Origin of the sequence: Candidatus Sodalis endolongispinus, from assembly GCF_018777395.1 — a bacterium.
In the GTDB taxonomy this organism is placed as follows: Bacteria; Pseudomonadota; Gammaproteobacteria; order Enterobacterales; family Enterobacteriaceae; genus Sodalis_B; species Sodalis_B endolongispinus.
In genome coordinates this window covers 1,785,726-2,247,098 of record NZ_JAFJYC010000001.1, presented here as the reverse complement: position 1 = coordinate 2,247,098, position 461,373 = coordinate 1,785,726, and the positions used below count along the sequence as shown (strand labels likewise).

Sequence of the window (461,373 nt, the reverse complement as noted above, 5' to 3'; positions counted from 1 at the left end):
GGCGCGGCGGAACTCCCCGTCCGTCACAACCTGCAACCCCAGTGCGCGCTGCTCCGCGACAACCCGTGCGATCTCGTTATCTTCAACGGCCCGCAGTTGCGCGACATCTATCTCGCCATCGGCGAAACGCTGACGGGCCTGCTTAATGGCGGCGTAACGTAACAAACTGCCGACCACATCGGCACGGAAAGGGGCTTGCGTTCTTTGCATTCTACTGCTCCATGAAGGCGTCATCGGCATGATGACCAGGATAGTTTCGCGACGGGATAGTCACGCCTCGTGACGTATGGATATCCAGACGTCTATATGTCTTAATCAAAGTGTGTCACTTCGCATCACGCCGCACAAACGAGAAAATTTCAATGCTATTGAATTTTATTCATGTTTATGGCAAATTTTTAACTGTGTGGTTTAGGGCAATCCAGCGGCCCGCTGTGCCGCCAGCCGCTGGGATACCGTCAGCGGAATATATCCCGCCTGACTGACCTGTTCTTGCCCCTCGGGGGAGAGCACCCGCGCCAGAAATGCCAGCGTCAGCGGATCCAATGGTTTGCCGGGCGGTTTATTAACGTAAATATAGAGAGGACGGGTGAAGGGATAGTCTCCGCGGCGCAACTTTTTTTCATCGGCGCTATAGGTATGGCCCGCCGCATCGCTAATCGCCAGCCATTTTACCCCACTGGCGTGAAACACCATGCTGGTATAGCCTATCGCATTCACCGAGGCGGCCACCGCCCGCGCCACCGCCGCCGAACCGGGCAGCTCGTTGACCGTGGGCTGCGTATCCCCACCGCACAGCACCCGGCGGCGAAAAAAGCCTTGGGTGCCGGAAGCGGTATTGCGGCCATATACGCAATAGCGCCAGTGAGCGCCATTCGCCTGGCAGCCCCAGCGCCCCCCAATTGCGAATTGGCGCCGCCTGTCCGCACTGTCGGGTGACGGAGAAAATCGCGTCCAGCTGACGCTGGCTTATAGACTGCAACGGGTTGGCTTGATTGACCATAACCACCAACGCATCCTGCGCTACCGGCAGCGCCAGCGGCGGGTAGCCATAGCGGAGACGAAACCCATAAATTTCCGGCTCGCTCATCGGTCGACTCATGGGGCCCAACTCCGCCGTGCCGGCCGCGAGTGCGGCGGCGGCCGAACCGGTCGCCTGCAGCTGCACACCAACTCCCGGGTAGCGCCGGCTGAACGCCGCTGCCCAGCCGTTCATCAGGGCCGACAGCGTATCCGAACCGGTACTGGTCAATGTGCCGCTCAACAGCACTGTCGGCTACGTCAGCGACGAGACGGGCTGTGACGGTAGCGAAACGGGCTGCGTCGGCGACGCGATGAGCTGCCCCGGCGACGAGAGGGGCTGCGCGGGTGGTGAAACAAGAGGTGCCGGCGACGAGACGGGCTGCGCTGGCAGCGCCGTGCTACTTAGCCCCAGCAGACAGCCGGCGAACAGGCGGCCGGCAAAGACGGAACAACATCGCATTACTCTCTGGCCTGCGGTGAAAGTGGAGTAACACTATTGTCCACCCGCGGCGGGGCACTAATCAACCGCGCCGGCAGGGTAAAACCGAAACGGGTGCCCTCCCCCGGCACGCTGCTGACTTCCAGCCGCTCATCGTGACGGCTCATGGCATGCTTAACAATGGCCAAGCCCAGGCCGCTGCCGCCGGTCTGGCGCGAGCGGGCTTTGTCCACACGGTAGAAGCGCTCCGTCAGGCGCGGCAAATGTTCCGGCGCGATACCCGGCCCGTTATCGCTGACCTGAAACGTCGCCCCTGCGGCGCTTCGCTGCCAACTGACCTCAATACGGGTACCGGGAGGCGTATGGATAACCGCATTGTACATCAGATTAGATACCGCGCTGCGCAGTTGCTACTCATTGCCGTTGACCCATAGCTGCGGATTGACCCGCAGCACCAGCGGATACTGCCCCTGGCTAAGCCATTCGACGCTGGCCTGCAGGCGCTTGAGCAAGGCCGGCATATCCACCGGCCTGGGGGTTTCCCCCTGCGGCGCCGCTTCAATACGCGACAATTCCAACAATTGAGCAACCAGACGCTCCATGCGCCGGGATTGATCCTGCATGGTCTGCACCGCCCGCTGCCGCATATGCGGGTCCAGGCTATCGTCGGTCATCATTTCCAGATACCCTTGCAATACCGTCAGCGGCGTGCGCAATTCATGGCTAGCGTTGGCGAAAAAGTTGCGCCGCGCGCCCTCCAGCTGTCGCATTTGCGTGACGTCGCGCACTACCATTAATAATTGGTCGTCGGTATAGGGCATGACGCGAAACTCTACCCAATGCTGATTATTTAACTGCAACGTCAACGGCAGTTGAAACGCTTTTCGCTGCAGATAATCATTAAATTCCGGGTAACGTAACAGATTGAGGATCGGCTGTCCGTTATCCTCCGGCCAGCGGAAACTGAGCAATTATTGAGCCAGCCCGTCGCACCAGAATATATGGCCGTCCGCCGTTAACATCACCAGCGCATCGGGCAGCGATTCGGCGCCGCCGCGAAAGCGCTTGAACAGCATCGCCAGTTCGCGCCGCCGGCGGCGTTGACGCTGCTGCATACGGTGTAGACCATAAAACAGCGAAACCCAACTGCCTCCGCCCACCGGCGGCGTCCGCCCGGGGTTACGCCATAGCCAATGGGACAGCCGCAATTGAAAGTAATAATTGCGCATCAGCGACGCCAGCAGCGACAGCGCCAGCAGCCAGCCCAAATGGCCGATGAACAGCGACAGTAACAGCGCCGGCAGGCAAAACAGCACCCCTTCCAGCAACAATCTGCGCCAGGTAATATGTTCAAGCAACGGCATCTCCTTCGCGACAGCGCCCGTGTCGCGGCCACCAGCTCATCTTGCGCTCGCGGACGCGAGCAGCGCATGTTCCCGATGGGTTCCGCATCCCCGCCAGAACCGTGTTATCGCCGGCCTGCCGGCGGGCCGTCGGGAACCGCTTGCGCGCAGCGTCCGGCCAAGTTACAGCCCACCGGCGTTAATAGCGCCCGGAAAAACGGTAACCGGTACCGCGCACCGTTTGTACCATGCGATCATGTCCGCCGGATTCAAGCGCTTTACGCAAACGACGAATATGGACATCCACCGTGCGGTCCTCCACATAGACATTCGTGCCCCATACGTGATTTAGCAATTGTTCGCGGCTATAGACGCGCTCTGGATGGGTCATGAAAAAATGCAGCAGCTTAAATTCGGTCGGTCCCATGTCGAGGGCCTGTTCGTTAGCGGTAACCCGGTGCGAGGCGGGATCCAGACTCAGCCCCTGTAGCTCGATACGCTCCTCCGCCTCCATCGGGGAGATGCGTCGCAGCACCGCTTTGATACGGGCCAGCAGCTCCTTGGGCGAAAAGGGTTTGGTGATATAATCGTCAGCGCCGACCTCCAGCCCGCGCACGCGGTCTTCTTCCTCACCGCGTGCGGTCAGCATCACCACGGGAATTTCCCGCGCCAGCGCTTCGCGCTTCATTTGTTTAATGAATTGAATGCCGGATCCGCCCGGTAACATCCAGTCCAACAGCACCAGATCAGGATACGGTTCCGCCAGCAGATTGACTGCGGTAGGATAATCCTCCGCCTCGATGGCCTGAAAGCCGTTTTGCTCCAGGACAAAACACAGCATTTCCCGGATTGGCGCTTCGTCTTCCACCACCAGTATGCGTCTTGCCATCGTTTCTCCGCCATAAATCGTCATGATTAAGGTGCCGGCATTATGCGTCACTTTTGTGACATATTTATTAAAACTAATTTATCTAAAAAGAAATAGATTTTATATCCCACTATCGGCCTCAGCCTAAGGTAATAAGCGAACCTGAGATGACCTAACTTACTGTTAGATTACTTGTTATCATCGATACCTTGTATCAGCGAGCGAGATCGGGTCTTGGCGCAACATCTTGTGTCCCCGGTCATTATTGCGGCATACGACAAGCGATGTTGCTTACAAAGCTGCACGGCTCGGTTTAGAGCCGAACGGGGGCACGGAGCAAAGCGCACGCGGCTCGGTTTAAAGCCGAACGGCGGCGCGGAGCAGATCGCACGCGGCTCGGTTTAGAGCCGAACGGCGGCGCGGACCGCCCCGGCAAAAACGGTGCGCCGCCGTATGCGCCGGCACGGTGTCCCTTTTTCAGGAACCGTGGCCGCAAAATCACGCTCGTCAAACGACAGCCGCCGGCTTCAGGATTTATACTGCCCCATCAATTTGTTCGCCGCTGGAGCGTCATGCGCATTATTCACACCTCTGACTGGCATCTTGGTCAGTCGTTTTTTACCAAAAATCGCGCCGATGAGCATCAGGCGTTTCTGACGTGGCTGGTCAGTCAGGTTGAGGAACACCAGGTTGACGCCATTATCGTGGCGGGAGATGTTTTCGATACCGGTACGCCACCCAGTTATGCCCGCGAATTATTTAACCGTTTCGTCGTGGCGCTGCAGCCTAGCGGCTGTCAACTGGTGGCGCTGGCGGGCAACCATGACGCGGTGGCAACACTCAACGAATCCCGCGCACTGCTGGCCTGTTTGAATACACGAATAGTGGCCGGTGGCGACGGCGAGGACCAGGTGTGGGTCCTCCAGGAGCGCAACGGCGCGCCGGGCGCGGTGCTGTGCGCCGTCCCCTATCTGCGGCCGCGGGATGTACTGCTCAGCCGCGGCGGCCTGTCGGGTGGTGAAAAACAGCAGGCGTTGCTGGATGCCATCGCTGAACGCTATCAGCAATTGTACCTGAGCGTCAGCGAGGTGTTTGAACGGCGATTAGCGCTGGAGAAAACGCCGGATGAACCTCGGTACCGGCGCATCCGACATTTATTTGACCAGGTGGTTAATGATTTGCACAACGACCCTGAGGCAACGGACGCATGAAAATACTGACGCTGCGCCTGAAAAATCTCAATGCCCTGCAGGGCGAATGGAAAATCGACTTTACCGCCGCACCCTTTGACCGCAGCATCCTGTTCGCCATCACCGGCCCTACCGGCGCGGGCAAAACCACACTGCTCGATGCCATCAGTCTGGCGCTATATCACCAGACGCCACGGCTGGGGGACAATCCCGGAGCGGAACTGATGACCCGCTATACGGCTGAATCGCTTGCCGAGGTGGAGTTTGCCGTCAAAGGGGTTGGTTATCGCGCATTTTGGAGCCAGCGACGGGCGAAGAATCAACCCGGCGGGAATCTACAGGGGGCGAAAGTGGAGCTGTCCCGCATCAGCGACGGCCTGATTCTGGCGGATAAAATCACCGATAAAAAACGCCTGATTGCCGAATTAACCGGGCTGGATTTTGCCCGTTTTACCAAATCCATTTTGCTGGCGCAGGGCGATTTCGCTGCTTTTCTCAACGCCGACGCCAAAAGCCGCGCCGGGCTGCTGGAAGAGCTGACGGGCACCGATATTTACGGCCGCATTTCCGCCGACGTGTTTGAGCGCAACAAAGATGTCCGCAACGAGCTGGCGAAATGGGAAGCCCGTGCGGGTGCTATGGAAATGCTTACCGCTGAACAACAGGCAATGCTGGAAGCCGAACTGACGCAGCGGCAGCTGGACGAGCAGCAGCTAAACACCCAGCGCCATGAGCGTCAGCGTCATCACACCTGGCTGACTGAACGGACGCAGCGGCAAACGGCCTGGCAACAGGCGCAAGCCTCGGCGCCAGCGATGCCCAGTCCTCTACCCGCGCCGAGGGGGAGCTGGCGCAGCTGCAGCCGCTGGCGCAAGCCATTAGCCATGCCGATGCGCGACTGGCCGCGCACGGGGAGCATCAGCGCCTGCAACAACACATCATTGAGGAGCAGCTGATCCCGCTAGACCAGCAGATCGCTACGCTGCGGCAGCGACAGGATGACCTCAGGCAGCAACTTATGCCGCTGCAGCAGCGCCATCGGCAGGAAAGCGCGACGCTGGCAACACAGCAACAGGCGCTTTATCAGGCGCGCCAGCAGGCGCAGACGGAAAACGACTGGCTGGCCCGCCACGCCGCCTGCCGTCTGTGGGGTGAGCAGTTTGATCGCCGCAGCGCGGCGCAAAAACATCACGACGACCTGGAACAGCGGGTGACACAGCAACGGTTACGGCTCGCCGCCTTACAGACCGAGGCGCAGCAGTTGGCAGCGGAGAGCCAGCGGCTGGCGCAACAGCGGGAGGCGCTAAATGTCAGCTTTGCCGGCGAGCAGCGGCGGCGCGCAGAGCTGGAGCGCGCACCTGGCGGCGCCACGTTCGAGGCACGCTAGAAGCGTCGACAGCAGCAGCGCCCCCATTATACGCTGCTGGCCACTCTGCTAGCGCAGCTTGAGGGCCTGACGAACAGGTTCCGGCAGGAGGAAGAGCAGCAGTCCCAGCGCCAGCAAACGCAGCTTAGGTTAAGCCAGGCTCAAACGGCGCTGTGCGCCAGCCTGAAAGACAAAACCCGGTTGCTGGCGCAGACGAAGACGACGCTGGAACTGGAACGACGCATTGTGCGGCTGGAGGATGAGCGCCGCACCCTGCGCGCCGGCGAACCTTGTCCCTTGTGCGGCGCCACGCAACATCCAGCGATAAGCGCTTATCAGGAGGTATCCCCGGGTCCCTCCGAGCAACAGTTGCAACAACAACAGGCGGAAGTGGATCGCTGCACCGCGCTCACGGTGGAGGGAGACACTCGCCTGCAACTACTGGCGACCCAATGCCGGCAGGGCGAGGCAGCGCTGGCGGCGATGGCGCAGCAATGCGACAGTTTGCGGCTACGTTGGCGGCAGGCGGCAGACCAACTGCGCTCCGCACCGGATGAAAACCCACCCGTTCCCATAATAGATACACTGACGCCAGCAGCATTGCAGGCGGCCGCAAACGCACTGGCGAACTATGAGCGGGAGGAGGACCAACTGGCGCAGCGGTTCGAGCAACGGCAACAAGTGACCCAGGCGTGGCAGGCGGCGCGTGATACCTTGAGCGCCGCCGAACTGGCCCACGACCGCAGCCTGTCGGCGCTGACGCTAAACGGCCAGCAGCAACGCGATCTGGAAGACTCTCTGCAGGCGTCCCTGCGCAGCCTCACAGAACAGCAAACCGAAATCGCGCGGCTCAATGAGGGTCTGATCTCCGCCCTCGACGCGGCAGGCTTGACGGTGCCAACGCCGCAGCAAACCGCAGCGTGGTTGTATACCCACCGGGCGCTGTGGCAGTCGTGGCAGCAGCGCCATGAACAGGCTCAGCGGCTCACCAGCCAAATCGTCTCGCTGAATAGCAGCGTCGAGGCACTCCAGCAGGCCGTCGCCGATCTCACTTAGCGTCAGGAGGCGTTAACGCAAGCGCTAACGGTCAGCGGCGCCGAGCTAACCGACGCGCATCGTCGGCGCCAGACCCTGGCCGGCGACGTGTCAACCGCCGAGTTAAGCGCACGCCTGCGCCGCGACGGCGAACAAGTGCAACAGGCGCAGCTTCAGGCCACCCGGCAACTGCAAACGGCGCAGCGTCAGCTGCATGAACTGGCGGGCAGCATCAGCGTACAACAACGCCAGCGAGAGATGCTGGCACAGCAGGCGATGTTAAGCACCAGACAGTTGCAGGAGGCCCTGCTCGCGTCTCCGTTTGCCGATAGCGCGGCCCTGGATGCCGCGCTGCTGTCCCCCGGCGAGCGGGACGCGCTGCGCGCAGAGGCCCTTCAGCAGCAGGCCGCAGAGGCGTTGGGGCTAGTGGAGGCCGCCCGTCCCCCGACGCTGCCGCCCGAGGAGGATGGCGCCGCGGTGGCGCAGCATCTGGCAACATTGGATGACATGCTGCGCCAGCTGGCCCGCCGGCAGGGGGAAATTCAGCAACAGCTTGATAGTCACCAGCACCGGCTGCAGGAACAGCATCAGTTGCTGCAGCAGATAGAGGACAGCCGCGATCGTTGCCAGGATTGGGGCTATCTCAACGAGCTTATCGGGTCGAAAGAGGGGGATAAATTCCGTAAGTTCGCGCAGGGATTGACGCTGGAACACCTTATCCACCTGGCTAACCAGCAATTGGCACGCCTGCACGGTCGTTATCAGTTGAAGCGCAAGACCCAAGAAGAGCTAGAGCTGGAAGTGATGGATACCTGGCAGGCTGACTCCATACGTGATACCCGCACCCTGTCCGGGGGCGAAAGTTTTCTGGTCATTCTGGCGCTGGCGCTATCCGATCTGGTCAGCTATAAAACCAGCATCGACTCGCTGTTCCTTGACGAGGGGTTTGGTACCCTCGACGCCCAGACGCTGGATATCGCCCTGGATGCGTTGAACACCAGCGGCAAGATGATCGGGGTGATAAGTCACGTGGAAGCGATGAAGGAACGTATTCCGGTACAGATAAAGGTTAGTAAGATCAACGGACTGGGCATCAGTCGTCTACAGCGGCAGTTTGCGGTGGCGGAAAACACGCCCGCCGGTGACATCGTCGACTGACTTTTGCAAGCGTTGAACATCCTGACAGGCTTTAACGCCGCCGGCGACAATGCGGGCAAGTTGTCGCCGTGCCGGCCTCTGAGCAGCAACCCCGCATGCGCTTTGCTTCTTACGCGCATGGTGGCATCGCCGCTGCGTAAGCGGTGCGGGTAAGGTGTCGCCGTGCCGGCCTCTGGGCAGCAACCCCGGCATGCACTTTGCTTTTTACGCAAAAAACGGTGCTGTTTATCAACCATCTAGCCCTGGATGATTGACGCTCCGCTCACGTGTGCAGGTGGTGCAGATGGCGCAGGCGGTACCGAAGGAGATCTGAGGCGGGGGGTTAGCCAGCGTCTCCCTGGGGCCAGAGCCACGCCGCACCGCGCACACCGCTGGAGTCGCCATGCACCGCCTTGCGAATCGGCGTCTGGCATTCGTGGCCGAGTACCCAAGGCGTAATCAAAGACGGCAATGAGCCATACAATCTGTCAGCATTGCTCATCCCGCCTGCCAACACAATCACATCCGGATCCAGCAGATTGATAACTTGCGCAAGCGCCTTGGCCAGCCGCCGCTCATAATGAAGCAACGCCCGCTCGGCCAATCTGTCGCCAGCGGCGGCAAGCTGGACGATCTCTGCCACGCTGCGGTGTTGACCGCTGAGCCTTTCATAATCCTGCATAAAGCCGGTACCGGAAATAAAGGTTTCGGTACAGCCGGATTTACCGCAGTAACAGGGCACGGTTTGTTGAATGCGCCATTCCTCCTCATCCATCCACGGCAGCGGATTGTGTCCCCACTCCCCCGCCACGCCGTTGCCGCCGCTATGCACTTTTCCATTTAGGGCGATACCGGAGCCGCAGCCGGTACCAATAATCACCGCAAACACCGTCTTCATACCGATCCCGGCGCCATCCGTCGCCTCCGACACCGCCATACAATTGGCGTCGTTGGCCATTCGCACCGGCCGCTGCAGCCGCGTTTGCAGATCCTTATCCAGATGCTGACCGTTGAGCCATACCGAATTGGCATTTTTCACTTTGCCGGTACAAGGCGACAGCGTGCCGGGAATACCGACGCCGACGCTACCGCGCTGACGGGTCTCCTGCTCCACCCACTCCACCAGCGCCGCTATCGTCTCCACCGTCGCCGGGTAATCATCGCGCGGCGTCGCCACCCGTTTGCGTAATAACGCCTGACCATTGTCATCCAGCGCGATTACTTCAATTTTCGTACCCCCTAAATCAATGCCGATACGCACGTTGCCAGCCCCCGTTCCGTTTAGCGACCGCGCCGTTGCCCCCCAAAAAGCAGCAGGAAGCGGCACGGCGCACTGTTTGGCGATCAGCATAGGATATCCGACGGAAAAAGTTGAGCTTTTCCCGCCGTGGGAGAACGTTTCAGCCCGGCTTTGTGGCGCCGGTCACCCCATGCGAAAAACGGTGGCGGTGTTAGCCAACGTGATAGCGATCGCCGCTTCTCACTCCCCACCAACCGCCGGCGGCGCTGACTATCGCACCCAGCAACAGGGTAATGAATAGCCAAAGCGCAGATTTGGCACTGGCGGCGGCGGCCTTATCGGCGCGCTGTTTTAATTCCTCGCGCCAGCGCTGCAAATCTTCGCGCGCGTGGCTAACATGCTGCTGCAGCGTATCGATCCGCTGCTTTATGGTGTCCACCGCCCGTTGTTTGGCGCGCATGACTTTATCGGTGGCTTGATTTAATTCCTCCGGCGTCATCGAACGATTGCCCGAAGCCAGCGCCTGATGCACATCGTCCCGCTTGATCTCGTCGGCGACCGCGTCCGTGCGCTGCTTTAACCGCTCAGCCAGCCCCGCCATAATTTGCTGGCTGCGCTCCGGGGCGCGCATCGCCTCGGCCACCGCCTGGCTGACTTCCGAGCGTATTTCCGTCAGTTGGCGCTGTAGGTAATAGGGATGCAGCGCATCGGTAATATTTTTTGGCGATGCATCGCTGGACAAAGTATCGTCCAAGGTGATTTTTCCCAAACCGTTATTTAACGCACCCGCCAGTTCACCGCTATTATTGCCAAGCGTGGTGGCGATATCCCCGGCGGCGTTACCGGCCGCGCCGAGCATATTTCCCGCCAAGCGCAATGACACACTGATAATGAAGCCGCCGATGATCACCGCCAATAGCAGCGATAATGCCCAGGTAAGAAAACCATGGGTCACACCGGCCATCATCGCTAATCGGCCGGCTACAAAGCCGCCCGCCAGCAGACTGATAAGCAACGCAGCCGCCGTACAAATCGTCATGGTGGTCCCCACGCCGCCGGCCGGACGCTGAGCCCAGGGATCAATCATGCTGAATCCCAGCGCGCTTCCCAGCAGGGCTAATAATAGTGAAATAGATAATGCCGTGAGGACGCCACTGAAAAGTGATCCCCATGATACCCGGCTGGCGCAAATAGCCACATCCCGCGTTTCCATAAACTGACTCCTTTAATTTTTGGCGAAATAGAACAATGCTACGCCCTTAAGTTAGTCTATGTTTACGGTAATATAAGAATGCCGAATTTTAATAATTATTAAATATATAATAAATATATTTTACTCTTAGTGCATTAAACAGTGATGACTTTATGTTTACCAACAACAAATAAATAATTAATATACCTATTATCAGGCATTATCTACGCCATTAAAACAGGCAGCGTCGCCATAAGCGCACTGCAGTCAGGACGTCTATCCCCCCTCGCCCCTATTCCACAGCGCCGGGCGCCATCATCCCTTTGTTCGACCCTCGCGCCATAGCCCTGTTACGGTCCTGCGCCCCCGTTTGTGCTACGCGCACCGTCCTGCTGTCAAATACGGACAACTCTGTACGCTTTTTCCTAGGGTAAGCGCCAGCAATTCGTTATCATGCGCGCTGCGTTTGTGGGCAAATCGCGCCGGCTGCGGTGCGTCAGGTCAGGGATATCTATTATGTTGTGGTTCAAGAATGTCATGATTTACCGTTTGAATCGGCCAATCGAGCTGTCGGTAGAGCAAATCGAGCAGCAGTTGTCCGCCTTCACCTTCACCCCCTGCGGCAGTCAGGATATGGCGAAATCCGGCTGGGTGCCCCCTATGGGCGCCAAAAGCGATGCGCTAACCCATGCGATACCGGGACACGTCCTGCTTTGTCTGCGCAAAGAAGAAAAAATTTTACCGTCCTCAGTGGTTAAGCAGGAGCTTGAAGGCAAAATCAGCAAGCTGGAAAATGACCAAAGCCGTAAACTGCGTAAAACCGAAAAAGACGCGCTCAAAGATGAGGTATTGCACCAATTAATGCCCCGCGCTTTCAGCCGTTTCGGCCAGACGCTATTGTGGCTGGATCTGGCTAATGATCTGGTGCTGGTCGACGCCGGTAGCGCCAAAAGGGCGGAGGATTGCCTGGCGCTGCTGCGAAAATCTATCGGCTCGCTGCCGGTGGTGCCGCTGACTATGGAAAAACCAATCGAGATGACTCTGACCGAATGGGTACGCAGCGGAGAGCCCGCCGCCGGTTTCGCCATTCAGGATGAAGCTGAGTTAAAAGCGCTGCTGGAAGAAGGCGGCATCCTGCGCTGTAAAAAACAGGATTTATCTAGCGACGAAATTGCGGTGCATATCGAGGCGGGCAAACTGGTGACCAAGCTGGCGCTGGGTTGGCGGGAGCGGGTGCAATTGATACTGGGTGATGATGGTACGGTCAAACGCTTAAGGTTCTCCGACACGCTGCGCGAGCAAAATGATGATATCGATCGCGATGATTTCGCCGCGCGCTTCGACGCCGATTTTATGTTGATGACCGGTGAACTGACGGGACTTATCGCCGAGCTGATTGCGGGGCTGGGCGGTGAGGCACCGCGGCAGGGCTAAGGGTAATTCGCCGCCAATGGCGTCGCCAGGCGGCAGCACCGCGAGTGCGCCTCGCTGGTCTCAATACCAGGCGGCATTACCGCGAGTACGCCCGGTCCCTATCGTTCAGCGCGAGTGGCTCAGATACTTGCACAGATAGCTGCTGGTTTCCGCCAGCTGCAGGCAGAATTCGCTGTGTGCCGGCACGTAGAAAGTCTCTCCCGGCATAAAAACCTCCAGTCGTTCGCGCCCGGCAGCAGCGTCTTCAATGCGCCGCTGATGACCGTCATTTCTTCCGGTTGGCCGGTGGTAAAGGTGTATTCCCCCGCCTCCATGACGCCAACGCTGGCACGGCCCGTACTAGCGGCGTCGAATCCAATGGATTTTACTTTCCCTGAGAAATAGTCATTCACCTTCAGCATCGGTCTTTTCCTATCGATTAATGTCATGTCAGTGTAAAAGGCGCGCTGACGGGCGTCACGCCCTTTTCTGCAAAAAGCCCGGCAGGGGCAAAGAAATTGCGCTTAGCCGCTTCACTGATGCATGTTCTGAGCAATCATCCGCGTGGCGGACTGCAGCCCCGCCAATTTATCGGCCGGGAACGCGCCTTTATCGCCGGTATTAACGAAAGACAGACATAATCCGATTTGTTCACGTCGTTCGCTGTCCGCCAGCGCCGTCGCCAGGGCGCTGTATCCGGGACGGGTGTCATTACGGTTAAAATCCCAGCCCTGCCCGCGCACCAAAGACAGCCGTTGCAGTAGGCGGACAATGCCGGGCTGATGAAATCCTCCCGGCATGTTCTGGCGCGGCATCAACCGCGCTATCACTTCTTGCTCGGAGCAACAGGCCAGCAACGCTCTGCCGGCCGCCGTGTTCATGGCCGGCATATGGAGGCCCACCGCATAGACCGCCGGCGCGGCGGTGCTACTTTGAAAGCGGTCAACAATATGGACCCTATCACGATGCAGCATGCATAAATACCCCGTGCAGCAATAGCGTGCGCTGAGCTGGTGCAGCGCCTGCGCCGCCCGCTCGGCAATCGTGGCCGGCTGGCGCAGGGGCGCAGGCGGGCTCAGCGAGCGCACCAGATGGCCGACCGAATAGTGGCGATTATGGGGATCCCGCGCCAGCAGTCCCTGCGATTCCATCGCGATAAGCAACCGTGAAAGCGTGCTTTTCGGCAATGGTAGCCGGCGGGCAATATCGCTGAATGACAGACCTTCCAGCGGCGCCTCGGCACCCAGCTCGGCGAACAACGTTAACACCGCAGCGGCGTTTTCCAATGTCGACATAATGTTATTTTTTTGCAGGTGAACGGATGTCGGAGTTTTCATCATTCATTGCCGGCACGTCGGCGTCAAGATAATATTACCCAGTTTTTCTATCGCTGATTTTTTTCGCCAAAAGCGTTTCAAGCCCGGGTTTATTTATATTTATTATTAGGTTAATTAAACTGACGTTCGTCGTCATCGGCGAGGCTAATGGCGGAGAAATATCGGTTACTGTCATTGACGCTATCCCCACCGGGCAGGGACGGCAGAACAAATCCAGAATTATTTTAACACTGGCTTAACCCAACGTTATTAAATGCGGTGCAAGGGATGCTGGCTTGTCATCGCGTAGAAAAAGCAAAAACCGTGATGAAGTAAAGAGTGTAAAAACGGCATTGGCGGATGAAAAGCGAAATAAGGATAGCGACGCAAGTGCCCACACGGCGCCCCCGACATCCGCGCAAAAGAAGGTACCTATGATAGTTGTGCAGACACGGCATCGCCCGGGGGGGAGTGCAAATAACGCATCGCCGAAGGGGGGCAAACACGGCATCGTTGAGTGAGGTGCAGACACGGTATTGCCAAGGTGGGCAGACAAGATATCATCGAGGACTGTGCAGACACGGCATCGCCAACGTGGCAGACACGGCAGTCCCGGCAACAGCACCAAAACGGCTGATAGCGAAGATGGCGACAGGACCACGTTATCTGCCGCCGGGAGTTCAGCTTTTACTTTCGTCCTCATAGCGCTCTTTGGAATCCAGCGCCTCCTGCTCAGTGTCATGCTCACTGATGAGGGTATTGGGATGAGGATGATCGGCTCGCAGCTCATAGACGGTTTTCGTCTTGCCGGCCGGCCCCTTTTCTTTTTTGACGACATGCGCTTCGCGCGGATAGGGAGGTTTGCTTGCCATAGGTACTTCCTTATAGTGATGCTCACGTCAGGTAAGTATAGTCAACACCTCGCACCTCGTGTGCCGGCGCGGTTTTTACCCGGTTCTTAACTATCACCCCTGCCACCGGCCTCCCCGGCGCGTACGGCCTTAACTCGCCGCGCTAGGATAAAGCTGCTGCAAAATGGCACAGACCACGTCGTCCGGCGGCTGGCTTGCATCCAGTACGTGGTGTTCCACCTCCTGATAGAGTTTTTCACGTGCCGCGAGCACTTCAGCGATTTCTTCGATCATGGGTTTGCCCGTAAGACTGGGCCGCTTATCCTCCTCGGGGTACGCCTGCAGACGGCGCGAGAGTTCCTTCCTGCGCCGACGCGTGCAGGTACACCACGGTACCGCGCGCGCGCATAAAACCGCGGTTAGACGCCGATAAAATAATACCGCCGCCCGTCGCGACAACGACATTTCCTTGCGTCACGCTGGTCAAGATTTCGCTTTCCCTTGCCCGAAAGCCCGTCCAGCCTTCTTCATCGACGATCTCTGCCACAGTCTTTCCGGTAGACCGCCACAACATCTCGTCGGTATCGGTAAAGGCATAGCCCAGTACCCGCGCTAATGCCTGACCCACCGTGGTCTTGCCACATCCGCGCGCACAAACCATAAATAGGGGCTGTGTCATTACCTGTCTGTCCTTTTCCTTACCTGAAATAGCGGACGAGAACATTCATCGTCCCTGGGCCGTAGCAGGATGAGGCAAAGAGTCGCCGCCCCGTTGCGTGCCGGCAGCGCATCATATCATCGACCTCCGGCGGCGCACATGTTTGCCGGCAAAATTTTGCGCTACTGGTAAAGGTATCGCCGTCGCGACGGGTGCTTGAAAAGCGGCGGCAGGCGGTCAGCTTTCCGGTTCGCCGGTCTCGGCAACGATATGCTGCGCCTCACTAAAACCGAGTTTTGCGCCCATTTTTAACAATAGCACGCCGGTAGTGCGCATACGCCCGGCCGCCACAACCGCCACCAGGTTGCCCTCAAGACCATACAAAGAGACAAAATTATCCTTATCCAGCGAGCCGATAATCTCCTGCAGATCCCATTTTTCGGCATGGCCAAGATATTCATAGCGGACGTCATAATGCTGCGTCCAGAAAAAAGGCACAGCATCATAGGGTTGTGGCTTATCCATCATCGCGGCGGCGGCGACGCGCCAGTGCTGTTGCGCCACGCGCCAGTGCTCGATGCGGGTCGCCTTGCCGTCGAACGGAAAGGTCGCGATATCGCCGATAGCATAGATGTCTTCGGTCACCTGCATCGTTGCGTCTACCGTCAGGCTTCCGTCGTCATTCAACGGCAGATCGTGGATAAACTGCGTCGCCGGCGCCACGCCCGTCGCCAGCAGTACCAGCGTTGTCTTAATAGGGCGGCCGTCTTTTAACGTTACCGCACTGACGCGTTTATCTCCTTCAAAAGCGGCCGGTTCGCCATCGACAAATGTGACGCCTTTCTCCTGGTGGCGACGGCGGAAAAAGGTGCCCAATTCAGTGCCGAATTGTTTTTCAAAGGGCAAAGGGTGCAAAGAAACGACGGTCACCGCGATGTCTTGTTTACGAAGCGCCGCCGCTACCTCCATGCCGATAAAGCTATTGCCGATGATAACCAGCTGGTGCTCGTGCTCCACGGTGGCAACCAGCGTCGCCGCTTGCTCTAAGCTACGCAATACCTGCACGCCGTGCAGCGCCTTACCGGGCAAGTACGGCCGCTGCGGCGTGCCGCCGGTGGCCAACAGCAGACGGTGAAAAGACAGGATTTTACCGTCTTACAGCCGCAGGCTATGGCGTTTGCTGTCCAGCTCTTCCACGTTGCCGTTAATGCGCTCTATTCGTTGTTGCTGATAATAGGCTTCCGGTAACAGGGAGGGCACTTCGTTGATATCCATGTCGCCTTGCGGAACAAATTTTGATAGCGCGGTACGATCGTAGGGCGCCTGTTTTTCACGCTCCACCACCACCAGCCTGCCGGTAAATCCCTCTTCCCGCAGCGCTTTGACGGCCGCGCTGCCGCCGTCGCCGGTGCCCAGTACCACATACATAGGCTGTTTATCCGCCGCCTGCAGCGGGGTGGCCTCGTCCAACGGCTGTGGATCGATCCATACGGCATCGTGATCCACTTTCACCGGGTAGCGTTTTAATGCCCGCAGTGAGGGCGGTTCCAGCAGAGTGCCGGGGCGACTTTCGCTAATGGCGAACACCGATTTATGCCAAGGGCACACTAGCTTGCCATCGCACAGCGCGCCTTTTTCCAGCGGCGCGCCGGAATGGGGGCAGGTGGCCTCCAGGGCGTAGATAGCTTCACCTTGACGGATAACCACGATATCAGTTTCTCCGACGGTGACTTTGCTCGGTGTCATCTGCGCCAGGGAGGATAACGACATGACTTGCTCATAGGCCACGGTAGGCTCCTTAAATTTTTTATAAAACCTTACTGTTTAAAGCGGTATCAGTAAGCCTAGCAGCAAAATCGTAAATGACTGCGGCGCAAAGCGCCCCCAGCGGACCGGCGCCGCCTCAAACGCAGACTTAGCGCTGGACGCTCATGCAACCAGCGACAGACATCACGTCAGCTCTGAACCTGGACTCACAGCTGAGCGCGGACCCGGAGCTGGATGTGGATATGCCTGTGGCCCCAGACTCGACCCCGGTTGTGGTCGTGGACCCGGGCCTGCCCCAGACAGGGACGTGGACGTGGGCGCGGACCCGGAGCTGGATGTGGGCGTGGACGTGGAGGCGGATCTATCCCCGGGCGCGGAGCCGAATTCAGATTGCGTTAACGCCAAAAGCCCGCCGTAAAGGTGGGCTTTCGCGCACAGGGGGAAACCGCATCGGCTATTTGTCGGGCAGGGTTTTAATCGCCGTGGGCATGTCCCAAACGGTAGCTGTGCTTGCCGTCGTCCCCCGGCTGGCGCAGCGTCAGCGAGATTATCAATGCGATAACCAACAAAACCGCGATGAGTTGGAAGGTCACCATAAATCCGCCAAACAGCGACGCGACAAGGGAGCCAATAATACTACCGATGCCGAAACCCAGATAAATAATACCGTAGTTCTTAGTGAGATTATTTAATCCGAAGAAATCGCTGACCAGTGACGGGTATACCGTAATTGTGCCGCCGAAGCTAAAAGCCACACAGGCCAGTGAGAGAAAAAACAGCGTTTCGTTAAGATGGACAAATAACAGCATGGCCATCCCCGCCATGGCGATAACCTGAGCCAGCGAAACGACCCGGATGCGTGACATTCGATCGGACAGAACTCCCAGCACCAGACGACCGCTAAGATTGGCAATGGCAATAATGGTAACCGCATTGGCCGCCACCGCCGTTGTTAAATGGACCAGATTCTCGCCGATATCCTTGGCGACGCCGATCACATATAACCCGCTCATGAAAGCGGTGACAAACATCAGCGCCAACAACCAATATTGCGGCATCCGCATGGATTCGGCCAACGTATAATCACGGACCGCGCTTTGCTGACGAACGTCCTGCCGCGGCGCGTCTTTCATCATCATCGCGCCGCTCACCACCATCAACAGCGCGATGGCGCCCCACAATGCGAACGTCGATTCAAGACTAGAGTGAGCCAGTAATTGGCTGTTAATGTATTTAAATCCCAGACTTCCCAGGCCATAGGCGCCAATAGCACAGGCGGAGATCACGCCCTTGCGTTCGGGAAACCATTTCACGCAATTAGATAGTGTCAATAGATAGCCAATCCCATCCGCCAGCCCGACCAGAATACCGGTGCATAACCAGAGCATGGTGAGTGAGCTGGACCAGCCGGTCAGACAAAGACCGACGCCCAGCAACAGGCCGGCACCTATCGTCACCTTGCGCACGCCGAATCGTTCTTGAAACTTACCGGCGGTTGTTGACGCTACCGCCATTGCCAGACTCAGCAAGCCGAAAGCGAAAGCCACCTGGATGATGGGCTGGCCCAATTTCTGCGCCAGCGGACCGTTAAACAAACTCCAGGTATAGACCGATCCCAGGGCAAACTGGGTAAGAATAGTGCCTGCCAGCGTTAGCCAGCGAATAAAATGGGATGGTTGCGTCATCATGCTCTGCCTCGCATAAACAATTCAAAATTGAATTTGTTCCCCTAAGGGATAATGCAGGCACTATAAAGCCATTGCGCGCTGGCCGAGAAGAAATGGGAATGAGTTGCAAGAGAGAAGGAATGAAATGCCTTCATCACGGCATGAATGACGTGGCGCTGGAGGCGTTAGCAATACCGCCAGCACTAATCTCCGGAAATAATCGCCGTTGCGGCCCAACCAAATTAAACAGTTATTAGCATACACTGTCAATATGGCCCAGACGAATAACATTTTTAACATTACATTGATATTCGCGCATGCCGCGTTACTGCCAGAGGCTGAATAATTTGTTCTGCACCCCTCACCCTGTAACACCGGAGGTTGAGGCCGGCGGAGACCGCCGTGTAATGACGTCCGACGGCGGCACCCTGTTCAGTCGTTGATGGATATACCGGGCGCAGATGAACGGCAAACGCCTGGCGTATGGATGTTTTGCGGCGCGCCACCGGCTATCAGGAATCGCAGCGACGCCGCGGCCATGATGCGATTGGCGGACTGGCGGCAGAAGTGCGACATCGCCGCGGCCCTGCCGAGCTTCCCGGTTTTTTTGCGGTAGCCCGGTGAGGCAATTATTCCCTACAACGGTCGGGCATGACACAACAAAGAAAATTACTCCTCGTCGCCATAATATTGGGTACCGATACGGATAATATCCCGTCCATGTGAACGGCGGTGTTTATTGGTATCACGCAGTGAATAAATACAACCGCAATATTCCTGCTGGTAAAAGCGCTCACGCTTACTGATGTCAATCATTCGTGCGGAGCCGCCTTGCTTGCGCCAATTATATTCCCAATAGGTAATGCCATTATAATGTCCCGCGGCACGCTACGCTTGCCGCACTCTTTAATTTGCTGCATATTTTTCCAGCGGGAAATGCCCAGCGAGCTGGAAATAACGCTGAAATCATTTTCGGCGGCGAAAAGCGCGGTACGTTCAAAACGCATATCGAAACACATAGTGCAGCGGATGCCCCGCTCAGGTTCCTGTTCCATGCCTTTGGCGCTGGCAAACCAGTTGTCGCTGTCATAATCCGCATCGACAAATGGCACCTTATGCTTTTCAGCGAAACGTATATTTTCTTCCTTGCGGATCAGATACTCACGCTGCGGATGAATATTGGGGTTATAAAAGAAGATGGTGTAATCAATACCCGACGCGCTGATCGCCTCCATCACTTCACCCGAACATGGCGCGCAGCACGAGTGCAGTAGCAGTTTGTCGGCGTCGTTGGGCAGCGTCAGGATGGGGCGACTGAATTCGGCCATAGTAAAAACTCTCTCCGGCGGCAAAAGGGGCGGTCATTGGCGGCAATTGTAGCATAAAAAGGATGACACTTTGCCCCCCACCGGTGTTGCCCTGCGGGGTGGTCCCGGTCAAGGGTGCCAACTGGTAACAATTAACCATAAACCTTTACGCACGGCGTCTTTCAGCCCCGGCGGGATGGGGCTAAACTGAACGGTAGGCTTTGATGGCCTTTCTTACACCTCTTTCACGGGAACATCACTTATGCAATCTGAAGAACAACGTCTTATCGAAGGCCTGTTTCAACGTCTGAAGCAGGCGGAACAAAACGCAGGCCCTCGTGATATGGAGGCGGACCGGCAGATTCAGAGTTTTGTTCAGCAACAGCCGGCGGCACCTTATTATATGGCCCAGTCCATGTTAATTCAGGAAGCCGCGCTGAACCGGTTGAATCAACAAGTCCAGCAGTTGCAAAATGAAGTGGCGCAGTTGAAGGCGACAGCACAGCAGCGCCCGGCGGGCGGCGGTTTTCTCAGCGGGCTATTCGGCACCGGGCGTCAGCCACCGTCGACGCCGGCATGGGGCAATCAACCTTCGCAGCAGCAGGCGGCACCCGCCTGGGGCAACCCGCCCCCCCAGCAGCCGGCAGGCTATAGCGGTTATGCGCAACAGTATAATACCCCGCGCGGCTGGGGTTTCCTTTCCGGCGCGCTGCAAACGGCCGCGGGCGTTGCCGGCGGCGTTGTGCTAGGTAATATGCTCACCAATATGTTCCACCAATCCGCGCCGCAAGAGATAGTTAACATCATTGACGATCCCGCCGCATCGCTTACCGGCGGCAGCGATCCCTTGCTGAATCAGGATTTCAACGCCGATAATCTGGATACCTTCAATGATGTCTCCGATAGTCATTTTGTCGATCAAAACGATGGCCTAGGCAATACAGATTATAACGATTTCTGTGCTGATGATTTTAGCAACGACGATGATGACTTTATCTGATTGCCGAGAAGAACGGACGGGTACAGTTAAGGCCATAATGCCAGGCCGTGACGATAACCGTTCACGGCCAGGCCGGCATGGTGCTGCACGATGTCAGGCCCCCGCCCTGAGTTCCTCGCGCAAACGCCATTGACGCCGGCGTGGTGGTGCCGCTGAGAAGCCAGCCAGTCCAGACACAGGTAGAACGTCGTAAACCGACTGGCCTTCGGCGACGCCACAACGCCGTAAGTCGACTGGCCTTCGGCGACGCAATAACACCGGGAGCCGACTGGACGCCGGCGACGCCATAACGCCGGTAGCCGACTGGCCTTCGGCGGCAGCATAAGGGCCCGGCACGGCCGCTAGCGCTGGCGCTCGTTTATCACCGCTTCGGCAACTTGCCGCGGCGCCGCGGCATAATGCTTAAACTCCATCGTGTAGGTCGCGCTCCCCTGTGACATCGAGCGCAGCACGGTGGAATAACCGAACATCTCGGCCAGCGGCACCTCGGCGCGTATCAGCTTACTGCCGGCGATATCCTTCATTCCCTGCACCATACCGCGCCGGGAAGAGAGATCCCCCATTACGTTGCCCATAAATTCCTCCGGCGTTTCAACTTCCACCGCCATCATCGGCTCCAACAGCACCGGCGCCGCCCGCCGCATGCCCTCTTTGAAGGCCATTAATGCCGCCATACGGAACGCATTTTCATTGGAATCCACCTCATGGTAGGAACCAAATACCAGCGCCACTTTGACATCCACTACCGGATAACCGCCGATGACACCGGTGGTCAGGGTCTCCTGAATCCCTTTATCCACCGCCGGGATATACTCCCGCGGCACCACGCCGCCCTTGATGTCATCGACAAAGGCATAGCCCTGGCCGGCGGGCGGCGGCGTCAAATTCAACACCACATGACCATACTGACCCCGGCCGCCGGACTGTTTGACAAATTTGCCTTCCACCGACTCGACAGCTTGGGTAAGGGTTTCCCGATAGGCCACCTGGTGTTTCCCTACCGACACCTCAACATTGAATTCCAGGCGCAGGCGATCCATCAGAATTTCCAAATGCAGCTCGCCCATTCCCGAAATAATCGTTTGGCCGGACTCCTCATCAGAACGCACGCGGAACGACGGATACTCCTGCATCAAACGGCTTAAGGCGATACCCATTTTCTCCTGGTCACCTTTGGTTTTCGGTTCGATAGCCTGGGAGATAACCGGCTCAGGGAATACCATGCGCTCCAAAATGATGGGCTGCGCCGCGTCGCTTAACGTATCGCCGGTGGTCACGTCTTTCATCCCCACGGTGGCGACGATATCGCCGGCACGCACCTCTTTAATGTCCTTACGTTCATTAGCATGCATTTGCAGCAGCCGTCCAAGACGTTCTTTCTTGCCTTTTACCGGGTTATAAATCGTATCGCCGGTGCGGCAAACGCCGGAATAGACCCGAAAGAAAATCAATTGCCCGACAAAGGGATCGGTCATGATTTTGAACGCCAGCGCAGAGAAAGGCTCGTCGTCGCTGGCGTGCCGCACCGCTTCTCTGTCCGCCTCGTCATGGCCGCTTATCGCCTGCACGTCCACCGGCGACGGCAGATAATCCACCACCGCATCCAGCAGCGCCTGCACGCCTTTATTCTTGAACGCGCTACCGCACAGCATCGGCACGATTTCATTGGCAACAGTACGCTGACGCAACGCCGCTTTCAGCTCCGACTCACTGAGGGGCTCGCCGTTGAGATATTTCTCCAGCAGCGCCTCGTTGGCCTCGGCGGCGGTTTCCACCAGCCGGTTATGCCAGGTTTCAGCCAACGGCTGCAGATCGGCCGGGATGGCCTCATAGGTGAATTTCACCCCCAGGCTGTCTTCATCTCAGACGATCATTTTCATTTTCACCAAATCCACGACGCCCTGAAAGTGCTCCTCTGCTCCGACCGGAATTTGCACCGGTACCGCGACACCTTTGAGCCGTTCGCCGATCTGCTCGCGCACGCGGAAAAAGTCCGCACCGGTCCGGTCCATTTTATTGACGAAGGCGATGCGCGGGACGTGATACTTATTAGCCTGACGCCAAACGGTTTCCGATTGCGGCTGCACACCGCCGACGGCGTCATAAACCATCACCGCGCCGTCCAGCACCCGCATTGAGCGTTCCACTTCGATAGTGAAATCCACATGCCCGGGGGTATCAATAATATTAATATGGTGTTCCGGCAAATCGCCGGCCATGCCTTGCCAATAGGCAGTGGTCGCGGCGGAGGTAATGGTAATTCCCCGCTCTTGCTCCTGCTCCATCCAGTCCATGGTCGCGGCGCCGTCGTGCACTTCACCTATCTTATGACTGACGCCGGTATAAAACAGGATACGTTCGGTGGTGGTGGTCTTACCGGCATCAATGTGGGCACTGATACCGATGTTACGGTAGCGCTCAATAGGCGTTCGACGGGCCATAATCTTTTCTTCCTAACCTGCGGGAATTTCCCGCGTTGTGATTGTTACCGGCGCGCCCGCGCCGGAACCGATTTACTTCGGGCCAACGGCGGCGGTGTCGGCTAGCCCTTGAGGACCTGTAAACCCTGACGATTAGCGACACATCCCGAAACCGCGCATGCCTAAATGGAAATGGCTGGAGTGGGCGGCGTTATAATCCGGCCCGAGCGCATTGCCATAATAGGCACAGCTGGCGCTGAATACGCTGCGCAGATAATCACCGCCGGCGTTGTCAGCGCGATAATCGGCGCCAACCGTCAAACGGCTGCCATCACTGAATCGAAAAGCGGTCACGTCCAGCGCCTCGGCGCTGGCGTGCTCGCTGCGCCGTCCTTCGGCGCGGTGATAAATATTGCGGCAGGCAAAGCTGCCGACATGGTCAATGCGCTCCAGTCGCTTTCCAAATAACGTTTGCGCTTGGGGCGCGGCCGCTTGTGCAACCAACATGGCGCTACTGAGCGCCAGCGGACAACTGGAGAGAAAACTCGCGCTCAACGCCACCGGCCCGAAGCGCGTCACCCGCACTGGGTTGTCGAGCGGACACTCCCCCGCGCTCGAAGACTGCTCGCGAAAGGCGATGCGTCCTACCGCCTGAGAGCGCATTAACACCGCCATGCAGGCGGCCGGATCCGACTTTATCCGTTTCAGCTTCAACCGGGTGATCCAAGTAGGCGGATCGTCTACCGACAGCGGCGAAAACGGGTGATAACCCGGCGGTAAATGTTTATCAATCCAGGGATATCCCCCCCAATACCAGCACCGCCATTAACATCAAGCCCAGCAGAAAACGCACGTTACCCCCTTGGGTCTAACCGTTTCGTTACTGGCTGAAAGTATAGTCATCATCACTGACGCCCGAGGGCTACCCACGGTAACAAGCCGGCGTTATCCCGGCGCTCATCACCGTTGCCATTGACGATAAAGAAACGGCCACGGGGCAATTATTACCGCCGTGGCCGGTAATGAACTGAGTCGTCAGGCGGCGGTAAATCGCCGTCTGACGATTTCATTATTGATAAATTACGGCGGTGCCGTGCAGATTATTCTCGCCAGAGGCGGAAGTAATTTGGTAAGACTTGGCGCCGCTGGCATCCGCCTGTGCGGCCAGTTCTGACTGTAACTGCGACAGGTTGCTGTTATTCACCGTAGCCGATACTACGCCGACTTTCTGTTGATCCGCCGGGGCTTGTTGCACCTCTTGCGCGGCCAAACTGGCAAAAGACAGGGTGCTGAGCAGTATAGCGGCAATGGCGAAGGTCACGTTTTTCATAGAATTCTCTCTTCTTTGGCAACTAAAAGGGCTGCAAACGCTTTAGTTAACGTTCGATAACTAAATACTAGACTCGTTTTTTGTCTGATCAAGAATTTTATTAATGATTATTAATTTTATTTACCGAAAGGCCATTACGACAAGAGACCGGGTTAACATTGTGGCGTAAAGGGGGTTGTAATTTTTTTAATGATCACTAATTATATAGTTGAATGTCATAAACCCAGAGAGGAGATCATGAGCAGTAAAACGGCCGTTACCGCCCCTCGTGGACGCGGCAGGCCGAAACACTTTGATGCCGATGCCGCACTGGACGTGGCCCTGCGTTTATTTTGGCAGCACGGCTTTGAGGCGACATCAATGCATGATTTGGTGGCCGCCACCGGCGCCAAGGCGCCCACCCTGTACCATGCTTTCGGTAATAAGGAGGGGCTGTTTCGCGCGGCGATGGAACGTTATCTGCAACGTTTTGTCTTGACGTTGAAGCCTTGCCTGGATAACCCACAGCGTTGCCGGCGCTACCGAAGATTTTTTCACGGCCTGCATCGCGCAATTTACCGGCGATGGTTTTCCACCAGGAAGTTTCCTGATTTGCACCTCGTCCGCCCTGTCGGCCGATTCCCAACCCATTGCCGCCCTACTGCGCAGTCATAATATGTTGCCAGAACAGCTAATGCGCGACTTTTTCCGCACGCGTCAGGCGGCGGGCTGGCTGCCGCCGGGCACCGACACCGATCGGCTGGCCAAATATCTGGCGTGCCAACTGCGGGGTATGGCGGTGCAGGCGCGCGACGGCGTTAGCCGCCGGCAGCTGCGCGCGCTGGTCGCTTTATTGATGACGCTTTGGCCGCAGCTGGCGCGTTTATCGGCGGCGGCCCCCATAGCGACGCCAGACGCGCGCGAAACGTGCCTCGGTACACCGCTTGAGGACGGCGTTAACTGCTTTCCCTACCTCTGCTGAACCGTAGCAACTTTGAACGTGACTACGGCTAAACGCTGGCATCGCTGAACCTGATCGCCCTTGAACGTCAGCGCCATTAATCGCTACCGCCGTTGAGCTTCAGCGCCGCTAAATGCTCCACGGTTTCGCCCGCCTGTCGCCCAACCCGCCACGTACAGCCGCCCAGGGAGCGCAGTGCGCGACGCCATCAGCGCGTCTCACTGCGACCCGCACTAATGCTGCCGCTGCCTCTGTGGTTGCTGCCGGTTGGCCGCCATGCCGACTGCTTTTACTATTCTGTTTATTTTCGCCTTACACGTCATGATGACATTCATGCCAAGAACCCAGCACATTATATTATTCTGGTGATTTATTTTTAATTCTTAGATTCAGTCATCAACAAACTAACACATGACGAGTAAGGATAAATAATGAAAACATTTACGGTTCATGGTAATGGTTCCGCCAGCGCTTTTTGCGATCTGCAAAGACGTTCATTACGCCATAGCGAACTGCGGCCGATAGGGTTTTATACGCAAAAAGGGAATAAAATTACACTTACGGTGCGGTGGGACACCAATGAATTAGTATTCGCTCAAATAGGCGTTCCTGATATGCACAATACCACTGTGACCCCTCTCGCCAGAGGTGAAAACACCTTTACAGCTGCCCATGATGGCTTAGTAGCCTTTATTAATAAAAATGCCTGTTGTGCAGTAGAGATAACGTTAGATTCTGAACTAATGCGCATACCTTCATTTAGGCTGGGCGTCAGTAGCAATGCGACGTTCTTTGCCGAAATGGACAAATACCCCAAAGCGCCGATCATTCTGCTTTCCAGCAAGCGGGCGGATATCGTGGTTCATTACAACAGTGCCGTCAACTTCTTGTCGGACCCCGATAGCCTCATGCGTAATGTTGAACGTTTTCTGCAGGCGCAAGAAACGATATCAGGTTTGCAAGCCAACAGCCGTTATGACTATGGCCTGGATCCTAACAAAATGCTCTATGTTGAAGTCAATCATGGTTACATGTTTTGCACCCAGGGCTATATGGGTTTTCATGGCGAGGCTGCATTACAACGTTTACTGACGACACCAACGAGCTGGGGGGTTTGGCACGAGTCCGGCTATCAAATGCAACAGCACCCGGCCAAGTGGAGCGACGGTACCGGTATGACTGAAGTGACGGTCAACCTCTATTCTATGGCGGCGCAGGAGGCGTTATTAGGTAGGGTGAATATGATCTTGCCCCGCCATCTCCGTACAGCTTTTGTATCTTAAGTTAACGAAGCCCGCTGCCGCCGGTATTCTCTCGGAGAGTGATATCCCAGCGCGCTGTGCGGATGGTTTTCATTGTAATGCGTGAACGCTGCTGCAAGGTTTCGCAGGGCTGTTCTCGCATCCGGTTTTGGCATGAACTCGATATAGTCTTCCTTCATCGTCTTCACGAACCGTTCGGCCATTCTCTGCGGGCTGCTCACCGCTGTTGTGCAGGGCTCCAGATCCAGTTCTCTGGCGAACCTCTGCGTTTCATGCGCGGTATACGCTGAACCGTTGTCCGTCAACCACTGCACCGCTGTATCGGGTAACCTGTCGCCGAAGCGCTTTTCTACCGACCTCAGCATCACATCCTGCACGGTCGAACTGTCGTAGCCTCCAGTGCTCGCAGCCCAGTCTATGGCCTCTCTGTCGCAGCAGTCCAGTGCGAAGGTGACCCGCAGTTTTTCACCGTTGTCGCAGCCGAACTCGAAGCCATCTGAACACCAGCGCATATCGCTTTCTGCCACCGCGATCCTGCCCTTATGCTCACGCCTCGGCCGCTCTGGTTTTCAATGTAATAACAGCAGGTTATGCTCACACATGATCCTGTAAAGTCGTTTCGCATTTACCGGCGTCAGTCCCTCTGCGCGACGTTGTTTACGCAGGATGCCCCACACCCGCCGATAGCCGTAGCTGGGCATATCGCTGATGATGTCGAGGATGTCCGACAGTATTTCAGCGTCTGCTTCGTCATTACGCCGGTTACAGCGCCTGTCCTGCCAGTCGGCAGAACGCTTAATCCGCAGTGACAGCGGCGCACGCGACCCGCTCATGGCGCGGCTGACCTGTGCTATTCCCCGGCCTTTGGCAACAAGGGCGCGTGCGCTATCCATTTTCGTGACTGGCCGTACTCCACGGCTTCTTTTAGGATCTCAACCTCCATCGTCTTCTTACCCAGAAGGCGCTGGAGCTCCCGGACCTGCTTCAATGCAGCTGCAAGCTCAGAGGCAGGAACAACGTCCTCCCCGGCAGCCACGGCGGTGAGGCTGCCTTCCTGATATTGCTTTTTCCACTTAAACAGCAGGCTGGGCTGGATACCGTGCAGTCGTGCGAGATGGGAGACATTCATGCCGGGCTCCATCCTCTGCTGAATAATGGCCATTTTTTCCTGAGGAGTTTTACGTTTACGGACTTCTTGACCTAACGGGATCCCGGTCATATCAAAATTGGCGTTAGTGTTAGACATATATTCAAGCCTATCTCTTATCTGGAGATACAGCTACTGTCTGCTGTTTCAGGGGGATAAATCATATCTGTATCAGCGTCCGGTGGATGGTCTGAGACTGTTGCCGGGAGGAGATTGGGTCCGCCGGCATGAGGACCACTCCGATGAGGCCGGCTAAGGCGTGAAAAAAACCGCTCGGTGAGCGGTTTTTTTTGGCGCCGTAATGACTTTGTAAGCCATAATGACTTTTCGGCGCTGTGGTTACTTTTTGGCGCGCTCAAAAGAGGTAATAATTTCGTCTTTGGCCGCTTCGGCGTTGTCCCAGCCGTCGACCTTCACCCATTTACCGGCTTCCAGATCTTTATAGTGCTCGAAGAAATGGGTGATTTGCGCGCGCAGCAGCGGCGACAGATCGTCGACGTCTTTGATGTGGTCATATTCTTTCGACAATTTGGTGTGCGGCACCGCCACCAGCTTGGCGTCTTCGCCGGACTCATCGGTCATTTTCAGCGCGCCCACCGGACGGCAGCGTACTACGGAGCCCGGCTGCAACGGATAGGGGGTGGGCACCAGCACGTCCACCGGATCGCCATCCAAGGAAAGCGTGTGGTTGATATAGCCGTAGTTACAGGGATATAACATCGCGGTGGACATGAAGCGATCGACAAACAGGGCGCCGCTTTCCTTGTCAACTTCGTATTTGATTGGGGAAGCATTGGCCGATATTTCAATGATTACATAAATATCTTCCGGCAGATCTTTGCCTGCTGGTACCTGATTCAAGCTCATGGCGTTTTCCTTAAACTTTCCAATAGTGGCGAGGTGGCTAGTATAACCGATTTCCACCGGCGGTGCGCCCGGCGCCCGCGGGTGACTCACGCTGATGTGCCGGTCACACCGGCGGCTGCCCGGCCTGTGGCGCGGACGCATAGGGTAATGGCACGACAGCCCGCGCTGCCGCGCCGGCAAACTCCCCGGCTCAAACGTTATCCGGATAATCGCGGATAAAGCGCTCGACGTCGTTAACCATGGACTCTGTGCCGGTGAAGAACGCGGAACGTTGGTGCAGCTCGTGCGGCTGGATGTCCAGGATACGGTTTTTGCCGTCGCTGGCCTTACCGCCGGCCTGCTCAGCCAGAAAGGCTATCGGATTACATTCATAAGCCAGGCGCAGCTTGCCGCTGGGATGGGTTGCGGTGCTGGGGTAAAGGTAAATGCCGCCTTTAAGTAAATTGCGATGGAAATCGGATACCAGCGAACCGATATAGCGAGAGGTGTAGGGACGGTGGGACGCTTCGTCCATCTCCTGGCAGTATTTAATGTATTTCTTCACCCCGTTGGGGAACTTGATATAGTTGCCTTCGTTGATCGAGTACATCTGCCCGGTGGCAGGAAAACGCACGCTTTCATGGGACAGGCAAAATACCCCCAGCGACGGATCGTAAGTGAAGGCATGTACGCCGCAGCCGGTGGTATACACCAGCATGGTGGAGGAACCGTAAACCACATAGCCTGCGGCCACTTGTTTGTTGCCGGGCTGAAGGAAATCTTCTTCGATCACCGGTGTGCCGAGCGGGGTTATGCGTCGGTAAATGGAGAAAATGGTGCCAACCGAAACGTTGACATCGATATTGGACGAGCCGTCCAGCGGATCCATCAATACCACATACTTGCCATTTTCCACCCCTTCAAAGACGACGATTTCATCTTCTTCTTCGGAAGCAATACCCGCCACTTGTCCACGGGCTTTCAGCGCCGCTTTCAGCTTTTCATTGGCGAACAGATCCAGCTTCATCTGGACTTCGCCCTGCACGTTTTCAGCCCCGCTGGTGCCGAGGATATCCACCAATCCTGCTTTGTTAATGTCACGGTGAATGATTTTAGCCCCGAGCTTTATCGCTGAAAGTAACGCGGTCAGCTCGCCGGTGGCATGCGGAAAATCATGCTGCTTCTCAACAATAAACTCGCCTAAAGTTTTCATGACACATTCCCTGAATCTTTAAAAAGGACCCTGAAGCTACGGATGAAAAGCGGTATAATTTTTTTACCACTACGCGTTTGTCCATCCAGTTTAGCCTAAACGGATTACCAGTACATCATCAAATACCGTTTCTATCAATCGGCCGGGGCGCTAGAATAGGCGGCAATACGCGGCTAAAAATGGAAAAATTATGCGCATTCATATTCTTGGTATCTGCGGCACCTTCATGGGCGGTCTGGCGATGCTGGCGCGTTCTCTGGGACATGACGTCACCGGTTCGGATGATAATGTCTATCCGCCGATGAGGACGCTGCTGCAAGAGCAGGGAATCGGTCTAATTCAAGGTTATGACCCGGCACAGCTAGATCCCGCGCCGGATTGGGTCATCATCGGCAACGCCATGACGCGGGGCAATCCCTGCGTGGAAGCGGTACTCGAACGCGGTATTCCTTATGTTTCCGGCCCGCAGTGGCTGCATGATCACGTGCTGGCGCAGCGTTGGGTGATAGCCGTCGCCGGCACCCACGGCAAAACCACCACCGCCGGCATGGTGGCCTGGATCCTGGAGGAGTGCGGTTATCAACCCGGCTTTTTGATTGGCGGCGTACCGGGAAATTTCGCCGTCTCCGCCCGGCTCGGCGACGGCCCGTTCTTCGTCGTGGAGGCGGACGAATACGATTGCGCCTTTTTCGACAAACGGTCCAAGTTCGTTCATTACTGTCCGCGCACTCTTATGCTGAATAATCTGGAATTTGACCACGCCGATATCTTTGATGATCTCAAAGCGATTCAGAAACAGTTCCATCATTTGATCCGCCTGGTGCCCGGCAAAGGAAAAATCATTCTGCCGGATAACGATGTCAATCTTAAACACACGCTGGCGATGGGATGCTGGAGCGAAACGGAATACACCGGTGAAGAAGGCGTGTGGCGAGCGAAGAAAACCGCGCCGGGACGCCAGCGGTTTCGAGGTGTTTTTGCACGACGAGCCCGTCGGTGCGGTCAACTGGCAGTTGGTAGGCGAGCATAATATGCACAATGCGCTGATGGCTATCGCCGCCGCTCGCCATGTCGGCGTGCAGCCGGCGGATGCCTGCCGGGCGCTGGGCGGCTTTATCAACGCCCGTCGGCGGCTGGAGTTGAAAGGGACCGTCAACGATGTGACGGTCTATGATGATTTCGCCCATCACCCCACCGCTATTCTGGCGACGCTCGCGGCGCTGCGTAGCAAAGTGGGCGGCACGGCGCGGATTATTGCCGTCCTGGAGCCCCGTTCCAATACGATGAAAATGGGCTTATCCAAAAATGAACTGGCGCCGTCACTTGGCCGTGCTGATGAAGTGTTTTTTTATCAGCCGCAGCATATTCCCTGGCAGGTGAATGAAGTGGCTGAGGCCTGCGTGCAGCCGGCGCACTGCAGCGCCGATGTCGATACGCCGGTGGAGATGATCATGAAAACCGCCCAGCCCGGGGATTACATCCTGGTGATGAGCAATGGCGGCTTCGGCGGCATTCATGCCAAGCTGTTGCACCAACTAGCGCAAAAAGCGGATCAACAGGTCTGACGGGTGGGTTGCCGCCGGAGCTGTCGGTGGCGGCTGGGTTAAGCTGTGCCGTTCACAGGGCAAAAAAAACCCCCGCGAGCGGGGGGAAATCGTCTACTCGACGATGAGGGAATCATCAAATCGCGATGGGTTAATTCCGGACACAGGATTAACTGATGGTTGCCGCGATAGTGATGTCGGTTACAGAGAGTGTTTCACAACGTGACACATTGCACAGTGCTGCCAAAAGGGTGGCAACCGTAGCGGTGACTTGCCAACCGCGACCATGACAGCGGGCCTGGCCCGGCCGACCTTACTTACTTATAAAGTTGAGCGGTGGCGTGCCAGTTACCGTTTTCATAGGCTTCCGTCACGTGGTAGGCGCGAGCGCCTTTGGCGTCGGCCGCCTGATTCAACGCCTGATGGATGTCGCTTGGCGCGGCGTCGATACCGCTGACGCTGATAGTGCCCATGGGCTGTAAATCCCGGGCTTGCTGCAGCGAGATTGAATCCGCGGCGAATGCGCCGAAGGACAATGCGGAAAGCGCTGCCATTAAAGGTAATACCGATTTGGTTTTCATCATCTCATTCTTCATTTATCGCATCACAGATTCCATACTGTGATTCTCATCACAAAGCTAAGTATACACTAGTAATGACGGATACCAATGGTCTGCTCATAATATTTTATGAAACTGTTAGCTCGAAATCATCGCGTTTAAAAGTAAATGTTATTATATTTGAATGAAAAATGAAAAATTTATGTTAAAATGATGTAAAATAATGTGGATGAGAGGATGTGGCTAAAAGTGCGGTACGCGTTAGCATTTCCCACTAGCTTACAGAATAAGTCCTTTATATCTGACAGGTCAGGACGCTTGTTACGCTATTTAGCAAAGTACAAAAGCTTACCGACGGCAAGTAAATGTTAACAGGTTGGGGCCAAAGTGGTTGACCTTGAATGACGATAAATGAGCGGTAGCAGGCTGCCTGAATACACTCGACGTGGTCGCCACCCGGATGATTCGCTGCTGTGGCGTGCGCTACCCGGATATCGCTGGAAAAGCCGCGCTGCCGGCTTGGCGGGCCGTAAACACGCGCTGGAGGGGTTAAAACCGGTAGTAGTAGCCGCAGAACATTCACCAGGCCGAGGTAAACGCCGGCGTGCGAGCCGCAAAAGACGCCCTGGCGGGTTAACGCCAGTAGTCGCGGAGCCGCAGAATACTCACTAGGGCGAGGTAAACGCCGAGGTGCGAGCCGCAAAAGACGCGCTGCGGCACCGTAACGCGCGGCGCGGCAGCGAGCAGGGCGCAAAGGGACAACGGCGATATTGCCCCGCGCCGCGGCAGTCACACCGCACTTAAGACGTCGCAGGATCTGATGACAGGGGCGAGCAGAGGCGGATCACAGCTCCTGGTTGAAGTGGACAAGGATAAAATGATACAGCCGCTTAACCGAGAAGCCGGGCGCGGGCGTGGTAAAGACGGTATCATCGCCGGCAATGGTGCCGAGGATCCCCTCCGATTTCCCCAACGAATCCAGCATCCGTGCGATGAGCTGCGCTGCGTCAGGACTGGTATGGATGACGACCAGCGCATCATTATGATCAGCGTCCAGCACCAGATTTTTCAAGGGGCTGCTGGCGGTGGGAACGCCGAGCTCTGCTTGTAGGCAATACACCATTTCCATCTTGGCATTGCGAGTTCGCACTGCGCCAAATTTAGTCAGCATGCGCGAGACCTTGGATTGGTTGATGTTCTCAAAGCCAGCCTCCTGCAGCGCAAGCACAATCTCGCCCTGAGAGCTGAATTTTTCTTCTTTCAGCAGCGCCTTGAACGCCTTGACCAGTTCTTCCTGTTTCGATTGATTTCGCATGTTTTACCGCAGAGTGAGCCGATTATTTAATGGATTATTATGCATAAAATTGAATTTTTATGTAATCGAATTGCTGCCGGTAACAGCGTCGCTGTCCATGGTCGCTGAAAAGCCAGTGACTTGCAACCCGCCTCCCCGGCCAATCCTGACGCGCTGCCGCAAACCTGAGGTTGGTCAATTGTCTTTATTAGGCGATGCATTTATGCTTTCTAGTAGAGTATGAGATGCCATTCTTCGCAGGGTTATAAGGAGATTACAATGAAAGTCGCATTGCTCGGCGCGGCAGGCGGCATCGGCCAGGCACTGGCGCTGCTGCTGACAACCCGTTTACCCCAGGACTGGGAACTCTCGCTGTATGACATCGCGCCGGTAACAGCGGGGATCCCCGTGGATCTCAGCCACATCCCCTCGCCGGTGCAGGTCCGCGTGTTTTGTGGTTCAGACGCGACACCGGCGTTGCTTAACGCCGATATCGTGCTGATCGTAGCGGGTGTCGCCCGTAAGCCCGGGATGGATCGCGCAGATCTGTTTAATGTTAATGCCGGTATCGTCCGGCAACTGATCGGTCAGGTGGCGGCCTGTGCGCCACAGGCGCTTATCGGCATTGTCACCAACCCGGTAAATACCCTGGTTCCCATCGCCGCAGGCGTGCTGTCGCAAGCCGGTGTCTACCAACCGCAAAAACTGTTTGGCATCACGACCCTGGACGTCATACGCGCCAACCGTTATGTGGCAGATCTGAAAGGTCTGCGACCGGACCAGATAGAGGTGCAGGTCGTGGGCGGCCCCACTCCGGCGTCACGATTTTGCCATTGCTATCCCAGGTGGCGGGCATCAGTTTTAGCGAGGAGGAAGTCAATCTTTTGACCCGACGGGTCCGCAACGCTGGCACCGAGGTGGTCGAGGCGAAGGCCGGCGCTGGGTCCGCCACGCTCGCCATGGGTTACGCCGCAGCCCGCTTTACGCTGTCGCTGGTGCGTGCGCTGCAGGGGCAGTAAGGGATAATTGAATGCGCCTATGTGGAAAGCGAAACCGACTTTTCCCGCTTTTTCGCCCAGCTGCTGTTGGGACCGCATGGCGTCAGCGCGCGTCGGCCGCTGGGTTATTCTGACCGACTTCGAGCAACAGGCGCTGCAGGGCATGCGCCAGGCGTTAAACGAGGATATCGCGCTCGGCGAGCGGTTTTTGCAACAATAGCCGCTGTCGGCAGCGGGGGACAGTATCATGGGTTTTCCCCTCAGGGCAATGCGCTCGTTCCCCGCCATGGCCCTAGCTCTTCAGCGCCGCAGCACGGCGTCTTTTTCTATGCCGGTGGTATCGGCAAGGTGGTAGAGGGATGCCGCGTGCGGACAGGGAAACGGTGTCTTAGGGTGCAGCGCATCGGCGTGACTGGGCAAGTTTGCCGTCGATGATTCTGGCGCCGCCGGTCTGGCGGGTATTTTAAAGAACCGAGAAGTAAGGCGGCGCAGGCGCCATCACAGCCGGGAATGTTTGGCGCCGTGAAATACGGCGGTGCAGCGCATCGGCGCTAACATTATGTCGGCGCCGCCAAGGTGTATAACGGTGAAAATTTTCCTTATGCCAAATACTATTTTGTGCCCGTTTCCCGTGGCATAAGTTAGCGGTGTCGGCGTTTTCTTTTCCTTTTTCCTGGCTATTCATTTTCACATAAAAGTTATTTCTTAAGAGATAGTTTATTGCATTGCAGTAATAACATAGATAATGTTACAAGAATTCTATTCAATTGATAATGAACAATTTTTATTAATTTTGTGTTTTTTATTCTAATAGCTGGCATTGATCTCATTTTTTAATGCCACCTTTGATCCAATGCGCTTTTTTTGTGTTGTAATTAGCGTTACGACAACATTTAATGTTATACATTAAATGTTGTCGTAATAGCGGAACGGGAATCAGGTGCCGTAAATTTCACAGTACCTGCCCAAACCGTGCGATGGCGATAGCACCAGGCTGTCACCATGACAAGGAGGGGGATAAAAGATGGAAATAAAAAAAGAATGGATTGCAACGCACGAATTGATTGGGGTAGGTGGACTACCCAAAACACGACAGGGACTGAATAGGCGGGCCAGAGAGGAGGGCTGGCAGAAAAGGCGGCGCGAGGGTGCGCGTGGTAAAGCGGTAGAGTATGCCTGGCACAGTTTGCCGGACATGGTGAAAAAGACGCTTTCTTTAAGAACTAACCCGGCGGAGTACCAACTCTCCCCACAGGAGACGTCGGCAACCTGGAACGAAATTCATCGGCAACTTTCCGATGCGGAGCGCGATTTTATCGTCTCCTTTATCGTACGTGAAGGGGTACTGAACCTGTTAAAGCGTCTTGACTATCCTGACGAACCGCTCATCGACGTCAGGCCGGAATGAAAGCGTTCGCCGGGGAAGGCATAGCCCTCCCCGGCGCCGGCGCGCTGGTCTATCAGACTTTTACTATCGAGTAATTGATTGGTTTCCGGATCGATATAGCGACTTGGCCATATCACCGAGGGATGGATCTCCAGCACATCGGCGATGAGCCACTCCCCCTTCGGCCAGGGCCGGGTGAGGGCGTTTGCCAGCGTGGAAGAACTCAACCCCGCCGCCCGCGATACTGCGGCGAGTGAGGCCCCGCGTTTACGGAGTGCCGCGATGATATCCGCAGGGTGCCAATCTGTATTCCTTTCGCTCATATTTCGTTCCTTGTGCTGTAAGACAAACGCTGGTTAATGGTATAACTAACCAATTCAGATAAAACGATGGCAATGGTCATAGCCTTTAGTTGAAAAATATATAGCACCAAAATTCCTAAAAGCTTTCAACTATTTTCAAATAAAGTCTATTTTGTTATGCAGGTCGAATTCGGAATGAAAATCTTATGAAACACGCATGGTTCAGCACTCAGGAACTGCTGTCTGTTGCCGGGCTGCCCGGTACCCGTCAGGGGCTGTGTGATCTTGCCAGGCGTGAAAAATGGAACCGGAGTCGCAGGCAAGGCGCACAGGGGCGGGGAATGGAGTACGCTTTCGATAGCCTGCCGGCGGCAGTGCAACAGGCGCTGCTACGCCGGGAAATGCGCGATGGCGACGAAGCCGAATGGGCGCTTGACGCGCCTGGGGCGGGGGTATCCACCTCCCTGTCGACCTGGATTGCCATTTACCGGCAACTGACTATTGAAGAGCGGGAGCGGGTGATTGCTTTTGTGATGCGCGAAGGCATCGGCGCGTTTATCGTGCGGTTGGGGCTGCAGAGAGAATAGCGACAGGTATGTCGGCGGCGCCGGCCTTCGCATCATGCCGTGGGTTGCCGTTCATTGACGACGATTTTCCAAATATCTTCCTTTATTGACGTGGGCGCTTACGAGTCGCGCTGTACCGCCACATGGGCCAGGCTCTCTAGCGCATCGCGGTAAGGCGAGGGCGACAGGCAGCCCAGACAGGCGATAGCTTTATCCGCTTCTTTTTCTGCGCACCGGCGTGTGTAGCCCAACGAATCATACTGGCGCATCGTTTCCAGCACCGTTTCCAGCAAGTGACGTCCGTTGCCCTGTTCAATGGCCTGCCGGATAGGCGCCGCCTGTTCCGGCGTGCCGTTGCGCATGGCGTGCAGTAAAGGAAGCGTCGGCTTACCTTCGTTAAGGTCATCGCCGGTATTTTTTCCCAGCGTTTTACCGTCCGCGCCGTAATCCAGTAAATCGTCAATCAGTTGAAAGGCGGTGCCCAAATAGCGGCCGTAGTCGCGCAGCGCCGCTTCCTGGCGGGCATCGGCGCCGGCCAATATGGCGGAAGACTGTGACGCCGCCTCGAACAACCGCGAGGTTTTGCTGTAAATCACCCGCATGTAGCTGTCGATGGTGATATCCGGGTCGTTGCAGTTCATCAACTGCAAGACTTCACCCTCGGCGATGATGTTAACCGCCTCAGACATCAGTTTGAGCACGCGCAGGGATTCCAGCGCGGTCATCATCTGGAAAGCACGGGTATAAATGAAATCACCGACCAACACGCTCGCCGCGTTGCCAAACGCCGCGTTGGCCGTTGCTCTGCCGCGGCGCATATCTGACTCGTCCACCACGTCGTCATGCAGCAAGGTGGCGGTATGAATGAATTCAATCAGTGCGGCGACGGTGACGTGCTGCTTGCCCTGATAATGCAGCGCTCGCGCCGCCAGCACCGCAATCATCGGCCGGATACGCTTGCCGCCGCCGCTGATGATGTAATGTCCAAGCTGATTTATCAGGGCGACCTCGGAGTTTAGCTGCTCGCGGATTGCCGTGTTGACCTCCGCCATATCCTGCGCGGTCAGTTCAGTAATTTGTTCAAGATTCATTATTTTTAATCGGTTTAAGGGTATACCGTCAGTGTAATGCCGCACACAAAACCGGTTGGCGGAAAGAGTGTTATTGATTGTACTTGAAAAACGTAAGAGATAAATGGCGATGAAGAAACTGCACCTTTTTCGCTTTGTGTACGTATTCTGCACTTGTCTTTGGTGAGATTCTTGCGTATAATTCGCGCCCTATTGTGAATATTTATAGCACGCTCCAGACGATTACAGATTGAGCGTGCGGAGAGCGGAGTTTTTTATGTACGCGGTTTTCCAAAGTGGTGGTAAACAACACCGGGTGAGCGAAGGTCAGACCGTTCGCCTTGAAAAGCTGGACATCGCAACGGGTGACACTGTTGAGTTTGACCAGGTTATGATGATCGCCAACGGCGAAGACATCCAGATCGGCGGTCCTTTCGTGAACGGCGGCAAGATCACGGCGGAAGTCGTGGCTCATGGTCGCGGCGATAAAGTGATGATTGTTAAATTTCGTCGCCGTAAGCACTTCCGTAAGCATCAGGGACACCGTCAGTGGTTCACTGACGTTAAAATCACCGGTATTGGCGCTTAACAGGAGAGCGGACTCATGGCACACAAAAAGGCTGGCGGCTCCACACGTAACGGTCGCGACTCAGAAAGTAAACGCCTGGGCGTGAAACGCTTCGGCGGCGAAACGGTAAATGCCGGTAGCATCATCGTTCGTCAGCGTGGAACACGTTTCCACCCGGGAACCAACGTAGGCTGCGGCAAAGATCATACGCTGTTCGCTTTGACGACCGGTAAAATCCAGTTTGAAGTGAAGGGCCCGAAGAACCGTAAATTTGTTAGCATCGTTGCTGAATAAATTTCCCGTTCTCTGATTGCCGAGTAAAGCCCCGCACCTGGTTGCAGGGCTTTTTACTTTATCCGCTGTTTTACGCTCACCGTTTATCATGAAAAATACACAGCAGGCCGGACAGCAAGCGGGCATCGGCATTGCGCTCGCCTTAACCACCGCTATGTGCTGGGGCGCGCTCCCCATCGCCATGAAGCAGGTCCTTACCACCATGGAGCCTTATACCGTGGTTTGGTACCGTTTTTTGTTGGCCGGTATTAGTCTGCTGCTGATTTTGACGCCGCGCGGGCAACTGCCGCCGCTGCGGCTTTTTTTCCGCTGGCGCTGGCTGATATTGCTAGCGGTGGCGACCGCGGGACTGGGACTCTTGGGCAATTTCGTTTTTTCAGCACCTCGCTGCAGTATTTGAATCCTACCGCCTCGCAGGTCATCGGTCAGCTGTCGCCGGTCGGCATGATGCTGGCGAGCGTGGTGATTTTGAAAGAGCGCATGCGTATTACCCAGCTGATTGGCGCCATCATGCTGATAGGCGGACTGCTGATGTTTTTCAACAGCAGCCTGAGCGAGATTTTCACCCGTCTGACCGCTAATACTCTGGGTGTGATTTTTAGCTGTTGCGCGGCGATGGTGTGGGTGTGCTATGGCGTGGCGCAAAAAGTGTTGCTGCGTCGCCTGGCGTCGCAACAGATTCTGTTGCTGTTGTATATTTTGTGTACAATAGCATTGACGGTAGTGGCAAAGCCGCTGACGCTTATGCAATTAACCGGCGGTCAACTGGCCTGCTTGCTGTTTTGCGGCCTGAATACTCTGGTGGGGTACGGGGCGATGGCGGAAGCCATGGCGCGCTGGCAGGCGGCGCAGGTCAGCGCCATTATTACCCTGACGCCGCTATTTACCTTGATTTTTTCTAATTTGCTGGCGCTGTTCTGGCCCGCGTCCTTCTCGCCGCCGCCGCTGAACTTTGTCGGCTATAGCGGCGCGGTCGTAGTGGTGGCGGGCGCGATGTGTTCTGCCGTCGGTCACCGCTGGTGGCCCGGGCTGAACAGACGGGCTGCGGCCGCCGTTATCAAGCCGCCCGGCAAATGATTTATGGAGAGTTAGCATGAAGTTTGTTGATGAAGCCGCCATTCTGGCGGCGGCGGGCGATGGCGGCAATGGCTGCGTCAGCTTCCGCCGGGAAAAATACATTCCCCGTGGGGGTCCTGACGGCGGCGACGGCGGCGACGGCGGCGACGTGTGGCTGCTGGCGGATGAGAACCTGAACACCCTCATCGATTACCGTTTTGAGAAAAACTTTCGCGCCGAGCGCGGTCAAAACGGCCAGAGCCGCGATTGTACCGGCAAGCGCGGCAAAGACATCATCATCAAAGTGCCGGTGGGCACGCGAGTGCTGGATTCGGGCACCAATGAAGTCATGGGCGATATGACCCGCCACGCGCAGCGGCTGATGGTGGCCAAAGGGGGATTTCACGGCCTGGGCAATACGCGCTTCAAATCGTCGGTCAACCGGGCGCCGCGGCAGAAAACCGACGGCACCAAAGGCGAGATCCGCGAGATCCAGTTGGAGCTGATGCTGCTGGCGGATGTGGGTATGCTCGGTCTGCCCAACGCCGGTAAGTCCACGTTTATCCGCGCGGTATCGGCGGCCAAGCCCAAGGTTGCGGATTATCCGTTTACCACGCTGGTGCCGAGCCTGGGCGTGGTACGTATGGATAACGAACAGAGCTTCGTGGTGGCGGATATTCCGGGACTTATCGAGGGCGCGGCCGATGGGGCCGGTTTGGGTATCCGTTTCCTCAAACATTTGGAACGCTGCCGGGTGCTGCTGCATCTTATCGACCTGGCGCCCGTGGATGAATCTGATCCGGTGGAGAATGCCCGCATCATCATTACCGAATTGGAACGCTACAGTGAAAACCTGGCTGCCAAACCGCGCTGGCTGGTGTTCAATAAAGCGGATTTGCTTGACCCGGAAGAAGCGGCGGCGCGCGCTAAGGCCATCGCAGAGGCGCTGAACTGGGAAGGGGAACACTATCTGATCTCCGCCGCCAACCGCGACGGCGTGAAAGCGTTATGTTGGGATGTGATGTCCTTCATCAATGCCCACCCTAAAGAGCAGGCGGCCCCCGAGGCCCCGCCGGAAAAAGTCGAGTTCATGTGGGATGATTATCACCGCGATCAACTTCAGCAGGCGGAAGCCGAAGAGGCACTGGATGATGATGATTGGGATGAGGACGATGAAGACGGTGTGGAAACGGTCTATCAGCACTGAGCAACATTAACTCTTTTCCTTCCTCGCGGTCATGGGATCGCCCAGGCGGCGAATGCCGGTCAGTAAGCACTGACTGGCAATGCCGCCACGTCTCCGCCGCAGTTTAGGCGTCGCCGGCGTCGGTGGGGCCAAAGCCGCTGGCGACGCCCTGACCGCAGGGGAGGTTGCGCGCTTCATGACGGAGACCGGCGCCTTGGTCACGTTCGCCCAAGCGCCATCCATCCCCCCGGACGTTGCCGTCACGCCCTGCGCGATGGCGACTCGCGACCAGGTCGCCGCTTCCCGGGCGACGCAGGCTATGACGTCCACCGATGACGGGTCCGCCTCGCCCGAAGTTGCAGCGTACAACGCGGAGTGGGAGGCGATCCTGACCTATCTAGCCGACGTCGGCGGCGGATCACAAGATACCGTGCAGAGCACCGTCGCCGCCCGTCTACAGAATACCGCTGCGGCGCCGGCGTCTGCCGATGCGGCCAGGAGCAGTCCCCCTCGCACGCAACAAACCTCGACGGCGGTGCAACCAACACCACACCTGTCGCGTCAAGCCGCCCTCCGCGCCACCCAGGCTTCATTGCCGGCGCCGCATTTTAGCCGCCCACCGCGCCATGAAGGCCTTATTGCCGGCGTCGCGTCTAGCCGCCCCCCGCGGCCATCCAGGCCCCATTGCCGGCGTCGCGATTGGCGAGTTTCATATATCCTATGGGCTATTATCAATTCCTGTTCGATCGCAGGCGGGATCTAACCCGGGATCTCGACATCACGGTTAGGGCGTATTATGCGCGCCACAAAATTCGACGGTGTGAGGCAGCAGGCTGGAATGACAGACGGATGATAGAATACTTGCGCCATTTTAAAGTGCATTTGTATTCCTATGGTAAGCAGGTGCAAACCATTCCCGCCTGTTTTAGCTATCTACGGCAAAATTTAAAACGCTTTGTCCATGAGGTGGAACTGGCCCATGAATATGTCAAGCGCGCGCTGGAGATCTTCTTTGACGAGATAGAGGAGACGCTTGACGGTACACTAGAGATTGCCCGCAACAGCAGCATCAAACGCTACCTCGGCAACGTGTTGCAGACCACTAATAACACTACCCTGACGCAGGCCCTGTTGCGGCTGCGGTATTATCTCATCAATATCAACAATTACCTGAACCATCATAAGGCGAACATCATTTTCGCCTCCTCGCGAACGGACGATCAACCCTTCAGCTATGATCACGACATCCCGCTAGGCGTGACGCTGCCCAATGATGAGGGTAAAAGAGTGGTTATCATGGTAGACAACGATAGTGTTGAGAAACAGTATCCGCTCCATGCCACCCTCCTGCATGAGATTTCTCATATCGAGGCCGGCGCTCAGGATTTTCTGTTTCTGCCGGGCAACGGCAACACTTCGGACGCCACCTCTATCCTGAAGCAATTCTATGATGCGATTAATTCCGGCAACGGCGAGGCGCTACCCTATGAGAAAACCTTTGTGAAAGGCTATGAGAATTTCTGCAACCTGCGGCCTTTGACACCGATGGAATTTATCGTGCGGGTAAGGGCGGACAAGATGCTGCAGGCGAATATTATTATGGATAACGCCGACTGTATCGCGCAGCTTATCGTCGACATCGGCCAGGGTCGCCCCTATACCCGTAATGACAACAGTACGCTGCGGCGCATCGAGGAACTGATGGCCGCTCTTTGCTGCCGCAATCTGCAACAGATGTTTGAGAAAGTCATCGCCAGCCGTCTATAGCCTGAAAGCGAGGGCCGGGCCGGCGCTGGGCCGGCCTGACCAAAGGGCTAATTGTTTTGATAAATATCTTTATACAGCCGGCTCTCGAAACACACCAGGGGAAAAAGCGACGCGCGCGTTGATCCGCGGGCGGCACCGCATAGCCGGAAAGATATTGCACAAACGCCATACGTTGACCGCTGGCGGTGGTGATAAAGCCTGCCAGATTGTATACGCCCTGCAGCGAACCGGTTTTCGCCGACACTTTGCCGTCGACGCCCGCTTCCGTGCAGACCGGCGCGATACATCAGCGTGCCGTCATAGCCCGCCAGCGGCAGCATGGAAATAAAGTCCAGTGTCTGGTCGTGCTGGCCGATATATTGCAATACCTGCATCATGGTGGCGGGGGAAATCAGGTCGTGGCGTGACAGGCCAGAGCCGTCTACCTGAATACTGTTGCCCAGATCGATGCCCGCCTGTTGACGCAGGATTTGACGCACCGCATCGGAGCCGGCGCGCCAGGTGCCCGGCACTTTGAAGCGTTCGTGGCCAATCATGCGAAAAACCGTGTCGGCAATCATATTGTCGGATTTTTTCAGCATAATATGCAGTAAATCGTGCAGCCGCGCGGACGAGGACTGCGCCAAAATCTGCCCCGGCGGGCTGGGTTGTGTTTGGCGTAGCAAGGTACCGTTTAGCGTAATGTCCGCCTGCTGCAATTCGTCTTTGAGGATGGCGCCGGCATAGCTGGCGCCGTCCTGAATGGCGAACGCCAGCGGTAAGGGTTCGGCGCGTTGAGTCATGCAACCGGTAAGGGTAAAACGGTTCAGCTCTCCCGGCACCACGTCCAGCTCGCAATATTGTGCCTGGCTGTCGCCGCGAGCCAGAGTGCGCACCTGGCTGAACATATGCACCGGATAATAGGAAGCGACGCGGATAAACGCCGGCTCGCCGGCGGTCCTGGCGCTATAGAGCGACACCGAGAAGCAGTTGCGATCGACGATAGCGGCGCCCGGGGGGCGCTGAAACATTGCGTCAGTTCGTTCCAGGGCCAGCCGGGCGCTTTATCATGGCTGGCAAACACCGAGGTATCAATGATCAGATCGCCGGTGATTTGTTTGATACCCTGCTTGCGCAGTTCGGCCACCATATTGCGTAAGCGCTGGCGGGTAAAGGTGGGATCGCCGCCGAAGCGCGCGGTCAGATTGCCGCGCAGGACCCCGCCCACCGGTGCCGCTGACGCCTCCAGGGTGGTGAAGCGATAATCCGGCCCCAGCTGCAACAATGCCGCGAGGGCGGTAAGCAACTTCATGGTGCTGGCGGGCAGCGCCATTTGCTGACTGTGATAATCAATGGTGGGTTGCGCAGCCCCCACTTTTTGTACCATCAGCGCCAGATTGGCACCGTCGTGCAAGTATTCCGTATAGTTTTCGACCGGTGCCGCCTGTGCGGAAAGCATGAAAACACTGGTCAATCCTATGACTAATCGTAAAAAACGCATAATTTTGGGCAACGGCAAAGTAACGTGCTGTCATACTACGGTGCAAACAGGGATAAAGTAAACGATGACCCACACCGAACTCTGCGGTAAAATACGTATCAAAATGCAAAACTGAGGCTGGCCTGGGAAGCAATTCCGGGGTCGCCTCCTTTTGCTTTGCGCTTGGTGAGCGGCGTGTGCCAAACGCGCGTCGCGCCAGCGCCTATCACGCCAGGACGGCGATTATTTTAGCAGGAAGAATTTATCTAGAGGTATAATTATGAACCATATTCCGATGACCCTGCGCGGCGCTGAAAAACTGCGGGAAGAGCTCGAATATCTCAAAAGCGTCCGCCGCCCCGAAATTATCCGGTCTATCGCCGAGGCCCGCGAACACGGCGATTTAAAAGAAAATGCCGAGTATCATGCCGCCAGGGAACAGCAGGGATTCTGTGAAGGCCGCATACAGGAAATCGAAGCCAAGCTGTCCAATGCGCAGGTGATCGATGTGACCAAGCTGGCCCCGAACGGCCGCGTCATTTTCGGCGCAACGGTCAGCGTAGAAAACCTGGATAGCGAAGAGAAACAAACCTACCGCATCGTTGGCGACGATGAAGCCGATTTCAAGCAAAATCTGATTTCCATTAATTCCCCCATCGCCCGCGGGCTGGTGGGCAAGGAAGAAGGGGATATCGTGGTCATCAAGACCCCGGGTGGCGAGGTGGAATACGAGATCCTCAAGGTGGCGTATCTCTAAGCGTCCGGGCGCGCAGCAGCCGGCCACCGCCCGCTATGGACGCCAGCGGGCCACCGTTGGCTTTGTAAAGAAAAGCAAAAGGCCGCGAGTGGCCTTTTCCTGTGGGTCGGAGAATGGCATCTTTCCAGCAGAAAAGATGACGTTAGCGGGGTAGCGTAATAATCCGCTCTTTAGCCGGTCGGTACAGCACCAGAATATTGCCAATAACCTGTACCTTGCTGGCGCCGCTTTCACGAACGATAGCATCGGCAATCAGCGTTTTGGTTTCACGCTCTTCCGCGGCAATTTTCACCTTGATAAACTCATGATGCTCCAGCGCCTGTTCAATTTCGGCCAGCACACCTTCGGTTAGGCCGTTATTGCCCAGCATGACAACAGGCTTCAGCGAATGAGCCAGCCCTTTAAGGTGCTGTTTTTGCTTATTATTCAGATTCATTTGTGTTTTTTACTTAGGTTGGGATTGAAAACGGCATATTCTACCGCCATCTCATACGTATCGCCAAATCTGACGATGCTGATTTGGCGCATGGGCGGCCAATTCTTTCCACCGCTACATTCTTTTAGGATAGTTGGGAAATAAGATGGCGACCAAAAAGCGTTCTGCAAGCTCCAGCCGCTGGCTGCAGGAACACTTTAGCGATAAATATGTTCAACAGGCACAAAAAAAAGGACTGCGTTCCCGTGCCTGGTTTAAACTTGATGAAATACAGCAGAGCGACGAGCTATTCCGGCCCGGGATGACCGTGGTGGATTTGGGCGCGGCGCCCGGTGGCTGGTCGCAATACGTCGCCACGCAAATTGGCGGCAAAGGGCGTATCATCGCCTGTGATATCCTGCCGATGGATCCCATGGTAGGCGTTGACTTTCTGCAGGGGGATTTTCGTGAACCCCTGGTGCTGCAGGCCCTGCTTGAACGCGTGGGCGAGCAGAAGGTGCAGGTGGTGTTGTCCGATATGGCGCCCAATATGAGCGGAACGCCGGCGGTCGACATCCCTAAATCCATGTATCTCGTGGAACTGGCGTTGGAAATGTGCCGGGATGTCCTGGCACCGGGCCGGAGTTTCCTGGTTAAAGTCTTTCAGGGAGAAGGTTTTGATGAGTACCTGCGGGAAATTCGCTCCCTGTTTACGAAGGTAAAAATACGCAAGCCAGACGCTTCCCGGGCCCGATCCCGCGAAGTGTACATTGTGGCGACAGGGCGCAAACTATAGTACCCTACGCTAATTGTTAACACCGTTGTAATATGAGGTTAATCCCTTGAGTGACATGGCGAAGAACCTGATTCTCTGGTTAGTTATCGCAGTAGTGCTGATGTCGGTATTCCAGAGCTTCGGGCCCAGCGAGTCCAATGGCCGTAAAGTGGATTATTCCACCTTTATGTCCGAATTGAATCAGGATCAGGTGAGGGAAGCGCGTATTAACGGTCGTGAAATCACAGTTACTAAAAAAGACAGTAACCGCTACACCACCTATATTCCGGTCAACGATCCCAAGCTGCTCGATATCCTTTTGACCAAAAACGTCAAAGTCGTGGGCGAGCCGCCGGAAGAACCCAGCCTGCTGGCGTCGATCTTTATCTCCTGGTTCCCGATGCTGTTGTTGATTTGGGTCTGGATTTTCTTTATGCGCCAGATGCAGGGTGGCGGCGGTAAAGGCGCGATGTCGTTCGGCAAGAGCAAGGCGCGAATGCTGTCGGAAGATCAGATCAAGACGACGTTCGCCGATGTCGCCGGCTGTGATGAAGCCAAGGAAGAAGTCAGCGAACTGGTGGACTACCTGCGCGAGCCGAGCCGTTTCCAAAAACTGGGCGGCAAGATCCCGAAAGGCGTGCTGATGGTGGGGCCGCCCGGGACCGGTAAAACGCTGCTGGCCAAGGCCATTGCGGGGGAAGCCAAAGTACCCTTCTTCAACATTTCCGGTTCTGACTTCGTGGAAATGTTCGTCGGCGTGGGCGCCTCGCGCGTGCGCGATATGTTCGAGCAGGCGAAAAAAGCGGCGCCGTGCATCATCTTCATCGATGAAATTGACGCCGTCGGGCGTCAACGCGGCGCGGGTCTCGGTGGTGGTCACGACGAGCGCGAGCAGACCCTTAACCAGATGCTGGTGGAAATGGACGGGTTTGAAGGTAATGAGGGCATTATCGTCATTGCCGCCACCAACCGGCCCGACGTGCTGGACCCGGCGCTGCTGCGTCCCGGCCGTTTCGACCGCCAGGTGGTGGTCGGCCTGCCTGATGTCCGCGGGCGTGAACAGATTTTGAAAGTGCACATGCGCCGCGTGCCGCTGTCGCCCGATATGGATGCGTCAGTCATTGCGCGCGGTACGCCCGGGTTCTCGGGTGCCGATCTGGCCAACCTGGTGAACGAAGCGGCGCTGTTCGCCGCCCGCGGCAGCAAACGCGTGGTATCGATGGTGGAATTCGAGAAAGCCAAGGACAAAATCATGATGGGCGCCGAGCGCCGTTCCATGGTGATGACCGAGGCGCAAAAAGAGTCTACCGCCTATCACGAGGCCGGCCACGCGATTATCGGCCGCCTGGTGCCGGAGCATGATCCGGTGCATAAAGTGACGATTATCCCGCGTGGTCGCGCCCTGGGGGTGACCTTCTTCCTGCCGGAAGGGGATGCCATCAGCGCCAGCCGCCAGAAACTGGAAAGCCAGATCTCCACCCTTTACGGCGGCCGGCTTGCCGAAGAGATCATTTACGGCCCGGCGAAAGTGTCCACCGGGGCGTCCAACGACATCAAAGTAGCGACCTCCATCGCCCGCAACATGGTAACCCAGTGGGGGTTCTCCGAGAAGCTCGGCCCGCTGCTGTATGCGGAGGAAGAGGGCGAAGTGTTCCTCGGCCGCTCGGTGGCCAAGGCGAAGCACATGTCCGATGAAACGGCGCGTATTATCGACCAGGAAGTGAAGTCACTGATTGAGCGTAATTATGTCCGCGCCCGCGCGCTGCTATCGGAAAATATGGATATCCTGCATGCCATGAAGGATGCGCTGATGAAATATGAAACCATCGATGCGCCGCAGATCGACGATTTAATGGGCCGCAAAGCCGTCCGCCCGCCCGCCGGATGGGACGACACCGTCTCCGGCAATAGCGGTGACGACGGTACGCCGCGCGCGCCGACGCCGGTGGATGAGCCGCGCACGCCGAATCCCGGCAATACCATGTCGGCGCAATACGGCAACCGCTAAGAGCCCCTTGCGCGCCGGCGTGCAAGCTCCGGCGCGGTAATACCGCCAGCCCCGCGTTTTACGACACGCCGGGGCTTTTTTTTGCGCTGAAAATGCTAAGATAGCCGCCTAACAGATTGCACAGCATAAGGAAACGCCGTTATGCAACTTATTGCGCGAGAGCGCACCCTCAGCCTGGCGGTGCCCCGCGTCATGTGGATCCTCAACGTGACCCCGGACTCGTTCTCCGACGGCGGCAAATACCAACGTCTGGCCGACGCCGTCGATCATGCCGCGGCGATGCTGGCGGCTGGCGCGACCCTTATCGATATTGGCGGTGAATCCACCCGCCCCGGCGCGCAGGCGGTCAGCGATGAAGAGGAAGCGGCGCGGGTGGTGCCGGTAGTGGCGGCGCTAGCGGAACGTTTTGATACTTTTATCTCCGTGGATACTTCCAAGGCGCTGGTGATGCGTGAAAGCGCGGCGGCCGGCGCCCATTTGATCAATGATATCCGCGCGCTTGGTGAACCGGGTGCCCTGGACGCCGCCGCCGCCAGCCAATTGCCCATCTGCCTGATGCATATGCAGGGCGAGCCGGACACCATGCAGCAGGCGCCGCATTATGAGAATGTGCTGGCGGAGGTAGAGGCTTTTTTCGTACAGCAAATTGCGCGCTGTGAAGCTGCCGGCATCACCAAAAAACGACTGTTGCTCGATCCGGGCTTCGGTTTCGGCAAGACCCTGGCGCATAATTATCGCCTCCTGGCCAGGTTGGGTGATTTCCATCATCTCGGGCTGCCGCTGTTGGTGGGGATGTCGCGTAAATCCATGATAGGCGCATTGTTGGATCTTCCGGCAGAACAGCGGGTTTCAGGTAGTGTCGCCTGCGCAGTTATCGCCGCGCTGCAGGGGGCGCAGATTATCCGGGTCCATGACGTCAGGCAGACCGTGGAAGCCATGCGCGTGGTGGAAGCTACGCTTACAGCGAAGGAAACCTATTTTCAATGAGTAATCATCAATATTTCGGCACCGACGGCATCCGCGGCAAGGTCGGCGACAGCCCCATTACGCCGGATTTTGTGCTCAAACTGGGCTGGGCCGCCGGCAAGGTGCTGGCGCGCCATGGCTCGCGGAAAATCATTATCGGCAAAGATACCCGTATTTCCGGCTATATGCTGGAGTCGGCGCTGGAAGCAGGTTTAGCGGCGGCCGGGCTTTCCGCTGCGTTTACCGGCCCGATGCCGACGCCGGCCATTGCCTATTTGACCCGCACCTTCCGCGCCGAGGCCGGCATTGTGATCTCCGCCTCCCATAATCCCTACTACGATAACGGCATCAAATTTTTCTCCATCGACGGTACCAAGCTGCCCGCCGAGGTGGAAGAGGCTATCGAGGCGGAGCTGGCCAGGCCGTTGACCTGCGTCGAATCGGCGGAGCTGGGCAAAGCCAGTCGCATTGTTGATGCGGCCGGGCGCTATATCGAGTTTTGCAAAGGGACCTTTCCCGGTAATTTAAGCCTTAAGGGATTGAAGATTGTGGTGGATTGCGCCAATGGCGCTACCTACCACATCGCGCCCAGCGTGTTGCGCGAACTCGGCGCGACGGTGGTGACTCTGGGCTGCCAGCCGGACGGTATGAATATCAACCAAGAGTGCGGCGCTACCGATGTTCGCCTGTTGCAAAGCCGGGTGCTGGCGGAGAAGGCCGATCTGGGCATTGCCTATGATGGCGACGGCGATCGGGTGATTATGGTCGATCATCTGGGGCAGAAAGTGGATGGCGACCAGATCCTGTATGTCATCGCGCGGGAAAAGTTGCGCCAGGGCCAGCTGTCCGGCGGCGTGGTGGGCACGCTGATGAGCAATATGGGGCTGGAGCTGGCGCTAAAGCAGTTGGGCGTGCCTTTCGTGCGCGCTCGCGTCGGCGACCGCTATGTGCTGGAGAAAATGCAGGAAAAAGGCTGGCGCATTGGCGCTGAAAACTCCGGTCACGTCATCTTGCTGGACAAAACCACCACCGGAGACGGCATCATCGCCGGTCTGCAGGTGTTATCGGCAATGGTCGGCAACCACATGAATCTGCACGATCTGTGCAGCGGCATGCGCCTGCTGCCGCAGATCCTGGTCAATGTGCGCTTCGCCGGGCAACACGATCCGCTGGCGTCGGCGGCAGTGAAACAGGCCAGCGACGAGGTGGAGCAGCAACTGGCAGGGCGCGGGCGGGTGCTGCTGCGCAAGTCGGGCACCGAGCTCCTTATCCGCGTCATGGTGGAAGGGGAAGATACTGAACAGGTCAGCCAGCTGGCGCACCACATCGCTGACGCGGTGAAAGCCGCGGGCTGAAGTGTAAGTCCCGGCGCTGAGTCGGTGAAAGCTGCTGCCGCGGCTGCGATTTACCGGGGCGGTGACAGGGCGTCAGCGCCCGCCGTGGTCTTGGTCGGCGCCGTCGACCGGCGATGCCTAAGCAGCGAGCGGCACTGGCGTTTTTTTCCGCAAACGGTCAGCCAGCCGTAAAATGCCCTTGCACGCGCTGGGCGCTTTGGTTAGTATTCACACCCGCTTCAGTCGGTGACATCAGGTGCCGTATTGGGGCTGCGATAGCTTAACGTGCGGTGGTTACCGCAAGGATACTGAAAGATTATGTACCAAGCTCTGTTAGTCATATTCCTGTTAGTAGCGTTATGCCTGGTTGCGCTGATCATGCTGCAACAAGGTAAAGGTGCTGATATGGGATCCTCGTTCGGTGCAGGCGCCTCTGGCACCCTGTTCGGTTCTAGCGGTTCCGGTAACTTCATGACCCGTATGACGGCCGTGCTGGCAACGCTGTTTTTCGTTCTCAGCCTGGTGCTGGGCAACCTGAGCAGCAATCATGGTCAGAAAGGCAGCCAGTGGGACAACCTGAATCAGGCTCAGCAGGCGGATAAGGCACCAGCCGAAGCGCCGGCGAAACCGGGTAATGATATTCCGCAGTAAACGTTAAGCGTTGCCCGATAGGGCAATCGTAAAGAAGCGCAAGAACCGATAGAAAGTGCCGAGGTGGTGGAATTGGTAGACACGCTACCTTGAGGTGTTAGTGCCCGATTGGGCTTACGGGTTCAAGTCCCGTCCTCGGTACCAATCCCAGAGATAGCTTGCTTTTTTGGGGTTATCAGAGTAGTATTTTCAGCGTTTTCGGACGCGGGGTGGAGCAGCCTGGTAGCTCGTCGGGCTCATAACCCGAAGGTCGTCGGTTCAAATCCGGCCCCCGCAACCACATTCCTTTAGAGTGCTTTTTCAAATATACTGTCTGTAGGCGTTAGGTTTACACCATCACAGGCGTTTGAAAAATGATTCTTCTGGAATGGTTTCAAAGCCGCCTGCGGTTTACAGGGTCCAGTCACTTAACGCCCCGAATTTTCGGGGCTTTTTGTTATTTCACTACAGTAATACTGGGCTAATTAGCCCTTTTTTTATGTCTTGGGGGTGGCCTTGTCCACATTAGAACAAAAATTGACTGAGATGATCACTGCACCCGTGGAAGCTCTGGGGTTTGAGCTGGTGGGTATTGAATTTATTCGTGGCCGCCAGTCGACGCTACGCATTTATATCGATAGTGACGAGGGCATCACCGTTGATGATTGTGCTGATGTAAGCCACCAGGTCAGCGCAGTACTGGACGTTGAAGACCCTATCTCCGTGGCCTATAGCCTTGAGGTCTCATCACCGGGTTTGGATCGCCCGCTGTTTACCGCCGCGCATTATCGCCAATTTACCGGTAGCGACGTCAGCGTGGTGCTGCGTATCGCGGTGCAAAACCGCCGTAAATGGCAGGGGGCCATCAAAGCTGTCGACGGTGAAATGATCACGGTGACGGTGGATGGAAAAGATGGAGTGTTCGCTTTGCACAATATTCAGAAAGCGAACCTGGTACCCCACTTTTAACGTTTTACTGAGGCAACTAGGATGAATAAAGAAATTCTGGCTGTTATTGAGGCAGTGTCCAACGAGAAAGCCGTCCCGCGGGAAAAGATTTTCGAGGCGCTGGAGACGGCACTGGCCACGGCAACGAAGAAAAAATACGAACAGGAAATCGAAGTTCGCGTCAGCATCGATCGCAAGTCAGGGGACTTCGATACCTTCCGCCGTTGGCTCATTGTGGACGAAGTGACTCAACCCACCCGGGAAATCACACTGGACGCGGCGCAGTTTGACGAACCTACGGCGCAGCTTGGCGGCTATATCGAAGATGAAATTGAGTCGGTGGTGTTTGACCGCATTACCACCCAGACCGCTAAACAGGTCATCGTGCAGAAAGTGCGTGAAGCCGAACGGGCGATGGTGGTCGATCAGTTCCGCAGCCACGAAGGCGAGATCGTCACCGGCGTGGTGAAAAAAGTGAATCGGGACAGCATCAGCCTCGATATGGGCAGCAATGCTGAAGCGGTCATTGGCCGCGAGGACATGCTGCCGCGGGAAAATTTCCGTCCTGGCGACCGTATCCGCGGCGTGTTGTATTCGGTCCGCCCGGAAGCGCGCGGCGCGCAGCTGTTTGTCAGCCGGTCACGGCCGGAGATGCTGGTCGAGCTGTTCCGCATTGAAGTACCGGAAATCGGTGAAGAAGTGATTGAAATCAAGGCCGCCGCCCGCGATCCGGGCTCACGGGCGAAAATCGCCGTGAAGACCAACGATAAGCGCATCGATCCGGTCGGCGCCTGCGTCGGTATGCGAGGTGCTCGCGTTCAGGCGGTTTCAAGCGAATTGGGCGGCGAACGTATTGATATCGTGCTGTGGGATGATAATCCGGCCCAGTTTGTTATCAACGCCATGGCGCCTGCCGATGTCGCGTCCATTGTGGTGGACGAGGATAAGCACACCATGGATATCGCGGTAGAAGCGGGCAATCTTGCCCAGGCTATCGGCCGCAACGGACAAAACGTCCGGCTGGCTTCCCAGCTCAGCGGCTGGGAGCTGAATGTAATGACGGTAGAAGATCTGCAGGCAAAACATCAAGCTGAAGCCCATGCGGCGATCTATATCTTTACCCGCAATCTGGATATCGATGAAGAGTTCGCGACGGCACTGGTGGAGGAAGGGTTCTCATCCCTTGAGGAGATGGCCTACGTGCCGATAAATGAACTGCTGGAAATTGAAGGGCTCGATGAAGAAACGGTGGAAGCGCTGCGCGAACGGGCGAAGAATGCGCTAACCACACTTGCGCTGGCGCAGGAAGAGAATCGCGGCGCGGGCGTACCGGCTGAAGACCTGCTGGGTCTGCCTGAACTTGAGCGCGACATGGCGTTCGAACTGGCGGCGTGTGGTGTTTGTACGCTGGAAGATCTTGCCGAACAGGGTGTCGACGACCTGTCAGATATTGAAGGGCTGAGTAGTGAAAAAGCCGGCGAGCTCATCATGGCCGCGCGCAATATTTGCTGGTTTGGCGACAACGCGTAATAAACTGTAGCAGGAAAGGAACAGCATGACAGATGTAACCGTAAAATCGCTCGCCGCTGAAATACAGACTCCGGTCGATCGCCTGTTACAGCAATTTGCTGATGCGGGCATTGATAAAACCGCAGTAGACTCTGTGACCCAGCAGGAAAAAGAAACCTTACTGGCGCACCTGAACCGCAATCGCGGAGCGTCGCCCAATAAATTAACTTTGCAGCGCAAAACGCGCAGCACCTTGAATATTCCGAGCACCGGCGGTAAAAGTAAGTCGGTGCAAATCGAAGTGCGCAAAAAGCGCACCTATGTGCAACGCGATCCGCAGGCGCAGGAACAGGCTGAAGCGGAAGAGCTGGCTCAGCAGCAGGCCCAGCGCGAAGCTGCCGAAAAAGCGCAACGCGACGCCGAAGAAAAAGCAAAACGCGCGGCTGAAGAGAAAGCCAAGCGTGAGGCCGCTGAACAGGCGAAGCGTGTGGCAGCGGAAAGTGATAAATTGACTAACCAGCAGACCAATACTATGATCAAGTCACCACAGGCGGCTGAAAAAGCTCGCCGTGAAGCCGAAGCCGCGGAGCTAAGACGCAAAGCGGAAGAGGAAACGCGTCGCAAGGTCGAAGAGAAGGCTCTCCAGGTCGCGGAAGAAGCGCGCAGTATGGCCGAAGAACGCGGCGGCACCTGGGACAACGCGCCTGAGCCGGCGGAGGAAGATACCACTGATTATCACATCACGACCTCCCATCACGCCCGGGAAGCCGAAGACGAAAACGACCGCAAAGTGGAAGGCGATCACCGCAGCCGCACCCGCGGCGGTAAAGCGACCAAGCAGAAAAAAACCAGCCGCCTGTCTGAATCCAAGGCCGATCGCGAAGAAGCGCGTGCCGTGGGCCGTGGCGGCAAGGGCAAGCGTAAACCGAGCACCCTGATGCAGGGCTTCAACAAGCCGGCGCAGGCGGTGAACCGCGATGTGGTCATCGGCGAAACCATCACGGTTGCGGAATTTGCCAACAAAATGGCGGTGAAAGGCTCGCAGGTCATCAAGGCGATGATGAAGCTGGGCGCCATGGCGACCATCAATCAGGTGATCGACCAGGAAACCGCGCAATTGGTGGCGGAAGAAATGGGTCACAAGGTGATTTTGCGCCGTGAGAACGAGCTGGAAGAGTCGGTGATGTCCGATCGCGACACCGGCAGCTCCGCCGCCGCGGAATCCCGTGCGCCGGTGGTGACCATCATGGGTCACGTCGATCACGGTAAAACCTCGCTGCTGGATTATATCCGCTCCACGAAAGTGGCGGCAGGCGAGGCGGGCGGCATCACCCAGCATATCGGTGCCTATCACGTGGAAACCGATAACGGCATGATCACCTTCCTGGATACCCCGGGGCATGCGGCCTTTACCGCAATGCGCGCCCGTGGCGCACAGGCGACGGATATCGTGGTGCTGGTGGTGGCGGCCGACGACGGCGTGATGCCGCAGACCATCGAAGCCATTCAGCACGCCAAAGCGGCCAAAGTGCCGGTGGTGGTGGCGGTTAACAAGATCGATAAACCGGAAGCGGATCCGGATCGGGTCAAGAATGAACTGACCCAATACGGCGTCATTCCGGAAGAGTGGGGCGGCGAAAGCCAGTTCGTACATGTTTCCGCCAAATCCGGCGCGGGCATTGACGAGCTGTTGGACGCTATCTTGCTGCAGGCGGAAGTGCTGGAGCTGAAAGCGATCCGCAACGGCATGGCCAGTGGTGTGGTCATCGAATCCTTCCTGGATAAGGGGCGTGGTCCGGTTGCTACCGTGCTGGTGCGCGAAGGCAACTTGAACCGAGGCGACATTGTGCTGTGCGGTTTCGAGTACGGCCGCGTGCGCGCCATGCGCGACGAAGTGGGCCGTGACGTCGCCTCCGCCGGACCCTCGATTCCGGTTGAGATCCTCGGTCTGTCCGGGGTGCCGGCAGCCGGTGATGAAGCAACGGTGGTGCGCGACGAGAAGAAAGCGCGTGAAGTGGCGCTGTACCGTCAAGGCAAGTTCCGCGAAGTCAAACTGGCGCGTCAGCAGAAGTCCAAGCTGGAAAACATGTTCGCCAACATGACCGAAGGGGAAGTGTCCGAGCTGAACATCGTGCTGAAATCTGACGTACAGGGTTCCGCCGAAGCCATCAGCGACGCGCTCGAGAAGTTGTCCACCGATGAAGTGAAGGTGAAGATTGTCGGCTCCGGCGTGGGCGGCATTACTGAAACCGACGCGACGCTGGCGGCAGCCTCCAACGCTATCCTGCTGGGCTTTAACGTGCGTGCCGATGCGTCCGCCCGTCGCGTTATCGAAGCGGAAAACATGGATCTGCGCTATTACTCGGTCATCTACGACCTGATTGATGAAGTCAAACAGGCGATGAGCGGCATGCTGGCGCCGGAATACAAACAGGAAATCATCGGTCTGGCGGAAGTACGCGATGTGTTCCGTTCACCGAAATTCGGCGCTATCGCCGGCTGTATGGTGACGGAAGGCGTGGTGAAGCGTCACAACAAGATCCGCGTCCTGCGTGAAAACGTGGTGATCTACGAAGGTGAACTAGAGTCGCTGCGCCGTTTCAAAGACGACGTCAACGAAGTGCGTAACGGCATGGAATGCGGCATCGGCGTGAAGAACTACAATGACGTTCGCTCAGGCGACGTCATCGAAGTGTTTGAAACCATCGAGATCCAACGTACCATTGCCTGATAACGCGTTATCGGCAGCGCACACCACAGGGGGGCGACCAGCCCCCCTGCTTGTCTGGAGAATTTACCATGGCCAAAGAATATAGCCGCACCCAGCGCGTCGCCCAGGAGATGCAAAAAGAAATCGCCATCATCCTGCAGCGCGAAATCAAAGATCCCCGCGTCGGCATGGCGACGGTGTCAGGCGTAGAAGTGTCGCGCGATCTGGCCTACGCCAAAGTGTTCGTCACCTTTCTGAACGACAACACCCCTGAACAGGTTAAAACCGGCGTCCGGGCGCTGCAGGATGCGGCGGGTTTCATTCGCAGCCTGCTGGGCAAAGCCATGCGCCTGCGCGTGGTGCCTGAATTGACCTTCGCCTACGATAATTCGCTGGTGGAAGGTATGCGCATGTCTAATCTGGTCAGCCAGGTGGTGCAAAATGACCGCCTGCGCCGGGGCGTAAGCCCGGCGGATGAGACGGATAGTGAGGATAAGGAAGACTGATGGGCCGTCCAAGTCGCCGTGGCCGTGATATTGACGGCATCGTCCTGTTGGATAAACCGCTCGGGATCTCGTCCAACGATTTGTTGCAAAAGGTCAAACGGTTGTTTCGCGCTAATAAGGCCGGGCATACCGGTGCGCTGGATCCGCTGGCGACCGGCATGCTGCCCGTCTGCCTCGGCGAGGCGACCAAGTTTTCCCAGCATCTGCTGGAGGCGGATAAGCGCTATCGGGTCACCGCCCGGCTCGGCGAACGCACCGATACCTCCGACGCCGAGGGCCAAACGGTCAGCGTCCGGCCGGTATCGCTGGATAAGGCACGCCTTGAGGCGGCGCTGAACCACTTCCGTGGTGAAAGCAGTCAGGTGCCGTCGATGTTTTCCGCGCTGAAGCATCAGGGGCGTCCGCTGTACGAGTACGCCCGTAAAGGCATCACGGTAGAGCGAGAGGCGCGCCCTATCCACGTCTACGATTTGCAGTTACACCGCTGGGATTTGACGGAGGTGGAACTGGAGATTCATTGTTCCAAAGGCACCTACATTCGCACCATTATCGATGATTTTGGTGAACGTCTCGGCTGCGGCGCGCACGTCACGGCGCTGCGCCGGCTGGCGGTTGCCCGCTATCCATCTGAGCGTATGGTAACGCTTGCGTCGCTGCAGGCCATTGCCGCCGACGCGCCGGAAGCGCCGGAAATCCTGGCGCAGCTGGACGCGCTGCTGTTGCCGATGGACAGCGCGGTGGCGGATATGCCGGCGGTCAATCTGCCGTCTGACCTCGCCGCGCGGGTGCGCCTCGGGCAAACGGTAGCGGTTACAACGCAGCCGCAGGACGGGCTGGTACGCCTGACCGAAGGGGACGCCGGACGCTTTTTCGGCATCGGCGAAATCGCCGCACCGGGCCGGCTGACGCCGCGCCGCCTGATAGCGGAACCGCGTGCCTGATCATGTAATCGCCTTGCGATCGACACGGGCTGAGAGTAGAATGGCGCGGCTTATGAAGCGGGTGGCTGAATTAGAGATCGGCGCCCATCTATTTCACAATCATTTTGGAGTGTTATAATGTCTCTAAGTGTTGAAGCGAAAGCGAAAATTGTTACTGATTTCGGCCGTGATGCCAAAGACAGCGGTTACACTGAAATTCAGGTTGCTCTTTTAACCGCTCAGATTAGCCATTTGCAGGGCCATTTTGCGGAACATAAAAAAGATCACCACAGCCGCCGTGGTCTGTTGCGTATGGTTTCACAGCGTCGTAAGCTGCTCGACTACCTGAAAGGCAAAGATGTGGCGCGTTACACCAGCCTTATCGAACGCCTGTGTCTGCGTCGCTAAGCCAGACAGTTTCAGGAGAAAGGGGCCTTATGTGGCCCCTTTCTTCTAGGCAGCGTTCATCCCGTGACAGGGACTCACCCGCGCGGCGGTGAATGCTAAGTAGATTCTTCAATTGCTGAGGTTCGCGCGGCTAATGAGAGACTTTATCCGCCGGGATAAGGATTGTCATTAGTCGCGAGGATGCGATGAGAAGGTTGTTAGTCAACGGTGTGCGGTCTGATTGAAAGCGCCGCGCACTTTGAAAAAGGAAATCATTTTGCTAAATCCGATTGTTCGCAAGTTTCAATACGGCCAGCATACCGTCACGCTGGAAACCGGTATGATGGCACGTCAGGCGACTGCCGCAGTCATGGTAAGCATGGACGACACGGCGGTATTTGTGACCGTTGTGGGCGCCAAACAAGCAAAACCGGGACAGAGCTTCTTCCCGCTGACCGTCAATTATCAGGAGCGGACCTACGCCGCCGGCCGTTTCCCGGGCGGGTTCTTCCGCCGCGAAGGCCGCCCGAGCGAAGGCGAAACGCTGATTTCGCGCCTGATTGACCGTCCGATCCGTCCGCTGTTCCCGGAAGGTTTCCTAAACGAAGTGCAGGTTATCGCCACCGTGGTCTCGGTTAACCCGCAGGTCAGCCCCGATATCGTGGCGATGATTGGCGCTTCCGCCGCGCTGGGCCTGTCCGGTATTCCGTTCAGCGGCCCTATCGGCGCCGCACGCGTTGGCTACATCAATGACCAGTACGCGCTGAACCCGACGCAGGCTGAACTGGCGACAAGCCGACTGGATCTGGTTGTTGCCGGTACCCAAAACGCCGTGCTGATGGTGGAATCCGAAGCGCAACTGCTGAGTGAAGATCAAATGCTCGGCGCCGTGGTCTATGGCCACGATCAGCAGCAGGTCGTGATCGACAACATCAATCAGCTGGTGGCTGAAGCCGGCAAGCCGAAATGGCAGTGGCAGGCACAGGACGTTAACGCCGGCCTGCAGGCGCGGGTCGCCGAGCTGGCGGAATCCGGTCTGGGCGATGCCTATCGTATCACCGAAAAACAAGAGCGCTATGCCGCGGTTGACGCTATCAAGGCCGATGTGGTTGAAGCCTTGACGGCGCAGGATGAGACGCTGGACGCCGGTGAGATCAAGGACATTCTGGTCGCGCTTGAAAAAAGCGTGGTGCGTAGCCGCGTATTGCGTGGCGAACCGCGTATCGACGGCCGGGAAAAAGACATGATTCGCGGCCTGGACGTGCGCACCGGCGTATTGCCGCGTACCCACGGGTCGGCGCTGTTCACCCGTGGTGAAACTCAGGCGCTGGTCACCGCCACCTTGGGCACCGAGCGCGATGCACAGAATATTGATGAATTGACGGGTGAACGGACAGACCGTTTCCTGCTACACTATAATTTCCCGCCGTACTGCGTCGGTGAAACCGGCATGGTGGGGTCGCCGAAGCGTCGCGAAATCGGCCACGGCCGTCTGGCGAAACGCGGTGTTCTGGCGGTGATGCCGAACGCCAGCGAATTCCCGTACACCGTGCGCGTGGTATCGGAAATCACCGAGTCGAACGGCTCCTCTTCCATGGCTTCCGTGTGCGGCGCTTCACTGGCGCTGATGGACGCCGGGCTCCCTATCAAGGCGGCCGTTGCCGGTATCGCTATGGGCCTGGTGAAAGAAGGCGACAACTTTGTGGTGTTATCCGATATTCTGGGTGATGAAGATCATCTGGGTGATATGGATTTCAAAGTTGCCGGCAGCCGTGAAGGCGTCACCGCGCTGCAGATGGACATCAAGATTGAAGGCATCACCCGCGAAATCATGCAGGTGGCGCTGAATCAGGCCAAGGGCGCGCGTATGCACATCCTCGGCGTGATGGAGCGGGCAATCAGCTCGCCGCGTGGTGATATTTCCGAATTCGCGCCGCGCATCCATACCATTAAGATCAGTCCCGATAAGATTAAGGACGTGATTGGTAAAGGCGGCTCGGTTATTCGCGCGCTGACCGAAGAAACCGGCACGACGATCGAAATCGAAGATGACGGTACCGTGAAAGTGGCGGCCACCGACGGTGATAAAGCTCGTCACGCCATCCGCCGCATTGAAGAGATCACCGCGGAAATCGAAGTGGGCCGGATTTATAATGGTAAAGTGACCCGCATCGTAGACTTCGGCGCCTTTGTTGCCATCGGCGGCGGCAAAGAAGGGCTGGTGCATATCTCCCAGATTGCCGATAAGCGTGTAGAGAAAGTGGCGGATTATCTGGAGCTGGGCCAGGAAGTGCCGGTTAAGGTCCTCGAAGTGGACCGCCAGGGTCGCGTTCGCCTGAGTATCAAGGAAGCCAGTGCCACCAGCCAGGACGCCGTGGTGCCTGAAGCAGAATAGCCTTACTGTTAGCGCATTTAACAGCTCCTTGCCCCGGTGGGGAGCTGTTCGTATCACAAGGGCGGGACGCCTTGTGTTAAGCCGATGGGGGACAGGACGTTCATCCAATGTTTTTCTTCGGGAGTGGGAAATGAGGCCTTACTTGCGCTGGTGGTTCGTTGCAATGGCGTTAATGCTGGCAGGATGCAGCAACAGTGATTGGCGAAGTAAAGATAGCGTTCTGGCCGTCCCTTTGCAGCCGACGCTACAGCAAGAAGTCATCCTGGCGCGTATGGAACAAATACTGGCGAGCCGGGCCCTTACCGATGATGAACGAGCACAGCTATTATATGAGCGCGGAGTGCTGTATGATAGTCTTGGGCTGAGAGCGCTGGCGCGCAATGATTTTTCACAAGCGCTGGCAATCCGACCCGATATGCCGGAAGTTTTCAATTATCTTGGCATATACTTAACGCAGGCGGGTAATTATGATGCCGCCTATGAAGCGTTTGATTCTGTACTAGAGCTTGATCCAACTTACAACTACGCGTATTTAAACCGTGGCATCGCCCTGTATTACGGCGGCCGCTACCGTTTAGCGCAGGATGATCTGCAGGCGTTTTATCGCGACGACCAAAACGATCCCTTCCGCTCGCTGTGGCTTTTCCTGGTCGAGAAAAAAATCGACGACGGGAAGGCTTCTAACGCGCTGCAAAGCCGTTATGTGAGGGCGAATAAAGGGCAATGGGGATGGAATATTGTCGAGTTCTACCTGGGGGACATTAGCGAATCGACGCTAATGGCGCGCCTCAAGGCGGACGCAACGGATAACACTTCGCTCGCCGAGCATCTCAGTGAAACTGACTTCTATTTAGGTAAACACTACCTGAGTCTGGGGGACAAGAACGCCGCTTCGGCGCTGTTCAAACTGACGGTTGCTAACAACGTACATAACTTTGTTGAGCACCGCTATGCATTGTTGGAATTGGCACTATTGGGCCAAGGGCAAGACGACCTATCAGAATCGGACCAGCAATAGCTGACGAACAAAACTTAAGCAGCCTGCATTCTCTTTTTTTCACCTGCGAGGGTGAGGGCTTGTTTTTTTCGTTATAAATCCAATTTGAGTCGGTTCACACTTTTGATGAAAATGAATGAAAATTTTCACGACAAGGTATGTAGACTGGCCGCCATTAAGAAATGAGGCACGTGTACATGTCTGAAGTAGAAACCTCTTTTGCCGATCTGGGGCTGAAAACACCTATCTTGAATGCACTGACCGATCTCGGTTATGAAAAGCCGTCACCCATCCAGGCTGCCTGTATTCCGCACCTGCTGGCCGGGGGTGATGTATTGGGGATGGCGCAGACCGGCAGCGGCAAAACCGCGGCCTTCTCCCTGCCGCTGTTGCACAATATCAAAACTGAACTCGCCGCGCCGCAGGTGCTGGTTCTGGCACCGACCCGCGAGCTGGCGGTACAGGTGGCAGAAGCCTGCGCCGATTTCGCCAAGCATATGAAAGGCGTCAACGTGGTCGCCCTGTACGGCGGTCAGCGTTACGACGTGCAATTACGCGCGCTGCGCCAGGGACCGCAGGTGGTGGTCGGCACCCCGGGCCGGCTGCTGGATCATCTGAAACGCGGTACGCTGTATTTGTCCAATTTGAGCGGACTGGTGCTGGACGAAGCCGATGAAATGCTGCGCATGGGCTTTATCGAAGACGTCGAAAACATTCTGGCGCAGGTGCCGGCACAGCATCAGACCGCGCTGTTCTCAGCCACCATGCCGGAAGCGATACGCCGCATCACGCGTCGGTTCATGAACGAACCGCAGGAAGTGCGCATCCAGTCAAGCGTGACCACCCGTCCCGATATCAGCCAGAGCTACTGGACGGTTCAGGGTATGCGCAAGAACGAAGCGCTGGTGCGTTTCCTGGAAGCGGAAGATTTCGACGCCGCCATTATCTTTGTGCGCACCAAAAACGCGACGCTGGAAGTGGCCGAAGCGCTTGAGCGCAGCGGTTACAACAGTGCCGCCATGAACGGCGACATGAATCAGGCGCTGCGCGAGCAGACGTTAGATCGCCTGAAAGACGGCCGTCTGGATATTCTGATTGCCACCGACGTCGCCGCCCGCGGCCTGGACGTTGATCGCATCAGCCTGGTGGTAAACTACGATATACCGATGGATGCCGAATCCTACGTGCACCGTATCGGCCGTACCGGTCGCGCCGGACGCGCTGGCCGGGCGCTGTTGTTCGTGGAAAACCGCGAGCGCCGTCTGCTGCGCAATATCGAGCGCATCATGGAGCTGACTATCCCGGAAGTGGAACTGCCGACCGCCGAGGTGCTGAGCCCCCGTCGTCTGGCCAAGTTTGCCGCCAAGGTGCAAAACCAGCTGGAAAGCAGCGATCTTGATATGTACCGCGCGCTGCTGGCCAAACTGCAGCCGGCGGAAGATCTTGACATGGAAACGCTGGCCGCGGCGCTGTTGAAAATGGCCCAGGGCGGACGCCCGCTGATCCTGCCGCCGGATCCGGTGATTGACCGCCGTCCGCGCCGCGAAGGTGGCGAACGTCCGCCGCGCCGTGAACGTCGCGATGTGGGCGAAATGGATCTCTATCGTATCGAGGTGGGCCGTGATGATGGGGTGGAAGTTCGCCACATCGTCGGCGCGATCGCCAACGAAGGGGATATCAGCAGCCGTTATATCGGTAATATTAAATTATTCGCCTCCCACTCGACCATTGAACTGCCGAAAGGCATGCCGGGAGAAATGCTGTCTCACTTCACCCGCACGCGTATTCTGAACAAGCCGATGAATATGCAGTTTATGGGTGAAGCGCAGTCGCGCGGCGGCGAGCGTCGCGGCGGCCCGGCTGCGGGCGCCGGTGGTCGTGTCAATTACGGCGGTGAACGCCGTGATGGCGGCGGCCGTAGCAGCTTCAGCGATCGTCGCGAGGGTGCCGCCGCTGGCGAACGCCGGTTCAGCCGTGACGGTCAACGCGCGTCGCGCCGCGATGGCGACACCGCGCCGGCCAGCCGCCGTCGTTTCGGCGGTGACGCCTAAGCCGTAAATTACCCGGCGAAACGTCACCTTCGGGTGGCGCCCGGCGTGCGGCAAACAAGCCTGCGGCCGCGACTGGTAAAAAACCCGACTTAGGCGGGTTTTTTTTGGCCTTTGCCGGTTGGCTGTGCTCAGGTGGGCCGCCCACGGCCTGTGCCGCGCTGCCTGATCTCGCGGGGCTTAGTCTGACAGGTGCTCACGCACCGACATGGCAATTTCAAAGGAGCGCAGGCGCGCCTGATGATCAAAAATCTGACCGTTGATCATCAGCTCTTCAGCACCGGTGTCTTGCACCAGCGCCTCAAGCCCGCTTTTAACCTGCCCGGCATCGCCGACGACCGACAGCCGCAGGGCCTGTTCCACGCCATAATGCTCACCCGGCGATCACAGCGCCTCGATATCGCTCACCGGCGGCGGCAACGGGCCCGGCCGGCCGCGGCGCAGATTAATAAATTGCTGTTGCATCGAGGTGAACAGGAAGCGGGCGTCGCGCTCGCTGTCGGCGGCGATCACACTGATACACACCATGGCATAAGGCTCGTCCAGCGCGCGCGAGGGTTTGAACTGCTCGCGGTACAGACTCAGCGCCTGCCACAACATGTCCGGCGCGAAATGAGAAGCAAAGGCGAAGGGCAGGCCCATCGCTGCCGCCAGTTGCGCACTGTAAAGTCTTGAACCAAGCAGCCAAATCGGCACATGCAGCCCTTGCCCCGGGACTGCCTGTACCGGCTGGCCCGGTTTGACATGATCGAAGTAGCCGATTAATTCCTGTACATCGTGCGGGAAATTGTCCACTTCATTGGCAAGATGGCGGCGTAGCGCCAGCATGGTGCGCTGATCGGTGCCAGGCGCGCGACCCAGTCCCAAGTCCACCCGGCCGGGGTAGAGCGTCTCCAGAGTGCCGAACTGTTCGGCAATCACCAGCGGCGAGTGGTTGGGCAGCATGACGCCGCCGGAGCCGACGCGCAAGGTGGTGGTGCCGCCGGCGATATGCCACAGCAATACCGAGGTGGCGTCGCTGGCGATGCCGGTCATATTGTGATGTTCCGCCATCCAATAGCGATGGTAACCCCATTGCTCGGCGTGGCGCGCCAAATCCAGAGAGGCGTTGAAGGCGTCGTGCGGCGTCGCACCCTGCGGCACCGGAGAGAGATCCAGCATGGAAAAAGGAATCGGTGTCTGTTTGGTCAGCATGAGCATACTCACAGGTTGTCTGCGCCGCAACTTTGTCGGCTAATGATAACTATGAGTATTAACTAAAAATTCAGGTAGTTATAGCCCATTATTTATTGTGGTTATTAGGCGCTGATGATCGCTATGGCATAGGGTGCACAGCCTGTTCCCCGCTGTAATGCGCGACGCATTACAGGTATCAATGCGCCATTGCCAAAGTAATGGCGTAGTGTCACGGGCGGGCATGACAGCCGTCGTGCCGCAGCATCGCCGCGGCGAAAGCACAGCCTCACCGGCGTGGTTTAACAGCTTTACCGACGGCGTTGCCGCCATCATGCCTATCGCATTCGCGCTGTTACTCCACCAGCGCCAGACCGGGGATGCGGCGCCAGTAACCGTTGCAGTCCTTCTGACCGGTGAGCACTGCGTGGTGTTCCCCCTGGTGGTTGGCGCGAAATACCGCCACCTGTTCTGGCGTGGACAGATCTTGCGGCGACAGGCGTACCACATCCACCAGACCTGCCATCGACACCTGTTCATTGATGAGATTATAACAATAGCCGCTCTGGGTTTGGATGCCGTTCAACACGAAGACCTGTTGCTGCTCCTGTGTCATAACCGGCCGCCACTGGGGGTAGTGAATACAGCAGGTTTCGCACTCATCCTTCGATCGGTTCTCCGAACGGGCGGTGAAACAGCGTGCCGACCAGGCAAGCGGCAAATGGCCATAGCTGAACACCTCCACCTCGAAACGATCTCGGATCCCCAGCTCCTCGCACTGCGCCAGCGTGTTGCTCAGCCATTCGCGCGACATTTCGACGGGCATACACCAGCGGACCATACCTTGTTTTAGCAAAATGCGCAGCGTATAGGCGTTATAGCAATTCAGCGCCGGGCCGGCGACGAAGGGGAGCCGCTGTTCATACGCCAGCTGTACCGTGCCCAGATCGTTGGCCTCGATGAGAAACTCGCCGTTATCCAGATAACGCTTTAGCTCGGTCAGCTCGGAGGGCGCCTGGATAAGCGCCAGCGTGGAGATAACGATCTGCTTGCCGCTCGGCAGCAAGCTTTTGGCCAGCGCCAGCCAGTCGCCGGTTTTCATCAAACGGCGCTTACTGCATACTGTTTCGCCAAGATAGAGGATATCGGCCTGACTTGACGCCGCTTGCTGGTAAAAGGCTTCCAACATCTGTTTCGGCCAATAATACAGCACCGGCCCCAGTGAATAGCGCATGGTCGTCTCTCCTGTTACTGCCAATGGCGGTGGTAAGCGCCGAGAGTGGTCTGGACGCCTTCCGACATCGCCGCCAGCGTCTGGTTTCAGGCCTCCTCCGGCTGGTAAGCGGCGGGATTAGCGCGGCAGCGGTCGATGGCCTGCCGCCAGACGCGGGTGACCTGACTGACATAGGCGGGGCTGCGTTGACGGCCTTCAATCTTCACCGATGCAATATTGGCTGCCAACAGCGCCGGTAACAGCGCCAGCGTATTTAGACTGGTGGGCTCTTCCAGCGCATGATAGCGCTGCCCTTCCACTAAATAACGGCCCTTGCACAAGGTGGGATAACCGGCGTTTTCATCCGGCTGGTAGCGGTCAATCAGCACATTGTTCAGCCGCGCTTCCATCCCGGCGGCGGTTTGCTGCCAGCGGACAAATCGCGCCGGTGAGCAGGCGCCGACCGTATTAGGCGATTCGCCGGTCAAATAGGAAGAGAGGTAGCAACGTCCCTCGGCCATAATGCAAAGGCTACCGAAGGCAAAGACCTCCAGCGGCACCGGACTGACCTGTGCGAGCTGTTTCACCTGGTGTATCGACAGCTCGCGCGGCAGAACTACCCGTGCCACGTCAAACTGCTGCTGATAAAAGAGGACAGCCGCCTGATTTGTGGCAGAAGCCTGTACCGAGACATGACGCTCGATAGCGGGATAGCGCTCGGCGGCATAGGCCAGCATTGCTAAATCCGCCAAAATCAGCACATCGGCGCCGCTTTGCGCGGCCGTGTCGACAGCACGCTGCCAGCGGGCGTAACCGTCGGGATGGGCAAATGTGTTAATGGCGATATGCAACTTGCGTCCATGACGGTGCACTTAGCGCTCCGCCTCCTGTAAGCGCTGATCGGTAAAATTGAGGCCGGCGAAATGACGGGCGTTGGTGTCGTCCTTTAGACCGATATACACCGCGTCGGCGACGTTATCAATCGCCGCCTTGAGTGCCGGTAGGTTACCGGCCGGGCACAGCAGTTCCATAAAGCTCCCAAGAAGTGGCCGCCCGTTGCCTAAATCGGCAAGGGCAAGAAATAAATCCGGGACAATGGGCTGAATTTACATCATTTGCCCCGCAGGCCCGCCGGTAATTGTAAATAAGGGCAGCGGAAAGGATTTTGATTTGGGGCAGTTTATGGCGTAATGACGGAGAAAACCGCCGCCGACGATGGAGAAATCGCGATGTTTTTGTGCGAAACATTGATATAGGCCGCTGCGTGCGCCGGCCGCTGTGGCAAAATGGGCAATAACTTTTTTTGAGGAGTGAAATCAGTGTGGGATAAACTACGAGCACAGCTGGTGTGCCGGGGGCCGTCGCTGTTGCGCTTGCCGATAAAACTGACCCCGTTTGCCGTTCAGCGCCAGGTTCTCGAACAGGTTTTGCACTGGCAGTTTCGTTCAGCGCTGGCGGAAGGGGAGTTGGATTTTCTTGAGGGTCGCTGGCTGCAAATCGATGTCGTCGATCTGGGCCTTAACTGGGCGATGACGCTGCGCGACGGGCAGTTGCGGGTCAGCCAACCGTCGACGCCAGACGTCATTTTTACCAGTCAAGCCAATGACTTAGTGTTGATTGCTGCCGGGCGCGAAGATCCAGACACGCTGTTTTTCCAGCGCCGGCTGCGTATTGAGGGCGATACGGAACTCGGTCTCAGAGTCAAAATCTGCTGGACGCTACCGATCCTGAGCGTATGCCGGCCCTGCTGCGCCACGCTCTGCACCAGCTGGCCGACATGGTGGAAGCCGGTCTGAAAGAGGACGCGATCGCAGCCGACGGCCATCGCGTACCCCACTCTTGCTGATACGAATGGAAATCCCGGTAGACGCGCCGGGCATCGACAGTCTGCTTAAGCGGGCGTTCAATCGGGACCGCGAGGCTGCACTGGTACGCGCGATGCGTGAGGACGGGCTGCTGACCTTGGGCGTGGTGGCGACCGACGACGAGGGCGAGGTCATAGGCTATGCCGCCTATTGCCCGGTGTGGATCGACGGCGAAGATCACCAATGGGTGGCCCTGGCGCCGCTGGCGGTAGATGGCGCCTGGCGCGGGCAAGGCATTGGCCGCCGTTTGGTCTATGAAGGGCTGGATACGCTTAATGAGTTTGGCTACAGCGCTGTCGTGACGTTGGGGGATCCGGCATGGTTTAACCGTTTCGGCTTCGAGCCGGCCGCGCGCTGGCAGTTGCGCACGTCGTGGCCCGGTACCGAGGCGGCGTTGCAATTGTTCCAACTGGCAGAGAGCGCCCTGGACGGCGTAAGCGGAGAAATCTCCTGGCCGGCACCATTCGCTGTTACCGACCGTTAATCGCTGTCTAGCAACCCGGCTGGGCAGCCTTGGCCGCCGCAGGCTGGGCCTTAGAGTTTTGCAGCGTAACGGCGCGCGCGCGGGTTTTACTCCCGCGGCGGTGCTGCGTCTTCGCAACACAGTAGCCCAAAGTGGTGCAAAGCCTGCTCCTGCAGGGCAACAAAGTGTTCCTTTTGCGCCCGCGACAGCTGCTTAACCCGATGTTCCCAGCGCAGCGCCATGCTGCGATCGCCCGCCGGACTCTGAAACACCAGCGCCAGCGGGCCCTTACCGCGCAGCGATTTGGCGCCGCCGCCGCGTTGATGCTGACCAAGACGCCGTTGAACGTCGGTGTTGATGCCGGTATAAAGCATTCCGTTGGCGGTGCGAATGAGGTAAAGATGCCACAGGGCGCTGCTCATCGTCATGCGTTATGATCCCTGAAAGTGTTCGCTATGAAGGGGCTGGGCCGAGTGTAGCGGAATCTGGCCGCTACCGCCACTGCCCCTGCCGTGCGCAGATCCGCTCGCCCGCCGGGGCCTTGGCGTCAGTATTCCTGCGCCTTGGCGTTTCGCTGGCAAGACTATTTTAGGCGGTGGCGCTGCAGTAGGCCGTTTCCACTGGCACGGCGCCTTGCTGCAGGGCCTCTGTAGAGCGAAGGTTCCCTGCTATCAGGGCACCTTGCTGCAGAGCTTCTGTAGTGTGAAGGTTCTTTGCTATCAGAAAGCCTTTCCAGCAGGGCCTATGTAGAGCGAAGGTTCCCTGTTATCAAGGTGTATTTACTGCTGGACCTCTTTAAAGCAACGGTTTCCCGCAGACAGGGGGCCGGCGGCAGATATTTCCATCAGCCCCTTCAGACACGGCTAATAACGCAAAAATAAAGCCCCGGCAGATGACCAGGGCCAGAAGCCGGCGCTAACGCTTACGGCTTATTAAGAATACGCGGAGATTCGCGGTTGAACGCCGGTAAATCGTCCGGGGTCCGGCTGGTGACCAGCGTATCATTATCCACCACCACCTCTTTATCGAAGAAGTCGGCGCCCGCATTCTTTAAGTCCACCACGATAGGTTTCACCGTGGTCATCTTTTTGCCGCGTACCACATCGGCACTGATCAGCAATTGCGGGCCATGGCAAATGGCGAAAATGGGTTTACCGCTGTCGGCGAATCCGCGAGTAAAATCCACAAACCTATCGTCACCGCGCAGCGCATCGGGAGAATGGCCGCCCGGCAACAATAGCGCGTCAAAATCCGCCGAATGAACGTCATCAATCCCCTTGTCGATAGTCACCGTGGCTTCCCCTTTCTTACCGGTCACGGTATTGCCTGCCTTTTTTCGATGGTGATCACCTGGTGACCGGCCTGCTTATAGGCCTGCGCCGGCGAGGTATATTCAACATCCTCAAATTCATCGGTAATCAAAACGGCGATCTTCTTGCTCATCATAACCTCCTTCTGCTAACTGATGGCTTCCCCTAAGCCTAGTGCCGGATCGGTCGGCCGGCAAACTTCAGTAGGGATGCTGTTTTCATCAATGGATTACTAATAATTACGCTGCCGCAGTCATTATCATTGTTGCAGTCATTGCCATTGCCGCAGTCTTTACCATTGCCGCAGTCTTTACCATTACCGCAGTCTTTACCATTACCGCAGTCTTTACCATTACCGCAGTCTTTGCCATTACCGCAGTCATTACCGCTGCCGCAAACGCCCCGAAACGGTGGTTAGAAGTGCGTCGAAGACCCGGCGTGGGGTACGGTGCTCTCCAGCGCAATGGGGGAAAAATGTCGTGTTGGCAAAACCCGGCCTTCCGACGTCGACGACAGACAGGATAGCGCCCCACGGCGCAGAGTCGAGAGGGAACAAGCCCGGCGTGAAACTGAAAGCGGTTACTGCTCCTCTTTCGCACTTAGGGTCCGCTCTCGCGGAATATCAAGTGTGTCAATGCGGCCCTGAGTGGATAAAACCTGGCCCGTGGCAGGGAGGTAATTATGCCATTCGACTGATTTCGCTGCGTAATAGCGCACAGCGCTTAAGTGTAGAACCGCTATTTCCTCGGTAACTTTAATTAAGGCAATATCGTGTGCATTAACTTTCAGCTAACAATTTAAATATTTTCAAAATAAATAGTTTCACAGCGGTAATAACCGGTTGAATAACAGCGGTGTTTGTGCTGGCGACATTCAGATAATACTCAAGTTTTCGACTATTCTGAAAAACGTAGCTAAAGCAAAGAAAAATAATTGGCGTGAGGGTCGCTCGTTACCGCAGAGAATGTTTTAATCTAGCGAAGGTGCGGCGCTGGACGGCGATTCATCGTCACAGGGCAAGTCGGCAATTTTCACCGCATTGCGACCCTGATGTTTGACTTGGTAAAGGGCCTGATCGGCTGCCGTTAACGACGCATCAATATTGGCACCGGTCAGTAACGCAATACCGACGCTCAGCGTGACGGTGGTGGAAACTTCCTGATTATATAAATGCGGTATTTTCAGATCCAGCACCGCCTGCCTAACGTTTTCGGTCAGGGTTAGCGCTTCGGTTTCATCGACATCAATCAGCAATACCAGAAACTCCTCGCCGCCGTAGCGCACGGCGATGTCACGCGAACGAACGGCGTCGCGTATTACCACCGATACCGCGGCCAGAGCTTTGTCGCCCATGCTATGACCATAATTATCGTTATAGGCTTTGAAATGGTCGATATCCAGCAGCAACAAATAGTGGCAGCAGGGGTCGGCACCCAGCAACCCTTCGAGTTTGTTCTGCAGGCCGCGTCGATTATACAGGCCGGTTAGCGGGTCGATCATGCTCAGATCGCTGAATTTCTCCCGTTCCTCGCTTAGGCGCCTTACTAAATCAATGGTGAAGGCCTCGCTGCGGTTTTGCATCAGATGGTGCAAGGAAAAACTGATAGGCGGCATGACAATCGTAAACAGCAGCATGACAATATGGCTGAACTCATCAAGCACCACCACCGTGACGGCCGATGGCAGGCTATGCAGGCAAAAGGCCACTAAATTATCGGCAAGGGTAATCGCGCTGATGAAAAAGACCGTCATCAGGCTGTAAAGCAGAAATGTTTTATCCGGTGTTGCTAGTTGATTGAAACGAAACAGAATATGCCAGGCCCAGGAGAAGCCAATAATAATTGAAAGATAATTCAATGAAACTTCATAATTCCGCATCCGAAAGAGACTTATTACCAAACCGGTCATCGACAGCGCCGCGACGATTATCGCTGCTGCTGACGGCTGGCGGCTGTTATTAATCGCGCTGACCACATAAAAAAGAGAAAAGGCGATATTTAGTAACAAAAATAACAGAAGCGACGTGCTAAGCTTGCTTTGGCGGAGCTCATCATAGGTGTTATAAGGTTTGGACATAAACAAACGGTTAAGCCCCCGGCTGTGAAAAAAAATATTAAATATTGCTGCGAGAAAATAATGGATGTCTGAAAATCGCCAGGCGTTTTTATAGCTGAATTTGATTTTTCGCTTCCGGGCTAATTTAGCAGCTTTAGTCGTCAATGTTATTAGTTAAGGTCCCTCACCAATGTAATGACCTCACAAAAAAAGAGGCGCCGGCCGCCGGCAGGCCAGAGGTTAGCGGCGGGCGCGAAGCAGGCCGTGTCGCCGCGGCCCAAGGCCTGCGAAACGTTTAGCGTCGACCGCCACCGTAGTCTCCTGATCCATTACGGGTTAATGGCTATGCGGTAGACATGGCACGGGGGAGCTCGCGCCACAATAACGTCGGCGAAGAGAGCAAGCTGCAGGAGGATGATCAGAAAACAAGGGGAACGTGCGGCAGGAAAAGTGAAACATTGACAGTGGTGCGAAGAGAGGGACTTGAACCCTCACGTCCGTTAAGACACCAACACCTGAAGCTAGCGCGTCTACCAATTCCGCCACCTTCGCCTGACACAGACAGCCGGTTAAGGCTGTTACCACGGAGGCGGATTCTAGAGGTTTCGGCGTTAAGGTCAATGATTATTTGTGATTTCGCGGACGTTTGCTGCAAAAAAATACCGCGCTCAGCGGGACCCGTCGGCGCGCGGAACATGACCGCGCGCTACTGCCTGCGTCAGCGGCGTTTAGCACCTTTATCGCGGCTGCGTTTTACCTGATGTATGGCTTGATACACCTTGAAACGGCCGTTTTGCGCCAGCACTTGATGATTACCAAATACCGCATCGAGCAGATCCGGGTAGGGCAAGAAGGCGTTAGCGACAATGCGTAATTCGCCACCGATACGCAGATGGTTCAGCGCGCCGCGAATCAGCGTTTCCGCCGCCTTCAGATTGGTTTGCATACCATCATGGAACGGCGGGTTGGAAATAATCATATCGAAGCGGCCAGTGATAGCGGAGTAGACATCGCCGGCCAGCGCCTCGCCCTGCAGCCCGTTGGCCGCCAGAGTGGCGCGGCTGGCCGCCAGCGCCGGCGCATGGGCATCACTGAGCGTTAATTGCACTCCCGCCGCCCCTTTCGCCAGAACGGCCGACAGGACGCCGGCGCCGCAGCCGATGTCGGCCACATGGCCCTGAAGCGGCCGATCGAACGTCGACAAAAGCAACTGGCTGCCGTTGTCCAGCCCGTCACGGCTGAAGACGCCCGGCAGGGTTTTTATCACCACGTCGTCAAGCGGGTAGGATTGCCAAAACGCCTCGACATCGAAACGGGGCCGCTGAACAAGCTCGCCGTGATACAGCCCGCAGCGCCGGGCGCTATCGATTTTAGCCAGCGGGCACCAGGCTGCCAGCATCGATTCGGCGCTGCGCACGCCGCTGCGGTTTTCCCCCACCACAAACACATCGCACCCCAACGGCAGCAATGACAGCAGATTGGTCAATTGAAACAGCGCTTCCGGCTTGTTTTTCGGCCAGAAATAAATCAGCGTGTCGCAGCCGCCGACCAGCGCGGCGTCCGCCACCAGGCCGAACTGCACCGCCTGCTCGCCCAACGCGCGCGTCAGCGTCTGCCGGTGGTGATACCAGGCGGTATGAACTTTCACACTCCGCGCCTCAAGCCGGGCCGGCAGCAAATCCTGCACGTCGCCTGCGATCACGACCTGTTTATCTGAAAATGTATCCTGATGCCGGAGTATGACTTCACTGGCGGGGGTTAAAGCAGACATGCGACAAACGCTCCTCATTAAATCGAGCAGGGAGTATAGTGTTTTATTGCCCTGGGTTCGATGGGTTTGGTAGCATAGCGGCGCGGAATCATGGCCGCCGGAGGGAATAACGATGACGACACGGCGCGACTGGCAATTACAACAACTCGGCATTACGCAATGGACGCTTCGGCGCCCGGCGGTGCTACAGGGGGAAGTTGCGGTCAAATTGCCGAGTGATATTCGTTTGTTGCTGGTAGCCGACCCGCTACCGCCGATGGATCATCCGCTAGTGGCCGATGTGGCGCGCAGCATGGCGCTGACGTCGGCGCAGCTGTATGGGGTGACGCCGGATCAAGTCATGATGTTGCCGGATAGCGTGCGCTGCCACTGCTGGTGGCTTGGGCTCAATGCCACACGCGATTTTGCCGGCATATCTTTCCACACGCCGCCGCTGGCGGCGCTTGCACAGGACGCTGGCGCGAAACGCGAGCTTTGGCGCCGGATAAGTGATGATGAACACCATATTACCGCTGCTGCCGGCTGATTTAACCGAAGCCTGGCACATCGAGCGAGCCAGCCACGCGTTTCCCTGGAGCGCCAAAACCTTTGCCGGCAATCATGGCGATCGCTATTTGAACTTCAAGCTGTGCGTGGGGGATCGCATCGCGGCTTTCGCCATCACCCAAACGGCGCTGGATGAAGCGTCGCTGTTCAATATTGCCGTCCATCCCGACTTTCAGCGCCAGGGGCACGGCCGGGCGCTGCTGAACCATCTTATTGCCGAGCTGGAGCAGCGGCAGGTCTTTACGCTGTGGCTGGAAGTGCGTCAGTCAAATGCGCCGGCTATCTCCCTGTATAGCGCGCTGGGTTTTAATGAAGTCTCGGTCCGGCGCAATTACTATCCCTCGTCTGACGGCCGTGAAGATGCGGTAATTATGGCGCTGCCGCTGGGCTGACGCCCCTGCCGACCGGGGTGCTATCAATGCCTCCCTACACCATGTAGAATCTGCAACCAGAAAATTCCGTTTAGACCTGTTATGTGGCGCCCGTCAGTCGTGCGCCCCTCGAGAAAGTGACCATGAAGAACGACCTTTACGCCGACGAGATTGCGGCACGGCGCACCTTTGCGATTATTTCGCATCCCGACGCCGGTAAAACGACGATTACAGAAAAAGTGTTGCTGTTCGGACAGGAGATCCAAACCGCCGGTACCGTAAAAGGCCGCGGCTCAAACCAGCACGCCAAATCCGACTGGATGGAAATGGAAAAGCAGCGCGGTATTTCCATTACCACCTCGGTGATGCAATTCTTTTACCGCCAGGCGCTGGTCAATCTGCTGGATACGCCAGGGCATGAAGACTTCTCCGAGGATACTTATCGTACCCTGACGGCGGTGGACTGCTGCTTGATGGTGATCGACGCCGCCAAAGGGGTTGAGGATCGGACCCGCAAGCTGATGGAAGTCACCCGCCTGCGCGATACGCCGATCCTGACCTTTATGAATAAAGTGGACCGCGATATTCGCGATCCGATGGAGCTGCTGGATGAGGTGGAAAGCGAGCTGCGCATTGCCTGCGCGCCGATAACCTGGCCCATTGGCTGCGGCAAGCTGTTCAAGGGCATTTACCATCTGGCGAAGGATGAAACCTACCTTTACCAGAGCGGCCATGGCCATACCATTCAGGCTGTACGGGTGGTAAAAGGGCTGGACAACCCGGAGCTGGACCGGGCGGTGGGCGAGGATCTGGCCGCGCAGCTGCGCGAAGAGCTGGAGCTGGTGCAGGGCGCCTCCCATCCGTTTGACGAACAGGCTTTTCTGGCGGGAGAACTGACGCCGGTCTTTTTCGGCACCGCGCTGGGTAACTTTGGCGTTGATCATATGCTCGATGGCCTGGTGGCATGGGCACCGCCGCCGATGCCGCGGCTGACCGACGTGCGGGTGGTGAGCGCGGAAGAAGAAAAGTTCACCGGCTTCGTGTTCAAGATCCAGGCCAATATGGATCCGCGGCACCGGGACCGGGTGGCGTTTTTGCGCGTCGTGTCAGGCCGTTATGAAAAAAGCATGAAATTGCGTCAGGTGCGCACCGGGAAAGACGTCGTCATCGCCGATGCGCTGACCTTTATGGCGGGTGACCGTTATCATATCGATGAGGCCTACGCCGGCGATATTATCGGGTTGCACAACCACGGTACTATCCAGATTGGCGACACCTTTACCCAGGGCGAAGAGCTGAAATTTACCGGTATTCCCAACTTCGCGCCGGAATTGTTCCGCCGTATCCGCCTGCGCGATCCGCTCAAGCAAAAACAATTGCTGAAAGGGCTGGTGCAATTGTCGGAGGAGGGCGCGGTACAGGTGTTTCGTCCGCTGGCCAATAACGATCTCATCGTCGGCGCAGTCGGCGTACTGCAGTTCGATGTGGTGGTGGCGCGGCTGAAAAGCGAATACAACGTGGAAGCGTTGTATGAGTCGGTAAACGTTTCCACTACCCGTTGGGTAGAATGCGGCGACGCCAAAAAGCTGGAAGAATTCAAGCGTAAAAATGAGCTTAATTTGGCGCTCGACGGCGGTAATAACCTGTCTTATATCGCCACGAGCATGGTGAATCTGAATTTGACCCGGGAGCGCTACCCGGAGGTTCAGTTCCATAAAACGCGCGAACACTAATCGCGCGCGCCCCGGTTTGCCGCCCGAACGGCGCGTCGCCTGAAGCCTGAAATAACATCCCGGCGCCTGTGCGTTGGGCTGCGTATTGCTGCCTTGGCGGGCGGCGCTTCTTCTTCGCCATCGGCCTCTGCCGGCTTTGTCATAGCGCCGGTATGTGCGCCGTTAAGCTAAGCACGGACGGCAGCGGCAATAGCGTTACCTTTGCACCTCGCCTGGGCGGCAGCGGCGGTTGGTTATCAATTGATGGGGTGATGCCACGCCTTTAATGGCAATGGCGGTTCCCGTCCCGTTGCTCCTTGAGCGGGTAACCCACCGTCGTCCGCGGGTTTTCCCGTTGCGTCAGTCTCTCCCTACCGGAAAGTTCCTAAATCCTTGCTTCTGCTTTTAATTCGACGATTTTCTTTTCCCTAAGCATGCAAATTACTCGTGGTGGTCTATAGTTAAATGGTCACTGACGGAGCGGTTAATTAAGCTAATAAACCCGGCGAAGTCAGAGAAATTTGCTGTTAAAGACCGTGACCACAGGGCGTTTATCGCCCACGGTTCCCAGGACGGAATAAGGCCATTAGGAGAGAAGACCGCAGCAACGGTGATTATCACCAGACATTTTTAATGAAGGTTACTGCAAGGTTGCAGGACGCGGAAATTGTTGGATGCCAGACCGGCTTATCACGCGGCGGCGCATTATTCAGGCTACAGTTGTGGCGCATCGCCCAGGCATTGGGTGGAATGATAAAAGGAAAACATCGATGAATAAGACCAAGATTGCACAATCGCTTACGGCTATCGTACTGGGTTCAGTCCTGGCCAGCGCAACCGCAATGGCGGATACCTCCGTGACGCAGGATGCTAAGTCCGCGGCCAATACCACGGGGCAGAAAATCGATAGCTCCATGAAGTCAGCGTCGGGGTATATGGGCGATAGCGCCATTACCGCGAAAGTTAAAAGCGCGCTGGTGGGCAACGATGCCGTTAACAGCAATGATATTTCCGTCGAAACCAATCAAGGCGTCGTCACGTTGAGCGGTTTTGTCGCCAACCAGAGCCAGGCGGAAAAAGCCGTTGCCTCAGCTCGCACTGTCAAAGGCGTGAAATCCGTCAGCGACAAGCTGCATGTAAAAGAAACGAATAACACTTCGGTTAAAACCTACGCCAGCGACGCGGCGATCACCATTGAAGTGAAGGCAAAATTCCTGGCGGATAATAGCGTGCCGTCGCGGATGATTAAGGTTGAAACCACCGACGGTATCGTGCAGTTAAGCGGTGAAGTGGAAAATGCTGCGCAGATTACCCGTGCAGAAAGCGTTGCCAAGGCGGTGGACGGCGTGAAAAGTGTTAAAAACGACCTGACCTCCGGCCAGTAAAGCGCATCGTGTGACATCGTTAACCGTGGTCCGTTAGCGGTTAGAGGGACTAAAATAGCCGGTAAAGTTATAGGAAGAGGGAGCTGTTACCTCTCCTCCGGTAACACAAAAGTTGTTATTCCATCATTTGGGTAAGGAGAGGCTTATGTTTCGTTGGGGCATTATTTTTCTAGTTATTGCCTTGATTGCAGCTGCATTAGGGTTTGGTGGTCTGGCGGGTACGGCTGCTTTGGCCGCGAAAATCGTATTCGTCGTCGGTATTATCCTGTTCCTGATAAGCCTGTTCACCGGCCGTCGCGGCAGGTAATGTTGCCTAGGAAACCAGACTGGCCTTCGGGCCAGTGATTTAAACGGTTATATCCGGAGAGGCTTATGAATAGCGACATCGTTGTTGGCAAATGGAAACAATGGAAAAGCCAGATGGGGTTATTGTGGGCAGAGTGGTTTGACAGCGACTGTGCCTGGGTTGCCAGAAGCAATGATTACCTCTCCGGCGTTTTATAGGAAGATTACGGCAAATCGGTCAAGCCGCCATCGTCTTGTGCCAACAAGTCTTGTTTTTAAGCCACCGGCAATGGCATTTGCTCTACGGCGCCGGCCAGATGGTACTCATTCCGGCCATTACCTCCTTATCGCCTCCTGCAGCGCCCCCCGACGCCATAAACACCACAGTATGACGAGATAACGACAAATCACGCCGGCCGATGTGCGCAGTTACCTGCCACTATGAGAGGTACGCACGTCGTGCATTGTCCCCGTAAAAATCACGGTCGTCGTCCTGTTATTCCCTCTTGATATGACACCACCGCCATGCCGGTATCAAGCCCGTTATTATCGTAGCGGCGGTGTGGTTTGCTGACTTTTCGCGGCGGAGGGCGTTTTGTCACCGCCGGGCGGCGCATTATGTTATATGATGTTAGGAGAAACGGTTCGGCCGGCTAATCTAAAGGGGCCGCCGAGACAGGGGGACTCATGCACCAACCGCGCTTTATCGACACCCATTGTCATTTTGATTTTCCCCCGTTTTTTGGCCAGGAGCAGCAAAGTTTACATTTGGCGGCGGCGGCGGGCGTTGAGCGCATTCTGGTGCCCTCGGTGGCGGCTGAGAGATTTGCCGATGTGCTAATGCTGACGGAATGTTACCCGATGCTGCATGCCGCGCTCGGTCTGCATCCCATCGCCATCGACCAGCATCAGGATGAGGATGTCGACCTATTGCAGCAGCAGTTGCACCAGCATTGCGCCACGCTGGCGGCCGTCGGGGAAATCGGTCTGGATGCCTATATGCCGTAGCCGCAACTGCCGCGTCAGCTATCGTTACTGACGGCACAATTGCGTCTGGCGGCGCGCTACGACTTGCCGGTAATACTGCACTCCCGCCGGACGCACGATCGGCTGGCCAAGCTGTTGCGGACCCAAGCCGTGCCGCGTACGGGGGTGGTACACGGTTTTGCCGGCAGTTATCAGCAGGCGTAGGTATTTGTTCGGCTGGGCTATTATCTCGGTGTTGGCGGGACCATTACCTATCCCCGCGCCAGCAAAACCCGTGACGTCATGGCGCGATTGCCTTTGACGTGTCTACTGCTGGAGACCGATGCGCCCGATATGCCGCTGTCGGGATACCAGGGGCAGCCTAACCGGCCGGAGCGGTTTGCCGCGCTGTGCCAGCTGCGCCCAGAGCCGTCGGCGGTGATTGCCGATGCGCTCTATCAGAATAGCCTGCGCCTGTTCGGACTGGCCGGACCGCGACTCCGACGCAGTATGAACACCCGCCGCCGCTGAGCGCCAAAGAGGTTCACCCTGGGGCGCGAAGGCGCCAAGAAGGCGGCTTGCCCGCCCGTGTGTGTGGGCGGCGCGCCAGGCTGCTCTCATCTGAATACCGTGGCCGGTCAACCAGGCCATCATGGGGCGTCGCGGGGGGGAGAGCGGTGCCATCGCCGGCAGCGCGATGATACGGGTTGGCCTGGCCTGCGCATTAATGCGTTTGCAGCATGATTTCCGTGTTGTCGCGCATAAAACGCGATTTTGCAGCAGCTTATTTCACGTAAATATGAAAAAATAGCGTTAGCGCAATACGGGGAGAGCACAATACCCCGTGCACTGGATAACGGCGCGGCTAGAGGGAACTCTGACGCCCGCGGTCTCATGGCCAGCGGGTAGCTCTTCATGGAACCAAGTCCGCTCGCCAACCTCGTTGCGCGTGAACAACGATTTGTTACACGCGCTGTTTGCAGATTCGCCCAGGGCTAAAAACGGTAAGTTGGAGAGTACAATGAATCAATTAACCCTTGCGGCCCAGCGTGCGCTGAGCCTTATGGATTTGACCACCCTTAACGATGACGATACCGATGAAAAGGTCATCGCCCTGTGCCGCCAGGCACACACTCCCGTGGGCGACACCGCGGCGGTGTGTCTTTATCCGCGTTTCATTCCCATTGCCCGTCAGGCGCTTGACGCCCAGGGCAGCACGGCGGTGCGCATCGCTACCGTGACCAATTTTCCCCACGGCAATGATTGCCTGGAAACCGCGCTGGCGGAAACCCGCGCCGCTATCGCCTATGGTGCGGATGAGGTAGATATCGTGTTTCCGTATCGGGCGCTTATCGCCGGCAATGAGCACATCGGGCTGGAAATGGTGAAACAGGCTAGCGACGTGTGCCGCGACCGGCAGGTGTTGCTGAAGGTTATCATCGAGAGCGGTGAACTGCGCCGGCCGGATCTTATCCGCCGTGCAGCGCAGCTGGCGATTGCGGGCGGCGCGGATTTCATCAAAACCTCCACCGGCAAAGTGCCGGTGAACGCCACCCTGGAAAGCGCCGGCATTATGCTGACCACTATCATGGAGGAAGGCGCTGCCGAACGGGTCGGGTTCAAAGCCGCCGGCGGCGTGCGCACCGCCGAAGAGGCTGCGGCCTATCTGGCTCTGGCCGATGAGATTATGGGCGTGGGTTGGGCTGATGCGCGCCATTTCCGCTTCGGTGCCTCTAGTCTGTTGGGCAGTCTGCTGACGGTGCTGGGTCAGGCAGCGCAACCTGTCGCAAACGGGTACTAAGCCGTGACGGTGCGCCGCCGCGGCGGCGAACGCCGTTTTTCGGGCTGCGGCCCGCTTTGCTTTGCCGAGGGGATACTGTGTTTCTGGCACAAGAAATTATCCGTAAAAAGCGGGATGGCGAGCCGCTGAGTGCGGAAGAAATTCGTTTTTTCGTCAATGGAGTACGCGATAATACCGTTTCTGAGGGCCAAATCGCCGCGCTGGCGATGACCATCTATTTTCACGATATGAATTTGCAGGAACGTGTGGCGCTGACGCTGGCAATCCGCGACTCCGGCCATACTCTGGATTGGCGCCGTGAGGCATTGGGCGGGCCGGTGGTGGATAAGCATTCCACCGGCGGCGTGGGCGATGTCACCTCGCTGATGCTCGGGCCGATGATCGCCGCCTGCGGCGGCTTCGTGCCTATGGTGTCCGGACGCGGGCTCGGGCACACCGGCGGCACGCTCGATAAACTGGAGGTGATTCCGGGGCTGGCGATTTTTCTGGACGACGATAGCTTCCGCGCCCAGATAAAACGGGTCGGGGTGGCGATTATGGGGCAAACCCACTCGCTGGCGCCGGCGGACAAGCGCATTTATGCTACCCGCGATATTACCGCGACGGTGGATTCGATCCCGCTTATCACCGCCTCGATTTTGGCGAAAAAGCTGGCGGAAGGGCTGGATGCGCTGGTGATGGACGTCAAGGTAGGTTCCGGCGCCCTGATGCCCACCCTTGCGGGCTCGGAAGCGCTGGCGCAGGCTATTGTCGGCGTTGCCAACGGCGCGGGCTGCAGGACCACCGCGTTGCTGACCGATATGAATCAGGTCCTGGCCTCCAGCGCCGGCAACGCCCTGGAAGTGCGCGAAGCGGTCCGGTTTCTGACCAACGACGAACGCAACCCGCGGCTGTTCGAGGTCACCATGGCGCTGTGCAGCGAAATGCTGGTGACCGCCGGCCTGGCCTAAAGCGAGGACGCGGCGCGGGCGGCGTTGGTGCGAGCGCTGGACAGCGGCGAGGCGGCGGAACGTTTCGGCCGGATGGTGGCGGCGCAGGGCGGCCCGGCGGACTTTGTCCCGCGCTATGAGCGTTACCTGCCGGTGGCGACGCTCAGCAAACCGGTGTTTCCGGGCGGCGCGGGGTATATCCGCAGCATGGACACCCGCGCGCTGGGGATGGCGGTTGTGGCATTGGGCGGCGGCCGTCAGCTGGCCAGCGACGCCATCGATTACAGTGTCGGCCTAAACGAGATGGCGCGGCTAGGGGACTATGTCGATGCCAAGACACCGCTGGCCGTGGTCCATGCCGCCAGCGAGGAAAGCTGGCTGCGTGCGGCCGAGGCGGTACGCGCGGCCATCCAACTGGGGGACGTGGCGCCGCAAGCGTTACCGGTGGTGTATCGCCGTATCACGGCGGCGGCCGATTAGCCGGCCCGTTCAAGGGCGTAAACGGCAGGCGCCGTTTTTCTCCGCGAGCGAGCGACGGCGGCCGGTGAGGCGGTCGACCTTTAACTGCGGGAACGGCGCGCGCCGTTCCCCTCAAGTGCGGTAATGGCACGGCCGCTGGGCCGGCATACCGCCGTAAGCAGGAGAACAATGATGCAACGTGTATTCATCATGGTGCTGGATTCCTTTGGTATCGGGGCGGCAGGGGACGCCGATAAGTTCGGCGATCGCGGGTCGGACACCCTGGGGCATATCGCTGAACGCTGTGAGCGCGGCGACGCCAATCACGGGCGTAAGGGGCCGCTTAAGCTGCCTAATCTGACGCGCCTCGGTCTGGCTAAAGCCGCTGAACAATCCACCGGGCGCTTCCCGCCGGGGCTGGATAAGCAGGCGGAAATCGTCGGCGCCTATGCTTATGCCAGCGAGATTTCCTCCGGCAAAGACACGCCGTCGGGACATTGGGAGATAGCGGGCGTGCCGGTGCTGTTCGACTGGGGCTATTTCCCGGCGACGGAAAACAGCTTCCCGCCGGCGCTTTTGGACGAGTTGGTCGCCCGGGCGGGCCTACCGGGTTTCCTCGGCAATTGCCACGCCTCGGGGACGGTGATCCTTGACCGACTGGGGGAGGAGCATATGTGCACCGGGAAGCCGATTTTTTACACCTCGGCGGATTCGGTGTTTCAGATAGCCTGCCACGAAGAGACGTTCGGGCTTGAGCGCCTGTACTCATTGTGTGAGATAGCGCGCGCGATGCTGACCGACGGCGGTTACAACATCGGCCGCGTCATCGCCCGGCCTTTCGTCGGCGCAAAAGCCGGCCAGTTTGAGCGCACCGGCAACCGGCACGATTTAGCGGTACCGCCGCCGTCCGCCACGGTGTTGCAAAAACTGGTGGAGGAGAAGGGCGGGACGGTAGTGTCGGTTGGCAAAATCGCCGATATTTTTGCCCAGGTCGGCATCGGTAAAAAGGTGAAAGCCACCGGATTGGATGCCTTATTTGACGCGACGGTGCGGGAGATGGACGCGGCGGGGGAGAATACGCTGTTGTTAACCAATTTCGTTGACTTTGATTCCGCTTACGGTCACCGGCGCGACGTCGCCGGCTACGCGGCGGCGCTGGAGCTGTTCGATCGCCGTTTACCGGAGCTGATGTCGCGGGTGCAGGGCAATGATATCTTGATCCTCACCGCCGATCACGGCTGCGACCCCACCTGGCACGGCACCGATCATACCCGTGAGCATGTGCCGGTGCTGCTCTACGGCCCGAAGATCAATCCGGGTTTTTACGGCCACCGCACCACCTTCGCCGACATTGGTCAGACGGTGGCGCGCTACTTCAGCCTCTCGCCGATGGACTACGGCAAGGCGATAATATAAGCCGTGCAGGGCGGCGCCGGGCTTTACCAGTGGCGTCCGCATAGGTTTTCTCCGCTGGCCTGTCGGGCAGGTAGTCCGTTTTTTTACCTTCACACAAGGAAAGAGAGTATGGCAACGCCGCATATTAACGCTGAAATGGGCGATTTCGCAGAGGTCGTACTCATGCCGGGTGACCCGTTGCGGGCGCAGCATATTGCCAATACCTTTCTCGCCGATGCCCGGGAAGTTAACCAGGTGCGCGGCATGCTGGCCTACACCGGCAGCTACAAAGGGCGCGCGGTCTCGGTCATGGGGCACGGCATGGGCATTCCGTCTTGCTCGATTTATACCAAAGAGCTTATCACCGATTTTGGCGTCCAACAGATCATCCGTGTCGGCTCTTGCGGGGCCATCAGAAGCGACGTCCAAGTGCGGGATATCGTTATCGGCATGGGCGCCAGCACCGACTCCAAGGTGAACCGCATGCGCTTTAAAGATCATGACTTTGCCGCCATTGCCGATTTCGACTTGGTGCGCAATGCGGTGGATGCTGCCAAGGCCGCCGTAATTCCGGTGCGCGTGGGCAATATTTTCTCCGCCGATCTGTTCTACACGCCCGATCCGCAGATGTTTGATGTATTGGAAAAATACGGCATTCTGGGCGTGGAAATGGAAGCCGCCGGGATCTATGGCGTCGCGGCGGAATTTGGCGCCCGCGCGCTGGCGATTTGTACCGTATCCGATCATATCCGTAGCGGTGAAGCCTTAAGCGCGGCCGATCGCCAGACCACCTTCAACGACATGATTGAAGTGGCGCTGGAATCGGTCTTGCTGGGTGATGCGCGCTAACGCCTTCTCAGGCTTTGCCGGGCGGCTTGCCGTCGTCCGTGGCGCGCGCGGCGGCGTCTCATGGCGCGTCGGGGGGCTTAGCGTCCTTTGCGTGGGGCTGGGTGTCGTCCGCGGGGCGCGCGGCGGCGTCCTCTTCCTCAGGTCGCTCCGCCAGCGGCGTGCTGGCGGTGAGCAGGTAGGGCGACTGCTGCCAGAGGCAGCGGCGGTTTTGCAGCAGCGTGCGCGCCAGGATGATACCGATGGCGAGCGCCAACAGCATCATCAGGCGCAGCAGATTAGTGGTGTTGTCCACTTGTTTGGCTTCAATCTCCAATACGTGGGTATCCAGCGTCAGGCGCACAAAACCGCTCGGGCCCTTGTCATCTTCAATCGTTCGTACCAACTGATGGTTGAAGAAGCTGTCCGCCCGCTGATTGCCGATAGCCAACCGGTCGCGTACGCTTATGTTTTCACCGGAGCGGGCCACCAGGCTGCCGTCCATATTGTACACGCTGGCGTCGAGAATGCGGCTGTTGCGCGTTAAACGATCCAGCACTCCTTTGATTGGCGCGCTTTCGTCGTCGCGGCCGGCCATCAGCGGCGCCAGCTCGCCGGTAACCTGGCGAACCAGCGTATCCGCCAACTCTTCCACCTGCGCCGAGCGTGCCATCTGGTGGCTCAGGCTGAAATAGGTCGCGCCCTGCATTAACGCCACCAGCAGCGCGACGCAAATCAGCACGATCACCGTGCGGTGCAAACGGAACGAGAATCTGGCGCGGGCCATAGGTTTCCTTACTCTTTTAGACGCTTTATGTTGCCAGAGGCGTCGACGATAGGATAGCTTGTTGCGCGTTGAGAACGGCGGCTGAACATCTTCCTACAGGAGTCAACATGCCCAATAGTCTGACCTACTGCGATCTGCCAGAGGGTATTTCACACTGGCCGGGATTACCTTTGTCATTAAGCGGCGACGAAGTGATGCCGCTGGATTACCGAGCCGGCCATACCGGTTGGTTATTATACGGCAAAAATCTGGATAAACAGAGCTTGTCACGGTATCAGCGCGCGCTACGCGGCTGGCCCATGAGCACGGCCTGGACGTGGCGCCTTTTGGCAAAACGCCTCATTTGCGCGCGCCCGGCCTGCTGATGATGGATATGGACTCCACGGCGATACAAATCGAGAGCATTGATGAGATAGCCAAATTGGCGGGGGTGGGCACGGAGGTGGCGGAGGTGACCGAGCGGGCCATGCGCGGCGAGCTGGACTTCACCGCCAGCCTGCGTCAGCGGGTGGCGACCCTGAAAGGCGCCGATGCCGATATTCTGCGCCAAGTGCGCGATACGCTGCCGCTGATGCCCGGTCTGACCCAACTGACCAAAAAGCTGCAAAGTCTGGGTTGGCACTTCGCTATCGCCTCCGGCGGCTTTACCTATTTCGCCGAACTGTTGCGCGACAAGCTGCGTTTGGTTTCCATCGCCGCCAATGAGCTGGAGGTCCGCGATGGCCGGCTGACCGGCGAAGTGGTGGGTGAGGTGGTAGATGCCGGCTACAAAGCGCGCAATCTGACGCGTCTGGCGGATAAGCTGGCTATCCCCATTAGCCAGACGGTGGCGATTGGCGACGGTGCAAATGATTTATTGATGATACAATCAGCGGGGCTGGGTATTGCGTTCCACGCCAAGCCGAAGGTCAATGAACAAAGCAAGGTGACAATTCGCCACGCCGATTTGCTGGGAGTGCTGTGCATCCTGAGCGGCAATCTTAAACACGATGAACGCTGAGCGTGCCCGCCGGCGGCCGCGGTCGCCGCGTGCGGCGCGCCATCTCTTGCCGAGGTAATGTGTGGCTAAAGCGGTAAAGCGCGCTTTTGTATGTAATGAATGCGGTGCGGATTATCCGCGCTGGCAGGGGCAATGTACCGCCTGCCATGCCTGGAACACCATCACCGAGGTGCGCCTCGCGTCTACGCCGGCGGCGGTGCGCAACGAGCGCTTTAGCGGTTACGCCGGCGATAGCGGCGTGAGTAAAGTGCAAAAGCTCTCTGAGATAAGCCTAGAAGCGCTGCAGCGCTTTTCCACGGGTTTTATCGAGCTCGACCGCGTGCTGGGCGGTGGCATGGTGCCGGGCAGCGCCATTTTAATTGGCGGCAGCCCCGGCGCCGGGAAAAGTACCCTGCTGTTGCAAACGCTGTGCAAGCTTGCCGCCGACATGAAAACCCTGTACGTCACCGGCGAGGAATCGCTGCAGCAGGTGGCGATGCGCGCACATCGGCTCGGACTGCCCACCGGCAATCTGAATATGCTGTCGGAAACCAGTATCGAACAGATTTGTTTGACCGCCTCGCAGGAAAAACCGCGCGTGATGGTGATCGACTCGATTCAGGTAATGCATATGGCGGATGTGCAGTCTTCGCCGGGCAGCGTTGCCCAGGTGCGGGAATCCGCCGCCTATCTGACGCGTTTCGCCAAAACCCAAGGGGTGGCCATCATCATGGTCGGCCACGTGACCAAAGACGGCACGCTGGCGGGGCCAAAAGTGCTGGAGCACTGCATCGACTGCTCTATTATGCTGGACGGCGATTCCGATTCTCGTTTTCGCACGCTGCGCAGCCATAAAAACCGGTTCGGCGCGGTGAATGAGCTTGGCGTGTTCGCCATGACCGAGCTGGGGCTGCGTGAAGTCAGCAATCCGTCGGCGATATTTTTAAGCCGCGGGGAGGAGATGACGCCAGGCAGTAGCGTGATGGTGGTCTGGGAGGGCACCCGCCCGCTGTTGGTGGAAATCCAGGCGCTGGTGGATCACTCGATGATGTCTAACCCGCGCCGGGTGGCGGTTGGCCTTGAACAAAACCGATTGGCTATCCTGCTGGCGGTGCTGCACCGCCACGGTGGGTTGCAGATGGCGGATCAGGATGTGTTCGTCAACGTGGTCGGCGGAGTGAAAGTGAGCGAAACCAGCGCCGATCTTGCGCTGATGCTGGCGATGGTATCCAGTCTGCGCGACCGACCCTTGCCGAAGGATCTGGTGGTCTTCGGCGAAGTGGGGCTGGCGGGCGAGATCCGCCCGGTCCCGAGCGGCCAGGAGCGCATCACCGAGGCCGCCAAACATGGTTTTCGCCGCGCCATCGTGCCTCAGGCCAATGTGCCGAAAAAGGCGCCGGAAAATATGCAGATTTTCGGCGTAAAAAAACTGGCCGATGCGCTGGCGATACTGGAAGAACTCTGACGTTGAGGAAGGTATGTCGTCGTTCACCTATTTGAAAAGTGCCATTAAACAGCAGGGATGCACCTTACAGCAGGTGGCGGAAGCCTGCGGCGTCACCAAAGGTTATCTCAGCCAGCTACTGAACGCGAAAATCAAAAGCCCGAGCGCCCAGAAGCTCGAGACCATCCACCGTTTCCTCGGGCTGGAGTTCCCCCGCCGGCAAAAGACGGTCGGGGTGATCTTCGGCAAGTTTTATCCGCTGCATACCGGCCATATCTACCTGATTCAGCGGGCCGGTAGTCAGGTTGATGAGCTGCATGTTATCCTCAACTACGACGATCAGAGCGACCTGATGCTGTTCGAGGACAGCGCCATGTCCCAGCAGCCCACGCTCAGCGACAGGCTGCGCTGGTTGCTGCAAACCTTCAAGTATCGGAAAAATATTCGTATTCATGCCTTTAATGAACAGGGAATGGAGCCTTACCCTCACGGCTGGGATGTCTGGAGCCGGGGCGTCAAGGGTTTCATGGACGAAAAAGGCATCGAAGCGGATTTTATTTATTCCAGCGAAAAACAGGATCTCGAGCACTATCGCGAACATTTGGGGATTGAAACCGTGATTATCGATCCCGATCGCTCCTTTATGTCCATCAGCGGACAGCAAATCCGCCAGGATCCCTTCAGCTACTGGGATTATATCCCGACGGAAGTCAAACCCTTCTTTGTCCGCACCGTCGCGCTGATTGGCGGCGAGTCCAGCGGCAAGTCCACCATGGTCAACAAGCTGGCCAATATTTTCAACACCACCAGCGCCTGGGAGTATGGCCGGGATTATGTGTTTACCCACCTCGGCGGTGATGAAATGGCGCTGCAATATTCCGATTACGATAAAATCGCTCTGGGACAGGCTCAGTTCATTGATTTTGCAGTAAAATATGCCAATAAGGTGACCTTTATCGATACGGATTTTGTTACCAGCCAGGCGTTTTGCAAAAAATATCACGGTCGGGAACATCCCTTTGTACAGGCGATGATCGATGAATACCGCTTCGATTTAGTGATTCTGCTTAACAACAATACCCCTTGGGTCGCCGATGGTTTGCGCATCCTCGGCGCGCCGACGGACCGCGATGCGTTTCAGCAATTGCTGGAGGGCTTGTTGCACGTCAATCAGATCCCCTATGTGCGGGTCGACGTGGCGGATTATGATCAGCGCTTTTTACAGTGCATCACCCTGGTGAAAGAGCTGCTGGGGGAGCACTGACGGCCTTGGCGGCGAGCTTGACGGTAAGGCGCAGAGGCAAGCGGCCGGCGGCGGGTAAACCTCGGGCCCGGAGGCAAAGCCCCGGAGGTGGGGCAAATTTCGGGCCCTGAGGCAAAGCCCCGGCGGCGGGGCAAAATTCGGGCCCGGAGGTAAAGCCACGGCGGTGGGATAAACCAACAAAAACGGCGCCTGCCGGCGCCGTCACAATGGGCAAATCGTTAAGCCATTTTTTTGTATTTGATACGGTGCGGTTGTAGCGCTTCGGCACCCAGCGTCCGCTTCTTGTACTCTTCGTATTCGGTGAAGTTGCCTTCAAAGAACTCGATGTTGCCTTCGTCCTGATAATCGATAATGTGCGTCGCAATGCGGTCGAGGAACCAGCGGTCATGGGAGATGACCATGGCACAGCCGGGGAACTCCAGCAGGGCGTTTTCCAGCGCGCGTAGCGTTTCCACATCCAGATCGTTGGTCGGCTCATCGAGCAGCAACATGTTACCGCCCACCTGCAGCAACTTGGCCAGATGCACACGGCCGCGTTCGCCGCCGGACAATTCGCCAATCCGTTTCCCCTGATCAACGCCTTTGAAGTTGAAACGGCCGACGTAGGCGCGGCTAGGCAGCTCAAAGGTACCGATACGCATTATATCCTGATCGCCGGAGATCTCCTCCCACACGGTTTTACTGTTATCCATACTGTCGCGAAACTGATCCACCGAGGCGAGCTGTACCGTATCCCCAAGCGTAATGCTGCCACTGTCCGGCTGTTCCTTACCAGACAACAGCCGGAACAGCGTGGATTTACCGGCGCCGTTCGGGCCGATGATGCCGACGATCGCCCCTTTAGGCAGAGAGAAAGACAAATCATCAATAAGCAGCCGATCGCCGTAGGATTTGCGCAGCTGACTGACTTCCAGCACTTTGTCACCCAGACGGGGACCGGGCGGGATAAACAATTCGCTGGTCTCGTTGCGTTTTTGGTACTCGACATTATTGAGTTCTTCAAAACGCGCCAAACGGGCTTTTCCTTTCGATTGGCGGCCTTTCGCATTCGAGCGCACCCATTCCAGTTCTTTTTCGATCGACTTGCGGCGCGCCGCCTCGGATGAAGCCTCCTGCGCCAGGCGCTGATCCTTTTGCTCCAGCCAGGAGGAATAGTTGCCTTCCCAAGGGATCCCTTCACCGCGATCCAGCTCCAGGATCCAACCGGCAACGTTATCCAGGAAATAGCGGTCATGGGTAATCGCCACCACGGTGCCTTCATAGTCGTGCAGGAAACGTTCCAGCCAGGCGACGGATTCGGCGTCAAGATGGTTGGTGGGTTCGTCGAGCAGCAGCATATCGGGCTTTTCCAGCAGCAGCTGGCAAATCGCGACCCGCCGACGCTCGCCGCCGGACAAGGTGCCGATTTTGGCATCCCAGGGCGGCAGGCGCAGCGCATCGGCGGCACGTTCCAGCTGGTTGTCCAGATTATGGCCGTCGTGGGCCTGGATGATGGCTTCCAGCTCTCCCTGCTCTTTCGCCAGCTTATCAAAGTCGGCGTCCGGCTCGGCATAGGCGGCGTACACCGCGTCCAGACGAGACAGCGCCTGCTTGACGTCCGCTACGGCGGTTTCGATTTCTTCGCGCACGGTTTTTTCATTATCGAACCGGGGCTCCTGGGGCAGGTAACCGATATTGATGCCGGGCTGAGGCCGCGCCTCGCCTTCGATATCGGTGTCGATGCCGGCCATGATGCGCAGCAGCGTCGATTTCCCCGCGCCGTTAAGACCCAGCACGCCGATTTTGGCGCCGGGGAAGAAACTCAGCGAAATATTTTTCAGGATATGCCGTTTCGGCGGAACGATTTTGCCGACGCGGTGCATGGTGTAGACGAATTGAGCCACGTTGCGATAAGCCTCATGTTAACGGGTTTTTGACTGTCCCGCGCGACAGCGGGAAATAGCGCGGCAGGGCCAAGCCAGTGCGATAACGCAGTTTAGCCCGTTTCGGCGCGTAATCACAGCTTGACCGGCGGCGGCACGTCAGGCGCGCGCTAATGGCTGTGGCTGCGAGTCTCGTGCGCGCGGTTAAGGCCCGGGGGCAGGCCGGGACCGTGCCGCGGCCCTCGGCGGGCGGCTTTGCGACGGACGCGGGCGGTAAAACTAAGTAAATCGCCGACTTTAGCCCGCCGGCCGGCCGCAGTTTGCTATATTAATGCAGTCTATAAACATTAATTAATAAATAATATTTGTCTTTTTACGTGCGGCAGGTGCGATTCCGCTAGCGGGTCAAGCCTGTGAACGGAAAGCGATCGGTTATGCGCGCAACGAAGTCCCCGCGGTGGGACGGGTAATCAGCTGAGGATGGGTGGAGATGGTCAAGGTGGACAGATGGCGGTTGTGGGCGGCGGCAATAGGCATGATGGCGCTGCCTGTGCTGGCGCATGCGGATTCCATCGAGGCCCAGCGGCTGCGCTATCAGCAGGTCAAGCAGGCGTGGGACGCTCAGCAGATGGACGTGGTGGCACAATTGCTGCCTACGCTGCGTGATTATCCGTTGTATCCCTATTTGGTATACCGACGGCTATCGCAAGATCTCTCCCAGGTCAGTCCCGATCAAATCAATGCCTTTACCGAGGCGAACCCGACGCTGCCACCGGCCCGCTCGCTGCGTGCGCGCTATGTCAATGAACTGGCGTATCGCCAGGACTGGTATAGCTTGCTGGCTTTCAGCCCAGAGCCGCCCAAACCGGTGGCGGCGCGCTGCAATTACTATTATGCCAAATGGGCCACCGGCAAGCCGCAGGAGGCCTGGGACGGCGCGCGCGATATCTGGCTGAACGGCCATTCTCTGCCGGACAGCTGCAACAAGCTGTTCGGCGTGTGGGATCAGGCCGGCGAACGCAGCCCGCTGGCGACACTGGAACGGATCCGGCTGGCGATGAACGAGGGCAATACCGGCCTGGTTAATTACTTGTCGAAACAGCTGCCTGCCGAATACCAGACCATGTGGAATGCGCTGGCGGCGCTGCAGGATAACCCGGCGACGCTGGCGGATTTCGCCCGCAGCGTCGGCCCCACCGATTTGACCCGCCAGGCGACGCAGATAGCGTTCGCCCGTCTGGCCCGCAGCGATGTGGAAAACGCCCGTTCCCTAATCCCGATTGTGGCGCGCGCGCAGAAAATGCGTGACAGCGAGCGTCTGGCGCTGGAAGAGAGCGTCGCCTGGCGGCTGATGGGGACCGATGCCAACCCTGAGCAGGCGCGTTGGTGCGACGGCTTTATCCTGCGCGGGCATTCCACCGCGCTATTGGAACGGCGTATCCGCATGTCGCTGGGGCAGGGCAACAAGCAGGAAGTGCGCGCCTGGCTGGAACGGTTACCGGAAGAGGACCGGCAAAAGGATGAGTGGCGCTATTGGCGCGGCATGCTGTTGATGGATGCCGGCCACCGCTCCCAAGGGGAGGCGCTGTTGCGCCCGCTGATGCAGGCGCTCGGTTTTTATCCGATGGCAGCGGCAGAGGCACTGGGCGAGCGTTATGTCATCAATGTGTCGCGCGCCGCAACGCCGTACCCGGCACTGGCACAAGAGCCGGCTATCGCCCGGGTGCGCGAGATGATGTATTGGAATATGGACAATCTGGCGCGCAGCGAATGGGCCGCGCTGGTAGCAAGCCGGAACCGGCCGCAACAAGAGCAGCTGGCGCGTTACGCGTTTTTACAGCAGTGGCCGGACTTGAGCGTGCAGGCCACGATCAGCGGCAAGCTGTGGGACCATTTGAAAGAACGCTTTCCGCTGGCCTGGCACCAAACGTTCCGTCAGGCGACTAACGATAAGGGGATAAGCCAGAGTTACGCCATGGCTATCGCCCGCCAGGAGAGCGCCTAGAATACGAAAGTGCGTTCGCCGGTGGGCGCCGCCGGACTAATGCAATTGATGCCGGCCACCGCGAAACATACGGCGCAGATGTTCAATATGGCGAACTATACCCAACCCGGCCAACTGTTGGATCCGCAAATCAATATCGCCCTCGGCACGGCCTACCTGGAGTATGTCTATCAGATGTTTGGCCGTAACCGAATTCTTGCCAGTATCGCCTACAACGCCGGTCCCGGCAGAGTCAACAGCTGGCTTAACGCCAGCGCCGGCCGTGCCGACGCTATCGACTTCATCGAGAGTATTCCGTTTTCCGAAACCCGCGGCTATGTCAAAAATGTGCTGGCTTATGACGTGTTTTACCGCTATTTCCTGCGTCAGCCGGCGAAACTGCTGACCGACGGAGTGGCAGCGGCGCTACTGAGTGGCAAAAAGTGTGTTAAGCTACTGTACTAGTTCAATGGTATGGCGGTAGCTTATGAACGCGACATCTTCAACACCCGGCGCGGGCGTCGGTGCCGATCGGCTGTAGCAGGACTGGCGCACCTTCGCCCGTCTGCTGGTCCAGGCCTATGACGACGGGCTGCACGTGCCGCTGTTGCAATAATGCTCACGCCAGACGAACGCGATGCGCTGGCGACGCGTGTCCGCATCATTCAGGCCCTACTGGCCGGTGACGTCAGCCAGCGTGAGCTGAAAAATGAGCTTGGAACCGGTATCGCGACTATTACCCGGGTTTCCAACAGCCTGAAATCCGCGCCGCCGGAACTAAAACGCTGGCTGATGCAGCAATTGCGGGATTCGTCGGTCTAATTGCGCGGTCGGCGCGGTTCCTGAAAGATAGCGTTATGGAATGGCACCAAGGCCAGTAGCAACGCTTGATGATACACGCTAGCGCGCGTCAGACGGCCTTCCGTGAACACGCCAATGGCGCCGCCGCGGCGCTTTATGTCCTCAATACCGGTTAATCGTGCCATTTCATGACCCAATTATCGCACTTCTATGATTCCCTGTAATATACTATTAGGTAACATTAAACTGGCGGAGCGCGACTCACCCCGCAGATGTGCATTTTCAATCACCATCCAGGCAAAGGTCATATTCTCTTCCACGCCGGCTTCAACGACGACCCAGAAGTCCGCATCTGGATTGACCTGGCGGGAGGCCATCACCCGGTTGCGCGCGCCGCTGCGGGTTTGATGATCGCCCATCGGCTGGGACGGCACGCCGCTGTCAACATCAATGCCCTCCACTTGGCAATTGCCCGCACCAAACGTATCGTCAAAAGCGTGCTGAATGGCGTCAATCTTGGCCGGGTTATGGGTGGCAGCAATTACATTGTACATAGTATCTGGTTAAGTCCCGTCTCTTTCACGCAGTATAACGGAAAAAAGTATATTACAGGTTTATCTTGTTCGTCATGGCGAAACTGAATGGAATGCGCTGCGCCGTATTCAAGGGCAATCCGACAGTGCATTAACCGCCAAAGGTGAACGCCAGGCGGAACAGGTCGCTGAACGGGCCAAATCACTGGGTATTACCCATGTTATCAGCAGCGATTTGGGCCGTACACGCCGCACCGCGGAAATCATCGCCGCCGGCTGCGGCTGTCCGATGACGGTCGATGCGCGGCTGCGCGAGCTGGATATGGGGGTATTCCGGCGGTGAGTCGATGACCGAAATGGCGACGCGTATGCATGCCGCCCTGAACGGCTGCCTGTCGCTGCCTGCGGGCAGTCAGCCACGGCATGGCCCTTGGCTGTCTGATAAGCACGGTACTGGGGCTGCCTGCCTACGCCGAGCGTCGACTCAGGCTGCGCAACTTACTGGCGCCAGAAATGGATGCGCAGCTCGGTACGGAAACTGCTGAGCTGCTCAATGGTGCAGGTGTAACTTTGCGTAACGCCGATAAGTTCCATCGCCGGCAGCCGGATGAACTCCGCTTGCGGCATCGTGGTTTGTTACAGACGAATCGGCGGACGGATGCCCGTGGAATCCCACTCTTCTTTGCGGCGATACAGCGCCGGCGTTTAGGCGAATTGCTTCTTAAAAGCGCGGGTGAACGTCTGCTGGGAATCGAAACGGTACTGGAGCAATATACAGTATCGGCCGACTGGTCAGCCGTAGGGCCACCGCCGCCTTGTACAATCTGCGCGCGCGAATATAGGCGCCGATGGCCTGGCCGGTCACTTCTTTGAACATACGTTGCAGGTGCCATTTGGAATAGCCGGCCTTAGCGGCGACATTATCCAGCGACAGCGGCTGGTCCAGATGGCTATCGAGCCAGCTTAATAGGTCACGAATAATACCGGCTTGATCCATAAGAATCCTCAGAAAGCGGTGAAGGCGTCATTAGAAATTGTCGACGCATGATAGCAATAATTTGGCTAACAGGTCGCCAAAGATTTATTAGCTTATTGTTGCCAGTTAATATTGACCAGTCCCGCCGACGTCATTGCGCTGGCGGCCCTTAGGTTGCTATAGGAAATCACGCTACCACTATGAATAAAAAAATCGTTTTCGCCCTAATGGGCTGGGCCTTTTGCCTCGGCATGGCCCAGGCCGAAGAGGTCGGTTCCGTCGACACGGTGTTCAAGCTGTTCGGCCCGGATCATAAAATTGTGGTGGAAGCCTTTGACGATCCCGATGTCCCCAATGTGACCTGTTATCTCAGTCGTGCCAAAACCGGCGGCATTAAAGGCGGCCTCGGCCTGGCGGAAGATACGTCCGACGCGGCGATTTCCTGTCAGCAGGTGGGGCCGATTACTTTGAGCGACAAAATTAAAAACGGCCAACGGCACGGTAGCGTGGTGTTTCAAAAACGCACCTCGCTGGTGTTTAGACGCCTGCAGGTGGTCCGTTTTTATGATGCCAAACGTAACGCGCTGGTGTATCTCTCATATTCGGATCGGGTAGTGGAAGGCTCGCCGAAAAATGCACTCAGTGCAGTGCCGATTATCCCCTGGTGCGAAAAGCGTCTGTAACCACGCTTTGACACCGTGTTTGCGGCGGCGGTGCCATGCCCGCCGGCGTTTGCCGCTGTAGAGGGTGTCTGTGATCTTGCCCCGCCATCTCCGTACAGCTTTTGTATCTTAAGTTAACGAAGCCCGCTGCCGCCGGTATTCTCTCGGAGAGTGATATCCCAGCGCGCTGTGCGGATGGTTTTCATTGTAATGCGTGAACGCTGCTGCAAGGTTTCGCAGGGCTGTTCTCGCATCCGGTTTTGGCATGAACTCGATATAGTCTTCCTTCATCGTCTTCACGAACCGTTCGGCCATTCTCTGCGGGCTGCTCACCGCTGTTGTGCAGGGCTCCAGATCCAGTTCTCTGGCGAACCTCTGCGTTTCATGCGCGGTATACGCTGAACCGTTGTCCGTCAACCACTGCACCGCTGTATCGGGTAACCTGTCGCCGAAGCGCTTTTCTACCGACCTCAGCATCACATCCTGCACGGTCGAACTGTCGTAGCCTCCAGTGCTCGCAGCCCAGTCTATGGCCTCTCTGTCGCAGCAGTCCAGTGCGAACGTGACCCGCAGTTTTTCACCGTTGTCGCAGCCGAACTCGAAGCCATCTGAACACCAGCGAATATCGCTTTCTGCCACCGCGATCCTGCCCTTATGCTCACGCCTCGGCCGCTCTGGTTTTCAATGTAATAACAGCAGGTTATGCTCACACATGATCCTGTAAAGTCGTTTCGCATTTACCGGCGGCAGTCCCTCTGCGCGATGTTGTTTACGCAGGATGCCCCACACCCGCCGATAGCCGTAGCTGGGCATATCGCTGATGATGTCGAGGATGTCCGACAGTATTTCAGCGTCTGCTTCGTCATTACGCCGGTTACAGCGCCTGTCCTGCCAGTCGGCAGAACGCTTAATCCGCAGTGACAGCGGCGCACGCGACCCGCTCATGGCGCGGCTGACCTGTGCTATTCCCCGGCCTTTGGCAACAAGGGCGCGTTCGCTATCCATTTTCGTGACTGGCCGTACTCCACGGCTTCTTTTAGGATCTCAACCTCCATCGTCTTCTTACCCAGAAGGCGCTGGAGCTCCCGGACCTGCTTCAATGCAGCTGCAAGCTCAGAGGCAGGAACAACGTCCTCCCGGCAGTGAGGCTGCCTTCCTGATATTGCTTTTTCCACTTAAACAGCAGGCTTGGCTGGATACCGTGCAGTCGTGCGAGATGGGAGACATTCATGCCGGGCTCCATCCTCTGCTGAATAATGGCCATTTTTTCCTGAGGAGTTTTACGTTTACGGACTTCTTGACCTAACGGGATCCCGGTCATATCAAAATTGGCGTTAGTGTTAGACATATATTCAAGCCTATCTCTTATCTGGAGATACAGCTACTGTCTGGTGTTTCAGGGGGATAAATCACTGTAGAGGGCGTCGGCTTGCAGCGAGCAAGCGCGCTCGAGTCGGTCGTGGGATAGCGGGTATAACGGGCGACAGCCGTTCTGGGCGACGCGGAACCGTTTACCGGTGAGGATAAAAATCGGACGCCGGCCCCGTCCGGGGAAAGCGCCGTTAGTGAAACTTACTCTTCCAGATCGCCGCAGAAACGATAACCTTCGCCGTGAATGGTAGCGATGATTTCCGGCGTATCCGGCGTCGATTCAAAATGTTTCCGTATGCGACGGATAGTGACGTCAACGGTACGGTCGTGGGCCTTGAGCTCGCGGCCTGTCATTTTCTTCAGCAGCTCGGCGCGCGATTGGATCTTGCCGGGATTTTCGCAGAAGTGCAGCATGGCGCGAAATTCACTGCGCGGCAATTTGTAGCTCTCGCCGTGAGGGCTCAGCAGAGAACGGCTGTTGATATCGAGCTCCCAACCGTTGAATTTGTAGCTTTCCACCAGCTTGCGCTCTTCAAGGGCGCCGCCCAGATTCATGGTGCGGGACAGCAGGTTACGCGCACGGATAGTGAGTTCGCGCGGGTTGAAAGGCTTGGTAATATAATCGTCGGCGCCGATTTCCAATCCGAGGATCTTATCCACCTCGTTATCGCGGCCGGTAAGAAACATCAGGGCAACGCTGGCATGCTCCCGAAGTTCTCGCGCCAGCAACAAGCCATTTTTACCCGGCAGGTTGATATCCATGATAACCAGATTAATATCATGTTCCGACAACGCGCGATGCATCTCTGCGCCGTCGGTAGCTTCATGAACCATATAGCCCTCAGCTTCAAATATGCTTTTGAGGGTATTACGGGTGACTGACTCGTCTTCAACGATAAGAATGTGCGGGGTCTGCATGTTTGCTACCTAAAATTACCAACATAATTGAAAGAGGAGGTACTCAAGCCGCTGTCGTCCTTAACGGTAGCGGAGGAACAAAATGCATCCTCCAAGGCTTCGGGCCTAAGCACTTCAACGTGCCCTATCGTAATTAACGCTATGTTACCGGCGACGCTTACCTGCATTCAGGACTTGATTTCTCAAGCTTAGATGCTGCATAGCCTACCCTTATTAACAACAATATAACAGCGTCAACCGAATTTACCACTCAAGAAAATATCATTTTGCTGACGTATATCAAAATAAACCCTAACACCTGTGCCATTTCCTTAGACGGGATTAACAGCGCGGCCCGTAAGATAACTTTAATGTATCTTTATGTACCATTGTCTTATATTGTTTAACCCGGAGGGGTGAGGGGGTCGAAATAGACCCGGTTCAGCGGCTGCCGGTCGTGTCATAAGTGCTTTGCGGGTCCCCGTCGCGGTGTCGTAGCGGGCGCGTTCGGATAACGTCTGCTTATGGATGCACATTATTGTTGCGCTCTCACGGCGGCAGATATTCTATTTTCCAGCCGGTTATTTTCCACAAATGACAATAGCTTTTGTCTAATAACGTAAGTGACTACCTAACGTAGTCTTAATGGTAAAGGCCTGCCGGTTCGCCGTGCGCGATGTTGATTGGCTGTAGGGCGGTGTCGCGCCGGAAAGCATCATCGGCGGCTGACTGCCCGCTGGTATTACCTGCCGTCCGGTAAGTAGTGACTAGCATAACATGCTGGATTGACGGGAATGGATGAGCGTTCGTGCGCACCCGCAGCGCCGGCAGGTGAATATTGAACGGCGCGACAGGGGCCGCTTATCGCGGGGCATAAACAGATATTCATTGACTTTAGCGCATGATTGCTTTAACCAATAGGGTATTAATAAAAAACAGTGATAACACCAACCAGCATGCGTACCCGCTTCAGCCACGGCACCATTATTATTACCACCACGGGTAGCGGCGCGGGCTGACGCAGACAGGAACCCAGAAAAAAGCCCGCACCTTGATAGTGCGGGCTTTTTTTTAAGCTTAATTCAGGAGATGAAACACAAATGCGAGTACTGAAATTCGGCGGTACCTCTGTCGCCAACGCGGAACGTTTTATCCGCGTCGCCGATATCCTTGAGAGCAATAGCCGCCAGGGACAGGTGGCGGCGGTATTATCCGCGCCGGCCAAAATTACTAATCATCTGGTCGCCATGATCGACCGCACGCTCAACGGCAGCGATATCCAGCCGAGCATCCTCGACGCTGAACAGATCTTCAGCCGGCTTTTAGACGGCTTGGCCGCCGCGCAGCCGGGATTTGATCACGCGGCGCTGCGTAGCGCGGTAGAGCAAGAATTCGCCCAGCTCAAGCAATTATTGCACGGCATTTCGCTGCTGAATTATTGCCCCGACAGCGTTAACGCCGCCATCATTTGCCGCGGCGAGAAACTCTCCATCGCGCTGATGGAAGCGCTGTTACGCGCGCGCGGCTTCGGCGTGACGGTCATCGATCCGGTGGCAAAACTGCTGGCACAGGGGGGGTATTTGGAGTCGACGGTGGATATTGCGGAATCTACCCGGCGCATCAATGACGCCGCCATTACCGCCGATCACATCATCCTGATGGCGGGGTTCACCGCCGGTAACGAGCGCGGCGAACTGGTGGTGCTGGGCCGCAATGGATCCGATTACTCCGCGGCGGTGCTGGCGGCCTGTCTGCGCGCCGATTGTTGTGAAATTTGGACCGACGTGGACGGCGTGTATACCTGCGATCCGCATCAGGTGCCGGATGCGCGATTACTCAGTCAGCTTTCCTATCAAGAGGCGATGGAACTTTCCTATTTCGGCGCCAAGGTTCTCCATCCCCGCACCATCGTTCCCATCGCACAGTTCCAAATTACCTGCCTTATTAAAAACACCACCAATCCTCAGGCGCCCGGTACCTTAATCGGGCCGACCAGCGGCGAGGAGGGCAATCCGGTCAAAGGCATCACCCATCTGAACAATATGGCGATGATCAACGTTTCCGGTCCAGGGATGAAAGTGATGATCGGTATGGCGGCACGGGTGTTTGCCGCCATGTCGCGCGCCGGCAGCTCCGTGGTGCTGATTATTCAATCTTCTTCGGAATACAGCATCAGCTTTTGCGTGCCCCAGCATGAGCTGGCGGGCGCCCGCCGGGCGTTGGAGGAGGAATTTTACCTGGAACTTAAAGATGGCCTGCTGGAGCCGCTGGAGGTTATCTCCCGCCTGGCGATCATCTCGGTGGTTGGCGACGGGATGCGCACGCAGCACGGCCTGTCCGCCAAGCTGTTTGCGGCGCTGGCGCGTGCCAATATTAACATCATCGCTATCGCGCAAGGATCGTCCGAGCGTTCCATTTCGGTGGTGGTAGACAATGACAGCACCACTATCGGCCTGCGGGTGGCGCACCAGATGCTGTTCAATACCGATCAGGTTATCGAGGTGTTCGTTATCGGCGCGGGTGGCGTCGGCGGCGAGTTGATCGAGCAGATCCGCCGCCAGCATGCGTGGCTGAAAGGCAAGCATATTGATTTGCGGGTGTGCGGTATCGCCAACTCGCGCGCGCTACTGACCAATGTGCACGGTATCGATCTGGCGAACTGGCAGGCGGCGTTGGCCGAAGCGCGCGAGCCGTTCAATCTGGGGCGGTTGATCCCGCTGGTGAAAGAGTATCACCTGCTCAACCCGGTCATCGTCGACTGCACCAGCAGTGAGGCGGTAGCCAATCAATATGCCGACTTTCTGGCGGACGGCTTCCACGTGGTGACGCCGAACAAGAAAGCCAATACCGCCTCAATGGATTACTACCATCAGATGCGGGCCGCCGCCGCAGTCTCGCGCCGTAAGTTCCTTTATGATACCAACGTTGGCGCTGGTTTGCCGGTTATCGAAAATTTACAGAATTTATTGAATGCCGGCGATGAGCTGACGCGGTTTTCCGGTATTCTTTCCGGCTCGCTGTCGTTTATTTTCGGCAAGTTGGACGAGGGGATGTCGCTGTCGGCGACGACGCTGCTAGCACGCGGCAACGGTTACACCGAGCCTGACCCGCGGGATGATCTTTCCGGTATGGATGTGGCGCGCAAGCTGCTGATCCTGGCGCGCGAGGCGGGGTATACCCTGGAGTTGACGGACATCGACGTCGAGCCGGTATTGCCGGCGAATTTTGACGCCGGCGGCGATGTGGAGGCGTTTCTCGCCCGACTGCCGACCTTGGACGCTGAGTTTGCCGCCAGAGTGGCGAAGGCCCGCGCTGAAGGCCAGGTGCTGCGCCATGTGGGCAGCATTGACGAAGGGCGCTGTAAAGTCAATATAGAGGCGGTGGGGGCCAATGACCCGCTGTTTAAAGTGAAAGACGGCGAAAACGCGCTGGCGTTCTCAACCCGCTACTATCAACCGTTACCGCTGGTGCTGCGCGGCTATGGCGCCGGCAATGATGTCACCGCCGCCGGCGTATTCGCCGATCTATTACGCACGCTGTCATGGAAGTTGGAAGTTTAACATGGTTAAAGTGTATGCGCCGGCCTCAATCGGCAACGTCAGCGTGGGATTCGACGTGCTGGGCGCGGCGGTGTCGCCGGTGGACGGGACGTCATTGTGGGATTGCGTCAGCGTCACCCGCGCCGACAGCTTCAGCTTGCACAGCGCCGGACGCTTTGTCGACAAACTACCGGCAGAGCCGGAGCAGAATATCGTCTATCAATGCTGGCAGCGTTTTTGCGAGGCGATGGGGGAAACGGTGCCGGTGACCCATGCGGCTGGAAAAAAACATGCCCATCGGCTCCGGTCTTGGCTCCAGTGCCTGTTCGGTGGTGGCGGCGTTTGTAGCGATGAATGCCCATTGCGGCCGCCCGTTAAACGATGATCAGATGCTGATGCTGATGGGGGAAATGGATGGGCGCATTTCCGGCGGGGTGCATTTCGATAATGTCGCGCCCTGTTTTCTCGGTGGCATGCAGCTGATGCTGTAGGAAAACGGCATCATCAGCCAGCCGGTGCCTGGGTTTGACGACTGGTTGTGGGTGATGGCCTATCCGGGCATCAAAGTGAGCACCGCCGAGGCGCGGGCGATTCTGCCGGCGCAATATCGTCGTCAGGACTGCATCAGCCATGGCCGTTATCTGGCGGGCTTTGTGCACGCTTGCCATACCCGTCAGCCGGCGCTGGCGGCTAAACTGATGAAAGATGTTATCGCCGAGCCCTATCGCACCCGACTGCTGCCGGGCTTCGCCGATGCGCGCCAGGCGGTGGGAGATATCGGCGCCCTGGCCTGTGGTATCTCGGGTTCGGGACCCACGCTCTTCGCTATCTGCGATCGCCAGGATACCGCGGCGCGCGTCGCCGACTGGCTGACGCAGCACTACCTGCAAAACGACGAAGATTTTGTTCATATTTGCCGCCTGGATACCTCCGGCGCCCGTTTGATGATGGATTGAATGATGGAACTTTACAATATCAAGGAACGCAACGAGCAGGTCAGCTTCGCCCAGGCGATCAAGCAAGGCCTGGGCCGTCAGCAAGGGCTGTTTTTCCCCATGACGCTGCCCGAATTTGCCCTGACCGAGGATAGACGAGTTGCTGGAAATGGATTTCGTCGCACGCAGCGCGCGCATCCTGTCGGCTTATATCGGTGATGAGCTACCGCCTGAGAGCGTTCTGGCGCGGGTAACGGCGGCGTTTGAGTTCCCGGCGCCGGTGGTGCCGGTCGCCAAGGATATCGCCGCGCTAGAGCTGTTTCACGGCCCGACCATGGCATTCAAGGATTTTGGCGGCCGTTTTATGGCGAAGATGCTTACCGAAGTCGGCCAAGGGCAGCCGGTGACCATCCTGACTGCGACCTCCGGCGATACCGGCGCTGCGGTGGCGCATGCGTTTTACGGGCTTAAGAATGTGCGGGTGGTGATCCTTTACCCTGAGGGCAAAATCAGCCCGCTGCAGGAAAAGCTCTTTTGTACACTGGGCGGCAATATTCACACCGTGGCGGTCGAGGGCGATTTCGACGCCTGCCAGGCGCTGGTGAAACAGGCGTTTGATGATGAAGAATTGAAACAGACGCTAGGGCTTAACTCCGCCAACTCAATCAATATCAGCCGTTTGCTGGCGCAGATTTGCTACTACTTCGAGGCGGTGGAGCAACTGCCGCAGCAGGCGCGCAATCAACTGGTGGTATCGGTACCGAGCGGCAATTTCGGCGATCTCACCGCGGGTCTGCTGGCCAAAACCCTGGGTCTGCCGGTGAAGCGTTTTATCGCCGCCACCAACGCTAATGATACCGTACCGCGCTTTTTACGCGACGGCAAATGGCTGCCGAATCCCACCGTGGCCACGCTGTCGAATGCGATGGACGTCAGCCAGCCCAATAACTGGCCGCGGGTGGAAGAATTATTCCGGCGTAAAAACTGGCCACTAACGACGCTCGATTACGGCTGCGTCGACGATAACACCACCGCCGAGACGATGCGCGAGATGGCGGGATTGGGCTATATTTCCGAGCCCCATGCCGCCATCGCCTACCGCCTGTTGCGCGACAGTTTACAGCCGGGGGAGTACGGATTATTCCTTGGCACTGCCCACCCGGCCAAGTTCAAGGAATCGGTGGACTCGATCCTCGGCCAGAGCCTGCCGCTGCCGCCGGCGCTGGCGGTGCGCGCGACCTTGCCGTTGCTGTCGGAGCGCATGCCGGCGTCCTTCAGCGCCTTGCGCACGCTGATGCTGTGGTTGGCGCCATAGGCGCCGTCGCTGCGGGCGTTATCTTCGCGCGGGGCAGTCGCTCTGGCCGGTGCGTCCGCTGGCGCCCTTCAGCGCCTTGCGCACGCTGATGCTGGGGTTGGCGCCCCAGGCGCCGTCGCTGCGGGCGTTATCATCGCGTGGCGAAGTCGCTCTGGTCGGTGCGTCCGCCGGCGTCCTTAACCGCCTTGCGCACGCTGATGCAGGGGCTGGCGCCCTAACGACATGTTGCCGCGGGTTTCATCTTCGCGCTGGCCATAAGCGCGCCACCGGCGGTCTTTGGCTGCGGCGTTAACCGTCATGCTGCGGTCGTTTTAATACCCATTCATTGTCGCTGGAGGCCGCGGCGTCGAATCGATAACCGCCCGCATCAAAGGCTTTTATCTGCTCTGGCTGAGTCAACGCTTCGGTAATGATAAAGCGGCTCATCATGCCGCGGGCTTTTTTGGCGTTGAAACTGATTACCTTGTACTGGCCGTTTTTTTCATCCAGAAACACCGGTTTGATGACTCGCCCGTTAATCCGCGCCGGCTGCACCGCGCGGAAATACTCGTCCGAAGCCAGATTAATCACCAGGGCGTCACCCTGCTCCGCCAGCGCCTGGTTGAGTTTGTCGGTAAGCGTAGCGCCACAAAAGTGATACAAAGAGGCCACGTCCGGATTGGCCAGGCGAGTTCCCATCTCCAGCCGGTATGGCTGCATCAGATCCAGCGGACGCAATACGCCGTATAGCCCGGACAACATCCGCAGGTGACGTTGGGCAAAATCGAATTGCGCCTCGCTGAACGTCTCCGCCGCCAGCCCGGTATAAACATCCCCTTGAAAAGCCAATATCGCCTGTCGCGCATTATCGGGGGTAAACGGCGTCTGCCAGGCCTGAAAGCGCGCGGCGTTCAGATCGGCCAATTTATCGCTAACCCCCATCAGGGTGCCGATACGCGCTGGCGTCAGCTGCCGGCACAGGTCGATAAGCGCCGCCGACTGCGGCAGTAATTCGGGTTGAGTGTAGCGTTGGGTTGCCAGCGGACGCTGAAAATCCAGCGTTTTCGCTGGAGAAATAACCATTAGCATTGCAGGTTACTGTTGTTGCGAAAAAAAACGGCCGCCGGTTATGCCGCGGCGGCGCCTCAACGGTCAAGGGGTTTCGGGGCGGCCTGGCGGTGGCTTTCCTGATGCGATGGGCTCGGCCGCCCCCACAGATCCGGCGCCAATTGCGGCGCAATAGCGGGTAAGTTTACCGCATAAAAGGTCGGCAGTTTACCGATGGCGCGCTGGCTATTGTAATCATTGGCCAACATCAGTACGACCGGCGACAACAATAAAAGGGCAATCAAGTTGGTTATCGTCATCAGGCCCATCGCCAGGTCCGCCAGTCGCCAGACCACCGACACTTCCGCTACAAAGCCAAACAGTACCATGGTGAGCGTTAGCAGACGCAGCAGCCATTTTAGCTTCATCGGCTGCGGCACGAAAAAACGCAGACTGCTTTCCGCATAGGCGTAATTGCCAATGATGACGGCGAAGGAGAACACAAACACTAGCGCCATCAATAGCGGCATGCTCCAGTGGCCGGTTACCGTGGCCAGCGCTTGATTAATCAGCGCGATACCGTGGATGTCGGCGTTGGCGTGCTCTAACGTGCCGGAAGTGAGGATAATTGCCGCCGTGGCGCTACAAATCACCAGAGTATCAATAAACACCGCCAACATCTGGATATAGCCCTGCGAGGCGGGGTGTGGCGGCCATGGCGCGGCGGCGGCGGCGATATTCGACGCCGAGCCGGTGCCCGCCTCATTAGAGAACAGACCGCGCTGCACCCCTTGGAAAATCGCCTGCGCCAGACCATAGCCGACCAGCCCCGAAGCGGCCTCCGTCAGGCCAAAGGCGCTGTTGAACACCAGCGCGGCGACGGTTGCGAGCTGGCGACAGTGATGCACTAGCACCCAACCCGCCAGCAGCAAGTAGAGAATACCCATTGTTGGCACCAGCCACTGGGTCAGGCGGGCGATGGCGCGCAGGCCGCCGAAAATCGCCGCCGCGCTCAGAATAAGCAGCACCAGCGTTATCGGCCAGCGACCCATACCGGACAGCTGCTGCGCGGACAGCGTAATGGCGTTGGCCTGAACGGCGCTGAAAAAACCGCCATAGCCCGTCAGCAGAAGCAGCGTGAATAGCGTGCCCATCCAGCGCAGACCAAGGCCGTTGGCCATATACCAGGCCGGCCCGCCGCAGGCGTTGCCGCGGTTGTCGCGGATTTTATACAGCTGCGCCAGCGTACTTTCCGCAAAGGCGGTCGCCATACCAATCAATGCCGCCAGCCACATCTAGAAAATGGCTCCCGGTCCGCCCAGAATCAGCGCGATGGCGACGCCCATCAGGTTACCGCAGCCGATACGGGTGGCAAGGGAGGTGCATAAGGCCTGAAACGGCGAAATGCCGCCGCCGCCGCGCGTCCCTGAGTCTTTTAGAATCGTGAAGGTGTGGCAGAAATGGCGTATCTGGATGAAACCGGTGCGTAGCGTGAACCAGATGCCGGTACCTAACAGCAGATAAATTAATAATGAATCCCATAACAGGTTATTGATAAAATTCAATAGCTCAGCCATTGTTCCTTTTCTCCCGCTCCAGCGTCCCGGCTGGGTGTTGTAGGGCCCGGCGCCCATTTTACCTACTTTACTTATGATTTCATCGATTGATGCGACAGGTAAAAGTCCGCGTCCGGCCGCTTTTCGCCGCGGCCACCCATGCTATCATTTCGTCGCTGCAATACCCGATTTCGTAGAGCACGCGACAACATGAGAACATGATTATGACAGACAAACTCAGTTCCCTGCGTAAAACGACCACCGTTGTAGCCGATATCGGCGATATCACCGCCATCAAACGCTACCAGCCTCAGGATGCGACCACTAACCCGTCGCTGATCCTCAACGCCGCCCAAATCCCGGAGGCTATATTGACGACGCCATTGTCTGGGCGCGCGGCCAGAGTAGCGATCGGGCGGCACAGGTGATATACGCCGCCGACAAGCTGGCGGTCAATATCGGCAGGGAAATTCTGAAACTGGTGCCCGGCCGCGTCTCCACCGAAGTGGACGCCCGCCTTTCCTACGACACCGAGGCCAGCATCGCCAAGGCCAGGAGCCTTATCAAACTCTACAACGATGCCGGTATTGGCAGCGAAGGTATTTTGATCAAGCTGGCCTCTACCTGGCAGGGTATCCGTGCCGCCGAGCAGCTGGAAAAGGCAGGAATCAATTGTAATTTGACGCTACTGTTTTCTTTTGCCCAGGTGCGGGCCTGCGCCGAGGCGTGGATGTCTCTGATTTCGCCCTTTGTCGGGCGTATGCTCGACTGGCATAAGGCCAACGGTGAACGTCAGACGTTTGCCCCAGAGGAGGATCCGGGCGTGGTATCGGTCAGCGCCATCTATCGCTATTATTAAGAACATGGTTACGACACCGTTGTCATGGGCGCCAGCTTTTGTAACAGCGGCGATATTCTGGCGTTGGCCGGCTGCGACCGGCTCACTCTTGCGCCGGCGTTGCTAAAAGAGCTGGCGGAAAGCGAGGGTGAGCTTGTGCGTAAACTTTCCTATACAGGCGCGGTGAAAGCGCGGCCGGAGACGTTAACCGAAGCGGCCTTCCTGTGGCGACATCATCAGGATCCGATGGCGGTGGATAAATTGGCGCAGGGTATTCTCAACTTCGCCGTCGACCAGGAAAAACGGGGAAAAATGCGGGGCGAATTGCTGAAATGCGGACCGCCGGTTATCCTGCCGGCAGGGGTGAAAGAAAACGCTTACGGCCCTGCGCGGGCCGTTTTTATTGGCGCAGCCCCTCGGCGCCCGCCATGGTAGTTGAGGATAACACGCGTATGCAAACCTGTCGTATCGGGCTGGTATCCATCTCAGACCGCGCCGCCCGCGGTGTCTATGTTGATCAGGGGCTGCCGGCGCTCGAAGCCTGGCTGAATCGTGCTGTGACCAGCCATTTCAGCCTCGAGACCAGGCTAGTACCGGACGAGCAACCCCTCATTGAGCAAACGCTGCGCGAATTGGTGGATGAAAGCGGTTGCCACCTGGTCCTGACCACCGGCGGCACCGGGCCGGCGCGGCGCGATGTCACGCCCGACGCCACGCTAGCAGTGGCCGATCGCGAAATGCCGGGGTTTGGCGAGCAAATGCGGCAAATCAGTCTGCACTTTGTGCCCACGGCCATTTTGTCGCGCCAAACCGCCGTTATCCGTAAACAGTCCCTGGTCCTCAATTTGCCGGGCCAGCCAAAATCAATCCAGGAAACGCTGGAAGAGGTGAAGAACACGCGCGGCGATGTTGAGATTCAGGGCATTTTCGCCAGCGTGACCTACTTCATTCAACTGCTGGATGGCCCCTACATGGAAACCTAGCCTGCGGTGGTGGTGGCATTTCGACCGAAAAGCGCGCGCCGGCCAACCGAACAGTGAGAGACGCAACAGAAATGAGCGCGCGGCGTCGCGTTCATGACTTATTGCCAGAACGGCAGACATTTTTACCCCGCCAGTAAGTCTGAGTTTACAAGGCGTGATATATTGTTGCCATTTCTCTTGTCAAGCGCAGATGATTATGCAGGACGAACGTCACCGCCGGTTGAACCGGCAGGATTATAAGACGCTTACGCTGGCGGCATTGGGTGGGGCGTTGGAGTTTTACGACTTTATTATCTTTGTGTTTTTCGCTGGGGTGATGGGGCAGCTGTTTTTCCCGGCAGACATGCCGGAGTGGCTGCGCCAGATGCAAACCTTCGGTATATTCGCTGCGGGCTATCTGGGGCGGCCGCTGGGCGGGATTGTAATGGCGCACTTCGGCGATCGTGTGGGGCGCAAGAAAATGTTTACCCTGTCTATCCTGCTGATGGCGCTACCGACGCTGCTGATTGGACTGTTGCCGACCTACGCGGCGCTGGGTATCGTGGCGCCGCTACTGCTGTTGCTGTTGCGCATCCTGCAGGGCGCGGCCATAGGCGGTGAGGTTCCCGGTGCCTGGGTGTTTGTCGCCGAACATGTGCCAGCCCGGCGCATCGACTTTGCCTGCGGCGCCCTGACCGCCGGGTTGACCGTTGGCATTCTGCTCGGCTCGTTTGTCGCCACGCTTATCAACCAGTTACTCCCCGCCAGCGCCATAGCCGCCGGCGGTTGGCGCATTCCTTTCTTTATCGGCGGCATCTTTGGTCTGTGCGCCATGTATTTGCGCCGCTGGCTGCGCGAAACGCCTATCTTTGTCGAACTGCAGGCGCGCAAAGCGCTGGCCCGCGAGCTCTGCCGCTCAAGTCAGTGGTGGTGAGTCACAAGAAAGCGGTAGCGGTTTCCATGCTGCTAACCTGGCTGCTGTCCGCCGGCATCGTGGAGGTTATCCTGATGGTGCCTTTGTGGCTGCAGCAACAGCGCGGCATCAGCGCTTCTGTCGCCCTGCAGGCCAATTGCGTGGCGATCATCGCCCTGGCGTGCGGCTGCATTGTCGCCGGCGTGGTGATAGGCAGGTTCGGGGCGCGTAAAAACTTTGTTGTCGGCTGCGCCCTATTGGCCGTCGGTAGCTGGATCTTTTACCACAGCGACGTCACCCATCCGCCGCATCTGTTTCTGACCTACGGTACGGCCGGTTTCTTTGTCGGCATTATGGGCGGCGTGCCATTTGTCATGGTCTACGCCTTTCCGGCGCCGGTGCGGTTCAGCGGTATTTCCTTTTCCTACAATATTTCCTATGCCATTTTTGGTGGTCTGACGCCCATGGTGGTGACCTTACTGATGAAAGTGACGCCGATGGCGCCGTCGTGGTATGTGCTGGCGTTGGCGCTGATGGGCGTTGCGCTGGGATTTGCGCTGCCTGGACAGGTGAAGGGCGCGCTGCCGCGCACTGATCGGGCGAAAGCGGTAGGGTAAGCACGCTCGTCGGGTAGACGCGTCGCGACGCTGGCGTGTTGAAATCATGCCTAATTAATTTACCCTAAATTATTCAATGTATTAGACAAGGCGTCGGGCGCCCTTGGGCAAAATGCCCGGCGCGCAGGGCGTCGCCACTGTTTTTTTTGCCGTTACCCCTTGATATGCAGGGCGGCATGACCCCATCTTATTTGCATCCTACGTTGTTGAACCTGGGAAATTCTCGGGCGGCGAAAACTTGAAAAATTCATTTTCGGCCGCATATCAGGTTTACGACCACAACGAAATTGAACTTTAGTGGAGATGTTTAGATGGGAAAAATCATTGGTATCGACTTGGGTACGACCAACTCCTGCATCGCAATTATCGAAGGCAGCAAACCTCGCGTACTTGAAAACAGCGAAGGCGATCGTACCACGCCTTCCATCATTGCCTATACGCAGGATGGTGAAATTCTGGTTGGCCAACCGGCTAAACGTCAGTCCGTTACTAATCCGCAAAACACCTTGTTCGCCATAAAGCGTCTGATTGGCCGTCGCTACCCGGACGAAGAAGTACAGCGCGATGTCAGCATCATGCCGTACAAAGTCGTTGCGGCAGATAATGGCGATGCCTGGCTGGAAGTCAAAGGCCAGAAAATGGCGCCACCGCAGATCTCCGCAGAAATTCTGAAAAAAATGAAAAAGACCGCGGAAGACTATCTGGGCGAGCCGGTCACCGAAGCGGTCATTACCGTGCCGGCCTATTTTAACGATACGCAGCGCCAGGCGACCAAAGACGCCGGCCGTATCGCCGGTCTGGACGTCAAGCGTATCATCAACGAGCCGACCGCGGCCGCGCTAGCCTACGGTATGGATAAAGAAACCGGCAACCGCACTATCGCGGTTTATGACCTGGGCGGCGGGACCTTCGATATCTCGATTATCGAAATCGACGATGTCGACGGTGAAAAAACCTTTGAAGTGCTGGCGACCAACGGCGACACCCATTTGGGGGGCGAGGACTTCGACAGCCGTCTTATCAATTATCTGGTGGACGAATTCAAGAAAGATCAGGGTATCGATCTGCGCAATGACCCGCTGGCGATGCAGCGCTTGAAAGAGGCGGCCGAAAAAGCCAAGATCGAGCTGTCCTCCGCGCAGCAGACCGATGTCAACCTGCCGTACATCACGGCCGACGGCTCCGGTCCGAAGCATATGAACCTGAAAGTGACCCGCGCCAAACTGGAGTCGCTGGTGGAAGAGCTGGTCAATCGCACGCTTGAGCCGCTGAAAGTGGTGCTGAAGGATGCGGGCCTGTCGGTTTCCGACATCAAAGACGTTATTTTGGTGGGTGGGCAGACCCGTATGCCGCTGGTGCAGAAGAAAGTCACCGACTTCTTCGGCAAAGAGCCGCGTAAAGACGTCAACCCGGACGAAGCGGTTGCCATCGGTGCCGCGGTTCAGGGCGGCGTACTGGCCGGCGACGTGAAAGACGTGCTGCTGCTGGACGTTACCCCGTTGTCGCTGGGTATCGAAACCATGGGTGGCGTGATGACGCCGCTGATTACCAAGAACACCACCATCCCGACCAAGCACAGCCAGGTGTTCTCCACCGCGGAAGACAATCAGTCCGCTGTGACCATCCATGTGCTGCAAGGGGAACGCAAGCGCTCCGGCGATAATAAATCGCTGGGCCAGTTCAACCTGGACGGCATTTCGCCGGCCATGCGCGGCACGCCGCAGATTGAAGTCACGTTCGATATCGACGCCGACGGCATTCTGCACGTCTCCGCCAAGGACAAGAACAGCGGCCGGGAACAGAAGATCACCATCAAGGCCTCCTCGGGTCTGAACGAAGAGGAAATCCAGAAGATGGTGCAGGAAGCGGAAGCAAACGCCGAATCCGACCGCAAGTTTGAAGAGCTGGTGCAGACGCGCAACCAGGCCGACCATTTTCTGCATAGCACCCGTAAACAGCTGGAAGACGCGGGTGATAAACTGCCGGCAGAGGATAAAACCGCCATTGAGGACGCGCTGAAAAATTTGGACACCGCGCTGAAAGGCGAAGATAAAGCCGATATCGAAGCGAAGATGCAGGCGCTTATTCAGGTGTCAGGCAAACTGCTCGAAGTGGCTCAGCAGCAGGCTCAGGCGGCGGGCGAAGGCGGCGCGGACGGCAGCGCTAAGGCGGACGATGATGTCGTTGACGCCGAGTTTGAAGAAGTTAAAGACAAAAAATAATCGCCCTGAACGGGCACGGCGGCGGGGCAGTCTACACCGCCGTTGCGGGCAACAGGCACGGGCGTCGGGGAAACTCTGCGCCCGTGCAAGCATGTTGAGGGCAGGAAGAGACAACGATGGCGAAATCAGACTACTACGAGATTTTGGGCGTTTCCCGGGAAGCGGAAGAGCGTGAAATCAAAAAGGCCTATAAACGCCTGGCGATGAAATTCCACCCGGATCGCAACCCAGGCAATGCCGAAGCCGAAGCAAAATTCAAAGAGATCAAAGAAGCCTACGAAGTGCTGACCGACGCGCAAAAGCGCGCCGCTTACGATCAGTATGGCCATGCCGCCTTTGAACAGGGCGGCATGGGCGGTGGCGGCGCCGGCGGCGCGGATTTCAGCGATATCTTCGGCGATGTGTTCGGCGATATCTTTGGCGGCGGCCGGCGGCAGCGCGCTAGCCGGGGCGCGGACTTACGCTATAACATGGAGCTTTCCCTTGAGGAGGCGGTGCGTGGCGTGACCCGCGAAATCCGCATTCCGACGCTTGAGGAGTGCGATGTCTGTCACGGCAGCGGCGCCAAGCCGGGGACGTCGGCGGTGACCTGTCCGACCTGCCACGGCCAGGGCCAGGTACAGATGCGTCAGGGCTTTTTCGCGGTTCAGCAGACGTGTCCGACCTGTCAGGGTCAGGGCAAGATTATCAAAGATCCTTGCACCAAGTGTCACGGCCATGGCCGGGTTGAAAAATCCAAGACGCTGTCGGTGAAGATCCCCGCCGGCGTCGATACCGGCGATCGCATCCGCCTGACGGGCGAGGGTGAAGCGGGAGAGCATGGGGCGGCCGCAGGGGATCTGTATGTTCAGGTCCAGGTGCGCAAACACCCCATTTTTGAACGCGAAGAAAACAACCTGTACTGCGAAGTGCCGATCAACTTTGCCATGGCGGCGCTGGGCGGCGAGATCGAAGTCCCGACCCTCGATGGCCGGGTGAAGCTGAAAGTGCCGGCGGAAACGCAGACCGGTAAATTATTCCGCATGCGCGGCAAAGGTGTGAAATCGGTGCGCGGCGGACAGCAAGGGGATCTGCTGTGCCGGGTGGTGGTGGAAACGCCGGTGAAACTCAACGAGCGTCAGAAGCAGCTGCTGCGCGAGCTGGAGGAGAGCTTTGGTGGGCCGAGCGGCGATCAGAACAGTCCGCGCTCGAAAAGCTTTCTCGACGGTGTGAAAAAATTCTTTGACGATTTGACCCGTTAATAGGACCGGCGCACGCTTCACCTCTCCCCGGCCTTCCACCGGGAGTTTTTTGCCGGGTCTGCGGCGCCGTAAGCGTTTTTTCGCCGGTATAAGGGGCGGTTTTCATTTACCCACACCGCGTCCTGTCGCACAATATCCTCTTGTCTACAGAGATTGAGGATCCCCATGATAGCTGCGTCTTTACGCCGCATGATTGCCCACCCGGCTGCCGGTGGTGTATTGCTTTTCGTCGCCGCGCTTGCCGCTATCGTGATGGCCAATACCGGCGCCAGCGCGCTGTATAACGCGATCATTCATTTTCCCGCGCCACCCGATAGCGTGCCTCCTTCGCACCTGACCTTACTGACCATTGTTAACGAAGGTTTGATGGCGGTGTTTTTTCTGGCCGTCGGTCTGGAAGTCAAATACGAACTGCTGCAGGGCGCGCTCAACAGCCGCGCGCGGGCGGCCTTTCCCGCCCTCGCCGCGCTGGGAGGCATGGTGGCGCCGGCGGTGATTTATAGCCTGGTGACCGCAGGGGCCCCCGCGTTGCGTGCCGGGTGGTCGATTCCGGCCGCCACCGATATCGCCTTCGCCGTCGGCGTACTGACCTTGTTGGGGGCGCGGGTGCCGGCCAGCCTGAAAGTTTTCCTGTTGGCGCTGGCAATTATTGATGATTTGGGCGCGATAGTGATTATCGCGTTGTTTTACAACAGTGCGCTTGACTGGCTGGCGCTGGCCGCGGCGGGCGCCGTGATTGACATTATGGCCCTGATGAACCGCGCCAATGTTCGTTCTCTCTCGCTTTACCTGCTGCTGGGGGCATTGCTGTGGGGCTGTATCCTGCTTTCGGGTATCCATGCGACGCTCGCCGGCGTGATGGTGGGGGGGCTTATCCCGCTCACGCTGCCGTCTACCGGGGTATCGCCGGCGCGTGCGTTAGAGCACCGGCTGCAGCCGTGGGTGATGTATTTGATTCTGCCCCTGTTTGCCTTCGCCAACGCCGGGATTTCGCTGCGGGGCGTGGCGCCCGGCCATTTGACCTCCTTCTTGCCGCTGGGGATCGCCGCCGGACTGGTGGTCGGTAAACCGTTGGGGATAGTGAGTTTTACCGCCATGGCGGTAAAAATCAGACTGGCCCGGTTGCCCGCCGGTATTGCTTTTCGCCACATTGCCGCGGCGGCCGTGCTGTGCGGCACCGGCTTCACTATGTCGATCTTTATCGCCAATCTGGCGTTTGGGCATGATGACCCGGAAACCATTGTGCTGGCGAAAGTGGGCATTTTATCCGGTTCGGTGATTGCGGCGCTGCTAGGTTACCTGCTGCTGCGCACGATCCTGCCGCAGCCGCAGGGTCGCGAGGCATGTACCGGTCGGGGAGTATCGGATGAAAGCAATACGCGAGTCTAACTAGTCACAGGGGGCGGGGGTAGCGGATGAAAGCAAGACGCGGGACTGATAGTCACAGGACGCGAGAAGCAGCAGACAGAGCCGGTGCGCTTTCCCCCACGGGCGGCCCTGGCAGGTTTGCGGGCATAAAAAAACCGGCTAAGGCCGGTTTTCTCAACAAAGCACAACGCGACAGCAATTACTGCATGGCGTTGATTTGCGCGGTCAGGTTTGATTTATGACGAGCGGCTTTGTTTTTGTGGATCAACCCTTTGCTGGCCTGACGGTCAACAATCGGTTGCATGGCAGAAAACGCATTCTGCGCAGCTTCTTTATCGCCGGCGGCGATAGCAGCGTAAACCTTCTTCACAAAGGTGCGCATCATGGAGCGACGGCTTGCATTATGCTGACGACGCTTCTCAGACTGTACGGCGCGTTTCTTAGCTGATTTGATATTAGCCAAGGTCCAACTCCCAAACTTGTTCTATGAGACAATTCAAAGGCCGAGGAATATGCCCGTTCGGTCTTCTTTTGTCAATGGATTTGTGCAAATAAGCGCCGCTTAAACGTGCGACGCCCGTTACAATGTGATGGCGCAATATTATACCAGTTTACACCGGCGGAATACAGTGCTTAAGGCGAAAAAAGCGATTACCGCGATACGGACGCCCATTGCCCGCCGGCAAAGCGCCAGCATAAGCTGCGTGAAAATAGGGCGGTGGCGAAATAAGCGCGGCTTTCTCCCCGCTCGATGTCAAAGATTGGAATCGCGGGTTAACCTTAGCCGCTGTACAAGGTATAATCCGCCGATTTCCACTGTTTTGGGTGTCTTGAGCCTGCTATGGAGCTTATTCGCGGCATACATAATTTACAGCCACGTCACCATGGGTGCGTGCTGACCATCGGCAACTTCGACGGCTTTCACCGCGGACACCAGGCGCTTATTGCAGAGTTGCAGGCTGAGGGCCGCCGTCGCGGTTTGCCGGTCATGGTGATGATCTTTGAACCTCAGCCACAGGAACATTTCGCCGGCGATGCCGCCCCGGCACGGTTGACCCGGCTGCGGGACAAGGTGAAATACCTGGCGGCCGCCGGCGTGGACGCGACGGTGTGCGTCACCTTCGATCAGCGGTTTGCGGCGCTAAGCGCACGCGCGTTCGTGACCGATCTGTTGGTGCAAAAACTGGGAGTGCGCTTTATCGGCGTCGGCGACGATTTCCGCTTTGGCGCCCGGCGTCAGGGGGATTTCGCCTTACTTCAGCAGGCGGGGAAAGAGGCCGGGTTTGAGGTGATGAGCACCGTGACCTACACCGAAGGCGGCCGGCGCATCAGCAGCACCGCCGTCCGCGAGGCGCTGGCGCAGGATAGGCTGGCGGAGGCGGAAATGCTGTTATGGCACCCATACCGTCTCTCTGGCCGCGTGGTGCACGGCGATGCGCTGGGGCGAACCATCGGCTTTCCGACCGCTAACGTGTCGCTAAAAGGGCGACAGGCGCCGATAAACGGCGTGTATGCGGTAGAGGTCTATGGCCTTGCCGAGCGGCCTTTGCCCGGCGTCGCCAATATCGGCACCCGGCCCACGGTGGCCGGTTTGCGCCAGCGGCTGGAAGTGCATTTGCTGGATGTGGATATGAACGTGTACGGTCGCCATATCGAAGTGGTGATACGCGCGAAAGTGCGCAATGAACAACGGTTTGCCTCGCTAGACGACATTAAACAGCAAATCGCGAATGATGTGGTGAGCGCCCGCGACTATTTCGGACTGGCGACACCCCAATAATGCCCAAACCGATAACGGAACCGAGAATCGAATGACTGATTACAAAAATACCCTGAATTTGCCGGACACAGGGTTTCCCATGCGCGGCGATTTAGCCAAGCGTGAGCCTGGCATGCTAGAGCGTTGGTATGAACAGGATCTGTACGGGATTATTCGTCAGGCCAGGAAGGGCAAAAAAGCATTTATACTGCATGACGGCCCGCCGTATGCCAACGGTAGCATTCATATCGGTCACTCGGTCAATAAAATTCTTAAAGATATCATCATCAAATCCAAAGGGCTGATGGGTTATGACTCGCCTTATGTACCGGGCTGGGACTGCCATGGCCTGCCGATTGAATTGAAGGTAGAGCAACTCATCGGCAAGCCGGGCGAGAAGGTCAGCGCCGCGGAATTCCGTGCCGCCTGCCGTCGTTACGCCGCCGAACAGGTGGAGGGGCAGAAGAAGTATTTCATCCGCCTGGGCGTGCTCGGCGACTGGGCGCATCCTTACCTGACGATGAATTTCGCCACCGAAGCGAATATCATCCGCGCGCTGGGCAAGATTATCGCCAACGGTCATCTGCATAAAGGCGCCAAGCCGGTGCACTGGTGCATCGACTGCCGCTCCGCACTGGCGGAGGCGGAAGTGGAATACTACGACCGTACTTCGCCGTCCATCGACGTCGCTTTCGCGGCCGATGACGCCCGCGCGGTCGCCGCCAAGTTTGGCGCCGCGGACTTCGCCGGCCAGGTCTCCCTGGTCATCTGGACCACCACGCCGTGGACCTTGCCGGCCAACCGCGCCATCGCCGTCCATCCCGACTTCGACTATCACTTGGTGGAGGTGGAAGGGCAAGGCTATATTCTGGCCGCCGATCTGGTGGACAGTGTGATGGCGCGCGCCGGCATTACGCGTTGGACTGTGCTCGGCAGCGCCAAAGGTAGCGCGCTGGAGCTGCTGCGATTCCGCCATCCCTTTATGGGCTTTGATGTGCCGGCCATCCTCGGCCAGCACGTGACGCTGGACGCGGGCACCGGCGCGGTGCATACCGCCCCCGGCCATGGCCCAGACGACTATGTCATCGGCCAGCAATACGGCCTGGAGGTCGCCAACCCGGTCGGCCCTGACGGCTGCTATCTGCCGGGCACGCTGGATGGTTTGCAGGTCTTTAAAGCCAATGATGTGGTTATCAATCTGCTGCGCGACAGCGGCGCTCTGCTGCACGTGGAAAAACTGCAGCATAGCTATCCGCATTGTTGGCGCCATAAAACGCCGATTATCTTTCGCGCCACGCCGCAATGGTTCGTCAGCATGGATCAGCGCGGCCTGCGCAAGCAGTCGCTGGCGGAGATAGAGGACGTGCAGTGGATCCCAGACTGGGGCCAGGCACGCATCGAAACCATGGTCGCCAACCGTCCCGACTGGTGCATTTCGCGTCAGCGCACCTGGGGCGTGCCGATGGCGATGTTTGTGCATAACGAGACCGAAGCGCTGCATCCGCGTACCATCGAACTGATGGAAGCGGTGGCGCAGCGGGTCGAGCAAGACGGTATCCAGGCTTGGTGGGATTTGGATCCGGCCGAGATCTTGGGTGACGATGCCGCTCATTATCACAAAGTGCTGGATACGCTGGATGTCTGGTTCGACTCCGGCTCCACGCTCTCCTCGGTCGTGGCGGTGCGCCCGGAATTTGAAGGCCATGCGCCCGATATGTATCTGGAAGGGTCTGACCAGCATCGCGGCTGGTTTATGTCGTCGTTGATGATCTCCACCGCCATGCACGGCAAGGCGCCGTATCGTCAGGTACTGACCCACGGCTTTACCGTCGACGGGCAGGGCCGGAAGATGTCCAAATCGGTGGGCAACGTGGTCAGCCCGCAGCAGGTCATGGACAAGCTGGGCGCGGATATCCTGCGTCTCTGGGTGGCCTCCACCGATTACACCGGCGAGATGGCGGTGTCCGATGAGATCCTCAAACGTTCCGCCGATGCCTATCGCCGCATCCGCAATACCGCCCGTTTCCTGTTGGCCAACCTGAACGGTTTTGATCCGGCGCGCGACAGCGTCAGTCCAGAGCAGATGGTGGTGCTGGATCGCTGGGCGGTGGGCCGCGCGCAAGCGGCGCAGGCGGAAATTGTCGCCGCTTACGACAGCTATGATTTCCATAATGTCGTGCAGCGTATGATGCAGTTCTGTTCCGTCGAGATGGGCTCTTTTTACCTGGATATCATTAAGGACCGTCAGTACACCACCAAAGCGGACAGTATTGCCCGTCGTAGCTGCCAGACCGCGCTGTATCATATTATTGAAGCCCTGGTTCGCTGGATGGCGCCGATCATGTCGTTTACCGCCGATGAAATCTGGGGCTTTATGCCGGGGGAACGGGCGCAGTATGTCTTCACCGAAGAGTGGTACGATGGACTGTTCGGACTGGACGCCGCTCAGCCATTGAACGATGCTTATTGGCAAACCCTGTTGCAGGTGCGCAGCGAAACCAACAAGGTTATCGAGCAGGCGCGCGCGGACAAGCGCATAGGGGGTTCACTGGAGGCCCGCGTCACGCTGTATGCGGAGCCTGACCCTGCCGCTTCGCTGCGCGAGCTGGGCGATGAACTCTACTTTGCGCTGCTCACCTCCAGCGCGGTGGTCGCGGATTATGCCGATGCCGGCGATGATGCAGTGCAGTGTGAATGGCTCAAGGGGCTGAAAATTGCCCTGGCGAAAGCCGCTGGGGAAAAATGTCCGCGCTGCTGGCATTATGAGACGGATATCGGCCAGCATGCCGAGCATCCGGAGATTTGTGGGCGCTGCGTCACGAATGTGGCCGGCCCGGGCGAAGAGCGTAAGTTTGTCTGATGAATAATACGATAATGTCCACGGGACTGCGCTGGCTTTGGCTGGCGCTGGTGGTACTGGCGCTGGATCTCGGCAGCAAGCAGTGGGTCATGACGCATTTCTGGCTCGGTGAGTCGGTGCCGGTGATCCCGTTTATTAATTTCACCTATGCCCATAACCCTGGCGCCGCCTTTAGTTTTCTGGCGGACAGAGGGGGATGGCAACGCTGGGCGTTTTCGGCGATCGCGGTGGTGATCGCGGTGGTGTTGCTGGTCATGATGTATCGCTCGGACAAGCGGGCCAGGCTGTCAAATGCCGCCTACGCGATGATTATCGGCGGCGCGCTGGGCAATTTGTTCGACCGGATGGTGCACGGTGTGGTGATCGATTTTATCGATTTCTATGTCGGCAACTGGCATTGGCCGACGTTCAACGTGGCGGATGCGGGCATTTGCATCGGCGCCGTACTGATTGTGCTGGAGGGTTTTTGCCGTCCCGCCGGTAAATCCGACAGGCAGAAAGGGTGAAGTGATGACGACTCACGCCGTACAACCGGACAGCGCGGTATTGCTGCATTTTGATCTTAAACTGGCGGACGGGCAGTTGGCCGATTCCACCCGGCGTGAGAACAAACCGGCGCTGTTCCAGCTTGGGGACGGTAGCCTGTCCGCCGAGCTGGAACAGGCGTTGCTTGGCCTGCATCAGGGGGACAGGAAAACCTTCTCGCTGGCGCCGGAGGCGGCGTTCGGTCCGTCCAATCCCGATCTGATTCAGTTTTACTCGCGCCGCAATTTTATCGAGACTGGGGTGCCGGAGGTGGGCACTATTATGCTGTTTACCGGTATCAACGGTAGCGAAATGCCGGGGCTTATCAGCGAGGTGGCCGAAGACTCCATCACCGTCGATTTCAACCATCCACTCGCCGGTAAAGTGGTGTAGTTCGACATCGAAGTGCTGACGATTGATTCGCAACGGGAGGCGACCGATGCGCATATTGCTGGCTAATCCGCGTGGATTCTGCGCCGGCGTTGACCGGGCAATCAGTATCGTGGAGCGCGCGCTGGAGATTTACGGCGCGCCTATCTATGTGCGCCATGAAGTGGTGCATAACCGCTATGTGGTCGATACCCTGCGCCAGCGGGGAGCGATTTTTATTGGGCAAATTACTGAAGTACCTGATGGTTCTATCCTGATTTTCTCCGCCCACGGCGTTTCCCAAGCGGTGCGGGCAGAGGCGCGCAGCCGCGATTTGACCGTGTTTGACGCCACCTGCCCGCTGGTGACCAAAGTGCATATGGAAGTCGCCCGCGCCAGCCGCAAAGGCACCGAAGCTATCCTTATCGGCCATACCGGTCATCCTGAAGTGGAAGGCACCATGGGGCAATACAATAACCCCGCCGGCGGCATGTATTTGGTCGAATCGCCGGAGGATGTCTGGCAGCTTAAGGTCAAGAACGTCGATAACCTGTGTTTTATGACCCAGACCACGCTGTCGGTGGATGATACCTCAGATGTCATCGACGCGCTGCGCGCGCGGTTCCACGCTATTATCGGACCGCGCAAGGACGATATTTGCTATGCCACCACCAACCGTCAGGAAGCGGTACGCAGTCTTGCCGCCGATGCCGATGTGGTGTTGGTCGTCGGTTCCAAAAACTCCTCCAACTCCAACCGGCTGGCGGAACTGGCCCAGCGGGTCGGCAAGCCGGCCTATCTGATTGACAGCGCCGGCGACATCCAGGAAAGCTGGCTCCAGGGGACGCAAACCATCGGCGTTACCGCCGGCGCGTCGGCGCCGGATATACTGGTACAGCAGGTGATTGAACGCCTGCGCTCGTTGGGCGCCGAAGATGCTAGAGAGCTCATCGGCCGCGAGGAGAATATCGTGTTAGAGGTACCGAAAGAGCTGCGCCTGGAAGTGAAAACGGTGGAATAACGCCGCCTCCGGTGGAGCAACGCCACCTTCGGTGGAATAACGCCGGCTTCGGTGGAGTATCGCCGCCTTCGTCGCGGCCTTGGCCTGGTCGGCGGAGCAGATCGCCAGCGCGGCTTAATCGAACCGGAATCGATACGTTGGCGCGCCGCTGGTGGCGGTGGCGACCTGCAGCAGCGCGCCATCCAGTTCGCCGGGGGCGGTGAGTTGCTTACGCGCTGAGGTAATGTACAGCGTCGTGCCGTCAGTACCGCCGAAAGCGCAGCAGCTGGGCTGTATGACCGGCAGCGGCACATGTTCGGCCAGCGTCAGCGTCCCCTGGCGGATACGGTAGCGGCTCAGGCAACCGTGGCCAAAGCGGGCGGTAATCAACTCACCATCGCGGCTGAGCGCCGAACCGGCAGGCGTCATATTATCGGCGGGGTGTCTGCGCATTTCCTGCGGCAGCATCCCCCGGCCGCTGGCCGAGAAGAACAGCCGTTACGCGCTGTCGGCAAACCAGACGCGATCTTCGTGCCAGGCGAGCGTGTTGGAAATGGTCATCGCGCCCGCCATCTTGACCGGACGGGTATCGCCCGGCGCGAAACGATACCAGCCGCCAAGCGGCGCCGACTCGTTAATGTCCATGGTGCTGAACCATAGGGAACCGTCCGGGGCGATGGCGGCCTCGTTCGGCCGGGTGCCGGCTGCGTCCCGCGGGTAGGGGCACAGCAACGTCGGTTGCGCCTGATGATCGTCCCATTGATAAAGCAGGATGCCCTGGTCGCTCACCAGCAGCAACTGTTCACGGCGCTCGGTGAGCAGCGCGGCGCTGAACAGGGTGGCGAGCGGCCGCTGCTCGATAACCTCCCGCGCAGGCCAGTAACGTAGCAAACGGTGCTGCAAAATATCTACCCACAGCAACGACTGGCTATGGTTGCACCAGACCGGGGACTCCCCCAGCAGGGCGCGATAATCGCCCACCTGGCGCACCGGGCCGTTGAAAAACGTCTCCATCCTGACCTCTTGTTAAGGTTCCCGCCAAGCCCTAAGTGTAGCGGCTTTGTACCGGGGGAAAAACGTATTGACGTGTTAGCGGTGAATAATCATTCAAAGTGCGCTGGGCCGCGCAAAAAAAAGCCGCCTGTCAGCGATGTTGCTTATCGGCTGCGCGCCTTATCGCGATTTTATTATCACAACGGATTTCTGCTGGCGGTGGCGCCTTGGCGCGGTTAACCTGAGGATAACTGACAGGTCATAAAAATGAGAGGATCCATGAGTAACACACCAATCCGCATCGCGGTCGCCGGCGCGGGCGGCCGGATGGGGCGCCAGCTTATTCAGGCGGTGGCGCAGTCGGAACAGGCGACGATGGGCGCCGCAATAAGCCGCCCCGGTTCGACATTGTGCTGTGTGGACGCCGGTGAGCTGGCCGGTATCGGCGCTCTGGGCGTAGCGGTCAGCGGTGACTTGGAAGCGGTAAAGGATAACTTTGACATCCTTATCGATTTCACCCGTCCCGACGCCAGCATGGCGTATCTGGCATTCTGCCGTCGACATCACAAAGGCATGGTGATTGGCACCACCGGTTTCAATGATGCCCAGAAAGAGGCCATCAACGCGGCGGCACAGGAGACAGGCATCGTTTTCGCCGCCAATTTCAGCGTTGGCGTCAATGTGATGCTTAAGCTGCTGGAAAAGGCGGCGCAGGTGATGGGGGAGGAGGCCGATATCGAAATTATCGAAGCACACCACCGCCACAAAGTGGATGCGCCGTCGGGCACGGCGTTGGCCATGGGTGAAGCGATCGCCGGCGCGCTCGGGCGTGATTTGTCCCGCTGCGCCGTGTACAGCCGCGAAGGGCACACCGGCGAGCGTAAAGCGAAAAGTATCGGTTTCGCCACGGTGCGGGCCGGTGACATTGTGGGTGAGCACACCGCGATGTTTGCCGATACCGGCGAGCGACTAGAGATTACCCACAAGGCGTCGAGCAGAATGACGTTTGCCATGGGGGCAGTTCGTGCTGCCGTTTGGCTATCCGGTGAGAAAAAGGGACTTTATAATATGGTTAATGTGCTTAATCTCGACAATTTGTAAATTTTTTCAGGCGATACATCAATGATCAATGAATTATCTTTATAATTTTATTATAAAAAAATAATGCCATTGTCAGTGGTGTAGTTTTTTCCTGCTTTGATAATGATTTTCACTCTAATGGGCTGTAATTGGCTATTAATTACAGCTTGACCTGCGGTGCAAAGCAATTTTCCAGCTCAAAGCGCCTTTTCATGCAATAAATGCCGTGCTTGAGGAAAAAAAGAGAGGGGTAACCGTTTTCCCGGTCAGTTTTATGCGCTTTTTTGGCCCGTTCACACCGTCATTTCCATAAAAGGGACGAAAGAAGATAAAAATAGTTCCTTTGGGGTAGACAAAGTGCGGGGTCATCTTTAAAATGCGCCCAATTTGCCAAAATTCTACCTTACAGGTGATTTTTGCATTGATTCATCCCTTTTAAATGAATTAATATGCAAATATAATGACTGAATATTACTTGGAGGGTGTTTTGATAAAGTCAGCGCTGTTGGTTCTGGAAGACGGAACCCAATTCCACGGTCGGGGCAGAGGGCACGGCGGTGGGGGAAGTGGTTTTCAATACGTCAATCACCGGTTATCAAGAAATCCTCACTGATCCTTCCTATTCCCGCCAAATCGTCACCCTGACTTATCCCCATATCGGCAATGCCGGCACTAATGAAGCAGACAACGAATCCCCCCGCGTGCAGGCGCAGGCGCTGGTGATCCGCGATTTGCCGCTCATCGCCAGCAACTATCGCGATACGCTGTCAGACTACCTGAAGCAGCAGAATATTGTCGGCATCGCCGATATCGATACCCGTAAGCTGACGCGTTTGCTGCGGTAAAAAGGGGCGCAAAGCGGCTGTATCATTGCCGGCGATGCCCCAGACGCGCAGCTGGCGCTGCGCAAAGCCCGCGAATTCCCCGGTCTGAACGGCATGGATCTGGCGAAAGAGGTGAGCACCACCGAACAGTACAGCTGGACCCAGGGCAGTTGGACACTGGACGGTGGGCTGCCCGCGCCGGCGACGGAGTTGCCTTATCATGTGGTGGCCTACGACTACGGCATCAAACGCAATATTATGCGCCTGCTGGTGGATCGCGGCTGTCGATTGACGGTGGTGCCGGCGCAGACTCCGGCCGAAACGGTGCTGGAGATGGATCCCGATGGGATCTTCCTCGCTAACGGCCCGGGCGCCCCGGCGACCTGCGATTACGCGATCGCCGCCATTCAGACCTTCCTCACCACCGATATTCCGCTGTTCGGCATCTGTCTTGGCCATCAGTTGCTGGCGCTGGCCAGCGGCGCCAAGACGGTAAAGATGAAGTTTGGTCACCACGGCGGCAACCATCCGGTCAAAGATCTGGCGGCCGATCGGGTGATGATCACCGCCCAGAACCACGGCTTCGCGGTGGATGAGAAAACGCTGCCAGACACACTCAGGGTGACCCATACTTCGCTGTTCGACGGCACGCTGCAGGGGCTGCACCACACCGAGAAACCGGCGTTCAGTTTCCAGGGGCATCCCGAGGCCAGCCATGGCCCGCACGACGCCGCACCCCTGTTCGACCACTTTATCGAGCTCATCAACGCTTATCGCTCACAGTCAAACGTATCAGGAGCCTGAGATGCCAAAACGTAACGATATAAAAAGTATCCTGATCCTCGGCGCTGGTCCCATCGTTATCGGCCAGGCCTGTGAGTTCGACTACTCCGGCGCGCAAGCGTGCAAAGCCCTGCGCGAGGAAGGCTAGCGCGTGGTGCTGGTGAATTCCAACCACCCCGCCACCATCATGACCGACCCTAACATGGCCGATGCGACCTACATCGAACCTATCCACTGGGAAGTGGTGCGCAAAATCATCGAAAAGGAGCGGCCGGATGCGCTGTTGCCGACCATGGGCGGCCAGACGGCGCTGAATTGCGCGCTGGAGCTGGAGCGTGGGGGGGTGTTGAAAGAATTCGGCGTTGAGATGATTGGCGCCACCGCCGATGCGATCGATAAAGCGGAAGACCGCCAGCGTTTCGATAAGGCGATGAAGAAAATCGGCCTGGAAACCGCCCGCTCCGGCATTGCCCATACCATGGACGAGGCGCTGGCGGTGGCGGCGGACGTTGGTTTCCACTGCATCATCCGCCCGTCGTTTACCATGGGGGGCACCGGTGGCGGCATCGCCTATAATCGCGAAGAGTTTGAAGAGATTTGCGAGCGCGGCCTGGATCTGTCACCGACCACCGAACTGCTGATCGATGAGTCGCTTATCGGCTGGAAAGAATATGAAATGGAGGTGGTGCGCGATAAAAAAGACAACTGCATCATTGTCTGCTCCATTGAAAACGTTGACCCGATGGGCATCCACACCGGTGACTCGATAACCGTTGCGCCGGCGCAAACCCTTACCGACAAAGAATACCAAATCATGCGGAACGCCTAGATGGCGGTGTTGCGTGAAATCGGCGTAGAAACCGGCGGCTCCAACGTCCAGTTCTCGGTCAATCCGAAAAACGGCCGCCTTATCATTATCGAGATGAACCCGCGCGTTTCCCGCTCCTCCGCGCTCGCTTCCAAAGCCACCGGTTTTCCTATCGCCAAAGTGGCCGCCAAGCTGGCGGTGGGCTATACCCTTGATGAACTGATGAACGACATTACCGGCGGTCGCACGCCAGCCTCCTTCGAGCCGTCCATCGATTACGTGGTCACCAAGATCCCGCGCTTCAACTTTGAGAAATTCGCCGGCACCAACGATCGCCTGACCACGCAGATGAAATCGGTAGGTGAGGTGATGGCCAGCGGCCGCACCCAGCAGGAGTCGCTGCAAAAAGCACTGCGCGGGCTAGAAGTGAGGGCCAGCGGCTTCGATCCCAAGGTTAACCTTGACGACCCGGAAGCGTTGACCACCCTGCGGCGCGAGCTGAAGGATGCCGGCGGCGAGCGTATCTGGTATGTGGCAGACGCGTTCCGCGCCGGTATGTCCGTGGACGGCGTGTTTAACCTGACCAATATCGACCGCTGGTTCCTGGTGCAGATTGAGGAGCTGGTCAAGCTGGAAAACGACGTGGCGGAGCGGGGCGTCACCGCGCTCAGCGCCGATTTTCTGCGCCAGCTGAAACGCAAAGGTTTCGCCGACGAGCGGCTGGCCGCCCTGGTGGGTGTAGCGGAGGCAGAAATACGCAAATTACGCGAAAGCTACGATTTGCACCCGGTGTATAAGCGGGTCGATACCTGCGCCGCCGAGTTCGCCACCGATACCGCCTATATGTACTCGACTTACGACGAAGAGTGTGAATCCCAGCCGCATCAGGATCGTGAAAAAATTATGGTGCTGGGTGGGGGGCCGAACCGGATAGGGCAGGGTATCGAGTTTGATTACTGCTGCGTACACGCCTCGTTGGCGTTGCGGGATGACGGCTACGAAACCATCATGGTCAACTGTAATCCCGAGACGGTTTCCACCGATTACGACACCTCCGACCGGCTCTACTTCGAGCCGGTGACGCTGGAAGATGTGCTGGAAATCGTACGCATCGAAAAGCCCAAAGGCGTCATCGTCCAGTACGGTGGCCAAACGCCGCTGAAGCTGGCCCGCGCGCTGGAGGCCGCCGGCGTGCCGGTGATAGGCACCAGCCCGGACTCTATCGACCGGGCGGAAGATCGGGAACGGTTCCAGCAGGCGGTCGAGCGTTTGGGGCTGAAACAGCCGGCCAATGCCACCGTCACCACTATCGATCTGGCGGTGGAGAAAGCCGCGACCATCGGTTATCCCCTGGTGGTCCGCCCCTCCTACGTTCTGGGTGGCTGGGCGATGGAGATTGTTTACAATGATACGGATCTGCTGCGCTACTTCCACAACGCGGTCAGTGTATCAAACGATGCGCCGGTGCTGCTTGACCGGTTTTTGGACGATGCGGTGTAAGTGGACGTGGACGCGGTTTGCGACGGTGAAAACGTGCTGATCGGCGGTATTATGGAGCACATCGAGCAGGCCGTGGTGCACTCCGGCGACTCGGCATGCTCGCTGCCGGCCTACACGCTGAGCCGTGAGATCCAGGATGTCATGCGTCAGCAGGTGGAGAAACTGGCGTTTGAACTGCAGGTCAGGGGCCTGATGAACGTGCAGTTCGCGGTGAAAGATAACAAGGTGTACCTGATTGAGGTCAACCCACGCGCCGCGCGCACGGTGCCGTTTGTGTCCAAGGCCACCGGCGTGGCGCTGGCGAAAGTGGCCGCCCGGGTAATGGTCGGCAAATCCCTGGTGCAACAGGGTGTGACCCGCGATGTTATCCCTCCTTACTACTCGGTGAAAGAAGTGGTGCTGCCGTTTAACAAATTTCCCGGCGTGGATCCGATCCTTGGCCCGGAAATGCGCTCTACCGGCGAAGTCATGGGGGTGGGACGGACGTTCGCCGAAGCGTTCGCCAAGGCGATGCTCGGCAGTCAGTCGCGCATGAAGAAAAGCGGTCGCGCGCTGCTGTCGGTGCGCGAAGGCGACAAAGACCGGGTGGTCGATCTGGCGGCTAAGCTGCTGAAACACGGCTTTGAACTGGATGCGACCCACGGCACCGCGGTGATCCTCGGCGAGGCCGGCATCAATCCGCGTCTGGTGAATAAAGTCCATGAGGGGCGGCCGCATATTCAGGACCGGATCAAAAACGGCGAATACAGCTATATCGTCAACACCACCGCCGGCCGCCAGGCGATTGAGGATTCCAAACTCATCCGGCGCAGCGCGCTGCAATATAAAGTGCATTATGACACGACGCTGAACGGCGGCTTCGCCACCGCAATGTCGCTCAACGCCGACGCCACCGCGCAAGTGATTTCAGTACAGTAAATGCACGCGCAAATCACAGACTAACGTCTTTTAAAACGTGGCTAGAAAGGGTGCAAAAGCACCCTTTTTTATGGCTGTTTCGCTCTGGTTTAACCGATATCATTCTGCCGGCGCGGTGCTTTTGAGTGCTTTCTGAAATTTGTCACGCCTTACAATGGCAGCTATCGACGCCCCGGATCTCTTTCCGTATAGTGTCAGCAATTTTGTTGCCTGTAAGGTCTTTTATGATTATTAGCCTGATTGCCGCTCTGGCGGTAGATCGTGTGATTGGGATGGAAAATGCCATGCCCTGGCACCTTTCCGCCGATCTGTCCTGGTTCAAGCGTAACACGCTCAACAAACCGGTCATCATGGGGCGTAGAACGTTTGAGTCTATTGGTAAACCGCTGCCGGGAAGACACAATATTGTGTTGAGCAGCCATCCCGGCGATAACGACAGCGTGACCTGGGTGACGACGCCGGCTCAGGCGCTGGCGGCGGCGGGAGAAGTGGCTGAGGTGATGGTGATCGGCGGCGGTAAAGTCTATGAAACGTTTCTGCCCCAGGCCGGACGGCTTTATCTGACCCATATCGACGCTGACGTGGACGGCGACACCTGGTTTCCCGACTATGAGCCGGATGAATGGCGCTCTACCTTCAGCGAATTTCATGACGCCGACGAGAAGAATACCCACAGCTACTGCTTTGAAATTCTGGATCGACGCGTTTAATGCCAGATCCCTCCAGCGCCCCCCGCGCTGGACTTGGATGACCATCGGACCGCCGGACCGTCAGACCCTCAAACCGCCAGATCGTCAGACCGCCGGGATGAGGGGCGTTAACCTCAGGCGCTGATGTGGTTTTCGACGCCGGTTTCGTTCTGACGGTTCGAGGGTACGCGGGTAAACGCCTTGTCTTCCCAACGCAGCAGGGTTAATTCGCCGCCCCAGCAGCAGCCGGTGTCGAGACCGTAGATGTGCGCCGGCGTTCCCTGGCCCATTAGCGAGGCCCAATGACCGAAAACAAGGCTATAGCACTCGGGCACCGGCCCCGGCAGTGCGAACCACGGCAGCAGCGGCGCCGGCGCTTTTTCCGGCGTATCCTTGCAGTTCATCTCTAACTGACCGTTGGGGAAGCAATAGCGCATGCGGGTAAAGACATTGGTACTGAACCGCAAGCGCGCCAGGCCGCTTAGCTCGGGACTCCAATTGTTCTGCATATCGCCGTACATGGCGTCGAGGAACAGCGGATAGCTGTCGCTCTTGAGCACCGCTTCTACCTCCCGGGCGCACTGGCGCGCCGTGGCGAGATCCCACTGCGGCGTGATGCCGGCGTGGGCCATAACCAATTTTTTTTCTTCATCCACCTGCAGCACCGGCTGACGGCGCAGCCAGTTGATTAATTCATCCGCGTCCGGCGCTTCCAGCAGCGGCTTGATGCGATCTTTCGGCTTATTACGGCTGATGCCGGCATACACCGCCAAAAGATGGAGATCGTGATTGCCCAGCACCATCCGCACGCTGTCGCCCAGACTGCGCACCAGGCGCAGTACCTCTAGCGAACCTGGCCCGCGCGCGACCAGATCGCCGGTCAGCCACAGCGTATCCACCGCCGGATCGAACCGGACCTGCGCCAATATGATTTTAAGCTCATCGTAGCAGCCGTGAATATCACCAATTAAATAAGTCGACATAGTTAGTTTATAAGAAAAGGAATCGCCAGGCGGAAGACGGGGATGGCAACGTGAAATCCCTGTCCTTGGTCATCGACCATATCGTAATGACCCTGCATGGTACCGAGCGGGGTTTCCAGCACCGCGCCGCTGGTATATTGAAATTCGCCGCCGGGCAGAATGCGCGGCTTTTCGCCGACGACACCCTCGCCCTGAACCTCTGTCTCCTGACCGTTGGCGTTGGTGATCAACCAGTAACGTCCTATCAGCTGCACCGGGTGCCGACCCAGATTGCGCAGCGTGATGGTATAGGCGAAGACGTAACGATCACTTTCCGGCTGAGACTGAGTCTCGATGTACATGCTCTGAACCTGAACACAGACACGTGGCGAGTTAATCATCAAAGCACTCCTGTTAGTCTTGTAAAACGGTGCGCTCCGCCAGCACGTTGGCTAAACGGCAATAATGCTCAACGCTGACATTTTCCGCGCGCAGCGTCGCGTCGATACCCTGTTCCGCCAGCTGTTGCGCACTAAAAAGATTACCCAGGCTATTACGCAACGTTTTGCGGCGCTGGTTGAACGCCAGGCTGGTCAAGGTGGCGAGTTTGCTCAAATCCCGCACTGGGAATGGCAGTGTGGCATAGGGTACCAGTCGCACCACCGCCGAATCTACTTTCGGCGCCGGCCGGAACGAGGCCGGCGGTACTTCCAGCACCGGGATGATTTGGCAATAGTACTGGGCCATCACGCTTAGCCGGCCGTAGGCCTTGCTGTTCGGGCCGGCCACCAGTCGGTTGACCACCTCTTTTTGCAGCATAAAGTGCATATCGCGAATGGCATGAGTATAGCTGAGAAGGTGAAACATAAGCGGCGTGGAAATATTGTAAGGCAGGTTGCCGAAAACCCGCAGCGGCTGGCCCCGTTGGGCGGACAGCGCGGCAAAATCGACCGTCATTGCGTCCTGCTGCACAATGTTCAGCTTGGACTGCAAAAAAGGGTGGCTGGCCAGACGGGCGGACAGATCACGATCGAGCTCGATAACGGTCATCTCGTCGACGCGCGCCGCCACCGGCTCGGTCAGGGCGCCAAGGCCGGGCCCGATTTCCACTATTGCCTGGCCGGGCTCGGGATGAATGGCGGCAACAATAGCATCAATAATTGAGCTATCGTGCAGAAAGTTCTGGCCAAAACGCTTGCGCGCCAGATGCCCATGATGTACGCGGTTATTCATTACGATGTTTTATCGTGTCGATGGCGATATTAAGCGCCGTTTTGATACTGCCGGCCTCCGCCTGTCCCGATCCGGCCAGGTCCAGCGCGGTGCCGTGATCGACGGAGGTACGAATGAAGGGGAGTCCCAGCGTGATATTGACCGCCCGGCCGAATCCCTGATACTTCAGCACCGGCAGACCCTGATCGTGATACATCGCCAGCACCGCGTCCGCCTGCTGCAAATATTTTGGTTGAAACAAGGTATCGTCGGGCAGCGGACCGACGAGATTATAACCTTTGGCGCGCAGCGTATCCAGGGCAGGCGTTATCACCTCGATTTCTTCCCGGCCCATATGGCCGCCTTCACCGGCGTGGGGATTCAGCCCACAGACGTAAATGCACGGCTGAGCGATACCGAATTGCTGCCTCAGGTCGTGGACCAGAATCGTGATGACTTCATCCAGGGACTGGCGGGTGATGGCGCCCGGGACCGCCAGCAGCGGCAAATGGGTGGTCGCCAGAGCGACCCGCAGCGACTCGGTAGCCAGCATCATCACGACCCTTTCACGGTCGCTGCGTTCAGCAAAATATTCCGTATGGCCGCTGAACGGCAGGCCACCGTCGTTGATGACGCCCTTATGTACCGGACCGGTAAGCAACGCCGCGAACTCGCCGTTGAGACAGCCATCGCAGGCGCGGGCCAGCGTTTCGACCACGTAATGACTGTTGGCGACGTTGAGCTCACCGGCGATGACCGGCGCCGGCGCCTCAATGGCCAGCACCGTCAGCTCGCCGGCTGGCCGCGGAGTGGCCGGCTGTTCAGGCCGATAGGGGGGCCGCCGCAGCGGCAGGCCGAGCTGTTGCGCCCGTGCCGTCAATAGCGCGGGATCGGCGCAAATCACCGGTTCGACCGGCCACGCCTGCTGGGCCAGCACGGCAACAAGGTCAGGACCAATCCCGGCGGGTTCGCCGGGGGTGATGACAATACGTTGATTACTGCCCATTGCTATCGAGGATTTTCACGTAAGCGGACGCGCGCTGCTCCTGCATCCAGATTTGCGCTTCTTCGGCAAACTTGCGGTTAAACAGCAGCCGGTAAGCGCGGTCTTTCTGCGCGGCGTCGGTGCGGTCCACCTGGCGGGTGTCGATAAGCTGAATCAGATGCCAGCCGAACGAGGAGTGCACCGGCGTGCTGATTTCCCCTTTCTTCAGGTGCATCAGCGCGTCGCGCAACGCCGGATCGAAGGCATCGGCCGAGCTCCAGCCCAAATCGCCGCCCTGATTTGCCGAGCCCGGATCTTCGGACAGCTGTTTGGCGGCGGCGGCAAAGCTGATGCGTCCGCTCTTGATTTGCGCCGCGATATCTTCAAGCTTGGCGCGGGCCTGTTGGTCGGTCATCACGACCGAGGTGCGCAGTAGAATATGGCGCGCATGCACTTCGGTGACCGCCACTTTCTGATCGCCGCCGCGGATGTCGTTAACTTTCAGGATATGGAAGCCGACGCCGGAACGAATCGGGCCGACAATGCTGCCCTTCTGAGCGCCCTGCAGGCGCGCCGCGAACAGCGACGGTAGCTCTTCCAGTTTCCCCCAGCCCATCTGGCCGCCTTTTAACGCCTGGGCGTCAGCGGAGTAGGTGATGGCCAACTTGCCGAAGTCGGCGCCGCTTTTGCTTTGCTCGACGATAGAGGTGGCTAGCGCTTCCGCTTTATCCAACTGATCTTGCGTCGGGTTCTCCGGCAGCGGAATCAGGATGTGGCTAAGATTGAATTCGGCGCCGTTGCCGGTCTGGGCAGCGATCTGTTGCGCCAGCGACTCAACTTCCTGCGGCAAAATGGTGACGCGGCGGCGAACTTCGCCGTTACGCACTTCGGCAATCAGCATCTCTTTGCGGATTTGCGCGCGATAGGTGTTGTAATCCATGCCGTCATAGTCCAGGCGGCTGCGCAGCTGACTGAGGGTCATATGGTTCTGGCCGGCGATATTGCCGATGGCCTGATCCAACTGCTCGTCGCTGATGGTGATATTGGCGCGCTGGGCCAGCTGCAGAATAATGTTGTCCATAATCAGCCGGTCCAGGATCTGACGGCGTAGAGTGGCGTCATCCGGCAGCTGTTGATTGGCTTCCTGAGCGCCGTGTTTCACCGTGGAAAGCATGTTATCCACTTCGCTTTCTAGGACGACGCCGTTGTCCACCACGGCGGCAATTTTATCCACAACCTGCGGCGCGGCGAGCGCGCCGTTGGCGCACAGGGCGAGGCCGAGGATAAACGTTCTCCAGTTTTTCATAACTTTTCCATATATATCAGCCGCGTATGCGGATTAAGTTCAATGTTTACGTCGAGACTGCAGCCTTAAAACGCCCGCTGATAGGGCAGAATGCCGGAGGCCAGCATCTTGTCCGTACCCAGGCCATAATTGCTGCTCAAACCGCGCAGTTCAATATTAAACGACACTTTGTTGTCGTACTGGCTGGAGCTGTCGGTGTTGTTCCAGCCGGTGATTTTCCGCTCATAGCCCACATTGATAGCCCAGCAGCAGGTGTTGTATTGCAGGCCGACCAGTTGGTCCGCCGGCTGATTCGCCTTGGTATCGTAATAATACGCCCCAACCAGCGACCAGCGGTCCACCAGCGGCCAACTGCCGGTTATCCCCACCTGCGAAATGCCCTGCTGATAGCCGGGATGGCTAATGTCGGACAGCATCTGCTCAATATATTGCGGGCTGGCGTAACGGTAATTCAGCTGCAAGATACGGTTTTCGTCGCGCCGATACTCCAGCACCGCATCGCCCAACGCCACGCTGTTCAGTCGGGAGTCATACTGCAGGCCGCCGCGCACCCCCCACTGATCGCTGACACGCCAGTAGCTATCCCCGGCCCAGACCACGCTGCCGGTATTATCATAATTATCCCAGGTGCCGGTGATATCACCGGTACGGGGCCGCGAGAAGTAGTAGATTTGACCCACGGAAGCGTTAAATCGTTCCACGCGCTGATCGTCATAAATTCGGGTGGTGACACCGCCCGCCAATTGGTTGGCGGACGAGATGCGGTCCAGGCCGCTGTATGTGCGATCGCGGAACAGGCCGGAGTAGTCGGTTTGCAGGATGGTGGAGTCATAAACGCCGATATCGTTATGGTTGCGATAGGGCACATACAGGTACTGCAGGCGCGGTTCCAGCGTCTGGGTGTAGTCCGGTGCGTAATCCATATCGCGCTCGAACACCATCTTGCCGTCGGTTTTAAACTGCGGCAACACGCGGTTTACCGAGCCTTTCAGATGGCGGCCGGTGCTGGTGTTTTCATTGTATTCGTCGATATTTTCCTGCTGATAATGCGTGGCCATCAGCTTGGCTTCGGTATTTAAGCTGCCCCAGCGGTTGGCCAGCGGCAGGTTGAGCGTGGGCTCGATGTGCAACCGGGTCGCTTCAGGGTAACTGTTGTTGACGTTGGTGAATTTAGCCGCTTGGCTGAACACTTTAAAGTCAAACGGACCGACGTCGTCTTTATAGTAGGTTACATCGAGCTGAGGCGCGGCGCGGTAAGCGTCGCTGCTATTGGTGTCAAAGACCTGGAACTGTTTGTACGACAGGGCGGTGTCCCAGTTCTCGTCGGCATAGCCGAAACTGAATTTCTGTGTGGCGTAACCGTCGGTGGTGCTGCCGTATTTGGAATCCAGATCGTCAAAATAGTTGGAGTCGCTGACTTTGGTGTAATCGACGTTAAAACGCCACACCTGATCCATGACCCCGTTGTGGCGCCAGTAGAGCAACCAGCGATCGCTAGCGCCGTCGCTGGCGTGCTCGCTGCTGTAAACCAGGTCTTTGGGCAGCCAGTCGAACTCCACCAGCCCTTCGCCCGGCGTGGTGAGGTAGCTGAACTCGGTCTGGATCTGGGTACCGCGTTTACTCATGTAATTCGGCGTAATCGTGGCGTCATAATTCGGCGCCAGATTCAGGTAATAGGGCGCGCTGAACTCGAAGCCGTTGTTGCTGCCGTATTTGGCATTGGGGATAAGAAAGCCGGAACGGCGCTTGTCGCCCACCGGCATTTGCAAATAGGGACTGTAGAACACCGGCACTTTGCCGATTTTAAAGCGCGCGTTCCAAATTTCGGCGACCTGCTCTTCGCGGTCGTGGATGACCTCCGATCCCACAACGCTCCAGCTGTCGTCCCCCGGCAAACACGAGGTGAAACTGCCGTTTTCCAATACCGTATAGCGGTTATCGCCGCGCTGTTTCATGGTATCGGCGTCGCCGCGGCCTTGTCGGCCTACCATCTGGTAGTTGCCCTGATAGACATCCGTATCTTTGGTGTTGAGGTTGGACCAGGCTTTCGGCCCCTGCAGCTTGATCTCGTTGCTGGAATAATTGACATTCCCGGTGGCGGTGGCGGTACGCAGCGGCTCTTGGTTTTGCTGCTGGCGCTGCGTGAGCTGCACTTCATCGGCGGTGAGCGTGCTGTTGCCCTGTTCAATATCCACGTTGCCGCTAAAGAGCGCATGTTCGGGATAATTCGCCGCGGCCTTGTCGGCCTGAATATGCACCGGCAACGAATTGGCATCGCCGCTGACCAGCGGTTTGGTATAGGCCGGCACGCCCAACAGGCATTGATCCGCCAGATCGGCCAGCGCCTGCTGGCTATAAAGAGCGGACCCGATAAGGCTGGCCAGCAGTGTGGGTAAACGTTTTTTCATAAGCGTTTTTCAGGTGTTCCGTCATCCAGGGCTCATCGCGGCAAACGGTCAGAGACTATATCACTCACCAGCGTTGCGCCAGTGTTAAATCCTGCCGTTTCGCCGCGCACCGTTAGGCTTAGCGTTAAATGACAGGTATGATAAAGCAAATTTGTACCGACGGCATGATGAATTGAGGAGTATATGCGTTATTGGGGTAAGCTGTTGGGCGTTATTTTGGCAATCTGGGCGGGCGGCGGTTTTTGGGCCGTGGTGCTGGGCCTGTTGATAGGCCATATGGTGGACAAGGCACGGGGCGCCCGCGTGACCGGTCCCGGTTATTTTTCCGATCAACAAACCCGGCAAAACGTTTTTTTCCGCACCACGTTTCAGGTAATGGGCCATTTAACCAAATCCAAAGGGCGGGTCACCGAGGCGGACATTGTCAACGCCAACAGGCTGATGACGCGGATGCAACTGAACGATGCGCTTAAAAGCGCCGCGCAGGAGGCGTTTCGCGAAGGGAAAGATAGCGATTTCCCGTTGCGCAGCCGGCTGCGTGAGTTTCGCCAGGTCTGCTTTGGCCGTTTCGATCTTATTCGCATGTTTTTGGAAATTCAGATCCAGGCGGCTTTCGCCGATGGCTCGCTGCATCCCAACGAACGGCAAGTGCTGTACGTTATCGCTGAAGAGCTGGGCATCAGCCGTGGCCAGTTTGACCAGTTTCTCAGCATGATGGAGGGCGGCGCGCAGTTCGGCGGACAGCAGGAGTCTTATCAGGGCGGCTACCGCCAGCCGGGACGGTCGCAGGGACCGACGCTGGAAGACGCCTGCAAAGTGCTCGGCGTCAGCCCCCAGGACGAGGGTACGACGATTAAGCGCGCCTATCGCAAGCTGATGAGTGAGCATCATCCCGACAAGCTGGTGGCGAAAGGCCTGCCGCCGGAGATGATGGAGATGGCCAAACAGAAGACACAGGCGATTCAGCAAGCCTATGATTTGCTGAAGCGGGAGAAGGGCTTTCGCTAAGCTAAGCGCTGCGCTGACCAGTGGTTAACCGCCGCGCTAGCGCGCTTAAAAATCCGCTTCGCAATGAAAATGAATCGGCGAGCCGTAGTGGGGATGGGTTATGGCCAGCGTTTGCGCGTGCAGCAAGAGGCGGGGCGCCATCGCTTTGGCTTCAGGGGTGGCGTAGAACCCGTCGCCCAGGATGGGATGCCCCAGGGACTGCATATGCACCCGCAACTGATGCGAACGGCCGGTCAGCGGCGTCAGGCGCACCCGGGCGCTGCCTTCGGGGTCGCGGGACAGGACCTCATAGTGGGTTAGCGCCGCTTTGCCGGTGTCGAAACAGACCTTTTGCCGCGGCCGGTTCGGCCAGTCGCAAATCAGCGGCAGATCAACGTCGCCTTCATCGCAGGCGGGATGCCCGTAGACGCGGGCAATATAGGTTTTGCGCGGCTCGCGATCGCGAAATTGACGCTTTAGCTCACGCTCGGCGGCCTTGGTCAGCGCCACCACCAATACGCCGCTGGTGGCCATATCCAGCCTGTGCACCGATTCCGCCGGGGGGAAATCCGCCTGGATCCGCGTCATGACGCTGTCTCTATGCTCCGGCGCCCGTCCGGGCACCGACAATAACACGCTTGGCTTATTAACCGCCATGATGTGCGCATCCTGATAAAGGATGTGTAGCCATGGCGTCTGCGGGGGATGATAGGGTTCCATACTGCTCCGGGTGATCCCGGCGGCAGCAACCGCCGGGAAGGGGTTGCGGTTTATTGTTGTGTCACCACGATAAGGCGGATTGCATCCAAACGCCAAAGTGGCCTCATCGAGGTGCTGGAGCACCTGACGGCGGTTTTCCGCCACCGCCTCCAATTCGTCGTCGCGGATAGCCGGGTTGACCGCCCGCAGCGCTTGCAGCCGGCTCATCTCAGCGCCGAGGCGAAGATCCGCCCGCGCCTCGTCAATCAGCGCCCGGGCCTGTTCGGCGACCAGCGGCTCGCCGTGCGTGAGCATCCCATGCACCTCCGTCTGCACCGCGCTGACCAATTTTCTGGCGGTATGGCGCTTGACCGCGTTCAACTGACGGTTGAATTGCTCAAACTCCACCTGCGGCGCCAGATTGGTGCCGTTTTTATCCAGCAGCAGGCGCAGCGGGGTGGCGGGCAAGAAGCGGTTAAGCTGCAAATTGCGCGGGGCCTGGGACTCCACGACGTAAATCAGCTCCAATAACAGGGTGCCGACCGGTAGGACTTTGTTTTTCAGCAGCGACAGCGCGCTGCTGACGCTTCCGCTCGACAGAACCAAATCGAGGCCATTACGAATGATCTGGTGTTCCCAACTGATAAACTGCGTTTCTTCGCGCGCCAGCGCCTGATTGCGGTTAAAGGTAATGGTACAGCCCTCTTCCGGCACGCCGGGGAAATCAGGTACCAGCATATGATCAGACGGTTTGAGCACCAGGAGGTTGTCGCTGCGGTCCTCCTGACTTATGCCGATGATATCAAAAAGATTAAGGGCAAAATTCACCAGTTGGCTGTCGTTATCCTGCTCGGCGATGGTCTGCGCCAGAACGCGCGCCGGCTCGCCGCCGTTGGAGTGCAGCTCAAGCAAGCGGTCGCGGCCCTGCTCCATTTGCGCCTTCAGCGCATCGTGACGCGCGCGGCAATCGTGGATAAACGCCGTCAGGCCGGTAAGCGCGCCCGGCTCCGCCAGATAGCCTTGCAAGGTCTGGAACGCCTCGTCATACAGCGCGCGGCCGGTGGGGCAAGTATGCTCGAAGGCATCCAGCCCTTCATGGTACCAGCGCAGCAGCACCGCCTGCGCCGATTGCTCCAGATAAGGAACATGGATCTGGATGTCCCGGCTCTGGCCGATGCGGTCCAGACGACCGATACGTTGCTCAAGCAGATCCGGATTAAAGGGCAGGTCGAACATCACCATCTGGCTGGCGAACTGGAAGTTGCGGCCTTCGGAACCGATTTCCGAGCACAGAAGCACCTGCGCGCCGTCTTCCGCTGAGGCGAAATACGTCGCGGCGCGGTCGCGATCCACCAGCGATAAACTTTCATGAAACACCGCAGCGCGGATGCCTTCCCGTTCGCGTAATACCTGCTCCAATTGCAGCGCCGTGCCGGCATGGGCGCAGATCACCAGCACTTTTTCCTGGCGCTGGTCGAGCAGGAAGTCTACCAGCCATTGCACGCGCGGGTCGAAATTCCACCAGGTGGCATTTTGCCCCTCAAATTGCTGAAAGATTTGTTCCGGGTAAGAGCATATGACGCGCGCGCTCATCCAGCCCCTGGTTGCCGCCCATGATGCCGGCCACTTTGAAGGCCGTCAGGTATTGCGCGGGCAGCGGCAGGGCGCAGGAGTGCAGCCGGCGCGTCGGGAAGCCTTTCAAACCCTGGCGGGTATTGCGGAACATGACCCGGCTGGTGCCGTGGCTGTCCATTAACATGGCCGTGAGCCGACGACGCGCGTCCAGGGCGGCCGCCCCCTGCTCATTGACGCGGGCCAGCAGCGCATCGGCATTTTGCCCGCCGAGCATCTCAGCCAGCACCGCCATGGCCGCGGCATCCAGCGGCTCGTCGTTTAGCAGCAACGCCACGGTATCGGCCATCGGGCGGTAGCGCTGCTGTTCGTCGACAAACGCCTGATAGTCATGAAAGCGGTCCGGGTCCAGCAGACGCAGACGGGCGAAATGGCTTTGCATGCCCAATTGCTCCGGCGTGGCGGTCAGCGGCAGCACGCCGTGGATATGTTGCGCCAATTGTTCAACCACTTGATATTCTCGTCTGGGGGCGGTGTCGCTCCAGGCCAGATGGTGGGCTTCATCCACCACCAGCATGTCCCACTCCGCCTCGGTCAAGTGCGTCAGCCGCTCTTTATTGCGCCGCACGAAATCCAGCGAACACAGCACCAATTGCTCGGTTTCAAAAGGGTTGTCGCTGTCGAGCAGGGATTGGCTGTAGCGCTCATCGTCGAAGATAGAAAAATGCAGATTAAAGCGGCGCAGCATCTCCACGAGCCATTGATGCAGCAGCGATTCCGGAACGACAATCAGCACCCGCTCCGCGCGCCAGGTCAGCAACTGCTGATGGATTATCATGCCGGCTTCAATGGTTTTTCCCAGCCCCACTTCGTCCGCCAGCAGGAAGCGCTGGGCGTGGCGCTGGCCTACTTCGGCGGCGATATGCAACTGATGGGGAATAAGGCTGGCGCGGATGCCACGCAGGCCGTTCCACGACGCGCGAAACTGCTCGCTGTAAAACTTGCGTGCGCGGTAGCGCAGCGCGAAACGGTCCATGCGGTCGATTTGGCCGGCAAACAGGCGATCTTGCGGTTTGCTGAAGGTCAGTTTGCTATCGAGCAATACTTCGCGCAGCGCACAGCCGGTTTCACCGTTATCCAGACGTGTACCGGTGTAGGTCAGCAAGCCCTCTGTATTCCTCGACGGTGTCGATCAAAAGCTGCCAGCCTTCGTGGCTGCTAACGGTATCACCGGGATTGAACATCACCCGGGTAATCGGGGCGTCGCTACGGGCGTAGAGGCGGTTTTCACCGCTGGCGGAAAACAACAGGGTGACCATCCGTGCGTCCTGGGCAACGACGGTACCCAGTCCCAGCTCGTTTTCAGTATCGCTTATCCAGCGTTGACCTAGCGTAAAAGGCATAAATTCTCGGCTCAGTGTTGTATTGGGCTAAATTACCGGCAATAGCGCGGCTGGCCGTGGCAGGCGCAAGCCTGAACTTACACGGCATGAAACGGGGTCAGAGGTTAACATTACGCGTTGAGGGCGCTATGGTAATAGATGGCGACGGCGCCTTCACCTGCCAATCGCCCCGCCAATCAAAACAATCCCATTTGACCCGATACAAGAGTAGCAAAATCATCCTGCATAAAAGGCAGGATCGCGTCCGCCCCCGGCTGCAACTGCTTGCTGAGATAATGATCATAATCCGGCGGGTTCTGGCGGCATTCCAGCGGCTCGTGGCCGGCGGTAGTCATGGCATAGCTAATCCAACCGCCATTCTGATACTACTGCGTGCGTTGCTGGCGCTGATTATAATCATCGGCGATGCGCGCCGCGCGGGCCTGGGGCGGGATGTTGCGTTCGTATTCGCCAAGTTTGCGCCGCCGCTTGCGATAAATCAGTCTGTCGTCGAAGCGGCCATCGAGCGTTTGAAGCACGTAATCGCGCACGAAAGACTGATACGGCTGGCGGCGAAAAATGCGCTCATAGAGTTGCTGCTGAAACTGCTGGGCCAGCGGCGTCCAATCGCTGCGAACCGTTTCCAGCCCTTTAAACACCATCCTTTCCCCTTGCTCGTCCTGTACCAGCCCGGCATAGCGTTTTTTACTGCACAGCTCCGCGCCGCGGATGGTTGGCATCAAAAAACGGCTGAAATGCGTCTCGAATTCCAGCTCCAGGGCGCTGTCGAGGTTCCACTGCTGGCGCAGGTGGTCTCGCCACCAGTCGTTGATTTTGCTCACCAGCGCCTGACCGATGGCCACCGCCGCGTCCTGAGCCAAGGGGCGTTTGAGCCAGACAAAAGTGGAGTCGGTATCGCCGTAGATAACCGGATAGCCCTCTGCCTCGATAAGCTCCCGCGTCTGGTGCATGATGGCGTGGCCGCGCAGGGTGATGGAGGAGGCCAGCCGATTGTCAAAAAACCGACAGCCTGGCGCGCCCAGCACGCCGTAAAATGCGTTCATGATGATTTTCATCGCTTGGGACAGCGGCGCGTTATGGTCGCGTTTGGCGCGCTCCCGCCCCTGCCAGAGCTGGTCGACGAAAGCACCGATCCATGTTAACTAAAACCGAGCATGCGCTGCACCGGCATAGCATGATGACTATCCTGGTGGGGCGTTTCATCGGGCCGACCCGACCGCTGGTGCCGTTGGTGGCCGGCATGCTGGATCTCTCGCCCTATAAATTCGCCATACCGAACATTATCGGCTGCGTGAGTTGGCCGCCGGTGTATCTGCTGCCCGGTATTTTGGCGGGGGTGGCGATCAGTATCCCGGCGGGTGAAAGTACCGGCCAGTTCCGTCTCCTGCTGCTGTGCAGCGCGCTGTTGCTCTGGTTGGCCTGCTGGCTGCTATGGCGCTGGGGGCGCAGCACCAGGCGGGCGCCGGATCGTCTGAGCCGCTGGCTGCCCGCCGCGCGGCTGCGCTGGCTGGCGCCGCTGCTGGCGCTGGCGGCCGTGGCGGCCATCGTTCTGCTAGTGCGCTATCCGCTGATGCCGTTGTACGCCGGCCTGCTGTGGCATGTGCTGCGGTTTTAAGCTTAACTGGCGACCGCGGCGCGCCCGGACGAGGGGGCCTAACGCGCTGACGGGGGCCCACGGCCGTGTTTTCCCCGAATGCGCTGACCAGGGAAGCAGGACCGGCGAGGTGTCAGCTACGGCGTTTAGTCGTTTGACTGGTGAGTGCATATTTCTCAACCAGTGCCTTATCCAATAACACGCCGAGCCCGGGGCATTGCGAAATAGCCACCTTTCCGCGCTTGACGGCCTTTGGCCCGCTGCCAATCAGGGCCGGGAACAGCGGCGTTTCATCAAATCGCATTTCCAGCATGCCCGCGCCACTCACGGCGGCGCAGACATGGGCGCTGACGGCATCGCAAACGGGACCGGAGGGATTATGCGGAGAAAAGGTCGCACCTTGCTGCTGGATATTTGCGGCCACCGTCATCATCTCCTCGATGCCGCCGACATACTTCGCATCGGGCATATAAACGTCATAAACGCGTTTGTCCCAGAAAGGGGCAAAGCTCTCCGTCCTGATGTTTTCCTCGCAGCCCGCCAGCAGGACGCGCTGTGCGCTCGCCTGCGCTTTGACCGCGATCAAATCATCCAAGTCGGCGCGCGTTTCCGGCAACGGGCATTCCAGCCAGTGCAGGTGATAGCGTTCTGTTAAGGTCAATAATGCTTGCGCCGTGGGTAAATCCAGGCGCCAATGGCAATCTACCATCAGGCGGATATCCGCGCCGATGGCGTTTCTGACATGATCAATGCGCTCTATTCCTTTTTGCAGCGCTGCGATGGCCTCAGCAGGGGGCTGGCGACGGCAGTTGACCTCATCGAACGGCGCGATTTTGATGGCAGTGTGCCCGAAGGCGATGGCCGTGCGGGCGCTGGCGGCAAACCCCGCCGGCGAGCGGTCGACGGTTTTGCGGTTAATATTGGCGTAAACGCTGATGTCCGGTGCCGGGCTTAGCAGGGCGCACAGCGGCAGCACCCGCGCTTGCGCCTTGAGGTCCCATAGGGCCTGATCGCATGCCGATATCAGCGCCGCCAGGGGCAGCGAGGGTGCGGATGGAAAGTGCGCGCGCGGGGAGATCTCGGGGGCTTTGAGTAACGCGGCGGCAACCTCATCAAACAGCGCCAATACTTCTTTTTCACGTCCAGACAGAGTGGCTTCGCCAAACCCTTCCAGGCCGGAAAGCGTAAGCATTGAGATGAAGAGCCAGCAGGTTTTTTCGCTGATTCGGCAAAGATCAATACGGATTTCGTCGGGCCTGTCATGCAAATCGCTCATTTCCATCCCCCGTAGATAACGCCTGATTTTTCACTTTCTCGATCAATTCAAATTTTGCTTTCACCACATGTGCCCCCATCAGCGAGGCGGCGGCATCGGCATCCTGGCGCACAAAAGCCTGGATGATGGCATCATGGTCGCTGACCACGCCGGTATAACGCGCCGCCACGTAGTCCACCTGTTTCCATAACGAAGCAATAAAAATCCAGTGCATCTTGAGGATGCGGGTCGCCTCGGGATTGTCGGCTAACCCGTTAATCACATCGTGGAATTCACGGTTTTTCTCAATCGCTTTGTCGAACAACACTTGGCTCACTGCCTCCGCCAGCGCGTGGTTGAGGGTTTTCAACTGCAGAATATCGGCGGCGCGACATTTATTGGCGGCAGTTTTGACCAGCATCACTTCCAGACAGCTGCGGATATCAAAAATATTTTCAATAAACGCCACGCTTAGCGGCCGCAGTTGGAATGTTTTGCCGGCGCCAATTTCCAAAAAACCTTCACCGTATAATTCCCGCAGCGCTTCACGCACCGGGGTTTGGCTTGCCTGATAACGCCCTGCCAGGTCACTCAGCGTAAGCCGGTCACCCGGTTGCCAGAATCCCGACACCATGTCCTGCACAATCTGCTGCTTAAAATTGACTTTCGGCGGCTTCATGAGTGTTAACCTTCTCACAGTTTTATACAATCGATCGTAAAAATAATATATTTTTCTATAAAAATTTATCTATTTGATCAAAGTTAACGTCACCTACAGCAAACAGCGAAAAAAACGAGGTCAACCATGACGGGAGCAGAACGGCCAGCGGCCACCCAGGCGGGCGCCAAATCCAGCCAGCTGAGACGCTTTATTGTCTTAATGTTGTTTATTACGGTGGTGATCGACTATGTCGATCGCAGCAGCCTGTCTATCGCGGCGCCACATATTGTCGAGGAGCTGGGGCTTAGCTCCGTGCAGATGGGCTTTGTCTTTTCGGCTTTTGCCTGGGCCTATTCCCCGTTTCAAATCCCCGGATCGTTTCTGGTGGATAAAATTGCGCCGCGGGTGTTGTACCCGATTGTGATTGGGGTCTGGTCGCTGTTTACCTGTTTACAGGGCACCACGTCAACGGTCTGGCAACTGGTGTTTTACCGTTTGGGGGTAGGCGCAAGCGAAGTTCTCTCCTATCCGATGAATAATCGCATTATTACCAGCTGGCTGCCTGAGCGCGAGCGGGCTACCGCCGTCGGCGTCTATATTTCCGGTCAATATGTCTGTCTGTCCTTACTAGCGCCGGTATTGGTCTGGCTACAGGTGGCCTTCGGCTGGCGTTTTATGTTTTACGTCACGGGCGGCATCGGCGTGGTGTGGGCATTGGGGTTTTGGCTGTTATATCGCGATCCGCTGAAATCTCGCGCCAATGCCGCCGAGCTTGACCTGATTCGCGAAGGCGGCGGGCGTCTGGAATGGAAAAGCGCGGCAAGAAATGGCGAACCGCGGGAGAACGACGAGGTGCCGGTGAGGTGTTTTCTGCGCAGCAGAAAATTGTGGGGGTTAGTGATTGCTCACATGGGGGAGACTTGCGCCAACTGGTTTTTCCTGACCTGGTTCCCTATCTATCTGGTCAAATACCGCCATATTGAATTTATCAAAATCGGTTTCATGGCTACGCTGCCCTTTGCGGCGGCCTGGTGTGGCGTGTTGCTCTCCGGCTATCTTTCCGACAAATTGATCAAACGGGGACATTCGCTCACTTTCGCGCGCAAAGCGCCCATCATTACCGGTCTGCTGCTGGCAACGACCATTATCGGCGCCAACTATGTTGACTCGCCGACGATGATCGTCGTGTTTATGACCATCGCTTTTTTTGGCAGCGGGCTGGCGGCTATTTCGTGGTCGGTGGTGTCCTCCATCGCGCCGATCAATCGGGTGGGCATTACGGGCGGTATATTCAATTTCGTTGGCACCAGTATGGGGATTATGGTTCCTATTCTTATCGGCTATCTGGTCTTCGGCGGTAACTTTGCGCCGGCATTGATGTTTGTCGGCGGTATGGCGCTGCTTAGTATTTTTTCCTGGATTGTGATTATGGGGAAAATCGAGCGCATCACCCTGAGCTGCTGAGCACAGTCAGCGTGGCTACGGCAATGCGATTGGGCCAGGTGACGCCGATGGGGCGTTACGGCAATAGTGCGCGGCGGGGACTTCGGCGTCGTGCTGGCACGGGTAAGCGCTGTGAAAGGGGAAAGGTGGCGCGGTCGCGGCGCTTAGCGACCGATGCCCAGTATCGCAGCCGCCGGGGACTCGCCGCTCGCCAGCGCCGAGGTCGGGCCATCATAATAAATACGGCCGTCGACCACTAACAAGGTGCGGGGCGCCAGCCGCAGGGCATCATCCAAGTTATGCGACACCATCAGCAGCGTCAGCCGGCGCGTGGCGCAAACCTCATCCAGCAATTTTAACATCTCGGCGCGCAGCGCGGGGTCCAGCGCGGAAAAAGGCTCATCAAGCAACAGTATCGGCTGTTGGCGCACCAGACAGCGCGCCAGCGCTGTGCGCTGCCGTTGGCCGCCGGAGATCGCCGCCGGCAGACGGTCGAGCAGATTTTCCAGCCCGACCTGCAGTGCCGTGTCCGCTAATTGACCGCGTTGTGCCGACGTCATTCGCAAACCGGGATGCAGGCCGAGGCCGATATTCTCCGCCACGGTCAGGTGGGCAAACAGGTTGTTTTCCTGAAACAGCATCGACACCGGTCGCCGGGCCGGCGGCGTTTTGTTGTGGTTTACGCCGTTCAGCCACAGCTCGCCGCTGTGCGGTGTCAGGAAACCCGCTATCAGATTGAGTAGGGTGCTTTTACCCGCGCCGCTCGGGCCCAATACCGCCACCTTTTCGCCGGCGTCGACATGCAGGTCGAACCGCAAGGGTAAATGGCGGAAAAGCCAGGTCACTTTATCCAGCGTTATCATTGGTCTTCGACCCTTTTTCAAACAAGCTAAACAGCAGTAGGCACAGCAACAGCAATACCAAAGCGGTCACCGCGCCATCTTGGCTGCGATAGGCGCCGAACTGCTGGTAAAGATAAATCGGCAGGGTACGGAAATCCTCGCTACCGAAGAGGGCTATCACGCCAAAATCACCTAGGGACAAGATACTGGCGAAAGCCAGCGCGCGCCCAGCCGGCTGGCGCAGCGCGCGCCATTCCACCAAACGTAACCGGTTAAGGCCAATGATGTTCAGCGCGAGGCACAGTTGCCGGTAGCGTTCGGCCACGTCCTGCATCGGGCTTTCCAATACCTTCAGCGCATAGGGAATGGCCATCAGGGCATTAGCGAGGATCACTATCGGCGCCGGCGAGGCGGGCAGTCCGCCGTTATCGGTTGCCAGCAGAAAAAACCTGTCGCCAGCACGATACCGGGCATCGCCAGGATCACCATGCCGCTCAGATCCAAAAGTTGGGCGCCCAGCCGTTGTCGGCGCAGGCGCAGTTCGCGGCTGCTCCAGAGCAGCATAGCGGTAAGCAGTAGGCACAGCAGACCGGCGCACAGCGCAACACCCAGCGAGGTGAATAGCGCCCGCCATAGCGCCGTTTGCCGCAATACCGCCGGCAGAGAGCCGTTGACGCCGCCGGTGACCACCGCCAGCAACGGCGGCAGCAACAAGAGCAGCGCCGCCAGGATAATCAACGCGTCACCCACTCTGCCTGCCATCGCCGTCTGGCGATCGCGCCAGCGGGCATGGTGGGAATGGCCAACCGGCAGCGCGCCGGCCAGCCGTTGGCTGAGCATTACCAGCCCGAGGCAGCAGACCATTTGCACCAGCGCCAGCAAAGCGGCGCGGCCGACGTCGTAGTCGTAGCTGAGGGCCTGATAAATCGCCAACTCGATGGTCGTCGCGCGCGGGCCGCCGCCCAGCGCCAGTACGGTGGCGAAACTGGCGAAACAGAGCATAAAAATCAGCGCGGCCGCCGGCAGCAGTTGACGGCGCAAGTAGGGCCATTCGACCAGGCGGAAAAACGGTCCGGCGGCCATGCCTAACTGGGCCGCCAGTTGCCGTTGCTCTACCGGAATACTTTCCAGCGCTTGCAGCAATAATCGCGTCGCCAGAGGCAGATTAAAAAAAACATGCGCCAGCAGAATGCCGCCCAGACCGTAGGGGGAAAAACCGTATTCCACCTGCAGCATGCGTCACAGCTGCGCCAGCCAGCCTTGCTGGCCAAAAACGCTCATAATGCCGAAAACGCCCACTAATACCGGCAGCACCAGCGTCATACCGCAGAACCGCAGCAGCAAGGCGCGGCCGGGAAACCGCCGGCGGTACAGCGCCCGGGCCAGCGCCACGGCCGGCAGGGTGGAGCACAGCGCCGATAGCAGGGCCTGGGTAAAGGTAAAAGACACCACATGCCAAAGGTAACGATCCGCCAGCAGGGGACGCCAGGGATGGGCGGGCGCGTGGCGCCACAAGGCGCTGAAGGCGGCGAGGGCGATAACGGCAATCACCGCCGCCGCCGTAGCGCCGGGCCACAGCCAACCGGGTAGGGCTTTGACGCGGCCCGCGACTGCCGCAGACCGGGCGAGCAGCGTTGCAGACCTGAAGCGCCAGCCCCGGCGCCGGGTCGATTGCGCCGGCGGCGAGGGCCGGCGGTGCGAAAGCGAGCCGCCGCGACGACCAGCGGCAGACATTAGCGGCTGACGGCCTGCTGCCAACTGCTGACCCACCCGGCGCGCTCGGTGGCCACCTGCTGCGGGGTAAAGCTTAATGTTTGCTGCGGTGGCGGGGTGAAACCGGCGGGCAGCGCGGTATCAATCACCGGATACATCCAGTTGCCGGTCGGAATGGCCTGCTGGAAGGCCGGAGTGAGGATAAATTGCATAAAGCGATGTGCCAGGGCCAGTTGCCCGGCCACCTCCACCTGCTGATAGTGCCATTCGCTGAAGGCCGCCGCCGCGTACTGATTCTTCTTTTCTTCGATAATATGATAGGCCGGCGAGGTGGTATAGCTTAGCACCATGTCCGCTTCCCCTTTCAGGAAAAGACCATAGGCTTCGCTCCAGCCTTTGGTCACGGTCACGGTTTTCGCGGCCAACTTTTCCCAGGCCGCCGGCGCATGGTCGCCATAGACTTTTTGCACCCACAGCAGCAGCCCCAGCCCCGGAGTGCTGGTGCGCGGATCTTCGTAAATGATCTTCAGCGACGGGGGGGCGTCCACCAGTTCATGCAGGCTGCGGGCCGGGTTCTTGAGTTTGGTCTGGTCATAGACAAACGCGAAATAGCCATAATCGTAGGGCAGGAAGGTGTCGTCATGCCAGCCGCCGGGAAGGGTAAGCGCTTTGGTCGCGATGGCATGGGGCACGAACAGCCCGTTGTCGCGCGCCGCTTGTAGCAGGTTGTTGTCCAAACCAAGCACGATGTCCGCGCGGCTGTTTTTCCCTTCCAGACGTAAGCGGTTCAAAAGCGCCACGCCGTCTTCCAGCGCGACGAACTTCAGTTCGCAGCCGCACTCCTTTTCAAACGTCGTTTTTATCGCCGGTCCCGGACCCCATTCCGAAGAGAACGAGTCATAGGTGTACACCCTTAGGATGGGTTTGGCCAGCGCCGGAGCGGCCGTGGCCAGTAACAGGCAGAATAACCATTTTTTCAACACTTTGCGCTCCTAGAACAAGGTTGCAAAGGACTTGAGGCAGCAATGCGCACTCTCAAATCCCTTCGCCGGTATTAACCGGATCAGGTTCGACGGGTCTTCTCTCAGCTCACTCCAGCCGCAGCTGGCGGTGGAGGTGGCACCCCGTTGAGAACGGCATTGATTGTAAATGCTTACGAGTCTGGTTGACAGTAAATCCCCTATTTGGTGTCACAAATAGAGAAAATAAAAGAAATGATACTTCAGGCGGCGTGCAGGCGCTAAGGCGCCGGCGGCGCGAACCAGGCCGATTTGAAATCAAACCAGCCCAGGGTGTTCATACGGATCCCGCGCATGCTGCGGCTGCCCTGTAGGCTGAGCCAATTGTGGTATAGCGGGTGCAGCCAATGTTCGTCGACCAACGATCGACTCCACTCCGCCATCGGCAGTTGCCGTTTGCGCCAACGTTCAGCCGCATCAAACAGCGCCGGCGGCAGGCAGCGATGCAGCAGCGGCATCTCATACAGGGTGGCGAATAGCGAAAACGACAGCGGCAGCGAGAAATTGGCGCTGCCCAGCCAAATATCCGTGCTGGCGTCGCCGCGATACCACTGCTCATAGTCCACGGCGTTAATGTCCAACTGGATGGACTGTGCAGCTAATAGCGCCGTTAACGCGGTGGCCAGCACGTCGAATTCGGCATGATGGCGATAAAGGGTGAGAGTCAGGCGGGTTAGTTCCGGCGGTTTGGCCGCCGGCGATTGATGACGGCGATGATGCCAGCGCGGTAGGAGCCCGTAGGCCGGCGACCAGAAATGCTGGCTTGGGGGCGGGGTATGGGGCAACAGCGCCAGCGGATTGAGATAGTCACCGAGCCAGCGACGTATCTCTGGTTGCTGCATGAGCGGTGAGCGCTGGTCGTAGAGGAGAAAGTAGCACCATCTTCCTGACGTATTTCCGCGGCGGCGCCGTCGCTGCCGTCCTCTGCAGGCGGAACACCCACGTTTTGCAACTGAACCACGCTGTAGCTGAGTTCATGGGAAAGCTCTGGTAATACCCAGATATTGACTTCATCGATAAGCGCCCGGTAGCCGAAATAATCATCGAAGGCGCGGATGGTGAGCTGGATCGGGTGGTTACGCACCACGCAATAGGGTCCGGTACCAACCGGCAGGCGGGGAAAATCCGGCAGGGTCCGCCATTCGGCAGGCAGGATCATCGCCGGTACGCTCGCCAGCAACCAGGGCAGCCAATCGTCGCGCTCGGCGAGCCGAATATCCATTGTGTGTGGGGCCGGCGAATTCAGAGACAGAATGGGGGCAAACAGCGGGTTGCCGGTCATGCGCGACAGCGATTGAATGACATCGTCGACGGTCATTTCCCGGCCGTGATGAAAACACACCGCCGGCCGCAGATAGAAACGCCAATGGTCGGGCGCCAGCGCTTGCCAGTGGTGGGCCAGATCCGCCTCCAGTTCCCCGTTTTCCTCATTTATGCGCGTCAGGCCGCTGAAAATCGGACGATATGGTTGTCCGAGCGCCGCAGCGGTGTACCGGGCAGCAAATTGCTCAGCGGGCGATAGTAGAGCGCCCGCAGGATATGCTTACCCTGACGGAATCCCCGGCCCAGATGAGAAAGCAGCATGGTGCGCAGGCTCTCGCGATCCCCAACCAGCTGTACCAACTGATCGATACGATCCTGCTCCAGCAGCTCGCTGGCGCTCTCTCCCTGCAACCCCAAGCCGGTATAGTGGAAGTCCAGTCGAGAACGTTTACCGCGCCCGGCCTGGGAATGCCAACTGAGCCAACCTACCTGCTGCATGTTTTTCAGCAGCAAAAGGACGTGGCGGCGCGAGCAATTGAGCTGTAACGCCAACTCGCTGATGGTGGTGTCGCGCAACTCGCCCTGGCAGCTTTGCCACAGGCGGATAAATTGCTGCTGTAAACGCGGTGAGGTCATAAAAGAGGAACCCTCCCTGAAAAGTCATCTATTTTTCTTTCCGTATATTACGCCGATACTGTAGAGGCCGAAAGCGCGGCAGGATGCACCCTCGCTGCGCCGCGGTTAAGCGGCTGTACCTCCTCAATACTTCGACCGTTAGTCAGCCGACAATGCCGTGGTGCAAACGATGCAATGGACAAGCGCCTAGACACCCTAACTCTTGAATCAGGTGAAGATCACCGGCCGGCAACCCCCAGGGCGCCGGCTTTTTTTAACCATCGACCGTTGCGCAGCAAGCTGGCAAGTCAGGGGCGAAGCATTGGTGCACGGTGGCGAAGGGGGGACGGTAACGCATAAAGCCGGAAGGCGGTAGCAGTAATGGTTAACCGAGTAAGGGTGGCCACCATAGGCTGCGCGAAACGGGGATAACGTGACACGCTGCGGAGGTAGGTGGAGAGGACCGGGCGAAGGGGGAAGATACGCGCTCTGACGAGAGAAAAAGCGGCATGCCGGCGCGGTGTGCAGCGATGCATTGCGCATGAGCGGTGAGTATTCGATACTGGGGCGGCGGCGGAATGGCGGAACCCGGCCGGTGGCGCTGCCTCCCCGCCCGGCAATCACCGCCGTCGGGCGGCGGCGGTGCTCAGTTCAGGAACGCCGGCTGGCGGCTCTCGTATTGGCCTATCGCCTCGTCATGCATCAGCGTCAGGCCGATACTGTCGAGGCCGTTTATCAGGCAATGGCGGCGGAAGCTGTCTATCTCGAAAGGATAAATCTTTTCGCCGGCCACGACCTGCTGCCGTTCCAGATCGACGGTAAACGTCACCCCTTCTTGCGCCGCGACCAGGGCAAACAGCGCGTTGACCTGTTCTTCCGGCAGCGTAATCGGTAGCAGCTGATTGTTAAAGCTGTTGCCATAGAAAATATCGGCAAAGCTTGGTGCTATCACGGCATGAAAGCCGTAATCGGTCAACGCCCAGGGCGCATGCTCGCGGGAGGAGCCGCAGCCGAAGTTTTCGCGCGCCAGCAGGATACTGGCGCCGCGATAGCGCGGCTGATTCAGCACGAAATCCGGGTTAGGCTGTTGCCCGGCGTCGTCCAGAAAGCGCCAATCGTTGAATAAATGCTGGCCGAAACCGGTACGGGTCACCTTCTGCAGAAACTGCTTGGGGATAATCGCATCGGTGTCAACGTTGGCGGCGTCAAGGGGTACCACGATGCCGGTATGTTGGGTAAATTTAGCCATCTCTGTTTCCTTAATTCAATTCGCGGATATCGGCGAAACGGCCGGCCGCCGCGGCCCTGACGGCCTTCAAAGTTACGATTGCTGGTTGACGCGCAGCGCTCACCGGGGTTCAGGCGGTCATTGTTCATCGCCAGACACATGGAGCAGCCCGGCAGGCGCCATTCAAAGCCGGCGTCGAGAAAAATTCTATCCAGCCCTTCCGCCTGCGCCTTGACCGGACCGGAACCTGGCACCACGATCGCCTGTACGCTGGCGGCAACGCGGCGGCCGCGGGCAACGGCGGCGGCGGCGCGCAAGTCTTCGATGCGCGAGTTGGTGCAAGAACCGATGAAGACCTTGTCAATCGTCACGTCGGTAAGGCGAATGCCGGGCTGCAAATCCATGTAGGCCAGCGCCTTGGCGGCGGAATTGCGCTCTACCGTATCGCTGAATGACTCCGGCGACGGGATAACCTGATTGACGGCAATCACCTGGCCGGGGTTGGTGCCCCAGGTCACCTGCGGCGCGATGTCCTGCGCATCCAGCGTCACGACTTTGTCGAAGCGGGCATCATCGTCGGATTTCAGGGTGTCCCAATACATCACGGCCTGATGCCAGTCATCGCCTTTGGGCGCGAACTGCCGGTTTTGCAGGTAGGCGTAAGTGGTGTGGTCCAGGGCGACCAGGCCCGCCTTGGCGCCCATTTCGATCGCCATATTGCAAAGCGTCATGCGGCCTTCCACGCTCAGCGCGCGGATGGCGGCGCCGCTGAATTCCACTACATGGCCGGTACCGCCGGCGGAGCCGATTTTACCGATAATCGCCAGGACGATATCCTTGGCGGTAATGCCGGGGGCGGCGTGGCCGGTCACGTCCACTTGCATGGTTTTGGCCCGGCCCTGTTTCAGGGTCTGGGTCGCCAGCACGTGTTCCACTTCCGAGGTGCCAATACCGAACGCCAACGCGCCGAAGGCGCCGTGGGTTGCGGTATGGGAATCGCCGCAGACGATAGTCATGCCCGGCAAAGTCATCCCTTGCTCCGGGCCGATGACGTGGACGATCCCTTGATAAGGGTGGTTCAGGTCATACAGCTGCACGCCGAATTCGGCGCAGTTTTTCATTAACTCCTGCATCTGAATACGGGCCATCTCGCCACAGGCGTTAATATCCTTGGTTTGCGTGGAAACGTTGTGGTCCATGGTGGCGAAGGTTTTGCCCGGTTGACGTACTCTGCGGCCCTGAGCGCGCAAGCCGTCGAACGCCTGCGGCGAGGTCACTTCATGCACTAAATGGCGGTCGATATACAAAAGCGGCGTTTCATTCTCCGCTTCATAGACCACGTGTGCATTGTATAATTTTTGATATAACGACTTGCCCATGTTAATTATGCCCCTTGACTGATTAACGCGGCGATAATATCGCCCATTTCACCGGTGCCCACCGCGCTGCCGCCGGCCAGGTCGGCGGTGCGGTGGCCGGCTTCCAGCGCCTGATTCACCGCCCGCTCAATCGCGTTGGCGGCATCGTCCAGCCCCAGGCTGTAACGCAGCAGCAGGGCGGCTCATACATGCCAAAGCCCTGCTCATTCAGGCTGGCCGAAGGCAGCATGCCCATAGAGCCGGTAATCATGGCGCATTCGTCGGAGAGAATATCGCCGAACAGATTCGAGCACAGCATCACATCAAACTGGGACGGATCTTTAATCATCTGCATGGTGGCGTTGTCGATATACAAATGCGACAGCGCGACATCCGGGTAGTCCTGAGCCACCTGACTGACCACCTCGCGCCACAAAATGGAGTTTTGCAATACGTTGGCTTTGTCGATGGAGGTGACTTTGCCGCGCCGTTTGCGCGCCGATTCAAAGGCGATGCGGGCGATGCGTTCAATCTCGAAGCGATAGTACACCTCGGTATCGAAAGCATGCTCGTGCGGACCGGTGCCTTCGCGGCCTTTCGGTTGGCCGAAATAGATGCCGCCGGTGAGTTCCCGCACGCACAGGATATCGAATCCGCGTGCGGCGATATCGGCGCGCAGCGGGCAATAGGCCTCAAGCCCGGGGTACAGGCGCGACGGGCGCAGGTTGGAAAACAGCTTAAAGTGTTTACGCAGCGGCAGCAGGGCACCGCGCTCCGGCTGTTCCGCCGCCGGCATGTGTTCCCATTTCTGGCCGCCCACCGACCCGAACAGAATCGCATCCGCCTGTTCGCAGCCTGCAACGGTGACGGCAGGCAGCGGGCTGCCCTGGCGGTCTATCGCCGCGCCGCCCACGTCATACTCGCTGGTGGAAATGCGCACGTTGAAGCGCTGACGCACCGCGTCGAGGATCTTATAGGCCTGCGCCATGACTTCCGGGCCGATACCGTCGCCCGGTAACACCGCAATATGGTAGGTCTTGCTCATCATTACACCGTTTCCTGCATATCTTGACTGTTGTTGTGTTGGTGCAGGCGCTGCAGTTCGATACCGACTTGCCGCGCGCGCCATATAGTGTTCATCGCATTGACCATCTCCAGTGCGGAGAATTCGATGATATCCGTGGCCAGACCGACGCCGTGGAAACGGCGACCATCATACTCCACGACAATATCCACCTGGCCCAGCGCATTGCGGCCGTGGCCCTTAGCGGTCAACTGGTACTTTTCCAGCTGAATGGGGAATTGCGTAATGCGGTTCAGCGCATCGTAGACGGCATCTACCGGGCCGTTGCCGGTAGCGGCTTCGGCGTGCACCTCGTCATCGAAGGCCAGTTTCACCGAGGCGGTGGCGATATCGGCGGAGCTGGATTGCACGCTGAAATATTCCAGGTGGAAATGCTACGATTGCTCCTGCTGATTGTTGATAAACGCCAGCGCTTCCAGATCGTAATCGAAAACCTGCCCTTTTTTATCAGCGAGTTTCAGGAAGGCGTCATACAGTTCATCCAGGGAGTAATCGCTTTCCTGGTAGCCAATTTCCTGCATTCGGTGTTTCACCGCCGCACGGCCGGAGCGGGAGGTCAGATTCAACTGCACCTCTTTCAGGCCGATGGTTTCCGGTGTCATGATTTCGTAGTTCTGGCGGTTTTTCAGTACGCCGTCCTGATGAATACCGGAAGAGTGGGCGAAGGCGTTGGCGCCCACAGCCGCTTTATTGGCGGGGATAGGCATGTTGCACAGCTGGCTGACCACCTGACTGGTGCGGTAGATTTCCTGATGATGGATGCCGGTGTGGACGTTCAGCAGATCCTGGCGCACTTTAATCGCCATGATCACCTCTTCCAGCGCGGTATTGCCGGCGCGTTCGCCGATGCCGTTCAGGGTCCCTTCCACCTGACGGGCGCCGGCCTGGATCGCGGCGATAGAGTTGCCGACCGCCATGCCCAGATCGTCGTGGCAATGGACCGAGATGATGGCCTTATCGATATTCGGTACCCGCTGGTACAGGGAATGGATAATGCCGCCAAACTGGTTCGGCGTGGTGTAGCCCACCGTATCGGGAATATTGATGGTGCGCGCACCGGCGTTAATGGCGGCTTCAACAATACGGCACAGGTTGTCGATAGGCGTGCGGCCGGCGTCCTCGCAGGAAAATTCGACGTCATCGGTATAGTTGCGCGCGCGTTTGACAGAGTGCACTGCCATTTCGACCACCTGGTCAAAGCTCTTTTTCAGCTTGGATTCCACATGCAGGGTGGAGGTGGCCAGGAAAACATTGATACGGAAGGCCTCCGCCACGCGCAGCGCCTCTGCCGCGACATCAATATCGCGATCGACGCAGCGCGCCAGGCCGCAAACCCGGCTGTTTTTGATTTGACGGGCAATGGTCTGCACCGACTCGAAATCGCCGGGGGAAGACACCGGAAAGCCCACTTCCATGACGTCAACGCCCATTCTTTCCAGCGCCTGCGCAACCTGCAGTTTCTCTTTTACGCTCAGGCTCGCCTGCAGCGCCTGTTCACCATCACGCAGCGTGGTATCGAAAATAATGACTTGTTGGCTCATGGTGGATCCTTATTCTGTTGGTTGCCGCACACGCCAGGCATAAAAAAACCTGCGCAGTGCGCGGGTTTTAATCTGGAGTGGCCAGAATTCCGTGCACCAGCCTACCGCGCATCAATTTTGCGTGTAGTAGTAGTCTTAGTAGACGGAGAGACGTGGACATAGATTCTGTGCATTCCAGTAATGAATTCGTTTAGTAGAGTTATTGGTACCGCATCCGGCGCGCGCTTTTATGCACCCCTGCTAAAATTGACCCACCGGCAGAAATAACCTGCCGTAAAAAGGGTCTTATCCAGTGAATTATCTTGTAGAGTCGCGTTAGGATAGCGTATTAAATATACCCGTTTATAGCGCAGGGTTTTTTGCTGTTTGCCTGCATCATTAACAGGCGCTATCGTAATCGGCCATAAAATATAACAACACAGTATTCAGGGTGCTTATTACCCTGTCCATCACGACAATCGGAAAGGCGTTCCGCTGTCGGCGTAACACTGTAAGCCTGGAGGCAAACCATGGAGATGTTGTCAGGAGCCGAGATGGTGGTCCGGTCATTGATTGATCAGGGCGTAAAGCAGGTATTCGGTTATCCCGGCGGTGCCGTGCTGGATATTTATGACGCGTTGTACACGGTCGGCGGCATCGATCATGTGCTGGTGCGTCACGAACATGGCGCGGTACACATGGCCGACGGCTACGCCCGCGCCACCGGCGAGGTCGGCGTGGTGCTGGTGACCTCTGGTCCAGGCGCCACCAATGCGATCACCGGTATCGCCACCGCCTATATGGACTCGATTCCATTGGTGGTGTTGTCCGGCCAGGTAGCCAGCTCGTTGATTGGCTACGACGCCTTTCAGGAATGCGACATGATAGGCATCTCGCGCCCGGTGGTGAAACACAGCTTTCTGGTGAAGAAAACCGAAGATATTCCACTGGTGCTGAAAAAAGCCTTATTTCTGGCCGCCAGCGGCCGGCCGGGACCGGTAGTGATCGATTTACCCAAAGACATACTGAGCGCGGCGCACAAGCTTCCCTACCTTTATACCGATGCGGTGTCGATGCGCTCGTACAACCCGACCGTGCAGGGCCATAAGGGGCAAATCCGGCGCGCGCTCACAACCCTGCTCGCCGCCGGGCGGCCGGTGGTGTATACCGGTGGCGGTGCCATTACCTCCGCCTGCCATCACGCGCTGCGTCAACTGGCCGAACAGCTGAATTTGCCGGTGGTGAGCTCGCTGATGGGGTTGGGCAGTTTCCCCGGCAGCCATCGGCAAAGCCTGGGTATGCTGGGGATGCACGGCACCTACGAGGCGAATATGGCGATGCATCGCGCCGACGTAATTTTCGCCGTCTGGGTTCGATTTGACGATCGCACTACCAACAATCTGGCGAAATACTGTCCAGATGCGACGGTACTGCATATCGATATCGATCCGGCGTCGATTTCCAAAACCGTCACCGCCGACGTACCGATTGTTGGCGACGCCCGCCAAGTCCTTGAACAGATGCTGGAGCTGCTGGCGGCCGGAGAAAACCGTCAGCCGTTCGACGCGCTACGTGATTGGTGGCGTGATATCGAACAGTGGCGCGCCCGCGCCTGCCTAAACTACGACAGCAGCAGCGATAAAATTAAACCCCAGGCGGTGATCGAGACGCTGTACCGGCTGACGCAAGGTAACGCTTACGTGACCTCCGACGTCGGTCAGCATCAGATGTTTGCCGCGCTGTATTATCCATTCGATGAACCGCGGCGCTGGATCAACTCCGGCGGTCTGGGCACCATGGGCTTTGGCCTGCCGGCGGCGCTCGGGGTGAAGATGGCCTTTCCCCAGGAAACCGTGCTGTGCATCACCGGCGATGGCAGTATCCAGATGAATATTCAGGAGTTGTCCACCGCACTGCAATATGATCTGCCGGTGGTGGTGGTCAGTTTGAACAACCGCTATCTCGGCATGGTGAAACAGTGGCAGGACATGATTTATTCCGGCCGCCACTCCCAATCCTATATGGCGTCCCTGCCGGACTTCGTGAAGTTGGCGGGTTGGTATCGCCATTGAGCGGCACGATGAGCTGGAATCCAAGCTGGCACAGGCGCTGGCGGTGAAAAACCGTCTGTTGTTCGTGGACGTGATGGTGGATGGCACGGAACACGTTTACCCCATGCAAATTCGCGGCGGCGGCATGGATGAAATGTGGCTAAGTAAAACGGAGAGGACCTGATCATGCGCCGTATTTTATCAGTGTTACTGGAAAACGAATCCGGCGCATTATCCCGGGTTATCGGGCTATTTTCCCAGCGTGGCTACAATATCGAAAGTCTGACCGTGGCCCCTACCGACGATCCGACCCTCTCACGCATGACTATTCAGACCGTGGGCGACGAGAAGGTGCTGGAGCAGATTGAAAAGCAACTGCATAAGCTGGTGGACGTTCTGCGCGTCAGCGAGCTGGGGCAGGGCGGCGGGACCCACGTTGAACGGGAAATTATGCTGGTGAAAGTGCAGGCCAGCGGTTTCGGGCGCGAAGAGGTGAAACGCTGCGCCGAAATCTTCCGCGGTCAGATTGTTGACGTCACGCCGGCTATCTATACCGTACAGCTGGCGGGCACCAGTGAAAAACTGGACGCTTTTCTCGCCACCGTGCGTGAGGTGGCGGAGATAGTGGAAGTCGCCCGTTCGGGCATCGTCGGCCTTTCGCGCGGCGATAAAGTGATGCGCTGAACGCGTCTCGCACTGGGGGCTGAAACCGGCATTACCGGCACCCCCCCTTGTATACGCTGGTCGGAAAATCTGGCTCGCCCGGCGGATCTACCCTGACGCCGAGCTGAACTCCTGCGCACGGCGCGTCCCCCGGGCCGGCATGGCGGGCTGACAGGCCTTAGCGGGCGCTGTCCTCTGCTGTGCATTATCAGTCTCAAACATTGTCCGGCCCGTTCTCACGGGACGACAAGACAGGTGCTCAGGCCCTACCGGCCCTGACAGCGTGCAGTGCCCTGTTGCCGTTTCTTCCGCTGAAATTATGCTATAAGCCGTATCAGCCGTATTAACCGCATCAGCCGTATAAGCTTTATCAGCTTACCCGCTGTACCGGCCCTATAAGCCTTATAAGTCGGGCGCTGACGCCGCTTCGGCAACGGCCGCCGGATTTTCGCTTAGCATTTTGTGCTGATAGTTGTAGCATGGTTGAATTCCCCGGTGCGACTATGGACACTCGGGCAAAGGGTTAATTGATAAGCATAAAGGGGTCTATGTGAAACTGGATGAAATCGCGCGCCTGGCTGGTGTTTCGCGCACAACCGCCAGTTATGTCATTAACGGCAAAGCGAAACAATACCGCGTCAGCGATAAAACCGTGGAAAAGGTTATGGCAGTGGTCAGGGAGCATAATTACCATCCCAATGCGGTCGCAGCCGGCCTGCGCGCCGGGCGCACCCGCTCCATCGGCCTGGTTATCCCCGATCTGGAAAATACCAGTTATACCCGCATCGCCAACTATCTCGAACGCCAGGCGCGTCAGCGCGGCTATCAGCTATTGATCGCCTGTTCGGAAGACCAGCCGGACAACGAGATGCGCTGCGTGGAGCATCTGCTTCAGCGGCAGGTTGACGCTATTATCGTCTCAACCGCCTTGCCGCCGGAGCATCCGTTCTACCAACGCTGGGCCAATGACGCGTTCCCCATTATTGCCCTCGACCGTGCGCTGGATCGCGAGCACTTTATCAGCGTCGTCGGTGCGGATGAGGAAGATGCGGAAATGCTGTCTCAGGAGCTGAGTAAGTTCCCGGGGGAGCACGTGTTGTATCTTGGCGCTCTGCCGGAGCTGTCGGTGAGTTTCCTGCGCGAGCAGGGTTTCCGGCGCGGCTGGGGGCAAGATCGGCGCAAGCCGGACTTTCTCTATGCCAACAGCTATGAGCGTTCAGCGGCGGCAGGGCTGTTTGGCCGCTATCTGGAGAGCAATCCGATGCCGCAGGCGCTGTTCACCACGTCATTTTCACTGCTGCAGGGAGTGATGGATGTGACGCTGAAACGCAGCGGCCGGCTGCCGACCCATCTGGCCATCGCCACTTTTGGCGATAATGAACTGCTGGATTTTCTAGAGTGTCCGGTGCTGGCGGTCGCCCAGCGCCATCGGGAAGTGGCGGAGCGGGTGCTCGCCAGCCTCGACGAGCCCCACCGACCCAAGCCGGGTCTGACGCGTATTCGCCGCAGCCTGTTCCGGCGCGGTCAGCTTAGTCGTAATTAACCTGCGCCGCCGGGCCGTGAGCCGGGATTACTGCCGAGACGGCGCCGAGGCGACCGGCAGCGTCCCGGTCACCCGGAACAGCCGGCGGCAATAATCCAGGAAGTAGCCGTACACCACGCCGAGCACCATAGAGGCCACCGCATTGCTGGCCACCGCCGCTATCAGCTGCCCCCACTCCACCCCCACCACCAGCAAAATCGCCGCATACACCGGTGATTGAAAACTGACATACGCCAGCAGATCCGCCAGGTTACGGTTCCAGACTTGTTTGGGACCGTGGCGCCATGCCAGACGCAGCACCGCATCGCGATACTGACCAAACGGCCAGGCGATAATCACATTAACCGGGATCGCCAGCACTCGTGAAGATAGCGACTGCTGCAGGCTCATGCCAGACAATAGGATCTCAATCGCCATCCCGGTAAAAAAGCAGTATACCACCAGCGCGAAGGTGTCCGCCGTAGCACTGCGTAGACGAGATGATGCAGCAGACATGAGTTGACGGCTCCAGCGAGAAAAGAAATCTCCGGTCAGCGAGACTGATGACGGAGTGATTTGTAATGCTTAATTTATGCAGTGTAGATTACATCACTGCTTACCCTAAGTTAACTAGTTAATAATTTTTATTTTTATGATAAAAGACAGTTTTTGTGCCGATAAAATATCCGTCGTTCGCCATTTAGGCGATTTCTCGCCGTCAGTTAATGAAAAATAATGAGAATCAAATGGTTGGGCGGAATGATTTCTGAGATAGGTCGTGGGGGGTTTTAACTACCGCAGCGGTGTCAAAAAATTGCGCTATTTTTAGGATTAGTCTGGTGATAAAATAAAGCGGACGGTTACCAATAAACATCTGATGGTAAAATCAACAAAGATTAGGGTATATAAAAGTAACGGTGTATTTTAAGCCGTCGAACAGAACGCTTTCAGCGGATTAATAAAGGCGTTAAAATATCTGCGCAGTATGAAAAAAGAGGAATAGTAAACCCTTCTGTTACTCCCCCCTTGCTTCATCCGCCCTCGTGTTGCCTAGCGTTGTCTCGCTGCCAGGAAGTCCATCAGACCGGTTTTTGGCCGGCGATGGTTTCGCAGGCGCGAATATTTATATTTTTTAATCCGTACAGAATGACGATGAATAGAGTGATGTTATTTTTAGCTTTTTTCGTGATGTATTACGCATTCTCCTCACGAATGGTAATTACCGACGTAAATAATCCCCTCTGAGTCATTTAGTCGCTTGACAATGTTTTGACACCATTCGTACACTCTTTTGCGTGGGAATTTGTGGGGAAAAGTGGTGATTAAGGTTTTTAAGGGGTAAACGGACGTATGTTTCGTGGCGCAACCTTGGTTAACCTTGACAGCAAAGGCCGGCTCGCCGTGCCTACCCGTCACCGGGAAAAGCTGAATGAGGAATCGGCAGGTTTAATGGTGTGTACCATTGACCTCCATCAGCCATGTCTGTTGCTTTACCCCTTGCCGGCCTGGGAAATCATTGAACAAAAGCTGTCGCGATTGTCGAGCATGAACCCCGCGGAACGCCGGGTGCAGCGTTTGTTGCTGGGGCATGCGAGCGAGTGCCAGATGGATGGCGCAGGCAGAATTCTGCTGGCGCCGACGCTCCGGCAGCACGCCGGGCTGTCAAAAGAAGTGATGCTGGTTGGGCAATTCAATAAGTTCGAGTTGTGGGACGAACAGACCTGGTATCAACAAGTCAAGGATGACATCGACGCTGAGCTGTCGGCGAAGCTACCGCTTACCGACCGGCTGCAAGACTTATCGCTATAGCCATGTCAGAAAATTATTTACATACCACCGTGCTGCTGGATGAAGCGGTGAAGGGGCTGGATCTTCGGCCAGACGGCGTCTATCTGGACGGGACATTCGGGCGCGGCGGGCATTCGCGTCTTATTTTATCAAAGCTGGGCGCGCAGGGACGGCTGTTCGCTATCGATCGCGATCCGGCGGCCATCGAGGCGGCGCAGGCCAGCGACGATGCGCGTTTTACCATTATCCACGGGCCATTTTCCGCCATGGCGGAGTACATGGCGCAACGGGACCTGCTGGGCAAGGTTGACGGTATATTGCTGGATCTCGGCGTCTCTTCGCCTCAGCTCGACGACCCGGAACGCGGTTTTTCGTTTATGCGCGATGGACCGCTGGATATGCGTATGGATACCACGCGCGGCCAGTCTGCCGCGCAGTGGCTGGCGCAGGCGTCAGCGGAGGACATTGCCTGGGTGTTGAAGACCTTTGGCGAAGAGCGCTTCGCCAAGCGAATTGCGCAGGCCATCGTGGCGCACAACCTCCAGCAGCCGATGACCCGCACCCGCGAACTGGCGGCGCTGATTGCCGACGCCAGCCCGTTTCGCGACAAGCATAAGCATCCGGCGACGCGTAGTTTCCAGGCGATCCGCATTTACATCAACAGCGAGCTGGAAGAGATCGAACGGGCGCTGGACGGCGCGCTCAGGGTGTTGGCCCCCGGGGGCAGGTTGTCGGTTATCAGCTTCCATTCGCTGGAGGATCGATTGGTGAAACAATTTATTCGTCAGCACAGCCGCGGACCGCAAGTGCCGGCGGGGTTGCCGCTCACGGAAGCGCAGATCGCCGCACAGTACCGGGACCAGCGCCAACTGAAAGCGGCGGGCAAAATGCAGCCTTCGGCGCGGGAGATAAGCGATAACCCGCGCGCGCGCAGTTCGGTGCTGCGTTTCGCTGAGAAGCTGGCGCCATGATCGGCAACGAACGTCACGGCCTGATAGGCGTTATCGGCAGCGATTTGCTGCGCCAAGGCAAGCTGCCGCTATTGTTGCTGATTGCGGTCCTGGTCTCCGCAGTTTTGGTGGTGATGACGACCCACCAGACCCGGCGGCTGACCGCGGAACGTGAACAGATGGTGCTGGAGAAGGACGCGCTGGATATCGAATGGCGCAACCTGATCCTGGAAGAGAACGCGCTGGGGGATCACAGCCGCGTGGAGCGTATCGCCACCGAGAAACTTCAGATGCAGCATGTGAGTCCGTCACAAGAAAATATTGTGGTTCAACCGTAATCTACACAGGGATCGATAACGATACATGAAAGCCGCAGCACGCACGATGAAACTGAAACGCCAGGAGAACCAGACCAGCTTTGTCAGCTGGCGTTTCGCCTTGCTGTGCGGTTGCATCCTGCTGGCGTTGGTAGGGCTGATGCTGCGGGTGGCCTATTTGCAGGTAATTAATCCCGACAAACTGGTGCGCGAAGGGGATATGCGTTCGCTGCGCGTGCAGCAGGTTCCCACCGCGCGCGGTATGATAAGCGACCGCGCCGGCCGTCCGCTGGCGGTGAGCGTGCCGGTCAACGCCATCTTGGCCGATCCGAAAGAGCTTAACGATCATGGCGGCATCAGCGCCGACAGCCGCTGGAAGGCGCTGTCGGATGCGCTTTCCATCCCTCTCGATCAGCTATCATCGCGCATTAACGCCAATCCCAAAGGGCGTTTTATCTATCTGGCGCGCCAGGTTAATCCTGCTATCGGCGATTACATCCATAAACTTAAACTGCCGGGCATTTACCTGCGCCAAGAGTCGCGGCGCTACTATCCCGCAGGTCAGGTGACCGCGCATCTCATCGGTGTGACCAATATCGATAGCCAGGGCATTGAGGGCATAGAGAAGAGCTTTGACCGCTGGCTGACCGGCCAGCCCGGCGAGCGTACGGTGCGCAAAGACCGGTTCGGCCTGGTCATAGAGGATATTTTCTCGGTGGACAGCCAGGCGGCGCACAATCTGGCGCTCAGCATCGACGAGCGTCTACAGGCGCTGGTTTATCGCGAGTTGAACAACGCGGTGGCGTTCAATAAAGCCGAGTCCGGCACCGCAGTGCTGGTGGATGTTAATACCGGCGAAGTACTGGCCATGGCCAATAGCCCCTCCTACAACCCCAACAACCTGACCGGAACCACGATGGACGTGATGCGCAACCGCGCTATCACCGATATTTTCGAGCCGGGCTCGACGGTCAAGCCGATGGTGGTGATGACCGCGCTACAGCGCGGCGTGGTGCGAGAAAACAGCGTAATAAATACGCTGCCCTACATGATTAGCGGCCACCAAATTAAGGACGTGGCGCGCTATGCCGAATTGACCGTGACCGGGATTTTGCAAAAATCGAGTAACGTCGGTGTGTCTAAGCTGGCGTTAGCGATGCCCTCCTCGGCGCTGGTAGAAACTTACTCGCGCTTTGGATTGGGTAAGGCGACCAATTTGGGTCTGGTCGGAGAAAGCAGTGGCTTATATCCCCATAAACAACGGTGGTCCGACATGGAGAAGGCCGCCTTCTCTTACGGCTACGGGCTAATGGTAACGCCGTTACAATTAGCGCGGGTCTACGCCACGATCGGCGGCATGGGTGTGCTACGCCCGCTTTCCATCACTCGGGTCGATCCGCCCGTGGCGGGAGAGCGGGTGTTTCCCGAAGCGCTGGTACGTACCGTGGTTCACATGATGGAAAGTGTGGCGCTGCCGGGCGGCGGCGGCACTAAAGCCGCCATTAAGGGCTACCGTATCGCTATTAAAACCGGTACCGCCAAAAAGGTCGGGCCGGATGGCAATTACATTAATAAATATATCGCCTATACCGCCGGTGTCGCGCCGGCCAGCAATCCGCGCTTTGCGCTGGTGGTGGTGATTAACGATCCGCAGGGCGGCAAATACTACGGCGGGGCGGTCTCCGCGCCGGTATTTGGCGCCATTATGGACGGTGTACTGCGGACAATGAACATAGAGCCGGATGCGTTGCCGCAGCCCGGTGAGAAATCCGACATGGTGGTCAATAATCGAAAAGAGGCATCCGGTGACCGATCGTAATTTGCGTGAGCTGCTCGTGCCCTGGGTACCTGATGCCACGGAACGCGTGCTGAGGGAAATGACGCTGGATAGCCGAATCGCGGCTGCGGGCGATCTGTTTGTGGCCGTCGCCGGCCATCAGACGGACGGGCGTCGCTATATTCCCCAGGCGATCGCGCAGGGCGTTGCCGCCGTCGTGGCACAAGCGGAAGGTGAGGCTGAAGAGGGTGAAATCAGTGAGCTGCGTGGCGTGCCGGTCATCTATCTCCACCATCTACATGCGCGTTTATCCGCGCTGGCGGGGCGCTTTTATCAGCAGCCGTCGCGCGCGTTGCGCCTGGTGGGCGTCACCGGCACCAACGGCAAAACCACCACCACCCATCTTCTGGCGCAGTGGGCGCAGCTATTAGGTGAAACTAGCGCGGTGATGGGCACCGTCGGCAACGGCGTGCTGGGCCATATCCATCCGGCCGACAATACCACCGGTTCACCGATTGAAGTCCAACAGCTGCTGTCACAGCTGCAGCGGCAAGGCGCGCGCTTCGCGGCGATGGAAGTCTCCTCCCACGGCCTGGTGCAGCATCGGGTCAGCGATGTGCATTTTGCCGCCGCGGTGTTTACCAATTTAAGCCGCGACCATCTTGATTATCACGGCGACATGGCGCAGTACGAAGCGGCCAAATGGCGGCTGTTTAGCGAGTTGGACGTGAGTCAGCGCATCATCAACGCCGATGATGCCACCGGCCGGCGCTGGCTCGAAAGGTTGCCGCAGGCGATTGCGGTCGCGGTCAGCGAGGCGCTGCCGATGGAACGCCATGGCGACTGGCTGTGCGCCGGCGAGGTACGTTATCATGCGCGCGGCGCGGAGATCCCTTTTCGCTCCAGCTGGGGCGAAGGGACGCTCAACAGCCCATTGGTGGGGCAATTCAACGTCAGCAATCTGTTGCTGGCGCTCACCACGCTGCTGGCGCTCGGCTATCCGCTGCCGGCGCTGCTTGAGTGCGCCAGCCGCCTGCAGTCGGTCTGCGGTCGCATGGAGGTGTTTCATACCGAAGGCCGCCCTACGGTGCTGGTGGATTATGCCCACACCCCTGACGCGCTGGAAAAGGCGTTGGCGGCGGCCAGACTGCATTGCCACGGCAAACTGTGGTGCGTGTTCGGCTGCGGCGGCGATCGTGATAAGGGTAAACGGCCGCTGATGGGCGCTATCGCAGAGCAGTTCGCCGACCGGGTGATCATCACCGATGATAATCCGCGCGGCGAAGCGGCGCAGGATATCATCAACGACATTAAGAGCGGCCTGCTGGATGCGGGCCGGGTGCAGGCGATTTCCGGCCGCGCCGAAGCGGTTACCAGCGCCATTATGCAGGCCGCGCCGGCGGATCTGGTGCTGGTGGCCGGTAAGGGCCATGAGGATTACCAGATAATCGGCCAGCAGCGGCTGGACTATTCCGACCGTACTACCGTGGCGCGGCTGTTGGGGGTGGTGGCATGATCCCCTTTACGCTCAGCGCTATCGCGCCGGTGCTAAATGCCGAACGGGTGGGCAGTGATGGCACCATCGAAACCCTCGTCACCGACTCGCGGGCGCCGGCGGCGGCGCAGCGGTGTTTATTTGTCGCGCTGAAAGGCGATCAGTTCGACGCCCATGATTTCGCCGAGCAGGCGGTCGCCGCCGGTGCCACCGCGCTGCTGGTCAACCGCCGGCTGCCGCTGGACGTGCCGCAGTTGGTTGTCGCCGATACCCGACGCGCGCTGGGCCAATTGGGCGCCTGGGTGCGCCAGCAGGTCCCTTCGCGGGTTGTGGCCCTGACGGGGTCCTCCGGCAAAACGTCGGTCAAGGAAATGACCGCCGCCATCCTGCGCCAATGCGGGCAGGTGCTGGCGACCGAAGGTAATTTTAACAACGATATTGGCGTACCGCTGACGCTGCTGCGCCTGACGCCGGCGCATGATTTTGCGGTTATCGAGCTGGGAGCCAATCATCTTGGCGAAATCGCCTGGACCACCGATTTGGTGCGCCCGGAAACCGCGCTGGTGAACAACCTTTCCGCGGCCCATCTGGCCGGGTTCGGCTCGTTGTCGGGCGTGGCGCAGGCCAAGGGCGAAATTTTCGCCGGCCTGCCGGCCAATGGACGTGGCATTCTTAACGCCGACAGTCATGATTGGCCGCACTGGCAACAGGTACTGGGCCACAAGGCGGTCTGGCGTTTTGCCGTACAGGCCGCCGACGGCGTGGATTTTTTGCCAGCGACATCGCAAGCGATCAGCAGGGCGTGCGTTTCACCCTGCACAGTCCGCAGGGAGAATGCCCGGTGCGGCTACCGCTGCCAGGCAAGCATAATGTCGCCAATGCCCTGGCCGCCTGCGCACTGGCGCTGTCTGTGGGGGCGGGACTGCCGGCGGTTGCCGCCGGTCTGGCGCAGTTGCAGGCCGTGCCGGGACGGTTGTTCCCTATTGCGCTCGGCGCCGGCCGGCTGCTGCTGGACGATAGCTATAACGCCAATGTTGGCTCCATGACCGCTGCCGCGCAGGTACTAGCGGAAATGCCGGGCTACCGGGTGATGGTGGTCGGCGATATGGCCGAGCTGGGAGAGGAAGCGGCGGAATGCCATCGACAGGTCGGCGAAGCCGTCGCCCTGGCCGGTATCGACAAAGTCTTAAGCGTCGGCAGTCTGAGCCATCTTATCGGTGAGGCCAGCGGCCGGGGCAAACATTTCCAGGACAAAACAGCGCTGACCGCCCGACTGGCGCAGCTGCTGTCCGAACAGGCGGTAATAACCGTATTAGTGAAGGGTTCACGTAGTGCCGCGATGGAGCAGGTGGTGCGCGCGTTACAGGAGAAAGCACCATGTTAGTGTGGCTGGCCGAACATCTGGTCAAATTTTATTCAGGATTTAACGTCTTCTCTTACTTGACGTTTCGCGCCATCGTCAGCCTGCTGACCGCGCTGTTCCTGTCGCTGTGGATGGGACCGCGCCTTATCGCCTGGCTGCAAAAACTGCAGATCGGACAGGTGTTGCGCAATGATGGCCCGGAATCGCATTTCACCAAACGCGGCACGCCGACCATGGGTGGGTTGATGATCCTCACCTCGATCACGATTTCGGTATTGATGTGGGCCTATCCGTCCAACCCGTATGTCTGGTGTGTGCTGTTTGTCCTGGTGGGCTACGGCATCGTCGGCTTTATCGACGATTATCGCAAGGTGGTACGCAAAGACACCAAGGGGCTTATCGCCCGCTGGAAATATTTCTGGCAGTCGGTAATAGCGCTGGCGGTTGCCTTCACCATGTTCGCGGTGGGCAAAGACACGCCGGCGACCCAGTTGGTGGTGCCGTTTTTCAAGGACATCATGCCGCAGCTAGGGCTGTGGTATATGCTTTTAGCCTACTTTGTCATCGTCGGCACCAGTAATGCGGTCAACTTGACCGACGGTCTGGACGGTCTGGCGATTATGCCGACGGTGTTTGTCGCCGCCGGTCTGGCGCTGGTGGCGTGGGCGACCGGCAACATGAATTTTGCCGGCTATTTGCACATACCTTATGTGCGCTTAGCGGGTGAGCTGGTGGTGGTGTGCACGGCCATTGTCGGCGCCGGGCTGGGCTTTTTGTGGTTCAACACCTACCCCGCGCAGGTGTTTATGGGCGACGTCGGTTCGCTGGCGCTGGGCGGCGCGCTCGGCACTATCGCCGTGCTGCTGCGCCAGGAGTTTTTACTGCTGATTATGGGCGGGGTGTTCGTGGTGGAAACCCTGTCGGTGATTTTACAGGTGGGCTCGTTCAAATTGCGCGGTCAGCGCATTTTCCGTATGGCGCCCATCCATCACCATTATGAATTGAAGGGCTGGCCGGAGCCGCGCGTCATCGTGCGTTTTTGGATTATTTCCCTGATGCTGGTCATCATCGGACTGGCAACGCTGAAGGTACGGTAATAATGACGGACTATCGGGGCGAACAAGTGGTCATCATCGGGCTGGGGCTTACCGGCCTTTCCTGCGTTGGCTTCTTCCGCCGCCGTGGCATGACGGCGCGGGTGATGGACACCCGTTTTACGCCGCCGGGTCTTGAGAAACTGCCGGCCGAGGTGCTGCGCCACCTGGGGTCGCTGAACGAGGCGTGGTTTCTCGACGCGACGCTTATCGTCACCAGCCCCGGCGTTCCCCTGTCGCATCCCGCGCTGGCCGCGGCCGCGACGGCCGGCGTTGCCATTGTCGGCGATATCGAGCTGTTCGCGCGTGAGGCATCGGCGCCGGTGGTGGCGATAACCGGTTCCAACGGCAAAAGCACCGTCACCCGTATGGTGGGCGAAATGGCTGCCGCCGCCGGCTGGCAGGTGGGCGTTGGTGGCAATATCGGTCTGCCGGCGCTGACGCTTTTGGAATCGCCGTGCCAGCTGTATGTTCTGGAGCTGTCGAGCTTCCAGCTGGAAACCACCCATAGCCTGAAAGCGGCGGCGGCGACGGTTCTCAATATCAGTGAAGACCACATGAACCGCTATCCGCTTGGCCTGCAACAGTACCGGGCGGCCAAGCTGGAAATTTACCACGATGCTACGGTCTGCGTGGTCAACGCAGAGGATGCGCTTACCCTGCCGGTGCGCGGACATGACGCGCGCTGCGTCAGCTTCTGCGCGGAGCGCGGCGACTATTGCCTCCGCCGGCATGCGGGGCAGACCTGGCTGATGGCGAACGGCGAGCCGCTGCTGGAAGGTGCGGAACTGCGCATCGGCGGCCGCCATAATTACACCAACGCCCTGGCGGCACTGGCGCTGGCGGATGCAGTGGGCATCCCGCGCGCGGCAAGTCTGGCGGCGCTGCGGCAGTTCCGCGGTCTGGCGCACCGTTTTGAGTTGGTGCATGAACGCCGCGGCGTACGCTGGATTAATGATTCCAAAGCGACCAATGTGGGCAGTACCGAGGCGGCGCTGAACGGACTCGATGTGGCGGGTACGCTGCATTTGCTGTTGGGCGGCGATGGTAAATCCGCCGATTTCATGCCGCTCTCGCCGTGGCTGCAGGGCGACCGGGTGCAACTGTATTGTTTCGGCCAGGATGGCGCGCAGTTGGCGTCCCTGCGTCCCGACGCCGCGACGCTCACCGAGACGCTGGAGCAGGCGATGCGCATCATCGGTTCCCGGGTGAGGGCAGGGGATCTGGTGCTACTGTCGCCGGCCTGCGCCAGCCTGGACCAGTTCAGCAATTTTGAAGTGCGTGGTGACGTGTTCACCCGCCTGGCGCGGGAGGTAGGCTGATGCGCTTTCCCGGTTTAGGCATGATCCCCCGCCTGAAGGCGTGGGTGATGGGGGCGCGCGAGCCTGAGGCACCGACCCATCTGCTCTACGATCGTACGCTGCTGTGGCTGACGCTGGGGCTGGCCGGTATCGGTTTCGTGATGGTGACCTCGGCGTCGATGCCGATCGGGGCGCGCCTGTCGGACGACCCGTTCTACTTTGCCAAACGTGATGCGTTTTATCTCGGTCTGGCGTTTGTGCTGTCGCTGGCAACGCTCAGGATCCCGATGGCGGTCTGGCAGCGCTACAGCTCGGTGATGCTGCTTATCACGCTGGTGATGCTGTTGGTGGTGCTGGTGGTCGGTAGTTCGGTTAACGGCGCGTCGCGCTGGATAGCGCTCGGGCCGCTGCGCATCCAGCCGGCGGAATTATCCAAGCTGGCACTGTTTTGCTATCTGGCCAGTTATCTGGTGCGTAAGGTAGAGGAAGTACGTACTAACTTCTGGGGATTTTGCAAACCGATGGGCGTGATGGTGCTTCTGGCGGTACTGCTGCTCGCGCAGCCCGATCTCGGCACCGTGGTGGTGGTGTTCGTCACCACCCTGGCGATGTTGTTTTTGGCCGGCGCCAAGCTATGGCAATTCTTATCGATTATCGGTTCGGGCATTTTCGCGGTGGTATTGCTCATCATCGCTGAGCCCTACCGTATGCGGCGCGTGACGTCATTTTGGAACCCGTGGGATGATCCCTTCGGCAGCGGCTACCAGCTTACCCAGTCGCTCATGGCGTTTGGCCGCGGCGAGTTCTGGGGACAGGGACTGGGCAACTCGGTACAGAAACTGGAGTATTTACCGGAAGCCCATACCGACTTTATCTTCGCCATTTTGGGCGAAGAGCTGGGTTACTTCGGCGTGGTGCTGGCGCTACTAATGGTGTTTTTGGTTGCGTTCCGCGCCATGTCGATCGGCCGCAAAGCGCTTGAAATCGACCAGCGCTTTTCCGGTTTTCTGGCCTGTTCCATCGGTATCTGGTTTAGCTTCCAGGCGCTGGTCAACGTGGGCGCCGCCGCCGGCATGCTGCCGACCAAAGGCTTGACCCTGCCGTTAATCAGCTACGGTGGTTCGAGCCTGCTTATCATGTCGACGGCGATAGTCCTGCTGCTGAGAGTGGATTTTGAGACGCGTCTGGCCAAGGCGCAGGCGTTTGCGAGGGGACCGCGATGACGGCAAAGACCAGGCGGTTGATGGTGATGGCGGGCGGTACCGGCGGACATGTGTTACCGGGGCTGGCGGTCGCGCATCACCTGATGGCGCAGGGCTGGCGGGTCCGCTGGCTCGGCACCGCCGATCGCATGGAAGCCGATCTAGTGCCGCAGCACGGCATTGAAATCGATGTCATCCGCATCAGCGGCCTGCGCGGCAAGGGATTGAAAGCGCAACTGCTGGCGCCGGTGCGCATCTGGCGCGCCTGGCGTCAGGCGCGGCGGATTATGCGCGCCTGGCGGCCGGATGTGGTACTGGGCATGGGCGGTTATGTCTCCGGGCCCGGCGGTCTGGCGGCCTGGAGCTGCGGCATTCCGGTGGTCCTGCACGAGCAGAACGGTATCGCCGGCCTGACCAACCGCGGCCTGGCGAAAATTGCCCGCAAAGTGCTGCAGGCGTTTCCCGGCGCCTTCCCCCATGCCGAGGTGGTGGGCAATCCGGTACGTGATGCGGTGCTGGCGCTGCCGGCGCCCGAAGCGCGCTTTCGCGATCGCACAGGGCCGATTCGGGTACTGATTATCGGCGGCAGCCAGGGCGCGCGGGTGCTCAATCAGACCATGCCGGCGGTCGCCGCCCGGTTAGCGGGCAGCTTGACGCTGTGGCATCAGGTAGGGAAAGGGGCGCTGGATGAGGTTAACCGGGCCTACGCGGCGAGCGGCGAGACGCAGCACAAGATGGTGGAATTCATCGACGATATGGCCGCCGCCTACGCCTGGGCAGATGTGGTGGTGTGCCGCTCCGGGGCGCTGACGGTGAGCGAAATCGCCGCCGCCGGCCTGCCGGCCCTGTTTGTGCCGTTTATGCACAAAGATCGTCAGCAGTACTGGAACGCGCGGCCGCTGGAGCAGGCCGGCGCGGCGAAAATTATTGAGCAGCCGGCCTTTAACGTTGAGCGGGTCAGCGACGTACTGGCCGGCTGGGATCGGCCGACGTTGCTGACCATGGCGCAACGCGCCCGGGCGGTGGCGATACCCGATGCTACGGAGCGCGTGGCGCGGGAAGTGGCGGCAGCGGTGCGCGCCTGAGCGTGCACCGATAACACCGGACGGGCCGGGCGTGCCGTCTTGAGCGTTTTTTTGACTTAAGCGATGAGACTGTGAATACACAACAACTGGCTAAACTGCGAACGTTTGTCCCCGAGATGCGCCGCGTCAGGCAAATCCATTTTGTCGGCATCGGCGGTGCCGGCATGGGCGGTATCGCGGAAGTGCTGGCGAACGAGGGCTATCAAATCAGCGGCTCCGATCTGGCGCCGAACGCGGTGACGCAGCAACTGACGGACCTGGGTGCGCAGATTTATTTCAACCACCGCCAGGAGAATATCAGCGACGCCAGCGTGGTGGTGGTGTCGAGCGCCATCGCGGCCGATAACCCGGAAATTGTGGCGGCCAAAGAGGCGCGTATTCCGGTCATTCAGCGTGCGGAGATGCTGGCGGAGCTGATGCGTTTTCGCCACGGTATTGCTATTGCCGGTACGCACGGTAAAACCACCACCACCGCGATGGTGGCCAGTATTTATGCCGAGGCCGGCCTAGATCCGACCTTCGTGAACGGCGGACTGGTGAAAGCCGCCGGCGTGCATGCCCGTTTGGGCTGCAGTCGCTACCTGATTGCCGAGGCCGACGAAAGCGACGCCTCCTTCCTGCATTTGCAGCCGATTGTGGCGATTATTACCAATATCGAAGCCGACCATATGGATACTTATCAGGGCGACTTTGAAAATCTCAAGCAGACGTTTATCAACTTTCTGCACAATCTGCCGTTTTACGGCCGTGCGGTGATGTGTATCGACGATCCGGTGATCCGCGAACTGCTGACCCGCGTCGGGCGCCAGATCACCACGTATGGCTTCAGCGACGATGCCGATTTGCGGATCACCGATTACCGTCAGGACGGTGCGCGCGGCAGCTTTACCCTCACCCGGCAGGAAAAAGCCGATTTACGGGTGGAGCTCAACGCACCGGGTCGCCACAACGCGCTGAATGCGGTGGCGGCGATTGCGGTGGCGACCAAAGAAGGCATCAACGACGAGAGCATTTTGCAGGCGATGCTGCAATTTCAGGGCACCGGACGCCGCTTTGATGATTTGGGCCGTTACGATTTGGCCAACGTCAACGGCAAAACGGGCGAAGTGATGCTGGTGGACGATTACGGCCATCACCCGACCGAGGTGGACGCCACGATTAAAGCGGCGCGTGCCGGCTGGCCGGACAAGCGGCTGGTGATGGTGTTTCAGCCGCACCGCTATACCCGCACGCGGGACTTGTACGACGATTTCGCCAACGTCCTCTCCGGCGTGGATGTCCTGCTGATGCTGGACGTCTATCCCGCCGGAGAAGCGCCGATCCCCGGTGCCGACAGCCGCTCTTTATGCCGCACTATTCGCGGCCGCGGCAAGGTGGACCCGATTCTGGTGCCGGATATGGATGCGCTTCCCGCGACGCTGGCGCTGGCGCTGCAAGACAACGATTTGGTGCTGATGCAGGGCGCCGGTACGGTGGGCAAAATCGCCCGTAAATTGGCTGACAGCAGGCTGCAGCCGCAGCCGGGCGAGGGATGTCATGGGTAAACGGCTCGATTTTCAGCGGCATGCGCAGACGGTCGTCGCGGCGGGAGCGGCCTGACATGTCGCAGGCGGCGATAAACGTACGCAACCGTGAGACGGAGAGAGCCGCTGCGGGACGCAGCAACGGCGGCCAGCTCGCGGGTCTGATCTTCTTGTTGATGGTGCTCGGCACCATCTTCTGGGGGGGTTGGATGGTCGTGGGCTGGATGAAAGATGCCCACCGTTTACCGCTGTCCCGGCTGGTGGTGACCGGAGAACGTCATTACACCACCAATGACGATATCCGCCAGGCGATTCCGGCGCTGGGAGCGCCCGGCACCTCTATGACGCAGGACGTCAACGTCATTCAGCAGCAAATTGAGCGCATGCCGTGGATAAAGCAGGTTAGCGTGCGTAAACAGTGGCCGGACGAGTTGAAAATCCACCTGGTGGAATATGTGCCGGTGGCGCGCTGGAACGATCAACATCTGCTGGACGGCAGCGGCGAGGTATTTAGCGCGCCGGCGGAGCGTATCGGCAATCAGCCCATGCCGATGCTTTATGGCCCGGAGGGCAGTGAGCAAGATGTGCTGAGCGGCTATCGCACCATGAACGCGGTGCTGACGGCGGCCAAGTTTCAGCTCAAGGCGGTCAGCATGAGCGCCCGCCATTCGTGGCAGTTGACGTTACGGGACGATACCCGGCTGGAGCTGGGCCGGGACGACAGAGCCAGGCGCCTGCAGCGTTTTATCGGGATTTATCCGGTTCTTCTCCAGCAGGCCCGGAACGATAATAAGCGCATCAGCTATGTGGACCTGCGCTATGACTCGGGCTTGGCTGTCGGATGGGCCGCGGCCTATATCGAACCGGAAAACAGTAATCAGCAACAGACTCAGGCACAGGCAGAACAATAATGATCAAGGCGACGGACAGAAAACTGGTAGTAGGACTGGAGATCGGCACGGCCAAGGTGGCCGCGTTGGTAGGGGAGGTGCTGCCCGATGGTATGGTGAATATCATCGGCGTCGGCAGTTGCCCGTCGCGCGGCATGGACAAAGGTGGCGTTAACGATCTGGAATCGGTGGTGAAATGCGTCCAGCGCGCTATTGATCAGGCGGAGCTGATGGCGGACTGCCAGATCTCGTCGGTGTATCTTGCCCTGTCCGGCGAACATATCAGCTGCCAGAATGAAATCGGCATGGTGCCGATTTCGGAAGAAGAAGTGACCCAGGAAGACGTGGAAAATGTGGTGCATACCGCCAAATCGGTGCGGGTGCGCGATGAGCACCGTATCTTGCACGTCATCCCGCAGGACTATGCGATTGACTATCAGGAAGGAATAAAAAATCCGGTGGGTCTGTCCGGCGTACGCATGCAGGCCAAGGTCCATCTGATTACCTGCCATAATGATATGGCAAAGAACATTGTCAAAGCGGTTGAACGTTGCGGGCTGAAAGTTGACCAACTTATTTTCGCCGGACTGGCGTCAAGTTACGCGGTTCTGACCGAGAATGAACGCGAACTGGGCGTATGCGTGGTCGACATCGGCGGCGGCACCATGGACATGGCGGTGTATACCGCCGGCGCACTGCGCCATACCAAGGTGATCCCTTACGCCGGCAATGTGGTCACCAGCGACATCGCCTACGCCTTCGGCACGCCGCCCACCGACGCCGAGGCGACCAAAGTCCGCCACGGCTGCGCATTGGGCGCGATGGTCAGCAAGGACGAGAGCGTGGAGGTGCCGAGCGTCGGCGGCCGGCCGCCGCGCAGCTTGCAGCGCCAGACCCTGGCCGAGGTGATCGAGCCGCGTTACACCGAGCTGCTGAATCTGGTCAATGACGAAATTTTGCAACTGCAGGAGCAACTGCGGGCGCAGGGGGTGAAACACCATCTGGCCGCCGGCATCGTCCTGACCGGCGGCGCGGCGCAAATCGACGGTTTGGCGGCGTGCGCGCAGCGGGTATTTCATACCCAGGTGCGTATCGGCCAGCCGCTGAATATCACCGGTCTGACGGATTATGCGCAGGCGCCCTATTATTCTACCGCCGTGGGGCTACTGCATTACGGTAAAGAGTCACATTTAAGCGGCGAAGTAGACGTGGAAAAACGAACGTCAGTCAGCACATGGTTTAAGCGGTTCAGCGGCTGGCTGCGAAAAGAATTTTAACGATTTTCAAGACGTGGCCCGGCTGTGCAGGCGGCCGATTCCGAAGCGACAGGCACAAAACGGAGAGAAATTATGTTTGAACCTATGGAATTAACCAACGACGCGGTGATTAAAGTCATCGGCGTCGGCGGCGGTGGCGGCAACGCCGTCGAGCATATGGTGCGCGAGCGCATCGAAGGCGTGGACTTCTTCGCGGTGAATACCGATGCGCAGGCATTGCGTAAGACGGCGGTGGGCCAGACCATTCAAATCGGCAGCGGCATTACCAAAGGGCTGGGAGCCGGCGCCAATCCCGAAGTGGGCCGCAACTCCGCCGAAGAGGACCGCGAAGCGCTGCGGGCCGCGCTCGAAGGGGCCGATATGGTGTTTATCGCCGCCGGTATGGGCGGTGGTACAGGTACCGGCGCCGCGCCGGTTGTCGCGGAAGTCGCCAAGGATCTGGGTATCCTGATCGTGGCTGTGGTCACTAAGCCCTTTAATTTTGAGGGCAAAAAACGTATGGCGTTCGCCGAGCAGGGCATTGCTGAACTCTCCAAGCATGTCGACTCGCTTATCACCATCCCTAACGACAAGCTGCTGAAAGTCCTGGGGCGCGGTATTTCACTGCTCGACGCGTTCGGCGCCGCCAACGATGTACTGAAAGGCGCGGTGCAGGGTATCGCCGAGCTTATCACCCGCCCGGGACTGATGAACGTCGACTTTGCCGACGTGCGCACCGTGATGTCGGAAATGGGCTATGCCATGATGGGCTCCGGCGTTGCCTGCGGCGAAGATCGCGCGGAAGAAGCGGCGGAAATGGCCATCTCCAGCCCGCTACTGGAAGATATCGATCTGTCCGGCGCCCGTGGGGTTATGGTCAACATTACCGCGGGATTCGACCTGCGTCTGGACGAATTTGAAACCGTGGGTAATACCATCCGCGCCTTCGCCTCCGACAATGCCACGGTGGTTATCGGTACTTCGCTGGATCCCGACATGAACGACGAACTGCGCGTTACCGTAGTCGCGACCGGCATCGGCATGGACAAACGGCCGGAAATCACGCTGGTGACCAGTAAGCAGAGCAGCCAGCCGGTGATGGATAACCGCTACCGCGATCACACCGCGGGCATGTCTTCGCTCAATCAAGAGCAGAAAACGGCGGCCAAGGCGGTCAATGAGCAAAACGCCCAGGGGGGTAAGAAACCCGACTACCTGGATATCCCGGCATTTTTGCGTAAACAGGCGGATTAAACCGTGTTGTTTTGGGAAACGCGCTCTTTGTGCTAAACTGGCCCGCCCGCTCTTCTCTATACTGGGTGGAGTAGGCGGCATGGTTAAACATTGCGAGAGAAACAGATGATCAAACAGCGGACTTTAAAACGTATCGTGCAGGCCACCGGTGTCGGGCTACATACCGGCAAAAAGGTCACACTGACACTACGCCCTGCACCGGCAAACACCGGGGTCATCTATCGTCGAACCGATTTGAACCCGCCGGTGGATTTTCCCGCGGACGCCAAGTCGGTGCGTGACACCATGCTTTGCACCTGTCTGGTGAACGAGCATGATGTGCGTATTTCCACCGTAGAGCACCTTAACGCGGCGCTGTCGGGGTTGGGAATCGACAACATCATCGTTGAAGTGGATGCGCCTGAAATCCCGATCATGGACGGCAGCGCCAGCCCTTTCGTCTACCTGCTGCTGGATGCCGGCATTGAGGAGCTTAACAGCGCCAAAAAATTCCTGCGTCTGAAACAGGCGGTGCGCGTCGAAGATGGGGATAAATGGGCCGAGCTGGCGCCGTATAACGGCTTTACGCTCGATTTCACCATCGACTTCAAACATCCTGCGATTGATGCCAGCTCGCAACGTTATTTCCTGAACTTCTCCGCGGAGTCGTTCGTGCGCCAGATAAGCCGCGCCCGCACCTTTGGCTTCATGCGCGATATCGAGTACCTGCAATCTCGCGGACTGGCGCTTGGCGGCAGCTTCGACTGCGCTATCGTGGTCGATGACTATCGGGTGCTGAACGAAGATGGCCTGCGCTTTGAAGATGAGTTCGTCCGCCACAAAATGCTCGACGCCATCGGCGATCTGTTTATGTGCGGCCATAACATCATTGGCGCGTTTACCGCCTTCAAATCCGGCCACGCCATGAACAATAAGCTGTTGCAGGCGGTACTGGCGCGTCAGGAAGCCTGGGAACTGGTGACCTTCGAGGACGAGGCTGAACTGCCGCTGGCGTTCAAGGCACCAACCTTCGTCATGGCTTGAGCGTTAACGTCGATGACGCAGTGCTTTACGGCGGCGTCCCGGTTTTGCACCGGCAAGGTTAGCCATCTGGCGTCTATTTCCCGCGAAGTGCGGGGTCGGCACTCTCTCCGGCCAGCTCTGCCAGTCGTTCTAGCGCGTTCTTTAATTTACCTTCGCTGCGCGCCGCCACATGGCGAATAGACGCCGCGCTTTGGACACTCAAACGCCGTGGCTTTTCCCCCAGCGGCCGGCCATGTTGCCGGCCGCTGTCGTTGTTTTGCGCATTCAATTCCTGTTTTCTCGCCAGGCCAGGGTTAATCCTAATGTCGATAGACGACAATGATGGTAGAATCTGCGCTCTTAGCGCAGACAATATTTGAGGTTGTTCATAGCGTAACCGCATCTTCCAGCTGGCATTAGCCGTTTCCAGTACCAGCACCCCCTGGCTGACGTTGGCAACACGGCACCAGGGACGCAGCGGTGCCGGCAACAGCGCGTTGACCGCGCGGTTGAGCTTTAGCAGCAGGATGGCGCGCTGCTGAATCTTTGAGAGGGACACGCGGCCCGTTTCGGCGGCGTCGCTAAACAGGCTGTCGATGGGATGTGGACGACTATCGCGCATAACAACACTCCGGCGGAAGACATGATCGGGTAATGGGTATTCTAAATCGTTGGCGACAAATTGGCAGACGTTATTTCTGGCCGCATCTCCTGTTGGGGATGGTCGCGGCCGTTTTTGGCGTGCCTTTGTTGCCAGGCGTTGGCCAGGAGATGCTGCACCAGGCCGACAATTGCCCCAGCCTTAGCCGGCAAAGCGCCTTTCAGGCCGGCTTCAGCCAGCTGGCACGGCTGAAAGATGTCCCGCGTCGCCCCACCTACGCTGTTGACTACTGGCATCAGCATGCCATACGTACCGTCATCCGTCATCTCTCCATTGCCTGGGCGCCCGAGGCCGTCGCGCCGCTGCGCGTACAGCATCAGGTGCTGCTGACCACGCTGGGTCTGTTACTCAACCGCGAAGCGCGGCCGCCGGTGCTGGTCCGCCGGCTGCGGTTAACGGACCACGTCGCTTTCATCGACAACCGCAGCGGCATTCTTCTGGCGCAGCTGCAGGGAATACGCGCCGGCCCGCCCGCCATCGCCTGACGCTAAAGGACCTTAACTTTCCCGCAAACGACTTTTTGGCCGCCGATGGACGGGGCCGTGATGAGATGTGACTGACTATGCTAGCAAAATTACTTACCAAAATTTTTGGCAGCCGTAACGATCGTACCCTGCGCCGGATGAGCAAAGCGGTGGATGCTATCAACCAGATGGAACCGGCGATGGCACAGCTGAGCGACGAACAGCTCGCGGCCAAAACCGTTGAATTCCGCGACCGTATCGCTCAGGGGGCGACCGTTGACAGCCTGTTGCCGGAAGCCTTTGCCGTGGTGCGCGAGGCCAGCAAGCGGGTATTCGCTATGCGCCATTTCGATGTGCAATTGATGGGCGGGATGGTGCTTAACGACCGCTGCATCGCCGAGATGCGCACCGGTGAAGGGAAAACCTTGACCGCGACGCTGCCGGCCTACCTGAACGCCCTGAGCGGAAAAGGTGTGCACGTGGTCACGGTGAATGATTACCTGGCGCAGCGCGATGCGGAAAACAACCGCCCGCTGTTCGAGTTTCTGGGGCTGAGCGTTGGCATTAACCTGCCAGGGCTGCCGGCACCGGCCAAGCGGGCCGCCTACGCCGCCGATATTACCTACGGTACCAACAACGAGTACGGCTTCGACTACCTGCGCGACAATATGGCGTTCAGCCCGGAAGAGCGGGTGCAACGCAAACTGCATTACGCGCTGGTGGATGAGGTGGATTCCATCTTGATTGACGAAGCCCGCACCCCGCTGATTATCTCCGGCCCGGCGGAGGACAGCTCGGATATGTATCGCCGCGTCGATAAGCTTATCCCCCATCTGATTCGTCAGGACAAAGAAGACTCCGAGAGTTTCCAGGGCGAGGGGCACTTCTCGGTGGATGAGAAGTCCCGTCAGGTGAACCTGACTGAACGCGGGCTGGTGCTGATTGAAGAGCTGCTGGTGAAAGCCGACATCATGGAGGAGGGCGAATCGCTCTACTCGCCTGCCAACATTATGCTGATGCATCATGTGACCGCCGCTCTGCGCGCCCACGTGCTGTTCGCCCGCGACGTGGATTATATCGTCAAAGACGGTGAAGTTATCATTGTCGACGAGCACACCGGCCGCACCATGCCAGGACGCCGCTGGTCCGATGGGCTGCACCAGGCGGTGGAGGCCAAGGAAAATGTCGCCATTCAGAATGAAAACCAAACCCTGGCGTCAATTACCTTCCAGAACTACTTCCGCCTGTATGAGAAGCTGGCCGGTATGACCGGTACCGCCGACACCGAAGCGTTCGAGTTCAGCTCCATTTATAAACTCGATACCATCGTGGTGCCGACCAACCGTCCTATGATCCGTAAGGATTTGGCCGATCTGGTCTATATGACGGAAAAGGAAAAAATAGACGCCATCATCGAGGATATCAAAACCTGTACCGAACGGGGACAGCCGGTCCTGGTGGGGACCATCTCCATTGAAAAATCGGAGCTGGTTTCCGGCGAGCTGGAAAAAGCCGGCATTGCGCACAAGGTGCTTAACGCCAAATTCCATGCCATGGAGGCCGACATCGTCGCCCAGGCGGGTCAGCCGGGGGCGGTCACCATCGCCACCAACATGGCCGGGCGCGGTACCGACATCGTGCTAGGCGGTAGCTGGCAGGCGGAAGTCGCGGCCCTGGAGTCCCCGGACGAGCAGCAGATCGCCGCCATTAAGGATGCCTGGCAGCCACGCCATGAAGCGGTGCAGGCCGCCGGCGGCCTGCATATTATCGGCACCGAGCGCCATGAGTCGCGCCGTATCGACAATCAGCTGCGCGGCCGTTCCGGCCGTCAGGGCGACGCCGGCTCCTCCCGTTTTTACCTGTCGATGGAAGATGCCCTGATGCGTATTTTCGCCTCGGATCGCGTCTCAGGCATGATGCGCAAACTGGGCATGAAGCCCGGTGAAGCCATCGAGCATCCCTGGGTCACTAAGGCGATTGCCAATGCTCAACGCAAGGTGGAAAGCCGCAACTTCGATATTCGTAAGCAATTGCTGGAATATGATGACGTCGCCAACGATCAGCGCCGCGCGATCTACACCCAGCGCAACGAACTGCTCGACGTGGTGGACATTAGCGAGACCGTTAAGAGCATCCGCGAAGATGTGCTGAAGACCATTCTCGATAGCTATATTCCGCCGCAGTCGCTGGAGGAAATGTGGGACGTGCCGGGGCTGGAGCAGCGCCTCAAGGATGATTTCGATCTGGAAATGCCCGTCGCCCAATGGCTGGACGATGAACCTGGCCTGCATGAGGAAACCCTGCGCGAGCGCGTGCTTGAGCAGACGCTGGTCCAATACCAGCGTAAAGAAGAGATCGTCAGCACCGATATGATGCGCAATTTCGAGAAGGGCGTCATGCTGCCAACGCTGGATTCCCTGTGGAAAGAGCATTTGGCGGCGATGGATTATCTGCGTCAGGGCATCCATTTGCGCGGTTATGCGCAAAAAGATCCGAAACAGGAGTACAAGCGCGAATCTTTCGCCATGTTTGCCGCTATGCTGGAGTCGCTGAAATATGAAGTGATCAGCACGCTTAGCAAAGTGCAGGTGCGCATGCCGGAAGAGGTCGAGGCGATGGAGCAGCAGCGACGCGAGGAGGCCGAACGTCTCGCCAGACAGCAGCAGCTGAGCCATCAGGCGCCGGTGGATGAACTCGCCCATGGTAATGCGGCAGCGGCGCAGGAAAGCCGCAAAGTCGGGCGCAACGATCCGTGTCCGTGCGGTTCGGGCAAGAAATTTAAGCATTGCCACGGCAAACTTCAATAGCACGGCACCACTTGGCCGTTAGTCGCACATTACGCCCGGTTCGCCGGGCGTTTTAGCAAAAACGGGTTACACTTTTTCTAAGGAGCGCGGCCTGGCTGTGCGGGACAACGTGAAGGAGCGCTGACAGCTATGACCATACGAACCATTGCGGTGGGTATTATACGTAACGCCCGGCGGGAGATCTTCATCGCCCGCCGGGCGGCGGATGTCCACATGGGGGGCTTTTGGGAGTTTCCAGGCGGTAAGGTCGAGCCGGGAGAAACCCCCGAACAGGCGCTGTATCGCGAATTGCGCGAAGAGACCGGCATTGACGTCGAACGTGCCCGGCTGTTGGCGACCACGCAGCATGCTTTCGCCGAGCGGCAGATGGCGTTTTATTTCTATCTGGTGGAGCAGTGGCGCGGCACGCCCTGCGGCAACGAAGGACAGCCGGTGCGCTGGTGCCCGCAGCAGGCGCTGCGCGCGGATGAGTTCCCACAGGCCAACGCGGCCATCATCCGCCAACTGACGGCGGATTAAAAGCGCGCGCTCATTCAGTCAGTAGCGCAACGATGCCGCTTAAGAGTCATGGGGCAGCATATCGATGCCGCGCGAGATCCAGCGGACAGCACATCGATACCGCGCGAGAGTCAGCGGCTGGTGCATTGATGTCGCGCGCAGGTGGTAGCAGGCGGCAAGCGCACCGTGCCGCCGCCGACTGGCGGGGATAACCAGGGTAAGCTGGTGGGCTAATGCGGCATCCGGGGATGAAGCGTGTCGCCTACAACGGCAAAGTCAACCGCCGCCTATGCGGCCTTATTAATGGCGGGTTTCATCGCTCCACTCGTCGCTGTCGGTAATGTGCACATCGCTTGGAATGCGTTTTTCTTCTTCCGCCCATTCGCCCAAATCAATCAGCTGACAGCGTTTGCTGCAAAACGGCCGAAACAGGCTTTTCTGGCTCCATTCCACCGCTTTACCGCAGGTGGGGCAGGGGACGTTAATGATATCGTCGCTCATGGTAGCGTTCTCCTAACAGCAGGCCAGTTCAAACGGCAAGCGGTTCGGCACCACGCCGTTTTCGCTGTCCAGGGATAAAAAACGGATAGCATAACGGGTTTTATGGCCGGATACTTGTGGATAAAGTTGATGCTCAACAGGGATGCGTAGCCGCAGCAAATCGCCAACCTCGGCGTTGTCTTGGAAAAAACCGTTTAAACTGATTTGATTCTTGAACGGCCCCGAATGGCGCACGATATCCAGTATGCGGGTCAGCGCGGCGTTAAGCGGATCCAGCGTTTGCAGCCAGCCGTTGACCTGCGCGTCCCGCTGCGGCTGCGGCAGATGGAGCCAGATATGCAGCGCCGGCAGGTCGAAGCTGCAGCCGCCTCCAGGAATAGAAAGCCGCTGGCGCACGGCGCCGATCAGGCGGTCCTCGCGCAGCAACTGACCCAGACGCGGGGCCGACATCAGCGTAGTGGCGCAACGTTTGAACTCGGTGCGCAGGGCGCTGACGCGCTCGCTGTCGACGCCGGGCACGCCTTCCCACTGCAATAACTTTTGCTGCTGGCGATCGAGCTCTTTCAGCATTTCACTGCGGATATCGCCGCGTTCCAAAACGTCCAGCAGATCGGACAAAGTACGAAAAAACGTCAGCGCGTTGGCTGTCTCGCTTAACGCCGGATGTCGATAAAGCTGCTGTAACAGAAACTCCAGTCGAAGCCAGGTACGCATTTTTTCATTTAACGGGTGTTCAAACAGCACCGTTGTCGAGTAAACGTCACTCATGGTGATTTATCCTGTCGGGTTGCTGATGCCGCAAGCGCAAGATAGCGTTGATGCAAGGTAGCAACGCGATCCGTTATCTCCTCGGGGCGCCCGCTATTATCAATAATATCGTCCGCGCAGGCCAGAAGCTGCTGACGCGACACCTGCGCCGCCAGAATGTTTTCTACCTGTGCACGGCTGACGCCGTCCCGGCTGAGTGTGCGCGCAATCTGGCGGGCGCGGTCGACATCCACCACCAGCACCCGGTCGGCGCTCTGCTGCAGGTTATTTTCAATCAGCAGCGGCACTACCCACAGCACGTACGGGGTGCGAGCGGAGCGTAACCGCTGCTCGGTTTGCCGCTGAATAAGCGGATGAAGCAGACCGTTAAGCCAGGCTTTCTCTGCCGGGTCGCTGAAAATACGCGCGCGAAGCGCGGCGCGATCCAGCGACCCGTCCGCGCTTAGCATCGCCGGGCCAAAACGCTGCACGATGGCGTCCAGGGCCGGACTTTCCGGTTGCACCACCTCCCGAGCGATCACGTCGGCGTCCACCAGAGGCACGCCAAGCGCGGCAAAGGCGTTGGCCACCGTGCTTTTACCGCTGCCGATACCGCCGGTCAGGGCGACAATGAATTGCGTCACGTTAACTGCCTCACCCTGAAAAAGAATCCCCCGGCACCAGGTAAATTGGTACGATTGTAGCGTAAAACGGGCAGATTTCGCAGTCTTGCCCTAACTTTAATCCCGCGTATGATACCGCTACTGGAATAGGCAAATTGTATCCGATATTGATTAGCGACTTGTCGCCTTTTACCAGGAAAACCCTATGCGTATTGAAGAAGATGTGAAGTTAGGTTTTAAAGATGTCCTTATCCGGCCAAAACGCTCCACGCTGAAAAGCCGCTCCGATGTTGAACTACAGCGCGACTTCACCTTCAAACACCCCGGCATTCGCTGGTCCGGTGTGCCGGTTATCGCCGCGAACATGGATACCGTCGGCACCTTTCATATGGCGGAGGCGCTGGCCGCCTTCGACGTGCTCACCGCGGTGCACAAACATTATACCGTGGATCAGTGGCGTGAATTTGTGGCGCGGGCGCCGGAATCGGTACTGCGTCACGTGATGGTGTCCACCGGCACCTCCGCCGCCGACTTCGAGAAAATGAAGCAAGTCCTGGCGCTGTCGCCGCAGCTGAATTTTATCTGCATTGATGTCGCCAATGGCTATTCGGAGCATTTTGTAAACTTTGTGCAAAAAGCTCGCGAGGCCTGCCCGGATAAAGTGATTTGCGCCGGCAATGTGGTGACGGGCGAGATGGTGGAGGAACTTATTCTGTCCGGCGCCGATATCGTCAAAGTGGGTATCGGCCCCGGCTCGGTATGTACCACGCGGGTGAAAACCGGCGTCGGCTATCCCCAACTGTCAGCGGTCATCGAGTGTGCCGATGCCGCCCACGGTCTGAGCGGGCAGATTGTCAGCGACGGCGGCTGCTCAGTGCCGGGCGACGTCGCCAAAGCGTTCGGCGGTGGCGCGGATTTCGTGATGTTGGGTGGCATGCTGGCCGGCCACGACGAATGTGAAGGCACCCTCGTCGAAGAAAACGGTGAACGCTTTATGCTGTTCTACGGCATGAGCTCAGAGTCAGCCATGAAGCGGCATGTCGGCGGCGTGGCGGATTACCGCGCAGCGGAGGGCAAAACCGTCAAGCTGCCGCTGCGCGGGCCGGTGGAATATGCCATCCGCGATATCCTCGGCGGTCTGCGCTCCGCCTGCACCTATGTTGGCGCGTCGCGTTTAAAGGAATTGACCAAACGCACCACTTTTATCCGCGTCGCCGAGCAGGAAAACCGGATCTTTACCCAGCTATAATCAGCGTCGGGCGGCGGATGGGACGCCGCCGCCTTCACCTGTGCCCGCCTGCGCCGTTGAGCGTTTCTCGCCGCCTGCACCTGTCCCCGTCTGCGTCGTTGAGCGATTCTCGCCGCCTTCACCTATCCCCGTCTGCGTCGTTAAGCGATTCTCGCCGCTCACCTGTCCCCGTCTGCGTCGTTAAGCGTTTCTCCCCGCCTTCACCTGTCACCGTCTGCGCCGCTGAACGTTTCTCGCCACCTTCCCCTGTCTCCGCCTGCACCGTTCAGTGTTTCTCGCCGCCTGTCGACACGCGTGGCGGTGGTGCCTTTCCGCCATCAGAACTGGCTAAATACTTCTCCTAACTGCAGCAGGGGTAGATAAAGAATCACCACCAGTCCGCACACCATGGCACCTGTCAGCAGCAGCAGCGCAGGCTCGGCCAACTGCGCCAGCTGTTCGGCCTTTTCCCGCGCCTGCTCGCCGTGTAACCGCGCCAGCTGCGATAATACCTCATCCAGCGTGCCGGTAAGCTCGCCGTTGCGAATGAGCCAGCGGCAATGCGCCGGAAACAGCGATGTTGGCGCCAGCGTTTGATGCAGTGCCTTGCCGCGGCGCAGATCCTGCCGGCAGCGCAGCACGGCCTGACGATAGCGCGGGTGCCCCTCCGCGCGGGCCGCGACCGCCAGCGCCCGATCGAGAGCGATGCCGGCGCGATGGGTCATTGACAGCGTCTGTAACAACTGATGAAGCGCGTGATGTCGCAACAGCGGGCCCGCCAGCGGCAGCCACAGCGCGGTGGCGCGCAGCCGATGACGCCAGCGCGGGTGATAGTGGCACAATCGCCGCCAAACGGCGTACAGCGCCAGCGCGACGGCGAGATAAACCAGCCCCTGTTCCCCCGCGTGCGCCGCGAAACGCAGCAGCAGGGCGGCGGTGGACGGTAGGGGGACGCCTGCGCTGGCATAGATGCGGGCGAAGGCCGGCAACAGCATTAGCAGCAGTACGCCAACCGCGCCCATACTGACCAGCAGCGGATAGCGTAGCGACCGCATGACCTGCTGTCTGAGACGCCACAGGCGGGCTTCGCTTTGCACCAGTTCGGCGCAGCAGCTATCCAACCTGCCGGTAAGCTCGCCCAGGGCGAACATGGCGCACCACACCGGCGGAAAGACCTGCGGCCAGGCGGCGCAGGCCCGTGATAGCGTCACTCCCCGTTCGATATCCGCGCCGATCTGCGCCAGCAGACAGCGCCAGCCGGCGCGGGGGTATTCGGCTCCCAGCAGCGTCAGGCCGGTCTGCAGCAGCGAGGCGAGCCGGTCGGTAAGGTCAATCAGCACCCTGCGTTGCCAATAGCGCGCCGGCAGCCAGCCGTGAATACGTAGGCGAAAGGGCTGGTGGCCCAACGCCACTAAACGCAGACCGCAGTCGCGGCGGCTGCGGCCTATTACTTCACCCCGACAGAGTTGGCCTTCGGCGGACAAACCCTGCCAACGCCAGAGCCAGCAGCCGCTCACGGCGGATTACCCAAGACGCGCCTGAGCTCGGCCAACGAGGTTGTGCCCTGCTGCGCCAGCGCCATGCCGGCGCACCACAGTCCCTGGCCCCCGCTGGCGTCATCCTCCAGCAGCGCGAACAGGCCACAGCGGCCGGTATAGCCGCGCCGGCAGCGGACGCAACCTTGCGCCTGCCAACCGCCTGTCGCGTCCTGCCGGGGAGCTTCAAACCGTGGCGCGCGCCGGCAGTCGGGGCACAGCTGGCGAACCAGGCTCAGCGCCGGTCCTGCCTGCGTCGCATCCAGCCCGAGCTGGCGCAGCCGGCTTATGGCGTCGTCGGCGCATAGCGTATGCAGCGTTGAGAGCACCAGATGGCCGGTGCGGGCGGCGTTCAGCGCCACGGCGGCGGTTTCATGATCGCGGATCTCGCCCACCATCAGCACGTCTGGATCCTGGCGCAGCAGCGCCCGCAGCAGCAGCGGAAAATCCAGTTGTGCCCTGAAATTGACCTGACACTGGTTGATACCGCTCAACGGCAGCTCAACCGGATCCTCCATGCTGCAAATATTGAGCGGACGGCGGCGCAGCATATTTAGCATGGCGTAGAGCGTCAGCGTTTTACCGCTACCGGTGGGGACGGTTATCAACATTAGCCCGTGGGGTTGACGCAGCACGCGTATCACCCGCCGCCGCAGCGTCGCCGGCATGCCCGGTCTTTTCAGCGTCAGACGCTCCGGCGAGCAGCGTAACAGACGCAGTACCGCTTTTTCTCCGTACAGGGTGGGCAGCGTGGAAAGCCGCAGCGAACACGGCGGGCCATCGCCGCCGGCGCTGAATTGTCCATCCTGGGGCTGGCGGCGTTCGGCGATATCCAACCGCGCCAAAACCTTCAGACGCGCGACCAGACCCTCCGCCAGCGCGGCGGGACAACCCTGAGCGGTGGTCATCAGACCATCGACGCGCAATCGCAGCCGGTAGCCTGCGGGCGAACAGGACTCAATGTGGATATCCGACGCTTCGCGGCACAGCGCGCTGCAGCAGCAGATCCAACGTACCGGTCACCGGCATATCGTCGCGCAGCGGGGTGCCGGTCACCTGCCAGCGCGCATCAGTATGCGTGCGGTTGAACATTACTCATCCTCGCGTTCGGGGTTCTGGAATAGCGCCCCACACGGCGCGGCGAGATGGCTGCCCGCCGCGGCGTCGCAGCGATGGTGCCAGAGCAGGCCATCGCCGTGTGTCGCGGGCGTCATCACCAACGTCAGCCCAGCCAGGGTTTGGCGGCCGGTCAGACTTATCATGCCCTGACGCACGCTGACGCCGCTGACATAACGGGAGCGATGAGTGGCCGGAATACCCTGTTGACCGGCGTTGCAACTATCAACATCGCCCTGCTGCATGGCGCACAGCTCAACCGCCAGACGGTAGGGGCTGGCGATGTGCAGCATTTCGGTCAGTGCCGCGCGATCCAGATAACGTTGATATCCGGGCAGCGCAATAGCGCTAAGAATAGCGATGATGGCGATCACCACCATCAACTCCATAAGAGTAAATCCACACTGGCGATGCATGTCGGGCCCCTTGGGTGAACGAAAACCCCTTCACCCTAGCGGCCCGGCAGACGCCACGATAGCGGCGGAAAGAAAAAGTGGCAGACGGATCCAGCTATACACCGCGCGGCGGCAGGTTATGACATGCAAATTGCGTGGCCGCGCGCAGTATTTCGTTAATGAAAACGCAAGGAGAGATCCAGCGCCCGCAGATGCTTGGTCAACGCGCCGACGGAAATGTAATCGACGCCGGTCAGCGCGTAGTCGCGCAGCGTGGCGAGCGTGACATTGCCGGATACCTCCAACGCCGCCCGCTGGCGGGTCACTGCCACCGCTTGCACCATATCCTCACGGCTGAAATTGTCGAGCATAATGATATCGGCGCCGGCGTCCAGCGCTTGATGCAGCTCATCTAGCGATTCCACTTCGACTTCCACCGGCACATCGGCGCGCAGCGCCATGGCGTTGGCGACGGCGTTGGCGATAGACCCGGCGGCGATGATATGATTCTCCTTGATGAGGAACGCGTCCGCCAGCCATAACCGGTGGTTGCCGCCGCCGCCGCACAGTACCGCGTATTTCAGCGCCGTCCGAAGCCCCGGCAAGGTTTTACGCGTATCCAGCAGCGTGGTATCGGTACCCGCCAGCGCAGCGACATAGCGTTTCACTTCGCTGGCCACGCCGCACAGCATCTGGACGAAATTGAGCGCGGTCCGCTCGCCGGTAAGCAGCAGGCGGGCCGGCCCGCTCAGTCGGCACAAGGGTTGATTGGCTATAATGTCATCGCCATCCGCGACCAGCCAGTCAATCGCCACGCCGCCGCCCAACTGGTTGAAGACCTCTTCAAGCCAGCGTTGGCCGCAAAAAACGCCGTTTTCGCGGGTGATAATCACGGCGCTGGCCTGGTTGTCCGCCGGCAGCAGCAAGGCGGTGATATCGGCCTGCGCGTCGGTGCCGCCGCCCAGATCTTCTTTTAACGCGGCGAGAACCGACGGCGGGATATCCTGTTGAATTCGTGCAAGCAATTCCGCCCGGCGGCGCTCAACGTTATAACGGCGGGTCGACATAAAAATCTCCGTATCTGCGGATAAAGGGAAGTGATGATTCATGCTACCCTGAAGCCGGGCGAAGTACCATACTCGGTAAAATGAGGTCACCATGCGGTTGGATAACGGTTGGATTGCAGATGTGAAACGCGTGCCTTCTCCCCATTGCGACTGTCGACCGGCGAACGTCTTTCCTACCTTGCTAGTGGTACATAATATCAGTTTGCCGCCGGGCCACTTTGGCGGCCCCTGGATAGATCGGCTGTTTACCGGTACGTTGGATCCTGCGGACGATCCCTATTTTGCCGCTATCTGGCAACTGCGCGTGTCCGCGCATTGCCTCATTCGGCGCGACGGGGAGGTGGTGCAGTATGTTCCCTTTCATCGACGCGCTTGGCACGCGGGGGTGTCTTGCTACCAAGGGCGTGAGCGTTGCAATGATTTTTCCATTGGCATTGAGATGGAAGGGACCGATACGCTGCCCTATACCGATGCTCAGTATTACGCGCTTGCCGACGTGACCCGCTTGTTGATGCGCCATTATCCCATAACGCCGGCGCACATTACCGGCCATAGTGATATCGCGCCTGAGCGTAAAACCGATCCAGGACCGTCCTTTAGCTGGCGCGATTTTCGACAACTACTGTCACCACCGCCTGACGACATTTAACAAGGAGACGCGGGTTATGACGCTGTTTACATTACTATTGGTGCTGGCCTGGGAGCGGTTATTCAAGCACGGTGAACATTGGCAACTGGATCGCTGGCTTGAGCGGCCGTTCAGCCGCCTGCGCGAGACGTCGCTGGCGCAGACGCTGATGCTGGCGCTGTGCTGGATGTTATTGGTCGCGGTCTGCCTGCGGCTGGTATCGGGTTGGTTTTACCAAATCCCCCTGCTGCTGTGGGTCATCCTGGCGCTATTGTGCATCGGCGCGGGCGGGATCCGTTGCCATTATCGTGACTATCTGGTTGCCGCCGCCCGCGGCGACATCGACGCCAGTGCGGCGATGAGCGAGGAGCTAGCGCTGATTCACGGCTTGCCGGTGGAAGGTGCTCCGGCCGAGCGCTTGCGCGAACTGCAAAACGCGCTGCTGTGGATCAACTTCCGGTTTTATCTGGCGCCGCTGTTTTGGCTGGTCATCGGCGGCCCCTGGGGGCCGGTGCCTCTGGCGGGCTATGCCTTTCTGCGCGCCTGGCAAACCTGGCTGGCGCGCCGCTCCACGCCGTTAAAACGCGCACGCTCCGGCATCGATACGCTGTTGCACTGGCTGGATTGGCTGCCGGTGCGGCTGGCGGGCGCGGCCTATGCTTTGCTGGGGCATGGTGAGAAGGCGCTGCCGGCCTGGTTTGCCTCATTATGGGATATTCACAGCAGTCAATATCAGGTGCTGACAAGGCTGGCACAGTTTTCGCTGGCGCGTGAGCCGCATCTGGATGCGGTGCAAACGCCCCGCGCCGCGGTAGCGCTGGCGAAAAAAGTCACGTTAGTGATTGTGGTGGTAGTGGCGCTGTTGACCATCTACGGCGCGCTGGTCTAAGCTGCCCGCCCGTCGCCGGCACGGTAACACCGGCCGGCGCGGGGACGGGGATCAGCGTGCGTCTGCGCGCGGGCCGGAGGTTTTTAGCGCGAAGCCGATACCCAACACCACTAACCATACCGGAATCAAATACACCGATATCGCCATGCCCGGGGTGAGCAGCATAATCGCTAGAATACCCGCCATGAAGAGCAAGCAAAGACAGTTGCCGACCGGATACCACAGCGCCGGAAAGCGCGGGACGGCGCCCTGTTGCATTTTTTTGCGGCGGAATTTCCAATGCGCCAGGCTAATCATGCTCCAATTGATCACCAGCGCTGACACCACCAGCGCCATCAGCAGACCAAACGCCTCGCCTGGCATGAAATAATTAAGCAACACGCAAATCGCGGTCGCCACCGCCGAGACGCCGAGCGCGGCAACCGGCACGCCGCGCCGGTCTACTTTCGCCAGCGATTGTGGGCCATTGCCTTGACGGGCCAGACCGTACAGCATGCGGCTATTACTGTAAACGCAGCTGTTATAGACCGACAGCGCGGCGGTCAAGACCACCAGATTAAGGATATTGGCCACCCAATAGCTGTTGAGGGCTTGGAAAATCAGGACAAACGGGCTGCCACCTTCCACCACTTTGGTCCAGGGGTAAAGCGAAAGCAGGATCGCCAGCGCGCCGATGTAGAATATCAGGATGCGGTAAATGACCTGATTGGTGGCTTTAGGAATATTGCGCGTCGGGTCATCGGCCTCGGCGGCGGTAATCCCCACCAGCTCCAGACCGCCAAAGGAAAACATGATGACCGCCATGGCCATCAGCAACCCTTTGCCTCCGTGCGGGAAAAAGCCCCCCTGCGCCCATAAATTGCTGACGCTGGCCTCCGGGCCGCCACGTCCGCTGAGCAGGAGCCAGGCGCCAAACACGATCATCGCGACGATGGCGGCAACCTTGATAATGGCAAACCAGAATTCCATTTCACCGTAAAGCTTTACGTTGGCCAGATTGATGGCATTAATCAGCAGGAAAAACACCGCCGCCGATACCCAGGTCGGCAGCCAGGGCCACCAATATTGCATATAGATGCCTACCGCGGACAATTCCGCCATCGCCACCAGCACATACAGCACCCAGTAGTTCCAGCCGGAGGCGAAGCCGGCGAAGTTACCCCAGTATTTATAGGCGAAGTGGCTAAAAGAGCCCGCCACTGGCTCTTCCACCACCATCTCGCCCAGCTGGCGCATGATAAGGAATGCGATTAAACCGCCGATAGCATAGCTAAGAATAACCGAAGGGCCGGCCATTTGTATGGTTTGTGCAATCCCCAGAAACAGGCCGGTGCCAATCGCCCCGCCCAAAGCAATAAGCTGTATATGGCGGTTTTTTAGCCCGCGTTTCAGCGTCTCATCGCGCTGTTGACCTTCCATCATCGAATCCTCTGTCGTTAAGGCGGGCAGATACTGATCTTGCCCCGCCATCTCCGTACAGCTTTTGTATCTTAAGTTAACGAAGCCCGCTGCCGCCGGTATTCTCTCGGAGAGTGATATCCCAGCGCGCTGTGCGGATGGTTTTCATTGTAATGCGTGAACGCTGCTGCAAGGTTTCGCAGGGCTGTTCTCGCATCCGGTTTTGGCATGAACTCGATATAGTCTTCCTTCATCGTCTTCACGAACCGTTCGGCCATTCTCTGCGGGCTGCTCACCGCTGTTGTGCAGGGCTCCAGATCCAGTTCTCTGGCGAACCTCTGCGTTTCATGCGCGGTATACGCTGAACCGTTGTCCGTCAACCACTGCACCGCTGTATCGGGTAACCTGTCGCCGAAGCGCTTTTCTACCGACATCAGCATCACATCCTGCACGGTCGAACTGTCGTAGCCTCCAGTGCTCGCAGCCCAGTCTATGGCCTCTCTGTCGCAGCAGTCCAGTGCGAAGGTGACCCGCAGTTTTTCACCGTTGTCGCAGCCGAACTCGAAGCCATCTGAACACCAGCGCATATCGCTTTCTGCCACCGCGATCCTGCCCTTATGCTCACGCCTCGGCCGCTCTGGTTTTCAATGTAATAACAGCAGGTTATGCTCACACATGATCCTGTAAAGTCGTTTCGCATTTACCGGCGGCAGTCCCTCTGCGCGACGTTGTTTACGCAGGATGCCCCACACCCGCCGATAGCCGTAGCTGGGCATATCGCTGATGATGTCGAGGATGTCCGACAGTATTTCAGCGTCTGCTTCGTCATTACGCCGGTTACAGCGCCTGTCCTGCCAGTCGGCAGAACGCTTAATCCGCAGTGACAGCGGCGCACGCGACACGCTCATGGCGCGGCTGACCTGTGCTATTCCCCGGCCTTTGGCAACAAGGGCGCGTGCGCTATCCATTTTCGTGACTGGCCGTACTCCACGGCTTCTTTTAGGATCTCAACCTCCATCGTCTTCTTACCCAGAAGGCGCTGGAGCTCCCGGACCTGCTTCAATGCAGCTGCAAGCTCAGAGGCAGGAACAACGTCCTCCCCGGCAGCCACGGCGGTGAGGCTGCCTTCCTGATATTGCTTTTTCCACTTAAACAGCAGGCTGGGCTGGATACCGTGCAGTCGTGCGAGATGGGAGACATTCATGCCGGGCTCCATCCTCTGCTGAATAATGGCCATTTTTTCCTGAGGAGTTTTACGTTTACGGACTTCTTGACCTAACGGGATCCCGGTCATATCAAAATTGGCGTTAGTGTTAGACATATATTCAAGCCTATCTCTTATCTGGAGATACAGCTACTGTCTGGTATTTCAGGGGGCTAAATCAAAGGCGGGCAGATACCTGGATGCCGACCTGCGCTGTGTCTGTCCACGGTTACGGTTGTTGTACGTTTTAATTTACGCGCCGCGGCGTGGTATTTTCGCGTCCGGGCTGTCGCGGGCAACAGAATAGTGATATGTCGAAAGGTTTGCACGGAATTTATGATGGCGGCTAAGGAATAAATCGCGCACGTCGACAGGCGGACGAGCAAGGTTGCCTTCCGCGAAAACCGCCGGCCTTGGCAGGGTGATCATGGGCGTGCATGGTTACGCATTTCGCTGCGGTTTTTTGCCCCAAATGCGCGTGGAAATCCCTTGGCCGGACGCACATTAGGTTTCACAGAGGTTAATAACCTTTTATATCATAAACAAGATTGTGCTGTCGTACGGGCCTGGCGCAGCACAGACAGATGTAAGGCTTTTGTGAGAATGTGCGCGATTTGATGATTTAGGTCAAGGCCACGATGGACAGAAGGTGAATACTTTGTTACTTTTAGCACCGTGTAAATGTAATTGGTATTACCAATTGACTCCGCGCCATCCGCTGAGAAGACAAGAAATGGCCTATAGTAAGATCCGCCAACCCAAGTTATCGGATGTCATAGAACAACAGTTGGAATATTTGATTCTGGAAGGGACGCTGCGCCCCGGCGAAAAACTGCCCCCCGAGCGTGAACTGGCCAAGCAGTTTGACGTATCCCGCCCCTCGCTGCGGGAAGCCATCCAGCGATTGGAAGCCAAAGGCCTGCTGCTGCGTCGGCAGGGCGGAGGGACGTTTGTGCAAAGCAATTTATGGCAAAGCTTCAGCGATCCGCTGACTGAACTGTTGGCGGAACACCCTGAATCGCAATACGACCTGCTGGAGACCCGCCACGCCCTTGAAGGTATTGCTGCCTATTATGCGGCGCTGCGCGGTACCGAGCAGGATTTCGAGCATATCCGTGAATGCCATCAGGCGATTCAGGCGGCGCAGGACAGCGGCGATCTCGACGCGGAAGCCGATGCCGTCATGAATTATCAAATTGCCGTCACCGAAGCCGCGCATAATGCGGTTTTATTACATCTGGTGCGCTGTATGGGACCGATGTTGGAAAACAACGTGCGTCAGAATTTTGAATTGCTCTACTCGCGCCGGGAAATGCTGGCGCAGGTGAGCAGCCACCGCGCCGGAATTTTCGCGGCGATAGTTGCGCGCGAGCCGGAAAAGGCGCGCGAGGCGTCACATCGCCATCTGGCGTTTATTGAGGAAATTTTGCTGGACCTTGGCCGGGAACATAGCCGGCGCGAACGATCGCTTCGACGTCTCCAGCAACGCAAGGATTAAGCCTCCGGGAACGGCGGCCCACGCGGCAGCAGAAGCTATGGGCCTGTCTTCGTATGTTCTGACGGCCAGAGCATAGGAAGACAGGCTACAACTAAACCAATATTAAAGATAGATAAGGAACACCACCATGTCAGAACGTTTGTACAATGACGTGGATCCGATCGAAACACGCGACTGGCTCCAGGCGATCGAATCGGTTATCCGTGAAGAAGGTATTGAACGCGCGCAATTCCTGATTGATCAGGTGCTGGATGAAGCGCGTAAAGGTGGGGTAAGCATTGCGCAAGGTGCCGCCGGACGCAACTACATCAACACGATTCCGGTCGAAGAGGAGCCAGAGTATCCCGGCAATCTGGAATTAGAGCGCCGCATCCGTTCCGCTATTCGCTGGAATGCCGTGATGACCGTGCTGCACGCGTCGAAGAAAGATTTGGAACTGGGCGGCCACATGGCATCATTCCAGTCGTCCGCCACCATTTATGAAGTGTGCTTCAACCATTTCTTCCGCGCGCGTAACGACAAAGACGGCGGCGACCTGGTCTACTTCCAGGGGCACATCTCCCCCGGCGTGTACGCCCGCGCTTTCCTTGAAGGCCGTCTGAGCGAAGATCAGATGAACAATTTCCGCCAGGAAGTGCACGGTAAAGGGTTGTCATCCTATCCGCATCCGAAGCTGATGCCGGAGTTCTGGCAGTTCCCGACGGTGTCGATGGGCCTCGGCCCGATAAGCGCCATCTATCAGGCCAAATTCCTCAAGTACCTGGACCATCGCGCGCTGAAGGACACCAGCAATCAGACCGTGTACGCCTTCCTGGGCGACGGTGAGATGGACGAGTCGGAATCCAAGGGCGCCATCACCATCGCGACCCGCGAGAAGCTGGACAACCTGGTATTCATCATTAACTGTAACCTGCAGCGTCTGGACGGCCCGGTCACCGGTAACGGCAAGATCATCAACGAGCTGGAAGGCGTGTTCGGCGGCGCCGGTTGGGAAGTGATCAAGGTGGTCTGGGGCAGCCGCTGGGATGAGCTGCTGCGCAAAGACACCTCCGGCAAGCTGATTCAGCTGATGAACGAAACCGTCGACGGCGACTATCAGACCTTCAAATCGAAAAACGGCGCCTATGTCCGCGAGCACTTCTTTGGCAAATACCCGGAAACCGCGGCGCTGGTGAAAGACATGAGCGACGACGAGATTTGGGCGCTCAACCGCGGCGGCCACGATCCGAAGAAAATCTATGCCGCTCTGCAAAAAGCCAAGAAAACCACCGGCAAGCCCGTGGTTATCCTGGCGCACACCATCAAAGGCTACGGCATGGGTGTGACCGCGGAAGGCATGAACATTGCCCATCAGGTGAAGAAAATGAACATGGAAGAGGTGCGTTACTTCCGCGATCGTTTCAACCTGAACACCATTACCGACGAAAAGATTGAAGCGCTGCCCTACATCACTTTTGACGAAGGGTCCGAAGAGCACACCTATTTGCACGAGCGCCGTAAAGCGCTGCACGGCTATTTGCCGAGCCGCCTGAAGGATTTCACCAAGCCGCTGGAGCTGCCGACGCTTGAGGACTTTGCGCCGCTGCTGGAAGAGCAAAAGAAAGAAATTTCCACCACCATCGCTTTTGTCCGCGTGCTGAATGTGATGTTGAAGAACAAGTCGATCAAAGATCGTCTGGTCCCGATCATTGCCGACGAAGCCCGTACCTTCGGCATGGAAGGTCTTTTCCGCCAGATAGGCATCTACAGTCCGAACGGTCAGCAGTACACGCCGCAAGACCGCGAGCAGGTCGCTTATTACCGCGAAGATGAAAAAGGGCAGATCCTGCAAGAAGGGATCAATGAGCTGGGCGCGGCCTCCTCCTGGCTGGCGGCGGCGACCTCCTACAGCACCAACGATTTGCCGATGATTCCGTTCTACATCTATTATTCGATGTTCGGTTTCCAGCGGATCGGCGATCTGTGCTGGGCGGCGGGCGACCAGCAGGCGCGCGGCTTCCTTATCGGCGGCACCTCGGGGCGCACGACGCTGAACGGTGAAGGCTTGCAGCACGAAGACGGCCACAGCCATATTCAGTCGCTGACCATCCCGAACTGCATCTCCTACGATCCGGCCTATGCCTATGAAGTCGCGGTCATCATGCATGACGGTCTCACCCGAATGTACGGTGATAAGCCGGAAAACGTTTACTACTATCTGACCACGCTGAACGAAAACTACGCCATGCCCGCCATGCCGAAAGGCGCGGAAGAGGGTATTCGCAAAGGTATCCACAAGCTGGAAACGCTGGAAGGCGGCAAAGGCAAAGTGCAACTGATGGGCTCCGGCGCCATTCTACGCCACGTGCGCGAAGCGGCGCAGATCCTGTCGAAAGACTATGGTGTCGGCTCCGATGTGTACAGCGTGACCTCGTTCACCGAACTGGCGCGCGATGGCCAGGATTGCGAACGCTGGAACATGCTGCATCCGACCGAAACGCCGCGCGTACCCTATGTGGCCACCGTGCTGAACGATGCGCCGGCGGTAGCGTCCACCGACTATATGAAACTGTTCGCCGAGCAGATCCGCAACTTTATTCCTGCCAGCGAGTTCCGCGTTCTGGGCACCGACGGTTTCGGCCGTTCCGACAGCCGCGAGAACCTGCGTCATCACTTTGAAGTGGACGCCAGCTATGTGGTGGTGGCGGCGCTGGGTGAATTGGCCAAACGCGGCGATATCGGCGCTGATGTGGTGGCGCAGGCCATCAGCAAATTCGGCATCGATGCTGACAAAGTCAACCCGCGTCTGGCGTAAGAGGTAGAGTAAATCATGGCTATTGAAATCAACGTACCGGATATCGGTGCAGATGAAGCGGAAGTCACCGAAGTCCTAGTCAGCGTGGGCGATAAAGTTGACGCCGAGCAGTCGCTGATTACCGTGGAAGGCGACAAAGCGTCCATGGAAGTTCCCTCGCCGCAGGCGGGGGTGGTGAAAGAGTTGAAGGTGGCGGTGGGCGATAAAGTCACCACCGGCAAACTGATTATGGTCTTCGAGGAAGCCGAGGGTGGCGATGAGAAGCCTGCCGCCGCGCCGGAGCAGGCCGACAGCGCGCCGGCGGCCAATCCGGCCGCCGCCGACGGTGCCGCACAGAGTAAAGAGGTTAACGTTCCTGATATCGGCGGCGACGAGGTGGAAGTCACCGAAGTGCTGGTCAAGGTGGGCGACAAGGTTGAAGCCGAACAGTCGCTTATCACCGTCGAGGGAGATAAGGCGTCGATGGAAGTACCGGCGCCGTTCGCGGGGACGGTCAAAGAGCTGAAGGTCAACACCGGCGATAAAGTGAACACGGGTTCGCTTATTATGGTCTTTGAGGTCGCAGGTGGCGGCAGCGACGCCGTTCCGGCCGAGGCCGAAGCGCCGCAGGCGCAGCAGCAGAGCGCGCCCGCTCAATCCGGCGGTAGCCAAGACGTCAATGTACCGGATATCGGCGGCGACGAAGTGGAAGTCACCGAGGTCATGGCCAAAGTGGGCGATAAGATAAGCGCCGAGCAGTCGCTGATTACCGTGGAAGGTGACAAAGCATCGATGGAGGTGCCGGCGCCGTTCGCGGGTATCGTCAAAGAGATCAAGATTAACGTCGGCGACAAGGTCAGCACCGGTTCGCAAATTATGGTGTTCGAGGTGGAAGGCGCTGCCCCGGCCCCGGCCGCCGCCAAGGAAAGCGCTGCGGCTGTGGCCCCTGAGCCGGCATCCGACGCCAATAAAAGCGCGGCTGCCGCCCCGTCGTCGTCCGCAGGCAAAGGTGAATTTGCCGAAAACGATGCCTATGTGCACGCCACACCGGTGATTCGCCGTCTGGCGCGCGAGTTCGGCGTCAACCTGGCTAAGGTGAAGGGCACCGGACGCAAAGGCCGTATCCTGCGTGAAGATATCCAGACTTACGTCAAAGAGGCGGTTAAACGCGCCGAGGCCGCGCCTGCCGCTGCCGGCGGTGGTTCACTGCCGGGGCTGCTGCCGTGGCCGAAGGTGGACTTCAGCAAGTTCGGCGACACTGAAGAGGTGGAGCTGGGCCGGATCCAGAAAATCTCCGGCGCCAACCTGCACCGCAACTGGGTCATGATCCCCCATGTGACCCAATTCGACGAAGCCGATATCACCGAAGTGGAAACCTTCCGCAAACAGCAGAACGCCGAAGCCGAGAAGAAGAAGCTGGATGTGAAAATCACCCCGCTGGTGTTTATCATGAAAGCGGTTGCCAAGGCCTTGGAAGAGCTGCCGCGTTTCAACAGCTCGCTGTCAGCGGACGCCCAGAAACTGACGCTGAAGAAGTACATCAATATCGGCGTGGCGGTTGATACGCCGAACGGTCTGGTCGTGCCGGTGTTCCGCGATGTGAACAAGAAAGGCATTGTAGAGCTGTCGCGCGAGCTGACGGAGATCTCGAAAAAGGCCCGCGCCGGCAAGCTGACATCGTCGGATATGCAGGGCGGCTGCTTCACCATCTCCAGCCTAGGCGGCATCGGCGGTACGGCGTTCACGCCTATCGTCAATGCGCCGGAAGTGGCGATACTCGGCGTGTCAAAATCGGCAATGAAACCGGTATGGAACGGTAAAGAGTTTGCGCCGCGACTGATGCTGCCGCTGTCGCTGTCCTATGACCACCGGGTCATCGACGGCGCCGAAGGCGCGCGTTTTATCAGCTTCATCAGCAACGTGATGTCTGATATCCGTCACTTGGTAATGTAACCGCCAGGCCGGCCCGCGGGTCGGCCTGCTTGTTTCCGCGTCGCCGCCGATGACGAAGAGGTCGTCGGCGGTACCAACTAAACATGCGTCATCGTAACATACTTTGCAGTCTATTAACATTTCTGTAAACTATGCGCGATGGAGACGTCCCGGTGGACACAGCGCGTTATGCAAACACAGGCGATAAAATAGACGTCTGACCCGCCGGACAATCAACTAAGAGGTCATGATGAGTACTGAAATAAAAACTCAGGTCGTGGTACTTGGGGCGGGACCGGGCGGGTATTCCGCTGCATTCCGCTGTGCGGATTTAGGTCTGGAGACCGTCCTGGTGGAACGTTACTCCACCCTCGGCGGGGTTTGCCTGAACGTAGGCTGTATCCCCTCCAAAGCATTACTGCACGTCGCTAAGGTCATCGAAGAGGCCAAGGCGCTGAGCAAAAACGGTATCGTCTTTGGCGAGCCGCAAACCGATATCGACAAAGTGCGCACCTGGAAGGAAAAGGTGGTCAATCAGCTGACCGGCGGCCTGAGCGGTATGGCCAAAGCGCGTAAGGTTAAGGTGGTAAACGGTTACGGTAAATTCACCGGCGCCAACACGCTGCAAGTGGAAGGCGAGAACGGTACCACTACCGTCACCTTTGACAATGCCATTATCGCCGCAGGCTCGCGTCCGATCCAACTGCCGTTTATCCCCCATGATGATCCCCGCGTATGGGATTCTACCGATGCGCTCGCCATGACGTCGGTGCCAGAGCGCCTGCTGGTGATGGGCGGCGGGATCATCGGTCTGGAAATGGCCACCGTTTACCACGCGCTGGGTTCGGAAATCGACGTGGTGGAAATGTTTGATCAGGTCATCCAGGCGGCCGATAAAGACGTGGTGAAAGTGTTCACCAAGCGCATCAGTTCCCAATTTAACCTGATGCTGGAAACCAAAGTCACCGCGGTGGAAGCCCGGGAAGACGGCGTGTACGTCAGCATGGAAGGGAAAAAAGCGCCCTCAGAAGCCCAGCGCTATGACGCCGTGCTGGTCGCCATTGGCCGCGTGCCGAACGGCAAGCTGCTGGATGCCGGCCAGGCCGGGGTCGAGGTGGACGATCGCGGTTTTATCCGCGTCGACAAACAAATGCGCACCAATGTGCCGCACATCTACGCTATCGGTGATATCGTCGGCCAGCCGATGCTGGCGCACAAAGGCACCCACGAGGGCCACGTGGCGGCGGAAGTCATCGCCGGCAAGAAACACTATTTCGATCCTAAAGTCATTCCGTCCATCGCCTATACCGAACCGGAAGTGGCATGGGTTGGCCTGACGGAAAAAGAAGCGAAAGAAAAAGGCATCAGCTATGAAGCCGCCACGTTCCCGTGGGCGGCCTCCGGGCGCGCCATCGCTTCCGACTGCCAGGACGGCATGACCAAGCTGATTTTCGATAAAGAAAGCCACCGGGTCATCGGCGGCGCCGTGGTTGGCGTCAACGGCGGCGAGCTGTTGGGCGAAATAGGGCTGGCAATCGAAATGGGCTGCGACGCGGAAGATATTGCGCTGACCATCCATGCGCACCCCACGCTGCACGAGTCGGTGGGTCTGGCGGCGGAAGTTTACGAAGGGACCATTACCGATCTGCCCAACGCCAAGGCGAAGAAAAAGAAATAATTTTCCTGCGCTCGGTGGCAAAACAAAGGCGCCTGCGGGCGCCTTTGTTATTGCGTCATGCGCGCTTGCCGCCCATCGCTATCGCCGTAATCAGGCTGCGCCAGATTAAACAATTCACAGGCGGTCGTTTCTCCCACTGCAAAACCAGATAAAAGCTGTCTCACCTCCGGGCGATAAACCGCGTCACCGATGTAGTCAACCAACTGCATCCAATGCGGCCTGGAGAGGTATTTTAACAGCGCATCCTCTTTGGTCATGTAACTCTTGCGGCAAAGCGCCCGCAAATCAACGTAGTCGGTTTCCAGCAGCGCCGTTTTTAACCGGCTGCCGCGAAATTCATCGTGGGTGGCGCAGCGGTTGGCAAGTGCCAGCACATCATGGCGAAAATGCGCCAGAAAACAGGTGCTATCGTCACTGTCGGTAATGCGCACCAGGTTCGCGCGGCCGTAGGCGGGATCGTCAAGCACGGCAAGGAGTTTTTGTCGCACCGCCGGCGCGTCGGCCATACTTTCGACTTGCGATTGGATATACCGTTCCGGCGTCAGCTGTTCATGGACTTCCATCAGCGCATCGTCCAGCGACTGGAAGACTTTTATCGTGCAAACTTCAGCGAACTGATCATCCAGACGGTAATCCAGCGGCGGCGATTGATAGATCCGATAATTGCCGATCTGCAGCAGATAAGACCAGGGCGCCTGCTCGAGCGGGTCATAGCGCAGTGTCAGCTGAAAAGCGCTACGGTACTCGCTGTTGGCAAAGGCGCGCAACTGCATAAAACGGGCAACCACCTCTGCCGGTGAGAGATCCCGCGGCTCGCCGGCGCCGGGCTGGCTGACTTGCCGGTATAGACGGGCGATAGCCGCGCGTTTGCCCCCCTTGCGCAGAAATTTGTCAAACAGTCGATCGACAAGCCACATATGGCTGGCGTCTTCCAGCTTTCGGGCCTGGATAATGCGCGCAATACGCCCGCTGTTGAGTGCAAAACCGCTGTTCAGAATAGTGCTGAGAGGGAGAGAAGAGATGATATCCATATCATGATGCCTCCATCGTAATGGGCAACCATCTAATGCCAACCCCCCGCGATTGGCAAACCGTTATTGTCGTTGCCAATCGCTTTTTACAACTCGATCGGCTCGGCCCGGCAGGGGTGGTATGCCGGCGATCGGAGTAACGATGCGGCCTTCGTTGAAGGGTGAAACGGCTGATGACAGGTTGCGGTTGATGAGGATAAGGCAGCGTATCGCCTGCCGACTGAAGCGCCCTGCCAGGCCGAAACAACGCCCCCCAGGAAAACTACCGGCATGCCGATGGGGATTTGGCTGGCGTTGGGAGTTGTGCGGCGACGAAGCGTTAGGACGCCATCGCTTCGGCTTCGGTTGCCATTGCAGCGACGGCTTCAGCTTTAGCTTCGGCTTTGGTTGCAGTGAAGGCGACGTTTTCAGCTTTAGCTTCGGCTTCGGCTTTGGTTGCCGTTGCAGCGACGGCGACGTTGACCTCAGTGTCGGTTTCAGCCGCGCGAGCGCTCGGCAAAAAGTTGTCGGCGGTCGGCGTCAACGCTGCGGCAGGCACGTCGCGCTGTGCGGTGGCGACGGCGCTGACAATGGCCTCACCTGGCGTCACGCTGGCGTCGGGAATGTCGGCCTGCTCGGCGGCGGCGATACTGCCCGCCACGGCAGCCGGGGTCCGAGCGCCGTCGGTCACGGCAGCGGCCAGGTCGGCCTCGTCAGCGGTTTGCTCGGCGGCGGCGGCGGCGATACTGCCCGCCACGGCGGCCGGGGTCCGAGCGCCGTCGGTCGCGGCAGCGGCCAGGGCATCCTCGTCAGCGGTTTGCTCGGCGGCGGCGATACTGCCCACCGCAGCGGCCGGGGTCTCGGCGCCGTCAGCCTCGTCAGCACCCTGCTCGGCTGAGGAGACGAGATCGCCTGACGGCTCTTCCTCGGCTGGCGTTGAGGCCGACAATGCGCTGGCGACGGCGGCTTCAATCTCTTTCGCCCGCCAATGCGGCGATGAGGTAATATCGACCGGCGGCGTTTTTAGCTGCGCGTCGACCACCTGTACGACATCGGGCAACGTAGGAAATGGCACACTCGACGCCCCCGCCAGGAATCTGCTGGTGTATTCTCCGGTCACGCGCTGGTCTTGGTTGCTGCTGCTCTCGCTGTCGGGATAACCAAGATGGGAGGGATTGCCGCGGTTCAGCGACCAATGCGACAGCAACGATAATCCCTGCTGGGCGGCAAAGGCAGCGACGTTAAAGGCGTTGTCAAGCGTAAACATGGCGCCATCGTCGTTTCGGACGATCATCGGCGTTATGCCGATTTTCGCGAATCGCTCTTTCTCGGAGAGATTGGGATAGAGCGTCTCCAACTGGGCCGCGATACTCATCGCCGCCTCTTTCGCCGCCTGGCCCATTTCGCCGGCAACGCCGGGCTGGAAGTAATCCATCGTCATGCCGTTGATAATAAAATCTACGTTTGCGGCAGCCAGTTGCTCAACCAGCGTAAACTGCTCGGGCGACAGTCCGCTCGGCAGCGTCGGAAGCGTCAGCGTCAGCTGCACCTCTGGATGTTCGGGTTGCAGTCGGGCCAGCGCCGCGCTGATTTTCCCCATATCAAACTGGTTGTTCTCAAGGTCGAAATCCAAACCTCGCGGCTGATAAAGTGTAATCGCCTGGCGATAGGCCTCCAGCCGCTCATCTTCGGAAAGGACGCTGGAGATATCGATATTGCTAGCGCCACCGAAAGCCAACTTGAAGCCCAGTCCGGCGTCGATCAGGGCATCGGTAAGCGGTTTAGCCCAGTTTAAAGGGGTAGTAGTTTGCCCGGACCAGCAGGGCGTATTATCTTGACCAAGCGTAATGAAAGACAGTGTCAGGCCATCGGTTTTCAAGGCGGCTGCGAGTTCGGCATACAGGGGGTTGGGACGTCCTGCGGGAAATGACTCTCCCTCGTCCCATTTTGCGTTAACCGACACGTCCAGATAGGGCATAAAAAGGGTGTTCATTCAGTCTCCTTACTATTGGAATTAATAATTGCGCGCGCGCCAGAGGAGTATTGATGAAAAAAAGTGGACGTTAGGCATTAACTCTTGAACGAAAGCGCAGCGGCAGACAGCGGAGTGATTGCAGGGTAGCGCGGGTGCGGGGCAGCGCGAAATTGCCCTCGCTGTGCCGCGCTGGCGATAACGTTGACGCCAAGACGGGCGCTGGCGCTTTGCTTCGGCACGCTTTCGTGTCAAAGTGATTTGCCCGGCGGTTCGCGCTTAGCGCGGTGCTGCTGCCCGCCTTGATATGAGTCGCTAAAGCCTTATCGTTTCAGCCAAATATCATGTTTCTTTTATGTAAACAAATTAACAAGGCGGTTAAATACTGATAAACTGGCGCTTGCCCAGCCGGATAACAACAAACCTTTTCTAAAAAAAGTATCGCCGGTGAGGTATGGAAAGCCAGGTACTACCTATGACAATGAAAGCGAGGAGAACGTCGTGCTAGAAGATTATCGTAAGCACGTTGCCGAGCGTGCTGCACAGGGCATTGCCCCTAAGCCTCTCGATGCCGTACAAATGGCGGCGCTGGTTGATGTGCTGAAAAACCCGCCGGCGGGTGAAGAATCCTATTTGCTGGATCTGCTGACCAATCGGGTCCCCCCGGGTGTGGACGAAGCGGCTTACGTTAAAGCGGGTTTCCTCGCGGCCGTTGCCAAGGGTGAGGCGCAGTCGCCGCTGGTGACGGCGGAAAAGGCCATTGAACTGCTGGGCACCATGCAAGGCGGCTACAACATCCTGCCGCTGGTGGACGCGCTGGATGATGATGCGCTGGCGCCTCTCGCCGCGCGCGCGCTGAAGCCTATGCTGCTGATGTTCGACAATTTCTACGATGTGGAAGAAAAAGCCCGCGCTGGCAATACCCATGCCCAGGACGTCATGACATCCTGGGCCGAGGCGGAATGGTTCTTATCCCGTCCGCCGCTGGCGGAAAAAATGACCGTGACCGTGTTCAAGGTCACCGGCGAAACCAATACCGATGACCTGTCGCCGGCGCCCGACGCCTGGTCGCGGCCGGATATTCCCCTGCATGCCCTGGCGATGCTGAAGAACGCCCGTGACGGCATTATTCCCGATCAGCCCGGCAATGTGGGCCCCATTCACCAGATCGAGGCGCTGAACGGCAAGGGTTTCCCGCTGGCCTACGTCGGCGATGTAGTAGGTACCGGATCCTCGCGCAAATCCGCCACCAACTCGGTGCTGTGGTTTATGGGAGACGATATTCCATATGTGCCGAACAAACGCAGCGGCGGCGTGGTGCTGGGCAGCAAAATCGCGCCGATTTTTTTTAACACCATGGAAGATGCCGGCGCTCTGCCGATCGAAGTGGACGTTTCTGATTTAAATATGGGCGATGTCATTGATATCTATCCCTTTGCTGGTGAAGTGCGTCATCATGACACCGGCGCGCTGCTGGCCAGTTTTGCGCTGAAAACGGACGTGCTGATAGACGAAGTGCGCGCCGGCGGCCGTATTCCGCTCATCATTGGTCGCGGTCTGACTGACCGCGCGCGCGAATCGCTGGGGCTTCCCCCCAGCACCATCTTCCGCCACGCGCGTGATGTCGCCGCCAGCGACAAAGGCTACACGCTGGCGCAGAAAATGGTCGGTCGCGCCTGCGGCGTGCCGGGCGTGCGGCCTGGGCAATATTGTGAGCCGAAAATGACTTCGGTCGGATCGCAAGACACCACCGGCCCCATGACCCGCGATGAATTGAAAGATCTGGCGTGCCTGGGCTTCTCCGCCGACCTGGTGATGCAGTCGTTCTGCCACACCGCCGCCTATCCCAAGCCGGTGGACGTGCAGACCCACCATACTCTGCCGGACTTTATCATGAACCGCGGTGGCGTCTCCTTGCGCCCGGGCGATGGGATCATCCACTCCTGGCTGAACCGTATGCTGCTGCCCGATACCGTCGGCACCGGCGGGGACTCCCATACCCGTTTCCCGATCGGCATCTCGTTCCCGGCAGGGTCTGGTCTGGTGGCCTTTGCCGCCGCCACCGGGTTGATGCCGCTGGACATGCCTGAATCGGTGTTGGTGCGTTTTAAAGGCGCTATGCAGCCGGGCATTACCCTGCGCGACCTGGTGCATGCGATTCCGTTATACGCCATCAAGCAGGGGCTGCTGACGGTTGAGAAAAAAGGCAAGAAGAACATCTTCTCCGGCCGTATTCTGGAGATCGAAGGGCTGCCGGAGCTGAAAGTGGAACAGGCGTTTGAATTGGCGGACGCCTCGGCGGAACGCTCTGCCGCCGGTTGTACCATTAAGCTCGATCAGGCGCCCATCACCGAATATTTGAATTCCAACATCGTCCTGTTGAAATGGATGATTTCGGAGGGTTACGGCGATCGCCGCACGCTGGAACGGCGTGTCACCGGCATGGAAAGCTGGCTGGCCAATCCCTCGCTGCTGGCGGCGGATGCGGATGCTGAATATGGCGCAGTCATCGACATCGATCTGGCCGAGATCAACGAGCCTATCCTGTGTGCACCGAACGACCCTGACGATGCCCGTCTGCTGTCGGACGTTGCCGGGAGCAAAATTGATGAAGTCTTTATCGGTTCCTGCATGACCAATATTGGCCACTTCCGCGCCGCAGGCAAATTGCTCGACAGCCACAAAGGCCAACTGCCGACCCGCCTGTGGGTCGCGCCGCCAACCAAAATGGATGCCGCCCAGCTCACCGAGGAAGGTTACTACAGCGTATTCGGCAAGAGCGGCGCGCGCATGGAAATCCCGGGCTGTTCGCTGTGCATGGGTAACCAGGCGCGGGTAACGGATGGTGCTACGGTAGTGTCGACCTCTACGCGTAACTTCCCCAATCGTCTGGGCAACGGTGCCGATGTTTATCTGGCCTCCGCGGAGCTGGCGGCGGTCACCTCGCTATTGGGCCGTCTTCCGACGGTCGCGGAGTATCTGCAGGAGATGGCGATGGTGGATCAGACGGCGGTGGATACCTATCGCTATCTGAATTTCGACCGCCTTAGCGAATATACCGATAAAGCCGATCAGGTCATTTTCCAAACCGCGGTTTGATGCGGCGCCGGTCGGCGCAGTTCCTGCCGACCGACCCGTCAGCCCACGTCACCGCCCGTCGTTGCTGACGGGCGTTTTTTTTCCTGCGCGCACGGTGCGGCCGCGTCGCCCGAGGTGGGGCTAGTCCCGCTATCAGGCTTTGGCTGGCGTGATTAAAACGCGTAAAATCCGGTTATCTTCCACCGCCGTGTTCTAAACGAATGCGGCACAGCGCCCCTTAAGGGGTGGACCGCTACAATGGATTACGAATTTCTCCGCGATGCCACCGGCCAGGTGCTAGTCAAATTCTCCATGGGGCATGAGGCCATCGGCCACTGGCTAAATGATGAAGTGAAAGGCGATTTGGCGCGAGTGGCTGGCCGAGGTTGAGCGCCAATTGCACAGCCTGTCCGGCTCTGTGCGCCAGTGGCAATATACCCTGCTCATTGACGCCGAAGAGGTGATGGTACTCGCCAACGGCATGTCGGTGGAATGTGACGCGCTGGAAGAGGGGTTGAGTTATTACGATGAAGAAAGCTTGTCGCTGTGCGGCAGCAACGATTTTCTGCTGATGCTAAGCCGCTATCGCCAGTTTATTCAAACCGGCGGATGAGGCATGGGGAATAACGCCACCGCGGCCGCTAGCATTGATCATATGCCACGCCCAACCCTGGTCCCCGCCGGGGTGGAGGACCAGGACGCCGGCAGCGACGGGTTACAGCACCGGCAGATTACGGCCGTAATAGATTTCCTGCATCTCTTTATACAGTAAGTCGGTAATCGCTTTACGCTCCTCGGCGCTAAGATCGTCCGGCCGGGCGTTGAACAGATAATGTTTCAGATCGAAATCTTTCAGCATCATCTTGGTGTGGAAGATATTCTCCTGATAGACGTTTACATCCATCATGTGATAAAGCGCTTTCATATCCTTGGACATGAAATTCTGAATCGAATTAATCTCGTGATCGATGTAATGTTTTACCCCGTTGATATCGCGGGTAAAGCCGCGCACGCGGTAATCCATAGTGACAATATCCGACTCCAACTGATGTATCAGGTAATTCAGCGCTTTTAGCGGGGAAATCACGCCGCACGTCGATACTTCAATATCGGCGCGAAAGGTGCACAGACCGCCCTCGGGGTGGCTTTCCGGGTAGGTATGCACGCAAATATGGCTTTTATCCAGATGTGCCACCACCGATTCCGGCAGCGGGCCAGGGTGTTCAGAAGTGTCGATGCTGCCCGGATCGACCGGCTCCTCACTCACCAATATGGTCACGCTCGCACCCTGCGGCTCATAATCCTGGCGGGCGATATTTAGGATATTGGCCCCTATCATGGAGCAGGTTTCGCTGAGAATTTCCGTCAGACGATTGGCGTTATATTGTTCGTCAATGTAGGCGATATAGCCGTCACGGTCATCCGCCGTTTTGGCATAGCAAATATCGTAAATACAAAAACTCAGGCTCTTGGTTAGATTGTTAAAGCCGTGTAGTTTTAGCTTTATGCAATTTGGTTCACCCCCTTATGGATACCGTCTCAGAGGGCTGCTGATAAGGCATTCAGCAAATATTGCGGCAGGGCGAAGCTGCCGTTATGGATCGCCGCATTGTAATAGCGGCAGGTCAGCCCGGTTTGGTCGATGCGCGCCGCCAGGGTCGTCGCGTCGAGTTGGCGCAGCGCCGGATTCTGACTGGCCCAGGCGAAGGTCATGATGCCACCATAATAGGTAGGCACCGCCGCCTGATAAAAGCTGACGTCGCTAAAATAGTGGTCAAGTTTGCGGTGGCTAGTTACCGCTTCATCCTGCTGTAAAAAACATACACCGTTCTGCGCCACGAAAATGCAGCCTTCATTGAGACAGCGCGCGCAACCCTGATAGAAATCAGAGGTAAACAGTCTTTCGCCGGTCCCGATAGGGTCAGTGCAGTCGGAAATGATGACATCGTATTTGTCACTGCTTTGGCAAACAAAGTCCACCCCGTCGGCAATCACCAGCGTGAAACGCGGATCGTCAAACGCGCAGGCGTTATGGCGCGGCAGGTATTGTTTGCAGAACAGAACGTCACCACGCCGGCATCGATTTCAACCATCGTTATCTGCTCGACGCCGGGATGACGGCTGACTTCGCGCAGCATACCGCCATCGCCGCCGCCGATTATCAGCACTTTTTTGGCGGCGCCATGGGCGATAAGCGGCACATGGGACATCATTTCGTGATAAATAAACTCATCGCGCTCGGTGGTCTGCACCACGCCGTCTAGCGCCATGACGCGGCCGAGCGCGGCGTTTTCAAAGATCACCAAATCCTGCTGGCCGGTCGTTTCCCGGTACAGGACCTTATCCACGGTAAAATATTGGCCGAAATGGTCGTGTAACGTTTCGTGCCAGGTTTCTGGGTGGGATATGTCTGGCTGCTCCTTGGCAAGTCCGCCATGAAAAAACAGCGCAATATAATAGCTAACTCTGCCCACCGTTGCACGGTTAAATTTCGCGCAGTGTGGTTATGAGAGCGTATTAAGAGAGTTAGTCGCCAGCGATTCGCATTTTTTCGCCGACGGGACGGGGATGCCGCTCAGGTCGCGATAGATGTCTTCACCCAGCGCACGCATATCGTAGGTGGCGTAATTACTCAGATCCCAGCGGTTTTGCTGGGCGAAAATCAGGATTGCGCGACGAATCTGCTCATTGGGCATATCCGCGTAGTCGCAATTATTCTTAAGATAGACAAACACCGCTGTCAAGTCGGCCATGTCTTCCTCTTCGTTCTTCGTCAGCGCCTGCGCAGCGCTGGATATCACCAGCAGGCTAAGCAACAACATCACCAATAAGGTGTTTTTCATAGTGAAACTCAATTAAATCGTTATACTTTGACGTTATCATATTTCAACATGGACGCCCTCAGTTTTTTTAGGCCGCCGGACTGTCATTATTGAGTATGGAACAAGAGACAGAAACTGTCTTATGCGCTTGTAAATTTTCCGCGCCAGGCGCCGTCACGATCTTAAGCCCCGTACCAAAAACGCGTCTTCCCTGGCCCGGCCGCCGCATCATTCCTCTTTCGGCGCGCTACCGAGAGCCTAAATGAAAAGGCAGGTGTACGCCGTAACGGTCACGCGTTTGGCGCACAAATCCCGTTGGTTTTCATCACTGATCTCTCCTGCGCGTCAGACTGCCTGATTTGACAGACGCTAGAGCCGCCTGCTGATCGGGTGTGCCGTGCCTGAACTTCGGCAGCGCGGTGATGAAGCGCCATCATTTGACCCGCTTAACACGCCTCGTTACCCATTATGCCGTAGATTCTCGCCGCGTCGAGGGATGTCCGGTTTTTTTACGCAGTTTCACTCGGCAGGCAATGGATCGATTTCATCTGCTAACTAAACTTCTTGTTGGCCTCCATGGCTGGGGTGATCGCTTGTGACCTTGAGGCCATTTTCGCCAGTGTCGCCCCGGGTTATTGCCACCTGTTTGCGCATGGCTCAGCCATGTTGGCGATAGTATTAAACCAATACTGGCCCTTATGCTGCATATACCGCGGTTTGAAGCCCGGCGGTAGCGACGGTGAGTGGCTAAATCGAGAATGTGAATAAATCCCCCTTTTGGGTAACGCGCTAACCGCCGACGGCGACAAAACTAAATTAACCTTAACAGCACGTCGCTATTATGGATGGCACAAAGATTCTGTCGCACAACGGCCGGCATAAGTAGAAAGAGAGGGCGTGGGCAACGCGCATTTACTCTTCGGCGCCAGAAGCGATAGTCGCCAAATGCTTATTTAATGTCGCTAATATAATGTCGAACTTATACGATAAAAATTCCATTAATTAAATGGATGATATCTTGTGAAGGTGATTTAGGCGCCGTCATTATCGGCGGGGTCAGTGTTTTATTCATTCCGCCGACAGGTATTCTTTAAGTCCGGTCAAGCGTGACAGAAGACTCTTCTGACAGGAAGGTGTTTTTTCCCAGGGTGTTGGCGAGGATAGATGCGGGTCGTCACACCAATAACATGACCCCATGTCAGGTCAACGCGGGTTACGTCCCTTTTCCCTACATCGCATTCACCCCCAGAAAGCCGACTTGTTGCGGACAGCAGGGCAATGAAGGAAATAAGATTTTTTAACGCGATATAAATCATAACGTTATAATGGTGTGGCCATGATTAATCTGCCATGTCTGCGTGAGTGGCATACTGGCCATTACAAACCTGATTAACCCTTTTTGCCTAGAGAGGGAGACGTGCGGAGGATTATTTTTGGACGCTGATGCCACCAAAATAAGCCTGGCCTGATGCGTGGAAGTGGTATGGAATTAAGCATTGGCTGTTGTAGGCTGTCGGTCAAGATAGACATTAGGCGCCGTGTGGCGGCATTAAGACAGATTATAAACTTCAGGTGCCATGAATGAATGCGATCTATTTCTCAAAGGATTGTTTTGGCGGAAATAACGTGTACACAGGAGAGTAAAATACCAATAACGAGTTATGAACTATTAGATAAACGGTGTATGGCCGTTACCCAGATGCTCCGTTTAGAGCTGAACCTCGATGCTAAAGACAAGGCCTTTCTGCAGGCGCTCTTGCAGGTCGATAATAGCGCTCTGACGCTGATGCCACCCTCACCGCCATCAACAGAAAACCCGAAGTGCCCTTGTCGTTCATTGGCGGATGATCTGGTGAAAATTAAGAATCTGCATAACGCCATTTTAGAGGCGCCGCCTGAAATGACGCCACAGCTTCTTGCCGTCTTTGGTCAAACATTGCGTCGTACGCGCCATGAAGACTCGCCACTTTTGGCGTTGAGAATTGCGCAGGCAAGAGTTTTGAATGGCGAAGGGTGTTTTAAAGTCGCGAAGGAGCATGGGATTACGGATGAGCTGACACATTGCGGTCTTCAGCTCAGCGCGGCTATGGGGCCAGCCGTCAAGGCGATCGCCGATGGGCAAGCCTGTCATGTCATCGCCCAGGAGATTGAGATTCTCCACGCCGGCCCGCTAGTGGCTCTTGAGATGCTGGCGGTCAAAGGACCGGCGGGCGATAGCATTCGTCGAGGCGAGTCGTGCCTGACGGTTGCCAAAGCCTACGGTATTGTCCAGCCATAAGCCCTGCTTGCGCTGCAGTTGATAGCCGTGGAAGGTGCGGCCGGGGAAAGCGTCAAACAGGGAACTCCTTGTCAGGAGGTCGCCAGCGCCTTTGGTATCGACAAAAACAATGCGCTTCTCGCGCTACAATTGCTTGCCGTTGACGGACCGGCGGGAGAGTGCGTCCAGCAAGGGCAGTCGTGCCGGCGCGTGGCTGACAAATACGGGATCACTTTTCCCCGGGCCTTGCTCGCGCTGCAAATGTCAGCGGTGAACGGCCCGGCCAGTGAAGACATCAGCGAGGGTAAATTTTGCCATGAGGTCATCGAGAAATACGGTATCGACCTGCGCGAAGCCAGGCTCGTCGTGCAAATTCTGGCCGTCAACGGTCCGCCTGGCGCAGGTGTCAACGAGGGGCAATCGTGTCGCAAGATAAGCGAAAGCTACGGCATTGATCTGCCCGAGGCGCTGCTTGAGCTGCAAATGTTGGCGGTGGAAGGCCCCGCAGGTCGCCGAGGCGCTGGGTATCACGGTGAATAACGCGTTACGGGAGCTGGAAATGATCGCGGTTGATAAAGGTCCGGCCGGCGAAAAGGTGGCGCAGGGACTGTCTTGGCAGTCCATCGCGCGGGAGTTCGGACTTTGCGATGATGAAGCGGTTTTTGCGTTGGCCAACAAAAGTAGAGATGCGGTGCCGCAGCGGGTCGACGTCTTTATTTGGTGCATGATGTAGGTCTGGGAAAGCAAGGGCCTGTCTCAAGAGACAATCCAATCCATGCTGCACACTATTGAGCCCTTGTTACGGGATAAATTAAGCAAGACTGACGGCCAAATCAGCAAGTATGACATCACGCTCGCGCTGGCCTGATATCAGGGATGGCCACGGCTACAGTCTCGGTCGTAGCCACAGCTACGGCTATGGCTACGGTCACGGCCATGGCGTCGTTACCAGTTATAGCCACGGCTACGATATCGGTCGTGGCCACAGCTACGGCCATGGCCAGGGTCATAGCCACGGCGTCGTTATCGGTCACGGTATCGGGGCGACGTTTTAAGCCACGGGCTATTCGCAATCCTTACCATTAACGGCGCAGCGTGATTTCCCCTCCCGCCATGACGACGCTTTATTGCATCCCACCCGTGCTTAGCGTCTTTCTGCTGGATCCGCTTCCGGCCTGAACTCTGGTGTCAATCCGGCGTAAACGGCCAGACGGTAGCGGTTACCTCGCCCAATGGCCAACAGCGTCGGTTTGTTTTTATGCTTTCACCCCATCCGTCGACCTTCCCTGATATAATCCCTCGCCTTAAGAGGCGCGAAGTGGTATTTGATTGCGCGATGCGCCTTAGGGCAGTCAGTCTCTCATTGACAGATTTTATTGTCGGCTGTAATGGTTTTTAACTGATTAATTTCAGTGGTATAGGTATTTTATGAAACATCACGTGGAAGTCATGATCTCCGGACAGGAAATCGCCAAACGTATTGCTGAATTGGGGCAATCCATCAGTAAGCATTATCACGCTAGCGGCAGTGAAATGGTCCTGGTCGGCCTGTTGCGGGGATCGTTTATGTTTATGGCGGATTTGTGTCGCGCCGTCACCGTGTCGCACGAAGTGGATTTCATGACCGCCTCCAGCTACGGTAGCGGCATGAGTTCGAGCCGCGACGTGAAGATCATGAAAGATTTGGATGAGGATATCCGCGGCAAAGACGTGTTGATCGTCGAAGATATCATCGATTCCGGTAATACGCTAAGCCGGGTGCGCGAGATCCTCGCCTTGCGTCAGCCGAAATCCATCGCCATTTGCACGCTGCTTGATAAACCGGACCGCCGGGAGGTTAAGGTCACGGTGGAGTGGGTGGGTTTTACCATCCCTGATGAGTTTGTCGTCGGCTACGGTATCGATTATGCCCAGCGTTACCGCCATTTACCCTATGTCGGCAAAGTCGTGACGGCGGCAGAATCCGCCTGAGCCGGTATATCGTTTAGGCGGGGTTGGGCGCTTGAGAAAGGCAGACCATAGGGATAGCGAGCGGTTTACCACAATAACGTCGGACGCCGCGACGATACCGCTCCCAGGCAGGTTTGACGCTTTACCCGCCAGCAGGGCTTGTGCGGTTAAAGACCGCACGTGGCGATGGTCTATACTGTGTAAGGTCACTTGATTCCGGGGTGAAATAGCCTTGCGGTCAGGGGGCAGTGCGGCAAAAGGATCGCAAACGACTAAGCGGACAGAAAGTGGTTAAGCGGACGGCAAGCAGTCAATCGGACGCCAACCAGCTAAATGGACGACGTCCGTCGATGAAACGGATGTCCGTCGCATTAATTGCCGTAGCGCTGTAGCAGGGTGGCCATCCCCTGACGATAACGCTGTTCCAGCGTCTCGCGGCTGGTGGCGGTGATTTCCAGATCGCGGAGCAGCCCGTCGTGCAGAGCATACACCCAACCGTAAATCGTGACCTTCTGGCCCCGTTTCCAGGCAGAGCGCATGATGGTCGAGTGTCCCAGGTTATACACCTGTTCAATCACATTAATCTCGCTCAGGATGTTGGCGCGATCCTCTGGATGGAGCTCGCCCAGCAGTGAGCTATGCTTGTACCACAAATCACGGATATGCAGCAGCCAGTTGTCGATAAGCCCTAGCTCGGGATTGTCAATGGCCGCCTGTATGCCGCCGCTGCCGTAGTGGCCGCAAATGATAATATGCTCGACCTCCAGCACGTCGACCGCATATTGCACCACCGACAGACAATTGAGATCGGTATGGATAACCAGATTGGCGACATTGCGATGTACAAACAGCTCACCGGGCTCCAGTCCGGTCAATCTTTCCGCCGGGACGCGGCTGTCGGAACAGCCAATCCACAGAAAGCGTGGCTTTTGCGCCAGCGACAGCCGCTCAAAAAAGCCCGGATCCTCTTCATGCAGAAGCTTGGATCAGTCGTGGTTGTTACTGATAAGGGTTGAAATGTCTTTCATCGATGTTAATAGCCCGTAACTGTCGTAATGCGATGCGTTAATATAGGCCAAGCGCTGGCGTTTGAAAATCAGTTCCTGAAAACCGTTTAGAATAAGGTAACCCGTCACAAATGACATATGCATTGGAGTTGGAGCAGTTGACCAAGACCTACGCAGGAGGCGTACAGGCTATGAAAGGGATTGACTTGAACGTGGAAGCCGGCGATTTCTATGCGCTGCTTGGCCCCAACGGGGCGGGAAAATCCACCACCATCGGCATTATCAGCGCCTTAGTGAACAAGAGCGCCGGTAAAGTGCGGGTGTTCGGCTACGATACCGATAAGGACATTGTCAATGCGAAACGCCAGCTGGGGCTGGTGCCGCAGGAATTTAATTTCAATTCCTTTGAAACCGTCTATCAAATCGTGGTGCATCAGGCCGGCTACTACGGCGTAGAGCGCAAGCAGGCTGCGGCCCGCGCGGAAAAATATCTGCGCCATCTGGATCTGTGGGACAAACGCGACGAGCGCGCCCGCATGCTTTCTGGCGGCATGAAACGACGACTGATGATCGCCCGTGCGCTGATGCATGAGCCGAAGCTTCTGAATCCTTGATGAACCCACCGCCGGCGTCGATATCGAGTTGCTCCGCTCCATGTGGGGGTTTTTGCGCGATCTGAACAACAGCGGCACCACCATTATATTAACCACCCATTACCTGGAAGAGGCGGAGATGCTTTGCCGGCATATCGGCATTATCCAGCACGGCCGGCTGGTGGAAAATACCTCTATGCGCGAGCTGCTGTCGAAGCTGAAATCCGAAACCTTCATACTGGATTTGGCGGCGAAAAGCGCGCTGCCGCAGCTAAACGGGTATCGCAGCCAGCTGCTTGATACCAGTACGCTGGAGGTGGAGGTGATGCGCGAACAGGGGTTAAATAGCCTGTTCAGTCAGCTGAGCGCACAGGGAGTACAGGTGTTGAGTATGCGCAATAAGACCAACCGCCTGGAGGAATTATTTGTTTTGTTGGTCACGGACGGCAAAGCAAGGGGTCAACGGGCATGATGCAGCTGTATTGGGTCGCGTTTAAAAGCATATTACGTAAAGAAATTAACCGGTTCGCGCGGATCTGGGTGCAAACCCTGGTGCCGCCGGTGATTACCATGACGCTCTATTTTATCATTTTCGGCAATCTCATCGGATCGCAGATTGGCGCCATGCACGGCTTTTCGTATATGCAGTTCATCGTGGCGGGCCTGATTATGATGGCGGTGATCACCAATGCTTACACCAACGTCGCGTCATCGTTCTTTATCGCCAAGTTTCAGCGCAACATTGAAGAACTGCTGGTGGCGCCGGTGCCTACCCATGTGATCATCGCGGGGTATGTGTGCGGCGGCGTGGCGCGCGCGATTTGCGTCGGCATTCTGGTGACGGCGGTGTCGCTGTTCTTTGTGCCGCTCCAGGTCCACGCCTGGTGGATGGTCGTGCTGACGCTGATATTGACCGCGGTGTTGTTTTCGTTGGCGGGACTGCTTAATGCGGTGTTTGCCAAAAGCTTTGATGACATCAGCATTGTCCCCACCTTCGTGCTTACACCGCTGGCCTATCTGGGCGGCGTGTTCTATTCGTTAACGCTGCTGCCGCCGTTTTGGCAGGTGGTGTCGCGCTTGAACCCGGTGGTGTATATGATTAGCGGCTTCCGCTATGGCTTCTTGGGCATCAGCGACGTGCCGCTGGCGCTAACGCTTGCGGTGCTGGTGGCTTTTATCGTGGTGTTTTATCTGCTGTGCTGGGCGCTTATCCAGCGCGGACGCGGCTTGCGCACCTAACCTGACGGGCGGCGCTAGCGCCGCGCCGGGGTGGCGTGTTGCGGCTTAAGCCCGTTTCAGCGCGAGCTGGCCGGTTGGGCCGCCACAACAGCAAACGGGCGCGGGCGTAAATTCACCTGCGGCCAGCGGATGCCAGAACTCAGGCAGTCTCTCCCTGCGGCCCCTGGCGCGCCGTACGTTGACGGTTAAAGCCCGCGCCCCTCGGGCGCCAGACGCAGACAGGCTCTAGCTGTGCCCTCTAGCGCGGTAGGCCGGCGGTGAATACCCGCGGCCATTGGCGCGGGAGACTCAGGCCATCTGCACCGGCAGCGCTTTGGCGGTGCGCTGTAGCTGATTGTGTTCGTCGAAATAGGCCACCCGCGGCGCGTGATGTCGCGCCTCTTCGTCCGGCATTTGCACATAGGCGCAAATAATCAATAAATCGCCGACGCAGGCGCAGCGCGCGGCCGCGCCGTTGACTGAGATGATGCGCGAGCCGCGCTCGGCGGCAATTGCGTAGGTGGAGAAGCGCTGACCGTTGTCGACGTTATAAATATCAATCGCTTCATACTCCAGGATCCCCGCCGCATCCAGAAAGTCCTGATCAATAGCGCAGGAACCTTCTTAATGGAGATCCGCCTGGGTGACGTGCACCCGGTGTAGCTTGCCTCGTAACATCTTGCGTTGCATGAGCTTAAGCCTTCTTACCGTTAGGAAATGAGATCCACTTGCGCATTATCAATTAGCCTGGCCTTACCCAGCCAGGCGGTGAAGAGCACCACCGCCCGCCGGCTGTCAACCGTCAGCGGTTGCAGGGTCTGCGCGTCGCGAATGACCAACGTATCCGGCCTGAGGCCGGCCTGAAGCAGTTGTTCCGTCGCTGAGTTCAGCAACCCATCGATGTGGCGTTCGCCTTCGCGCAACTGCGCCACCAGCCGCATGAGCACCTGATTGAGCTGCGGCGCCAGACGGCGTTCCTCGGCGCTCAGATAACCATTGCGCGAACTGAGCGCCAGCCCATCGGCGGCGCGCACTGTCGGTACGCCGATAATCTCGATGTCATAGCTCATGTCGCGCACCAGTTGACGGATGAGCGCCAGTTGCTGAAAGTCTTTTTCGCCGAAGCAGTCCACGTCCGGTTCTACCAGATTAAACAGCTTGCTGACAATGGTGGCGACGCCGCGGAAATGGCCCGGCCGGCTTTCTCCCTCCAGAATATTGGCAAATCGGGGCACATCGACAAAAGTTTGACTGGCAAGACCTTCGGGGTAGATAACCGCCGTCGCCGGCGCGAACACCATGTCCACGCCGCGCCTTGTCAGCTGTTCGCAATCTTCTTGCAGCGTGCGCGGGTAGGCCACCAAGTCTTCCGGCCGGTCGAACTGCATCGGGTTGACGAACACGCTGACCACGACTTTATCGGCGCGGGCACGGCCGGCGTCAATCAGCGCCATATGCCCTTCGTGCAAATTGCCCATGGTCGGGACCAGGGCGATACGCTTATGCTCCTGACGCCACTGTTTAACCGTCTGACGCAGCGTCGGCGGTGTTTCGATAATCTGCACGGGAGTCTCCTCCATCAATGAAAGCTATGTTCGGCCGCGGGAAACCGACCGGCTTCGACCTCTTGCACGTAGCGGCGCACGGCGGCGGCAATGTCCCCGCCTGCCGCCAGAAAATCTTTAGCGAACGAAGGCGAGCTATCGCCGGTGATGCCGAGCGCATCCTGCATGACCAGGATTTGGCCGTCGGTGACGGCGCCGGCGCCAATGCCGATAACCGGAATGCTCAGCTCATGCGTTACGCGTTCCGCCAGCGCGACCGGTACGCATTCCAGTACCAGCAACTGGGCGCCGGCCTGTTCCAGCGCCAGCGCGTCGGCCAACAGCTGGTCTGCGCCGGCTGCGTCGCGCCCTTGAATTTTATAGCCGCCGAAGATATTCACCGATTGCGGGGTCAGGCCAAGGTGGCCGCAGACGGGTACCGCCCGCGCGGTCAGACCGCTAACGGTATCGGCCAGCCATACGCCGCCCTCAAGCTTGACCATATTGGCGCCCGCGCGCATCAGCGCCGCCGCATTGTCATAGGACTGAGCCGGCGTCGCATAACTCATGAACGGCAGATCGGCCAGCAGCAGGCACGAGGGCGCGCCGCGCCGCACGCAGCGGGTATGGTAAACCATATCCTCAACGGTGACCGGCAGCGGCGAGTCATGGCCCTGCATGGTCATGCCCAGAGAGTCGCCTACCAGCATCACTTCGATCCCCTGTTTGGCGAACAGGCGGGCAAACGCGGCGTCGTAGGCGGTAATGGAGGCGAATCTGCGCTGTTGTTGTTTCCATTTGCGCAAATGAGAAATCGTGGTCATGGTAGGCAACCTCTGTGCCGCTGGAGCGTCCGCTGTCAGCTTAAAGAATGGCGGCTTATTTTAATGGAATCTTTGCCGGGTGTATAGCGTTTATCGCACAAAACAGGGGGTACATTGACCTGAACCCGTCGCGGGGGCTATGACTCTGCCGGACGCAGAGAGAACGTGGGAGGCCGGCGCGAACCTGCGTCCTTGGTATCCACCCAGATGGCCGGCGCCAATTTGCACCTTCGGTCTGCCCCCCAGGTGGCCGGCTAGTGAGGTTGAGCCGCGACGCGACCTCTGGCATGAGGAGAGAGAAGGCAGCGACCGCCGCACGGTCGTCATCGTGCCATGGCGTAAGCGTGTGGGCGGCAGTGCTTAGCCGTAGGGGTAACGGTGCTCTTCATCCCAATAGGTGAGGCCGTTGCGCGGCACCTGACGCAGGCGCTCCGCCAGCGGGACGCCGTTGGGAAACTGCAGATCCGGGGCGAGCTCCGCAAGTGGATAGAGCATAAACTCGCGGTTGTGCATGTCGTAGTGCGGTACAGTCAGGCGCGGGGAGACGATAATGCGATCGCCGAACAGCAAAATGTCCAGATCCAGCGTGCGGGGTCCGAAACGATGCGCCTTGCGCGTCCGTCCCTGGCGCAGTTCGATCGCCTGGGTGTGATCGAGCAGCGTTTCCGGTGCCAGGGTGGTGTCCAGCGCCACCACGGCGTTCAGGAAATCGGGCTGATCCTGCGGGCCCCGCGGGCGGCTGCGGTAGTAGGAAGAACAGGTGACCAGCCGGGTTTGCGGCAAGCTGGCCAGCGCGTCGAGGGCGGCGCTCACCTGCTGTAAGGGTTCGGACAGATTACTACCCAAAGCCAGCCAGACGCGCTCCATCAGGCGCTGTCGCGATTGGGCGCCCGACGGCGCGGGCGGCGCGGGCGAGCGCGGGTCGGGCCGTCATCGCCGAGCGTGGTCAGCATGTTCTTTTGTCGCGGCGGCGCGGCGACCTGGAATTCCCCCCACCAGCGGCTCAGACGCTGTAGTTCGGCGTTGTTTTCAACCTCGGCGCGAAGCGTCAGCAAATCATAGGCGGCGCGGAATTTGGGGTGTTCCATCAGCTTGTGGGCGCGCTTGCCCTGGCGGCGCGATAGCCGCAGTTGCAGTTGCCACATATCCCGCATCAGGGCGGTTAAACGTTTCGGGATGGCCAGGGTCCGACATTGTTCATCGAGGATATCGTTCATCGCCAGCGAAAACGCGTCGAAATAGGACAGGCCGCTCTCCTGGGTCAGTTTTTGCGCATGCTCCAACAGCGGATACCACAGCATGGCGGCGAACAAGAAGGCCGGATTGACCCGCATATCGTTACGCAAACGCTGATCCGTGTTGGCCAGAACGCGGATGACCATCTGCTCCATATAGCTGTCGCCATGTTCGGTAAAGTTACGGCTTATGAGCGGAAATAACGGCTGGAACAACTGGTATTCGCACAGCAGGCGATAAGTGGCTTCACCGTAACCCGCCTGCAGCAGTTTGAGCGCCTCTTCAAACATCCGCGCCGGCGGAATGTCATGCAACAACGCCGCCAAACGGGGAATCGGTTCGGCGGTTTCGCGGCTAATAGTCATATCCAGCTTGGCGGCAAAGCGCACCGCGCGCAGCATGCGTACCGGATCTTCCCGGTAGCGGGTTTCCGGATCGCCAATCAGGCGAAGGGTTCCTTCGCGTAAATCTTTCAGCCCGCCGGTATAGTCGCGCAGGGTGAAGTCGGCCACGCTGTAATAAAGACTGTTCACGGAAAAGTCGCGACGCTGGGCGTCTTCTTCGATGGAGCCGAAAATATTGTCGCGCAGCAGCATGCCGTTGTGGCCGGTTAGGGCGGCGCCCGTCGCGCCTTCTACCGGCTCCAGCACCTGGTGATGGCCGCGGAAGGTGGCGACTTCGATAATTTCGGGCCCGAACATGACGTGGGCCAGCCGGAAACGGCGGCCGACCAGACGGCAGTTGCGGAACAATTTACGCATCTGCTCCGGGGTCGCGCTGGTGGAGATGTCGAAGTCCTTGGGCTTTTTACCCAACAGCAGATCGCGCACGCCGCCGCCGACCAGGTAGGCTTCGTATCCCGCTTTGTTCAGGCGGTAAAGGACCTTTAGTGCGTTTTCACTGATCTCTTTACGGGAGATGGTGTGCTGGTCGCGCGGGATAATCGTCAAATGGCGTCTATCCTCTGGTGCCGTTTCCACGCTTTCACGATTGAGCACCTTACGGCAGAAGTTGGCTACTCGGGTAAAAATAGTACACCTCAATAGTAACAAATAAACAGGAACAACCAAAACCGCGGCTAATAATAGCTCACCCCGCTAAGTTTGAGAATGGGCGGGTGCGTTGTCCCTTACGGGGCGGGCATGGCCGGCACGGCGTCAAGTCGCCAGTGGTCCACCGCCCAGTTTAACATACACTCAAGGCGCATAGCACACCACTGCGGCGGTAGCGGCTGATTTAACAACCCCAGCGCCTGCGCCAGCAGCGGCAGGGGATCGCTCATCGGCAGCGCCGGCGCATGATTTTGTTTCGATAATTTCAGCCCTGACGGCGACAGCGCCAGCGGCAGATGAATATAATCAGGTTTTTTATAACCTAATTGACGATAGAGCGCCAATTGGCGCACCGTTGGCGCGATGAGATCGGCGCCGCGCACCACTTCCGTGACGCCGATGGCGGCATCATCTACCACCACCGCCAGATTATAGGCGAACAGCCCATCGCGGCGGCGGATGATAAAATCTTCCTGCGCCAGCGCCGGGCTGGCATCGATGCGGCCCCGCAATTTATCGTGGAAATGGAGCACCGGCGCGGTTTGCCGCAGGCGGATGGCCGCACCCGCGGCGCTAAGGTGTCGATCGCGGCAATGGCCGTCGTACAGACCGCCCAGGTTCTGTATACGGCTGCGGGTACAATCGCAATAATAACTGAGGCCGCGCTGGTGCAGCGTCGCCAGAGCCGCCAGATAAGCCTCATGCCGCTGCGACTGATAGATGACCGGTCCGTCCAAGTGCAGGCCGTAATGGCGCAGCTGGCGCAGTAAGGTATCGGCGGCGCCGGGAACTTCCCGCGGCGGGTCGATATCATCAATGCGCACCCGCCACTGACCGCGACAGGCGCGCGCCTGCACATAGCTGCCAAGGGCGGCGACGAGGGAACCAAAATGAAGCGCGCCGGAAGGCGACGGGGCAAAGCGCCCGATATAGGGGACAAAGGTTGGCATGATAGTGACAAGGGCGTAGCCGTGCAGCTACCGCGATGTCATGATGTTGCGTCACCGACACCGCAGTAAACCGGGCTCACTCTTACCCTGCCATCTGCTTTTCGCGAATTTCAGCCAGGGTCTTGCAGTCAATGCACAAATCGGCGGTCGGACGCGCCTCCAGGCGGCGGATGCCGATTTCAACGCCACAGGATTCGCAGAAGCCGAAGTCATTGTCTTCTACTTTCTTGAGGGTTTTCTCAATTTTCTTAATAAGTTTACGCTCCCGGTCACGGTTGCGGAGCTCAAGGCTGAATTCCTCTTCCTGCGCGGCACGGTCTACCGGGTCGGGGAAGTTAGCGGCATCATCCTGCATATGTGAGACGGTACGCCCGACTTCATCTCTGAGCTGATTACGCCAGGCTTCCAGAATGCGCTTGAAATGCAGAAGCTGGGCTTCATTCATGTACTCTTCACCAGGCTTTTGCTGGTATGGTTCCACCCCGGCGATGGCGAGAATGCTCAAGGAGGATGTCTTACGGTTTTGCCCTTCTTGCATGGTGCTTCTCCTTCTAACACGCACTAGCGATCCCCAACGTGGGGAAAAAACAGGCCGCTATAAATAGCAGATGACGTTAAGGTTGGCAATTATTCCTAACGCCTACTTGACAAGGGTGTCAGGGAGGGCGTATTTGGCGCGACGGTAAACTTTGGAAAACTGACGCATTTTACGCCATTTTGCCGTTAACCGCCCTATGAAATAATTATCGTCAGCGGAGTGTGGACTCGCATGACGTGCCGGGATAATTGACAACCATAGCACAGGACTTCTACGCCATACTGCTGAGCCTGTAATACCAGATCGGCATAGTGGGGGTCAATGTGGCGGGCCGGCGACACCCGGTCAATACTCGAATGCAGCACGGCGAAAAACAGCACCGCACGATACCCCTTTTCCGCCATTGCCTGTAATTCTCGTAAATGTTTTTGTCCGCGCAGCGTTACCGCATCCGGAAAATAACCCGACTGGTGTTGCAATAACGTCACGGATTTCACCTCAATATAGCAGCCCGCGCGGTCTTCTGCCGATAATAACCAATCTATCCTGCTGTTCTCTGCGCCATATCGCACTTCGCCGCGAAGATGGGCATATCCCGCCAGCTCGGGAATCGATCCAGCCCGTAGCGCTTCGCCAACCAACGTATTGGCGCGCAGCGTATTTACCCCTATCCATTGACCGCTGGCGGTCTCTGTTAGTTACCAACTATGTGGATAGCGGCGTTTGCGGTTATCCGACGTGGAATACCACACGGTATCGCCAGGGGTAGCGCAGCCGGTCATGGCGCCGGTGTTGGGGCAATGGAGGGTTAATGCCTCACCGTCAGGGGTGATGACATCGGCAAGAAAACGTTTATAGCGTTGTATCAGCCTGGCGGGTTTGAGGGTAGGCTCGAATTGCATAGGGTCTTCCTTACTGTGGACCATCGCGATGGAGGGGCCAGTCCTGCACCAGCCTATAGCGTACGCGACCGTTGTCAAACGTCGATAGCCAAAGACCGAATCGGCTTACGTCAGTCGTCCAGCCCGGCGTATCCGGCGGCAGCGCTACCGGTTTGGTCGCCTGCCGCCAGAGAGTGATATGCGGATGAAACGGCAGCGAACTTTGCTGGCAGCAGCTACGGGCCGCCCGGTCACGCAGCCATCCCGTCAGTTGCAGCAGCTCGCGCGGCGCGCGGCGGCAGCCGAGCCACACGACGCCCGCGCCCGGCCAATGGCCGCAATCATCCAGAGGCAGCGTGAAGGCCGGCTGCCGCAGACGACCCGCTGCCGCGACGAGCGCCCGCTCCTGCGCGGCGCCAACGTTGCCTAAAAAAGCCAGCGTCAGATGCAAATTGTCCTGCGCGACCGGTCGGCCGGTTTCAGCGGGAAACCGCGCGGCGCGCCAGTCCACCATCTGACGGCGCAGCGTGAGGGGGCAACGTCAGGGCGAAAAACAACCGGCGCGACGCGCTGGAGGCTTCGACGGGCCGGCGGGGAGCGGGTGCAGGCATAAGCGGGTTCTTCATCAAGCGGCGGCGCCACTGATGGCGTCGGGGGCGGAACCGATCATTGTTCCAGGATGCAGCGATGCTACAATGCCTGCCCTGGAATGTTAACCTTTTCGTGGAGACGTTGTGGCGTTATTACCGGTCAGTGCCGTGGTCGATGAAGTGCTCTCCGCCTTGCAAAGCGCCGCGCAGGTCATGCTGCACGCGCCAACTGGCGCCGGCAAATCGACCTGGCTGCCGCTGGAGATTCTGCGCCGCGGTGGCCTGGCGGGGAAAGTGGTGATGCTGGAGCCTCGGCGGCTGGCGGCTAAAAACGTCGCGCTCCGGCTGGCGGAACAGTTGGGCGAGCGCCCTGGGCAGAAGGTCGGCTATCGGATGCGCAATGAGAGCCGCTGCGTCCCGACGACCCGGCTGGAGGTGGTCACCGAGGGGCATTTTGACCCGTCAACTGCAGCAAGACCCGACGCTCGACGGCGTCTCGCTGGTGATCCTGGATGAATTTCATGAGCGCAGCCTGCAGGCGGATCTGGCGCTGGCGTTATTGCTGGATGTGCAGCGTGGCCTGCGTGACGATCTGGTGGTGCTGATCATGTCCGCGACCCTGGATGACCGCCGGCTGAGTCAACTGTTGCCTGAGGCGCCGGTGATTCGCTCTGAAGGGCGCAGCTATCCGGTGGAGCGGCGCTATCTGGCGCTGCCGGCCCAGACGCGACCGGAGGAGGCGATAGCCGGTGCGGTGCAGCAACTTCTGCGGCAACAGCCCGGTTCGCTGCTGCTGTTTCTGCCCGGCGTGGCGGAAATCAACCGGGTGCAGGGGCTGCTCGGCGAGCGTGTGGCGGCGGACGTCTTACTGTGCCAGCTGTACGGCGCGCTGCCTATGGAAGCGCAGCAGCGCGCCATCCATCCCGCCCCTGCGGGCCATCGTAAAGTGGTACTGGCCACCAATATAGCCGAAACCAGCCTGACCATCGAGGGCATCCTCCTGGTGGTGGACAGCGGCCTGGAGCGGGTGGCGGAGTTCGACCCGCGCAGCGGGCTGTCGCGTCTAATTACCCGGCGCATCAGTCAGGCGTCGATGGCGCAGCGCGCGGGGCGGCTGTCTGCGGGCGTATGCCTGCATCTATTTAGTCAGGAGCAGGGGGGGCGCGCGCCGGAGCATCACGCGCCGGAAATCACCTACGCCGATTTGGCCCCGCTCTGGCTGGAGCTACTGCAATGGGGCGTGCGCGAGAGCGGGCAGCTTACCTGGCTGGACGCCCCGCCGGCGCCGGCGCTGGCGGCGGCGGTCGACACCCTGACCGGGCTGGGTGCCATCGACGCCCGCCAGCACCTGACGCCTGCCGGCCGCGCCATGGCCGGCTACGGCTGCGATCCGCGCCTGGGGGCAATGCTGTACCACGCCGGCGAAGAGGCCGATGCCGTCGCCACCGCCGCGCTGCTGGCGGCTATGATCGAGGAACCCCCCAAGAGCGTCTCGCCGGATATCCGTGACCACTTCCACCGCCCGTTGCCGCACTGGGCGGCGCGTGCGCGCCAATTGCGTAGTCGATGCGGAGGCGGCGAAGGGCGGCCGGACCTCAATATGGCCCCTTTGCTGCTGGCCTGGGGCTTTCGCGATCGCATCTCCCGCCGCCCGGCCCGCCTGGTTCAGCCGCACCACCGCCATGCACTGGGATCAGGACAAAGGCAGCCTGCGGGTAGTTCAGCGTGAACGCTTGGGGCGCCTGGTGTTGTGTGAACAACCGCAGGCCCGGCCATCGGATGCGGTCATGGCGCAGGCGATGCTCGACTGGATTGCAGAGCAGGGGTTGGGCGTGCTGACCTGGGAGCGCGAGGCCATCCAACTGCGCCAGCGCCTGCTGTGCGCCGCTGAATGGCTGCCGGAGACCGGCTGGCCGGAGGTAGACGATCACGCGCTACTCGCCGCGCTGCCCCGCTCGCTGCTGCCGTCGCTGACCGGGGTGCGCGACGCGCGCGGCCTTGCGCGCATCAATCTCGCCGATGCGTTGCTGCGGCTGCTTGACTGGTCATTGCGACAACGGCTGGATAGTCAGCTGCCCAGCCACTACACTGTGCCCACCGGCAGCCGTCTGCCGCTGCGTTATCAGCAGGGCGAGCCGCCGGTGCTGTCGGTACGCATGCAGGAGATGTTCGGCGAGCAGCAGACGCCGCGCGTGGCGCAAGGGCGCGTGGCGGTGGTCCTGGAGCTGCTGTCGCCCGCGCACCGACCGCTGCAGATAACCCGTGATCTGGCGGTTTTTTGGCGCGGCGCCTATCGCGAAGTGCAAAAAGAGATGAAAGGGCGTTATCCAAAACACCCCTGGCCGGACGATCCGGCGCAGGCGTTGCCCACCCGGCGCACCCGTAGGCCGCAATAACGGGAAATTCAGAGGTTTCCGCTTCCGGCCCGGCCGAAGCGGGAACAGAGTAGACGGTTTAGCCGTTGGTAGTTGGGAGAGTAATGAACGATGTCTGGGGATGACCGTGAACCTATCGGACGTCACGGACGACCGTCAGGCCGCAAGGCTCCGCGTAAGGCCGCACCACGCCGCTGGCGGGATGATGATGATGACCGTTGGCAGGATGATGACGAAGACGAAGAGGAGTACCTGATGCCGCCACGTAAGGGAAGGGGAGGCGCGCCGCGGAAAAAACGCCGGCTGCTGGGCTGGCTTATTCGCATCCTGCTGTTGCTGGTGGTCGTTATCGCGATCTATGGCGTCTATTTGGATGTGCAGGTCCGTCACCGCATTGATGGCAAAGTCTGGCAACTGCCGGCGGCGGTCTATGGCCGCATGGTGAGCCTGGAGCCGGGCATGTCCTACAGCCGCAACGACATGGCGACGTTGCTGGAAGGCATGCAGTACCGCGAAGTGTCGCGTATTACCCGGCCGGGCGAATTCACCGTACGCGGCAATAGCATCGAGCTGCTGCGCCGGCCGTTCGATTTCCCGGACGGCAAGGAGGGCCAGATCCACGCCCGCATGACCTTTGCCAAAAACCAGCTGCTGGAAATCAAGAACCAGGACACCGGGCGCAATTTTGGTTTCTTCCGCCTCGACCCCAGGCTGATTACCATGTTGCAATCCCCCAAAGGCGAGCAGCGGCTGTTCGTGCCGCGCGCCGGTTTTCCGGACCTGCTGGTGGATACGCTGATTGCCACCGAAGACCGGCATTTCTACCAACATGATGGTATCAGCCTCTCCTCCATCGGCCGCGCCTTCCTGGCCAATATCACCGCCGGACGCGCGGTGCAGGGCGGAAGCACGCTGACGCAGCAGTTAGTAAAAAACCTGTTTTTGACCAATGAACGCTCGCTGTGGCGCAAGGCCAATGAAGCCTATATGGCGCTGATAGTTGACTATCGCTACAGCAAGGATCGCATCCTGGAGCTGTATCTGAACGAGGTGTATCTTGGCCAGAGCGGTAGCGATCAAATCCGTGGTTTCCCGTTGGCCAGCCTGTATTATTTCGGCAGACCGGTGGATGAGCTCAGTCTCGATCAGCAGGCGATGCTGGTGGGGATGGTAAAAGGGGCGTCGCTGTACAATCCCTGGCGCAATCCCAAGCTGGCGCTTGAACGGCGCAATCTGGTGCTGAAACTGCTGGAGAACCAACAGGTTATCGACGGCGAACTGTACAATATGCTGAGCGCCCGTCCGCTGGGGGTACAGCCGCGCGGCGGAGTATTGACGCCCCAGCCGGCCTTCATGCAAATGGTGCGCGAAGAGCTGCAAAGCAATCTGGGCGATAAAATTAACGATCTGTCCGGCGTCAAGATTTTCACCACGCTGGATCCGCTGTCGCAGGATGCGGCGGAAAAAGCGGTTGAAGCCGGCATCCCCGCCCTGCGCGCCGGCCGTGGCGTTAAAGATCTGGAGGCCGCCATGGTGGTGGTCGACCGATTCAGCGGCGAAGTGCGCGCCATGGTTGGCGGCGCGGAGCCGCAGTTTGCCGGATTCAATCGCGCGATGCAGGCGCGACGTTCGGTGGGATCGCTGGCGAAACCGGCTACCTATCTGACCGCCCTGAGCGAGCCGGATAAATACCGGCTCAACACCTGGATAGCCGATGAGCCGCTTACCCTTAAGCAGCCGAACGGCAGCCTGTGGTCGCCCAAAAACTACGATCGGCAATTCCGCGGCAAGGTCATGTTGGTGGATGCTTTGACCAACTCGCTTAACGTGCCGACGGTCAACCTCGGCTTGTCAGTGGGGCTTGATCGTATTACCGCCACACTGGTGAAGCTGGGCATCCCCTCTTCGGTACTAAACCCGGTGCCGTCGATGCTGCTTGGCGCCATCAGCCTGACGCCAATGGAAGTGGCGCAGGAATTCCAGACCATCGCCAGCGGCGGCAACCACGCCACGCTGTCGGCGGTGCGATCGGTGATAGGGGAAGACGGTGCCGTGCTGTATCATAGCTTCCCTCAGGCCGAGCGGGTGGTGCCCGCCAAAGCGGCGTATCTGACGCTGTATGCGATGCAGCAGGTTGTGGTGCGCGGCACATCGCGCTCGCTGTCGGTGAAATTCCCGTCTTCACATCTGGCGGCGAAAACCGGCACCACCAACGATTTGCGCGATAGCTGGTTCGCCGGCATTGACGGCAAAGAGGTCTCTATCGCCTGGGTCGGCCGCGATAATAACGGTCCCGCCAAGTTGACCGGCGCCAACGGCGCATTGACGCTGTACCGCCGTTATCTGGAAAAACAGGCGCCGTTGACGCTGAACTTGACGCCGCCTGAGGGGATTAGTCAGATGTCCATCGACTACGCGGGGAATTTTGTCTGCAACGGCGGCAGCGCGATGCGCACATTGCCGGTGTGGACCGACGACCCGCAGTCGCTGTGCCAGCCGGCCCAGACGCAGGTGCAACAGCAGCCTGACGCCGCCGCGCCGGCGGGACAGCCGCAGCAAAACCCGCCGCCGCAGGATGAGTAAAAAGACAGTAACGGTGTCGCAAACTGGATCCGGGAAATGTTCGGTAAATAGCGCTCGAACGCGGGCGGTGCGCCGTCGGGCAGCGGGCGCCTTAACAGCGCGTTGTCCGGTAAGCCCGTCGCATCACCTCGCACGGCCCCGGCGCTGCCCTCATTCCGGGCGTTTGGCGTCGCTGCCGTGCGGCTCGCGGGTATAGACCGACAGCACCACCCGGGAGAAGGAGGTGAAGAATTGCTCCAGGCGAGCAAAACTTCCCGCATCCTGGGCAAACGCCGATGAGCTGTCCACCAGATTGGTCAGCAGGAACACCAGATCTTGCCGCGGCGTATCCGCCTTCAACTGTCCCTGCTGCCAGGCATATTCCACCGCCTGGCTAATCACCTCCTGCATGGTCTCGGTGAACGACGCAAGAGAACGGCAGGCGGCATCGCTCAGCACATCGCTTTCAAGGCGCAGCCGGCCGATTAAACTCCAGGGATGCTTGCCTTTATCATCAAGATTATATTTGCGGTATAGCCGATAATTGTACGCGACCACTTGGGCCACTTTTTGTTCCAGCGTGGTGGTGGTATCCAGCCAAATAATACTGTGATTTTTTTTGGCTTCGGCCACATATTCCCGCACTACGATTTCCACCAGATGATTTTTATTACCGAAGTGATAATGAATATTGGTGGTTGTTATTTGTAAGGCTTTAGCGATAACGCCGAAAGTCGTTTTATGATAACCATGGGCAATCAGTAAGTTGCGCGTAACATTTTTGATCTTTTCCTGCATTGAACTGCTGGTTGTCAGGCCCTGGCTGTATTCTGGTTTTGACATAATCCCCTCGAGGCCAGCGAATGCCACTGCGCCTTGCAACTAGATGGCGTTTTCTGCACGATATAATTAAACGGAGAAGGCAGGCAGAATATTTAGCATTTTTTCAGGGGGATAGCAAAACACCGCGCGTCATTTTGCGCAACAAGAGCCGGGCGGCGCTTCAGGACGAAGACGCCGCGTCAGGCGTCATAGGGCGGGATTAGTGCCGCATCATTAATAGGGTTTCGCCTTGCTGCACGATAGCCTGATGCTGATTGATCATCCGCAGACCAAAGGTAACAATGCCCCTGTCGGCACGTTTGGTCGAACGTTTGCTCACCACGGTAATCTCGGCGTAAATGCGATCGCCGGGCAGCAGTGGCGCGCAGAATGTCCAGTTCCAGCCCAGGGTTGCGATACCGCACAACCGTACGGCCGAGCGGGTCTTTAAGCCATCGATAAGCGCTAGCCCCAATAAGCCATGGGCGATACGCCCCGGAAATCCCTGCTACCGGGCGAAAGTATCATCCATATGCACGTCAAAAAAATCGCCGGTAATGCCCGCGAAAGCCACAATATGCGACTCCGTCAGGGTGATCGCCCGGGTGTCATAACGATCGCCTGCCTGCAAATCGGCATAACCATATTCGCCGGCCGGTAACCGCCGTCCAGAGGCGGGGACGGTAGCGGATTGTGACATAGTGCCTCCTGTGTTTGGCGCGCCGCTCGCCCTTGGCGTTGGCGCAGAGTTATAAGCGCTGCAGCGTTAAACCGCCGTTGGCATGGATAACCGAGCCGGTGGCGAAAAATGCCTCGGGTTTGATAAGCATGGCGACGGCCGCGGCGATATCTTCCCCTCGCCCCCAGCGCTGTGCAGGCACCAGGCCGTCAGCGATCAAACGGTCATATTTTTCGTTCACGCCGGCGGTCATATCGGTGCGAATAATGCCCGGCCGGACCTCAAACACCCCGATGCCGTCTGCGGCCAGGCGCGCCGCCAGTCCCTGCGCCACCATGGCAAGGCCCGCTTTGGCAATGCAATACTCCAGCCGGTTCACCGATGCCATTTGCGCGGAGCAAGAGGAAATAAACACGATGCTGCGCTCACCCTCTGCGGCCGTGCGGGTCAGCATGCGCTTGGCCACCGCCTGGGCGAGGAAAAACGCGCCGCGCAAGTTGGTGTTTAGCACGGCGTCGAAGTTCGCCGCCGTAGTGTCCAGCACATCAAGCCGCTCAGGCGGCGCGATGCCGGCGTTGGCAACCAGTACGGCGATCGGTCCCAACTGCTGCTCGATGCTGTCCAGCACGGCGGCATGATCCGCCGGCGCGGCGATGTCGCTTTTGAAATAACGCACCGGTACGCCGTATTCTTCGAGTTCCGCCACGGCGGCGCGCGTTGGCGCATCACTGCCACCGCTGCCGGTAATGGCGATGGCGTGGCCGGCGGCCGCCAGTCGTTTGGCGATGGCAAAGCCAATCCCCCGGCGTCCGCCGGTAATCATTGCGGTGGCGGTCGGGTATTGCGGCGGCATTAGGCGTCTCCTGAGGTGCTGAAAAAGGTCAGGTAGGGTCCATTGTCCGCCAAACGCTGGACATAGAGCGCCAGCTCGCGCAGATGATAGTCCCCCCACTGGGTAGCTTCGCCGAACGGGTTTTGGTGGCCTGCGGGCACATAATCCCAGCCGTTAGGACGATGATATTAACTGTGCAGCAATAATCCATGGTGCTGCGGAGCCAGGCTGAGATACCGGTCGTCCAACAGCGTTTGCAGCACCGTTAATCCCGCCTGACGATAGCGTTGCGCGCCGGCGCGTTGATTGGCGCCGAGCCAGGCGCCGAATCGCAACAGCCCCTGCGCCGCAATCGCCGCCGCGGAGCTGTCGACGGGTTCGACGGCGTTGGCCGGGTCCGAGTAGCGCTCGTAGGGCGTATCTAGCGCCGCAAGACCGGGGGCGCCGGTGTCCCAGTAGGGGATGCCATCAAGGGTGGTGTACGCCAGATAAAAATCGCACACGGCGGCGGCTTTTTCCAGCGTCGCCACGGTACTGGCTCTGTCTTGCGAGGCGCGCCATCGGTCGGCGGGCAGCGCGTGCAGATACTCTAGCAGTTCGGCGAAGCCGCATATCGCCCAGCTTAGCCCGCGGGTCCAGGTGGAGAAACCGGAATAGCCTTGCTGGGTCCCCACGCAGCGAAAAGCGCCGTTGCGCGGGTTAAAAAGGGCTTCGTGCGCCGTCCGGCCGCGAATATCGTAAATATCCCGCCCTTCGTTATAGAAAATGAAATAGCGTGCGCTGGTGAGGGCATGCGCTACGGCGCGATCCAGCAGCGAGACGGCCTCATCGCCCTCGATTTTCATGACCTGTCCCAGGTCGTGCGCCAACAGCAACACCCGTAGGGTACGCAGCGTATCGATAAACAGGGAATGCGCGCCGTTAAAGGAGTGGATAAACCCTTCGCCGGCGCCGAGCGCGGTCCAGCGATAGGCCTGCACCGCCCCTGAACAGCGGATAGCCAGGCGGTAATAGTCCAGCCTACCCGGCTCGGCCGGCAGTTTGCCCTCGGCCACCAGGCGCAGCAGATTACCGTAGGTGCTGACCTGATTGAAGCCATGGTCGAGCACGCCAAAATGGGTGATATGTTGCGGCATGTCGTCGCGGATGCGCGCCAGCGCGTTATCCAGGAACTGCCGTTCGCCGGTGGCATCGAACTGGAGCAGTGCGCTGCCGTAGGCAAACCCTTGGGTCCAATCCTTCCAGCCTTTGGGCTGATAGCGTCCGGCGACGGTATGCACCGGCGCCCCCCGGGAATAATCGAAACTGGTGTCGAGCGCGCTGATTTTGTTAGCCGAGAGTGCCCACATGCGTTCAATGGCGGGTAACAGATTGGCGGGGGTCAGAGAGTCATCGATTTTCATTGTGGTCCTCTTTACTGTTTAGCATGGGCAATCGTTGCAGGAGGGTGCTTAACGTCACATCGACCGGCTGCCGCCACCAATGGTCGGCGGAGAAGATTTCCACTTCATACAGGCCGCGATAGCCGGCGTCGGCCACGCTTTGGCACAGCCGCGGCAAATCGATGACGCCATCGCCCATCATGCCGCGGTCGGTCAACAGGTGTTGGGTGGGTACCAGCCAATCGCTGAGATGAAATGCCAGCAACCGTTGCGCCCGGCACGCACGCTGTAATTGCGGGATGACGTCGGGATCCCACCAGGTGTGATACACGTCGGCGGCAATGCCCACCTCCGGGCCCAGACGCTCGCAAAGCGCCAGCGCCTGGGCGAGGGTGTTGACGCAGGCGCGATCCCCTGCGTACATCGGATGCAGCGGCTCAATGGCCAGGCGCACCCCTGCAGCGCGCGCCGGCGCCAGCATTTCCGCTATGCCTTCCTCGACCTGCTGGCGTGCGCCTATGAGATCTTTGCTGCCCGCGGGCAGGCCGCCGACCACCAGGACCAGACACGCCGCTTCCAGCGCTGCGGCTTCCTCGATAGCCCGCAGATTATCGGCGCGGTTTTTCTCCCGCGCCGCCCGGTCGGCGGCGGGAAACATGCCGCCGCGACACAGCCCGCTGACCTGGAGGCCGGCATCGCGTATCAGGCGGCATGCGGGCGCTAGTCCCACCTCGGCTAGCTTGTCGCGCCAGGGTGCGATGCCGCCGAAGCCATATTTGAGGCAGCCACGTACGGCATCGCGCAGCGACGCGCCGGGGCCAAGGGTGGCGGTATTGAGCGATAACTGCTGCGCTGTCAATGGCGGCATGGCGACTCCTTAGCGTTTAGACCGAAAAAGGTCAGGAATGCCGCCAGTTGTCCTTCAATCATCGGCCTGCCGTTAGTCGCCCGACAGCACGCCTGACGAGAGCGCGCGATGAGCGGCGTTTCGGGCGGATGCATAATGATATCCACCGCCTGCAGCGCCGGACTGAACACGGTAAAGGGCGCAGGGAGGCCCTCGCCGGGTTGCATCCCGACAGGGGAGCAATTGATCAGCAGATCGATGCCGTCTAGGTCGGCAGGAGCGGTGCTCACGCGTGCGGGCCCGTTAGGATAATGGGCGTTGATACGGTCTACCTGCGCCTGCGCCGCGTCGCCGTTGGGATCGCACAGCGTCAAAGCGGCCACGCCGGCCGCCAATAAGGCAAAGATCACCGCGGCACCGCTGCCGCCAAGTTGTTTAACGTGCTGTCCGCGCAACGTAAACACCTCCGCCTGCAAGCCGGCGACCAGCCCCGCGCCATCAAACATATCGCCGAGCCATGCGCCTTGCGCGTCGCGGCGAAGGACATTCACGGCGCCGACCCGCTGCGCCTGCGCGGACAGCGTATCCGCCAGGGCGCAGGCGCGCACCTTGTGGGGCACGGTTATCACCAGACCCGCGACATTGCCCAACGCCATGATGCCGCGCAGGCTGGAGTCAAAGGTCGCGGCGGCCACCTGCAGCGGCACGCAGACCGTATTAATGCCGTTTTGCTGGAAAAACGCATTCATCAATTCAGGGGTTTTCACCTGCGTGATGGGATCGCCCACAATGCCGTACTGCCGCGTACTGCCGTCAATCGTTAACGCCGTCATAGCGGTGCCTGCGGCGCAAGTTGAGCGAGACGCGGATGCCGTGCGCGCGTTTTCGCCGCCATCTCTTCATGCAGGCCCATCGGCTGCGGCTTAAACAGTCTGGCGTCCATCGTTTTGAAACTGGCGGCGATGCGGGGGCGAAAGCCCATCTGTTGCAAAACGTCGCGTTCCAAGTCGATACCGGGCGCGATTTCCGTTAACTCCAGCGCGCCGTCCACCACGCGGAACACGGCGCGCTCGGTGACGAACAGCACCGTCTGACCCTGCTGGTAGGCGTAGGGGCCGCTGTAGGAAATCTGTTGCAGGGCGGCGACAAACTTGCGGTGGGCGCCCTATTGTTCGATATGCAACTGGCCATCGGCGCAGGCTGCGCGCAGGCCGCCGGCGGTAAAGGTGCCACCGAAGACCATTTTTTTGGCGTTTTGACTAATGTTGATAAACCCGCCGACGCCGATAAGTTTGTTGGCGAAGCGGCTGATATTGACGCTGCCGCCGGCGTCGATTTCGGCCGCGGAAAGAAAGGCGATATCAATACCGCCGCCATCGTAGAAATCAAACTGATAAGGCTGATCCACCAGCGCGCTGTAATTGCGCGCGGCGCCGGCGTCCAGCCCGGCGGCAGGGGTGCCGCCGATAATCCCCTGCTCGTTGGTGAGCACAATCGCATCCAGTACGTCCTCTTCCGCGCTCACCAGACCAATGCCGGTACAGATACCTGAGCCCACGTTGCATACGGCGCCGGGTAACAGTTCCATGGCGCAGCGGCGCGCCACGATTTTACGTTCATCCAGCGGTAGTAATGGAAAATCGTTTAGCGGAATGCGGAACTCGCCGGTAAACGCCGGATCGTTCGGACTTTGATAGGTCACGGCCTGCTGTGCGTCCACCACGACCAGATCCACCAGCATCGCCGGTATCTTGACATTCTTGTTCGGCAGCGTGCCACGGCGGGCGAGGCGTTTCACCTGAACAATGACCAGACCGCCACAGCGTTTGGTTGCCTGCGCCATTGACAGCATGTCGCCGAAGATAGCCTCCTGCTCCATGGTAATATTACCGTCTTCATCCGCCGTGGTGCCGCGCAAAAAGGCAACATCGACGTGAAAAGGCTTATAATAAAGCCACTCACGACCGGCGATTTCAATCAGGCTGACTAACTCTTCCTGGCAACGCTCGCTCTGGCGGCCGCCGCCGAGGCGCGGATCCACGAAAGTATGCAGCCCGACATGGCTTATCAAACCAGGCCTGCCGGCGGCCATTTCGCGGGTCAACTGCGACAGCACGCCTTGGGGCAATGTCCAGGCCTCGATCTCATTCGCCAGCGCCAGCTGCGCCAGGGCGGGGGAATCGACCAGCGTACCGCATACTACGCGTTTCAGCAGGCCAGGATGCGCCAGCCGCGAGGCGCCACGTTGGCCGCGATCGCCAATCCCCACCGGATGAAGCGCGGTAAGGCTCTGGGGAGAGCCCTGCTGCTGAAAACGCCGTTCCACGGCTTCAAGTAGCTCTTCGGGTACCGCATGTACCCCGCCCGATCCTCCGATCATGAGGGTATCTCCATCGCGCAGTAATGAGACCGCGTCATCGGCCGATACAATCCGCATCATTTTTCTCCACTCGTCAATAATTAACCCTGTCTACACAAGGGTGCGGGTAAACAGGCCATGCCTTGCATCGTTTTAACCACGCACTGCGATTTGCTGCCCATCCACTGCGTTAATCCAGCCGCGGCGTTAACGCCGCGGTTAAAGAGAGGACGCGGGTTCGGCGTTATTTTTTTGCTGCACTAACGGCGCGCGATCTTCATCGTGGCGTGATAAGTGCTTGCCCAACGCCACGGCAATCACAGTAAACAAAACGCGCCTAAATACACCATGACCCACGTCGGCCTGCCGCCTCCTAACGCCACCAGCGCCGTAGCGATGAAAGGCGTTGGCCCGCCGATAAGGGCGCCGGATAATTCCCGACACATGGCAATACCGGAGAATCGATAACGGGTGGGAAATAAATTAGAGAGGAACGCGCCCTGGGCACCGCCGGTGCAGCCCCAACTGATGCCATAAATTGCACTCACGCCCAGCGCCGCTAAGAAGGTATTTTTGGTATCGACCAGATAAAACAGGGGGTAGACAAAAAACAGCGCAAACAACGCGCCACAAATAAATATTTTGGCGCTGCCGTATCGATCGGCCAACCAGCCGCCAATCGGCCCGCAGATAAGCGTGAAGGTCAACGCGATGATCAACACCAGCAGACCGTCGGTTTTCGACATGCCGAGAGTATTTATCATGTAACTCAGCGCAAAGGTATTAAGGACGTAGGTCAGCGCCTGATGCCCCCCATGGCAAAGAAACCACACAGCAACTCGCGGGGACTTTCTTTAAATAACTGGCGTATCGGCGCCTGCTGCTGCTGGCGCTTACGCTGCGCGTTATCCATGGCATTCACATATTCCGGCGTATCATCCAGCTTGGCGCGAATATAAAGCGCAATCGCAAACAACAACACCGACAGCAGGAAAGGGACGCGCCATACCCAGCCTAATAACGTTTCTTCCGGCAGCCAGGAAAAAAACAAAAACGTCAGGGTAGCGATTAATACGCCAAAATTGGTGGCGGTATTGGGGATAGCGGTAAAAAAGCCACGTCGATTGACCGGCGTGTATTCTGCGACCAGGGTAATGGCCCCCGCCAATTCGGCGCCAGCGCCGAAACCCTGCAGAATGCGCAGGAAGATGAGTAATATTGGCGCCCAAATGCCGATACTGTGCCAGGTCGGCAGCAGGCCCACACCCACCGTTGCCACCCCCATAATCGAAATACAGAAGATGAGTGCCGGTTTACGGCCAAACTTATCGCCGATGTGGGAAATAACTACGCCGCCCACCGGGCGAATAATGAAGACAATGGCGAAGGTGGCAAACGCCGCCAGAATACCGCCCAATTGGCTCAATTGAGGAAAGAACAGTTTATTGATAATTAGCCCGGAGGCCGCGGCATACAGTCCGTAATCATACCACTCTATGATGGTGCCCAGCGTCGACGCAAAGATTGCGCGTTTGACCTTTTTATCGATACTCACGGGTTGTTGCGATATCGGGTTCATCGAACGTTCTCCTGCACACAGGACGGGATGTTCTTCCTTACAGCACAATAAGAAGAGTGTTTTGCCTTAGGGGTTATATCGCTGCCGCAGGGCGGCCGGCGAAAAACCGTTATAGCGGGCGGCGAAATATTCCCCGCGGGGAATGCCAGCCGGCGCCGTATTCGTCACGATCGTTGTTGGCTGAATGTCGCCGCGCCTTGTTGATAATTGCCCGTGGCAAAACATAAGGTGGTCAATTCATTTTCATATTGCATACCGGCTTCCAGCGGCATCGATAACGAGGCGCGAACGGCGCTTTTCAACGCCTGCACCGCCAGCGGGTGATGCTCAGCCAGCCGCTGGCATAAGGTCAGGGCGGTGTCGTTTACGTCATTATCCGCCACCAGGTATTCCACTAAGCCTAGCCGCCAAGCCTCTTGCGCGTCGATGGTGTCACCGCTTAACAGTAAACGCATCGCCTGACCATAGCCCACCAGCCGCGGTAGTAACTGCGAGGCGCCGCCGCCGCCCACCCAGCCGCGCACGACTTCAGGCGCGCCAAATTTGGCGCTGTGACCCGCGACGCGAATATCCGCCGCCAGCATCATTTCTAGACCGCCGCCCAGTACCCAGCCTTTCAGCGCGGCTACTACCGGCTTGCGCGCACGGCGCCCGGTAGTGCCGTAATCGGTACGATGACGGAACTCCATCGCCGAGCGGTAGCTTGACAGCGTGCGTAAATCGCTGCCGGCGCTGAATGCCCGTTCGCCTTCTCCCCGCAGCAAGATGACGTGAACCGCGTCGTCGTCATTGAGCTGGGCGAACAACGACGCCAGAGCCGCACTCATTTCCGGCGTCATGGCGTTCATTTTTTCCGGCCGGTTGATCACCACTTCGGCAACGGCCCCGTGCCGGTACAAAGCGATTAGGTCGCTCATAGTGTGTCCTCATAATCCTATCAAGCGCAGGGTAGCGCGTTACTAGTTATACTTACTTACTAGTAAGTAAGTGGTGATCGACATAACAGTTTTATAACTTTGTCGTTACTTCATTGCATTCTTACCAGGGGATTAACTTGGCCGCGCGGTAGTATGGGCGGTCGGGACGGCGGTCTGCGCGAGGGACACTTTATCTTGCGACGGGTAGATAAACCGCATGCAGAGCCATGCCGCGATATAGGTGACGCCGCACAGGATAAACAACAGGTTATAGCCCAGACCGATTTTGCCCAACAGGTTGAAATGATCGAGCACCGCGCCCACCACAAACGGGAAAAGCGCGGAGGTTAAGCCGCTCGACATGCCGCCGATGCCCACGACCGAGGCCACGACCCGTTTGGGAAACATGTCGGAGGCCAGAGTGAACATATTGGCCGACCAGCCCTGATGCGCCGCCACGGTCAAGCTTAACAAGCCGACAATGACCCACATATTATTAATCCACGGCGCCGCGCCATCATTGGCATCACCAGCACGGCAAGCCCCAGCATGGTTGTTTGGCGGGCTCGGCTGGCGGACCAGCCGCGCGCGATAAGTCTTGACGCTGCGGCGCCGCCAAGCACGCTGCCGATAGAGGTGGAAATATAGACAATGATCAGCGGCAGACCGAGGTGCTGCAAATCCAGATTGAAGCGGCTGTTGAAATAGGACGGTAGCCAGAACAGTAAAAACCACCAGATAGGATCGGTCATGCCTTTGCCCACCAAAATGGACCAGGTGGCGCGGTGTTTAAATAGCGAGAACCATCCAACGCTTTGCCCGTCATCCTGTTCCTCACCCGCCTTCTTGTCCTGGCCGATCACTTCTAATTCCTGCGGCGAGACGCGCAAGTGCTTCTGCGGCGCATGGTACATGACATACCAAAAGGCAAACCAGATGAACCCGTGGATCCCGGTCAGCAAAAAAGCGCTTTGCCAGCCGTAACTTACCGCCAACCAGGGTACCAGAGCCGGGGCCAACACGGCGCCAATACTGGTGCCGGAGGTAATGATACCGACGGCGAGCGATTGCTCTTTGCGCGGAAACCATTCCGACACCGCCTTGACCGCGCAGGGAAAACTGCCCGCCTCCGCCAGCCCGAGAAAGGCGCTCATGACGCCGAAGCCCAGCATGTTGCGGATAAAAGCATGGCCACAGCAGGCCAGGCTCCAGATTACGACGCAGACGCTATACCCTATTTTGACGCCAAAGCGATCGGCGAATTTGCCGGCGAAGATCATTCCCAGCGCATAGCAGAAGGCGAATACCGTCACGACGTAGCCATAGTCCGATTCGGTCCAGTGAAATCGTGCCGCTAATTCGGGTTTAAGGATACCCAGCACCTGACGGTCAAGGTAATTGATGGTGATGGCGATAAACAGCAGGGCGCAGATACGCCACCGATAATGCACTAAAACGTTTTTCATGGTGATTACCTTCAAAGTCATACTGACGTCAGATAAAAAGATCGTCGCTTAATGGCATAACGCGTTATCGGCCGCAGACCGTTGCCCCCCTCGCGTGGCGACGTTATCGTTGCTTGTTAGTCGCCTTACCCGGCCGGATAACGGTGTGGGGAAAGGCGGCATTGTCTTGAATGTCACGGTAATTGGCCGGACGTTTCTCCCGAAAGGCGGCGACGCCTTCCCGGGCATCTGCCGTCCCTTTGCACACCGAGGCGGCGAATTCATGGGCGATATCCAACGCCTGTGGTTCAATCATGCGCATAAGGCGTTTGCCAACCGCCAGCGCGGCGGGAGAGCGCGCAACCAGCCGTGCGCAGATAGCCTGCACATGGTCCTCAAGCTGCTCTTTGGCGACCACCTCATGTACGATCCACCATGCCAGCGCCTGCTGCGTGTCAAAGGTGTCGCCCAACATGACCAGCTGATGCATTCTGCCGCTCCTGCCAGCGCGCACAGACGTTGCGCGCCCATCCAGCCGGGGATGGCGCCAAGCGTGGCCTCGGGTAAGCCGAGTTTGATCCCCTCGGCGGCATAGCGGAAATCACAGGCCAGCGCCAGCTCTAGCCCGCCGCCCAAGGCATGACTGGACAGGACCGCCAGAGTAGGGACATCCATTTACCTGATACGGCGGAACACGCGATTGCCGGCGCGGATGAAGCGGCTGCCCATTTGTGCAGGGTCGATATCCCCCCATTCTTTGATATCCGCGCCGCTGCAAAAAAAACGCCCGCTGGCCGAACCGATCACAATGCGTCTGATTTCCGCCAACCCTTCCAACTGGGCAAGTCCCTCATCCAGTGCGCGCAGCATATCAAGCGTTAACGCATTGTGGGTCGCGGGCTTGTTGAGCGTGAATCTGGCGATGCCCTGTTCGACCCTGAGTTCTATCTCGTGGTGTTGCGCCATAACGTTCCTCTTATCCCAATGTAACGAACTGGTTCGTTACTTACGCTAGCACCCCTTTTTGTCGCCCTCAATAGCCCGGCGCATTTCAGCCTCCGTAGTGCGCGAAAAAAGTGTCAATGTGGGATAGTGATCATATTCCTGAGCCTATTTAATTGCTCTGCGCTGCCCGCCGGCGGGAAAAAGGCAAGCTGGGCGGTCAGGCGGGGTCGCCGGCGGGCTGACTTCAGGCGGCGGGCGAGACAGTCCAGGGGATAATGTTGTCTGAACGGTGCCAAAGCAGCGAGATTTAGCGTATAGTTTTCCTTTAAATAGAATAACTCAGCTGAGCGTATGCCACAGAACCCGCCCACAAAAAGCGTCGTGAAAAAGCGCCAGCGCGATCCGGTGCAGACCAAAGCGCTGATCCTGGCGGCGGCGATGGATGAATTCTCCCGCCTGGGGTTGGGGGGCGCGCGGATTGATGGTATCGCGGCAAAGGCGGGCGTCAACAAGCGCTTAATCTATGGGTATTTCAACAGCAAAGATGATCTCTTTCAGGCCGTGCTGGAGGATATTTATACCGATGTGCGCACCGCTGAAGCTGGATGAGTTAGAGCCGGTTGACGCTATTTGCGCCCTGATGCGTTTTACCTGGAACTATTATCTGAAGCGCCCGGAATTCATGTCGCTGGTGAATAGCGAAAATCTTCATAAAACGGTGCACGTTAAGCGGTCTTCACGTTTTGCGCTGCTGCATGTGGATTTTGTCGATAGAATTAAACGGATCCTCGATCGCGGGGTGGCGGCCGGCGTATTCCGCACGGGGGTCGACCCGGGGCATCTCTATATTACGATGGCGTCGGTCGGGTATTATTATCTCAACAATCGCTATACACTCGAAGTGATCTACGGCCAGAACTTTGTTGCCGCCGACGCCCTTGAGGCGCGATTCGCCTTTAATGTGGATACCATTCTTCGTCTCCTTAAACCCTGACGCCAGGCGCCTTGCAAACCACGGACAGTAACGCGCCGGTGACGCCACGAATTGTGCTTGCGGAATGATTTCTGTTACGCATATCATTATCTCTAATTGAATAATTATCATTTACTTTTATGCACGCGCGTTATGTTAGCGGCCGCGAGGGGCTGTCACCGGATACCCGACAGACGATACCCGCCGCCCTGACGATGTGTGCCGGACTGCCGCCATCATCATGATATATCACTTACCTTTTGCCAGGACGCGCCCGTTGCGCCCGCGAATCAGATAGAGCCTATGCCTAACGCAAACCCACCTTCACACGCTCATTTCAGCCTGCGCGGACTCAGCCTTACCGTGCCCGGTCGAACGCTGCTGCATCCGCTGGATTTTTCCTTTCCACCCGGACAGGTCTGCGGTCTGATAGGCCATAATGGCTCCGGGAAATCGACGCTGCTAAAGATCCTCGGCCGCCATCAACCGGCTAGCAGCGGCGAAGCGCGGCTTAATGACCGGCCGCTGGGGGAGTGGGAGAGTAAGTCTTTTGCCCGCCAGGTGGCCTATCTGCCGCAGCAGCTACCTGCCGCGGAAGGTATGACGGTACGCGAACTGGTGGCGCTGGGGCGTTACCCATGGCATGGGGCGCTCGGTCGTTTCAGCGTCGCCGATCGCGAGCATGTGCACCAGGCTATCGAACTGGTGGGGCTTGAGGGCCTTGCCGATCGGTTGGTGGACAGTTTGTCCGGCAGCGAGCGGCAGCGCGCCTGGCTGGCGATGACGATGGCGCAGGACAGCCGCTGCCTGCTGCTCGATGAACCGACCTCGGCGCTGGACATCGCCCATCAGGTCGAGGTGCTGGCGCTGGTTCAGCGGCTTAGCCGTCAGCGTGGCCTGACGGTGATTGCCGTGCTGCACGATATCAATATGGCGGCGCGCTACTGCGATCATCTGGCGGCGTTGCGTGACGGTCAGCTTATCGCCGAGGGGTCACCTTCGGCGCTGATGTGCGGCGACGTGCTGGAACGGATTTACGGTATTTCCATGGGTATCCTGCCCCATCCCGGCGGCGGCGCGCCGGTGAGTTTTGTCTACTGATGGCGCGCCTGTTAGCTCCCCCCAATCTCCCCCGCCGGCGGTTATTAAGTGCGATGATGCTGGCACCGTTGCTGGCGCGCCAGGTGCTGGCCGCGCCACTGCCCGACGCGCCGCGTGTTGTGGCGGTCGAGTGGTTGCCGGCCGAACTGTTATTCGCCCTCGTCATTACGCCCATCGCGGTGGCGGCCATGGTTTCCTATCTCCAGTGGGTGCAGCAGCCTGTGCTGCCGCCGGAGGTGATCGATGTCGGTGAACGCACGTCACCCAATTTTGAGCTGTTGGCGGAATTGCAGCCGGACTTGATCCTGTATTCCGCCGGTTATGGCACGCGCGCGGAACAGCTGAAGGCCGTGGCCCCCGCGATGGGTTTCGCTTATACCGATTTGGATATGGCGCGCGTGTCCATTATGGCATTGGCGCAAAGGCTGAATCGCGAGGTGCTGGGCACGGCGCATCTGGCCTGGTTCGACCGACAACTGGCGCAGGCGGCGCCGACGCTCGCCTCTTACCGGCGGCAGCCGCTGCTGGTTTTTTCGGTAATGGATGAGCGTCATGCGCTGGTGGTGGGACGTAACCATCTGTTCCAGCAGGTGCTGGACCAGCTTGGTATCGACAACCTGTGGCAGGGCGAAACCAATTTTTGGGGCACCGCGGTGGTGGGTATCGAAAAGTTGATCGCGTTACCGCCTGGGCGCGCCATTCTTCTTGAGCAGGATGACGTCGCTCTGCGCCAGCGGATAAGCAAAACACCCTTGTGGCAGGCGATCCCCTTTGTGCGGCAACAGAGCTGGCATCGGGCGCCGGCTATCTGGTTTTACGGCGCCACTCTGGCGGCGCTGCGGTTTTGCCGGCTGCTTGAGCGGCTGGAAGGGGAGTGGTCATGAAAACCGGGATGACTTTCGGAGCGCCATCACGCCACAGCAGGAGTAAGCGTGGGTCAGACTGCGCGCTGCTGGGTTTTTTCGCGCTGGCGGCGCTGGCAGTGTCGCTCAATAATGCCCTCACGCTGCCGCCGCCCGGGCGCTGGTGTGGAGCGCTTTTGGCGCCAGATAACGCTGAGGTGGCGCAACTGATTTTTCACTACAGCTTGATGCCGCGGCTGTCGGTGGCGTTGCTGGTCGGAGGCGGGCTGGGGCTGGCGGGCGTTTTGTTTCAGCAGGTGTTGCGTAACCCGCTGGCAGAGCCGTCGACACTGGGGGTCGCCAGCGGCGCCAAACTGGGCGTGACGGTGGCCACGCTGTGGTTACTGCCCGGCGGCGAAACCACGCGGCAATTGGCGGCGCTGTTGGGGGCGCTGCTGGTGGGCGGTCTGGTGTTTGGCGTTGCCTGGGGCAGGCGTATGTCGCCGGTGACCTTGATTATGGCCGGCCTGGTGGTCAGCCTATACAGCAGTGCCGCTAACAGTTTGCTGGCTTTATTCCATTACGAGTATCTGCAAAACCTGTTTTTGTGGAGCAGCGGTTAACTCAATCAGCAGGATTGGCAGGTGGCTGCCGGCTTACTGCCGCGGGTGATCCTGGCTTGGCTTTTGGCGCTGTTACTGTTGCGGCCGATGACCCTTTTGGGGGTAGACGACGTCGTAGCGCGCAATCTGGGCCTCGGCTTATCGCTGGCGCGGCTGGCGGCGCTGCTGCTGGCTATCGTTTTAAGCGCGGTGCTGGTCAATGCGGTGGGGATCGTCGGCTTCGTCGGCCTGTTTGCGCCGTTGCTGGCGCGGCTTCTGGGCGCGCGCCGGCTGCTGCATCGCCTGATCCTGGCGCCGCTAATCGGCGCATTACTGTTGTGGCTGACCGATCAAGTGGTGGTGTGGCTGGCCCACGTCTGGGCTGAAGTGCCCACCGGCGCCGCCACCGCGTTGATTGGCGCGCCGTTGCTGCTCTGGTTGCTGCCGCGGCTGCGCCATAGCGTGCAGCCGGCTACCGATGGCCAGATGTTGCAGCACCAAACGCCGGGCCGTTATCAATGGGTGTGGTTGGGGGCGGGCGCGGTGCTGGTTCTGGCCACCGCCGGTACCCTTATCCAGAAGCTGACCGCCAATCACATGGGCAGCCCTGAGGTGCTGGGCATCAGCGCCGGCGCTTGCGGCGCGGTCATCTTGGTGATGCTGCTGATCCCAGGGGATGCGCTTGCCTGGCAATTGCCGGCGGGCAGTCTTGGCGCCGCGCTGACGCTGGGGGCGATAATCCTGGTGTCCGGGCGTCGTCACTTTTCGCCGCAGCGCATGTTGCTGTCGGGCATTGCCATCGGCACCGCGTTCACCACGCTGATAACGCTACTGCTGATAAGCGGCGATCCGCGCCTGGGGGGGCTGCTGTCGTGGATATCAGGCTCGACCTACGGCGTCGGCCCCCGACAGGCGGTCTTCAGTGCGGTAACCGCGTTTTGCCTGCTGCTGCTGGTGCCGCTGTGCCGACGCTGGCTGACACTGTTGCCGATGGGCAGCGCCAGCGCCCTGTCGCTGGGCGTGCCGTTGGTGCGGGCGCGGCTGTCCATTTTGCTCTTGGCGGCCGTTTTGACCGCCGGCGCCACGCTAACGGTGGGACCCCTGAGCTTTATCGGTCTGATGGCCCCGCATATGGCGCGCATGCTGGGCTTCCATAAACCGGTGGCGCAGGGGCTGATGGCCTCGGCGATAGGGGGCATCTTGATGATGTTCGCCGATTGGTGCGGTCGTATGGTGATGCTCCCGAACCAAATCCCCGCCGGCTTGCTGGCGACCTTTATCGGCGCGCCTTATTTTATCTGGCTGCTGCGCCGTCAGGGCCGGTAACTGGCGGTATATTAACCAGTTGGAGCGTGGCATAGGGGCTGCTGTTGGGCAACACTGCGCGCCGGGGCCAGGTGGCTCAGGAATCACCATCGGGCAACACCGCGCAAGTAGAACCTGCGCGGCTCAGGGGTTGCCGTCGGGCATACCGCGCAAGCCCAAGCCTGGCGGCAGACGGGTCACAGCCGGGCGAAACTGTGTGCGGCGGCCTCCACCGTTTGGCGAATTTCGCCGTCGCCGTGCACCAGGGACATGAAACCGGCTTCAAACGCCGACGGTGCCAGATAAACCCCCGCCGCCAGCATCAGGTGGAAGAACCGTTTAAAACAGTCCACGTCACACGCCTGGACGTCCTGGAAGCAGGTCACCGTCGGCGAATCGGTAAAGAACAGGCCGAACATACCGCCGACGCGGTTGACCACCAGCGGCACGCCCGCCGCTTCCGCAGCCGCCAGCAGCCCCTGCGCCAGACGTTCGGTCTGCTGTGTTAACTGCTGATGTACACCCGGCCGGGCAACCTCGCGCAGGCAGGCGTAGCCCGCCGCCATGGCGACCGGATTGCCCGACAGGGTGCCTGCCTGATACACCGGCCCCGTCGGCGCCAGCGCCGCCATCACCTCACGGCGGCCGCCAAAGGCACCCACCGGCATGCCGCCGCCGATGATCTTGCCCAGGCAGGTCAAATCCGGTTTCACGTCATAATAAGCCTGGGCCCCGCCCAGCGCGACGCGAAAACCGGTCATCACCTCATCGATAATCAACAGCGCGCCGAACTCGTCGCACAGCGCGCGCAGGCCGGGCAAAAATTCCGGCAGCGGCGGGACGCAGTTCATATTCCCCGCCACCGGTTCAACGATGACACAGGCAATCTCGCGCGGGTACAGCGTAAACGCCTCGCGCACCGACTGCAGATCGTTATAGCTGCAGGTGAGGGTATACTTGGCGTAATCCGCCGGGACGCCGGGAGAGCTGGGCTGTCCAAGGGTGAGCGCCCCGGATCCGGCCTTGACCAGCAGCCCGTCCGCGTGGCCGTGATAGCAGCCTTCAAATTTAATCACCCTGTCGCGGCCGGTATAGCCGCGCGCAAGTCGGATGGCGCTCATGGTGGCTTCGGTGCCGGAGTTAACCATGCGCACACTCTCGATAGAGGGCACCAGTTCGGTCACCAGCCGCGCCATTTTCACCTCGATTTCCGTAGGGGCGCCGAAGCTCAGACCGCGCTGCACGGCGTCCAGCACCGCCTCGCGAACCGCCGGATGATTATGGCCCAGCACCATGGGGCCCCAAGAGCCGACATAGTCGATATAACTGTTACCGTCGGCGTCGGTCAAACGGGCGCCGTCGGCGCTGGCGATAAACAGCGGTGTGCCGCCTACGCCATTAAATGCACGCACCGGTGAATTGACCCCGCCGGGGATCAGCTGCTGCGCCTCGGCGTACAACCTTGCGGAATGACTCATCAATCTACTCCTGAATGGCAAAATAAACCTGACCCCTGTAGTGTAATCAACTGGCGGCCATTGTGAAATCACCGCGTCGATGCGCATCCGCGCTGCCAAGGGCAACGGCGGCATCACCGCGCGCTGCGTTTAACATCAAAAGGGAGTAACACACTGTAAATCGTTATGAATAAATCCAATCCTTCTTATACGTCGGTGCCGCAGGAGCGGCAGGCGCGCCGACATATGCTCTGTCGGCTACTCTATCGCGATAAAACGCCGGTGCTTGTCTTGTTAATGGCCGTGTTGGTGGGCACGCTGGTGGGGTTGGTGGGCGTTTTGTTCGAGAAAGCGGTCAATGGCGTACAGGCATTGCGTCTCGCTGCGCTGGCGATGCTGCCGCAGCATGCCTGGCTGCTGGTGCCGGCGGCGTTCGTTCTCTCAGCGCTGCTGGCGATGATCGGTTATTATCTGGTGCGCCGCTATGCCCCGGAAGCCGGCGGCTCCGGCATCCCGGAAATTGAAGGCGCGCTGTAGGAACTGCGGTCGGTCCGCTGGTGGCGGGTCATCCCGGTGAAGTTTATCGGTGGCATGGGCACACTTGGCGCCGGCATGGTGTTGGGGCGTGAAGGCCCTACGGTGCAGTTAGGGGGCAACCTTGGCCGTATGGTGCTGGATGTTTGCAGGCTGCGCGGTGCGGAAGCGCGCCACACGTTACTGGCGACCGGCGCGGCTGCCGGACTGACCGCCGCATTCAATGCACCGTTGGCAGGTATTCTGTTTATCATTGAAGAGATGCGGCCGCAGTTCCGCTACAATCTGATTTCGATTAAAGCGGTATTTATCGGCGTCATTATGGCCAGTATCGTGTTTCGGCTGTTCAATGGCGAACGGGCGGTTATCGCGGTAGGCAAATTGGCTTTCGCCCCGGTTAATAGCTTGTGGCTCTATTTGCTGTTGGGCGCCCTTTTTGGCGCGGTAGGCGTCTTGTTCAACGCTTTGATCTTTCGCGTACAGGACGTTTTTCAACGCCTGCACGGCGGCGATTGGCGCAAGATCATCGCCATCGGCGGTATGCTGGTGGGCGGCTGTGGCGTCCTGGTACTGGTCGGTCCGTTTGCCGCCGGCGGTGGTTTCAGCCTGATCCCGCTGGCCGCGGCCGGGCATTATACCTTCGGCATGTTGTTATTCATCTTTCTCGCGCGCATGCTTACTACGCTTTTGTGCTTTTGTTCGGGGGCGGACCGGGGGCATTTTCGCGCCGATGCTGGCATTGGGCACGCTGCTGGGTACCGCTTTCGGCGTGGCCGCCATGATGTTATTTCCCCAGGGCGGCCTGCAGGCGGGCACCTTTGCCATCGCCGGCATGGGCGCGCTGTTCGCCGCCTCTGTCAGAGCACCCCTGACCGGTATTGTGCTGTTGCTGGAGATGACCGATAACTATCAACTCATCTTGCCGATGATTATCACCTGTCTGGGCGCGACGCTGGTGGCGCAGTTTCTGTGCGGCAAGCCACTCTATTCTTCTTTGTTGGCGCGCACGTTACAGCGTCTGCAGCAGGAAAAAGAGACCCGGCAAGCGCACGTTGCGGCAAACGCGATTTCCCCGATGCGCAATACTTGAACGTAAACGACGCCTAACGGATAATAGCCCTAGCGATCGGGTTGACGTGCCTTCAGCCCGACGATGGCCCCGGAGTAGAATTATGAGTGAGACGGCAGCTTTGCCATTACAGTTTACCGATTCAGCGGCAAGCAAGGTCAAAAGCCTTATCTCGGACGAAGAAAATCCGAATCTGAAATTGCGGGTTTACATCACCGGCGGCGGCTGCAGCGGCTTCCAGTATGGCTTCACCTTTGACGATAAAGTCAATGAAGACGACTTTACCATTGAGAAACAGGGGGTCGCGCTGGTCGTAGACCCCATGAGCCTGCAATATCTGGTGGGCGGGTCCGTTGACTACAGTGAAGGGCTGGAAGGGTCGCGCTTTATCGTCACCAACCCCAACGCCAAAACCACCTGCGGCTGCGGGTCGTCGTTCAGCATCTGAAGCGCGGCGCGCCAAGCCGGCACGACATCGAGACCGGGACGCTGTGCGTGCCGGTTTTTTATGCCGGCGAAACAAGCCCTATGCCGGTGTGGCGGTCCGCGTTAGTCGCGGCTGTGAAATTCAAATACCGGCAGTTTCAGGTGCCAGCGGATGGCCGCCAGCCGGATGAGCAGCGTCGTCGCCATTACCAGCATTGCGGCGTGCTGAAGGGTGAAATGCCACTCACTGTAGGCCACGGTATGCACAATACCGCCGGCGATACAGGCGGTGGCATAAATCTCGGTGCGCAGGATAAGCGGAATTTCCCGCGCCAGCACATCCCGCAACATGCCCCCTCCCACGCCGGTAATAACCCCCATACACGCCGCGATAAGTGGCACAGCGCCGCTGGCGAACGCTTTATTGACGCCGATACCGACAAACACCGCCAGTCCGATAGCATCCAGCACCGGCAGGATCCATTCGGGCAGGTGGCGCGGCTGGCAGATAACCAACAGGGTGACGAAGCAGGTGATGATCGCCACCACTAAATCGGTGGGATCGCGCACCCAAAATACCGGTCCGTTAGCCAGCGCCATATCGCGGATGGTGCCGCCACCGACCGCGGTCACCACGCCGAGCACCAGCACGCCGAAGGGATCCATGCGCAATTTGCCGGCCAGCAGAACGCCGGAAATGGCGAACACCGCGGTACCGAGAATATCCAGCCAGTACAGCATCAGGGCGCCTTCGCCGGGAGGGCGGCGCGGATTGGCGCCAGTTGCCTACAAAGCTGCTGCGTCGCCAGCAGGATTCGCGGGCCCGGGCGGGTAAAACTGTCTTCGTCGAGGGCAAGCACTGGCACCGTCAATTGTGGCCGCCAAAAGTCGCCGATCTGCCGGGCGGCGGTAGTATCTCCCGGCACAACAATCACCTGCGGATGCCGGACCAGCACCTGCTCGCGGCTAACCTGCGGCCAGGGGACCCGGCTGTCGGCGAAAATATTGCGCGCGCCGCACAAGGCGAGGATCTGGTTTTGCAGCGTGGCGGCGCCGGCGGTAAACAGCGGCCGGCTGCCAAACTGCAAAAAGACCCGCAGCGTCGTGCCGCCGGCATAACGCTGCTCTAACGTCGCCTGCTGGTCCTTCAGCGCGCTGGCCGCTTGCCGCGCCTGTTGCGGATGTGGGCTATAGGCGACCAGCTGGTTCAGCGTGTCCGCCATTTCGTCGATGCTTTGCGGATCCAGGGTGAGGACCGGAATACCGAAGGCGGCTAACGTCTCCAGGGCACGCTGCGGATTACCGCCGCGCCATCCCAGCACCAGATCCGGTTTTAACGCCAGAATGCGCTCGATATTGACGCCCTGCCACGAGGCGAACCGCTCAAGACGCCGCGCAGCGGGAGGATAATCCGACCAGTCGCTGGCGGCCACCAGCACCGCCCCCATGTCGGCGGCGTAGGCCAACTCCGTTGCGTGGGGCGCGAGGCTGACCACCCGCTGCGCCGCCAGAGCCGACCAAACCAGCAGCAGGCAGAGTAACGCGGCCGGCGCCGCGCGGCGATAACGCATTTACCGCTGGCCGGCCAGCGCTTGCACCATTTCCTCCACCAGGCGGGAGGAGCTTTGCGCCGCCACGGTGAGGAATTCTTCAAAGCTCAGGTGGGATGCCTTATCGGCGACATCGGAAATCGCGCGCACCACGACGAAGGGAACGGCGAACTGATGGCATACATGGGCGATGGCGGTCGCCTCCATTTCCACGGCGATCGCCTGCGGGAAGGTCTGGCGGATACGGGCCAGGCCGTCTGCGCCGTTGATAAAGGCATCGCCGCTGACCACCAAACCGCGTACCGCATGCATGCCCAGACGATCGACGATCTCCTCCGCCAGCGCGACCAGCGACGGGGCGGCATTTAACGACGCCGGACACTGCGCCATTTGGCCGGGCTCGTAACCGAAAGCGGTCACATCGACATCGTGATAGCGCACTTCATGGGACACCACGATATCGCCGACCTTCAGCGACGGCGCTAAACCGCCGGCGGAGCCGGTATTGATCACCAGCTCTGGTTTAAAATGATCCAGCAACAGTGTGGTACCCAGCGCGGCGGAAACCTTGCCGATGCCGGATTTCACCAACGCGACCTCAACGCCGTGTATCTGACCCGTATAAATTTCACATCCCGCCTGCTGCCACAGGGTAGAGTTGTCTAAGCGAGCGCGCAGCAGCGCGACTTCTTGTTCCATTGCGCCGATAATGCCAATTTTCATACAAAGCGTTCCTGTTAAAAACTTGCGTATTGAAATGATAAGGGGCGTTCATAGGCTGCATTCTAGCATGCCTGGCGCGGGGAAATAACGGCCGGTGGGCTTGCGTTTGCCGACGGGCATTGGTATCACGGTAGGGTGCGGCTTTCACGCGGGGAAAAAGATGTCCGAAATCGACTTCAGTCAAAAAATCAGTTTTCAACGGCCCTTTAGTCCGGCGATCAGCGCCCAGGATGATTATGCCATTATTCGCCAATTTGAAAGCGACCGCGGGCGCATCATCAACTCCGCCGCCATACGCCGGCTGCAGCAAAAAACCCAGGTTTTGCCGCCGGCTGGATATCGCCGGTCTGGAACAAGACGCGCTCGGCAACGACCGCTGCCAGGTAGCCAGCCTGCGTCTGCGCGCCGGCGACGAAGACAACAATGCGCTGCGCAGCCGTATCCGCCTCGACCTGTGCCATTTTGAAGGCAACGCCCAGGCCATCCGTATGGTACATAGCCTGCTGAAGCTTAATTTGACCTATGCACAGGTCGGCTGCATTCTTAAATACACCCGGCCGGCCTACTGGCAAGGGCCGGCCCCGGCGCCGTTCAGTTATTTGATGAAGAAGCCCGGCTTTTATCTGGCGGAAGAGGAGTATGTCCAAACGCTGCGCCGCGAATTGTCCCTGGGTGAATTTCACCGTTTTCCGCTGACCTATATTATGGAAGCCGCCGACGATATTTCCTATTGCATTGCCGATTTGGAAGACGCGGTGGAGAAAAAATTTTTACCGTGGAACAATTGTACCTATTTCTGCAAAAAGAGTGGGGCAGCGTCGTCAAAGGCGCTTTGTTCGATAAAGTCATCGGCCAAGCGTTTAATAAAATAAGGCGTTATCAAGGGCTGCGCAGTGGCGATCAATTTTTTATGTATTTACGGGTCAATACCGTGGCGCGGTTAGTGCCCCACGCGGCGCAGCGCTTTCTGGACAATCTGGCGCCTATTTACGACGGCAGTTTTAATCAGGCGCTGCTGGAGGACTCGAGTCCGGCGTTCCGGTTGTTAAAGATATTTAAAAGTGTTTCTTTCAAGCATGTTTTCAATCATCCGGAAGTGGAGCAGCTGGAACTGCAGGGTTACCGGGTGATAAGAGGCCTGCTGGAAATTTATAATCCGCTGCTTGACATGTCACAGGTGGATTTTCAGCAATTGGTGACGGAAGACTACCACCCCGCGCATCCCATCGCCAGCCGGCTGTATCATAAACTGTCCGCCAAGCATCGTCTGGCCTATGGCGAAGCCATGGAAACGGTTAACCGCTATCACGCCGGCCAGCAATCGATGATGGAATTTTATTATCGTGCGCGTTTAATTCAGGATTATATTAGCGGAATGACCGACCTTTATGCCTGGGATGAATATCGTCGGTTGATGGCCGACGAGTAACCGCAGCGACGGTGGTCATTTGTAAAGCGGCTCAATATTTATTTACCTTTGCCGCTTTCATTGCGCTGAACTACGGGGTATTTCATAACTCTTATGGAGAACCGCAGCGCGTTCTGCATCATGACCCCTTAATTTTAGTCGAGATAATTACAGATGAAAAAATCCACGTTGGCCCTGACGGCGCTTGCTCTGAGTCTGGGCATGGCGCTTAGTTCCGTCTCTGTCTTTGCGGCAGAAACCGCCTCGACCAATCAGCAGTTGCCCAGTCTGGCGCCGATGCTGGAAAAGGTCATGCCCTCCGTGGTGAGTATCAGCGTTGAGGGCAGTACGCCGGTCACATCGCGGCAAATGCCCGATCAACTAAAACAATTCTTCGGCCAAAACTCGCCGCTGTGCCAGGACGGCGGCGATGAGGGAAGTGATGAAGGCGGAGATAGCGGCAGCGCGCCGGCCCAGGAAAAATTCCAGGCGCTGGGCGCCGGGGTCATTATCGATGCCGCGAAGGGCTATGTAGTGACCAACAATCATGTGGTCAATGACGCCTCCAAAATACAGGTACAGCTTAACGACGGACGCAAATTCGACGCCAAGCTTATCGGCAAGGATCCGCGCTCTGATATCGCACTGGTGCAACTGATCGATTTCAAAAATCTGACCGCCATTAAAATGGCGGACTCCGATCAGCTGCGCGTCGGGGATTATACCGTGGCGATCGGCAATCCCTATGGACTGGGGGAAACGGCAACGTCCGGGATTGTGTCGGCGCTGGGACGCAGCGGACTGAATATCGAGAATTATGAAAACTTTATTCAGACCGATGCCGCCATTAACCGCGGCAATTCCGGCGGCGCGCTGGTCAATCTTAATGGCGAACTTATCGGCATTAACACCGCTATCTTGGCGCCGGACGGCGGTAATATCGGTATCGGCTTCGCCATACCGAGCAATATGGTAAAAAATCTGACCAAACAGATCGTCGAATTCGGCCAGGTCAAGCGCGGCGAAATCGGCATCCTCGTCACCGAACTGACGCCGGAGCTGGCTAAAGCGATGAAGATTGACGCTTAGCGCGGCGTGTTCGTCAGTCAGGTGATGCCGAAATCCGCCGCCGAGAAAGCCGGCGTGAAGGCGGGAGATGTCATCGTGACCATGAATGGCAAGGCGCTTAACAGTTTCGCCTCGTTCCGGGCCGATATCAGCTCGCAGCCGGTGGGCACCCAAAATGACCCTCGGCCTGCTGCGTGACGGTAAACCGGTGACGGTCGATGTCACCCTTGAGCAAAGCACGCAGTCTCAGGTCGACTCCGGGATGATTTTTACCGGTATCGAAGGGGCGGAGCTCAGCAACACCGAGCTGGACGGCCATAAAGGCGTGCGGGTCGATAACGTCAAAGCCGGCAGCACCGCCGAGCGGGTCGGGCTGAAGAAAGGGGATGTTATTCTCGGGGTAAATCAGCAGCCGGTGGCGAATATCGGTGAGCGGCGCAAAATCCTCGATACCAAACCTAACGTACTGGCGTTGAATATTCGCCGCGGCTATACATCACTGTATTTATTGGCGCAATAAGGCGATACCGCGCTGTCTTTTTGGCGCGCAATAAACCGCTGCTTTATCAGAACCGGACGGCCCGCGCGCCGTCCGGTTTTTTTAGCCGCATAAAAAACGTGATGTTAACCACAACTTGCACGCGCTGCCGATGACTTTGTGCATTTGCACAATGTTTGACGGCGTGACGGTGAGTATGCTGCAAGGATTGTGCAATCATCGGTGAGGACGGCGATGGCAACCTATCATCTTGATGCCAAGCTGGCGCAGGAAATCGTGGCAAGAACCATGCAGATTATCGACAGTAACATCAACGTGATGGACGCCCGCGGCCGGATCATCGGTAGCGGCGATCGGGAACGGATCGGCGAGCTGCATGAAGGGGCGCTGCTGGCGCTGTCCCAGGCGCGGGTGGTGGATATTGACGACGGCGTGGCCAAGCACCTTCATGGCGTGCGCCCCGGCATCAATCTGCCGCTGAAAATCGACGGCAATATTGTCGTGGTCATCGGGTTAACCGGCAATCCAGGCCAGCTGCGCCAATATGGCGAATTGGTGTGCATGACCGCCGAGATGATGCTGGAGCAGGCTCGATTGCTGCATATGCTGGCACAGGACAGCCGGCTGCGCGAGGAACTGGTGCTCAATCTTATCCGCGCCGAAGAAGTGACGCCGGCGTTGACCGAATGGGCGCAGCGCCTGGGGATCGATATCCACCAACCGCGGGTGGCGGCGGTGGTGGAGGTGGACAGCGGCCAGTTCGGCGTCGATAGCGCCATGGCCTCACTGCAGCAGTTGCAAACCCTATTGACCACGCCGGAGCGGGACAATCTTATCGCTATCGTCTCCCTGACCGAAATGGTGGTATTGAAGCCGGCGCTGAACAGTCACGGACGCTGGGATGCCGAGGAACACCGGCGCCGGGTGGACAGTTTGTTTTCGAGCATGACCGAAAGCAGCCGCCTGCGGGTGCGTATCGCGTTGGGCAACTTCTTTACCGGACCCGGCGGCATCGCCCGTTCCTGGCGTACCGCCTGTACGACCATGGCGGTAGGCAAGCAACGCCACCCGGATGAGCGGCGCTACTTTTATCCCGATTTGATGCTGCCGGTGCTGTTGGACAGCTTGCGTGGCGGTTGGCAAGCCAATGAACGGGTGCGGCCACTGGTAAAACTCAAAGCGATGGACAGTAACGGCCTGCTGCGGCGCACCCTTATCGCCTAGTTCCGCCATAATGTGCAGCCGACAACCACCTCGCGCGCGCTGTTTATCCACCGCAATACGCTGGAATACCGTTTAAACCGTATTTCCGAAATGACCGGCCTGGATCTGACTAATTTTGATGATCGCCTGCTGCTGTATGTAGCGCTGCAGCTAGACGACAATGTCTGAGGGAACGGGGCGGCCTGCTATGGTGGAACGGGGCGGGTAATCATGCCCGGTGCGGTGTGGGTGATCATGCCCGGCGCAGGGCAAATCAGGCAGCGGAGCGAAATCGTGCTTGCCGGCGCCGGTCACCGCCCGCGGCAGCGAAAGCCTGAGCGTATTGCGCGCGGTCCTCTCCGGCCAAGGCCGGAGGCGATAGATACACCGCAAGGGACGCACCCTCAAAGAACGCGTCGCCAAGGGCTTAGACGTCAACCAACGCGCCGCCAAGGACTATGCCATCAACCAACGCGCCGTTAAAGAACGCGCTGCCGGGTGATGCGCCATCAAAAAACGCGCCGGTGAGGGCGCGTCCCCCTGTTCTCAGGCCGCGAGAGGTTTAAGTTCGAGCCGTTGGATTTTGCCGACAATGAACAAATAACTAACGATGACCATCAAGCCGTTGGCGGCGACATAAATCAGCGCGCCGTCAAAAGAGCCGGTGCGCTGCAAGATGTAGCCAATCACGATGGGGGTGGTAATCGCGCCGATCTGCGTCACTAAATTCAACACGCCGCCGCTTAGTCCGACAATCTGTTTCGGGGCGGTGTCGGCGTTCACCGTCCAGCCTAAAGCGCCGATGCCTTTGCCGAAAAACGCCAGGCTCATTGCCGCCACCACCACCACATCGGAGGTGGTATAGTTACAGATAACCATGCTGGTACATAACAGCATCCCGATGATGATCGGCGTTTACGCGCCACCGACAGCGAGTAGCCCCGGTTGAGCAAATAGTCGGAGAACACCCCGCACAGCACCCCGCAGATGCAGCCGCAGATCGCCGGCAGCGCCGCCAAAAAGCCTGCCTCCAGAATCGACATCCCGCGCCATTTGACCAGATAAATGGGAAACCAGTACAGAAAGAACCAGGTAATGGCATTGACGCAATAATTGGCCAGATAAATGCCAAGCAGCATACGGCTGGACAGCAATTGTTTGATATAGCCCAACTGCGGCGTGCGATCTTCCTTGCGTCCCGCCGCGGCGTCCATCTCCACCAGCGCGCCGCCCGCACGCAGGTACGCCAGTTCGCTCTGGCTTACCCGGGGATGGCTCAACGGGCTGTACATGGTTTTCACCCACACCGCCGACAGCACGATGCCTACCACGCCCATGACGATGAACACGTATTCCCAGCTCACCTCTTGGGTTATCCAGCCCAACAGCGGGTTGAACACCACCAGCGCGGCATACTGCGAAATATTAAATATCGCCGAGGCAGTGCCGCGCTCCAGCACCGTGAACCAGGCGGAAACGATGCGGCTATTGGCCGGCATCACCGGCGCTTCGGCGAAACCCACCATAAACCGCAGTATGGACAGCATCATGGAGGCATTGGCGAAGAAATGGACAAAGCCCTGAAAAAAGGTAAACACCGACCAGATTAATATCGCGCAGCCGTAGACTTTTTTGGAACCGAATTTGTCCAAAAGACAACCGCCCGGCAACTGAGCCAGGGTATAGTCCCAGCCGAAGGCTGAAAAGACATAGCCCATTTGCAGCGGGTCGAGCTCCAAGTCCCTCGCCACATGCGGACCGGCGATGGACAGGGTAGAGCGGTCGGCGTAATTGACGGTACTGATGATGAATAACATCGCCAGGATCCAAAAGCGCGAGCGTGTTTTATGGGCGCTGGCGTCAATGACCGTATTATCCATGATAAGCGCCTCCCGGCAGAGGGCCCGCAAAGGGAGTGTGGTGGCGAGAGAAGGCCCGTTGTTCGCAGCGGACGGTATACCTGGCGATCCATTGGCTGAAAAGCTGCATAGTCGTGTCCTGTACGGTAGGGAAGTAAGAATGAACGTTTTTTAATCTGCATAGCGGTTCAGCAGCAGTATAAGAGTTAATTTCCCGGCAAACATTGGGCTTATGACTGAATAGGACGGGTCGATGCGCGGGCTTTTTACAGCAATGCGCTAAAGGCAAGTGATGGCGATCACTGAACCTCGTTGCGTTCTGGATTATTAAAAAAGCGTTTTATTTCTGTTCAGCGGTGCCCGGCGAGAGGCGGTTTGTGAGCTGGCGCGGGCCGTTATGGGCATTCGCTGCAAATCGAGGCGTTTTTTCGCCTCTTTTATTGGTGGCATGCCCAATGAAAACGACGGACCAATGTCCTTATACTGAGGTATCAATTGCTTAAACCTTGGGCAGTCCCGCATCCGGCGGGACAGCGATAGCGTTTTTCGTGAGAGGAAGCATCAATGGCCAATACCCAAAGCGGTCCCGTCATTACCGAGATGAAAGTGATCCCGGTCGCGGTCCATGACAGCACGCTGCTGAATATCGGCGGCGCGCACAGCGCCTGGTTCACCCGCAATCTGGTGGTACTTACCGACAGTGCCGGCCACACCGGCGTCGGCGAAGCGCCGGGCGGCGAAGTGATCCTGCAAACGCTGCAACAGGCGATTCCGCTGGTGATCGGTACCGAGGTCGCGCGGATGAACCGGCTGGTGCAGCAGGTGCATTTGGGTAACCAATCCTCAGATTTTGATGCTTTCGGCGGCGTCGCCTAGACGTTTGAACTGCGGGTTAACGCCGTGGCCGCGCTGGAGGCGGCGCTGCTGGACCTGCTGGGGCAGTGCCTCGTTGTGCCGGTGGTGGAGTTGCTCGGCCACGGCAAACAGCGCGACGCGGTGACGGTGCTGGGTTATCTGTTTTATGTCGGCGATCGCGAGCGTACCGACCTGCCTTACCAAAGCGGCGCCCAGGGCGGCCATGATTGGTACCATTTACGTCATCAAAAAGCCCTGGATAGCGCGGCGGTGGTGCGGCTGGCGGAGGCGGCGCAAGATCGGTACGGCTTCAAGGATTTCAAACTGAAGGGCGGTGTTTTCCCCGGAGAGCAGGAGATTGAGGCGGTAACGGAGCTGTCGAAACGGTTCCCAGACGCGCGCATTACCGTCGATCCCAACGGTGCCTGGTTACTGGACGAGGCCATCCGGCTGTGTAAGGGGATGTAGGGGATCCTCAGCTACGCCGAAGATCCCTGCGGGGCCGAGCAAGGCTATTCCGGCCGGGAAGTTATGGCCGAATTCCGCAGCGCCACCGGGCTGCCGGTGGCGACCAATATGATCGCCACTAACTGGCGCGAAATAAATCACGCCGTCATGCTGCAGGCGGTGGATATTCCGCTGGCCGACCCGCATTTCTGGACCATGCACGGCGCGGTGCGCGTCGCGCAACTCTGCGACGACTGGGGGCTAACCTGGGGCTGCCATTCCAATAATCACTTCGACATTTCACTGGCGATGTTTACCCACGTGGGCGCGGCCGCCCCCGGCCGTCCCACCGCTATCGACACACACTGGATCTGGCAAGAGGGCAATCAGCGCCTGACCAAGGCGCCGCTGGAAATTCGCCACGGACAAATCGCGGTGCCGGAACAGCCCGGGCTTGGGGTTGAGCTGGATTGGGCGCAGGTGGAGCAGGCCCATGCCCTCTACTAAAAGTCCGCCGGGCGGGGCGCGCAATGACGCCACCGCGATGCGCTATTTGGTGCCGGACTGGCAGTTTGATCGCAAACGCCCGGCTTTCGGTCGCGGCTGAGCCACGGTGGCGGAGAAGACGATGATGAAACGCAACGATACGCCGGTAGTGCGCGGTATGCAGGTGATACCGGTCGCCGGCCATGACAGTATGTTGATGAACCTCAGCGGTGCCCATGCGCCGTTTTTTACGCGTAATATCGTGATCTTGGAAGACAGCGCCGTCCAGCGCGGCGTGTGGGAGGTCCCCGGCGGCGAGGCCATCCGCCAAACGCTGGAGGATGCCCGCGCGTTGGTGTTGGGTAAGCCGCTGGGTGAGTACCTGAATGTTCTTAATAGCGTGCGCACGCAGTTCGCCGGCCGGGATACCGCCGGACGCGACCTGCAGACCTTTGATCTGCGCACCACCATTCATGTGGTGACCGGTATCGAGGCCGCGATGTTAGATTTGCTCGGTAAGCATTTGGGCGTCAATGTTGCCTCGTTGTTAGGCGAAGGCCAGCAGCGGGATCAGGTAGAAATGCTGGGGTATTTGTTTTATATCGGTGAGAGTAAAAAAACCGGCTTGCCCTATCAAAGCCAGCCCGACGCGGCGTGCGATTGGTACCGTCTGCGCCATGAACCCGCGATGACCCCGGACGCTATTGTGCGGCTGGCGCAAGCGGCGCAGGAGAAGTACGGCTTTAATGATTTCAAACTTAAGGGCGGAGTCTGGGCGGGGGAGGTGGAAGCGCAGGCGGTAACGGCGTTGGCGCGCCATTTCCCGGGCGCGCGCATCACCCTTGATCCCAACGGCGCCTGGTCATTAAACGAGGCCATTGAGCTTGGTAAATCACTGCGCCACGTGCTGGCCTACGCCGAGGATCCTTGCGGTGCCGAGCAAGGCTTTTCCGGGCGCGAGGTGATGGCCGAATTCCGCCGCGCCACCGGCCTGCCGACCGCTACCAATATGATAGCCACCGACTGGCGGCAGATGTGCCACGCCATCGCCCTGCAGGCGGTGGATATTCCGCTGGCGGATCCGCATTTCTGGACGATGCAAGGTTCCGTACGGGTCGCCCAGCTCTGCCATGCTGCCGGGCTGACGTGGGGATCGCACTCCAATAACCATTTCGACATCTCACTGGCGATGTTTACCCATGTGGCCGCCGCCGCGCCGGGTAACATTACCGCCATTGATACCCACTGGATTTGGCAGGAGGGCAATCAGCGCCTGACCCATGCGCCGCTGGAAATCAGCGGCGGTAAGGTGACGGTGCCGTCAACGCCGGGGCTTGGCGTGGAGCTGGATATGGACTGTGTCATGCAGGCTCATGCGCTTTACCGACAGCATGGCCTGGGCGCGCGCAACGATGCCGCCGGAATGCAGGCGCTTATCCCCGGCTGGAGGTTTGACGGTAAACGCCCCTGTATGGTGCGCTAATCGCCGGGAGCCGCATGGTGCAGTGTCCCCGGACAAGGGGCCCGGTTACTCCCCCTCTCCGGTCAGGAAAAAGGGAAGAGATGGTTTTAGTCTTCAAACCCTATCGTTCTCATCCGGCGTCGGGTGATTCAGGGGTTCATGAGGTCGCCCGCCGTCGGCCTCATTCATTACCCCCTGCGGTCCAGAATCGTCGTCCCGCCAAACATCAATTGCTGGGCCATCGGACGGCCCATAAACCGCGCCGGGAAAATCGGCGGCAAGGCTCTGGCCTTTTCCAAACGGTCGCGTTGCTGCTTAGTGAAGACGACGGACAGGGCTCTAAAGTTGTCTTCGGCTTGCTCCAACGTGCGTGCTCCCACAATCGGCGCGACCACCGCCGGATTGAGCAGCGCCCACGCCAGCGCTACCTGCGAGCGCGAGGCCCCCAGTTCAACGGCGATTTCGCCCACGACATCGGCGATGTCCAGTGCCTTCGCGTTGAGGTGGCCTGTGGAGGCAATGATCCCTTTGCGGGTTGGGGATACGTCGGCGACGTTCGCCTCCGACAGGTCGGCGCGACGATATTTGCCGGTCAAGATACCCCCGCCGAGCGGTGACCAGGGTAATACCCCTAGCCCCATCGCCTGCGCCATCGGAAACAACTCATGCTCAACAGATCGCTCGACCAGACTGTATTCGACCTGAAGCGCGACGAAAGGGGACCAGCCGCGTAGGTCAGCGAGGGTTTGCATTTGTGAGATGCGCCAAGCGGGTGTATTGCAGATGGCCACATACAGGATTTTCCCCGCCCGCACCAAGTCATCAAGCGCACGCATGACCTCTTCGGCCGTCGTGGTAAAGTCCCAGGCATGGACGTGCAGAAGATAGATGCGATCGGTGTCGAGTTGGCGCAAACTGTCCTCAACCGAGCTGACGAGGTTGTAGCGATGATTACCGCCCGAATTTGGGTTGCCCTGCTCGCGGGCCATAGTGAACTTGGTTGACAGGACAATACGGTCCCGCTTGTCCTTGATAATCCTCCCCAGGATTTTCTCGGCGCTGCCGTTGGTGTAGTTGACCGCGGTATCAATGAAATTGCCGCCGCTATCAACATAGGCATCGAAAATGCGCTTTGCCTCGCCCTCGTCGCTGCCCCAGCCCCATTCGTTGCCGAAGGTCATCGTACCGAGCGCGAGCGGTGAAACACGAAGGCCGGATCGTCCCAGCAGACGGTATTGGTCAAGAGAGCTGAATGTTGTCATATCGCGCTATCCTATCTTGTGATTGCAGTGAGTTATCTATGGCAATATCTTCAATCAGCGCTCTTCAGTAGAGGTAGCCTGCTTGTCCTATTTCATTGCACGATCGTCCGGTCTTTGAACGGTGCGTTTTGCATTTTGCGATGGCTGCTGTAACATAAAAACGATGAACAGACTGGACAGATTGGTTGATCTCATCAGCCGCCATACGCCAGCAGATGGCACCCATGCGAGCGCCATTCCGGGGGTGATACTGCATCGCAGTTCTTCACCCACCGTGCCCATGCCGGTAGTCTACGGCCCGACGCTCTGTCTGGTCGCCCAGGGGACGAAGCAAGCATCCCTTGGCACCACGGCGTATTGTTACGATCCCGCGCATTACCTGGTGGCTTCCGTTGAGCTACCGGTGATGGGATCGGTCATCAAGGCCAGCGCAAGCCATCCTTATCTGTGTCTACAACTCGATCTGGACTCGTCCGAGCTGTCAGACCTCGCCATCCGTCACCCGCCAGGGGTGAAAGCCACCTGCTTGCCGGGTTAACGCTGAACAAAACGTCCCCTCTGTTGCTTGATGCAGCAATCCGTCTGGTCGGGCTGCTGGATACACCCCATGACATCAATGCCCTCGCGCCCCTTACCCTTCGTGAAATCCTCTATCGTCTCCTGGTCGGGCCAAATGGGGTCATCATCAGGAACATGGTCCTGGCGGACAGCCGGCTCAATCAGATTGCCCGTGCCATCCTGTGGATCAGAACACACTTTCGTGAGCCCTGTCGGATTGAAAACGCTGCCGAGATAGCGGGAATGAGCCGCTCTAACTTTTACCTGCATTTCAAGGCGGTGACGACCTTAAGTCCTATTGAGTTCCGCACGCATCTGCGGCTACAGGAAGCGCGGCGGCTGATGGTGAGTGAGGCAGCCGACGCGGCCAGCGCCGGCTTCCAGGTGGGTTATGAAAGCCATTCACAGTTCAGCCGTGACTATGCCCGCATATTCGGCATGTCCCCGGCCAGGCATGCCCGCCGGTTGAGGCAGGAACAAGGCAGCCTGACGGCGGCGAATTAAAACCCTCTGTACGCTACCGGTAACGTGATGGGCTTACGTCTGGCAAATTAGTGATGATTCGGGTCACCATTTTATTAGGCACTTACCCGTAAACCCCGTAAATCCCGTAAACGTATCGCTACCGTTTAGCGCCTGCTCGGCGCAGATAAGCTGGCTTCGCGTGACAGGGTCAACAGTACGCCAATGAACCCCATGGGCCCGCCGCCGGCGATGTTCGCCAGTCGCCATATTCGTTTCAGTTAGCAAATTATTTGTTTTTGTCCCGTCCAGCCTGCGCCAGCGCAGCGCGGAATTAGGCGAACTGATTAGCGGTTCCAATCCGCTATCGCAGCCTTCTGCCAGCAGCAGGGTGCTGATGCCGACTGGCAGATCATCAAGGTTGGCACTGGCTTCGCTGGCAGGGAAAAACGCACCAGCAAATCCGTTATGAGCGTCAATTTCCAGTAGTAATGCCGTCAAGTCGACAGGCGGGAGCGGGTCGCGGATGTCCAGGCGGTCGTTTCAGTGTGCCACTATTCGGGCGGCAAAGCTGCACACAGGCCCAAACGGCGTTCGCTATGGTAAGAATGGCGGACGAAGTTTATCTGCCGGCAGGGAAAGAGCCCCGGCCAGCAGGCGAAGGGGCGACGGGGGGGAGATAAACAGACCGGCGTAAAGCGCCGGCGTCGCGCTGGCGCCCATCGACTCAGGTTACCGGCGCCGGGTTAAAGACCGACAGCGCATTGTGGATACCCCATTGATCCGACCAGGTTTTTTTGCGACCGCTGGCGATCTCCAGGATAAAATGGAACAGCTCCCAGCCCACGTCCTCAATGGTGGCCTCGCCGGTGGCGATAGTGCCGGCATTGATATCCATTAAATCGTACCAACGATCCGCCAGCGCTGTGCGGGTCGCCATTTTAATCACCGGCACCGCCGCCAGACCATAGGGTGTCCCGCGGCCGGTAGTGAACACCCGCACGGTGATACCGGAGGCCAGCTGCTGGGTGCCGCAGACAAAATCGCTCGCCGGGGTGGCGGCATAAATCAGGCCGCGACGGGTGGGGCGCTGACCGGGGGAGAGCACTTCGACGATGGCGCTGGTATCGGATTTGGCGATAGAGCCGAGTGCCTTTTCCACCACGTTGGCTAAGCCGCCCTTTTTGTTGCCGGGAGAAGGGTTGGCGCTGCGGTCGGTCTGGCCCAGACTGAGATAGTTATCGTACCAGGCCATTTCCTCCAGCAGGCGGCGGCCAACAGTTTCATCAGCGGCGCTGGGGGTAAGCAGATGGATGGCATCGCGTACTTCGGTGACCTCGGAGAACATCACCGTGGCGCCGCAGCGCACCAGCAAATCCGATGCAAAGCCAACCGCCGGATTGGCGGTAACGCCGGAAAACGCGTCGCTGCCGCCGCACTGCATCCCCACCACCAGCTCGGATGCCGGGCAGGTTTCGCGCTGACGGCCGTTTAGATGATCAAGGTGACGTTCCGCCACCGCCAGGATATCGTCCACCATGGACTGAAAGCCGACGTGCTTCTCATCTTGCAAATGCACAATACTTGCCGCTTCCACCGCAATAGGCTGCACATCTTCAGTGCCGGCGAGTAAACGCTCCGGCTGCAGCTTTTCACAGCCCAGCCCGACGACCATCACCTCGCCGCCGAAATTGGGATTCAAGGCAATATTGTGGATAGTCAGAATAGGCACCACCGCCGCCGGCGCATTGATGGCCACACCGCAACCATAAAGATGGTTAAGGCCCACCACGCCGTCAACGTTCGGGTATTTCGGCAGTAAATCGCGCTCGATCAGTTTCACCACGATGCCGGCGACGCAATGCACGCTGGTCGTAATGCCCAGCAAATTCTTGGTGCCGACGCTACCGTCAGGATTGCGGTAGCCCTCGAAGGTATAGCCTTCCAGCGGCGGCGGGACTTTAAGTTGCCAGCGGCAGGGTTTCCAGCGCCGGCGCCACCGGCAGCTCCACCAGAGATTCGTCTATCCAGCTGCCGTGCGCAATGGGGCGCAGCGCGTAGCCAATAATTTCCCCATAGCGAATAATGGCGCCGCCTTTGGCAATATCGTTCAGGGCGACTTTATGTCCCTGCGTAATATGCTCAATCAATTCCAGACCGTCTGGAAAACGACTGCCGGCGGGCAGGCCGTGATTATTGACGATAATGGCCACATTATCGGTATCGTGCACTTTTATATAGAAGGCTTGCTCAGCGCTTCGAGTAGGAATAACAGACATAAAGGTCTCCATAACAACTGCCAGGTTGTTTTGACCCGAAAGTGAGGACGATAAGCGATAACAACACGGTTTATGCCGTTATTATAATCCCAATGTTAAAGGCAGACATTGTGCAAATGACCTGTTTTCTGCCGATCTCGCGGCAAATTATCAGGCAGATGCTGGACAAAGTGTGACAATTGTCACCAAGGCATCAACAGGCCGGCGGCGGTGAAAGATAACGTGACGCGCATCGAACCGCGCTGGATATTCGCCAGAAAAAACCATGTTATTCGTGGTGATTATTGTGCAAGTGCATAATGTTATTTTTAGCAGTGATTTTTATACTAATCAGGCATGAATAAATGAAGGCAATGGCAATACGGTGAAAAAAAGCCTCTTACGAGAATAGTAAACCCTGGATAGCGCACGCTTAACCCGATCCTTTTCATTATTGCGCGTCGTTATAGCCTGATTAGGGCCTGGCCAATGAGTATTGCACCTCTGACCGCTAATAAAACCAAGACCCATATTCGTTATTGGATTTTGTTTATCATCTTTATGGTTACCGCCATCAACTACGCCGACCGGGCTACCATGTCGATTGCGTGGACCGATGTCGCGAAAGAACTCGGCCTGGACGCCGGACAGATGGGGCAGATTTTCTCGGCCTTCGGCTGGGCATATCTTATTATGCAAATTCCCGGCGGCTGGTTATTAGACCTCTACGGGTCTAAAAAAGTCTACAGCTGCAGTTTGTTTTTCTGGTCGCTGTTTACCTTTCTACAAGGATTCGTCGGCTTTTTCCCCATCGCTTATGCCGCCATGACGCTGTTTTTCCTGCGCTTCATGCTCGGTTTCTCCGAGGCGCCGTCCTTCCCCGCCAACGCCCGTATCGTCGCCGCCTGGTTTCCGACCCGTGAGCGCGGTACCGCTTCGGCCATCTTCAATTCGGCGCAATATTTCTCGCTGGCGATCTTCTCGCCGCTGCTGGGCTGGTTAACATACACCTGGGGCTGGGAGCACGTTTTTACCGTAATGGGCGCCGTCGGTTTCGTGCTGACGGGGGTTTGGATTAAATTCATCCATAACCCGAACAAGCATCCGCGCGTGTCGGCGCAGGAACTGGAATATATGTCCGCCGGCGGTGCGGTGGTGGATATGGACTCACCCGGAGCCGGCAAAAAAGAGGGCCCGCACTGGAGCGATGTACGCCAGATGTTGACCAGCCACATGATGCTCGGGGTGTTTTTCGGCCAGTATTTTATCAACAGTATTACCTGGTTTTTCTTGACCTGGTTTCCCATTTACCTGGTACAGGACAAGGGCATGTCGATACTGAAAGTCGGCCTGGTGGCGTCGATACCGGCGCTGTGCGGTTTCGCCGGCGGCGTGCTGGGCGGTGTCGTGTCGGATAATCTGCTGCGACGCGGTTTTTCCCTCACCGTGGCGCGTAAAATTCCCATCGTACAGGGCATGCTGCTGGCGACCAGCATCATCCTGTGCAACTACACCGACAATACCGTGGTTGTGATAGCGTTAATGGCGCTGGCCTTCTTCGGTAAAGGCTTCGGCGCGCTGGGCTGGCCGGTGGTGGCGGATACCGCGCCGAAAGAAATGATCGGGTTGTGCGGCGGTCTGTTTAACGTGTTCGGGAACGTAGCTTCCATCGTGACGCCGCTGGTCATCGGTTATATGGTCAAAGAATTGCATTCCTTCAATATGGCGCTGGTGTTTGTCGGCTGCTCCGCCCTGGCGGCAATGTTTTGCTATCTGGTGGGCGAAATAAAACGTCTGGTGCTGAAAAAATCCTGACGCGGCGGCCGGCCGCGCCGCACTTTAGTCCATTTGTACAGAGGATCATTATGAACAATCCATTACTGCCGAACCGTTTTCGTCAGCGTTTACTGCAAGAGGGATACCCTGATCGGCTGCTGGTGTGCTCTGGCCAATCCGGTATCTACTGAAGTGCTGGGGCTGGCGGTATTCGACTGGCTGGTATTGGCCGGCGAACACGCGCCCAATGATATCACCACTTTCGTACCGCAGCTGATGGCGCTGAAAGGCAGTCCCAGCGCGCCGGTGGTGCGCCCGCCCACCAATGAACCGGTGATCATCAAGCGCCTGCTGGATATTGGTTTTTATAATTTTCTGATCCCCTTCGTCGAGACCGAAGAACAGGCGCTGCGCGCCGTGTCGTCAACGCAATATCCGCCTGCGGGCATCCGCGGCGTATCGGTGTCTCATCGCTGTAATAATTACGTCACCGTACCGGAGTATTTTTCGCTGATTAACGACAACATCACGGTACTAACGCAAATCGAAAGTCAGGACGGCGTGGACAATATCGACGCCATTGCCGCCGTCGACGGCGTGGACGGTATTTTCGTCGGCCCGGTAGACTTGTCGGCGGCTCTGGGCTACCTCGGCGCGCCCAACCATCCCGAAGTGCAGCGGGTGATCCAGCACATTTTCGCCCGCGCCGATGCGCAGGGTAAACCGAGCGGCATTCTGGCGCAGGCCGAAGCAGACGCTCGGCGCTATTTGGAATGGGGCGCACGCTTTGTCGCCGTCGGCAGCGATTTGGGGGTGTTTCGCAGCGCGACCCAATCCCTGTGCGACAAATTCAAAGGTTGAAAGCGGTTATACGCTTAAGGTTCAAAGCTCAAGGCTCAAGGCTGAAAGGGTTATACGCTAAAGGCTGAACGCTGACGCTGAGGGCTGAACATTTAAGGCTTAAGGTTAAACCCTAGACGCCGCGCCGGCTGGCGTTAATGAAACGAATCAAGAGGATGTCACGATGAAGATTGGATTTATTGGCTTGGGGATTATGGGCAAACCCATGAGTAAAAACCTGATGAAAGCGGGTTACGCATTGATCGTGCTGGATCGCAACACCGAAGCAGTTGAGGACGTGGTCGACGCAGGCGCCGAACGGGCATCGTCGCCGAAAGCCGTGGCCGAACAGTGCGAGGTGGTTATCACCATGCTGCCCAATTCTCCCCATGTCAAAGAGGTCGTTTTGGGCGAGAACGGCGTAATCGAAGGGGCCAAAGCCGGCAGCGTGGTCATCGATATGAGTTCCATTGCGCCGCTGGCCAGCCGTGAAATCGCTGCGGCGCTGGCGGAAAAACACATCCAGATGCTGGACGCGCCGGTGAGCGGCGGCGAGCCGAAAGCCATCGACGGCACGCTGTCGGTGATGGTGGGCGGCGATAAACAGACTTTCGAGCGCCATGCCGCGATGCTCGGGTAGATGGCCGGCTCCGTGGTGCATACCGGTAACATCGGCGCCGGCAACGTCACCAAACTGGCGAATCAGGTGATCGTGGCGCTCAATATCGCCGCCATGTCGGAAGCATTGGTGCTCGCCACCAAGGCCGGTGTGGACCCAGAGCTAGTCTATAAAGCTGTCCGCGGCGGTCTGGCCGGTAGCACCGTGCTGGACGCCAAGGCGCCGATGGTGCTGGATCGCAATTTCAAACCCGGTTTCCGTATCGATCTGCATATTAAGGATTTGGCCAATGCCCTTGATACCTCCCACGGCGTGGGCGCGCAGCTGCCGCTGACCGCCGCGGTCATGGAAATGATGCAGGCGCTTAAACAAGACGATTTGGGTAGCGCAGACCATAGCGCACTGGCCTGCTATTATGAAAAACTGGCTCATGTTGTCGTAAAGCGCCAGTAACGGCCTCGGGCGCCGGCCGGGCGCTCTTTCACCCGGCGGAATGCCGACGTCGTCGGCTTCAGCTCTCAACAGGCGTAGCGGGTAGTTTATGAAAATAGTCATCGCTCCGGATTCATACAAAGAGAGTTTATCGGCGTTGGAAGTCGCGACGCAGATCGAAAAAGGATTTCGTGAGGTGTTTCCCGACGCCGATTACATCAAGTTGCCGGTGGCGGACGGCGGCGAGGGCACCGTGGAGGCCATGGTGGCGGCCACCGGCGGCGAAATTATCCGCGTGCAGGTCACAGGCCCGCTCGGTAAGCCGGTGGCGGCGTTCTTCGGCTTGTCCGGCGATCGCGCCAGCGCGTTTATTGAAATGGCCGCCGCCAGCGGGCTGGAGCTGGTGCGCAGCGACGATCGCAATCCGCTGCTAACCACCTCTTTCGGTACCGGTGAACTCATCCGCTGCGCGCTGGACCACGGCGTCAAGCATTGCATCATCGGTATCGGCGGCAGCGCCACCAACGACGACGGCGCCGGTATGGTGCAGGCGCTGGGCGCCCGCTTGCTGGATGACAACGGCGACGCTATCGGCTTTGGCGGCAGTCAATTGGCCAAATTAGCCCGCATCGACATCAGCTGTCTGGATGCGCGTATTCGCGATTGTCGGTTTGAAGTCGCCTGCGACGTCAACAATCCGCTGACCGGCGACGAGGGCGCTTCGGCGATCTTCGGCCCGCAGAAGGGGGCGAAGCCGGCAATGATCCACGAATTGGATGTGGCGTTGAAGCATTACGCCGACATCATCAAGAGCGATCTTGACCAGGATGTCGATCGCGTGTCCGGCGCCGGTGCCGCCGGAGGAATGGGCGCCGGCCTGCAGGCGTTTTGCGGCGCCGAATTGCGCCAGGGTATCGAAATCGTCACCGAAGCGCTAGGACTGGAGCAATTGGTAAAAGATGCGTCGCTGGTGATTACCGGCGAAGGCCGTATCGACAGCCAGACGCTGCAGGGTAAGGTGCCGATCGGCGTGGCGCGGGTGGCGAAACGTTACCAGAAGCCGGTTATCGGCATCGCCGGGAGTTTGACCGCCGATGTGGGCGTGGTGCATCAGCACGGGCTGGACGCGGTGTTTAGCGTGCTGTATAGCATTTGTACGCTGGAGCAGGCGCTGGAAAACGCCGGCGAAAATGTGCGTATGACGGCGCGCAATATTGCGGCGACGGTTAAGCTCGGTCAGGCGCTAGGCTAAAGGGCTAACCCCCGCCCTGCGCTTGCAGGCGCGCGCCGTCTCAGCCACGGGCGCCCGCTCGTGGTTCGTCCAGACGCGGGCAGGTTGGCACGCTATTCCTCCATTACCCGAAAAGGCTTGCGGGGGTTGAGCCCGCTCGTGGTTCGTTCGGACGCGGGCAGGTTGGCATGCTATTCCTCCATAGCCCGGAAGGGCTTGCGGGGGCCGAGCCCGCTAGCCGCTTAGCCAGGCGCTGGCGGCGATGCGTACATTCTCGATCTCATCAAGCATTTCCAACCATTCCGGCTCCAGCGCCTCCACCTCGACGCCGCTGCGCAGATGTTGCTCAATATTGGCGCATAATCGCCGCAGCCGCGGCACGCCGCTATAACTGCAACTGCCGTGCAATTTATGGATCAGGCTGCCGATATGCTCGTCGTGGGCGCCGCTGGCTACCGCTTCCACCCGTTGTTTAATTTCGGGCAGGAACTCCAGCAGCATACCCAACATCTCCCGCGCCAGATCCGGCTTATCTGCCGCCTGGCGCAGTGCCAACTGCCAATCAAGCGAAACATCTTTGTTGCCGGAAGGCAGCGGCGGCGGACGGACGTCGCTTGGCCCCTCGCGCGGCGTCGCCAGCGACGCAGGGTCGTGGATACCGTAACGTGACAACAGCCGACGCAGCATCGCTTCATCGATAGGTTTGGCCAAACAATCCACCATGCCGGCATCCAACAGCCGCTGGCGATCATCACTAATGGTATAGGAGGTGACCGCCACAATCGGCGTATGGGCATGCAGCGGCGACTGGCGAATCAGCTCCGCAGCGCGCAGACCATCGATTTCCGGCATCTGGATATCCATCAAAATAATATCCAGCGGTTTTTTTTGAGCGTAGGCGACAGCCTCGGAGGCGCTGTTACACAGAATGGTCTGCTCCACCTGCTCTTGCAGCAAAGCGCCAATCAATTTGAGGTTGGCGGGATTATCATCCACCGCCATGACCGTCAGCGGCAGGCAGGGCGTGCCGGACTCGGGCTCGCCGCTTGGCCGCGGCGTGGGAGGCGATTGCAACAGCGGAAGCAGGCGTTGGCCGGACACCGGCTTGGTCAGACAAGCGTCCGCGCCCATTTGTTTTAGCAGCTCCGCCTCCACCATCCAGGCGCCCGGCAGCGCCAGGATAATACAACGGGAATGGCCGCTGGCTTGCAGCAGCTCATAGCGCATTTCCGGTAGCGACAGCGTTGCGGTAATCGGTTTACCGATAAGCAGGATATCCACCTGCGCATCCCCCAGCGCGTTCAGGACCGGGTAATGACTTACCTCAAGGGGCGTGTCCGCCAGCAGTTCGAGGGTGGCCCTGCGCCGAGGCGCTATTGGTCTCGATAAGCGCGATACGCTTATGCATCAGGGCGTCGTAGCGGTGGGGGTCGACCCAGGCGTGAGAGTTGATCTGCAGCGGAATATGGAACCAAAAGGTAGATCCCCGTCCGGCGCGGCTGCGGAACGTGATCTCCCCACCCATTTCGCGCACCAGTTTTTGCGTAATCACCAGCCCCAGACCGGTACCGCCGTGCCGGCGTGTAATACTGGCATCGGCCTGACGGAACGCCTGGAACAGCTGCGATTGCTGGCGCTCGGGAATGCCGATGCCGGTATCGCGGATTTGTACGTTGATTTCCATGCGCTCCCGCTCGTGGCACTGACGGCTGACGCGAATGATGATATGCCCCTGCTCGGTGAATTTAATGGCGTTGCCGATAAGGTTGGTCATCACTTGCTGCAGCTGCAGCGGATCGCCGATGACATATTCCGGCACCTCGCGCTGCACCTGTAAAATCAGCTCCAGCCCCTTTTCATGGGCGGTATGGGCCAGCAGGATAACCACCTCATCGAGAATGGCGCGTAGCGCGAAGGGGATGGTTTCCAGCATCAGTTTGCCGGCTTCCAGTTTGGAGAAATCCAGTACATCGTTAATAATACTGAGCAAATGATTGCCTGAACGCTCAATGGTTTGCAGGTAATCGCGCTGGGTGGGGGAAAGCGGCGTTTTCAACGTCTGGCGGGTAAAGCCGATGACGCCGTTTAGCGGCGTGCGCAGCTCGTGGCACATATTCGCCAGGAACTCTGATTTGATGCGCACCGCCTCCTGAGCGCGTTTTTTCGCCAGATCCAGTTCGACGTTCTGGATTTCCATTTGCTCAAGGGTCTCGCGCAGATCCGACGTGGCCTGATCGATATTTTGCTGTAGCTCTTCGTGGTAGGCGCTGAGCGACATCGCCATAGCGTTGATGCCGTTTTTCAGCATATCCAGCTCGCCAAGCATGTAGCCTTCCACTCGGCTGTCCAATTGGCCACGGCGGATACGGTCGACGGTGTTGACCATGTTGCGGATAGGGCCGGTGACATCGCGCATCAGCCGGTAAGCGAATAACCCGGCGCAGCAAAGACACAGTAGCAACAGCAACGTGAAAACGAACGCCTCTTTATATTGTTGCAGCCGTACCGCGTCCATATCCAGTTCGATGGCGATATAGCCAAGCGGTTTTATCGAGTCTCTGGCCGCACCATAGGCGCGCTCGCCGTCCGGCAGGCTGTCCTCGCGCACGATGGGGGTACGTATGATAAGCGATGAGCCGCTGCGCAGTAGGGTCAACCCTTCGGACATCGGCGCGCCGTCGGGCAACTTCAGCCGCGCCATGTTTTGTTGATAATTGGAGGTCACGAACAGCGTATTGTTGGCGTCGAACAGCGAAATGGAACGTACAATATCGGAGTGGTGGCGATGCAGCAGATTGACCAGATGGCGCACCGATTCACGGTTGTGAAACGTCATGCCGTATTCGCTCGACAGCGCCAGCGGCTCGATAATGCTGGCGCCGGCGTCGACCAACTGATGCTGCAATTCGTTGTAGCGGTGGACGACAAAAAACGCGCTGAGCAGTAAGCCAATGAAAAGCGTCGGAGCCAGGATCAGTATCATCATCCGCGCGCGCAAGCTGTATTTGGTCATGGCGGTCCAATATGGGAGAATAGCGTCAGGATCATATCGCAAAGGCATTTCCGGCAATCTATGGCGCAATTCTACTCTGCAAACCGTCGCGTGGCGACCCGTGAGAGGGTCACGGTCTGGTGTGACCAACTGGATGCGTTCGGCCAGGGGTTGGCGCGCCATCGGGGCAAGGTCATGTTTATCCCCGGGCTGTTGCCGGGCGAGCAGGCCGAAGTGCGTCTGACCGAGGATAAACGCCAATACAGCCGCGGTGAGGTCATCCACCGCCCCTGAGCGGGTCACGCCCCGTTGTCCGCATTATGGCGTGTGCGGCGGCTGTCAGCAGCAGCATATCAGCCAGGTGCTGCAGCAGCACACCAAGGCCGCGGCGCTGGCGCAGCTAATGGCGCGCGAACAGCCCGGCGCGGTGCCAGATGTGGCGCAAATCGGATCCAGCGCCTATGGTTACCGGCGGCGCACGCGCCTGGGACTGGTCTATCGCCCGAAAGGCCGCCAACTCAGCATGGGTTATCGACAGGCAAAGTCGAGTGAATTAGTAGATATTCACGCCTGCCCGATTTTGCGGCCGGTGCTGGAACAGCTGATCGCGCCTTTGCGCGCCTGTCTGGAATGGTTGCGGGCCGTGGCGCATCTTGGGCACGTTGAACTGGCGGCGGCGGATAATGGTCCGCTGGTGGTGCTGCGCCACCTGCAGCCGCTGGGGGAAGAGGACCGCCGCCGGCTGCTGGACTTTGCCGCGGCGCAACAGGTCAGCGTCTGGCTGGCGCCTGACGGTGATCGGCTGAACTGTTTAAGCGGCGAGCCGCCTTTTTACCGGGTAGCGGCGTTGACGTTGCGTTTCAGCCCGCGCGATTTCATCCAGGTTAATGATGAGGTCAACCGGAAAATGGTGACCCAGGCGCTGGACTGGCTGGCGCCGACCCCCGGCGATCGGGTACTGGATCTGTTTTGCGGCATGGGCAATTTCACTCTACCGCTGGCACGTTCAAGCGGGCAGGTGACGGGCGTGGAAGGGGTTGCGGCGTTAGTAACGAATGGGCAATATAATGCGCAGAGTAATTCACTAAGTAACGTGACTTTTTTTCACGAAAATCTTGAGCAGGATGTGATGCGACAGCCGTGGGCCGCCGGCGGATTTGATAAGATATTGCTCGATCCGGCCAGGGCCGGGTGCGGCCGGCGTGATGTCTCTATTGGCGGCGTGGGCGCCGCAGCGCATTGTCTATGTTTCTTGCAATCCGGCGACGCTTGCGCGGGATAGCAAAATTTTATTGGCGGCAGGCTACACCCTGGCACGCCTGGCGATGCTGGATATGTTTCCGCATAGCGGCCATCTTGAATCGATGGCGTTATTTATCAAGCGTTCCGGCATCTCTGCAAGATAGGGAGTGGGTATGGTTGCGGTAAGAAGTGCACATTTGAATCCGGCGGGCGAATTTGCCGTGGACGACTGGGTGGCCAGTCTGGGCCTCGCCAATCCGCAATCAAGTGAACGGCTGGCCGACACCTGGCGCTACTGCGAGCAGCGGTGCAAGGACCATCCGGACGCCCCCCTGCTGCTGTGGCGCGGCATTGAAATGGTGGAAATATTGTCCATGCTCAGCATGGACAACGACAGCCTGTGCGCGGCGCTGCTGTTTCCGCTCGCCGACGCCGACGTAGTGGAAGAGACGGTGCTGGAGGCTGAGTTCGGCAAGAACATCGTCGAACTGGTGCACGGCGTGCGCGATATGGACGCCATCCGCCAGTTGAAGGCAACCCATAACGATTCGATGGCGCCGGAGCAGGTGGATAACGTGCGCCGCATGCTGCTGGCGATCGTCGAGGATTTCCGCTGCGTAGTCATCAAGCTCGCCGAACGTATCGCCCATCTGCGCGAATTGAAGGATGCGCCGGAAGACGAACGGGTGCTGGCGGCCAAAGAAAGTACCAATATCTATGCGCCGCTCGCCAACCGTCTCGGCATCGGCCAGTTGAAATGGGAGCTGGAGGATTTTTGTTTCCGTTACCTGCATCCAGATGAATACAAGCGTATCGCCAAGCTGCTGCATGAGCGGCGAATCGACCGCGAACAGTATATTGAGGATTTTGTCGCCTCTCTGCGCAAGGCCATGCAGGAGGAAGGGCTGAAGGCCGATATTTACGGCCGGCCGAAGCACATCTACAGCATCTGGCGCAAAATGCAGAAAAAGACGCTGGAATTTGACGAACTGTTCGATGTGCGCGCGGTGCGGGTGGTGGTCGAGCGTTTGCAGGACTGCTATGCCGCGCTCGGCATTGTACATACGCACTTTCGCCACTTGCCGGACGAGTTCGACGATTACGTCGCCAACCCGAAACCCAACGGCTACCAGTCAATCCATACCGTGGTGCTGGGCCTGCGCGGCAAAACGCTAGAAATCCAGATTCGTACGCGCCAGATGCATGAAGATGCCGAGCTGGGCGTAGCCGCCCACTGGAAGTATAAAGAGGGCGGCACTGTCCTTACTACCGGCGGTCGCTCCGGCTATGAACAGCGTATCGCCTGGCTGCGCAAGCTGCTGGCCTGGCAGGAAGATATGGCGGACTCCGGCGAAATGCTCGACGAAGTGCGCAGCCAGGTGTTCGACGATCGCGTGTATGTGTTTACGCCGAAAGGGGACGTGGTGGATCTGCCGGCCGGTTCCACGCCGCTGGATTTCGCCTACCATATCCACAGCGACGTCGGCCACCGCTGCATCGGCGCCAAAATCAGCGGCCGCATCGTGCCGTTTACCTATCAGTTGCGTATGGGCGATCAGGTTGAAATCATCACCCAGAAACACCCGAATCCGAGCCGCGACTGGCTGAATCCCAACTTAGGTTATGTCACCACCAGCCGCGGGCGTTCCAAGATCCATAACTGGTTCCGCAAGCAAGACCGGGACAAGAACATTGCCGCCGGGCGTCAACTGCTGGAAGAAGAACTGGAGCATCTGGGCATCAGCATGCGCGAGGCGAAAAAACTGCTGCTGCCGCGTTACAACGTCAATACGCTCGATGAATTGCTGGCGTCCATCGGCGGCGGTGACGTGCGCATCAATCAGATGGTCAATTATCTGCAGAGCAAGCTAAACAAGCCCAGCGCCGAAGAGGAAGACAAACAGGCGCTGCGCCAGCTGACGCAGAAAACCCCACCGGTGCCGCGCAACCGCGATAACGGCCGGGTGGTCGTGGAGGGCGTAGGCAACCTGATGCACCATATTGCCCGCTGCTGCCAGCCGATCCCGGGGGACGATATCACCGGTTTTATCACCCAGGGCCGCGGCATCTCCATCCATCGCGCCGATTGTGAACAGCTGGCGGACTTGCAGGCCAACGCGCCGGAGCGCATCGTTGACGCGGTGTGGGGCGAGAGCTACACCAGCGGTTATTCGCTGGTGGTGAGAGTGACCGCCAACGATCGCAGCGGCTTGCTGCGTGATATCACCACGATTCTGGCCAACGAGAAGGTCAACGTGCTGGGCGTCGCCAGCCGTAGCGATGTGAAAAAACAGCTGGCCACCATCGATATGGATATCGAAATCTATAACCAGCAGGTGCTGGGACGGGTGCTGTCGAAACTCAACCAACTGCCGGACGTCATCGACGCGCGCCGGCTGCACGGCAATTGACGCGTCAAAGGGCGTTTTATGTCTGAACCACATGCCGCTACGGCGCTGCATCGGCTGTTGGCCATTATGACCCGTTTGCGCGATCCGCAAACGGGCTGTCCCTGGGACAAAAGCCAAACCCTGGATTCCATTGCACCCTGCACCCTGGAAGAAACCTATGAGGTGCTCGATGCCATCGCGCGCCGCGACTATGGTGACCTGCGCGCCGAGCTGGGCGATCTGCTGTTTCAGGTTGTGTTTTACGCCGAGCTGGCGCGTGAGGAAGGGCGGTTTGATTTTGCCGCGGTCTGCGATGCCATCAGCGACAAACTTGAGCGCCGGCACCCGCACCTGTTCGGCGATGCGCCGGGCGCGCCGACGGACCATCGCGAGCAGTGGGAACGGCTCAAAGCGCAGGAGCGGGCGGAAAAGTCCCGCCTGTCGCCGCTGGATGATATTCCCGCCGCGCTGCCGGCGCTGATGAAAGCGCAAAAAATCCAGCAGCGCGGCGCGGCGGTGGGATTCGACTGGTCGACATTGGCGCCGGTGTTGGCGAAAGTGCATGAAGAGATCGACGAAGTGATGCATGAGGCGCGCCAGCCGCAGGTCGATTCGGACAAGCTGGCGGAGGAGGTGGGAGATCTGCTGTTCGCGACGGTGAATTTGTCGCGCCATCTGAGCCAGACGGCGGAAATCGCCCTGCAGCAGGCCAACCGCAAATTCGAGCGCCGATTCCGCCAGGTGGAGGCGATTATCGGTGCGCAGGGGCTTGACCTGAGGCAGGCCAGAGAGGACGCCTGGCAACAGGTAAAGCGCCGGGAGAAAGCGCAGTAGCGCGCTACATTGTCGGCCGAGAGACGCAGACGCGGCAAAGAGGCGCGCAGGCGGCAGGTAAAGCGCCGCGCGCGCAACGGCCCGGTGCGCCGCCGGGGGTACAGGCGAGGCTGCGGCAGCCGAAGATGCTCAGGCATCAGCTAAGGCGTTTACGCCAAGGGTGCAATTATCGCCATTAAAAGTTAATTTTATTCTATATCATTGATTTTTGACTGTATTTTAACCTTGTTGCGGCGCGCTAGGCGATACGGAAGTCCAACAGGCGTGTGCTGTGAACCAAAACGAATATTTGTGGCGCAATGCGGCTTCAGGTATACTGCTTTCCCGTCTTGGTTATTCCGTCTTTACACCTAATTTCTCAGGTTCAGCATGACAACAAACTATATTTTTGTAACCGGCGGGGTCGTATCCTCCTTGGGTAAAGGCATTGCCGCAGCCTCCCTGGCGGCTATTCTCGAAGCCCGGGGCCTTAACGTTACCATCATGAAGCTGGACTCCTATATCAATGTGGATCCGGGTACCATGAGCCCTATCCAGCACGGCGAGGTTTTTGTGACCGAAGACGGTGCCGAAGCGGATCTGGACTTGGGGCATTATGAGCGCTTCATTCGTACCAAAATGTCGCGCCGCAATAACTTCACCACCGGCCGCATTTACTCCGACGTGTTGCGCAAAGAGCGCCGCGGCGACTATCTGGGCGCCACCATTCAGGTCATTCCTCATATCACCAACGCCATCAAGGAACGCATTATTGAAGGCGGCGAGGGTCATGATGTGGTGCTGGTGGAAATCGGCGGTACCGTCGGGGATATCGAATCGCTGCCGTTTTTGGAAGCCATCCGCCAGATGGCGGTGGAAGTTGGGCGCGAGCATACCCTCTACATGCATTTAACCCTGGTGCCTTACATGGCGGCGTCCGGGGAGGTGAAAACCAAACCGACCCAGCACTCGGTGAAAGAGCTGCTCTCCATTGGTATTCAGCCCGACGTGCTGATTTGCCGCTCCGATCGGTCGGTGCCCAATAAAGAGCGGGCGAAAATTGCTTTATTCTGCAACGTGCCGGAAAAGGCGGTAATTTCGCTGAAAGACGTTGATTCGATTTATAAAATTCCGGCGCTATTGAAATCACAGTGGCTGGACGATTATATTTGTAAACGATTCGGCTTGAACTGTCCCGAATCGGATCTGTCTGAGTGGGAGCAGGTGATTTACCAGCAGGCGAATCCGGTCGGAGAAGTGACTATCGGCATGGTCGGCAAATACATCGCCTTACCGGACGCCTACAAGTCGGTAATCGAGGCCCTGAAACACGCCGGCCTGAAAAATCGTCTGACGGTGAATATCCGTTTGATCGATTCCCTGGATGTTGAAACCCGCGGCGTCGAAATACTGAAAGATTTGGACGCTATCCTTATTCCCGGCGGCTTCGGCTATCGCGGCGTGGAGGGTAAAATCCTCACCGCGCAGTACGCGCGTGAACAAAAGATCCCGTATTTGGGTATTTGTTTGGGGATGCAGGTGGCGTTGATCGAATTCGCCCGTCACGTGGCGGGGATGCAGGATGCCAACTCCACTGAATTTGTGCCAGACTGTAAATACCCGGTGGTGGCGCTTATCACCGAATGGCGTGATGAAGACGGCAATGTGGAAATGCGCAGCGAGCAGAGCGATCTGGGCGGCACCATGCGCCTTGGTAGCCAGCCCTGCCATTTGGCGGACGATAGCCTGGCGCGGTCGCTGTACGGCGAGGCCACCATATTGGAACGCCACCGTCATCGCTATGAAGTCAACAACATGCTGTTGAAACACCTCGAATCCGCCGGCCTGCGCGTTGCCGGCTGGTCGGGGGATAATAAGCTGGTAGAAATCATCGAATACCCGGATCATCCGTGGTTTGTCGCCAGCCAGTTCCACCCGGAGTTCACCTCGACGCCGCGCGATGGTCATCCGTTATTCGCGGGCTTCGTTAAAGCCGCGGGCGACTATCAGAAACGGGCGCAGAAATAAAAACAGGGGGCGGCGCGAGCGGCGCTGGCAGCCCGTCAGGAATTGTGTTTTAACTTGTACTGAGGAAATACGAATGTCCAAAATTGTAAAAGTCATTGGCCGTGAAATCATCGACTCCCGCGGAAATCCGACCGTAGAAGCAGAAGTTCACCTGGAGGGTGGTTTCGTTGGTCTGGCTGCCGTGCCGTCGGGCGCCTCAACCGGATCGCGCGAAGCGCTGGAGCTGCGCGACGGCGACAAATCCCGTTTCCTGGGCAAAGGCGTCACCAAAGCGGTTGACGCGGTAAACGGTCCCATCGCTCAGGCTTTGACCGGTAAAGACGCCAAAGATCAGGCCGCGCTGGATAAAACCATGATCGACCTGGACGGCACTGAAAACAAATCCAAATTCGGCGCCAACGCTATTCTGGCCGTGTCCCTGGCCGCTGCCAAAGCGGCCGCCGCCTCCAAAGGCATGCCGCTGTATGAGCATATCGCCGAGCTGAACGGTACCGCGGGCAAATTCTCCATGCCGCTGCCGATGATGAACATCATCAACGGCGGTGAACATGCCGACAACAACGTCGACATTCAGGAGTTCATGATCCAGCCGGTCGGCGCGAAAAGCATCAAAGAAGCGGTCCGTATGGGTTCCGAAGTGTTCCATAACCTGGCGAAAGTGCTGAAAAGCAAAGGCATGAGCACTGCCGTGGGCGACGAGGGCGGCTATGCGCCGAACCTGGAATCCAACGCCGCGGCGTTAGCCGCTATCAAGGAAGCGGTTGAGAAAGCCGGTTATGTGCTGGGTAAAGACATCACCCTGGCCATGGACTGCGCGGCTTCCGAATTCTTTGAAGAAACCACCGGTAACTACAATCTGAAAGGCGAAGGTAAGACCTTCACCTCGCAGGAGTTCACCCATTACCTGGAAGACCTGACCAAACAGTATCCGATCGTGTCCATTGAAGATGGCCTGAACGAATCTGACTGGGACGGTTTCGCTTACCAGACCAAAGTACTGGGCGACAAAATCCAGTTGGTAGGCGACGATTTGTTCGTCACCAATACCAAGATCCTGAAAGAAGGTATCGACAAAGGAATTGCCAACTCGATCCTTATCAAGTTTAACCAGATCGGTTCGCTGACCGAAACGCTGGCGGCCATCAAGATGGCCAAGGATGCAGGCCATACCACCATCATTTCCCACCGCTCCGGCGAAACCGAAGACGCTACCATCGCCGACCTGGCGGTAGGCACCGCGGCTGGCCAGATCAAAACCGGTTCTATGAGCCGTTCCGATCGCGTGGCGAAATATAACCAGCTGATTCGTATCGAAGAAGCGCTGGGCGACCGCGCGCCGTTTAACGGTCTGCGTGAAGTCAAAGGCCAGGCGTAACGCCGGCACTCAGTCCTGCTCCGCGGCCCTTGGGCCCCTGAGCAGTGTCTGAGAGCGTTCAGGCCCGCTTCGGCGGGCTTTTTTTATTCACCGCTGTGGCCCAAACCGGAAACGGCTGGCGATTTCCGCCGGGCAGACAATACTCAGTCTTATTAGCAGCCGTCATCACGAGAAAGTTATGCAGTACCCGCTTAATGAAATTTTCCAGACCCTCCATGGCGAAGGCTACTTTACCGGCGTGCCGGCGATATTTGTTCGTCTGCAGGGTTGCCCGGTGGGGTGCAGCTGGTGCGATACCAAACATACCTGGCAACAGGACGAGGCCGACAGGGTGGCGGCGGGGGACATCCCGTTGAAAACCGCCGACAGTAGCCGCTGGGCCAGCCTGACGGCGGAAGAGATCATCGCGCTAATCGCACAGCAGGGCTGGACCGCCCGCCACGTGGTGATAACCGGCGGCGAACCTTGTCTGCATGACCTGATGCCGCTGACCCGTGCGCTGGAGCAACAGGGGTTTAGCTGCCAGATTGAAACCAGCGGAACCCAGGACGTGCGCTGCACGCCGCAAACCTGGGTAACGGTGTCGCCGAAAATCAACATGCGGGGTGGATTGCCGGTGCTGGCGCAGGCGCTGGGCCGCAGCGATGAAATCAAACATCCGGTAGCGCGTCAACGAGATATCGATGAGCTGGACGCGCTATTAGCGACCCTGCACGATGCCAAACAGCGGGTTATCGCGCTACAGCCCATCAGTCAGAAACAGGCGGCTACCCGCTTGTGTATCGAAACCTGTATCGCCCGTAATTGGCGCTTGTCGATGCAAACCCACAAATACCTCAATATCGCCTGACAGGGGCCCGCCACATCATTTATCCGGGAGAGAAGGGGGCCAGCACACGTGCGTAGCCTGAGGTCCCCTTGGACTCTATACCGACCGGCCTTTGCACTCTCGGGGGGCGGTCGACCGTCCGGCGCGATGAACGTACCGGTCCCTAGCGTGGAACGCGTTAGCGGCCGCGATAGAGGTAACCGGCTCTTGGTGTGGTACGCATTAATGGCCGCGGTAAACGCAACCCGCGGTACAGGTTTCTTTCAGGGTCACGGCGCTCAGCAGCGGCAGCTGCGGCTTGAGCTGTTGCCAAATCCACTGCGCCAGCACTTCGCTGGTGGGATTTTCCAGGCCGGGGATGTCGTTGAGATAATAATGGTCCAACCGCTCCAGGAGCGGCTGGAAGGCGGCTTTCAATTCGGCGAAATCCATGATCCAGCCGGTGTGGGGATCCACTTCGCCGGTCACTTCCAGACGTACCAGAAAGGAGTGGCCATGCAGCCGGCCACATTTGTGTCCCGCGGGGACATGGGGCAAACGGTGGGCGGATTCAAAGGTAAAATATTTATATAATGTGGTAATCACTGTCGCTTCTCTTCAACTACATTAACTGCATGATAACGGTTAGCGCGCTATGATGCCATGTCTGGCGCCGTCGGCAACCCCTGGCGCGCACAATGCGGTCAACCCGATAGCCAGCGCACCGCTAACGGCGCCCTTCCCAGTCTAAAGTGTACGCGTATCCTGCAGTCCTGTTCTATCGATAATTCCGGTAAGTTTAACCTTATCTATACCTTATGATGTTTAGTTATTTATTATTCATATCGCATCCTTTATTGTGGACGGGTGAGTGGTTAACCTTACAAACTCTAATGATCTTTTTGGCCCGGCCGGGCGTGCCGGCACAAGGAACTGCCTACCCCCATGACGAAACAGGTCCCCCCAACCACAGTGCTGCCGCTAAGCGCGGAGCAGCTGGATCGCTTACAGACAGCGAACGGTGATTTATCTCCCCTGCAGCTGGCCTGGATTTCGGGTTACTTCTGGGGGCGGGTGGCGGAAGGTCAGCCCGCCACCGCCGTGCCGCCGCCGTCGCAAAGCGCCGCCGCAGCGGCACCCATTACGCTGCTTTGTGCCTCCCAGACCGGTAACGCACGCCGGTTGGCGGAGCAACTGCGCGATGATCTTATCGCCGCCCGGCTTGATGTGGTGCTGATTAACGCTGGTGACTACAAATTCAAGCAGATCGCGCAGGAAAAATTGCTACTGGTAGTGACCTCCACCCAAGGCGAGGGCGATCCACCGGAAGAGGCGGTCGCATTATATAAGTATTTATTTTCCAAGAAAGCGCCCGCACTACCGTCGATGCAATTCGCGGTCTTCGGCCTCGGCGACAGCTCCTATGAGCATTTTGCCAAAACCGGCAAAGATTTCGACATCCGGCTCGCGGAGCTGGGAGCGCAGCGCCTGTATGAGCGCGTGGATGCCGATGTGGATTATCAGGCGCAGGCCGAGGCCTGGCGTGCCGGCATCGTCGAACAATTGAAGGCCCGGGTGGCCGTCGCCAGCCCGGCGCAGCAGCATCTGGCGGCCAGCGGTAACGTTAACGAGGTGGATTCCAGCCCTTACACCAAAGAGGCGCCGCTCACCGCCCATCTGGCGGTAAGCCAGAAGATCACCAGCCGTCAGTCGCTCAAAGATGTGCGCCATTTGGAGATTGACCTAACCGATTCCGGCCTGCGTTATCAGCCGGGCGATGCGATGGGGGTATGGTATGAAAACGATCCGGCGCTGATTGGCGAATTGCTGGCGCTTTTGTGGCTTAAAGGCGACGAGCCGGTCGAGGTGGCCGGTCAGACGCTCACCCTTGCCGAGGCGTTGCAACAGCATTACGAGTTGACGCAAAACACCCCGGCCATTGTGGCGGGCTATACCGCCCTCGCCCGGGATGAGGCGTTGTTGGCCGTGGCGGCGGACAAAGCGCAATTGCAACAGTTAGCGCTGGCGACGCCGATTGTCGACATGGTGCGCCATGCGCCCATCGAGCTGCGCGCCGAGCAGTTGCTGTCCCTGCTACGTCCGCTGACGCCGCGTTTGTATTCCATCGCGTCGTCGCAGGCGGTGGTTGGCGAGGAAGTGCATATCACGGTCGGCGTGGTGCGTTACGAGATCGATGGCCGGCCGCGGACCGGCGTCGCCAGCGGCTTTTTGGCTGACCGGCTGGGGGAAGACGATGCGTTGCGGGTGTTTACCGAGCATAACGATAACTTCCGTTTGCCGGGCGATCCCAATACACCGGTGATTATGATAGGGCCGGGCACCGGGATTGCGCCTTTCCGCGCTTTTTTGCAGCAGCGCGAGGCCGATGGCGCCCCGGGCCAGAACTGGCTGTTTTTCGGTAACCCCCATTTCACCGATGATTTTCTTTATCAGGTGGAATGGCAGCGGTATGTCAAAGAAGGGCTGCTGACCAAAATCAGTCTTGCCTGGTCGCGCGATCAGGTGGAAAAGATCTATGTGCAGGATAGAGTGCGCGAGCAGGGCGCCGAAGTGTGGCGCTGGATCCAGCAAGGCGCGCATATTTATGTCTGCGGCGACGCCAACCGTATGGCCCGTGATGTCGAGCAGGCGGTGGTGGCCGAGCATGGCGCCATGGACCTTGAGCAGGCGGACGAATTTTTAAGTGAGCTGCGCATTGAGCGCCGTTATCAGCGAGATGTCTATTGATGAGCGAACAACAACCGAAAGCCAAATTTTCCGACAATGAGCGGTTAAAAGGCGAAAGCCGTCTTCTGCGCGGCACCATCGCGCAAGATTTGCAGGACGGGCTGACCGGCGGCTTCAATGGCGATAATTTCCAGTTGATCCGCTTTCATGACATGTACCAGCAAGACGATCGCGATCTGCGCGCCGAACGCGCCGAGGAGAAGCTGGAGCCGCTTATCAACATGATGCTGCGCTGCCGCCTTCCGGGCGGGGTGATCACGCCGCAACAGTGGCTGGGCATCGACGCCTTCGCCGCCGAGCATACCCTTTACGGCAGTATCCGTCTGACCACCCGGCAAACCTTCCAGTTTCACGGCGTACTGAAGCCGAAGTTGAAAGGGATGCATCAATTGCTGCACCGTCTGGGGTTGGACTCTATCGCCACCGCCGGCGACGTCAACCGCAATGTCCTGTGCACATCCAATCCGGTGGAATCGGTGCTACACCGACAGGCCTGGGAATGGGCGAAAAAAATCTCCGAACATCTGCTGCCGAAAACCCGCGCCTACGCGGAAATCTGGCTGGACGGGGAAAAGACCGAAACCACCGACCAAGAGCTGATCCTGGGGCCGACCTATCTGCCGCGTAAGTTTAAAACCACCGTGGTGGTGCCGCCGCTCAATGACGTGGATCTGCACGCCAACGATCTTAATTTTGTTACTATCAGCGACAACGGTCAATTGGTCGGTTTTAACGTGCTGGTGGGTGGCGGCCTGGCGATGACCCACGGCGATAAGAGCACCTATCCGCGCAAGGCCAGCGAATTTGGTTTTATCGCTTTGGACGACACGTTAAAAATCGCCGAAGCGGTGGTCACCACGCAACGTGATTGGGGTAATCGCTCCAATCGCAAGAACGCCAAGACCAAATATACCCTGGAGCGCGAAGGCGTCGGCGCGTTCCGGGAAGAGGTGGAGGTGCGCGCGGGGGTACAATTTTCCCCTATCCGGCCCTACGCCTCTACCGAACGCGGCGATCGCTTCGGCTGGGTTAAGGGAATTGATAACCAATGGCACCTGACGCTATTTATCGAAAACGGCCGTATCCTCGATTACCCGGATCGCACGCTGAAAACCGGCCTGGCGGAAATTGCCCGCAGGCATAAAGGAGACTTCCGCCTGACCGCCAATCAGAACCTGATTATTGCCGGCGTCGACAAGAAGGACAAAGCGGCGATTGAGGCGCTGGCGCGTCGGCACGGGCTGATTAACGATGAGGTCACCCCCCAACGCAAAGCGTCCATGGCCTGCGTGGCGTTTCCCACCTGTCCGCTGGCGATGGCCGAAGCAGAACGCTTCCTGCCGCAGTTTGTCAGCAAGGTGGAAACCATCATGTCGGGACACGGGTTGGGGGAGGACGAGATTATCCTGCGCGTGACCGGCTGCCCGAACGGGTGCGGCCGCGCGATGCTGGCGGAAATCGGGCTGGTGTGGAAAGCCATCGGCCGCTATAACTTGTATTTGGGCGGCGATCGCATCGGTACCCGGATCCCGCGCATGTACCGGGAAAATATCACCGAAGACGAAATCCTGTGCATCATCGATGACACCGCGGGCCGCTGGGCGCGTGAGCGTCAGCCGCAGGAGTCCTACGGCGATTATGTGGTGCGGGCCGGGATAGTGCGCCCGGTGGTGGATTCGGTGCGCGACTTTTACGATTAAGCGGAGAGAATGGCATGAGCGATTGGGATCTCGGCGAATTGAATGCGCTGGACAAAGCGCAGCAAACGGCGGCGCTGGCAACGGTGAACCAGCAGTTGTAAAGCCAGACGGCGGAACAGCGGGTCGCCTGGGCGCTGGAACATCTGACGGAGCAGGCGGTACTGTCATCGAGCTCTGGCATTCAGGCCGCGGTCAGCCTGCATTTGGTGACGCGCCAGCGTCCGGATATTCCGGTTATTCTGACCGACACCGGCTATCTGTTCCCGGAAACCTATCGCTTTATCGATGAGCTGACGGAGACGCTGGGGCTGAACCTGCAAATCTATCGCGCCACGAACCTCGCCGGCCTGGCAAGAAGCGCGCTACGGCAAACTGTGGGAGCAGGGTGTTGAGGGGATCGAACGCTATAACCAGCTCAACAAGGTGGAGCCGATGAATCGCGCGCTGGCGACGCTGGGACCTGGTTTGCGGGTCTGCGGCGCGAGCAGTCCGGCAGCCGCGCCCACCTGCCGGTGCTGGCGATCCAGCGTGGCGTCTTCAAGTTGCTGCCCATTATCGACTGGGATAACCGGCAGGTATACCAATATCTCACCCGCCACGGCCTCGGCTATCATCCCTTGTAGGAACAGGGATACCTGTCGGTGGGTGACACCCATACGACGCGCAAGTGGTAGCCCGGCATGAGCGAAGAAGAGACGCGCTTCTTCGGGTTGAAACGCGAATGCGGGTTGCATGAAGGCTAAGGTTTAGCCCGTTCAGGGGGGAGATAGGGAGACCCCGTCGGCGGCACGTGCAGATAGTTTGCCGGCGCCGGAGGCCGCTTTCTACGAGCTGCCCGGGTCAGGAAGCTGCCTCGGCAAATCATCCTCCGGTGCCGGAGGGCGCTTTCTACGAGCTGCCCGGATCGGGAAGCTGCCCCGGCAAATTGTCTGCCGGCGCCGTAGAGCGCTTTCTTCGAGCTGTCCGGGTCGGGAAGGGAAGGGCCTTTAAGCCTTACCCGCGGCAGAGCGGGTGCCTGTCGTCGCGGCTGCTTTTCGCCGCGGCCTTCACCTGCGCGCCGGTGAGTTCGCGCAGCAGCGGCCGTAGCAGGCTAAGACTGTCGCGTGTGCGCCGTGCCAGCTGCCCGTGCAAGTGACTCTCGAGCCACAATAGGTTATCGCGCTGGCTTTGGTAACGCACCGTTCCCTGAGGGACGTGGGCGCTGACTTTCCGCTGCAGGCAACTGTCGCCGGCAACGCCGGAGGTGATATCCAGCACCGGCAGCCCGGCGCGGGCGAACGGCAGCAATAGCGACGGGCACACTTGACCCGCGCGAAGCCCCTGATGGAACAGCAGCGGTATCCCGGCGCGGCTGGCCTGCGCGCGCAAGGCGTCAATCTGCGGCAAGAGCGCGTTCGCGCCTGCCGGCAGCTGATAATCGACACGCAGCTTTTCGCCGGCGATGAGCTACTGCAGATCCACTACCAGCCGCGTCTGCTGTTTCTCCTGCGGCGACATGCGATCAAGGTAGTCCTGGCTGCCCGCCAGATCGGGCGCCAGCGCCAGCATGACGCCGAGACCGGCGGCATTGTCGTCCACCCCTTGCAGCGTCAATCCGCCAAGATTGTGGTTCAGGTCGCGATCGGCGCGCGGCAGGTAGGTGTCGAGGTGGGCGATAATCAGAATTTCCCCTTGCCCGGTCTGGCCGGCTTTGGCGGCGATGGTAGAACTGGCGGTGATACGACGCCAGTCCACTTTCTGTCCCGGCGCGCCATAGCGATAGCGGGTATTGAAAGCGCGTAAATCGCTTTGATATCCCAGCGCGCGAAACTGAAGCTGTAGGTGCTCGGCGGCCAGCAGCTCCGCAGGACTACCCGCCATGCGCCCGGGAAATAGGTGGCGATAGTGCGGGTTTGCTCTTGGGCATAGCGTTCGGGAGAAAGAGCAGAGGCGGCCTGGGCGGCCGGCGTCAGCCCGGCGCTGACGAACAGCCAGAGCGCAATACGCAGGCAAGCGGGGTAACGCATAACGGAAAGTCCTTGTTTACCGGAACGGCCTCAATATTAGGACGCGCAACTGTCGGCTATAGTATGGGGCGGCGACGGCGGCAAAACAATCCCGCTTCGCTGGAAAGTCAATGGTGTCGTTATTCCATAAAGGTAAATGAAATTCCAATTAAGAATTTCATATACCAGAAATGGTCGACGTATAGTCATTATATTGCTAAACACGAACAGAAAGGTTGCTGTGGAATATTTACCGCTATTTGCCGATCTCAGGCGACGTCCAGTACTGGTGGTTGGCGGTGGGTGGCGAGGTAGCCGCGCGCAAAATACAGCTGTTGATGCGCGCCGGCGCGCAAATCAGGGTGGCGGCGCGGACGTTATGCCCGGTGCTCAAGGAAATCCACCTGGCCGGCGGCCTGTCCTGGTTAGGTGAATCGTTTGAACCGACCATGTTGGACGACGTTTTCCTGGTGATCGCCGACACCGATGACGCGGCGCTGAATGCGCGGGTTTCCCAGTGCGCCGAACAGCGCCATTTGCTGGCCAATGTGGTGGACGACCAGCCGTACTGCTCATTTATCTTTCCTTCGATTATCGATCGCGCGCCCATTATGGTGGCCATTTCCTCCGGCGGTACGGCGCCGGTGCTCGCACGCATCCTGTGCGAGAAACTGGAATCGATGCTGCCGACCTTTCTCGGTCCGATGGCGGCCATGGCGGGCGCCTGGCGCGGCCGGGTAAAGCAACGACTCAGCAGTATGTCCGGCCGCCGCCGTTTCTGGGAAAAAGCCCTTAACGGCCGCTTCGCCAGTCTGGTGGCGCAGGGACGGCTGGATCAGGCCCTGAACGCCGGACCGGAACAGGGCGGCTAGGTGGCGCTGGTCGGCGCCGGCCCCGGCGACAGCGGGCTATTGACGCTGCGCGGGCTGTAGCTTATGCAGCAGGCGGATGTGGTGCTGTATGACTATCTGGTAAGCCCGGAAGTTCTCGAACTGGTGCGCCGCGATGCGGAGCGGATTTGCGCGGGCAAGCGCGCCGGCGAGCACTCGATGCCGCAGCAGGAGATCAATCGCCTGTTGGTGACGCTAGCGCAGCAGGGCAAAAAGGTGGTGCGGCTTAAAGGGGGCGATCCCTTTATTTTCGGCCGCGGCGGCGAAGAGCTGCAAGCCGTGGCGGCGGCGGGCATACCCTTTCATGTGGTGCCCGGCATCACCGCCGCCGCGGGCGCCACCGCCTATGCCGGCATTCCGTTGACCCATCGCGAACATGCCCAGAGCATTACTTTTATCACCGGACATCTGCGCGACGGCGCCGATGCCATGGATTGGCAGGCGCTGGCGCGCGGGCGCCAGACGCTGGCTATTTACATGGGGGTAGTCAAGGCGGCGGAAATCAGCAGCCAGCTGATTCGCCATGGCCGATCGGCACAAACGCCGGCGGCGGTGATAAGCCGCGGGACCTGCAGCGACCAGTACGTGCAGACGGGGACGCTGGAGGCGCTGGATCAACTGGCGCAAAAGGCGCCCACTCCCGCATTGGTGGTGATTGGCGAAGTGGTCGCCCTTCATCATGAAATCAATTGGTTTGGTCAGCAAAACCCGGCGGCGCAAAAGCGCGCGTCGGTGGTCAATCTGGCGTAAGGATGTCATTTATGGATCAACAACGTTTTACCCATCTTCGGCAGCTGGAGGCTGAGAGTATCCATATTATCCGTGAGGTGGCTGCCGAATTCAGCAATCCGGTGATGATGTACTCCATCGGCAAAGACTCGTCCGTGATGCTGCATCTGGCGCGTAAAGCCTTTCATCCCGGCAAGCTGCCGTTTCCGCTGCTGCATGTGGATACCGGCTGGAAATTCCGCGAAATGTATGCGTTCCGCGATCACACCGCCAAGGCCTACGGTTTCGAGCTGCTGGTGCATAAAAACCCGGAAGGGGTGGCGATGGGCATCAATCCTTTTGTCCACGGCAGCGCCAAGCACACCGATATCATGAAAACCGAGGGCCTGAAACAGGCGCTGAATCAATACGGCTTCGATGCCGCCTTTGGCGGCGCCCGGAGCTGTGGCACAACTACAACGGCCAAATTAACAAAGGGGAAAGCATTCGCGTTTTCCCGCTCTCCAACTGGACCGAGCTCGATATTTGGCAATACATCTTTTTAGAAAACATCGAAATCGTCCCGCTGTATCTGGCCAAGAAGCGCCCCGTGCTGGAACGCGACGGGATGCTGATGATGGTGGACGACGACCGTATCGACCTGCAGCCAGGTGAAGTTATCGAACAACGTATGGTGCGCTTTCGCACGCTCGGTTGTTGGCCGCTGACCGGCGCGGTGGCCTCCGACGCGCAGACCCTGCCCGAGATTATCGAGGAGATGCTGGTATCCACCACCAGCGAGCGTCAGGGCCGGGTTATCGATCGCGATCAGTCCGGGTCGATGGAAATGAAAAAGCGTCAGGGTTATTTTTAAGGAGCCATCGACATGAACAATGCCATAGCCCAACAGATCGCCGAGCAAGGCGGGGTAGAAGCGTACCTGCACGCCCAGCAGCATAAAAGCCTGCTGCGTTTTTTGACCTGCGGCAGCGTCGATGACGGCAAAAGCACGCTGATTGGTCGCCTGCTGCACGACACCCGGCAAATCTACGAGGATCAACTGTCAACGCTGCATACCGACAGCAAGCGCCTGGGTACCCAGGGCGACAAACTCGATTTGGCGCTGCTGGTGGATGGCTTGCAGGCCGAACGCGAGCAGGGCATCACAATTGATGTCGCTTATCGCTATTTCTCCACCGAAAAGCGTAAATTTATTATCGCCGATACCACGGGGCATGAACAGTACACCCGCAATATGGCGACCGGCGCCTCGACCTGTGATGTGGCCATTTTGCTTATTGATGCGCGCAAAGGCGTGCTGGATCAGACCCGGCGCCACAGCTTTATCAGTACCCTGTTGGGCATCCGCCATCTGGTGGTGGCGGTGAACAAAATGGATCTGGTGACGTTTGATGAGCAAATCTTCCAGGGCATTCGCCAGGATTATCTGCGTTTTGCCGAGCAACTACCGGTCGATCTGGACATTACCTTCGTCCCGCTGTCGGCGCTGGAGGGCGCTAACGTTGCCGCGCTGGCAACCTCAATGCCTTGGTACACCGGCCCGACGCTGCTGGACGTGCTGGAAACGGTGGAGGTTATCAATCTTAACGAGCAGCAGCCGGCGCGTTTTCCGGTGCAATACGTCAACCGCCCCAATCTGGATTTTCGCGGCTACGCCGGCACCGTGGCGGCGGGGGTACTGCGCGTGTGGCAGGCGGTGAAAGTGCTGCCGTCGGGCGTCACCTCCACCCTAAGTCGCATCGTGACCTTCGATGGCGATCTGACGGAGGCCTGGGCTGGCGAAGCGGTGCCCATGGTCCTGGCGGACGAGGTAGATATTAGCCGCGGCGATTTGCTGGTAGACGCCGGCGAGACGCTGACGGCGGTGCAAAACGCCCAGGTCGATGTGGTGTGGATGACCGAGAAACCGCTGGTGGCGGGCCAGAGTTTCGATATCAAGATTGCCGGCAAGAAAACCCGCGCGCGGGTGGACAACATTCAGTATCAGGTGGATATCAACACCCTGACCCAGCGCGTGGCTGACAGCCTGCCGCTTAACGGTATCGGTCTGGTGGAGCTGGCGTTCGACGAGCCGATGATTTTGGATAAGTATGCCGATAATCCGACCACTGGCGGCATGATTTTCATCGACAGGTTGAGTAATGTCACCGTCGGCGCCGGCATGGTGCGCCAGCCGTTAGAGGACGTTTATCGCGATCCGGGCGCCTACGGCGAATTTGAGCTGGCGCTTAACGCGCTGGTACGCCGTCATTTCCCGCACTGGGGCGCGCGACTTGCTGGGTGGCAAATAATGACCGCCGACGCAGGGCGTCCTGTCGACGACAATGTGGTTTGGCATTCGCATCCGGTGACCCGCCAGGACCGCGAGGCGCTGCATAAGCATCAGGGGGCGGTGGTGCTGTGGTTTACCGGTCTGTCCGGCTCGGGCAAATCGACCCTCGCCGGCGCGCTGGAGCAGGTGTTGCATCAGCGGGGCATCAGCACCTATTTGCTGGATGGCGACAACGTCCGCAACGGTTTGTACCGCGATCTGGGCTTTAGCGATGACGATCGGCGCGAAAATATTCGCCGCGTAGGCGAGGTGGCGCGGCTGATGGTCGACGCCGGTCTTATTGTATTAACCGCCTTTATTTCACCCCACCGCGCCGAGCGGCAGCTGGTACGCGATATGCTGCCCGCCGGCCGCTTTATTGAAGTGTTTGTCGATACGCCGTTAGCCGTTTGCGAGGCGCGCGACCCTAAGGGACTGTATCAAAAAGCCCGCGCCGGCGAGCTGCGTAATTTCACCGGCATCGACGCGGTTTATGAGGCGCCGCAGCGGCCGGATCTGCATCTGGACGGCGAACAATTGGTAACAAATTTGACCGGTCGTTTATTAGATCTGCTGGATGAGCGCGTTATTATCAACATCTGAATGCGCTGCCGGCGAATGGGTGACCTTCGCCGGCGATCACCAGCCAGAGACAGGTCTTGATGCCGAACGTTACCGAGATAAAACGCGCTATTCCCCTCAAATTCAGCCTCGCCCCTGACCGTACGCTTCGCCGGGATGAGCCGCCTTATGCCCTGTGGGGTGGTATCGCCGGCTTTGTTTTTTACTGGCTGGATTTTGCCGTGCCAATCCTGCAATTTGGTGCCAACGCCCTGTTTTTCTTGCTCTATACCTGGCCGTTTTTTCTGGCGCTGCTGCCGGTGTGCGTGCTGTTGGGCGTCATCTATAGTGTACCGCTTGGCGGCAGGGTCTGCCTGTTGGTGCTGGCCACCGGTCTGTCGGTGTTCAGCCTGTTCTGGCTGGTGTTCACTTTACTTTCCGGTTGGTAACGGCCTGTGCGGCCACTCGTCCGGTAACAAAGCGTAAAAAAATCGGTAAAAAAGCCCCTGAACCGCCAGTTTTTGGCGCAAACGCCGCGGTATTTGCCGGCTGGAGTGGAGTCCGGTCGCAAGTTATGGGATGATTATGCCGTCATTCAGGGGGCGGGATGGGAAAACTTACGCTGCTGTTAATAATATTGCTTGGCTGGCTGCAATATTCGCTTTGGCTGGGTAAAAACGGCGTGCACGATTTGGTGCGCGTCGAGAGCGATGTTGCGGCGCAACAAAGCAATAATGCGCAGCTCAAAGCGCGCAACGATCAGCTGTTTGCGGAAATTGATGATTTGAACGGCGGCCAGGAAGCCATCGAGGAACGATCACGCAACGAGCTTGGCATGATAAAGCCGGGAGAGACCTTCTATCGCCTGGTGCCGGAGCAGGCGAAACGGCAGCCGGCGGCGCCCGCGAACCAAGACAACCAATAATGACCTCAATAGCAGGGCAGTTCCCTGACGTTATCGCCATACTGCCGGCGGCCGGAATTGGCAGCCGCATGCAGACCCCCTTGCCCAAACAATATCTCACCATCGGTGATAAAACGCTGCTGGAGCACGCCCTTGATGCGCTGCTGCGTCATCCCTGCGTTCGCGAGGCCGTGGTGGCGATAAGCCCGGACGACCGCTGGTACCACCAGTTACCGGTCGCCGCCGACCCGCTGGTGCGTGTCGTCACCGGCGGCATGGCGCGCGCCGACTCGGTCATGGCCGCGCTGCGCCGCACGCGGTCGGCATCATGGGTGCTGGTACACGATGCCGCGCGCCCCTGCCTGCACCAGGACGATCTGTGCCGCCTGCTGGCGATAACGGCCCATACCGAGGTGGGCGGGCTCCTGGCGACGCCGGTGCGCGACACCATGAAACGCGCCCACGCCGGCGCGGGCATTGTCGCCACCACCGTCGAGCGCGAGGGTTTGTGGCACGCATTGACGCCGCAGCTGTTCGCGCGCGACCTGCTGATAACCTGCCTTGAGCGGGCGCTGGCGGAAGGCGCGGCCGTTAACGATGAGGCCTCGGCGCTGGAGTATTGCGGTTATGCGCCGCTGCTGGTACCGGGGCGCGCGGACAACATTAAAGTGACCCGCCCGGAGGATTTGGCGCTGGCCCGCTTCTTTTTTTCTCAATTGGCTACTACGGAGAGCGCGTAAATGCGTATCGGACACGGTTTCGACGTGCACAAGTTTGGCGGTGACGGCCCGCTTATCATCGGCGGCGTGCGTATCCCTTATCCGCAGGGCCTGCTGGCACATTCCGATGGCGACGTCGCGCTGCACGCCGCCACCGAAGCCCTGCTGGGTGCCGCCGCGCTGGGTGATATCGGCAAATTGTTCCCGGATACCGATCCGGCCTTCAAAGGGGCCGACAGCCGCGCGCTGTTACGCGAAGCCTGGCGGCGGATTGCGGCCAAGGGGTACCGTCTGGGCAATTTGGATATCACCCTTATCGCCCAGGCGCCAAAGATGGCGCCGCATATTCCGCAGATGCGCGTGAATATCGCCGAAGATCTCGGCTGCCACGTGGATGATGTCAACGTCAAGGCCACCACCACCGAACAGTTAGGCTTTACCGGCCGCGGCGAGGGCATTGCCTGCGAGGCGGTAGCGCTGCTGGTCAGGACCTCATGACCGACGATCTGGACTATCATCAACTGCACTGGTTGCAAGGCAAACCGGCAGCGACCGGGATTATTAAAGCCGGGGCGGCGGATTTTCAGGTATGTGAAGAGCTTGGCTTCGAGCCCGACGGCGAAGGCGAACATGAGCTGGTGCGGTTGCGCAAAACCGGCTGCAACACGCCGTATGTTGCCGAGGCGCTGGCGGCCTTCGCCGGTATTCCCGCCCGCGCGGTCAGCTACGCCGGGCTGAAAGATCGCCACGCCATTACCGAGCAGTGGTTTTGCCTGCATCTGCCCGGGAAAAGCAGTCCTGACTTCGCTGCCTTCCAGCTTACGGGCTGCGAGATCCTCGCCACCGCACGCCATCGGCGCAAGCTGCGCATTGGCACCCTCAAGGGCAATGCTTTCACCATGACGCTGCGTGAGATAAGCGATCGCGCGGAGGTGGAGGCGCGATTGCACCGCCTTGGTCAGCAAGGCGTACCGAATTATTTCGGTCATCAGCGGTTTGGTCATCAGGGCAACAATTTGACGCTGGCGCAGCGGTGGGCCAATGACGAACTGCGCATCAAAGATCGCGGCAAGCGCAGCTTTGCACTTTCCGCCGCCCGCAGCGCGCTGTTCAATAGCGTGGTCAGCCAGCGTCTGGCGCAATTAGTAGGGCCGGCGCGCGTGCTAGACGGCGACGCCCTGCAGTTAACCGGCCGCGGCAGCTGGTTTGTCGCAAGCCCGGCAGAGCTGCCGGTGCTGACCGACCGGCTGACGGCGGGGGAACTTTCACTGACGGCGCCGTTGCCGGGGGGGGGCGCGTTAGGTTCCCATGCAGCGGCGGCGGCGTTTGAATACGCCTGTCTGGCAACGCAGCCGGCGATCGGACGTCTGACGCCGGCGCGCCGCGCCCTGCTGCTGCGGCCGGAGGCGTTATGCTGGCATTGGCCAGACGACGCGACGCTGACGCTTTCCTTCAGCCTGCCTGCAGGCAGTTATGCTACGGCGGTAGTGCGTGAACTGCTGGATGCCGCCGCCGATATTGCCCACTATCCCGCCCGTGCTTAAACGAAACCTTTCAGCTGCAGTATGACGGCGGCGGTCAGCCCGCCGTTACGCCGCCCCCCGTTGCGCGGTGGCTAAATTTGCCTCATCCGCTGCATTGTCGGCTTCACCACGGTGACGTTTCATGCCATTATTGCTGTCTATTTCCGCCCTGATTGTGCGCCGGTGTCCCTGACCGGCGGCGGTTTAGGCCGGTTTTACCTTTCACCACAGGGCGGCGTGGTGCGGGAGAATCTCTTATAAACTCAAACAAGACTATGCGCATACTTTTAAGCAATGATGATGGCATTCATGCGCCCGGCATTCAGCAGCTGGCGGAAGCATTACGCACGCTGGCTTGCGTACAGATCGTGGCGCCGGACCGCGACCGCAGCGCAGCCAAACCCAGCCCAATGGCGATATTACCATCCTCTCCGGCACCCCCACCGACTGCGTCTATCTCGGCGTCAATGCCCTGATGCGTCCCGGACCGGATATTGTGGTATCCGGCATCAACGCCGGGCCGAATTTGGGCGACGACGTTATTTACTCCGGCACCGTCGCCGCCGCGATGGAAGGACGCCATCTGGGTTATCCGGCGCTGGCGGTGTCATTGAACGGCACCCGCCATTTCGCCACCGCCGCCGCCGTCACTTGCCGCCTGCTGCGCGCGCTGACCAGCACGCCGCTGCGCACCGGCAAAATTCTTAACGTCAATGTTCCCGACCTGCCGCTGTCGTCCCTCAAGGGGTACAAAGTCACCCGCTGCGACAGCCGGCATCCCGCCAGCGAGGTTATCCGCCAAACCGATCCGCGCGGCCGGGAAATGCTGTGGATCGGGCCGCCGGCCGGCTCTTTCGATGAGGGGCCCGGCACCGATTTCGACGCCGTCAACCGCGGTTATGTCTCCTTGACGCCGCTGCAGGTTGATCTGACCGCCACCGCCGAACTGCCCGTACTGAGCGACTGGCTCGACAATACGGAGGGGCTCGGCCCATGGTAGACGGACGCACGCAGACGTTGCTGGCGCAGCTGCGCCAGCAGGGCATCCGCGATGAACGCCTGCTGCAGGCCATGGAATCGGTGCCGCGCGAACGTTTTATCGACGAGGCTTTTGAGCATAAAGCCTATGATAATACCGCGCTGCCCATCGGCCTCGGGCAGACCATTTCCCAACCTTACATCGTAGCGCGAATGACCGAACTGCTGGCGCTGCAGCCGGCATCGAGAGTGTTGGAAATCGGCACCGGCTCAGGCTATCAAACCGCCATTCTGGCGCATCTGGTGAAGCATGTCTGCTCGGTGGAGCGGATCAAAAAGCTGCAATGGCAGGCCAAGCGCCGGCTAAAACTGCTCGATCTGCATAATATTTCCACCCGCCACGGCGACGGCTGGCAGGGCTGGCCGTCGCGCGGGCCGTTTGACGCCATTATCGTCACGGCGGCGGCGCCAGAAATTCCCCAGGCGCTGATGGCGCAACTGGATGAGGGCGGCGTAATGGTGTTGCCGGTCGGCGAGGAACAGCAGCATTTGACGCGGGTACGGCGCAAAGGTGTGGAGTTCATGGTGGAGACGGTAGAAGCGGTCCGCTTCGTTTCATTGGTGAAAGGCGAACTGGCATGATGCTCAAATTTCTATACAAGTGTTTAATGGCGCAGGCGACCGGTTGTTGCTAGCATTAACGGCAGTATAATTATTATCTCAGAAATAGCTGAAAATGCTGTTGTTACTGGGACAGTAAGCCATAAAAGGATGTATAACACATAATGTCTGGCCTATTTGGAATGATGACTGGCGTTGCTGCCATAGGGGAGAATTGAGCATGGGAAGCCCGAAGAGCGCGTTGCGCCGCGTTGCGGTCTGTGCCATGGCGAGTATCTGGCTGGCGGGGTGCGCTAACAATGAATCCAGCGCACCGATAAGCAGCGTGGGCAGCGGTTACGGCGGCGGCAATGCCACCACCGTCGAGCACGCGCCACAGCTCAGTCAGCCGCGCTCCGTGGTCAGCGGCGGCGAGCAGGGCCAGGTAAATGTCTCTCCGCAAGGGAATATTGTTTACAACAGGAGCTATGACAATATTCATAAAGGTTCCTATTCCGGTGCGACATACCAGGTAAAACGCGGCGATACGCTGTTCTATATCGCCTGGATTACCGGAAACGATTACCGGGATCTGGCGCAACGGAACAATCTACCGGAACCTTACAGCCTGAACGTAGGTCAGACGTTGCAGGTAGGTAACGGAACGGTACCGATTACCGGCAATGCGCCGGTGGGAACCGTTCTGGCGTCCAACGCCAATCAGAGCAATACCGGCGTCGTGGTCGCACCCGTTCCTACCACGAATACACAATTGACAGAATCAAGAGTTGATTCTAATAAAAACAATGGTTATCCTGAAAGTTCAAGTAAACAGAGTGTAGGGAAAATGTTGCCATCGTCCAATGGCAAAATGTTACCTACCACCGGCACCGTTGTTACCACCACCGCGCCGGTCACAGCACCCAGCACGGCACCAGCCGCCACGGCGTCTGTCTGCACGGCAATCACCAGTTGGCGTTGGCCGACGGATGGGAAGATCATTGACAACTTTTCCGCCGCGGAAGGCGGTAACAAAGGGGTTGATATCTCCGGTTCCCGAGGACAGCCGATTTTGGCGACCGCCAGCGGCAGAGTGGTTTATGCCGGCAATGCCTTGCGAGGATACGGAAATCTTATCATCATCAAACACAATGATGATTACTTGAGCGCCTACGCCCACAACGATACGATGCTGGTCCGAGAACAACAAGAAGTCAGGGCGGGGCAAAAAATCGCTACCATGGGTAGCACCGGAACCAGCACAACCAGATTGCATTTTGAAATTCGTTACAAGGGGAAATCCGTAAACCCGCTGCGTTATCTTCCGCAGCGATAAATTGGCGGAATGTCACGACGTTCTGTCCTGGGATCACGGGTAGGAGCCACTATGAGCCAAAATACGCTGAAAGTTAACGAGTTACATGAAGAGGCCGAATTCGATGAGAATGGGGATGAAACATTTGACGAGAAGACGCTAGTCGATGAGCCTGCTGATAATGATTTAGCCGAAGAAGAGCTGCTGTCTCAGGGAGCAAGCCAGCGTGTTCTGGACGCCACGCAGCTCTATCTGGGCGAGATCGGCTATTCCCCGCTGCTGACCGCAGAAGAAGAGGTCTATTTTGCACGGCGCGCACTTCGGGGTGATATTGCATCACGATGCCGGATGATTGAAAGTAACCTGCGTCTGGTGGTGAAAATTGCCCGTCGTTACAGTAACCGTGGACTGGCGTTACTGGATTTAATCGAGGAAGGTAACCTCGGTCTGATTCGCGCGGTAGAAAAATTTGACCCGGAAAGAGGGTTCCGTTTCTCTACTTACGCCACCTGGTGGATTCGCCAGACGATTGAACGGGCCATCATGAACCAAACCCGTACCATTCGCTTGCCTATCCATATCGTCAAAGAGCTGAACGTTTATCTTCGCACCGCGCGTGAACTGTCGCATAAACTGGACCATGAGCCGAGCGCGGAAGAAATTGCCGAGCAGCTGGACAAGCCCGTGGAAGACGTCAGCCTTATGCTGCGTTTGAACGAGCGTATCACGTCGGTGGACACGCCGCTGGGCGGTGATTCCGAGAAGGCGCTGCTGGACATTCTGTCCGATGAAAAAGACAGCGGCCCGGAAGATACCACGCAGGACGATGACATGAAGCAAAGCATCGTCAAATGGCTGTTCGAGCTGAATGCCAAACAGCGTGAAGTGCTGGCCAGACGTTTCGGTTTGCTGGGTTATGAAGCCGCGACGCTTGAAGATGTGGGCCGTGAAATCGGTCTGACCCGCGAACGCGTGCGTCAGATTCAGGTGGAAGGGTTGCGTCGTCTGCGGGAGATCCTGCAGGGTCAGTGCCTGAGCATTGAGGCGCTGTTCCGCGAATAAACATACACTTGGCGCCGGTCAGGCGCCATGCAAGGCCCGTCGGCGTTACTCGCGCCGGAGACGCCCCTCAAAACGGTGAGGTTGCCCTCACCGTTTTTTTGTGCCTGCCTCTTTACGGGCTTATAGCATTTTCTTCAGCCGATACAGCCACTCCAGCGCCTGGCGCGGCGACAGGCTGTCAGGATCCAGGTTTTCCAGCGCCTCGACCGCCGGCGCCACGGGCTGCTTCTCCGGTTGCAGCAGCGACAGCTGGGAGCCGTCCACGCTGCCTGCCGCCGCGCCGCTAGACAGCGTTTCCAGCTCCCGGAGCTTCTGGCGCGCGCGTTTGATAACCTCGCGCGGCACCCCCGCCAGCGCCGCCACCGACAGGCCGTAACTTTTGCTGGCGGCGCCATCTTGCACGCTGTGCATGAAAGCGATGGTGTCGCCATGCTCTACCGCGTCCAGGTGCACGTTAACCACACCCTCCATTTTTTCCGGCAGGGTGGTCAGCTCGAAGTAATGGGTAGCAAACAAGGTCATGGCCTTGATGTGGCCTGCCAGACTCTCCGCACAGGCCCAGGCCAGCGACAAACCATCATAAGTCGACGTGCCGCGGCCGATTTCATCCATCAGCACCAGGCTCTGGCGCGTGGCATTATGCAAAATATTGGCGGTTTCGGTCATCTCCACCATAAAGGTGGAGCGGCCGTAGGCCAGATCATCGGCGGCGCCGACGCGGGTAAAAATGCGATCCACGGGCCCGATAGTGGCCTCATCGGCCGGGACAAAACTGCCGATATAGGCCAGCAGCACAATCAAGGCGGTTTGGCGCATGTAGGTGCTCTTGCCGCCCATGTTCGGACCGGTGATGATCAACATGCGCCGCGCATCGGACAACATGAGTGGGTTGGCGATAAAGGGTTCGCTTAACACGTTCTCCACGACAGGATGGCGGCCGCCGCTAATGTGGATACCCGGACGGGCGTCGATCGTCGGGCAGACATAGCGCAGCGTTTCCGCGCGCTCGGCCAGATTGCTTAATACATCAAGCTCCGCCAGCGCGGCGGCGCTCTGCTGCAACGCCGCCAAATGGGGCAACAGCAGGTCGAACAGCTCATCGTACAGCGCTTTTTCCAGCGCCAGCGCCTTGCTTTTCGAGGTCAGCACTTTGTCTTCGTATTCTTTCAGTTCGGGAATAATGTAGCGTTCAGCGTTTTTCAGCGTTTGCCGCCGCACATAGTGGATTGGCGCCAGGTGGCTTTGGCCGCGGCTCAGCTGAATAAAATAGCCGTGTACGGCGTTGAAACCCACTTTTAGCGTCTCCAGCCCGGTTTTCTCCCGCTCGCGCAATTCCAGCCGATCAAGATAATCGGTTGCCCCCGCCGCCAGGCCGCGCCACTCATCCAGCTCGGCATGGTAACCCGGAGCGATCACGCCGCCGTCGCGCACCAGCACCGGCGGCGCCTCGATAATGGCCCGCGCCAGCAAATCGCGCAGCGTCTCGAATTCACCGACCCGCTCCAGCAACTGCGGCAGATACGGCTCCGATTGGCCGCAGAGAAGTGCTTGAATGGCCGGCAACTGCGTAAAAGCATGACGCATGCGCGTCAGATCGCGCGGGCGCGCCGACCGCAGCGCCAGCCGCGCCAGCACCCGCTCCAAATCCCCGATCTGACGCAGTAGCGGCTGCAATTCCGCCACCTGATCCTGCAGCGCGCGAATGCTTTGCTGACGGTGGCTGAGGGTGGTGAAATCCCGGGTGGGCATGTGCAGCCAGCGTTTCAGCATGCGGCTGCCCATGGGCGTCACCGTGCGGTCTAACACCTCCGCCAGGGTATTTTCGCCGCCGCCGCTAAGATTTTGCGTCAGCTCCAGATTACGCCGCGTCGCGGCATCCATCACGATACCGTCTTGTTGTCGCTCTAGGGTGATGGAGCGAATGTGCGGCAGCGAGGTGCGCTGGGTGTCTTTGGCGTATTGCAACAGACAGCCGGCGGCACGCATGGCCAACTGCGCCCGCGCAATGCCAAAACCGGTTAAATCGCGGGTGGCGAACTGCATAGTGAGCTGCTGGCGGGCGGTATCGAGCTCAAACTCCCACAGCGGCCGGCGGCGCAGGCCGCGGCGGTGCTCGATAAGCGCCATATCCTGCAGCGTTTCGGGGTAAAGCAGCTCCGCCGGGTTGGTACGCTGTAGTTCCGCAGCCATGGCCTCGCGATCTGCGGGTTCTGAGACCAGGAAACGGCCCGAAGTGATATCAAGCGTAGCGTATCCGAAGCCCTGCGGCGCCTGCCAGAGGGCGGCCAGCAGGTTATCCTGGCGTTCATTCAGTAACGCTTCATCGCTCAGGGTACCGGGCGTAACAATGCGGACCACCCTGCGCTCCACCGGCCCTTTCGTCGTGGCAGGATCGCCAATCTGTTCGCAGATGGCGACCGACTCCCCCAGCGCCACCAGCTTGGCCAGATAGTTCTCTACCGCGTGATAGGGCACCCCGGCCATGGGAATCGGCTCGCCGGCGGAAGCGCCGCGTTTGGTAAGGGAGATGTCCATCAGCTGCGACGCGCGTTTGGCATCATCGTAGAAAAGCTCGTAAAAATCCCCCATGCGGTAGAACAGCAGGATATCCGGGTGCTGCGCCTTCAGCTTCAGGTACTGATGCATCATGGGGGTGTGTGAATCCAGGTTTTTGGTGTCAATCATCGACATAATGTGGTTATTCCATTGAATATAAAGTAAATTGTGATTTTAGTTATTCTCATTATGTACCACATTGTCTCATAAAAATTCATTAAAACACGCCGCTAAGTGTGAAGCATGGAAAAGCTGTTTAAAACGCGGAAATGACCGCACTGCATAGCGACCTCATGACACGACAAGCCTGAATTTCCAAGCCTTATCGCGACCTGCCGCCGCAGGACTCGCGTATCACCAGCGCCGGGGGTAAAATAATGCGTTTTGGCGGCTCATCGTTGCCCTGAATACGGCTATAAAGCAACTCGCCCGCTTTTCGGCCTATCTCTTTCGCCGCCACGGATATCGTCGTCAGCGCTGGCTGCACCAGCGAAGCTTCAGTAATATCATCAAAACCGACCAGCGCGAAGTCTTTACCCGGGGTTCGTCCTGCCTTACGCAGCGTTTGCATGACGCCAAGGGCGACGATGTCCTGATAACATACCGCTGCCGTTATCTGCGGGAAGCGCCGGAACAACGCTTCAGAGACGCGGCTACCTTCGCTTTGGCTTGCCTGCGACGTCACGATCCACTCGCTTTCGGGCTGAATATTATTTTCCAGCAACTTGCTGGTATAACCGCCAATACGCTGGGCGCGGCTGGTAGAGCCGTGGCTGCCGCCGATAAAAGCGATATGACGGTGCCCCAGGCGCAGCAAATGCTGAGTGGCAAGCTGGGTGCCAAGAAAGTTATCAGTACCGACAAAATCGAAATCCACATCGTCGAACGGCCTCACCACCATAATCGCAGGGATGTTGCGCCGTTTAAGCGCTTAAAAAAACAGCGGTGACGTTTCTCTTGCCGCGCAAAGCAGCATCCCGCAAGCGTTGTTGCGCATAAGCGAGTCGACAAACTTCTGCTGCCGCTCACCGGACTCTTCGCTGTTCGCTAAAAACAGCAGCAAATCATGCCGTTCCATCTCGTGGCTCAACCCGGCGGTCATCTCGCCATAAAAGGGGTTGGTAATATCGTGTAGCAACAGACCGACCTGGTTACTGGTGCGGTTGCGCAAGTTGGCGGCGGTCTGATTATAAACATACCCCATCTCGTCGAGGATATGGAGAACCCGCTGTCGCGTTTCGTAAGAAATGCGTCCGCGGTTACGCAACACCATTGACACCGTTGCGGTTGATACGCCGGCCCGTTTAGCCACCTGCGCCAGAGTCATGGAAGTCATCTGCTTTCCTTAAAAAAAGAAATCTGCGCTTCAGATTAATCGAATAACCTAATAATTGCATCTCACCCTGTGATGTTAATCACAATAAAACAGCAAAAAAGCCGCCAAATATGGAAAAAGGCGGGTTAATCATGTTTACCAGGCTGCTTATTTAAGGTTAATCTAAAAATAAGCCATCACACGGAGCTTTATATGAAGCACGCAGGGTATGACAAGTTTCCCGAAGTCCGCATCAGGGGATGTGACGATCGGGCATGGTGCGGCTGGCCGGCTATTCAGCAGACCATAAAGGCTCGGCTGCCAAAGGGGCATAAAACCGCCTTGGTGATTGATTGTTATCCTGGTGTTCGCCTGGACGAGCTTCATAAGCAGCTCATTTCCTCTCTGAACCCGGCGCAGTGGATTAATGCCGAAGACGCACGTCACGACGAAGAGCAATTGCATGACCTCCTCGCCGGCAACCTGACGGACGATCGCGTCTTCGGCGTACTTTCCTGCCCACGCCCTGAGTGATTTTTTTTGCGATGATAAACTGGCGACCCTCCGGCGTGAAGTCGAACAGGCCAGTGGGTTAACGGTGGTTTATGGGTCGGGCGCGTCGCTGATACACCACGGCGACATCCTGGTTTACGCCGACCTGGCGCGCTGGGAAATCCAGCAGCGCTTTCGCAGCGGCGAATTGGGTAACTGTGGCGTGAACAATCAGCAGGAAGATATTCTACGCCGTTACAAGCGCGCCTTCTTCATCGAGTGGCGGGTGTTTGACCGCCACAAAACACCGCTGCTTAAACGCGCGGACTTTTTGTTGGATACCAACCAGCAAGCGTCCCCGGCGCTGATTAGCGGTGACGCGCTGCGTGATGCACTGCGGCAAACTACCCGGCAGCCGTTTCGCGTCGTGCCGTTTTTCGACCCCGGCGTGTGGGGGGCCAATGGATGAGGGACACGTTCAGTCTCGATCGCTCGAGGCCAAATTACGCCTGGTGTTTTGACTGTGTGCCTGAGGAGAACAGCTTGATACTGCGAGTGGGTGACGTACGAGTCGAGATCCCGGCGCAGGATTTGGTGCTGCTTTACCCCCTCCCGCTACTGGGCGAAAAGGTTCATGCCCGCTTTGGCGAGGAATTCCCCATCCGCTTTGACTTCCTGGATACCATTGGCGGCCAGAATCTCAGCTTCCAGGTTCACCCTGTGACGGAATACATTCAACAACACTTCGGTATGCACTACACCCAGGACGAAAGCTATTACCTGTTGGAAACCGAACCCGGCGCGGAAGTTTACCTGGGTACCAAAAACGCTATCGACCCGGGCGAGATGCTGGACGATTGGGCGCGCGCCCAGCGCGGTGAGAAATCGTTTGATGACGAAAAATTTGTTAACCGCTTCCCGGCCCGTAAGCATGATCACTTCTTGATCCCGGCGGGTACCGTTCACTGCGCCGGTGCGATGGTGCTGGAAATCAGCGCCACGCCGTACATTTTCACCTTCAAACTGTGGGACTGGGGCCGCCTTGGGCTGGATGGCCTGCCGCGACCGGTACACCTTGAACACGGCGCTCAGGTGATTGACTGGCAGCGGGACACCGAGTGGGTTAGCGAGCATCTGGTTAACCATTTTGAACCGATTGCCGAGGGCGACGGCTGGCGCGAAGAGCGCACCGGCCTGCACGAGCGTGAATTTATTGAAACCCGACGCCACTGGTTTAACAAACCGGTCATCCATTATACCCACGGCGGCGTAAACGTACTCAACCTGGTAGAAGGCGTAAGTGCGGTGGTAGACAGCCCGAGCCACGCCTTTGACCCCTTTGTAGTGCATTATGCCGAGACCTTTATTGTTACGGCGGCGGTCGGAGAGTACCGCATTTCACCTTGTGGCGACAGCGATGGGCAACAGCTCGCCAACATGAAAGCTTGGGTAAGGGGATAAATCATGATTAATGTCATGCTTGCGACGCACGGTCAGCTGGCGGAGGGGCTGCTTGAGAGTGCTCGTATGGTCTACGGCGAGCTAACGCACGTTTTCCCGGTCACTCTCAGCGACACTAAAGGCATCAGCGCCTTTCGCGAGGAGTTTGCCGCCGTACTTCATCTCGCCGCGAAAGACGCTGACGGTGTGCTGGTGCTGTGCGATCTGCAAAGCGGCACGCCGTGGAACGTTGCCTGCCACCATGCATTTGATCCTGAAACCACACCGCCCATGGCGGTGCTGGGCGGCGTTAATTTCCCAATGTTGTTACTCAGCGCCGACCTGAACGCGTTGGCTGACGTTGAGCAGGCTGCCGCACAGTTGCTGGAGCAAGGCAAAGAGGCCGTGGTGCGGGCCCGCCTGGTGGAAACGCCGCAATCCGATGATTTTTAAGGGGGAGTGATGAGCATTTCTTTTGTACGTATTGACGACAGTGTGATCCACGGCCAACTGGTTACCCGCTGGGCCAAAGAACTGCCGTGCGACGGTATTGTCGCCATCGACGATGCGGTAGCCGCCGACCCGCTGCTCTCTTCGGTAATGAAAGGGGCGGTACAGGACACCAAAGTCTGGTTGTTCGACACCGCCACGGCGATTGAAAAGCTGCCGAAAATCATCGCCAGCGACAAACGCTACTTCGTGATTGGCAAATCGCCGATTACGCTACAACGCATTGAAGAAGCGGGCATCAGTCTGCAAAACGCGAACCGCAAGATTAACGTTGGACCAATGAGCGCCCGCGCCAATACCACTACTATCGGACCCAATCAAGCCGTCAGCGCAGACGAGGCGGCTTTTGACGACCTGATGCGGCGCGGCCATCTCATCGAGTTTCGTCTGTTACCGGATGCCAGCTACTACAGCTGGCAAGACGTCCGCCAAAAAATAAAATAAGGAGTCTGTTATGGCTTTTGAAGCAACATTAATTGGCATCCTCTGTTACCTTGGCGCGCTTAGCACCACATGGTTGCTCGGGCTTACCGGTGGCTGGTATCTGATAACCCGCCCGCTGGTATCAGGTATGCTGGTGGGGTTTATCTTGGGCGATGTGCAAACCGGGATTATCATCGGCGTAGCGGTGCAGGCGGTCTACATCGCGATGGTCACCCCCGGCGGCTCGATGCCGGCGGATCTTAACTTCGTCGCTTTCCCCGCTATCGCGCTGGGGATTTTGTCCCACAAAGGGCCGGAAGTCGCCGTCGCGCTGGCCGCCACTATCGGTATTGCCGGTACGGTGCTGTTTAACGCCATGCTGGTGCTTAACTCCTGGTGGAACCACCGCGCCGACGTGGCGCTGGAAAAAGGCGATGAACGCGGCATTTACCTCAACAGCGCTATCTGGCCCCAGGTCACTAACTTCTTGGTGCGTTTCATTCCCACCTTCATCGCCGTCTATTTTGGTGCTCAGTACATCAGCACCTTTATGGATAGCCTGCCGCACCTCGTACTGGCCACCATGAACGTGCTTGGCGGCATTCTACCGGCAGTGGGGATCGCAATTCTGCTAAATCAAATCATCAAAAACTACAGCATGCTGCTTTACTTCCTGGTGGGTTTTATCTGCATCGTGTTCTTGAAACTCAATATGGTGGCGCTGGTGATTGTCGGTGGGCTGCTGGCGTTGATTCACTACAACTACAAACCGGAACCGCAGACCGTAAGTGCGCTAAAACCGGACGATGATGAGGATGAATTCTGATGGAAGAACGTAACCTTACCCGCAGGGATATGCGCCGCTGCTGGCGCAGCTGGATGATGTATAACCTTTCCTCGATGAGCTTTGAACGCCTTGAATCCTTTGGCTTTTGTCTCAGCATGCTGTCAGTGGCGAAGAGGCTCTATCCCGATAGCCAGCGGCGAAAGGAGATGCTAAAGCGTCACGCCTCGTTCTACAACACCGAGCCGCAGCTGGGGGCCATCGTCAACGGCATGGTACTCGGGCTTGAAGAGAAGCGCGCTAACGGCGAGCCGATTGACGGGGAAACCATTAACACCCTAAAAGTCGGGCTGATGGGGCCCGTGGCCGGGATTGGCGACTCCATGATCCCGGGAATGCTGATCCCTATTTTGCTTAGCATTGGTATGGCGTTGGCGGCCGGCGGCAATATTCTCGGACCGCTGTTTTACGCCGTCTCCTGGCTGGCGATTATCCTGCCTGGTTCGTGGTTCTTGTTCCTGAAGGGCTACCGGATGGGGTCAACATCGGTTGAGATGCTGGTTAGCACTATATTCATCTGCAGCAAATGCTGGACGGCATTTTTCCCCAGCTGCTGCCGCTTATCGTGGTCATAGGCACGTGGTATTTAATGGCGAAACGCGGCCTGTCGCCGGTAAAAGCCATGTTGTTATTGTTGGTCTTGGCGGCGGCGGGCGTCGCCTGCGGATTATTTGCCGGCTAGCGTTGCCACGATAGCGCCAAGGACGGGCAGCGCAAGGGTGCAGGCCACCACGCTGCTCGGCCTGCAATATCGGACTTTTTCAAAGCGCTTTCATTCCCGTTTGGCAATACTGATGGTTGCCCGTCAGTCTGTTTTCCCTCAGACAAGCTGGCGAAGTGTCGCTTAAGGGCGCATCAGCGGTTCAATACCGACCCACTTTTTTGTCGGTTGATAGCAAAGCTTAAGGGGCGGTAGGGCGATTTTATGCCCCGCTACTGCCAATTCTCCTAAGTGAATCGTCCATTTTTCATTTGCACCTTTATTCCATGTTTTGAATACCACATAGACCGAACCATAATCGTCATTGTTGGAAATTCGCGGAACCCGGCGGTGCACCTCATCGCTGTTAATATCATAGGGTGAGGGCCGCGCATACTTCATCGTGCCACCCGGGAAGTCATAGGGGAATGCCTGCGTGCCGAGAAAGATCTCAGGTCTGGCATACTGACGCGAACCGTCGCCCATGTCGATATAGGCCTGACGGCTATCAAAGAGAATAGGAACAGCAGGCTCACCCTTTTGTCGGGCACGAGAAGGGCGCAAGCGATCTTTATTATAGGCAATCACTTGCACGTAAAACTCAGGAAGCGCTTCCGGCCCCTGCACTTTCGGCAGGGTAAAGCTCCCCCGCTTCTCGGTCATGACTAAGCCCGGAATATGATGGTCATAAAGATAGGTTTCCAGAATGAGCGTTTTTTTCCGTTGGGCGTCGTTACGTCAAAAAGATATTCGCTTTGGCACAGATCAATATAACCGGGGCGCTCACGCGGCCAAGGCACGCCAGCCGCTTAACATTCCCATCATGAGCGTAGCGATCCCTGTCCATTTACGGTATTGCGAAAACCACATAGAATACTTCCTGGTTCATTTTTTTCCTGTGATTTGAGTGTAATAATCCGAAATCATGTTTTCAAGTCAAGGGGCTATTCGACGTTATTGTTGCTATCGGGATATGTCATCACGCATCGGCTGAAGTACGCTTTTACGCGGCCAAATGCGCGCATGCGCAAAGGGAATTCTGCGAAGTGATAGGAGATAAGCATGGCAAAGCAGGGTAACATAATGCTCAAAAGGCGCTGCAAATGAAAACGGTGAGGGGCTGCCGGACGCGCTGGCGCATCATCGGGAATTGTGCAGGATCGTTGCGTGGTAGCACGTAAAATCACCCGAGGGGACTGCCTGGCATGAGCTGCGGGCGTTAGCGGTAGGGTGATGGCGTAAGCAGGCCCTTGCGGCATAAGCAGGGTGCCGCCGCGGCGTGGTCCAGCCCGTTCCACGCCGCTACAGACTGGCTTTAGGTTGCTCGCGAGAAAACCGTTGTGGTTTACTGGCGGGCCAGGCGGGTAAAGGTTTGCTGTAATTCCGGCAGCTTGCGCGCCCCTTGATGCATGTCGAGCACGCGACCCTGGCTGTCTATCAGCACTGAGGTGGTCGTGCCGATCACCTGATAGCGCTCTTGAGTAATCTTGAGGCTATCGCGCAGCACCGGGTAGGTGATGGCGTGTTTGGCCAGAAGCTCCTCAAGCGGCACCGACACGGGATCGGTGTTCACCGCCACCACCATCACTTTATCCCCCCATTGTTTGCTCAGGGCTTCCAGCGTGTCCATCTCGGCAAGGCAGCCGCCGCAGCCGGCCGACCAAAAGTTAAGATAGATGCTCTTGCCCCGCCAGCGCTCGAGGCTGGCCTGTTTACCCTGCAAATAGAATGCCGCCAGCGCCGGCGCGGTTTTACCTTGCGCCAGTTTTTCCTCTTTGCAGCCGCCAAGCAGCACCACCATTACCTTACGCCATTGCATGTTGGTTTTTCTCCTCGCCGATATATTTTCCGTGTTGCAGCCGCAGGATGCGGTCGGCAACATGCCCCAACGCCGGGTTATGCGTCACCAGTACAATGGTCCGCCCCTGCCGGTGCAGGTCTTGCAATAATTCCAGTACCTGCTGCTCGTTTTCTTCATCCAGGTTGCCGGTCGGCTCATCGGCAAAAATCACCGGCGGTTCATTAACCAGCGCCCGGGCGATACAGACGCGCTGCTGCTCGCCGCCGGAAAGCTGGCTGGGTAAATGGCCAACGCGATGGCCCAGACCCACCTGATCCAGCACTGCCCGGGCGGCGGGTTGGTCCACGACGCTATGATAATGTTGTGCCAGCATCACATTTTCCAGCGCGGTCAAAAACGGTATCAGATGGAATTGATGAAATACCAGGCCAATCTTCTGCGCCCGGAAACGTCGCCGTCCTTCCTCGTCCAGCGCCGCCGCGTCGGTGCCGTCAAGCAGAACCTGACCTTCGCTTACGGTATCAAGGCAGGTGAGGATGTTCATGAGCGTGGTTTTACCCGAGCCCGACGCGCCCATGACCGCTACAAACTCACCGCGCGCGATGTGCAGATTAATATCTTCCAGTGCGGTAACCTCACCGAATCGTTTGTACAAATGGCGCGTTTCAATCGCCATCTGGGGCAGGTGCATGACGGACATGGCTACTCTCCTTTAAGCACTTTCGCCGGCTCGACGCTGACCGCGCGCCGCACCGGAACAATGGCCGCGAGCACCGCGACCAGCAAAGACAATAACAGGGTGATGGGCAAGACCGGCAGCCGCAGGGAAATGGCGGAATTAAACACCGTCAGCCCCAGTAGCTGCGCCAGCAAATAGTCCAGCACCTAACCACTCACCACCGCCGCCAGCGCGATGATGCTCGTTTCCAGCAGGATCTGGCGGATAATATCGCCGTTGCTGGCGCCCAAGGCTTTTTGCAGCGCAAATTCCCGCGCGCGTTCGCTGACGATTGCCCTCAGCGTGATGTTCACGCATAGCGACGACAGCGCCAGAATGACGACCGATACCAGCCCCATCAAGCCTTTGATCTTGTCGAGTACCTGTCCTTCGGAGGCGGACACTTTACGTATCGGGCGAATATCGAGGCCGGGATAGTGCTGGGAAAGACGCCGGGCGTAGCTGTCCACCTGTCCCACATCATTGCTGACGCTCAACAAGCCGTGGCTGATTTTTCCCGGTTGGTTTAGCCACGCCTGTGCCACGTCCAGGCTCACGATCAGCATGTTATCCGTGGCGTCGCCCGCCTCCACAATCCCTTTCACCAGCAGTTTTTTGCGCGCCTGGTGATCTACAAGCGTCAAGCTATCGCCGGGCTTCAGATTGAGTCGCTCGGCGAGCTTGATACCCACCATCGCGTTGCGATCGTCAAAATTAACGCCGATCCAGTTGCCTGTGACCTGCCAATAAGGCACCAGTTTGGGCAGCGACTCGAACCATACGCCCACCATGACCACCTTTTCGAGCTCGGTACGCGCCATGCCGTAAAGCCACGGACTGGCGCCGTGAATCAGTCCGGCAGGCGCCTGTTCGATAATGATTTGCAAATCCTGCTGCGGCATATGGGTACCGTGCCCCGGGCCGAGGTAGAAATTGGCGCCGAAGGTGCGCAGCTCTTCGCTCATTTTGGTGTTGATGTCGAACCAGACGGCAGAGAGCGCGGTCACGATAGTCGCGCCCACCGTGAGGGCGACAAACACCACACCCACGCGCTGCAAACGCAGGCGTAATGCGCGCCAGACCAGCAACCAGAGCAGGTCGCGCTTAACGGCCATAAAGCACCTCAACAGGGTAAAGACGGGCGATGCGCCGGGCAGGGAACCAGGTGCCGATTAACGCGATCAGCACCGCGATAACCAAGACACAGGGCATCACTACCCAGGCAAAATTCAGCGGCGAGCCAAACAACATCAGGCCGATGACCTGCGCCAGCCACCAGCCGGCAAGGCAACCGACAGCGCCACCGAGTAAACCGCTGGTCGCGGCTTCGAGATAGAACAGCAGCAGAATTTGCCATGGTCGTGCGCCGAGCGCTTTCATCAACCCGATTTCCCGGGCGCGTTCCATGATGGCGCTGGTCATCAGCGAAGCGATACCCATGGCCGACGCGGCCAGCGCGGCCAACGTCACCACCGCCATCAGCAGTTGAATTTTATCTATAACCACCCCTTCCGATGCGGCGACCTGCCAGACCGGACGCACCTCCGCCCCGGAAATCGCCTCTTCCAGCTGGTGTGCAATAGAGGAAACATAGGCGGTGCAGTACCAAAGGTCATAGTCTTCGGCGTTAAGCGCGTCCAGGTTTTCCCGCGCCCGGCGTGATAATGCGTTTTCCGGTACCGTCAGGGCCGAAACGCGAATGGCCTGAATTTTTCCCGGCAGACCCAGTATCGACTGGACCACGCCGAGCGGAATCACCAGTTGGTTGTCTTCTTCGCCACCGCTGGACAGGATGCCGCTCACGATGACCTCACGCGTATTGCCCTCGACGCGCAGCGGGAGCTTATCGCCGACCTGCCAACCGGTACGACGGGCCAACGCCTGACCGACCAGGGTTTGCGGCAGCGCGCCCGCCGGCTCCCGAGGCCAGTCCCCCGTAACCTGCCAGAACGGGCTGACCGTGCGCTGGCCGGTCTGATACCCCTCTTCGTCGGGGATGTCCACCGGTTGACTGAAGAAGGTTCCCAGCACGCCGACATCGCGATCGCCCACCTGCACGTCGCCGCCCAGCATCGGTGCGAAGCCGACAATATTATTGCGCCAGAAGATATCTTTGATGTTGGGCAGTTCGGCTTCATCCAGAAAGTCCTGGCCCGACAGCGGGTTGGATTGTCCGCTGAACACGGCGGGCAGCACTGCCTGGCCGGCGGGTTCAATCAGAATGTTGGCGCCGTAAGATTTCAGCTCGCGCGACATCTTATCGCCAATATCGATAGACACCGCCAGCAGCGCCGAGATAAGGCTTGAAGCCAGTAAAACCGTCAACACCGCCAGCCCTTTGCGCCGTAAATGGTGCCCCCAGGACTGACGCAACATTCGCCATAACATGGCTATTCCTCCTTCGCCACGCCGGGCACAAACTGCTCGGGCGCATCGCGAAAACGGGTATAGTTGGCGTCCGAGGCGAAGTACCAGGTTTTGCCGGCCCACACGTATTTATGCTCAGCGGCGGTGTTGGTAAGCCGTGTTCCGTCCACCGGATCGACCACGTTGATGGTCAAAACCGTGGAGAAAAAGTTAGCCCCAGCGGCCAGGGCATCGCGGGGTATGACCAGTTCCCGCGTGTCGTTGCGCCAGTTTTCGATGGGTACCGGGTTACATCCCCCGGGCTTGCCAATCGATGGAATAAAAATGTGGACACAGCAGGCGACGCAAATGACCTGGTTGCCTTCCATAACGTACCCCTGATCGCCGCACAGCAGACAGGCGTCAAACACGACGCCAAGACGCAGTTTGTCGGGATAGCGATTAATAATAAAGAAGCGCACTGCCTTGCCGTCATCCGCCACCCAGACAAAGCGGTGCAGTTTTCCGTCGCGCACCTGCTCGATAGGAAGATGAACCAGACCATCATCGGCCAGCGTCACCGTTTGCGCTTCGGACAGACGCGGCGGTTGTGAGGCGACCAGGTTCCACCACAGTTGCCCGGCGATGATAATGACGGCGCAAGCGGCCGTGGTCAGCGCTAGCCGCAAGGCATCGCGCCGGTCGGCACGGGCAAGGCGGCGGGCAATGGGGTCGTGGGCCGCGCGCGTGGCGCGGACATGACGCCGCAGGGTCGGCAGCCAACATACTGACAGCAGCACAAGCAAACCGGCGCCGGCCCAATTGAACATCGCTGCGTTATTGGTGACGTGGGCGACAAAGCTGAGCAACGACTTCAACAGCGGCACCACTTGCAGTTTCATCAGCAGCAACAGCAGGTTACCGCTCAGCGGCAGCCACAGCATGAAAAGTACTACCAGCGTCAGCGGCCAATAAAGCCAGCGCAGACGCGCCACCAGCAGATGCACTACTGCGGCGATAAGGCTCAGCAGCGCAAACGCCAGCGCCAGCGCGGTGAGATTTAATAGCAGATCGGTATTGAGGATGTGCGTACTGGTGAGCCCGCCCAAATTCTGATCCAGACCCCAATGACGCGCCGCGCCGAACACCAGGATCCCCTGCCAAAGGTATCGGACAAAGTGCGGCACCCACCAGAAGCTGAGCAGAAAAAGCAATGTAACCAGCACTTCGATGCTGACAGTCAGCAATTGCAGCGGCTGGGAGCCGCGGAACCACATCCCGCACAGCAGCCCGGCGACCAGCGCCGCCAGCGTGGTCCACACCAGCGGACGCAGGGCGGGCGGTTCATTGCGGCTCCAAAGGACACCGGCCAACAGAGCAATACAGATAAAGGATTGTAGTGTCGTGGTAAAAAAATAACTCATAACGTCGACTCAAAGACGGCTGCCGCGGTGAGGCGTTGCGCCGTCAGATAAAACTCTCGGAACGGTCGGGACGGCCCTACGACCCTCCCGCCTTATTGGCACGGCGATCCGCGCCCTTTAATTCAGGACGACATACTTAAATTCATAGCTGACATCAAACGGCTTCCACCAGCGGCCGACGCCGGTTTCGCTATCGGTATGGCGGTGCATACCGGCTTTTGATGGCGGATCGATATGATAAGTGACCTTGTAGTTGCCCACGCCCATCATTTTGATGTTGGCGCCATAGTGCGGACCATCGCTGGCGACCATGGGCATAAAGGTCCCTTCTTGCTTCTCGCCGGTGTCATTGTTGACCAAGGTGTAATTGATGGTCAGAAACGGCATCCATTCGCCGGCGCCAAAACCGTTTTTATTCCCTTCCGTAGCATGAATGTCGGCTTCCAGATGGATGTCGGATTTTGCCGCCGACAGCCCCATACCGCGCGGCTCCATATCAATCGGCTGCAAATACACGGCGGCCAGCTCCATTTCATTCATGGTGACCGGCTCGCCCGCCGGGTATTCCTTAAACGCCAGCGCGGCGGGAGCGGTAAAGATGCCGGCGATCGCGGCGCCGGCAATCAGTGTTTTATTGATGTTCATCTGACATTTCCTCTGGTCAAAAAAGAACTACGGATTAGTGTGTATTGTTTTGTCGGCAACCTGACCGCGGCGCTGCATTACCCACAGCGCCACCAGCGCCGCAAGCAGTAAAACCGCCTGCGGCAACAAGGTTTCACGATAGGGATAGATGCCCAGCCAGCTGATTTCCGGTATGCCGTTAATCAGCGTCGGCTGAAACAATTTGCATTCCACCAGTTCCAGCACCCCTTTGCCGGCAAAGACGAAGGCCATCAAGTACATAAAACAGCCGGTTACCATAAAGAACGGCTTAAGCGGCAGCCTAACCACAGAGTAACGCGTGACCAGCCAGGCCAGCAACAGCACCACGCAGCCAATCGCAAAACCGGCGCCAATCGCCAAATGGCCGGACAAATTCTGCGCATCGCCGAAAAGCGCATAGTAAAACAGCACCGTTTCCGCGCCTTCGCGGTACACGGCCAAAAAGCTGGTCAGCCACAGACCGATCAGCGAATTGCGGGATAAGGAGTGGGATAGTTTGCCTTCCAGCCAGGCCTGCCAGTGACGCGCTTCAACTTTCGACAGCAGCCAGTAGCTCATAAAGAACAGCATCACTACCGCTATCAGCATGGTGATGCCCTCCAGCAACTCCCGGCTGGCGCCGGAATTGGCGAATAGCAGCAGGAATAGGACGGCGGTCACCACGATCGCCAACAGCGCAACCACCACCGACTGGCGAATTAACGGCAGCTTGTCATGGTGGTTGTTTTTCACCAGATAGGCGACAATCGCCGCCACAATCAACAGCGCTTCTAGCCCTTCGCGCACGATAATCATCAGGCTGTAAAGCAGCAGGCTCCAGTGGGTTTCGTCGCCCGTTCCCAGCATGGCGACCGCCTTTTCTAAGTCCTGCTGTAGCGCGCTGGCCTGGGCCGTAAGTTGGTCTAGCGGCTGGACGGCCTTCATCAGACTGACCAGGCGGGTAAAATAGTTTTCCAGCGTGGTTTTAAACGCGGCATCGCGCGCGCCTATTTTGTTTTCCATGCCGGTGGCTTCAAAACGATCAAAATAGGCATCCTGCACCGCCAAGATGGCCTCCTGCGCGTCACCGCTGTGATAACGGGTGATGGCGTCGCTGATGCTCTGATTGATCCCTGCCGCCACGTTTGCCCAGTCGGCAGCCGGTACGCTTGCGCCAGCGACAGCGGCGTTATCGGCCGTTTGCTGCGCGCTCACCGGCTGGTTATCGCGCGTGGTCGGCAGACCCGGCAAGGTGTCTTCGATATCCTGCAGCAGCGTCGTGACCTGATAGGCAACATCATTGAGCCGGTCGGGCTGTTTCGCCAGTGCGGTAAGCGCGGTAAATTGTTGATTAATGGCGGCGGCGTCCTGAGCGGAACGATTCTGGCGTACCGCCATTTCCATTTCGGAATTCTTAAATCCCTGAAAATGCGCCTGCTTGATGCGCTGGCTGGCAACGTCATACCGGCCAGCCTGATACAGCGTCACCACCTCGGCCAGCAAGTCATCGATGCTACGGAAGCAGTCCTGCCAGTAAACGGCGATATCGTAACGGGTCAATGCCGTGTGCTGTTCTTCCGCCACCAGTTGATGCCCGCCGTCCAGCACCGGCTCTACCTCGCGCAGCGCTTTTTTCAGCCCGTTGATTATGGCCAAAACGTCGCCGACCGGTCTACCATCGCCGATCATGCGGCGAATGTCGCCGAAAGTAGACTCCATTTCATAGCTTTTGCTGGCGGAAATATTAATGCGAATCGGCCCTTCGAGATTTTCAAAAACCTCGAAATAGGCCATCTGTACTTCGCGACGTGCCGCGGTGTTTTGCTGTTGTTGGTAAAGCTCCGCCGTTTTATCAAGGCGTTGCTCTATATCTACAATGAAAGGCGCGTACTGGGTTTGTGCCCAGACGCAGGTGCTGAAGAGCAACCCTAATACGGTCAGCAGAAAGGATCGGGCAATAAACACGAGGCGTACCGTCAAAATGCAAATGATAATGATTATCATGAATCTTTTTTGAAATTTGTACATGACTAAGATCATAAAAATGACAAACAGTGACAAAATGTTTAAGTTTCTCTTGGAAGAAAAAGTGAATAAGAACCTGTTTTTAGTGGGGCGTCATTTTATTTTAATCGGCTTATCACCTTGGTCATAAATCCCTGCACTGACCGGGGAAATAAACAATGGCGTCCAGAGAAACAAAAACCAGCAATAACCCTATTGCTGGCGTTACGTGATCTTATTCTAAATTTGACGCTGAAAAAATTACTGGAGTATTAACGGTTTTTCCTTGGCGAGGTGCTGTAAAAAAGGACCATAACCGCGCTCGCCCATCCAGTGATTAACGCTTTTTTCTACGCCAATGGAGGTCATGGTCGCCACGCTGATGCCATCGACGGTGTAAACATCATGGGGATCCGCGTCGGATTGCACGACTTTCAGGGCGGGCTGGGTGCGGTCATTCAGCAATTTCTTTCCGGACCATTGGCGCAGCCAGGCGGGATCTTCCACCCGTGCGCCCAATAATGGGGTCTCGTTTTGCTGGTAATACAGCAGGTTTTTCACCGTGCGGCCATCCGGGGCCAGGGCGATAAACGCATACATCATCGATTTGGCGCCTTTGCCGAAGATGTGTAATATAACTTGCTGTATTTCATTGTCATTATGAATAAAGTAAACGTCGCCCGTCGTGCAACGCTGGCGAATTTGCGCGGGATCCTGACTCGGTGGCAGGCTGACACAAGACGTTGGCGCCTGTTGCGGCGATACGCTTGGCATTACCGCGCCACTCGCCAAATTGACCTGACGAGCAATGGACTCGACGGTGGTAGAGTTCATTAAGCGTACGCGCGTCGGTTTCACCGGACCCGCTCAGCCCGGCAACCTGAATGATCGCTGCGATTCGCTGTGCATCGTCAGGTTGTGCGTTGTTATTTTTAATCAAGAGGAAATAGAGAGCTCCCGCCGCGAAGCAGATGACACAAAATAACATCATCGACGAAACAATAATTTTACCTTTTTTCATCGTTTTATATTCTCATCCTTACTCACGACGTTTATAGCACGAGGAAAAATAGCGCCGCTCTTGGCGAATATATATGCCACCGATAGGTCAGATTTGCAAACCGCAATCAATGACAGGGAAGAAATTAAGCAAAAGAAAGGCTAAGAATAAATAACCAATGAAGAGGAAAAATAAAGCGGCTTAACCTCGATGCTAAGGGTAACCACGGCAGATAACCGGGCTTAGCGCCTGTGGCCCCGGCAGGCAGCACGGAAGTGGCAGCGATGAGAGAAAAGAAGGCAGCCCACACCGCACCGCTTGGGGCATCGCTGGAATCAGCTAAAGTAAGAGGAATGGGCAATATCATTTGGCACAAGCTAACGGGAAATAGAAAGAGAAAAGGGGCCCATCCCGGTTCTTTGCACCCAACCGCACCATTAGGCTGAGCGGGTGTGTGGCTTAGGTCGCGCCGTTAAGCGAAGGCAGGGTAAGGCGGCATAAGCTAAGGCAAGGCAAATCAAGACAAATCAAGGCGAGCCAAGACGAGGCAACGCAGCCCAAGGCAATTCAACATAAGCCAAGACAAGGCAAACCAAGGCATGAAAAGGCAAGAAAAGGCCAGCCAAGCCGAGGCAATGCAGCCCAAGGTAAGGCAAGACAAGCCAGGCTGGGCCAAGCAGGGGGTGGCAGAATCAGGCTAAGCCACAGCATCTCCTCGCCTGCCGGTAGCCGGCAAGACCGCTTGCCACCTGCACCAAAGGCGCTATTGGGGCGCCACGGCGGGAGGAGAGGTGGTCAAGCGGATGGGGATCGGCTAAAATTGCCGACCAGCAAAGCGCTTAGCTATGATTTTCTTGTCAAATTCTACAGATACCTTACTTTTCAGAGAGATGACCATGTCACAATTGCCAAATTGCCCAAAATGCGACTCCGCCTACATCTGGCAGCAGGATGAACAGCTTAATTGCCCGAAGTGTGGCCACGAGTGGTCGCTCGCAGAGGCGAGCGCCGGGCAAGAGGAAGGGCTAGTAGTGCGCGACGCCAACGGCAATCTGCTGGCGGACGGGGATGCGGTGACGGTTATCAAAGATTTAAAAGTCAAAGGCAGCACCTCGACGCTTAAGATCGGCACCAAAGTTAAGAGTATCCGCTTAGTGGCAGGGGACCATAATATTGACTGTAAAATTGAGGGCTTCGGCGCGCTGAAGCTCGAATCGGAATTCGTGAAGAAAATATAAATTTCCCTTACGTAGGACTTGGTTTCCTATTTGTTCTGGGGTGACAATGAATTACCATAGCGTTACTTTTATTTTCTATGGTACATGGATCCCCAATGCGTCAGCTGGCAGCCCTTGTTCCTCTCATTGCTCTGCTCGCCTCCTGCAGTAGCAAGCCGTCTTCCTCCGATGTGGCCTCGCAGGACGCGCCTTCAAGCGGGGGTTTTCTGCGTCAGACGCCGTCGTCCTCCCCCCGCCCCGTGCTGTATGGCGATTTCGCCACCAATCCCAACGTCGAGCGCTTCATCGATAAAATGGTCAGCGAACATGGCTTCGATCGCCAGGCGCTGCATAACCTGCTGGCCCAAACGCAGCGGATGGACGGGGTGTTGCGGCTCATGGACAGGCAGGCCACCGTTGCCCAGGGGCCTACCGGGCCGACTGGCGCCTGGCTGCGCTACCGTCAAAAATTCATCACGCCGGACAACGTACAAAACGGCGTTGCGTTTTGGAACCAGGACGCGTTAGATCGCGCCTGGCGTCAATACGGCGTGCCGCCGGAAATCATCGTCGGCATCATCTGCGTCGAGACCCGCTGGGAACGGGTAATGGGCAGAACGCGCATTATCGATGCGCTGGCGACGCTGGCTTTTGATTATCCGCGCCGCGGCGACTATTTCGCCGCCGAGCTGGAAACGTTTTTGCTGATGGCGCGCGATGAGGGCGATGATCCGCTGGCGCTGCGTGGCTCCTTTGCTGGCGCCATGGGATATGGCCAGTTTATGCCTTCTTCTTTCAAGCGTTATGCCGTGGATTTTGACGGCGACGGCCACATCAATCTCTGGGATCCCCAAGACGCCATCGGCAGCGTTGCCAACTATTTCCATGCCCACGGCTGGGTGCCGGGCGGCCAGGTCGCGGTGCCCGCCAACGGTCAGGCACCCTGGCTGCAAAATGGCTATGATACCCGCTATACCCTGGCGACGCTTTCCGCCGCGGGGCTGTCGCCCCTCGCACCGCTTGGAAATGAACTGCAAGCCAGCCTGCTGCGGCTGGATATCGGCACCGGCTATCAGTACTGGTACTGGCTGCCCAACTTTTATGTCATTACACGTTACAATCACAGTACCCAATACGCCATGGCGGTATGGCAACTGGGCAATGCGGTGAAGCAGGCGCGGCTGGGCGGTTAGCTGAACCTGAAAAGGATGGCGCCGTTCACAGGCGCCCTCTGATAAACCGGCCGCAGGAGAATGGGCGGCACCTGCCGCCGTCGTTGACGTTTATTCGTAGCGGCGGAAATAGACCTCGAGGCGGTTTTGCACTTTGCCGAGCACCGTACTGAACAGCAAATAAATTGCCGCCGCTTCGATATAAAGAATTAACGGCTCATAGGTCACCGACACAATGCGTTGCGCGGCCAGAAACATCTCCGGCACGGTAATCACCGCCGCAAGCGACGTGTCCTTTATCAGCGAGATAAACGAATTGGCCAGGGGAGGTATGGAGACAAATACCGACTGGGGCAAAATAACCCTGCGCATCGCCTGGGTTGAACTCATCCCGATAGCCCAGGCGGCTTCACATTGTGCCTTAGGCACCGAGACAATAGCGCCGCGGATGATTTCCGAGCTATAAGCGCCGACGCTCAGAGTAAATCCAATAAGCGCCGCCGGAAAGGCGTCGAGGGTGACGCCGGCGATAGGCAAACCATAGAAAATCAAAAACAGCTGCACCAGCAGCGGTGTACCCCGGACAACCCAGACATAAAAATCAGCGATCCCTTTTAGCGGTTGTGGGCCATACAAACGAACCAGCGCCACCAGAAACCCCAGCACCAGGCCGCCGACAAACGACAGCAGCGCCGGCTGGTTCGAGCGCGGCTTTGTCACCTACGGCAATCAGGCAAAAATCGATCTGCTCGGTGTGCGGCCCAAGACCCTTGAGCAGCACGGTGCGGTGAGCGACCCGGTGGTGCTTGAGATGTTCTCCGGCGCACTCCGCGCCGCGTCTGCCGACTATGCGGTGGTGATAAGCGGTATCGCCGGCCCCGACGGCGGCACAATCGAAAAACCGGTGGGCACGGTCTGGTTTGGTTTCGCCAACGCAGACGGCGAGCCCTTTTCCCAGCTTATGCATTTCGAGGGCGACAGGGAGGCGGTACGTCGTCAGGCGGTGCATTTCGCGCTGACCACGTTGCTTGCCACATTTCTCTAAAATCCGCTTGATACTGTACAATAATACAGTATAATTAGCAATTAGTACCGCCGGTACATATCGTTGGCGAAGAGGGTGGCGACGTCGCTCCCCGCTTGATAGGAGTTGAAATGGCTATTGATGAGAATAAACAAAAGGCGTTAGCGGCAGCACTGGGCCAGATTGAAAAGCAATTTGGCAAGGGCTCGATCATGCGCCTGGGTGAAGATCGCTCCATGGATGTTGAAACGATCTCCACAGGTTCTCTGTCTCTGGATATCGCGTTGGGCGCCGGTGGGCTGCCCATGGGCCGCATCGTCGAAATATACGGCCCGGAATCATCGGGTAAAACGACCCTGACCCTGCAGGTCATCGCCGCGGCGCAGCGCGAAGGCAAAACCTGCGCCTTTATCGATGCCGAACACGCCCTGGATCCCATCTATGCCAAAAAGCTGGGCGTCGACATCGACAATCTGCTGTGCTCCCAGCCGGACACCGGCGAACAGGCGCTGGAAATCTGTGACGCCCTGACCCGCTCCGGCGCGGTAGACGTCATCATCGTCGACTCGGTGGCAGCGCTGACGCCGAAAGCGGAAATCGAGGGCGAAATCGGTGATTCTCATATGGGGCTGGCCGCCCGTATGATGAGCCAGGCGATGCGGAAACTGGCGGGCAACCTGAAAAACGCCAACACGCTGCTGATTTTCATCAACCAGATCCGTATGAAGATCGGCGTCATGTTCGGCAACCCGGAAACCACCACCGGCGGTAACGCGCTTAAGTTTTACGCGTCGGTTCGCCTGGATATCCGCCGTATCGGCTCGGTGAAAGAAGGCGATGTGGTGGTTGGCAGCGAAACCCGCGTTAAAGTCGTGAAGAACAAAGTCGCCGCGCCGTTTAAGCAGGCCGAATTCCAGATCATGTACGGCGAAGGCATCAATATTCGCGGTGAACTGGTTGATCTGGGCCTCAAGCACAAGCTGATTGAGAAAGCCGGTGCCTGGTACAGCTACAAAGGTGAGAAGATCGGCCAGGGCAAAGCCAATGCCTGCAGCTTTTTGAAGGATCATCCCGACGTGGCGGCAGAACTGGACAAAAAGCTGCGCGACATGCTGCTGCACAGCTCTGAGGGCAACAGCTTGGTCAGCGAGGTGGAAAGCGAGGATGAAGGCGCCAGCGAGAGCGATGAAGAGTTTTAACCGATCGGTGGTGAAAAAGACGGGACCGGCCGCGGCGCAAGGTCGCTGACGCGGTTGCCACTCCCTTCTTGACCTGGCTTTGGGGCTGCTGTCCCGCCGCGATCACAGCGAAGCCGAACTGCGGCGTAAGCTGGCGATACCGCAGGTTACGCGCCGCCGCTTTCGCGAGCGCGCAGACGCGCAACCCGCGCCGGCGGTAAGCCAGGGAGAGATTGATCAGGTGATTGCCTACTGTCACGCTCACGACTGGCTTGATGACGGGCGCTTCGCCCGGACGCTATGTCAGCCGGCGCAGTAAACAAGGCTATGGCGAACAGCGTATCCGCATGGAACTGCTGCAAAAAGGAATCGACAGGGATGATATCGATGCGGCTTGCGCCGGTGAAGTCATTGATCGCACGGCGCAAGCATTTGCCGCGGCGGTGAAAAAGTTCGGTCAGCCGCTGCCGGACGCACCGCAGACCAAAATCAAAGTACAGCGTTGTCTTCTCTCCCGTGGCTTTTCCTTCGACGAAATCCGGTCTATTTATACAAATTTATAAATAGATGGCGTGCGGGATTTTACTTCGCCTCAAAGAAAATTTATCTTATTCCCACTTTTTACGATCCTGAACGCTACTAGAGCGCCCTACAACTGCGCTATTCTGTTCGAGATTCGATCTTTTTGCATGATTCCGGGACAACTATGAGCAAGAGCACCGCCGAGATCCGTCAGGCGTTTCTCGATTTTTTCCATAGCAAGGGGCATCAGGTGGTGGCAAGCAGCTCACTGGTGCCTGATAACGATCCAACATTGCTGTTTACCAACGCCGGGATGAACCAGTTCAAGGATGTGTTCCTGGTCCTGGATAATCGTTCCTATCGGCGCGCCACCACGTCGCAGCGCTGCGTGCGTGCTGGCGGCAAGCACAACGATTTGGAAAATGTCGGCTACACGGCGCGTCACCACACCTTTTTTGAAATGTTGGGGAATTTCAGCTTCGGTGACTATTTCAAGCATGACGCTATCCGCTTTGCCTGGGAACTGTTGACCGGGGAACACTGGTTTAACCTGCCCAAAGAAAAGCTTTGGGTGACGGTGTACGCCACCGATGATGAAGCTTACACTATCTGGGCCAGCGAAGTGGGGGTTCCCGCCGAGCGTATTATCCGTATCGGCGATAACAAGGGCAGCGCCTATGCCTCCGATAATTTCTGGCAAATGGGCGATACCGGCCCCTGCGGTCCCTGCTCGGAAATCTTCTACGATCATGGCGAGCATATTTGGGGCGGCCCGCCGGGAAGCCCGGAGGAAGACGGCGACCGCTACATCGAGATCTGGAACCTGGTGTTTATGCAATTCAACCGCCAGGCCGACGGTACTCTGCTGCCGCTGCCGAAGCCCTCGGTGGATACCGGCATGGGCCTGGAGCGTATAGCGGCAGTGTTGCAACACGTCAACTCAAACTATGATATCGACCTGTTCAAGACGCTTATCGCCGCCGCAGCAGAGGCGACGGGCGCCAGCGATGCCGACAGCAAGTCGTTGCGGGTTATTGCCGACCATATACGCTCGTGTGCTTTCTTGGTCAGCGACGGCGTCGTGCCATCCAACGAGGGCAGTGGGTATGTCCTGCGCCGTATCATCCGCCGGGCGATTCGTCATGGCAATATGCTGGGCGCTAGCGACACCTTCTTCTACAAGCTGGTTGCGCCGCTCATTGACGTGATGGGCAGCGCCGCCAGCCAGCTGCAGCCACAACAGGTGATGGTCGAACAGGTGCTGCGCGCCGAAGAAGAGCAGTTCGCCCGTACGCTGGAACGCGGTCTGACGCTGCTGGACGATGAGCTGGCCAAACTGACCGGCGATACCCTCGACGGCGAAACCGCCTTCCGTCTTTACGATACTTACGGTTTCCCGCTGGATTTAACCGCCGACGTCTGTCGCGAACGCAATCTGCGCGTCGATGAGGCCGGCTTTGAACGCGCCATGGAGGCGCAGCGCAAGCGCGCCCGCGAGTCGAGCGGTTTCGGTGCTGACTATAATAATTTGCTGCGCGTGGATGAAACCACCCGCTTCTTCGGTTATGAACAGCTTGAGCATCAAGGACGGGTAACCGCGCTGTTCCGCGGTGGCCAGCCGGTGGAGGTCATCCGTCAAGGGGAAGAGGCGGTGGTGGTGCTCGACGAGACGCCGTTTTATGGCGAGTCGGGCGGTCAGGTGGGCGACCGGGGCGCCTTGAAAGCGGCCTCCGGGGTGTTCGAGGTGGCGGATACGCAGAAATACGGTAAGGCCTTCGGCCATCTGGGCAAGCTCAGCTACGGTGAACTGAAACTGGGTGCGCAGGTCACTGCGCAGGTGGATAGCGCCCGTCGCGCGCGCATTCGCTTGAACCATTCGGCTACCCATTTGCTGCATGCGGCGCTGCGTCAGGTGCTCGGCGAGCACGTGGGGCAGAAGGGATCGCTGGTAAATGATCACTACCTGCGTTTCGACTTCTCCCATAATGAAGCCATGAAACCCGAGCAGATCCGCCGGGTGGAAGAGATAGTCAATGAGCAAGTCCGGCGCAACCTGCCCATCCAAACCGATATCATGGCGCTGGAAGACGCTCGTAACAAAGGGGCCATGGCGCTGTTCGGCGAGAAATACGAGGCGCAGGTCAGGGTGCTGAGCATGGGCGATTTCTCCACTGAACTATGCGGCGGAACCCACGCCAGCCGCACCGGCGATATTGGTCTGTTCCGCATCATTGCTGAATCCGGCACCGCCGCCGGCATCCGCCGCATTGAAGCGGTTACCGGCGAAGGGGCGCTGGCGTCTCTTCACCAACAGAGCGATTTGGTGCAGCACATAGCCCAGCTGGTGAAAGGTGATAGCCAAACGCTAGTGGACAAGGTGCGGGCGCTGCAGGAGCGTTCCCGCCAGCTGGAAAAAGACCTTCAGCAGTTGAAGAATCAGCAGGCGGCGCAGGAAAGCGCCTCGCTCGGCCGCAACGTGCGTGACATCAACGGGGTTAAGGTTCTGGTAAGCCAACTGGACAATGTCGAGCCGAAAATGCTGCGCACCATGGTGGACGACTTGAAGAACCAGTTAGGGTCGGCGATTATCGTTCTCGCCACGGTGGCGGAGGGTAATGTCAGCCTGATAGCCGGCGTGACCAAAGATTTGACCGATCGGGTCAAAGCGGGAGACATTGTCGGTTATCTCGCGCAGCAGGTCGGGGGCAAAGGCGGTGGACGTCCCGATCTGGCGCAGGCGGGGGGCAGCGATAGCGCCGCCTTGCCGGCCGCGCTGGCCGGTATAGATGAGATACTGGCCGCAAAACTCTGAGTAGAATAAGAATACGTTATAATAAACACCCTAACTTTCTGTTAAGTTGGGGTGTTTCAATACATACTCTTCCGGGAAACAAAAGTTAGGCGCGAAGCTGGTCATATCGACTAAACTTATACCAGATATGGAAAGCGCCCGGCCGGCCGGCGTGTGTCGCATGCATGCTGCACGGCTTACGCTTTCACGGTATATGATGGATAATGGCGGGAAACTGAGAGACCCGACTCTTTTAATCTTTCAAGGAGCAAAGAATGCTTATTCTGACTCGTCGAGTTGGTGAAACCATCATGATAGGCGATGAGGTTACGGTTACTGTTTTAGACGTCAAAGGCGACCAAGTCCGTATCGGTGTTAATGCTCCTAAAGAAGTTTCTGTGCACCGCGAAGAAATATACCAGCGTATCCAGGCTGAGAAATCGCAACAGACTCCTTACTGATCTCTTTTCAGCGCCTTGCCCCAGGCGAGGCGCAGCCCTCCTGGATAACCCCGCTATCAGCGCTTTTCTATTCCTGATTTTTCCTTTCCTTTCCCAAATTCTGAAGAGACGGTTAATTTACCGCTATTTAGCTGCCAATCTGCGCAAGTTGCATGGGAATTGCGCAATCGCTTCCCGGGGGGCAAAAAAGGGTTTGACTTATCAAGCCTAGAAAGTAATATGTGCGCCACGCAGTGCCGATGAGCTTCAACAACGACGCGTAGGTGAGGTGGCCGAGAGGCTGAAGGCGCTCCCCTGCTAAGGGAGTATACGGTCAAAAGCTGTATCGAGGGTTCGAATCCCTCTCTCACCGCCATCTACACTGCATCCGTAGCTCAGCTGGATAGAGTACTCGGCTACGAACCGAGCGGTCGGAGGTTCGAATCCTCCCGGATGCACCATTTCCAACTTATTGCGTCACGCGTTCCACTAACCAATATTCCTCTCTCAGGCTGTAACCCGTCGCACTCTGTCATTTATGCGCTGTCTCTCGCTTCGTTTTCCTCTCTCTGTTTCCCTGTTGATGGTCTCATCGCCGTGAAGCGGCAAGACGCGCCGCGGCGCCCTCGCGGGTGTTTAGCCGGTGAACGACTTCTTGTCTTGATAGCCATGGTGCCAAGCGGCCGCCGTTTCGCCTGTCTCGCCCGGGCCAGCGCCTATCGCGGCGCGCGATTCCAAACCAAGGGGCACATCCGGCGCCAATACAATCAGCGACAATGTTACGAGATTGCGCTAAAGTAAACGCTTAATTTTTAGCTTCAGGTGAGCAACGATGTACGATCAGTACCAAGGATTGATCTTCGATATGGATGGCACGCTGCTTGATACGGAACCATCGCACCGCAAAGCCTGGCGACAGGCGTTGACACCTTATGGGATGCAGTTCGACGAGGCGGCGGTCGTCTCGTTAAATGGGTCGCCGATCTGGCATATCGCGAAAATGATTATTGAAAGTCATCAGGTACAGATGGATCCCCATCAGCTGGCCCGCGAAAAAACCGCGGCGCTACAAAATATTCTCTTTGATGATGTGACCGCGCTGCCCCTTATTGAGGTGGTCAAGCGCTATTATGGTAAGCGTCCTATGGCGGTGGGCACCGGCAGTGAGCATGCGATGGCGGAGGCCCTGTTGCGCCATCTCGGACTGCTGCAGTACTTCGACGCCATTGTTGGCGCCGATGACGTCACACGTCATAAACCCGATCCGCAAACATTCCTGCGCTGCGCACAGCTTATTGGTGTCCCCGCCCGAATCATGCGTAGTTTTCGAGGACGCCGATTTTGGTATTATGGCCGCACAGGCTGCCAAAATGGCGTTTGTGGATGTCCGGGCCTTGAGCGCGTGACGTTGACCAGACATAGCCTTCAACACGTCGGCTCTCTTATGCTAAGCCCAACTACTGACAACTGCGGGAGGTCAATTTGATCCCGGATGTATCCACCGCGCTTTCCTGGCTGGAAGCCAACCCTCAAGCACTGAAGGGCATTCGCCGCGGCGTAGAGCGTGAAGGGCTGCGCATCAATGCCAACGGGAGTCTGGCGCAAACACCCCATCCCGAAACGCTCGGCTCGGCGCTGACCCATAAGTGGATCACTACCGATTTTGCCGAGGCGCTGCTGGAGTTTATTACGCCGGTCGATGACGATATCGGCCATATGTTGGCATTGTTGCGCGATATCCACCGCTACGTCACCCGCCGTCTGGGCGATGAACGTCTGTGGCCGATGAGTATGCCATGCTTCATCGACAGCGCTCAACCCATTGAACTGGCGCAATACGGCAGCTCCAACGTCGGGCGGATGAAGACCCTGTACCGCGAAGGATTAAAGAACCGTTACAGCGCCCTGATGCAGGTGATAGCTGGCGTACACTACAATTTCTCATTGCCGCTGGCCTTCTGGCAGGCCTACGCCGGTATTCGCGACGAGGCCAGCGGTAAAGAGGCGATTTCCGCCGGTTACCTGCAGCTTATTCGCAATTATTACCGCTTCGGCTGGATTATCCCGTATCTGTTCGGTGCCTCGCCGGGTATTTGCCCGTTGTTCCTGAACGGCCGCGAGACCGATCTGCCGTTTGAACAAGCGGCATCGGGGCTGATTTACCTGCCCTATGCGACCTCATTGCGCTTGAGCGATTTAGGCTACACTAATAAGTCCCAAAGTCAGTTTGGCATCACCTTCAACCACCTGGACGAGTATGTCCGCGGTTTGATGCAGGCGATTAAAACGCCCTCTGCCGACTATCAACGCATGGGACTACAACGAGACGGCCATTATCTGCAGCTGAACACCAACGTGCTGCAAATCGAAAGTGAGCTGTATGCGCCGATACGCCCCAAACGTGTGACGCGGGACGACGAATCCCCGTCCGATGCCCTGATGCGCGGCGGCATCGAGTATGTCGAAGTGCGCTCGTTGGACATCAACCCCTTCTCGCCGGTGGGCGTTGACGAGGAGCAGGCGCGCTTTCTGGATCTTTTCCTGATTTGGTGTACGCTGGCACGAGCGCCCGAAATGAGCGCGGATGAATTACGCTGTACCCGCACCAATTGGAATCGGGTGATCCTCGAAGGGCGCAAGCCTGGTCTGATGCTCGGCATTGATTGCGGCAGCACCGAGCAGCCGCTGACGACCCTTGGCAAATCGCTGTTTCGAGATCTGCGGCGCGTGGCTGAAATCCTCGACAGCAATAATGGCGACACGCACTACCAGCAGCTGTGCGATAAACTGGTGGCGGGCTTTGATTATCCCGAATTGACGCTCTCCGCCCGTTTTCTGGATCAATTGATAGAGCATGGTATTGGCGGGCTGGGACTTATTCTGGCCAACGACTATCGCCAAACGCTGCGTGATGAACCGCTTGAGGTGTTAAGCGAGGCGCAGCTGGATGATGAACGCCTGCGATCCTGGCGAGTGCAGCGTGACCTGGAAGCGGCTGACCGTCTGAGTTTCGATAAGTTTTTAGCGAGCCAGAACGGGCGCTGAAAAAAGAAAAGGCCACAGAATCTGTGGCCAAATTAACATTCCTGTTAACATGGATGATGGTAACAAATGCGCGTCTTTCACTAGTTATGACCCACGGCGGGGAAAAAGGTTTCCTTACATTCGCAAAAAATAAATTATTTTTAAAGGAGGTGACATCATGCCACTTTTGGATAGCTTTACCGTAGACCATACCCGTATGGCAGCGCCTGCGGTCCGTGTTGCGAAAACCATGAAAACACCTCATGGTGATACTATCACCGTCTTTGACCTGCGTTTTTGCCGGCCGAACCTGAAAGTCATGCCGGAGCGGGGCATTCACACCATTGAGCATTTGTTTGCCGGCTTTATGCGCAACCATTTGAATGTGGAAGGCGTTGAAATCGTGGATATTTCGCCGATGGGCTGCCGTACCGGTTTCTATATGAGCCTTATCGGCGCGCCGGACGAACAGCGCGTGGCCGACGCCTGGAAAGCGGCAATGGCGGATGTGCTGAAGGTGAAAGACCAGAAGCAGATCCCTGAGCTGAATGAGTACCAGTGCGGCACTTATCAAATGCACTCGCTCACGGAAGCGCAAGATATCGCGCAACATATTCTGGATAACGCTATCCGCGTTAACCAGAACGACGAACTGGCCTTGCCGAAAGAAAAGCTGGCGGAGCTGCATATTTAGTCTGGTACGGGCCGGTGAGTGTTCACCTGGCCCGACGCGCCGCGGTCGGCGTGGCGCTTATCATGACGGGCTCGAAAGCGAGCGCTGTGGGGTGAAGGGTTTAGTCCCTCAGCCGAAGATAAAAGCTCACCCTGGGGTGAGCTTTTTTAGTTACTGCAGGCGAGAGATCACTATTCCCCTGTCCTCATTCGCCATGCAACGCCGTGAAAAAGGCGTGGCTGCCCGCAGGCGGCGCGCTTATTTGCCGTCAACGCCCTGCTTTAACGGCTTGAGGAGGGTAATGCGTACCTGCTTTATCATATTTTCCTGCACAGCCAAAATATCAATTTGATAGCTGCCGATATGCGTCCGGGTATTGGCCAATGGAATATCCTCCAGCACCTCCAGCAGCATGCCATTGATGGTACGCGCTTCCTCTTCCGGTAATGACCAGTTAAACGCCTTGTTCAACTCGCGGATACTGGCGCCGCCCTCGATAATCACCGATCCATCGCTTTGCGGAATCACTTCTTCAGCCAGGCTGAGGGACATGGAAGTGGTGAAATCTCCCACGATCTCCTCAAGAATATCTTCCACCGTCACCAGCCCCTGAATATCGCCATACTCATTGACGATGATGCCCACTTTCTCTTTGTTGCGTTGGAACTTCACCAACTGCACATTAAGCGGCGTTCCTTCCGGTACATAATAAATCTCGTCGGCGGCGCGCAGCAGGTTCTCTTTGGTGAATTCCTGCTTTTCCGTCATCAGATGGTAGGCTTCACGTACCCGCAACATACCGATGGCGTCATCCAGGTTATCGCGGTACAGCACGATACGGCCGTGAGGGGAGTGGGTCAATTGACGAATAATCGACCGCCACTCGTCGTTGACGTTGATGCCAACGATCTCATTGCGCGGCACCATGATGTCGTTAACGGTCACCTTTTCCAAATCCAGCACCGAAATCAGCATGTCCTGATTACGGCGCGAAATCATCGAGCGGGATTCCGTTACGATGGTGCGCAACTCTTTCTTGCTTAGCGCATCACGCACATTGGAGGGGAGCTTGATGCCCATTAGCCGCATGAGCACCCGGGTCATCAGATTAAGCAGCCACACCACCGGCAACATCAGTTTTTGCAGCGGCACCAATAACAGACTGCTTGGGAAAGCGATACGTTCGGGATAGAGCGCCGCCACGGTTTTCGGCAGCACCTCGGCGAACAGCAGCACCACAAAGGTCAAAACGCCGGTGGCGATGGCGACGCCCAGATCGCCGTACAGGCGCATCCCGACGATAGTGGCCAGCGCCGAGGCAAGAATGTTGACCAGGTTATTGCCAATCAGCACCAGACTCAGCAGCTGGTCGGTACGCCGCAGCAATTTTTCTACGCGGCTGGCGCCGCGGTTGCCCTGTTTTGCCTGATGACGCAGACGATAGCGATTTAGCGTCATCATGCCGGTTTCGGAAGCGGAAAAATAGGCGGAAACCAATACCATGATAACCAAAATTATCAGCAGTGTACTGGTTGAAACATGTTACAAAGTGGACTTTCCTTATCGGCGTTATCTTACGCCATCACGTTTTGCCAGATTCGGCTGCCGAAGTAGGCCAGCGTCAGCAACAGCACGCCCAGCACGCTGAGCCACACCACCCGGCGGCCGCGCCAGCCCTGCCGGTAATGACCCCATAATATTACAATATAGACCAGCCAGGCGACGAAAGAGAGAACCGCTTTATGCCTATTCTCGGCGGCAAACCAATCCCGCATAAAGAAAAGACCGGTGGCGAGCGTCAGCGTCAGCAGCACCACGCCGACCTGTGTGATGTGAAACATTTTGCGCTCAATACCCATCAGCGGCGGCATATCGGAATGAAAATTCAGCTTCTTGTTTTTCAATAAATAATCGAGCCAGGTCAACTGGAACGCGTACAGTGCGGCGATAATCAGCACCGCATAGGAAAACAGCGCCAGGCAGATATGCACCATCAAACCGGGCGTCGCTTCCAGATGGGTGATAAATTCACCCGGCATCAGCGTAATGAACGCCACATGGATCATGGCGAAGATATAGACGATAGGCAATAAGAACCAGCCGCGGTTGCGCGACGCCGCCACCGTCATCACCACGCAGATGATAAGGCTAATCAACGAGCCCACGTTCAATAAGCTCAGATTCTGCCCTGCCTGCACGCCGAAGATGCGCAGCCAGATAAGCACGCCGTGTCCCAGCATCGCCACCGTGGCCGACAGCAGGGCCAGCCGGCGGTAAGCGCTGCTGCGGCGCAAAATGCTGGGCAAAATCAGGCCGAGGCTTAAAGAGTAGGCAATAAAGGCCAGAAGGGAAATCCAGGACATAGCAGCGTCATCGTCTGACTTAAAGAAAAGAGGCGACCAGTATAGCCTTCAGCGCGTCATGCTCCAACCGTTGTCGTAAGTGGTGCAGCGATCCCGGCCTGCTTCGTGTTATACTGTCGCCAATAATGTCGCGCAAGCGGCCGGGCGCCACGTTGAGTAAAAACGATGTTTGACAATTTATCCGATCGATTATCGCGCACGTTGCGCAATATCAGCGGCCGAGGCCGCCTGACTGAAGACAATATCAAAGATACCCTGCGGGAAGTGCGCATGGCGCTGCTGGAAGCGGATGTGGCGCTACCGGTGGTGCGGGATTTCATCAGCCGGGTCAAAGAGAGCGCGCTGGGGCAGGAAGTCAATAAAAGCCTGACGCCGGGGCAGGAATTCGTCAAGATCGTGCGCGCCGAGCTGGTGAATGCCATGGGCGACGAAAACAACGCCCTTAATCTGGCGGCGCAACCGCCGGCGGTCGTGCTGATGGCGGGCTTGCAGGGGGCCGGGAAAACCACCAGCGTCAGCAAGCTCGGCAAATATCTGCGCGAGAAGCAGAAGAAGAAAGTGCTGGTGGTGTCCGCCGATGTCTATCGCCCGGCGGCGATTAAACAGCTGGAAACCCTGGCCGAAACCGTCGGCGTCGATTTCTTCCCGTCCGAGGCTGGCCAGAAGCCGCTCGACATCGTCAATCAGGCGCTGAACCAGGCCAAGCTCAAGTTCTACGATGTGCTGCTGGTGGATACCGCCGGCCGCCTGCACGTGGATGAAACGATGATGGCGGAAATCATCGCCATTCACGCTGCTATCACACCGGTGGAAACCCTGTTTGTGATTGACGCCATGACCGGGCAGGATGCCGCCAATACCGCCAAAGCGTTTAATCAGGCGCTGCCGCTGACCGGGGTTATCCTGACCAAGGTGGACGGCGATGCGCGCGGCGGCGCGGCGCTCTCCATCCGTCATATCACCGGTAAACCGATCAAATTCATGGGCGTCGGTGAGAAAACCGATGCGCTGGAGCCGTTTTACCCCGATCGCCTGGCCGGACGTATACTCGGTATGGGCGACGTGTTGTCGCTTATAGAAGATATCGAGAGCAAAGTCGATCGCGCTCAGGCAGAAAAGCTGTCCAGCAAGCTGAAAAAAGGCGATGGCTTCGACCTCACCGACTTTCTCGACCAGCTCAAGCAGATGCGTAATATGGGCGGTATGGCCAGCATGATGAGCAAGCTGCCCGGCGTCGGCCAGTTGCCGGACAACGTCAAGTCGCAGATGGACGATAAAGTCCTGGTGCGCATGGAGGCGATTATCAATTCCATGACCGCCAAGGAGCGCGTCAGCCCGGACATTATTAAAGGTTCGCGCAAGCGTCGTATCGCCACTGGCTCCGGCATGCAGGTTCAGGACGTCAATCGCTTGCTGAAACAGTTTGATGACATGCAGCGCATGATGAAGAAAATGAAAAAGGGCGGTATGGCGAAAATGATGCGCAATATGAAGGGTATGATGCCGCCCGGCTTCCCCGGTCGTTAACTATCGATTGCTTTTTACCCCGAAACGAGTAAAATTTTGGGGCTTTTTATACGGCAACCGGGCCCAGTTCCCCGACAGGGCCCGGTTGTTTTATTAACTAAAGAGGATGTTATGGTAACAATTCGTTTGGCACGTGGCGGCGCTAAAAAACGCCCGTTCTATCAAATCGTCGTGACAGACAGCCGCAATGCGCGCGACGGTCGCTTTATTGAACGTATTGGCTTTTTCAACCCGATCGCAACCGGTCAGGCTGAAGGTCTGCGTTTAGATCTGGATCGTATTGAACATTGGGTTGGCCAGGGCGCAACGGTTTCCGAACGCGTTTCCGCGCTGATTAAAGACGCGAAAAAAGCAGCCTAACGCCTGCTGGTGGTGAAAATGAGCAAACAACTCCGTACCGCAGCACCCGTTGAGCCAATAGTCGTGGGCAAGATGGGCTCGGCGTATGGCATTCGCGGTTGGCTCAGAGTGTTTTCATCCACTGAAGAAGCCGAAAGCATTTTTGATTACCAGCCCTGGTTTATCAAAAGGGCCGGTGAGTGGCAGCCGATCGGGCTGGAAAGCTGGAAGCGCCACAATCAGGATCTAATCATCAAGGTCAAGGATATCGAAGACCGGGAAGCGGCCACGCTGCTGACCAATTGCGAAATCGTCGTCGACGCGTCGCAATTGCCGGATCTCGACAGCGGTGATTACTACTGGAAAGACCTCCTGGGGTGTCAGGTTGTCACCGTTGGCGGTTATCAGCTGGGTGAAGTCATTGATTTGATGGAAACCGTCTCGAACGATGTTCTGGTGGTGAAAGCCAACTTGAAAGATGCCTTTGGCATTCAGGAGCGGTTAATTCCGTTTCTCGACGGGCAGGTGATTAAGAACGTCGATCTCGCGTCCCACGTCATTGAAGTTGACTGGGATCCGGGCTTTTGACCCCTGAACTTGAGAGTGGCGATAGCGGAAGCGGTGGAATGTGGATTAGCGTCATCAGTCTGTTCCCCGAGATGTTCCGTGCCATTACCGACTACGGGGTGACCTGCCGGGCCGTGAAGAATGGCCTGCTGAATGTGCAGTGCTGGAGTCCGCGTGATTTTACCCACGACAGGCATCGTACCGTGGACGATCGCCCTTACGGCGGCGGACCGGGGATGCTGATGATGGTGCAGCCCTTGCGGGATGCGATTCACGAGGCAAAAAACAAGGCAGGCGAAGGGGCGAAGGTGATTTATCTCTCCCCTCAGGGCCGCAAGCTCGATCAGCAAGGCGTGAGCGAGCTGGCCGCTAACCCAAAGATGATTCTGGTGTGCGGTCGTTACGAAGGTATTGATGAGCGTTTAATCGCCACCGAGATTGATGAAGAATGGTCAATGGGTGATTATGTGCTCAGCGGCGGTGAATTAGCGGCGATGGCACTGATTGACTCGGTATCCCGGTTCATTCCGGGCGTGCTGGGACATGAGGCCTCCGCGGCGGAGGATTCCTTCGCCAGAGGGCTGCTGGATTGCCCGCACTATACCCGTCCTGAGGTGTTGGCCGGCATGGAGGTACCGCCAGTTCTGCTGTCGGGCAATCATGCTGAGATTCGTCGCTGGCGTCTGAAACAGTCTTTGGGCCGTACCTGGCTCAGAAGACCTGAACTTCTGGAAAGCCTAGCTCTGACTGACGAGCAAGCAACGTTGCTGACCGAGTTCCAGCGGGAATATCGGGCAAGGCAACACGATGATTAAATGGATCGGCCTGATGGCTGGTTAACCTGAACTATCAGTTTACCTAGGGTAAGAGACCAAATTATGAGCAACATTATCAAGCAAATTGAACAAGAACAGTTGAAGCAGAACGTACCGTCTTTCCGCCCGGGCGACTCTGTGGAAGTCAAGGTATGGGTTGTTGAAGGCAGCAAAAAACGTCTGCAGGCATTCGAGGGCGTGGTTATCGCTATTCGTAACCGCGGTCTGCATTCTGCATTCACTGTTCGCAAAATCTCCAACGGCGAAGGCGTTGAGCGCGTATTCCAGACGCACTCTCCGGTCATCGATAGCATTACCGTGAAACGCCGTGGCGCCGTGCGTCAGGCCAAACTGTATTACCTGCGTGAACGTACCGGTAAGGCAGCGCGTATCAAAGAACGCCTGAACTAAGGTACGGCTCACGCCGCATCCAAAAGCTAATAACGACCCAAGGGTTAGGCCACGGCCTAACCATTTTTTTATCGCTGCGCCGACGGCCACGTGCAGATTACCACCGGGTCTGAAAGCGACCTTCAATTTCTGGGCGGATAAATTGTCACTGCGCCGATGAGTCTTTCCTCTACACAGCAACCAGCACCGCGTCACGTTGATTGAGCGCGCAGCGCGCTCCCTGCGGCGTACCGCCGGTCCTGCCATCTAAAACACGATCAATGAATACTTTTTCAATTCACCGCAAACGTGCCGACGATGACATTCTCCACACCGCGGCAAAACGGCCGGTTGCGTTTTTTAGAATCTTGAAAAACAAGAAAAAACATAATGACCTAATTAATTGCAATTCAGGAAAAAACATGAATGTACCACCTAATGGTAGAACATCTGTAATGTCATATATTGCAGAGCAGAACGCGCCCAGCACCAGCGCCGTATTACCTGCTGGCGGCAACCTAACGGTCACCGGCGCACCAGCCGGGAGTTCCCAACCGGAGAAATACCGCTTCACGATGCCATTGCAGCGCGAGAATGCTCCCTCTGCCATGGACAGAGAACAAGCTGCTTCTTTACCCCTGAGCGACAATCATGTTTCTGAACATGCTCAGTCGGTGCGCGAACCCCTACGATATCAGCTTGATATGATAAATACGGCAGCATTGGCGCTGGTGAGACAAAACACGGGGGCGGCAGACGAAATAGATGGCGCCAGGCGGGCCACAATGGGCGGGTACCAGCGTCTTGAGTCGGAACTCTACGTGCCACAATTAAAGGAATTGACGCAAAAAATCGCTGATGCAATGACACACCTTGAACAGGACAGGAATGCCAGTCCTGCCGAGCTGCGAACCGCCGGCCGCCGGCGCGGTAAGTTAATTGATCTGATTGCCGGAGAATATCGCCGTCACGGCCTGTCGTACTGCCAGGCAAAACGACTTGCGGTAGGCGACTACTATGCCGCGCGTATTGATTTTTTGAATCACAAACCTTGGCAAACGCTACGACACGAACTCAGTCATCAAGCGCATACCTATGTAAGCCTACAACGTCCGGCGGCCGAGATGAAACGGTGTGGGCAAAATATCTTCGAGAAAACCTACGACGGCAAAGGTATCTGTTACGCCGCTACGGTCGAACAGCACCACGCGGCCAATCTGTGGCAATCCTCTCTGGGTGTTAAACAGGACAACGGTGAGGAAAAGGTGCTGTTTCAGGGAATACATCACGCCGTTCTATCGCCCTTTGGTCTGCCATCCGGCTCCGATCAACGCGCATCAGGAGCCCTGAATCGGGCGAAGGAGGTGGTTGCCGCCGCCCTGTATAGCCAAAATGACCTCATGACGCGCGCGCTGGCGGGAGATGTCGTACCGCTTCGGTTAGTCTCCACCTCACTGCTGACGCCCACAAGGGTGGCCGGTAAGGAAAAAGCCATGCTGCGCGACCAAATGGCGGCCTGGCAAACGCTGTGTGATCCGCAACAGCAGACGCTGCAGCTCCGCATTCACGACCATGAAGGCAACGTGAAGACGGTTGAGGTGGAATTGAATGTCGCCGCATTCAATTTCGGCGTTAATGAAGCGAGCGGCGCTCAAACTAGGATTAGGTACCGCGACCTCAGACGCTTATAACGCACCCGCGCTCGCTCAATTGCTGGGGAACGATTTGCGGCCGGAGGCCGAACCGGGGGGGTGGGTTGGCCAGTATTTAGGTTCCGAACCTGCAAACGAACCTGCTAATGCCAGGAAGGTACGCGATCTTTGTGACCAGATAAAAAGTATTTGGGCGCGAAAAGTACACCGTAGCGATGACGGTGAGCCCTACAAAGCACCGCAGCGCATCGCTATGCTGGCCTACGAGATTGGCGGCGTACCCTGCTGGAATTGTAAAAGCGGCAAAGACCGGACCGGTATGCTTGATGTGGAATTGAAGAGAGAGGTTATTCACTATGATACCCAACAGTCGCTAAGCCACCCCTCAGGTCCTCTTAACGACGCGCATAGAGCGTTGTTGCAAGAGGTACTGATGAAAAGCGGCAACATGGAAATTCAGCGTTGCAATACGGGTGTCAAAGGCAACAAAGTTCTGAAGAAATTCAGGCTACCCTGCTTCAACTTGTCTTTTGCCAGGCGCATTGGCCTGGACGCCCTCTGGTCCAGAGCGAAAGGATTATCCCATATTGCCAAGTCGTAAAGAGGATATTATGTCTAATTCAGTATTATGCCTGTATGAAGCATCCGGACTCGATCCGCTGGACGAGCCTGCACTGTTAATAAATGAAGAGCTGGAAATTTTCTTTGACGAGTCGTTTGATTGCCTGGAAATGAGCTGTCCGTTAATGGTTCTGCCTGAAGACAGCGAACGGCTGCAGACCATTTTAAGTATCAATTATGCCAGTCCGGTTACCTTGGCGGCGGACGCTAACTGTTTTGTTTTACTGGCGCTCTACCGCCTGCCGGCACAAAGCAGTGAAGAAGAGATGCTCGCAGGATTATCTCTGTTCGTTGAATCGGTAGAGCAACTGCGTCAGGAACATGCCTTAATGCCAGCCTGAAAAGGCTCACGTCGCGGCTAGCTGCGGCGTGAGATAAAGTCCAGAAAGTGTCGGCGCGCCTGCGGCAAGATAGCCTGACGCAACCGCAGCCTGCTCGTTGAAGCAGCGGTGACCCTTGCCCCTGCCATTAGCGCTTTGCCAGGCAGTGCGGCGCAAAGAGTTTATCAATTTCCTCGCGCGATGCGATAGGTACGCGATGAGCGCGCAAATCGGCCACTTGGGCGGGTTGAGTCAACGTGTCTAGCAGCTTATCGACATATTTGCTGTTAAACGTCGTGGTGGCGGAATGGTATCGCCCGATGGTATTCCAAGAATAGCCATAGCGCTGCACCAGCTTATGCAGGATATAGGTGCCCGAGAAGACGTTAACGCAACTGTTTTCCCGTATACTCTGCGCGCTGATACCCAGAGTGTTAAGCATCGGTAGATTTACGCTATTGATCTGCATTAGGCCGATATCCCGCGTGCGATTACTATTTTAGTTTATCGCCTTCGGTTCAAAGCGTGATTCCTGCCAAATAATCGCCCGAATGAGTGACGGGTTGACCTGGAAACATTGCGCGGCATAGCGCACACAATCCGTTTCCGCCTTGGCCGCCCCGCAGCCCAACAATAGCAGTAACGCAACGACTTTCGGCGTTTGGCTAAACGTTGCCACGCCTCTCAAACCGGTAAAGGCTTTGAGAGGTTGCATAATAAAGGATGGGTAAGCGTTAGAAAAAAGGTTCAGGGGCGTCATCGTCATTGCCGCAAATCATGGCCTGCATAAAATCGTTATAGGCGTAGCTCAACCCCAGAGATTTTGTCGTCAGGGGATTGAGGGTATCTTTCAAATAGTTTTGCACCTCCAGGTCTTGCGAAGATTTCAGCATCGCGCTGGCGTACAGTAGGGCAGAGGTAATGTCCTTTTGGGTAACAACATGGCTGCTGTCGGGGTACAAAGCTTTCATTTGCTTTTTCAGTTCCTCAGAGTGCAATCCGGTCCTTAGCAGCCAGTCTGTGACAATCTGATTAAAATCGCCGCTCGTGGCCGTGGATGAACTCCGGGCGCTGCTTGCGGCGCCGATCATGGCGCTGATATTCATGATACTTCCTCGCTTTCAGGCGTAAAAAGATGTTGTACAAAATCGGTCATCGACTGGCGTAACGCGTCTACCCGGGTGGAAGGCAAGGTATTAATATGCTGCTGTAGCGCGCGTATTCCCTCTTGCGTCTCAATATCCGCCAACCATTGTTGACACAGACGATCCTGCGGAAAATGAACCACGTGTTCACCCTGTTTTACCGCGAAATTGCCGTCATCGGCGCTGATGCAATGAATGTGCAAAAGCGCTGCGGGCGGCGTGACCACTTGGGGCAGGACAATGACCGAGGGGACGTCGACCCCCGTGGTTTGGGTTAATTGCTTAACGATAAACTCCACGATACTGGGCTGGGTGAAGAGCGCGCTTAAATCCTCGGCCAACTGCACACGGCGTGCCTGGGCCAATGCTTTTTGCAAACCCACTCATTCATCCAGCTGTGTAAGCCATTGTTGATACAGATGCTGGAAACCGGCGCAAAAAGCAGCTTGGTATTGCTGGTGATAAAGCACTTCGCATTCAAGCTGATTTTTGGCGACCAACTCCTGACATCGCCGATAGGTTTGCTCCAGCATATTCGCGGCGCGACGGGCGCGACGCGAACGTCGGGCTTTAATGATGACGGGGTCACCGCCCTCATTAAGCTCATCGAGTAAAATATTGCGCATGATGAAGGGCCATTTTGATCAGGTTGATTGAAGACGGCGACAAGGACGTCGCTTGCTGCGGTAATGGCTGCCAGGCCGGGAACAGCAGACAGGCCCGCCGCTAAACGGCGGGGGGTAAACGCTTTAACATTGACAGCAGGCAATAGGCGCCCCAGGCGGCCGGGTCAAGCTCCTGCAACAGCGACGTGGCCGGTTCTTCCTGCTCCTGCGGTCGGGCAGCAGGCGTCAACGGCGGCAGAGGCAACGCAAGAAAGGATTGCACCGGCGCCGCCAGTAATATAAACCGCCCTTCGGCCAGCAGGCGATCGCGCAACAAATGTGCGCCTATCAACAACGCGGCATCGCCAAGCCGTTGCTAACCGTCAAGCAAGAGTCGGTAAAAAGGATCACCGGCGAGCGCGCTGTCATCGTGCGGGCACTGATAGTGCCGCAGTATCCAATAATTAAGCAGCGGACGCGCCGCCTGATCATCGCAGTGCCAGCCGGAAGGAAAACGGCTGGCGTGCAGATAACTGACCGGGTAGTACATCACGCGCATAACGTTGGCAAGCCGGTGCGCGGTCATACCGGCATCTCCTTTTGTGCCGACGCTTCCTGCGCGGGCCTCTCCAGCGGCGTCTCCGGCCGTTGTTTTTTGACCAACAGGTACAAAACCGAACCGCCCGCCAGCAACGCGGCCAACAACACCCCGCCCAGGGCATACAACCACGGTGTCATAAACGGTTGAGCGCCCTGCGTTGGCGCGCTGTATTGCAATGGCGGCGCCTGAAACAGCACCACGGAAATATCTTCAAAACGGACGTTGGCCAGCCAGTTTTTTATCAACGTTTTTATTTTGCTGATGAACATATTTTCATTGAGTCTGCCGCTGTAGGTAATCAAAATGGAGACCTGCTCAGCAGGATAATCGGTAATAAAAGTATTATCGTTTAGCGGATAACTGACGTGAACACGCGCATTAACCACCTGGCTTATAATTTTTAACGATTGTTCCAACCGCTGTTCCTGCAGCGAAAACATACGCGCCCGTTTTGCCTGCGGAGACGCGATCAAGGCATTATCGGGAAACGCTTGGGAAATTTGGACTTCAGGTTTGGCCGGGAGCTGATACTGGTTCAGAATTGATAGCGCCGTGGTGGTATCGCTTTTCGGAACCGTAATCGCATATCCTTCCTTCAGTGAACCGCTTTTCTGTGAGGAAATATTATGCTGCTGCAATACCGCCAAAACTTGATTGGCCTGATCCTGGCTTAGATTATTCAGCAAAATGGTGTTGTCACAGCCCGTCTTCAGTAAGACGGCGATAATAACCAAACCGGTTAAAAGAAGTCGCTTAAACATTATTGTGATTTTCCCAGTGTCTCGACGGTATTGACCACCTTCTTGGCAATGGTGGACACTAATGAGACATAGTTATAATATTCACCGATAAGCGATTGCAACTGCGCTAACTTTTCCGGATTGCTGGTGGTCTCCGGTGATGCACTTAAGGAATTTATCATTTGTTTAAAATCTAAATCCTGCTCACTTAACTGTTTAAATGCGGATGAAACCAGCTGCGATGTTGTGCCACCGGTGGGCAATTCGGTATGTGAGGCGGCCGTGATGGATTGGGTGGATAATGACGTAAGATCCTTTAGGGACAACAATGTTTGCATGGTCATAAATAGCTCCAGGGGCGGGCAAGCCGTTAGGCTTAACCCGGTGTAAATATCTTAACGGAAGTTTTGAATAATCGCGGCGCCAATATCTTTGAACGCTTTGACGGTGGACGATTGGGCGTTTCTGAAAAGAGTATATTCAGACAGTTTAGCCTGGAATTCCGCTAACACGCTGGGATCATCGGGTTTCTCAGATAAATTTTTACGCGCCGTTTCAAGCTGTTGCATCATGGTTTGCGCACCGGTATCAAAATCTTTGGCGATATCATCGATAAACCAGCCATTACCGTTCCAGGCTCTTAGGTCACTCATACGTATTGTCCTTATTGCGTTGCATTAACTGATGGGAAATACCAGTTATGTTGATTGACGAAAACATAGCCGTTGGGTGCGGCAAGATAGGACTTGTCCCGCAGCCAATTTTCGTCAAGATTGATGGAGAAGGTGATAAAATCACTTCCCCATTGTGAATAATAAGTCTCCATGAAGCCTTGCAGCTCCGCCACGGTATTGTCGTTCAGCTGATCATGGATAAGGAAGCTAAAGCCGAACGGCTTGGCGACCTGGCGATAGACAATGTGCATTCTGTTAAGCCCCTGCTTGGCCTGCTGCACCAGAAAATTCTTGCTAAAGGTGCGAAAACTGAGGGTTTTGGCATAGGGCAACATGGGCAACAGCTTTTTTCGCAACGCGTTTTGCTTGGCCTGCGTCATGTCCTCGAGCACCAGCAAAACCGGCGTAGCGGGGTGTGCCATATCCAACCGCAGTACCGGCACCCCCTCCGAGCGCAATGAGTTAGTGATGTCCTGGGCGGTTTGCGTTAACCAAAGCGGTACCACATCAGCGGCGTTAGGCCGTTTGGCCAGGGCGGCATTAAGCCATTGCAGATCGCGATAGTGGCTGGCGAGCGCATAAATTTTACCGTCATTACCTTGAAGTAGCGTTACCGGCGAAGGAGAACCGGCAAGGGCCGCCGTCAAAGAGATAATTTGGTGAGAGGTGCGATAATAGCGCACGCCGATCGCCGCGGCGATGAGCAACATAATGACAGCCACGACGCCGGCAACCAGGACCCGGCGCTTGCGAAGTGTATCCCAGGTAGCGTCGGCATCACCTCCAGGCGCAGGAAGGGCGCCCGGCTGTTTAAAGTCGCTAATATCCTGATGCCATTCTTCATAGGCTCGCTTAACGGCAAAATGAATATCGCCATCGCTAAAAACGGCATTGTGCGTAACCCGCCGTTGCTGGGGATCCTCGGGGTCGTTTATCTCCAGGGTGAAGCTGTCCTGCCCCTCTTCGCCCGTTTCCTGGATAGCAGGAAGGTGCAACGTCATATTGACGTGGCGGGCGTCATAAGGAATGAATAAAGTATTGTGCGCATAGTGACAGGCATGGCCCTGTTCATCCCCCTGCGCGTCAATCATCAACGCCTGGCTGCGACCGATAATAATAGAATACGTATTGGGCGGTAGAATAAGATCGCTACCATACATCGGGCCAAACAAGATTTTAAGCGTATAGCTTAATTCACCGGCTTCATTTTTATTATCAGTGAAAACGTCAGACATTATTTACATCTCTAAATAAGTTCAGACGCGATGATAAAGGACTTAAATAGGAATAGGAAGATTGTTCACATCATTTTAAAGTCAAAAATTTATGATCTTTTTATCATATTATGATTTTTTTATGATATTTAAGCCTGGCGGTTGACGCTCACACAATCCTCTGGTCTTATTACGAAACAAAAATTAACTTATACTAACGGCCGAAGGGTGAAATATGAGAGGTAAAATTCAGCAGGTGATGTCTGATTTACGCCCTTCATTTTCTGTCAACGCTGAAGAAATTAGCGGTGAACGAGGAGTGACAACTCAGGTACATGATAGAGTCTTATACTTGCTCCCTCTTTCAAAAAACGCCTATTTTTGCATTCACACTAATGAAGGGCCAGGAAAATGGGTAAAGCCTTTTCACGCTATTATCGTCGGTGTGCATACCCTTGTGACCTTTTACTTTTATGGTGAATGGCGGATAGTCGATATTCCTCTTAATGAGGCCGCAGCGCTGTTAGCCTTTACCGAATACGATATCAAGTTACATGATAAAATACAATCACCCATTATAAATGTTGAAGAAAACATTTTCTATAGCTTGCTGGTGAAAGATCAGAATGTGACATTGCAGGATATCCTGTTGTTAAGCAAGGACCCGGCTTATCAGGAGTCCTATGCGGGAATGTACCATTTTATTCGCCAGCGGGAAAGCTATTGGATAGTCAATTATCTGCTATCGCTCATTGTCAGCGGTAATGGTGATGCGGTGAATAACAAAATTCAGGAAGTCAGTAAGCGTTATGGCGTTTCCGAATCTTATTTCAGAAGATTGTGCCATCGTTATTTAAAGCGCGGCGCCAAGGGGCAGATGAGAATCTGGCGTGCGGCCTATTGCGCCATGCAACTCATAGAAGGCAATAGCAGCATTTCGGTTATTGCCCAGGATAATGGCTATAGTTCCTCGTCACATTTTTCTATGGAAATGAAGTCATTCTTTGGTATTACACCAAAAAATTTTAGATCGCTGGAAGGTTTTTTATATGAGTAAGGTAGTGCAATTATTTAAAGTAGGCTGCACATGGCTATTGCTGGCCGCGGTAGGCGTGCCGGCGGCGGTCTGGGCGGGGCCGTTTCGCTCCGATCAGACCACCAATGACAGCTCCAGCGGCAGCATAAATGAATACGTCGCCAATAAAAGCAGCATACGCCAATTACTATCCGCATTGTCTGGTGAAATACATAAGCCCATTATCGTCAGTGAACTGGCCGGTCGAAAACAGGTATCAGGTAAGTTCGACATGGACAAACCGCTGCAGCTGCTTGAAAGCCTGGCCTCAAGGACGGCCTCTGATTTGGTATAACGACGGTAGCGCGATTTATGTCTATGACGTGAGTGAAATGCAAAGCCAGATGGTACAGCTGCGTCATGCCCCCTTTGAACGCCTGACGGCATTTCTTAAATCCACCATGCTGTATGATCAGCGTTTCCCACCGCGCACCAACGGCAGTTACGGCGGCTTTTATATATCTGGACCGCCGGTCTATGTCGGCCTGGTCACTGCTGCTGCCAAGTATTTGGACAGCACGTTTAGCGATACCACCACCGGCAGAAATGAAATTCGCGTGATCAGGCTGAAAAATTCCTTCGTTACCGATCGTAATTACACACAGCGGGACGCCCCCATTACGATACCGGGCGTCGCAACGGTATTGAATCAATTGTTGAATGGCGCTAACGCTAATGGCGTCTCGCGGGACAGCCGTAATCCGGTGCCACTGGCGACCATTACGATTGACCGCGATACCCGCAGCGCACTGGCCGCAGCCAACGCCGCAGAAGGAGGGGGACTTTTCCTTCGTTACCGCCCTTACCGCAACAGAATAAGAGTGCGCAAACGGCGGAAAACATCAATTACGGTACGATAAATATCGTTGCCTACCCCGACACCAATAGTTTGCTGATCCAGGGGGCGAGCCAGCAGGTGAGCTATGTGCAGGATCTGGTCACGGCAATTGATATTGCCAAACAACAGATTCAGCTTTCGCTCTGGATCCTGGACATTGATAAAGATGAAGTCAATCAGTTGGGTGTGAATTGGGCGGCACGCGCCAGTATGGGAAGCAGCGGCATCGAGTTTAATTCCAGTTCGCTGAGCGCCAGTAGCAGTTACCAATTTCTTGCCCAGGTCAGCGCGTTAGCCAGTCGTAAGGATGCCCGCATCGTTGCTCATCCAGAGATTTTGACCCAGGAAAACATTCCAGCGTTATTTGACAATAATTCAAGTTTTTATGTGCAGGTGAAAGGGGAACGTACCGCTACGCTCGAAAAGATTACTTACGGCACGTTGATAAGCGTCCTGCCACGCCTGTCCAGTGGCAGTAAAGAAATCGAAATGATCCTGGATATTCAGGATGGCGGTCTCATGACCAACAACGATAACGAATTCACCAAGGTTGCCGAATTACCGCTGGTCAATAATACGCAAATCAGTACCGAGGCGCGCGTGCCCAAGGGAAGCAGTTTACTGGTGGGGGGCTATAGCCGCGATCAGCGTGTTAACGGCGGTTGGGGGATCCCCGTACTGAAAGACATCCCGTTTTTGGGGCGCCTGTTCGATTATCGTTATAATCAAACCAAACAATTTGTGCGCATGTTCCTTATTCAGCCCAAGTTGTTGCCTCAAGGCGCGGTATGGGAAGGCGTCGACAAAAATCCGTCGCTCGGCCACACCTCGCTGGGCACCAATATTACCTTAAAAGCGACCGTGGCCATGCTGCACAACTATATGGCCCAGCATTAACCCGAGAGCGGTGCGATGGCGATCAATTCGATAGACACGAGAAGTTTCAGGGATTTTATCTCCCTTTCCGCCAAAACAGGCCAGAGTGAAGCGATACCCATCTATGACGGCATGACGGTGGTTGAGGTCAATCTGGAAACGGAAATTGCGCTCGGCATGGAGGAGATGGGGCAGATATTCAATGCATTCAGGCGCATGAACCGGCGTGGCAAGGGTAATGACATTGAGGAGAATGACTTCCTCTCGCAAATGCTTGAGGAATCAGCGTACGAGAAGATCAATGCGCTGATTACCGTTCTCGGCAAAGGGAAGATGAACTACACCCGTCTGCTTTCCCATGCCCGCAGCCTGTTCCCAGACGACAGTGATTTACTCCTGGCGTTACGGGAGCTCTTGTACCGGCATAAACTCTCGGCGCTGCAAAAAAAAGAGCTGGAAAAAGCGATAGCCGACCTTGAGAAACATGCGGACCAGCGCAAGATGTACGCTGGCGCCAATGTGGGACAATGCGCCAAACAATTCAGCCAGGGGGTGGCGAACCTGACGGCGAAAGCGTTGCGCGCCAGTTATCAACAATTCATCGAGATGGATCTGGTCGCCGCCTATATTTACCAAGACTGGATTGAGCAATTTGGTTTTAAGCATCGTAACAGATTGCTGGCCTTCACTTTACGCGCGCTGGTATGCGATATGAAATCCATGCTACCAGGCTTGAATAGCGAAGAATATGGCCCGCTTGGCAGTAAATTGTCCGATGCGCGTATCCTGAATACCTTGGACCTGATTTTGATGAAAGAATTGGCCAAACTTTCTTTACCGTCGCCGCGCGAACCATATGAAGTTGATGCTATGCATATTTTTTACTGGGCTTGTTAGATCACAAAAAACTGATCGCTGCGCTGACATAATTTGTCAAAAAATATCTAAAACGGCAGAGTGTTAGACATAAGACCGACTTTATGCAATCGATGCGGGGCGTGTTTAATCATACGCCTACGGTGTTATATGCCATTGATGAAGATCGTGAAAGCGTGCTGGCGTTATGCGAGTCGTATTTGACCGAGCTTTTTGCGGTTGAAAAGAGAAACGGCGTTTGGAAATGGTACTATAGCAGATAATTCATAACTCGCGCACTCCCCCGATTGATGGAATTATAATCGGTGAATTTCTTTAGCCTTGATTAGATGATTCAGTATAAATAATGATAAATTCACTTTTGTCTCATATTAAATCACGGCCGGAGCTTATTATTCTGGCGATGATGGTGCTCGTTATCGTCATGCTGATTATCACGTTGCCTACCTATTTGATCGACTTTCTCATAGGGCTTAATTTGACAATGGCGATCCTGATTTTTATGGGATCCTTTTATATTTCACGTATTCTGGACTTTTCCAGCTTCCCGTCCATATTGCTGGTGACGACGTTGTTCCGCTTGGCAATATCCATCAGTACCAGTCGGCTGGTTTTAATGGATGCAGACGCCGGTGAGATCGTGGCCAGTTTTGGACAATTTGTTATAGGCGATAATCTGGTCGTCGGTTTTGTTATTTTTTCATTGTCACCGTGGTGCAATTTATCGTCATCACTAAAGGTTCGGAACGTATTGCTGAAGTGGCGGCGCGTTTCTCTCTGGACGCCATGCCGGGCAAACAGATGAGCATCGATGCCGATTTGAAAGCGGGCGTGTTGGACGAGGATGGCGTTAAGAAACGCCGCGAAGTACTGTAAGCGGAAAGTCAGTTGTACGGCGCGCTTGATGGTGCGATGAAATTCATCAAAGGTGATGCCATTGCCGGCATTATCATCATCTTTGTCAACTTGATAGGCGGGATTTCGGTTGGTATGGTCCAGCACGGTATGTAGCTTTCCGAAGCACTTACCGTTTACACCCACTTGTCGATTGGCGATGCGTTGGTCGCGCAAATTCCTGCGCTGCTGATCTCCATTAGTGGTTGGTTTATCGTCACCCGGGTCAACAACAACAAAAACAATAACCTGGGTTCCAAGATTATTACCGATCTGTTCGCCAACCAGTCGACACTTATGGTGACCGCCTGCCTGGCGTTGGCGATGGGTTTTTTACCCGGCTTCCCGTTGCCGGTCTTCGTTGTGCTGTCAGCACTGTTGATTGCGATTTACTTTAAAGATAAATGGAGCAACCGCAACAAGGCTAAAACCGGGGAAAGTCATCGCGATACGACTACCGATGGCGAGGGTCAGTCGGAAGTGGCCACCATTGATGGCGATATCATTCCAGAAACCTTACCGCTGATGATCACCTTCAATGAGGCGTTTAAGCCGACGCTGGATCCGCACAATTTAGCTTCGCGTTTGAAGAAAAATTTCTTCATTGAGTATGTCGTCAGGCTACCGGAAATCACCATCAGCTATGCTCCCAAATCGGTATGTGCCTCAATGAACATTGCTATCAACGAAATCCCTGTTGCGGATTATACGCTGATGCCGGGCATGCATAAGGTGTTGATCAACGGTGAAGAACTCAAGATGCTGGACAACAGCGTCCAGAGTATTAATACCCTCCAAGGCATGAGTTTCTGGTTACTAAAGGAAAAAGCGGATAACGCGCAGAAAATGGGCTACCTTACCCGCTCTGCTATTGATGAGTTTTATTTCTGCATCTCCACGTTGCTTACCCATAACATTTCTGAATTCTTCGGTATTCAAGAAACCAAAATGTTGCTGGATGATTTAGAGAAAAAGTACCCAGAGTTGTTGAAGGAAAGCTATCGTAACAATACGGTACAGCGTATTTCTGAGGTGTTTCAGCGGTTATTACAGGAAAGGATATCAATTCGCAATATGAAACTGATCCTGGAATCTCTGGTGCAATGGGGGCCAAAAGATAAGGACCCCATCGTGCTGGTATAGCATGTGCGCGGCGCGCTGGGACGCTATATCTGTAATCGTTTTTCTTACCTCGGTAAAATTCGCGCTCTGGTGTTTTCCCATGATATTGAGGAAAAAGTGCGCGGTGGTATCCGGCAAACGTCAGGCGGTAGTTTTATCAATTTAACACCTCCCGAAATTGATGAGATTCTGCATTATTTGACGGAGTGTCTCAATGAAAATGGTATGTCGGCCCGTGACATTATTTTGTTGGTGTCGGTAGATATCAGACGTTTTATCAAAAAACTTGTGGAAGGGCGTTATCCAGAACTTGAGGTCCTGTCATTTAATGAAATGGCTGACGGAATCGACATCGACATTATCGCTACCATTCAAAATAATTAAGTTCTTAGTCAACAACAAGGAAATCACCATGAGTTATAATGTTTCGGAATTATTAATGTCTTCCCTGGAGCAAATGGGTATCAGCGATGTTTCCCATGGCAGCTTGGACGATCACTCAACCATTACGTTAAAGCTTACCGATGATAACCCTGATATCAATATCATCACACAAGATGACGAAATTTAATCAGAACGCGCTGACTTTCAATAGCGCAAATCTATTGCCGCTTATGATTAACAGCCACAGCGACAAATTTGTTTTTGGTCAACCTTCTCTGGTGGAAATCGAGGGCAACCTTGAATTTAGGGCGCAGGTAAAAACAGATAATCTGGAATCGGTAACCGCTTTTACAGAAATGCTGGACGCTTTTTTTACCCTCCTGATGGACTATCAGGCGGCGATGGCTTGAGGCGTTAACGATGAGAAGAAGTCCTCTGCAAAATTGTTTTGACTATGCGGCCCATCCTACGCGGATTCAGGGAAACATTATCGAAGCCAGTTTGCCGGCGGCCGCGATCGGCGAAGTCTGTGAAGTGCGGTCATCGATTAACGACGCGTCTCTGGCGGGTTATTCCCAGGTCATTGGTTTTAACGGTAGTCTCACCATGCTGAGCCTGCTTTGCGATAGCGCGGAATTTTCCCAGAATTATCTTTTGGTGCCTACCGGTAAGCCTTTTCAATTCCCTTTGTGGGATGCCCTATTGGGGGCGGTGCTTGACCCGCTGGGAAATATTTGCGCACGGCTGGACGGCGCGACGGACACGCCGCTTATCGCCACCGAGCATCGGCCGATTGATGTCGAGGCACTGCATTTTACCGAACGTAAGCCTATCGCGGAAAAACTCGTTACGCGGATCCGTGCCGTTGATGGCTTGTTAACCTGTGGACACGGACAGCGGTTGGGCATATTCGCCGCGGCAGGCTGCGGCAAAACATCATTAATGAATATGCTGATTGAGCATTCTGAGGCTGATGTTTATGTGGTGGGACTTATCGGAGAACGTGGCCGCGAGGTCACCGAATTTATTGAAGAATTAAAACATTCCTCACGAAGCGGGAAAGTGGTGCTGGTGAATTCAACCTCGGGTCGCTCCTCGGTAGAACGTTGTAATGCGGCGCAGGTGGCCACCACCGTCGCCGAGTACTTTCGCGACCAGGGCAAAAACGTACTGCTGTTTATTGATTCAATAACGCGTTATGCACGCGCATTGCGCGATATGGCCTTAAGCATGGGGGAATTACCCGCGCGGCGCGGATATCCCGCGTCAGTATTTGAACGTTTGCCCAAGCTGCTTGAAAGACCGGGCAGTAGCCAGCTGGGATCGATTACCGCTTTCTATACCGTGTTGCTGGAAAATGAGGAAGAGCCGGATGCTATCGGCGATGAAGTGCGGTCGATCCTCGATGGCCATATTTATCTCAGCCACACCCAGGCGGCCCAGGGGCATTATCCGGCGATAAATATATTACGCAGCACCAGACGGCTATTTTTACAAATTACCGACAAGAAACAACAGCGTGCCGCCGTTCGTTTTCGCGATTTTCTGGTTCGCCAGCGGGATATGCAGCTCTACTTGGACCTGGGCGAATACCGCCGCGGTGAAAACCAAGAAAACGATAACGCTTTTGATAAAAAAACGGTCATGAGCGATTTTTTGCGCCAGCTTCTGGATGAGCGTATGGAATTTAGCCAAACCCTGGAGCAGATGCATGAATGTCTGGCTTAGGGGACAGCAATTCATTTCCTTATTAAACCGGAAACAGCAGGGTTTTAAGCGACAAACTCAGCACATCACGCACGTGCTGTCGACGCTGGAACAGCAACGCGAAGAATGCCAACGCCAATCGGCCGCATTGGGGCAAGAGGTGGCGGCCTGTCAGGTCAAGGGGGCGGTGTCCCGCGCCATATTGTATGAGCAACAGCGCCGTCAGGCGGTACTGCTAAGCCGCCAAGAAGAAATTGCACAACAATTGCTGCAATTGGAAGAAGAACGCGAGGAACAATTGCAACAGCTGCAACATTATCAGCTGCAGATTAGCGCACTGGAGAAACGGCAACGCAAAATTGATCGCTATTTTTATTCCGTGCGTGCGCAGCATTTACGCCGCCGGGAAAGACAAAACGAGAACGATATACAGGAGATGGCAAATTATGTCCGCTAAAGCAGAGCTTACAGCCCCGGTATCTATGCCATCCGGCGTGACGGCGCCGGATGACGACAATATCGCAAACTGGAGCCCGCAAGATAAGAACAAAAAGGAAACGCGTCGTGCCGCCTCGCCCGAAGCTCTCCCCTACAGTTTGCAGCTGCTTATCGATCAAATTCGACCGGATTTACAGCTTAATCGCGGTGGCACGGCGCAGACTAAAGCACAGAAAGGTCAGGTGAAGGCTACCGGCGACGACGGTATCGGTCGTGGGAAAACGGCTACACGACATGCCGAGAGTCAACCTGCCGAACTGACCGCCCGTGCGGCAACGCTGGGCCGGTCTGGCGCCGGGCGGAACGCCGAGGCTACACAGCCTGACACCTCCCGTGAGGCGGCTGTCGCGACGGCCGCTGCTGCCCTTTCTTCATCCGGGCAGACAACACCATCGGACAAGAATCATCGGCAATCGACCGCGACAGACATTCAGACCACCCAACCACAGGGTCATAGCGCCACGACGCCGCCTGCGAATACCCACCAGCAGCAAGTCGCCACGCCGGCGTCGCAGCCCAAATCGACACAGCCGCCGTTAGCGAAAACCCAAACCGAGGCGCCCGATAACGCCCTGTCTATGGAATATCGCTTTCAGGGATGGAGCGGTAATCATTCGGTCAAACTGTCCGCCTCGCCCCGTCCACTGCAGGAAAGCGTGCTGACGCTGCAGCCCTCCAGCCTTCAGGTCGGTCAGGTCATGAACCGTGAGATGGAACATTGGCAGGGTAACATCACGATGGTCGTGATGCCGACGGACGAGGATGAAGGACAGCAACAACAGCAGCGTCATTCCGATGAACAACCGGATCCCGAGGCGCAGTAATGAAGCTTTCGTCTCGCCTGCGACAGGTAAATCGTGAACATCATCGTTTAGTGCAGCTGCAAAGCGCCTTTCCGCAAAGCACGATAGTGACGGTTCGCGCCAGCCAATGCTATCTGCAGGTCACGCTGGAGAATGAGCATGGACTGCGCCAGGAGGGTTTCGTCAACATGACCGACTGGCTTACGGTTCGCCGAGCGGCATTGCCGGGTCTGCCGTGGCAGGAGATTCCTTCGGACTATCTATGTCCGTTATTGCAAGAAAGCGCCGGCCCTCTCGCGCTATACGGACAGTCGTGGACACTGCAAGCGGTCCGCGTACCGTCGGCACCGCTGCCGACGCAATTACTGGCGCTGTCGGCTGAGGATCTCATCGTGTATATCGCCGGGTGGCCCAATGTCGCTTTCCCTGGGTTACAGACGGCCGATGCCGGGCTAAGCCGGCTGTCGTTCGAGCTGCGCTGTGTCCTAGGCTGCAGCCGTTTAGCGGCCATCGACCTGGCGAGGCTAGACCTGGGGGATCTGCTACTGATTACCCGACCGGAAATGTATTTGACCATTAACGGGCGCGCTATTTTTAGCTGTCATCAAGCACAATCGAAGGAAATCATCGTGGATAATGTTATCGCCCCCTCAACTGAGGATACCCAGCCACAGAAAACGCTGCCGCTTTTTGACTGGAGCCGTGTACCGGTAACGGTAGAATTTGTCCTTGAAGCGCGATCCTACCCGCTGGCGGAATTGGAAAACCTGCAACCGGGGACCGTATTCGATTTGTCGGAAAATGTGGAAAAAAACATCAAAGTTTTCCTCAACCAACAGTTAGTGGGTTATGGAGAACTGGTAACGTTGGAAGATGAACGGTTAGCGGTGGAAATCACCGGGCTTAATACCTTTCAAACGCCGGTTGAAGAGTGACACTATGCTCACCAACGACATGACGCTCATTGCCTTACTTTCATTCGCCACCCTGTTACCCTTTGTGATTGCGGGTGGCACCTGCTATATCAAATTCTCCATCGTACTGGTGATGGTACGCAATGCGCTAGGGATACAGCAAATTCCCTCAACGCTCACGCTTAATGGTATTGCACTGATATTAACCGCCTTCGTCATGATGCCGGTATGCCAGAATATCAGCCGCTATATCGAAACGCACCAAACTAATTTCAATAACATCGATTCTACAATGCAATTTGTCGATTAAGGCTTGGGAAGTTATAGAGATTATCTGGTGCGTTATTCGGATAAAAAACTAATTCACTTATTTTGCGAGACACAGCATCGACAAAGCGGCGGTGAACAGGAAACGGACCTCGAATGCACTGACGAGAATATATCATCTTTGTCTTTAATGACGCTAATGCCGGCCTATGCGCTGAGTGATGTACAAAGCGCGTTTAAAATTGCCTTCTTTTTGTATGTTCCCTTCGTTGTGATTGATATGGTGGTCTCCAGTATATTACTTGCGCTGGTGATGATGATGAGTCCGGTCACTATTTCAATACCTATTAAATTGATCCTTTTTGTGGCAATGGACGGTTGGACGCTATTAACAAAAGGGCTGATCCTGCAATATGCTGATTTGATTAAACAATGAGTGAAATTGCGTATATAGGTAATTCTGCCTTGCTCCTTGTGCTTAAGCTTTCCGCCGTGCCTATCGCGATGGCGACAATTGTCTGGCTAGTGGTATGGTTATTTCAGACAGTCATGCAGATCCAAGAACAAACTTTGCCCTTTGGCTTAAAAATGCTCGCGGTATTTGCTTGCCTTCTCATGCTTATGGGCTGGTTCGCCAACGATGGATTGCGTTTCGCCACCGAATCATTTCTGATGGGTTTTCGGTAAATAGAGTGCGTCTATGCCGCTGATTAGTTTATTCTTCGCCTACCAGGAAAACAGCATGATTATCATGCTGGCGTATGTGCGCGTAGGTATCGTCTTTTTGATGCTGCCACTGCTGGGGGGGCGAATATTGTCACATCTTATCGTGAAAAATATGGTTATTTTCATCACGCTGATAGGTATTTGGCCTGACATACGGACCATCCCTGATATTGAACATGGCTGGCTGGTCCTCATTGCAAGAGAATGTGTGACGGGACTCATGCTGGCCATGACGCTGAGTTTACCGTTTTGGATTGCCAGCGCGATTGGCGAAGTCATCGATAACCAGCGTGGCGCGACAATCAGCGACAGTATTGACCCGGTTAATGGCCTGCAGAGTACCACGATGTCGTCGTTCCTCAGTTTTGCTTTTGGCGCTATCTTCATGGCGCAGGGAGGGATGATTCTGCTGATGAATGCGCTGGTGCAAAGCTATCGCGTCTTTCCCTCAGTCTCCTCTTTGCTGGGAGCGCAGTGGGCCGTCGCAGGAAAATTGGTGCACCTTTTGTTGGAGAATAGCATCATTCTTGCGGCTCCGACGCTGATAACCTTGATGCTATCGGAAATCATCATCGGCGTGTTTTCCCGCTATTGTCCTCAGCTAAACCCCTTTTCATTGTCGTTGTCGCTGAAAAGTTTCATCGCCTTCACGATTTTCATGCTTTATGGTTTCGGCGCGATGTCGGGACCTTTGATGCGCTTATTTACGCTTACGCCATTCTATCACTTTGTTCACCCTGCCGTGGGGGGTTAATTATGGCGGAGAAAACAGAAAAGCCCACAGAGAAACGGCGTAGAGAGTCTGCGCAAAAAGGGCAATCATTTAAAGTTAAAGATGTTACCACAACCGTGGTATTGGTAATCGGTATGGCCTATCTGGGTTACGGTATGGATTTTCAACCGTTTATCGCCTTTTATAACAATGTGGTCTTAAACGGTGAAAGCCTGAGTTATCAAGCTTATCTCATCAGTTTGGCCATGCTATTTATGAAGCTGACATTGCCCATCGTGGCAGTCTGCTTTGTTGCGGGTACCTTCTCAACGTTGCTCCAAACGCGGACGGTACTGGCCACCAAGGCAATTAAACTGAATTTTGATGCGCTTAATCCGGTGAAGGGACTTAAGCGGATATTCAATTTGCGCACAGTGAAAGAATTGGTAAAAACCTTGTGTTATGTGGTCGTGTTTGTGGTGAGCGTAAATTACTTTTAGTCACATTATCTAAAGGAACTACTATCAACCTATCACGGCAATATCTGGCAGGTCATCCGACTCTGGTCCGAGCTTGCGGTGAAGTTGGTGTTTATTTATGTCGGCGTATCTCTGATTGTTCTGTTGCTTGACGGCTTATGTGAATATTTCCTCCAATTCAAAGATATGAAAATGGAAAAGCATGAGGTGAAGCAAGAGCATAAAGAAAATGAGGGTAATCCGGAAATAAAATCTGCGCGGCGTAACGCTCACTTTGAATTGCTGAGCGGTTCGGAGCAGGCGGCGATCCGTTCCTCAGAGATGATACTGGCCAACCCGACACACATTGCGCTCGGTATATTTTTCAATCCTGACGTTGCGATGCTGCCGTTCATCACCTTGCGGGCCACGAACATGAAGGCCCGGGCTATCATCGCTTATGCCGAGAAGGTGGGCGTGCCGGTCGGGCGCAGCATACCCTTGGCGCGTCGCTTATATAAGAATTATACCGTGCATAGTTTCATCGCGTTGAACGACAACGATTTGATAGAGATTATGCGTATTCTCATATGGCTTAAACAGGTTGAAAGCGCGGGGAAACCTGACCCCGAGCAAAACGTTCCACCCGAAGCGTCTTCTGAGGAAAATCTGATTTATCCCCCTGAAACACCAGACAGTAGCTGTATCTCCAGATAAGAGATAGGCTTAAATATATGTCTAACACTAACGCCAATTTTGATATGACCGGGATCCTGTTAGGTCAAGAAGTCCGTAAACGTAAAACTCCTCAGGAAAAAATGGCCATTATTCAGCAGACCGATGGAGCCCGGCATGAATGTCTCCCATCTCGCACGACTGCACGGTATCCAGCCCAGCCTGCTGTTTAAGTGGAAAAAGCAATATCAGGAAGGCAGCCTCACTGCCGGGGAGGACGTTGTTCCTGCCTCTGAGCTTGCAGCTGCATTGAAGCAGGTCCGGGAGCTCCAGCGCCTTCTGGGTAAGAAGACGATGGAGATTGAGATCCTAAAAGAAGCCGTGGAGTACGGCCAGTCACGAAAATGGATAGCGCACGCGCCCTTGTTGCCAAAGGCCGGGAATAGCACAGGTCAGCCGCGCCATGAGCGGGTCGCGTGCGCCGCTGTCACTGCGGATTAAGCGTTCTGCCGACTGGCAGGACAGGCGCTGTAACCGGCGTAATGACGAAGCAGACGCTGAAATACTGTCGGACATCCTCGACATCATCAGCGATATGCCCAGCTACGGCTATCGGCGGGTGTGGGGCATCCTGCGTAAACAACGTCGCGCAGAGGGACTGACGCCGGTAAATGCGAAACGACTTTACAGGATCATGTGTGAGCATAACCTGCTGTTATTACATTGAAAACCAGAGCGGCCGAGGCGTGAGCATAAGGGCAGGATCGCGGTGGCAGAAAGCGATATGCGCTGGTGTTCAGATGGCTTCGAGTTCGGCTGCGACAACGGTGAAAAACTGCGGGTCACCTTCGCACTGGACTGCTGCGACAGAGAGGCCATAGACTGGGCTGCGAGCACTGTAGGCTACGACAGTTCGACCGTGCAGGATGTGATGCTGAGGTCGGTAGAAAAGCGCTTCGGCGACAGGTTACCCGATACAGCGGTGCAGTGGTTGACGGACAACGGTTCAGCGTATACCGCGCATGAAACGCAGAGGTTCGCCAGAGAACTGGATCTGGAGCCCTGCACAACAGCGGTGAGCAGCCCGCAGAGAAATGGCATGGCCGAACGGTTCGTGAAGACGATGAAGGAAGACTATATCGAGTTCATGCCAAAACCGGATGCGAGAACAGCCCTGCGAAACCTTGCAGCAGCTTTCACGCATTACAATGAAAACCATCCGCACAGCGCGCTGGGATATCACTCTCCGAGAGAATACCGGCGGCAGCGGGCTTTGTTAACTTAAGATACAAAAGCTGTACGGAGATGGCGGGGCAAGATCACACGAAATCGAAAGCCTTCGATCCCTGCTTTCATCATGGCAGACTTAAATGCTTTGTTAGCATCCGTTCTCATTGGTATCATATCAATCACGCCGTTTAATTTTCGCTCTCTGACAAAAACATACTGCCTATGTCTACCTATCTGAGCATGGATAATTTGACAAGCGGTATCATTGAGCGAAACGCCAATTGCGCGAAAATTTTTTGACTGGTCATGGTTTAATCCAAGCCACCTTACGAACCAAATCAACCTGTGACCATTCTAATTCTAGAATGTTGGATCTTCGTAAACCCGTATCTAGAGCAAATGTTATTACTGGCTTGAGATAATCAACGGCATTATCAATTAAGGCATGGGCTTGCTCTTTTGTGAGCCACTTAATCCTTGATTGTCTAGGGGGTAGAGCTTTTATATATGGTGCATTTTTTAACCATCCCCATTCATTTGAGGCTATTTTTAGTAAGGAACGAATAAAAGCCAATTGCGCATACCTTGATGATTGCGATGAAAAACCTGCTTTACCTCTTATATTTTTCATCCTTGAAACAATATCTTGACATTCATTATTCGTGATCTCACTAATCTTTCGACCTGAAAAATACTGACGCCAAAATCTAATTTTTCCTTTATCTTTATCTATTGTTCGCTTGTGTTGTTTTTCCTTTAGCCAGCGTAGGCAAGCTTCATCGAAGGTATGATCTGGAATTTCTCCTAATGTACTGATCCGCCATGCTCTTGCTTTCATCTCATCATAAAGTTCCTGCGCTTGCTTTTTGTCTGTCGTGTTAAGGCAGCGTCTAATTCTTTTGCCACCCGGTTCAACGAAATCACAGTACCAATTGCCATAACGTTGTTTGATTGCCATTTAGATTTCCTCTCTGAACGGCCGTTCTCTGCATTCACGGCCTGATTATGTTGCTGATAGTGGATATATTCAAGGCAGGAAGACTTTAAAATCTCGAATTGTCCACCACCGTTATATCCAGATTTACTTGCACGAAGTCGTTTATCTTTAATAAGTCTGCGTACAGTTCGTGGCGATTTTTTAAGAAATTGAGCCGCTTCGGAAAGATTAAAAATCTCATCATCCATTCTCAGGGTTATCATAATGACCTCTGCTAAAATAAAGTCGCTGCGCTATTTGTCATGACGACGAACAGTCGGGGAATGTGGAATCGTAGGAATGGAGGGTGTGGTGATGCAATTAAGTAGAGTCAGTATGTCGCGACCCATGTCTTTAACTTGATTTCCTCATCACCCTAGTATTTTTAGCGGCAGTTCCACCCACTTAATATTCTATGGATGTTGCCGTGTACCATATTTGAAACTAAAATGTGCGATAAATAATGGGCTATTTTTATTTCCGTCAGTGCGACGGAATTACACTTTTATTTTTCATCGGAGGCACTTTGGTCTGTGCGTGTGGTACGATTAACTGGAAAATATTTGTATGCTCAACGTACTTCAAGATGCACCCACCTATCTAGCACAAGGAACGGGCAGTGGGCCTATCACGCGCTCTTGTCGTGAATTTTAAAATTTATAGAGTAGGCGCCAGCCATTAACAGTGATTTTGATCATTTGTTAATGAGTGGAGCTATATTAGAAAATGTTATGGAGCAGCCACTTAAATATCTATTTATTGGCGTGGCTATATAAAATATTCATAATATTATTTATATATTCATTTTTTTTATCTTTTTCATATTTATCTCCTAAGGTCATTATAATTTAAGATATAGGATTTTCTTCTATTTCTTTTATTATTTCTTCTTTGTTGACATTAATTGTTTTATCTTCTTTAAAAGTTTCAATGATTTTTCTTCGGATATCCTCTTTTTCCCCTTTAATATTTTCTTGTGCGCGGGTTTCGCGGTGATTGTCTATAGTTTTGAGAGCAGTTGCAATATTTTTTATTATATTGTCACGATAGTCTATCTCGCTATTACCTTTTGAAAAAAGTGGATCAATGGGGTCTATATTTATAGTTATGTTTTTTATTTTTATTTCTTGAGGAAAAAATATAATTTTAGGAAGTTTTTCTGTGGAAATGTTTTTTTCTACACCCTTTAATTTTTTGTATTTTTCTCTTTCTCTACGAAACACACAAATTTTATTAAATGCTTCATAAGACTCACTGAGTATATCGAGTGAACCACATTCTGTATCTAGAATCCTTAGTTCATTTTTAGTAAAACCTATATATTGATATTCTACGTCATTAAGAGATTTATATTCTGGTTCTTCTTTTATTTTATTTAATTCAGCTAGTTGAGTCGTTATATCTTGATTAGTTTTCTTTCCTTTTAAGTATTTTATTCTATTTTATATTAAGTTGCTTATCTTATGTCTGAATAAAAGCGTACCTTTTTTATTGTTTCAGGATCGTATTTTTTTAACGGTTTAAACATCTTATGTGCTGTGTCGGTTGTAACAGTAATCTTAAAGTCTCTATCGTTTGAAGCTGTTAAATATTTATCGTGTAAGTAATTAAAAACATCTGTATTTTTTGTGAATTTAATTAATGCTTGTCTCCTATCTTTGGATTTATTTTGATCTTCAGATGATTTTAATTTAATATCTTCTTCGAAGGTCTTATTATCTATCTTTACCAATTGAAAAGCGTCATAGACCAAGTTTCTTGGGTGAGAACTTACACCTTTAACTTCCCAACCAGACAGTGATAGACCAAAAGCTATGGTGTAATCGCCATATCCATAAACAATTCTTTTTGTTTCGTTTGCTAGTTTTTGGGCAGGTGACATTTTTTTATTACCTTCCATTATACTCTTTCGAGTAGAGTAGCAAGATAAAAGCCGAATTTGGCCGTTTCCGGTATTTCCTTCTCTTATTAAGTTTAGATAACGTCTCTTTACTAATAGTTCAACAAATTTAGTAACAGGCACATTAAAGCCAACGTTTTTATCAAAATAGGAGTCTTTATCTAACGGCATTTCGCTTTTAATCTCAATCTCTTTCCAATTACCTGGTTTAGCTAAATATTCAGAATAAAGAACCTCACCATCTCCAAAGCCGTGCATAGTGATAGCTAACGTACCATCTATTTTACCACAATAATTAAACGTATAACCTCCGTAGTCATAATAATAATCTCCCCATGCTTGATAAAAATATCCACTATCCAGTTCATATTTATCTTTTGCAGTAAATTTATCCCAATCAGAACGATCTAGTTCTTGGATTATATTTTTTGTATATAACTCAGCCTTGTTTTTCTCTTCAGTAATATATTTATCGTTATAAGATTTTATATCTGCCAACGCGTTTTTTTCATTCTCCTTATGAGCGAAAATTCTTCCATCTTTCAATCTAATATACTTACCTCCCGTAATCCTTTCTTTAAAAGAAAATAATTTTTTGTTTTACTATTAACACTATATTTTCTTTCGCCATTTTGCTTTCTATTAGTGATATAGTCCTATTTCTCTTATGGTAAGTTATTAACTCTTTTCCTTTTATCTTATCTTTTTCTTCTGTCATTAAATCTATTTGACAAAAATTTTCGGGTTGTTGATCTAGTGAAAATTCTTCTGCATTATTGGATAATGAGTTTAGTCTTGATTCGGATAAAGGCGTTAAAACGACTACAGGTTGTCTCTCCTGCTGTACAGTGTATAATGGTTTATTTTCTTTATTTTTTCTTCTTTTTCTAGGGCCTCTTGCAGCAAGTACTCTTGATTCAGGCATCACCAAAGGATCCTGTGTAATAACACTTTGTTCACCCAATATTAGTCTCCCTGCTTGGCTTTCTGGGTCAGCCATACGGCTTCTCCTGCGTAAAAAACTTATTCCAGAAAATCATAATGCACCAAACCCCGTTATCAAAGAAGCCGAACCCAAAAATGACGCTAAATTTGGGGAAGATTCTTCAAACGCATAACTGGCTATTCCACTTGACATCGAGAAAGCCCCCATTCACATGGCTAACATATCGGTTTTAGCCGCAGAGGATAACACCGCTTTTAATCCTCCCGCCATACTCCCTAAGCCTGTTACCATCGCAACAGCCCCTAATTTACCGGCTAACTCGGGGTGACGCTCTTCTAAAATCCCACTCGCTATCATTGAAACGTCAGCAGTGACGGCCAGTCCGCCTGCAATTAATGATGCCATATAAGCTTCTTCCAGTGCAGCCATCAACGCTCCGGCTGTTGCTAAAGACGTCCAGGCACTAAATAACGCCCCCGCAATCCCGAAAGCCCCTAAACCGATACCCATCCAAGCTTGCCAACTAAGATGGCCGCTCGGATCAAGATGGTTAATCGGATCGCCATGACAATAACCGTAAGGAGAAAGCTCGCCCCCATCAAAGGTGGTCAAACTATCTGGAGAGTGAAAGCGCATTAATTTAGGATTATATGCTCGCTAGCCATTGCCTAAGTGATACCAACCGGTAACAGGATCCACGGGCGCTCCGTTAAAACCAACAAGCGCGGTATAATCCTCTCTAATCGGTGAAGCACCATAGGGGTCATAGTCAAACGTTTTCTACTTATCCTTAGAAAATAAATCATGTAAAGTGCCCATCGCGTCAGTCATCGCCAGACTAATTTCATCATCTCTAATAATCGCTAAGGTTTCCCCCGACTCTTTGATAAGACGCGTGTGGTGCGTGTTATCGCCGTCTTGTTCAATCTCATTAACTAACTCATTGTCTAAGTAAAAAAGATGATGTATTTTCTTGTTTTCTTCATAAGCTTTTAATCTATTATAAGCATCATAAAAATAAGCAATTTTGGGTTTGCCATCTTGCTTAACCTAAACCAAACGCCCAAGTTCATCATAATCCATGTCATATTGATTGTCAGTAGTAGATAACTTTAATTGGGTTAAAGCACCAGTAGTATTTTTCTTTTCGATGACGGGGGAGGGGTTTATAACGTTCCCCAAAATATCATATTTAAAATCGATTTATTTTTTACTCTTATTAGACACAATATATTCATATTTGTTAAGTCGACCAGAACTATCATATTTAAATCTTTCTGTATTTTCGCCTTCCTTATTAGAAGGTGGATCTGTAGTAATATAGGCACTACGTGATTGTAGTTTCCCGTTTGATAAATATTGAGAATCTATAACCCATGTTTTCGGGTAGCCATTTCGAGAAAAGCGCCGGCAAGTTTCTCTATTAGATTCATCGTATTTAAAATCAGTGATGAGATCAAGAGAATACCCCTTACTGTTTTTTTCAGAAACTTGGCGCCTTCGAAGGCGAGAAAGCCCATCATATTCATATTTAACCGTCAATAATTCTTTCTCGCTCTTTTCTTCTTGAAGAGCGTAACTTGTAGCACAATGTCTCCCAAATGTATCGTATTGATATTTGTATTTAATTCCGCTCGAATCAAGGTATTCTGTTAGCTTTACACTGAGTGAATAGCGGCGCTCTGCTTTCCTCGAGATTAATTCCTGCTTAGAATGGGTATTTTGGGTCATAAAAAATTTCCTTCTCAAGTACACCTGCGGCACTGTAGTCATATTCTTGGTCTTTTTTTGCATTTTGATAACTTTCTAGACAATTTCCTCTATTGATAAAGGCTTTATTTATCTCTGAAGTTTCTTTTTTATTCGAGGTCCGCGCTTCCCGAAAACTGTGATTAAAATTGGATGTAAAATAAGTCGATTCATCCTGTGGGGTAATATGTTTTGCAATTTCTTTCGAGGCACCATGATATTCATGACGATGAGTTTTATTATCATAGCAATATTCAACGCGCCTATCTAAAGAATCAACAGACTCTGTACACAGCGTTTGCTTTTTCTGGGAGTTACTGCTTGTTAGGAAAATAGTATTAATTTTTTTATTCTTGTTTGTATCAAATGTGTATTCATAATTTAAGATAGATTCATCAGGAAACGTTTTTTTCTTTATACGGTTCAATTCGTCGTATGTGTACAGGGTAGTATTGTTTAGTTCATCAATATTTAGACATAAACGACCTAATCCATCATAGTCATTTTTAATCTTAGCGATGACTCCGTCTTTATTGATAGGATGTAGACGGGTAACGGAGATAGGAAGACCTTGGTCATTGTATTCAGTCCGCTCCCTTCCTTCTTTAGCATCATTCGCCTGACGCCAAGTTGTTCTCGTTATTTTAATGGGATCATATTCACTGTGTTCTTCTACGCCATCAGAGTAACACGTATATTGATGCTGCCACCAATTATCATAATAAAATTTTTTCTATAGACGTGGTGTTATTGTCTGGCTGATTCGCTATTGGAACATGATAGTCATAAGTCGTCTGGGTTTTTCTTCTTCCAAACCCATCATAACTTTGCGAAGCAATCTTAAACCAATGTGGCATATTGTCTGAACTTATATCGCTCCTGTATTCTTCTATTGGACGATGTAGGCTATCGAACTGTGTTTTACGTGCATTCTCTCGGATATCCGTATCGACGATGCTAATTTCTTTAATGTTATCCTCTTCGTCCTTTATCAGGTTATATTGGGTTGTGGTACTGCTTTCATACGAGGTATCAGGACAAAAAATTACTTTTGTGACACGTCCAAGTGGGTCATAGTAATATATATTTTGATGGCCTATATTATCAATACTCGAAAGCACTTTGCCGCTATAAAGTGACCTCAATGTTGAAGTTGTACTTTTTTCACTATCAAATCCAATAAACGTTTCTTCTTGACAATACGTGTCGTCGATGCGCTGAAAAGAAAGTGTGACGCTATTTTCATAAAAGTCATTTTCAGTATAGTAATGTTTTGTAGATATTTTGTTTAAACATCAAAAAAATTTGTCGGTCGGAACATCGGTTTTGTATGTATAATCTTTATCCAGGCATTTAATAGCATCACAACGTGCTGATTCGTTATTAAGCAAAATCATACTGCTTATTGGATTACCCGTCTCTAAAGAGTAATTTTGATAAGAATATATGTTAGATTGTTTAGGGGACGGAAACTCGATGGTATTTGGCGTCAACGATTTCTCTTTTACAAACCGACAAAATCCAAGAGGATCGGCAGGACAACAACCTGGTTCACCTTCTTTTTTATAGTAAGTAAACTGAGTAACATTACCATCATTATCTTTTTTCTTAATTAAGTTGCCGTTATTATCGAACTCTGTTTCTATAATCTCTTCCATATTCTCTTGTGATTTAGTGTAAGTGGTGATTGTTTTTTTGGGTAACTGACAGGTGGCGGGTTGTTCCTCAAAAGTTTTATTTTTTTCAGCGTAATATTCTGTTTCTATTTTAATATTACACTCTCTCTGTGTGACCACTTCTTCCGTAAGCAAATGGTAGTTATTATAAACACGACGTGTAGTTATTTGTGCATCTTTATCATCTTGTTGAGTTTGAATAGAGTGGTACTGATAAGCACTTAAAATCTCGTAAAGATTATCTCTATCAGGATCCCAGTCAACCGAACTTTTAAAACCTAAATAATTGAGGTCAGAATACTCGTAGTCACTTATTAACTCAGGTTGACTCATACCTGGGATTTTTCTGTATTGTGTTACACAGGGAAGATTAGGTAAATTAGCTTTTCTAGGAAACTGCATTAGCGTTTTATAAATAACTTTTTCAGTCAATCCCATGGGCGTCTTCAAGCCATCAATCATGTAAAAATTAGAAAAATGATCTAAGCGCTGATAGAAAAAATGCCAATTCAGATTATCGTCCAGGGCACTATTTTTAAGTGTTATTAAGTTATTATTAGCAAATACAAAATTTAATTGGTACGTTTCTGGTTTATCCGGCCATATTGTGGCAAGCGTATTTATGTTGTTGTTATAAACAAGACTCACAAGATCAGCGTGTTCATTTTTAATGTGCACTAATCTATGCTGAGCATCATAACGTAAACTCAGCTTTTTACCGTTAGGAGAATATATTTCATTTACAAATTTGAGATCGTTGCTATTATCAGGATTATCTAAATACTCTATCCGGCCTGATTTATAGTAAATTTTATAAAATCCGGCGCATTTTATAAATCGGAAGGTCGAAAGTTTCTTTTGCTGAATGGTAAGCTCAACCTCAACCATTAGGAATGGAGGGCAAATCCACTACCTTATAACACTCTCCGTTTGAAAGCGTGAGGACTTTTTTCTTAGTGTCATAAAAAGACAGGCCTGTTAAAAAAATCCTTTGCCAAATACTTGATTATAATTATATGAAGGGTGATGAAAAATGGAAAGATTTAGAGAAGGACCGATGACACTGTTTTCTGGAAAATCTACTAGGGGTATTTTAATATAAAAAAGCCCCGTTCTGGGATCTACCCCGTGATCTAAGGCAGATGCAAAATTAAAGGCTTGGGAATAGAAATTCCCAGTTTGCGGAGTTGACATAAAAAGGTAAACTCTCCAGGTGAAATTTGCAAAATACGCGATAATCTAACCGCTAAACAACTTAAAATAATGACAGTGTTAATCATACGATTAGCCATAATTTATGTGATTATGGCCTTATTACTGTCATTAAAAATCATGTTAGTCAGATAAGAATAGATAATGGGGGATTTATAGATGACCTTCATGTAATACTATTTGATTACCGTTGTTTTCTTCATTCTCTATATCACTATTTTGGGTGACATGGAAAAATACTTTATTACCATATTCATCATACAAAGTGATATTAGTGTCCCAGGTTTTATCAAAATTAGAAGAATCGACCTCCTTATCACAAATACTAAATGTACCAAACCACTGACCGTCATCTACGTATTCTAATAAACTTAAGGTAATGTAACTCTCGGGATTATTGAAAGATTGTCCTGCAGGTAGAGCCACTTTTATGTCTTTATCAAAATAAGACCTTTTAATATATAAGGTAACGATTCTTTCTACTTCTGTATTTTTTGCAGGCCATATATAACCCACTCGAAATCTATTATTCTTTTTCATAAAGCCAAATCCATGAAATCGAGAGAAGAAAGCATATTTACTAAATTGATGCTACTTCTCATTTTTGTTATAACCTTCAATATAAGCATATTTTATGTGCTTGTGGGTTGGCACTCTTTAAAAAATATTGAGTATGACTAACAGATATATTTGCCTCTACTGCTAACCACCCATATTTTACCTTCTCTGTTAATGACAATTTATCGGGGGCCTCGGCATAAAAACGGATAGCGGAATTATCAATATTTTCTTCTGTCTGGCTATACAAAACAATAGATGAGTCAAACCCATTAGTGCCATTTTTTGCCGTGGTATATTTAACCCCATTCAAGATAACGGTTACAGATAATTGCTTACTATCGTGAACATTTTCGCACTGTATGTAATATTTTATCTGATTTACGTTACTGAATTCATCGCTATCAAAACAAAGTTTTCCTTTCTTATCAGTATAAGTCCACCCAGGATGAGCATCGTGCAAAGCAGCCTGGTTTTCTTTGTTGAGATTCACATTCAGCAAAGAATCGACATGTTGATGGTCGAATCTTTCGAGCGAATGGCCTGTCACATAATCAACAATTTTTATATTGTCTTGCAAGATTTTAAGCTTTTGATTAGTCAAATTTATCGGCTTTGAAGCATTATCGAATGTATTAATAGTAATGATCACAGGGACTTGGTGACGACCATTAGCGCAAATGTGTTTTTTTGTTCTTCAGCCAAGAATTCTATTTTTAATGTGTTTATGCCCTTCAATTCATTCCACTCCGCGAAAATATTTAAGAGGTCTTTGATCAATAAGTTATTAAATCTTTCCTTAATTTTTTGTTCAATTTGACTGAATGTTAAATCAACCATGTGTGTATTGCGACACCAGTTTATAAATATTTTTTATATCAACTGATACATCTTGACCTATGTTTTTTGTGGTGCAGTAATCTAAAAAAGACTTTTCAATATCCTGATTCTTTTGTTTAGAATGCATAGAGATAAAAGGATTTTCGGCTGTGGTTGTAGTGTTCTTTGTTTCTTCAGACATAGTCTATATTCCTTGAATAAAAATTTGGATTGGTGATTTTTAGTCAGTTTTTCACTAAAACATTTATGTATTAATGTGTTGTCAGTTATTTAAATGGGTAGCTTCAGCGTTATTTGTGCGTTTGAGGGCAAAATGATAGGACTAAAAAACACGGTATCCATCTGAAGTTATGTCCATACTTATTCCTCTTTTTAATCTGAGCCTTTTGTCAGTTTTTTCGCTGATTTTATCCTCAAAAATATGCTCACAATTTGTACAAATGAGTGCTTTTCGCTGTAAATCGGTGTTTTGGTCATTTTTTGACACCCGCATATAGCCTATTTTTGCCATTTTAGCCCCTTATCATCCCTCTGAAAGCCCTATTATAGCTGATTTTGGTTAAAGTTTAGTCAATTTCTGGATTATGTAAAACCTTGGTTTGCTGGATTTTATGTTTCCGGTAGGGATTGTGATCTGATTTAATCAAATTAAAAATCCAAATATCGATTTTCCCGGCACGAGTTGGAAATACATTGGCGAAAACAAAACCATCAGACTCGCCAAACAAGACGGCAGTGATGTATTGAGTACGGGCGGTACAGATAACCTCACGCTCACAACCGATAATATGCCTACCCATCATCACGACTTTTCAGCCCGAACCGATACTTTCGATTATGGTAATAAAAATACCAACAATGTGGCTGGACACGTGCATCAATACACTTCAGTTTTTCGTTATAACGATGTACATGATGATGGTGGCGGCCACGGTTTATATAAAACCCAAACAGAAAACACCACGCATTCGGGTGACCATGTCCACACAACTTATCTCGGCCCCCACAGTCATGCATTTGCCGGGATAACAAAAAATACCGGGAAAGGAACCCCAGTGAATATTGTCAATAGTTTTATTAAGCTTATGGCTTGGTACAGGATATCGTGATTGATGCTTTATATCAATGAGTTATAAATAAACAGCTTAATAAATATTAATGACTTCGATACCAACCCATTAACGTAATAGAGGCATTGGTGATATTAATAGCGGTATTATTTTCTGTTTTGTTTGTGGTACCGGAAAAATCGTGATAATGGGATCCAATAACAACAATATGAGAATAATCATCGGTTTGATTTGTTGTTTTTTTGCCGTACTGCCATTGATTGTAAGATCCGTGCGCCTGTCCTGCTGCTTTCCAGTTATCACGGATCATCCCCTCAAATTCGTGTACGTGCCGCCCGGCATTATGCGTTCTTTTTTCACCATAATCAAAACTACTCGTTTGACCTGAGAAAGGATGTCCATGCGAAGGTAATTGTGCTTCGGTGAGTTTTATCGTGTCAGCTCCCCATACTTTTAATAAATCAGACCCATCTGTTTTAGCGAGCAGAATGGTTTTATTCTCCCCGATATATTGCCACGTTGTATTAGGAAATAGGGTATTCGAATTTGTATTGTGAGCAAAAAAAAGTGACTATTCCGATAGGATAAAGCGTATTAATTACCGTTTCTATTAAACCAAGGTTTTTAAGGAATAAAGTTTTGTCGGGGATATCTGCGCCATTTTCACTTTTGGCTAACTTTTGACTGAGTTGCTGTGTCACCGTTTCGGTAAATTTCTGGTCATTGCCCAATGCTTTTGAGAGCTTGCTTAGCGTGTTTAAATCTATTGGCGAGCCATCAATCAGCGCGTTTTTTGCTTTATTCGCTTCTGCCTCAGACAATTTTTTCACCGCCTGATAAAGCTGGTCATGATGGCTTTTATTCAGCCGAATACCTGCACGCTCGATAACGGTACAAACTTCCTCTTGTAGCGCATCACAAATATCACTATTCAATTTAGTTGACGGTGTGCCCGTAGTTGGATCGCCGTTGGTAAACCCGTTTTTCCCCTGCCCAAATTTATCTTTTTGTGCGGTAGAGGTATCAATTCGATGCATCATTTCCTCCTTTAGTGTAGGCAAACATGACTTGGGTATGTGAAGGACACTGGCGCTCAATAACACATTCCACGGCGCTATCTCCCCACGTCCTAATCGACTCATTGCAAGAACTGGTACAGCTAATCCAGCATACATTCGCTTCAGCAGGAATATTTACTCGCCAGTAATAGCGCCACTTATCGCCCCAAGTCGGATCTGGCGTACTATCAAGATGTTAAAATTGTTCTATTGTTTCTGTTGGATAGCCAAATATTTCCAACTGTTTTTTAAAAAAAGCCTCATTAATACCGCCCACAGTATTCACCTTGGCATCAAGCACTTGTTGTCTTTCTTCTAGCGTTTGCGCTCTATTAGCGAGGCATTTATCCGGCAGCCCGCATAATTTTTCGTAACGGTTAATTAATTCAACCGATTGGGCCGGATTAATTTCAATCATCAGGCTATCAGCATGTTGATGAGCCTGTGCCAGTGAAGGGGCTAGCCATTTAATGAGCGGATCTTCTTCATCCCATGTTGGGCCGGGTGGTAATAATTTTCGCAACAATTGCGTATATTCGTCGTCAAGATTTGTCATGATGCTCATTCCTTATATTTTGCCCACGTTACTTCACCCAATACCGACACTTCCGTCTGGGCTAATTCAATATCTGCCGTTGGCGCAATAAGACGATGAGCGACTTCACCTGCCGCAAGACTGATGGCTTCAGCGAGTCTTGAAAGAAAAAGCTTGCTGCCGGGTTCGCCTTCTCGCTGTAAGAAGGCTTTGATTTCTGCGATGACAGCGGTTCGAATTTCGGATGTATCTGTCGATAAGGCAAGCGAGAGAGGGACGCTTTTTTCTGTTACCGCAAAAACCGTTAAGCCACTACCCGCAACGGGGGCAAGGGGTAAGATGTGCTCTCTGACTTTGGTTAATATTTCCTGTGTGGGGGCAGGATGGTCTACATCATCACTGGAAACCATGACCCCAACCGTGCCGATACCGTTCTTGTGTCGATGTGTCCATGCCCGGCTTATTCCCAGGACTTCTTTCGCCCAACGAACATAATCACTATCCGCACCCACTTGCGGCGTATCGTACCAGCGCGCCATGATGTGCGTTGTCGCCAGCTATCCAAATCTTCAATATCGGCTCCTGTCCTGATGTTATCGGCATAACCGGTCGACGATAAACCAGAAATAGGCGTAGCAAGTCGTAGCGCAATGCCGTCCTCACAATTGCCAGCCTGACCGCTGCTTTTTGCAACGACGGGTACGCGAAGTACACCCTTTGCTGAAGTTATTGGCGCTGTGGTGGTGTATATTTGACCATCATCACGGTGTATTTCAGTGTCAGCGGGCACCGATATGGCATTTTGTACACTTTCCCAGCGAACAAATCCGCTCGCTTTGGTTGCCCATTTTCGTGGACAACGCTTGATATTGCCGTGTCGGGTCAACCAGTCTTCATCGGCTAAATCCGGCAAGATATTACGCGCTAAATAATCGATATAGCCGTATAGGGTATGAATAGCGGCGGCCTGTACTCTGGCGTACACCTCGGCATCGAGGCGGCGCAATACGCTATCTTCATTAAATCGTGTGAGTAAATCACCGCGAATGGTGTCTATCAGTTGTGGCAGGGTCGGGCGCGAAAAACCGCTATTTTGCATGGATCACGCTCCACAAATTATTGATGATCATCGTTTTTATGTTATGGTCAGGTAACGTCAGGATGATAGTTGCCATTAATCTATCTAGATTTAAGCGTACTACCTCAATATCAACCCGAAGCGCTACCCCGTCCTCCATCATCCACTTGAGCGCCTGAGCGATATATTCCTTCGCTCTTTACGCCGTTTGATGGGTTAAGGTTGTGCGTTTCAGCAGATGCAATCGAGAGCCAATCCGGTCATTTTGTACGGTCGGCCAAGTATCGCCACACCACCCAAACCGCGTATCTGTGTCATCATCCGGTTCAGCGCGTTGCCAGGTGAAAAGCGATATCATCACTGCCCGCCTGAGCCGTTCCTGATCGGGTAACGCAGTATTCACTTTTTATTCATCAGCATATTATTTACATCTACATCTGTTGATTGGGCTTGCCTGTTATGCCACCGCTATCACCTTTGTGATCGTGGGTATTGTATTGCGCTCGCATGGTGCTCAATGAGCCGGTTTTGTCCTGTACTTCTGCCTGTGAAACGATGGATTGATTTATCCCCCTGAAACACCAGACAGTAGCTGTATCTCCAGATAAGAGATAGGCTTGAATATATGTCTAACACTAACGCCAATTTTGATATGACCGGGATCCTGTTAGGTCAAGAAGTCCGTAAACGTAAAACTCCTCAGGAAAAAATGGCCATTATTCAGCAGAGGATGGAGCCCGGCATGAATGTCTCCCATCTCGCACGACTGCACGGTATCCAGCCCAGCCTGCTGTTTAAGTGGAAAAAGCAATATCAGGAAGGAAGCCTCACCGCCGGGGAGGACGTTGTTCCTGCCTCTGAGCTTGCAGCTGCATTGAAGCAGGTCCGGGAGCTCCAGCGCCTTCTGGGTAAGAAGACGATGGAGGTTGAGATCCTAAAAGAAGCCGTGGAGTACGGCCAGTCACGAAAATGGATAGCGCACGCGCCCTTGTTGCCAAAGGCCGGGGAATAGCACAGGTCAGCCGCGCCATGAGCGTGTCGCGTGCGCCGCTGTCACTGCGGATTAAGCGTTCTGCCGACTGGCAGGACAGGCGCTGTAACCGGCGTAATGACGAAGCAGACGCTGAAATACTGTCGGACATCCTCGACATCATCAGCGATATGCCCAGCTACGGCTATCGGCGGGTGTGGGGCATCCTGTGTAAACAACGTCGCGCAGAGGGACTGCCGCCGGTAAATGCGAAACGACTTTACAGGATCATGTGTGAGCATAACCTGCTGTTATTACATTGAAAACCAGAGCGGCCGAGGCGTGAGCATAAGGCAGGATCGCGGTGGCAGAAAGCGATATTCGCTGGTGTTCAGATGGCTTCGAGTTCGGCTGCGACAACGGTGAAAAACTGCGGGTCACGTTCGCACTGGACTGCTGCGACAGAGAGGCCATAGACTGGGCTGCGAGCACTGGAGGCTACGACAGTTCGACCGTGCAGGATGTGATGCTGATGTCGGTAGAAAAGCGCTTCGGCGACAGGTTACCCGATACAGCGGTGCAGTGGTTGACGGACAACGGTTCAGCGTATACCGCGCATGAAACGCAGAGGTTCGCCAGAGAACTGGATCTGGAGCCCTGCACAACAGCGGTGAGCAGCCCGCAGAGAAATGGCATGGCCGAACGGTTCGTGAAGACGATGAAGGAAGACTATATCGAGTTCATGCCAAAACCGGATGCGAGAACAGCCCTGCGAAACCTTGCAGCAGCGTTCACGCATTACAATGAAAACCATCCGCACAGCGCGCTGGGATATCACTCTCCGAGAGAATACCGGCGGCAGCGGGCTTCGTTAACTTAAGATACAAAAGCTGTACGGAGATGGCGGGGCAAGATCATACGTAGCTCCTGCTTGTAAAAAGCGAGCATTGCCAATCCAGCTTGAACTTTTTCAACCAGTACGCCGTTGCTGTCTTTTACTGAATTACGAAATTGTTCATATACTTGAACTTCAAAGGTAGTTTCAATCCATGCAGCATAGCGAATAGCAACAAGTTCGTCTGCCCAAGTACCAGATTCTAGGCCACCTTTAATGACGTTAACCGAAGCCCTTTTTTGGGATTCGCTCAAAGATTGTACAAATGCGGCAATACCATCAGAACGCATAAATTTTGAAGGACGCTGAGAATCTGTCGCTTTACCTTGCACCACTGCCGCACGATGTAAATCATTCAAACTGTAACGCCAGAATGCGTCCTGACGGACGACGGTATTTTCAATTACAATTAATTTAGTCATAATAATTTCTTCATTGTTAAATGAATTTTTTTGAAAAGTGTTGACGGGGTAAAATTTTGCTTGTTGACCCTAAAAGGGTTTAAACTAAAGAAAAAACAGGAGATTCCCTAATGGGTCAAGTTGCATTTGATACTCAAGAATTCGTCGAAACACTAGAAAACGCAGGGTTGCCGAAAAATCAGGCCAGAGCAATTTCTATCGCTGTTCGCAAGTCACACGAAGTGGCAGATGTAGCAACCAAGGCGGATATCGCCGAAGTGAACCGCAACATTGCTGATGTTCGGAAAGATACAGCGGCTCAGTTCGAGAAAACCAACATCAAAATTGACGATGTCCGCAAAGATTTATCCGCTGAGATTGCCAATGTTCGTAAGGATATTGAACATCGCTTTGAAAAAGTTGAAGCGCAAATCGTCGATTCCCGTAAAGATACAGCCGCTCAAATTGCTTTACTTCGTAAAGATGTTGAAAGTATATCAACTTGGTTACTCATAAAAATGGCGGGTATGATGGCTGCTATCATCGGCATCGCTACGGCAATCATGAAATTTTTCTAAACTATTTCCATCAAAAGGGGATATCGGTGTCATAAAATGGGTCTAACGTTACATTTCCAGATTGACTTGCTAACGGTTTATTCTGCTGAGGTTTGTTGTCAGTCTTGCTGGAAAAATCAATCTCTTTAACTAGAACAACAGCGCTTGTTTTTTCTGTACCATCTTTGCCCGTCCAACTTTCGAGTAAAAATCGCCCGATAACAGTAACCTTGGTTCCTCGTGTCAGATAAATGGGTAACTTTTCAGCTTTGGCACCAAACATTCGACACTGCACCCAAGAGGTTTTCTCATGCTCGCCGTATCCTTGCTTGACAGGTAAGGAGAATGTGGCAATCAGCTTGCCGTTTGTAGTGCTGCGTGTCGTACAGTCACCGCCAAGATTGCCGGAAAATATCACAGTGTTTATTGTCATTATGTTGTCTCGCTTATGATTGATGATTTCAATCAACTTTTTTCTATAACATCACAGGTAGTGACAACCAGATGAAGAAACGCTTTTCTTCTTGCTCTAAGTTGATCAATCTCTTCTTTGTAATCTTTGCGATACAATCTATGAGAGATTAATAGCCGATGCTCAGGAAAGTCGCTGCAATAGCTGACAAAATCGACCCAATACCTTCCCGTGCAATCAAGATGGCCTATGAGTTGCCATTTATACACCGGGTAAAACGTTCTACGTTTCAATGTTTCAAAATGCACAGCAGCGGTAACGGATTTAATTTCAATAACACCATCATTTCCAACTAATCCGTCTGGACTATCGCCATAATTACAGCAATCAAAAAATCCGCCATTGGTTACATCAACAAAGTTTGTTTCTTCATATAGCCTTCTGGCTATTGGCTCCTGCTCGTGTCCGCGTAACATGTGGTCATTAGTAAAACTAAATTCTGATTTTTCCCTGTAATAATTTCCAGGGCAATCTGTAACGCATATCGCTTGGCTGGTTCGCCGAAAGCTTTTCACTGGTTGGCCATAAAACAGTTAAATTGCTATGCTGTCACCTTTCCTAAACGAAGCTCATCCCACGCTTCTGTATTTTGCTGCACGTCATGCCATTGCATTAACGCACTCCTTCTTAAGGCGTTCTTGGTCTTCCTGCGACATCTCAACATGCGCTAATACTTTATCGAGCGACCCATTATTGACGTAGCTCTGTTTGGCCTTTTCCCACATTTCAACCTGAGTGGGTGTTAGTGTTTTTTTCTGAGTAATGGCAGGATAGACTCTTAATCTTTCGACATATTCACGTCCAAACTCGACATGCTCAACCTCAATTATCACGGTTAAATTCTGCCAGTCTTCGATAAATGACGAGCCTGATATTTTTTTAATGACCTTGCTATTGGTTGCATTAAGAATCATTGGCTTAAGTTTTTCGTTTGGTCTAATCTGTTTATCTTTGAAATAAGCTGTATTGAACCTGTCTTGAGTTTTCTTGGTTTTATCTGATTCAAGCACAACATGAGAGATAGTTAATACTATCGGCTCAACAATATCAGCGCTGCTCAAATAAGGGGAATCGAACGCCTTTCTATAATGCGTTTTTTCAGTCATTAAGCGGACACCTCGTAGTAAGTATCACGGCATCGCATCAAATACAAAATTTGTTCGACTTTTTGGGTTACATCGTACAAGACTTCATCGAATCCGTCGGTAGTTTCGAGTGCCAGTAACCATGCGTCGTATTCATCGCCCTTATCTGCATCGGAGAGTTTTTGAGCAAGATAAGCGTTGTTTAAACTTTCGTATAAATATTCCCCGCCCGGATGACAGAATTCCGCTTCTTCAATCGTTAATTTTTTTAGCGCTCGAAGAATTTCATTTTCAGTTTGAATGTTCATGTGGCTTCCTTCTTCGGCGATAGCGGTTCTTGACCGTATAGAGATAAGCTTTGGGTAGGAATCGATTATTGATGCTGTCAGTAGGGTATCTGTCTACTTGATTTTTAAATGACGCAAGGAGATTTACGACATCGTGTTCTTGTGTGTGATGTTCGGCGGGTTCACGCCATATGTTATTAATGATTTCTTCGGTTGAGCGTTTTCTTAGTAAACTTAATCTTATTGTGCGTATTCGAGATTGGTCGCGATAATGCATTTGACGCCGTTCACGGCAACGTTGGCGAGCATTCATTGATGAATATCTCATCCATAAAAAGATTTATGCTAAGCACGAAACGTACTTACTACAAATCCACCTATTGGTTATTCAGTGTTTGTGTACACCTGTATCGGCATACCCCGTTCGGAAAGTCCCTACGAAAGTAGGCTAAACTTCGCTTCACATAAACTTCATGCTCAGCTATCAGCAAATTACATGCGCAACTTCCCTGCCATCCGTTTCACAGACTTTTTTGCTGATACCGTATTGTTAAAGAGCAGTTCCGCGGGAAACGCTGGCTATGGACTTTTATTCAAATTTTTTGCTTGGTTCACAACCCAATCCATTTAAGCCAAGCATCACGTTCTTCTGCGGGACGGTTAAAGTAGGCTTCTCGTACCATGCGGTTGAATTCAGGCAGGTATATCCACCTTTCGCCAACTCTAGCGTTGGGTTTGTTTGGATCGCGCAAGTTAATGACGGGTAACTTTTGGTTTTCAACCATGTCATTGACTGCACTAGGCGTTTTACCGAGCAATTCAGCAAATTTTTTTATGTTCACTGCGTTTATCGGATATCTGATCTCGTAGTCGTCGTTGCTCACTTCGCCCCCTAATTAATCCTTTCCAACCGCTTCATGCCGCTTCTAACCGCTTAAAAACCCAATTTCTGGTATGCTTAACACTGGATGCATTTGCCGCGATTTACCAGGTTTTGGTCGTGTTTGGCGGCATCACACAAAATATCCTATATAGGATCATATAATAGTACCTAATTAGGAGCAAGTCAAATGAAGTTAAGTGATAAAATTAAAGCGATGCGTATAGCTGAGGGGTTGAGTCAAAATCAGTTATGCGAACTTATTGGATTGCCTAGAAGTACTCTTTCTAAGTATGAAAGCGGATTATTTGAACCTGGTGGAAACGCTTTACTGAAGTACACAAAACATCCAGTATTTTCTAAATACACCATGTGGTTAATGACAGATGAAATCTCACCATCAGCCGGTCAAATAGCTCCGGTTCTCACACACTGTGGAGCCGATGGAGAGGAAGCACAAAAGCAGACAAGAAAAACGGGCGAGGACTCGGATGTAAGATCATCCCACTACGCCCAGAAAACTGGATAAATATACAAGGTGAGTTTGATAATTGGTTAGCTAATCAAGATAGTTTCTGGGAGTTCTTGCTGAAATTTATTGGATGTTGAAACGGATAAGGGATGATGCTATAAAAATTAATAAGCTACTATTTTATTTAAAAATTAGCCTATGAGAAATCAGCAAGCTAGCTGCTTGCTGATTTCTCATAGTGCCAGATTAGTGACGTCACTGGAGTGCCACAATAGTGTCATTAGAGTGTCACAACTTGCCACTTTTGCCATTTGTGAATGCAGATTATGCCAGTATTTTCAATAACTTAAAAACATACCAACTATCTTTTAATCAATTGGTCGCAGGTTCTAATCCTGCACGACCCACCACTTTCCGTTTTTTTCTTGATTACCTCATTCCTTGCCGTACCGGCCCGAAAATCTGTTGTCGCTAAAAGCGCCGCTTGACGACAAATAACTACCGCATCCCTTTACCGGCCCCGTGCGTTGGCATCAGGTCAATCGCGTCAGACGGCGCCTTTGCCATCACCATCAAACACTCGTGACGACGGGCAAGCCTACGGGCGTCATTGGACGTCTTCGACGTGGCGGTCAGCGTGACCGGCTACTACAGCATGATCTATAACTTTGGCCTGCCGAATGCCCAGAGCGAGGCCCCGGCGTGGGGGCACAAATACGCCAGGCAGGCGATGAAATGAAAACCCACCTGCGCTAGCGCCAGCATTCACCTCAGGCATAACAAAACCGCTGTCCGGTAACGGGCAGCGGCCTGATGATAAAGCGCCGCAGGGAGGCGCCCGGCTGGCGCAGGCATCAGCGCGCGCAACAACGCCCTGTCATCCGCCGCCTTAATGCCCCCCGCCGCCGCCCTGCGGACTGAACGGCGGTTTCGCCAGCCAGATGACCAGGATCAGGGCGAAAAAGATCCACCCCAGCAGCGTAAAATAGTCCACGGTCAACAGCATATACGCCTGCCCTTCCACCAAACGGTCCAGCTGCGCCATCGTGCTTTGGTTATTGCCTCCCAAACTCTCAATGTAGGACTGGGTCGCGGGGCTGTAGGTCGTGACATCCTCGGTCAATTGGGCGTGGTGGAAAATCTCGCGTGATCTTGCCCCGCCATCTCCGTACAGCTTTTGTATCTTAAGTTAACGAAGCCCGCTGCCGCCGGTATTCTCTCGGAGAGTGATATCCCAGCGCGCTGTGCGGATGGTTTTCATTGTAATGCGTGAACGCTGCTGCAAGGTTTCGCAGGGCTGTTCTCGCATCCGGTTTTGGCATGAACTCGATATAGTCTTCCTTCATCGTCTTCACGAACCGTTCGGCCATGCCATTGCTCTGCGGGCTGCTCACCGCTGTTGTGCAGGGCTCCAGATCCAGTTCTCTGGCGAACCTCTGCGTTTCATGCGCGGTATACGCTGAACCGTTGTCCGTCAACCACTGCACCGCTGTATCGGGTAACCTGTCGCCGAAGCGCTTTTCTACCGACATCAGCATCACATCCTGCACGGTCGAACTGTCGTAGCCTACAGTGCTCGCAGCCCAGTCTATGGCCTCTCTGTCGCAGCAGTCCAGTGCGAACGTGACCCGCAGTTTTTCACCGTTGTCGCAGCCGAACTCGAAGCCATCTGAACACCAGCGCATATCGCTTTCTGCCACCGCGATCCTGCCCTTATGCTCACGCCTCGGCCGCTCTGGTTTTCAATGTAATAACAGCAGGTTATGCTCACACATGATCCTGTAAAGTCGTTTCGCATTTACCGGCGGCAGTCCCTCTGCGCGACGTTGTTTACACAGGATGCCCCACACCCGCCGATAGCCGTAGCTGGGCATATCGCTGATGATGTCGAGGATGTCCGACAGTATTTCAGCGTCTGCTTCGTCATTACGCCGGTTACAGCGCCTGTCCTGCCAGTCGGCAGAACGCTTAATCCGCAGTGACAGCGGCGCACGCGACCCGCTCATGGCGCGGCTGACCTGTGCTATTCCCCGGCCTTTGGCAACAAGGGCGCGTGCGCTATCCATTTTCGTGACTGGCCGTACTCCACGGCTTCTTTTAGGATCTCAACCTCCATCGTCTTCTTACCCAGAAGGCGCTGGAGCTCCCGGACCTGCTTCAATGCAGCTGCAAGCTCAGAGGCAGGAACAACGTCCTCCCCGGCAGCCAGCGGTGAGGCTGCCTTCCTGATATTGCTTTTTCCACTTAAACAGCAGGCTGGGCTGGATACCGTGCAGTCGTGCGAGATGGGAGACATTCATGCCGGGCTCCATCCTCTGCTGAATAATGGCCATTTTTTCCTGAGGAGTTTTACGTTTACGGACTTCTTGACCTAACGGGATCCCGGTCATATCAAAATTGGCGTTAGTGTTAGACATATATTCAAGCCTATCTCTTATCTGGAGATACAGCTACTGTCTGGTGTTTCAGGGGGATAAATCAGATCTCTTTGATAGGAACGTTGCCTAAACCGGGGAAGATATTTCGTTCAAGGCTACGCCAGATGTCTTCTGCGTGGTCTGGAGAGATACCAGAGGTCTTAACCTTCTCATCTCGCAACAGTCTGTAGTGTGTGCTCAGTGGCATCCTTAAGAGCATTGGCTTTATCGTTGTTGTGAATCTGCGGATCAATACCGTTTGCAAGCAATGACAAGTATTCATCACGTAAAGCCCGTGCCTTGGCAAGTGTGAGATGAGGATAGCTTCCTAAGCTCATCTTTGTTCGCTTTTTAGTTACTGGCACTGCATACCTGAAATACCAATTTTTCTTACCACCCTTTGATAGGGGAGCGATTCGTAGCATCAGGCCTTCACCATCAAAAAGGTTGATCTCCTTTTCTGCTGGCTTGGTATTTTTGATTTTAGTGTCATTGAGTTTCTTAGCAATCTTTGCCATTTTAGGACCCTCGATTTTGGGACCCTTTGCACCGGGTCCCAAAAAGGGTGCCATAACGAGTAGCTTCTAGCAAATCTCAGTAGACTTCTGTAGACGTAAAAAAGCCCGCAAGGCTGGTTCCAAGCGGGCTTAGTAGACTTCAGTATACGTCATAATACTAAAAAGTGGTGGAGCTGGCGGGATTTGAACCCGCGTCCGGAATTTCTACGCCTTCGGCACTACATGCTTAGTCCAGTCTTTACATTCACCTGTCAGCTGCGGACGGACACGCCACTAACAAACTAGCCTGATTAGTTTTAACGCTTCAGCCCCAGGCAGGACATCCACGCGATCTCTTTTGGGTTTGACCTCCCTTGATCCCCGTCCTAAGAGCGGAGGCTAGGGAGAGAGGGAATCTTCAGGTTATTAAGCTGATTAGGCTGCTAAAGCAGTTTTAGATTCGAATTGCGAGTCGTTCGCAATTATTTTTTTGAGGCTTTTTTACGAGGCCAGCCACACCTCGGCATGCACCTTAGGTTTCGCAAATCCCGTCGAGTCCAGGATCAGCCCCGAGTTGTTAATTTCATTATAGCAAACTTACAATGGCAAGGCTATCGGCCGACGTGCTTCATGATGCGCGCTTTATCGAGTTGCCATTCGCGTTCCTTGATATCTGTCCGTTTATCGTACTCTTTCTTACCTTTGGCCACGCCGATTTTCACTTTCACCCACGCGTTTTTCCAATACAGCGAGAGCGCCACCACGGTGTAACCTTCACGGTTAACGCGGCCGAACAGTGAATCCAGTTCACGCTTATTGAGCAATAGCTTGCGGGTTCGCATCGGGTCACAGACCACATGCGAAGAGGCTACAGTCAACGGTTGGAAGGTGGCGCCAAAAAGGTAGGCTTCGCCATCCTTGAGCAGCACATAGCTGTCGCTGATGTTCGCTTTGCCGGCGCGTAGCGATTTTACTTCCCATCCCTGCAGCGAGAGTCCCGCCTCGAACTCCTGTTCTATAAAGTATTCGTGTCGGGCGCGTTTGTTTTGCGCAATGGTAGCTGAACCGGGTTTGTGTGCTTTTTTCTTTGTCATAGTGCGCAATATTATACAGTTAACCTCGGGGAAGAAAAGCTTTCCTCTAAGGCGTACGGGCTTTTGATCACAGACGTGGCATAGCGCACGTAACGGTCTTTTTGTCTCGTTGGAGATAAATGATAATATTAGGGTGAATCGATAAAGACAGGAAAGATTATGCCTCATATTACGCGCTCCGCACTGGTTCCTTATAGTGCAGAGCAAATGTTCGCCTTGGTTAATGATATCAGCGCTTATCCGGAATTCATTCCAGGCTGTACCGCCAGCCGGGTGCTTGAAAAGAACGGCAGCGAACTGACCGCAGAGATGAATGTCTCTAAAGCGGGCATCAGCAAATCCTTCACCACCCGCAATGTTATCACTGAGAATCAAAGCATTGTAATGCGCCTGGTGGAAGGCCCCTTCAGCTCCTTTGCCGGCGACTGGCGTTTCATTCCCCTTAGCGAAGAGGCCAGCAAGGTCGAATTCCATCTCGATTTTGAATTCAATAGCAAGCTGATTGAACTGGCCTTTGGGCGAATTTTCAAAGAGATGGCGAACAGCATGGTCATGGCGTTCACCCGCCGGGCCAAAGAGGTTTACCATGCCTGACATCCGGGTCGAGGTCGTTTACGCCCTACCGGAGCGCCAGTATCTGCGCCAGCTGGTGCTGGAGGAGGGAAGTACACTGGAGCAGGCGATTCGCGCATCTGGTCTTTTGGATCTGCGACAGGATATCGATCTTAGTGTGAATAAGGTGGGCATCTTCAGCCGGCCCGCCAAATTGGCGGATACACTCAGTGACGGCGACCGGGTGGAGATTTACCGGCCGTTGCTTATCGATCCCAAGGAACTGCGCCGTCAGCGTGCGGATCGCACGCGAAAATAACCCGCCACCTCCGCCATTCCCTGTCTGCACGACGGCAGGCGATCCCAGACCTTGCACAGGTCAACCTTCACGCCGGCCATAGTCTCGGTTAACACCGCTTATTGATTGGTGCTGGAGCCTTCAAGCGTCGGTTTGTTGTCAATATGCGTCAGGATGTCGCTGCTGTTAAAGGTCAGCGTCAGCGTTTGCTGCGAGACCGCTTCATGGCCAGGTTCGCGGCGGAAAATGTAATACCAGGTGTTCGAGCCGAACGGATCCTTCATCATTGAAGTGCCAAGGGTATAGGCCACCTGCTGCTTGGTCATGCCGGTGTGGATTTTGGCGACGTCAGCTGCGGTCAGATAATTGCCCTGATTGATGTCGGGACGATAAACCACTCTCTCGAACACGGAGCAACCGGCGGTAAACATCAGCATAACGACAGCAGCAGCAGTCAATGTCTTACAGCTCATAATAATCACATTCCTTTTGGGCATAGGATGCCGATGATAATAGACCTTGCCGGCGTTGGGAACCTCTGCAAGACCCATCTATGACCGCAGGATGAGAAAAAAGTTGAGCTTTTCTAAGCGGCAAGCAGCTCCTTGGCGTTCGCCAGCGTATTTTTTGTGACTTCGCTACCGCCCAACAGGCGCGCCAGCTCCTGCAGCCGGGCTTTTTTATCCAGCGCCAGCATCTGCTTTTCGGTGGCGCTGCCGTCGGTATTTTTACTGACGAAAAAGTGATGATGCCAGAATCCGGCAACCTGCGGCAAATGCGTTACACACATCACCTGGGTGGATTCGCCCAACTGACGCAGCATTTTGCCCACGATAGCGGCCGTCGGCCCGCTGATGCCTACGTCGACTTCGTCAAAGATCAGCGCCGGCGTATCCATTTTGCGGGCGGTAATGACCTGTATCGCCAGCGCAATGCGGGACAGCTCACCGCCGGAGGCCACTTTTGCCAGCGGCTGCAGCGGCTGGCCGTGGTTGGTGGTCACCATGAACTCCACGCGATCGGCGCCGTCGGCGTTAAGCTGTTCGGGCTGAAAATGCACATCAATGGCCAGCTTACCGTGGGGCAGGGATAGCTAGTGCATACTGTGGGTAATATGGCCGGCCAGGCTGCCGGCGTGCTCAGTACGGCGCTTATGGAGCTGGCGGGCGAGATCCATCGCTTGCTGGTGGTGACGCTCGAGCGCCTCGGCCAGGGCGCCGGCGCTGGCGTCGTGCTGCGCCATCGCCTCCTGTTCTTGCAGGAGCTGCTGATAGTGTTGCGCCAGGGCTTCCGGTTTCACGTGATGCTTACGCGCCAGATTGATTTGGCGCGACAGGCGTTGCTCCAGCTCATGCAGGCGACCAGGATCAAGATCGATACGATCGCCATAGTGGCGCAGATCATTGCTGGCTTCGGTCAACTGAATAGCGGCATCCTCCAGTAGCGTCATCACGTCGGCGAGTGATGCATCCAGCGTAACCAGCTCGCTCATCACCTGCCGGGCGGCGTGCAGTTGACTAAGCAAATTGGCCTCTTCGCCTTCGCTCAAAAGCTCCAGCGTTTGCTGGGTGGCGGTAATTAGCTGACCGCTGTTTGCCAGCCGCTTGTATTCCTTTTCAATCTGCTCGTATTCGTCCGCAACCGGCGCAAAGTCGTTTAACTCTTTCAATTGATACTGCAGCAGCTCGCGCCTGGCGTCGCGTTCGGTGGCCTGCTGGCGCGCGCTGGCGAGATCCAGACAGCTTTGGTGCCATTGGCGGTAGGCGGCCGCCATGGCCTGCTGGAGGTCTTTCTCACAGGCGTAGGCGCCCAGCAGGCGTTTTTGATGCTCGGGACGAAGCATCTTCTGATGGGCGTGCTGACCGTGAATCTGAATCAGAAACTGGCCCAGCTCGCGCAGCTGTGACAGCGGCACCGGCGTACCATTGATAAAGCCGCGTGAGCGGCCGTCCTGGCTTACCACGCGGCGCATCAGGCATTCATTGCCGTTATCGAGCGCATTATCAACCAGCCAGCGGGCGGCCAAGGGGGTATCGTTGAGCAAAAAACGCGCGCAAATATCCGCCCTGGCGGCCTCTGGCCGTACCATGCTGGCCTCGGAACGGCCGCCGAGACACAAACCGAGCGCATCGATCGCAATGGATTTCCCGGCGCCGGTCTCACCGGTAATCACGCTCATCCCCGACCGAAAATAAATCGTTAACGCGCGTACAATGGCGAAATTGGCAATGGTCAGTTGAGCCAGCATAGTTGCTTTCCTGTATATAAAAATAACACTGTTATTATCCACAGTATAAACTGGTTTTTTTATACAGTAAAGCCGCGGCGGCCAAAATTTAGAATAATTTTTTCGACCAGCCTAATTTACTACTTAACGTATTGAAATAATTGTAATCATTGGGATGTATCAAATCAAGATAATAGTCGCTGCGGCGGATAAAGATCTCCTCACCTTCCTGGATGGGCAGTGCTATCTGACTGTCGCAGCTGATTTCCAGATCCGGCGCCAGTTGGGAAAATTTCAGCCGTATCGTGCTGGCGCCGTTAATCACCAGCGGGCGTGAGGAGAGGGTATGCGGAAACATCGGCACCAATGCAATGGCATCCACCAGCGGGGTAAGTATCGGGCCGCCGGCGGACAGGGAATACGCCGTGGAGCCGGTTGGCGTGGCGATGATAAGGCCGTCGGAGCGCTGGGAAAAGGCAGAGGTATCATCAATGTAAACCTCGAACTCGATCATGTGCGCCACCTTGCCGGGATGCAGCACCACCTCGTTAATGGCGCTGCTTAATCGGCCGCACACATCGCCGCGGCAAACCTGGGCTTCCAGCAAAAAGCGTTTTTCACTGCGAAAGTGCCCCGCCAGCACGTCGGATAATTGCGCCAGCGCCGAGTCGGGATCGAGGTCGGTCAAAAAGCCGAGATTGCCACGGTTGATACCGATAACTTTAATATCGTAGCGCGCCAAAATGCGCGCCGCACCCAGCATGTTGCCATCGCCGCCGACCACGATCGCCAAATCGGCCTGCTGACCGATATCGGCCAAACCGCCGGTAATGGCTTCGTGCAACGCCAGATCGCGGGCGATCTGATGTTCCATGATAACGTGGTACCCTTTTTCGTTCAGCCAGTGGTACAGCGTCTCATGCGTGGCCAGCGCATTGGGGTGACGCGGATGGCCGACGATGCCGATAGTCTGAAAAGTGCTAGTCATTTGATTGCTGATCCCCGGCGTATTTTTGCAAGCTTCATTATGCGTCATCCCTTGAATCCCCGCTATTCATCCCCATAATAACCGGACGAGCGAGAATAATGCTGAACCGCGGAGAAAACTCATGATGAGTAGTAAAGAACAGAACACCCCTGATGAGCAAGTCTCACAAGAGAGTGAAATGGAACAAGGGCAGCAAGCGGAAGCGGCGTTTAGCCAGGCACAGCAGCGTGAGCGCGATAGCGTGCTGCGCGCCAAGGCGGAAATGGAAAACGTGCGTCGCCGCAGTGAGCAGGATGTCGAGAAGGCGCATAAATTTGCCCTGGAACGTTTCGCCGGTGAACTGCTGCCGGTCATTGATAATTTAGAGCGCGCGCTGGATATGTCGGATAAATCTAACACCGAGCTGGCGTCCACGATTGAAGGCATCGAGCTGACGCTCAAATCGTTGCTGGACGCGGTACGCAAGTTTGGCTTAGATGTGGTAGGGGACACCCATGTGCCCTTCAATCCCGAAGTGCATCAGGCGATGACGATGCTGGAGTCCGACGAGCATGAGCCCAATCACGTGATGATGGTGATGCAAAAAGGCTACACCCTTAATGGCCGTCTAATCCGCCCGGCGATGGTTGCGGTATCGAAAGCCAAAAGCTGAGTTTTTGCCTCCCGTCGCCAACGGCGGGAGGAATCACACCCAGGTGACGTCGTTGATGTAAAGCGCAGTGCCGAAGGCTAACGACCGGCCACGTCGACCTCCGCGATAGTGTTACGTCGCCAACCCCCTCCCGCGTTATTAACCGCTACCGATATCAGGCCCGAAGGGCCAGCCGTGTTCAACCGATGTCTTTCAGGCCCAAAAGGCTGCCCGCATTATGCTTTACCCTGCACGCACCTGCGTTATCACCCGTCCTACTTTGCTATCATGTGCGCTGTGCGCCTGCAGGATCCTGCGCCGTTACGCCGCCGGCAACGTCGGCGCCCAATCAATCGGTTGTTGGCCTTGCTGTTCCAATAGGGCATTGGCTTTAGAGAAATGGCGGCAGCCAAGAAAGCCGCGATGGGCAGACAGGGGCGAGGGGTGCGGCGCTTTAAGCACATGGTGACGTTTGGGGTCGATAATCGTGCCTTTTTTCTGGGCATGGGAGCCCCACAGTAGAAAAACGATGCCCTCACGCTGGGCGTTCAGGACCTTAATGACCTTGTCGGTAAAAGTCTCCCAGCCCAGACTGGCGTGGGAATGCGCTTTTCCCGCTTTCACCGTCAATACCGTATTGAGCAGCATCACTCCCTGTTGCGCCCAGCTCTGCAGACAGCCATGACTAGGTATCACAAAGCCGGGAATGTCGCTGGCCAGCTCTTTATAAATATTGACCAGCGAGGGCGGAGAGGGCACGCCTGGCTTGACCGAAAAAGACAGGCCGTGGGCCTGATTCGGGCCGTGATAAGGATCCTGGCCGAGGATCACCACTTTCACCGCATTCAGTTCCGTGAAGCGAAAAGCATTGAATACATCTTTGGCCGGCGGATAAATGGTCATTCCCGCCGCCTGCTCTTTGGCGACAAACGCCAGCGTTTCCTGGAAGTAGGGCAGAGTTTTTTCTTGCGCGAGAGCATCGCGCCAAGTGAGCATTTGCGTCATGATACGCTCCATGATAGTGACGACCTGGTCTAAGCTTAACGTTTTCCCACTGCGGGTTAAACGTTTTCCCGCCGTCCGACTAGGGAAAAAACCGCCTGAGCAATAGAGTCAGCTGCATTTCAAAATTGACCTAAATCAATAAGTTTGGGCAGTAATCGCGCCACTTTCCGCCAGAGATTGATTTAAATCAAAGAATAGGCCCCGGTTGGCGGGTGTATAATCATTTAAGAAATTGGTTTTACCAAATGTCCAGGCAGGCTAAATGATAAACGGCATGCGTCTGGACGCCGTATGGAACCCATACCACGGAGGCATCTATGATTATCGGAACACAAATTACCGAGGCTGAAAACAAAGCGCTGGTAAATTCTTTCTGGCTGCTGGATGAAGCTAATGAACAAGCCCGCTGCCTGGTCGCCGTTGCCGGTTACGCCGACGACCAGTTGCTTTCCCTGCAGGAACTGGGCAAATTCGACTACCGTGAAATTCCGCTAGAGCAGAAGGAAGTGGTGCGTGTTGAGGGCTGGCAGCACCTGAATGTCAACGTGCTGAGCCGCGAGACGCTGGAAGACTCGGTCGCGAATCCGGAAAAATACCCGCAGCTTACTATTCGCGTGTCGGGCTATGCGGTACGCTTTAACTCACTTACGCCTGAGCAGCAGCGGGATGTTATCACCCGTACTTTCACCGAAAGTTTGTAATCTCCGCACATCATGCGCAAGGGGGCCTCTGGCCCCTTTTTTTATGGGTAGCGCTCTAGCACTAACGCTCGATGCTGGCCCACGGCGTCCGCGCGGGGAGAATGAACAGGATGGCGGGGCCGTGGCATCCGCGCGGGACAAAGGGTTCAGGTGTCCGGGCCGTGGCGTCTGCGCACAGCGGAGCGACAGGGGACGTAACGTCTGCGTGGGGCATGGATAGAGTGACGGCATCCGGGCGGCAGGAGAGGTACGGGTGGCGTGGGTGCGGAGTTCGCGCGGGATAGAGTAGTAAGGTTGGTTGGCGGCGGTGTGGGCTGAAAGCTGACAGCCTTAAGCGACATCAGGCCTGAAGAGACGTGGATAAGCGCCAAAAGGCACTGTTTCATTGTGCTCACCCAGGCCCATGCCAGGGATAAAATCGTCCCGCTGAGACAAAAATGAGCACTTGATAAGATAGGACGCGGTGGTGGTTATTTCATTAAAAAACAATGTCATTCATTTTTATGCATCGTGTCAGCAACATACCTATTACTTTTCGCTAACGGTTAATAACACGTTGGTGGCACACGTCGCGCTAACCGCGCGAAAGCGCGGCTTTTATCAGCATGCCATCGAAGCATGGCAGGCGGTGGCTTAAACTTCGCTTTCCGGCTTGGTTGCGCTTGTCGCATCCGGTGCCGCTTTGGGCGCCCGGCGTTTGCCTATATTTTTTTTATCGCGCAAACGCACCTTGATTTTGTCTTTTGTCTGCGCCTGTTCTTTCTTTTCTTTGCGCTTCGCCAACACTTTTTTCGACGGCTTGCCGCTCATTTTTTCAGCCGGTGCGCGTGTGGTTGGGCGCAGTTCATCAATCGTGCGCGCCTTTAACGGTTCATTAAGGTAACGGCTGATTTTTCCCAACAGTAAATGATCATGCGCTTCCGCCAGCGATATGGCGCAGCCTTTGCGACCGGTGCGGGCGGTGCGGCCTATCCGATGCAGGTAGACATCCGCCGTCGCGGGCAGGTCGAAATTAATGACATGGCTAATGTCCTCGATATCCAGACCGCGCGCCGCGACATCCGTTGCTACCAGGACATTCATCCGGCCGTCGCTCATGCGCTTGATGGCCTCATTGCGTTTGGCCTGGACCAGTTCCCCCTCCAGATAACATGAGGGAATGCCGGCATCGCGCAGCCAGCCGACCAGCTCATGCAGCCGCCCGCGCTTGCGGACGAAAACAATAGTTTTACTGACCTCGGGCTGTTTAAGCAGATGGCAAAGCAAGGCGGTTTTGTGCGTCAGATCGTCGGCGCGATAATACCATTGGACAATTTTTTGCGCTCGCGACGGCGAGGCGTCGATTTCCACCGGATCGTTTAGCAGGCGTTCGGCAAAATCCTTGACCGCGTTCCCTTCCAGCGTGGCCGAAAACAAAAGCGTCTGCTTGCGCCTGCGGGTTTCGGCGGCAATCTGCTCGACGTCCTGGGCGAACCCCATATCCAGCATCCGATCCGCCTCGTCCAGAATCAGCGTTTCTACCGCCCGGCAGTCAAAATTTTCTTCCTTGATATACTGCAGCAGGCGACCGGTAGTCGCCACCACGATATCCTGATTTTCGCTGAACACTTGCGCATGGTTCATATACGCCACGCAGCCGGTAATGGTGGCAATGTCCAGATGGGTGTGGTCGGCCAACTGTTTGGCCTGTTCCGCCACCTGCATGGCCAGCTCGCGGGTGGGCGTAACGATTAGCACCCGCGGCGGCCCGGATTTCTTGCGCGGAAAATCAAGGAGATGCTGCAATACCGGCAGCAAGTAAGCGGCGGTTTTGCCGGTGCCGGTAGGCGCCGAACCCAATACATCAAGTCCGGCCATGGCCGCCGGAATGGCTTCAGCCTGAATGGCGGTAGGGCGTTCAAAGCCTTTGTCGCTTAGGGCGGCGAGCAGGTCTTCGTGAAGATCGAGTTCGATAAATTGGGTTACAGTCATGGGCTACCTCTGGTTGGGGCGCAGATTATAGACGGATCCCACGTAATCTTCATCTGTTTGTGCGCGTCAGTTTATTTTAAAGTAGCGGTATACGCCTGCAGGAGCCACATGAATATGCTACCCACGGCCGTCACAAAACCGCTGCGGCGGGACGGATTTACCTTTAAACAGTTTTTTGTCGCCCACGATCGATGCGCAATGAAAGTTGGCACCGATGGCGTGCTGCTGGGCGCATGGGCGCCAGTCATTGAGGCGGGCAGGGCGCTGGATATCGGCACCGGCAGCGGCCTGGTGGCGCTGATGCTGGCGCAGCGCATGCATGGCGCTATTGCGATCGATGCTGTCGATTTGGACCCGTACGCCTGCCGTCAGGCGCGTGACAATTTTACCGCCAGCCCTTGGGCAACGTCCCTGTGCGCTGTCGAGGGCGATATCTGCGCCTATGCCGACAGGGCGTCGCGGCGCTATAAATCTATCGTCAGCAATCCGCCCTATTTTAGCACGGGGCCGGCCTGCGCCACCCCGGCGCGCGAGCGGGCACGCTATACCCGAGCCTGAGACATCAGGCGCTGCTGACCGCCGCCAACGCGCTGCTGGAAGAGGGCGGCACGCTGGCGCTTATCCTGCCGTATGCCGCCGTGGAGGTGCTAATTGCCCGCGCGTTGGCACAGGGCTGGTGGCTGCAGCGGCGTACCGATGTCAGCGATAGAGCAGATTTGCATCCGCACCGGCTGCTGATGGCCTTGACGCGCCGGCCGATGCCGTTAATCCACGATACGCTGACATTGCGCGACCCAACTGGCGCCTGGACACCGGCGTTTCGCGCCCTGGCCGGTGATTTTTATTTGGCGTTCTAATCGCCGAGCCGTTTTGGGTTGCAGGTGCGTGGCAGCTGCGCAGTTACAAACCTGTTCCTTCACCTAAGATAGGTGCAGGAACCGTATTCCCACGTTCATTTGATCCCTGGCCATTATTAATAGGAGTATTTCATCCGCCCTATCGATAATCCTTCGCGATTGCGAAAATAATACGAGTGGACAGGCTATATAATGTTTTTCCATCTTTATTTCCCCTCCATTTTTATTTTCACTTCAAAGAGAGAAGCGCCCCCTTTCAGACAGCGCGGGCGTGAATGACTGCCATGCCGGTGTTATGCCGTCAAGCTCACCTCGGCTAAAAGTGAAATATAGCAAGAGGTGGGGTGGCTAGTATTCTTTGGTGGCAATCTGGGCGTTATGTGCGAAGGCAGTCGCCGCCAGTCCTGTAGTCATGGAATAGGCATGGGCTTAATGTTTTTATGTATTTATCACGGCATTATGATTTGGACCCATAGAAAAACGTTAATAAGCCGTCTAAAAATAAAGTAATTTATTTAAATAAAAAGTGAGGTTAATTATGGATACAGATAATACTATGCTTAGACACGGTCGCATTACTTTCCCGGAATCTCGCTCTGAAAAATTGGGACAATGGTGGGCAAATGCGTTAGAGAGTGGAAAGTTTTTCCCCGCAACGCAGGCGGGTTTAGCCGATAAATTCGCCCCGAGTGATGAACCTAATGCCCTGCCGCCGAATGATGGCCAGATTGCCAGTGCCGGTTTCACGGATGGCGGCACTACCACTGCACCGCTCAAACTAGATGAATACGGTGAGGACCGTTGGGAAAAGAATGAAATAAAAGCCAATTCCGTGGTGGATTTTACCTGGAACTATAGCGCGACACATGCCACACGGCGTTGGAATTATTTCATTACCAAGGATGGCTGGAACCACAATGAACCCTTGAGCTGCGCCCAGTTTGAGCTAGAGCCCTTTTTCATGATGCAAAATCCCCAGCAGCCGCACTGGGAACATGCTAATGAATTGACGCCCAGTGCCGACGGGACGGTTCATAGCATTCAAATGCCCAACAAAAAAGGCTACCATGTTATTCTCGGCGTATGGGAAATCGCCAACACCCCCAGGGCCTTTTATCAAGTCGTCGATGTTAATTTTGTTTGACTATGACTTTCCATTATCGCTGGCTTATAAATTAAGGCCTTGATCACCTCGTCCGTGTCGGTATGCGCTGGAAGCTATTTTATACATTGTTTCACTGATCACGCATACCGCCGTAATAAGCGTTTTTATATGCCCTTCATGTAATTATTCGTGAATGTAGACAGAGAAGTCGGCGGCGAGCGCGTCACCCCACCCAGGCTACCAGCAGGAAAATAGACCCTCAGGTAGCCAAGCGGGAAAGAGGGGGGAATAGCATTAACGCCAAGATAGGGTATGATTTCTGCTGGGCCTAATCCTTTATGTCACGTTTATTATCCCACCGAAAAGGCTCTATCCATTCTGGCATTAAGCGTGTTAATTGAAGCGAAGCGGCGTTTTTCTGGCATTAAGCGTGTTAAATGCAGCGAGGCGGAGTTTTCCGAAGGCGCCATAGGCTATCGCATCATGGTAAGCCGGACAGTCATCACCTGTTACGTCTTTAACCGGTGATGACCATTATGACGAACGGGTGATGACGATTATCGGGGCTGTAATATGGTCGGTTTGGGGTCCGGCTGCATCGCGGGATAATCCAGCGTAAAATGCAGACCGCGGCTCTCTTTACGCTGTAGCGCACTTTTAACGATCAATTCGGCGACCTGCACCAGATTGCGCACCTCCAGCAAATTATTGGAGATGCGGAAATTGGAATAGTATTCGTCGATTTCACGCGTTAGCAGCTCTATGCGGTGCAGCGCCCGCTCCAGCCGTTTGGTCGTGCGCACAATACCCACGTAGTCCCACATAAAAAGCCGCAGCTCTTGCCAATTGTGCTGCAGCACCACCTCTTCATCGGAATTGCTGACCCGGCTTTCATCCCAGGGCGGCAGTTGGCGAACCTGGGCGATGGCCGGCAGACGGCGCTGGATATCCTCCGCCGCCGACCAGCCATATACCAGGCACTCCAGCAGGGAATTGGACGCCAGGCGGTTGGCGCCGTGCAGGCCGGTATAGCTGACCTCGCCGATAGCATAGAGACCGTCCAAATCGGTGCGCCCGTGTTTATCCACCATCACGCCGCCGCAGGTATAATGAGCCGCAGGAACGATAGGGATGGGCTGGCGGTTCAGATCAATATCCAGCGTCAGCAGCTTGTCATAAATGGTCGGGAAATGCTGGCGGATAAACGCCTCCGGCCGATGGCTGATGTCGAGGTACATGCAGTCGGCCCTTAGCCGCTTCATTTCATGATCTATTGCCCGGGCGACGATATCCCGCGGCGCCAACTCGGCGCGGGGGTCGAAGTCCGGCGTGAAACGGCTGCCGTCCGGCCGGCGCAGATAGGCGCCTTCGCCGCGCAGCGCTTCGGTCAGCAGGAAGTTGCGCGCCTGCGGGTGGAACAAGCAGGTCGGGTGGAACTGGTTAAACTCCAGATTGGCGACCCGGCAGCCGGCGCGCCAGGCCATGGCGATGCCGTCGCCGGAGGAAATATCGGGGTTGGTGGTATATTGATAAACCTTGGACGCACCGCCGGTGGCGAGCACTACCTCGCGCGCGCGGCACAGCTCCACCCGCTCCTTGGCGCGGTTCCAGATATAGGCGCCTACCACCCGCCGCGTGCCCGGCAGTCCCAGGCGGTTGGAGGTGACCAGATCCACCGCATTGCAGCGTTCCAGGATCTGAATGCCCGGGTGCGCTGCCGCCTTGCCCACCAAAGTGGTTTCCACCGCTTTGCCGGTCGCGTCCGCGGCGTGCAGAATGCGGCGATGGCTGTGCCCCCCCTCGCGCGTGAGGTGGTAGCGATCGCCGGCCGGCGTCGAGGCTTCGGTGTCGAACAGCACGCCTTGATCTATCAGCCACTGCACACAGTGGCGGGCGTTGCCGGCAATGAATTCGACCGCCTCGCGATCGCACATGCCGGCACCGGCTATCAGCGTATCGTCCACGTGGGAATCAACGCTGTCGGTTTCATCGAACACCGCCGCGATGCCGCCTTGAGCATACAGCGTTGAACCTTCATTCAGCGGACCTTTGCTCAGGACCATGACATCGCAATGCCCGGCCAGACGCAGCGCCAGCGATAACCCGGCCGCACCGCTGCCGATAACCAGGACATCGGTGGCATATTCAGTTGGTGGTTGCATAGCGGGTGGTGTGTATTCCGATAGAAAAGACTGTTTGGCAATGGTACCACCCAACGCCGGCCAGCTGTACCGCTTTTTGAGGCGGTTTATTTACGCATGTTTACTGACAGCATGGCGAATTCACGTTACCCCGCGCTTTTTATTATTGCGACTCTTTCGCGTGGGCGTGGGCGTGGGCGTTGGCTCTGCGAGAATCCAAGTACCGGCCATCCTAATTTATGGTAGTCTGGTGCTCAGCCCGGCCGGCGGCCCTGCATAATTGTGGCCGTCCCCTTTATTTTAAGAAAAACAGCAGGCGTGGCGGAACTTTATGATTATCATTAACTCCAATCTCGGGCTTGCTCGTAAAATTTCTTCAGAAGCTGGCGGTACTATTTTTTTGCGCGTGGAGAAAAATTTGAGGAGACATTACCTCGGATGAGCGAGCAGTTAACGGATCAGGTGCTGGTTGAACGGGTCCAGAAAGGTGACCAGAAAGCGTTCAATTTACTGGTCGTTCGCTACCAGCATAAAGTGGCGAGCCTGGTATCGCGCTATGTCCCGCAAGGGGATGTGCCGGACGTGGTGCAGGAATCGTTCATCAAGGCCTATCTGGCCCTGGCGTCGTTTCGCGGCGACAGCGCGTTCTATACCTGGTTATACCGTATTGCGGTCAATACGGCGAAGAATTATTTGGTGGCTCAGGGGCGGCGTCCGCCCTCCAGTGATGTGGATGCCAGCGACGCGGAAAATTACGAAAGTGCCGGCGCTTTGAAAGAAATATCGAACCCTGAGAATTTAATGTTGTCAGAGGAGTTGCGACAGATAGTGTTCCGCACTATCGAGGTGTTGCCCGAAGACTTGCGTATGGCGATTACGTTGCGCGAGCTGGATGGTCTGAGCTATGAAGAGATAGCGTCCATCATGGATTGCCCGGTAGGAACGGTACGCTCACGAATTTTCCGTGCGCGCGAAGCAATTGACAATAAAATTCAACCGCTTATTCAGCGTTAACGACGGCGGCAGGAGAAGGTACCCAGGCATGCACAATGAAAAGCTTTCCGCTCTGATGGATGGGGAATCGTTCGATAGCAAACTGTTTAACGATTTGTCCAGGGATGTGAAGTTGCAGCAAAGCTGGCAACGGTATCACCTCATTCGCGATGTTATGCGCAATGACGCAGGCGGAGTTCTCCATCTTGATATTGCCGATCGTGTCGCTGCCGCCATTGCCGAAGAGCCGGTGCGTATCGCGCCGCAGGCCGTCAAGGAATCGCAGCCGGCACCGGACACCTGGCATCGGTCCCCGTTCTGGCGTAAGGCGCAGCCGTTCACATCGCGCGTCGCCCGTTTGGGCATCGCCTCGCATCTTACCCAAATCGGCGTCGCGGCCTGCGTGTCTCTGGCGGTTATCGTCGGGTTACAGCATTACAACACCCAGCAGGGCGTCGGTCAGGACAGCCGTCAGCCGGAAAACCCGGTTTTCAATACATTGCCAATGATGGGCCAGGCATCGCCGATCAGCCTGGGCGTCCCTTCGGCCAACGGTGCCGGCGTGGATAACGGTAATCAGCAGGTGCAGGAACAGCGCAGGCGCATCAATGCGATTTTGCAGGATTATGAACTGCAGCGTCGCTTGCATGCCGATACTCTGCAGTTCGATCAGCAAGACGCGCAGCAGGCCGCCGTACAGGTGCCGGGCACGCAATCATTAGGAATGCAGCCGCAGTAATGAAGCAAATTTGGTATGCCGTGTGTTTGTTGACGGGCAGCCTGCTCTATTCCATCCACGCGCCGGCTCAGACCACCGCATCCGGCGCGTTGCTCGCGCAAATGAGCCAGGCCAGCCAGACGCTGGACTATGAATATGCATACGTGCTGGTTAGCAAGCTGGGCGTCGACTCGCTGCGCTACCGCCACGTGGTTATCGATAAACAACGGCTGGCGCAGCTACTGCAAATGGGCGGCCCGCGCCGCGAGATTGTCCAGCGTAACGGCGAAATAAGCTATTTCGAGCCCGGTTTGGAGCCTTTTACCCTGCTTGGCGACCATATAGTTGATTCTCTTCCCTCTATTGTCTACGCCAATTTTGAACGTCTGGCGCACTTTTACGATTTTATTCCCGTAGGCCGCGCCCGTATTGCCGATCGCCTGTGTGAGGTAGTGCGGGTTGTCGCGCGAGACGGCACCCGATTCAGCTATATCGTCTGGATTGATACCACCACCAAACTCCCGCTGCGCGTCGATCTGCTGGATCGTGATTGCGAGGCGCTGGAACAGTTCCGCGTCATCTATTTTAACGTCGACAAGCAGGTCGAAAACAGCATGGCCGGGTTAGAAAAGGTGACCTTGCCGCCCCAGTTGGCCTTGCCGGCCTCCACCACCGCGGATTTCGACTGGCGGGTTAACTGGTTGCCGGCGGGGGTGTCCGAGGCTTCCCGCAGCCGGCGTAGCTTGCCGGGCATCAACGAACCGATTGAAGCCAGGCTCTATACCGATGGTCTGTTCAGCTTCTCGGTGAACGTCGGTCAGGCGAATACCGGCAATGGGGAACGCCTCATTCGTACCGGACGACGCACTATCCATACCGAGCAACGCGGCAACCGCGAAATTACCGTCGTGGGTGAACTGCCGCCGGCCACCGCGAAGCGTATCGCCGACGGCGTCGTTATCAAGGCGCAGCCATGATTAAAGAATGGGCTACGGTCGTCAGCTGGCAGCGGGGGGTCGCGCAGGTGCGCTGCGAGGCGCGAGAGGGTTGCGGCAGCTGCCACGCCAGGCAAAGCTGCGGTACCCGTCTGCTTGAGAAAATGGCGCCCGACACACAACATTATTTAGCGGTCGCCAGCGCATTGCCGCTGGTGCCGGGGCAACGCGTCGAGGTCGGTATCAATGAAGGCAGCCTGCTGCGTTCCGCGTTTTTGGTTTATATGCTGCCGCTGCTGGGGCTTATCGGCGGCGCGGCGATGCTTCAGGGTACGCTGGGCACCGATCCGGCCGCCGCCTGCGGCGGTGTGGCGGGCGGCGTCGCCGGTTTTCTTTGCGCGCGCTATCTGGCGAGCCACACCTCTGAAACACGCGACAATCAGCCGGTCATTCTGCAGGTGGCGCTGCCGCCTTCATCATTGCATGTCCAGGATTAACGCCCGCGCCCCGGTGGCGCTGCGCGTTGAGCGCGCCGGTATGGCGTGCGTTTTACGCCATTGCCGCGTCCTGGGCAGTAGTCGGCGCGACGTTGCGGCGTGCGGTTCTCCGGGCCACGACACCCTCTGTCATCGTCGTGGCAATCGCTCAGCGGGCCGCATTCGGAACCGTCGCGCGGTCTACGCCCCCCGGCTGCAGACTGACACTGCACCTTTGCCGCGATGTCAAAGCAGAACGCGGATCCCGGCAATAGCCCCCCGCCATTCTTCCTTGCTTCCCTCAGACAGTGTAAGATGCGTCCATTATCTTGTGGGCCGTCGGGGCCACGTTCCCCGCAAAGCGACCACCGGAACAAGTTAGAGCGCCTGTTTAAGAGAAAAACATATTAAAATGAAGAATATACGCAACTTCTCCATTATTGCCCATATCGACCACGGCAAGTCGACGCTGTCCGACCGCCTGATACAGACCTGTGGCGGTCTGAGCGAACGTGAAATGGCGGCTCAAGTGCTGGACTCCATGGATCTGGAGCGTGAGCGCGGTATTACCATTAAAGCGCAGAGCGTGACGCTGGACTATAAGGCGCCCGACGGTCAGGTTTATCAGCTTAATTTTATTGATACCCCCGGGCATGTGGACTTCTCTTATGAAGTCTCCCGATCGCTTGCGGCATGCGAAGGCGCGCTGCTGGTGGTGGACGCCGGGCAAGGGGTCGAAGCCCAGACGCTAGCCAACTGCTACACCGCGATGGAAATGGATTTGGAAGTGGTGCCGGTGCTGAACAAAATCGACCTGCCCGCCGCCGATCCCGATCGCGTGGCGCAGGAAATCGAAGATATCGTCGGCATTGACGCCACCGACGCGGTGCGCTGTTCAGCGAAAACCGGCGTCGGCGTACCGGAGGTGCTCGAACGGCTGGTGCGCGATATCCCGCCGCCGGAAGGCGATCCGGCCGCACCGCTGCAGGCGCTCATTATCGACTCCTGGTTCGATAACTATTTGGGCGTGGTCTCGCTGGTGCGTATCAAAAACGGCACCTTGCGCAAAGGCGACAAAATTAAGGTAATGAGCACCGGTCAACATTACAACGCGGACCGACTGTGTATTTTCACCCCGAAACGTATCGACCGTGAAGTGCTGAACTGCGGCGAGGTCGGCTGGCTGGTTTGCGCCATTAAAGATATTCACGGCGCGCCGGTGGGGGATACCCTGACGCTGGCGCGTCAGCCGGCGGATAAAGTGCTGCCGGGCTTCAAGAAAGTGAAGCCGCAGGTTTATGCTGGTCTATTCCCGGTGAGCTCTGATGATTATGAGGCGTTTCGCGACGCCCTCGGCAAGCTCAGCCTGAACGATGCCTCGCTGTTCTATGAGCCGGAAAGTTCGACCGCGCTCGGCTTCGGTTTTCGCTGCGGTTTTCTTGGCCTGCTGCACATGGAAATCATCCAGGAGCGGCTGGAGCGTGAATACGATCTCGATCTAATAACCACCGCGCCGACGGTAATTTATGAGGTGCTGACTACCGATAACACGACGGTGTACGTGGACAGTCCAGCCAAGCTGCCGCCGCTGAATAATATCAACGAATTGCGTGAGCCTGTCGCCGAATGCCATATGCTGCTGCCGCAGGCTTATCTAGGTAATGTCATCACGTTATGTATCGAAAAACGTGGCGTGCAGACCAATATGGTTTACCACGGCAACCAGGTGGCGCTGACCTATGAGATCCCCATGGCCGAAGTGGTGCTGGATTTCTTTGACCGGCTGAAGTCCACCTCGCGCGGCTATGCCTCGCTGGACTATGGATTCAAGCGCTTCCAGCACTCCGATATGGTGCGGGTTGATGTATTAATTAATGGCGAACGGGTCGATGCGCTGGCGTTGATTACCCATCGGGATAACGCGCCGTACCGCGGCCGTGAGTTTATTGAAAAGCTCCAGGAGCTCATTCCGCGCCAGCAGTTCGATATCGCCATTCAGGCGGCCATCGGCAACCATATTATTGCCCGTTCCACCGTCAAGCAGCTGCGCAAAAACGTGCTGGCGAAATGCTACGGCGGCGACGTCAGCCGTAAGAAAAAGCTGCTGCAAAAGCAGAAAGAAGGTAAAAAGCGCATGAAGCAGGTGGGTAACGTTGAGTTACCGCAGGAAGCGTTCCTGGCAATTCTGCATGTGGGTAAAGACAGCAAATAAGTTTGATGAGATTGCATGGCCAATATGTTTGCCCTGATACTGGCAATCGCGACGCTTATCACCGGGATCCTCTGGTGTCTGGAGCGTTTTAAACTGGCGCCGGCTCGCCGCCGTCTGGGGCAGCAGCCCGGCCAGCAACGCCCAGAATCTATGGGGGGAACGCCCGGTAATGATGTCGCGGTAAAGGTCAGCCAGAAGCCGGGCTGGATCGAAACCTGCGCGTCGATTTTCCCGGTTTTGTTACTGGTCTTTGTCGTGCGCTCATTTATTTTTGAGCCGTTTCAGATCCCCTCTGGATCGATGATGCCGACGCTATTGGTCGGTGATTTCATTCTGGTGGAAAAATTAGCCTATGGCATTAAAGATCCCATCACCCAGACAACCCTGATTGAAACCGGCCATCCTAAACGTGGCGACGTGGTGGTTTTCAAATACCCGCCCGACCCTAAGCTGGACTATATTAAACGTGTGGTGGGGTTGCCGGGCGACCGGGTCAGTTACGATCCCGTCAACAAGCGCGTAACGGTTCAGCCAGGCTGCGCCAGCGGGCAGGATTGCGCCACGGCGTTGCCGATTACCTATAGCCAACTCGCGCCGAGCGATTTTGTACAGACCTTTAATTCGACCGGCAACGGCGAAGCCAGCAGCGGTTTCCTGCAGGTGCCGCCCGATAGGCAGGTGGACGGCGGCCTACGCCTGGCGCAGCGTAAAGAATCGCTGGGCGGTGTAGTGCACAACATTCTGACGGTGCCGGGACAGCAGGATCAACTGTGCCTTTATTACCAACAGCAGGGCAGTTCGCTGGCGGAGTGGGTGGTGCCACAGGGAGAATATTTTATGATGGGCGATAACCGGGATAATAGCGCCGATAGCCGTTATTGGGGTTTCGTACCGGAAAAAAATCTGGTGGGTAAAGCAACGGCTATCTGGATGAGCTTCGAGAAACAGGAAGGCCAATGGCCGACGGGCGTGCGCTTAAGTCGTATTGGCGGCATTCATTAATTCCTTTTTTAGCGAAGCACTATTTCGCTTACCGATGTAGAATACTTCTCAGGTAATGAAAGGCTGGCTCCCTTCGAGGGGGAGCCACTGCAAACGATACAGTTCAGGACAGGCGTGCCGTTCCCAGGCCTGTTCCGTCTGCTGCGGTTTTTTACGCATGGTTGAGTTATTGGTAACGCATGAATCCCATCTTAACAAATAGGCTCCAGAAGAAACTGGGCTACACTTTTCATCAGCACGATCTTTTGTTACAGGCGTTAACGCACCGCAGCGCCAACAGCAAACATAATGAGCGGCTGGAATTTTTGGGCGATTCTATACTGAGTTATGTCATCGCAAACGCGCTTTATCAGCGTTTCCCCCGTGTTGACGAGGGCGACATGAGCCGGATGCGCGCCACGCTGGTCCGCGGCAATACGCTCGCGGAAATGGCGCGGGAGTTTGAGCTGGGCGAATGTTTACGGCTGGGGCCGGGAGAGCTGAAAAGCGGCGGTTTCCGCCGTGAATCGATTTTGGCCGACACGGTAGAAGCGTTAATCGGCGGCGTATTCCTGGACAGCGATATTCAAACCGTCGAAAAGCTTATCCTTGATTGGTACCGTTCCCGTCTGGATGAAATCAGCCCCGGAGATAAGCAAAAAGATCCGAAAACCCGGCTGCAGGAATACCTCCAGGGACGCCATTTGCCGCTGCCTACTTATCAGGTGGAGCAGGTGCGTGGTGAAGCGCACGACCAGGAATTTACCATACATTGCCAGGTCAGCGGGCTGGCGCAGCCGGTGGTCGGTAATGGCTCAAGCCGACGTAAAGCCGAGCAGGCCGCGGCGGAACAGGCACTTAAACTGCTGGAGCTTGAATGAGCGAACAGACGACCTATTGTGGGTTTGTGGCGATTGTTGGCCGGCCGAACGTCGGCAAATCCACGCTGCTGAATCAGTTGTTAGGGCGGAAGGTCTCTATTACTTCGCGCAAACCGCAAACCACCCGCCACCGCATTATGGGGATCCACACCGAGGGGCCTTACCAGGCTATCTATGTGGACACGCCGGGACTGCATATTGAAGAGAAACGGGCAATCAACCGTTTAATGAATCGCGCGGCCAGCAGTTCTATCGGCGACGTAGAGTTGGTTGTCTTCGTGGTGGAAGGCACCCACTGGACGCCGGACGATGAGATGGTGGTGAACAAACTGCGTGACGTTAACTGCCCGGTGGTGTTGGCGATCAACAAGGTGGATAACGTGGCTGATAAGGAACAACTGCTGCCCCATATGCAGTTTCTCAGTCAGCAAATGTCGTTCCATGACATCATACCTATTTGCGCCGAGAACGGCATGAATGTCGAAACCCTGGCCGGTATTGTGCGTAAGGCGCTGCCGGAAGCGGTGCACCATTTTCCAGAAGATTACATTACCGACCGTTCCCAACGTTTCATGGCCTCGGAAATCATCCGCGAAAAGCTGATGCGTTTTCTGGGCGATGAGCTGCCTTATTCCGTCACGGTCGAGATTGAACGTTTTGCCACCAACGATCGCGGCGGTTACGACATCCACGGGCTTATTCTGGTGGAGCGCGACGGCCAGAAGAAAATGGTTATCGGCAATAAGGGCAGCAAAATTAAAACCATCGGTATCGAAGCCCGGCAAGATATGGAAGCCATGTTCGAGACGCGGGTGCATCTTGAGCTGTGGGTGAAAGTGAAATCGGGCTGGGCCGATGATGAGCGTGCCCTGCGCAGTCTGGGCTACGTCGACGATCTCTAGGCAACGCCGATGGAAGGTTGGCAACGCGCTTTTGTGCTCCATGCGCTCCCTTACAGCGAAACCAGCCTGCTTCTGGACTTTTTCACCGAACATCAAGGGCGGGTGCGCGTTTTGGCCAAAGGCGCGCGCTCTCGCCGTTCCGCGCTTAAAGGGGTGCTGCAGCCTTTTACGCCCTTATTGGCCCGCTGGAGCGGCCTCGGGGAGGTAAAAACCCTGCGCAGCGCCGAGCCCGTCTCGCTAGGTCTACCGCTCAGCGGTCTTATGTTGTATAGCGGACTTTATATCAACGAGCTGCTGTCGCGCGTGCTCGCCCATGAAACCGATTACTCCACGCTTTTTTACGATTACCTCCACTGTCTGCAATGGCTGGCGGGCGCCACGGGTTCGCCGGAACCGGCCCTGCGCCGCTTTGAGCTGGCGTTGCTGTCGCATTTGGGTTACGGCGTCGATTTTCTCCACTGTGCCGGCAGCGGTGAGCCGGTCGATGACGCTATGACCTACCGTTACCGGGAAGAGAAAGGCTTTTCCGCCAGCGTAGTTCTGGACAACTACAGCTTCACCGGACGCGAACTGCGGGCCCTGGCAGAGCGGGAGTTTCCTGATCTCGACACGTTGCGCGCCGCCAAGCGGTTCACCCGTATGGCGCTCAAGCCCTATCTGGGCGGCAAACCGTTAAAGAGCCGCGAGCTGTTTCGCCAGTTTCTTGACCGACGGCCACGGGCGCCCCGGCAGGCGAGCGCCGGCGAGGCGGGTGCGCGCGAGGCGGGTGCGCCGGGGCCGGACGGTGACGAAGCCAAGCAATAAACTGGTCTGGGCTACAGCGCTGGTTTACACTGCGACACATTACCTACCAATGTCAGGGGAAGAAAATGTCTGAATTGTTGCTGGGCGTGAATATCGATCATATTGCAACGTTGCGCAATGCGCGCGGCACGGCGTGGCCGGATCCGGTTCAAGCTGCTTTTATCGCCGAGCAGGCGGGCGCTGACGGCATCACCGTGCATCTGCGCGAGGACCGCCGGCATATATAACCGATCGTGATGTCCAACTGTTGCGCAAGACGATTCAAACCCGCATGAATCTGGAAATGGCGGTGACGGAAGAGATGATCGCTATCGCCTGCGATGTGGCGCCGCATTTTTGCTGCCTGGTGCCGGAAAAGCGCCAGGAAGTCACCACTGAAGGCGGGCTGGATGTTGCCGGCCAGCCGGATAAGCTGCGCCAGGCCGTAACCCGTTTAAGCGCTGCCGGTATCCAGGTGTCGCTGTTTATCGACGCTGATGAGCGGCAAATTGCGGCGGCGGCGGACGTGGGCGCGCCCTACATTGAAATTCACGCCGGCGCCTATGCCGATGCGACCGATGAGGCCGCCAGCGCGGCGGAGTTTGCCCGCATCCGTCAGGGCGCGGAATTTGCCACCAAGCTGGGCCTTAAGGTCAATGCCGGTCATGGGCTAGATTATCACAATGTCAAACCGGTGGCCGCGTTGGCGCAGATGCAGGAGCTGAACATCGGCCACGCGATTATCAGCCGCGCCGTCATCGGCGGCCTGGCGGACGCGGTGCGAGACATGAAACGCCTGATGCGTGAAGCGCGCGGCTGATGGCGATTGTCGGCATCGGTACCGATATCGTCGAGATTGAACGCATCGAGGCGGTGGTCTCCCGCAGCGGCGATCGGCTGGCGCGCCGGATCCTAAGTCCCGATGAGTGGCGACAGTATCAGCAGCACAATCAGCCGGTACGGTTTCTCGCCAAACGTTTCGCGGTAAAAGAGGCGGCTTCCAAGGCGTTGGGTACCGGTATCCGTGACGGGCTGGCCTTCGCCCAGTTTGAGGTTTGCAATGATGCGTTGGGTAAACCTTCGCTGCGGTTATTTGATCAGGCGGCGGCGCTGGCCAATCGGTTAGGCGTTACCGGTATGCACGTTACCTTGGCCGATGAGCGGCACTATGCCTGCGCGACGGTCATTTTTGAGCGATGACGCCCGTGCGGTTTGCGGCGTTATCGGACTACAAACGATCGGCGTGGTGCAGCAGCACAAACTTTTCCCACAGCGCATCGCTGTTTTCCACCTGCTGTGGATCGGCGATGATAGTGTTATCAATCGGGCAGACCTGCTGGCAGGTGGGGCGATCGTAATGGCCGATGCATTCAGTACAGCGATCGGCACCGATGTGATAATACTCAGCGCCCATGCTGATAGCTTCGTTCGGGCACTCCGGCTCGCACATGTCGCAATTGATGCACTTTTTTGTTATCAGTAATGCCATAATAATCGCTTAAGTTCTTCAATTCGCTAAATCAGTGGCTTATTGCTATCTGTAGTGGCTTACTATTTCGCAATAAGTTTATTTTCGCACAGTGCAACCCATTGAAAAATTATCTTCAGCGACACAGAGGGGTAACGCTGAGCTTTGGACTTGTTGATGCGAAAAGATGCTGGCCATTGCCCTAGAGATTACCGATGTCGCGCACTGTAACATAAAATCGATCTAACGCCTAAAGCGAAGCATTTTTTTCACACCCATATGATGGGAGTAATGTTGACATTTCATAGGCAAGTCTATGCCCTTGAATTTGTGTTACGGGTACAAATCAAACTTGCGCGTCTTGGCTCAGTCCTGCTGTTATAAAGGAAAAGAGAGTGTATGGCATGAAACACTTAGCAACGCAAGTCGTTGATATGCCACGTTGATTACTCTAAGTATGCAATTGAAAAGAAAGAAAAAGTATGGAATGCAAAAAATGATCATAAAGATCTTCCGCCAAAGCAGGTAAATCATTACCGAGATTTTTACCCATGATGTTACAGCAGCGATAAGTTCTTTTACGCATCATTTAGATTATTTTATGTTGCTGTCAACCTCCCTCTGGACGGCATGTTGCACGTCATTTAACGGAATTATAATAATAATGCTACCGTTTCGTAATAAGGGTTTTTCCCGCAGTTTTGATTTGTACAATATTATTTGCGCTGACTCGCGTCTTTACCTGCAAATATAAATCGTTAACTCTGCTGTTTAAGTTGTCATAGCGGTATGGAACCTATCGAGGTTATCTGGCTAATGGATGATTTTGACGATGAGATGTGCGGCATTTCCGTTCATGAGTTGTACGATGGGCCGATAGGGAATAGCTGCGATTGGGCCGAGGTGAGTGGGACTACCCGTAAAACCGGCAGTAGTGTACCGGCTTATATGATGACAATGATTTGTGCCCTATTATTGAATGTACAGGATTGAACGTGGGTTTTTAACAGCGCGACAACCGATAACCATGACCAACACCTCTGTAGCATGATCGAGGCACCAATGGCGTCAATCGCTCACACTCTGTTTGGCACAGGTAGGCGGAACGGAAATGATTGTTAAGGACATTCCTCGAATGCTTGCTAAAAAATTAGGGCTCAGTAGGCGAAGTTGAAGCAAAGCTATGCTTTTCTTCCTAACGACGAAAAATCCTATTCATACCGTTCAGGTAGCGCAGAAATAAATATTCATATCGATCAATCAGTTGGATTAACAAGCTGAATCAACTATTTACAGCTTCAGGAATGCTTGATAATACTATATACATGAACAGTATTTGGGCGCGTACCTTGAATTTTCCCTTGCTAGCTCAAGATTGCCCAGAGAAATCATTCAGCCGGGGCGGGCGAAGCATCCGATGCCGGCTGATCATTTGCTCGATACAGCCAATATGGGGTACGAGTAGAGCTGATGATTTAGCTGCTGCGTTGTGGTATCAAGCTCAGTCGTATGACCGCCCATATGGTAGTAGCGCCGCTGTTAAGCGATAAAAAGCTGTTCCTTCGCAATACAGCTGTTTATCAAAAAAAGGTGAGTAGCAGACCAACAGGATAAATAGCTTCGACGCTAAACGCCGAAAGCAATGGGCTATTGACTTGATAAATAAGCATTAATGATGCGCAAAAAGCTGGATTTTGTAAGTTTACATCATGCCAGAATGGCAATCGGTTTTCATAAATATCACACCTAGACAGAAGAGGGAGAAATTATCAACGAGCTGATTCAAAGGTAATAACAACCAATCAATTTCGCTAGTAGGAAAATTGAGTAGGAGTTGGGTATCTAGAAACGCATTGGTATAGCAATCAATCACTACAAGTGCGCTTAATTTTAAGTTGCATAATGAGAAACTGACAATGACTAACAGCGTTGCAAATATTACCGAACTTAGACAGAGCATTGGTACGGCTGGAGATGTAATTTTATTGGCCGGATATGTTGGAGGGAATAATACTGGTGGGGGAATGCTCACATGGTTGGATGACACTAGCACCCAAGACGATGGCGGGGTGTTCTATCTGGTGAACAGTAATGGTGGTTGGAAGCGGAATGTAGCACAGGGCATTATGGCTGATTGGTTCGGTGTAACGGGCGATGGAGTAGACTGCGGAGAAGCTGTTTTGACTGCCATAAACTATGTGGTTTCTAATGGCGGTATTTTACAATTTCCACAAGGAGAGGTCAATATTGGTACTACTCGAATAGAAATTACCACTATGAATGATCCGAGTTTCATTATTCGAGGCCAAGGGCACGGATCGACTCATATCACCTGGGACAATGTTGATCCTATAGCGATGGATATCAATACTGGAAATTATACTTCGGAAACGGCACTGCTTAAGTTTGGCGCCGACCCGACGGTGATCTTGCCCCGCCATCTCCGTACAGCTTTTGTATCTTAAGTTAACGAAGCACGCTGCCGCCGGTATTCTCTCGGAGAGTGATATCCCAGCGCGCTGTGCGGATGGTTTTCATTGTAATGCGTGAACGCTGCTGCAAGGTTTCGCAGGGCTGTTCTCGCATCCGGTTTTGGCATGAACTCGATATAGTCTTCCTTCATCGTCTTCACGAACCGTTCGGCCATTCTCTGCGGGCTGCTCACCGCTGTTGTGCAGGGCTCCAGATCCAGTTCTCTGGCGAACCTCTGCGTTTCATGCGCGGTATACGCTGAACCGTTGTCCGTCAACCACTGCACCGCTGTATCGGGTAACCTGTCGCCGAAGCGCTTTTCTACCGACATCAGCATCACATCCTGCACGGTCGAACTGTCGTAGCCTACAGTGCTCGCAGCCCAGTCTATGGCCTCTCTGTCGCAGCAGTCCAGTGCGAACGTGACCCGCAGTTTTTCACCGTTGTCGCAGCCGAACTCGAAGCCATCTGAACACCAGCGCATATCGCTTTCTGCCACCGCGATCCTGCCCTTATGCTCACGCCTCGGCCGCTCTGGTTTTCAATGTAATAACAGCAGGTTATGCTCACACATGATCCTGTAAAGTCGTTTCGCATTTACCGGCGGCAGTCCCTCTGCGCGACGTTGTTTACGCAGGATGCCCCACACCCGCCGATAGCCGTAGCTGGGCATATCGCTGATGATGTCGAGGATGTCCGACAGTATTTCAGCGTCTGCTTCGTCATTACGCCGGTTACAGCGCCTGTCCTGCCAGTCGGCAGAACGCTTAATCCGCAGTGACAGCGGCGCACGCGACACGCTCATGGCGCGGCTGACCTGTGCTATTCCCCGGCCTTTGGCAACAAGGGCGCGTGCGCTATCCATTTTCGTGACTGGCCGTACTCCACGGCTTCTTTTAGGATCTCAACCTCCATCGTCTTCTTACCCAGAAGGCGCTGGAGCTCCCGGACCTGCTTCAATGCAGCTGCAAGCTCAGAGGCAGGACGTCCTCCCGGCAGCCACGGCGGTGAGGCTGCCTTCCTGATATTGCTTTTTCCACTTAAACAGCAGGCTGGGCTGGATACCGTGCAGTCGTGCGAGATGGGAGACATTCATGCCGGGCTCCATCCTCTGCTGAATAATGGCCATTTTTTCCTGAGGAGTTTTACGTTTACGGACTTCTTGACCTAACGGGATCCCGGTCATATCAAAATTGGCGTTAGTGTTAGACATATATTCAAGCCTATCTCTTATCTGGAGATACAGCTACTGTCTGGTGTTTCAGGGGGATAAATCACCCACGAAAGCTCATGTGGGTAGTGGCGCTCGAATTTCTCCAGCCGCAGTAGCGCCCTGGCGCGAGTCTCCCCCTGCTTGATATCCATGCCAAGCGTGCGGATCGGCAACATGACATTTTGCAGCACCGTTTGCCACGGCAATAAGGTCGCCTGTTGAAACACGATACCGACATCACGGCGCGGGCCGGTGATAGGGGTGCCATCAAGTTCGGCGATCCCTGCCGAGGGGGTGAGAAGTCCCGCGGCAACCTTCATCAGGGTGGATTTGCCACAGCCTGACGGGCCAAGAATTGACAAGAATTCGCCCTGTGCCAGCGTCGTATTGAAGTTATACAGCGCCGGCGTAGCGCCACGTGACGCAGACATGTAGTGCACCTGGTTCACTTATTCAACTTTAATTCAACTTTATAGGATTTCGCCTGTGCCACGACCGCGGCGGCATCGAAATCAGACATTGCCGACACTAACGCATTGGTATAACAGTTGGCAAGATTGATCTCTTTACTCTGCAACTGTCCGCCGTCATATAGCGCATCGACGAAGTTCTGCCAGATTTTCTCGTCATATTGCCCCCACTGGCGCGGTTTACCCGCCGGGAAATCCAGCATTTTATTGAAGCGGGAATTAAACACTTGAACATTGTCAGCCAGCACATTTTGCGCATCGCCGCCGGGGCGGGTGTTGGGGTATTTTTTCCAGAACAGCTCGACGCAGGCTTCGCGGTTGGCTTCACAGAAGACCGTTGCCTTGGCGACGGCGCGGCCGAAGCCCGTTAGGACTTGCGGTTTTTCTTTTATCATTTCATCGCTGGCGATAAAACCGTTGCTGAACAGGTTGGCATAGCGCGGCAATTTCGGCAGCCGGCGAATTTTGGTGCCCTGAACTTCAAGCGTGGCGTGCTGAGTATCAAACAGGTTCAGCGCGTCGATTTTTTTGCTGGTCAGCGCCAAAAACGCGGCGCTGCCGATACCGACCGGCACCATAGTGGCATTAATCCCCAATTCTTTGAATTCCGCTTTAGTTATCGGCACGTTACCAAAACTCATTGCGCCTACGCCCAGGGTTTTACCGTCCAGCTCCTTCAGGGTCTTAATGGGAGACTCAGCGGGGACGATAAATTCCCACCCGGAGCTGCGGGTGGAGTTATAGAAAAATTTCAGCGGCAGACGCTTTTGGCCAGGCGCGTTGGAAAGAATAATGGTATCCGGGTTGGGATAACGGATATCAACGCGTTTCGCCAGCATTTGCGGGATAAGCGTGCCGGTCCATTTAAAGCCCATGACCTCAACATCCAGCCTTTCGTCTTTAAAATATCCCAGTTCTTGCGCGACAATCACGGGAGCCTGCGAAAGGGTAATATCGGTGACATTGGCATAGCGGACTTTGGTTAATTCTGCAGAGGCTGAAGTCGACATCATCCCCATTACGACGGCGGCTAACGCCGCGATTTTTGCAGTAGAAAATATGGTTGGCATCATCAACTCCTGAATTATCCTTTCACGGGAACATAGGTTCCGCGGCCAATAGCTACCAATTTGCCGGTGGCTGCAGTAATCTCGATGTCGATTATGGCGAATGACCGCCCCTGCTTACGTACGGTGGCGGTGGCGTCAACATAAGCCCCTAGCGCAGGGCGTAAATAATCGATATGCAGGTTTACGGTGGGAACGCCGCCGCCCAAAAGCATGCCGAGCGCGAAATCGCCCGCCACATCAATAAGCGCGGCCAGCGCTCCGCCGTGAAATTGTTGCGATCCCACCGCGCCACGTTCAATCTCCGGGCGCAGCGGCATGCGCACCGCCAGACGTGACGCGACATAATCCATTTCCAGAATTTCGAGCTGCATGGCGTTGATAAATCGCGATTGCTGGAAAATCTGCGCCAGACCGTCACGGGTGAGCTGCTGGGAGTGATCATTATTCATGGTTTTACCACCACCTTGCCAAATACCAGACGATCTTCCAGCTGGCGGAATGCTTCATTGATATCGGTAATGGCATATGTGTTATCAATGACGGGATTGAGTTTGCCGGCGCGCACCAGCTCCAGCAAACGGTTAAGATCGTCACGTGCCCAGCCGTTGGAGCCCAGTATTTGCAGTTCATAACTCCAGACAAAACGCAGATCTTCTTTCGGATCATAGCCGGCCGTCGCGCCACAGGTCAGCAGGCGCCCGCCGCGGTGCAGGGTGCGCAGGGATTTTACCCAGGTATCGCCGCCGGTGAAGTTGACCGCGACATCCATACCGGATTCATAAAGGCGCCGATGCGGTTTGCCGAAGTGAGTAAACACCCACTTCATGAAATCGTCCTGTTTGTAATTCAGCAGGTGATCTGCCCACAACGCTTTCAGACGCTCAAGCTTGTCCGGGGTCGACGCGGCGGCGACCACTTCGGCTCCCGCCAGTTTGGCCAATTGCACGCAGCAGGTTCCCACGCCGCCCGAGGCGCCCAGGATCAGGACCTTTTCGCCGGCCTTGATTTTGCCGATGGTCATCATCATCCGCCAGGCCTTGCCGTAGGCCACGGGTAGGCAGGCCGCGGTTTCATAGCTGACATCGTCAGGTAGCGCTACCAGGTGATGAGCCGGCACCGCACAATATTCCGCCAGCCCCCCATGCCGCGCTTCGCCGATAACGCCGCCAAAGGTTTTACGGTCGGAAGGATCGATCATGACCCGATCGCCCACGCGCCATTCGGTGATTTCGCGCCCGACTTCGACAATTTCCCCGGCAAAATCCAGGCCTATAATGATGGGCATCGGCACCGTAATGCCCGGCATGCCGTTGCGGGTAAAAATATCATGATAATTCAGCGTGGCCGCATGCACTTTGATGATCACTTCATCCGGTGCCGCGATGGGATCGGCGAACTGCGTTTCATACTGGATACTGCCCGCGCCGCCATGTTGATAAATTACCGCTGCTTTCATTTCATCTCCGTTGGCTATTCTTTGAATTGTAGGGCCGTGTGGCTTGCGATATCCGGGCCGACCCATAGCGTTTTGTCACGCCATCAAGACAGCAGGCAAGCTCATAAGGCACCTGACGTTGCTGAAAATAGTCCTCAAGCAACGCAAGCGACTTCACTTTGATGCAGGCTGCCGCTACGCGGTTGAGGGGGGGACGGAGGACGGGCGCATAGCGCCGCATCGCGTCTTCCGCCATCACCCAAATCTTGCCCGTCGTGAGGGAGAACTCCCAGGCTGGGCCCAGCTGCCGGGGTTCGCCGGCAAGTTGGCGGAAGCGCGCGATCGTATCGTCAAGCGTCGCGGTGACGATATAGACGCCGGACAGCGCTTCGGCGCCATTGGGGTGCGTCAGAAGATGAGGCTGCCATAAGACCTCGGGCGTGCAGTGCTCGATAACGATAAAACGCGCTTCTTGATAGCTGTCGGTATCCAAATATATATTGCGGAACCGGGCCCGGCGAATGAGGTCATTATTGACGCCAAAGGGTGTATCCCTTTCCAACGCAATGGGCTGGAGGGCGTGTACGCCGGCATGGATTAATGCCGAATAAGCGTCCTCGGCCCGGGAGCACCGCATAGCGACGATATGTAATCCTTCATAGCGTTCGACCATTTTCTTTACGTTGCTGGGCAGAGCGGCGTCCATTAAGCCGATTATCTCGAAATAACCTTGCGCAAACATGGCGCAATGGTTACCGGATCCCCAAGGGACTATCTTGCCATCGGTGTCGTTCGCGCCAGCATGCATACTCAGGGCCGTCAGGTTAAAGCCCAATTTTTGATACGCGTCTTTTGCTGTTGCGAGATCTTTTACCGCCAGACCGACGTGGTCCAGGGACAACGTGAGAGCATCCATTTTGACCGCTTTGCCTTTATCTACGCGAGTTGATTATTAGCGCTGCTTAACATCATCATGTGGGAATAAATTTCTTACAACTTAGCCCACGGGAGAAGAAATTGATTCTTTTTCACGCTTATAAAGCATGATAATGTCTCGAAATTTGAAAACCGTAATATTGTTTTCTTATATCTTATAGCCAATATCCATTTAACCAAGGGCTGCGTCGTACGGGTATGCGCTGCGCATTTTTGGTCAGCCCCCCTTTGATTGAAAAAAGGGTTATATATAAACGCGTTGCAGAATACACGTTTTTACCGCCAAATACCACTGTCGCGGTTTGACGGCTTATTGGATGACAGCGACAGATAAAGTCGATAGATATTTCTAATATTATGATAACAAAGAGAAAATTATTCTATTATCTTATGCTGTAATCCTGTAAAAGAGAAATTCTTTTTTATAGGAGGGGATGTCGGTAATCACTGCATTCCCGATGGAGTATTTTATATTTTTCCGCATAATGAGAATACCCTGCCAATAATGAAGCGGAATTCAGCACAAGTGATAATAATTATTTCCTGTCGGCGGTGGTAAAATGTCGGTGTCCTGCAACCGACAGCGCGATAACCGGCGCGGCATTTTCTGCCGTCCGGCTGCCTGCCCGGTGTAGGTCAACGCCTGCGCCGGGCAACAAAAGTCTAAGGCACGCGCAATTCGTCGTAAGACACCATCACATGTTCGGCAAAGGCGGGGCGTTGGGTCAATCGTTCATAATAGCGCGCGATCGCCGGATAAACGGGACGTTCGACAGCGATGGTGTAATAACGATACAGCAGATGGCCGAATTGAATATCCGCCAGTGTAAAAGCGTGGCCGGCCAAATACCCCGCGCGGGCGATTTGGGCGTCCGCTATGGCCAGATTGAGCTGGAGCTTGTCCAGCGCATGGCGAATGGCCTGCGCATCCCGCTCGCCGGCGGCGGTTCTGACGACCCGCCAGAATACGGGGGCGGTGAAGTTGAGCGCAACGTTGATTTTGGCCCATTCCGCCCATTTATCGACATTCGCCAGGGCCAGAGGCTCCGCCGGCCAAAAATCCAACGCGCCATAGCGGCCGGCTAGGTAGCGTAGAATGGCGCCGGTTTCCCATAAAGGATCGCCTTTATCATCACGGATGACGGGGACGGTGCCGTTGGGATTCATGGCTAAAAACGCCGCCGTGTTGTTGCCGCCGTAGCGATGGCCGATATCATAGCGGACAAACGGCAGCCCGAGCTCACCTACACACCACATCAATGCCTGCACATTGGAAGACGTCTTTCTGCCCCAGATCTCAATCATGCCCTTTACCCGCCGTAATAGTGCCGATGTCCGCATTATAAAGGGCTTTCGTGGCACCGTCCTGGCGTAAACAGGTTTCGCCCCCTGTCGAATGCCCAACGTTCAAGACTCAACGCGTAACGTGCCGTGGCGGGCAATCCTCTCCCTGCCGTACTACGCTTAAAGACGACATCCCTCTGCCAGGAGACGATAATGAGTTACTCCCCTTTGCAACCGTAACAGGCACGGACCGATCGTCAGGTCGAAATCTTTTTGCAAGCTTTGAACGGTGCCGATGCGCCGCCAGTGGAAAGTTTGCCGCCGGCGCAGGCGCGCCAGGTGCTCATTGACGCACAAAAATCCGTCGCCATTGATTTGAGCGGCGTTGACGAGTCGGAACAGATCATCACCGTCGACGGCCAGCCGCTGAGCTTGAATATCGTCCGCCCGGCCAATACCGACGGGGTTGCTGCCGGCATTCGTTTTTTTCCACGGCGGCAGCTGGGTACTGGGCGATTATTTTACCCACAAACGACTGGTGCGCGATCTGGTGGTCGCCAGCGGCGTGGTGGGGATTTTTGTCAACTATACCCCCTCGCCGGAGGCGCGCTATCCGGTGGCGATACGGCAAGCCTACGCCGCGCCGCGCTGGGTGGCTGAGCACGGCAACGCTATCGATGTCGACGGCACACGGCTTGCCGTGGCGGGAAACAGCGTTGGCGGCAATCTGGCGACCGTGGTGAGCCTGATGGCGAAAGAGCACGGCACGCCGTCCCTCGCTTGCCAGATCCTGCTGTGGCCCGTGACGGACGCGACTTTCACCACCGATTCATATCAGCGCTACCCGGAAGGCTACTTCCTGACCAAGGGCATGATGGAGTGGTTCTGGGATAACTACACGACCGATCCGGCCCAGCGTCAGGAAATTACCGCCTCGCCGCTGCGGGCACTGCCTGAGCAACTGGCCGGATTGCCGCCGGCGCTGGTGCAGGTGGCGGAGTATGACGTATTGCATGATGAAGGCGTAGCCTATGCACGTAAATTAAATGAGGCGGGGGTGGCCACCACCTTGGTGACTTACGGCGGGCTTATCCATGATTATGGGTTGCTCAATCCGCTGGCGCATGTTCCCGGCGTGCGCAGCGCGATTCTGTAGGCGGCCGCTGTGCTGAAAGCCCATCTGAACGCCTGAGCAAAAAGAGCGCTGACGGCGGGAGGGACCGATGCCTTGGCGGTCGTCTCCTCCGCCGGCATATCCCTGTTGCGTATGCCAAGCCACAGACGGTATGCGTGCCCCGCGGCGGTACGTTCCCTGCTGGCTCGCCACGACAATCACGGTGTCCGCGCTTGCGCGAGTGAGGTTGGGTGTGGGTTGGCCAGCGGCGTCAGGCTCGCACACCCTTGCACACCCTCGCTCCTCAAGCGGGGCGTTTGCGACGTCAGCGTCGCTATCCGCTGCCAATGCTGCGTCAAAACGACCACATTTTGGTCAGATGTACCATGATTCAGGCCACATTTTTTGTTATACTCATCAACTATGTGTCGGGTTGGCTATGTCGCCGCCGTTTACGTGTTATTTGCCGCGAGTTTTCGATGCCCCTACCAGGATCCTCCCCCCCTCCGGTCACCAGCGGGTGGCGACTCACCTTGCGTATTCTTTCGGTGGTGGTATTCAACTTCGTCAATTATCTCACCATCGGTCTACCGTTGGCGGTGCTGCCGGGTTATGTGCACGATCATATGGGCTACAGCGCCGTCTGGGCGGGGCTGGTGGTCAGTTTACAATATATGGCGACGCTGCTTAGCCGGCCTTACGCCGGGCGCTATGCTGATAGGGTTGGCCCAAAGCGCATTGTCGTACTTGGGCTGGACGGCTGTTTGCTCAGCGGCGTGTGTTATCTCTTCTCGCTGTGGACCGAATCCCTGCCCGTCGTGGCGCTGGCCTTATTGTGCGCGGGGCGGGTTATTCTTGGCCTTGGCCAGAGCTTTGTCGGCACCGGCGCCACACTTTGGGGCGTCGGCGCGGTGGGTTACAGCCATATCGGCCGTGTCATCTCGTGGAATGGCGTCGCCAGCTATGGCGCATTGGCTATCGGCGCGCCGCTCGGGGTGTGGCTGCATCACCTGGGCGGACTCGGGCTGCTCTCGGCGGTGATTATCCTGGTTGCGGGCGTCGCTATCGGCTTTGCGCTGCCTCGCCCGACGGTAAAAACGCTGGCCGGCAAGAAAATCCCTTTCAGCGCGGTGGTGGGCAAGATATGGCGTTACGGACTGGTGCTGGGATTGGCATCCTGCGGCTTCGGCGTCATTGCTACGTTCATCACACTGTTTTATGCCTCCCGTGGTTGGGACGGCGCGGCCTTCGCCCTGCCGCTGTTCAGCGCCGCCTTTGTCGGCACCCGGTTACTGTTTCCCAATAGTATTAACCGTTACGGCGGTTTAGCGGTCTCGCTGGTGTGTTACACGGTCGAGATTATCGGCCTGGTGCTGGTATGGCTGACGCCGACACCGTTCGCCGCTCAACTCGGTGCGTTGCTGACCGGGGCTGGATTTTCCTTGGTATTCCAGGCGCTGGGCGTCGTGGCCATGAAACAGGTTCCGCCACAGAATCAAGGCAGCGCGTTGGCGACCTTTACCGCGTTTATGAATTTGGCGTTGGGCATTGTCGGCCCCCTGGCGGGGATGTTGATGGCGCGTGCCGGGGCGGCCTCCATTTATCTCGCCGCCGCGCTGCTGGTGTTTGCGGGACTGCTGATGACCTTGTCCCTGCAGCGCGACGCCGAGGCGGAAGAGTCTTCCTGACGCGCCGAAGCGGTAATATTGGCGCGAAAAGCGATGACGCAGTGCGCTCATACACGCAGGCCGCGTCAGGTTGACTGAACATGACGCGCCGTTGTCGGCATTATTCAAACGTGAGCGTCTGGATAATGCTTTCCGCGGCGATCTGGGCTTTTTGCTGATCGTCCGCCGGCAAGGTCACCTGCATCGTCAGCAGATGATCGTCCACTTTCCCCAGCACCACCGCCGAATAGGCCTGCTTGCCGCCGCTGGCGATAATGCTATCCAACTGCTGCAGCGGTTTGCCGTTGACGGTGATCGCTTTGTTAGTGACGACTTGCAAGTCCGGATCGCGGGCGCGTTGCTCGTTTTCCAGACGTTGCGCCAGCGTATCCAACGTCTGCGGCGTATCATCGCTCAGGATGATTATCACCGCTTTGCGGCCCGTCGAATCCGCGTAGACATGCATATTGTTCGCCTGGGTCCCGACTTTACCACTTTGATCGCTCATATCTCCCGGTAATGTAAACGCTAACTTGCCATCCAGCAGGCTGATTTTATTCTCCGCCTTGGCCTGGGCCTGCGCCGCGCTGTCATGTGCGCCGGCGGTCTCCTGATCTTTGCTGTTATCGCAGGCCGATAGGCCGAGTACAAGCATCCCAATGCCCAGATACTTCGCTACTTTACGCATAGATTTACCTTCTAATTCCATATTATTCCGCCCCTTAGGCGGTGGATCCCATCAGCAGATGATGCTGCCACAACCGGCAGCTGCTGGCCCCGTTGAGACGCCGTCTGCCCGTTATTCCTGCGCCTTGATATGCATTGACCGGCAGGATTAACATTAGAAAACATAGCATCCCCTGTCGCCGGCTGCGTATTTTTAAGCGAAGCTTGTGATAGCGTCCCGTCACTGGGTACGCTTGCGCCGGAGAGCGGCGGGTAAGCGTTGACGGAATCGCCGGCGAACAAGCATGGGCAGAGTTTAGCGCAATGGCGGGATTAACTCAGCCGGAGTAATCCGGGATTGGACTGGCGGGCGATGCGTTTAAGCAGCATGTTGAGCAGCACGCCATACATCGGCAGGAAGAAAATCATGCTAATCAGTAGCTTGAAGCTATAATCCACCGTGGCTATCTCGACCCAGTGGGCTGCCATAAACGGATCGTGGCTTTGATAGAAGGCGATAAAGAAAAAGGCCGCCGTGTCGGAGGCGTTGCCGAACAGCGTGGAAACGGTCGGCGCGATCCACCACCGGCCGCGCTGGCGCAAACGGTTGAAAACGTGTACATCCAGAATCTGGCCGATGGCATAGGCCATAAAACTGGCGCAGGCGATACGGGCTACGAACAGGTTGAACGTCCCCAGCGCGGCAAATCCCTGCCATTCGCCCTGATAAAACAGCGACGAGACACAATAAGATATCAGCAGCGCCGGTACCATGACGGTGAGGATGATCCTGCGCCCCAGGTCAGGTGGTGGTGAAGCCGAAAATCGATACCGGCAGCTGCACCAGGTAATTACTTGATGTGATGATCAATAAATGAAATAGTGCCAGCCCAGTCAAGGCGTGTAACCGCTGTCGTGGCGAAAATCTGAACATGATATAACCTTTTTTAACCATGGGGTGAGGGAACCCAGAATGCCGGATGCTTTTTTCCGCGCGCGCATGATACCTTTTTGTGCCGTCAATGCAACGGGAGAATCGTTTAACCGTTGCCCCGCTTGCAGCTGTCGTTTACCGGCGTAAACTAGTGGCCCGACGCTTATAACGCTAAACGTGGATATCCTGTATGCCTGATGCTTTTGCCGCCGCGGATCACACCCTGGACGCTCGCGGCCTGCGCTGCCCCGAACCCGTCATGATGGTGCGTAAAACCGTGCGCCATATGGCCGAGGGTCAGACATTGCTGATTATCGCCGACGATCCGGCCACCACCCGCGATATCCCCGGCTTTTGCCGGTTTATGGAGCATACCTTGCTGGCGCAGGCGACGGAACAGCTGCCTTACCGTTACCTGTTGCGTAAAGGGCGGGCGGCGGCCTGAACGCAACCGTCCGCATGGGCAAAAGGTCAAAGATACAGCGAGCGCACTATTAAAAAATGGCCGGCGAAGTAGCAGGCGGCGAACACCGCGCGGGAAGCATTGAACGGATAGCGGTAATGACTGATTAACCAGACGGCCGCCGCCACCAGCAGCAATGCGGTGCCCGCCAGTAGCGAGAAGGTATAGTCGTTGCCGAGCAGGAAATATTGTTCACCCGCGACCCAGACCGTCAGCAGCGTGACGCCAATATAGGTGCCGGCCAACGTAACTCGTCAAGTCGGGACCAGAGCAACATAATCAACGCCGCGCCGAGAAGCAAAAGCGTCAGCGGCATCGGCCAGAATATCGCCAGTGTCATGCGGCTGGCGAAGCCGATGGTATAGAGCACATGGCAGAGAAAGAACGCGCCGACGGCGTAAAGCAGCCGTTCGCTCGATAGCATCAGCAGTGCGCTTCCGGCGAGCGTGGCCAGCAGGCCGAGGATGATCAAATAGCCGGTGGCGGTCAAGCCCGGCGCCTGCCAGGCAAGCGCCAGCAGTAACAGCAGCGTAATGTGTTGAAACAGCCAGCGTTGCCAGACCGGGCCACGGTAAGAGGCGTCAACGTACAGCCATCCCGAGAAGACTACTGCCATAAAAGACCAAAGCATTGGCGTTCCTTTTGGTGCGTGGTGAGTTGATTATCGGCGATGACGTCCGCGATGATAACGGTCCAGGGCGTCTTGCGACGGCGCTTAGGTGCCATGGCGTTGACATCCCGGTCGAGGCAGATGCGCGTTGCCGGCCTTCATGCTATGTTAGCGCCACTTTTTTCCTGCGCAATTCATGCGTACACATTGCGGGAGACAGCAGGTTTATGAGCAGCGAGCAGCCTATTTATCGCATTCAGTTTATTAACAATGGCAAAAATTATCAGCTATTTGTCCGTGAGCTGAGTCAAAGTCCCCTGTTCGGATTTATCGAGATCGGCGATTTTGTCTTCAGTAGCCACAGCAATCTGGTGGTCGATCCCTCCGAGGAAAAGCTGAAGACGGAGTTTAACGGCGTCAGCCGCAGCTACATCCCGCTGCAGGCCGTCATTCGCATTGACGTCGTGACCGAAAAGGGCAGCGCCCGCATCTCCGATTTGGGCGATAACGTCACCATGTTTCCCTATTTGCCCGGTAAGAAACCCTAATCAGCCGGCTGAATACCTTAAGCCCCCTCATACCGGTCGCCGGGGCGTTCCTGCGCAGGCGGTATTGCGACAGGGGTTCAACGGCCGCGGCCGGCGGGGCGCTGCGCCCGCTGCTGCTTCTGCCAGGCGACCATTTCAAAAACGCCGAAAAGAAAAACCCGCTCCTGAAAAGCGGCGCGGGGCTTGGCCTCGTCTTTGGTCAGCGTGGCTTTCAGCAGCGTTAGCTGCAACGCATGCATCACCACCATAAAGAACAGTACAATATCGAGAAAATATTTCAGCGGTTTCGGAAACGGCTGTATTAGGTTGAATAACAAAAAGCCCCATATCATCAGCATTAACAGACGGCCCAGGTTAATCAGTATCATATTGCTTCTCCGGCGTAGCGTGACGGATATAGAGCCGGTAGGCGACTTGACCGGCGATTTTTTCCCGATGTAGCTGCCAATGGGCCGGCACCTCGGGGGTGGGGCCTTCTGTTTCGGTTTCAATGTAAATCCAGGCGTCGTCCGCCAGACGCCGGTGCTGCTCCAGCGCGGCCACCGTTGCGGTTATCATCCCGTGACGAAAGGGGGGATCGATGAAAACAACATCGAAAGCGTCGCCCGGTTGTGCGAGCCAGCGCAGGCTGTCGGCGGTGATGACCTGCGCCTGCTGCGTCTGCAACACCTGCAGGTTCCGGCTAAGCTGCGCGCTGACCGCGCGGTCTTGCTCCAACAGCGTGACGCTGGCGGCGGCACGCGACAGCGCCTCAAGACCTAAAGCGCCGCTGCCGGCGAAACAATCCAGGCAGCGAGCGCCCTGGATGACCGGCGCCAGCCAATTGAACAGCGTTTCCCGCACCCGATCGGTGGTCGGGCGTAAACCCGGGCTGTCTGGCACCGGCAGCTTACGGCCGCGCCAGAGGCCGCCGATGATACGGATTTGACCGGCGGAGCGTGCAGTATTGTTATTTGCCATAGATATCTTGTTACGAGTCAAAGCGCGCAAAGACCACAACGAATGTCAACGATAGTCTATTCTAGCGGGACGGAGGGACGTGGGAAACGGTATTTCGCATTTGATTTATCCTGTGGAACAAAAACCCACCGCGAAGCATGTTGCCCGCCGGGGTAAAGTGGTAAACTCTGAGTATTATCAGACAGGTTATTTATTCGCCACCTTGTTGGGCGAGGAGTGTAGTCGCAAATGGCAAAAGAGAAAAAACGCGGTTTCTTTTCCTGGTTAGGCTTTAACCGTCAGTACGATGACGCAGGCAGCGAGCCGCAAGCCGAACGGGATACCGACGCCCCGGGCGCCGGAGGCGAAACCGACGCGCCAGTTGCCGCCACCGCAGCGCATGATGAGGCGGCGCAGGCCGTCGAACCGGCGTCACCCCAGGCGCAAGCCGACAGACCGGGACCGGATCGGACCTCGGCGCCGGCTGCGCAAGCGCAGAGCGCCATCGCTGAATCGATGCCAACGCTGCCTGTCAGCGCGGCGAAGCCTTCTGCCGCTGAGCCGATGCCAACGCCGCCTGCCAGCGCGGAGGGCCCCGCCGCTGCGCCGCTGTCAACGGCGCCGGCGCAGGGTGACGAGCCCGTGCCGGCCCCGCACGACCGGGAGCACGACGCGCAGCGAATGGCGGCGGAAATCGTTTCTCTCACCGAGCAGGTTGCGACAGGGCGAGATAACCAGACCGCTCGCGAACGGCAGTCGGCGGCCGATATTGCCTCTGTCGTGCACCTGCCCGCACACGGCGGCACGGCTGACGCAGGGCGTGAGGCGGCGGTTTCCCGTGATAGTGCCTTGCACGAGGATGCGCTTACCTCCCGCCGTTTTTCCGGCGTGACGTCCTCCGGGAGCAATACTATTGCCAGGTCGCCTGAGAACAATGGCACTGAGCCGATCGCAACCGACGCCGTCGTTAAGCCGCCAGGGAACGACGCCGGCGCGCCGTCCGCGAAAGATGACGCCACCGCGTCGCGCGCAATCTACGCCGCCGCCACGCCTGGCTCTATCGTCGACGCGGCGGTGGAAAACCGTCAGGATGCCGGTGCGGAATTGACGCTGGCCGCGGAAGAAGACATCGTCCCGCGCCCGACGCCAGACGGCGAGCGCGCAGGATTTTTTGCCAGGTTAAAAAACAGTCTGTTGAAGACCCGGCAGAACCTGGGATCCGGATTTATCGGAAGGTTTCGCGGCAAGAAAATCGATGATGATCTGTTCGAGGAATTGGAAGAACAACTGATCGTCGCCGACGTGGGCGTCGAAACCACCCGTAAAATAATTGATGGTTTGATTGACCACGCCGATCGCCGCCATCTGAAGGACGCTGAAGCGCTGTATAGTCAATTGCGCGCGGAAATGGCGTCCATCCTCGCCAAGGTAGAGCGGCCGCTGGAGGTGACGGGCAAAGCACCCTTCGTTATCCTGATGGTCGGCGTTAACGGCGTGGGGAAAACCACCACCATCGGTAAACTGTCGCGTCTTTATCAAGCTGAAGGGAAAAGCGTTATGCTGGCGGTGGGAGATACGTTTCGCGCGGCGGCGGTGGAACAATTGCAGGTGTGGGGCGAGCGCAACCATATTCCGGTGATAGCGCAACAGACCGGAGCCGATTCCGCCTCGGTCATTTTCGACGCTATCCAGGCGGCTAAATCGCGCGGTATTGACGTGCTGATCGCGGATACCGCGGGGCGATTGCAGAATAAAGCGCACCTGATGGACGAATTGAAGAAAATTGTCCGGGTGATGAAAAAGCTGGACGTTGAGGCCCCCCATGAGGTTATGTTGACCCTGGATGCCAGCACCGGGCAGAATGCCGTTAGCCAGGCCAACTTATTTAACGATGCGGTGGGGCTGACCGGCATTGCGCTGACCAAATTGGATGGCACCGCCAAGGGCGGGGTGATTTTTGCCGTGGCAGATCGCTTCAGCATCCCGATTCGCTTTATTGGCGTCGGGGAGGCTATTGAGGATTTACGGCCCTTTAAAGCCGACGATTTTATAGAGGCACTTTTTGCCCGAGAGGATTCATAAAGGATGATTCGCTTTGAACAAGTCAGCAAAGCCTATCTTGGCGGACGACAGGCATTGCAGGGGGTGGATTTTCACCTCCGTCCGGCCGAGATGGCGTTTCTGACCGGCCATTCCGGGGCGGGGAAAAGTACCCTGCTGAAATTGATATGCGGCATTGAGCGCCCGAGCGCGGGACATATCTTATTTGGCGGTCACGATATCAGCCGGCTGAAAAACAGCGAAGTCCCGTTTCTGCGCCGTCAGATCGGGATGATCTTTCAAGATCATCATCTGCTCATGGACCGTACCGTTTATGACAACGTCGCGATGCCGCTGGTGATCGCCGGCGCCAGTCTTGAGGACATCCGTCGCCGGGTGTCCGCAGCGCTGGATAAAGTCGGCCTGCTGGACAAAGCGCGCAATTTCCCGGTGCAGTTATCGGGTGGGGAGCAACAGCGTATCGGTATCGCCCGCGCCGTGGTCAACAAACCGGCGGTGCTGCTGGCCGACGAGCCGACGGGTAATCTTGACGACGCGCTGTCCGAGGGCATATTGCGTCTGTTTGAGGAGTTCAACCGCGTCGGCGTGACGGTGTTGATGGCGACCCATGATACCGGACTGATAGCGCGCCGGAATTACCGCATTTTTACGCTCAATCAGGGAAGAATGACCGGTGGCGTCCATGGCGAATAAATTCAACCGGCCCAATCGAGCGAACAAGCCTGCAAAACCGCCGCGCGCGCAAACGGCGGGGGAGGCGAAAGCGGCGAAATCCCGGGCGCTGCGCGGCGGATGGAAGCAGCAGTGGCGCTATGCCTGGCTGGATACGCTGGCGGATATGTGGCGACAGCCGCTGGCCACGCTGTTAACCGTCATGGTGATTGCCATTTCATTGACGTTGTCCAGTTTATGCTATTTGGTATGGAAAAACGTCAGCCAGGCGGCGGAGCAGTGGTACCCGACGCCGCAGTTGACGGTCTATCTGGATAAAGTGCTGGATGATGACGCTGCCCTGAGGGTGATAGGCGTGCTCAAACAGGAGGACGGCGTAGCGAAAGTCAACTATCTTTCACGTGAAGAGGCAATGGGCGAGTTCCGCAATTGGTCCGGCTTTGGCGGCGCCATGGATATGCTGGAGGAGAATCCGCTGCCGGCGGTGGCTATTATCACGCCAAAGGTCAATTTCCAGAGCGCCGACACGCTTAAGACGCTGCGCGACCGGGTTGCCGCAACTCAGGGTGTGGACGAGGTGCGGATGGACTATAGCTGTTTCGCCCGCCTGGCGGCGCTGACCGGCCTGGTCGGCAAGGTGTCCGCCATGATAGGCATTCTGATGGTCATTGCGGTATTCCTGGTCATCGGCAACAGTATACGTCTGAGCATTTTCAGCCGGCGCGACACCATCAACGTCATGAAATTGATCGGCGCCACTGATGGGTTTATCCTGCGGCCGTTTCTTAACGGCGGGGCGTTGTTGGGGCTGTGTGGCGCGGTGCTGTCGCTAATCCTGTCCGGCACGCTGGTTTGGCAGCTGGAATCGGTGGTGGCAAATGTGGCGGCGGTGTTTGGTACCACGTTCGTACTGCACGGACTGAGCTGGGATGAGGCTATCCTGCTGTTGCTGATTTCGGCCATGATTGGCTGGCTTGCGGCCTGGCTGGCGACGGTACAACATTTACGCCGGTTTACACCTGACTAACATTTTTTTGGTATAATGAGATCGGGACAAAGTACCGCGGTTGCTGAACTCACCGACGGGATCGCGGTCTTATTATCGGCTGTTCAATGGCAGTGGGTCGCGTCCTGGTCCGGGCTTTCTCTTGAACGGCGTCCACGTTTTTAGCGAGAGGTCATGAATGATCAGAGATATGCAAGTTTTAGCCTATGTTCCCCAGGGCAGTTTGGAAGCCTATGTCAGGGCCGCCAATGCCTATCCGATGCTTACGGCGGAGGAAGAGCGGGCGCTGGCTGAACGGCTGCATTATCAGGGCGATCTGGAGGCGGCCAAGCAGCTGATCCTGTCTCACCTGCGCTTTGTTGTTCATATTGCGCGTAACTATTCCGGCTACGGCTTGCCTCAGGCTGACCTGATTCAAGAAGGTAACATCGGCCTGATGAAAGCGGTCCGCCGCTTCAATCCGGAAGTGGGCGTGCGGCTGGTGTCGTTTGCGGTTCACTGGATCAAGGCGGAAATCCACGAATACGTGCTGCGTAATTGGCGTATTGTGAAAGTGGCGACCACCAAAGCGCAGCGTAAGCTGTTCTTCAACCTGCGTAAAACCAAGCAGCGCCTGGGTTGGTTTAACCAGGACGAAGTGGAAATGGTGGCCAAAGAGCTGGGTGTGACCAGCAAGGACGTCCGTGAAATGGAGTCCCGTATGGCCGCGCAGGATATGACATTCGATCCGACGCCGGAAGACGACAGCCGTGAAGGGCAGTCAATGGCGCCGATGCTGTATCTACAGGATAAGTCGTCCGACTTTGCCGACGATATCGAAGAGGATAATTGGGACGATCACGCCGCCGATAAGCTGAGCGCGGCGCTGGAAGGTCTCGATGAGCGTAGCCAGGACATTATCCGTGCGCGCTGGCTGGATGACGACAACAAAAGTACGCTGCAGGAGTTGGCCGACCGATACGGCGTTTCCGCCGAGCGCGTGCGCCAGCTTGAAAAAAACGCCATGAAGAAAATGCGTCTGGCGATCGAAGCCTGACGGCCGTGCGGCGATGTCCCGTCGCATGGGCAGCATATCATGCGCATTTCCTGGCGCCGTAGGCGCCTTCACAGCCGGTGATCATTCACCGGCTGTTGCGTTTTAGCGCGGCGTCATGATAGTGTCCGGTGGCCGATCGGGGCGCGAGCCGTTAACGGAGATGCCAGCCGTCAGGCTCTTCAGAGAAGCCGCAGGCGGACAAGAATTTTCCCAGCAGGGCGGCATATTCCAGCGGTTGTTGATTGCTAAGCCACCAAGAGACAATATCGGGCATCTGGCGGCGGGTTTCAGCCAATAAATACAGGCCCACGCCCAGCCGCCGGGTCTCAGGCCGCACACATAACCCCATCAGCCGCCCCTCTCCCCAGGCGGCGTCAATCTCCACCTGCACCGCGCCCAGCAGCCGATCGTTGAAGCGCGCGGCGAACAGCACATTGGAGTCGGTAAGTTGCTGTTGCAGCGCGTCGATATCCACGGCAGGCAAAATCTTTACCAGATCAAGCTTATCCTGGGGGATTAATACCGTCAGCCGTTCGATCGTCAGTTTCATGGGTTCCTTACAGGCGTTACCGTTATCCCGATCCCCAGAGACAGGCGAAGACCGGCGACGACAGTATAACGCAATTACCGTCGTTTACCGCGCGATATCATGACGCTGGCATAGCTATCGTTATAAAACGGCCGCTTGGCGGTGCGTCATAGCGCTGTCACCCTGATGTTATTTTTCTGTCATCTTCGCATGTCATGTTACAGGCCGTTACTGACTATAGGTTTCAGGAGAACGGCATGGTAAACCCCTTTGTCCGTACCGCGTCGCTGTGCGCCGCGCTGATGTGGGTCGTGAGTCAAAGCGCCTGGGCGGTGACGGAAATTCCTTTCTGGCACGCCATAAAAGGTGAGCTGGGAAAAGAGGTGGAAAGCCTGGCCACCCGTTTTAACCAGACGCATCCGGATTACCGCATCGTGCCGGTTTATAAGGGGGCTTACCCGCAGGAACTGGCGGCCGGCATCGCCGCCTGGCGCACTGGCAATGCGCCGGCTATCCTGCAGGTGTACGAGGTGGGTACCGCCACCATGATGGCCAGCCACGCTATTAAACCGGTGTATCAGGTGTTTAGCGACGCTGGTATTAATAATGATGAATCCGCCTTTGTGCCGGCGGTACTGGGCTACTATAGCGACAGTAAAACCGGCCATCTACTCTCCCAGCCGTTCAACAGTTCTACGCCGGTGCTGTATTATAATAAGGACGCCTTCAAACGGGCGGGGCTGAACCCCGAACAGCCGCCGCAAACCTGGCAGCAGCTGGCGGCGGACGCGGTTAAGCTGGGCGAAGCCGGTCTGGCCTGCGGCTATGCCAACGGCGGCTACCAAGGCTGGATCCATATTGAAAACTTCAGCGCCTGGCATGGCTTACCGGCTGCGACACAGGACAACGGTTTTGCCGGCACCGATGCCCGACTGGTGTTCAACGGACCGGTACAGACTAAACACATCCAATTGCTGGCGGACATGCTAAAGAACGGCAGCGCCGGCTATTTCGGCCGCGATGACGCCTATATGGCGAAGTTTTATGGCGGCGAATGCGGTATGGCTATTGGCTCTTCGGGCTCGTTGTCGACCGTGCGCCAGTACGCCAAATTCAATTATGGCGTTGGCATGATGCCTTATGACGCCGATGTAAAAGGCGCGCCGCAAAACGCCATGATAGGCGGCGCCAGCCTGTGGGTGATGGCCGGCAAGAGCGCGGCAACCTATAAGGGTGTCGCTCAATTCCTGCATTTCTTGGCCGAGCCGGCCATCGTCGCTGAATGGCATCAGCAAACCGGTTATCTGCCGGTTACTACCGCCGGATATAGGTTGAGCAAGCAACAAGGCTACTACGACCAACATCCGGGCGCCGATATCACGATTCGTCAGATGATGAACAAACCGCCACTGTCATTTACCAAAGGAATGCGTTTGGGCAATATGCCGCAGATCCGTACCGTGGTCGATGAGGAGCTGGAGCGCGTGTGGAGCGGTCAGGCCACCCCTAAACAGGGCTTGGATAATGCGATGGCGCGCGGCGACCAGCTGCTGCGCCGTTTCGAGCAATCCACACGCTAAACGCCGTCGCCCGCGCCGTTATCGCGCGGGCGCGCCGGACGCTGAAGAAGGGTGCATGATGACCGCCAGCCATCGCGGCTTTTCCCACCGGGCATTGCCCTGGCTGCTGGTTTTGCCGCAGCTGGTGGTGACCGGGGTGTTTTTTCTTTGGCCGGCCGGTAAGGCGCTGTGGTATTCGCTACAGGACGTAGATCCGTTCGGCCTGATCGGGGGCTTTGCCGGTCTGGACAATTTCCGCCGCTTAGTTGCCGCTCCCGGTTATCTGGCCTCCTTCGGCACCACGCTGGTGTTTAGCGGGCTGGTGACGGCGTGTGGAATGCTGTTAGCGTTGCTGTTTGCCGCCCTGGTCGATCATGTGCTGCGCGCCAAACGGCTTTATCAAACGCTGTTGCTGTTGCCGTATGCGGTCGCACCGGCCGTGGCGGCGGTACTGTGGTTGTTTCTGTTTAGTCCCGGTTTCGGGCTTATCAGCTATTGGCTGCACGGTCTCGGCTATGAATGGAATCATGCCCGCAACGCGGGTCAGGCAATGCTGTTGGTGGTGATGATCGCGGTGTGGAAACAAATCAGCTATAACTTCTTGTTTTTCCTGGCCGCGCTGCAATCTATTCCTCGTTCTCTGGTCGAGGCGGCGGCCATAGACGGCGCGGGACCGGTGCGGCGTTTCTTCCAACTGGCATTGCCGCTGATAGCGCCGGTGAGTTTCTTTTTGCTGGTGGTGAATCTGGTCTATGCCTTTTTTGATACGTTTCCGGTGATAGACGCCGCCACCGCCGGCGGCCCGGTTCAATCCACCACCACCTTGATTTACAAAATCTACCGTGAAGGCTTCACCGGGTTGGATCTGGCCAGCTCCGCAGCGCAGTCGGTGGTGCTAATGCTGCTGGTGATGGTACTGACCATTATCCAATTTCGCTTTATCGAGCGTAAGGTGCGCTATCAATGATTGAACAGCGGCGCGGGCTGGATATCTTCAGCCATGGTCTCTTGCTGGCAGGTGTCGCGGTGATCCTGTTTCCGTTATATGTGGCTTTGGTGGCGGCGTCGCTGGATTCACATCAGGTGTTTCAGGTCCCGCTGCGCCTGCTGCCCGGCGGCCACCTGTGGGAAAACCTATATCAGGTATGGTCGCAGGGTGTTAGCGGCCAGAGTGTCCCCTTTAGCCGCCTGTTGTTAAACAGTCTGATCATGGCGCTCGGTATCACCGTCGGTAAAATCACCGTATCGCTGCTGTCCGCCTTCGCTATTGTGTATTTCCGTTTTCCGCTGCGTAATCTGGCGTTTTGGCTGATTTTCATGACGCTGATGCTGCCGGTGGAAGTGCGGATTTTTCCCACGGTCGATGTGATTGCCCATTTACATATGCTGGACAGCTATACCGGTATGACGCTGCCGCTGATGGCGTCCGCCACCGCGACGTTTTTGTTCCGACAATTCTTCATGACCGTTCCTCATGAGCTGCTTGAAGCAGCGCGCATCGACGGCGCCGGCCCGCTGCGCTTTTTGTGGGATATCCTGCTGCCACTGTCAAAAACCAATCTGGCGGCGCTGTTTGTGATCACCTTTATTTATGGCTGGAATCAATATCTCTGGCCGCTGCTGATTATTAACGACGCTTCGCTGGGTACGGCGGTTGCGGGCATCCAAAGCATGATAGCCAGCGGAGACGGCACTACGCAATGGAATCAGGTCATGGCGGCGATGCTGTTGGCCCTGATTGCGCCGGTGGCGATTGTTTTAGTCATGCAGCGTGCGTTTGTGCGCGGCCTGGTGGATAGCGAGAAATAACGCATTATGGCGAGTTTACGATTACAGCAGGTCGTTAAAAGCTACGACGGTAAAACCACCATAATTGCGCCGCTGGATTTGACGGTGGCGGACGGTGAATTCATCGTGCTGGTCGGGACTTCCGGCTGCGGCAAGTCCACCCTGTTACACCTGGTGGCCGGGCTGGAGAGCGTGTCGGCCGGCGATATTTATATCGGCGACAAACGCATCACCGGTTGCGAGCCGCGGGATCGCGGTATCGCCATGGTATTTCAAAATTATGCCTTGTACCCGCATATGAGCGTGTTCGACAACATGGCTTACGGACTGAAGATCCGCGGTATCGGGAAACAGCAGATCCGCCATGCGGTGGAGCAGGTGGCTAACATATTGGAGCTGGAGTCGCTTTTGTATCGTAAGCCGCGAGAGCTTTCCGGCGGTCAACGGCAGCGGGTGGCGATGGGCCGTGCCCTGGTACGTGAACCGGAGGTGTTCTTGTTCGACAAACCGCTCTCCAATTTGGATGCGAAGCTGCGTACGCAGATGCGCCTGGAACTACAGCAATTGCATCGTCGGTTAAAGACCACCAGTCTTTACGTCACCCAAGATCAGGTTGAAGCCATGACGTTGGCCGAGCGGGTGGTGGTGCTTAATCGGGGCCGGGTAGAACAAATTGGCACGCCGACGGAAATTTACCGCCGGCCGGCAACGTTGTTCGTCGCCGGCTTTATGGGCTCGCCGGCGATGAATTTGTTACCTGGCCTTGTCAGCGCCGACGGGCGCTGGCTGCGGCTGGATACAGGGCCGGCGTTGGCGTTGCCCGTTACTCGCGCCGACTGGGCCGACCGTGCGATGACCGCCGGCATTCGCCCGGAGCAAGTTTTGCGCGTGACCGGTGACGAACGAACGTCAGCGGCGGTGAGGGTGGGCACAGTGTCCGTCAAGGCGACGTTACCCGGTGCGGCCGCTGGGCCAGGGGCGCTTACGCCGACAACGGCCGGCATTAACGGTCAGGCGACCTCGGCCACAGCGCCAGCGCGACACGCAGGCGTCACCTGCCGCCTGGAGGTGGCCACACTTGAGCGGCTGGGCGCCGATAATCTGTCTCATGGCCACTGGGAAGGCTGTGCCATGGTAGTGCGTCTGGCTCATGACGATCTCCCGGCGCCCGGCGCGACGCTGCATTTGCATTGTCCGGCCGACGCATGGCACTATTTCGACTCGCAAAGTGGAACCCGGGTGTAAATATGACCAGAGAATGGCTTTATCCGACCATTGTTGCCCACCGTGGCGGGGGATCGCTGGCGCCGGAAAATACGCTTGCCGCCATCGATACCGGCGCCCGCTATGGGTCAGCAGATGATTGAAGTGGATGCCAAACTGTCCGCCGATGGTCAAATTTTTCTTTTGCACGACGATACGCTAGAACGAACCAGCCAGGGCAGCGGCATCGCCGGTCAATTAGAGTGGTCTACCCTATCGCAGATTGAGGCCGGTGAATGGTTCGATGTGGCCTTTCGCGGTGAGCGGCTGCCGCTATTGTCGTCGGTGGCGGAGCGTTGTCGGCAGCACGGGTTGGCTGTCAATATCGAAATCAAACCTACCACCGGTGTTGAGGATAAAACCGGCCGCGCCGTGGCGTTGGCCGCGCGTCAGCTGTGGCAAGGGATGACGCCGCCGCTGTTGTCTTCATTTTCCTTGACGGCGCTGGCGGCCGCGTTTCAGGCGGCGCCGGAGTGGGCTGCTGCTGGAAGAATGGCGCGACGACTGGGAGACGCTGACACGTCAATTGTCGTGCCGGGCCTTGCACCTGCAGCATGAGGCATTGACGGAGGATCGGGTCGAGGCTATTAAAGCCAGCGGGCTGCATATTCTCGCCTGGACCGTTAACAGTCCTTACCGCGCCCGCACATTATTAGGCTGTGGCGTTGACTCCCTCTGTACCGACCGCACTGACCTGATTGATGCTGACTTCGCCAACTCCTGAGATGGCGCGGCCCTCTTGTGCCGCACAAGGCCTGCACGCCGTAGGCCGTGGGTAACACTTTTGGTACCGACCGCATTGACCTGATTGACGCTGACGTCGCCAACGCCTGAGATGGGACGCGGCCCTCTTGCGCCGCACAGGGCCTGCACGGCGTAGGCCGTGATTAACACTTTTGGCACCGACCGCATTGATCTGATTAACGCTGACTTCACCAACGTCTGAGACCCGGGCGCGGCCTTCTTGCGCCGCACAAGGCCTGCACGCCGTAGGCTGTGGGTAACATACTTGGTCCTGACCGCATTGACCTGATTAACGCTGACTTCACCAACGCCTGAGACCGGGGCGCGGCCCTCTTGCGCCGCACAAGGCCTGCACGACGTAGGCCGGGTTAATACTTTTTGTCCTGACCGCATTGACCTGATTGACGCTGACGTCGCCAACGCCTGAGACCGGGGCGCAGCACTCAGGACAAGTACCACGCTGTTAAGGTTGTTTTTGCCGGGTGCGTTGCTGATTGGTTTCCAACTGCTGCTGCAATTGCTGGCGCTGCTGTTGGGTTTGCTGCCGCTGTTGTTGCTGAAACTGTGATTTCTGCTGTTGGGCGCTATTGTCCATATGATTCTGTAATTGTTGAAGCGCCCGGTTGAGGGGATCTTCCACCGGCGGTCGCGGCTTGGTCGCCGCCAGCGCCGGCGGCGCGGCCAACATAAGCGGAATCAGCCAACCCCGCATCACCGGATATGTTTTCATCATGCTCTCCAGTCGTGATCCACTTACTAATTTTACACCTTAATTGCGCAATATGCCGGTGTTCGGCCAATGATAGTGGTAAAGAAAGGGGATATTGGTAACGTACTAATGATTAGCTAATCATTTATCGACAGGAGTCATTATGAGGTTATCTTCCCTGCCGCGTCTGAACATCTGGCTCGAGGCGCTAATGTTATGGGTCTCGGCCACGCCAGCCGCGTGGCCGCAAAGTGTGGCACCGCTTTCCTACGGCGTTGAAAATGATATTTTTCATCCGGTTACCGCGACTCACGGCATGGTCGCGAGCGTGGATAAAACGGCGACCGAGGTGGGGGTGGCTATCCTGCGCCAAGGCGGGAATGCGGTAGATGCGGCGGTGGCGATGGGGTTCGCGCTGGCGGTCACGCATCCGCAGGCCGGTAACCTGGGCGGTGGCGGTTTTATGTTGCTGCGCACACCTGCCGGCTACACAACGGCGATTGATTTTCGTGAAATGGCGCCGCAAGGCGCCTCGCGCACAATGTTTATCGGCGCCGATGGCAATGCCGATAGCCGGCTTTCTCTAACCAGCCCGCTAGCTTCCGGCACGCCCGGCACCGTAGCGGGCCTGACGCTGGCGCTCAGCCGTTACGGCTCGATGAATTTGGCGCAGGTCATGCGGCCGGCGATTCGCCTGGCGGAAAAGGGTTTCACCGTCAATCAGGCGCTGGCGGGGGACCTGGCCCATTATGGTCGGGAAAATGTGATTCATCATGCCAACAGTCGCGCGGTTTTTTTTAAAGCCGACGGACAGCCTTACGCTGAGGGAGAGACGTTGCGGCAGCCGCAGTTGGCCCATAGTTTAATGCTTATTGCCCGTCAGGGGCCGCACGCGTTTTACCATGGAGAAATCGCCGATCAGATTAGCGCGGAAATGCGCCGACGCGGCGGCCTGATTAATCGCCGGGATTTGGCCGAGTATCGGGCGGTGGAGCGCCGGCCGGTGGTCGGCAGCTACCGCGGCTATCAGATCTATACGATGCCGCCGCCCTCCTCCGGCGGCGTCCACATTATCCAGATCCTCAATATTCTGGAAAACGTCGATTTGGCAAAAATGGGGGCCGGTAGCGCCAACGCGCTCCAGGTCATGTCGGAAGCGATGAAGTTTGCTTACGCCGACCGGCCGCAGTATCTGGGCGATCATGATTTTGTCTCGTTTCCCGTGCAGGCCCTGAACAGCAAGGCTTATGCCAAAACGCTGGCGCAGCGAATTGACCTGAATCATGCCCGGCCCTCGTCCACGGTACGGCCGGGGCAATTACAGCCCTATGAAAGCATTCAAACCACCCACTACTCGGTCGTCGATAAAAGCGGTTTCGCGGTAGCGGTCACCTAATACGCTTAACACCTACTTTGGCAGCGGCATCATGGCCGGCAACAGCGGTATTTTGCTCAACAATGAAATGGATGATTTTTCCGCTAAACCCGGCACGCCCAATATTTTTGGCCTGGTCGGCGGGGACGCAAACGCTATAGCGCCACGCAAACGTCCCCTTTCCTCCATGTCGCCGACGCTGGTCGTCAAAGACGGTAAAACCTGGCTGATGACCGGCAGCCCGGGCGGCAGTCATATCATCACCACCGTACTGCAAATTCTGGTTAACACCATCGATTTCAAGATGAACATCGCCGAAGCCACTGCGGCGCCGCGTTTTCATCAACAGTGGATGCCAGATGAGCTACGCCTGGAAAAGAGGTTTAGCCCCGATACGCTGCGCCTGCTGCGCGAAAAAGGGCAGCATGTGGTGATAAAACCGGTAATGGGCAGTACCCAAATTATTATGCGCTTGCCGGACGGCACGCTGGCCGTCGCCTCGGATCCTCTAACGCCAGATGATTTGACGGCTGGCTATTAACCTACGCCTAAAGGAGCAAACGAAAGCCCTTGCACAGGAAATGCCGTTTACGTTCTGTACATCGCGGTGAGAGGGAGTGGGAAGGTTAATAGTTGAACAGCTGTCAACATGATTGCCATATTCTCCCGCACCGCTTTCGGTTACACTGGTTTTTTTATTTTTCCGAGATGACGCCACGTGTTGTTGTTGATTATCACCACCATTCTGTGGGCTTTTTCCTTTAGTTTGATTGGCGAATATCTTGCAGGTCAAGTGGACAGTACCTTTGCGGTATTGATGCGTCTGGCGCTGGCGGCGCTGGTCTTTTTGCCGTTTCTCCGCTGGCGCGGCTATCCTCCGCGGCAATTGTTAGCCTATATGGCGACGGGTGCTTGTCAGCTCGGCATCATGTATTTGTTCAGCTATCAGGCCTATCTTTATTTGACCGTACAGGAATTTTTGCTGTTTACGGTGTTGACGCCGCTGTATATCACGCTTATCTACGATGTGTTGCGCGGTCAGCGTTTGCGCTGGGGCTATTTGGGCAGCGCACTGCTGGCGGTGGCCGGTGCGGCGATTATCCGTTATGACCATCTGAGTCAGCATTTCTTATGGGGATTGCTATTGGTGCAGGCGGCAAATATCTGTTTTGCCATAGGCATGGTGGGATACAAGCGTCTGATGGAAGTCTGGCCGATGCCGCAGCATTCAGCGTTCTCCTGGTTTTACCTGGGGGCGTTTCTGGTGGCCGCGATCGCCTGGGGGTTGTTCGGTAACGCGCAGAAATTGCCCACCACATCGCTGCAATGGGGCGTGCTCATTTGGCTGGGGATCGGCGCATCCGCCTTGGGTTATTTCATGTGGAACTACGGTGCTACCCAAGTGGATGCCGGTACGCTGGGCATCATGAATAATGTCCATGTGCCGGCGGGCTTGTTGGTTAATCTGGCTATCTGGCAACAACAACCGCACTGGCCCAGCTTTATCGTTGGCGGAGCGGTGATTATGGCCTCGCTATGGGTACATCGGCGTTGGGTGGTGTCGACGGGGCGAAATGTGTGATGGGTTAACCTAAAACCTATCTCAATACTTCAGCCTACCTATACTGAAATCTCGCCGTATCCGCGTTCGGTGCCCGCCCGAACGCCGCTGTCGGGCTGCGCTGGCTATTAGAGAGCGTTTGGCTCAGGCGGTAATTAAGGTATTCAACGGATAGAACGTAAATTATATACCGTTACATTACAATACCCTTTCGATTTTTATTCGGGTGAGATAATGCTGCTATACATTGACCTGATTTATAAAACGTCATTATGTCGCGGATAGCAGAGAGCAGAGAGCAGAGAGCAGAGAGCAGATAACATGAGACATCTTAAATATTTAGCGAGACGTAATGACCTTGCCACAGGGATAGAGACTCCGCCATGATATTAAAGCTGGAGGCTTGAGGTAATGTCACCACCACTGCTAATTAGGCAGAGAAACGGAACCCAGGCTATCCTACGCAAGGATACCGGTGTTGCTAAGGCTATATGTTCCCTACGGGAGGGTATCACCCGGGTCGCAATCCTAGTCGCTGGGACTCGCAGAGGCTATTCATATTATTGGCAATATGAATAAGTAAATAAAGGCGCATGATGATTTGATGACATTGGGCTGTTACACCTCGCTTAATACCGTAAAGCTATAGTGAAAATAGCGGCACAATAAAATGCTGGCCTTGGCTTTGGTAAATGAACAGTTAACGCCTAGGGGTTTAAAACCAGCGGTCGTTTGAAGTGCTGGATGGCGCCTGATGTCTGAGTAATTTTGGGTGCCTTAAAAAAAGATTGGCTTTTCCTGGCGGCAGAGCATTTTTATTGTGCGAGCGGGATGCCTGCGTGGGCATCGACCTATGCCGACATCGGAGGCGGATAATAGCGTCAATAAACGGTGCTGTAAGGGTGATTTTCATTTCGCCTCGGCTTCTTTATTGTAACAAAAAGCGCAAGCAGATAAGCCGCAAGATGATTAAACGGCGTCAGGACGCGCGTTTAATCAGAGTATCAACAACATAAATTTCACTTGATAAAAATAAGGAATAAAATGACATTGTCTAATCTTAGCGCAACACGCTGTGCCTTGTTTGCTCAACATGCAGTGGAAGAATACAGCCAGGCTAATAGGCAAACCGCTATTTCGCCACAAGGATGTTTAGAATATCTTTTCAATTTATTCATCCCCGGCAGCGTACAAAATAAATATTAATCGCAATACGATAACTTTACCCATACGCTCATCGACGCATTGGAGAAAAAATAGCCGATCCCACCGACTACACAATACCAAAAACGCTCGAATTCACAGTCGGCGCCAATAAGGTGTCTTATTCTCATACCCCTTCTCATTGGTATAACGGTGAAGTTAAGGTGGAGGTGAAAATTACAGAGCAAAATAATAACACCACTATTGCTACCGTAGACGAAGCGCTTTTCAGAAACACCCTCACTATGTTGCTGTTGCAAAAGCGAACCCATCACTCGGCATACCAATATGCACTGACGAGGGAGGGGGAAATAGACCTGCGCGGCGCCGATTTAAATGGTTACACACTACGCCGTATCGATTTGCGCGGGGCGAATCTGGCCGGCGTTGACGTTAAATATGCCGATCTGTCGTCGGCGGATTTGCGTGGCGCGAATCTGGAGAAGGCGGATATGCGCCATGCCAATCTTACTAGAGCTTCTCTGGCGGAGGCCAACCTGAAATTTGCCTGGCTGCCTGATGCCAAATTACACGAGGCGGCGCTGACGAGCGCGGTTTGTTATAAGACCAAGTTGTGGCGAGCTCACCTCATTGGTGCCAACCTCAGTCATACCGATTTCACCTGCGCCGATTTCGCCGATGCCGATCTCACCTGCGCTGACTTGAGTCACGCGAAGCTCAACAATGCTTGCCTCAGGGGCACCACCCTCAACGGCGCTCAACTGGCATACGCCACTTTCGATGGCACCATTGTTGACGGGGCGACTTTCGACAACACCACGCAAAGAGGGATCCACACGGGGCCTTTTGCCCGCCAAGTGCCGGTCACAGAGTTGTAAGCCACATTTTCGGGAGCGGACTAAGAACACTGCCACCCCACGAGGGTGAAAATCTTGACTCTCAGACCGCCAGGCTAAGGCTTGAGGCCATTGGCCGGCAAAACCGTAATACTAATGCCGGGCAATGCGGGTTGGCCGGGGGACCCCCATCACGGCTTGGCCTGATAATGTCGCAGCCGCCTGCCTAGGGTACATTCCACGCCAGTGGGCGTTATCGCCGGTCGCTGAGTTGCCAGAGAAGGTTTGAGATTTGCCCCGGCGCTGCGGACATAGGGCAAATGAGCGCAGGCGTGCTGCTGGGCGGAGCGGATAAACGCCTCGGTCGCCGGCTGGCGTTGTTCGCCGTCGCGTACGGCGGCGTATAGTCGGCTCCACAACCCTTCCCCAAGCGTCCGGGTGGCGATAAGCCCCTGACGTTCAAAACTTTCCACGACCCAATGCGGCAACGCGGCGATACCCATGCGCGCCGATACCATTTGTATCAGCAGCAGGGTGTTATCCACGGTTTTCAGCATCGGACTGATGCCCGCCGGCTGCAGGAAATGGCGCCAAATGTCCAGGCGGCTGCGCTGTACCGGATAGATAAGCAATGTTTCCTGGTCAAGATCCTGCGGCGCAATGACCTTTTTGTCCGCTAGCGGATGATCTGGCGACAGCACCAGCCGGACCTCGAAATCGAACATGGGCGCGTAATACAACCCGCTGCGCGGCAGGATATCCGAGGTCAGTACCAAATCCAGTTCGCCCTGCTGCAGCGCCGGCTGCGGGTCGAAGGTGACGCTGGAGCGGAAATCCATTAACACTTGCGGCCATTGTTGATGGAATTCCGCCAGGGCCGGCGTCAGACACTGGATACAACTATGGCACTCGATGGCTAAACGTAGCGTGGCCTGGTGAGGTTGCTGGCAGGTTTGCAGCGCCTGCTGCACCTGCGGCAAGATCTGTTCGGCCAGCTGCAGCAGGATCTCGCCCTGCGGCGTAAAACGCAGCTGCTGGCTTTTGCGCACGAACAGGCGAAAGCCGAGCCGCTGTTCCAGATCGCTGAACTGATGCGACAGCGCCGATTGGGTCTGGTGTAGCTGTGACGCGGCCGCCGCCAGCGAGCCGCTGTTACGCAACGCCTGCAGCGTTCGCAGATGTTTGAGTTCGATCATGAGAGTGTTTCACCTGGAAGTGAATAAATTGCGCTTGTGAACAGTACGCTACATGGTGATTATGGATGTATAAACATCTGGACGTCTAAATGGGAGAGGGTAATGGCAATTCTGAGTCACACACTGGGTTTTCCCCGCGTTGGTCTGCACCGGGAATTGAAAAAAGCGCAGGAAAGTTATTGGGCCGGTAACATCAGCCAGCAGCAGTTGCTTGAAACCGGCCGCGAACTGCGGGCGCGTCATTGGCAACAGCAGAAAGACGCCGGTGTCGACCTTCTGCCGGTGGGTGATTTTGCCTGGTACGATCATGTCCTCACCACCAGCCTGATGCTGGATAACGTCCCGGCCCGCCACCGCAGCGGCGCGAACGAAAGCGATATAGACACGCTATTTCGTATCGGCCGCGGCCGCGCGCCGACCGGTGAGCCGGCCGCCGCCGCCGAGATGACCAAATGGTTTAACACCAACTATCACTATATGGTACCCGAGTTTACCCTGGGACAGCAGTTCCGCCTGGGCTGGACCCAGTTGCTGGAGGAAGTGGACGAAGCGCTGGCGCTCGGCCATCGCGTGAAGCAGGTGCTGCTTGGACCGGTCAGTTATCTGTGGCTGGGTAAAGTCAAAAGCGAGGCGTTTGATCGCCTGTCCCTGCTGCCGGTGTACCAACAGGTTTTAGCTAAGCTGGCGAAACGCGGCGTTGATTGGGTACAAATCGACGAACCGGCATTGGTACTGGAATTACCGCAGGCGTGGCGCGAAGCCTATCAAGCGCTGCAAGGCCAGACAAAACTGCTGCTGACGACCTATTTCGACAGCATCCGGCATCAACTAGATATTATCACCACGCTGCCGGTGCAGGGGATGCATGTGGATTTGGTGGCGGGGGACGACGACCTGGCCGAGCTGCACCGGCAGAGTGGGTGTTATCTGCCGGGGTCATCAACGGGCGCAACGTCTGGCGCGCCGATTTGCAGAGCTGGTTTGAACAACTGCGTCCTTTGCTGGGCAAACGCGAGCTTTGGCTGGGATCGTCGTGTTCCCTGCTGCACAGCCCCATTGATTTGAGCACCGAAACGCGGCTGGATGAAGAAGTGAAGAGCTGGTTTGCTTTCGCGCTGCAAAAATGCGCCGAGTTGGGTCTGCTGCGCGCCGCGTTGAACGCGCCGGATGAGGCAAATCAGGCCCGTTTGGGTGAGTATAGCGCGCCTATCCGCGCCCGCCGTCACTCAAGCCGGGTACACAACCCAGAGGTCAAAGCGCGTCTGGAAAAGATCACCGCCGCCGACAGCCAGCGCCAGCAGCCGTACGCCGCCCGCGCAGCCCTGCAGCGTGCGCGCTTTAAACTGCCCGCCTGGCCAACCACCACCATCGGCTCATTCCCGCAAACCACGGAAATTTGCGGCCTGCGTCTGGATTTCAAACGCGGTCGTCTGGACGGCGGCCGCTACCGTACCGGCATAAGAGAACATATCAAGCAGGCCATCGTTGAGCAGGAGCGTCTGGGGCTGGATGTTCTGGTCCACGTCGAAGCCGAGCGCAACGACATGGTGGAGTATTTCGGCGAGCATCTGGAAGGGTTTGTCTTCACTCAGAACGGTTGGGTGCAAAGCTACGGTTCGCGTTGCGTGAAGCCGCCGATCATCATCGGCGATATCAGCCGGCCCGAGGCGATTACCGTCGAATGGGCGCGTTATGCCCAGTCGCTGACCGCAAAACCTGTGAAAGGCATGCTGACCGGCCCGGTGACCATATTGTGCTGGGGAAGATGTGAGCCGTAGAACCATCGCCCGTCAGATTGCGCTGGCGCTGCGTGACGAAGTGGCGGATCTGGAACAGGCCGGTATCGGCATCATTCAGATCGACGAACCGGCGCTGCGCGAGGGTTTGCCGCTAAAAAATTCGGCCTGGCAGGATTATCTGACGTGGGCGGTGGAGGCATTCCGGTTGAATGCGGCGGTGGCGCAGGACGATACCCAAATCCACACCCATATGTGTTACTGCGAGTTCAACGATATTATGGACTCTATCGCGGCGCTTGATGCGGATGTCATTACCATTGAAACGTCCCGGTCTGATATGGAATTACTGGAAACATTTAAGGAATTTGATTACCCCAACGAAATCGGGCCCGGCGTATATGACATTCACTCGCCGAACGTCCCGAGCGAGGAGTGGATAGTCGAATTGCTGCGTAAAGCGGCCCAGCGTATTCCGGCGGAGCGTTTGTGGGTGAACCCTGACTGCGGACTTAAAACCCGCGCCTGGCCGGAGACCCGCCAATCGCTTGCCAACATGGTCACCGACGCCAGAAAACTGCGCGCGGAGCAGCAGTAAACCAGGGCGCCGGTTCTCCGGCGCTCGCGCAGGGAAGCGTAATGCAGCGTGACGACGCCAGAGGAAACGGTCCGGCAAGGGACGGCCGGCACGCTGTGTCAAAATTTAATTTAGCGGAATAATTAAGCCACAGCCGGGAAAGGTTGTTCCACACCAGGGAAATACCCGTCATGGCAGAACGTACCGGCGTTTACTCAAGCGCGGTAGCCACCATCAATCCGGTTAAGGTGGCATCGCATTCTCCCGGGGCGCGACTGCGCCCCTTTTTTATGGGTTACACGCGCAGAGGCATTGGCGCGAGGATCCCGGCAGGGTGCCGTTGGGCCGTACGCAGTTATCAGCTGCGAACGATGGTTTAGCGGGCAGCTTTGCTGCACCTGGTTCGTTGATTATCCCGCCGCCTGTGGCTTTATTTCACTTCACCACGAAGCGAGCAAACCAGGCCAACATGCGTTGCCAGCCGTCCTGCGCCGAGGCGGCATGATAGCTCGGGAGATAGTCGGCATTAAACGCATGGCCGGCCTCGGGATACACCACGATCTCCGCTTCCGCGTTGGCGGCGCGCAGCGCCTGGCGCATCGTCTCAATCGTTTCCAGCGGAATACTGCCGTCCTGCGCGCCGTACAAACCGAGCACCGGTGCACCAAGCTGGGTGGCCACGTCCACCGGGTGCCTGGGCATCGTCAATGTTTTGTCGCCGGTCAATTTACCATACTAGGCGGCGGCCGCTTTGAGTTGTGGGTTATGCGCCGCATACAGCCAGCTGATTCGCCCTCCCCAACAAAAGCCGGTTATCGCCAGACGACGCAGATCGCCGCCCTGGGTTGCGGCAAAGTGCGCGGTATGGTCCAGATCTGACAAGACCTGACTGTCAGGGACTTTACTCACTAATTCCGCCAGCAGCGTAGCGACATCGTCATATTGCGTCGGATCTCCCTGGCGGAAATACAGTTCGGTGGCGATAGCCAGGTAACCTTCCTTGGCCAGACGGCGGCAGAGGTCCTGGATGTGTTGATGGACGCCGAAAATTTCCTGCACCACGATCACCACAGGTAAAGCGTCATGCTGGCCGGCGGGCCGGTCCATCCACGCGGGCATCGCGTCGCCCTGGCTGGGCACGGTGGTGGGGCCGGAGGTCAGATTTGCCTCGTCGGTGACGATAGCGGTCACGGCCGGTGCGCCCGCGGCGCGGGTAAAACCGGTAACCGACGTCTGAGGAGTCAGGGTATCGTTAGGGCTCATTGGCATTAACCTTTTGTCATTATCACCAGTTGGACAGCTACACCTGTCAAATTAGGCCGCCGAAGCCACTTCCGTCAATGTCGCCATCCAGCGAATCTGGATCGCGCTTCCAGAGTAGGATACGGAGAGAAAAATTGGGAGTTAACACGGTAAATCAAAGTTAATAATGATATTATCGGCGATATAAGCCATCATTTGCAGATGTATATGCCGTGGAGCAGTCTGACGTTTTCCATCTTGGCCTGACATTTTCCGACCTGGCAGGCGCCACACTTGCCATCGTGCCGGGTGACCCCCAGCGGGTGGAAAAGATCGCCCGGCTGATGACCAATCCGGTACATCTGGCGACCCATCGCGAATTTACCACCTGGCGCGCCGAGCTGGAGGGCAAGGCGGTGGTTGTCTGCTCAACCGGCATCGGCGGGCCCTCTACCTCTATCGCGGTGGAAGAACTGTCCCAGCTTGGTATCCGTACCTTTTTGCGGGTGGGCACGACCGGTGCCATTCAAAACGCCATCAATGTCGGTGATGTGCTGGTCACCACCGCCGCCGTGCGCCTGGACGGCGCCAGCCAGCATTTTGCGCCGCTGGCATTCCCGGCGATAGCGGATTTTGCCTGCACCACCGCGCTGGTGCAGGCGGCGAAAAAGAGCGGCGCCCGGCTGCACGTGGGCGTGACAGCGTCTTACGACACCTTTTATCCCGGCCAGGAACGCTACGACACCTACTCTGGCCGGGTGGTGCGGCAGTTTAAAGGGTCACTGCAGGAATGGCAGGGCATGGGGGTGATGAATTATGAGATGGAATCCGCCACTTTATTGACCATGTGCGCGACGCAGGGGCTGCGCGCCGGTGTGGTGGCGTGGGTAATCGTCAACCGGCTGCAGTAGGAAACGCCCGATGTGGCGGTACTGCAACAAACGGAAAGCGCCGCCGTGACTATCGTCGTGGAGGCCGCCCGTCTGCTGTTGACCGCCTGATGGCAGGCGATGAGTTATCCGGCGGCCGCGGCTGAGCGGGCGGCCGCCTCGCCGTCTTTCGTTTTCTTGACCGCGGGCGATACGCTACGCTTTAGTGTCCCGCCCGCGGTATGAGTCAGGAATAATGCTTTAGTGGAAGTGTGGATATCCCTTATCACTGATTTTGTCCGCCAGCATCAGGTCTGGGCCATACCCATTGTTTTCTTGCTGGCCTTCGGCGAATCGTTGGCGTTCTTATCGCTGCTGCTGCCGGCGACGATTATTTTGCTCGGGATGGGCGCGCTGATAGGCGAGGCCGGCATCCCTTTTTGGCCTATTTATCTTGCCGCCGTCGCGGGCGGCTTTTTTGGCGATTGGCTCTCTTATTGGGTGGGCGATCACTACCAGCATCGGGTCTATGGCCTGTGGCCGTTTACCCGGCATCCTGCCATGCTCAAGCGCGGCCACGTTTTTTTTTGCGCGCTGGGGGATAGCCGGCGTTTTTCTCGGGCGTTTTTTCGGCCCGCTGCGGGCGGTAGTACCGCTAGTTGCAGGGCTTTGCGGTATGCCGCGGCTTGGGTTCCAGTTAGCTAATCTTTTGTCTGCGGCGCTCTGGGCGTTCGGTCTGCTGGCGCCTGGCGCATTCGGTCTGCGCTGGTTGGCGCGCTTCCTCGGCCAATAAAAGGCGCTGGACATCTATACAGTTCCCCCTTAACGTGACTGTCAGCATGGGTTAGGCGGAGGCAATATGGACTACAGCCTGTTTTACGGTATTGGCGGCGCATTAATTGGCGTAGGGGTTGGCTGGCTCATCGCCGGCGCCCGACAGCATCTGGCGCAGGAGGCGGAACGGGTCAGTCTCGATCAGGGGCTGCAGGCGACGCGTCAGGCGCTCGCCGACGAGCAACACAGTCGTCGGCAGGCCGAGCTCGCGACGCGCGAGGGGCAACGGGAGCAGCGTGACATGTTCGGCCGGTTGGCTGCCGCCGAGGAGCGTCTGACCTCCCTTGCCCATTTCCGCCAGGAGTGTGAGCAACTTAATCAAGAGCTGCGGGCGCAGCGAGAAATCAACAGCAGCCAGGGGGCGGAACTGCGCGAAGTCGCTATTCGTCTGGAGGAAACCCGCCTGGCGGCGTAATAGAAGCAGCGCCTGTTAATAAACAGCGAGCAACGGTTGTCGGCGCAGTTTGAAAATCTGGCTAACCGCATCTTTGAGCACAGCGGGCGCAAGGTGGATGAGCAAAACCGACAAAGCCTTGACCGGCTGCTGATGCCGCTGCGCGAACAACTGGAGGGCTTTCGCCGCCAGGTGCAGGACAGTTTTGGCCAAGAGGCGCGCGAACGCCACACGCTGGCCCATGAAATCCGCAATTTGCAGCAGCTCAATGCGCAGATGACCCAGGAGGCCGTCAATCTGACCCGCGCGCTCAAGGGCGATAACAAAGCGCAGGGTAATTGGGGCGAAGTGGTGCTTAGCAGGGTCCTGGAAGCGTCAGGGCTGCGTGAAGGCCATGAATTTGACACCCAGATCAGCATCTAACAAAGCGATGGCCGGCGGCTGCAGCCCGATGTGGTGGTGCGTCTGCCGCAGGGTAAAGATGTGGTCATTGACGCGAAAATGTCGCTGGTGGCGTATGAACGCTATTTTAACAGCGATGATGACGCTGAACGCCAGTTGGCACTCACCGAGCATGTCAATTCGCTGCGCGCCCATATGAAAGTGCTGGGCCGTAAAGATTATCAGCAATTTCCGGGATTACGCTCGCTGGATTATGTGCTGATGTTTGTGCCGATAGAGCCGGCCTTTATGGTGTCGATTAGCCGGCAGCCGGAGCTGATAAGCGAGGCGCTGGCGCACAATATTATGTTGGTCAGTCCCACCACGCTGTTGGTTGCGCTACGCACGATAAATAATCTGTGGCGCTACGAGCATCAAAGCCGCAATGCCCAGCATATCGCCGATCGCGCGGCGCGCCTGTATGATAAATTGCGGCTGTTTGTTGATGATATTAATGCTATCGGCCAAAGTCTTGATAAAGCGCAAGCCAGCTATCGGCTGGCGAAGAATAAATTGTCCGACGGGCGTGGTAATATTATCGGCCAGGCGGAGGGGTTCCGCGCCTTGGGCGTGGAAATAAAACGCCCCATCGCTTTTGCGCCGGGCGCCCATGTTCCTTTTGCCGATCGCCCTGGCGAGGCGGCGGCGGTGACCGACCTGCAGAACGCGGGCGCGCCTCAGAAGGCGGGTGCGTGCGACTCCCCGACGGATGGTGCACAGGACGGGTCTGGCCCGTCACGGCAGACGCGTGCGGAATGCCCGCTACGGGAGTAACGCGCCGCGGTGGGGCTTTCAGCACGCATCTGTTACACTTCTCTGAAACTGATTGAGCAGGACGACGAACATGGCAGATGACGATAAGCGTGAAACCACCCACTTCGGGTATCGCACCGTAGCGAAGGATCAGAAAGCGTTAATGGTGGCGGATGTCTTTCACTCCGTTGCGGCAAAATACGATCTGATGAATGACCTGATGTCCTTCGGTATTCACCGCATCTGGAAACGTTTCGCTATCCAATGTAGCGGCGTGCGTCGCGGGCAAAAAGTTCTGGATCTGGCGGGTGGTACTGGCGATCTGACCGCCAAATTTTCACGTCTGGTGGGTGACGACGGGGAGGTGGTGCTGGCGGATATCAACGACTCCATGCTGAAAGTGGGGCGTGAGAAGCTGCGTAATCGCGGTATTTTGGGCAATGTCAGCTACGTACAGGCCAATGCTGAAGCGCTGCCGTTTCCAGACAATACCTTCGATTGTATTACCATTTCGTTTGGCCTGCGCAACGTGACCGAAAAAGAGCAGGCGTTGAAGTCGATGTACCGAGTGCTGAAACCCGGCGGACGACTGCTGATCCTCGAATTTTCCACCCCGCGCTTCAAGCCGCTGAATAAAGCTTACGATCTCTACTCATTCCACGTTCTGCCGCGCATTGGCGAAATGGTGGCCCGTGATGCCGGTAGCTATCGCTATCTGGCGGAGTCCATCCGCATGCATCCGGATCAGGAAACGCTGAAGTCGATGATGCTGGATGCCGGGTTCGACAGCGCCGAATATTTCAATATGACCGGTGGCATCGTGGCTTTGCACCGCGGTTATAAATTCTGATCGGGATATGACATGTTGTTGATGCCGTTGATAAGCGCAACGCTGGAAGTCGTGCTTGAACGCCTGCTATATCAGGATCGCGCCATGTCCGCCGCCCGTCAGCGCCTGAAAGGTAAAGTTTTGCGGTTTGAATTGGCCGAATGGGAGACGCCGGTTATTCTGGTATTCGGCGAGTGTCAGGTGGATGTGCTCAACGCCTGGGATGATACTGCGGATTGCACGGTGCGTACCCGTCTCGCCACATTGCCGGCGCTGCGGGAACGTCAGCAGTTGACGCAGATGATTAAGCAGGGCTTCCTCGACGTAGAAGGCGATCTCCAGTGCCTGCAGCAATTCGCCGCGCTGCTGGATATGGCTGAATTTGATGGGGCAGAACTGCTGGCGCCCTGGCTAGGCGATATCGCCGCTGAAAGCGTCAGTCGAACGGTTGCGCGCCGGCTGACGCGTACGCTGCGGTTGTTGCGCACCGGCCAGGGCCGGGTGACCCAGTCAATAACCGATGAATGGCGTCTGGCGCCCTCGGCGCTGGAGCAGGCGTGGTTTTGCGACGAAGTGGATGAGGTCACCAGGGCTGGCGAGGATCTGGCGGCCCGCCTGGAAAAATGGGAGGCCAGCAGATGATATTCGGTGAGATCCGCCGCCTCTATCTGATTATTCGCGTCATGCTCAGCTATGGACTGGATGAGCTTATCCCGAAAACGCGGTTGACGCTACCGCTGCGGCTGGGACGCAATTTGCTATTCTGGATGCCGAACAACCACGCGCAGCGCATGCTGGGCGAACGTTTACGCCTGGCGCTTCAGGAATTGGGACCGGTATGGATCAAGTTCGGCCAGATGCTTTCGACCCGCCGTGATTTGTTTCCGCCGGCCATTGCCGACCAGTTGGCGATGCTGCAAGATCGGGTGCAGCCCTTTGACGGCGCCCTGGCACGCGTCCATATCGAACGTTCGATGGGGCAGCCACTTGAAATCTGGTTCGATGATTTTCAGCAGGAGCCGCTGGCTTCAGCCTCCATTGCGCAGGTCCATACCGCCCGGCTGAAAAACGGCAAAGAGGTGGTCATCAAGGTGATCCGCCCGGATATCTTGCCGATGATCAAAGCTGATATGCAGCTGATGTACCGGCTGGCCAGCTGGGTGCCGCATTTATTGCCGGACGGACGACGTCTGCGGCCGGTCGAGGTTGTGCTGGAATATGAAAAGACACTGCTTGATGAGCTTAATTTGCTGCGTGAAGCGGCCAATGCCATTCAGCTCCGACGTAATTTCGACGGTAGCCCGATGCTGTATATCCCGGAGGTCTACCCGGATTACTGTAGCGAAACCATGATGGTGATGGAGCGCATCTATGGCGTACCGGTCAATGATGTCGCCGCGCTGGAGAAGCAAGGCACCAACATGAAGCTGCTGGCGGAACGCGGGGTACAGGTCTTTTTTACCCAGGTTTTCCGGGATAGTTTTTTTCACGGCGATATGCACCCTGGCAACATTTTTGTCAGTTTTGAACATCCTGAGAATCCGCAGTATATCGGAATCGACTGTGGTATTGTCGTGTCGCTGAATAAAGAAGATAAGCGCTATCTGGCGGAAAATTTTATCGCCTTTTTCAATCGCGATTACCGTAAGGTAGCGGAGTTGCACGTGGACTCCGGCTGGGTGCCCCCGGATACCAATGTTGAGGATTTCGAGTTCGCTATTCGCACCGTCTGCGAGCCTATTTTTGAAAAACCGCTGGCGGAAATTTCTTTTGGCCACGTATTGTTGAATCTCTTTAACACCGCGCGGCGGTTTAATATGGAAGTGCAACCGCAACTGGTGTTGTTGCAGAAAACGCTACTGTATATTGAAGGCGTCGGGCGCCAGCTTTATCCTCAGCTGGATTTATGGAAAACGGCCAAGCCTTTTCTGGAAGACTGGATCAAAGATCAGGTGGGTCTGCCGGCCATTCTGCGTGCATTAAAGGAAAAGGCGCCCTATTGGGCGGAAAAATTGCCCGAGTTGCCCGAACTTGTTTACGACGGTTTCAAGCAGCATCGCTTATTGCAGAAAAGCGTCGATCGCCTGTCGGTAGAGATGCGGGTAAATCACGTACGGCAGAGCCAATCCCGTTTTCTGTTCGGCATTGGCGCCACGCTGCTGCTGAGCGGCACGTTTTTAATGACGCAAAGCGCTGACGAGGGATCCATGCCGGCCTGGCTAATGGCCGCCGGTATCGTCAGCTGGATTATCGGCTGGAGACGCACCGCGTAGACGACGCTGAAATTATAACCCGGGTTTTACCCCCCTTTTGAGAGGCAAAGTTATGGGCGGTATCAGCATTACACAGTTATTAATCATTGCGGCCATTGTGGTGTTGTTATTCGGTACCAAAAAGCTGCGTGGTCTGGGATCGGATTTGGGCGCCTCAATCAAAGGATTTAAAAAATCCATGGGCGAAGATGACAACAAAACGTCGACATCGGCGGATAAATCCTCTCAGGACGCCGACTTTACCGCGCCGCCCATTGAGCCGAAAGCCAACCCGGCACGTCCAGATGAAGCCAAAAATAAAGATAAAGAGCAGGTATAAGCCGTGTTCGATATTGGATTTGGTGAGCTGATGTTGGTGTTCGTTATCGGACTGGTGGTGCTGGGTCCTGAACGCTTGCCGGTTGCGGTCAGGACGGTGGCTGGGTGGATCCGGGCAATACGATCCATGGCTTCGACGGTGCAGAACGAATTAACGCAGGAGCTTAAGCTGCAGGACAGCCTGAAAAAAGTCGAAGAGGCCAGTAAAAACAATCTGTCGCCGGAACTGAAAGCGTCAATGGAGGAGCTGCGTGAAGCGGCGGAATCCATGAAGAAAGAATTCAAAGGTATCAACAGCGCCACACTGGAACCGGCTGAGCCGCATACTATCCATAACCCGTTAGTCACCGATCCAGAGGCGTTGCATGATGGCGTGACACCGGCGGAGGGCGATCGTCAGGCAGAAGCGCCGCCAATGGCGCCAAGCGTCGCGGCCTCTGCGGCGGCCGAATCAGTTGTAGACCCGACTGCTCAGACCGCGGCCTACGAAACCGTCCAGCCGGCCGCCAGACCCTCCACGCCGGCGGATCCAGTTGCTGACCCGACTGCCCAGACCGCGGCCTCCGAAACCGTCCAGCCGGTCGCCGCTGGGGCTAATGCCTCTCCGACCTCGCCGGGCGCGATGGCCTCCGCGTCGGTTGATTCGGTCGCCAACCCGGCCACCCCGGCTTCGGCACCCGCCGCGCCGGCACAAGAAGAATCCGGCAGGGAGGCAACCGCCACGCGGCCGGCTTCGTCCACTTCTCCACTGAATAATGATCGCTAATCCATGGCCGTTGATGATACCCAACCCCTGATCAGTCACTTAATCGAACTGCGCAAGCGGTTACTTTACTGCATACTCAGCGTGCTGGTGGTCTTTCTGGCGCTGATATATTTCGCTAACGATATTTATCAGCTGATATCCGCACCGCTTATAAAACAGCTACCGGCGGGCGCCAGCATGATCGCGACGGATGTCGCGTCGCCGTTCTTTACGCCAATCAAGCTGACTATCATCGTCTCGGTATTTGTCTCCGCGCCGCTGCTGCTCTATCAAGTGTGGGCGTTCGTTGCTCCCGCGCTGTACAAACATGAACTCCGGCTGATGATGCCGCTGTTGTTCTCCAGCACCCTGCTATTTTACGCCGGTATGGCATTCGCCTATTTTGTCGTCTTCCCGCTGTCCTTCAGTTTCTTCGCGCATACCGCCCCGCGCGGCGTGCTTATCGCGACCGATATTAATAACTATCTCGATTTCGTCATGGCATTATTTATGGCATTTGGGGTGTCTTTTGAAGTGCCGGTAGCTATCGTCCTGCTGTGCTGGAGCGGCGTGGTGACGCCGGATGATCTGTGCAAGAAGCGGCCCTATGTGCTCGTCGGCGCTTTTGTCGTTGGTATGTTGCTGACGCCGCCGGACGTGTTTTCTCAGACGCTATTGGCGATACCCATGTACCTGCTGTTTGAAATCGGCGTTTTCTTCGCCCGCTTCTATGTGGGTAAAGGGCGCAAAGGCGATGAGGAAGAGGACGATCCCGAAGAAGATTAGCCTGAGTAACGCCGTTACCTGCGCTGCAGCGCTGTCGGTCAGGACGAGGGCGGCTGGGGCTGTAAGTGGTTGCAGTGGTCAGGTTTTCCGGCGTTGTACACCGTGCGCGGCAAGCGATGTCTCGGCCGCGCCAAAACGGGCTACTGCATTTTCTGAAACAGGCGATTATCCAGACTTTGATAAACCTGTTTATTCAACAGATTCAGCAACAGCATTGAGCGCGCTTCACCGTCGGGTTCGGTATAAATAGCCTGCAGCCCTTCAAACACCCCGGCGGTGATCACGACCTTATCGCCGGATAAAGGTGTCTCGGGGTCGGTCACGTTGTCAAAACGATGGTCGCGCAGACTCTCAATGACCTCCGCAGGGATAATTACCGGCAGACTGACGAAGCGGACGAAGTGGCTTACGCCGCGGGTCGCGCTGATGGTGGTTGTATGGATCGTTTCTGGATCAAACTCGATAAAAAGATAGTTTGGAAACAGCGGCTCTCAGCTTTCTGTGCGCTTGCCCCGGATAATTTTCTCCAGAGTGACCATCGGCGTCAAACAGGCTACGACATGCCGTTCAAGATGTTCTTTAGCACGCAATAATTGTCCACGTTTACAATACAATAAATACCAAGCTTCCATAGTAACAATTTACCTATCTCATCGAAGTCTCAGCATAGCAAAAGCCATAACATATATATAGCACCGGACGCCGCCGCTGTCGGGCCGTCAGGGCGGCTTATTTTACCGATCTTTGACAAAAGACCAGCAAGGCTGATAAACAGATCTTATAATGCAGTATAAATAACGTTCCCGATGAAGCTATGAAATACCGTGACTTGCGCGACTTCCTTGCCCTGCTGGAGCAGCGGGGGGAATTAAAACGAATCAGCTTGCCCATTGATCCCTATCTGGAAATGACGGAAATCGCCGACCGTACGCTGCGCGCCGGCGGTCCGGCGCTGCTGTTTGAAAACCCGAAAGGGTACACCATGCCGGTGCTGTGCAATTTGTTCGGCACCCCTGACCGGGTGGCGCTTGGCATGGGGCAGGAGAGTGTTAACGCTTTGCGAGATGTGGGCAAACTGCTGGCGTTTCTAAAAGAGCCGGAGCCGCCCAAGGGCTTTCGCGACCTGCTGGACAAAGTTCCCCAATTTCGTCAGGTGCTGCATATGCCGACCAAACGGCTGAACTCTGCGCCTTGCCAGGAACAAATCTGGCAGGGGGAGGATGTGGATCTCGGCCGTATTCCGGTCATGCACTGTTGGCCCGGCGACGCCGCACCGCTCATCACCTGGGGGATTACGGTAACCCGCGGGCCGCACAATGAACGGCAAAACCTCGGTATCTACCGCCAGCAAGTGCTGGGCAAAAATAAGGTTATCATGCGCTGGCTTTCTCACCGCGGCGGCGCGCTGGATTTCCAGGAATGGACGCAGCAAAATCCTGGTCAACGCTTCCCGGTCGCGGTCGCTCTTGGCGCCGATCCGGCGACGATCCTGGCCGCGGTAACGCCGGTGCCCGATGCACTTTCCGAATACGCTTTCGCAGGCCTGCTACGCGGCAACAAAACCGAAGTGGTCAAGTGCGTTTCCTGCGATTTAGAAGTGCCGGCCAGCGCCGAGATCGTATTGGAAGGTTATCTGGAGGCGGGCGAAACGGCGACGGAAGGGCCCTATGGCGATCATACCGGCTATTACAACGAAACAGACCGCTTTCCGGTCTTTACCATTACCCATATCACCCAGCGGCGCGATGCGCTGTACCACTCAACCTATACCGGTCGTCCCCCCGATGAACCCGCGGTGATGGGCGAAGCGCTCAATGAAGTCTTCGTGCCTATTTTGCAGAAGCAATTTCCAGAAATCGTGGATTTCTATTTGCCGCCGGAAGGGTGCTCCTACCGCCTGGCGGTGGTGACTATCAAAAAACAATATGCCGGTCACGCCAAGCGGGTGATGATGGGCGTCTGGTCTTTCCTCCGTCAATTCATATATACCAAATTTGTTATCGTATGCGATGATGATATTGATGCACGTAATTGGAAAGACGTGATTTGGGCGATGACCACCCGAATGGATCCGGCACGCGATACTGTTTTGATGGAAAATACGCCGATAGACTATCTGGATTTCGCTTCGCCGGTTTCCGGGTTGGGATCGAAAATGGGCATGGACGCGACAAATAAATGGCCGGGAGAAACGCAGCGTGAATGGGGCACACCGATCGAAATGGATCGGACGGTACGCGAGCGCGTTGACGCTATTTGGGACCAACTGGCTATCCTGAAAAATGATCACGCGTCGTAATGTAATGTGCGCGGCGCCTGTGGCAAATTGCTTAATGACCCGACAGAGGGACTGCATGACAACATTGACCTGTAAGGTCTCTTCCGTGGATGCCATCACTGATACCGTTTACCGCGTACGGCTGGCTCCGGAAGCGGCTTTTCACTTCCGCGCCGGTCAGTACCTGATGGTGGTAATGGACGAACGTGATAAACGGCCTTTTTCCCTGGCGTCGACGCCCATGGAAACCACGTTTATCGAGCTGCATATCGGTGCTTCCGAACTCAATTTGTATGCGATGGCCGTCATGGATCGTATCCTGAAGGAGAGGGAAATCACCGTCGAAGTTCCGCAGGGCGAAGCCTGGCTACGTGATGATACCGACCGGCCTATCGTGCTGATCGCCGGTGGCACCGGCTTCTCTTACGCGCGCTCGATTTTATTAACGGTGCTGGCGCGCCAGCCAGAGCGAAAAGTGGCGATATACTGGGGGGGGCGCGAGCGGGATCATCTGTATGATTTAGGCGAGCTGGAATCGCTTACCCTGCAGCATCCGCAATTGTCTGTGGTGCCAGTGGTGGAACAGCCGGATGAGCACTGGCAGGGCCGTTCCGGCATCGTGCTGATGGCGGTGATGCAGGACTATGGATCTCTGGAACACTACGATATCTATATTGCGGGGCGCTTTGAAATGGCAAAAATTGCCCGGGAACGCTTCTGCGCCGAGCGCAGCGCCGTGGTCGAACGCATTTTTGGTGACGCTTTCGCTTTTATCTAAGCCGGGTTTACCGTATCAACGCCGCGACACGCGCGGCGGCCGGCGCTGTTCCAGGCGGAGCGCTATGGTAATATGGGTCAATTACGTTCCGCATAGGGTTTGAACATGGAATCGCTTTCTTCGCTTTACCAGGATCACCTCGCTACACTCCAACAGCGAACCCGGGAAATATTACAGCGCCAGCGGCTGGAGGGATTACTGATCCATGCCGGCGAGCCAATTGGCCGCTTTCTCGATGATCATGACTACCCGTTTAAAGTCAATCCACAGTTTAAAGCCTGGTTGCCGGTTACCGGCGTGCAGCACTGCTGGCTGTGGGTCGATGGGGTTAACAAGCCGAAACTCTGGTATTACCTGCCGGTAGATTATTGGTACCTCGTGGAACCGTTGCCGGACAGTTTTTGGACGCCGTATGTGGATATCGTGCCGTTCGCCGATCCAGACGAGATTGACGCGCTGTTACTGCCGCGCGATAACGTGGCCTATCTGGGATCGGCGCCGCAGCGGGCCTCCCGGCTGGGAATTGAACGTGAATACATCAACCCGCAGCCGGTACTGGATTATCTGCATTTCCATCGCGCCTACAAAACCGACTATGAGCTTGCCTGCATGCGCGAGGCGCAAAAATCAGCGGTAAACGGTCATCGGGCGGCGAAAGAGGCCTTCTTGTCCGGCATGTGCGAATTCGATATCAATATCGCCTATCTCAGCGCGTGCGGCCACCGCGATACCGATGTGCCTTATGATAGTATTATCTCCCTGAATGAACATGCGGCGGTGTTGCATTACACCCGCCTAGATCAGCGCACACCGGAACACGTACTGAGTTTCCTGATCGATGCCGGCACCGAATATAACGGTTACGCCGCCGACCTGACCCGTACCTATGCGACGCACAAAGACAGCGATTTCGCAGCGCTTATCGCGGCGATGAATAGTGAGCAGCAGGCGCTTATCGCCACCATCGAAACCGGTATCAACTACATCGACTATCATCTGCAGATGTACGGCAGAATCGCCAAGCTCTTAAAGCAGTTTGATATCGTCAGTGGCTTGAGTGAGGATGCGATGGTGACGGAGGGCGTAACCGTGCCGTTCCTGCCTCACGGGTTAGGTCATCCGCTGGGGTTGCAAGTGCACGATGTCGCCGGTTTTATGCAAGATGATAGCGGCACTTCTCTGGCGCCGCCGTCTCGCTATCCTCATTTGCGCTGCACGCGCGTGCTGCAGCCGAGGATGGTGTTGACTGTCGAGCCCGGTCTTTATTTTATCGAGTCGTTGCTGGCCCCTTGGCGCGCCGGCGCCTTCGGCCGTCATTTCAACTGGTCGCGTATTGAAAGCTTTAAGCCTTACGGCGGTATCCGCATTGAGGACAATATCGTTATTCGTGACAATCACATCGAAAATATGACGCGCGCGCTGAAATTGGCATGACGACGTCATGGTTTGCACCGGCGGCAGAAGTCCCGCTGACGGCGGAAATAAAAAAAAGCCGTTTTATCACGTTACTGTCCCCCACTCAGGGAACCGACGCCGCCAAAGCCTATATTCTGCACTGTCGCCAGCAGAATCCGGCGGCCGCGCATCACTGCTGGGCGTATATCGCCGGTCCGCCCGCGGACTCCCGCCTGCGTGGGTTCTCCGATGATGGAGAGCCCTCGGGCACCGCCGGCAAGCCAGCTGGATGGAAGCGGTCTCGGGGAAATCACTGCGGTAGTGGTGCGTTATTATGGTGGAATCCACCTGGGTACCGGTGGACTGGTCAAAGCCTACGGTGGCGGGGTTCAGCAGGCGCTGAAACGGGTTTCTCGGCTAGCGCGTATTCCGCGCCGGCGTTTCGTGCTGCGCTGCCATTATCCGCAGTTAGCCTGGGTCGAGGCCGCGATACAGCAGGCTGAAGGGCTAATCGTTGCAGGGGAATATCAGGAATCGATTATACTCACCCTCGAGATACCTCTGCATCGCATTGCGGTGGCCAATGATAAACTGCGCGATCTCAGCCGCGGCGCATTGCAATTAACGCCTGTTTCACAATAATGCCTTCCCCCTGAATTGTGTAATCATTAAGGATAGTGCAGACATGCATTTTCGCACCATAACCCGCATCGTGGGCCTGCTTGTCATCTTGTTCTCGGTGACTATGATTATTCCCGGCCTGGTGGCCTTGATCTATCGGGATGGTGCCGGCAGCGCTTTCGCGCAAACATTTTTTTGCGCACAGGCTATTGGACTTTTGCTGTGGTTTCCGAACCGTCGTCAAAAAAGCGAATTAAAATCTCGCGAAGGATTTCTCATTGTGGTGCTGTTTTGGACCGTTTTGGGTAGTGTGGGTGCGTTGCCGTTTTTATTTGCCGAACATCCCAATTTGTCGGTCACCGATGCGTTCTTTGAATCCTTTTCAGGGCTGACTACCACCGGCGCCACCGCGCTGGTGGGACTGGATACCTTTCCTCACGCCATTTTGTTTTACCGACAGATGTTACAGTGGTTTGGCGGCATGGGGATCATTGTGCTGGCGGTGGCGATTCTGCCAATTCTCGGCGTTGGCGGCATGCAGCTGTACCGCGCGGAAATGCCCGGTCCGCTGAAAGACAACAAAATGCGCCCGCGTATCGCTGAAACCGCCAAGACCTTATGGCTCATCTATGTGGCGCTGACCATTGCCTGCGCTCTGGCGCTGTGGGGCGCGGGTATGTCGGCGTTCGATGCGATAAGCCACAGTTTTTCCACCATTGCCATCGGCGGTTTTTCCACCCACGACGCGAGTATCGGTTATTATCACAGTCCGCTAATCAATACGATTGTCGCCGTATTTTTACTGATATCCGGTTGCAACTACGGTCTCCATTTTGCCGCTCTTAACGGCCACAATCTGAAAGTCTACTGGCGAGATCCCGAATTTCGCATGTTTATTTCGGTACAGTTAACGCTGGTGGTGATCTGTATTTTGATTCTTTGGCGTTACGACGTTTACGCTAACAGCCTGCAAACGCTTAATCAGGCGTTTTTTCAAGTGGTTTCCATGGCGACCACCGCCGGGTTTACCACCGACAGCATCGCCCAATGGCCGTTGTTTTTGCCGATATTACTCCTTTGTTCAGCGTTTATCGGCGGCTGCGCCGGTTCCACAGGGGGCGGATTAAAGGTGATCCGCATTTTGCTGCTCTATTTGCAGGGTTCGCGTGAACTGAAACGCTTAGTGCATCCAAACGCGGTTTACACCATCAAACTGGGTAACCGGGCGCTGCCTGAGCGGATTCTGGAAGCAGTTTGGGGGTTTTTTTCCGCTTATGCGCTAGTGTTTATCCTCAGTATGCTGGCGGTAGTCGCCACCGGCGTCGATAACTTTTCCGCCTTCGCGGCGGTGGCGGCAACGCTGAACAACCTCGGGCCCGGCCTGGGTGTCGTGGCCGATAACTTTACCTCCATGAATGCGGTGGCCAAGTGGATACTCATCCTGACCATGCTGTTTGGCCGTCTGGAGGTATTCACCTTATTGGTCCTGTTTACGCCAACCTTTTGGCGTGAGTGATACAAGGTTTACCATGAAAACGTTGATTCTCTATTTGAGCCATGATGGCCAAACGCACAAAATTGCGCGCGCGATTGCGGCCCATTTGACCGATTGCTGCGAATGTGATGTGGTCGATCTGCGCCTCGCACAGGATCTCGATCTGCAGCGTTATAAGCGGGTGGTAGTGGGCGCGTCGATTCGCTATGGCCGTTTTGCCGCGGATCTTGACCGCTTTATCGCGCAGCAGCTCGATTGGCTGTACAGTATTCCCAACGCGTTTTATGCCGTCAATTTGACGGCGCGCAAACCCGATAAGCGCACCCCGGCCACCAATGCCTATACCCGGAAATTTTTGGCGAAAACGCCCTGGCGTCCCGATCTTTGCGCCGTATTTGCGGGTGCGTTGTGTTATCCGCGCTATCGCTGGTTTGATCGGGTAATGATCCAGATGATCATGCGCATGACCGGCGGTGAAACCGATCGCACCAAAGAAGTGGAATATACCGATTGGCAGCAAGTTTCTGCCTTTGCCGGCGATTTAGCGCAATTATCCGCCAAACAGGCGCCGCAGCGCTCCTGAACGGGGCTTTTTGCTGAAAAAAAACCAATTAAAACTATTTTAGTTATTTATTCTTGTCAACGGCGGTGAAGGCCCTATAATGCGCCTCTGCTGACCGGGAACAGTCGCTGCGGCGCACCGGCTCAGCCAGAGGCAGGCAGCCCGCTACGGGAGAATAAAAGCTTGACTCTGTAAGAGGAAGGCGTAATATACGCCGCCCGCGCCGGTCGAGAAAACAGCCTCCCGGCACTGCTCTTTAACAATTTATCAGACAATCTGTGTGGGCACTCACAAGACGATATCGATACACGAAATATCGAGTCTTGAAGAGTGAACAACGAATATTCTTATGAATACCGGTTTTAATTCTTTGAGCATCAAGCTTTTAATTGAAGAGTTTGATCATGGCTCAGATTGAACGCTGGCGGCAGGCCTAACACATGCAAGTCGAGCGGCAGCGGGAAGAAGCTTGCTTCTTTGCCGGCGAGCGGCGGACGGGTGAGTAATGTCTGGGGATCTGCCCGATGGCGGGGGATAACTACTGGAAACGGTAGCTAATACCGCATAACGTCGCAAGACCAAAGTGGGGGACCTTCGGGCCTCACACCATCGGATGAACCCAGATGGGATTAGCTAGTAGGTGGGGTAATGGCTCACCTAGGCGACGATCCCTAGCTGGTCTGAGAGGATGACCAGCCACACTGGAACTGAGACACGGTCCAGACTCCTACGGGAGGCAGCAGTGGGGAATATTGCACAATGGGGGAACCCTGATGCAGCCATGCCGCGTGTGTGAAGAAGGCCTTCGGGTTGTAAAGCACTTTCAGCGGGGAGGAAGGCGGTGGCGTTAATAGCGCTATCGATTGACGTTACCCGCAGAAGAAGCACCGGCTAACTCCGTGCCAGCAGCCGCGGTAATACGGAGGGTGCAAGCGTTAATCGGAATTACTGGGCGTAAAGCGTACGCAGGCGGTCTGTTAAGTCAGATGTGAAATCCCCGGGCTTAACCTGTGAACTGCATTTGAAACTGGCAGGCTAGAGTCTCGTAGAGGGGGGTAGAATTCCAGGTGTAGCGGTGAAATGCGTAGAGATCTGGAGGAATACCGGTGGCGAAGGCGGCCCCCTGGACGAAGACTGACGCTCAGGTACGAAAGCGTGGGGAGCAAACAGGATTAGATACCCTGGTAGTCTACGCTGTAAACGATGTCGATTTGAAGGTTGTGGCCTTGAGCCGTGGCTTTCGGAGCTAACGCGTTAAATCGACCGCCTGGGGAGTACGGCCGCAAGGTTAAAACTCAAATGAATTGACGGGGGCCCGCACAAGCGGTGGAGCATGTGGTTTAATTCGATGCAACGCGAAGAACCTTACCTACTCTTGACATCCAGAGAACTAAGCAGAGATGCTTTGGTGCCTTCGGGAACTCTGAGACAGGTGCTGCATGGCTGTCGTCAGCTCGTGTTGTGAAATGTTGGGTTAAGTCCCGCAACGAGCGCAACCCTTATCCTTTGTTGCCAGCGATTCGGTCGGGAACTCAAAGGAGACTGCCGGTGATAAACCGGAGGAAGGTGGGGATGACGTCAAGTCATCATGGCCCTTACGAGTAGGGCTACACACGTGCTACAATGGCGCATACAAAGAGAAGCGATCTCGCGAGAGTCAGCGGACCTCATAAAGTGCGTCGTAGTCCGGATTGGAGTCTGCAACTCGACTCCATGAAGTCGGAATCGCTAGTAATCGTGGATCAGAATGCCACGGTGAATACGTTCCCGGGCCTTGTACACACCGCCCGTCACACCATGGGAGTGGGTTGCAAAAGAAGTAGGTAGCTTAACCTTCGGGAGGGCGCTTACCACTTTGTGATTCATGACTGGGGTGAAGTCGTAACAAGGTAACAGTAGGGGAACCTGCGGTTGGATCACCTCCTTATCAAAACGATACGTTAAGTGACGTGTCCACACAGATTGTCTGATAACTGTCACGAGCAAAGCAGCCCGTCGGCGGCTTTTTCCTGTTCGCCTGGCGAACGGGGGTAAAGCTATCGGCGGCTGGGCGACGACGTTAACGGCGCTTTTGCGGTCAGGGTTACCTGACTTAAAGCGGTCTCTGCCGCGTAAAAGTCATGCGATACGTTGCCCGCGTTTTCGTGTCCCCTTCGTCTAGTGGCCTAGGACACTGCCCTTTCACGGCGGTAACAGGGGTTCGAACCCCCTAGGGGACGCCACTTTGCTTTTTATTTCAGAGCGCGTTTATCAAGCGAGCTGCGAAATACCGCTCTTTAACAATCCGGAACAAGCTGAAAATTTGAAACACATGCTGAAGTGCAAACTCAGTATGCGAGTCTCTCAAACGAAGTAAGCAAACCTGAGATAACGCGTAAGCGTTATCACTGTAGCGCGACAGGCACTGTTGTCTCCGCGCGGTCTTCGCAGACTACGCCGGGTCTCGCCTGTATGGCGATACTCGAGCGAGACGGCGCGAACGGCTGAAAGCCCAGGCGCACGGCACGCAGGCACCGCGGTGGACTGTATGTCCATGAGGATGCCGAGTACCGCGCAACGCCGGATTTCGGTCGTGCAGCCTGTCGGACAAGGTGCAGACAGCTCAGGGTTGTGAGGTTAAGTGACTAAGCGTACACGGTGGATGCCTAGGCAGTCAGAGGCGATGAAGGACGTGCTAATCTGCGAAAAGCGCCGGTGAGCTGATATGAAGCGTTATCAGCCGGCGATGTCCGAATGGGGAAACCCGGTGCAATTCGTTGCATCATCGTTAAGTGAATCCATAGCTTAACGAGGCGAACCAGGGGAACTGAAACATCTCAGTACCCTGAGGAAAAGAAATCAACCGAGATTCCCCAGTAGCGGCGAGCGAACGGGGAACAGCCCAGAGCCATCATCAGCTTGCGCATCAGGAGAACGGTCTGGAAAGTCCGGCGACAGAGGGTGATAGCCCCGTATCCGAAGGTGCGCTTGTTGTGAGCTCGATGAGTAGGGCGGGACACGTGATATCCTGTCTGAAGATGGGGGGACCATCCTCCAAGGCTAAATACTCCTGACTGACCGATAGTGAACCAGTACCGTGAGGGAAAGGCGAAAAGAACCCCGGCGAGGGGAGTGAAATAGAACCTGAAACCGTGTACGTACAAGCAGTGGGAGCATCCTTTGGGGTGTGACTGCGTACCTTTTGTATAATGGGTCAGCGACTTATATTCTGTAGCAAGGTTAACCGTATAGGGGAGCCGCAGGGAAACCGAGTCTTAACTGGGCGTCTAGTTGCAGGGTATAGACCCGAAACCCGGTGATCTAGCCATGGGCAGGTTGAAGGTTGGGTAACACTAACTGGAGGACCGAACCGACTAATGTTGAAAAATTAGCGGATGACTTGTGGCTGGGGGTGAAAGGCCAATCAAACCGGGAGATAGCTGGTTCTCCCCGAAAGCTATTTAGGTAGCGCCTCGTGAAGTCATCTACGGGGGTAGAGCACTGTTTCGGCTAGGGGTCCATCCCGGATTACCAACCCGATGCAAACTGCAAATACCGTAGAATGTTATCACGGGAGACACACGGCGGGTGCTAACGTCCGTCGTGAAGAGGGAAACAACCCAGACCGCCAGCTAAGGTCCCAAATTCATGGTTAAGTGGGAAACGATGTGGGAAGGCCCAGACAGCCAGGATGTTGGCTTAGAAGCAGCCATCATTTAAAGAAAGCGTAATAGCTCACTGGTCGAGTCGGCCTGCGCGGAAGATGTAACGGGGCTAAACCATGCACCGAAGCTGCGGCAGCGGACGTATCACTTAAAACGCTTCACGCGACGGCGAGCCGGCGCGTGCAAGCCACATTCCCGTTGAGTCGGCGACAGCCGGACACGGGCCAGGCGTTTTAAGGATACGTCCGTTGGGTAGGGGAGCGTTCTGTAAGCCTGCGAAGGTGGCCTGTGATGGCTGCTGGAGGTATCAGAAGTGCGAATGCTGACATAAGTAACGATAAAGCGGGTGAAAAGCCCGCTCGCCGGAAGACCAAGGGTTCCTGTTCAACGTTAATCGGAGCAGGGTGAGTCGACCCCTAAGGCAAGGCCGAAAGGCGTAGTCGATGGGAAACAGGTTAATATTCCTGTACTGGGTGTGACTGCGAAGGGGGGACGGAGAAAGCTAGGTTCGCCGGGCGACGGTTGTCCCGGTTCAAGCGTGCAGGT

Annotated in this window: 331 protein-coding genes, 6 tRNA genes, 2 rRNA genes, 1 other RNA gene, 115 pseudogenes, 1 riboswitch and 1 other annotated feature (2 of these 457 running past the window's edge); of the genes and pseudogenes, 258 read left to right on the top strand and 197 right to left on the bottom strand. The window is 56.5% G+C overall.

Going from position 1 to position 461,373, the window contains the following annotated elements; translation table 11 throughout:
* The 5 genes and pseudogenes from JZM24_RS10860 to phoB all read right to left on the bottom strand — a co-directional run.
* Positions 1-210, bottom strand: the start of a protein-coding gene (locus JZM24_RS10860) for a cobalamin-independent methionine synthase II family protein (RefSeq protein WP_215669643.1). It extends 894 nt beyond the left edge of the window; 210 of the gene's 1,104 nt are visible here — the first part of the coding sequence; the start codon lies at positions 208-210; the stop codon falls past the left edge of the window.
* A 201-nt stretch (positions 211-411) separates the two neighbouring features.
* On the bottom strand, positions 412-801 hold the full coding sequence (locus tag JZM24_RS18660) for a PstS family phosphate ABC transporter substrate-binding protein (protein WP_376775523.1): 390 nt from the start codon (positions 799-801) through the stop codon (positions 412-414).
* A 151-nt stretch (positions 802-952) separates the two neighbouring features.
* A pseudogene (locus tag JZM24_RS19730) lies at positions 953-1,216 on the bottom strand (substrate-binding domain-containing protein); the annotation flags it as partial.
* Between the two features lie 266 nt (positions 1,217-1,482).
* Positions 1,483-2,820, bottom strand: a pseudogene (phoR, locus tag JZM24_RS10850) (phosphate regulon sensor histidine kinase PhoR).
* 184 nt (positions 2,821-3,004) lie between these two features.
* A complete protein-coding gene (phoB, locus tag JZM24_RS10845) occupies positions 3,005-3,694 on the bottom strand; it encodes a phosphate response regulator transcription factor PhoB (protein ID WP_215669642.1) in 690 nt (229 codons plus the stop codon).
* 551 nt (positions 3,695-4,245) lie between these two features.
* Between phoB and sbcD the strand changes: the two are divergent.
* The 5 genes and pseudogenes from sbcD to JZM24_RS19435 form a co-directional block, all read left to right on the top strand.
* Positions 4,246-4,764, top strand: a pseudogene (gene sbcD / locus JZM24_RS10840) (exonuclease subunit SbcD); the annotation flags it as partial.
* A gap of 116 nt (positions 4,765-4,880) precedes the next feature.
* Positions 4,881-5,663, top strand: a pseudogene (locus JZM24_RS10835) (AAA family ATPase); the annotation flags it as partial.
* Positions 5,664-5,881: 218 nt separating this feature from the next.
* The gene (locus tag JZM24_RS10830) at positions 5,882-6,250 is read left to right on the top strand and encodes a hypothetical protein (protein WP_215669639.1); all 369 of its coding nucleotides are present in this window, start codon (positions 5,882-5,884) and stop codon (positions 6,248-6,250) included.
* Positions 6,251-6,430: 180 nt separating this feature from the next.
* A complete protein-coding gene (locus JZM24_RS10825; protein ID WP_215669638.1) occupies positions 6,431-7,285 on the top strand; it encodes a hypothetical protein in 855 nt (284 codons plus the stop codon).
* Between the two features lie 270 nt (positions 7,286-7,555).
* Positions 7,556-8,422, top strand: a pseudogene (locus JZM24_RS19435) (SbcC/MukB-like Walker B domain-containing protein); the annotation flags it as partial.
* A gap of 322 nt (positions 8,423-8,744) precedes the next feature.
* Here JZM24_RS19435 and mak read toward each other — a convergent pair.
* Positions 8,745-9,662: a fructokinase gene (mak, locus tag JZM24_RS10815; protein ID WP_215670119.1), complete on the bottom strand. Its 918-nt coding sequence runs from the start codon at positions 9,660-9,662 to the stop codon at positions 8,745-8,747.
* Positions 9,663-9,852: 190 nt separating this feature from the next.
* On the bottom strand, positions 9,853-10,854 hold the full coding sequence (locus tag JZM24_RS10810) for an AAA family ATPase (RefSeq protein ID WP_215669636.1): 1,002 nt from the start codon (positions 10,852-10,854) through the stop codon (positions 9,853-9,855).
* A 495-nt stretch (positions 10,855-11,349) separates the two neighbouring features.
* On the opposite strand from JZM24_RS10810, the gene rdgC reads away from it, so the two are divergent.
* A complete protein-coding gene (gene rdgC, locus JZM24_RS10805; protein WP_215669635.1) occupies positions 11,350-12,267 on the top strand; it encodes a recombination-associated protein RdgC in 918 nt (305 codons plus the stop codon).
* 105 nt (positions 12,268-12,372) lie between these two features.
* Here the strand turns inward: rdgC and ppnP are convergent.
* The 7 genes and pseudogenes from ppnP to JZM24_RS10770 form a co-directional block, all read right to left on the bottom strand.
* Positions 12,373-12,695 (bottom strand): annotated as a pseudogene (gene ppnP / locus JZM24_RS10800) (pyrimidine/purine nucleoside phosphorylase).
* An 84-nt stretch (positions 12,696-12,779) separates the two neighbouring features.
* Positions 12,780-13,586 carry an IclR family transcriptional regulator gene (locus JZM24_RS10795; protein ID WP_215669634.1) on the bottom strand — a complete coding sequence of 269 codons (807 nt, stop codon included), beginning with the start codon at positions 13,584-13,586 and terminating at the stop codon, positions 12,780-12,782.
* Positions 13,587-14,242: 656 nt separating this feature from the next.
* Complete coding sequence (locus tag JZM24_RS10790; protein ID WP_215669633.1) at positions 14,243-14,434, bottom strand: YaiA family protein; 192 nt, start codon at positions 14,432-14,434, stop codon at positions 14,243-14,245.
* 129 nt (positions 14,435-14,563) lie between these two features.
* Positions 14,564-15,092: pseudogene (aroL, locus tag JZM24_RS10785) on the bottom strand (shikimate kinase AroL).
* Between the two features lie 216 nt (positions 15,093-15,308).
* Positions 15,309-16,841 (bottom strand): annotated as a pseudogene (locus JZM24_RS19725) (FAD-dependent oxidoreductase).
* A 470-nt stretch (positions 16,842-17,311) separates the two neighbouring features.
* Positions 17,312-18,526, bottom strand: a complete 1,215-nt coding sequence (locus tag JZM24_RS10775) for an L-lactate MFS transporter (RefSeq protein WP_215669632.1) — start codon at positions 18,524-18,526, stop codon at positions 17,312-17,314.
* Positions 18,527-19,174: 648 nt separating this feature from the next.
* A pseudogene (locus tag JZM24_RS10770) lies at positions 19,175-19,833 on the bottom strand (epoxyqueuosine reductase QueH).
* 241 nt (positions 19,834-20,074) lie between these two features.
* Here JZM24_RS10770 and JZM24_RS10765 point away from each other — a divergent pair.
* Positions 20,075-20,812, top strand: coding sequence for a DUF2076 domain-containing protein (locus tag JZM24_RS10765; protein ID WP_215669631.1), 738 nt, complete (start codon positions 20,075-20,077; stop codon positions 20,810-20,812).
* A gap of 341 nt (positions 20,813-21,153) precedes the next feature.
* On the opposite strand, the pseudogene fusA reads toward JZM24_RS10765, so the two are convergent.
* The 3 genes and pseudogenes from fusA to bhsA form a co-directional block, all read right to left on the bottom strand.
* Positions 21,154-23,253, bottom strand: a pseudogene (gene fusA, locus JZM24_RS10760) (elongation factor G).
* A gap of 132 nt (positions 23,254-23,385) precedes the next feature.
* Positions 23,386-23,946, bottom strand: a complete 561-nt coding sequence (locus JZM24_RS10755) for an extensin family protein (RefSeq protein ID WP_312884972.1) — start codon at positions 23,944-23,946, stop codon at positions 23,386-23,388.
* Positions 23,947-24,301: 355 nt separating this feature from the next.
* The gene (gene bhsA, locus JZM24_RS10750; protein ID WP_215669630.1) at positions 24,302-24,562 is read right to left on the bottom strand and encodes a multiple stress resistance protein BhsA; all 261 of its coding nucleotides are present in this window, start codon (positions 24,560-24,562) and stop codon (positions 24,302-24,304) included.
* Positions 24,563-24,799: 237 nt separating this feature from the next.
* On the opposite strand from bhsA, the gene JZM24_RS19430 reads away from it, so the two are divergent.
* The 3 genes from JZM24_RS19430 (at position 24,800) to JZM24_RS10740 (ending at position 26,785) form a co-directional block, all read left to right on the top strand.
* Positions 24,800-25,216, top strand: a complete 417-nt coding sequence (locus tag JZM24_RS19430; RefSeq protein WP_312884971.1) for a TetR/AcrR family transcriptional regulator — start codon at positions 24,800-24,802, stop codon at positions 25,214-25,216.
* A 19-nt stretch (positions 25,217-25,235) separates the two neighbouring features.
* Positions 25,236-25,523, top strand: a complete 288-nt coding sequence (locus tag JZM24_RS19425; protein ID WP_312884970.1) for a hypothetical protein — start codon at positions 25,236-25,238, stop codon at positions 25,521-25,523.
* Between the two features lie 410 nt (positions 25,524-25,933).
* Positions 25,934-26,785, top strand: a complete 852-nt coding sequence (locus tag JZM24_RS10740; protein WP_215669629.1) for a M60 family metallopeptidase — start codon at positions 25,934-25,936, stop codon at positions 26,783-26,785.
* Here the strand turns inward: JZM24_RS10740 and JZM24_RS10735 are convergent.
* The 3 genes and pseudogenes from JZM24_RS10735 to fbp form a co-directional block, all read right to left on the bottom strand.
* Positions 26,782-27,983: pseudogene (locus JZM24_RS10735) on the bottom strand (IS3 family transposase). The gene JZM24_RS10740 and the pseudogene JZM24_RS10735 overlap by 4 nt on opposite strands.
* Before the next feature lie 267 nt (positions 27,984-28,250).
* Positions 28,251-28,778, bottom strand: coding sequence for an inorganic diphosphatase (ppa, locus tag JZM24_RS10730; protein WP_215669628.1), 528 nt, complete (start codon positions 28,776-28,778; stop codon positions 28,251-28,253).
* 190 nt (positions 28,779-28,968) lie between these two features.
* Positions 28,969-29,970, bottom strand: a complete 1,002-nt coding sequence (gene fbp / locus JZM24_RS10725; RefSeq protein WP_215669627.1) for a class 1 fructose-bisphosphatase — start codon at positions 29,968-29,970, stop codon at positions 28,969-28,971.
* A 190-nt stretch (positions 29,971-30,160) separates the two neighbouring features.
* On the opposite strand from fbp, the pseudogene mpl reads away from it, so the two are divergent.
* A pseudogene (mpl, locus tag JZM24_RS10720) lies at positions 30,161-31,535 on the top strand (UDP-N-acetylmuramate:L-alanyl-gamma-D-glutamyl-meso-diaminopimelate ligase).
* A 296-nt stretch (positions 31,536-31,831) separates the two neighbouring features.
* On the opposite strand, the gene yhcN reads toward mpl, so the two are convergent.
* Together yhcN and argR are read right to left on the bottom strand one after the other, a co-directional pair.
* Positions 31,832-32,095: a peroxide/acid stress response protein YhcN gene (yhcN, locus tag JZM24_RS10715; RefSeq protein WP_215670117.1), complete on the bottom strand. Its 264-nt coding sequence runs from the start codon at positions 32,093-32,095 to the stop codon at positions 31,832-31,834.
* A gap of 823 nt (positions 32,096-32,918) precedes the next feature.
* Positions 32,919-33,389 (bottom strand): transcriptional regulator ArgR, encoded by a 471-nt coding sequence (gene argR / locus JZM24_RS10710; RefSeq protein WP_215669626.1) that lies wholly within the window; start codon positions 33,387-33,389, stop codon positions 32,919-32,921.
* Positions 33,390-33,647: 258 nt separating this feature from the next.
* Here argR and mdh point away from each other — a divergent pair.
* Together mdh and JZM24_RS10700 are read left to right on the top strand one after the other, a co-directional pair.
* A pseudogene (mdh, locus tag JZM24_RS10705) lies at positions 33,648-34,586 on the top strand (malate dehydrogenase).
* Positions 34,587-35,396: 810 nt separating this feature from the next.
* Entirely contained in the window at positions 35,397-35,774 is a 378-nt protein-coding gene (locus JZM24_RS10700) for a DNA-binding protein (protein WP_215670116.1), read from the top strand.
* Between the two features lie 50 nt (positions 35,775-35,824).
* On the opposite strand, the pseudogene JZM24_RS10695 reads toward JZM24_RS10700, so the two are convergent.
* Positions 35,825-36,076 (bottom strand): annotated as a pseudogene (locus JZM24_RS10695) (helix-turn-helix domain-containing protein); the annotation flags it as partial.
* Between the two features lie 185 nt (positions 36,077-36,261).
* On the opposite strand from JZM24_RS10695, the gene JZM24_RS10690 reads away from it, so the two are divergent.
* Complete coding sequence (locus tag JZM24_RS10690; protein ID WP_215669625.1) at positions 36,262-36,642, top strand: DNA-binding protein; 381 nt, start codon at positions 36,262-36,264, stop codon at positions 36,640-36,642.
* A 98-nt stretch (positions 36,643-36,740) separates the two neighbouring features.
* Here JZM24_RS10690 and ispB read toward each other — a convergent pair whose 3' ends face one another.
* The gene (gene ispB, locus JZM24_RS10685) at positions 36,741-37,712 is read right to left on the bottom strand and encodes an octaprenyl diphosphate synthase (protein WP_215669624.1); all 972 of its coding nucleotides are present in this window, start codon (positions 37,710-37,712) and stop codon (positions 36,741-36,743) included.
* A 256-nt stretch (positions 37,713-37,968) separates the two neighbouring features.
* Between ispB and rplU the strand changes: the two genes are divergently transcribed.
* From rplU to JZM24_RS10660, 5 genes and pseudogenes are all read left to right on the top strand, one after another.
* Positions 37,969-38,280, top strand: coding sequence for a 50S ribosomal protein L21 (gene rplU / locus JZM24_RS10680; RefSeq protein ID WP_215669623.1), 312 nt, complete (start codon positions 37,969-37,971; stop codon positions 38,278-38,280).
* A 15-nt stretch (positions 38,281-38,295) separates the two neighbouring features.
* Positions 38,296-38,553: a 50S ribosomal protein L27 gene (rpmA, locus tag JZM24_RS10675; protein WP_215669622.1), complete on the top strand. Its 258-nt coding sequence runs from the start codon at positions 38,296-38,298 to the stop codon at positions 38,551-38,553.
* 88 nt (positions 38,554-38,641) lie between these two features.
* Positions 38,642-39,630: pseudogene (locus JZM24_RS10670) on the top strand (DMT family transporter).
* 16 nt (positions 39,631-39,646) lie between these two features.
* The gene (cgtA, locus tag JZM24_RS10665) at positions 39,647-40,816 is read left to right on the top strand and encodes an Obg family GTPase CgtA (RefSeq protein WP_215669621.1); all 1,170 of its coding nucleotides are present in this window, start codon (positions 39,647-39,649) and stop codon (positions 40,814-40,816) included.
* A gap of 828 nt (positions 40,817-41,644) precedes the next feature.
* Entirely contained in the window at positions 41,645-42,562 is a 918-nt protein-coding gene (locus tag JZM24_RS10660) for a hypothetical protein (RefSeq protein ID WP_215669620.1), read from the top strand.
* Here the strand turns inward: JZM24_RS10660 and JZM24_RS19175 are convergent.
* Positions 42,543-42,806 (bottom strand): D-alanyl-D-alanine carboxypeptidase, encoded by a 264-nt coding sequence (locus tag JZM24_RS19175; RefSeq protein ID WP_312884968.1) that lies wholly within the window; start codon positions 42,804-42,806, stop codon positions 42,543-42,545. The genes JZM24_RS10660 and JZM24_RS19175 overlap by 20 nt on opposite strands.
* 70 nt (positions 42,807-42,876) lie before the next feature.
* Positions 42,877-43,928: pseudogene (dacB, locus tag JZM24_RS10655) on the bottom strand (serine-type D-Ala-D-Ala carboxypeptidase); the annotation flags it as partial.
* Between the two features lie 373 nt (positions 43,929-44,301).
* Between dacB and greA the strand changes: the two are divergent.
* A complete protein-coding gene (gene greA, locus JZM24_RS10650; protein WP_215669619.1) occupies positions 44,302-44,778 on the top strand; it encodes a transcription elongation factor GreA in 477 nt (158 codons plus the stop codon).
* A 142-nt stretch (positions 44,779-44,920) separates the two neighbouring features.
* Here greA and yhbY read toward each other — a convergent pair whose 3' ends face one another.
* The gene (gene yhbY / locus JZM24_RS10645; protein ID WP_215669618.1) at positions 44,921-45,214 is read right to left on the bottom strand and encodes a ribosome assembly RNA-binding protein YhbY; all 294 of its coding nucleotides are present in this window, start codon (positions 45,212-45,214) and stop codon (positions 44,921-44,923) included.
* 145 nt (positions 45,215-45,359) lie between these two features.
* Here yhbY and rlmE point away from each other — a divergent pair, with 145 nt between their 5' ends.
* The 17 genes from rlmE (at position 45,360) to JZM24_RS10560 (ending at position 63,329) form a co-directional block, all read left to right on the top strand.
* The gene (gene rlmE / locus JZM24_RS10640) at positions 45,360-45,989 is read left to right on the top strand and encodes a 23S rRNA (uridine(2552)-2'-O)-methyltransferase RlmE (protein WP_215669617.1); all 630 of its coding nucleotides are present in this window, start codon (positions 45,360-45,362) and stop codon (positions 45,987-45,989) included.
* Between the two features lie 55 nt (positions 45,990-46,044).
* Entirely contained in the window at positions 46,045-47,976 is a 1,932-nt protein-coding gene (gene ftsH / locus JZM24_RS10635) for an ATP-dependent zinc metalloprotease FtsH (RefSeq protein WP_215670114.1), read from the top strand.
* A gap of 141 nt (positions 47,977-48,117) precedes the next feature.
* Positions 48,118-48,963, top strand: a complete 846-nt coding sequence (gene folP / locus JZM24_RS10630) for a dihydropteroate synthase (RefSeq protein WP_215669616.1) — start codon at positions 48,118-48,120, stop codon at positions 48,961-48,963.
* Positions 48,960-50,297: a phosphoglucosamine mutase gene (gene glmM / locus JZM24_RS10625; RefSeq protein WP_215669615.1), complete on the top strand. Its 1,338-nt coding sequence runs from the start codon at positions 48,960-48,962 to the stop codon at positions 50,295-50,297. Before folP ends, glmM begins: the two co-directional genes overlap by 4 nt.
* A 297-nt stretch (positions 50,298-50,594) precedes the next feature.
* Positions 50,595-50,927 carry a preprotein translocase subunit SecG gene (gene secG, locus JZM24_RS10620; protein ID WP_215669614.1) on the top strand — a complete coding sequence of 111 codons (333 nt, stop codon included), beginning with the start codon at positions 50,595-50,597 and terminating at the stop codon, positions 50,925-50,927.
* A gap of 57 nt (positions 50,928-50,984) precedes the next feature.
* Positions 50,985-51,071: transfer RNA gene (locus tag JZM24_RS10615), tRNA-Leu, on the top strand.
* A 59-nt stretch (positions 51,072-51,130) separates the two neighbouring features.
* Positions 51,131-51,207 (top strand) — tRNA-Met (locus tag JZM24_RS10610).
* Between the two features lie 215 nt (positions 51,208-51,422).
* Entirely contained in the window at positions 51,423-51,875 is a 453-nt protein-coding gene (rimP, locus tag JZM24_RS10605) for a ribosome maturation factor RimP (RefSeq protein ID WP_215669613.1), read from the top strand.
* A 21-nt stretch (positions 51,876-51,896) separates the two neighbouring features.
* Complete coding sequence (gene nusA / locus JZM24_RS10600; RefSeq protein ID WP_215669612.1) at positions 51,897-53,384, top strand: transcription termination factor NusA; 1,488 nt, start codon at positions 51,897-51,899, stop codon at positions 53,382-53,384.
* A gap of 25 nt (positions 53,385-53,409) precedes the next feature.
* On the top strand, positions 53,410-56,094 hold the full coding sequence (infB, locus tag JZM24_RS10595; RefSeq protein ID WP_215669611.1) for a translation initiation factor IF-2: 2,685 nt from the start codon (positions 53,410-53,412) through the stop codon (positions 56,092-56,094).
* Positions 56,095-56,162: 68 nt separating this feature from the next.
* Positions 56,163-56,579: a 30S ribosome-binding factor RbfA gene (rbfA, locus tag JZM24_RS10590; protein ID WP_215669610.1), complete on the top strand. Its 417-nt coding sequence runs from the start codon at positions 56,163-56,165 to the stop codon at positions 56,577-56,579.
* A complete protein-coding gene (gene truB, locus JZM24_RS10585; RefSeq protein WP_215669609.1) occupies positions 56,579-57,520 on the top strand; it encodes a tRNA pseudouridine(55) synthase TruB in 942 nt (313 codons plus the stop codon). Before rbfA ends, truB begins: the two co-directional genes overlap by 1 nt.
* 117 nt (positions 57,521-57,637) lie before the next feature.
* Positions 57,638-57,907: a 30S ribosomal protein S15 gene (gene rpsO, locus JZM24_RS10580; RefSeq protein ID WP_215669608.1), complete on the top strand. Its 270-nt coding sequence runs from the start codon at positions 57,638-57,640 to the stop codon at positions 57,905-57,907.
* 256 nt (positions 57,908-58,163) lie between these two features.
* A complete protein-coding gene (gene pnp / locus JZM24_RS10575; RefSeq protein WP_215669607.1) occupies positions 58,164-60,281 on the top strand; it encodes a polyribonucleotide nucleotidyltransferase in 2,118 nt (705 codons plus the stop codon).
* A gap of 130 nt (positions 60,282-60,411) precedes the next feature.
* The gene (gene nlpI, locus JZM24_RS10570; RefSeq protein ID WP_215669606.1) at positions 60,412-61,299 is read left to right on the top strand and encodes a lipoprotein NlpI; all 888 of its coding nucleotides are present in this window, start codon (positions 60,412-60,414) and stop codon (positions 61,297-61,299) included.
* A gap of 105 nt (positions 61,300-61,404) precedes the next feature.
* A complete protein-coding gene (gene yrbN, locus JZM24_RS19720; protein ID WP_376775547.1) occupies positions 61,405-61,464 on the top strand; it encodes a protein YrbN in 60 nt (19 codons plus the stop codon).
* Positions 61,465-61,475: 11 nt separating this feature from the next.
* Positions 61,476-63,329 carry a DEAD/DEAH family ATP-dependent RNA helicase gene (locus JZM24_RS10560; protein WP_215669604.1) on the top strand — a complete coding sequence of 618 codons (1,854 nt, stop codon included), beginning with the start codon at positions 61,476-61,478 and terminating at the stop codon, positions 63,327-63,329.
* A gap of 177 nt (positions 63,330-63,506) precedes the next feature.
* On the opposite strand, the pseudogene JZM24_RS10555 reads toward JZM24_RS10560, so the two are convergent.
* From JZM24_RS10555 to ubiU, 3 genes and pseudogenes are all read right to left on the bottom strand, one after another.
* A pseudogene (locus tag JZM24_RS10555) lies at positions 63,507-64,520 on the bottom strand (luciferase-like monooxygenase).
* 334 nt (positions 64,521-64,854) lie between these two features.
* Positions 64,855-65,733, bottom strand: a complete 879-nt coding sequence (locus tag JZM24_RS10550; RefSeq protein ID WP_215669603.1) for a U32 family peptidase — start codon at positions 65,731-65,733, stop codon at positions 64,855-64,857.
* Positions 65,734-65,747: 14 nt separating this feature from the next.
* Positions 65,748-66,743 (bottom strand): annotated as a pseudogene (gene ubiU, locus JZM24_RS10545) (ubiquinone anaerobic biosynthesis protein UbiU).
* Positions 66,744-67,031: 288 nt separating this feature from the next.
* On the opposite strand from ubiU, the pseudogene ubiT reads away from it, so the two are divergent.
* Together ubiT and JZM24_RS10530 are read left to right on the top strand one after the other, a co-directional pair.
* Positions 67,032-67,558, top strand: a pseudogene (gene ubiT / locus JZM24_RS10535) (ubiquinone anaerobic biosynthesis accessory factor UbiT).
* The gene (locus JZM24_RS10530) at positions 67,552-68,061 is read left to right on the top strand and encodes a GNAT family N-acetyltransferase (RefSeq protein WP_215669601.1); all 510 of its coding nucleotides are present in this window, start codon (positions 67,552-67,554) and stop codon (positions 68,059-68,061) included. Before ubiT ends, JZM24_RS10530 begins: the two are co-directional and overlap by 7 nt.
* An 86-nt stretch (positions 68,062-68,147) precedes the next feature.
* Here JZM24_RS10530 and JZM24_RS10525 read toward each other — a convergent pair whose 3' ends face one another.
* The 5 genes and pseudogenes from JZM24_RS10525 to rsmC form a co-directional block, all read right to left on the bottom strand.
* Positions 68,148-68,462 (bottom strand): GIY-YIG nuclease family protein, encoded by a 315-nt coding sequence (locus tag JZM24_RS10525; RefSeq protein ID WP_215669600.1) that lies wholly within the window; start codon positions 68,460-68,462, stop codon positions 68,148-68,150.
* 500 nt (positions 68,463-68,962) lie between these two features.
* Positions 68,963-69,483: pseudogene (locus tag JZM24_RS10520) on the bottom strand (type 1 glutamine amidotransferase domain-containing protein).
* An 836-nt stretch (positions 69,484-70,319) separates the two neighbouring features.
* Positions 70,320-71,426, bottom strand: a complete 1,107-nt coding sequence (locus tag JZM24_RS10515; protein ID WP_215669599.1) for a GGDEF domain-containing protein — start codon at positions 71,424-71,426, stop codon at positions 70,320-70,322.
* A gap of 444 nt (positions 71,427-71,870) precedes the next feature.
* A tRNA-Leu gene (locus JZM24_RS10510) sits at positions 71,871-71,957 on the bottom strand.
* A 166-nt stretch (positions 71,958-72,123) separates the two neighbouring features.
* Positions 72,124-73,176 (bottom strand): 16S rRNA (guanine(1207)-N(2))-methyltransferase RsmC, encoded by a 1,053-nt coding sequence (rsmC, locus tag JZM24_RS10505; RefSeq protein WP_215669598.1) that lies wholly within the window; start codon positions 73,174-73,176, stop codon positions 72,124-72,126.
* A gap of 112 nt (positions 73,177-73,288) precedes the next feature.
* On the opposite strand from rsmC, the gene JZM24_RS10500 reads away from it, so the two are divergent.
* From JZM24_RS10500 to deoD, 11 genes and pseudogenes are all read left to right on the top strand, one after another.
* The gene (locus JZM24_RS10500; RefSeq protein ID WP_215669597.1) at positions 73,289-73,702 is read left to right on the top strand and encodes a DNA polymerase III subunit psi; all 414 of its coding nucleotides are present in this window, start codon (positions 73,289-73,291) and stop codon (positions 73,700-73,702) included.
* On the top strand, positions 73,671-74,114 hold the full coding sequence (gene rimI / locus JZM24_RS10495; protein WP_215670112.1) for a ribosomal protein S18-alanine N-acetyltransferase: 444 nt from the start codon (positions 73,671-73,673) through the stop codon (positions 74,112-74,114). The genes JZM24_RS10500 and rimI overlap by 32 nt, the downstream gene beginning before the upstream one ends.
* A gap of 122 nt (positions 74,115-74,236) precedes the next feature.
* The gene (gene prfC, locus JZM24_RS10490; RefSeq protein WP_215669596.1) at positions 74,237-75,826 is read left to right on the top strand and encodes a peptide chain release factor 3; all 1,590 of its coding nucleotides are present in this window, start codon (positions 74,237-74,239) and stop codon (positions 75,824-75,826) included.
* Between the two features lie 749 nt (positions 75,827-76,575).
* Entirely contained in the window at positions 76,576-77,190 is a 615-nt protein-coding gene (osmY, locus tag JZM24_RS10485) for a molecular chaperone OsmY (RefSeq protein WP_215669595.1), read from the top strand.
* Between the two features lie 145 nt (positions 77,191-77,335).
* The gene (locus tag JZM24_RS10480) at positions 77,336-77,497 is read left to right on the top strand and encodes a DUF1328 domain-containing protein (RefSeq protein WP_215669594.1); all 162 of its coding nucleotides are present in this window, start codon (positions 77,336-77,338) and stop codon (positions 77,495-77,497) included.
* Positions 77,498-77,562: 65 nt separating this feature from the next.
* A pseudogene (locus JZM24_RS10475) lies at positions 77,563-77,691 on the top strand (CsbD family protein); the annotation flags it as partial.
* A 471-nt stretch (positions 77,692-78,162) separates the two neighbouring features.
* A pseudogene (locus tag JZM24_RS10470) lies at positions 78,163-78,972 on the top strand (TatD family hydrolase).
* Between the two features lie 490 nt (positions 78,973-79,462).
* A complete protein-coding gene (gene deoC / locus JZM24_RS10465; RefSeq protein ID WP_215669592.1) occupies positions 79,463-80,242 on the top strand; it encodes a deoxyribose-phosphate aldolase in 780 nt (259 codons plus the stop codon).
* A gap of 77 nt (positions 80,243-80,319) precedes the next feature.
* A pseudogene (gene deoA, locus JZM24_RS10460) lies at positions 80,320-81,651 on the top strand (thymidine phosphorylase).
* 171 nt (positions 81,652-81,822) lie between these two features.
* Positions 81,823-83,046: a phosphopentomutase gene (deoB, locus tag JZM24_RS10455; protein ID WP_215670110.1), complete on the top strand. Its 1,224-nt coding sequence runs from the start codon at positions 81,823-81,825 to the stop codon at positions 83,044-83,046.
* 108 nt (positions 83,047-83,154) lie between these two features.
* Complete coding sequence (gene deoD / locus JZM24_RS10450; protein ID WP_215669591.1) at positions 83,155-83,874, top strand: purine-nucleoside phosphorylase; 720 nt, start codon at positions 83,155-83,157, stop codon at positions 83,872-83,874.
* A 58-nt stretch (positions 83,875-83,932) separates the two neighbouring features.
* On the opposite strand, the gene JZM24_RS10445 is transcribed toward deoD, so the two are convergent.
* On the bottom strand, positions 83,933-84,637 hold the full coding sequence (locus JZM24_RS10445; protein ID WP_215669590.1) for a YtjB family periplasmic protein: 705 nt from the start codon (positions 84,635-84,637) through the stop codon (positions 83,933-83,935).
* 107 nt (positions 84,638-84,744) lie between these two features.
* Here JZM24_RS10445 and serB point away from each other — a divergent pair.
* The 3 genes and pseudogenes from serB to nadR all read left to right on the top strand — a co-directional run bounded on the left by serB (position 84,745) and on the right by nadR (position 88,324).
* A pseudogene (serB, locus tag JZM24_RS10440) lies at positions 84,745-85,637 on the top strand (phosphoserine phosphatase).
* A gap of 61 nt (positions 85,638-85,698) precedes the next feature.
* The gene (gene radA, locus JZM24_RS10435; RefSeq protein WP_215669589.1) at positions 85,699-87,081 is read left to right on the top strand and encodes a DNA repair protein RadA; all 1,383 of its coding nucleotides are present in this window, start codon (positions 85,699-85,701) and stop codon (positions 87,079-87,081) included.
* Between the two features lie 13 nt (positions 87,082-87,094).
* A complete protein-coding gene (gene nadR / locus JZM24_RS10430) occupies positions 87,095-88,324 on the top strand; it encodes a multifunctional transcriptional regulator/nicotinamide-nucleotide adenylyltransferase/ribosylnicotinamide kinase NadR (protein ID WP_215669588.1) in 1,230 nt (409 codons plus the stop codon).
* A gap of 218 nt (positions 88,325-88,542) precedes the next feature.
* Here nadR and ettA read toward each other — a convergent pair whose 3' ends face one another.
* Complete coding sequence (gene ettA / locus JZM24_RS10425) at positions 88,543-90,207, bottom strand: energy-dependent translational throttle protein EttA (RefSeq protein ID WP_215669587.1); 1,665 nt, start codon at positions 90,205-90,207, stop codon at positions 88,543-88,545.
* Between the two features lie 469 nt (positions 90,208-90,676).
* Here ettA and sltY point away from each other — a divergent pair.
* Both sltY and trpR read left to right on the top strand, forming a co-directional pair.
* Positions 90,677-92,603 (top strand): annotated as a pseudogene (sltY, locus tag JZM24_RS10420) (murein transglycosylase).
* 123 nt (positions 92,604-92,726) lie between these two features.
* Positions 92,727-92,992, top strand: a pseudogene (gene trpR / locus JZM24_RS10415) (trp operon repressor); the annotation flags it as partial.
* Here the strand turns inward: trpR and yjjX are convergent.
* Positions 92,989-93,525: pseudogene (gene yjjX, locus JZM24_RS10410) on the bottom strand (inosine/xanthosine triphosphatase). The pseudogenes trpR and yjjX overlap by 4 nt on opposite strands.
* A gap of 49 nt (positions 93,526-93,574) precedes the next feature.
* On the opposite strand from yjjX, the pseudogene JZM24_RS18635 reads away from it, so the two are divergent.
* Positions 93,575-94,029 (top strand): annotated as a pseudogene (locus JZM24_RS18635) (histidine phosphatase family protein); the annotation flags it as partial.
* Here the strand turns inward: JZM24_RS18635 and JZM24_RS18630 are convergent.
* Positions 94,012-94,501, bottom strand: a pseudogene (locus JZM24_RS18630) (helix-turn-helix domain-containing protein); the annotation flags it as partial. The pseudogenes JZM24_RS18635 and JZM24_RS18630 overlap by 18 nt on opposite strands.
* 179 nt (positions 94,502-94,680) lie before the next feature.
* Here JZM24_RS18630 and creA point away from each other — a divergent pair.
* Positions 94,681-95,163, top strand: coding sequence for a protein CreA (creA, locus tag JZM24_RS10400; RefSeq protein WP_215669586.1), 483 nt, complete (start codon positions 94,681-94,683; stop codon positions 95,161-95,163).
* 108 nt (positions 95,164-95,271) lie between these two features.
* Here the strand turns inward: creA and JZM24_RS10395 are convergent.
* Together JZM24_RS10395 and arcA are read right to left on the bottom strand one after the other, a co-directional pair.
* Positions 95,272-96,463: pseudogene (locus JZM24_RS10395) on the bottom strand (IS3 family transposase).
* A gap of 251 nt (positions 96,464-96,714) precedes the next feature.
* Entirely contained in the window at positions 96,715-97,431 is a 717-nt protein-coding gene (arcA, locus tag JZM24_RS10390; RefSeq protein WP_215669585.1) for a two-component system response regulator ArcA, read from the bottom strand.
* Between the two features lie 939 nt (positions 97,432-98,370).
* Positions 98,371-98,484 (top strand) — a sequence feature (Thr leader region).
* A 26-nt stretch (positions 98,485-98,510) separates the two neighbouring features.
* Here arcA and thrA point away from each other — a divergent pair.
* From thrA to thrC, 3 genes and pseudogenes are all read left to right on the top strand, one after another.
* A complete protein-coding gene (thrA, locus tag JZM24_RS10385) occupies positions 98,511-100,970 on the top strand; it encodes a bifunctional aspartate kinase/homoserine dehydrogenase I (RefSeq protein ID WP_215669584.1) in 2,460 nt (819 codons plus the stop codon).
* 1 nt (position 100,971) lies between these two features.
* Positions 100,972-101,905 (top strand): annotated as a pseudogene (gene thrB, locus JZM24_RS10380) (homoserine kinase).
* Between the two features lie 3 nt (positions 101,906-101,908).
* Positions 101,909-103,199: pseudogene (thrC, locus tag JZM24_RS10375) on the top strand (threonine synthase).
* 288 nt (positions 103,200-103,487) lie between these two features.
* Here thrC and yaaA read toward each other — a convergent pair.
* Together yaaA and JZM24_RS10365 are read right to left on the bottom strand one after the other, a co-directional pair.
* Complete coding sequence (gene yaaA / locus JZM24_RS10370) at positions 103,488-104,267, bottom strand: peroxide stress protein YaaA (RefSeq protein WP_215669583.1); 780 nt, start codon at positions 104,265-104,267, stop codon at positions 103,488-103,490.
* Positions 104,268-104,323: 56 nt separating this feature from the next.
* Positions 104,324-105,802: pseudogene (locus JZM24_RS10365) on the bottom strand (alanine/glycine:cation symporter family protein).
* 203 nt (positions 105,803-106,005) lie between these two features.
* Between JZM24_RS10365 and tal the strand changes: the two are divergent.
* The 6 genes and pseudogenes from tal to nhaA all read left to right on the top strand — a co-directional run.
* Positions 106,006-106,949, top strand: a pseudogene (gene tal / locus JZM24_RS10360) (transaldolase); the annotation flags it as partial.
* 122 nt (positions 106,950-107,071) lie between these two features.
* Positions 107,072-107,602 carry a molybdopterin adenylyltransferase gene (gene mog / locus JZM24_RS10355; RefSeq protein ID WP_215669582.1) on the top strand — a complete coding sequence of 177 codons (531 nt, stop codon included), beginning with the start codon at positions 107,072-107,074 and terminating at the stop codon, positions 107,600-107,602.
* A 196-nt stretch (positions 107,603-107,798) separates the two neighbouring features.
* Positions 107,799-109,111, top strand: a pseudogene (locus JZM24_RS10350) (MFS transporter).
* A 311-nt stretch (positions 109,112-109,422) separates the two neighbouring features.
* Positions 109,423-111,333 carry a molecular chaperone DnaK gene (gene dnaK / locus JZM24_RS10345; RefSeq protein WP_215669581.1) on the top strand — a complete coding sequence of 637 codons (1,911 nt, stop codon included), beginning with the start codon at positions 109,423-109,425 and terminating at the stop codon, positions 111,331-111,333.
* 116 nt (positions 111,334-111,449) lie between these two features.
* Entirely contained in the window at positions 111,450-112,574 is a 1,125-nt protein-coding gene (gene dnaJ, locus JZM24_RS10340; RefSeq protein ID WP_215669580.1) for a molecular chaperone DnaJ, read from the top strand.
* Positions 112,575-112,739: 165 nt separating this feature from the next.
* On the top strand, positions 112,740-113,963 hold the full coding sequence (nhaA, locus tag JZM24_RS10335) for a Na+/H+ antiporter NhaA (RefSeq protein ID WP_220098840.1): 1,224 nt from the start codon (positions 112,740-112,742) through the stop codon (positions 113,961-113,963).
* Between the two features lie 178 nt (positions 113,964-114,141).
* Here nhaA and rpsT read toward each other — a convergent pair whose 3' ends face one another.
* Positions 114,142-114,405: a 30S ribosomal protein S20 gene (gene rpsT, locus JZM24_RS10330; RefSeq protein WP_011410275.1), complete on the bottom strand. Its 264-nt coding sequence runs from the start codon at positions 114,403-114,405 to the stop codon at positions 114,142-114,144.
* A gap of 378 nt (positions 114,406-114,783) precedes the next feature.
* On the opposite strand from rpsT, the gene ribF reads away from it, so the two are divergent.
* The 5 genes and pseudogenes from ribF to ispH all read left to right on the top strand — a co-directional run bounded on the left by ribF (position 114,784) and on the right by ispH (position 120,476).
* Positions 114,784-115,722: a bifunctional riboflavin kinase/FAD synthetase gene (gene ribF, locus JZM24_RS10325; protein WP_215669579.1), complete on the top strand. Its 939-nt coding sequence runs from the start codon at positions 114,784-114,786 to the stop codon at positions 115,720-115,722.
* A 31-nt stretch (positions 115,723-115,753) separates the two neighbouring features.
* Complete coding sequence (ileS, locus tag JZM24_RS10320; RefSeq protein WP_215669578.1) at positions 115,754-118,561, top strand: isoleucine--tRNA ligase; 2,808 nt, start codon at positions 115,754-115,756, stop codon at positions 118,559-118,561.
* Positions 118,561-119,067 carry a signal peptidase II gene (gene lspA / locus JZM24_RS10315; RefSeq protein WP_215669577.1) on the top strand — a complete coding sequence of 169 codons (507 nt, stop codon included), beginning with the start codon at positions 118,561-118,563 and terminating at the stop codon, positions 119,065-119,067. Before ileS ends, lspA begins: the two co-directional genes overlap by 1 nt.
* Positions 119,068-119,071: 4 nt before the next feature.
* Positions 119,072-119,545, top strand: a pseudogene (gene fkpB / locus JZM24_RS10310) (FKBP-type peptidyl-prolyl cis-trans isomerase).
* Entirely contained in the window at positions 119,526-120,476 is a 951-nt protein-coding gene (gene ispH / locus JZM24_RS10305; protein ID WP_215669575.1) for a 4-hydroxy-3-methylbut-2-enyl diphosphate reductase, read from the top strand. Before fkpB ends, ispH begins: the two are co-directional and overlap by 20 nt.
* 114 nt (positions 120,477-120,590) lie before the next feature.
* Here ispH and JZM24_RS10300 read toward each other — a convergent pair.
* A pseudogene (locus tag JZM24_RS10300) lies at positions 120,591-121,469 on the bottom strand (SMP-30/gluconolactonase/LRE family protein).
* A 258-nt stretch (positions 121,470-121,727) separates the two neighbouring features.
* Between JZM24_RS10300 and dapB the strand changes: the two are divergent.
* The 4 genes and pseudogenes from dapB (at position 121,728) to folA (ending at position 128,071) form a co-directional block, all read left to right on the top strand.
* Positions 121,728-122,549, top strand: coding sequence for a 4-hydroxy-tetrahydrodipicolinate reductase (dapB, locus tag JZM24_RS10295; protein ID WP_215669574.1), 822 nt, complete (start codon positions 121,728-121,730; stop codon positions 122,547-122,549).
* Between the two features lie 466 nt (positions 122,550-123,015).
* Positions 123,016-124,156 (top strand): annotated as a pseudogene (gene carA / locus JZM24_RS10290) (glutamine-hydrolyzing carbamoyl-phosphate synthase small subunit).
* 1 nt (position 124,157) lies between these two features.
* Positions 124,158-127,361, top strand: a pseudogene (gene carB / locus JZM24_RS10285) (carbamoyl-phosphate synthase large subunit).
* A 224-nt stretch (positions 127,362-127,585) separates the two neighbouring features.
* Positions 127,586-128,071, top strand: a complete 486-nt coding sequence (gene folA, locus JZM24_RS10280) for a type 3 dihydrofolate reductase (RefSeq protein WP_215669573.1) — start codon at positions 127,586-127,588, stop codon at positions 128,069-128,071.
* A gap of 113 nt (positions 128,072-128,184) precedes the next feature.
* Here folA and apaH read toward each other — a convergent pair whose 3' ends face one another.
* The 6 genes from apaH to lptD form a co-directional block, all read right to left on the bottom strand.
* The gene (apaH, locus tag JZM24_RS10275) at positions 128,185-129,033 is read right to left on the bottom strand and encodes a bis(5'-nucleosyl)-tetraphosphatase (symmetrical) ApaH (RefSeq protein WP_215669572.1); all 849 of its coding nucleotides are present in this window, start codon (positions 129,031-129,033) and stop codon (positions 128,185-128,187) included.
* Between the two features lie 2 nt (positions 129,034-129,035).
* Positions 129,036-129,413: a Co2+/Mg2+ efflux facilitator ApaG/CorD gene (apaG, locus tag JZM24_RS10270; protein ID WP_215669571.1), complete on the bottom strand. Its 378-nt coding sequence runs from the start codon at positions 129,411-129,413 to the stop codon at positions 129,036-129,038.
* 13 nt (positions 129,414-129,426) lie between these two features.
* Entirely contained in the window at positions 129,427-130,245 is an 819-nt protein-coding gene (rsmA, locus tag JZM24_RS10265; protein WP_215669570.1) for a 16S rRNA (adenine(1518)-N(6)/adenine(1519)-N(6))-dimethyltransferase RsmA, read from the bottom strand.
* The gene (pdxA, locus tag JZM24_RS10260; RefSeq protein ID WP_215669569.1) at positions 130,238-131,230 is read right to left on the bottom strand and encodes a 4-hydroxythreonine-4-phosphate dehydrogenase PdxA; all 993 of its coding nucleotides are present in this window, start codon (positions 131,228-131,230) and stop codon (positions 130,238-130,240) included. Before pdxA ends, rsmA begins: the two co-directional genes overlap by 8 nt.
* A complete protein-coding gene (gene surA, locus JZM24_RS10255; RefSeq protein ID WP_215669568.1) occupies positions 131,220-132,515 on the bottom strand; it encodes a peptidylprolyl isomerase SurA in 1,296 nt (431 codons plus the stop codon). Before surA ends, pdxA begins: the two co-directional genes overlap by 11 nt.
* Positions 132,516-132,580: 65 nt before the next feature.
* Positions 132,581-134,923: an LPS assembly protein LptD gene (gene lptD / locus JZM24_RS10250; RefSeq protein WP_215669567.1), complete on the bottom strand. Its 2,343-nt coding sequence runs from the start codon at positions 134,921-134,923 to the stop codon at positions 132,581-132,583.
* Between the two features lie 183 nt (positions 134,924-135,106).
* Between lptD and djlA the strand changes: the two genes are divergently transcribed.
* Positions 135,107-135,931: a co-chaperone DjlA gene (gene djlA / locus JZM24_RS10245; RefSeq protein WP_215669566.1), complete on the top strand. Its 825-nt coding sequence runs from the start codon at positions 135,107-135,109 to the stop codon at positions 135,929-135,931.
* Between the two features lie 45 nt (positions 135,932-135,976).
* Here djlA and rluA read toward each other — a convergent pair whose 3' ends face one another.
* From rluA to JZM24_RS10230, 3 genes and pseudogenes are all read right to left on the bottom strand, one after another.
* Positions 135,977-136,630 carry a bifunctional tRNA pseudouridine(32) synthase/23S rRNA pseudouridine(746) synthase RluA gene (gene rluA, locus JZM24_RS10240; RefSeq protein ID WP_215669565.1) on the bottom strand — a complete coding sequence of 218 codons (654 nt, stop codon included), beginning with the start codon at positions 136,628-136,630 and terminating at the stop codon, positions 135,977-135,979.
* 50 nt (positions 136,631-136,680) lie between these two features.
* A pseudogene (rapA, locus tag JZM24_RS10235) lies at positions 136,681-139,584 on the bottom strand (RNA polymerase-associated protein RapA).
* A 176-nt stretch (positions 139,585-139,760) separates the two neighbouring features.
* Positions 139,761-140,711 (bottom strand): annotated as a pseudogene (locus tag JZM24_RS10230) (DNA polymerase domain-containing protein); the annotation flags it as partial.
* A gap of 8 nt (positions 140,712-140,719) precedes the next feature.
* Here JZM24_RS10230 and JZM24_RS10225 point away from each other — a divergent pair.
* The gene (locus JZM24_RS10225; protein ID WP_215669564.1) at positions 140,720-141,199 is read left to right on the top strand and encodes a DedA family protein; all 480 of its coding nucleotides are present in this window, start codon (positions 140,720-140,722) and stop codon (positions 141,197-141,199) included.
* A gap of 112 nt (positions 141,200-141,311) precedes the next feature.
* Here the strand turns inward: JZM24_RS10225 and JZM24_RS10220 are convergent, their stop codons facing one another.
* Together JZM24_RS10220 and JZM24_RS10215 are read right to left on the bottom strand one after the other, a co-directional pair.
* On the bottom strand, positions 141,312-142,454 hold the full coding sequence (locus JZM24_RS10220; protein ID WP_215669563.1) for a mandelate racemase/muconate lactonizing enzyme family protein: 1,143 nt from the start codon (positions 142,452-142,454) through the stop codon (positions 141,312-141,314).
* Complete coding sequence (locus JZM24_RS10215; protein ID WP_215669562.1) at positions 142,438-143,112, bottom strand: GntR family transcriptional regulator; 675 nt, start codon at positions 143,110-143,112, stop codon at positions 142,438-142,440. Before JZM24_RS10215 ends, JZM24_RS10220 begins: the two co-directional genes overlap by 17 nt.
* A gap of 126 nt (positions 143,113-143,238) precedes the next feature.
* Between JZM24_RS10215 and JZM24_RS10210 the strand changes: the two genes are divergently transcribed.
* Positions 143,239-144,558, top strand: a complete 1,320-nt coding sequence (locus tag JZM24_RS10210; protein WP_215669561.1) for an MFS transporter — start codon at positions 143,239-143,241, stop codon at positions 144,556-144,558.
* Between the two features lie 143 nt (positions 144,559-144,701).
* Here the strand turns inward: JZM24_RS10210 and thiQ are convergent, their stop codons facing one another.
* The 8 genes and pseudogenes from thiQ to leuA form a co-directional block, all read right to left on the bottom strand.
* On the bottom strand, positions 144,702-145,400 hold the full coding sequence (gene thiQ / locus JZM24_RS10205; protein WP_215669560.1) for a thiamine ABC transporter ATP-binding protein ThiQ: 699 nt from the start codon (positions 145,398-145,400) through the stop codon (positions 144,702-144,704).
* A pseudogene (thiP, locus tag JZM24_RS10200) lies at positions 145,384-147,011 on the bottom strand (thiamine/thiamine pyrophosphate ABC transporter permease ThiP). Before thiP ends, thiQ begins: the two are co-directional and overlap by 17 nt.
* Before the next feature lie 101 nt (positions 147,012-147,112).
* Positions 147,113-148,072, bottom strand: a complete 960-nt coding sequence (gene thiB / locus JZM24_RS10195) for a thiamine ABC transporter substrate binding subunit (RefSeq protein ID WP_220098904.1) — start codon at positions 148,070-148,072, stop codon at positions 147,113-147,115.
* A gap of 42 nt (positions 148,073-148,114) precedes the next feature.
* Positions 148,115-148,229, bottom strand: a riboswitch (TPP riboswitch).
* A gap of 103 nt (positions 148,230-148,332) precedes the next feature.
* Positions 148,333-150,010: pseudogene (gene sgrR, locus JZM24_RS10190) on the bottom strand (HTH-type transcriptional regulator SgrR).
* Between the two features lie 625 nt (positions 150,011-150,635).
* On the bottom strand, positions 150,636-151,238 hold the full coding sequence (leuD, locus tag JZM24_RS10185; RefSeq protein ID WP_215669558.1) for a 3-isopropylmalate dehydratase small subunit: 603 nt from the start codon (positions 151,236-151,238) through the stop codon (positions 150,636-150,638).
* A gap of 10 nt (positions 151,239-151,248) precedes the next feature.
* A pseudogene (leuC, locus tag JZM24_RS10180) lies at positions 151,249-152,596 on the bottom strand (3-isopropylmalate dehydratase large subunit).
* Between the two features lie 5 nt (positions 152,597-152,601).
* Positions 152,602-153,620 (bottom strand): annotated as a pseudogene (gene leuB / locus JZM24_RS10175) (3-isopropylmalate dehydrogenase).
* 2 nt (positions 153,621-153,622) lie between these two features.
* A pseudogene (gene leuA / locus JZM24_RS10170) lies at positions 153,623-155,200 on the bottom strand (2-isopropylmalate synthase).
* A gap of 509 nt (positions 155,201-155,709) precedes the next feature.
* On the opposite strand from leuA, the pseudogene ilvI reads away from it, so the two are divergent.
* The 3 genes and pseudogenes from ilvI to cra all read left to right on the top strand — a co-directional run bounded on the left by ilvI (position 155,710) and on the right by cra (position 159,436).
* A pseudogene (ilvI, locus tag JZM24_RS10165) lies at positions 155,710-157,414 on the top strand (acetolactate synthase 3 large subunit).
* A gap of 2 nt (positions 157,415-157,416) precedes the next feature.
* Positions 157,417-157,914 (top strand): acetolactate synthase small subunit, encoded by a 498-nt coding sequence (gene ilvN, locus JZM24_RS10160; protein WP_215669557.1) that lies wholly within the window; start codon positions 157,417-157,419, stop codon positions 157,912-157,914.
* 529 nt (positions 157,915-158,443) lie between these two features.
* A complete protein-coding gene (gene cra / locus JZM24_RS10155; RefSeq protein WP_215669556.1) occupies positions 158,444-159,436 on the top strand; it encodes a catabolite repressor/activator in 993 nt (330 codons plus the stop codon).
* 27 nt (positions 159,437-159,463) lie between these two features.
* Here cra and JZM24_RS10150 read toward each other — a convergent pair whose 3' ends face one another.
* Complete coding sequence (locus tag JZM24_RS10150; protein ID WP_215669555.1) at positions 159,464-159,931, bottom strand: L-alanine exporter AlaE; 468 nt, start codon at positions 159,929-159,931, stop codon at positions 159,464-159,466.
* 834 nt (positions 159,932-160,765) lie between these two features.
* Here JZM24_RS10150 and mraZ point away from each other — a divergent pair.
* The 15 genes and pseudogenes from mraZ to lpxC all read left to right on the top strand — a co-directional run bounded on the left by mraZ (position 160,766) and on the right by lpxC (position 177,733).
* Positions 160,766-161,224, top strand: coding sequence for a division/cell wall cluster transcriptional repressor MraZ (gene mraZ, locus JZM24_RS10145; RefSeq protein ID WP_215669554.1), 459 nt, complete (start codon positions 160,766-160,768; stop codon positions 161,222-161,224).
* Positions 161,225-161,226: 2 nt separating this feature from the next.
* Complete coding sequence (gene rsmH / locus JZM24_RS10140; RefSeq protein ID WP_215669553.1) at positions 161,227-162,174, top strand: 16S rRNA (cytosine(1402)-N(4))-methyltransferase RsmH; 948 nt, start codon at positions 161,227-161,229, stop codon at positions 162,172-162,174.
* The gene (gene ftsL / locus JZM24_RS10135; RefSeq protein WP_215669552.1) at positions 162,171-162,491 is read left to right on the top strand and encodes a cell division protein FtsL; all 321 of its coding nucleotides are present in this window, start codon (positions 162,171-162,173) and stop codon (positions 162,489-162,491) included. The genes rsmH and ftsL overlap by 4 nt, the downstream gene beginning before the upstream one ends.
* 25 nt (positions 162,492-162,516) lie before the next feature.
* A complete protein-coding gene (gene ftsI / locus JZM24_RS10130; protein ID WP_215669551.1) occupies positions 162,517-164,289 on the top strand; it encodes a peptidoglycan DD-transpeptidase PBP3 in 1,773 nt (590 codons plus the stop codon).
* Positions 164,276-165,763: a UDP-N-acetylmuramoyl-L-alanyl-D-glutamate--2,6-diaminopimelate ligase gene (gene murE / locus JZM24_RS10125; RefSeq protein ID WP_215669550.1), complete on the top strand. Its 1,488-nt coding sequence runs from the start codon at positions 164,276-164,278 to the stop codon at positions 165,761-165,763. The genes ftsI and murE overlap by 14 nt, the downstream gene beginning before the upstream one ends.
* A pseudogene (murF, locus tag JZM24_RS10120) lies at positions 165,760-167,126 on the top strand (UDP-N-acetylmuramoyl-tripeptide--D-alanyl-D-alanine ligase). The gene murE and the pseudogene murF overlap by 4 nt, the downstream one beginning before the upstream one ends.
* The gene (gene mraY, locus JZM24_RS10115) at positions 167,120-168,202 is read left to right on the top strand and encodes a phospho-N-acetylmuramoyl-pentapeptide-transferase (RefSeq protein WP_215669549.1); all 1,083 of its coding nucleotides are present in this window, start codon (positions 167,120-167,122) and stop codon (positions 168,200-168,202) included. The pseudogene murF and the gene mraY overlap by 7 nt, the downstream one beginning before the upstream one ends.
* A gap of 2 nt (positions 168,203-168,204) precedes the next feature.
* On the top strand, positions 168,205-169,521 hold the full coding sequence (gene murD / locus JZM24_RS10110; RefSeq protein ID WP_215669548.1) for a UDP-N-acetylmuramoyl-L-alanine--D-glutamate ligase: 1,317 nt from the start codon (positions 168,205-168,207) through the stop codon (positions 169,519-169,521).
* Positions 169,521-170,723: a cell division protein FtsW gene (ftsW, locus tag JZM24_RS10105; RefSeq protein ID WP_215669547.1), complete on the top strand. Its 1,203-nt coding sequence runs from the start codon at positions 169,521-169,523 to the stop codon at positions 170,721-170,723. Before murD ends, ftsW begins: the two co-directional genes overlap by 1 nt.
* Entirely contained in the window at positions 170,720-171,787 is a 1,068-nt protein-coding gene (gene murG, locus JZM24_RS10100) for an undecaprenyldiphospho-muramoylpentapeptide beta-N-acetylglucosaminyltransferase (protein WP_215669546.1), read from the top strand. Before ftsW ends, murG begins: the two co-directional genes overlap by 4 nt.
* Positions 171,788-171,858: 71 nt before the next feature.
* Positions 171,859-173,331 (top strand): UDP-N-acetylmuramate--L-alanine ligase, encoded by a 1,473-nt coding sequence (gene murC / locus JZM24_RS10095; RefSeq protein WP_215669545.1) that lies wholly within the window; start codon positions 171,859-171,861, stop codon positions 173,329-173,331.
* A gap of 56 nt (positions 173,332-173,387) precedes the next feature.
* On the top strand, positions 173,388-174,221 hold the full coding sequence (gene ftsQ / locus JZM24_RS10090) for a cell division protein FtsQ (RefSeq protein ID WP_215670106.1): 834 nt from the start codon (positions 173,388-173,390) through the stop codon (positions 174,219-174,221).
* A complete protein-coding gene (gene ftsA, locus JZM24_RS10085) occupies positions 174,221-175,477 on the top strand; it encodes a cell division protein FtsA (RefSeq protein WP_215669544.1) in 1,257 nt (418 codons plus the stop codon). Before ftsQ ends, ftsA begins: the two co-directional genes overlap by 1 nt.
* A 72-nt stretch (positions 175,478-175,549) precedes the next feature.
* Positions 175,550-176,710 (top strand): cell division protein FtsZ, encoded by a 1,161-nt coding sequence (gene ftsZ, locus JZM24_RS10080; protein WP_215669543.1) that lies wholly within the window; start codon positions 175,550-175,552, stop codon positions 176,708-176,710.
* Positions 176,711-176,815: 105 nt separating this feature from the next.
* Entirely contained in the window at positions 176,816-177,733 is a 918-nt protein-coding gene (lpxC, locus tag JZM24_RS10075; protein WP_215669542.1) for a UDP-3-O-acyl-N-acetylglucosamine deacetylase, read from the top strand.
* Positions 177,734-177,806: 73 nt separating this feature from the next.
* Here the strand turns inward: lpxC and JZM24_RS10070 are convergent, their stop codons facing one another.
* Positions 177,807-178,334: a DUF721 domain-containing protein gene (locus JZM24_RS10070; protein WP_215669541.1), complete on the bottom strand. Its 528-nt coding sequence runs from the start codon at positions 178,332-178,334 to the stop codon at positions 177,807-177,809.
* A 32-nt stretch (positions 178,335-178,366) separates the two neighbouring features.
* Between JZM24_RS10070 and secM the strand changes: the two genes are divergently transcribed.
* The 3 genes from secM (at position 178,367) to mutT (ending at position 182,163) form a co-directional block, all read left to right on the top strand.
* Complete coding sequence (gene secM / locus JZM24_RS10065; protein WP_215669540.1) at positions 178,367-178,858, top strand: secA translation cis-regulator SecM; 492 nt, start codon at positions 178,367-178,369, stop codon at positions 178,856-178,858.
* A 77-nt stretch (positions 178,859-178,935) separates the two neighbouring features.
* On the top strand, positions 178,936-181,644 hold the full coding sequence (gene secA / locus JZM24_RS10060) for a preprotein translocase subunit SecA (RefSeq protein ID WP_215669539.1): 2,709 nt from the start codon (positions 178,936-178,938) through the stop codon (positions 181,642-181,644).
* Between the two features lie 129 nt (positions 181,645-181,773).
* Positions 181,774-182,163: an 8-oxo-dGTP diphosphatase MutT gene (gene mutT / locus JZM24_RS10055; RefSeq protein ID WP_215669538.1), complete on the top strand. Its 390-nt coding sequence runs from the start codon at positions 181,774-181,776 to the stop codon at positions 182,161-182,163.
* A 279-nt stretch (positions 182,164-182,442) separates the two neighbouring features.
* On the opposite strand, the gene yacG is transcribed toward mutT, so the two are convergent.
* From yacG to coaE, 3 genes are read right to left on the bottom strand one after another with little or no spacing between them, the layout of a single operon-like run.
* Positions 182,443-182,643, bottom strand: coding sequence for a DNA gyrase inhibitor YacG (gene yacG, locus JZM24_RS10050; protein ID WP_215669537.1), 201 nt, complete (start codon positions 182,641-182,643; stop codon positions 182,443-182,445).
* A 12-nt stretch (positions 182,644-182,655) separates the two neighbouring features.
* On the bottom strand, positions 182,656-183,411 hold the full coding sequence (gene zapD / locus JZM24_RS10045; RefSeq protein WP_215669536.1) for a cell division protein ZapD: 756 nt from the start codon (positions 183,409-183,411) through the stop codon (positions 182,656-182,658).
* A complete protein-coding gene (gene coaE, locus JZM24_RS10040) occupies positions 183,408-184,034 on the bottom strand; it encodes a dephospho-CoA kinase (protein ID WP_215669535.1) in 627 nt (208 codons plus the stop codon). The genes zapD and coaE overlap by 4 nt, the downstream gene beginning before the upstream one ends.
* Positions 184,035-184,218: 184 nt before the next feature.
* Here coaE and JZM24_RS10035 point away from each other — a divergent pair, with 184 nt between their 5' ends.
* Positions 184,219-185,262 (top strand): GMP reductase, encoded by a 1,044-nt coding sequence (locus JZM24_RS10035; RefSeq protein WP_215669534.1) that lies wholly within the window; start codon positions 184,219-184,221, stop codon positions 185,260-185,262.
* A 317-nt stretch (positions 185,263-185,579) separates the two neighbouring features.
* On the opposite strand, the gene JZM24_RS10030 is transcribed toward JZM24_RS10035, so the two are convergent.
* The 5 genes from JZM24_RS10030 to nadC all read right to left on the bottom strand — a co-directional run bounded on the left by JZM24_RS10030 (position 185,580) and on the right by nadC (position 189,354).
* On the bottom strand, positions 185,580-186,758 hold the full coding sequence (locus tag JZM24_RS10030) for a type II secretion system F family protein (RefSeq protein ID WP_215669533.1): 1,179 nt from the start codon (positions 186,756-186,758) through the stop codon (positions 185,580-185,582).
* Entirely contained in the window at positions 186,755-187,738 is a 984-nt protein-coding gene (locus tag JZM24_RS10025; protein ID WP_312885005.1) for an ATPase, T2SS/T4P/T4SS family, read from the bottom strand. The genes JZM24_RS10030 and JZM24_RS10025 overlap by 4 nt, the downstream gene beginning before the upstream one ends.
* Entirely contained in the window at positions 187,734-187,868 is a 135-nt protein-coding gene (locus JZM24_RS19170) for a hypothetical protein (RefSeq protein WP_281418190.1), read from the bottom strand. The genes JZM24_RS10025 and JZM24_RS19170 overlap by 5 nt, the downstream gene beginning before the upstream one ends.
* A complete protein-coding gene (gene ppdD / locus JZM24_RS10020) occupies positions 187,868-188,308 on the bottom strand; it encodes a prepilin peptidase-dependent pilin (RefSeq protein ID WP_215669532.1) in 441 nt (146 codons plus the stop codon). The genes JZM24_RS19170 and ppdD overlap by 1 nt, the downstream gene beginning before the upstream one ends.
* Before the next feature lie 155 nt (positions 188,309-188,463).
* The gene (nadC, locus tag JZM24_RS10015; RefSeq protein WP_215669531.1) at positions 188,464-189,354 is read right to left on the bottom strand and encodes a carboxylating nicotinate-nucleotide diphosphorylase; all 891 of its coding nucleotides are present in this window, start codon (positions 189,352-189,354) and stop codon (positions 188,464-188,466) included.
* 91 nt (positions 189,355-189,445) lie between these two features.
* Here nadC and ampD point away from each other — a divergent pair, with 91 nt between their 5' ends.
* Entirely contained in the window at positions 189,446-190,003 is a 558-nt protein-coding gene (gene ampD, locus JZM24_RS10010; protein ID WP_215669530.1) for a 1,6-anhydro-N-acetylmuramyl-L-alanine amidase AmpD, read from the top strand.
* Positions 190,004-190,019: 16 nt separating this feature from the next.
* Positions 190,020-190,871: a beta-lactamase regulator AmpE gene (gene ampE / locus JZM24_RS10005; protein WP_215669529.1), complete on the top strand. Its 852-nt coding sequence runs from the start codon at positions 190,020-190,022 to the stop codon at positions 190,869-190,871.
* Positions 190,872-190,922: 51 nt separating this feature from the next.
* Here ampE and JZM24_RS10000 read toward each other — a convergent pair whose 3' ends face one another.
* Positions 190,923-192,290, bottom strand: a complete 1,368-nt coding sequence (locus JZM24_RS10000; protein ID WP_215670102.1) for an amino acid permease — start codon at positions 192,288-192,290, stop codon at positions 190,923-190,925.
* A gap of 71 nt (positions 192,291-192,361) precedes the next feature.
* Positions 192,362-193,563 (bottom strand): annotated as a pseudogene (locus JZM24_RS09995) (IS3 family transposase).
* A 643-nt stretch (positions 193,564-194,206) separates the two neighbouring features.
* Between JZM24_RS09995 and pdhR the strand changes: the two are divergent.
* The 4 genes from pdhR to lpdA all read left to right on the top strand — a co-directional run bounded on the left by pdhR (position 194,207) and on the right by lpdA (position 201,354).
* A complete protein-coding gene (gene pdhR, locus JZM24_RS09990) occupies positions 194,207-194,971 on the top strand; it encodes a pyruvate dehydrogenase complex transcriptional repressor PdhR (protein WP_025423456.1) in 765 nt (254 codons plus the stop codon).
* Between the two features lie 127 nt (positions 194,972-195,098).
* Positions 195,099-197,765, top strand: a complete 2,667-nt coding sequence (gene aceE, locus JZM24_RS09985; protein WP_215669528.1) for a pyruvate dehydrogenase (acetyl-transferring), homodimeric type — start codon at positions 195,099-195,101, stop codon at positions 197,763-197,765.
* A 15-nt stretch (positions 197,766-197,780) separates the two neighbouring features.
* On the top strand, positions 197,781-199,697 hold the full coding sequence (gene aceF / locus JZM24_RS09980; protein ID WP_215669527.1) for a pyruvate dehydrogenase complex dihydrolipoyllysine-residue acetyltransferase: 1,917 nt from the start codon (positions 197,781-197,783) through the stop codon (positions 199,695-199,697).
* A gap of 229 nt (positions 199,698-199,926) precedes the next feature.
* Positions 199,927-201,354 (top strand): dihydrolipoyl dehydrogenase, encoded by a 1,428-nt coding sequence (gene lpdA / locus JZM24_RS09975; RefSeq protein ID WP_215669526.1) that lies wholly within the window; start codon positions 199,927-199,929, stop codon positions 201,352-201,354.
* A gap of 47 nt (positions 201,355-201,401) precedes the next feature.
* Here lpdA and JZM24_RS09970 read toward each other — a convergent pair whose 3' ends face one another.
* Together JZM24_RS09970 and JZM24_RS09965 are read right to left on the bottom strand one after the other, a co-directional pair.
* Positions 201,402-202,385: a hypothetical protein gene (locus JZM24_RS09970; RefSeq protein WP_215669525.1), complete on the bottom strand. Its 984-nt coding sequence runs from the start codon at positions 202,383-202,385 to the stop codon at positions 201,402-201,404.
* A gap of 319 nt (positions 202,386-202,704) precedes the next feature.
* Entirely contained in the window at positions 202,705-204,357 is a 1,653-nt protein-coding gene (locus JZM24_RS09965) for a glycoside hydrolase family 18 protein (protein WP_215669524.1), read from the bottom strand.
* A gap of 480 nt (positions 204,358-204,837) precedes the next feature.
* On the opposite strand from JZM24_RS09965, the gene acnB reads away from it, so the two are divergent.
* Together acnB and JZM24_RS09955 are read left to right on the top strand one after the other, a co-directional pair.
* A complete protein-coding gene (acnB, locus tag JZM24_RS09960; protein WP_215669523.1) occupies positions 204,838-207,435 on the top strand; it encodes a bifunctional aconitate hydratase 2/2-methylisocitrate dehydratase in 2,598 nt (865 codons plus the stop codon).
* A 237-nt stretch (positions 207,436-207,672) separates the two neighbouring features.
* Positions 207,673-208,027: pseudogene (locus tag JZM24_RS09955) on the top strand (YacL family protein).
* Positions 208,028-208,129: 102 nt separating this feature from the next.
* Here the strand turns inward: JZM24_RS09955 and speD are convergent.
* The 3 genes and pseudogenes from speD to JZM24_RS09940 all read right to left on the bottom strand — a co-directional run bounded on the left by speD (position 208,130) and on the right by JZM24_RS09940 (position 210,257).
* Positions 208,130-208,921 carry an adenosylmethionine decarboxylase gene (gene speD, locus JZM24_RS09950; RefSeq protein WP_215670100.1) on the bottom strand — a complete coding sequence of 264 codons (792 nt, stop codon included), beginning with the start codon at positions 208,919-208,921 and terminating at the stop codon, positions 208,130-208,132.
* Between the two features lie 32 nt (positions 208,922-208,953).
* Positions 208,954-209,822: pseudogene (gene speE, locus JZM24_RS09945) on the bottom strand (polyamine aminopropyltransferase).
* Between the two features lie 96 nt (positions 209,823-209,918).
* Positions 209,919-210,257 carry a YacC family pilotin-like protein gene (locus JZM24_RS09940; RefSeq protein WP_215669522.1) on the bottom strand — a complete coding sequence of 113 codons (339 nt, stop codon included), beginning with the start codon at positions 210,255-210,257 and terminating at the stop codon, positions 209,919-209,921.
* A gap of 1,663 nt (positions 210,258-211,920) precedes the next feature.
* Between JZM24_RS09940 and JZM24_RS09935 the strand changes: the two genes are divergently transcribed.
* The 5 genes from JZM24_RS09935 to hpt all read left to right on the top strand — a co-directional run bounded on the left by JZM24_RS09935 (position 211,921) and on the right by hpt (position 214,464).
* Positions 211,921-212,514 (top strand): hypothetical protein, encoded by a 594-nt coding sequence (locus JZM24_RS09935; protein ID WP_215669521.1) that lies wholly within the window; start codon positions 211,921-211,923, stop codon positions 212,512-212,514.
* A gap of 18 nt (positions 212,515-212,532) precedes the next feature.
* Positions 212,533-213,033, top strand: coding sequence for a hypothetical protein (locus JZM24_RS09930; RefSeq protein ID WP_215669520.1), 501 nt, complete (start codon positions 212,533-212,535; stop codon positions 213,031-213,033).
* Complete coding sequence (locus JZM24_RS09925; protein WP_215669519.1) at positions 213,026-213,226, top strand: hypothetical protein; 201 nt, start codon at positions 213,026-213,028, stop codon at positions 213,224-213,226. The genes JZM24_RS09930 and JZM24_RS09925 overlap by 8 nt, the downstream gene beginning before the upstream one ends.
* A 109-nt stretch (positions 213,227-213,335) precedes the next feature.
* Positions 213,336-213,548 carry a hypothetical protein gene (locus JZM24_RS09920; RefSeq protein WP_215669518.1) on the top strand — a complete coding sequence of 71 codons (213 nt, stop codon included), beginning with the start codon at positions 213,336-213,338 and terminating at the stop codon, positions 213,546-213,548.
* 373 nt (positions 213,549-213,921) lie between these two features.
* On the top strand, positions 213,922-214,464 hold the full coding sequence (gene hpt, locus JZM24_RS09915; protein WP_215669517.1) for a hypoxanthine phosphoribosyltransferase: 543 nt from the start codon (positions 213,922-213,924) through the stop codon (positions 214,462-214,464).
* A gap of 350 nt (positions 214,465-214,814) precedes the next feature.
* Here hpt and can read toward each other — a convergent pair whose 3' ends face one another.
* Positions 214,815-215,420: a carbonate dehydratase gene (gene can / locus JZM24_RS09910; protein WP_246580023.1), complete on the bottom strand. Its 606-nt coding sequence runs from the start codon at positions 215,418-215,420 to the stop codon at positions 214,815-214,817.
* A 161-nt stretch (positions 215,421-215,581) separates the two neighbouring features.
* Between can and JZM24_RS09905 the strand changes: the two are divergent.
* Positions 215,582-216,515, top strand: a pseudogene (locus JZM24_RS09905) (ABC transporter ATP-binding protein).
* On the top strand, positions 216,512-217,282 hold the full coding sequence (locus tag JZM24_RS09900) for an ABC transporter permease (protein WP_215669516.1): 771 nt from the start codon (positions 216,512-216,514) through the stop codon (positions 217,280-217,282). Before JZM24_RS09905 ends, JZM24_RS09900 begins: the two are co-directional and overlap by 4 nt.
* A gap of 288 nt (positions 217,283-217,570) precedes the next feature.
* Here the strand turns inward: JZM24_RS09900 and panD are convergent.
* The 9 genes and pseudogenes from panD to thpR form a co-directional block, all read right to left on the bottom strand.
* Positions 217,571-217,951 (bottom strand): annotated as a pseudogene (gene panD, locus JZM24_RS09895) (aspartate 1-decarboxylase).
* Between the two features lie 20 nt (positions 217,952-217,971).
* Positions 217,972-218,841, bottom strand: a complete 870-nt coding sequence (gene panC, locus JZM24_RS09890; protein WP_220098839.1) for a pantoate--beta-alanine ligase — start codon at positions 218,839-218,841, stop codon at positions 217,972-217,974.
* A complete protein-coding gene (gene panB, locus JZM24_RS09885; RefSeq protein WP_215669514.1) occupies positions 218,841-219,629 on the bottom strand; it encodes a 3-methyl-2-oxobutanoate hydroxymethyltransferase in 789 nt (262 codons plus the stop codon). The genes panC and panB overlap by 1 nt, the downstream gene beginning before the upstream one ends.
* Before the next feature lie 360 nt (positions 219,630-219,989).
* A complete protein-coding gene (gene folK, locus JZM24_RS09880) occupies positions 219,990-220,496 on the bottom strand; it encodes a 2-amino-4-hydroxy-6-hydroxymethyldihydropteridine diphosphokinase (protein WP_215669513.1) in 507 nt (168 codons plus the stop codon).
* On the bottom strand, positions 220,496-221,896 hold the full coding sequence (gene pcnB / locus JZM24_RS09875; RefSeq protein ID WP_215670098.1) for a polynucleotide adenylyltransferase PcnB: 1,401 nt from the start codon (positions 221,894-221,896) through the stop codon (positions 220,496-220,498). Before pcnB ends, folK begins: the two co-directional genes overlap by 1 nt.
* A gap of 98 nt (positions 221,897-221,994) precedes the next feature.
* A complete protein-coding gene (gene gluQRS / locus JZM24_RS09870; protein WP_215669512.1) occupies positions 221,995-222,867 on the bottom strand; it encodes a tRNA glutamyl-Q(34) synthetase GluQRS in 873 nt (290 codons plus the stop codon).
* An 82-nt stretch (positions 222,868-222,949) separates the two neighbouring features.
* The gene (dksA, locus tag JZM24_RS09865) at positions 222,950-223,405 is read right to left on the bottom strand and encodes an RNA polymerase-binding protein DksA (RefSeq protein ID WP_215669511.1); all 456 of its coding nucleotides are present in this window, start codon (positions 223,403-223,405) and stop codon (positions 222,950-222,952) included.
* 194 nt (positions 223,406-223,599) lie between these two features.
* Positions 223,600-224,307 (bottom strand): annotated as a pseudogene (gene sfsA / locus JZM24_RS09860) (DNA/RNA nuclease SfsA).
* A 10-nt stretch (positions 224,308-224,317) separates the two neighbouring features.
* Positions 224,318-224,897 (bottom strand): annotated as a pseudogene (gene thpR, locus JZM24_RS09855) (RNA 2',3'-cyclic phosphodiesterase).
* Between the two features lie 123 nt (positions 224,898-225,020).
* Here thpR and hrpB point away from each other — a divergent pair.
* Positions 225,021-227,272: pseudogene (gene hrpB, locus JZM24_RS09850) on the top strand (ATP-dependent helicase HrpB).
* A 90-nt stretch (positions 227,273-227,362) separates the two neighbouring features.
* Positions 227,363-229,834, top strand: a complete 2,472-nt coding sequence (mrcB, locus tag JZM24_RS09845) for a bifunctional glycosyl transferase/transpeptidase (RefSeq protein ID WP_215669510.1) — start codon at positions 227,363-227,365, stop codon at positions 229,832-229,834.
* Between the two features lie 150 nt (positions 229,835-229,984).
* On the opposite strand, the gene JZM24_RS09840 is transcribed toward mrcB, so the two are convergent.
* The 17 genes and pseudogenes from JZM24_RS09840 to JZM24_RS19160 form a co-directional block, all read right to left on the bottom strand.
* Positions 229,985-230,656 (bottom strand): TetR/AcrR family transcriptional regulator, encoded by a 672-nt coding sequence (locus JZM24_RS09840; protein ID WP_246579934.1) that lies wholly within the window; start codon positions 230,654-230,656, stop codon positions 229,985-229,987.
* Between the two features lie 199 nt (positions 230,657-230,855).
* Positions 230,856-231,128: pseudogene (locus tag JZM24_RS19420) on the bottom strand (MaoC/PaaZ C-terminal domain-containing protein); the annotation flags it as partial.
* A 15-nt stretch (positions 231,129-231,143) separates the two neighbouring features.
* A complete protein-coding gene (locus JZM24_RS19415; protein WP_312884965.1) occupies positions 231,144-231,335 on the bottom strand; it encodes a MaoC/PaaZ C-terminal domain-containing protein in 192 nt (63 codons plus the stop codon).
* Positions 231,336-231,384: 49 nt separating this feature from the next.
* Positions 231,385-232,167 (bottom strand): 3-ketoacyl-ACP reductase, encoded by a 783-nt coding sequence (locus tag JZM24_RS09830; protein ID WP_215669509.1) that lies wholly within the window; start codon positions 232,165-232,167, stop codon positions 231,385-231,387.
* The gene (locus tag JZM24_RS09825; RefSeq protein ID WP_215669508.1) at positions 232,167-232,307 is read right to left on the bottom strand and encodes a hypothetical protein; all 141 of its coding nucleotides are present in this window, start codon (positions 232,305-232,307) and stop codon (positions 232,167-232,169) included. The genes JZM24_RS09830 and JZM24_RS09825 overlap by 1 nt, the downstream gene beginning before the upstream one ends.
* A gap of 27 nt (positions 232,308-232,334) precedes the next feature.
* Entirely contained in the window at positions 232,335-233,549 is a 1,215-nt protein-coding gene (locus tag JZM24_RS09820) for a glycoside hydrolase family 88 protein (protein ID WP_215669507.1), read from the bottom strand.
* Positions 233,536-234,396 carry a sugar phosphate isomerase/epimerase family protein gene (locus JZM24_RS09815; RefSeq protein WP_215669506.1) on the bottom strand — a complete coding sequence of 287 codons (861 nt, stop codon included), beginning with the start codon at positions 234,394-234,396 and terminating at the stop codon, positions 233,536-233,538. The genes JZM24_RS09820 and JZM24_RS09815 overlap by 14 nt, the downstream gene beginning before the upstream one ends.
* Positions 234,384-235,208 (bottom strand): shikimate dehydrogenase family protein, encoded by an 825-nt coding sequence (locus JZM24_RS09810; RefSeq protein WP_215669505.1) that lies wholly within the window; start codon positions 235,206-235,208, stop codon positions 234,384-234,386. Before JZM24_RS09810 ends, JZM24_RS09815 begins: the two co-directional genes overlap by 13 nt.
* Positions 235,205-235,462, bottom strand: coding sequence for a hypothetical protein (locus JZM24_RS09805; RefSeq protein WP_215669504.1), 258 nt, complete (start codon positions 235,460-235,462; stop codon positions 235,205-235,207). The genes JZM24_RS09810 and JZM24_RS09805 overlap by 4 nt, the downstream gene beginning before the upstream one ends.
* Before the next feature lie 78 nt (positions 235,463-235,540).
* Complete coding sequence (locus JZM24_RS09800; protein WP_215669503.1) at positions 235,541-236,815, bottom strand: acyl CoA:acetate/3-ketoacid CoA transferase; 1,275 nt, start codon at positions 236,813-236,815, stop codon at positions 235,541-235,543.
* 236 nt (positions 236,816-237,051) lie between these two features.
* Entirely contained in the window at positions 237,052-237,498 is a 447-nt protein-coding gene (locus tag JZM24_RS09795) for an MFS transporter (RefSeq protein ID WP_215669502.1), read from the bottom strand.
* A gap of 32 nt (positions 237,499-237,530) precedes the next feature.
* Positions 237,531-238,313, bottom strand: coding sequence for an MFS transporter (locus JZM24_RS09790; RefSeq protein ID WP_215669501.1), 783 nt, complete (start codon positions 238,311-238,313; stop codon positions 237,531-237,533).
* A gap of 164 nt (positions 238,314-238,477) precedes the next feature.
* Positions 238,478-239,230, bottom strand: a complete 753-nt coding sequence (locus JZM24_RS09785) for an enoyl-CoA hydratase/isomerase family protein (protein ID WP_215669500.1) — start codon at positions 239,228-239,230, stop codon at positions 238,478-238,480.
* A gap of 132 nt (positions 239,231-239,362) precedes the next feature.
* Positions 239,363-239,722 (bottom strand): MFS transporter, encoded by a 360-nt coding sequence (locus tag JZM24_RS09780; RefSeq protein ID WP_215669499.1) that lies wholly within the window; start codon positions 239,720-239,722, stop codon positions 239,363-239,365.
* Positions 239,698-240,696: an MFS transporter gene (locus JZM24_RS09775; protein WP_215669498.1), complete on the bottom strand. Its 999-nt coding sequence runs from the start codon at positions 240,694-240,696 to the stop codon at positions 239,698-239,700. Before JZM24_RS09775 ends, JZM24_RS09780 begins: the two co-directional genes overlap by 25 nt.
* Positions 240,697-240,799: 103 nt before the next feature.
* Positions 240,800-241,165, bottom strand: coding sequence for an enoyl-CoA hydratase/isomerase family protein (locus JZM24_RS19165; RefSeq protein WP_215669497.1), 366 nt, complete (start codon positions 241,163-241,165; stop codon positions 240,800-240,802).
* Between the two features lie 14 nt (positions 241,166-241,179).
* A pseudogene (locus JZM24_RS19160) lies at positions 241,180-241,641 on the bottom strand (enoyl-CoA hydratase/isomerase family protein); the annotation flags it as partial.
* 330 nt (positions 241,642-241,971) lie between these two features.
* On the opposite strand from JZM24_RS19160, the gene JZM24_RS18620 reads away from it, so the two are divergent.
* From JZM24_RS18620 to JZM24_RS09745, 5 genes and pseudogenes are all read left to right on the top strand, one after another.
* Positions 241,972-242,229 carry a TetR/AcrR family transcriptional regulator gene (locus tag JZM24_RS18620; RefSeq protein ID WP_246579933.1) on the top strand — a complete coding sequence of 86 codons (258 nt, stop codon included), beginning with the start codon at positions 241,972-241,974 and terminating at the stop codon, positions 242,227-242,229.
* On the top strand, positions 242,204-242,614 hold the full coding sequence (locus JZM24_RS18615) for a hypothetical protein (RefSeq protein WP_246579932.1): 411 nt from the start codon (positions 242,204-242,206) through the stop codon (positions 242,612-242,614). Before JZM24_RS18620 ends, JZM24_RS18615 begins: the two co-directional genes overlap by 26 nt.
* Before the next feature lie 282 nt (positions 242,615-242,896).
* The gene (gene fhuC / locus JZM24_RS09755) at positions 242,897-243,694 is read left to right on the top strand and encodes a Fe3+-hydroxamate ABC transporter ATP-binding protein FhuC (protein ID WP_215669495.1); all 798 of its coding nucleotides are present in this window, start codon (positions 242,897-242,899) and stop codon (positions 243,692-243,694) included.
* On the top strand, positions 243,694-244,578 hold the full coding sequence (gene fhuD, locus JZM24_RS09750) for a Fe(3+)-hydroxamate ABC transporter substrate-binding protein FhuD (protein WP_215669494.1): 885 nt from the start codon (positions 243,694-243,696) through the stop codon (positions 244,576-244,578). Before fhuC ends, fhuD begins: the two co-directional genes overlap by 1 nt.
* Before the next feature lie 8 nt (positions 244,579-244,586).
* Positions 244,587-246,464: pseudogene (locus JZM24_RS09745) on the top strand (iron ABC transporter permease).
* Between the two features lie 176 nt (positions 246,465-246,640).
* Here the strand turns inward: JZM24_RS09745 and hemL are convergent.
* The gene (gene hemL, locus JZM24_RS09740) at positions 246,641-247,921 is read right to left on the bottom strand and encodes a glutamate-1-semialdehyde 2,1-aminomutase (RefSeq protein ID WP_215669493.1); all 1,281 of its coding nucleotides are present in this window, start codon (positions 247,919-247,921) and stop codon (positions 246,641-246,643) included.
* A 165-nt stretch (positions 247,922-248,086) separates the two neighbouring features.
* On the opposite strand from hemL, the pseudogene clcA reads away from it, so the two are divergent.
* Positions 248,087-249,524 (top strand): annotated as a pseudogene (gene clcA, locus JZM24_RS09735) (H(+)/Cl(-) exchange transporter ClcA).
* Positions 249,525-249,606: 82 nt separating this feature from the next.
* Complete coding sequence (gene erpA, locus JZM24_RS09730; RefSeq protein WP_215669492.1) at positions 249,607-249,951, top strand: iron-sulfur cluster insertion protein ErpA; 345 nt, start codon at positions 249,607-249,609, stop codon at positions 249,949-249,951.
* 101 nt (positions 249,952-250,052) lie between these two features.
* Here erpA and JZM24_RS09725 read toward each other — a convergent pair whose 3' ends face one another.
* Genes JZM24_RS09725 through mtnN form a run of 3 tightly spaced genes read right to left on the bottom strand, consistent with a single transcriptional unit; the run spans position 250,053 to position 252,202 of the window.
* Positions 250,053-250,673, bottom strand: a complete 621-nt coding sequence (locus JZM24_RS09725; protein ID WP_215670095.1) for a TRIC cation channel family protein — start codon at positions 250,671-250,673, stop codon at positions 250,053-250,055.
* The gene (btuF, locus tag JZM24_RS09720) at positions 250,670-251,500 is read right to left on the bottom strand and encodes a vitamin B12 ABC transporter substrate-binding protein BtuF (protein ID WP_215669491.1); all 831 of its coding nucleotides are present in this window, start codon (positions 251,498-251,500) and stop codon (positions 250,670-250,672) included. Before btuF ends, JZM24_RS09725 begins: the two co-directional genes overlap by 4 nt.
* Entirely contained in the window at positions 251,501-252,202 is a 702-nt protein-coding gene (gene mtnN / locus JZM24_RS09715) for a 5'-methylthioadenosine/S-adenosylhomocysteine nucleosidase (RefSeq protein ID WP_215669490.1), read from the bottom strand.
* Positions 252,203-252,362: 160 nt separating this feature from the next.
* On the opposite strand from mtnN, the pseudogene dgt reads away from it, so the two are divergent.
* The 3 pseudogenes from dgt to JZM24_RS09700 all read left to right on the top strand — a co-directional run bounded on the left by dgt (position 252,363) and on the right by JZM24_RS09700 (position 256,569).
* Positions 252,363-253,631: pseudogene (dgt, locus tag JZM24_RS09710) on the top strand (dGTPase).
* A gap of 153 nt (positions 253,632-253,784) precedes the next feature.
* Positions 253,785-255,198, top strand: a pseudogene (degP, locus tag JZM24_RS09705) (serine endoprotease DegP).
* 213 nt (positions 255,199-255,411) lie between these two features.
* Positions 255,412-256,569 (top strand): annotated as a pseudogene (locus tag JZM24_RS09700) (CdaR family transcriptional regulator).
* A gap of 357 nt (positions 256,570-256,926) precedes the next feature.
* On the opposite strand, the pseudogene JZM24_RS09695 reads toward JZM24_RS09700, so the two are convergent.
* Positions 256,927-258,260, bottom strand: a pseudogene (locus JZM24_RS09695) (MFS transporter).
* A 543-nt stretch (positions 258,261-258,803) separates the two neighbouring features.
* On the opposite strand from JZM24_RS09695, the pseudogene JZM24_RS09690 reads away from it, so the two are divergent.
* Positions 258,804-260,148: pseudogene (locus JZM24_RS09690) on the top strand (enolase C-terminal domain-like protein).
* 24 nt (positions 260,149-260,172) lie between these two features.
* Positions 260,173-261,510: a glucarate dehydratase gene (gene gudD, locus JZM24_RS09685; protein ID WP_376775546.1), complete on the top strand. Its 1,338-nt coding sequence runs from the start codon at positions 260,173-260,175 to the stop codon at positions 261,508-261,510.
* 167 nt (positions 261,511-261,677) lie between these two features.
* Here the strand turns inward: gudD and JZM24_RS09680 are convergent, their stop codons facing one another.
* Positions 261,678-262,751, bottom strand: coding sequence for an aldo/keto reductase (locus JZM24_RS09680; RefSeq protein ID WP_215669488.1), 1,074 nt, complete (start codon positions 262,749-262,751; stop codon positions 261,678-261,680).
* Between the two features lie 163 nt (positions 262,752-262,914).
* Here JZM24_RS09680 and JZM24_RS09675 point away from each other — a divergent pair, with 163 nt between their 5' ends.
* Together JZM24_RS09675 and JZM24_RS19155 are read left to right on the top strand one after the other, a co-directional pair.
* Positions 262,915-263,289: an AraC family transcriptional regulator gene (locus JZM24_RS09675; protein ID WP_215669487.1), complete on the top strand. Its 375-nt coding sequence runs from the start codon at positions 262,915-262,917 to the stop codon at positions 263,287-263,289.
* A 23-nt stretch (positions 263,290-263,312) separates the two neighbouring features.
* On the top strand, positions 263,313-263,813 hold the full coding sequence (locus JZM24_RS19155; protein WP_215669486.1) for an AraC family transcriptional regulator: 501 nt from the start codon (positions 263,313-263,315) through the stop codon (positions 263,811-263,813).
* 231 nt (positions 263,814-264,044) lie between these two features.
* Here JZM24_RS19155 and JZM24_RS18605 read toward each other — a convergent pair.
* Together JZM24_RS18605 and garD are read right to left on the bottom strand one after the other, a co-directional pair.
* A pseudogene (locus tag JZM24_RS18605) lies at positions 264,045-264,299 on the bottom strand (hypothetical protein); the annotation flags it as partial.
* A gap of 199 nt (positions 264,300-264,498) precedes the next feature.
* Positions 264,499-266,050 (bottom strand): annotated as a pseudogene (gene garD, locus JZM24_RS09660) (galactarate dehydratase).
* Between the two features lie 468 nt (positions 266,051-266,518).
* On the opposite strand from garD, the gene JZM24_RS09655 reads away from it, so the two are divergent.
* The 4 genes and pseudogenes from JZM24_RS09655 to JZM24_RS09640 all read left to right on the top strand — a co-directional run bounded on the left by JZM24_RS09655 (position 266,519) and on the right by JZM24_RS09640 (position 270,948).
* The gene (locus JZM24_RS09655; RefSeq protein WP_215669484.1) at positions 266,519-267,844 is read left to right on the top strand and encodes an MFS transporter; all 1,326 of its coding nucleotides are present in this window, start codon (positions 266,519-266,521) and stop codon (positions 267,842-267,844) included.
* Between the two features lie 50 nt (positions 267,845-267,894).
* Positions 267,895-268,666, top strand: a pseudogene (gene garL / locus JZM24_RS09650) (2-dehydro-3-deoxyglucarate aldolase).
* A gap of 163 nt (positions 268,667-268,829) precedes the next feature.
* Positions 268,830-269,717, top strand: a pseudogene (gene garR / locus JZM24_RS09645) (2-hydroxy-3-oxopropionate reductase).
* 88 nt (positions 269,718-269,805) lie between these two features.
* Entirely contained in the window at positions 269,806-270,948 is a 1,143-nt protein-coding gene (locus JZM24_RS09640) for a glycerate kinase (RefSeq protein WP_215669483.1), read from the top strand.
* Positions 270,949-271,161: 213 nt separating this feature from the next.
* On the opposite strand, the pseudogene barA reads toward JZM24_RS09640, so the two are convergent.
* Positions 271,162-273,940, bottom strand: a pseudogene (barA, locus tag JZM24_RS09635) (two-component sensor histidine kinase BarA).
* A 60-nt stretch (positions 273,941-274,000) separates the two neighbouring features.
* Between barA and rlmD the strand changes: the two are divergent.
* From rlmD to queE, 6 genes and pseudogenes are all read left to right on the top strand, one after another.
* Positions 274,001-275,325, top strand: a pseudogene (gene rlmD, locus JZM24_RS09630) (23S rRNA (uracil(1939)-C(5))-methyltransferase RlmD).
* A 9-nt stretch (positions 275,326-275,334) separates the two neighbouring features.
* On the top strand, positions 275,335-277,572 hold the full coding sequence (gene relA / locus JZM24_RS09625; protein ID WP_215669482.1) for a GTP diphosphokinase: 2,238 nt from the start codon (positions 275,335-275,337) through the stop codon (positions 277,570-277,572).
* Positions 277,573-277,590: 18 nt separating this feature from the next.
* A complete protein-coding gene (gene mazG, locus JZM24_RS09620; protein WP_215669481.1) occupies positions 277,591-278,385 on the top strand; it encodes a nucleoside triphosphate pyrophosphohydrolase in 795 nt (264 codons plus the stop codon).
* A gap of 369 nt (positions 278,386-278,754) precedes the next feature.
* A complete protein-coding gene (gene pyrG, locus JZM24_RS09615) occupies positions 278,755-280,392 on the top strand; it encodes a glutamine hydrolyzing CTP synthase (RefSeq protein WP_215669480.1) in 1,638 nt (545 codons plus the stop codon).
* Between the two features lie 73 nt (positions 280,393-280,465).
* A complete protein-coding gene (eno, locus tag JZM24_RS09610) occupies positions 280,466-281,767 on the top strand; it encodes a phosphopyruvate hydratase (protein ID WP_215669479.1) in 1,302 nt (433 codons plus the stop codon).
* Positions 281,768-281,945: 178 nt separating this feature from the next.
* A complete protein-coding gene (queE, locus tag JZM24_RS09605) occupies positions 281,946-282,617 on the top strand; it encodes a 7-carboxy-7-deazaguanine synthase QueE (RefSeq protein ID WP_215669478.1) in 672 nt (223 codons plus the stop codon).
* Between the two features lie 201 nt (positions 282,618-282,818).
* Here queE and queD read toward each other — a convergent pair whose 3' ends face one another.
* Entirely contained in the window at positions 282,819-283,181 is a 363-nt protein-coding gene (gene queD, locus JZM24_RS09600; protein WP_215669477.1) for a 6-carboxytetrahydropterin synthase QueD, read from the bottom strand.
* 339 nt (positions 283,182-283,520) lie between these two features.
* On the opposite strand from queD, the gene cysJ reads away from it, so the two are divergent.
* The 3 genes and pseudogenes from cysJ to JZM24_RS19990 all read left to right on the top strand — a co-directional run bounded on the left by cysJ (position 283,521) and on the right by JZM24_RS19990 (position 287,766).
* Positions 283,521-285,323 carry an NADPH-dependent assimilatory sulfite reductase flavoprotein subunit gene (gene cysJ / locus JZM24_RS09595; RefSeq protein WP_215669476.1) on the top strand — a complete coding sequence of 601 codons (1,803 nt, stop codon included), beginning with the start codon at positions 283,521-283,523 and terminating at the stop codon, positions 285,321-285,323.
* Positions 285,323-287,023 carry an assimilatory sulfite reductase (NADPH) hemoprotein subunit gene (gene cysI / locus JZM24_RS09590; RefSeq protein WP_215669475.1) on the top strand — a complete coding sequence of 567 codons (1,701 nt, stop codon included), beginning with the start codon at positions 285,323-285,325 and terminating at the stop codon, positions 287,021-287,023. The genes cysJ and cysI overlap by 1 nt, the downstream gene beginning before the upstream one ends.
* 14 nt (positions 287,024-287,037) lie before the next feature.
* Positions 287,038-287,766: pseudogene (locus JZM24_RS19990) on the top strand (phosphoadenylyl-sulfate reductase).
* Positions 287,767-288,016: 250 nt separating this feature from the next.
* Here JZM24_RS19990 and JZM24_RS18590 read toward each other — a convergent pair.
* Entirely contained in the window at positions 288,017-288,409 is a 393-nt protein-coding gene (locus JZM24_RS18590; RefSeq protein ID WP_246579929.1) for a hypothetical protein, read from the bottom strand.
* Positions 288,410-288,469: 60 nt separating this feature from the next.
* On the bottom strand, positions 288,470-288,883 hold the full coding sequence (locus JZM24_RS18585; RefSeq protein ID WP_246579928.1) for a M28 family peptidase: 414 nt from the start codon (positions 288,881-288,883) through the stop codon (positions 288,470-288,472).
* A gap of 366 nt (positions 288,884-289,249) precedes the next feature.
* Here JZM24_RS18585 and cysG point away from each other — a divergent pair.
* The 13 genes and pseudogenes from cysG to rpoS all read left to right on the top strand — a co-directional run bounded on the left by cysG (position 289,250) and on the right by rpoS (position 300,600).
* A pseudogene (gene cysG / locus JZM24_RS09575) lies at positions 289,250-290,648 on the top strand (siroheme synthase CysG).
* Positions 290,649-290,650: 2 nt separating this feature from the next.
* Positions 290,651-291,480, top strand: a pseudogene (gene cysD / locus JZM24_RS09570) (sulfate adenylyltransferase subunit CysD).
* 12 nt (positions 291,481-291,492) lie between these two features.
* Positions 291,493-292,918, top strand: a pseudogene (gene cysN, locus JZM24_RS09565) (sulfate adenylyltransferase subunit CysN).
* Positions 292,918-293,541, top strand: a complete 624-nt coding sequence (cysC, locus tag JZM24_RS09560) for an adenylyl-sulfate kinase (RefSeq protein ID WP_215670091.1) — start codon at positions 292,918-292,920, stop codon at positions 293,539-293,541. The pseudogene cysN and the gene cysC overlap by 1 nt, the downstream one beginning before the upstream one ends.
* Positions 293,542-293,600: 59 nt before the next feature.
* A complete protein-coding gene (locus tag JZM24_RS09555; protein WP_220098837.1) occupies positions 293,601-293,948 on the top strand; it encodes a DUF3561 family protein in 348 nt (115 codons plus the stop codon).
* Positions 293,949-294,106: 158 nt separating this feature from the next.
* Complete coding sequence (ftsB, locus tag JZM24_RS09550) at positions 294,107-294,424, top strand: cell division protein FtsB (RefSeq protein ID WP_215669474.1); 318 nt, start codon at positions 294,107-294,109, stop codon at positions 294,422-294,424.
* Entirely contained in the window at positions 294,424-295,143 is a 720-nt protein-coding gene (gene ispD, locus JZM24_RS09545; protein ID WP_215669473.1) for a 2-C-methyl-D-erythritol 4-phosphate cytidylyltransferase, read from the top strand. The genes ftsB and ispD overlap by 1 nt, the downstream gene beginning before the upstream one ends.
* Entirely contained in the window at positions 295,144-295,620 is a 477-nt protein-coding gene (ispF, locus tag JZM24_RS09540) for a 2-C-methyl-D-erythritol 2,4-cyclodiphosphate synthase (protein WP_215669472.1), read from the top strand. It begins immediately after the preceding gene.
* Positions 295,621-295,628: 8 nt separating this feature from the next.
* Positions 295,629-296,666 (top strand): tRNA pseudouridine(13) synthase TruD, encoded by a 1,038-nt coding sequence (gene truD / locus JZM24_RS09535; RefSeq protein WP_215670087.1) that lies wholly within the window; start codon positions 295,629-295,631, stop codon positions 296,664-296,666.
* A gap of 254 nt (positions 296,667-296,920) precedes the next feature.
* Positions 296,921-297,645, top strand: a pseudogene (gene surE, locus JZM24_RS09530) (5'/3'-nucleotidase SurE).
* A complete protein-coding gene (locus JZM24_RS09525; RefSeq protein WP_215669471.1) occupies positions 297,639-298,265 on the top strand; it encodes a protein-L-isoaspartate(D-aspartate) O-methyltransferase in 627 nt (208 codons plus the stop codon). Before surE ends, JZM24_RS09525 begins: the two are co-directional and overlap by 7 nt.
* Before the next feature lie 199 nt (positions 298,266-298,464).
* Entirely contained in the window at positions 298,465-299,559 is a 1,095-nt protein-coding gene (gene nlpD, locus JZM24_RS09520; protein ID WP_215669470.1) for a murein hydrolase activator NlpD, read from the top strand.
* A 51-nt stretch (positions 299,560-299,610) separates the two neighbouring features.
* Positions 299,611-300,600: an RNA polymerase sigma factor RpoS gene (gene rpoS, locus JZM24_RS09515; RefSeq protein ID WP_215669469.1), complete on the top strand. Its 990-nt coding sequence runs from the start codon at positions 299,611-299,613 to the stop codon at positions 300,598-300,600.
* Between the two features lie 120 nt (positions 300,601-300,720).
* Here rpoS and mutS read toward each other — a convergent pair whose 3' ends face one another.
* Both mutS and JZM24_RS09505 read right to left on the bottom strand, forming a co-directional pair.
* Positions 300,721-303,285 carry a DNA mismatch repair protein MutS gene (gene mutS / locus JZM24_RS09510; protein WP_215670085.1) on the bottom strand — a complete coding sequence of 855 codons (2,565 nt, stop codon included), beginning with the start codon at positions 303,283-303,285 and terminating at the stop codon, positions 300,721-300,723.
* A 193-nt stretch (positions 303,286-303,478) separates the two neighbouring features.
* Positions 303,479-304,492 (bottom strand): annotated as a pseudogene (locus JZM24_RS09505) (LacI family DNA-binding transcriptional regulator).
* 192 nt (positions 304,493-304,684) lie between these two features.
* Here JZM24_RS09505 and JZM24_RS09500 point away from each other — a divergent pair.
* The 5 genes and pseudogenes from JZM24_RS09500 (at position 304,685) to JZM24_RS09480 (ending at position 308,862) form a co-directional block, all read left to right on the top strand.
* Positions 304,685-306,424: pseudogene (locus JZM24_RS09500) on the top strand (class I mannose-6-phosphate isomerase).
* Between the two features lie 3 nt (positions 306,425-306,427).
* The gene (locus tag JZM24_RS09495; RefSeq protein WP_215669468.1) at positions 306,428-306,856 is read left to right on the top strand and encodes a PTS sugar transporter subunit IIA; all 429 of its coding nucleotides are present in this window, start codon (positions 306,428-306,430) and stop codon (positions 306,854-306,856) included.
* 9 nt (positions 306,857-306,865) lie between these two features.
* Positions 306,866-307,357 carry a PTS sugar transporter subunit IIB gene (locus JZM24_RS09490; protein WP_215669467.1) on the top strand — a complete coding sequence of 164 codons (492 nt, stop codon included), beginning with the start codon at positions 306,866-306,868 and terminating at the stop codon, positions 307,355-307,357.
* Between the two features lie 10 nt (positions 307,358-307,367).
* Positions 307,368-308,162, top strand: coding sequence for a PTS mannose/fructose/sorbose/N-acetylgalactosamine transporter subunit IIC (locus tag JZM24_RS09485; RefSeq protein WP_215669466.1), 795 nt, complete (start codon positions 307,368-307,370; stop codon positions 308,160-308,162).
* Positions 308,162-308,862: pseudogene (locus JZM24_RS09480) on the top strand (PTS system mannose/fructose/sorbose family transporter subunit IID). Before JZM24_RS09485 ends, JZM24_RS09480 begins: the two are co-directional and overlap by 1 nt.
* Positions 308,863-309,024: 162 nt before the next feature.
* Here JZM24_RS09480 and JZM24_RS09475 read toward each other — a convergent pair.
* From JZM24_RS09475 to JZM24_RS19410, 9 genes and pseudogenes are all read right to left on the bottom strand, one after another.
* Positions 309,025-309,543 (bottom strand): hypothetical protein, encoded by a 519-nt coding sequence (locus JZM24_RS09475; protein ID WP_246579926.1) that lies wholly within the window; start codon positions 309,541-309,543, stop codon positions 309,025-309,027.
* A gap of 682 nt (positions 309,544-310,225) precedes the next feature.
* Entirely contained in the window at positions 310,226-310,699 is a 474-nt protein-coding gene (locus tag JZM24_RS09470; protein WP_215669465.1) for a TlpA family protein disulfide reductase, read from the bottom strand.
* Complete coding sequence (locus JZM24_RS09465; RefSeq protein WP_215669464.1) at positions 310,686-311,381, bottom strand: ABC transporter ATP-binding protein; 696 nt, start codon at positions 311,379-311,381, stop codon at positions 310,686-310,688. The genes JZM24_RS09470 and JZM24_RS09465 overlap by 14 nt, the downstream gene beginning before the upstream one ends.
* A gap of 2 nt (positions 311,382-311,383) precedes the next feature.
* A pseudogene (locus tag JZM24_RS09460) lies at positions 311,384-312,514 on the bottom strand (ABC transporter permease).
* Positions 312,504-313,787, bottom strand: coding sequence for an ABC transporter permease (locus JZM24_RS09455; protein WP_215669463.1), 1,284 nt, complete (start codon positions 313,785-313,787; stop codon positions 312,504-312,506). The pseudogene JZM24_RS09460 and the gene JZM24_RS09455 overlap by 11 nt, the downstream one beginning before the upstream one ends.
* A 2-nt stretch (positions 313,788-313,789) precedes the next feature.
* Entirely contained in the window at positions 313,790-315,169 is a 1,380-nt protein-coding gene (locus tag JZM24_RS09450; protein WP_215669462.1) for a Fe-S-containing protein, read from the bottom strand.
* Positions 315,170-315,286: 117 nt separating this feature from the next.
* On the bottom strand, positions 315,287-315,814 hold the full coding sequence (locus JZM24_RS09445) for an iron transporter (RefSeq protein ID WP_215669461.1): 528 nt from the start codon (positions 315,812-315,814) through the stop codon (positions 315,287-315,289).
* 27 nt (positions 315,815-315,841) lie between these two features.
* Entirely contained in the window at positions 315,842-317,818 is a 1,977-nt protein-coding gene (locus JZM24_RS09440) for an FTR1 family iron permease (RefSeq protein ID WP_215669460.1), read from the bottom strand.
* 261 nt (positions 317,819-318,079) lie between these two features.
* Positions 318,080-318,676: an FMN-binding protein gene (locus JZM24_RS19410; protein WP_312884962.1), complete on the bottom strand. Its 597-nt coding sequence runs from the start codon at positions 318,674-318,676 to the stop codon at positions 318,080-318,082.
* 1,038 nt (positions 318,677-319,714) lie between these two features.
* On the opposite strand from JZM24_RS19410, the gene JZM24_RS09430 reads away from it, so the two are divergent.
* Both JZM24_RS09430 and mltB read left to right on the top strand, forming a co-directional pair.
* Positions 319,715-320,056, top strand: a complete 342-nt coding sequence (locus tag JZM24_RS09430) for a zinc ribbon domain-containing protein YjdM (protein WP_215669459.1) — start codon at positions 319,715-319,717, stop codon at positions 320,054-320,056.
* A 95-nt stretch (positions 320,057-320,151) separates the two neighbouring features.
* A complete protein-coding gene (mltB, locus tag JZM24_RS09425; protein ID WP_215669458.1) occupies positions 320,152-321,228 on the top strand; it encodes a lytic murein transglycosylase B in 1,077 nt (358 codons plus the stop codon).
* A 90-nt stretch (positions 321,229-321,318) separates the two neighbouring features.
* Here mltB and JZM24_RS09420 read toward each other — a convergent pair whose 3' ends face one another.
* Positions 321,319-321,927: an amino acid ABC transporter permease gene (locus JZM24_RS09420; protein ID WP_312884961.1), complete on the bottom strand. Its 609-nt coding sequence runs from the start codon at positions 321,925-321,927 to the stop codon at positions 321,319-321,321.
* Between JZM24_RS09420 and JZM24_RS09415 the strand changes: the two are divergent.
* The 10 genes and pseudogenes from JZM24_RS09415 to luxS form a co-directional block, all read left to right on the top strand.
* A pseudogene (locus JZM24_RS09415) lies at positions 321,896-322,252 on the top strand (nicotinamide-nucleotide amidohydrolase family protein); the annotation flags it as partial. The gene JZM24_RS09420 and the pseudogene JZM24_RS09415 overlap by 32 nt on opposite strands.
* 110 nt (positions 322,253-322,362) lie before the next feature.
* Positions 322,363-323,430: a recombinase RecA gene (gene recA, locus JZM24_RS09410; RefSeq protein WP_215669457.1), complete on the top strand. Its 1,068-nt coding sequence runs from the start codon at positions 322,363-322,365 to the stop codon at positions 323,428-323,430.
* Between the two features lie 73 nt (positions 323,431-323,503).
* A pseudogene (locus JZM24_RS19715) lies at positions 323,504-323,972 on the top strand (regulatory protein RecX).
* A 143-nt stretch (positions 323,973-324,115) separates the two neighbouring features.
* Positions 324,116-326,743 (top strand): alanine--tRNA ligase, encoded by a 2,628-nt coding sequence (gene alaS / locus JZM24_RS09400; protein ID WP_215669456.1) that lies wholly within the window; start codon positions 324,116-324,118, stop codon positions 326,741-326,743.
* Between the two features lie 254 nt (positions 326,744-326,997).
* Complete coding sequence (gene csrA / locus JZM24_RS09395; protein WP_215669455.1) at positions 326,998-327,183, top strand: carbon storage regulator CsrA; 186 nt, start codon at positions 326,998-327,000, stop codon at positions 327,181-327,183.
* A gap of 262 nt (positions 327,184-327,445) precedes the next feature.
* A tRNA-Ser gene (locus JZM24_RS09390) sits at positions 327,446-327,538 on the top strand.
* Between the two features lie 8 nt (positions 327,539-327,546).
* Positions 327,547-327,623: transfer RNA gene (locus tag JZM24_RS09385), tRNA-Arg, on the top strand.
* Between the two features lie 371 nt (positions 327,624-327,994).
* A pseudogene (gene yqaB, locus JZM24_RS09380) lies at positions 327,995-328,568 on the top strand (fructose-1-phosphate/6-phosphogluconate phosphatase).
* 76 nt (positions 328,569-328,644) lie between these two features.
* On the top strand, positions 328,645-330,207 hold the full coding sequence (gshA, locus tag JZM24_RS09375; RefSeq protein WP_215669454.1) for a glutamate--cysteine ligase: 1,563 nt from the start codon (positions 328,645-328,647) through the stop codon (positions 330,205-330,207).
* 157 nt (positions 330,208-330,364) lie between these two features.
* The gene (luxS, locus tag JZM24_RS09370; protein ID WP_215669453.1) at positions 330,365-330,880 is read left to right on the top strand and encodes an S-ribosylhomocysteine lyase; all 516 of its coding nucleotides are present in this window, start codon (positions 330,365-330,367) and stop codon (positions 330,878-330,880) included.
* A 237-nt stretch (positions 330,881-331,117) separates the two neighbouring features.
* Here the strand turns inward: luxS and JZM24_RS09365 are convergent.
* Positions 331,118-332,401 (bottom strand): annotated as a pseudogene (locus tag JZM24_RS09365) (HlyC/CorC family transporter); the annotation flags it as partial.
* A 32-nt stretch (positions 332,402-332,433) separates the two neighbouring features.
* Entirely contained in the window at positions 332,434-333,222 is a 789-nt protein-coding gene (locus JZM24_RS09360) for a cytochrome C assembly family protein (RefSeq protein ID WP_215669452.1), read from the bottom strand.
* Between the two features lie 165 nt (positions 333,223-333,387).
* On the opposite strand from JZM24_RS09360, the gene ffh reads away from it, so the two are divergent.
* The 8 genes from ffh (at position 333,388) to JZM24_RS09320 (ending at position 339,474) form a co-directional block, all read left to right on the top strand.
* Positions 333,388-334,749 carry a signal recognition particle protein gene (gene ffh / locus JZM24_RS09355; protein WP_215669451.1) on the top strand — a complete coding sequence of 454 codons (1,362 nt, stop codon included), beginning with the start codon at positions 333,388-333,390 and terminating at the stop codon, positions 334,747-334,749.
* A 111-nt stretch (positions 334,750-334,860) separates the two neighbouring features.
* Positions 334,861-335,109: a 30S ribosomal protein S16 gene (gene rpsP / locus JZM24_RS09350; RefSeq protein ID WP_011410519.1), complete on the top strand. Its 249-nt coding sequence runs from the start codon at positions 334,861-334,863 to the stop codon at positions 335,107-335,109.
* An 18-nt stretch (positions 335,110-335,127) separates the two neighbouring features.
* Complete coding sequence (gene rimM, locus JZM24_RS09345; protein ID WP_215669450.1) at positions 335,128-335,676, top strand: ribosome maturation factor RimM; 549 nt, start codon at positions 335,128-335,130, stop codon at positions 335,674-335,676.
* A gap of 38 nt (positions 335,677-335,714) precedes the next feature.
* The gene (gene trmD, locus JZM24_RS09340; protein ID WP_215669449.1) at positions 335,715-336,470 is read left to right on the top strand and encodes a tRNA (guanosine(37)-N1)-methyltransferase TrmD; all 756 of its coding nucleotides are present in this window, start codon (positions 335,715-335,717) and stop codon (positions 336,468-336,470) included.
* Positions 336,471-336,533: 63 nt separating this feature from the next.
* Complete coding sequence (rplS, locus tag JZM24_RS09335; RefSeq protein WP_074013371.1) at positions 336,534-336,881, top strand: 50S ribosomal protein L19; 348 nt, start codon at positions 336,534-336,536, stop codon at positions 336,879-336,881.
* A 260-nt stretch (positions 336,882-337,141) separates the two neighbouring features.
* A complete protein-coding gene (locus JZM24_RS09330) occupies positions 337,142-338,551 on the top strand; it encodes an inositol phosphate phosphatase SopB (RefSeq protein ID WP_215669448.1) in 1,410 nt (469 codons plus the stop codon).
* Positions 338,469-339,113: an inositol phosphate phosphatase SopB gene (locus JZM24_RS09325; RefSeq protein ID WP_215669447.1), complete on the top strand. Its 645-nt coding sequence runs from the start codon at positions 338,469-338,471 to the stop codon at positions 339,111-339,113. Before JZM24_RS09330 ends, JZM24_RS09325 begins: the two co-directional genes overlap by 83 nt.
* Positions 339,114-339,123: 10 nt before the next feature.
* Positions 339,124-339,474: a type III secretion system chaperone gene (locus tag JZM24_RS09320; RefSeq protein WP_215669446.1), complete on the top strand. Its 351-nt coding sequence runs from the start codon at positions 339,124-339,126 to the stop codon at positions 339,472-339,474.
* Positions 339,475-339,601: 127 nt separating this feature from the next.
* Here the strand turns inward: JZM24_RS09320 and JZM24_RS18570 are convergent.
* From JZM24_RS18570 to JZM24_RS09260, 9 genes and pseudogenes are all read right to left on the bottom strand, one after another.
* Positions 339,602-340,168 (bottom strand): annotated as a pseudogene (locus JZM24_RS18570) (lytic transglycosylase domain-containing protein).
* Between the two features lie 19 nt (positions 340,169-340,187).
* The gene (locus tag JZM24_RS09305) at positions 340,188-340,559 is read right to left on the bottom strand and encodes a hypothetical protein (protein ID WP_215669443.1); all 372 of its coding nucleotides are present in this window, start codon (positions 340,557-340,559) and stop codon (positions 340,188-340,190) included.
* Entirely contained in the window at positions 340,556-340,975 is a 420-nt protein-coding gene (locus JZM24_RS09300; protein ID WP_215669442.1) for a hypothetical protein, read from the bottom strand. The genes JZM24_RS09305 and JZM24_RS09300 overlap by 4 nt, the downstream gene beginning before the upstream one ends.
* Positions 340,976-340,981: 6 nt before the next feature.
* On the bottom strand, positions 340,982-341,224 hold the full coding sequence (locus JZM24_RS09295) for a hypothetical protein (protein WP_215669441.1): 243 nt from the start codon (positions 341,222-341,224) through the stop codon (positions 340,982-340,984).
* Positions 341,202-341,753: pseudogene (locus tag JZM24_RS18565) on the bottom strand (type III secretion apparatus protein OrgA/MxiK). Before JZM24_RS18565 ends, JZM24_RS09295 begins: the two are co-directional and overlap by 23 nt.
* A gap of 32 nt (positions 341,754-341,785) precedes the next feature.
* Positions 341,786-342,565 (bottom strand): type III secretion system inner membrane ring lipoprotein SctJ, encoded by a 780-nt coding sequence (gene sctJ, locus JZM24_RS09275; RefSeq protein WP_215669438.1) that lies wholly within the window; start codon positions 342,563-342,565, stop codon positions 341,786-341,788.
* Positions 342,565-342,888, bottom strand: coding sequence for a type III secretion system inner rod subunit SctI (sctI, locus tag JZM24_RS09270; RefSeq protein WP_246579925.1), 324 nt, complete (start codon positions 342,886-342,888; stop codon positions 342,565-342,567). Before sctI ends, sctJ begins: the two co-directional genes overlap by 1 nt.
* A 51-nt stretch (positions 342,889-342,939) precedes the next feature.
* Positions 342,940-343,197 carry a type III secretion system needle filament subunit SctF gene (gene sctF / locus JZM24_RS09265; protein ID WP_215669437.1) on the bottom strand — a complete coding sequence of 86 codons (258 nt, stop codon included), beginning with the start codon at positions 343,195-343,197 and terminating at the stop codon, positions 342,940-342,942.
* A gap of 11 nt (positions 343,198-343,208) precedes the next feature.
* Positions 343,209-344,453: a PrgH/EprH family type III secretion apparatus protein gene (locus JZM24_RS09260; RefSeq protein WP_215669436.1), complete on the bottom strand. Its 1,245-nt coding sequence runs from the start codon at positions 344,451-344,453 to the stop codon at positions 343,209-343,211.
* A gap of 238 nt (positions 344,454-344,691) precedes the next feature.
* Between JZM24_RS09260 and JZM24_RS09255 the strand changes: the two genes are divergently transcribed.
* From JZM24_RS09255 to JZM24_RS09170, 18 genes and pseudogenes are all read left to right on the top strand, one after another.
* Entirely contained in the window at positions 344,692-345,489 is a 798-nt protein-coding gene (locus JZM24_RS09255; protein WP_215669435.1) for a helix-turn-helix domain-containing protein, read from the top strand.
* On the top strand, positions 345,482-345,802 hold the full coding sequence (locus JZM24_RS09250; protein WP_215669434.1) for a hypothetical protein: 321 nt from the start codon (positions 345,482-345,484) through the stop codon (positions 345,800-345,802). Before JZM24_RS09255 ends, JZM24_RS09250 begins: the two co-directional genes overlap by 8 nt.
* Positions 345,803-345,839: 37 nt before the next feature.
* On the top strand, positions 345,840-346,367 hold the full coding sequence (locus JZM24_RS09245; protein WP_215669433.1) for a hypothetical protein: 528 nt from the start codon (positions 345,840-345,842) through the stop codon (positions 346,365-346,367).
* Positions 346,349-347,242 (top strand): type III secretion system outer membrane ring subunit SctC, encoded by an 894-nt coding sequence (sctC, locus tag JZM24_RS09240; RefSeq protein WP_312885004.1) that lies wholly within the window; start codon positions 346,349-346,351, stop codon positions 347,240-347,242. Before JZM24_RS09245 ends, sctC begins: the two co-directional genes overlap by 19 nt.
* A 15-nt stretch (positions 347,243-347,257) precedes the next feature.
* Positions 347,258-348,118, top strand: coding sequence for a type III secretion system gatekeeper subunit SctW (gene sctW / locus JZM24_RS09235; protein WP_215669432.1), 861 nt, complete (start codon positions 347,258-347,260; stop codon positions 348,116-348,118).
* A gap of 59 nt (positions 348,119-348,177) precedes the next feature.
* Positions 348,178-348,360: pseudogene (locus JZM24_RS19710) on the top strand (hypothetical protein); the annotation flags it as partial.
* Between the two features lie 83 nt (positions 348,361-348,443).
* Positions 348,444-350,497, top strand: a pseudogene (locus JZM24_RS09225) (EscV/YscV/HrcV family type III secretion system export apparatus protein).
* Positions 350,498-350,525: 28 nt separating this feature from the next.
* Positions 350,526-350,684, top strand: a complete 159-nt coding sequence (locus JZM24_RS09220) for an InvB/SpaK family type III secretion system chaperone (protein ID WP_215669430.1) — start codon at positions 350,526-350,528, stop codon at positions 350,682-350,684.
* A complete protein-coding gene (locus JZM24_RS09215) occupies positions 350,671-350,907 on the top strand; it encodes a type III secretion system chaperone family protein (RefSeq protein ID WP_215669429.1) in 237 nt (78 codons plus the stop codon). Before JZM24_RS09220 ends, JZM24_RS09215 begins: the two co-directional genes overlap by 14 nt.
* Positions 350,908-350,917: 10 nt before the next feature.
* Complete coding sequence (gene sctN, locus JZM24_RS09210; protein ID WP_215669428.1) at positions 350,918-352,225, top strand: type III secretion system ATPase SctN; 1,308 nt, start codon at positions 350,918-350,920, stop codon at positions 352,223-352,225.
* Positions 352,209-352,661, top strand: a complete 453-nt coding sequence (locus JZM24_RS09205; RefSeq protein WP_215669427.1) for a SpaM family type III secretion system protein — start codon at positions 352,209-352,211, stop codon at positions 352,659-352,661. The genes sctN and JZM24_RS09205 overlap by 17 nt, the downstream gene beginning before the upstream one ends.
* Positions 352,651-353,526 (top strand): SpaN/EivJ family type III secretion system needle length determinant, encoded by an 876-nt coding sequence (locus tag JZM24_RS09200; RefSeq protein ID WP_215669426.1) that lies wholly within the window; start codon positions 352,651-352,653, stop codon positions 353,524-353,526. Before JZM24_RS09205 ends, JZM24_RS09200 begins: the two co-directional genes overlap by 11 nt.
* Complete coding sequence (locus JZM24_RS09195; RefSeq protein WP_215669425.1) at positions 353,526-354,440, top strand: FliM/FliN family flagellar motor switch protein; 915 nt, start codon at positions 353,526-353,528, stop codon at positions 354,438-354,440. The genes JZM24_RS09200 and JZM24_RS09195 overlap by 1 nt, the downstream gene beginning before the upstream one ends.
* A 4-nt stretch (positions 354,441-354,444) precedes the next feature.
* Positions 354,445-355,122: pseudogene (locus tag JZM24_RS09190) on the top strand (EscR/YscR/HrcR family type III secretion system export apparatus protein).
* On the top strand, positions 355,119-355,373 hold the full coding sequence (locus JZM24_RS09185) for an EscS/YscS/HrcS family type III secretion system export apparatus protein (RefSeq protein ID WP_215669424.1): 255 nt from the start codon (positions 355,119-355,121) through the stop codon (positions 355,371-355,373). The pseudogene JZM24_RS09190 and the gene JZM24_RS09185 overlap by 4 nt, the downstream one beginning before the upstream one ends.
* A 13-nt stretch (positions 355,374-355,386) precedes the next feature.
* The gene (gene sctT, locus JZM24_RS09180; protein ID WP_215669423.1) at positions 355,387-356,166 is read left to right on the top strand and encodes a type III secretion system export apparatus subunit SctT; all 780 of its coding nucleotides are present in this window, start codon (positions 355,387-355,389) and stop codon (positions 356,164-356,166) included.
* Positions 356,167-356,168: 2 nt separating this feature from the next.
* Positions 356,169-357,299 (top strand): annotated as a pseudogene (locus JZM24_RS09175) (EscU/YscU/HrcU family type III secretion system export apparatus switch protein).
* Positions 357,300-357,343: 44 nt separating this feature from the next.
* Positions 357,344-358,542, top strand: a pseudogene (locus JZM24_RS09170) (IS3 family transposase).
* A 249-nt stretch (positions 358,543-358,791) separates the two neighbouring features.
* Here the strand turns inward: JZM24_RS09170 and JZM24_RS09165 are convergent.
* The 14 genes and pseudogenes from JZM24_RS09165 to JZM24_RS18560 form a co-directional block, all read right to left on the bottom strand.
* Positions 358,792-359,439, bottom strand: coding sequence for a tyrosine-type recombinase/integrase (locus JZM24_RS09165; protein WP_376775545.1), 648 nt, complete (start codon positions 359,437-359,439; stop codon positions 358,792-358,794).
* Positions 359,322-359,672, bottom strand: coding sequence for a helix-turn-helix domain-containing protein (locus JZM24_RS19705; RefSeq protein WP_215669421.1), 351 nt, complete (start codon positions 359,670-359,672; stop codon positions 359,322-359,324). The genes JZM24_RS09165 and JZM24_RS19705 overlap by 118 nt, the downstream gene beginning before the upstream one ends.
* 639 nt (positions 359,673-360,311) lie before the next feature.
* On the bottom strand, positions 360,312-360,686 hold the full coding sequence (locus tag JZM24_RS09155; RefSeq protein WP_215669420.1) for a hypothetical protein: 375 nt from the start codon (positions 360,684-360,686) through the stop codon (positions 360,312-360,314).
* A 233-nt stretch (positions 360,687-360,919) separates the two neighbouring features.
* Complete coding sequence (locus JZM24_RS09150; protein ID WP_215669419.1) at positions 360,920-361,909, bottom strand: hypothetical protein; 990 nt, start codon at positions 361,907-361,909, stop codon at positions 360,920-360,922.
* Between the two features lie 31 nt (positions 361,910-361,940).
* On the bottom strand, positions 361,941-362,363 hold the full coding sequence (locus JZM24_RS09145) for a hypothetical protein (RefSeq protein ID WP_215669418.1): 423 nt from the start codon (positions 362,361-362,363) through the stop codon (positions 361,941-361,943).
* Positions 362,364-362,516: 153 nt separating this feature from the next.
* A pseudogene (locus JZM24_RS09140) lies at positions 362,517-362,954 on the bottom strand (RHS repeat-associated core domain-containing protein); the annotation flags it as partial.
* Between the two features lie 558 nt (positions 362,955-363,512).
* Positions 363,513-364,040 (bottom strand): hypothetical protein, encoded by a 528-nt coding sequence (locus tag JZM24_RS09135; protein ID WP_215669416.1) that lies wholly within the window; start codon positions 364,038-364,040, stop codon positions 363,513-363,515.
* Positions 364,018-364,485 (bottom strand): hypothetical protein, encoded by a 468-nt coding sequence (locus JZM24_RS09130; RefSeq protein ID WP_246579922.1) that lies wholly within the window; start codon positions 364,483-364,485, stop codon positions 364,018-364,020. Before JZM24_RS09130 ends, JZM24_RS09135 begins: the two co-directional genes overlap by 23 nt.
* Positions 364,486-364,774: 289 nt before the next feature.
* Positions 364,775-365,179, bottom strand: a complete 405-nt coding sequence (locus tag JZM24_RS09125; RefSeq protein ID WP_215669415.1) for a hypothetical protein — start codon at positions 365,177-365,179, stop codon at positions 364,775-364,777.
* A 174-nt stretch (positions 365,180-365,353) separates the two neighbouring features.
* Positions 365,354-366,622, bottom strand: coding sequence for a hypothetical protein (locus JZM24_RS09120; RefSeq protein ID WP_215669414.1), 1,269 nt, complete (start codon positions 366,620-366,622; stop codon positions 365,354-365,356).
* Positions 366,623-367,099: 477 nt separating this feature from the next.
* Positions 367,100-367,486: a hypothetical protein gene (locus JZM24_RS09115; RefSeq protein WP_215669413.1), complete on the bottom strand. Its 387-nt coding sequence runs from the start codon at positions 367,484-367,486 to the stop codon at positions 367,100-367,102.
* A gap of 76 nt (positions 367,487-367,562) precedes the next feature.
* Positions 367,563-368,156 carry a hypothetical protein gene (locus tag JZM24_RS09110; protein ID WP_215669412.1) on the bottom strand — a complete coding sequence of 198 codons (594 nt, stop codon included), beginning with the start codon at positions 368,154-368,156 and terminating at the stop codon, positions 367,563-367,565.
* A 180-nt stretch (positions 368,157-368,336) separates the two neighbouring features.
* Positions 368,337-368,525 carry a hypothetical protein gene (locus JZM24_RS09105; protein WP_215669411.1) on the bottom strand — a complete coding sequence of 63 codons (189 nt, stop codon included), beginning with the start codon at positions 368,523-368,525 and terminating at the stop codon, positions 368,337-368,339.
* A gap of 141 nt (positions 368,526-368,666) precedes the next feature.
* Positions 368,667-368,837 carry a recombinase family protein gene (locus JZM24_RS18560; RefSeq protein WP_376775544.1) on the bottom strand — a complete coding sequence of 57 codons (171 nt, stop codon included), beginning with the start codon at positions 368,835-368,837 and terminating at the stop codon, positions 368,667-368,669.
* A gap of 154 nt (positions 368,838-368,991) precedes the next feature.
* Between JZM24_RS18560 and JZM24_RS09095 the strand changes: the two genes are divergently transcribed.
* Positions 368,992-369,453: a phage baseplate protein gene (locus JZM24_RS09095; RefSeq protein WP_376775543.1), complete on the top strand. Its 462-nt coding sequence runs from the start codon at positions 368,992-368,994 to the stop codon at positions 369,451-369,453.
* Between the two features lie 46 nt (positions 369,454-369,499).
* Here JZM24_RS09095 and JZM24_RS09090 read toward each other — a convergent pair whose 3' ends face one another.
* The 5 genes and pseudogenes from JZM24_RS09090 to JZM24_RS09070 form a co-directional block, all read right to left on the bottom strand.
* Positions 369,500-369,724, bottom strand: coding sequence for a hypothetical protein (locus JZM24_RS09090; protein ID WP_215669408.1), 225 nt, complete (start codon positions 369,722-369,724; stop codon positions 369,500-369,502).
* Between the two features lie 508 nt (positions 369,725-370,232).
* Positions 370,233-370,451 (bottom strand): annotated as a pseudogene (locus tag JZM24_RS19700) (hypothetical protein); the annotation flags it as partial.
* Positions 370,438-371,028 (bottom strand): annotated as a pseudogene (locus JZM24_RS09080) (YmfQ family protein). The pseudogenes JZM24_RS19700 and JZM24_RS09080, both read right to left, overlap by 14 nt.
* A gap of 5 nt (positions 371,029-371,033) precedes the next feature.
* Positions 371,034-372,106 (bottom strand): annotated as a pseudogene (locus tag JZM24_RS09075) (baseplate J/gp47 family protein).
* Positions 372,096-372,443 (bottom strand): annotated as a pseudogene (locus JZM24_RS09070) (phage GP46 family protein). The pseudogenes JZM24_RS09075 and JZM24_RS09070 overlap by 11 nt, the downstream one beginning before the upstream one ends.
* Before the next feature lie 294 nt (positions 372,444-372,737).
* On the opposite strand from JZM24_RS09070, the pseudogene JZM24_RS09065 reads away from it, so the two are divergent.
* A pseudogene (locus JZM24_RS09065) lies at positions 372,738-373,935 on the top strand (IS3 family transposase).
* Here JZM24_RS09065 and JZM24_RS09060 read toward each other — a convergent pair.
* Positions 373,932-374,372, bottom strand: a complete 441-nt coding sequence (locus tag JZM24_RS09060; RefSeq protein ID WP_215669406.1) for a KilA-N domain-containing protein — start codon at positions 374,370-374,372, stop codon at positions 373,932-373,934. The pseudogene JZM24_RS09065 and the gene JZM24_RS09060 sit on opposite strands and share 4 nt — an antisense overlap.
* Before the next feature lie 110 nt (positions 374,373-374,482).
* Here JZM24_RS09060 and JZM24_RS09055 point away from each other — a divergent pair, with 110 nt between their 5' ends.
* Positions 374,483-374,929, top strand: a complete 447-nt coding sequence (locus JZM24_RS09055) for a hypothetical protein (protein WP_215669405.1) — start codon at positions 374,483-374,485, stop codon at positions 374,927-374,929.
* A gap of 10 nt (positions 374,930-374,939) precedes the next feature.
* Here JZM24_RS09055 and JZM24_RS09050 read toward each other — a convergent pair whose 3' ends face one another.
* From JZM24_RS09050 to JZM24_RS09025, 5 genes are all read right to left on the bottom strand, one after another.
* The gene (locus tag JZM24_RS09050; protein WP_215669404.1) at positions 374,940-375,377 is read right to left on the bottom strand and encodes a single-stranded DNA-binding protein; all 438 of its coding nucleotides are present in this window, start codon (positions 375,375-375,377) and stop codon (positions 374,940-374,942) included.
* Positions 375,374-375,895: a YqaJ viral recombinase family protein gene (locus JZM24_RS09045; RefSeq protein WP_215669403.1), complete on the bottom strand. Its 522-nt coding sequence runs from the start codon at positions 375,893-375,895 to the stop codon at positions 375,374-375,376. Before JZM24_RS09045 ends, JZM24_RS09050 begins: the two co-directional genes overlap by 4 nt.
* An 84-nt stretch (positions 375,896-375,979) precedes the next feature.
* Positions 375,980-376,486: a hypothetical protein gene (locus JZM24_RS19695; protein WP_376775520.1), complete on the bottom strand. Its 507-nt coding sequence runs from the start codon at positions 376,484-376,486 to the stop codon at positions 375,980-375,982.
* Positions 376,486-376,773, bottom strand: a complete 288-nt coding sequence (locus JZM24_RS09030; protein WP_215669401.1) for a hypothetical protein — start codon at positions 376,771-376,773, stop codon at positions 376,486-376,488. The genes JZM24_RS19695 and JZM24_RS09030 overlap by 1 nt, the downstream gene beginning before the upstream one ends.
* Before the next feature lie 590 nt (positions 376,774-377,363).
* Positions 377,364-377,636, bottom strand: coding sequence for a Cox family DNA-binding protein (locus JZM24_RS09025; RefSeq protein WP_215669400.1), 273 nt, complete (start codon positions 377,634-377,636; stop codon positions 377,364-377,366).
* Between the two features lie 186 nt (positions 377,637-377,822).
* On the opposite strand from JZM24_RS09025, the gene JZM24_RS09020 reads away from it, so the two are divergent.
* Positions 377,823-378,161 carry a helix-turn-helix domain-containing protein gene (locus tag JZM24_RS09020; protein ID WP_215669399.1) on the top strand — a complete coding sequence of 113 codons (339 nt, stop codon included), beginning with the start codon at positions 377,823-377,825 and terminating at the stop codon, positions 378,159-378,161.
* A gap of 832 nt (positions 378,162-378,993) precedes the next feature.
* Here JZM24_RS09020 and JZM24_RS09015 read toward each other — a convergent pair.
* From JZM24_RS09015 to smpB, 5 genes and pseudogenes are all read right to left on the bottom strand, one after another.
* Positions 378,994-379,149: a hypothetical protein gene (locus JZM24_RS09015; protein WP_215669398.1), complete on the bottom strand. Its 156-nt coding sequence runs from the start codon at positions 379,147-379,149 to the stop codon at positions 378,994-378,996.
* 139 nt (positions 379,150-379,288) lie between these two features.
* Positions 379,289-380,494, bottom strand: a pseudogene (locus tag JZM24_RS09010) (IS3 family transposase).
* 91 nt (positions 380,495-380,585) lie between these two features.
* A pseudogene (locus JZM24_RS09005) lies at positions 380,586-381,039 on the bottom strand (integrase arm-type DNA-binding domain-containing protein); the annotation flags it as partial.
* Positions 381,040-381,204: 165 nt separating this feature from the next.
* Positions 381,205-381,589, bottom strand: a transfer-messenger RNA (tmRNA) gene (gene ssrA / locus JZM24_RS09000).
* 40 nt (positions 381,590-381,629) lie between these two features.
* Positions 381,630-382,112 (bottom strand): SsrA-binding protein SmpB, encoded by a 483-nt coding sequence (gene smpB / locus JZM24_RS08995; protein ID WP_215669397.1) that lies wholly within the window; start codon positions 382,110-382,112, stop codon positions 381,630-381,632.
* Positions 382,113-382,271: 159 nt separating this feature from the next.
* Between smpB and JZM24_RS08990 the strand changes: the two genes are divergently transcribed.
* Together JZM24_RS08990 and JZM24_RS08985 are read left to right on the top strand one after the other, a co-directional pair.
* The gene (locus JZM24_RS08990; RefSeq protein ID WP_215669396.1) at positions 382,272-382,706 is read left to right on the top strand and encodes an SRPBCC family protein; all 435 of its coding nucleotides are present in this window, start codon (positions 382,272-382,274) and stop codon (positions 382,704-382,706) included.
* The gene (locus JZM24_RS08985; RefSeq protein WP_215669395.1) at positions 382,699-382,983 is read left to right on the top strand and encodes an RnfH family protein; all 285 of its coding nucleotides are present in this window, start codon (positions 382,699-382,701) and stop codon (positions 382,981-382,983) included. The genes JZM24_RS08990 and JZM24_RS08985 overlap by 8 nt, the downstream gene beginning before the upstream one ends.
* A 98-nt stretch (positions 382,984-383,081) precedes the next feature.
* On the opposite strand, the gene bamE is transcribed toward JZM24_RS08985, so the two are convergent.
* From bamE to nadK, 3 genes and pseudogenes are all read right to left on the bottom strand, one after another.
* Positions 383,082-383,435, bottom strand: a complete 354-nt coding sequence (gene bamE / locus JZM24_RS08980; protein ID WP_215669394.1) for an outer membrane protein assembly factor BamE — start codon at positions 383,433-383,435, stop codon at positions 383,082-383,084.
* 113 nt (positions 383,436-383,548) lie between these two features.
* Positions 383,549-385,210, bottom strand: a pseudogene (gene recN / locus JZM24_RS08975) (DNA repair protein RecN).
* An 88-nt stretch (positions 385,211-385,298) separates the two neighbouring features.
* Positions 385,299-386,177, bottom strand: a complete 879-nt coding sequence (gene nadK / locus JZM24_RS08970; RefSeq protein WP_215669393.1) for an NAD(+) kinase — start codon at positions 386,175-386,177, stop codon at positions 385,299-385,301.
* A gap of 64 nt (positions 386,178-386,241) precedes the next feature.
* On the opposite strand from nadK, the gene grpE reads away from it, so the two are divergent.
* Positions 386,242-386,829, top strand: coding sequence for a nucleotide exchange factor GrpE (grpE, locus tag JZM24_RS08965; RefSeq protein ID WP_312885002.1), 588 nt, complete (start codon positions 386,242-386,244; stop codon positions 386,827-386,829).
* Between the two features lie 300 nt (positions 386,830-387,129).
* Here the strand turns inward: grpE and ung are convergent, their stop codons facing one another.
* Positions 387,130-387,813, bottom strand: coding sequence for a uracil-DNA glycosylase (ung, locus tag JZM24_RS08960; RefSeq protein ID WP_215669391.1), 684 nt, complete (start codon positions 387,811-387,813; stop codon positions 387,130-387,132).
* A 317-nt stretch (positions 387,814-388,130) separates the two neighbouring features.
* Between ung and grcA the strand changes: the two genes are divergently transcribed.
* Positions 388,131-388,514 (top strand): autonomous glycyl radical cofactor GrcA, encoded by a 384-nt coding sequence (gene grcA / locus JZM24_RS08955; protein ID WP_215669390.1) that lies wholly within the window; start codon positions 388,131-388,133, stop codon positions 388,512-388,514.
* Positions 388,515-389,147: 633 nt separating this feature from the next.
* On the opposite strand, the gene srmB is transcribed toward grcA, so the two are convergent.
* Positions 389,148-390,485: an ATP-dependent RNA helicase SrmB gene (gene srmB, locus JZM24_RS08950; protein WP_215669389.1), complete on the bottom strand. Its 1,338-nt coding sequence runs from the start codon at positions 390,483-390,485 to the stop codon at positions 389,148-389,150.
* 114 nt (positions 390,486-390,599) lie between these two features.
* On the opposite strand from srmB, the pseudogene JZM24_RS08945 reads away from it, so the two are divergent.
* Together JZM24_RS08945 and JZM24_RS08940 are read left to right on the top strand one after the other, a co-directional pair.
* A pseudogene (locus tag JZM24_RS08945) lies at positions 390,600-391,342 on the top strand (tRNA1(Val) (adenine(37)-N6)-methyltransferase).
* 538 nt (positions 391,343-391,880) lie between these two features.
* A complete protein-coding gene (locus tag JZM24_RS08940) occupies positions 391,881-392,486 on the top strand; it encodes a lytic polysaccharide monooxygenase auxiliary activity family 9 protein (protein ID WP_215669388.1) in 606 nt (201 codons plus the stop codon).
* 518 nt (positions 392,487-393,004) lie between these two features.
* Here the strand turns inward: JZM24_RS08940 and nadB are convergent.
* The gene (gene nadB, locus JZM24_RS08935) at positions 393,005-394,609 is read right to left on the bottom strand and encodes an L-aspartate oxidase (protein ID WP_215669387.1); all 1,605 of its coding nucleotides are present in this window, start codon (positions 394,607-394,609) and stop codon (positions 393,005-393,007) included.
* 417 nt (positions 394,610-395,026) lie between these two features.
* Here nadB and rpoE point away from each other — a divergent pair, with 417 nt between their 5' ends.
* The 11 genes and pseudogenes from rpoE (at position 395,027) to acpS (ending at position 404,669) form a co-directional block, all read left to right on the top strand.
* Positions 395,027-395,602 carry an RNA polymerase sigma factor RpoE gene (rpoE, locus tag JZM24_RS08930; protein WP_215669386.1) on the top strand — a complete coding sequence of 192 codons (576 nt, stop codon included), beginning with the start codon at positions 395,027-395,029 and terminating at the stop codon, positions 395,600-395,602.
* 28 nt (positions 395,603-395,630) lie between these two features.
* Positions 395,631-396,320: an anti-sigma-E factor RseA gene (rseA, locus tag JZM24_RS08925; RefSeq protein ID WP_215669385.1), complete on the top strand. Its 690-nt coding sequence runs from the start codon at positions 395,631-395,633 to the stop codon at positions 396,318-396,320.
* Positions 396,320-397,276 (top strand): sigma-E factor regulatory protein RseB, encoded by a 957-nt coding sequence (gene rseB / locus JZM24_RS08920; RefSeq protein ID WP_215669384.1) that lies wholly within the window; start codon positions 396,320-396,322, stop codon positions 397,274-397,276. Before rseA ends, rseB begins: the two co-directional genes overlap by 1 nt.
* The gene (gene rseC, locus JZM24_RS08915; protein ID WP_215669383.1) at positions 397,273-397,731 is read left to right on the top strand and encodes a SoxR-reducing system protein RseC; all 459 of its coding nucleotides are present in this window, start codon (positions 397,273-397,275) and stop codon (positions 397,729-397,731) included. The genes rseB and rseC overlap by 4 nt, the downstream gene beginning before the upstream one ends.
* Before the next feature lie 391 nt (positions 397,732-398,122).
* The gene (gene lepA, locus JZM24_RS08910; RefSeq protein WP_215669382.1) at positions 398,123-399,922 is read left to right on the top strand and encodes a translation elongation factor 4; all 1,800 of its coding nucleotides are present in this window, start codon (positions 398,123-398,125) and stop codon (positions 399,920-399,922) included.
* A gap of 15 nt (positions 399,923-399,937) precedes the next feature.
* Complete coding sequence (gene lepB / locus JZM24_RS08905; RefSeq protein WP_215669381.1) at positions 399,938-400,924, top strand: signal peptidase I; 987 nt, start codon at positions 399,938-399,940, stop codon at positions 400,922-400,924.
* Positions 400,925-401,103: 179 nt separating this feature from the next.
* Positions 401,104-401,784: a ribonuclease III gene (gene rnc, locus JZM24_RS08900; protein ID WP_215669380.1), complete on the top strand. Its 681-nt coding sequence runs from the start codon at positions 401,104-401,106 to the stop codon at positions 401,782-401,784.
* Positions 401,781-402,686 carry a GTPase Era gene (gene era / locus JZM24_RS08895; RefSeq protein ID WP_215669379.1) on the top strand — a complete coding sequence of 302 codons (906 nt, stop codon included), beginning with the start codon at positions 401,781-401,783 and terminating at the stop codon, positions 402,684-402,686. Before rnc ends, era begins: the two co-directional genes overlap by 4 nt.
* 9 nt (positions 402,687-402,695) lie before the next feature.
* Entirely contained in the window at positions 402,696-403,490 is a 795-nt protein-coding gene (gene recO / locus JZM24_RS08890) for a DNA repair protein RecO (protein ID WP_215669378.1), read from the top strand.
* Positions 403,491-403,555: 65 nt separating this feature from the next.
* Positions 403,556-404,289 (top strand): annotated as a pseudogene (gene pdxJ / locus JZM24_RS08885) (pyridoxine 5'-phosphate synthase).
* A complete protein-coding gene (acpS, locus tag JZM24_RS08880; protein WP_215669377.1) occupies positions 404,289-404,669 on the top strand; it encodes a holo-ACP synthase in 381 nt (126 codons plus the stop codon). The pseudogene pdxJ and the gene acpS overlap by 1 nt, the downstream one beginning before the upstream one ends.
* A gap of 28 nt (positions 404,670-404,697) precedes the next feature.
* Here the strand turns inward: acpS and JZM24_RS08875 are convergent, their stop codons facing one another.
* The gene (locus JZM24_RS08875; protein ID WP_215669376.1) at positions 404,698-404,958 is read right to left on the bottom strand and encodes a YfhL family 4Fe-4S dicluster ferredoxin; all 261 of its coding nucleotides are present in this window, start codon (positions 404,956-404,958) and stop codon (positions 404,698-404,700) included.
* 768 nt (positions 404,959-405,726) lie between these two features.
* Between JZM24_RS08875 and JZM24_RS08870 the strand changes: the two genes are divergently transcribed.
* Positions 405,727-405,930, top strand: a complete 204-nt coding sequence (locus JZM24_RS08870; RefSeq protein ID WP_215669375.1) for a hypothetical protein — start codon at positions 405,727-405,729, stop codon at positions 405,928-405,930.
* 923 nt (positions 405,931-406,853) lie between these two features.
* Complete coding sequence (locus JZM24_RS08865; protein ID WP_215669374.1) at positions 406,854-407,402, top strand: putative phage tail protein; 549 nt, start codon at positions 406,854-406,856, stop codon at positions 407,400-407,402.
* Here JZM24_RS08865 and JZM24_RS08860 read toward each other — a convergent pair.
* The 7 genes and pseudogenes from JZM24_RS08860 to JZM24_RS08830 form a co-directional block, all read right to left on the bottom strand.
* A pseudogene (locus JZM24_RS08860) lies at positions 407,399-408,595 on the bottom strand (IS3 family transposase). The gene JZM24_RS08865 and the pseudogene JZM24_RS08860 sit on opposite strands and share 4 nt — an antisense overlap.
* Positions 408,596-408,639: 44 nt before the next feature.
* Positions 408,640-409,053, bottom strand: coding sequence for an ATP-binding cassette domain-containing protein (locus JZM24_RS08855; protein WP_215669373.1), 414 nt, complete (start codon positions 409,051-409,053; stop codon positions 408,640-408,642).
* A gap of 14 nt (positions 409,054-409,067) precedes the next feature.
* Positions 409,068-410,162, bottom strand: a complete 1,095-nt coding sequence (locus JZM24_RS08850) for an ABC transporter substrate-binding protein (protein ID WP_215669372.1) — start codon at positions 410,160-410,162, stop codon at positions 409,068-409,070.
* 14 nt (positions 410,163-410,176) lie between these two features.
* Positions 410,177-410,611, bottom strand: a complete 435-nt coding sequence (locus JZM24_RS08845) for a PaaI family thioesterase (protein ID WP_215669371.1) — start codon at positions 410,609-410,611, stop codon at positions 410,177-410,179.
* Positions 410,608-411,618: an alcohol dehydrogenase catalytic domain-containing protein gene (locus JZM24_RS08840; protein WP_215669370.1), complete on the bottom strand. Its 1,011-nt coding sequence runs from the start codon at positions 411,616-411,618 to the stop codon at positions 410,608-410,610. The genes JZM24_RS08845 and JZM24_RS08840 overlap by 4 nt, the downstream gene beginning before the upstream one ends.
* Position 411,619: 1 nt before the next feature.
* Entirely contained in the window at positions 411,620-412,513 is an 894-nt protein-coding gene (locus JZM24_RS08835; protein ID WP_215669369.1) for a VOC family protein, read from the bottom strand.
* Positions 412,514-413,196: 683 nt separating this feature from the next.
* On the bottom strand, positions 413,197-413,838 hold the full coding sequence (locus JZM24_RS08830) for a glutathione S-transferase family protein (protein ID WP_215669368.1): 642 nt from the start codon (positions 413,836-413,838) through the stop codon (positions 413,197-413,199).
* Positions 413,839-414,084: 246 nt separating this feature from the next.
* Here JZM24_RS08830 and JZM24_RS08825 point away from each other — a divergent pair.
* Together JZM24_RS08825 and JZM24_RS08820 are read left to right on the top strand one after the other, a co-directional pair.
* Positions 414,085-414,973 (top strand): annotated as a pseudogene (locus tag JZM24_RS08825) (alpha/beta hydrolase).
* Positions 414,974-415,410: 437 nt separating this feature from the next.
* The gene (locus JZM24_RS08820; protein WP_215669367.1) at positions 415,411-416,619 is read left to right on the top strand and encodes an MFS transporter; all 1,209 of its coding nucleotides are present in this window, start codon (positions 415,411-415,413) and stop codon (positions 416,617-416,619) included.
* A 100-nt stretch (positions 416,620-416,719) separates the two neighbouring features.
* Here the strand turns inward: JZM24_RS08820 and JZM24_RS08815 are convergent, their stop codons facing one another.
* Together JZM24_RS08815 and JZM24_RS08810 are read right to left on the bottom strand one after the other, a co-directional pair.
* Positions 416,720-417,286 (bottom strand): DcrB family lipoprotein, encoded by a 567-nt coding sequence (locus JZM24_RS08815; RefSeq protein WP_215669366.1) that lies wholly within the window; start codon positions 417,284-417,286, stop codon positions 416,720-416,722.
* Positions 417,287-417,597: 311 nt separating this feature from the next.
* Positions 417,598-418,198, bottom strand: a pseudogene (locus JZM24_RS08810) (7-cyano-7-deazaguanine/7-aminomethyl-7-deazaguanine transporter).
* A gap of 190 nt (positions 418,199-418,388) precedes the next feature.
* Here JZM24_RS08810 and tusA point away from each other — a divergent pair.
* Positions 418,389-418,643: a sulfurtransferase TusA gene (tusA, locus tag JZM24_RS08805; protein ID WP_215669365.1), complete on the top strand. Its 255-nt coding sequence runs from the start codon at positions 418,389-418,391 to the stop codon at positions 418,641-418,643.
* Positions 418,644-418,669: 26 nt separating this feature from the next.
* Here the strand turns inward: tusA and JZM24_RS08800 are convergent.
* Positions 418,670-419,292, bottom strand: a pseudogene (locus tag JZM24_RS08800) (lysoplasmalogenase).
* A gap of 206 nt (positions 419,293-419,498) precedes the next feature.
* On the opposite strand from JZM24_RS08800, the gene JZM24_RS08795 reads away from it, so the two are divergent.
* A complete protein-coding gene (locus tag JZM24_RS08795) occupies positions 419,499-419,819 on the top strand; it encodes a DUF1820 family protein (protein ID WP_074012110.1) in 321 nt (106 codons plus the stop codon).
* Between the two features lie 77 nt (positions 419,820-419,896).
* Here JZM24_RS08795 and JZM24_RS08790 read toward each other — a convergent pair whose 3' ends face one another.
* Together JZM24_RS08790 and rsmD are read right to left on the bottom strand one after the other, a co-directional pair.
* Positions 419,897-420,184: a DUF1145 family protein gene (locus JZM24_RS08790; protein ID WP_215670074.1), complete on the bottom strand. Its 288-nt coding sequence runs from the start codon at positions 420,182-420,184 to the stop codon at positions 419,897-419,899.
* Positions 420,174-420,779, bottom strand: a complete 606-nt coding sequence (gene rsmD, locus JZM24_RS08785; protein WP_215669364.1) for a 16S rRNA (guanine(966)-N(2))-methyltransferase — start codon at positions 420,777-420,779, stop codon at positions 420,174-420,176. The genes JZM24_RS08790 and rsmD overlap by 11 nt, the downstream gene beginning before the upstream one ends.
* Before the next feature lie 228 nt (positions 420,780-421,007).
* Between rsmD and ftsY the strand changes: the two genes are divergently transcribed.
* From ftsY to rpoH, 4 genes are all read left to right on the top strand, one after another.
* A complete protein-coding gene (ftsY, locus tag JZM24_RS08780) occupies positions 421,008-422,840 on the top strand; it encodes a signal recognition particle-docking protein FtsY (RefSeq protein ID WP_215669363.1) in 1,833 nt (610 codons plus the stop codon).
* 3 nt (positions 422,841-422,843) lie between these two features.
* Positions 422,844-423,512 carry a cell division ATP-binding protein FtsE gene (gene ftsE / locus JZM24_RS08775; RefSeq protein WP_215669362.1) on the top strand — a complete coding sequence of 223 codons (669 nt, stop codon included), beginning with the start codon at positions 422,844-422,846 and terminating at the stop codon, positions 423,510-423,512.
* On the top strand, positions 423,502-424,518 hold the full coding sequence (gene ftsX / locus JZM24_RS08770) for a permease-like cell division protein FtsX (protein WP_246579920.1): 1,017 nt from the start codon (positions 423,502-423,504) through the stop codon (positions 424,516-424,518). The genes ftsE and ftsX overlap by 11 nt, the downstream gene beginning before the upstream one ends.
* 157 nt (positions 424,519-424,675) lie before the next feature.
* On the top strand, positions 424,676-425,533 hold the full coding sequence (gene rpoH, locus JZM24_RS08765) for an RNA polymerase sigma factor RpoH (protein ID WP_215669361.1): 858 nt from the start codon (positions 424,676-424,678) through the stop codon (positions 425,531-425,533).
* 151 nt (positions 425,534-425,684) lie between these two features.
* Here rpoH and panM read toward each other — a convergent pair whose 3' ends face one another.
* Entirely contained in the window at positions 425,685-426,083 is a 399-nt protein-coding gene (gene panM, locus JZM24_RS08760) for an aspartate 1-decarboxylase autocleavage activator PanM (protein WP_215669360.1), read from the bottom strand.
* A 236-nt stretch (positions 426,084-426,319) separates the two neighbouring features.
* Here panM and ugpB point away from each other — a divergent pair, with 236 nt between their 5' ends.
* The 5 genes and pseudogenes from ugpB (at position 426,320) to ugpQ (ending at position 431,396) form a co-directional block, all read left to right on the top strand.
* Positions 426,320-427,642, top strand: a complete 1,323-nt coding sequence (gene ugpB, locus JZM24_RS08755; protein WP_215669359.1) for a sn-glycerol-3-phosphate ABC transporter substrate-binding protein UgpB — start codon at positions 426,320-426,322, stop codon at positions 427,640-427,642.
* 58 nt (positions 427,643-427,700) lie between these two features.
* Positions 427,701-428,588 (top strand): sn-glycerol-3-phosphate ABC transporter permease UgpA, encoded by an 888-nt coding sequence (ugpA, locus tag JZM24_RS08750; protein WP_215670070.1) that lies wholly within the window; start codon positions 427,701-427,703, stop codon positions 428,586-428,588.
* Positions 428,585-429,430 (top strand): sn-glycerol-3-phosphate ABC transporter permease UgpE, encoded by an 846-nt coding sequence (gene ugpE / locus JZM24_RS08745; protein ID WP_215669358.1) that lies wholly within the window; start codon positions 428,585-428,587, stop codon positions 429,428-429,430. The genes ugpA and ugpE overlap by 4 nt, the downstream gene beginning before the upstream one ends.
* 6 nt (positions 429,431-429,436) lie before the next feature.
* Entirely contained in the window at positions 429,437-430,654 is a 1,218-nt protein-coding gene (gene ugpC / locus JZM24_RS08740; protein ID WP_215669357.1) for a sn-glycerol-3-phosphate ABC transporter ATP-binding protein UgpC, read from the top strand.
* A 2-nt stretch (positions 430,655-430,656) separates the two neighbouring features.
* Positions 430,657-431,396: pseudogene (gene ugpQ / locus JZM24_RS08735) on the top strand (glycerophosphodiester phosphodiesterase).
* Positions 431,397-431,879: 483 nt separating this feature from the next.
* On the opposite strand, the gene JZM24_RS08730 reads toward ugpQ, so the two are convergent.
* The gene (locus JZM24_RS08730; protein WP_215669356.1) at positions 431,880-432,146 is read right to left on the bottom strand and encodes a DUF2756 domain-containing protein; all 267 of its coding nucleotides are present in this window, start codon (positions 432,144-432,146) and stop codon (positions 431,880-431,882) included.
* Between the two features lie 190 nt (positions 432,147-432,336).
* On the opposite strand from JZM24_RS08730, the pseudogene ggt reads away from it, so the two are divergent.
* From ggt to JZM24_RS18555, 3 genes and pseudogenes are all read left to right on the top strand, one after another.
* Positions 432,337-434,041 (top strand): annotated as a pseudogene (ggt, locus tag JZM24_RS08725) (gamma-glutamyltransferase).
* Positions 434,042-434,218: 177 nt separating this feature from the next.
* Positions 434,219-435,082, top strand: coding sequence for a carboxylate/amino acid/amine transporter (locus JZM24_RS08720; protein WP_215669355.1), 864 nt, complete (start codon positions 434,219-434,221; stop codon positions 435,080-435,082).
* A 1,346-nt stretch (positions 435,083-436,428) separates the two neighbouring features.
* Entirely contained in the window at positions 436,429-437,103 is a 675-nt protein-coding gene (locus JZM24_RS18555) for a pentapeptide repeat-containing protein (protein ID WP_215669354.1), read from the top strand.
* A 149-nt stretch (positions 437,104-437,252) separates the two neighbouring features.
* Here the strand turns inward: JZM24_RS18555 and metR are convergent, their stop codons facing one another.
* On the bottom strand, positions 437,253-438,257 hold the full coding sequence (gene metR, locus JZM24_RS08710) for an HTH-type transcriptional regulator MetR (protein WP_246579919.1): 1,005 nt from the start codon (positions 438,255-438,257) through the stop codon (positions 437,253-437,255).
* 102 nt (positions 438,258-438,359) lie between these two features.
* On the opposite strand from metR, the pseudogene metE reads away from it, so the two are divergent.
* A pseudogene (gene metE, locus JZM24_RS08705) lies at positions 438,360-440,591 on the top strand (5-methyltetrahydropteroyltriglutamate--homocysteine S-methyltransferase).
* Between the two features lie 414 nt (positions 440,592-441,005).
* On the opposite strand, the pseudogene JZM24_RS08700 reads toward metE, so the two are convergent.
* Positions 441,006-441,833, bottom strand: a pseudogene (locus JZM24_RS08700) (dienelactone hydrolase family protein).
* Positions 441,834-442,045: 212 nt separating this feature from the next.
* Between JZM24_RS08700 and udp the strand changes: the two are divergent.
* The 9 genes and pseudogenes from udp (at position 442,046) to tatC (ending at position 450,054) form a co-directional block, all read left to right on the top strand.
* A pseudogene (udp, locus tag JZM24_RS08695) lies at positions 442,046-442,813 on the top strand (uridine phosphorylase).
* Between the two features lie 132 nt (positions 442,814-442,945).
* A pseudogene (locus tag JZM24_RS08690) lies at positions 442,946-443,474 on the top strand (DedA family protein).
* 291 nt (positions 443,475-443,765) lie between these two features.
* Positions 443,766-445,124 (top strand): annotated as a pseudogene (gene rmuC / locus JZM24_RS08685) (DNA recombination protein RmuC); the annotation flags it as partial.
* A 70-nt stretch (positions 445,125-445,194) separates the two neighbouring features.
* The gene (gene ubiE / locus JZM24_RS08680) at positions 445,195-445,953 is read left to right on the top strand and encodes a bifunctional demethylmenaquinone methyltransferase/2-methoxy-6-polyprenyl-1,4-benzoquinol methylase UbiE (protein WP_215669353.1); all 759 of its coding nucleotides are present in this window, start codon (positions 445,195-445,197) and stop codon (positions 445,951-445,953) included.
* Between the two features lie 12 nt (positions 445,954-445,965).
* Complete coding sequence (gene ubiJ / locus JZM24_RS08675) at positions 445,966-446,574, top strand: ubiquinone biosynthesis protein UbiJ (RefSeq protein ID WP_215669352.1); 609 nt, start codon at positions 445,966-445,968, stop codon at positions 446,572-446,574.
* On the top strand, positions 446,571-448,205 hold the full coding sequence (ubiB, locus tag JZM24_RS08670) for a ubiquinone biosynthesis regulatory protein kinase UbiB (RefSeq protein WP_215669351.1): 1,635 nt from the start codon (positions 446,571-446,573) through the stop codon (positions 448,203-448,205). Before ubiJ ends, ubiB begins: the two co-directional genes overlap by 4 nt.
* A 52-nt stretch (positions 448,206-448,257) precedes the next feature.
* Complete coding sequence (gene tatE, locus JZM24_RS08665) at positions 448,258-448,524, top strand: twin-arginine translocase subunit TatE (protein ID WP_215669350.1); 267 nt, start codon at positions 448,258-448,260, stop codon at positions 448,522-448,524.
* Between the two features lie 3 nt (positions 448,525-448,527).
* Entirely contained in the window at positions 448,528-449,289 is a 762-nt protein-coding gene (tatB, locus tag JZM24_RS19690) for a Sec-independent protein translocase protein TatB (protein WP_215669349.1), read from the top strand.
* Between the two features lie 3 nt (positions 449,290-449,292).
* The gene (gene tatC, locus JZM24_RS08655; RefSeq protein ID WP_215669348.1) at positions 449,293-450,054 is read left to right on the top strand and encodes a Sec-independent protein translocase subunit TatC; all 762 of its coding nucleotides are present in this window, start codon (positions 449,293-449,295) and stop codon (positions 450,052-450,054) included.
* A 140-nt stretch (positions 450,055-450,194) separates the two neighbouring features.
* Here tatC and rfaH read toward each other — a convergent pair.
* Positions 450,195-450,686, bottom strand: a pseudogene (gene rfaH, locus JZM24_RS08650) (transcription/translation regulatory transformer protein RfaH).
* A 182-nt stretch (positions 450,687-450,868) separates the two neighbouring features.
* On the opposite strand from rfaH, the gene ubiD reads away from it, so the two are divergent.
* From ubiD to JZM24_RS08605, 9 genes and pseudogenes are all read left to right on the top strand, one after another.
* Positions 450,869-452,353, top strand: a complete 1,485-nt coding sequence (ubiD, locus tag JZM24_RS08645; protein WP_215669347.1) for a 4-hydroxy-3-polyprenylbenzoate decarboxylase — start codon at positions 450,869-450,871, stop codon at positions 452,351-452,353.
* 55 nt (positions 452,354-452,408) lie between these two features.
* The gene (gene fre, locus JZM24_RS08640; protein WP_215669346.1) at positions 452,409-453,110 is read left to right on the top strand and encodes an NAD(P)H-flavin reductase; all 702 of its coding nucleotides are present in this window, start codon (positions 452,409-452,411) and stop codon (positions 453,108-453,110) included.
* Positions 453,111-453,215: 105 nt separating this feature from the next.
* Positions 453,216-454,544: a Xaa-Pro dipeptidase gene (gene pepQ / locus JZM24_RS08635; RefSeq protein WP_215669345.1), complete on the top strand. Its 1,329-nt coding sequence runs from the start codon at positions 453,216-453,218 to the stop codon at positions 454,542-454,544.
* Positions 454,541-455,147 (top strand): annotated as a pseudogene (locus tag JZM24_RS08630) (YigZ family protein). Before pepQ ends, JZM24_RS08630 begins: the two are co-directional and overlap by 4 nt.
* Before the next feature lie 43 nt (positions 455,148-455,190).
* Positions 455,191-456,642, top strand: coding sequence for a Trk system potassium transporter TrkH (trkH, locus tag JZM24_RS08625; RefSeq protein ID WP_215669344.1), 1,452 nt, complete (start codon positions 455,191-455,193; stop codon positions 456,640-456,642).
* Between the two features lie 13 nt (positions 456,643-456,655).
* On the top strand, positions 456,656-457,204 hold the full coding sequence (hemG, locus tag JZM24_RS08620; RefSeq protein WP_215669343.1) for a menaquinone-dependent protoporphyrinogen IX dehydrogenase: 549 nt from the start codon (positions 456,656-456,658) through the stop codon (positions 457,202-457,204).
* Between the two features lie 365 nt (positions 457,205-457,569).
* A 16S ribosomal RNA gene (locus JZM24_RS08615) occupies positions 457,570-459,110 on the top strand.
* A 219-nt stretch (positions 459,111-459,329) separates the two neighbouring features.
* Positions 459,330-459,405: transfer RNA gene (locus JZM24_RS08610), tRNA-Glu, on the top strand.
* A 392-nt stretch (positions 459,406-459,797) separates the two neighbouring features.
* Positions 459,798-461,373 (top strand): 23S ribosomal RNA (locus JZM24_RS08605) (it continues 1,425 nt past the right edge of the window).
* The 16S and 23S rRNA genes sit together here with 1 tRNA gene alongside, the layout of an rRNA operon.

Bases quoted from the DNA above. Each gene is read 5' to 3' on its own strand.
- phoB (WP_215669642.1), bottom strand. From the start codon at position 3,694: ATGGCAAGACGCATACTGGTGGTGGAAGACGAAGCGCCAATCCGGGAA.
- JZM24_RS10830 (WP_215669639.1), top strand. From the start codon at position 5,882: ATGCCGCTGCAGCAGCGCCATCGGCAGGAAAGCGCGACGCTGGCAACA.
- JZM24_RS10810 (WP_215669636.1), bottom strand. From the start codon at position 10,854: ATGGAAACGCGGGATGTGGCTATTTGCGCCAGCCGGGTATCATGGGGA.
- rdgC (WP_215669635.1), top strand. From the start codon at position 11,350: ATGTTGTGGTTCAAGAATGTCATGATTTACCGTTTGAATCGGCCAATC.
- JZM24_RS10795 (WP_215669634.1), bottom strand. From the start codon at position 13,586: ATGATGAAAACTCCGACATCCGTTCACCTGCAAAAAAATAACATTATG.
- JZM24_RS10790 (WP_215669633.1), bottom strand. From the start codon at position 14,434: ATGGCAAGCAAACCTCCCTATCCGCGCGAAGCGCATGTCGTCAAAAAA.
- JZM24_RS10775 (WP_215669632.1), bottom strand. From the start codon at position 18,526: ATGATGACGCAACCATCCCATTTTATTCGCTGGCTAACGCTGGCAGGC.
- JZM24_RS10765 (WP_215669631.1), top strand. From the start codon at position 20,075: ATGCAATCTGAAGAACAACGTCTTATCGAAGGCCTGTTTCAACGTCTG.
- bhsA (WP_215669630.1), bottom strand. From the start codon at position 24,562: ATGAAAAACGTGACCTTCGCCATTGCCGCTATACTGCTCAGCACCCTG.
- JZM24_RS19430 (WP_312884971.1), top strand. From the start codon at position 24,800: ATGAGCAGTAAAACGGCCGTTACCGCCCCTCGTGGACGCGGCAGGCCG.
- JZM24_RS19425 (WP_312884970.1), top strand. From the start codon at position 25,236: ATGCGCGACTTTTTCCGCACGCGTCAGGCGGCGGGCTGGCTGCCGCCG.
- JZM24_RS10740 (WP_215669629.1), top strand. From the start codon at position 25,934: ATGAAAACATTTACGGTTCATGGTAATGGTTCCGCCAGCGCTTTTTGC.
- ppa (WP_215669628.1), bottom strand. From the start codon at position 28,778: ATGAGCTTGAATCAGGTACCAGCAGGCAAAGATCTGCCGGAAGATATT.
- fbp (WP_215669627.1), bottom strand. From the start codon at position 29,970: ATGAAAACTTTAGGCGAGTTTATTGTTGAGAAGCAGCATGATTTTCCG.
- yhcN (WP_215670117.1), bottom strand. From the start codon at position 32,095: ATGAAAACCAAATCGGTATTACCTTTAATGGCAGCGCTTTCCGCATTG.
- argR (WP_215669626.1), bottom strand. From the start codon at position 33,389: ATGCGAAATCAATCGAAACAGGAAGAACTGGTCAAGGCGTTCAAGGCG.
- JZM24_RS10690 (WP_215669625.1), top strand. From the start codon at position 36,262: ATGAAACACGCATGGTTCAGCACTCAGGAACTGCTGTCTGTTGCCGGG.
- ispB (WP_215669624.1), bottom strand. From the start codon at position 37,712: ATGAATCTTGAACAAATTACTGAACTGACCGCGCAGGATATGGCGGAG.
- rplU (WP_215669623.1), top strand. From the start codon at position 37,969: ATGTACGCGGTTTTCCAAAGTGGTGGTAAACAACACCGGGTGAGCGAA.
- rpmA (WP_215669622.1), top strand. From the start codon at position 38,296: ATGGCACACAAAAAGGCTGGCGGCTCCACACGTAACGGTCGCGACTCA.
- cgtA (WP_215669621.1), top strand. From the start codon at position 39,647: ATGAAGTTTGTTGATGAAGCCGCCATTCTGGCGGCGGCGGGCGATGGC.
- JZM24_RS10660 (WP_215669620.1), top strand. From the start codon at position 41,645: ATGATAGAATACTTGCGCCATTTTAAAGTGCATTTGTATTCCTATGGT.
- greA (WP_215669619.1), top strand. From the start codon at position 44,302: ATGAACCATATTCCGATGACCCTGCGCGGCGCTGAAAAACTGCGGGAA.
- yhbY (WP_215669618.1), bottom strand. From the start codon at position 45,214: ATGAATCTGAATAATAAGCAAAAACAGCACCTTAAAGGGCTGGCTCAT.
- rlmE (WP_215669617.1), top strand. From the start codon at position 45,360: ATGGCGACCAAAAAGCGTTCTGCAAGCTCCAGCCGCTGGCTGCAGGAA.
- ftsH (WP_215670114.1), top strand. From the start codon at position 46,045: ATGGCGAAGAACCTGATTCTCTGGTTAGTTATCGCAGTAGTGCTGATG.
- folP (WP_215669616.1), top strand. From the start codon at position 48,118: ATGCAACTTATTGCGCGAGAGCGCACCCTCAGCCTGGCGGTGCCCCGC.
- glmM (WP_215669615.1), top strand. From the start codon at position 48,960: ATGAGTAATCATCAATATTTCGGCACCGACGGCATCCGCGGCAAGGTC.
- secG (WP_215669614.1), top strand. From the start codon at position 50,595: ATGTACCAAGCTCTGTTAGTCATATTCCTGTTAGTAGCGTTATGCCTG.
- nusA (WP_215669612.1), top strand. From the start codon at position 51,897: ATGAATAAAGAAATTCTGGCTGTTATTGAGGCAGTGTCCAACGAGAAA.
- infB (WP_215669611.1), top strand. From the start codon at position 53,410: ATGACAGATGTAACCGTAAAATCGCTCGCCGCTGAAATACAGACTCCG.
- rbfA (WP_215669610.1), top strand. From the start codon at position 56,163: ATGGCCAAAGAATATAGCCGCACCCAGCGCGTCGCCCAGGAGATGCAA.
- truB (WP_215669609.1), top strand. From the start codon at position 56,579: ATGGGCCGTCCAAGTCGCCGTGGCCGTGATATTGACGGCATCGTCCTG.
- rpsO (WP_215669608.1), top strand. From the start codon at position 57,638: ATGTCTCTAAGTGTTGAAGCGAAAGCGAAAATTGTTACTGATTTCGGC.
- nlpI (WP_215669606.1), top strand. From the start codon at position 60,412: ATGAGGCCTTACTTGCGCTGGTGGTTCGTTGCAATGGCGTTAATGCTG.
- JZM24_RS10560 (WP_215669604.1), top strand. From the start codon at position 61,476: ATGTCTGAAGTAGAAACCTCTTTTGCCGATCTGGGGCTGAAAACACCT.
- JZM24_RS10550 (WP_215669603.1), bottom strand. From the start codon at position 65,733: ATGCGCTATTCACTGGGGCCGGTGCTGTATTATTGGCCGAAACAGATG.
- JZM24_RS10525 (WP_215669600.1), bottom strand. From the start codon at position 68,462: ATGAGCAGCGCCCTGTGGCATCTTTACCTCATTCGCACCGCCAACGGA.
- JZM24_RS10515 (WP_215669599.1), bottom strand. From the start codon at position 71,426: ATGTCCAAACCTTATAACACCTATGATGAGCTCCGCCAAAGCAAGCTT.
- rsmC (WP_215669598.1), bottom strand. From the start codon at position 73,176: ATGTCTGCTTTAACCCCCGCCAGTGAAGTCATACTCCGGCATCAGGAT.
- JZM24_RS10500 (WP_215669597.1), top strand. From the start codon at position 73,289: ATGACGACACGGCGCGACTGGCAATTACAACAACTCGGCATTACGCAA.
- rimI (WP_215670112.1), top strand. From the start codon at position 73,671: ATGAACACCATATTACCGCTGCTGCCGGCTGATTTAACCGAAGCCTGG.
- prfC (WP_215669596.1), top strand. From the start codon at position 74,237: ATGAAGAACGACCTTTACGCCGACGAGATTGCGGCACGGCGCACCTTT.
- osmY (WP_215669595.1), top strand. From the start codon at position 76,576: ATGAATAAGACCAAGATTGCACAATCGCTTACGGCTATCGTACTGGGT.
- JZM24_RS10480 (WP_215669594.1), top strand. From the start codon at position 77,336: ATGTTTCGTTGGGGCATTATTTTTCTAGTTATTGCCTTGATTGCAGCT.
- deoC (WP_215669592.1), top strand. From the start codon at position 79,463: ATGAATCAATTAACCCTTGCGGCCCAGCGTGCGCTGAGCCTTATGGAT.
- deoB (WP_215670110.1), top strand. From the start codon at position 81,823: ATGCAACGTGTATTCATCATGGTGCTGGATTCCTTTGGTATCGGGGCG.
- deoD (WP_215669591.1), top strand. From the start codon at position 83,155: ATGGCAACGCCGCATATTAACGCTGAAATGGGCGATTTCGCAGAGGTC.
- JZM24_RS10445 (WP_215669590.1), bottom strand. From the start codon at position 84,637: ATGGCCCGCGCCAGATTCTCGTTCCGTTTGCACCGCACGGTGATCGTG.
- nadR (WP_215669588.1), top strand. From the start codon at position 87,095: ATGTCGTCGTTCACCTATTTGAAAAGTGCCATTAAACAGCAGGGATGC.
- creA (WP_215669586.1), top strand. From the start codon at position 94,681: ATGAATAAAAAAATCGTTTTCGCCCTAATGGGCTGGGCCTTTTGCCTC.
- arcA (WP_215669585.1), bottom strand. From the start codon at position 97,431: ATGCAGACCCCGCACATTCTTATCGTTGAAGACGAGTCAGTCACCCGT.
- thrA (WP_215669584.1), top strand. From the start codon at position 98,511: ATGCGAGTACTGAAATTCGGCGGTACCTCTGTCGCCAACGCGGAACGT.
- yaaA (WP_215669583.1), bottom strand. From the start codon at position 104,267: ATGCTAATGGTTATTTCTCCAGCGAAAACGCTGGATTTTCAGCGTCCG.
- mog (WP_215669582.1), top strand. From the start codon at position 107,072: ATGCAAACCTGTCGTATCGGGCTGGTATCCATCTCAGACCGCGCCGCC.
- dnaK (WP_215669581.1), top strand. From the start codon at position 109,423: ATGGGAAAAATCATTGGTATCGACTTGGGTACGACCAACTCCTGCATC.
- dnaJ (WP_215669580.1), top strand. From the start codon at position 111,450: ATGGCGAAATCAGACTACTACGAGATTTTGGGCGTTTCCCGGGAAGCG.
- nhaA (WP_220098840.1), top strand. From the start codon at position 112,740: ATGATAGCTGCGTCTTTACGCCGCATGATTGCCCACCCGGCTGCCGGT.
- ribF (WP_215669579.1), top strand. From the start codon at position 114,784: ATGGAGCTTATTCGCGGCATACATAATTTACAGCCACGTCACCATGGG.
- ileS (WP_215669578.1), top strand. From the start codon at position 115,754: ATGACTGATTACAAAAATACCCTGAATTTGCCGGACACAGGGTTTCCC.
- lspA (WP_215669577.1), top strand. From the start codon at position 118,561: ATGAATAATACGATAATGTCCACGGGACTGCGCTGGCTTTGGCTGGCG.
- ispH (WP_215669575.1), top strand. From the start codon at position 119,526: ATGCGCATATTGCTGGCTAATCCGCGTGGATTCTGCGCCGGCGTTGAC.
- dapB (WP_215669574.1), top strand. From the start codon at position 121,728: ATGAGTAACACACCAATCCGCATCGCGGTCGCCGGCGCGGGCGGCCGG.
- folA (WP_215669573.1), top strand. From the start codon at position 127,586: ATGATTATTAGCCTGATTGCCGCTCTGGCGGTAGATCGTGTGATTGGG.
- apaH (WP_215669572.1), bottom strand. From the start codon at position 129,033: ATGTCGACTTATTTAATTGGTGATATTCACGGCTGCTACGATGAGCTT.
- apaG (WP_215669571.1), bottom strand. From the start codon at position 129,413: ATGATTAACTCGCCACGTGTCTGTGTTCAGGTTCAGAGCATGTACATC.
- rsmA (WP_215669570.1), bottom strand. From the start codon at position 130,245: ATGAATAACCGCGTACATCATGGGCATCTGGCGCGCAAGCGTTTTGGC.
- pdxA (WP_215669569.1), bottom strand. From the start codon at position 131,230: ATGGGCAGTAATCAACGTATTGTCATCACCCCCGGCGAACCCGCCGGG.
- surA (WP_215669568.1), bottom strand. From the start codon at position 132,515: ATGAAAAACTGGAGAACGTTTATCCTCGGCCTCGCCCTGTGCGCCAAC.
- lptD (WP_215669567.1), bottom strand. From the start codon at position 134,923: ATGAAAAAACGTTTACCCACACTGCTGGCCAGCCTTATCGGGTCCGCT.
- djlA (WP_215669566.1), top strand. From the start codon at position 135,107: ATGCGTTATTGGGGTAAGCTGTTGGGCGTTATTTTGGCAATCTGGGCG.
- rluA (WP_215669565.1), bottom strand. From the start codon at position 136,630: ATGGAACCCTATCATCCCCCGCAGACGCCATGGCTACACATCCTTTAT.
- JZM24_RS10225 (WP_215669564.1), top strand. From the start codon at position 140,720: ATGTTAACTAAAACCGAGCATGCGCTGCACCGGCATAGCATGATGACT.
- JZM24_RS10220 (WP_215669563.1), bottom strand. From the start codon at position 142,454: ATGAGCGATTTGCATGACAGGCCCGACGAAATCCGTATTGATCTTTGC.
- JZM24_RS10215 (WP_215669562.1), bottom strand. From the start codon at position 143,112: ATGAAGCCGCCGAAAGTCAATTTTAAGCAGCAGATTGTGCAGGACATG.
- JZM24_RS10210 (WP_215669561.1), top strand. From the start codon at position 143,239: ATGACGGGAGCAGAACGGCCAGCGGCCACCCAGGCGGGCGCCAAATCC.
- thiQ (WP_215669560.1), bottom strand. From the start codon at position 145,400: ATGATAACGCTGGATAAAGTGACCTGGCTTTTCCGCCATTTACCCTTG.
- leuD (WP_215669558.1), bottom strand. From the start codon at position 151,238: ATGGCTAAATTTACCCAACATACCGGCATCGTGGTACCCCTTGACGCC.
- ilvN (WP_215669557.1), top strand. From the start codon at position 157,417: ATGCGCCGTATTTTATCAGTGTTACTGGAAAACGAATCCGGCGCATTA.
- JZM24_RS10150 (WP_215669555.1), bottom strand. From the start codon at position 159,931: ATGTCTGCTGCATCATCTCGTCTACGCAGTGCTACGGCGGACACCTTC.
- mraZ (WP_215669554.1), top strand. From the start codon at position 160,766: ATGTTTCGTGGCGCAACCTTGGTTAACCTTGACAGCAAAGGCCGGCTC.
- rsmH (WP_215669553.1), top strand. From the start codon at position 161,227: ATGTCAGAAAATTATTTACATACCACCGTGCTGCTGGATGAAGCGGTG.
- ftsL (WP_215669552.1), top strand. From the start codon at position 162,171: ATGATCGGCAACGAACGTCACGGCCTGATAGGCGTTATCGGCAGCGAT.
- ftsI (WP_215669551.1), top strand. From the start codon at position 162,517: ATGAAAGCCGCAGCACGCACGATGAAACTGAAACGCCAGGAGAACCAG.
- mraY (WP_215669549.1), top strand. From the start codon at position 167,120: ATGTTAGTGTGGCTGGCCGAACATCTGGTCAAATTTTATTCAGGATTT.
- murD (WP_215669548.1), top strand. From the start codon at position 168,205: ATGACGGACTATCGGGGCGAACAAGTGGTCATCATCGGGCTGGGGCTT.
- ftsW (WP_215669547.1), top strand. From the start codon at position 169,521: ATGCGCTTTCCCGGTTTAGGCATGATCCCCCGCCTGAAGGCGTGGGTG.
- murG (WP_215669546.1), top strand. From the start codon at position 170,720: ATGACGGCAAAGACCAGGCGGTTGATGGTGATGGCGGGCGGTACCGGC.
- ftsQ (WP_215670106.1), top strand. From the start codon at position 173,388: ATGTCGCAGGCGGCGATAAACGTACGCAACCGTGAGACGGAGAGAGCC.
- ftsA (WP_215669544.1), top strand. From the start codon at position 174,221: ATGATCAAGGCGACGGACAGAAAACTGGTAGTAGGACTGGAGATCGGC.
- ftsZ (WP_215669543.1), top strand. From the start codon at position 175,550: ATGTTTGAACCTATGGAATTAACCAACGACGCGGTGATTAAAGTCATC.
- lpxC (WP_215669542.1), top strand. From the start codon at position 176,816: ATGATCAAACAGCGGACTTTAAAACGTATCGTGCAGGCCACCGGTGTC.
- JZM24_RS10070 (WP_215669541.1), bottom strand. From the start codon at position 178,334: ATGCGCGATAGTCGTCCACATCCCATCGACAGCCTGTTTAGCGACGCC.
- secM (WP_215669540.1), top strand. From the start codon at position 178,367: ATGGGTATTCTAAATCGTTGGCGACAAATTGGCAGACGTTATTTCTGG.
- secA (WP_215669539.1), top strand. From the start codon at position 178,936: ATGCTAGCAAAATTACTTACCAAAATTTTTGGCAGCCGTAACGATCGT.
- mutT (WP_215669538.1), top strand. From the start codon at position 181,774: ATGACCATACGAACCATTGCGGTGGGTATTATACGTAACGCCCGGCGG.
- yacG (WP_215669537.1), bottom strand. From the start codon at position 182,643: ATGAGCGACGATATCATTAACGTCCCCTGCCCCACCTGCGGTAAAGCG.
- zapD (WP_215669536.1), bottom strand. From the start codon at position 183,411: ATGAGTGACGTTTACTCGACAACGGTGCTGTTTGAACACCCGTTAAAT.
- JZM24_RS10035 (WP_215669534.1), top strand. From the start codon at position 184,219: ATGCGTATTGAAGAAGATGTGAAGTTAGGTTTTAAAGATGTCCTTATC.
- JZM24_RS19170 (WP_281418190.1), bottom strand. From the start codon at position 187,868: ATGTTCAACCGCACGCATACTGATGCGCGCTGGCAGGTGACCGGCACC.
- ppdD (WP_215669532.1), bottom strand. From the start codon at position 188,308: ATGCATCGCCAGTGTGGATTTACTCTTATGGAGTTGATGGTGGTGATC.
- nadC (WP_215669531.1), bottom strand. From the start codon at position 189,354: ATGTCGACCCGCCGTTATAACGTTGAGCGCCGCCGGGCGGAATTGCTT.
- ampD (WP_215669530.1), top strand. From the start codon at position 189,446: ATGCGGTTGGATAACGGTTGGATTGCAGATGTGAAACGCGTGCCTTCT.
- ampE (WP_215669529.1), top strand. From the start codon at position 190,020: ATGACGCTGTTTACATTACTATTGGTGCTGGCCTGGGAGCGGTTATTC.
- JZM24_RS10000 (WP_215670102.1), bottom strand. From the start codon at position 192,290: ATGGAAGGTCAACAGCGCGATGAGACGCTGAAACGCGGGCTAAAAAAC.
- pdhR (WP_025423456.1), top strand. From the start codon at position 194,207: ATGGCCTATAGTAAGATCCGCCAACCCAAGTTATCGGATGTCATAGAA.
- aceE (WP_215669528.1), top strand. From the start codon at position 195,099: ATGTCAGAACGTTTGTACAATGACGTGGATCCGATCGAAACACGCGAC.
- aceF (WP_215669527.1), top strand. From the start codon at position 197,781: ATGGCTATTGAAATCAACGTACCGGATATCGGTGCAGATGAAGCGGAA.
- lpdA (WP_215669526.1), top strand. From the start codon at position 199,927: ATGAGTACTGAAATAAAAACTCAGGTCGTGGTACTTGGGGCGGGACCG.
- JZM24_RS09970 (WP_215669525.1), bottom strand. From the start codon at position 202,385: ATGGATATCATCTCTTCTCTCCCTCTCAGCACTATTCTGAACAGCGGT.
- JZM24_RS09965 (WP_215669524.1), bottom strand. From the start codon at position 204,357: ATGAACACCCTTTTTATGCCCTATCTGGACGTGTCGGTTAACGCAAAA.
- JZM24_RS09940 (WP_215669522.1), bottom strand. From the start codon at position 210,257: ATGAAAAACACCTTATTGGTGATGTTGTTGCTTAGCCTGCTGGTGATA.
- JZM24_RS09935 (WP_215669521.1), top strand. From the start codon at position 211,921: ATGGCCGTTACCCAGATGCTCCGTTTAGAGCTGAACCTCGATGCTAAA.
- JZM24_RS09920 (WP_215669518.1), top strand. From the start codon at position 213,336: ATGACATCACGCTCGCGCTGGCCTGATATCAGGGATGGCCACGGCTAC.
- hpt (WP_215669517.1), top strand. From the start codon at position 213,922: ATGAAACATCACGTGGAAGTCATGATCTCCGGACAGGAAATCGCCAAA.
- JZM24_RS09900 (WP_215669516.1), top strand. From the start codon at position 216,512: ATGATGCAGCTGTATTGGGTCGCGTTTAAAAGCATATTACGTAAAGAA.
- panC (WP_220098839.1), bottom strand. From the start codon at position 218,841: ATGGAGGAGACTCCCGTGCAGATTATCGAAACACCGCCGACGCTGCGT.
- panB (WP_215669514.1), bottom strand. From the start codon at position 219,629: ATGACCACGATTTCTCATTTGCGCAAATGGAAACAACAACAGCGCAGA.
- folK (WP_215669513.1), bottom strand. From the start codon at position 220,496: ATGGAGCGCGTCTGGCTGGCTTTGGGTAGTAATCTGTCCGAACCCTTA.
- gluQRS (WP_215669512.1), bottom strand. From the start codon at position 222,867: ATGCCAACCTTTGTCCCCTATATCGGGCGCTTTGCCCCGTCGCCTTCC.
- dksA (WP_215669511.1), bottom strand. From the start codon at position 223,405: ATGCAAGAAGGGCAAAACCGTAAGACATCCTCCTTGAGCATTCTCGCC.
- mrcB (WP_215669510.1), top strand. From the start codon at position 227,363: ATGTCTGGGGATGACCGTGAACCTATCGGACGTCACGGACGACCGTCA.
- JZM24_RS09840 (WP_246579934.1), bottom strand. From the start codon at position 230,656: ATGTCAAAACCAGAATACAGCCAGGGCCTGACAACCAGCAGTTCAATG.
- JZM24_RS19415 (WP_312884965.1), bottom strand. From the start codon at position 231,335: ATGTCACAATCCGCTACCGTCCCCGCCTCTGGACGGCGGTTACCGGCC.
- JZM24_RS09830 (WP_215669509.1), bottom strand. From the start codon at position 232,167: ATGCCGCCGCAATACCCGACCGCCACCGCAATGATTACCGGCGGACGC.
- JZM24_RS09820 (WP_215669507.1), bottom strand. From the start codon at position 233,549: ATGAAAATCGATGACTCTCTGACCCCCGCCAATCTGTTACCCGCCATT.
- JZM24_RS09815 (WP_215669506.1), bottom strand. From the start codon at position 234,396: ATGCCGCCATTGACAGCGCAGCAGTTATCGCTCAATACCGCCACCCTT.
- JZM24_RS09810 (WP_215669505.1), bottom strand. From the start codon at position 235,208: ATGACGGCGTTAACGATTGACGGCAGTACGCGGCAGTACGGCATTGTG.
- JZM24_RS09800 (WP_215669503.1), bottom strand. From the start codon at position 236,815: ATGATGCGGATTGTATCGGCCGATGACGCGGTCTCATTACTGCGCGAT.
- JZM24_RS09795 (WP_215669502.1), bottom strand. From the start codon at position 237,498: ATGATAAATACTCTCGGCATGTCGAAAACCGACGGTCTGCTGGTGTTG.
- JZM24_RS09790 (WP_215669501.1), bottom strand. From the start codon at position 238,313: ATGAACCCGATATCGCAACAACCCGTGAGTATCGATAAAAAGGTCAAA.
- JZM24_RS09785 (WP_215669500.1), bottom strand. From the start codon at position 239,230: ATGAGCGACCTAATCGCTTTGTACCGGCACGGGGCCGTTGCCGAAGTG.
- JZM24_RS09780 (WP_215669499.1), bottom strand. From the start codon at position 239,722: ATGTGGGTCATTGTCGGCTTGTTAAGCTTGACCGTGGCGGCGCATCAG.
- JZM24_RS09775 (WP_215669498.1), bottom strand. From the start codon at position 240,696: ATGAAAAACGTTTTAGTGCATTATCGGTGGCGTATCTGCGCCCTGCTG.
- JZM24_RS19165 (WP_215669497.1), bottom strand. From the start codon at position 241,165: ATGCATCAGCTGGTCATGTTGGGCGACACCTTTGACACGCAGCAGGCG.
- JZM24_RS18620 (WP_246579933.1), top strand. From the start codon at position 241,972: ATGCCACAGAACCCGCCCACAAAAAGCGTCGTGAAAAAGCGCCAGCGC.
- JZM24_RS18615 (WP_246579932.1), top strand. From the start codon at position 242,204: ATGTGCGCACCGCTGAAGCTGGATGAGTTAGAGCCGGTTGACGCTATT.
- fhuC (WP_215669495.1), top strand. From the start codon at position 242,897: ATGCCTAACGCAAACCCACCTTCACACGCTCATTTCAGCCTGCGCGGA.
- fhuD (WP_215669494.1), top strand. From the start codon at position 243,694: ATGGCGCGCCTGTTAGCTCCCCCCAATCTCCCCCGCCGGCGGTTATTA.
- hemL (WP_215669493.1), bottom strand. From the start codon at position 247,921: ATGAGTCATTCCGCAAGGTTGTACGCCGAGGCGCAGCAGCTGATCCCC.
- erpA (WP_215669492.1), top strand. From the start codon at position 249,607: ATGAGTGAGACGGCAGCTTTGCCATTACAGTTTACCGATTCAGCGGCA.
- btuF (WP_215669491.1), bottom strand. From the start codon at position 251,500: ATGCGTTATCGCCGCGCGGCGCCGGCCGCGTTACTCTGCCTGCTGCTG.
- mtnN (WP_215669490.1), bottom strand. From the start codon at position 252,202: ATGAAAATTGGCATTATCGGCGCAATGGAACAAGAAGTCGCGCTGCTG.
- gudD (WP_376775546.1), top strand. From the start codon at position 260,173: ATGAAACGCAACGATACGCCGGTAGTGCGCGGTATGCAGGTGATACCG.
- JZM24_RS09680 (WP_215669488.1), bottom strand. From the start codon at position 262,751: ATGACAACATTCAGCTCTCTTGACCAATACCGTCTGCTGGGACGATCC.
- JZM24_RS09675 (WP_215669487.1), top strand. From the start codon at position 262,915: ATGAACAGACTGGACAGATTGGTTGATCTCATCAGCCGCCATACGCCA.
- JZM24_RS09655 (WP_215669484.1), top strand. From the start codon at position 266,519: ATGAGTATTGCACCTCTGACCGCTAATAAAACCAAGACCCATATTCGT.
- JZM24_RS09640 (WP_215669483.1), top strand. From the start codon at position 269,806: ATGAAAATAGTCATCGCTCCGGATTCATACAAAGAGAGTTTATCGGCG.
- relA (WP_215669482.1), top strand. From the start codon at position 275,335: ATGGTTGCGGTAAGAAGTGCACATTTGAATCCGGCGGGCGAATTTGCC.
- mazG (WP_215669481.1), top strand. From the start codon at position 277,591: ATGTCTGAACCACATGCCGCTACGGCGCTGCATCGGCTGTTGGCCATT.
- pyrG (WP_215669480.1), top strand. From the start codon at position 278,755: ATGACAACAAACTATATTTTTGTAACCGGCGGGGTCGTATCCTCCTTG.
- eno (WP_215669479.1), top strand. From the start codon at position 280,466: ATGTCCAAAATTGTAAAAGTCATTGGCCGTGAAATCATCGACTCCCGC.
- queE (WP_215669478.1), top strand. From the start codon at position 281,946: ATGCAGTACCCGCTTAATGAAATTTTCCAGACCCTCCATGGCGAAGGC.
- cysJ (WP_215669476.1), top strand. From the start codon at position 283,521: ATGACGAAACAGGTCCCCCCAACCACAGTGCTGCCGCTAAGCGCGGAG.
- cysI (WP_215669475.1), top strand. From the start codon at position 285,323: ATGAGCGAACAACAACCGAAAGCCAAATTTTCCGACAATGAGCGGTTA.
- JZM24_RS18585 (WP_246579928.1), bottom strand. From the start codon at position 288,883: ATGGCGGGTAGTCCTGCGGAGCTGCTGGCCGCCGAGCACCTACAGCTT.
- cysC (WP_215670091.1), top strand. From the start codon at position 292,918: ATGACCGCCGACGCAGGGCGTCCTGTCGACGACAATGTGGTTTGGCAT.
- JZM24_RS09555 (WP_220098837.1), top strand. From the start codon at position 293,601: ATGCCGAACGTTACCGAGATAAAACGCGCTATTCCCCTCAAATTCAGC.
- ftsB (WP_215669474.1), top strand. From the start codon at position 294,107: ATGGGAAAACTTACGCTGCTGTTAATAATATTGCTTGGCTGGCTGCAA.
- ispD (WP_215669473.1), top strand. From the start codon at position 294,424: ATGACCTCAATAGCAGGGCAGTTCCCTGACGTTATCGCCATACTGCCG.
- ispF (WP_215669472.1), top strand. From the start codon at position 295,144: ATGCGTATCGGACACGGTTTCGACGTGCACAAGTTTGGCGGTGACGGC.
- JZM24_RS09525 (WP_215669471.1), top strand. From the start codon at position 297,639: ATGGTAGACGGACGCACGCAGACGTTGCTGGCGCAGCTGCGCCAGCAG.
- nlpD (WP_215669470.1), top strand. From the start codon at position 298,465: ATGGGAAGCCCGAAGAGCGCGTTGCGCCGCGTTGCGGTCTGTGCCATG.
- rpoS (WP_215669469.1), top strand. From the start codon at position 299,611: ATGAGCCAAAATACGCTGAAAGTTAACGAGTTACATGAAGAGGCCGAA.
- mutS (WP_215670085.1), bottom strand. From the start codon at position 303,285: ATGATTGACACCAAAAACCTGGATTCACACACCCCCATGATGCATCAG.
- JZM24_RS09495 (WP_215669468.1), top strand. From the start codon at position 306,428: ATGATTAATGTCATGCTTGCGACGCACGGTCAGCTGGCGGAGGGGCTG.
- JZM24_RS09490 (WP_215669467.1), top strand. From the start codon at position 306,866: ATGAGCATTTCTTTTGTACGTATTGACGACAGTGTGATCCACGGCCAA.
- JZM24_RS09485 (WP_215669466.1), top strand. From the start codon at position 307,368: ATGGCTTTTGAAGCAACATTAATTGGCATCCTCTGTTACCTTGGCGCG.
- JZM24_RS09475 (WP_246579926.1), bottom strand. From the start codon at position 309,543: ATGACCGAGAAGCGGGGGAGCTTTACCCTGCCGAAAGTGCAGGGGCCG.
- JZM24_RS09470 (WP_215669465.1), bottom strand. From the start codon at position 310,699: ATGCAATGGCGTAAGGTAATGGTGGTGCTGCTTGGCGGCTGCAAAGAG.
- JZM24_RS09465 (WP_215669464.1), bottom strand. From the start codon at position 311,381: ATGTCCGTCATGCACCTGCCCCAGATGGCGATTGAAACGCGCCATTTG.
- JZM24_RS09455 (WP_215669463.1), bottom strand. From the start codon at position 313,787: ATGTTATGGCGAATGTTGCGTCAGTCCTGGGGGCACCATTTACGGCGC.
- JZM24_RS09450 (WP_215669462.1), bottom strand. From the start codon at position 315,169: ATGAGTTATTTTTTTACCACGACACTACAATCCTTTATCTGTATTGCT.
- JZM24_RS09445 (WP_215669461.1), bottom strand. From the start codon at position 315,814: ATGAACATCAATAAAACACTGATTGCCGGCGCCGCGATCGCCGGCATC.
- JZM24_RS09440 (WP_215669460.1), bottom strand. From the start codon at position 317,818: ATGATAATCATTATCATTTGCATTTTGACGGTACGCCTCGTGTTTATT.
- JZM24_RS09430 (WP_215669459.1), top strand. From the start codon at position 319,715: ATGTCACAATTGCCAAATTGCCCAAAATGCGACTCCGCCTACATCTGG.
- mltB (WP_215669458.1), top strand. From the start codon at position 320,152: ATGCGTCAGCTGGCAGCCCTTGTTCCTCTCATTGCTCTGCTCGCCTCC.
- recA (WP_215669457.1), top strand. From the start codon at position 322,363: ATGGCTATTGATGAGAATAAACAAAAGGCGTTAGCGGCAGCACTGGGC.
- alaS (WP_215669456.1), top strand. From the start codon at position 324,116: ATGAGCAAGAGCACCGCCGAGATCCGTCAGGCGTTTCTCGATTTTTTC.
- csrA (WP_215669455.1), top strand. From the start codon at position 326,998: ATGCTTATTCTGACTCGTCGAGTTGGTGAAACCATCATGATAGGCGAT.
- luxS (WP_215669453.1), top strand. From the start codon at position 330,365: ATGCCACTTTTGGATAGCTTTACCGTAGACCATACCCGTATGGCAGCG.
- JZM24_RS09360 (WP_215669452.1), bottom strand. From the start codon at position 333,222: ATGTCCTGGATTTCCCTTCTGGCCTTTATTGCCTACTCTTTAAGCCTC.
- ffh (WP_215669451.1), top strand. From the start codon at position 333,388: ATGTTTGACAATTTATCCGATCGATTATCGCGCACGTTGCGCAATATC.
- rpsP (WP_011410519.1), top strand. From the start codon at position 334,861: ATGGTAACAATTCGTTTGGCACGTGGCGGCGCTAAAAAACGCCCGTTC.
- rimM (WP_215669450.1), top strand. From the start codon at position 335,128: ATGAGCAAACAACTCCGTACCGCAGCACCCGTTGAGCCAATAGTCGTG.
- trmD (WP_215669449.1), top strand. From the start codon at position 335,715: ATGTGGATTAGCGTCATCAGTCTGTTCCCCGAGATGTTCCGTGCCATT.
- rplS (WP_074013371.1), top strand. From the start codon at position 336,534: ATGAGCAACATTATCAAGCAAATTGAACAAGAACAGTTGAAGCAGAAC.
- JZM24_RS09330 (WP_215669448.1), top strand. From the start codon at position 337,142: ATGAATACTTTTTCAATTCACCGCAAACGTGCCGACGATGACATTCTC.
- JZM24_RS09325 (WP_215669447.1), top strand. From the start codon at position 338,469: ATGTCGCCGCATTCAATTTCGGCGTTAATGAAGCGAGCGGCGCTCAAA.
- JZM24_RS09320 (WP_215669446.1), top strand. From the start codon at position 339,124: ATGTCTAATTCAGTATTATGCCTGTATGAAGCATCCGGACTCGATCCG.
- JZM24_RS09305 (WP_215669443.1), bottom strand. From the start codon at position 340,559: ATGAATATCAGCGCCATGATCGGCGCCGCAAGCAGCGCCCGGAGTTCA.
- JZM24_RS09295 (WP_215669441.1), bottom strand. From the start codon at position 341,224: ATGCGCAATATTTTACTCGATGAGCTTAATGAGGGCGGTGACCCCGTC.
- sctJ (WP_215669438.1), bottom strand. From the start codon at position 342,565: ATGTTTAAGCGACTTCTTTTAACCGGTTTGGTTATTATCGCCGTCTTA.
- sctI (WP_246579925.1), bottom strand. From the start codon at position 342,888: ATGACCATGCAAACATTGTTGTCCCTAAAGGATCTTACGTCATTATCC.
- sctF (WP_215669437.1), bottom strand. From the start codon at position 343,197: ATGAGTGACCTAAGAGCCTGGAACGGTAATGGCTGGTTTATCGATGAT.
- JZM24_RS09260 (WP_215669436.1), bottom strand. From the start codon at position 344,453: ATGTCTGACGTTTTCACTGATAATAAAAATGAAGCCGGTGAATTAAGC.
- JZM24_RS09255 (WP_215669435.1), top strand. From the start codon at position 344,692: ATGTCTGATTTACGCCCTTCATTTTCTGTCAACGCTGAAGAAATTAGC.
- JZM24_RS09250 (WP_215669434.1), top strand. From the start codon at position 345,482: ATGAGTAAGGTAGTGCAATTATTTAAAGTAGGCTGCACATGGCTATTG.
- JZM24_RS09245 (WP_215669433.1), top strand. From the start codon at position 345,840: ATGCAAAGCCAGATGGTACAGCTGCGTCATGCCCCCTTTGAACGCCTG.
- sctW (WP_215669432.1), top strand. From the start codon at position 347,258: ATGGCGATCAATTCGATAGACACGAGAAGTTTCAGGGATTTTATCTCC.
- JZM24_RS09220 (WP_215669430.1), top strand. From the start codon at position 350,526: ATGAGTTATAATGTTTCGGAATTATTAATGTCTTCCCTGGAGCAAATG.
- JZM24_RS09215 (WP_215669429.1), top strand. From the start codon at position 350,671: ATGACGAAATTTAATCAGAACGCGCTGACTTTCAATAGCGCAAATCTA.
- sctN (WP_215669428.1), top strand. From the start codon at position 350,918: ATGAGAAGAAGTCCTCTGCAAAATTGTTTTGACTATGCGGCCCATCCT.
- JZM24_RS09205 (WP_215669427.1), top strand. From the start codon at position 352,209: ATGAATGTCTGGCTTAGGGGACAGCAATTCATTTCCTTATTAAACCGG.
- JZM24_RS09200 (WP_215669426.1), top strand. From the start codon at position 352,651: ATGTCCGCTAAAGCAGAGCTTACAGCCCCGGTATCTATGCCATCCGGC.
- JZM24_RS09195 (WP_215669425.1), top strand. From the start codon at position 353,526: ATGAAGCTTTCGTCTCGCCTGCGACAGGTAAATCGTGAACATCATCGT.
- JZM24_RS09185 (WP_215669424.1), top strand. From the start codon at position 355,119: ATGAGTGAAATTGCGTATATAGGTAATTCTGCCTTGCTCCTTGTGCTT.
- sctT (WP_215669423.1), top strand. From the start codon at position 355,387: ATGCCGCTGATTAGTTTATTCTTCGCCTACCAGGAAAACAGCATGATT.
- JZM24_RS19705 (WP_215669421.1), bottom strand. From the start codon at position 359,672: ATGGATGATGAGATTTTTAATCTTTCCGAAGCGGCTCAATTTCTTAAA.
- JZM24_RS09145 (WP_215669418.1), bottom strand. From the start codon at position 362,363: ATGGCTGACCCAGAAAGCCAAGCAGGGAGACTAATATTGGGTGAACAA.
- JZM24_RS09135 (WP_215669416.1), bottom strand. From the start codon at position 364,040: ATGACCCAAAATACCCATTCTAAGCAGGAATTAATCTCGAGGAAAGCA.
- JZM24_RS09120 (WP_215669414.1), bottom strand. From the start codon at position 366,622: ATGGTTGAGGTTGAGCTTACCATTCAGCAAAAGAAACTTTCGACCTTC.
- JZM24_RS09115 (WP_215669413.1), bottom strand. From the start codon at position 367,486: ATGAAAAAGAATAATAGATTTCGAGTGGGTTATATATGGCCTGCAAAA.
- JZM24_RS09105 (WP_215669411.1), bottom strand. From the start codon at position 368,525: ATGTCTGAAGAAACAAAGAACACTACAACCACAGCCGAAAATCCTTTT.
- JZM24_RS18560 (WP_376775544.1), bottom strand. From the start codon at position 368,837: ATGCGGGTGTCAAAAAATGACCAAAACACCGATTTACAGCGAAAAGCA.
- JZM24_RS09090 (WP_215669408.1), bottom strand. From the start codon at position 369,724: ATGATCCGTGATAACTGGAAAGCAGCAGGACAGGCGCACGGATCTTAC.
- JZM24_RS09060 (WP_215669406.1), bottom strand. From the start codon at position 374,372: ATGACTAAATTAATTGTAATTGAAAATACCGTCGTCCGTCAGGACGCA.
- JZM24_RS09055 (WP_215669405.1), top strand. From the start codon at position 374,483: ATGGGTCAAGTTGCATTTGATACTCAAGAATTCGTCGAAACACTAGAA.
- JZM24_RS19695 (WP_376775520.1), bottom strand. From the start codon at position 376,486: ATGACTGAAAAAACGCATTATAGAAAGGCGTTCGATTCCCCTTATTTG.
- JZM24_RS09030 (WP_215669401.1), bottom strand. From the start codon at position 376,773: ATGAACATTCAAACTGAAAATGAAATTCTTCGAGCGCTAAAAAAATTA.
- JZM24_RS09020 (WP_215669399.1), top strand. From the start codon at position 377,823: ATGAAGTTAAGTGATAAAATTAAAGCGATGCGTATAGCTGAGGGGTTG.
- JZM24_RS09015 (WP_215669398.1), bottom strand. From the start codon at position 379,149: ATGGCGCAGCTGGACCGTTTGGTGGAAGGGCAGGCGTATATGCTGTTG.
- smpB (WP_215669397.1), bottom strand. From the start codon at position 382,112: ATGACAAAGAAAAAAGCACACAAACCCGGTTCAGCTACCATTGCGCAA.
- JZM24_RS08990 (WP_215669396.1), top strand. From the start codon at position 382,272: ATGCCTCATATTACGCGCTCCGCACTGGTTCCTTATAGTGCAGAGCAA.
- JZM24_RS08985 (WP_215669395.1), top strand. From the start codon at position 382,699: ATGCCTGACATCCGGGTCGAGGTCGTTTACGCCCTACCGGAGCGCCAG.
- bamE (WP_215669394.1), bottom strand. From the start codon at position 383,435: ATGAGCTGTAAGACATTGACTGCTGCTGCTGTCGTTATGCTGATGTTT.
- nadK (WP_215669393.1), bottom strand. From the start codon at position 386,177: ATGACTAGCACTTTTCAGACTATCGGCATCGTCGGCCATCCGCGTCAC.
- ung (WP_215669391.1), bottom strand. From the start codon at position 387,813: ATGACGCAAATGCTCACTTGGCGCGATGCTCTCGCGCAAGAAAAAACT.
- grcA (WP_215669390.1), top strand. From the start codon at position 388,131: ATGATTATCGGAACACAAATTACCGAGGCTGAAAACAAAGCGCTGGTA.
- srmB (WP_215669389.1), bottom strand. From the start codon at position 390,485: ATGACTGTAACCCAATTTATCGAACTCGATCTTCACGAAGACCTGCTC.
- JZM24_RS08940 (WP_215669388.1), top strand. From the start codon at position 391,881: ATGGATACAGATAATACTATGCTTAGACACGGTCGCATTACTTTCCCG.
- nadB (WP_215669387.1), bottom strand. From the start codon at position 394,609: ATGCAACCACCAACTGAATATGCCACCGATGTCCTGGTTATCGGCAGC.
- rpoE (WP_215669386.1), top strand. From the start codon at position 395,027: ATGAGCGAGCAGTTAACGGATCAGGTGCTGGTTGAACGGGTCCAGAAA.
- rseA (WP_215669385.1), top strand. From the start codon at position 395,631: ATGCACAATGAAAAGCTTTCCGCTCTGATGGATGGGGAATCGTTCGAT.
- rseB (WP_215669384.1), top strand. From the start codon at position 396,320: ATGAAGCAAATTTGGTATGCCGTGTGTTTGTTGACGGGCAGCCTGCTC.
- rseC (WP_215669383.1), top strand. From the start codon at position 397,273: ATGATTAAAGAATGGGCTACGGTCGTCAGCTGGCAGCGGGGGGTCGCG.
- lepA (WP_215669382.1), top strand. From the start codon at position 398,123: ATGAAGAATATACGCAACTTCTCCATTATTGCCCATATCGACCACGGC.
- lepB (WP_215669381.1), top strand. From the start codon at position 399,938: ATGGCCAATATGTTTGCCCTGATACTGGCAATCGCGACGCTTATCACC.
- rnc (WP_215669380.1), top strand. From the start codon at position 401,104: ATGAATCCCATCTTAACAAATAGGCTCCAGAAGAAACTGGGCTACACT.
- era (WP_215669379.1), top strand. From the start codon at position 401,781: ATGAGCGAACAGACGACCTATTGTGGGTTTGTGGCGATTGTTGGCCGG.
- recO (WP_215669378.1), top strand. From the start codon at position 402,696: ATGGAAGGTTGGCAACGCGCTTTTGTGCTCCATGCGCTCCCTTACAGC.
- acpS (WP_215669377.1), top strand. From the start codon at position 404,289: ATGGCGATTGTCGGCATCGGTACCGATATCGTCGAGATTGAACGCATC.
- JZM24_RS08875 (WP_215669376.1), bottom strand. From the start codon at position 404,958: ATGGCATTACTGATAACAAAAAAGTGCATCAATTGCGACATGTGCGAG.
- JZM24_RS08870 (WP_215669375.1), top strand. From the start codon at position 405,727: ATGGAACCTATCGAGGTTATCTGGCTAATGGATGATTTTGACGATGAG.
- JZM24_RS08865 (WP_215669374.1), top strand. From the start codon at position 406,854: ATGACTAACAGCGTTGCAAATATTACCGAACTTAGACAGAGCATTGGT.
- JZM24_RS08855 (WP_215669373.1), bottom strand. From the start codon at position 409,053: ATGTCTGCGTCACGTGGCGCTACGCCGGCGCTGTATAACTTCAATACG.
- JZM24_RS08850 (WP_215669372.1), bottom strand. From the start codon at position 410,162: ATGCCAACCATATTTTCTACTGCAAAAATCGCGGCGTTAGCCGCCGTC.
- JZM24_RS08845 (WP_215669371.1), bottom strand. From the start codon at position 410,611: ATGAATAATGATCACTCCCAGCAGCTCACCCGTGACGGTCTGGCGCAG.
- JZM24_RS08840 (WP_215669370.1), bottom strand. From the start codon at position 411,618: ATGAAAGCAGCGGTAATTTATCAACATGGCGGCGCGGGCAGTATCCAG.
- JZM24_RS08835 (WP_215669369.1), bottom strand. From the start codon at position 412,513: ATGGATGCTCTCACGTTGTCCCTGGACCACGTCGGTCTGGCGGTAAAA.
- JZM24_RS08830 (WP_215669368.1), bottom strand. From the start codon at position 413,838: ATGATTGAGATCTGGGGCAGAAAGACGTCTTCCAATGTGCAGGCATTG.
- JZM24_RS08820 (WP_215669367.1), top strand. From the start codon at position 415,411: ATGCCCCTACCAGGATCCTCCCCCCCTCCGGTCACCAGCGGGTGGCGA.
- JZM24_RS08815 (WP_215669366.1), bottom strand. From the start codon at position 417,286: ATGCGTAAAGTAGCGAAGTATCTGGGCATTGGGATGCTTGTACTCGGC.
- tusA (WP_215669365.1), top strand. From the start codon at position 418,389: ATGCCTGATGCTTTTGCCGCCGCGGATCACACCCTGGACGCTCGCGGC.
- JZM24_RS08795 (WP_074012110.1), top strand. From the start codon at position 419,499: ATGAGCAGCGAGCAGCCTATTTATCGCATTCAGTTTATTAACAATGGC.
- rsmD (WP_215669364.1), bottom strand. From the start codon at position 420,779: ATGGCAAATAACAATACTGCACGCTCCGCCGGTCAAATCCGTATCATC.
- ftsY (WP_215669363.1), top strand. From the start codon at position 421,008: ATGGCAAAAGAGAAAAAACGCGGTTTCTTTTCCTGGTTAGGCTTTAAC.
- ftsE (WP_215669362.1), top strand. From the start codon at position 422,844: ATGATTCGCTTTGAACAAGTCAGCAAAGCCTATCTTGGCGGACGACAG.
- ftsX (WP_246579920.1), top strand. From the start codon at position 423,502: ATGGCGAATAAATTCAACCGGCCCAATCGAGCGAACAAGCCTGCAAAA.
- rpoH (WP_215669361.1), top strand. From the start codon at position 424,676: ATGATCAGAGATATGCAAGTTTTAGCCTATGTTCCCCAGGGCAGTTTG.
- panM (WP_215669360.1), bottom strand. From the start codon at position 426,083: ATGAAACTGACGATCGAACGGCTGACGGTATTAATCCCCCAGGATAAG.
- ugpB (WP_215669359.1), top strand. From the start codon at position 426,320: ATGGTAAACCCCTTTGTCCGTACCGCGTCGCTGTGCGCCGCGCTGATG.
- ugpA (WP_215670070.1), top strand. From the start codon at position 427,701: ATGACCGCCAGCCATCGCGGCTTTTCCCACCGGGCATTGCCCTGGCTG.
- ugpE (WP_215669358.1), top strand. From the start codon at position 428,585: ATGATTGAACAGCGGCGCGGGCTGGATATCTTCAGCCATGGTCTCTTG.
- ugpC (WP_215669357.1), top strand. From the start codon at position 429,437: ATGGCGAGTTTACGATTACAGCAGGTCGTTAAAAGCTACGACGGTAAA.
- JZM24_RS08730 (WP_215669356.1), bottom strand. From the start codon at position 432,146: ATGAAAACATATCCGGTGATGCGGGGTTGGCTGATTCCGCTTATGTTG.
- metR (WP_246579919.1), bottom strand. From the start codon at position 438,257: ATGATCGAACTCAAACATCTGCGAACGCTGCAGGCGTTGCGTAACAGC.
- ubiE (WP_215669353.1), top strand. From the start codon at position 445,195: ATGGCAGATGACGATAAGCGTGAAACCACCCACTTCGGGTATCGCACC.
- ubiJ (WP_215669352.1), top strand. From the start codon at position 445,966: ATGTTGTTGATGCCGTTGATAAGCGCAACGCTGGAAGTCGTGCTTGAA.
- ubiB (WP_215669351.1), top strand. From the start codon at position 446,571: ATGATATTCGGTGAGATCCGCCGCCTCTATCTGATTATTCGCGTCATG.
- tatE (WP_215669350.1), top strand. From the start codon at position 448,258: ATGGGCGGTATCAGCATTACACAGTTATTAATCATTGCGGCCATTGTG.
- tatC (WP_215669348.1), top strand. From the start codon at position 449,293: ATGGCCGTTGATGATACCCAACCCCTGATCAGTCACTTAATCGAACTG.
- ubiD (WP_215669347.1), top strand. From the start codon at position 450,869: ATGAAATACCGTGACTTGCGCGACTTCCTTGCCCTGCTGGAGCAGCGG.
- fre (WP_215669346.1), top strand. From the start codon at position 452,409: ATGACAACATTGACCTGTAAGGTCTCTTCCGTGGATGCCATCACTGAT.
- pepQ (WP_215669345.1), top strand. From the start codon at position 453,216: ATGGAATCGCTTTCTTCGCTTTACCAGGATCACCTCGCTACACTCCAA.
- trkH (WP_215669344.1), top strand. From the start codon at position 455,191: ATGCATTTTCGCACCATAACCCGCATCGTGGGCCTGCTTGTCATCTTG.
- hemG (WP_215669343.1), top strand. From the start codon at position 456,656: ATGAAAACGTTGATTCTCTATTTGAGCCATGATGGCCAAACGCACAAA.